General features: G+C 51.7%; 362 protein-coding genes, 7 tRNA genes, 3 rRNA genes, 1 pseudogene, 2 CRISPR repeat arrays and 1 riboswitch (2 of these 376 running past the window's edge). Of the genes and pseudogenes, 201 read left to right on the top strand and 172 right to left on the bottom strand.

Annotated features, from left to right (window positions below; translation table 11 throughout):
- The 10 genes from QMG16_RS10045 to mnmL form a co-directional block, all read right to left on the bottom strand.
- Positions 1 to 1399 carry the 5' portion of an Ig-like domain-containing protein gene (locus tag QMG16_RS10045; protein ID WP_281793942.1) on the bottom strand. It extends 755 nt beyond the left edge of the window, so 1399 of the gene's 2154 nt are visible here — the first part of the coding sequence; it begins with the start codon at positions 1397 to 1399; its stop codon lies beyond the left edge, outside the window.
- 65 nt (positions 1400 to 1464) lie between these two features.
- Positions 1465 to 1560: riboswitch (cyclic di-GMP riboswitch) on the bottom strand.
- A gap of 513 nt (positions 1561 to 2073) precedes the next feature.
- A tRNA-Asp gene (locus QMG16_RS10040) sits at positions 2074 to 2150 on the bottom strand.
- A gap of 21 nt (positions 2151 to 2171) precedes the next feature.
- Positions 2172 to 2247, bottom strand: a tRNA-Val gene (locus QMG16_RS10035).
- Positions 2248 to 2346: 99 nt separating this feature from the next.
- On the bottom strand, positions 2347 to 4794 hold the full coding sequence (lon, locus tag QMG16_RS10030) for an endopeptidase La (RefSeq protein WP_281793940.1): 2448 nt from the start codon (positions 4792 to 4794) through the stop codon (positions 2347 to 2349).
- Positions 4795 to 5028: 234 nt separating this feature from the next.
- The gene (gene clpX / locus QMG16_RS10025) at positions 5029 to 6282 is read right to left on the bottom strand and encodes an ATP-dependent Clp protease ATP-binding subunit ClpX (protein WP_281793938.1); all 1254 of its coding nucleotides are present in this window, start codon (positions 6280 to 6282) and stop codon (positions 5029 to 5031) included.
- 569 nt (positions 6283 to 6851) lie between these two features.
- Entirely contained in the window at positions 6852 to 7463 is a 612-nt protein-coding gene (gene clpP, locus QMG16_RS10020) for an ATP-dependent Clp endopeptidase proteolytic subunit ClpP (RefSeq protein ID WP_281793937.1), read from the bottom strand.
- 10 nt (positions 7464 to 7473) lie between these two features.
- Entirely contained in the window at positions 7474 to 8784 is a 1311-nt protein-coding gene (tig, locus tag QMG16_RS10015) for a trigger factor (protein ID WP_281793935.1), read from the bottom strand.
- Between the two features lie 62 nt (positions 8785 to 8846).
- Positions 8847 to 8933 (bottom strand) — tRNA-Leu (locus tag QMG16_RS10010).
- A gap of 109 nt (positions 8934 to 9042) precedes the next feature.
- Positions 9043 to 9495: a type II secretion system major pseudopilin GspG gene (gene gspG, locus QMG16_RS10005; protein ID WP_281793934.1), complete on the bottom strand. Its 453-nt coding sequence runs from the start codon at positions 9493 to 9495 to the stop codon at positions 9043 to 9045.
- Between the two features lie 134 nt (positions 9496 to 9629).
- Positions 9630 to 10547: a tRNA modification radical SAM protein MnmL/YtqA gene (gene mnmL / locus QMG16_RS10000; protein ID WP_281793932.1), complete on the bottom strand. Its 918-nt coding sequence runs from the start codon at positions 10545 to 10547 to the stop codon at positions 9630 to 9632.
- Between the two features lie 149 nt (positions 10548 to 10696).
- Here mnmL and mnmG point away from each other — a divergent pair, with 149 nt between their 5' ends.
- The 10 genes from mnmG to QMG16_RS09950 all read left to right on the top strand — a co-directional run bounded on the left by mnmG (position 10697) and on the right by QMG16_RS09950 (position 22432).
- Complete coding sequence (gene mnmG, locus QMG16_RS09995; RefSeq protein WP_281793930.1) at positions 10697 to 12589, top strand: tRNA uridine-5-carboxymethylaminomethyl(34) synthesis enzyme MnmG; 1893 nt, start codon at positions 10697 to 10699, stop codon at positions 12587 to 12589.
- A gap of 157 nt (positions 12590 to 12746) precedes the next feature.
- Positions 12747 to 13166 (top strand): Fur family transcriptional regulator, encoded by a 420-nt coding sequence (locus tag QMG16_RS09990; protein WP_281793928.1) that lies wholly within the window; start codon positions 12747 to 12749, stop codon positions 13164 to 13166.
- Between the two features lie 380 nt (positions 13167 to 13546).
- A complete protein-coding gene (locus QMG16_RS09985) occupies positions 13547 to 14344 on the top strand; it encodes an electron transfer flavoprotein subunit beta/FixA family protein (RefSeq protein WP_281793926.1) in 798 nt (265 codons plus the stop codon).
- A gap of 12 nt (positions 14345 to 14356) precedes the next feature.
- Complete coding sequence (locus QMG16_RS09980) at positions 14357 to 15346, top strand: electron transfer flavoprotein subunit alpha/FixB family protein (RefSeq protein ID WP_281793925.1); 990 nt, start codon at positions 14357 to 14359, stop codon at positions 15344 to 15346.
- Between the two features lie 238 nt (positions 15347 to 15584).
- Positions 15585 to 17270, top strand: a complete 1686-nt coding sequence (locus tag QMG16_RS09975; protein ID WP_281793924.1) for a long-chain-fatty-acid--CoA ligase — start codon at positions 15585 to 15587, stop codon at positions 17268 to 17270.
- A gap of 95 nt (positions 17271 to 17365) precedes the next feature.
- Positions 17366 to 18067 carry a DUF434 domain-containing protein gene (locus tag QMG16_RS09970; protein ID WP_281793922.1) on the top strand — a complete coding sequence of 234 codons (702 nt, stop codon included), beginning with the start codon at positions 17366 to 17368 and terminating at the stop codon, positions 18065 to 18067.
- A 265-nt stretch (positions 18068 to 18332) separates the two neighbouring features.
- A complete protein-coding gene (locus QMG16_RS09965) occupies positions 18333 to 19676 on the top strand; it encodes a DUF1015 domain-containing protein (protein WP_281793920.1) in 1344 nt (447 codons plus the stop codon).
- Positions 19677 to 19806: 130 nt separating this feature from the next.
- Complete coding sequence (locus QMG16_RS09960) at positions 19807 to 20523, top strand: tRNA1(Val) (adenine(37)-N6)-methyltransferase (RefSeq protein WP_281793919.1); 717 nt, start codon at positions 19807 to 19809, stop codon at positions 20521 to 20523.
- A 97-nt stretch (positions 20524 to 20620) separates the two neighbouring features.
- Positions 20621 to 21412, top strand: coding sequence for an SDR family oxidoreductase (locus QMG16_RS09955; protein WP_281793910.1), 792 nt, complete (start codon positions 20621 to 20623; stop codon positions 21410 to 21412).
- Positions 21413 to 21427: 15 nt separating this feature from the next.
- The gene (locus tag QMG16_RS09950; protein ID WP_281793909.1) at positions 21428 to 22432 is read left to right on the top strand and encodes a beta-ketoacyl-ACP synthase III; all 1005 of its coding nucleotides are present in this window, start codon (positions 21428 to 21430) and stop codon (positions 22430 to 22432) included.
- Positions 22433 to 22532: 100 nt separating this feature from the next.
- Here QMG16_RS09950 and QMG16_RS09945 read toward each other — a convergent pair whose 3' ends face one another.
- Positions 22533 to 23429, bottom strand: a complete 897-nt coding sequence (locus QMG16_RS09945) for a thiamine pyrophosphate-dependent enzyme (protein WP_281793907.1) — start codon at positions 23427 to 23429, stop codon at positions 22533 to 22535.
- 187 nt (positions 23430 to 23616) lie between these two features.
- Positions 23617 to 24825, bottom strand: coding sequence for a transketolase C-terminal domain-containing protein (locus tag QMG16_RS09940; protein WP_281793906.1), 1209 nt, complete (start codon positions 24823 to 24825; stop codon positions 23617 to 23619).
- Between the two features lie 354 nt (positions 24826 to 25179).
- On the opposite strand from QMG16_RS09940, the gene pilB reads away from it, so the two are divergent.
- From pilB to lspA, 7 genes are all read left to right on the top strand, one after another.
- Entirely contained in the window at positions 25180 to 26877 is a 1698-nt protein-coding gene (pilB, locus tag QMG16_RS09935; RefSeq protein ID WP_281793904.1) for a type IV-A pilus assembly ATPase PilB, read from the top strand.
- A gap of 61 nt (positions 26878 to 26938) precedes the next feature.
- Entirely contained in the window at positions 26939 to 28156 is a 1218-nt protein-coding gene (locus QMG16_RS09930; RefSeq protein WP_281793894.1) for a type II secretion system F family protein, read from the top strand.
- 7 nt (positions 28157 to 28163) lie between these two features.
- On the top strand, positions 28164 to 29891 hold the full coding sequence (locus QMG16_RS09925; RefSeq protein WP_281793892.1) for a two-component system sensor histidine kinase NtrB: 1728 nt from the start codon (positions 28164 to 28166) through the stop codon (positions 29889 to 29891).
- Between the two features lie 131 nt (positions 29892 to 30022).
- Positions 30023 to 30313, top strand: coding sequence for a co-chaperone GroES (gene groES / locus QMG16_RS09920; RefSeq protein WP_281793890.1), 291 nt, complete (start codon positions 30023 to 30025; stop codon positions 30311 to 30313).
- Between the two features lie 64 nt (positions 30314 to 30377).
- Positions 30378 to 32015 carry a chaperonin GroEL gene (groL, locus tag QMG16_RS09915; RefSeq protein WP_281793888.1) on the top strand — a complete coding sequence of 546 codons (1638 nt, stop codon included), beginning with the start codon at positions 30378 to 30380 and terminating at the stop codon, positions 32013 to 32015.
- 780 nt (positions 32016 to 32795) lie between these two features.
- Positions 32796 to 35585: an isoleucine--tRNA ligase gene (ileS, locus tag QMG16_RS09910; RefSeq protein ID WP_281793886.1), complete on the top strand. Its 2790-nt coding sequence runs from the start codon at positions 32796 to 32798 to the stop codon at positions 35583 to 35585.
- A 41-nt stretch (positions 35586 to 35626) separates the two neighbouring features.
- Positions 35627 to 36088 (top strand): signal peptidase II, encoded by a 462-nt coding sequence (gene lspA / locus QMG16_RS09905; protein ID WP_281793884.1) that lies wholly within the window; start codon positions 35627 to 35629, stop codon positions 36086 to 36088.
- Between the two features lie 2 nt (positions 36089 to 36090).
- On the opposite strand, the gene QMG16_RS09900 is transcribed toward lspA, so the two are convergent.
- Positions 36091 to 36858: a hypothetical protein gene (locus tag QMG16_RS09900; RefSeq protein ID WP_281793882.1), complete on the bottom strand. Its 768-nt coding sequence runs from the start codon at positions 36856 to 36858 to the stop codon at positions 36091 to 36093.
- Between the two features lie 1134 nt (positions 36859 to 37992).
- On the opposite strand from QMG16_RS09900, the gene QMG16_RS09895 reads away from it, so the two are divergent.
- The 4 genes from QMG16_RS09895 (at position 37993) to QMG16_RS09880 (ending at position 43834) form a co-directional block, all read left to right on the top strand.
- Positions 37993 to 38430, top strand: coding sequence for a pilin (locus tag QMG16_RS09895; protein WP_281793880.1), 438 nt, complete (start codon positions 37993 to 37995; stop codon positions 38428 to 38430).
- Between the two features lie 174 nt (positions 38431 to 38604).
- The gene (locus tag QMG16_RS09890; protein ID WP_281793878.1) at positions 38605 to 41067 is read left to right on the top strand and encodes a tetratricopeptide repeat protein; all 2463 of its coding nucleotides are present in this window, start codon (positions 38605 to 38607) and stop codon (positions 41065 to 41067) included.
- A 109-nt stretch (positions 41068 to 41176) separates the two neighbouring features.
- Positions 41177 to 42055, top strand: a complete 879-nt coding sequence (locus QMG16_RS09885) for a glycosyltransferase family 2 protein (RefSeq protein WP_281793876.1) — start codon at positions 41177 to 41179, stop codon at positions 42053 to 42055.
- Between the two features lie 210 nt (positions 42056 to 42265).
- Complete coding sequence (locus QMG16_RS09880; protein WP_281793874.1) at positions 42266 to 43834, top strand: hypothetical protein; 1569 nt, start codon at positions 42266 to 42268, stop codon at positions 43832 to 43834.
- 195 nt (positions 43835 to 44029) lie between these two features.
- Here the strand turns inward: QMG16_RS09880 and QMG16_RS09875 are convergent, their stop codons facing one another.
- Positions 44030 to 44791, bottom strand: a complete 762-nt coding sequence (locus tag QMG16_RS09875; protein ID WP_281792066.1) for an IS5 family transposase — start codon at positions 44789 to 44791, stop codon at positions 44030 to 44032.
- A 115-nt stretch (positions 44792 to 44906) separates the two neighbouring features.
- On the opposite strand from QMG16_RS09875, the gene QMG16_RS09870 reads away from it, so the two are divergent.
- Positions 44907 to 45305, top strand: coding sequence for a GtrA family protein (locus QMG16_RS09870; protein WP_281793872.1), 399 nt, complete (start codon positions 44907 to 44909; stop codon positions 45303 to 45305).
- Between the two features lie 36 nt (positions 45306 to 45341).
- Complete coding sequence (locus tag QMG16_RS09865) at positions 45342 to 46751, top strand: FAD-dependent oxidoreductase (protein ID WP_281793870.1); 1410 nt, start codon at positions 45342 to 45344, stop codon at positions 46749 to 46751.
- A 404-nt stretch (positions 46752 to 47155) separates the two neighbouring features.
- On the opposite strand, the gene QMG16_RS09860 is transcribed toward QMG16_RS09865, so the two are convergent.
- Complete coding sequence (locus QMG16_RS09860; protein WP_281793868.1) at positions 47156 to 48412, bottom strand: transposase; 1257 nt, start codon at positions 48410 to 48412, stop codon at positions 47156 to 47158.
- Between the two features lie 306 nt (positions 48413 to 48718).
- On the opposite strand from QMG16_RS09860, the gene QMG16_RS09855 reads away from it, so the two are divergent.
- The 7 genes from QMG16_RS09855 to QMG16_RS09825 all read left to right on the top strand — a co-directional run bounded on the left by QMG16_RS09855 (position 48719) and on the right by QMG16_RS09825 (position 55522).
- Positions 48719 to 50095: a glycosyltransferase family 39 protein gene (locus QMG16_RS09855; protein WP_281793866.1), complete on the top strand. Its 1377-nt coding sequence runs from the start codon at positions 48719 to 48721 to the stop codon at positions 50093 to 50095.
- Positions 50096 to 50112: 17 nt separating this feature from the next.
- Positions 50113 to 50991 carry a glycosyltransferase family 2 protein gene (locus QMG16_RS09850; protein WP_281793864.1) on the top strand — a complete coding sequence of 293 codons (879 nt, stop codon included), beginning with the start codon at positions 50113 to 50115 and terminating at the stop codon, positions 50989 to 50991.
- Entirely contained in the window at positions 50979 to 52403 is a 1425-nt protein-coding gene (locus QMG16_RS09845; protein ID WP_281793862.1) for a B12-binding domain-containing radical SAM protein, read from the top strand. Before QMG16_RS09850 ends, QMG16_RS09845 begins: the two co-directional genes overlap by 13 nt.
- On the top strand, positions 52400 to 53536 hold the full coding sequence (locus tag QMG16_RS09840; protein WP_281793860.1) for a glycosyltransferase family 4 protein: 1137 nt from the start codon (positions 52400 to 52402) through the stop codon (positions 53534 to 53536). Before QMG16_RS09845 ends, QMG16_RS09840 begins: the two co-directional genes overlap by 4 nt.
- A gap of 132 nt (positions 53537 to 53668) precedes the next feature.
- Complete coding sequence (locus QMG16_RS09835; RefSeq protein WP_281793858.1) at positions 53669 to 53878, top strand: hypothetical protein; 210 nt, start codon at positions 53669 to 53671, stop codon at positions 53876 to 53878.
- A complete protein-coding gene (locus QMG16_RS09830; protein WP_281793856.1) occupies positions 53832 to 54311 on the top strand; it encodes a DUF2335 domain-containing protein in 480 nt (159 codons plus the stop codon). Before QMG16_RS09835 ends, QMG16_RS09830 begins: the two co-directional genes overlap by 47 nt.
- Positions 54312 to 54334: 23 nt before the next feature.
- Positions 54335 to 55522, top strand: a complete 1188-nt coding sequence (locus QMG16_RS09825) for a glycosyltransferase family 4 protein (protein WP_281793855.1) — start codon at positions 54335 to 54337, stop codon at positions 55520 to 55522.
- A 153-nt stretch (positions 55523 to 55675) separates the two neighbouring features.
- Here QMG16_RS09825 and QMG16_RS09820 read toward each other — a convergent pair whose 3' ends face one another.
- The 3 genes from QMG16_RS09820 to QMG16_RS09810 form a co-directional block, all read right to left on the bottom strand.
- Positions 55676 to 56878 (bottom strand): ABC transporter ATP-binding protein, encoded by a 1203-nt coding sequence (locus QMG16_RS09820; RefSeq protein WP_281793854.1) that lies wholly within the window; start codon positions 56876 to 56878, stop codon positions 55676 to 55678.
- A gap of 132 nt (positions 56879 to 57010) precedes the next feature.
- Complete coding sequence (locus tag QMG16_RS09815) at positions 57011 to 57841, bottom strand: ABC transporter permease (RefSeq protein ID WP_281793852.1); 831 nt, start codon at positions 57839 to 57841, stop codon at positions 57011 to 57013.
- Positions 57842 to 57990: 149 nt separating this feature from the next.
- Positions 57991 to 58929, bottom strand: a complete 939-nt coding sequence (locus QMG16_RS09810; RefSeq protein WP_281793851.1) for a glycosyltransferase family 2 protein — start codon at positions 58927 to 58929, stop codon at positions 57991 to 57993.
- 750 nt (positions 58930 to 59679) lie between these two features.
- On the opposite strand from QMG16_RS09810, the gene def reads away from it, so the two are divergent.
- From def to rsmB, 4 genes are all read left to right on the top strand, one after another.
- Positions 59680 to 60192, top strand: coding sequence for a peptide deformylase (gene def, locus QMG16_RS09805; protein WP_281793850.1), 513 nt, complete (start codon positions 59680 to 59682; stop codon positions 60190 to 60192).
- Between the two features lie 22 nt (positions 60193 to 60214).
- Positions 60215 to 61165, top strand: coding sequence for a methionyl-tRNA formyltransferase (fmt, locus tag QMG16_RS09800; protein ID WP_281793849.1), 951 nt, complete (start codon positions 60215 to 60217; stop codon positions 61163 to 61165).
- Between the two features lie 526 nt (positions 61166 to 61691).
- Positions 61692 to 62498: a DUF116 domain-containing protein gene (locus QMG16_RS09795; protein ID WP_281793848.1), complete on the top strand. Its 807-nt coding sequence runs from the start codon at positions 61692 to 61694 to the stop codon at positions 62496 to 62498.
- A complete protein-coding gene (gene rsmB / locus QMG16_RS09790) occupies positions 62495 to 63844 on the top strand; it encodes a 16S rRNA (cytosine(967)-C(5))-methyltransferase RsmB (RefSeq protein WP_281793847.1) in 1350 nt (449 codons plus the stop codon). The genes QMG16_RS09795 and rsmB overlap by 4 nt, the downstream gene beginning before the upstream one ends.
- Before the next feature lie 402 nt (positions 63845 to 64246).
- Here rsmB and metG read toward each other — a convergent pair whose 3' ends face one another.
- The 4 genes from metG to QMG16_RS09770 all read right to left on the bottom strand — a co-directional run bounded on the left by metG (position 64247) and on the right by QMG16_RS09770 (position 69181).
- On the bottom strand, positions 64247 to 66202 hold the full coding sequence (gene metG, locus QMG16_RS09785; RefSeq protein WP_281793846.1) for a methionine--tRNA ligase: 1956 nt from the start codon (positions 66200 to 66202) through the stop codon (positions 64247 to 64249).
- A gap of 76 nt (positions 66203 to 66278) precedes the next feature.
- Positions 66279 to 67073, bottom strand: a complete 795-nt coding sequence (locus tag QMG16_RS09780) for a PSP1 domain-containing protein (RefSeq protein ID WP_281793844.1) — start codon at positions 67071 to 67073, stop codon at positions 66279 to 66281.
- Positions 67018 to 68049 carry a DNA polymerase III subunit delta' gene (holB, locus tag QMG16_RS09775; protein WP_281793842.1) on the bottom strand — a complete coding sequence of 344 codons (1032 nt, stop codon included), beginning with the start codon at positions 68047 to 68049 and terminating at the stop codon, positions 67018 to 67020. Before holB ends, QMG16_RS09780 begins: the two co-directional genes overlap by 56 nt.
- 85 nt (positions 68050 to 68134) lie before the next feature.
- Positions 68135 to 69181: a CRISPR-associated endonuclease Cas3'' gene (locus tag QMG16_RS09770; RefSeq protein WP_281793840.1), complete on the bottom strand. Its 1047-nt coding sequence runs from the start codon at positions 69179 to 69181 to the stop codon at positions 68135 to 68137.
- Between the two features lie 361 nt (positions 69182 to 69542).
- Here QMG16_RS09770 and QMG16_RS09765 point away from each other — a divergent pair, with 361 nt between their 5' ends.
- Both QMG16_RS09765 and QMG16_RS09760 read left to right on the top strand, forming a co-directional pair.
- Positions 69543 to 70538: a DUF4126 domain-containing protein gene (locus QMG16_RS09765; protein WP_281793838.1), complete on the top strand. Its 996-nt coding sequence runs from the start codon at positions 69543 to 69545 to the stop codon at positions 70536 to 70538.
- Positions 70539 to 70554: 16 nt separating this feature from the next.
- Entirely contained in the window at positions 70555 to 72267 is a 1713-nt protein-coding gene (locus tag QMG16_RS09760; protein WP_281793837.1) for a GTPase domain-containing protein, read from the top strand.
- A gap of 67 nt (positions 72268 to 72334) precedes the next feature.
- Here QMG16_RS09760 and QMG16_RS09755 read toward each other — a convergent pair whose 3' ends face one another.
- A complete protein-coding gene (locus QMG16_RS09755) occupies positions 72335 to 73636 on the bottom strand; it encodes an IS4 family transposase (RefSeq protein ID WP_281793340.1) in 1302 nt (433 codons plus the stop codon).
- Positions 73637 to 73992: 356 nt separating this feature from the next.
- On the opposite strand from QMG16_RS09755, the gene QMG16_RS09750 reads away from it, so the two are divergent.
- Genes QMG16_RS09750 through QMG16_RS09740 form a run of 3 tightly spaced genes read left to right on the top strand, consistent with a single transcriptional unit; the run spans position 73993 to position 77855 of the window.
- The gene (locus QMG16_RS09750) at positions 73993 to 75711 is read left to right on the top strand and encodes a GTPase (RefSeq protein WP_281793835.1); all 1719 of its coding nucleotides are present in this window, start codon (positions 73993 to 73995) and stop codon (positions 75709 to 75711) included.
- Between the two features lie 10 nt (positions 75712 to 75721).
- A complete protein-coding gene (locus tag QMG16_RS09745; RefSeq protein WP_281793833.1) occupies positions 75722 to 75931 on the top strand; it encodes a PLDc N-terminal domain-containing protein in 210 nt (69 codons plus the stop codon).
- Between the two features lie 25 nt (positions 75932 to 75956).
- Positions 75957 to 77855, top strand: a complete 1899-nt coding sequence (locus tag QMG16_RS09740) for a SurA N-terminal domain-containing protein (RefSeq protein ID WP_281793831.1) — start codon at positions 75957 to 75959, stop codon at positions 77853 to 77855.
- Positions 77856 to 78194: 339 nt separating this feature from the next.
- On the opposite strand, the gene QMG16_RS09735 is transcribed toward QMG16_RS09740, so the two are convergent.
- The 5 genes from QMG16_RS09735 to QMG16_RS09715 form a co-directional block, all read right to left on the bottom strand.
- Positions 78195 to 79442, bottom strand: a complete 1248-nt coding sequence (locus QMG16_RS09735; RefSeq protein ID WP_281793373.1) for an IS701 family transposase — start codon at positions 79440 to 79442, stop codon at positions 78195 to 78197.
- Positions 79443 to 79652: 210 nt separating this feature from the next.
- Positions 79653 to 80267, bottom strand: a complete 615-nt coding sequence (coaE, locus tag QMG16_RS09730) for a dephospho-CoA kinase (RefSeq protein WP_281793830.1) — start codon at positions 80265 to 80267, stop codon at positions 79653 to 79655.
- A gap of 134 nt (positions 80268 to 80401) precedes the next feature.
- The gene (locus tag QMG16_RS09725; RefSeq protein ID WP_281793828.1) at positions 80402 to 80776 is read right to left on the bottom strand and encodes a hypothetical protein; all 375 of its coding nucleotides are present in this window, start codon (positions 80774 to 80776) and stop codon (positions 80402 to 80404) included.
- Positions 80777 to 80816: 40 nt separating this feature from the next.
- Entirely contained in the window at positions 80817 to 82043 is a 1227-nt protein-coding gene (locus QMG16_RS09720) for a SufB/SufD family protein (protein WP_281793826.1), read from the bottom strand.
- Entirely contained in the window at positions 82022 to 82789 is a 768-nt protein-coding gene (locus QMG16_RS09715; RefSeq protein WP_281793824.1) for an ABC transporter ATP-binding protein, read from the bottom strand. Before QMG16_RS09715 ends, QMG16_RS09720 begins: the two co-directional genes overlap by 22 nt.
- Before the next feature lie 357 nt (positions 82790 to 83146).
- On the opposite strand from QMG16_RS09715, the gene QMG16_RS09710 reads away from it, so the two are divergent.
- Complete coding sequence (locus tag QMG16_RS09710) at positions 83147 to 84838, top strand: DUF6178 family protein (RefSeq protein ID WP_281793822.1); 1692 nt, start codon at positions 83147 to 83149, stop codon at positions 84836 to 84838.
- Here QMG16_RS09710 and mtaB read toward each other — a convergent pair.
- From mtaB to QMG16_RS09690, 4 genes are all read right to left on the bottom strand, one after another.
- On the bottom strand, positions 84825 to 86144 hold the full coding sequence (gene mtaB, locus QMG16_RS09705) for a tRNA (N(6)-L-threonylcarbamoyladenosine(37)-C(2))-methylthiotransferase MtaB (protein ID WP_281793820.1): 1320 nt from the start codon (positions 86142 to 86144) through the stop codon (positions 84825 to 84827). The genes QMG16_RS09710 and mtaB overlap by 14 nt on opposite strands.
- Positions 86145 to 86171: 27 nt before the next feature.
- Positions 86172 to 87293 carry a tRNA 2-thiouridine(34) synthase MnmA gene (gene mnmA, locus QMG16_RS09700; RefSeq protein WP_281793819.1) on the bottom strand — a complete coding sequence of 374 codons (1122 nt, stop codon included), beginning with the start codon at positions 87291 to 87293 and terminating at the stop codon, positions 86172 to 86174.
- On the bottom strand, positions 87220 to 87711 hold the full coding sequence (locus QMG16_RS09695) for an iron-sulfur cluster assembly scaffold protein (protein ID WP_373878668.1): 492 nt from the start codon (positions 87709 to 87711) through the stop codon (positions 87220 to 87222). Before QMG16_RS09695 ends, mnmA begins: the two co-directional genes overlap by 74 nt.
- 88 nt (positions 87712 to 87799) lie before the next feature.
- On the bottom strand, positions 87800 to 88225 hold the full coding sequence (locus QMG16_RS09690) for an NIL domain-containing protein (RefSeq protein ID WP_281793817.1): 426 nt from the start codon (positions 88223 to 88225) through the stop codon (positions 87800 to 87802).
- Positions 88226 to 88436: 211 nt separating this feature from the next.
- On the opposite strand from QMG16_RS09690, the gene QMG16_RS09685 reads away from it, so the two are divergent.
- Positions 88437 to 89549: a M24 family metallopeptidase gene (locus QMG16_RS09685; protein WP_281793816.1), complete on the top strand. Its 1113-nt coding sequence runs from the start codon at positions 88437 to 88439 to the stop codon at positions 89547 to 89549.
- Between the two features lie 106 nt (positions 89550 to 89655).
- On the opposite strand, the gene QMG16_RS09680 is transcribed toward QMG16_RS09685, so the two are convergent.
- From QMG16_RS09680 to QMG16_RS09670, 3 genes are read right to left on the bottom strand one after another with little or no spacing between them, the layout of a single operon-like run.
- Positions 89656 to 90687, bottom strand: coding sequence for an NAD-dependent epimerase (locus QMG16_RS09680; RefSeq protein WP_281793814.1), 1032 nt, complete (start codon positions 90685 to 90687; stop codon positions 89656 to 89658).
- A gap of 35 nt (positions 90688 to 90722) precedes the next feature.
- Complete coding sequence (locus tag QMG16_RS09675) at positions 90723 to 91193, bottom strand: universal stress protein (RefSeq protein WP_281793812.1); 471 nt, start codon at positions 91191 to 91193, stop codon at positions 90723 to 90725.
- 39 nt (positions 91194 to 91232) lie between these two features.
- Complete coding sequence (locus tag QMG16_RS09670; RefSeq protein ID WP_281793810.1) at positions 91233 to 91721, bottom strand: universal stress protein; 489 nt, start codon at positions 91719 to 91721, stop codon at positions 91233 to 91235.
- A gap of 777 nt (positions 91722 to 92498) precedes the next feature.
- Here QMG16_RS09670 and hflK point away from each other — a divergent pair.
- From hflK to QMG16_RS09650, 4 genes are read left to right on the top strand one after another with little or no spacing between them, the layout of a single operon-like run.
- On the top strand, positions 92499 to 93614 hold the full coding sequence (hflK, locus tag QMG16_RS09665) for an FtsH protease activity modulator HflK (RefSeq protein ID WP_281793808.1): 1116 nt from the start codon (positions 92499 to 92501) through the stop codon (positions 93612 to 93614).
- On the top strand, positions 93611 to 94606 hold the full coding sequence (gene hflC, locus QMG16_RS09660; RefSeq protein WP_281793806.1) for a protease modulator HflC: 996 nt from the start codon (positions 93611 to 93613) through the stop codon (positions 94604 to 94606). The genes hflK and hflC overlap by 4 nt, the downstream gene beginning before the upstream one ends.
- A 16-nt stretch (positions 94607 to 94622) precedes the next feature.
- Positions 94623 to 95837, top strand: a complete 1215-nt coding sequence (locus QMG16_RS09655; protein ID WP_281793805.1) for a glycosyltransferase — start codon at positions 94623 to 94625, stop codon at positions 95835 to 95837.
- 24 nt (positions 95838 to 95861) lie between these two features.
- Complete coding sequence (locus QMG16_RS09650; protein WP_281793803.1) at positions 95862 to 96227, top strand: response regulator; 366 nt, start codon at positions 95862 to 95864, stop codon at positions 96225 to 96227.
- 219 nt (positions 96228 to 96446) lie between these two features.
- Here the strand turns inward: QMG16_RS09650 and lptG are convergent, their stop codons facing one another.
- Together lptG and QMG16_RS09640 are read right to left on the bottom strand one after the other, a co-directional pair.
- Positions 96447 to 97520: an LPS export ABC transporter permease LptG gene (gene lptG / locus QMG16_RS09645; RefSeq protein WP_281793802.1), complete on the bottom strand. Its 1074-nt coding sequence runs from the start codon at positions 97518 to 97520 to the stop codon at positions 96447 to 96449.
- 1 nt (position 97521) lies between these two features.
- Positions 97522 to 98709 carry an LptF/LptG family permease gene (locus tag QMG16_RS09640; RefSeq protein ID WP_281793800.1) on the bottom strand — a complete coding sequence of 396 codons (1188 nt, stop codon included), beginning with the start codon at positions 98707 to 98709 and terminating at the stop codon, positions 97522 to 97524.
- A 608-nt stretch (positions 98710 to 99317) separates the two neighbouring features.
- Here QMG16_RS09640 and QMG16_RS09635 point away from each other — a divergent pair.
- From QMG16_RS09635 to QMG16_RS09610, 6 genes are all read left to right on the top strand, one after another.
- Positions 99318 to 99971 (top strand): hypothetical protein, encoded by a 654-nt coding sequence (locus tag QMG16_RS09635; RefSeq protein WP_281793799.1) that lies wholly within the window; start codon positions 99318 to 99320, stop codon positions 99969 to 99971.
- 17 nt (positions 99972 to 99988) lie between these two features.
- Positions 99989 to 102667, top strand: coding sequence for a valine--tRNA ligase (locus tag QMG16_RS09630; RefSeq protein WP_281793798.1), 2679 nt, complete (start codon positions 99989 to 99991; stop codon positions 102665 to 102667).
- A gap of 2 nt (positions 102668 to 102669) precedes the next feature.
- The gene (gene nadC, locus QMG16_RS09625; protein WP_281793797.1) at positions 102670 to 103497 is read left to right on the top strand and encodes a carboxylating nicotinate-nucleotide diphosphorylase; all 828 of its coding nucleotides are present in this window, start codon (positions 102670 to 102672) and stop codon (positions 103495 to 103497) included.
- Positions 103498 to 103509: 12 nt separating this feature from the next.
- A complete protein-coding gene (locus tag QMG16_RS09620; RefSeq protein WP_281793796.1) occupies positions 103510 to 104259 on the top strand; it encodes an AzlC family ABC transporter permease in 750 nt (249 codons plus the stop codon).
- Positions 104243 to 104569, top strand: coding sequence for an AzlD domain-containing protein (locus QMG16_RS09615; RefSeq protein ID WP_281793795.1), 327 nt, complete (start codon positions 104243 to 104245; stop codon positions 104567 to 104569). Before QMG16_RS09620 ends, QMG16_RS09615 begins: the two co-directional genes overlap by 17 nt.
- Before the next feature lie 336 nt (positions 104570 to 104905).
- Positions 104906 to 105643 carry a translation initiation factor IF-2 gene (locus QMG16_RS09610; RefSeq protein ID WP_281793793.1) on the top strand — a complete coding sequence of 246 codons (738 nt, stop codon included), beginning with the start codon at positions 104906 to 104908 and terminating at the stop codon, positions 105641 to 105643.
- A gap of 215 nt (positions 105644 to 105858) precedes the next feature.
- Here QMG16_RS09610 and proC read toward each other — a convergent pair whose 3' ends face one another.
- On the bottom strand, positions 105859 to 106674 hold the full coding sequence (gene proC / locus QMG16_RS09605) for a pyrroline-5-carboxylate reductase (protein WP_281793791.1): 816 nt from the start codon (positions 106672 to 106674) through the stop codon (positions 105859 to 105861).
- Positions 106675 to 107462: 788 nt separating this feature from the next.
- On the opposite strand from proC, the gene QMG16_RS09600 reads away from it, so the two are divergent.
- The 12 genes from QMG16_RS09600 (at position 107463) to QMG16_RS09545 (ending at position 119039) form a co-directional block, all read left to right on the top strand.
- Entirely contained in the window at positions 107463 to 107846 is a 384-nt protein-coding gene (locus tag QMG16_RS09600) for an NADH-quinone oxidoreductase subunit A (protein WP_281793789.1), read from the top strand.
- Positions 107825 to 108352, top strand: coding sequence for an NADH-quinone oxidoreductase subunit B (locus QMG16_RS09595; RefSeq protein WP_373878667.1), 528 nt, complete (start codon positions 107825 to 107827; stop codon positions 108350 to 108352). Before QMG16_RS09600 ends, QMG16_RS09595 begins: the two co-directional genes overlap by 22 nt.
- Before the next feature lie 2 nt (positions 108353 to 108354).
- Positions 108355 to 108828: an NADH-quinone oxidoreductase subunit C gene (locus tag QMG16_RS09590; protein WP_281793787.1), complete on the top strand. Its 474-nt coding sequence runs from the start codon at positions 108355 to 108357 to the stop codon at positions 108826 to 108828.
- Entirely contained in the window at positions 108821 to 109942 is a 1122-nt protein-coding gene (locus QMG16_RS09585; RefSeq protein ID WP_281793786.1) for an NADH-quinone oxidoreductase subunit D, read from the top strand. The genes QMG16_RS09590 and QMG16_RS09585 overlap by 8 nt, the downstream gene beginning before the upstream one ends.
- Before the next feature lie 90 nt (positions 109943 to 110032).
- Positions 110033 to 111013: an NADH-quinone oxidoreductase subunit NuoH gene (gene nuoH, locus QMG16_RS09580; protein ID WP_281793784.1), complete on the top strand. Its 981-nt coding sequence runs from the start codon at positions 110033 to 110035 to the stop codon at positions 111011 to 111013.
- 19 nt (positions 111014 to 111032) lie between these two features.
- Positions 111033 to 111473: a NuoI/complex I 23 kDa subunit family protein gene (locus QMG16_RS09575; protein WP_281793783.1), complete on the top strand. Its 441-nt coding sequence runs from the start codon at positions 111033 to 111035 to the stop codon at positions 111471 to 111473.
- A 30-nt stretch (positions 111474 to 111503) separates the two neighbouring features.
- A complete protein-coding gene (locus QMG16_RS09570) occupies positions 111504 to 112031 on the top strand; it encodes an NADH-quinone oxidoreductase subunit J family protein (RefSeq protein ID WP_281793780.1) in 528 nt (175 codons plus the stop codon).
- The gene (gene nuoK / locus QMG16_RS09565) at positions 112028 to 112336 is read left to right on the top strand and encodes an NADH-quinone oxidoreductase subunit NuoK (RefSeq protein WP_281793778.1); all 309 of its coding nucleotides are present in this window, start codon (positions 112028 to 112030) and stop codon (positions 112334 to 112336) included. Before QMG16_RS09570 ends, nuoK begins: the two co-directional genes overlap by 4 nt.
- A gap of 6 nt (positions 112337 to 112342) precedes the next feature.
- Positions 112343 to 114319, top strand: a complete 1977-nt coding sequence (locus QMG16_RS09560) for an NADH-quinone oxidoreductase subunit 5 family protein (RefSeq protein WP_281793776.1) — start codon at positions 112343 to 112345, stop codon at positions 114317 to 114319.
- Between the two features lie 89 nt (positions 114320 to 114408).
- Positions 114409 to 115869, top strand: coding sequence for a complex I subunit 4 family protein (locus tag QMG16_RS09555; RefSeq protein ID WP_281793775.1), 1461 nt, complete (start codon positions 114409 to 114411; stop codon positions 115867 to 115869).
- 25 nt (positions 115870 to 115894) lie between these two features.
- The gene (locus tag QMG16_RS09550; protein WP_281793774.1) at positions 115895 to 117319 is read left to right on the top strand and encodes an NADH-quinone oxidoreductase subunit N; all 1425 of its coding nucleotides are present in this window, start codon (positions 115895 to 115897) and stop codon (positions 117317 to 117319) included.
- A gap of 160 nt (positions 117320 to 117479) precedes the next feature.
- A complete protein-coding gene (locus QMG16_RS09545) occupies positions 117480 to 119039 on the top strand; it encodes an NADH-ubiquinone oxidoreductase-F iron-sulfur binding region domain-containing protein (protein WP_281793772.1) in 1560 nt (519 codons plus the stop codon).
- 218 nt (positions 119040 to 119257) lie between these two features.
- Here QMG16_RS09545 and QMG16_RS09540 read toward each other — a convergent pair whose 3' ends face one another.
- Positions 119258 to 120019 carry an IS5 family transposase gene (locus QMG16_RS09540; RefSeq protein ID WP_281792066.1) on the bottom strand — a complete coding sequence of 254 codons (762 nt, stop codon included), beginning with the start codon at positions 120017 to 120019 and terminating at the stop codon, positions 119258 to 119260.
- A 94-nt stretch (positions 120020 to 120113) separates the two neighbouring features.
- Between QMG16_RS09540 and QMG16_RS09535 the strand changes: the two genes are divergently transcribed.
- Positions 120114 to 121250 carry an IS630 family transposase gene (locus QMG16_RS09535; protein ID WP_281792982.1) on the top strand — a complete coding sequence of 379 codons (1137 nt, stop codon included), beginning with the start codon at positions 120114 to 120116 and terminating at the stop codon, positions 121248 to 121250.
- Positions 121251 to 121410: 160 nt separating this feature from the next.
- Here QMG16_RS09535 and QMG16_RS09530 read toward each other — a convergent pair whose 3' ends face one another.
- A complete protein-coding gene (locus QMG16_RS09530; RefSeq protein WP_281793771.1) occupies positions 121411 to 122739 on the bottom strand; it encodes a peptidase U32 family protein in 1329 nt (442 codons plus the stop codon).
- 188 nt (positions 122740 to 122927) lie between these two features.
- On the opposite strand from QMG16_RS09530, the gene dprA reads away from it, so the two are divergent.
- Genes dprA through QMG16_RS09505 form a run of 5 tightly spaced genes read left to right on the top strand, consistent with a single transcriptional unit; the run spans position 122928 to position 128956 of the window.
- Positions 122928 to 124076, top strand: coding sequence for a DNA-processing protein DprA (gene dprA, locus QMG16_RS09525; RefSeq protein WP_281793769.1), 1149 nt, complete (start codon positions 122928 to 122930; stop codon positions 124074 to 124076).
- A 24-nt stretch (positions 124077 to 124100) separates the two neighbouring features.
- Positions 124101 to 126386, top strand: a complete 2286-nt coding sequence (gene topA, locus QMG16_RS09520; RefSeq protein WP_281793767.1) for a type I DNA topoisomerase — start codon at positions 124101 to 124103, stop codon at positions 126384 to 126386.
- Positions 126387 to 126398: 12 nt separating this feature from the next.
- The gene (locus QMG16_RS09515; protein ID WP_281793766.1) at positions 126399 to 127184 is read left to right on the top strand and encodes a prepilin peptidase; all 786 of its coding nucleotides are present in this window, start codon (positions 126399 to 126401) and stop codon (positions 127182 to 127184) included.
- 51 nt (positions 127185 to 127235) lie between these two features.
- Positions 127236 to 128024 carry a 16S rRNA (uracil(1498)-N(3))-methyltransferase gene (locus tag QMG16_RS09510; RefSeq protein ID WP_281793764.1) on the top strand — a complete coding sequence of 263 codons (789 nt, stop codon included), beginning with the start codon at positions 127236 to 127238 and terminating at the stop codon, positions 128022 to 128024.
- Positions 128021 to 128956, top strand: coding sequence for a hypothetical protein (locus QMG16_RS09505; RefSeq protein WP_281793762.1), 936 nt, complete (start codon positions 128021 to 128023; stop codon positions 128954 to 128956). The genes QMG16_RS09510 and QMG16_RS09505 overlap by 4 nt, the downstream gene beginning before the upstream one ends.
- Before the next feature lie 23 nt (positions 128957 to 128979).
- On the opposite strand, the gene QMG16_RS09500 is transcribed toward QMG16_RS09505, so the two are convergent.
- The 5 genes from QMG16_RS09500 to QMG16_RS09480 form a co-directional block, all read right to left on the bottom strand.
- Complete coding sequence (locus QMG16_RS09500; protein WP_281793760.1) at positions 128980 to 130287, bottom strand: hypothetical protein; 1308 nt, start codon at positions 130285 to 130287, stop codon at positions 128980 to 128982.
- A 191-nt stretch (positions 130288 to 130478) separates the two neighbouring features.
- Complete coding sequence (locus QMG16_RS09495; RefSeq protein ID WP_281793758.1) at positions 130479 to 131609, bottom strand: thioredoxin domain-containing protein; 1131 nt, start codon at positions 131607 to 131609, stop codon at positions 130479 to 130481.
- Between the two features lie 302 nt (positions 131610 to 131911).
- Positions 131912 to 133369, bottom strand: coding sequence for an FG-GAP repeat domain-containing protein (locus tag QMG16_RS09490; RefSeq protein WP_281793756.1), 1458 nt, complete (start codon positions 133367 to 133369; stop codon positions 131912 to 131914).
- Between the two features lie 13 nt (positions 133370 to 133382).
- Positions 133383 to 134180: a hypothetical protein gene (locus tag QMG16_RS09485; protein ID WP_281793754.1), complete on the bottom strand. Its 798-nt coding sequence runs from the start codon at positions 134178 to 134180 to the stop codon at positions 133383 to 133385.
- Positions 134181 to 134379: 199 nt separating this feature from the next.
- Complete coding sequence (locus tag QMG16_RS09480; RefSeq protein WP_281793752.1) at positions 134380 to 135747, bottom strand: hypothetical protein; 1368 nt, start codon at positions 135745 to 135747, stop codon at positions 134380 to 134382.
- Between the two features lie 772 nt (positions 135748 to 136519).
- Here QMG16_RS09480 and QMG16_RS09475 point away from each other — a divergent pair.
- Positions 136520 to 136595, top strand: a tRNA-Phe gene (locus QMG16_RS09475).
- Positions 136596 to 136872: 277 nt separating this feature from the next.
- Here the strand turns inward: QMG16_RS09475 and QMG16_RS09470 are convergent.
- Together QMG16_RS09470 and QMG16_RS09465 are read right to left on the bottom strand one after the other, a co-directional pair.
- Positions 136873 to 137340, bottom strand: coding sequence for a GreA/GreB family elongation factor (locus QMG16_RS09470; protein WP_281793751.1), 468 nt, complete (start codon positions 137338 to 137340; stop codon positions 136873 to 136875).
- 17 nt (positions 137341 to 137357) lie between these two features.
- Positions 137358 to 137912, bottom strand: coding sequence for an NUDIX domain-containing protein (locus QMG16_RS09465; RefSeq protein ID WP_281793750.1), 555 nt, complete (start codon positions 137910 to 137912; stop codon positions 137358 to 137360).
- A gap of 235 nt (positions 137913 to 138147) precedes the next feature.
- On the opposite strand from QMG16_RS09465, the gene QMG16_RS09460 reads away from it, so the two are divergent.
- Positions 138148 to 139104, top strand: coding sequence for an NAD(P)-dependent oxidoreductase (locus tag QMG16_RS09460; protein ID WP_373878666.1), 957 nt, complete (start codon positions 138148 to 138150; stop codon positions 139102 to 139104).
- 214 nt (positions 139105 to 139318) lie between these two features.
- Here the strand turns inward: QMG16_RS09460 and QMG16_RS09455 are convergent, their stop codons facing one another.
- From QMG16_RS09455 to QMG16_RS09415, 9 genes are all read right to left on the bottom strand, one after another.
- A complete protein-coding gene (locus QMG16_RS09455; protein ID WP_281793748.1) occupies positions 139319 to 139558 on the bottom strand; it encodes a MoaD/ThiS family protein in 240 nt (79 codons plus the stop codon).
- A 23-nt stretch (positions 139559 to 139581) separates the two neighbouring features.
- Positions 139582 to 139851 (bottom strand): cell division topological specificity factor MinE, encoded by a 270-nt coding sequence (gene minE / locus QMG16_RS09450; protein ID WP_281793746.1) that lies wholly within the window; start codon positions 139849 to 139851, stop codon positions 139582 to 139584.
- Between the two features lie 16 nt (positions 139852 to 139867).
- On the bottom strand, positions 139868 to 140659 hold the full coding sequence (gene minD / locus QMG16_RS09445) for a septum site-determining protein MinD (protein ID WP_281793744.1): 792 nt from the start codon (positions 140657 to 140659) through the stop codon (positions 139868 to 139870).
- A 281-nt stretch (positions 140660 to 140940) separates the two neighbouring features.
- The gene (minC, locus tag QMG16_RS09440) at positions 140941 to 141642 is read right to left on the bottom strand and encodes a septum site-determining protein MinC (RefSeq protein WP_281793742.1); all 702 of its coding nucleotides are present in this window, start codon (positions 141640 to 141642) and stop codon (positions 140941 to 140943) included.
- Between the two features lie 208 nt (positions 141643 to 141850).
- Positions 141851 to 142447, bottom strand: a complete 597-nt coding sequence (locus tag QMG16_RS09435) for a 5' nucleotidase, NT5C type (protein ID WP_281793741.1) — start codon at positions 142445 to 142447, stop codon at positions 141851 to 141853.
- Positions 142444 to 144345 (bottom strand): GNAT family N-acetyltransferase, encoded by a 1902-nt coding sequence (locus tag QMG16_RS09430; RefSeq protein ID WP_281793739.1) that lies wholly within the window; start codon positions 144343 to 144345, stop codon positions 142444 to 142446. Before QMG16_RS09430 ends, QMG16_RS09435 begins: the two co-directional genes overlap by 4 nt.
- Before the next feature lie 393 nt (positions 144346 to 144738).
- A complete protein-coding gene (locus QMG16_RS09425; protein WP_281793738.1) occupies positions 144739 to 146034 on the bottom strand; it encodes an adenylosuccinate synthase in 1296 nt (431 codons plus the stop codon).
- A gap of 418 nt (positions 146035 to 146452) precedes the next feature.
- Positions 146453 to 147298, bottom strand: a complete 846-nt coding sequence (htpX, locus tag QMG16_RS09420; protein ID WP_281793737.1) for a zinc metalloprotease HtpX — start codon at positions 147296 to 147298, stop codon at positions 146453 to 146455.
- A 157-nt stretch (positions 147299 to 147455) separates the two neighbouring features.
- On the bottom strand, positions 147456 to 147938 hold the full coding sequence (locus QMG16_RS09415) for an Hsp20/alpha crystallin family protein (RefSeq protein WP_281793735.1): 483 nt from the start codon (positions 147936 to 147938) through the stop codon (positions 147456 to 147458).
- A gap of 362 nt (positions 147939 to 148300) precedes the next feature.
- Here QMG16_RS09415 and QMG16_RS09410 point away from each other — a divergent pair, with 362 nt between their 5' ends.
- A complete protein-coding gene (locus QMG16_RS09410) occupies positions 148301 to 150046 on the top strand; it encodes a proline--tRNA ligase (RefSeq protein WP_281793733.1) in 1746 nt (581 codons plus the stop codon).
- A 121-nt stretch (positions 150047 to 150167) separates the two neighbouring features.
- Positions 150168 to 150524, top strand: a complete 357-nt coding sequence (locus QMG16_RS09405; protein WP_281793731.1) for a ComEA family DNA-binding protein — start codon at positions 150168 to 150170, stop codon at positions 150522 to 150524.
- 63 nt (positions 150525 to 150587) lie between these two features.
- Here QMG16_RS09405 and tilS read toward each other — a convergent pair whose 3' ends face one another.
- Positions 150588 to 152027: a tRNA lysidine(34) synthetase TilS gene (gene tilS, locus QMG16_RS09400; protein WP_281793730.1), complete on the bottom strand. Its 1440-nt coding sequence runs from the start codon at positions 152025 to 152027 to the stop codon at positions 150588 to 150590.
- Between the two features lie 274 nt (positions 152028 to 152301).
- On the bottom strand, positions 152302 to 153129 hold the full coding sequence (locus QMG16_RS09395) for a hypothetical protein (RefSeq protein ID WP_281793728.1): 828 nt from the start codon (positions 153127 to 153129) through the stop codon (positions 152302 to 152304).
- 242 nt (positions 153130 to 153371) lie between these two features.
- Here QMG16_RS09395 and QMG16_RS09390 point away from each other — a divergent pair, with 242 nt between their 5' ends.
- The 3 genes from QMG16_RS09390 to QMG16_RS09380 all read left to right on the top strand — a co-directional run bounded on the left by QMG16_RS09390 (position 153372) and on the right by QMG16_RS09380 (position 156457).
- Positions 153372 to 154271 carry a phosphoribosylaminoimidazolesuccinocarboxamide synthase gene (locus tag QMG16_RS09390; RefSeq protein ID WP_281793726.1) on the top strand — a complete coding sequence of 300 codons (900 nt, stop codon included), beginning with the start codon at positions 153372 to 153374 and terminating at the stop codon, positions 154269 to 154271.
- A 1-nt stretch (position 154272) separates the two neighbouring features.
- A complete protein-coding gene (locus tag QMG16_RS09385) occupies positions 154273 to 155247 on the top strand; it encodes a ParB/RepB/Spo0J family partition protein (RefSeq protein ID WP_281793724.1) in 975 nt (324 codons plus the stop codon).
- 70 nt (positions 155248 to 155317) lie between these two features.
- Complete coding sequence (locus tag QMG16_RS09380) at positions 155318 to 156457, top strand: SPL family radical SAM protein (RefSeq protein WP_281793723.1); 1140 nt, start codon at positions 155318 to 155320, stop codon at positions 156455 to 156457.
- A 133-nt stretch (positions 156458 to 156590) separates the two neighbouring features.
- Here the strand turns inward: QMG16_RS09380 and QMG16_RS09375 are convergent, their stop codons facing one another.
- A complete protein-coding gene (locus tag QMG16_RS09375) occupies positions 156591 to 157379 on the bottom strand; it encodes a hypothetical protein (protein ID WP_281793721.1) in 789 nt (262 codons plus the stop codon).
- 1095 nt (positions 157380 to 158474) lie between these two features.
- The gene (locus QMG16_RS09370; protein ID WP_281793719.1) at positions 158475 to 161072 is read right to left on the bottom strand and encodes a PKD domain-containing protein; all 2598 of its coding nucleotides are present in this window, start codon (positions 161070 to 161072) and stop codon (positions 158475 to 158477) included.
- A 991-nt stretch (positions 161073 to 162063) separates the two neighbouring features.
- On the opposite strand from QMG16_RS09370, the gene QMG16_RS09365 reads away from it, so the two are divergent.
- The 6 genes from QMG16_RS09365 (at position 162064) to QMG16_RS09340 (ending at position 169330) form a co-directional block, all read left to right on the top strand.
- Positions 162064 to 163248, top strand: a complete 1185-nt coding sequence (locus QMG16_RS09365; protein WP_281793718.1) for an acyl-CoA dehydrogenase family protein — start codon at positions 162064 to 162066, stop codon at positions 163246 to 163248.
- A 155-nt stretch (positions 163249 to 163403) separates the two neighbouring features.
- Positions 163404 to 164186, top strand: a complete 783-nt coding sequence (locus tag QMG16_RS09360; RefSeq protein ID WP_281793717.1) for an enoyl-CoA hydratase — start codon at positions 163404 to 163406, stop codon at positions 164184 to 164186.
- Between the two features lie 105 nt (positions 164187 to 164291).
- The gene (locus QMG16_RS09355; protein WP_281793716.1) at positions 164292 to 165902 is read left to right on the top strand and encodes an acyl-CoA carboxylase subunit beta; all 1611 of its coding nucleotides are present in this window, start codon (positions 164292 to 164294) and stop codon (positions 165900 to 165902) included.
- A 524-nt stretch (positions 165903 to 166426) separates the two neighbouring features.
- Positions 166427 to 167626: a hydroxymethylglutaryl-CoA lyase-like TIM-barrel protein gene (locus tag QMG16_RS09350; protein WP_281793715.1), complete on the top strand. Its 1200-nt coding sequence runs from the start codon at positions 166427 to 166429 to the stop codon at positions 167624 to 167626.
- A 211-nt stretch (positions 167627 to 167837) separates the two neighbouring features.
- A complete protein-coding gene (locus tag QMG16_RS09345) occupies positions 167838 to 168812 on the top strand; it encodes a hypothetical protein (protein WP_281793713.1) in 975 nt (324 codons plus the stop codon).
- On the top strand, positions 168809 to 169330 hold the full coding sequence (locus QMG16_RS09340) for a DciA family protein (RefSeq protein WP_281793711.1): 522 nt from the start codon (positions 168809 to 168811) through the stop codon (positions 169328 to 169330). Before QMG16_RS09345 ends, QMG16_RS09340 begins: the two co-directional genes overlap by 4 nt.
- A gap of 17 nt (positions 169331 to 169347) precedes the next feature.
- On the opposite strand, the gene uvrC is transcribed toward QMG16_RS09340, so the two are convergent.
- The gene (gene uvrC / locus QMG16_RS09335; protein ID WP_281793709.1) at positions 169348 to 171279 is read right to left on the bottom strand and encodes an excinuclease ABC subunit UvrC; all 1932 of its coding nucleotides are present in this window, start codon (positions 171277 to 171279) and stop codon (positions 169348 to 169350) included.
- 299 nt (positions 171280 to 171578) lie between these two features.
- Here uvrC and QMG16_RS09330 point away from each other — a divergent pair.
- The 5 genes from QMG16_RS09330 to QMG16_RS09310 all read left to right on the top strand — a co-directional run bounded on the left by QMG16_RS09330 (position 171579) and on the right by QMG16_RS09310 (position 178532).
- A tRNA-Pro gene (locus tag QMG16_RS09330) sits at positions 171579 to 171655 on the top strand.
- Between the two features lie 177 nt (positions 171656 to 171832).
- Positions 171833 to 172159, top strand: coding sequence for a type II toxin-antitoxin system HicB family antitoxin (locus QMG16_RS09325; protein WP_281793707.1), 327 nt, complete (start codon positions 171833 to 171835; stop codon positions 172157 to 172159).
- A gap of 341 nt (positions 172160 to 172500) precedes the next feature.
- A complete protein-coding gene (locus QMG16_RS09320) occupies positions 172501 to 172893 on the top strand; it encodes a hypothetical protein (RefSeq protein ID WP_281793705.1) in 393 nt (130 codons plus the stop codon).
- Positions 172894 to 174071: 1178 nt separating this feature from the next.
- A complete protein-coding gene (locus tag QMG16_RS09315) occupies positions 174072 to 176885 on the top strand; it encodes a molybdopterin-dependent oxidoreductase (RefSeq protein WP_281793704.1) in 2814 nt (937 codons plus the stop codon).
- 228 nt (positions 176886 to 177113) lie between these two features.
- Positions 177114 to 178532, top strand: a complete 1419-nt coding sequence (locus tag QMG16_RS09310; RefSeq protein ID WP_281793703.1) for a hypothetical protein — start codon at positions 177114 to 177116, stop codon at positions 178530 to 178532.
- A gap of 64 nt (positions 178533 to 178596) precedes the next feature.
- On the opposite strand, the gene rnk is transcribed toward QMG16_RS09310, so the two are convergent.
- Entirely contained in the window at positions 178597 to 179019 is a 423-nt protein-coding gene (gene rnk / locus QMG16_RS09305; RefSeq protein ID WP_281793702.1) for a nucleoside diphosphate kinase regulator, read from the bottom strand.
- Positions 179020 to 180289: 1270 nt separating this feature from the next.
- On the opposite strand from rnk, the gene QMG16_RS09300 reads away from it, so the two are divergent.
- From QMG16_RS09300 to QMG16_RS09290, 3 genes are all read left to right on the top strand, one after another.
- Positions 180290 to 180985 (top strand): hypothetical protein, encoded by a 696-nt coding sequence (locus QMG16_RS09300; protein WP_281793701.1) that lies wholly within the window; start codon positions 180290 to 180292, stop codon positions 180983 to 180985.
- A 58-nt stretch (positions 180986 to 181043) separates the two neighbouring features.
- The gene (yhbY, locus tag QMG16_RS09295; protein ID WP_281793699.1) at positions 181044 to 181400 is read left to right on the top strand and encodes a ribosome assembly RNA-binding protein YhbY; all 357 of its coding nucleotides are present in this window, start codon (positions 181044 to 181046) and stop codon (positions 181398 to 181400) included.
- A gap of 138 nt (positions 181401 to 181538) precedes the next feature.
- The gene (locus QMG16_RS09290; protein WP_281793697.1) at positions 181539 to 182522 is read left to right on the top strand and encodes a KamA family radical SAM protein; all 984 of its coding nucleotides are present in this window, start codon (positions 181539 to 181541) and stop codon (positions 182520 to 182522) included.
- Positions 182523 to 182604: 82 nt separating this feature from the next.
- On the opposite strand, the gene QMG16_RS09285 is transcribed toward QMG16_RS09290, so the two are convergent.
- The 4 genes from QMG16_RS09285 to QMG16_RS09270 all read right to left on the bottom strand — a co-directional run bounded on the left by QMG16_RS09285 (position 182605) and on the right by QMG16_RS09270 (position 185314).
- On the bottom strand, positions 182605 to 183180 hold the full coding sequence (locus QMG16_RS09285) for a DedA family protein (RefSeq protein WP_281793695.1): 576 nt from the start codon (positions 183178 to 183180) through the stop codon (positions 182605 to 182607).
- A 96-nt stretch (positions 183181 to 183276) separates the two neighbouring features.
- On the bottom strand, positions 183277 to 183702 hold the full coding sequence (gene arfB / locus QMG16_RS09280) for an alternative ribosome rescue aminoacyl-tRNA hydrolase ArfB (RefSeq protein ID WP_281793693.1): 426 nt from the start codon (positions 183700 to 183702) through the stop codon (positions 183277 to 183279).
- A 35-nt stretch (positions 183703 to 183737) separates the two neighbouring features.
- Entirely contained in the window at positions 183738 to 184337 is a 600-nt protein-coding gene (locus QMG16_RS09275) for a nucleoside deaminase (RefSeq protein ID WP_281793691.1), read from the bottom strand.
- A 191-nt stretch (positions 184338 to 184528) separates the two neighbouring features.
- The gene (locus tag QMG16_RS09270) at positions 184529 to 185314 is read right to left on the bottom strand and encodes an enoyl-CoA hydratase (protein ID WP_281793690.1); all 786 of its coding nucleotides are present in this window, start codon (positions 185312 to 185314) and stop codon (positions 184529 to 184531) included.
- Between the two features lie 293 nt (positions 185315 to 185607).
- Here QMG16_RS09270 and QMG16_RS09265 point away from each other — a divergent pair, with 293 nt between their 5' ends.
- The gene (locus tag QMG16_RS09265) at positions 185608 to 186555 is read left to right on the top strand and encodes a DMT family transporter (RefSeq protein WP_281793689.1); all 948 of its coding nucleotides are present in this window, start codon (positions 185608 to 185610) and stop codon (positions 186553 to 186555) included.
- Between the two features lie 76 nt (positions 186556 to 186631).
- On the opposite strand, the gene QMG16_RS09260 is transcribed toward QMG16_RS09265, so the two are convergent.
- The 3 genes from QMG16_RS09260 to QMG16_RS09250 form a co-directional block, all read right to left on the bottom strand.
- Positions 186632 to 187423 carry an FRG domain-containing protein gene (locus tag QMG16_RS09260; protein WP_281793688.1) on the bottom strand — a complete coding sequence of 264 codons (792 nt, stop codon included), beginning with the start codon at positions 187421 to 187423 and terminating at the stop codon, positions 186632 to 186634.
- 40 nt (positions 187424 to 187463) lie between these two features.
- On the bottom strand, positions 187464 to 187919 hold the full coding sequence (locus QMG16_RS09255) for a LemA family protein (RefSeq protein WP_281793687.1): 456 nt from the start codon (positions 187917 to 187919) through the stop codon (positions 187464 to 187466).
- Positions 187920 to 188290: 371 nt separating this feature from the next.
- Positions 188291 to 188593: a hypothetical protein gene (locus QMG16_RS09250; RefSeq protein WP_281793686.1), complete on the bottom strand. Its 303-nt coding sequence runs from the start codon at positions 188591 to 188593 to the stop codon at positions 188291 to 188293.
- A 695-nt stretch (positions 188594 to 189288) separates the two neighbouring features.
- Between QMG16_RS09250 and QMG16_RS09245 the strand changes: the two genes are divergently transcribed.
- The 7 genes from QMG16_RS09245 (at position 189289) to rrf (ending at position 197434) form a co-directional block, all read left to right on the top strand.
- Complete coding sequence (locus tag QMG16_RS09245) at positions 189289 to 190467, top strand: saccharopine dehydrogenase family protein (protein WP_281793685.1); 1179 nt, start codon at positions 189289 to 189291, stop codon at positions 190465 to 190467.
- A gap of 167 nt (positions 190468 to 190634) precedes the next feature.
- A complete protein-coding gene (nspC, locus tag QMG16_RS09240; protein ID WP_373878665.1) occupies positions 190635 to 191771 on the top strand; it encodes a carboxynorspermidine decarboxylase in 1137 nt (378 codons plus the stop codon).
- A gap of 534 nt (positions 191772 to 192305) precedes the next feature.
- Positions 192306 to 193865, top strand: a 16S ribosomal RNA gene (locus tag QMG16_RS09235).
- A gap of 54 nt (positions 193866 to 193919) precedes the next feature.
- Positions 193920 to 193998 (top strand) — tRNA-Ile (locus tag QMG16_RS09230).
- Positions 193999 to 194071: 73 nt separating this feature from the next.
- Positions 194072 to 194147: transfer RNA gene (locus tag QMG16_RS09225), tRNA-Ala, on the top strand.
- 148 nt (positions 194148 to 194295) lie between these two features.
- A 23S ribosomal RNA gene (locus QMG16_RS09220) occupies positions 194296 to 197240 on the top strand.
- Between the two features lie 77 nt (positions 197241 to 197317).
- Positions 197318 to 197434: ribosomal RNA gene (rrf, locus tag QMG16_RS09215) — 5S ribosomal RNA — on the top strand.
- Together the 16S, 23S and 5S rRNA genes with 2 tRNA genes alongside form the textbook arrangement of a ribosomal RNA operon.
- A gap of 345 nt (positions 197435 to 197779) precedes the next feature.
- On the opposite strand, the gene QMG16_RS09210 is transcribed toward rrf, so the two are convergent.
- Positions 197780 to 199390, bottom strand: coding sequence for a hypothetical protein (locus QMG16_RS09210; RefSeq protein WP_281793683.1), 1611 nt, complete (start codon positions 199388 to 199390; stop codon positions 197780 to 197782).
- 323 nt (positions 199391 to 199713) lie between these two features.
- Here QMG16_RS09210 and QMG16_RS09205 point away from each other — a divergent pair, with 323 nt between their 5' ends.
- Together QMG16_RS09205 and QMG16_RS09200 are read left to right on the top strand one after the other, a co-directional pair.
- Positions 199714 to 200757 carry a DUF933 domain-containing protein gene (locus tag QMG16_RS09205; protein ID WP_281793682.1) on the top strand — a complete coding sequence of 348 codons (1044 nt, stop codon included), beginning with the start codon at positions 199714 to 199716 and terminating at the stop codon, positions 200755 to 200757.
- 16 nt (positions 200758 to 200773) lie between these two features.
- Complete coding sequence (locus QMG16_RS09200; RefSeq protein WP_281793681.1) at positions 200774 to 201232, top strand: metal-dependent hydrolase; 459 nt, start codon at positions 200774 to 200776, stop codon at positions 201230 to 201232.
- 138 nt (positions 201233 to 201370) lie between these two features.
- Here the strand turns inward: QMG16_RS09200 and QMG16_RS09195 are convergent, their stop codons facing one another.
- Both QMG16_RS09195 and QMG16_RS09190 read right to left on the bottom strand, forming a co-directional pair.
- Complete coding sequence (locus QMG16_RS09195) at positions 201371 to 202714, bottom strand: sigma-54-dependent transcriptional regulator (RefSeq protein WP_281793680.1); 1344 nt, start codon at positions 202712 to 202714, stop codon at positions 201371 to 201373.
- Positions 202689 to 204230, bottom strand: coding sequence for a sensor histidine kinase (locus QMG16_RS09190; protein ID WP_281793679.1), 1542 nt, complete (start codon positions 204228 to 204230; stop codon positions 202689 to 202691). Before QMG16_RS09190 ends, QMG16_RS09195 begins: the two co-directional genes overlap by 26 nt.
- Positions 204231 to 204657: 427 nt before the next feature.
- On the opposite strand from QMG16_RS09190, the gene QMG16_RS09185 reads away from it, so the two are divergent.
- The 7 genes from QMG16_RS09185 (at position 204658) to QMG16_RS09155 (ending at position 215036) form a co-directional block, all read left to right on the top strand.
- A complete protein-coding gene (locus tag QMG16_RS09185; protein WP_281793678.1) occupies positions 204658 to 205098 on the top strand; it encodes a universal stress protein in 441 nt (146 codons plus the stop codon).
- 4 nt (positions 205099 to 205102) lie between these two features.
- On the top strand, positions 205103 to 206035 hold the full coding sequence (locus QMG16_RS09180; RefSeq protein ID WP_281793677.1) for a sulfite exporter TauE/SafE family protein: 933 nt from the start codon (positions 205103 to 205105) through the stop codon (positions 206033 to 206035).
- A 3-nt stretch (positions 206036 to 206038) separates the two neighbouring features.
- Positions 206039 to 206827 (top strand): TIGR02186 family protein, encoded by a 789-nt coding sequence (locus QMG16_RS09175; RefSeq protein WP_281793676.1) that lies wholly within the window; start codon positions 206039 to 206041, stop codon positions 206825 to 206827.
- 13 nt (positions 206828 to 206840) lie between these two features.
- Positions 206841 to 209435 (top strand): PEP/pyruvate-binding domain-containing protein, encoded by a 2595-nt coding sequence (locus tag QMG16_RS09170; RefSeq protein ID WP_281793675.1) that lies wholly within the window; start codon positions 206841 to 206843, stop codon positions 209433 to 209435.
- Positions 209419 to 209829 carry a response regulator gene (locus QMG16_RS09165; protein ID WP_281793674.1) on the top strand — a complete coding sequence of 137 codons (411 nt, stop codon included), beginning with the start codon at positions 209419 to 209421 and terminating at the stop codon, positions 209827 to 209829. The genes QMG16_RS09170 and QMG16_RS09165 overlap by 17 nt, the downstream gene beginning before the upstream one ends.
- 208 nt (positions 209830 to 210037) lie before the next feature.
- Entirely contained in the window at positions 210038 to 212431 is a 2394-nt protein-coding gene (locus QMG16_RS09160) for a PEP-utilizing enzyme (protein ID WP_281793673.1), read from the top strand.
- Positions 212403 to 215036, top strand: a complete 2634-nt coding sequence (locus QMG16_RS09155; protein WP_281793672.1) for a PEP/pyruvate-binding domain-containing protein — start codon at positions 212403 to 212405, stop codon at positions 215034 to 215036. Before QMG16_RS09160 ends, QMG16_RS09155 begins: the two co-directional genes overlap by 29 nt.
- A 2-nt stretch (positions 215037 to 215038) precedes the next feature.
- On the opposite strand, the gene QMG16_RS09150 is transcribed toward QMG16_RS09155, so the two are convergent.
- The 3 genes from QMG16_RS09150 to QMG16_RS09140 are packed head-to-tail and all read right to left on the bottom strand — an operon-like array spanning position 215039 to position 218852.
- Positions 215039 to 215728, bottom strand: coding sequence for a metallophosphoesterase family protein (locus tag QMG16_RS09150; RefSeq protein ID WP_281793671.1), 690 nt, complete (start codon positions 215726 to 215728; stop codon positions 215039 to 215041).
- A 54-nt stretch (positions 215729 to 215782) separates the two neighbouring features.
- Positions 215783 to 217096: a BPL-N domain-containing protein gene (locus tag QMG16_RS09145; RefSeq protein WP_281793670.1), complete on the bottom strand. Its 1314-nt coding sequence runs from the start codon at positions 217094 to 217096 to the stop codon at positions 215783 to 215785.
- 4 nt (positions 217097 to 217100) lie between these two features.
- Positions 217101 to 218852 (bottom strand): FAD-dependent oxidoreductase, encoded by a 1752-nt coding sequence (locus QMG16_RS09140; protein ID WP_281793669.1) that lies wholly within the window; start codon positions 218850 to 218852, stop codon positions 217101 to 217103.
- Here QMG16_RS09140 and QMG16_RS09135 point away from each other — a divergent pair.
- Positions 218842 to 219204, top strand: a complete 363-nt coding sequence (locus tag QMG16_RS09135) for a hypothetical protein (RefSeq protein WP_281793668.1) — start codon at positions 218842 to 218844, stop codon at positions 219202 to 219204. The genes QMG16_RS09140 and QMG16_RS09135 overlap by 11 nt on opposite strands.
- Before the next feature lie 28 nt (positions 219205 to 219232).
- Here the strand turns inward: QMG16_RS09135 and QMG16_RS09130 are convergent, their stop codons facing one another.
- The gene (locus QMG16_RS09130; RefSeq protein WP_281793667.1) at positions 219233 to 219619 is read right to left on the bottom strand and encodes a DUF3783 domain-containing protein; all 387 of its coding nucleotides are present in this window, start codon (positions 219617 to 219619) and stop codon (positions 219233 to 219235) included.
- Positions 219620 to 220838: 1219 nt separating this feature from the next.
- Here QMG16_RS09130 and QMG16_RS19445 point away from each other — a divergent pair.
- Positions 220839 to 221159 (top strand): IscA/HesB family protein, encoded by a 321-nt coding sequence (locus QMG16_RS19445; protein WP_309298879.1) that lies wholly within the window; start codon positions 220839 to 220841, stop codon positions 221157 to 221159.
- Between the two features lie 312 nt (positions 221160 to 221471).
- Positions 221472 to 223259 (top strand): translational GTPase TypA, encoded by a 1788-nt coding sequence (gene typA, locus QMG16_RS09120; RefSeq protein ID WP_373878664.1) that lies wholly within the window; start codon positions 221472 to 221474, stop codon positions 223257 to 223259.
- Between the two features lie 115 nt (positions 223260 to 223374).
- Here the strand turns inward: typA and QMG16_RS09115 are convergent, their stop codons facing one another.
- On the bottom strand, positions 223375 to 224091 hold the full coding sequence (locus tag QMG16_RS09115; protein ID WP_281793664.1) for an N-acyl homoserine lactonase family protein: 717 nt from the start codon (positions 224089 to 224091) through the stop codon (positions 223375 to 223377).
- Between the two features lie 482 nt (positions 224092 to 224573).
- Here QMG16_RS09115 and QMG16_RS09110 point away from each other — a divergent pair, with 482 nt between their 5' ends.
- The 8 genes from QMG16_RS09110 (at position 224574) to QMG16_RS09075 (ending at position 233578) form a co-directional block, all read left to right on the top strand.
- Entirely contained in the window at positions 224574 to 225062 is a 489-nt protein-coding gene (locus QMG16_RS09110) for an aminoacyl-tRNA deacylase (protein WP_281793663.1), read from the top strand.
- Between the two features lie 415 nt (positions 225063 to 225477).
- Positions 225478 to 226134 (top strand): DUF5752 family protein, encoded by a 657-nt coding sequence (locus tag QMG16_RS09105; protein WP_281793662.1) that lies wholly within the window; start codon positions 225478 to 225480, stop codon positions 226132 to 226134.
- A gap of 5 nt (positions 226135 to 226139) precedes the next feature.
- A complete protein-coding gene (locus QMG16_RS09100) occupies positions 226140 to 227375 on the top strand; it encodes a glycosyltransferase (protein ID WP_281793661.1) in 1236 nt (411 codons plus the stop codon).
- The gene (otsB, locus tag QMG16_RS09095) at positions 227375 to 228184 is read left to right on the top strand and encodes a trehalose-phosphatase (protein WP_281793660.1); all 810 of its coding nucleotides are present in this window, start codon (positions 227375 to 227377) and stop codon (positions 228182 to 228184) included. Before QMG16_RS09100 ends, otsB begins: the two co-directional genes overlap by 1 nt.
- Positions 228185 to 228189: 5 nt before the next feature.
- Positions 228190 to 229689 (top strand): alpha,alpha-trehalose-phosphate synthase (UDP-forming), encoded by a 1500-nt coding sequence (locus QMG16_RS09090; RefSeq protein ID WP_281793659.1) that lies wholly within the window; start codon positions 228190 to 228192, stop codon positions 229687 to 229689.
- Positions 229690 to 229716: 27 nt separating this feature from the next.
- Complete coding sequence (locus tag QMG16_RS09085; protein WP_281793658.1) at positions 229717 to 231444, top strand: mechanosensitive ion channel; 1728 nt, start codon at positions 229717 to 229719, stop codon at positions 231442 to 231444.
- Between the two features lie 22 nt (positions 231445 to 231466).
- Entirely contained in the window at positions 231467 to 232753 is a 1287-nt protein-coding gene (locus QMG16_RS09080) for a glutathione S-transferase family protein (protein WP_281793657.1), read from the top strand.
- Between the two features lie 21 nt (positions 232754 to 232774).
- Entirely contained in the window at positions 232775 to 233578 is an 804-nt protein-coding gene (locus QMG16_RS09075; protein WP_281793656.1) for a mechanosensitive ion channel family protein, read from the top strand.
- A gap of 91 nt (positions 233579 to 233669) precedes the next feature.
- Here the strand turns inward: QMG16_RS09075 and QMG16_RS09070 are convergent, their stop codons facing one another.
- Positions 233670 to 234827 carry a hypothetical protein gene (locus QMG16_RS09070; protein ID WP_281793655.1) on the bottom strand — a complete coding sequence of 386 codons (1158 nt, stop codon included), beginning with the start codon at positions 234825 to 234827 and terminating at the stop codon, positions 233670 to 233672.
- 409 nt (positions 234828 to 235236) lie between these two features.
- Here QMG16_RS09070 and ahbA point away from each other — a divergent pair, with 409 nt between their 5' ends.
- A complete protein-coding gene (gene ahbA / locus QMG16_RS09065) occupies positions 235237 to 236223 on the top strand; it encodes a siroheme decarboxylase subunit alpha (RefSeq protein WP_281793654.1) in 987 nt (328 codons plus the stop codon).
- Positions 236224 to 236280: 57 nt separating this feature from the next.
- Positions 236281 to 236610 (top strand): hypothetical protein, encoded by a 330-nt coding sequence (locus QMG16_RS09060; RefSeq protein ID WP_281793653.1) that lies wholly within the window; start codon positions 236281 to 236283, stop codon positions 236608 to 236610.
- Between the two features lie 123 nt (positions 236611 to 236733).
- Here QMG16_RS09060 and QMG16_RS09055 read toward each other — a convergent pair whose 3' ends face one another.
- Together QMG16_RS09055 and QMG16_RS09050 are read right to left on the bottom strand one after the other, a co-directional pair.
- Entirely contained in the window at positions 236734 to 237246 is a 513-nt protein-coding gene (locus QMG16_RS09055) for an FKBP-type peptidyl-prolyl cis-trans isomerase (protein ID WP_281793652.1), read from the bottom strand.
- Between the two features lie 168 nt (positions 237247 to 237414).
- On the bottom strand, positions 237415 to 238047 hold the full coding sequence (locus QMG16_RS09050; protein ID WP_281793651.1) for a tetratricopeptide repeat protein: 633 nt from the start codon (positions 238045 to 238047) through the stop codon (positions 237415 to 237417).
- Between the two features lie 493 nt (positions 238048 to 238540).
- Between QMG16_RS09050 and QMG16_RS09045 the strand changes: the two genes are divergently transcribed.
- The 6 genes from QMG16_RS09045 to QMG16_RS09020 all read left to right on the top strand — a co-directional run bounded on the left by QMG16_RS09045 (position 238541) and on the right by QMG16_RS09020 (position 243859).
- Positions 238541 to 238777 (top strand): dissimilatory sulfite reductase D family protein, encoded by a 237-nt coding sequence (locus QMG16_RS09045; RefSeq protein WP_281793650.1) that lies wholly within the window; start codon positions 238541 to 238543, stop codon positions 238775 to 238777.
- Positions 238778 to 238977: 200 nt separating this feature from the next.
- Positions 238978 to 240252 carry a dissimilatory-type sulfite reductase subunit alpha gene (gene dsrA, locus QMG16_RS09040; protein WP_281793649.1) on the top strand — a complete coding sequence of 425 codons (1275 nt, stop codon included), beginning with the start codon at positions 238978 to 238980 and terminating at the stop codon, positions 240250 to 240252.
- Positions 240253 to 240264: 12 nt separating this feature from the next.
- Positions 240265 to 241365, top strand: a complete 1101-nt coding sequence (gene dsrB / locus QMG16_RS09035; protein WP_281793648.1) for a dissimilatory-type sulfite reductase subunit beta — start codon at positions 240265 to 240267, stop codon at positions 241363 to 241365.
- 66 nt (positions 241366 to 241431) lie between these two features.
- Entirely contained in the window at positions 241432 to 242901 is a 1470-nt protein-coding gene (locus QMG16_RS09030; protein ID WP_281793647.1) for a cobyrinic acid a,c-diamide synthase CobB, read from the top strand.
- Positions 242902 to 242916: 15 nt separating this feature from the next.
- Positions 242917 to 243234, top strand: coding sequence for a TusE/DsrC/DsvC family sulfur relay protein (locus QMG16_RS09025; protein ID WP_281793646.1), 318 nt, complete (start codon positions 242917 to 242919; stop codon positions 243232 to 243234).
- A 355-nt stretch (positions 243235 to 243589) separates the two neighbouring features.
- Complete coding sequence (locus QMG16_RS09020; protein ID WP_373878663.1) at positions 243590 to 243859, top strand: ferredoxin family protein; 270 nt, start codon at positions 243590 to 243592, stop codon at positions 243857 to 243859.
- A gap of 188 nt (positions 243860 to 244047) precedes the next feature.
- Here QMG16_RS09020 and QMG16_RS09015 read toward each other — a convergent pair whose 3' ends face one another.
- Positions 244048 to 244626, bottom strand: coding sequence for a cytochrome c3 family protein (locus QMG16_RS09015; protein WP_281793644.1), 579 nt, complete (start codon positions 244624 to 244626; stop codon positions 244048 to 244050).
- 210 nt (positions 244627 to 244836) lie between these two features.
- Here QMG16_RS09015 and QMG16_RS09010 point away from each other — a divergent pair, with 210 nt between their 5' ends.
- Both QMG16_RS09010 and hpf read left to right on the top strand, forming a co-directional pair.
- Positions 244837 to 246063 carry a bifunctional alpha/beta hydrolase/OsmC family protein gene (locus QMG16_RS09010; RefSeq protein ID WP_281793643.1) on the top strand — a complete coding sequence of 409 codons (1227 nt, stop codon included), beginning with the start codon at positions 244837 to 244839 and terminating at the stop codon, positions 246061 to 246063.
- Between the two features lie 308 nt (positions 246064 to 246371).
- Complete coding sequence (gene hpf, locus QMG16_RS09005; protein ID WP_281793642.1) at positions 246372 to 246902, top strand: ribosome hibernation-promoting factor, HPF/YfiA family; 531 nt, start codon at positions 246372 to 246374, stop codon at positions 246900 to 246902.
- A gap of 401 nt (positions 246903 to 247303) precedes the next feature.
- Here the strand turns inward: hpf and QMG16_RS09000 are convergent, their stop codons facing one another.
- Positions 247304 to 249079 carry an SLC13 family permease gene (locus tag QMG16_RS09000; RefSeq protein WP_281793641.1) on the bottom strand — a complete coding sequence of 592 codons (1776 nt, stop codon included), beginning with the start codon at positions 249077 to 249079 and terminating at the stop codon, positions 247304 to 247306.
- A gap of 308 nt (positions 249080 to 249387) precedes the next feature.
- Here QMG16_RS09000 and QMG16_RS08995 point away from each other — a divergent pair, with 308 nt between their 5' ends.
- On the top strand, positions 249388 to 250638 hold the full coding sequence (locus QMG16_RS08995; RefSeq protein WP_281793640.1) for a class I tRNA ligase family protein: 1251 nt from the start codon (positions 249388 to 249390) through the stop codon (positions 250636 to 250638).
- A 151-nt stretch (positions 250639 to 250789) separates the two neighbouring features.
- On the opposite strand, the gene yihA is transcribed toward QMG16_RS08995, so the two are convergent.
- The 8 genes from yihA to QMG16_RS08955 form a co-directional block, all read right to left on the bottom strand.
- Positions 250790 to 251410 (bottom strand): ribosome biogenesis GTP-binding protein YihA/YsxC, encoded by a 621-nt coding sequence (gene yihA, locus QMG16_RS08990; protein ID WP_281793639.1) that lies wholly within the window; start codon positions 251408 to 251410, stop codon positions 250790 to 250792.
- A gap of 13 nt (positions 251411 to 251423) precedes the next feature.
- Positions 251424 to 252575 carry a pyridoxal phosphate-dependent aminotransferase gene (locus QMG16_RS08985; protein ID WP_281793638.1) on the bottom strand — a complete coding sequence of 384 codons (1152 nt, stop codon included), beginning with the start codon at positions 252573 to 252575 and terminating at the stop codon, positions 251424 to 251426.
- A 161-nt stretch (positions 252576 to 252736) separates the two neighbouring features.
- A complete protein-coding gene (locus QMG16_RS08980) occupies positions 252737 to 253957 on the bottom strand; it encodes an SPOR domain-containing protein (protein ID WP_281793637.1) in 1221 nt (406 codons plus the stop codon).
- Entirely contained in the window at positions 253957 to 254829 is an 873-nt protein-coding gene (hisG, locus tag QMG16_RS08975) for an ATP phosphoribosyltransferase (protein WP_281793636.1), read from the bottom strand. Before hisG ends, QMG16_RS08980 begins: the two co-directional genes overlap by 1 nt.
- Complete coding sequence (gene hisI / locus QMG16_RS08970) at positions 254826 to 255200, bottom strand: phosphoribosyl-AMP cyclohydrolase (protein ID WP_281793635.1); 375 nt, start codon at positions 255198 to 255200, stop codon at positions 254826 to 254828. Before hisI ends, hisG begins: the two co-directional genes overlap by 4 nt.
- Positions 255201 to 255288: 88 nt before the next feature.
- Positions 255289 to 256362: a dual-specificity RNA methyltransferase RlmN gene (gene rlmN / locus QMG16_RS08965; protein ID WP_281793634.1), complete on the bottom strand. Its 1074-nt coding sequence runs from the start codon at positions 256360 to 256362 to the stop codon at positions 255289 to 255291.
- A gap of 5 nt (positions 256363 to 256367) precedes the next feature.
- Complete coding sequence (locus QMG16_RS08960) at positions 256368 to 257684, bottom strand: histone deacetylase family protein (protein WP_281793633.1); 1317 nt, start codon at positions 257682 to 257684, stop codon at positions 256368 to 256370.
- Positions 257685 to 257793: 109 nt separating this feature from the next.
- Positions 257794 to 259500 carry a hydantoinase/oxoprolinase family protein gene (locus tag QMG16_RS08955; RefSeq protein ID WP_281793632.1) on the bottom strand — a complete coding sequence of 569 codons (1707 nt, stop codon included), beginning with the start codon at positions 259498 to 259500 and terminating at the stop codon, positions 257794 to 257796.
- A 161-nt stretch (positions 259501 to 259661) separates the two neighbouring features.
- Here QMG16_RS08955 and QMG16_RS08950 point away from each other — a divergent pair, with 161 nt between their 5' ends.
- Together QMG16_RS08950 and QMG16_RS08945 are read left to right on the top strand one after the other, a co-directional pair.
- Positions 259662 to 259967, top strand: a complete 306-nt coding sequence (locus QMG16_RS08950) for a hypothetical protein (protein WP_281793631.1) — start codon at positions 259662 to 259664, stop codon at positions 259965 to 259967.
- A 162-nt stretch (positions 259968 to 260129) separates the two neighbouring features.
- Positions 260130 to 261692, top strand: a complete 1563-nt coding sequence (locus QMG16_RS08945; protein ID WP_373878730.1) for a sigma 54-interacting transcriptional regulator — start codon at positions 260130 to 260132, stop codon at positions 261690 to 261692.
- 103 nt (positions 261693 to 261795) lie between these two features.
- On the opposite strand, the gene QMG16_RS08940 is transcribed toward QMG16_RS08945, so the two are convergent.
- Positions 261796 to 262806 carry a rod shape-determining protein gene (locus QMG16_RS08940; RefSeq protein ID WP_281793629.1) on the bottom strand — a complete coding sequence of 337 codons (1011 nt, stop codon included), beginning with the start codon at positions 262804 to 262806 and terminating at the stop codon, positions 261796 to 261798.
- Between the two features lie 480 nt (positions 262807 to 263286).
- Here QMG16_RS08940 and QMG16_RS08935 point away from each other — a divergent pair, with 480 nt between their 5' ends.
- Positions 263287 to 264678 (top strand): D-alanyl-D-alanine carboxypeptidase family protein, encoded by a 1392-nt coding sequence (locus tag QMG16_RS08935; protein WP_281793628.1) that lies wholly within the window; start codon positions 263287 to 263289, stop codon positions 264676 to 264678.
- 9 nt (positions 264679 to 264687) lie between these two features.
- Here the strand turns inward: QMG16_RS08935 and QMG16_RS08930 are convergent, their stop codons facing one another.
- The 3 genes from QMG16_RS08930 to QMG16_RS08920 all read right to left on the bottom strand — a co-directional run bounded on the left by QMG16_RS08930 (position 264688) and on the right by QMG16_RS08920 (position 269668).
- Positions 264688 to 266538: a SpoIIE family protein phosphatase gene (locus QMG16_RS08930; protein ID WP_281793627.1), complete on the bottom strand. Its 1851-nt coding sequence runs from the start codon at positions 266536 to 266538 to the stop codon at positions 264688 to 264690.
- 150 nt (positions 266539 to 266688) lie between these two features.
- The gene (locus tag QMG16_RS08925) at positions 266689 to 267180 is read right to left on the bottom strand and encodes a Crp/Fnr family transcriptional regulator (RefSeq protein WP_281793626.1); all 492 of its coding nucleotides are present in this window, start codon (positions 267178 to 267180) and stop codon (positions 266689 to 266691) included.
- Complete coding sequence (locus QMG16_RS08920; RefSeq protein WP_373878729.1) at positions 267161 to 269668, bottom strand: ABC transporter ATP-binding protein/permease; 2508 nt, start codon at positions 269666 to 269668, stop codon at positions 267161 to 267163. The genes QMG16_RS08925 and QMG16_RS08920 overlap by 20 nt, the downstream gene beginning before the upstream one ends.
- Positions 269669 to 269870: 202 nt before the next feature.
- Between QMG16_RS08920 and QMG16_RS08915 the strand changes: the two genes are divergently transcribed.
- Entirely contained in the window at positions 269871 to 270203 is a 333-nt protein-coding gene (locus QMG16_RS08915; RefSeq protein WP_281793624.1) for an STAS domain-containing protein, read from the top strand.
- A 20-nt stretch (positions 270204 to 270223) separates the two neighbouring features.
- Here the strand turns inward: QMG16_RS08915 and QMG16_RS08910 are convergent, their stop codons facing one another.
- From QMG16_RS08910 to QMG16_RS08865, 10 genes are all read right to left on the bottom strand, one after another.
- Complete coding sequence (locus tag QMG16_RS08910; protein ID WP_281793623.1) at positions 270224 to 270667, bottom strand: ATP-binding protein; 444 nt, start codon at positions 270665 to 270667, stop codon at positions 270224 to 270226.
- 115 nt (positions 270668 to 270782) lie between these two features.
- The gene (locus QMG16_RS08905; protein ID WP_281793622.1) at positions 270783 to 272006 is read right to left on the bottom strand and encodes an ABC transporter permease; all 1224 of its coding nucleotides are present in this window, start codon (positions 272004 to 272006) and stop codon (positions 270783 to 270785) included.
- Positions 272003 to 273217, bottom strand: a complete 1215-nt coding sequence (locus tag QMG16_RS08900; protein WP_281793621.1) for an ABC transporter permease — start codon at positions 273215 to 273217, stop codon at positions 272003 to 272005. Before QMG16_RS08900 ends, QMG16_RS08905 begins: the two co-directional genes overlap by 4 nt.
- A 3-nt stretch (positions 273218 to 273220) precedes the next feature.
- On the bottom strand, positions 273221 to 273892 hold the full coding sequence (locus QMG16_RS08895; RefSeq protein ID WP_281793620.1) for an ABC transporter ATP-binding protein: 672 nt from the start codon (positions 273890 to 273892) through the stop codon (positions 273221 to 273223).
- 104 nt (positions 273893 to 273996) lie between these two features.
- Positions 273997 to 275181: an efflux RND transporter periplasmic adaptor subunit gene (locus QMG16_RS08890; protein WP_281793619.1), complete on the bottom strand. Its 1185-nt coding sequence runs from the start codon at positions 275179 to 275181 to the stop codon at positions 273997 to 273999.
- Positions 275182 to 275230: 49 nt separating this feature from the next.
- Complete coding sequence (locus QMG16_RS08885) at positions 275231 to 276514, bottom strand: TolC family protein (protein ID WP_281793618.1); 1284 nt, start codon at positions 276512 to 276514, stop codon at positions 275231 to 275233.
- Between the two features lie 322 nt (positions 276515 to 276836).
- The gene (locus QMG16_RS08880) at positions 276837 to 278651 is read right to left on the bottom strand and encodes a hypothetical protein (RefSeq protein ID WP_281793617.1); all 1815 of its coding nucleotides are present in this window, start codon (positions 278649 to 278651) and stop codon (positions 276837 to 276839) included.
- 426 nt (positions 278652 to 279077) lie between these two features.
- The gene (locus tag QMG16_RS08875) at positions 279078 to 280349 is read right to left on the bottom strand and encodes a tetratricopeptide repeat protein (RefSeq protein WP_281793616.1); all 1272 of its coding nucleotides are present in this window, start codon (positions 280347 to 280349) and stop codon (positions 279078 to 279080) included.
- Positions 280350 to 280506: 157 nt separating this feature from the next.
- Positions 280507 to 281187 carry a deoxyribonuclease V gene (gene nfi, locus QMG16_RS08870; RefSeq protein ID WP_281793615.1) on the bottom strand — a complete coding sequence of 227 codons (681 nt, stop codon included), beginning with the start codon at positions 281185 to 281187 and terminating at the stop codon, positions 280507 to 280509.
- Positions 281188 to 281195: 8 nt separating this feature from the next.
- Positions 281196 to 283382: a vitamin B12-dependent ribonucleotide reductase gene (locus QMG16_RS08865; RefSeq protein ID WP_373878728.1), complete on the bottom strand. Its 2187-nt coding sequence runs from the start codon at positions 283380 to 283382 to the stop codon at positions 281196 to 281198.
- A 342-nt stretch (positions 283383 to 283724) separates the two neighbouring features.
- Here QMG16_RS08865 and QMG16_RS08860 point away from each other — a divergent pair, with 342 nt between their 5' ends.
- From QMG16_RS08860 to clpB, 6 genes are all read left to right on the top strand, one after another.
- Positions 283725 to 284375 (top strand): DUF2284 domain-containing protein, encoded by a 651-nt coding sequence (locus tag QMG16_RS08860; protein ID WP_281793613.1) that lies wholly within the window; start codon positions 283725 to 283727, stop codon positions 284373 to 284375.
- A 282-nt stretch (positions 284376 to 284657) separates the two neighbouring features.
- Positions 284658 to 285056 carry a hypothetical protein gene (locus QMG16_RS08855; RefSeq protein WP_281793612.1) on the top strand — a complete coding sequence of 133 codons (399 nt, stop codon included), beginning with the start codon at positions 284658 to 284660 and terminating at the stop codon, positions 285054 to 285056.
- A 515-nt stretch (positions 285057 to 285571) separates the two neighbouring features.
- Positions 285572 to 287473, top strand: a complete 1902-nt coding sequence (gene dnaK / locus QMG16_RS08850) for a molecular chaperone DnaK (protein WP_281793611.1) — start codon at positions 285572 to 285574, stop codon at positions 287471 to 287473.
- 176 nt (positions 287474 to 287649) lie between these two features.
- On the top strand, positions 287650 to 288627 hold the full coding sequence (locus QMG16_RS08845; protein WP_281793610.1) for a DnaJ C-terminal domain-containing protein: 978 nt from the start codon (positions 287650 to 287652) through the stop codon (positions 288625 to 288627).
- A gap of 20 nt (positions 288628 to 288647) precedes the next feature.
- A complete protein-coding gene (locus QMG16_RS08840; RefSeq protein ID WP_281793609.1) occupies positions 288648 to 288986 on the top strand; it encodes a chaperone modulator CbpM in 339 nt (112 codons plus the stop codon).
- Between the two features lie 122 nt (positions 288987 to 289108).
- Positions 289109 to 291724 (top strand): ATP-dependent chaperone ClpB, encoded by a 2616-nt coding sequence (gene clpB / locus QMG16_RS08835; protein ID WP_281793608.1) that lies wholly within the window; start codon positions 289109 to 289111, stop codon positions 291722 to 291724.
- Between the two features lie 391 nt (positions 291725 to 292115).
- Here the strand turns inward: clpB and QMG16_RS08830 are convergent, their stop codons facing one another.
- Complete coding sequence (locus QMG16_RS08830) at positions 292116 to 293669, bottom strand: R3H domain-containing nucleic acid-binding protein (protein WP_281793607.1); 1554 nt, start codon at positions 293667 to 293669, stop codon at positions 292116 to 292118.
- Between the two features lie 501 nt (positions 293670 to 294170).
- Between QMG16_RS08830 and QMG16_RS19570 the strand changes: the two are divergent.
- Positions 294171 to 294449 (top strand): annotated as a pseudogene (locus QMG16_RS19570) (Uma2 family endonuclease); the annotation flags it as partial.
- A 53-nt stretch (positions 294450 to 294502) separates the two neighbouring features.
- On the top strand, positions 294503 to 294676 hold the full coding sequence (locus tag QMG16_RS19565) for a hypothetical protein (RefSeq protein ID WP_373878727.1): 174 nt from the start codon (positions 294503 to 294505) through the stop codon (positions 294674 to 294676).
- A gap of 57 nt (positions 294677 to 294733) precedes the next feature.
- On the opposite strand, the gene QMG16_RS08820 is transcribed toward QMG16_RS19565, so the two are convergent.
- Positions 294734 to 296569, bottom strand: a complete 1836-nt coding sequence (locus tag QMG16_RS08820) for a menaquinone biosynthesis decarboxylase (protein ID WP_281793605.1) — start codon at positions 296567 to 296569, stop codon at positions 294734 to 294736.
- 109 nt (positions 296570 to 296678) lie between these two features.
- Positions 296679 to 297539, bottom strand: a complete 861-nt coding sequence (locus QMG16_RS08815) for a UbiA-like polyprenyltransferase (RefSeq protein WP_281793604.1) — start codon at positions 297537 to 297539, stop codon at positions 296679 to 296681.
- A gap of 602 nt (positions 297540 to 298141) precedes the next feature.
- Here QMG16_RS08815 and rlmD point away from each other — a divergent pair.
- The 4 genes from rlmD to QMG16_RS08795 all read left to right on the top strand — a co-directional run bounded on the left by rlmD (position 298142) and on the right by QMG16_RS08795 (position 303860).
- Complete coding sequence (gene rlmD / locus QMG16_RS08810) at positions 298142 to 299566, top strand: 23S rRNA (uracil(1939)-C(5))-methyltransferase RlmD (RefSeq protein ID WP_281793603.1); 1425 nt, start codon at positions 298142 to 298144, stop codon at positions 299564 to 299566.
- A 132-nt stretch (positions 299567 to 299698) separates the two neighbouring features.
- Positions 299699 to 301921, top strand: coding sequence for a PBP1A family penicillin-binding protein (locus QMG16_RS08805; RefSeq protein WP_281793602.1), 2223 nt, complete (start codon positions 299699 to 299701; stop codon positions 301919 to 301921).
- Between the two features lie 148 nt (positions 301922 to 302069).
- Positions 302070 to 302708, top strand: a complete 639-nt coding sequence (locus QMG16_RS08800) for a tetratricopeptide repeat protein (RefSeq protein WP_281793601.1) — start codon at positions 302070 to 302072, stop codon at positions 302706 to 302708.
- Positions 302709 to 302729: 21 nt separating this feature from the next.
- Positions 302730 to 303860 carry an AI-2E family transporter gene (locus QMG16_RS08795; RefSeq protein ID WP_281793600.1) on the top strand — a complete coding sequence of 377 codons (1131 nt, stop codon included), beginning with the start codon at positions 302730 to 302732 and terminating at the stop codon, positions 303858 to 303860.
- A gap of 64 nt (positions 303861 to 303924) precedes the next feature.
- On the opposite strand, the gene QMG16_RS08790 is transcribed toward QMG16_RS08795, so the two are convergent.
- From QMG16_RS08790 to QMG16_RS08780, 3 genes are all read right to left on the bottom strand, one after another.
- Positions 303925 to 304188: a hypothetical protein gene (locus tag QMG16_RS08790; RefSeq protein WP_281793599.1), complete on the bottom strand. Its 264-nt coding sequence runs from the start codon at positions 304186 to 304188 to the stop codon at positions 303925 to 303927.
- Positions 304189 to 304705: 517 nt separating this feature from the next.
- Positions 304706 to 306235 (bottom strand): 2-isopropylmalate synthase, encoded by a 1530-nt coding sequence (locus QMG16_RS08785; RefSeq protein WP_281793598.1) that lies wholly within the window; start codon positions 306233 to 306235, stop codon positions 304706 to 304708.
- Between the two features lie 403 nt (positions 306236 to 306638).
- Positions 306639 to 306782 carry a hypothetical protein gene (locus QMG16_RS08780; protein WP_281793597.1) on the bottom strand — a complete coding sequence of 48 codons (144 nt, stop codon included), beginning with the start codon at positions 306780 to 306782 and terminating at the stop codon, positions 306639 to 306641.
- A 322-nt stretch (positions 306783 to 307104) separates the two neighbouring features.
- Between QMG16_RS08780 and QMG16_RS08775 the strand changes: the two genes are divergently transcribed.
- The 3 genes from QMG16_RS08775 (at position 307105) to QMG16_RS08765 (ending at position 310357) form a co-directional block, all read left to right on the top strand.
- A complete protein-coding gene (locus QMG16_RS08775; RefSeq protein WP_281793596.1) occupies positions 307105 to 308454 on the top strand; it encodes a CCA tRNA nucleotidyltransferase in 1350 nt (449 codons plus the stop codon).
- Between the two features lie 332 nt (positions 308455 to 308786).
- Positions 308787 to 309809 (top strand): OmpA family protein, encoded by a 1023-nt coding sequence (locus QMG16_RS08770; protein ID WP_281793595.1) that lies wholly within the window; start codon positions 308787 to 308789, stop codon positions 309807 to 309809.
- Between the two features lie 98 nt (positions 309810 to 309907).
- Positions 309908 to 310357, top strand: coding sequence for a hypothetical protein (locus tag QMG16_RS08765; RefSeq protein WP_281793594.1), 450 nt, complete (start codon positions 309908 to 309910; stop codon positions 310355 to 310357).
- 301 nt (positions 310358 to 310658) lie between these two features.
- Here the strand turns inward: QMG16_RS08765 and QMG16_RS08760 are convergent, their stop codons facing one another.
- The 3 genes from QMG16_RS08760 to QMG16_RS08750 form a co-directional block, all read right to left on the bottom strand.
- The gene (locus QMG16_RS08760) at positions 310659 to 311831 is read right to left on the bottom strand and encodes a lipocalin-like domain-containing protein (RefSeq protein ID WP_281793593.1); all 1173 of its coding nucleotides are present in this window, start codon (positions 311829 to 311831) and stop codon (positions 310659 to 310661) included.
- A 204-nt stretch (positions 311832 to 312035) separates the two neighbouring features.
- Entirely contained in the window at positions 312036 to 314630 is a 2595-nt protein-coding gene (locus tag QMG16_RS08755) for an FtsX-like permease family protein (protein WP_281793592.1), read from the bottom strand.
- Positions 314618 to 315322 carry an ABC transporter ATP-binding protein gene (locus QMG16_RS08750; RefSeq protein WP_281793591.1) on the bottom strand — a complete coding sequence of 235 codons (705 nt, stop codon included), beginning with the start codon at positions 315320 to 315322 and terminating at the stop codon, positions 314618 to 314620. Before QMG16_RS08750 ends, QMG16_RS08755 begins: the two co-directional genes overlap by 13 nt.
- A gap of 634 nt (positions 315323 to 315956) precedes the next feature.
- Between QMG16_RS08750 and QMG16_RS08745 the strand changes: the two genes are divergently transcribed.
- Genes QMG16_RS08745 through QMG16_RS08735 form a run of 3 tightly spaced genes read left to right on the top strand, consistent with a single transcriptional unit; the run spans position 315957 to position 321877 of the window.
- Positions 315957 to 316211, top strand: a complete 255-nt coding sequence (locus tag QMG16_RS08745) for a hypothetical protein (RefSeq protein WP_281793590.1) — start codon at positions 315957 to 315959, stop codon at positions 316209 to 316211.
- Entirely contained in the window at positions 316193 to 319363 is a 3171-nt protein-coding gene (locus QMG16_RS08740) for an ATP-binding protein (RefSeq protein WP_281793589.1), read from the top strand. The genes QMG16_RS08745 and QMG16_RS08740 overlap by 19 nt, the downstream gene beginning before the upstream one ends.
- 51 nt (positions 319364 to 319414) lie before the next feature.
- The gene (locus QMG16_RS08735; RefSeq protein ID WP_281793588.1) at positions 319415 to 321877 is read left to right on the top strand and encodes a type IA DNA topoisomerase; all 2463 of its coding nucleotides are present in this window, start codon (positions 319415 to 319417) and stop codon (positions 321875 to 321877) included.
- 175 nt (positions 321878 to 322052) lie between these two features.
- On the opposite strand, the gene msrA is transcribed toward QMG16_RS08735, so the two are convergent.
- The 3 genes from msrA to QMG16_RS08720 form a co-directional block, all read right to left on the bottom strand.
- Positions 322053 to 323066: a peptide-methionine (S)-S-oxide reductase MsrA gene (gene msrA / locus QMG16_RS08730; RefSeq protein WP_281793587.1), complete on the bottom strand. Its 1014-nt coding sequence runs from the start codon at positions 323064 to 323066 to the stop codon at positions 322053 to 322055.
- Positions 323067 to 323362: 296 nt separating this feature from the next.
- On the bottom strand, positions 323363 to 325540 hold the full coding sequence (locus tag QMG16_RS08725) for a PAS domain S-box protein (protein ID WP_281793586.1): 2178 nt from the start codon (positions 325538 to 325540) through the stop codon (positions 323363 to 323365).
- A gap of 45 nt (positions 325541 to 325585) precedes the next feature.
- Positions 325586 to 326116 carry a macro domain-containing protein gene (locus QMG16_RS08720; protein WP_281793585.1) on the bottom strand — a complete coding sequence of 177 codons (531 nt, stop codon included), beginning with the start codon at positions 326114 to 326116 and terminating at the stop codon, positions 325586 to 325588.
- Between the two features lie 365 nt (positions 326117 to 326481).
- Between QMG16_RS08720 and QMG16_RS08715 the strand changes: the two genes are divergently transcribed.
- From QMG16_RS08715 to QMG16_RS08690, 6 genes are all read left to right on the top strand, one after another.
- Positions 326482 to 327075 (top strand): RlmE family RNA methyltransferase, encoded by a 594-nt coding sequence (locus QMG16_RS08715; protein ID WP_281793584.1) that lies wholly within the window; start codon positions 326482 to 326484, stop codon positions 327073 to 327075.
- Between the two features lie 17 nt (positions 327076 to 327092).
- Complete coding sequence (locus QMG16_RS08710; protein ID WP_281793583.1) at positions 327093 to 327842, top strand: YebC/PmpR family DNA-binding transcriptional regulator; 750 nt, start codon at positions 327093 to 327095, stop codon at positions 327840 to 327842.
- 38 nt (positions 327843 to 327880) lie between these two features.
- The gene (gene ruvC / locus QMG16_RS08705) at positions 327881 to 328384 is read left to right on the top strand and encodes a crossover junction endodeoxyribonuclease RuvC (protein WP_281797065.1); all 504 of its coding nucleotides are present in this window, start codon (positions 327881 to 327883) and stop codon (positions 328382 to 328384) included.
- Entirely contained in the window at positions 328381 to 328977 is a 597-nt protein-coding gene (gene ruvA, locus QMG16_RS08700; protein WP_281793582.1) for a Holliday junction branch migration protein RuvA, read from the top strand. Before ruvC ends, ruvA begins: the two co-directional genes overlap by 4 nt.
- Before the next feature lie 53 nt (positions 328978 to 329030).
- A complete protein-coding gene (gene ruvB, locus QMG16_RS08695) occupies positions 329031 to 330050 on the top strand; it encodes a Holliday junction branch migration DNA helicase RuvB (RefSeq protein WP_281793581.1) in 1020 nt (339 codons plus the stop codon).
- Positions 330051 to 330223: 173 nt separating this feature from the next.
- A complete protein-coding gene (locus QMG16_RS08690; RefSeq protein ID WP_281793580.1) occupies positions 330224 to 331789 on the top strand; it encodes a S10 family peptidase in 1566 nt (521 codons plus the stop codon).
- A gap of 39 nt (positions 331790 to 331828) precedes the next feature.
- On the opposite strand, the gene QMG16_RS08685 is transcribed toward QMG16_RS08690, so the two are convergent.
- The 4 genes from QMG16_RS08685 to rnz all read right to left on the bottom strand — a co-directional run bounded on the left by QMG16_RS08685 (position 331829) and on the right by rnz (position 334844).
- A complete protein-coding gene (locus QMG16_RS08685; protein ID WP_281793579.1) occupies positions 331829 to 332938 on the bottom strand; it encodes a M20 family metallopeptidase in 1110 nt (369 codons plus the stop codon).
- A 2-nt stretch (positions 332939 to 332940) separates the two neighbouring features.
- Positions 332941 to 333510 (bottom strand): GNAT family N-acetyltransferase, encoded by a 570-nt coding sequence (locus QMG16_RS08680; RefSeq protein ID WP_281793578.1) that lies wholly within the window; start codon positions 333508 to 333510, stop codon positions 332941 to 332943.
- A gap of 7 nt (positions 333511 to 333517) precedes the next feature.
- Entirely contained in the window at positions 333518 to 333676 is a 159-nt protein-coding gene (locus tag QMG16_RS08675) for a hypothetical protein (protein WP_281793577.1), read from the bottom strand.
- 241 nt (positions 333677 to 333917) lie between these two features.
- Positions 333918 to 334844 carry a ribonuclease Z gene (gene rnz, locus QMG16_RS08670; RefSeq protein WP_281793576.1) on the bottom strand — a complete coding sequence of 309 codons (927 nt, stop codon included), beginning with the start codon at positions 334842 to 334844 and terminating at the stop codon, positions 333918 to 333920.
- Between the two features lie 446 nt (positions 334845 to 335290).
- Between rnz and QMG16_RS08665 the strand changes: the two genes are divergently transcribed.
- Positions 335291 to 336754 (top strand): efflux transporter outer membrane subunit, encoded by a 1464-nt coding sequence (locus tag QMG16_RS08665; RefSeq protein ID WP_281793575.1) that lies wholly within the window; start codon positions 335291 to 335293, stop codon positions 336752 to 336754.
- A gap of 143 nt (positions 336755 to 336897) precedes the next feature.
- Here the strand turns inward: QMG16_RS08665 and QMG16_RS08660 are convergent, their stop codons facing one another.
- Positions 336898 to 338568, bottom strand: coding sequence for a mechanosensitive ion channel family protein (locus QMG16_RS08660; protein WP_281793574.1), 1671 nt, complete (start codon positions 338566 to 338568; stop codon positions 336898 to 336900).
- Between the two features lie 212 nt (positions 338569 to 338780).
- Here QMG16_RS08660 and QMG16_RS08655 point away from each other — a divergent pair, with 212 nt between their 5' ends.
- The 4 genes from QMG16_RS08655 to QMG16_RS08640 all read left to right on the top strand — a co-directional run bounded on the left by QMG16_RS08655 (position 338781) and on the right by QMG16_RS08640 (position 346508).
- Positions 338781 to 340598: an autotransporter assembly complex protein TamA gene (locus QMG16_RS08655; protein WP_281793573.1), complete on the top strand. Its 1818-nt coding sequence runs from the start codon at positions 338781 to 338783 to the stop codon at positions 340596 to 340598.
- A gap of 3 nt (positions 340599 to 340601) precedes the next feature.
- Positions 340602 to 344972 (top strand): translocation/assembly module TamB domain-containing protein, encoded by a 4371-nt coding sequence (locus QMG16_RS08650; RefSeq protein WP_281793572.1) that lies wholly within the window; start codon positions 340602 to 340604, stop codon positions 344970 to 344972.
- A 572-nt stretch (positions 344973 to 345544) separates the two neighbouring features.
- Positions 345545 to 345961: a hypothetical protein gene (locus tag QMG16_RS08645; protein WP_281793571.1), complete on the top strand. Its 417-nt coding sequence runs from the start codon at positions 345545 to 345547 to the stop codon at positions 345959 to 345961.
- A gap of 298 nt (positions 345962 to 346259) precedes the next feature.
- Positions 346260 to 346508 carry a hypothetical protein gene (locus QMG16_RS08640; protein ID WP_281793570.1) on the top strand — a complete coding sequence of 83 codons (249 nt, stop codon included), beginning with the start codon at positions 346260 to 346262 and terminating at the stop codon, positions 346506 to 346508.
- 321 nt (positions 346509 to 346829) lie between these two features.
- A CRISPR array of direct repeats spans positions 346830 to 352906; the repeat unit is 37 nt; unit sequence GTCGCAATCCCTTATTCATCAGGTCAGGTTTTCCGGC.
- 236 nt (positions 352907 to 353142) lie between these two features.
- On the opposite strand, the gene cas2 (QMG16_RS08635) is transcribed toward QMG16_RS08640, so the two are convergent.
- From cas2 (QMG16_RS08635) to cas10, 11 genes are read right to left on the bottom strand one after another with little or no spacing between them, the layout of a single operon-like run.
- Positions 353143 to 353436: a CRISPR-associated endonuclease Cas2 gene (gene cas2, locus QMG16_RS08635; protein ID WP_281793569.1), complete on the bottom strand. Its 294-nt coding sequence runs from the start codon at positions 353434 to 353436 to the stop codon at positions 353143 to 353145.
- A gap of 35 nt (positions 353437 to 353471) precedes the next feature.
- Positions 353472 to 353747, bottom strand: a complete 276-nt coding sequence (gene cas2, locus QMG16_RS08630) for a CRISPR-associated endonuclease Cas2 (RefSeq protein ID WP_281793568.1) — start codon at positions 353745 to 353747, stop codon at positions 353472 to 353474.
- 5 nt (positions 353748 to 353752) lie between these two features.
- Positions 353753 to 354844 (bottom strand): CRISPR-associated endonuclease Cas1, encoded by a 1092-nt coding sequence (gene cas1, locus QMG16_RS08625; protein WP_281793567.1) that lies wholly within the window; start codon positions 354842 to 354844, stop codon positions 353753 to 353755.
- Positions 354844 to 356619 (bottom strand): CRISPR-associated primase-polymerase type A1, encoded by a 1776-nt coding sequence (locus tag QMG16_RS08620; RefSeq protein WP_281793566.1) that lies wholly within the window; start codon positions 356617 to 356619, stop codon positions 354844 to 354846. The genes cas1 and QMG16_RS08620 overlap by 1 nt, the downstream gene beginning before the upstream one ends.
- 60 nt (positions 356620 to 356679) lie before the next feature.
- Entirely contained in the window at positions 356680 to 357861 is a 1182-nt protein-coding gene (locus QMG16_RS08615; protein ID WP_281793565.1) for a Card1-like endonuclease domain-containing protein, read from the bottom strand.
- 27 nt (positions 357862 to 357888) lie between these two features.
- Positions 357889 to 358281, bottom strand: coding sequence for a CRISPR-associated protein Csx20 (csx20, locus tag QMG16_RS08610; RefSeq protein ID WP_281793564.1), 393 nt, complete (start codon positions 358279 to 358281; stop codon positions 357889 to 357891).
- An 8-nt stretch (positions 358282 to 358289) separates the two neighbouring features.
- Positions 358290 to 359795, bottom strand: coding sequence for a type III-A CRISPR-associated RAMP protein Csm5 (csm5, locus tag QMG16_RS08605; RefSeq protein ID WP_281793563.1), 1506 nt, complete (start codon positions 359793 to 359795; stop codon positions 358290 to 358292).
- A complete protein-coding gene (gene csm4, locus QMG16_RS08600; protein WP_281793562.1) occupies positions 359792 to 360811 on the bottom strand; it encodes a type III-A CRISPR-associated RAMP protein Csm4 in 1020 nt (339 codons plus the stop codon). Before csm4 ends, csm5 begins: the two co-directional genes overlap by 4 nt.
- A complete protein-coding gene (csm3, locus tag QMG16_RS08595) occupies positions 360808 to 361527 on the bottom strand; it encodes a type III-A CRISPR-associated RAMP protein Csm3 (RefSeq protein ID WP_281793561.1) in 720 nt (239 codons plus the stop codon). Before csm3 ends, csm4 begins: the two co-directional genes overlap by 4 nt.
- 19 nt (positions 361528 to 361546) lie before the next feature.
- Complete coding sequence (gene csm2 / locus QMG16_RS08590; RefSeq protein ID WP_281793560.1) at positions 361547 to 361942, bottom strand: type III-A CRISPR-associated protein Csm2; 396 nt, start codon at positions 361940 to 361942, stop codon at positions 361547 to 361549.
- Position 361943: 1 nt separating this feature from the next.
- Positions 361944 to 364115 (bottom strand): type III-A CRISPR-associated protein Cas10/Csm1, encoded by a 2172-nt coding sequence (gene cas10, locus QMG16_RS08585; RefSeq protein ID WP_281793559.1) that lies wholly within the window; start codon positions 364113 to 364115, stop codon positions 361944 to 361946.
- A gap of 110 nt (positions 364116 to 364225) precedes the next feature.
- Here cas10 and QMG16_RS08580 point away from each other — a divergent pair, with 110 nt between their 5' ends.
- The gene (locus QMG16_RS08580; protein WP_281793373.1) at positions 364226 to 365473 is read left to right on the top strand and encodes an IS701 family transposase; all 1248 of its coding nucleotides are present in this window, start codon (positions 364226 to 364228) and stop codon (positions 365471 to 365473) included.
- Positions 365474 to 365615: 142 nt separating this feature from the next.
- Here QMG16_RS08580 and QMG16_RS08575 read toward each other — a convergent pair whose 3' ends face one another.
- Both QMG16_RS08575 and cas6 read right to left on the bottom strand, forming a co-directional pair.
- The gene (locus tag QMG16_RS08575) at positions 365616 to 366059 is read right to left on the bottom strand and encodes an HD domain-containing protein (protein WP_281793558.1); all 444 of its coding nucleotides are present in this window, start codon (positions 366057 to 366059) and stop codon (positions 365616 to 365618) included.
- A 112-nt stretch (positions 366060 to 366171) separates the two neighbouring features.
- Positions 366172 to 367125 (bottom strand): CRISPR system precrRNA processing endoribonuclease RAMP protein Cas6, encoded by a 954-nt coding sequence (gene cas6 / locus QMG16_RS08570; RefSeq protein WP_281793557.1) that lies wholly within the window; start codon positions 367123 to 367125, stop codon positions 366172 to 366174.
- Between the two features lie 790 nt (positions 367126 to 367915).
- Here cas6 and QMG16_RS08565 point away from each other — a divergent pair.
- From QMG16_RS08565 to QMG16_RS08515, 11 genes are all read left to right on the top strand, one after another.
- On the top strand, positions 367916 to 368281 hold the full coding sequence (locus QMG16_RS08565; protein WP_281793556.1) for a hypothetical protein: 366 nt from the start codon (positions 367916 to 367918) through the stop codon (positions 368279 to 368281).
- Complete coding sequence (locus QMG16_RS08560; RefSeq protein WP_281793555.1) at positions 368250 to 369737, top strand: FAD binding domain-containing protein; 1488 nt, start codon at positions 368250 to 368252, stop codon at positions 369735 to 369737. The genes QMG16_RS08565 and QMG16_RS08560 overlap by 32 nt, the downstream gene beginning before the upstream one ends.
- Complete coding sequence (locus tag QMG16_RS08555) at positions 369724 to 371991, top strand: xanthine dehydrogenase molybdopterin binding subunit (protein ID WP_281793554.1); 2268 nt, start codon at positions 369724 to 369726, stop codon at positions 371989 to 371991. The genes QMG16_RS08560 and QMG16_RS08555 overlap by 14 nt, the downstream gene beginning before the upstream one ends.
- A 186-nt stretch (positions 371992 to 372177) precedes the next feature.
- Positions 372178 to 373257, top strand: a complete 1080-nt coding sequence (locus tag QMG16_RS08550) for a hypothetical protein (protein WP_281793553.1) — start codon at positions 372178 to 372180, stop codon at positions 373255 to 373257.
- A gap of 780 nt (positions 373258 to 374037) precedes the next feature.
- A complete protein-coding gene (locus tag QMG16_RS08545; RefSeq protein ID WP_281793552.1) occupies positions 374038 to 375534 on the top strand; it encodes a HAMP domain-containing sensor histidine kinase in 1497 nt (498 codons plus the stop codon).
- Between the two features lie 27 nt (positions 375535 to 375561).
- A complete protein-coding gene (locus QMG16_RS08540; protein ID WP_281793551.1) occupies positions 375562 to 376074 on the top strand; it encodes a hypothetical protein in 513 nt (170 codons plus the stop codon).
- 12 nt (positions 376075 to 376086) lie between these two features.
- Positions 376087 to 377487: a sigma-54-dependent transcriptional regulator gene (locus tag QMG16_RS08535; RefSeq protein ID WP_281793550.1), complete on the top strand. Its 1401-nt coding sequence runs from the start codon at positions 376087 to 376089 to the stop codon at positions 377485 to 377487.
- Positions 377488 to 377609: 122 nt separating this feature from the next.
- Positions 377610 to 378746, top strand: coding sequence for an IS630 family transposase (locus QMG16_RS08530; protein ID WP_281793549.1), 1137 nt, complete (start codon positions 377610 to 377612; stop codon positions 378744 to 378746).
- Between the two features lie 908 nt (positions 378747 to 379654).
- Positions 379655 to 380056: a response regulator gene (locus QMG16_RS08525; protein WP_281793548.1), complete on the top strand. Its 402-nt coding sequence runs from the start codon at positions 379655 to 379657 to the stop codon at positions 380054 to 380056.
- A gap of 375 nt (positions 380057 to 380431) precedes the next feature.
- Entirely contained in the window at positions 380432 to 380857 is a 426-nt protein-coding gene (locus QMG16_RS08520; protein ID WP_281793547.1) for a cytidine deaminase, read from the top strand.
- Between the two features lie 182 nt (positions 380858 to 381039).
- Entirely contained in the window at positions 381040 to 382197 is a 1158-nt protein-coding gene (locus tag QMG16_RS08515) for an ATP-grasp domain-containing protein (protein ID WP_281793546.1), read from the top strand.
- 64 nt (positions 382198 to 382261) lie between these two features.
- On the opposite strand, the gene QMG16_RS08510 is transcribed toward QMG16_RS08515, so the two are convergent.
- Both QMG16_RS08510 and QMG16_RS08505 read right to left on the bottom strand, forming a co-directional pair.
- Entirely contained in the window at positions 382262 to 383050 is a 789-nt protein-coding gene (locus tag QMG16_RS08510) for an alpha/beta hydrolase (protein ID WP_281793545.1), read from the bottom strand.
- 290 nt (positions 383051 to 383340) lie between these two features.
- Complete coding sequence (locus tag QMG16_RS08505; RefSeq protein ID WP_281793544.1) at positions 383341 to 386412, bottom strand: PAS domain-containing protein; 3072 nt, start codon at positions 386410 to 386412, stop codon at positions 383341 to 383343.
- Positions 386413 to 386717: 305 nt separating this feature from the next.
- Here QMG16_RS08505 and QMG16_RS08500 point away from each other — a divergent pair, with 305 nt between their 5' ends.
- Complete coding sequence (locus tag QMG16_RS08500; RefSeq protein ID WP_281793543.1) at positions 386718 to 387617, top strand: nucleoside phosphorylase; 900 nt, start codon at positions 386718 to 386720, stop codon at positions 387615 to 387617.
- A 23-nt stretch (positions 387618 to 387640) separates the two neighbouring features.
- Here QMG16_RS08500 and QMG16_RS08495 read toward each other — a convergent pair whose 3' ends face one another.
- Positions 387641 to 388525, bottom strand: coding sequence for a carbon-nitrogen hydrolase (locus tag QMG16_RS08495; RefSeq protein WP_281793542.1), 885 nt, complete (start codon positions 388523 to 388525; stop codon positions 387641 to 387643).
- Positions 388522 to 389547, bottom strand: coding sequence for an agmatine deiminase family protein (locus tag QMG16_RS08490; RefSeq protein ID WP_281793541.1), 1026 nt, complete (start codon positions 389545 to 389547; stop codon positions 388522 to 388524). Before QMG16_RS08490 ends, QMG16_RS08495 begins: the two co-directional genes overlap by 4 nt.
- A gap of 455 nt (positions 389548 to 390002) precedes the next feature.
- On the opposite strand from QMG16_RS08490, the gene QMG16_RS08485 reads away from it, so the two are divergent.
- Positions 390003 to 390875 carry an ADP-ribosylglycohydrolase family protein gene (locus tag QMG16_RS08485; protein ID WP_281793540.1) on the top strand — a complete coding sequence of 291 codons (873 nt, stop codon included), beginning with the start codon at positions 390003 to 390005 and terminating at the stop codon, positions 390873 to 390875.
- Between the two features lie 69 nt (positions 390876 to 390944).
- On the opposite strand, the gene QMG16_RS08480 is transcribed toward QMG16_RS08485, so the two are convergent.
- The 11 genes from QMG16_RS08480 to cas3 form a co-directional block, all read right to left on the bottom strand.
- The gene (locus QMG16_RS08480) at positions 390945 to 392204 is read right to left on the bottom strand and encodes an acyltransferase family protein (protein WP_281793539.1); all 1260 of its coding nucleotides are present in this window, start codon (positions 392202 to 392204) and stop codon (positions 390945 to 390947) included.
- A gap of 200 nt (positions 392205 to 392404) precedes the next feature.
- The gene (locus tag QMG16_RS08475; RefSeq protein WP_281793538.1) at positions 392405 to 393007 is read right to left on the bottom strand and encodes a matrixin family metalloprotease; all 603 of its coding nucleotides are present in this window, start codon (positions 393005 to 393007) and stop codon (positions 392405 to 392407) included.
- The gene (locus QMG16_RS08470) at positions 393007 to 393573 is read right to left on the bottom strand and encodes a hypothetical protein (RefSeq protein WP_281793537.1); all 567 of its coding nucleotides are present in this window, start codon (positions 393571 to 393573) and stop codon (positions 393007 to 393009) included. Before QMG16_RS08470 ends, QMG16_RS08475 begins: the two co-directional genes overlap by 1 nt.
- A gap of 489 nt (positions 393574 to 394062) precedes the next feature.
- Positions 394063 to 398619: a CRISPR direct-repeat array (repeat unit 32 nt; unit sequence GTTTCAATCCACGCCCCCGCGCGGGGGGCGAC).
- A 184-nt stretch (positions 398620 to 398803) separates the two neighbouring features.
- Complete coding sequence (gene cas2 / locus QMG16_RS08465; protein ID WP_281793536.1) at positions 398804 to 399094, bottom strand: CRISPR-associated endonuclease Cas2; 291 nt, start codon at positions 399092 to 399094, stop codon at positions 398804 to 398806.
- Positions 399095 to 399100: 6 nt separating this feature from the next.
- Complete coding sequence (cas1c, locus tag QMG16_RS08460; RefSeq protein WP_281793535.1) at positions 399101 to 400132, bottom strand: type I-C CRISPR-associated endonuclease Cas1c; 1032 nt, start codon at positions 400130 to 400132, stop codon at positions 399101 to 399103.
- Positions 400133 to 400388: 256 nt separating this feature from the next.
- On the bottom strand, positions 400389 to 400628 hold the full coding sequence (locus tag QMG16_RS08455) for a ParE family toxin-like protein (RefSeq protein ID WP_281793534.1): 240 nt from the start codon (positions 400626 to 400628) through the stop codon (positions 400389 to 400391).
- Positions 400629 to 400719: 91 nt separating this feature from the next.
- A complete protein-coding gene (gene cas4 / locus QMG16_RS08450) occupies positions 400720 to 401379 on the bottom strand; it encodes a CRISPR-associated protein Cas4 (protein ID WP_281793533.1) in 660 nt (219 codons plus the stop codon).
- Positions 401369 to 402475, bottom strand: a complete 1107-nt coding sequence (gene cas7c, locus QMG16_RS08445) for a type I-C CRISPR-associated protein Cas7/Csd2 (RefSeq protein ID WP_281793532.1) — start codon at positions 402473 to 402475, stop codon at positions 401369 to 401371. Before cas7c ends, cas4 begins: the two co-directional genes overlap by 11 nt.
- 31 nt (positions 402476 to 402506) lie before the next feature.
- Positions 402507 to 404297 carry a type I-C CRISPR-associated protein Cas8c/Csd1 gene (gene cas8c, locus QMG16_RS08440; RefSeq protein WP_281793531.1) on the bottom strand — a complete coding sequence of 597 codons (1791 nt, stop codon included), beginning with the start codon at positions 404295 to 404297 and terminating at the stop codon, positions 402507 to 402509.
- Entirely contained in the window at positions 404294 to 404944 is a 651-nt protein-coding gene (gene cas5c / locus QMG16_RS08435; RefSeq protein WP_281793530.1) for a type I-C CRISPR-associated protein Cas5c, read from the bottom strand. Before cas5c ends, cas8c begins: the two co-directional genes overlap by 4 nt.
- 21 nt (positions 404945 to 404965) lie before the next feature.
- Positions 404966 to 407167 (bottom strand): CRISPR-associated helicase Cas3', encoded by a 2202-nt coding sequence (gene cas3, locus QMG16_RS08430; protein WP_281793529.1) that lies wholly within the window; start codon positions 407165 to 407167, stop codon positions 404966 to 404968.
- A 428-nt stretch (positions 407168 to 407595) separates the two neighbouring features.
- Here cas3 and QMG16_RS08425 point away from each other — a divergent pair, with 428 nt between their 5' ends.
- The 9 genes from QMG16_RS08425 (at position 407596) to QMG16_RS08385 (ending at position 419426) form a co-directional block, all read left to right on the top strand.
- Entirely contained in the window at positions 407596 to 409197 is a 1602-nt protein-coding gene (locus QMG16_RS08425; RefSeq protein WP_281793528.1) for an MDR family MFS transporter, read from the top strand.
- A 142-nt stretch (positions 409198 to 409339) separates the two neighbouring features.
- A complete protein-coding gene (locus tag QMG16_RS08420) occupies positions 409340 to 409729 on the top strand; it encodes a hypothetical protein (RefSeq protein WP_281793527.1) in 390 nt (129 codons plus the stop codon).
- A gap of 49 nt (positions 409730 to 409778) precedes the next feature.
- Positions 409779 to 410312 carry an acyl-CoA thioesterase gene (locus tag QMG16_RS08415; RefSeq protein ID WP_281793526.1) on the top strand — a complete coding sequence of 178 codons (534 nt, stop codon included), beginning with the start codon at positions 409779 to 409781 and terminating at the stop codon, positions 410310 to 410312.
- Between the two features lie 240 nt (positions 410313 to 410552).
- Entirely contained in the window at positions 410553 to 411677 is a 1125-nt protein-coding gene (locus tag QMG16_RS08410) for an aminotransferase class I/II-fold pyridoxal phosphate-dependent enzyme (protein WP_281793525.1), read from the top strand.
- Between the two features lie 38 nt (positions 411678 to 411715).
- A complete protein-coding gene (locus QMG16_RS08405; protein ID WP_281793524.1) occupies positions 411716 to 412537 on the top strand; it encodes a potassium channel family protein in 822 nt (273 codons plus the stop codon).
- Between the two features lie 86 nt (positions 412538 to 412623).
- Complete coding sequence (locus QMG16_RS08400; RefSeq protein WP_281793523.1) at positions 412624 to 413562, top strand: DMT family transporter; 939 nt, start codon at positions 412624 to 412626, stop codon at positions 413560 to 413562.
- 251 nt (positions 413563 to 413813) lie between these two features.
- A complete protein-coding gene (locus tag QMG16_RS08395) occupies positions 413814 to 414938 on the top strand; it encodes an efflux RND transporter periplasmic adaptor subunit (RefSeq protein WP_373878726.1) in 1125 nt (374 codons plus the stop codon).
- The gene (locus QMG16_RS08390; protein ID WP_281793521.1) at positions 414935 to 418093 is read left to right on the top strand and encodes an efflux RND transporter permease subunit; all 3159 of its coding nucleotides are present in this window, start codon (positions 414935 to 414937) and stop codon (positions 418091 to 418093) included. Before QMG16_RS08395 ends, QMG16_RS08390 begins: the two co-directional genes overlap by 4 nt.
- Positions 418094 to 418355: 262 nt before the next feature.
- Positions 418356 to 419426 (top strand): NADH:flavin oxidoreductase/NADH oxidase, encoded by a 1071-nt coding sequence (locus QMG16_RS08385; protein ID WP_281793520.1) that lies wholly within the window; start codon positions 418356 to 418358, stop codon positions 419424 to 419426.
- Positions 419427 to 419741: 315 nt separating this feature from the next.
- Here QMG16_RS08385 and QMG16_RS08380 read toward each other — a convergent pair whose 3' ends face one another.
- Positions 419742 to 420722, bottom strand: a complete 981-nt coding sequence (locus QMG16_RS08380) for an ABC transporter ATP-binding protein/permease (RefSeq protein ID WP_281793519.1) — start codon at positions 420720 to 420722, stop codon at positions 419742 to 419744.
- 50 nt (positions 420723 to 420772) lie between these two features.
- Complete coding sequence (locus QMG16_RS08375; RefSeq protein WP_281793518.1) at positions 420773 to 420979, bottom strand: hypothetical protein; 207 nt, start codon at positions 420977 to 420979, stop codon at positions 420773 to 420775.
- Positions 420980 to 421292: 313 nt separating this feature from the next.
- Here QMG16_RS08375 and QMG16_RS08370 point away from each other — a divergent pair, with 313 nt between their 5' ends.
- From QMG16_RS08370 to QMG16_RS08355, 4 genes are all read left to right on the top strand, one after another.
- Complete coding sequence (locus QMG16_RS08370) at positions 421293 to 422753, top strand: Do family serine endopeptidase (protein WP_281793517.1); 1461 nt, start codon at positions 421293 to 421295, stop codon at positions 422751 to 422753.
- 261 nt (positions 422754 to 423014) lie between these two features.
- Entirely contained in the window at positions 423015 to 423470 is a 456-nt protein-coding gene (locus tag QMG16_RS08365) for a PaaI family thioesterase (protein WP_281793516.1), read from the top strand.
- A gap of 709 nt (positions 423471 to 424179) precedes the next feature.
- Complete coding sequence (locus tag QMG16_RS08360) at positions 424180 to 424878, top strand: class I SAM-dependent methyltransferase (RefSeq protein ID WP_281793515.1); 699 nt, start codon at positions 424180 to 424182, stop codon at positions 424876 to 424878.
- Between the two features lie 316 nt (positions 424879 to 425194).
- Complete coding sequence (locus QMG16_RS08355) at positions 425195 to 425932, top strand: alpha/beta hydrolase (RefSeq protein ID WP_281793514.1); 738 nt, start codon at positions 425195 to 425197, stop codon at positions 425930 to 425932.
- A 191-nt stretch (positions 425933 to 426123) separates the two neighbouring features.
- On the opposite strand, the gene mce is transcribed toward QMG16_RS08355, so the two are convergent.
- The 4 genes from mce to QMG16_RS08335 form a co-directional block, all read right to left on the bottom strand.
- Complete coding sequence (gene mce, locus QMG16_RS08350) at positions 426124 to 426528, bottom strand: methylmalonyl-CoA epimerase (RefSeq protein ID WP_281793513.1); 405 nt, start codon at positions 426526 to 426528, stop codon at positions 426124 to 426126.
- Complete coding sequence (gene meaB / locus QMG16_RS08345) at positions 426525 to 427502, bottom strand: methylmalonyl Co-A mutase-associated GTPase MeaB (RefSeq protein WP_281793512.1); 978 nt, start codon at positions 427500 to 427502, stop codon at positions 426525 to 426527. Before meaB ends, mce begins: the two co-directional genes overlap by 4 nt.
- A gap of 460 nt (positions 427503 to 427962) precedes the next feature.
- On the bottom strand, positions 427963 to 428361 hold the full coding sequence (locus tag QMG16_RS08340) for a cobalamin B12-binding domain-containing protein (protein WP_281793511.1): 399 nt from the start codon (positions 428359 to 428361) through the stop codon (positions 427963 to 427965).
- A 67-nt stretch (positions 428362 to 428428) separates the two neighbouring features.
- Positions 428429 to 430108: an acyl-CoA mutase large subunit family protein gene (locus QMG16_RS08335; protein ID WP_281793510.1), complete on the bottom strand. Its 1680-nt coding sequence runs from the start codon at positions 430106 to 430108 to the stop codon at positions 428429 to 428431.
- 443 nt (positions 430109 to 430551) lie between these two features.
- On the opposite strand from QMG16_RS08335, the gene QMG16_RS08330 reads away from it, so the two are divergent.
- Complete coding sequence (locus QMG16_RS08330) at positions 430552 to 430911, top strand: molybdenum cofactor biosynthesis protein MoaE (protein ID WP_281793509.1); 360 nt, start codon at positions 430552 to 430554, stop codon at positions 430909 to 430911.
- A gap of 554 nt (positions 430912 to 431465) precedes the next feature.
- Here QMG16_RS08330 and QMG16_RS08325 read toward each other — a convergent pair.
- The 12 genes from QMG16_RS08325 to QMG16_RS08270 form a co-directional block, all read right to left on the bottom strand.
- Positions 431466 to 432452 carry a malate dehydrogenase gene (locus tag QMG16_RS08325; RefSeq protein WP_281793508.1) on the bottom strand — a complete coding sequence of 329 codons (987 nt, stop codon included), beginning with the start codon at positions 432450 to 432452 and terminating at the stop codon, positions 431466 to 431468.
- 39 nt (positions 432453 to 432491) lie between these two features.
- The gene (locus QMG16_RS08320) at positions 432492 to 434471 is read right to left on the bottom strand and encodes a pyruvate carboxylase subunit B (protein ID WP_281793507.1); all 1980 of its coding nucleotides are present in this window, start codon (positions 434469 to 434471) and stop codon (positions 432492 to 432494) included.
- Positions 434472 to 434693: 222 nt separating this feature from the next.
- Positions 434694 to 434894 (bottom strand): DUF8022 family protein, encoded by a 201-nt coding sequence (locus QMG16_RS08315; protein WP_281793506.1) that lies wholly within the window; start codon positions 434892 to 434894, stop codon positions 434694 to 434696.
- A 53-nt stretch (positions 434895 to 434947) separates the two neighbouring features.
- Positions 434948 to 435502, bottom strand: coding sequence for an HDIG domain-containing metalloprotein (locus tag QMG16_RS08310; RefSeq protein ID WP_281793505.1), 555 nt, complete (start codon positions 435500 to 435502; stop codon positions 434948 to 434950).
- Positions 435503 to 435678: 176 nt separating this feature from the next.
- The gene (locus QMG16_RS08305) at positions 435679 to 436020 is read right to left on the bottom strand and encodes a Rho termination factor N-terminal domain-containing protein (RefSeq protein WP_281793504.1); all 342 of its coding nucleotides are present in this window, start codon (positions 436018 to 436020) and stop codon (positions 435679 to 435681) included.
- Positions 436021 to 436171: 151 nt separating this feature from the next.
- Positions 436172 to 436975, bottom strand: a complete 804-nt coding sequence (locus tag QMG16_RS08300; protein WP_281793503.1) for a slipin family protein — start codon at positions 436973 to 436975, stop codon at positions 436172 to 436174.
- 56 nt (positions 436976 to 437031) lie between these two features.
- Positions 437032 to 438345, bottom strand: a complete 1314-nt coding sequence (locus QMG16_RS08295) for an NfeD family protein (RefSeq protein ID WP_281793502.1) — start codon at positions 438343 to 438345, stop codon at positions 437032 to 437034.
- Positions 438346 to 439080, bottom strand: coding sequence for a uracil-DNA glycosylase (locus tag QMG16_RS08290; protein WP_281793501.1), 735 nt, complete (start codon positions 439078 to 439080; stop codon positions 438346 to 438348).
- Positions 439067 to 440290 carry a bifunctional phosphopantothenoylcysteine decarboxylase/phosphopantothenate--cysteine ligase CoaBC gene (coaBC, locus tag QMG16_RS08285; RefSeq protein ID WP_281793500.1) on the bottom strand — a complete coding sequence of 408 codons (1224 nt, stop codon included), beginning with the start codon at positions 440288 to 440290 and terminating at the stop codon, positions 439067 to 439069. The genes QMG16_RS08290 and coaBC overlap by 14 nt, the downstream gene beginning before the upstream one ends.
- A 33-nt stretch (positions 440291 to 440323) precedes the next feature.
- A complete protein-coding gene (locus QMG16_RS08280) occupies positions 440324 to 440833 on the bottom strand; it encodes a hypothetical protein (RefSeq protein ID WP_281793499.1) in 510 nt (169 codons plus the stop codon).
- 165 nt (positions 440834 to 440998) lie between these two features.
- On the bottom strand, positions 440999 to 441631 hold the full coding sequence (locus QMG16_RS08275; protein ID WP_281793498.1) for an MBL fold metallo-hydrolase: 633 nt from the start codon (positions 441629 to 441631) through the stop codon (positions 440999 to 441001).
- 29 nt (positions 441632 to 441660) lie between these two features.
- Positions 441661 to 442185, bottom strand: a complete 525-nt coding sequence (locus QMG16_RS08270) for a nitroreductase family protein (RefSeq protein ID WP_281793497.1) — start codon at positions 442183 to 442185, stop codon at positions 441661 to 441663.
- A gap of 323 nt (positions 442186 to 442508) precedes the next feature.
- Between QMG16_RS08270 and QMG16_RS08265 the strand changes: the two genes are divergently transcribed.
- From QMG16_RS08265 to mlaD, 4 genes are all read left to right on the top strand, one after another.
- Positions 442509 to 442826 carry an STAS domain-containing protein gene (locus tag QMG16_RS08265; RefSeq protein WP_281793496.1) on the top strand — a complete coding sequence of 106 codons (318 nt, stop codon included), beginning with the start codon at positions 442509 to 442511 and terminating at the stop codon, positions 442824 to 442826.
- A gap of 36 nt (positions 442827 to 442862) precedes the next feature.
- Complete coding sequence (locus QMG16_RS08260) at positions 442863 to 443639, top strand: ABC transporter ATP-binding protein (RefSeq protein WP_281793495.1); 777 nt, start codon at positions 442863 to 442865, stop codon at positions 443637 to 443639.
- Between the two features lie 162 nt (positions 443640 to 443801).
- Complete coding sequence (locus QMG16_RS08255) at positions 443802 to 444587, top strand: MlaE family ABC transporter permease (RefSeq protein ID WP_281793494.1); 786 nt, start codon at positions 443802 to 443804, stop codon at positions 444585 to 444587.
- Positions 444588 to 444604: 17 nt separating this feature from the next.
- The gene (gene mlaD, locus QMG16_RS08250; RefSeq protein ID WP_281793493.1) at positions 444605 to 445075 is read left to right on the top strand and encodes an outer membrane lipid asymmetry maintenance protein MlaD; all 471 of its coding nucleotides are present in this window, start codon (positions 444605 to 444607) and stop codon (positions 445073 to 445075) included.
- A gap of 339 nt (positions 445076 to 445414) precedes the next feature.
- Here mlaD and QMG16_RS08245 read toward each other — a convergent pair whose 3' ends face one another.
- The 3 genes from QMG16_RS08245 to QMG16_RS08235 form a co-directional block, all read right to left on the bottom strand.
- Positions 445415 to 445675 (bottom strand): hypothetical protein, encoded by a 261-nt coding sequence (locus tag QMG16_RS08245; RefSeq protein WP_281793492.1) that lies wholly within the window; start codon positions 445673 to 445675, stop codon positions 445415 to 445417.
- Between the two features lie 269 nt (positions 445676 to 445944).
- On the bottom strand, positions 445945 to 446898 hold the full coding sequence (locus QMG16_RS08240) for a L,D-transpeptidase family protein (RefSeq protein WP_281793491.1): 954 nt from the start codon (positions 446896 to 446898) through the stop codon (positions 445945 to 445947).
- Positions 446899 to 447175: 277 nt separating this feature from the next.
- Complete coding sequence (locus QMG16_RS08235; protein ID WP_281793490.1) at positions 447176 to 447901, bottom strand: 5-formyltetrahydrofolate cyclo-ligase; 726 nt, start codon at positions 447899 to 447901, stop codon at positions 447176 to 447178.
- 172 nt (positions 447902 to 448073) lie between these two features.
- Here QMG16_RS08235 and QMG16_RS08230 point away from each other — a divergent pair, with 172 nt between their 5' ends.
- Positions 448074 to 449207, top strand: coding sequence for a class II fructose-bisphosphate aldolase (locus QMG16_RS08230; RefSeq protein WP_281793489.1), 1134 nt, complete (start codon positions 448074 to 448076; stop codon positions 449205 to 449207).
- Between the two features lie 407 nt (positions 449208 to 449614).
- Here the strand turns inward: QMG16_RS08230 and QMG16_RS08225 are convergent, their stop codons facing one another.
- Positions 449615 to 451957, bottom strand: coding sequence for a cysteine synthase (locus tag QMG16_RS08225; protein ID WP_281793488.1), 2343 nt, complete (start codon positions 451955 to 451957; stop codon positions 449615 to 449617).
- Positions 451958 to 452191: 234 nt separating this feature from the next.
- On the opposite strand from QMG16_RS08225, the gene QMG16_RS08220 reads away from it, so the two are divergent.
- From QMG16_RS08220 to QMG16_RS08200, 5 genes are all read left to right on the top strand, one after another.
- Positions 452192 to 454912, top strand: coding sequence for a PD-(D/E)XK nuclease family protein (locus QMG16_RS08220; protein ID WP_281793487.1), 2721 nt, complete (start codon positions 452192 to 452194; stop codon positions 454910 to 454912).
- Between the two features lie 222 nt (positions 454913 to 455134).
- Positions 455135 to 456088 (top strand): ketopantoate reductase family protein, encoded by a 954-nt coding sequence (locus QMG16_RS08215; protein ID WP_281793486.1) that lies wholly within the window; start codon positions 455135 to 455137, stop codon positions 456086 to 456088.
- Between the two features lie 4 nt (positions 456089 to 456092).
- Positions 456093 to 456647 carry an NUDIX hydrolase gene (locus tag QMG16_RS08210; protein WP_281793485.1) on the top strand — a complete coding sequence of 185 codons (555 nt, stop codon included), beginning with the start codon at positions 456093 to 456095 and terminating at the stop codon, positions 456645 to 456647.
- An 817-nt stretch (positions 456648 to 457464) separates the two neighbouring features.
- Positions 457465 to 457674: a hypothetical protein gene (locus tag QMG16_RS08205; protein ID WP_281793484.1), complete on the top strand. Its 210-nt coding sequence runs from the start codon at positions 457465 to 457467 to the stop codon at positions 457672 to 457674.
- Between the two features lie 61 nt (positions 457675 to 457735).
- Complete coding sequence (locus tag QMG16_RS08200) at positions 457736 to 459088, top strand: phosphomannomutase/phosphoglucomutase (protein ID WP_281793483.1); 1353 nt, start codon at positions 457736 to 457738, stop codon at positions 459086 to 459088.
- A 137-nt stretch (positions 459089 to 459225) separates the two neighbouring features.
- On the opposite strand, the gene QMG16_RS08195 is transcribed toward QMG16_RS08200, so the two are convergent.
- Positions 459226 to 460539 carry a nucleotide sugar dehydrogenase gene (locus QMG16_RS08195; RefSeq protein ID WP_281793482.1) on the bottom strand — a complete coding sequence of 438 codons (1314 nt, stop codon included), beginning with the start codon at positions 460537 to 460539 and terminating at the stop codon, positions 459226 to 459228.
- Between the two features lie 97 nt (positions 460540 to 460636).
- On the opposite strand from QMG16_RS08195, the gene QMG16_RS08190 reads away from it, so the two are divergent.
- Positions 460637 to 461373, top strand: the 5' portion of a protein-coding gene (locus QMG16_RS08190) for an NAD-dependent epimerase/dehydratase family protein (RefSeq protein WP_281793481.1). The gene runs 241 nt beyond the window's last position; 737 of the gene's 978 nt are visible here — the first part of the coding sequence; it begins with the start codon at positions 460637 to 460639; the stop codon falls past the right edge of the window.

The raw sequence follows: 461373 nt of genomic DNA, 5'->3' as shown, positions 1-461373 counted from the left end.
TCTCGAGAGCATGGGATTTGGTGTTCGATTCCTGCTCCTGCAGTTTGAAGCCAAAGCCTGTCGTTTTTATACTTTGCATTCTCCCCGTTACGGTGTTTTTTCCATTTTCGGTCGTAATCGAAGTGATGATTACCGGCTCCATCTGGAATGTTTGACGAAAACCAAACCTTCCAAATGAAGTGGTATTGCCTGTATTAAACCTTCCAGCTTCACAAAGTGTACCATCGGGAAGAACGTAGCTGCCCTTTTCCATTGCCAGATAACTCACCGTTTCCTTTGCATGCGACCCGTCCTGATAATCCCATTCCGCGATTCGGATTTCAAAACCGGATGGCCCCACATTTCGGATTCTCTCTACGCATGGATCTGTGTCGTTGTAGCCAGCGGGTTTTGCGACAACCACCGGATCAGAGAAGACTTTCCTGAAGGATACGTACGTCCAGTTGTTGTCAATACTTACGTCTCCTGTCTCTATTGTTATTTTACCAGAAGATGCCGTGATGGAAATGGTCGCCTTCGCTTCGTTGGAATCCAGGCTTCCATCATTTGCTTTGAAGGTAAACTGGTCCATACCCGTAGCGCCTTCAAAGGGGCTGTAGGTAAAGGTTCCCGTTTGAGCGTTGGTCAAGGTCACAGTTCCCTTGGAGCCTCCGGTCACAATTTTGTAAGTCAGAGCATCTCCGTCGGGATCACTTGCGCTCAGTGTGCCGCTGAAAGGTTTATCCTGATCTGTATTGAAATTCTTATCAATCGCCGTGGGAGGTTGATTCACGGCAACTACATTGATGCTTACGGAACCAGTCGCTGTAGCTTCATGTGTATCCATGACGATATAGGTGAAAGAATCAGTGCCGGAGTAGTTTGCGGCAGGGGTGTAGATCACGCTATTGCCACTGATTTTGGTGGTTCCGTGGGAAGCTACACTGACCGATTTTATGCTCAAAGCATCTCCGTCGGCATCTCTATCGTTTGAAAGCACATCGATGGTAACCGGTGCATCTGAGGTCGTGGTCACAGTATCGATTGATGCGGTGGGCGGGGTGTTGGAAAAAACAGAGACGGGAACCGTGTAAACGAGTTCCTCCGAGTAAGCACTTTCATTGCCCAAAGTATCATATGCCGTTGCCGCAAAATAGTAAGTTTGACCTTCTGTCAGGTTCTCGATGGTACAGGTTGTTTGATTTATGACGCATATCGGATCGCCATAGCTCCTGCTGGAAGTGCCGTAGTAGATTTTGTAGCCGGCCAGGTTGCTTTCAGTGTTTGGATCCCATGCCAGACTCACTTGAGCGGCATGCGCCGAGTTGTTGAAGAAGCAAAGAAAGGAAAGGAATGCCAATGGCAAAATCAATATCTTATCAATATAGCAGAAAAAACGTGAAATTTTGGAATGAAACACTCGAGTACCTCCATTTTAGGTCAACATGCGATGCGGCATTCAGCACCGGGGGAGGTACTGGTCCGCCTGGAAACCCCGCTACCTGGCAACCTCTAATAATAAAAGGTCATAGGCCGGTGGTTTTGCGTCCCACCCTTTCGAGTGGTTTGCCTTTGTCAGGCTTCTAAGTATTTAATACAATTACATTCGAAACCGCTCTTGAATTTACACAATTCATGCCATTGCATTGGCCAAAAATGCGAACAAAGAGAATAAATCATTTAATGTCAGTGAGTTGAATTATTGTTGACCCGAACTTTGCTGAGGTGGAATCGCTCTGAAAAACAGGGGGATTTTTATTAAATGTAGTTTATGTCCTACATATAGTGAAGGCCTTTGACTACATCTTTATTCGGATTGTCGATCGATGTTCTTTTATGCATGAAAAATTAAGACATTTGATCATCATGTCGGAGCGGGATCTCGCCGTGATCGAAAAATGGTTACGGCGAGGGACGTCACGCTACTCCGACAAAGATGCAATGCTCAACCATTGCAGGCATATCTTTGCAGAATTTAAGGAGAGAGGAATTCTATTTGGAGGGTTCAAAAAATGCGGAAATCGGGGTAAAGGGAAAACGTGTGTACAACATAAAAAAAGGAGCCAATAGGATCTGTTGGCTCCTTGAATTTTCTGGCGGGGTCGAAGGGACTTGAACCCTCGGCCTCCGGCGTGACAGGCCGGCGTTATAACCATCTTAACTACGACCCCGCATATGGTGGAACACTTTCTTGGTGGGCGAAACAGGGCTCGAACCTGTGACCCTCGGCTTGTAAGGCCGATGCTCTCCCAGCTGAGCTATTCGCCCCCAAAAAACGCCCGGGCGAACAACTTGTTTCCCCCCCGAACGAGTTTGAATATTTACCGGAACAGCCCTTGAAAGTCAAGCGTTTTTTAAAGACTATTTTCAGTGTGCCCGAATTTCGTCTGATGCCGTTTTCTTGGCATCGAAAATAACGGGACCCTGTCCTGATTCCTGTTCATGAAAAAGTTCTTCACCCTCTTTCAATGCCAGGGCCTTATGCAAGACGTCGTCTGTGTGTTCCACGAGTTCGACATGAATTTCCTCGAGAATCCTGGCGGGAATCTCTTTGAGGTCCTTTGCATTTTCTTTGGGAACGAGGACCGTCTTCAAAAGAGCTCGATGTGCAGCCAGAATCTTCTCCTTAAGGCCTCCAATGGGGAGGACTCTCCCCCTGAGAGTGATTTCCCCGGTCATGGCCAAATCACTTCTTACCGGGATGCGGGTCAAGGCCGATACGATGGACGTTGCCATTGTGATGCCTGCCGATGGACCGTCCTTGGGAATTGCTCCTTCGGGAACATGCACATGGATGTCCAGATTCTGGTAAAAGTCCGGCGCAATTCCCAGGCGCGTGGCGCGGGAGCGCACGTAGCTGAGCGCCGCCTGCGCGGACTCCTGCATGACCTCACCGAGTTTACCCGTAATGGTGATTTTGCCCTTACCCGGCACGGCAATGGTTTCAATTCCCAAAATATCGCCGCCAAATTCCGTCCAGGCCAATCCCATAGCCAGACCGATCTCGTCTTTTTCTTCCGCACGCCCGTAGCGGAATTTCGGCACCCCAAGGTATTCCTGAACGATTTCTTCCGTCAATTCCACTCGAGTCGCTTTTCCGCTGCGAACGACTTCCTTGGCTACCTTACGGCATACGGAGGCAATCTCCCGTTCCAGATTTCGCACCCCCGATTCCTTTGTATAGTGGCGGATGATGTAGAGCAGAATCTCATCGGGAAATTCCACGTTTTCCGGATTTAGACCATTGGCTTTACATTGCTTCTGAACCAGAAACTGCTTTGCAATATTCATTTTGTCCAGTTCGGTGTAGCCTTCGATCTGTATGATTTCCATGCGATCCCTGAGAGGGGCGGGGATGGAATGCAATGTGTTGGCCGTGGTAATGAAGAAAATTTCCGACAGATCGTAGTCCAGGTCCAGATAATGATCATTGAAAGAAAAATTCTGCTCGGGATCCAACACTTCCAGGAGTGCGGCTGAAGGGTCTCCTCGAAAGTCTGCACTCATCTTATCGATTTCATCAAGACAAAATACCGGATTGTTGCTTTTTACCTTTTTGAGGCTTTGAATGATCTTTCCAGGCATCGCACCGATGTAGGTTCTTCGGTGACCTCGAATTTCCGCCTCATCCCGCACTCCGCCCAGGGAAAGCCGAATGAAGTTTCGGTTCATGGACCGGGCGATGGAGCGGGCGAGGGATGTCTTTCCGACTCCGGGAGGGCCTACGAAACAGAGAATGGGGCCCTTGATTTTTTTTACAAGCGCCTGGACTGCCAGGTACTCTAAAATCCGTTCTTTCGGTTTTTCAAGAGCGTAATGATCCTCATTGAGGATTCGTGCCGCTTCATCGATGTCGATCTTGTCCCTGGTCTTCTCAAACCAGGGAAGAGAAAGGATCCAATCGATGTAATTTCTCACCACGGTTGCTTCGGCGCTCATGGGAGACATGAGCTTGAGTTTCTTGAACTCCGCCCGTACCTTTGTTCCCGCCTCCTTGGTGAGTTTTTTCCGTTTGATGCGTTTTTCAAGATCTTCCAACTCGGACTTGAAGTCATCCTTCTCGCCCATTTCTTTCTGAATGGCGCGCATCTGCTCATTGAGATAATATTCGCGCTGGGTCTTTTCCATTTGCTTTTTGACCCGGCCCTTGATGCGTTCTTCCGTCTGGATGATTTCGATTTCGGCCCGAATGTGTCCGAACAATCTTTCCATTCTCAAAGAAACATCCAGGGTTTCCAAAAGGGCCTGCTTGACTTCCAGCTTCAAAGGCATGTAGGCTGCGATGGTATCGACCAGGCGAGAAGGTTCGTCGACTGCGGCTACGGCATCCAACACTTCTTGAGTGATTTTCTTATTGTGCTTACTATAGCTTTCAAAAGCTGAACGCAGGTTGCGCCGTAAGGCCTCCACTTCCAATGGATTCTGCGGGGGCTCTTCAAGCTCCTCCAGGTGAACGTGAAAGTATTCGTTGTTGGGAAGAAAATTGATGATTTTCGAACGAAACTCGCCTTCCACCAGAACCTTGACCGTTCCATCCGGAAGTCGCAAAATTTGCAGGATGTTGGCAACCGTGCCCACCCGGTGAATGTCCGATTCCTGGGGATCATCCATTTTTGCTTTTGTTTGAGCGGACAGGAAGATCTTCTTGTCCATACTCATCGCTTTTTCTAAAGCATTTACCGATTTGTCACGTCCCACAAACAAAGGAACCACCATGGCTGGAAAAACCACGATGTCTCTCAAAGGCAATAGTGGGAGAGCAAAGGTGTGGGCATTATTTTGTTGGTCGTCCTTATTTCTGGTTAGCTTAAACATGATTCGGTAATCTCTCCCGTTGAAAACATATGCCGGTTCTACCCAGTGCGTCCCTCAATTCAAAATAATCCAACACTTCCATAAAATATTCAGCGGTTGTACCTTATAAAAAGCCGATGTGGATACATCGGCTTTTTATAGGATATCTTTTTGCAGGATATTAGCTATCTGAAAAATTCATCTGCTTGAGAGTCGAGCATCCTTCGGCTCTTCCCCTCAAAAGAGGAGCAGGCTCTAAGCAGATTCTTGACTCTGCCCCCGGTACATGAGCAAGGGTTCGGCTTGTTTGAGGAGGACATCTTCATTGATGATGCACTCCTGAATTTCTGGTTGTGAAGGCAGGTCATACATAATATCCAACATGATATTCTCCATGATGGATCGAAGCCCTCTTGCTCCGGATTTTCTATTGATGGCCTCCTTGGCAATGGCCTTGAGGACACCATCCGTAAAGCGAAGACGTACATCCTCGAGTTCGAAAAGTTTCTTGTACTGCTTGACCAACGCATTCTTGGGTTCGGTCAGAATGCTTACCAGCTCATCTTCTGTGAGTTCCTTGAGCGTCGCGATGACGGGCAACCGCCCAACGAACTCGGGAATCATGCCGAACCTGATGAGATCTTCCGGCTGCACGCGGACAAGCACCTCTCCCAGGCTCTTTTCTTCCTTGCTGCGGATTTCAGCTCCAAAGCCGAGTCCTTTGACCCCCACTCTGGACTGTATGATGTTTTCAAGATGATTGAAAGCCCCCCCCACGATAAAGAGTATATTCGTGGTATCAATCTTTATGAATTCCTGCTGAGGATGCTTTCTTCCACCCTTGGGAGGAACATTGGCGATTGTGCCTTCCAAGATTTTGAGAAGCGCCTGCTGAACACCTTCTCCAGAAACATCACGCGTTATCGAAGGGCTGTCCGACTTTTTGGCTATCTTGTCGATCTCATCGATGTAGACGATTCCTCTCGATGCCTTCTCAATATCATAGTCGGCCGCCTGAATGAGGCTGACCAAAATGTTTTCAACATCTTCCCCCACATAACCCGCTTCCGTAAGCGTCGTTGCATCCGCTATCGTAAAGGGTACATTGAGAATGCGGGCAAGGGTCTGAGCGAGGAGGGTTTTCCCTGAACCGGTGGGACCGATCATGAGAATATTGCTCTTCTGCAGCTCCACATCATTTTTATCGAGCTTCAGTTCGATGCGTTTGTAATGGTTGTGGACGGCAACAGAGAGAACTTTTTTCGCTCGCTCCTGCCCAATCACGTACTGATCCAGAATGGATTTAATTTCGGCAGGTTTTGGTATCTGAGTGGCGCGGGCCGATTCCTCCCGTTCATATTCCTCGGCAATGATGTCATTGCAAAGTTCGACACATTCATCGCAGATGTACACCGTAGGACCCGCGATCAATTTTTTCACTTCGTCCTGACTCTTGCCACAAAAGGAGCATCTCAACTCCCCACCTCGTTCTTCGCGCTTTCTAGCCATTCAAGTCCTCCTTGGCCATGTTGCATATTTCCATATTATGGATGACACCACAACCATAACGTTGGGGTGCTGCATATCATGCAAGATGTAAGGTCCTTAATTCCTTTTCCCTCGCAATTTAAAAATATTATAACCATGCCGATTTTTTTTAGCCACTTTTAATTCTCTTTTTACATAGCTTTCATAGCCTTACACCCCTACCTTGAGAATAAAGAAAGGTCAATATCTTTCGTCTGTAAAGAGCACACACGCCGGAACAAAAAATAAGCATGAGTACCCGTATTTACAAAAGAAAGGTTGTTCGGCGATGCAGGGAATCCCAAAATTCGTGCAGAGGATTTTGGTGAAGACACGGGAAGGGGAATATCCAAGTTCGTGGGGAAAGAGTGACAGTTCGAGCGGGTTTCCAGCTACCAAAGCCTCAATGGGTCTCCTGATGAGAGGAAAAAACGAGGAGAAAGTGAAGGGGGAATTCCGAGGGCTCCGGAAGCAGGTTTTGGATAGTCTGAAGTAATCTGGTCCAACCCCTCATGAGAGGGGTTGGACCCTCATACCTTCAAAAGATTCCGTCATGCGCCCCGGGTTGCGGTTTCACCGACTCCTCTCGACGTGATGACTTCGTCCACCATGCCGTATTCTTTGGCCTGTAAACCGGACATGAAAAAGTCTCTTTCGGTGTCTCGCTGGATCTGTTCCAGTTCCTTGCCGGTGTGCCGAACCAGGATCTGGTTCAGCTCTTCCCGCAGGCGCAGGATTTCTTTCGCCTGAATGTCCACGTCGGTTGCCTGGCCCTGGAATCCGCCCATGGGCTGATGCAACATGATGCGCACATGGGGAAGGGCGTATCGCTTGCCTTTCATTCCTGCAGCCATCAAAACAGCTGCCATGCTGGCGGCTTGCCCCATGCAAAGGGTGGAAACATTGGGCTTGATGTACTGCATCGTGTCGTAGATAGCGAGCCCTGCCGTGACCAATCCTCCCGGAGAATTGATATAGAAGTGGATATCCTTGTCGGGATCCTCCGATTCAAGGAAAAGCATCTGAGCGATGATCACATTGGCGACTTCATCCGTAATGGCGGTGCCCAAAAATATGATTCGGTCCCTCAATAAGCGAGAATAAATATCAAAGGCTCGCTCACCTCGACTACTCTGTTCAATGACGACAGGGATAAGGGACATTTGTAACTCCTCAATCTGTGTTTGTATTCACCCCCTCATCGGGGAGTTCCTTGTAAACCGCTGTTTCTTCTAAAAGTTTCAGGACTTTTTCCTGGATCTTGCCCTCTTTTGCCTGTTCCACCAGGGAGCTGTCGGCGTATTCCGCTTTGACCTTTTCAACATCCATTCGGGCATAAAGGGCAATCCCCCGATAGATCTCTTCCAGGTCCTCGTCTGTCAGTTCGATGTTTTCCTGTTTTGCAATTTGCTGGAAAATCAAACGCTGAGAAAGGTTCCTCACTGCCTGCGGACGGTACTCGCCTCTTATTTCAGGCGTATTGAACCTGGAGGTATCTATTTTCAAACCCTGACTCTCGAACTGGTTTTTGAGAAGGTCAATCAACCGGTCCACTTCCCGTTCGATCACCTTGGAAGAGAGATCCAGTTGGACTTTACTCAAAAGTTGATCTGTTATCTGCTGACGAACCTCTACGGAAATTCTCTCTTCTTCCCGCTTTCGCAGCCTTTCGCGAATGGATTCTTTCAGAGCGTCCAACGTGTCGAACTTAACCGTCCGCGCCAGCTCGTCATTGAGTTCGGGGAGCTCCTTCTTCTTGATTTCCTTGATCTGAACATCGAAGTGAACCCTCTTGCCCCGAATTTCCGGTGTGGGGGTATCCTCCGGGTAGTCCAGCTCAAAAGAAACCGACTCCCCTGCATGGTGTCCGATCAGGTGTCCGTCGAATTCCGGGTGAATGGCATGCTTTCCAACTTCGACCATAAAATCTTCGGTCTTTCCCTTCTCGAAAACCTTGCCGTCCAGAGAAGGCACAAAGTCCGTCAGAACGACGTCACCTTCCTGGATCGCCCGGTCTTCCTCGACGAGAAGAAGCTGAGCATTTTGCTCACGGATCCGTTCCAATTCGGCCTGGACCTGATCCTCATCGATTTTTACGGGAGACTTTTGAACTTCCAGCCCTTTATACCCTTCAACTTCGAAGGGGGGGGAGACATCCACGACGGCAACGTAAACAAACGCACCGTTGTCATCGAAACGGGTTTCACTGACATCCGCCTGCACGAGAGGGTGTAAGTCCGCTTCGCGCAACGCCTCGGAAAAGGTATCCTGAATGAACTGTGATGAAACCTCATGTTCAACGGTTTTACCATAATAGGATTTCAGGATGCTGCGGGGTACTTTCCCCGGTCGAAAACCCTTGATTCGGACTTGTTTGCTCAAGTCTCGATATTTCGCTTCGAGCTCCTTCCGAACCTTGTCGGCAGGGATTTCTACATGAAGTTTCTTTTGATTTGCACTAAGGTCGACAACGGAAACGTTCATTTCCACGTTCTTTTGCCTTTCTGTTGGAAAGTCATCGCAATCGGAAAATATCATATCTGACCTGGTGCGAGAGGGGGGAGTTGAACCCCCATCCTGCCAGCAGGGCTGGATCCTAAGTCCAGTGCGTCTACCAGTTCCGCCACTCTCGCACAAGGGAACCAACAAAGCTATCTGCCGCAAAACTCTCCTAAAATCATTTTTCCCCGGTAAAGTCAAGAGAAAGTAGAAAAATAAACCGGTTCAAACCGCAGGATCCGGTTATTCCCAACTCACTATATCAGCATTTTCACCTTCGCCGCCATCCTGACCATCCGCTCCCAGAGAATAAAGATCATAATCGCCGTGTTCGCCTGGGAACCGGTAAACATACGGGTGCCCCCACGGATCCGGAGGGACGTCTTTTGATAAATAAGGCCCGTCCCAGGTATCCCGGTTGGGGTTTTTTCTGAGGGCCTCCATTCCTTCATCGGTTGTGGGGTAGGACCCGACATCCAGCCGGTAAGCATCGAGGGCTGTCGACAACATGGATATTTGTGCTTTTGCCGCCTTCTGTTTGGAACTGCCCACCTTTTGGAACATTTTAGGAGCGACCAGAGCTGCCAGCAACCCGAGGATGATCATTACAATCAGCAATTCGATAAGTGTAAAACCTTTTTCTCGCATGCCGCAGTTTCGTTCTTTATCGAAGTACCTGTCGTAAGACTTTCTCATGAAATTCTCCTTTATATAGATATCGAATATAGGGGACATCGAATTTCGGTGGTGCCTTTGCCCCGAGAAGTATTTAACGGACTGACCCGTTTGTGTCAATGTGAAGAAAAAGGCAAAATCCGAAAGTCTTTGATTCAAGTTCGGTGAGCCTTCCCCTGGTAGAGTCCATGCCGCTCCATATAAGCATGCAGGGCTTGAATGTTTTGACTCTTTTCCAATGCCCAGAGAGGTGCCACCAGCTCCTCCGGGTGAGGGTCGCCGGTGACGCGCTGTATAATGAAACGAGGTGGGAGGAGCGACAGAAATTGACCCGCTACCGCCACATATTCCTCGCGGGAAAGGCACCTGTAATCCCCCTTCACATACCATTCTTCCAGAACTGTTCCGCGCACGACATATAGAAGGTGAATCTTCAGGGCCTGGATATCCTGTCCCGCCAGGAAACGTGCTGTCTCCAGCATCATCTCACGATCTTCTCCCGGAAGGCCCAGTATGACATGCACACATATGGGAATCTTTCGAGCTCGAGTGTGCTGCACGGCATCCACAAAGGCCGCCACGTCATGGCCCCTGTTGATGCGGCGGAGAGTGACGTCGTGGGCCGATTGAAGACCGTATTCGAGCCAGATCAAGTGCTCCCTGGACCGGCCTTCCAGATATTCCAGCACTTCCTCGGATACACAGTCTGGGCGTGTTCCGATGGTCAGGCCAACGACATCAGGATCGGACAATGCCTCCTCATAGAGCGATTTCAGAGTGGAAAGGGGTGCGTAGGTGTTGGTGAAAGACTGAAAATAGCCAAGGAATTTTGTGGCCTTGTACCTTCGTTTCAAGTAGTCTTTTCCCTTTTTGAGTTGTTCCGTTATACTTTGCGATTGCTGAGAAGCTCCGGTGCCCGAGCCTCGTTCGTTACAGTAAATGCATCCGCCGGTGCTCAGAGTGCCGTCCCGGTTGGGGCATGTCAAACCGGCATCCAGAGTGATTTTTTGAACGCGGCAGCCAAAAAGTTCTCTCAGGTATGAATTATAGTCTCTATAAGGTTTTGTGAGCATGATTCTCGATTCTTTGCGGCATAAGGATTGAGAGTTGGATGTTTTTGCCGTACGGTTTGGTCATGACGCCGGTAACGGAGAAAGAATCATCGCATCGGCAAGACGAACAAATCAAAAAAATTATAGCTCAATGCGAAGGATTTTAGAAGATGATCCACGGATATGACGTGATAGTCGTAGGAGCCGGCCATGCTGGATGCGAAGCGGCTCTCGCTGCGGCCCGCATGGGATGTAAGACTCTGATTTTTTCCATTTACCTGGATACGGTCGCGCACATGCCATGCTCGCCGTCTGTGGGAGGAATCGGAAAGGGCCACCTCGTTAAGGAAATCGACGCATTGGGTGGTGAAATGGCAAAGGTGACGGATCGCACGGCCATCCAATTTCGTCTGCTCAATACCAAGAAAGGCCCTGCGGTCCGCGGCACGCGCACCCAAAACGACAAGGTGCTCTACCGCCGCGCCATGAAGCATGCTTTGGAACTCCAGGAAAATCTGGAATTGAAGCAGACCCTGGTGGAATCTTTGGTAGTGGAGGATGGTCGGGTAAGGGGCATCGTCGACCAGATGGGAACCTTTTTCAGCGCCGGAGCTGTCGTTCTGGCCACAGGGACGTTTCTGCACGGTCTGGTCCATATCGGCAGCACCCGGATTCCCTCCGGGCGGGCGGGAGAATTTCCCTCCAATGTGTTGGCGGACCAGTTGGTGAAAATGGGGTTTACTCTGGGACGGATGAAAACGGGGACTCCAGCCCGCATACACAGGGAGAGCATCGATTTCACTCAATTCAGGGAACAGGAAGGGGACCCGAATCCCAGGCCTTTTTCTCTCTCGACGGAACGCATCGACCTGCCCCAGATTTCCTGCTTCATCGGTAGGACCCACGAAAGCACCCACGACCAGGTACGGCGCCACATTCATCTTTCCCCCCTTTACAATGGAACCATCGAAGGGGTTTCAGCCCGCTATTGCCCGTCTCTGGAAGACAAGATCATGCGTTTTCCCCACAAGGAGTTTCACCAGATCATCCTGGAACCGGAAGGCTTGGAGACCGAGGAAATCTATGCCAGTGGAACAGGAAACTCCCTGCCGTACGAAGTGCAGCTGGGGCTTATCCGAACCATTCCCGGCCTGGAAAACGCAGAAGTGATGCGTCCCGCGTATGCCATTGAATATGATTTCGTTCAACCGACACAGCTTCTTCCCACTCTCGAAACCAAAAGAGTCCAGGGGCTCTATCTGGCCGGTCAGATAAACGGCACTTCGGGCTATGAAGAAGCCGCCGCCCAGGGCTTGTGGGCGGGGATCAACGCGGCCCTGAAAGTACAGAAGAGACCCCCCTTTCTTCTGAATCGTTCGGAAGCCTACATGGCTGTTTTGGTGGATGACCTTGTGACTCGCGGGACCAATGAACCCTACCGTATCTTTACTTCCCGCGCTGAATATCGTCTTTTGCTGCGGGAAGACAATGCGGACATGAGGCTTTTGGAAAAAGGCTGCGAGTTGGGACTGCGCCCCCATTCCGCTCTCCGGGAGCTTCTCGAAAGGCGCGACGCCGTTCATGCCGAACTGGAACGGCTTCGTCATACGCATCTGCGTCCGTCAGCCGCCATCAATTCAGCGCTATTGGAAAAGGGTTCTCCCCCCTTGGAAGAGCCGGTTTCCCTGGACAGGCTCCTCAAACGGCCGGAACTCACTTACGGCGATATCGAAGCTCTCTCCGCCCCTCCGGAGCCTCTTGCGGAAAGGGTGAAAGAGCAGGTGGAGGTGGAATGCAAATACGAGGGATATCTCAGGCGGCAGGAACAGGAAGTCAGGAAATTCAAATCGCTTGAAAACATCTCGATTCCCGTTGATTTTTCCTATGGGGATATTCCGGGGCTCTCTAATGAAATCAAGCAGAACCTCAGCTCCATTCGCCCCATTTCATTGGGGCAGGCCTCCAGAATTCCGGGCATCACGCCCGCAGCCCTGTCTGTCCTCATGATTTACTTGAAACGATTCCAGGAAAAAGAAAAAGGGAATAGAGAAAGTATGGGCTAAAAAATATGGATTCCTATGAGAAAAAACTTGCGTAGATTCTAAAGATTCCTATAAATTTTCTTTATAAACTTGTCATACGTTTATCGTTGCCTGGTCAGGTTATCCACCGAGTCACTTCTAATGACATCCACAGTGAGGGGGAATCCAAATGGAGGAGATGAACGATAAGGATTTTATCGCAACCTTGAGGAAACATGGTCTACAGGTGACCTACCAGAGGTTGGCCATATATCAAACACTTTATTTTACAAAAGATCATCCCAGCGCCGAATCGATTTATCAACAGGTGAAAAAACGCTTTCCCATGATTTCACTTGGCACGGTTTATAAGACCCTGGAACGTTTTTACGAAGTCGGGTTGATTCAAAAGGTGAGCCCGATGACGGATGTAGCGCGATATGATGCCCTCGTCACCCCTCATCATCATATGGTTTGTCTGAAGTGCCAGGCGATAGAAGACGTCAAGGGTCTTCCCTCCGTCGAAAACATCCCGCTTCCAAAAGAGAACGGATTTCGTGTCTTACGTCAGCAGATCATCTTCCAGGGGTATTGTCCCCACTGTCAGAAAGGCAGTTGAAAGCTCGCGGGCAATTCATTTTTTTTTCTTTTTTCAAAAATATTCTAAAGTTCAGCCCAATCTTCCGGATCTTACATTCATCTTTCCTTGCAAGAAGAGGAGAGATGAATGTAAGATCCGGGCTGAATGATTGGCCATTCATCCGGGCTTCTATTTCCTCCTTGAGAACTCGGGAAGCACCTTGTTCGTATTGTAGGACGCCTGTCTTTTGTTTGTGCGGTCAACTCCATTTCTGCTTGAATCGTTGAAGGAGGATATGCTAAGGGACTCTGTTAGAGGAAAGCATACTCTTTTTGCTTTAATCAAATAGAGTGTTTGATCGTAGAGCAATATTTATCCAATCAAAAAGGATCCAAGGAAGGGAAAAGGGAGGAGAAGCCGTGAACATTGTCGTGGTGTTGAAACAAACTCCTGATACGGAATCGGTAATTCGCATTGCAAGCGATGGCAAGTCAGTGGTCAGCGATGGATTCAAATGGATCATCAATCCGTATGATGAATTTGCCGTGGAAGCCGCACTCCGACTGAAGCAACAGCTTGGTGGAACCGTTACGATTCTGAGCTATGGACCGCAGCGCGTGGTGGAATCCATCCGTACCGCTCTGGCAATGGGCGCGGACAATGCGGTGTTGATTGCTGAAGACGCTCTTGAGAGTTATGGGCGCCTGAAGGTGGCGAAAGCCGTTGCCGCGGCCATCAAAGAATTGAATCCCGACCTCGTTTTCTGCGGTTCGCGCGCTGTGGATTACGACATGGCGCAGCGGGGCCCCATGGTGGCCGAATTTTTGGGCTGGCCGCATCTGGCTCTCGCCGTTTCCATCGAGTGCGATGGCAGTAAGGTCTCCATCCAGCGGCCCATTGAAGGGGGGAAAGTGACCATGGAGTCCACTTTGCCCGCCCTGGTGACATTCGGTGGTTCCCATGCGGTCTGGAATCCCAGATACGCTTCTCTGCCTGGAATCATGAAAGCTAAAAAGAAACCTTTGGCCACGAAAACTCTTGCCGATTTGGGACTCGATGCTTCTGAATTTGTCCCGGAAAAAGCCAAGGTGCGGGTCCTTTCCCTCGAAATGCCGCCCGAACGCGCACCGGGGCGGATCATCAATGGGGGTCTGGATACAGAAGGCAAGGCCAGGGAATTGGTCAGGGTATTGCACGAAGAAGCTAAAGTGATTTAGAGGAGAACGAAGATGTCAAAGTGTGTTTGCGTGCTTGCTGAATTCCGTGCCGAGAATTTTCGCCGTGTTACCTTTGAAGTGGCCAGTGAGGGGAGGCGGATTGCAGACGTACTGGGAGCTGAAGTCTGTGCGATTGTTGTGGGGCATGGCGTTGCCGAGAAGGCCCCCGAACTGGGACGCTACGGAGTGGATAAGGTCTATGTGGCCGATGACCCGGCCCTGGAAAATTATTTGCCTGAGACCCATGTTCCGGTCATCGCCGATATGATCAAAAAGTGCGATCCCGCCCTGGTGCTGCTCTCGGCCTCCGTGGATGGAAAAGACATCGGGGCACGCCTCTCGGCAAGGCTCGAAGAAGGGCTGGTGCAGGATTGTACTGAAATCGTGGTCGAGAACGGAAAGGTTAAAGCTCGAAAGCCGATCTATGCCGGAAAGTGCCTGGCATGGAATGAATGGGCCGACGGCGCCATGCCTCTTATCTCCTGCCGTCCCAATGTCATGAGCTGCCTGCCTCCCAGCGAGGAGAAAAAAGCTGTGGTCGAGAAGGTCGATGTATCCATTCCCATTCCCCGCTCTTCCGTCACTGGCCTTGAACTGGATACTTCCGGGCGTGTTGGACTTTCTGGTGCCGAGATCATTGTCTCGGGCGGCCGAGGAATGAAGGAAGCTCAGAACTTCGCCTTGATCGAAGAACTGGCCAAGCTGCTCGGCGCTGCTGTCGGCGCATCCCGCGCGGCAGTGGATTCGGGATGGCGCCCCCATGCCGACCAGGTGGGGCAGACGGGCAAGGTTGTCAACCCCAATCTCTACATTGCCGTGGGAATATCCGGTGCGATCCAACACCTGGCGGGAATGGGATCCTCCAAATTTATCGTGGCCGTCAACAAGGATGCGGATGCCCCCATTTTCAGCAAGGCGGATTATGGGATAGTGGAAGATCTCTTTAACTTCATCCCTGTTTTTACTGAAGAGGTGCGCAAATTGAAGAGCACCTGTTCTTGATCCTGTAAGGAAGGGGCCGGGAATAAACATGGAGCCCTTATACTCGGAGTATCTGACTTGACATTGTCGGATTTCATCTGAACCACGGAGACACGGAGAACACGGAGATTTCATTTGGAGGTCTTTCTCTGTGCCCTCTGTGTCCCCGTGGTTTTAATGTGACTATGTCGCACCAAAAGGCCAATGATGCGAGGGGCACATGGGAAGTGCTTAAACCAGCCCAACGCAGGGAGGGGGGATGGAGCGGGTCTGGTATAAAAGCTACGATTCTCGGGTTCCTCATTCGGCAGACTACCCTGAGCAATGTCTGCCGCTTTTGTTGGAAGCAACGGCAGCAAAGTTTCCTCAAAATGTTGCCGTTGAATTCTTTGGAACCACTCTGACCTACCGTTCCCTATGGGAACAGATTTTGTGTCTGGCCAATGCATTACACGCCCAGGGTGTAAAACCCGGCACAAAGTTGGCCATCATGCTTCCCAACTGTCCGCAGGCGGTCATCGCCTATTATGCCGCCCTGTGGTTGGGCGCCATAGTGGTGATGACCAATCCCCTGTATGTCGAGCGGGAAGTGGAGCACCAGTGGAAAGATGCCGAAGTGGAATTTTTGGTGGTTTTGGACCATCTTTATCCCAAAGTGGAAAGGGTGCTTCCCAAAACAGCCATCAAAAAGGTTGTTTCCACCAGCATCAAGGACTACTTTCCCTTGATTCTCAGGTGGCTCTACCCCTTGAAGGCCAGGAAGAAAAAACTATTCACATCGGTGCCCTACAGTGAAAACGTCTTCAGATTTCCGGACCTGATTTCCAACACGCCACCCACGCCGCCTCCCTGTACCGTCAATCTGGACGATATAGCCCTTTTGCAATATACCGGAGGATCGACGGGTGTGGCCAAGGGGGTCATACTCTCTCACCGGAATATTCTGGCGAATGTGGTGCAGATCAGTTCCTGGTTTCCCGATTTAAGATGGGGCGGGGAACGCTTCCTGGCTGTTCTGCCCTTTTCGCACGTTTTCGGCATGACGGTCTGCATGAACTTACCACTCTTTACGGGATGCTACTGCAGTATCCTCCCGCGGTTTGAACTGGACGAACTGCTCAAGACTCTCCAAAAGCGCAAGATTTCCCTTTTCCCGGGTGTGCCGACCATTTTTGCGGCCATCATGAATCACCCCAGGATTCAATCCTACGATTTGTCTTCCATCCGCTTTTGCATTACGGGATCGGCTCCCATGCCTCTGGAAGTCCTGCGCAAGTTTGAAAACCTTACGGGCAGCGTCATCATAGAAGGTTATGGCTTGACGGAAGCCAGCCCCGTTACTCATTGCAATCCCATTGAAGGCACCCGCAAACCGGGTTCCATTGGAATCCCCATCCCCGATACGGAGTGCAAGATCATGGATCTCGAATATGGGACAGAGGAAATGCCCGTCCTGAAGGAAGGGGAGTTGATCGTTCGAGGTCCTCAGGTGATGCAGGGATATTGGAAAATGCCGGAAGAAACGAAATATGCTTTGCGGAACGGATGGCTGTATACCGGCGACATCGCCACAATGGACGCAGAGGGATATTTTTTCATTGTGGATCGTAAGAAGGATATGATCATTGCTGGGGGATACAATATTTATCCTCGTGAAATCGACGAGGTCCTGTACGAACATCCCAAAGTATTGGATGCTGTGGCTGTGGGGATTCCGGATCCATATCGGGGGGAAACGGTGAAGGCTTTCATTGTAGCCAAGCCGGGGCAAAATATTACGGAAAAAGAGATCATAGAGTTTTGCAAAACGCGGCTGGCTATCTACAAGGTACCGAAGTCTGTAGAATTTCGTGATTCTTTGCCCAAAACCATAGTGGGTAAGGTTTTGAGGAAAGATCTGCGAGATGAATCCTTGCAAAAATCGGCATCCTCGAAAGATGCATGAAGTGTAACCGGTGTATGATGCAGGTCAACCTGATGGGGTTTAGCGCCCCACAAACAGATTCCACCAAATCAATGCTTTCAAAAGAGCGCAGGTGGTTGATTTCTCAAGCGGGTGCGGATTTTTTTTTCTTTCAAAACCGGCGTTATCCACGCGAGGCCGCTCTGGAATGGGTGGGAAACCGCTACCAGTTGACGCATATGGAGCGCATGCTCCTCCATCGTGGAATTTTCAGTCAGGAGAAAGGATTGCGACGCCGCGCCAAGTGCTGCAAGGGGGCAGGCTGGCAATCCCAATTGCTGGCAGTGGACGGTCACAATGTTCAGATCACCCTGGAGAGCGCCATTTTGGGCCGCCCACTCCTGATGTCCAACGACGGGGCCTTACGGGATCTGGCGGGTCAGTCGGCCCGCTTTCGGTTCAGTGAAGTCAGCGAAATGGCCGTGGATACCCTTTTTCGTTTCTTGGAGGAATTTCGCCCGCATCGAGTCCTCTTCCTTTTTGACGCTCCCATGAGTCACAGCGGGCGTCTTGCGGATATCTACCGCCGGCGTTTAAAATCCCTTCGGATTCCAGGAGAGGCGCGGGCGGTGCCGGTGCCGGAACGGGAATTCCCTTACGAGGGGGCGGTTGTCGCCACCAGCGACAGTGCAGTCATCAATGAGGTGTCCCATTGGCTGGATTTGGCCAGGGGGGCCATAGAATGGTCAGGAATTCTGGAATTGGCCGCTGATTTTTCGTCTCTCATCCTCGCAAATCCCACCGAGCAATATTCCTTAACCGATCAATCCCTCTTTTGATATGAAATGTAGGGGAGTTGGCGGATTCCGATATCCCGTTATTCACCACGGAGACACGGAGGTCACGGAGAACACTTCCGGGAAGTCTCCCCTCCCTGGCGGATGGGTGGCGGGAGGGTAAACGCAATGCATGCCGCTTGTCAAAAATCCTCAGCTGTGTTAGCAAAGGAAGCCTTTAAAGCTCGCATTCATATCAAGGACTTGCTCTAAGCCGATCCTCTGATGGCCATTTTTTTGAGTTTAGAATAGAAAGGAAAACTAGATCATGGCAGAAATAGCCCCTTTCCGCGGGCTGCGCTACAATAAGGAAAAAGTTCCAGATCTGGCTGAAGTCGTGATCCCGCCTTATGATGTGATTTCTCCAAAGGAACAGGAAGCTTATCATCAGATGTGCCCATACAATATGGTGCGTTTGGAACTGGGGAAATCCACACCGGAAGATTCCGAACAGGACAATCCGCATACACGGGCAGCCAGGTATTTCCAGGACTGGCAGCGGGAAAAAGTGATCGTTCGAGACGATGATCCTTGTATGTACTACTATGAACTGCACTATTCGCTGACGCCCCAGGTGCGTAAGACACGCTACGGGTTTGTCTGTGCTTTGCGGTTGGAGGATTTCAGTTCCGGCTTTGTCCGCCCCCACGAAAAGACCTTTCAGGCGGTCAAGGACGAAAGGCTGCAGTTGATGTTCGCATGTCAGGCAAATCTGAGTCCGGTTTTTGCCCTTTATGCAGATCCGGACGAATTCGTGGATCGTGCTCTGAGGGCGGGACGCGACGGTGACCCCGTTGCATCTTTCAAAGACCATCAGGGGATGGAGCATCGCTTGTGGCGGGTGAGGGATCTCGAAATTCTCAGGCGGGTGCGGGATCTCATGCGGGATAAGCCTTTGTTCATAGCCGACGGCCACCACAGGTATGAAACGGCCCTGAACTATCGCGACATCCAAAGGCAACGCTGCAAGAATGCGAGTCCCCGCGCCTCCTTTGAATATATCATGGTGTATTTATCCAATCTCAACCAGGAGGGTCTGACGATTCTTCCTACGCACCGGCTGCTCCGGTCCCTCGATTCCCTGGATCTGGAATCCTTTCTGGAAAAGGCGCGAGTTTATTTCGATGTTTCGCGGTTCGAACAGACGGCTTCCGGGGAAAACCAGTGGCGCGCCGGCCTTGAAGCGGGAGCTTCCCGGAAGGATACGGTCATCGGCTTCCATGCGAGACGGGTAGAGGGCTTTTTCCTGATGAAAGCCAAGAGGGATGCGGTTTCTTCTTACCTCTCGAGCATACGGATTCCCGAGGTATTGCAGACCCTGGACGTAGTGGTGCTGGACCAGGTCCTGTTGAAAAAAATCCTGGGGCTTTCCGAATCATTCCTGGCAAATGCCGACAATATACATTTCAGCCACGATTTTTCAAAGACGGTGCAGGAGGTCAAGGAGGGCAATTACGAAGCGGGCTTTCTCATCAATGCGACTCGAATCGAGCAGGTGCAGGATGTGGCTACGAGTGGTTTGATCATGCCCCATAAATCCACCTATTTTTATCCCAAGGTCGGAAGCGGAATGGTCATCCACGCGCTCTCGACGGAGGAGGAAGGGATTTAGAACCTATCCGGAAACCACCTGTAGACTTTGCGACACCCCCCTTAGTCCCCCCTCGAGGGGGGATTAAAGGGGGGTGTCCGCTGCCGAGGTAGGTTTTTGGATAGGCTCTTAGCAGGAGAGGGGAATTCTGGTGTTGACATCCGATACCTTATTTAACGGCAAGCTTGTGGTCCGCCAAGAAAAGGATGGCTACCGCTTTTCCCTGGATGCCGTGTTGCTTGCGGGACTGACGAGGGTGAAGCCCGAGGATCGGATAGTGGATTTGGGGACGGGTTGCGGCATTGTTCCTCTCATTTTGGCATACCGCAAAGGGGCGCAAAAGATTCTGGGCATGGAGCTTCAACCCGACCTGGCGAGGTTGGCTGAACAGAATGTCGAGGCCAATGGTTTTGCGGATCGAATCGAGATCCGGAGAATGGATTTCCGGGACGTCGCACGGCACGTTCAGGCCCAGAGCTTCGACCTTGTGACGAGCAATCCGCCCTATCGCCGCCTGGACACGGGAAAGATCAACCCTCATCCGCAGAAGGCGCTGGCGCGTCATGAGCTGACCGCTTCCATCCGTGAGGTGTTCGCTGCCGGTAAGCATCTTCTGGTGCAGGGGGGGCGTCTCGTGGCCATTTATCCTGCCGCGCGCATGGCGCATCTTCTCTCGGCTGCGCAGGAGCACGGGTTCAGCCCCAAGGAGCTCACGATCGTATATTCTCACGCAGGGGGGGCTGCGCGCCTGGTGTGCCTCGAGAGCAGAAAAGGTGGAGGGGAGGAGCTTCTTATAAGGTCTCCATTTTATATTTATAAAGAAAATCGAGAATATACCGAAGAGATGCAAGCCTTTTACGACGACTAGTACACGGCGGTGAAAGTCCCGTTGTGGTATTAGTGTGACACGGGTTTTATGCAAAAGGGAACCAATTAGAAAATTCCAAATAAGTGGAGGAGTGGAAATGGATTTAGGACTCAAGGGAAAAGTGGCGTTTATTGCGGGTGGAAGTCAAGGTTTGGGAAAGGCCGTTACAATGGAGATGTGCCGGGAAGGGGCAAAAGTGGCCATTTGTGCCCTCGATGATCCTGAACTCCCCAAGGCGGTCGAAGAGATTCGCGCGGCGACGGGGGCGGAAGTGATCGGAATCCCAGCCGATGTGAGCAATGCCGATCAGGCCAGGAATTTCATTCGAAAGGGAATCGAGCATTACGGTACCGTGGATATTCTGGTGAACAACGCGGGGGGGCCCCCTTCCAAAACTTTCCTTGAAATAGACGATGATCTCTGGCATTTCGGTGTGAAGCTCAATCTCATGAGTACTGTCATCATGACACGGGAAGTTGTGCCCATCATGATGGAAAAACGATCGGGCCGCATCATCAATATGACCTCCATATCCGTCAAGCAGCCCATCGATGGCCTGATTCTTTCCAATACCGTCCGTTCCGGCGTCGTCGGTTTGGCCAAGACGCTTTCCAACGAGCTGGCTTCCTACAATATAACCGTCAACAACGTATGCCCCGGATATACCATGACCGAGAGGGTCCGTTCGCTTTCCGTGGTAACGGCGCAAAAAGAGGGAACGACCCCCGAGGAGGTAGTCAAGCGTTGGGAATCTTCCATTCCCATGAAGCGTTTGGGCACCCCGGAAGAATTTGCAGCGCTGGTGACTTTTCTGGCCTCTGAGCGGGCGGGTTACATTACCGGCGCTTCCATCCAGATTGACGGTGGATGGTACAAAGGGGTCATGTAAAACGAGGATAGAAAAATGTCAGTTCGAACGGCTTATATTCGTTCAGTGGGCCGCTTCTTGCCGGAGCGGCGTTTAACCAATAGCGATCTTGAAAAGATGGTTGATACCAGCGATGAATGGATCGTTACCCGGACAGGCATTCGTGAACGGCGCATTCTGGAACCTGGCAGGGGCAACTCCCATATGGCCGTTCGAGCTGCCCAGGAATGTCTGGAGAGGGCCGGTGTCGAACCGGAAGAAGTCGAAGTCATCATCGTGGGGACGGTGACGCCGGATATGATGTTTCCTGCCACGGCCTGCCTGGTGCAAAAGGAACTGGGCGCGAAAAACGCCTGGGGATTCGATCTTTCCGCCGGCTGTTCGGGGTTCATCTTTTCCCTTTCCACCGGAGCTCAGATGATCGAGTCCGGTAGATACAAGAATGTTCTGGTCATCGGCAGCGATGTCATGAGCAGCATCATCGATTATGAAGATCGAAACACATGCGTCTTGTTTGGGGATGGAGCCGGAGCCGTGCTGTTGCAGCCCTGTCCCGAAGAGGGATACGGCATTCTGGATTTCATGCAGCGCATTGACGGCGTTGGAGGGGCTTTCCTGCACATGAAGGCCGGTGGAAGCCTGCGCCCGCCCAGCCACGAAACCGTGGCGAACAAGGAGCATTATGTCTATCAGGAAGGAAAACAGGTCTACAAATATGCCGTAACCGAAATGGCCAATGTTTCCGTGAAGATCCTCGAAAATAACGGACTTTCCGGCAAAGACCTCGCTCTCTTCGTTCCTCACCAGGCAAATTTGCGGATCATCGATGCCTGCGCGCATCGAATGGGCATAGACCGGAGCAAAATCATCATCAATATCGACCGCTATGCCAACACGACCGCTGCAACGATTCCTCTGTGCCTCTACGATGCCCTGCTGGAAGATAAACGTGTGCGGAAGGGGGACTACCTGGTCTTGTCCGCTTTTGGCGCAGGATTTACCTGGGGGAGCATTCTCGTTCGCTGGTGGGAGGAAGAATAATATGAGAGGGGCGGGAAGATTCGTCTTCCCGCCCCTCTCTCAGAGACTGCCTGAAAGCTCCTTTGCCTGGGAGCGAACCAGCTTCGATTTCCCCGCCCCTTTACAAGCCTGCCCGTTTCAGAAGTTGTTCCCAACGTTCATCCGTTTGGCGCTGAAAATCGGCCATCTGTTCCGGAGTCATTTTCTTGAAGCGGCTCTGAAGCTTCAGGTATTCTTCCGCCGGACGTTTCCGGCCGCTGCGCGCCATGCTGAGGCTTTTGCCCGTGAGCCGAAATTCGCCGTTTTCCACTTCATAAAGCACGACGACTCCCGTTTCTACGGCAATGCGGCCGACTTTGACCGTGTCCTTCGTGGCAAATCCCCAGCCCGTAGGGCATGGAACGGCCAGGTGGATGAACCTCGTTCCTTTGATATCCCTGGCTTTGGCAAACTTGTTGAATAAATCCCCAGGATAGGAAGAGCACGTGGTGGCCAGATACGCCGGGTGATGCGCTTCCATGATCTGGATGAAGTCCTTCTTGGGCTGCTCCTTAGGGATGAAGGGGGTGGTGGTGGTGACCGCTCCGGTGGGAGTTGCGCTGGAGCGCTGTGCTCCCGTGTTCATGTATGCTTCGTTGTCGTAGCAGACGTAGATGAAATTGGTTTCGCGCTCTGCGGCGCCGCTCAGAGCCTGAATTCCCATATCGAACGTGCCGCCGTCGCCCGCCATGGCCAATACGGTGAAATCCTGCCCCGTAGCTTTGAGCCCCGCCACCAATCCGGAGGCGGATGCCGCGGTGCTCGCGAAGGTGTTGTTCACCGCGTTGATGGCAATGGGCGTTTTGGGATAGATCCCGTGGAGGATCGTGAGACAGCAAGCCGGATGGGTCATGATCGTTCTGGGACCCAGCGCTTTGAGGATATAACGGTAAGCGATGGGCAGTCCACAACCGGCGCAGGTGCGTGTTCCAGGCAGGATATATTCTCGCTCGGGAAGATCCAAGATAGTGGTCGACATGATCTTACTTCTTTCCTTTCTTCTAATGGTATATAGAGGCCCGTTCGCTTCCCCCCTCGCCAAAATGTTGTTGAATTAAGGTTGAGCGTCTTAAAGCAGTCCCCCTTTGAAGGAAGGGGGAATCGGTTTGTTTAATTCAACAGCATTGCCCTTTGGGGAGAGGGGCAGGGGAAATGGCGGACGGATATCAAACGCCGGCCCCCAACCAGCGGGGACATTCCTGATGTGTGCCCTCGGCGGCGGCCCGGGTCGTTTCGTGCGCGATTTCAAGGAGGTCGGACGGTTTGACGTCCTTGCCTCCCAGTCCGACTATATAATTGAATAGCACGGGTCTGTGGCCGTTGTTGCTGAAAAGGGCCGCTTTCAGTTCTGTAGCCACCGCCCCTTCATAACCATAACTGATGGCTTTTTCAACGACGGCGATGCTTTTGGCCTTCTCGACGGCCTGCGCCAACGCCTTGGCAGGAAACGGCCTGTAGGCACGGATACCGATGACTCCCGCCTTGAACCCTTCCTCCCTCAGGAGGTCCACCGTCTCACTGGCTTCGCTGCTCAAGGAACCCATGGTGACGAACAAAAAGTCGGCATCCTCTGTCTTGTACCGGTAAAGACAATCCTCATACGAGCGTCCAAACCTCTCATTGAAAGATTTTGCCGCTTCCGAAATGACCGGCCATGCAGATTCAAAGCTTTCCTGCAGCCGGTGCCTGAAGCCCATGTAACCGGGGCACAAGTTGCCTTCGCTGTCGGGGATGGGGTCGGTCATGACCACCGGATTGATGTTGACCGGGTTTTCCGCATCGAGCGTGTAAGCCGGCTGGTAGGGGGGGAGGAATGCGTCCACTTCTTCTTGGGAAGGAACGTTGACCGGCATCATGGTATGAGAAAGCCTGAACCCGTCGAAGCAGACCATGGTGGGGATCAGAAGCTGCTCCGCGATTCTGTAAGCCAAAATGACCTGGTCCAGAACTTCCTGATTATTCATGCAATAAAACTGCATCCAGCCGGTGTCGCGTTGAGCGATCGTATCCTGCATATCATTGAGAATGGTCCAGGGCGCTCCCAGCCCCCGGTTGGTGACGGGCATTACAATGGGGAGGCGCGCTCCCGCCGCCCAGTGCAGCTGTTCGTGCATATAAGCCAGACCATTGGCCGCCGTGGCGGTGAAAACTCTGGCGCCGACGATGGATGCGGAAATGCAGACACCCATGGCGGAATGTTCGCTCTCCACACGCACAAATTCAGCGTTCAATTCTCCTCGCTCCACATATTCGGAAAGAACTTCCGGGATTTTCGATTGCGGAGTAATGGGGTAGGCTGCGACAACCTGAACACGGCACAGTTTGGCCGCAAGCGCTGCCGCTTGAGTTCCTGTCAATATGAGTGTCTGTCCCACAGTGATGACTTCCTTTCTATGATATCCGGATAATCTACAAATCTTCCACTCTGCATGGGGTGATGATTGGATGAATAAGAGGGTGCCGCACCTTGTCATCCGACAATGTCGAGTCAGTAGTCCTCCCGTAAAATGAGCCGTCCTCTCGTGCAGACCCATTTAATCCCATAACGACCGAGATACAAGAAGTCAAACAAAAAGAGAAGGTACCCTGATTCCAGGCAAAATGTGTCGCGCAGGGATGAGTTCGTTTCAAGAGAATGAGAGCTTCAACCGATATAGAAAATGGATCGAGAATCGAGAAAGGTCGCTCAAGAGCGCAAGTCGTTTGTCTGCCTAGAAAGGTATGAATCAGTGACCAAAAAACTTGGGGAACTTCTGGTCGCAGCAGGATTGATCAGTCGTGAACAGCTCAGGAAGGCACTGGATGACCAGCAGCAGAGTGGGGAACGTATCGGGACCATTCTGGTGAAACTGGGGGCTATCAGTGAAGAGATTCTGGCCGAATTCATCGCCAAACAGTTTCGCGTGCCTGAAGTCAATCTTGCAAGGCTTTCCATCCCCAAAGACGTCATTGAATTGATTCCAAATGATATTGCCTTGAAATACCAGGTAGTTCCTTTTGGCCTGATGGGCGGCACGCTGAACGTCGCAATGGCTGACCCTGGAAATCTCTTCATCATCGATGATCTGCGGTTCTTGACGCGCAGAAACATTGCGGTCCATGTTTCTTCCGAGAGTGTCATCAAAAAGATAATCCACCAGCAATCCTCGGCAGATGAGGAAAAGATGGACGATGTGCTGGGGTTGCTCAAGGAAGAAACGGATGTATCCCTTGTAGAATCCTCCGATGAATTGGATCTGACTTTTCTGGAGAGTGCAGCGGAACAGGCTCCGGTCGTAAAGTTGGTGAATTTCATTCTCATGGATGCGATCCGCAAACAGGCGAGCGATATTCATATCGAACCCTATGAAAAGGCCATGAGAGTCCGGTTTCGCATTGACGGAGTACTCTATGAGATCATGAAACCTCCCTACCAATTCAAGAATGCGATCATCTCCCGCATCAAGGTGATGAGCCGCCTGGATATTGCCGAAAGGCGCCTGCCCCAGGACGGTCGTATCAAGCTCAAGGCCAGGAATCGGGAGATGGACTTTCGCGTTTCCGTCGTCCCCACCTTATTTGGTGAGAAAGTGGTGCTGAGACTTCTCGACAAATCGGGGCTTCAACTGGATATGACCAAGCTGGGTTTCGAAGATCAGCAATACAAGGAATTTCTGGATGCCATCTACCTCCCTTACGGTATGGTGCTGGTGACGGGCCCGACGGGAAGCGGCAAGACGACGACCCTCTACAGCGCCCTTTCCGAATTGAATAAGGTGACCAGCAATATCTCCACGGCTGAAGATCCCATCGAATACAACCTCTATGGCATCAACCAGGTTCAAATTCACGATTCTATCGGACTCTCCTTTGCCGCCGCCCTCAGATCCTTCCTGCGGCAGGACCCCGATATCATCATGGTGGGGGAAATCAGGGATTATGAAACGGCGGAAATCGCCATGAAAGCCGCCCTGACCGGCCACCTTGTCTTGAGCACCCTCCATACCAACGATGCTCCGAGCACCATCAACCGGCTTCTCAACATGGGAGCGGAAGCGTTTCTGGTGGCTTCCGCAATGAACCTCGTTCTCGCTCAAAGATTGGTCCGGCGCGTTTGTTCGGAATGCGCCGTGGAAGAGGATGTGCCGGTTGAGTCCCTGCTGGAACTGGGTGTTCCGGAAGACAAGCTGGGAACTTTCCGGTGTCTCCGGGGAAAAGGATGCCCCGTCTGCAACCACACGGGGTATCGAGGACGCGTAGCGCTCTATGAAGTCATGACCATGCACGAACCCATCCGGGAATTGGTGCTTCGCGGGGCACCCGGGTCGGAAATCAAACGGGAAGCCGTCAAACTCGGTATGTTGACTCTCAGAAAGAGCGGCATCAACAAATTGATGCAGGGGGTGACCTCCCTGGAAGAGGTTTTCCGCTGTTCGGCCAAGGATTAGGCGGAGCGGGCGAACAGGAGTTGAACTCTCATTGATCGACCATCAAAGCAAGGAGTAGTAAATGCCCACTTATATTTGGAAGGGAATCGATCGGAAGGGGAAAAAGGAGAAGGGGGAGATAGAAGCGGATAATGCCGCCGTTGCGCGTCAGCTTCTGCTCCGCAGGGGCATTACCGTCAAAAGCTTCAAGGAGAAGCCCAAGGATATTTCCGACTACATTCCCGCCCTGCAGCCAAAGGTGAAGGAAAGGGAAATCGTCATTTTCGTGAGGCAGTTCGCCACCATGATCGATGCCGGCCTTCCCCTGGTGCAATGTCTTGAAATCCTGCAGGATCAACAGGACAATCCTACGTTCCGCCGCATCCTTCGGTCGATCAAAAAGGATGTGGAGGAGGGTTCCACCCTTTCCGATGCCCTCAAAAAGCATCCCAAGGTCTTTGACGTTCTCTTTGTCAACCTGGTAACCGCCGGCGAAATGGGAGGAATTCTGGATGTGATTCTAAACCGTCTGGCGGCGTACATTGAAAAGATCTCCAAGTTGAAGAAGAAGGTCAAGGGGGCCATGACCTATCCCGGCATCGTGGTCACCGTGGCGGTTGTCGTGGTCGCCGTGATACTCATCTATGTCATCCCGGTCTTTGCGGGTCTTTTCAGAGACGCGGGGTCCGCTCTCCCCCCTTTGACACTTTTCGTCATCGGCATCAGCGAGTTCGCTCAGAGCTATTTCCACTGGATTCTGCTGGGTATCGTGTTGCTGGTAGTGGGAATCGGGCAGATCCGGCGGACGAAAAAAGGGCGGGACGTGACCGACCGGATGCTCCTGCGCCTTCCCGTTTTTGGCATGCTGCTCCGCAAGGTTGCCGTGGCGAGATTTTCCCGGACGCTTGGAACCATGCTGTCGAGCGGCGTTCCCATTCTTGACGGTCTGGACATTGTAGCCGCCGCTTCCGGAAACACGGTCATCGAAAAAGCCCTTCGGGAAGTGAGATCTAGCATCGCGGAGGGGCGCCCCGTCGCCGATCCCCTGCAGGAGACGAAGGTCTTTCCCCCGATGGTGACCCACATGATCGCCGTGGGGGAATCCACGGGCGCATTGGATAAAATGCTGCACAAGATCGCGGACTTTTATGACGAAGAGGTGGACGTGGCCGTCGATGCGTTGACCTCGCTTCTGGAACCCCTGCTGATTGTTTTCCTTGGAGTGACCGTGGGCGGGTTGCTGATCGCCATGTATCTTCCCATCTTCCAGCTGGCCGACGTCGTATCCCGTGGAGCATGATAAACCTTTGAAACCGGAATTGAGCGTAAGTGTCGCGGCAGCCGACGCTTCTTTCAAGGAGAAGCTCAAGGGGCTGCTCTTTTTCCGCCTTCTTCTGGCCATTCTCTTTCTTTTCCTGACGCTCATCGCTCAGGGCGGCCGGGAAGGAGACCTCCTTTCCGCGCGTCTGCAGCCCCTCTATTTCTTTTCCTGCATTCTCTTCCTCTTCACCATAGTGGCGGCGTTCAGCCTCGAACGGGTTCGCCGCTATCGGCGGTTTGCCTACAGCCAGCTCCTGTTCGACGTCACGGCCGTGACGGTCCTCATCTATCTTTCCGGCGGCCTGGAGAGTCTTTTCTCGTTTCTCTACATGCCCGTGATCATAAGCGCCGCCCTCCTCCTCTACCGCCGCGGCAGCATCTTCATCGCCTCCCTCTGTAGTCTTTCCTACGGGCTGCTCCTGGATTTTCAATATTTTGGATGGATCGCTCCCCTGCATGTGCTCACCCAGACACTTCAGATGAAGGATAGCGGGGCCTATTTCCATACCATACTCATGAATATCGCAGGCTTTTATCTCGTGGCCTATTTGAGCGGCTATCTGGCCGAAGAGCTCCATAAATCGAGCCAGCAGGTTCGAAGGCAGAAAATGGATTTCCATCAACTCGAAATCCTGCACCGCAACATCGTTCAGAGTATGAGCAGCGGACTGCTCACCATCGATCCCCGCGGCACCATTCTCTTTTCCAATCATGCTGCGCGCCAGATCCTGTCGCTTTCCGAAACGGAACTGGAAGGACGCCCTTTCACCGAAGTTTTTCCGCTCCTGGACCCCCGGGCCTGGCGCCGTGAGATTCCTCCCACCCAGCATACCGGCTCCCGGGATACGATGGAACGCAGGGAGGTGCGGTACCAAAAGCCGATGGGCGAAGAGTTGTGCCTGGGGTATACCGTTTCCGTGCTCCAGAAAGGGGAGGGGGAAGCCTCCGGATGGGTCTTCATCTTTCAGGATCTGACTCACCTGAAGGCCATGGAAGAACATGTGCAGCGGGTGGAGCGTCTGGCTTTTGCCGGGCGGATCGCTTCCGAAATAGCGCATGAAATCAAAAATCCCCTGGCAGCCATGAGCGGAGCCGTTCAAATGCTCGGATCCGGAGGGGATTCCGACCCCCTACAGTCGAAACTCGTGAATATCGTGAAAAGGGAAATCGACCGGATCAACGGCCTGATCAAGGATTTTCTATGGCTTGCCAAAGGCGTTCACACGACGGAAAATCTTGAGAGTGTTTCCCTTTGCGCCGTCATACAGGAAATCCTCACCCTGCTTAGGGCGCGTGACAAGATTTCGCCGGCTCACCGGGTCCACACGCTCTTTGAATCCAATCCTTCGTGTCTGGTGGACTCCCATCATATCCGGCAGATTCTCTGGAATATCATTTTGAACGCACTGGAGGCCATGCCGGAGGGGGGGGATCTGACCATCGGTGTGAGTCGTTGCGGCGCAAGGGATTCCGGTAAGGATGAAGTGCGGGTGGAGATTCGCGATACGGGAGAAGGGATTCCACCCGACATTCGGGACCGGGTTTTCGAGCCTTTCTTCACCACAAAACAAAAAGGGACCGGCCTTGGTCTTGGGATCGTCTATCAACTGGTGGAGAAGGCTGGAGGCCGCATAGAAATTTCCAGCCATGAGAACGCGGGGACGACCTTTTCACTTTTTTTCCCTTCCGATGCTTCTTTCCCTCTTGCCAACTGATCCAAAGGTGATTATAAGCACTCATTGAAAGCGAGTGCTAATAGGATCTTTAAATCCTCATTGGGATCAGCAAGCTTAGTTGTCTGGAAATTTGCTTGAATTCATTAGAAGAATCGAAAGGAGTCCACAAAATGAAGCTTAGACCGCTCAATGACCGTGTTGTTGTGAAACGCCTGGAAGAGGAAACCAAGACCGCAGGTGGCATCATCATTCCCGATACCGCCAAGGAAAAACCCATTCAGGGCGAAGTCCTGGCCGTTGGAAACGGCAAAGTGATGGAAGACGGCACCAGGCGTCCTCTGGATATCAAAGCGGGCGATCGCGTGCTTTTCGGCAAATACGCCGGAACCGACATCAAGGTTGAAGGCGAAGAGCTTCTGATCATGCGCGAAGACGATATTCTCGCCATCATTGAAAAATAAATTCATCTTTTAGATCCCACCTAAAAAGCCGGTTAATAAGCCTATTGTTAAGGAGGAATATTTCATGGCGAAACAACTGATTTACGATGTCAAAGCTAGAGAAGCACTGCTCAAGGGAGTCAATACTCTTGCAGATGCGGTCAAGGTAACGCTCGGCCCCAAGGGTCGCAATGTCGTCATTGAAAAGTCTTTCGGCGGCCCCACGGTGACCAAGGACGGCGTGACCGTCGCCAAGGAAATCGAACTGGATGACAAGTTCGAAAACATGGGCGCCCAGATGGTCAAAGAAGTGGCCAGCAAGACCAGCGACGTCGCCGGCGACGGAACCACTACCGCCACGATTCTCGCTCAGTCCATCTACTATGAAGGCTCCAAGCTGGTGGCGGCAGGTGCCAACCCCATGGCCCTCAAGCGTGGCATCGAAAAAAGCGTTGAAACCGTCATCAATGAGCTCAAGAAGATCAGCAAGCCCACCAAGGATCAGAAAGAGATCGCCCAGGTCGGCACCATTTCCGCCAATAACGATTCCACCATCGGCAACATCATCGCCGAAGCCATGAACAAGGTGGGAAAAGAAGGCGTGATCACGGTCGAAGAAGCAAAATCCATGGAGACCACCCTGGAAGTGGTGGAAGGTATGCAGTTTGATCGTGGATATATCTCTCCCTACTTCGTCACGGACCCCGAGAAGATGGAAGTGCTTCTCAACGACCCCGTGATCCTCATCAACGAGAAAAAAATCAGCAACATGAAAGACCTGTTGCCCGTTCTCGAGCAGATCGCCAAGATGGGAAGACCGCTCCTCATCATCGCTGAAGACGTTGAAGGCGAAGCTCTGGCAACCCTGGTGGTCAACAAGCTCCGCGGCACCCTCCATGTCTGCGCGGTAAAGGCTCCCGGCTTCGGGGATCGCCGCAAGGCTATGTTGGAAGATATCGCCATCCTGACCGGCGGGCAGGTCATCAGTGAAGAAAAGGGCATCAAGCTGGAAGCCGTTACCCTCAATGACCTGGGCAAGGCCAAGACCGTCCGTATCGATAAGGACAACACCACCATCGTGGACGGAGCGGGCGATCGCAAGGCCCTCGAAGGCCGTGTGCGCCAGATCCGCACCCAGATCGATGAAACCACGAGCGACTATGACCGTGAAAAGCTCCAGGAACGCCTGGCCAAGCTGGTGGGCGGTGTTGCGGTCATCAGCGTGGGTGCTGCCACCGAGACGGAAATGAAGGAAAAGAAGGCCCGCGTAGAAGACGCTCTCAATGCGACCCGCGCTGCAGTGGAAGAAGGCATTGTACCCGGCGGCGGTGTGGCTTATCTGCGCTGCATCCCTGCTCTGGAAAACCTCAAGCTGGAAGGCGACGAAAAGCTCGGCCTCAACATCGTGAAGCGCGCTCTGGAAGAACCCGCCCGCCAGATCTCCATCAATGCGGGTGAAGAAGGTTCCGTCATCGTGCAAAAAGTCAAGGCTGGCGAAGGCGCGTTCGGCTATAACGCAGAGACCAATGAATTCTGCGACCTTATCGAGGCGGGCGTCATCGATCCCACCAAGGTGACCCGTACGGCCCTTATGAACGCCGCCAGCGTTTCGGCCCTCATGCTCACCACCGAATGCATGATCTCCGAACTTCCCAAGGAGAAGGAAGCCATGCCCATGGGCGGCGGAATGCCTCCCGGAGGCGGAATGGGCGGAATGTACTAATAACCTTATCCGGAAACCACCTGCGGACTTTGCGACACTCCCCTTGGTCCCTCGAGGGGGGAATTGAAGGAGGGTGTCCGCTGTCGAGGTAGGTTTTCTGATAGGCTCTAAGAAATAAGCTCCATTGAGCAGCGCATGACATCACGCGCGTTGCTCTTTCGCTCTGCTTTTGAGCCCTCCCGTTTGGCGATTGAAAACGGGAGGGCTTTTTGTTTTTAGACTCTTGACTTGTTCCATCGGTGTGCTACTAGAATGCTTTTCCGATTGCCGATCAGTTCTGTGAGGTTGGGTTGAGCGGCAGCTCAACCCAACCTGCATTTTGGTCGTTTTATTCAGTGGACAAATACTTAGAGTCTATCCAAAAACCTACCTCGGCAGCGGACACCCCCTTTAATTCCCCCCTCAAGGGGGGATCAAGGGGGGTGTCGCAAAGTCCACAGGTGGTTTCTGGATAGGTTCTTAGTACCAAAGATTGTAAATACGCGGCCATTTCTTTGTAGGAACGGCTTCCAGCCGTGACAGGAACCGGCAACCGCACACCTTGTCGCGGCAGGATGCCGCTCCTACGAAAACGTAGGGGTAAACGGCTGCGTAATTACGAAGACCAGTACTTAGTGCGACATTGTCACATCAACCACGGAGACACGGAGGGCGCAGAGAAAGACCTCCAAATGAAACCTCCGTGTTCTCCGTGGTTAGTTGGAAAAGCAGCGAGATACACCCCGCCGCATGCGGATTATGAAGCGTTGCAGTGCTTTTCAAATATAAGGGGAATGAAACATGGACTACAAGAAGACTCTGAATCTGCCTCAGACTGCGTTTCCCATGAAAGCGAATCTTTCGAAACGTGAACCTGAAATCCTTGCCCGGTGGGAAGAGATGCGACTTTACCATCAGCTGAGAGAAAAGAGTAAAGGACGCCCCAAATACATTCTTCATGATGGTCCCCCCTACGCCAACGGTCATATCCACCTGGGCACCGCTCTCAATAAAATTCTGAAGGACATGATCATCAAGACCCGCCAGATGAGCGGCTACGACGCGCCATATGTCCCCGGCTGGGATTGCCACGGCCTTCCCATCGAGCACAACGTGGACAAGGAACTGGGAGCGCGCAAAAAGACCATGACCAAGGTGGAAATCCGGCAGCATTGCCGCAAGTACGCCGAACGGTTCATCGACATTCAGCGGGAGGAATTCAAACGGCTGGGCGGTCTGGGGGAATGGGAAAACCCGTACCTCACCATGTCCTACGACTATGAAGCGACCATCGCGCGGGAGCTGGGGCGGTTCTTTGCCAGGGGAGGGGTCATTCGGAGCAAGAAGCCCATTTACTGGTGTTCGAGCTGCGGAACGGCCCTGGCGGAAGCGGAGGTGGAGTATCACGACCACGCCTCTCCATCCATCTACGTGAAGTTTCCCCTCTCCCCCGAGAGCCAGTCGAAGATCCCGGAATTTTCGGGAAAGCAGGTTTCCGTCCTCATCTGGACCACGACCCCCTGGACCCTGCCCGCCAACCTGGCCATCACCCTCCATCCCGATTTCACGTATGTGGCGGTCGCGGTCCGGGATGAAATCTGGATCCTGGCCGAAGGGCTCCTGGAAAGCTGCATGCAGAGCTTCGGCATCGAAGATTACAGCCTGATTCGCACCTTCAGGGCCTCCGAACTCGAAGGGCTCAAGTGCCGCCATCCCTTCCTGGATCGGGATTCCGTCCTGATCCTGGGAGCACATGTCACCCTCGATGCGGGCACCGGCTGTGTGCATACCGCTCCCGGGCATGGCCGCGAAGACTACGACATGGCCCTGAAATACGGCCTGGATGTCTACTCCCCCATCGACGACAGGGGTTGCTTCACTTCCGATGTGCCGCTTTTCGAAGGGCAGTTCGTCTTCGACGCCAACAAGGCGGTGATCGCGAAGCTGCAGGAAGAGGGAAAACTGGTCCTTCAAAAGGAGATCAAGCACAGCTACCCTCACTGCTGGCGATGCAAGAAGCCGGTGATTTTCCGCGCCACGGAACAGTGGTTTATCTCCATGGAAAACAACGATCTGAGGAAGAAGGCCCTGGAGTGGATCGACAAGGTGGAATGGATTCCCAGCTGGGGGCGGGACCGCATCCACAACATGATCGCCAATCGCCCCGATTGGTGCATTTCGCGCCAGCGCTCCTGGGGAGTCCCCATCACGGTATTTACCTGCGAGGATTGCGGCGAGATCCTGGCCACGCAGGAGGTCTTCGACCACGTGGTGGCTCTCTTCGAGAAAGAGGGAGCCGATTGCTGGTTTGCAAGGCCCACGGAGGAGCTCCTTCCGGCGGGAACCGTTTGCGGGAAGTGCGGAAGCGCCCGTTTCAAGAAGGAAATGGACATCCTGGACGTGTGGTTCGATTCGGGAGCCTCCTATGCGGCGGTCCTGGAGGGAAGGCCGTACCTGGATGCCCCCGCGGACCTCTATCTGGAGGGAAGCGACCAGCACCGGGGCTGGTTCCACTCGTCTCTCCTGGAAGCGGTCGGCACGCGGGATATGGCCCCCTACAAGGGGGTTCTCACCCACGGGTTCGTGGTGGACGGGCAGGGGTACAAGATGTCCAAGTCCCTGGGAAACGTCATCGCTCCCGAAGAGATCATTCGCCAATACGGGGCGGAGGTCCTCCGGTTGTGGGTCTCCGCGGAGGATTACCGGGACGATATCCGCATCTCTCCCGATATCCTCAAGCGTTTGAGCGAGGCTTACCGCCGGATTCGAAACACCTGCCGCTTCCTGCTGGGGAACCTGAGCGATTTCGATCCGTCCAGGGACGCCGTACCCTACGCCGAGATGGATGAACTGGACCGGTTCGCGCTCTATCAGCTCCAGGACCTGAACCGGAAGATTCGCAGCGCCTACGAACGGTTCGAATTTCACCGGGTGTACCATGCCATCCACAACTATTGCGTGGTGGACCTGAGCGCCTTCTACCTGGATATTTTGAAAGACCGCCTCTATATCACGGGGGCCCGGAGCCAGGCCCGGCGTTCCGCCCAGACGGCCCTCTACGAGATCCTCACTGCGCTTCTGAAGCTCATGGCCCCCATTCTCTCCTTCACGGCGGATGAGGCCTGGAGCTATCTGCCCCACCGCCCCAGCGAAACGGTGCACCTGGAACAGTTCCCCGAAATGAAACCGGAGGTCCTGGACGAGGCCCTGAATCAGCGCTGGCAGACGATCCTCTCTCTTCGAACCGACGTGGCGAGGGCCCTGGAGGGAGCCCGCCAGGCAAAGACCATCGGTCATCCCCTCGACGCCCGGGTGAAGCTCGCCCTGCCCGCTTCCCTGCAGGAAGCCTTTGCCGGTCAGGAAGAGCTCCTCCGCTCCGTTTTCATCGTTTCACAGGTGAGTTTCGTCCCGGCGGCGGAGCTTGCAAATCCCGTGGCCGGGGTTGAAATCGAGGGACTCCAGGTCCAGGTGGAACCTTCCCCCGGAGAAAAATGCGAACGCTGCTGGGTGCGTGCAGAAAGTGTCGGACAGTTCCCCGATCACCCGGCGATCTGCCACCGCTGTCACGCCGTGGTGGCCGGGACGAACTGAATTTCCCTTTTGACCATAAACTGAAAAGATGCCTTGAACCCATGACTTTCCTTACTTTTATCGTTGGGGCCGTTGTCTTCCTGGACCAGTTCACCAAGCTGCTCGTCCTGCGGTATCTGCCCCTTCACTCGGGCAAAGAAGTGATCCCGGGGTTTTTCAACCTGGTCCATACCCGCAACACAGGAGCTGCCTTCAGCCTGCTTGCGGGCATGCCCTCCTTCTGGCGTCAAACGTTTTTCGTGGGAATGACCCTCCTCATTGTGGCGATGCTTTTCTTTGCCTATCGCAAGGTGAGAAGCGGCGACGTGTGGGGCAGGGCGGCTTACTCGCTCATCATCGGAGGCGCCCTGGGAAACCTGGTGGACCGGCTGCGGTTGAATGAAGTGGTGGATTTCCTGGATGTCTATGTGGGTTCGTACCACTGGCCCGCCTTCAATGTCGCGGACAGCGCCATCAGCGTGGGAGCGGTCATGCTGCTCATTTCCCTCGTTCGAGGCAAATGAGGCTATTTCTCTTTTTCCTTTTTGAGTTTCACCAGGGCGTTTTGAGCGATCATCCGCTTTGACTTCTTGTCCCAGGTCTCCTGCTGAATGACCAGGCTGTCGTTGAAGATCTGGGTGATCACTCCATTCCTGCCCCCCGCCGGGGTCCCGACGCCCACGATATACCCCTTGCCCGCCGCATCCTCGATCACGGCCCGGCGCCCCAGTTCGCCCCAGGTAATGGCCTTGAGTCCATTTTCGATTTCCGCGAGACTCATCTTTTGAAGAGGGGTCAAAGGCTTCTGCGGCACAGGGGGAAGGTCCGGTTCGTCGTCTTCCTTGGGAAGCCCCACGGGGGACGTTTCCAATGGAACGATGAAAGAAACGAATGGATCGGCCATCTCCCGAGGTTCGTAGGTGAAGGACTCCTGCAGGAGGGCTTCCGTGATTTTGCTTCTCAGGGAATCGGAATGCCTGGACGCTACGGAGCCGGGAGCCGGCACAGGCGGAGGGGGCACCAGCACGGGAGGCTCGGGAGAGGGAGTCGGTGCTGCCGGCGGGAGCGCAGCAAGCGCTGCCGCCGGGTCGCCGGCCTGCGCCTTTGCCCCATCAGCAGTCTGTGCGCCGGCCTGGGCATTCGTCGATACACCGGTCTGAATACCGGGCTGAACACTGGCCAGGGTATCGGATGGACTGGCCTGGAGTTCGAGAGCCGGCATCATGCTCAGCAAGAGAAAAACCATCATTGCGCATCGAAATGGACGCTGCCGGTCGCTTGAGAGTCCCATCACTTTTAAATCCTCCTCTAACTCGACATTGCCGGATTTCATCTGAACCACGGAGACACGGAGGGCACAGAGAAAGGCCTTAAATGAAATCTCCGTGTTCTCCGTGTCTCCGTGGTGAATACAACAATGTCACACCAAGTACCTGTCACAAGGCGGCGAAAATTCTCACCCGTTTTAGAACAAGAATCAGGCGAAATACCTATAATCATTTACTGAATAGACCTTCCAGGATGCAAGATTTCAGCCATTTTTCGTTTTAAAACACACATCCCCCTGTCCCTCCCCCTTCTCGCAATCGTTCACCGCGGAGGACACAGAGAGCGCAGAGAACAAGAGCAGGCTCACAAATTTCCCCTTGAGGGGGGGCAGGCAATGCTGTTGACTTAGAGCCTATCCGAAAACCTACCTCGGCAGCGGACACCCCCCTTTAATTCCCCCCTCGAGGGGGGGGACCAAGGGGGGTGTCGCAAAGTCCACAGGTGGTTTCCGGATAGGTTCTTAACCAACTTTCGTCATTCCGGCGAAAGCCGGAATCCAGGAGAATAAAGACTTTCTGGACCCCGGTTTTCACCGGGGTGACGTTAAGTCAACAACATTGAGGGGGCAGGGGGGTGTTTTCCTGGTGCGCCAAATCTTGATACCCCTCAAAGGGGAATTTTCAGACAGCCTCTTATACCCGTGTGACACATTCTGATAGGGTTGTGACATTTTTTGTCAAATGCCGGCCCCTTTGAGGTACCTGCTTTGTGCCCCTTTCAAAATCTCAACGGTCTGAGGGGAATTCTTGACGCAGTGGAAAACGATAAAAAACGTGATCCCCCAGCCGGGACCTTCTCGATCGTTACCTTTAAAATGCGTTCTCAGGAAAGCGGAGAGTGCAGATTTCACTATCCTCCCGAACGCACCGTTTGACGCACCCCCCGTTCCCCAGGGAGTCGGTTTCCTGACATCTCTCTCCTCATGATTCCATCCGGCATATTCGTTGCTTATCCACTGAACTCAAATCAGAAATGCACAAAGCTGTCCCGCTGTCGAAGTTCATTCGCTCAAATCTTGCAAAGGAAGGAGGGAAAAAGTCAAACCATTCAGGCAAGGGTCGAAATTTTAATCATACAAATCCTTAGGAGGAAACAAGACATGTTAGTGAAAATGCGCGAAAGCAAGGGTTTTACCCTGGTGGAATTGATGATCGTCGTGGCCATCGTCGGTATTCTGGCTGCCGTTGCAGTACCTTATTATCAAAGGTATGTTGCGAAGTCCAAGCTTACCCGCTACATATTTCCCGGCATGCATATGCTTCAAACAAATATCACTACCAAGTTTGCTGTAAGTGAAATTTTTTCCAATACCATACCTGGTATAACCGATGCAGATACTAGATACATGAAATCGGTAAACTTCAGTGCAACTTCCAAGCAACTGACAATTGTTATGACTGCAGGGCCAAGCGATATGATGAAAGCGTTTGCAGGTAGAACCCTCATAACTAAAGCAAGTGTGGTTGGTACAGGGAAATTAGTATGGAGATTTGACTCCAATGGTGCACCATTGGCAGATGAGCTTGGTTTAAAATAATTTTCCATTGAAATGAGGGGTTATGTGAATGATAGATTGTTTTTCATGCTTGAATTGTATTTTGAGATAATAAAATATATAAGTATTCAAGTTTATTCAACCTTAATGATTTAAAACTCTAAGAAACATCTATTAGACACATAACCTCTATTTCCTATATCGGAAAAGATAAGTATGAGTATTTATTTATCAAAAATGCTCTCAAAGTATCATATTGCATTATTGACATTACTTTTAACCATATTGATATATTCTGCATATTGCAATACTTTCCAATCTCCTCCACTACTAGATGATTTTCATTCATTTGTAAATGAACCGTTAGTCAAGATACAGCATTGGACGATAGATCGTTTTTTGTCCATTTCCGATACAAAATTCGGTTGGAAAAGATTTATCCCCATGCTGACTTTTGCAGCCGATATTTCGATTGGAAAAGGAAAATTTTTTTATCTTCATCTCACCAACTTCTTGATTCATCTGGTAAATGTATTTTGCATCATTTTTTTTGTCTCCAGGCTTATTCAACATGTTAGGGAAAATAATCTCACAGGCGAACCCTTGCCCGATCAATGGAACATGGCATTGTGGGTTGCCGGAATATGGGCGCTGCAACCCATTCAGGCAAGCGCAGTGACGTATTTGGTCCAACGCATGACCTCACTTATGACGCTATTTTATATTATGAGCGTGGCTTGTTACCTTACGGCGCGTTCTATGCATTTGAAAGAAAAAACATTAAATTTCAAGGCCTTGCTTTTTTATTTTAGTTCTTTTATCGCTGCAATGTTAGCTTTCTTGTCCAAGGAAAATTCTGCCATGCTTCCGGTCATGTTGTTCTGCACAGAAGTGTGGTTTTTTCAGCAGGATTTACCGAAACGTATTTTTAAATATTCTATTAAGCATTGGTTCTTTTCGATCAGCATAATTTGCTTGTCGGGCGCTGTGGGATTATATGTTCTAAACCCTATCCTGGCTGGCTATGATGTTCGAGATTTTACTTTAAATCAACGGATTTTAACGGAAACACGCATCGTTATTTGGTATATATCTTTACTTTTGTGGCCTAATCCAAACCGTTTTTCTATTGAACATGATATTGATCTTTCAACCTCATTAATAAATCCTTACACAACATTATTATCATCTATAACCATTTTTATTATCATTATTGGTTCTATTTTTTATAGAAAAAAATATCCATTGATTACTTATGGAATTATTTGGTTTTTTTTAAACTTGGTCATTGAATCAACTATTATTCCTCTTGAATTGATTTTCGAGCATAGGGTTTATCTTCCGTCTGTTGGTATAATTATTAGCTTTGTGTTGATGTTATATTTTTTTATTAGAAAAATTTTTAATAAGCTGTCTGAATTTGATTTTAAAAAAGTTCAATGGTGCATTTTTATATTGCTATTTTCATTAATGACTTTAATGACATATGATAGAAATAACTTTTTTTATGATATTATTTCACTAAATGAACATAATATAAATAATTCAATGAGTAGCCCGCGCTCTTATGCAAATCTAGCTGTTTCTTTGGCTCGTATTGGAAAGAATGAAGAGGCTATTGAGAAGGCAAGATATGCCATAGAAATGGGTAAGGAAAATAATGATTCATATTATGTTGCTGCAAATACCATTTTGCTGGCGTATGAAAATATGGGCCAACCTTACAAAGGACTTAAGGAAGCAGAGAAGCTTCTTGACGAACAACCTCTGAATGCAAGCCGCCAGGGGTTGGTGACTATGTGCTCTAATTTGGCTGTTATTTATGCCAAGATGGAAGACTATAAATGTGCTGTTTATTCAATTCAAAGATTGCTTTTGTATACACAAAAACTCTCCGGAAAAGAGATCGATGTTGAAGATCTTCGGTTTCCCATGCTGCAATATATCCTTCACGAAGTTCAGAGAAAGAATCTGAAGCTGGATCTCGATGGGGATGGGGCTTGTGATCCTGGGGACTTGCCGACTACAACATGGGTTGCCAGATTTCTACTGTCGATGGGTTTTGAAGCGAAAGCCAAAGAACTGCTTTGTAAATCAAAAAATGAATATCCCAATGATGCTACGGCACTAAATTTACTTAAGAATTTGGAAGCAAATGAGAATCTCAATCGAATACAAAGTGCAAAATGGAGCTTTCGAGAGAAATATATAAACCATCCTTTTTCACGATTTAATGCTTGTATGGCTACCGCTTATTTGATTCGTAAATACAAGCTTCCTTCCCCTTTCATTACCCTTGGTGAAAATTTACTATCCTATTGTGAGACATTGCAACCATCAGCAGCCGATGTTCAACTTTTACGAGGCTGGTATTATTTTGAAAAAAGGCAACTTGATCAGGCTATCGCATCTGTGAATTTAGCATTGAAATTAGATAACAACAATTCCAAGGCGTATCTGGCATTAGGATTATTTCTCACCGAAGCAAATCAAATAGAAGGGTCGATTGATGCTTTTCGAACATGTTTGAGGCTTTATCCCGGCTGCCCTGAGCGCATCATTTTGCAAGACCTGATTAAAGACTTGGAAAAAAAATTAACAGACGCCTCCGTGGTTCATCCTTTGGCGAATATGAATGTGGATAGCGAAGTTTTAGGCACCTCGCATTCGGGGTCATAATGATGCTATTGCATTAATTTGAATAAAATAATTGCATAGCCTTTTGAACATGCCTACATATGACAGACATATTGATCTGCGGGCATTTTCTGAAAGGATAGAGGTAAAATTGAAATTCTCTATCATCATACCAGCCTATAATTCAGAGATCACTCTGCCGGCGCTGCTGAATTCTCTCAAAAAACAAACCTACGAGAAAGATTTTGAAATCATTGTTGTGGACGATTGCTCAACAGATGGCACTTGTGGCGCCTGCCATGCGTGGGAGATCCAGCCGTGGCGGCTGAAAAAAAACCGTGGTCCCGCACATTGCAGAAACCTTGGAGCGCGCAGAGCCAAAGGGGATGTACTGATTTTTACGGACAGTGACTGTATTGTGGCATATGACTGGCTTGAGCAAATCGAGCGCTGTTTTGCTCAGGGAGATGCAGAGGTGATCATGGGCAAGTTGGTGCTCTTGCCGTCCAATTTCTTGGGAGATTCCATCTCCGCACTCGGTTTTCCCGCCGGGGGCGCTTTAGGTTTTGAAAAAGTGTGGAAGGTTTCGGAGGATGGATTCACCAACAGCCTCAGTTCCTGTAACTTCGCCATCAAAAGGGAACTGTTCGAAGATGTTGGCGGGTTTGATGAGTGTTTTCCCTATGCCGGGGGAGAGGACAGTTTTCTGGCTTATTCCCTGGTCCAGTCAGGCTACAGAATCAAGTATTGCCCGCAGGTACTCGCCTATCATGTTGCCAGTGACTCCTTGAAAAGCTTTTTGAGGTGGCAGTTCCATAGGGGGCTCAGCAGCTTCATTTTTTCAAAAAAGGTTACCGGAAAACGGAACTTCGCTTCCCTGCGTCTCTGGTCCACCTTGAACATAATCAAGCACTATCATTCAGACAGTAAATTCCCTTTGATTGTTTTTTTGCTTCTGATGAGCTTTCTTGTGCAGATGTCCGGCTTTTTCTGTGCGAAGTATAGGGAGATCATTCCATGCGAGTGTTGATTGTCAATCCCCCCTGACACGACAACTATTCTGACACAGGGGGAGGAAGCCCTTCGTTTTGCCAACGCCTCTTATTGGACCAGGTACAGTTTTCTATCGCCATGTGCTACCATCATTCCAACTGCCTCCAAAATATGCTGGTTGCCGCTGTTCTCCAGTCCCGGAGAACCTAAACACAAAATCCGGTAGCATCAGAAAAGATCTGCACCCATGAAAGAAGCGAATATCAGAGCACTTTTTATTATGATTTTGAGCGTTGCTGGAATCTTGGTCTATTGCACCCTCTCAAAAGGTCACGACTGGGGAGGCGATTTTGCAGCGTATATAATGCAGGCAAGGAGCATTTTCGAAGGTAATCCAAGTAAATTTATAGAAGAGAATAGTTTTACAATGCTTCAATCTTCAAGAAAGATAGGTCCAATTGCCTATCCTTGGGGATTCCCTGCATTATTATCACCATTATATGGAATATTCGGAATCAATATGATCGCTCTAAAATCAATAGGAGCCATCTTCTTCTTGTTTTATTTATGCTTGCTATTTATTGGCTTTAGAAAATATCATTCATCTTTTTGGGTTTTATGCTTGGTATGCATATTTTCCCTAAATCCATTTTTACTTGAGTTTTTAGACAATGTACTATCCGATATACCATTTTTGCTATTTTCTACGATAACTGTGTTACTAATTGGATTATTGATTATTGAAAAAAGACAATTTATTTCACCTATTTGTGACAACATTGTTTTGGGTATATTAATAGCTATAGCGTTTTTTGTACGAACCAATGGCATTCTTCTTCTACTAACACTAACTAGTACACAGCTTTTTATATTGATCCAAAGGATTTTGACAGGCCAAGTAGCAAATTTCAGTTGGTCGGCAGTTACCAGGAGCCATCTCTCATGGAACTCTAAAGCAGTGTACAGTTGTCTGCTTGCTTTCTTGCCCTATGTATCTTTTTTGGGCTTGGTACTACTATGGAATGGCTTTTTCCCAGATGGTGGCTCATCTCATATGAGTTATCTTAGCAAAATATCAATGCATAGCATCTTTTACAATCTGCTCTACTATGCCAAGTTACCCGCTGATTTTTTCTCCATGGGGATATTTGGCTACTTGATCTACGTTATAACTATTCCTTATGTTATAAAAGGTTTGATTATACGTTATCGATCTGATTATCATATTATTATATACGTCATACTTACTATTTTGCTTTATATATTTTGGCCGGAAAGACAAGGACTCCGATTTCTATTTCCAGTATTGCCTTTCTGTGTGTCGTTCGCGCTAATTGGAATGGAGGCATTTCAAGATGTTCAAGATGGCTCAACAAAGATAAAGCAATTTTTACGAAAAAAAGTCAGTTTTCTCCTCATTTTTTTTGTCATTTCAAGCTTCGGGATTCGCTCGATACGTTATGCATACTTAAATATCATTCACAATCGTGAAATTTCTATAGGACCGTTCACTGCAACCTCCGAAAAGATGTTTTCATTCATTAATGAAAACACGAAACCAGAAAGCACGGTGATCTTTTTTAAGCCTCGCGTCATGAGGATGATGACTGGGCGAAAATCCATTATAAGAGACACGGCTAAAGGACTCTCAAGTGGAGATTACCTCTGCCTTAAAAATGAAGCGGGTGATCAAGTTTCTCCTAAAGTGATCATGTACCTTTCAGAACATGGCGCTGCCCAGTTAATCTATGAGAACAGTGAGTTCAAGATTTACCAGTTAATGAAGGATCATATCTACAGATCATGCGGAAAATGAGTACATTTGGGTTGAAAAAAACAAAATAGAAATGCCAAGAAGCTGACTCGATTGTTGTGTTTTAGGTATCAAACTCCACAAGGTTAGGATGTCTAATGGGTTAAAACCAATACGGTTCAGTTAAGCCGAAAATGCGGTCATTTGGCGTTTTTGATGACTGCTGAAATGTCTTCAACTCTAGGTTCTGTTGACATTTCACCTCAACCAGATGAGAGCTGCGACAAAGCCAAGAAAGCCCAAGAAGCTTCTGTCGAGCTTGTCGAATCTGGAGAAGATGCGTCTGAAATGTTTGATCTTGCTCATAAAGCACTCGATCAGATGTCGTTCGCGGTAGCGGCATTGGTCGTATTCACGGGGCTCTTTGCGATTGGACCGGGGTGGAATCACAGCAGTAGCTCCAGATTGGGTGATCGCCTGGACGAAGGCATCCGAATCATAGCCCTTGTCTCCCAGTGCATGAGCGAAGGTGAAACCCTCGATAAGAGCCGGTCCCTGTTCGATGTCACTCTTCTGACCGGGAGTGAGAATGAACCTCAGGGGATTTCCCAAGCCATCTACCGCTACGTGGATCTTGGTGGAAAAACCTCCTCGGCTGCGCCCGAGAGCCTGTGTCTCTTGTCCACCGGATCTTTTGAGGGCTCCGGCAGCACAGGGATGGGCACGAACAATGGTGCTGTCAAACATGAAGTTCTCCATATCGGGATCATCTATGAAATGCTCGTGCATTCTGGAGAAGATACCCTTGTTACACCAGCGGGCGAATCGTTTATAGACACTGTTCCAGTTACCGAATTTCTCCGGGAGCAGTCTCCACTGAGCACCACTTCGTGTAATCCAAAGGAGTGCCTCAATGAAAAGACGGCAATCACCTTCTTCTCCTACGTAAACATCCACACAGGAGCGAAGGAATTGGAGGATCTTCAACCATGTTTCATCTTGTAGTAGTGCTGTTGACATCTGTTAATTAGAACCCAAATGTCAACAGAACCTAGCATCGCTGCATCGAAAATTATAATTGGTTCCCTTAACTGAACCGTATTGGGATTAAAATTTCAGGCATGAGTACGCTTACATGTTCAAGCAATTCAGTCTGTATTTAATTGTCGCTGGTTCCGCTGCGCTACTGAATTTTGGGTCTAGGTTCTTGTACAACGCCTTCGTTCCCTTTGAGATAAGTGTTGTGTTGGCCTATACAACTGGATTGATTTATAATTATATGTTAAGCCGTCGATTTGTCTTTGAGGGGGCTTGCAGCGTTGGCAAACGAAAGCAGTTGCCTGTGTTTACCGTCGTGGCCATGCTTGGACTCACCCTGACTTGGCTGGGTTCTATGGAAGCGCTTTCGGTGCTGAACAGCTTCGGCCCGCTCGAAGAGCGAAAGTCCCAAGAGGCCCTGGCCCATATCGCTGGGATCGGGTTCGGATTCATCGGGAATTATATCGGTCACAAATACATCACATTCCGCCGGTAGTCCAAGCCTGGCCGGCGCATATGAAGGGGCTAACCATTGCGAGTAGGCATCATCGGAGCAGGGCCTGCAGGGCTTACCGCCGCAGAACTTATAAGCCGGGCGGGTCATGAAGTCGTAGTTTATGAGGCGGACAACACTGTTGGCGGCATGGCCAAGACCTTCGACCTCTGGGGGCAGAAAGTGGATCTGGGGCCTCATAGGTTCTTTAGTTCTGATCCACGCATAAATGCAGTGTGGCTTAAGGCTGTGGCAGGGGATTACGACCTTGTCCGAAGGCTTACGCGCATATTCTACAAGAAACGTTTCTTCTACTACCCGCTCAAACCATTTGACGCTCTCAAAAAGCTCGGCCCCGTTGAAACTGCACGTTGCATGTTCGACTATCTGTGCGAAAAAGTATCTCCCACTGCTCAGGATGGTTCTTTCGAAACCTGGGTTGCCCATCGATTCGGTTACCGGCTTTATGAGGTCTTCTTTAAGACCTACACAGAAAAACTCTGGGGCATAAATTGCAGCGAACTGGATGCTGATTTCGCAGCGCAACGCATAAAAAAACTGTCTCTTACCAGTGCTATCTGGAACGCCCTGACCAAAGGCCGCGGCAACAAACACAAAACTTTGGTGGACCAGTTTGCTTATCCACACGGCGGGGCGGGAATGCCTTATCAGCGTATGGCGGATTCCATAATAAAAAATGGCGGTAAGGTGCTCCTCTCCACGTCGGTAAAGCGTGTTGTGACGGAAAGCGGCTGTGCCGTGGGTATCGAAGCCGAGGTGGGCGGTGTGGAGCGTTTCGACCACGTTATATCTACAATGCCCTTGCCCCACTTGGTTGAGAGGCTTGAAGGCACGCCAATCGTTGTTCAGGAAAATGTTAAAAAGCTTGGATTTCGAAACACAATTCTCGTCTATCTAAAGATCGAAGCTCAGAATCTCTTTTCTGACAATTGGCTTTATGTTCATTCTCCAGACCTACAAACAGGCAGGCTTACCAATTTTCGGAACTGGACGCCCAAGATAAATGGGGCTGAGACATCTACCATCGTCGTGCTTGAATACTGGTGTTACGATAACGATTCATTGTGGAAGTCTTCTGACGCCGAGTTGGTCGAATTGGGTAACAATGAGCTGAAGAAAACCGGCCTTATCGGTGAAGCACCAATCAGCGCCGGATTCGTAAAAAGAATCCACAATTCCTACCCGGTCTACAGGCGCGGTTATAAGGATGTGCTTGTGCCGGTAGTGGAGTATCTCAAGACTATCAAAAGACTTACTCTGATTGGCCGCAGCGGTTCCTTCAAGTATAACAACCAAGATCACTCGATACTGATGGGTGTATTAGCTGCAGAGAATCTTCTCGAGGACGCCAACCATGACCTTTGGCTGGTGAATACGGATGATGAGTACCAAGAGAGTGGCTCACTCCAAAAATCCGGCTTGAGCTAGCCCCAGTACGGTTCAGTTAAATATATGAAAAGCCTTACAGAGGGGTTTTGAAGGTTGAGGAGTGTGGGAGCGCTCAGGTCGTTTGAGGTGGAATTTTGATATCTTGCGTTTGACTACTCAAGAAGTGTTCCGATAGTCCATCTAAAGAAGGGCTTAAATGACCAGATGGCAATCATCTTCCTCTTTTCCCCCCTGATAGTCTCTAAAGCGACTTTAGATTTGAATTCTGCCAAGTAGCTTTTCCGTAGCACCCTCTCATCTCCCTGCTTTCTGTCCAACTGAACTACCTTAGATTAGAACTTAGCGGATTTCCAGTTTTCAGGGGGAACCATACTTTCTTAAACCTTGCTTATAATTGGGTATATAAGCCATATGTCCTTATAAATTAATAAGTTATCAGACACTCATGCTGCAAGAGCCTCTTTTAACTGGTTTTTCTGTTTCTCTACCCCGTTGATCTGAGTCAACCGCTGAAGAAGATTGGCTTTTTCCTTATGCTCAACAACTCTCATAACATAGCTCTGCCTTTCGTGCAGGGTTCTTGCCGAGGATGGCACACCGGGAAGCTGTGCATGGAGCAGGATGTAGGCACAGTAGACCCAATGTACATGAGAGATCACGGAATCAAAGGATGTGGCGGCGATATCCTCAAACCCCAGATGCATCTTTACGGATTTGTGAAAAAGTTCCACCGCCCACCTCAGAGAGTACCCAATCAGGATCTGTCTGGGCTGGAGTGTAAGGTGCGAGCAGGCAAAGTATTTGCGCTCTCCTCTGGGAGCACGCTTTCTTTCCGAGCATACCAGTTGAACCGGTGCAACATTTTTGAGCCAAACGATGGTATGTCTGATGCGGAACTCCTTCCGCCTTTTTCCTGGTCCGTTCGCAGTGAGACGAACAGTTTCCCATCCAAGCCTGCGCTGAGCCCTGAAAAAATCCTGGATTTGGCCCCAGCCCTCTTTGGAACTGGTCTTGAGGTACTGAGCATTGGATTTAACGGATCTTCTTTTCTTTACAGCCATGATGAAATCCCATCCTCTGGAGAGGATGACTTTTTGAATTCGCTTATCATCGTAGCCGGAGTCAGCAAGCACAACCACTTCCTCGGGTTTGTAGTTTTCGATGTATTCCGAAAGATCCAGCGACTGGAGGTAGTCTATGACCCTTTTGTGCTCGCTCTTGTACTCCAGATTCTTCTGTCTGCAGTAATTCCTGCTCAGGAAGGCAATCGGAAGCAGAGGAATGATCATGTCATTTATCAGCAGCACGATGTTGGTCCATTGATGGCCAACAAAGTATCCCTTGCCGTGATTGTGCCTCTGGACATTTTCAGAGTGCAGGCTGGATCTGCCCTGGCCGGTCAGATCAACCAGCATGGCCACCTTCCATGGGAGTTTTCCCAATGTCTTCATAGCCTTGGAGTATTTCTTTCCTTGCCGCCTGGAAAGATCCTTGAGTGTGTAGATGGTCGTATCCGGATGCTCCTTGAGCAACCGACTGAACTGAGAACTGTTCTTTCCAGAAATTGCAGAGGCATGCTCCAGAGAGTGCTTTCGAGTGGTTATCATAAGGGAGATGATGTACCACAGGCAGATCCTCTGCAGGCGTTTGCTCACGTTGAGTTTTTTGAGCAACCAGTTTCTAAAAATGTAGAACCGCATTTCCTTTCCTCCGCTGTAATAAAGATGGGCATACCTTTAAAATATGGCGGAGGAATCCGCTCTACAAACAGTTCTGCAAAAAAACTAACAATCTATGGTTCTTACACTCTCGCTCGCCTCCAAAAGCTTACCCACTGCGGCTTTGTGGGCAGACGGGAAGATTTGGCGCAATGTTTAAGTACTTTCCAATTGTCCTGGTTCGCATCTTTCTTGCAAAACGTCTATTGTTATTCAAGTGAATAGATAGCACAGTCAGTGCCAATCTCCGGCTACTGGTATAAATTGCATAGCGAGAAAGGAAGAGACGTGTCCGCACAAGTTCAATACCTGAAGATCATTATCCTGATTATGGTATGCCTGCTGGGCCTTCATCTGAGAATGGTGTCAATTGCAGATACCCAGGTCATTCAACCTTTGCGTGCCGATGCTCTGGAATATTTTATGTATGCTTTAAACCTGCGGACCGCAAATATCTATTCGAAGAGTACAGAGACTTTGGAAAATTCCATGGCCAAACCGACTCCGGATGCCGTGCGTACGCCTGGGTATCCTTTATTCTTAGCCCTATTTTTGGATGGCTATCCAAATGATCGAACTTTGGCACGAATCCTCGTCGTTCAAGCTCTAATGAGTTCACTCATGGTAGTGGCAGCGTTTTTTCTGTTTCGAAAATTCCTCTCCTTTGGTTGGGCTTGTGCATCTGCATTTCTTACTGCACTCAGTCCACACTTGGTAGTAAGCAACAGCTATCTGCTGACTGAAACCTTATTTGCTTTTCTGCTTGTAATAACGATATGGGTGGGCAGTAATCTGGGGGGGGACCATCCAACCGTTGTTGCTATTCTAACAGGTGTCTTACTTGGTTTGACAGCCCTTGTACGCCCAACTGTTCAATATTTTCCTATTGCACTGGCGCTCCTGATGGTTCTGTATTTCGGCTGGCGCCAAGGATTGAAGAAGGCACTTTTGATAATACTCGGTTTCATTTTGATTTATTCACCCTGGCTTATCCGCAATACAGTGGTATTGCATAAGGCTGGCGATCAAAAACTAATGATCAATTTTCTGCACCACGGCATGTATCCAAACTTTACTTTTGATGGAAGGCCGGAGACATTTGGATTTCCCTACCGGTTCGATCCGCGTACTGAAGAAATTTCTAAGGATCTTCAAAGTGTTGTGCACGAGATCTATAAATCTATTTTACACGACCCGGTTAGGATCGGTTCATGGTTTCTCTTTGGCAAACCATTCTATTTTTGGTCATGGGACATCATTCAAGGTATGGGTGATGCATTCGTTTATCCGGTCCGTACGTCTCCTTATTTCCATGACAACCTATTTCAATGTGCTCACGCCTTTATGAAGTGGTCACATTGGCCGTTGGTACTTTGTTGTATGGTTGGTACGCTAGCAGTGTGGCACAGCTTTTTTGTCAGAGATATGACAAGTTCGTCAATTTTTGCTGTTCGGTTGGTCGCGATTCTTATTCTCTACTTTACAGTATTTCATATGATCGGTGCGCCGTTCCCGCGTTATTCAGTGCCGGTGCGTCCTTTTATGTATGGGATGGCAATGTTTCTTTTGAATGTGGTTTTTAAAACGCTTTGTAAAAAGTGGCGGCAAATACACTCAACGCCTATACGAAAACCTTCTTTGCCTCTTTGGGGAGGGCACTCTTAGCAGAAATGAAAAAGGGATTGAACTGTTCTATCATTGTGCCGGCCTACAATGCAGAGGTGACACTTCCGGTATTGTTGGATTCATTGAGTAAGCAAACTTACAAGAGCGATTTTGAAATCATCGTTGTGGATGATTGTTCAAACGATGCCACTCCTGAAGTGTGTCGCTTAAAAAATGGTGAGATCCTACGATTGAAAAAAAACCGTGGCCCCGCACATTGCAGAAACCTTGGAGCGCGCAGAGCCAAAGGGGATGTACTGATTTTTACGGACAGTGACTGTATTGTGGCGCATGACTGGCTTGAGCAAATCGAGCGCTGTTTTGCTCAGGGAGATGCAGAGGTGATCATGGGCAAGTTGGTGCTTTTGCCGTCTAGTTTTTTGGGGGATTCCATCTCCGCACTCGGTTTTCCCGCCGGTGGAGCTTTAGGTTTTGAAAAAGTGTGGAGGGTTTCGGAGGATGGTTTCACCAACAGCCTCAGTTCCTGTAACTTCGCTATCAAAAGGGAAGTCTTCGAAGGTATCGGCGGGTTTGACGAATGTTTCCCCTATGCCGGAGGGGAGGACAGTTTTTTGGCTTATTCCCTGGTCCAGTCAAGTTATAGAATCAAGTATTGTCCGGAGGTACTCGTCTATCACGGTGCCCGGGACTCCTTGAAAAGCTTTTTCAGGTGGCAGTTCCATAGGGGGCTCAGCAGCTTCATTTTTTCAAAAAAGGTTACCGGAAAACGGAACTTCGCTTCCCTGCGTCTCTGGTCCACCTTGAACATAATCAAGCACTATCATTCAGACAGTAAATTCCCTTTGATTGTTTTTTTGCTTCTGATGAGCTTTCTCGTGCAGATGTCCGGCTTTTTCTGTGCGAAGTATAGGGAGATCATTCCATGCGAGTGTTGATCGTCAATCCCCCCTGGCCGGGAAAAGGATTCGGAACAAGATCCCAAAATCGAATCATCAAGCATCGAAGCGACAAGTTCCTGCAGTACCCCATTTTTCTGGCTTATAGCGCATCTCAGTTGAAGAATGCCGGACATAGCGTGAGCTATATCGATTCCGTCATTCAGGATTTCGACCTGCAGCGTACCGAGATGGAAGCCAAAAAAGCTTTGCCGGACGTGATCTTTATGGAGACCACCACGCCTTCCATCGTAGCCGACTATGAAAATCTGACGCGCTTGAAAGAGGCGACAGGCGCCGGCATCATCGTGGGCGGTCCCCACGCGACCTATTTTCATCGGCAGGTTCTCGAAGAGTGTCCGGCTATCGATGTCGTCATCCGGCATGAGTTCGATACGAAAATTTCTTCGGTGGTTTCCAACCTGCGGGATCTCAAAGGTGTTGCCGGTATCACTTATCGCAATGACGGTCAGATCATTGACAACGGTGACGGTGAGTTGTCCGAACATCTCGATCAGATCCCTTTTCCCGACCGGGATACCATCCCATGGAGGTGGTATCTGGAAGCCTGGTATTCCCGGCAGCCCTTCATGAATTTAATGACTTCCCGCGGATGTCCGTATCACTGCAGTTTCTGTCTTTGGCCTCAGAGCATGTATGGGCACAAGCAGCGATTTCGCAGCATCGACAACGTGATGTCCGAAATCCTTGAGCTTGTCGGAAGGTATGGTGTTCGCGAGCTCAATATCGATGACGGCACATTTACGACCAATAAGCGCAGAGTGATCGAGTTCTGCCGGCGTTTGCGCCGCGAAAAGTTGGATCTTATCTGGACCTGCAATGGACGGGTGGACACTCTCGATGATGAGATGCTTTCCGAAATGAAGAAGGGCGGTTGCAAGATGATCCGTCTGGGTGTCGAAAGCGGTTCTCAAGAGGTGCTCGACAAGATCCGTAAGGGTTTGACCCTGAAGCAGATCGAGGATGGAGTCCGGATGGTCAAGAGGCACGGCATCCAGACTCTTGGCGGTTTCATGTTTGGTTTCCCTTACGATTCCAGGAAGTCTGTCGAGGAAACCCTTCGTTTTGCCAAACGGCTCTCGCCGGACCAGGTGCAGTTTTCTATCGCCATGTGCTATCCGGGCACCTCTCTTTATGAATATGCCAGGGAGAATCATCTGCTTTTGGCGAAGAGCTTCAAAGAATTCGACATGACCTATGGACCGGTGGTGAAAACACTGGATATGGAACGAGAAGATCTCGAACATATTCTTGCGAGGGCCTACAGGGAGTTTTACTTCAGACCGGCATTTGTTTTTCAGACTCTTTTCAATATGAAGAATATGGATGAAATAAAAAGAGTCTTTCGCTCTCTCATGAGTCTAGTGCGCACCATAAAGTTGCATCAATGAAAAATATCGGCATTTTTACCCATGATTTATATCCTTATAAGCCTTGGGGGCAGGGGCGTTATGTTTACGAACTGGCAAAAAATCTGCGCCGTGTTTATGAGGGGAAGATTTTTGTCTTCTCTCCGTCTCCGGGGATAGACGATCCGTATCATGTCGAGGTATTTGGCGGTTCTCATGCCTCTGCTGGAAAGAATATCGGTTTTTCCATCAAGCTCGGTTTTGTTCTGGAAAATCTGATCAGAAAATATGATCTGGGACTTGTTCATTATCAGGGAGGCCCGGGCGGGCTGTTTCTCATCAAGAAACCATCCATTCCCGTTATCTACACTGTACATCATACCTATTATCAGCAGTCGGCCCACATTGAGAATCAAAGGTGGAAAAAACTGCTATTCCTGTGGGAAATGTTCAGCTACAGGAAGTCGGATTTCCTCATCTGTGTTTCGCCATCGACCAAAAGAGTTTTGGGCCGACGATATAAATTGAAAGAAGGACTTCGGGTGATTCCCAATGGAGTCGATGGAACGAGGTTCTTTGATATGAATTTGCCTCGAATCCCCAATAGTCTCTTTTTCATGGGAAGGCTGGAAACACGGAAGGGGATTGATTTTTTGCTGAAGTGCATGCCCGTGGTCAAAAACGGTTGCAGGGATGTTCGCCTCTATGTAGCTGGAAGTGGCTGCCTGAAACGGGAGCTGGAGGAAATGACCGAACATTTCGGCTTGCATGAAAACGTTCGCTTCCTTGGGGTCATTGACGACCGTGATGTGAATGAGTGGTACAACAAGGTATCTGTGGTCGTTATTCCGTCTGTGTTCGAAGGGTTCGGCCTCAATGCCATCGAAGCCATGTCTTGCGGAACTCCGGTCATCGCCACCGATGTGGATGGTCTCAGGGATGTTGTTGAAGATGGAGTGAGCGGAAGACTGGTTCCATACAATGATGTGGAGGGCCTGAGAGGATGCGTTCTGGATTTGCTCCGGAATGACTTGGAACGGCAGCAGCTGGCAGAAAATGGTAAAAATCGAGTGAAGGCTCTTTATGACTGGCAAAACATTTCCAGGCAAGTGGCTAAAATCTACCAGATAGTAATAGGGGGTTCAGGGGAGACAGTGAGGTTCCATTGCTTTTAAAAAATCGAGATGGTGTAAACTATTTCCTTTAAATTGACTCGCATGGTCCTATAGATTAGATATATGACAAAAGACTGTGCGTTTTTCACATATTTGGCAACCGATAGTATTAAATTGATGGAGTGTAGGGCCATGACAGACTATCTCTTCGCAAAGCCGAATTTCCTTGGTGGTATGGCTAGATCGTTAGATTTGGGCGGGACCCTGAACGTTTACAATGATTCTCCATCCCCTGAAGTGGCTGACGCCTTGGCACTGAAATCTGATTGGATGGCTGTTGGCCAGGATTTATGGAATGCCATTGAGAAGTTCGGATCAGAATATGACGTCGAAAAATCATAAGGATATAGCCAAACAAAGCCGTTCGACTGCTTCTGATCAGAACAACCAACTTCAGACAAAACAACAGCTTCTATTAGGTCATCAATACTCGGGTCCGTTACCACACCCGTCCATCCTTGAAAAGTACGAAGTTCTCTATCCCGGTGCAACCAAGCTCATTATAGATAATTACCTGTTGCAAACAAAACATCGGCAAGAGCTTGAAAAGAGGGTTATCGAAAGCGGTTGCGGAGACAGCCGAAAAGGTCTCTGGTTTGCTTTCATTATCGGTATGACTGGTATTGTAGGTTCGGTGGCCTGCATCTTGTCAGGCGCTCAAATTGCTGGAAGCGTGTTGGGGTTCACTAGTCTCACGGGACTGGTGAGCACATTCATCATCGGGACGCGAGAACGGCGTGCCGAACGTGAAACCAAATTCAAAGCCATGCAATAATCCTTGACCTAACGCGAGCAAAAATGAAAATATTATTGATACATGATGTAAAAAAACCATTTGGAGGTGGAGAAAAATTTGTAGAGGATATAGAAGTATTATTAAAAAGTTATGGAAATATAGTTTATAAATATTATGGTTCAGAGCAAGAGGACTGCTCTGTGTTTGGAGCTATAAGTAAATTTTATAATTTAAAGCAAAAGAAAATATTAAAAAAAATAATCGCAAAATTCAGTCCAGATATAGTGATTTCAAATGGAACGAATAGAGTAATAACTGAAAGTATAGATAGATATTTATATAAAAATAAAATATATCATATTAAAATAATACATTCGTATAGCTATTTTTGCCCAAAAACATGGGCCATTTTTAAAAATGGAAAACCGTGTAATAAAGGTTATAATGCTCTATGTTTAATATATAAATGTAAAAGCTCTAAGGAAGGAGTAAATTATATATTATATTATATATTAAAGTGGCTAAAGGTTGGTTTGCATAGAATAACTATGAAAAATTTTGTTAATCATTTTATTTGTCCTTCTGCATTCTTAGCTGAATGCATGAAAAAATCGTTAAAACTTTCTGATGCAAAGGTAACTTTTCTTCCTCACTTTATAGAGATTGATAAAAATAGCTATATAAATTTTGACAATATTAATCCAAAGCAATTCTTGTTTGTAGGTAGAATATCAAGCGAAAAAGGAATTGATATTGCTATAAAAGCAATTGCCTTATTAAAGAAATGGGGCATACAAGATGCTGTATTGAAAATCATTGGAGATGGCTCTGAACTAGGAATTTTACAAAAACTGGTAATCCAACTTCAAGTGATTAATCAGATTAGATTTATTGGTTTTATACCCCATTCTCAAATCGATAAATACTATCAAGATTCAATAGCGGTAATAGTTCCTAGTGTCTGCATGGAAACATTTGGGTTGATTAATATTGAGGCTATGAAGAATAAAACTCCAGTTATCGCTTCAAATATAGGTGCTATTCAAGATATTGTTGAACATGGTACAACAGGTTATCTGTTTGAAATGGGAAATTATATTGAATTGGCAAAATATATGAGAAAATTATATAATAATAAAAAATTGTCAATTAAACTCGGTGAGGCCGGTTATGCTAAGGTACTAAAAGAATTTAATAAAGAGAGCTACTATAAAAGACTAATGGAAATTTGTCGAAGACACCAGGAATGACTATAAAGGTCGACAGCATTCCCATTTGATTTTGAAATTCTTTATTGCGTGTGTGGAACCGAGGTCGATGCTCTTGTGAGGTTTTTTGGGTTTAGATTAGATCATACGGGTTTTGTTTCTATGCAAAATTGTACTCTTTCAACTTCCAGACAATCAAATTGCCGGCTCAAAAACGGTAGGGTGCCAAAAGTAAGATGAATTGGGTTTTGGGAGTCTTCCGGTACCCCATACATCGTTCCCAAATACCCTGAATGTCAGTGCATTTTCGGCGATATGCCAGTCTCGTAGCTCGTCACCCAGCGAAAAAGAAACCGTATATGATCCTTCCATAAAGGGTACTGACCCAAGATGGCAATAGACGGTCCCGTTGGATACAGATGTGGGAAAATCAGGGGATGGTTGGTAACGATTGCTCGCATTGATCAAGGGGACGCCATCCACTGAAGAGATAATATAGGTGACTTTGGGTGAACGGAGGGTTTCTTCTGATTGGAAAGTCACCTTGAAAGACAATTCTTCTCCGGCGACAAGGCAGTCAGATGGGGTGGAGTTGCAGATGATGGTGATGGACTCCATCCAGATCGGCGCATTGGTCGGCTTATCGAGATGAACGGTGTGGCTCTCGTCGTTCGATGCGGTGGACTTGAGATAATGACCAATGCATTCCCTGGTCATTCCTTTGAAGATGGCCTCTCCGTTGTCGAGAAACAACCCCTGATTACAGAGAGAACTTACTGTGCCCGTGTTGTGGCTCACAAACAGGATGGTCCTTCCCTCCTTTTCGACTTCTCCCATTTTGCCCAGGCATTTCTTCTGGAAAGCGGCGTCCCCTACCGCCAGTACCTCGTCAACTACCAGGATCTCGGATTCCAGGTGGGCTGCAACCGCAAAAGCCAGGCGTACATACATTCCACTGGAGTAGTATTTGACCGGAGTATCCAAGAATTTTTCAATTTCAGAGAAGTCGACAATCTCATCGAATTTGCGATTCACCTCCGCTTTACGCATGCCCAGGATGGTGCCGTTGAGATAGATGTTTTCGCGTCCCGTGAGGTCGGGATGGAAGCCGGAACCGGCTTCCAGGAGGCTCGCAATGCGACCGTAGATTTTCGCTTCGCCTGAGGTCGGTTCCGTTATTCGGCTCAATACCTTGAGAAGAGTGCTCTTGCCTGCGCCGTTACGGCCGATGATGCCCAGCACTTCACCCTGCTGGACGTCAAAAGAGACGCCCCTGAGTGCCCAGATCACATCACTTTCGGTACCGTTGCCATAATACAGACCGGTATCCCCATTTTCGAATCGAGTCTGGTTGCGAATGCGTTTGAGATTGCGTAAGGGACTGAGAAGGGTTTCCATGATGGATTCTCGAAAGTTCCTGGTCGCACGATCTCTGGTTCCAATGCGGTAACATTTTGAAAGGTTTCTGACTTGAATGACGGGATGCATACCGAGTGAATCCTATTCATGTACGGCCGGCGTATGCCGTGGCTAAACGATATCCGCAAAAAAGCGTTCCGTTTTCTTGAAATATATCAAGCCGACGCAAAACAGTGTGATACCGGATGCGGCGGAAACTGCGATCATCCCAAAGGGAAAGGCGTTGCCGCCAATGAGACTGTAACGGAATCCCTCGATGATTCCAGCCATGGGGTTGAGGGCGTAAGCCAGGCGGTAATGTTCGGGAAAAATCGACGAAGGATACACGATGGGGGAAGCAAACATCCAAAGTTGTATGAGAAAGGGAATCGCGTACCTCACGTCACGATACCGTGCATTCATAGCCGCCAGGAACACACCGACCCCCGTTGCGGAAAGGGCCATCAGGAGAACGAAGACAGGCATCAGCAGCAGAGTCCCAGTAAGTGTGATTCCGTAACAGAGGGCCAGGATCAGGGAAATGAGGTAAGCTATAATGAAATCGAGGAGTCCGGCAAGGACGTATGCAAAGGGTATGAACAGCCTGGGAAAATAGACCTTGGTCAAAAGACCGGCTTCCTGAACGATACTGTTTGCCGCGGAAGAAACGGAATTGGCAAAATAGGTCCAGGCCACCATAGCGGTGAGACTGAACACGGGATAGGGAACACCGTCTGATGGAACGCGGGCGAGCTTTCCGAAAACCAGAGTAAAAATAGCTACGGAAAAAAGCGGCTGGATGACGGCCCATAAGCCCCCGAGTACGGTCTGCTTGTATTTCACCTTGATGGAGCGCATGGTCAGAAAGTAGAGAAGGTCGCGGTAGTGCAGAAGCTCTACGCTGTCGAAAAGGTTCCATCCGTTGCGGGGTTTAATGTGAACAAATGGTCTTGTGTCGTGCATTCATTTTGTAATTGATCAAGTGAGTTCACCATAAAACAGAACTCTTGATCAAGTCTCCTGGTCGTCGTTGGTGGATCGATCCCCCAAGGTATGGATATCGCGTTCTCGAGAATGGTTGGGGGTGAAAGTTTCCTGATGTTCATGACATGTTAGTTATTCTTAACCACTTTTGAGAATTCAGAACGATCAAACCTTAGCTGGGTAATTTGCTCTGATACCAGCCCGACAAGAAACATGAGGATAGACGTTGTCATCAGCATGGCTGAGGTTGGACCATAACGACCATCCAAAAAGAAAACCTTGAAAAGCCCGTAACCGAGCCCCAGGAGAAAGGTCGAGAAGCTGACCGGCAAGAATATCTTCATAGGTGAAAACAGGGTGGCAACCTTAAAAATGATGAGGAAAAATCGCGATCCGTCGCGGAGAAGCTTGATCTTGCTTTTGCTGTCTCCATTGCGTTTGCATGTTGTAATGGGGATATATTTCAAACTATACCCTGACCTCAAAGTCGCCATGGTGATGGTGGTAGGGTAGGAAAAGGTGTTTGGCAGCAAAGAGATGAATTCTTGTGCGATGTGTGCTTTGACGGCTCTGAATCCGGAGGTGAGGTCCTCAATTTTGTGTCCGCACACGTAGGATGCAAACCAGTTGTAGATTCTGTTTGCTAGGTTCCGATGCATGCAGGTTGCCGACTCTTGAGTACGAGCTCCCACGACCATGTCAAAAATCTGCAGTTTTTCCAGCAGATGCGGGATTTCCTCGGGTGGATGCTGACCATCGCCGTCGAGTGTGACGAGCCATTTGCCGTGCGCGTTTCGGATACCGGTCTTGATTGCCGCCCCGTTTCCGATATTGTAAGGGTGTTGTATGACTCTGGCTCCTGCGTCATGGGCATTTTGAGCGGTGTCGTCTGTTGATCCGTCATCTATCACAAGGATTTCGTAAAGATAGTCCAGATTGTCCATGACCTGGCGGACTCTCCCCACAACTTCCGCAATTCCACCGGCTTCATTGTTTGCAGGAATGAGGATGCTTACTTCCGGAAGTTCCTCAGGCTCGTTATTGGGTAGCTTGACTAATACAGACATGCTCTCCGGTGTCATGTAATACGTGCTTTCCTGCTCAAGGTTGCTTTCCTGTCCCTGCTCGTCGTAATAATTCCGTGGCAAAGTTTTTTTAAAAAAAAGTGCAAGGTTATCTTCTTTGCAATGCCAAATCAGTGCCAAAGTTTAAAAGCCCAAAGGTGTCGATTTGACGATCTCTAAAGCGGACTTTGTCCATTTTGTTCAAGTAGTCGAAGCGGCCGGGGCTATAGAGAGTATATGAAAATTACCCGTTTGCGCTTCGGTACCTCGCAAACGGCGGTGGTTTTCATGTTGCCTTGTGATCGATCTCGATCATAAGAATCAATGTACAACTGCCTGTACCGGGGTGTGTGATGCGCGTGTGCCGGTGAGTTCGGTTGTCAGGGGACTATCTTCCTGCACCCGAATACTGGTTGAAAAGAATATCCCTAATGTTTAAAATGGATCGTTGTTCACTAAAAATATGCAAGCATTTCAGCGGGGCGATTCTCATTTTGAAAAATTTACACTCCCCTTGTCCCCCCTCGAGGGGGGAATTTAGAAGCTATCTCAAAATTCGCTCAAACCGTCACCCTGGCGGAATCCAGGGTCCAGATCTATCGGGAATGCCTGGATTCCGGTTTTCACCGGAATGACGATCAAGGGTATTCAGACCGTTTTGAGATAGTTTCTTAAACCTTCAGGAATTTGAATCTTTAGAAAATTTTCCCGCAAGAGGGGTGTCGGGTTGTCCAAAATATGAAGGGGTTTTAAATGGCTTTACTGGAAATTTGTACCTATCCCAATCCCGTGCTGCGCGAGAAGGCGCGACGGGTTGAAACGGTGGATCGGGAGATTCGAAAACTCATCGATGACATGGCCGAGACCATGTATGACGCTCCGGGCATCGGCTTGGCCGCCAACCAGGTGGGAAAGCTGCTCCGGCTGGTCATGATAGATCTTCAGAAGCCTGAATATGAGCACGGGCTGATTGTCCTCGTAAACCCGGAAATCGTGAGCGGCCGGGGCGAAACAACCTACGAAGAAGGGTGTCTGAGCGTGCCCGAATTTTATTCCAAGGTAAAACGCTATGAAGAGGTCGTCGTGCGGGGGATGGACCCCGATGGAAAGCCCGTGGAAATCCAGGCCGGAGGGCTCCTGGCTATCGCCCTGCAGCACGAGATCGATCACTTGGAGGGGAAGCTCTTCATCGACCGGATCGGTCTCATCGCACGGGATATTTTCAAGAGAAAATGGAAAAAAAGGTTGAAAGAGAAGGAAGCCTAGTGCGGTGGAGAAAGCCAAAAAAATGACAAACCCCGAGCTTCCCACTCTCATTTTTATGGGTACTCCCGATTTCGCCGTTCCGTCTTTGAAGCAACTCCATGATGCCGGGGCCGATGTGCGCCTGGTGGTGACTCAGCCGGACCGGCCCAGCGGGCGCGGGAAAAAGCTGACTCCGCCTCCTGTCAAATTGTTGGCAGAGAAGCTCGAAATCCCTGTCTATCAACCGGCGAAAATCAGGGCGGAAGGAGTTCTCGAACACATTCTTTCTTTTGAAGCCGAATGTGCCGCCGTTGTGGCTTACGGTCAGATATTGCCCCAGCCGTTTCTGGATGGGCATCCCCTGGGGGCGCTGAACGTCCATGCCTCGCTTCTGCCCAGGTATCGCGGAGCCGCGCCCATCCAGAGGTCCATTCTTGCAGGGGATACGGTGACGGGAGTGAGCATCATGCTTCTGGATGCGGGCATGGACACAGGCCCTGTGCTGGCTCAAAAAGAGATCCCCATTCTGCCCGAAGATACGCTGGGGGTGTTGCACGACAAGCTCGCCCTGCTGGGTGCGGAATTGCTTTGCGAAACGCTCAGAAAATGGAAAGCGGGTGAACTGCGGCCCCAGCCGCAGGATGATCGACTGGCCACGAACGCTCCGCCTCTTGCCAAGGGGGAATGGCGCATTTCCTGGAACGCACCGGCTCACCGGATTGTCAATACCATTCGAGCCTTCGATCCCTGGCCCGGCGCTTACGGTTTTTACGGCGGAAAGCGGGTGAAGTGTTTCCATGCCTCTCTTTTGAACTGGAAAGGGGAGGGCGAGGCCGGAGAAGTGGTGGGATTCATGGAAAACGGCTTGGTCGTTCTGGGTGGAGACCGAAAGGCTGTGTCCATTGGAGAGCTCCAATGGGAAGGGCAGCGCCGTATGGCCGCAGAAGAGTTTCTTCGGGGCCGCCCCATGCCGCCGGGGTCCCGTTTCGATTGATACGGTGAGGGAAGCGGTGGAAGGGTGAGCGGCAGAGATTAAGTATCGAGGATCGTAAATACGCAGCCATTTCTTTGTAGGAACGGCTTCCAGCCGTGATAGGAATAGGAATCGGCAGCCGCACACCTTGTCGCGGCAGGATGCCGCTCCTACGAAAACGTATGGGTAAACGGCTGCGCAATTATGAAGACCAGTATTTAAGCACCTGATCAGAAGTTATTTAACATTCTCGATCCTTATTGATTATGTCATTCCGGCATGCTTTTAGCCGGAATCCAGCCTCACGGCAAATTCTCTGGATACCGGCTTACGCCGGTATGACGGTATGAAAATGCCAAAAAATATGTGCTCAGGTACTTAGAGCCTATCCCAAAACCTACCTCGGCAGCGGACACCCCCCTTCAATTCCCCCCTCGAGGGGGGACCAAGGGGGGGGCGCAAAGTCCACAGGGGGTTTTGGGATAGGCTATTAGATCGGGCATGCAGCAGGCCCAAACCACAAACTTGACATTCAGGTAAAATGCCCTTGGAGAAACATAGTTCGGAAGATCGTGTTGCGCCTCTCAAGCAGCCCGCAAAAATCACCCTCGTCGGTCTCATGGGGCTGACGGGTATTCTGATTTTATTGACTCTTTCCCTTGTTTATCTCGTGCCCTATTACGGGCTGAACCGCTTTCATTCGCAATTTGTATGGTTCATGGCATCGCTCCTCGGGGTGCTGGGCATCCTGACCCTGGTTGGCGTATCCCTCCTCATTGCCGTGACCCTGCTGGGGCATGACGTGCCCTTTTCCAAGAAGCTGAGGAGCTTTACAGCCAAATTCATGCTTCCGGTGCTCGTGGTGGTGGGGAAGCTGGTGGGACTCAAGCGGGAAGAAGTGCAGCATGCCTTTGTGGCGGTGAACAATGAAATCGTCATGGCTCAATGCCGCAATGGGCACGCCCCTCAAAGAATCCTTCTCCTCATGCCCCACTGCCTGCAGAACAGCAACTGCCCGGTTAAAATCACCTACCGGGTTCAAAACTGCAAGCGATGCGGGAAATGTCCCATCAAGGACCTGCTGGAACTCTCCGCAAAGTACGGTGTGGATCTCGCCGTGGCCACGGGGGGCACCAGGGCGCGCCAGATTGTCCTCGAGAAACGCCCCGATTTGATCATCGCCGTGGCCTGTGAGCGCGATTTGACGAGCGGCATTCAGGATACGACGCCTCTGCCCGTCTACGGCATTTTCAACGAGCGCCCCCACGGGCCCTGCTTCAACACCCAGGTGGCTGTCGAGCGGGTGGAGGCGGTGCTCCAGGAGGTCGTTTCCATGAGGCGGGCGGAATCATGATCAGCTCCAGAAGCCTGGCTTACCAGGTTCTGCTCCATTTGAACCGGAAGGTTTCCCACCCGGACCGCTTGATCCGGGCCATGCTGGAGCGTCATTCCCGCCTGGACGAGCGGGACCGCGCCCTCCTGACCGAGCTGGTGTACGGGGTTCTCAGGTGGCAGGGACGCCTGGACTGGCACATCGATCAGCTCAGCAAGATCAAACCCAAAAAAATCGATCCGGAAGTCCGCATCCTCCTGCGTCTGGCGCTCTATCAGATCCTCCTGCTCGATCGCATTCCGCCCCATGCGGCGGTCAACGAGACCGTAAAGCTCGCCAAGGCCACACAGCCGCCTCACCTGGTGGGGTTTGTGAACGCCCTCCTTCGGGAAGCGCTCCGCCGTGAGAACGCATGGAACTGGCCCCCGGAGGAAAAAGACCCCGCCGCCTTTCTGGCCGTCACGACTTCTCATCCCCTCTGGTTTGTGCAGAAATGCCTAAAGGAACTGGGGCCGGAAGAAACCCGTGCGCTCTGCCTGGCCAACAATGCCATTGCGCCCATGGCCCTGAGGGTCAACACTCTGAGGACTTCAACGTCCGAGGTGATTCAGGCGCTGCGGGGAAGGGGCATCGAAGCCGATCCTTCTCCGTTGCTTCCTCATGCCGTTCGAGTCTCCGGCTTTCGGCAGGACATTTCCCGTCTTCCCCTTTTTCAGGAAGGCTGGGTCCAGGTGCAGGACGAAGCATCCCAACTGGTTTCCCTGCTGGTTTCTCCCCGGCCGGGGGAACGTGTGCTGGATCTTTGTTCCGGTTTCGGAGGAAAATCCACGCACCTTGGCATTCTCATGAAAAATGAGGGCGAAATCCTGGCCGTCGACCAGTCTGCATGGAAATTGGAGGAGCTGCGCCGGAACGCTGAGCGGCAGGGGGTGGGTATCGTCAAGATACTGGCGAACGATGTGCTGGAGCTCAACCCTGGGAAGACCGGAGAGTTCGACCGGGTTTTGCTCGATGCCCCCTGCAGCGGATTTGGCGCCCTGCGACGGAAACCCGACATCAAGTGGCGTCGTCATCTCAAGGACCCCTACCGTTTTTCCCAGTTGCAGAAAAAACTTCTGGATCAGGCGTCCTCTTTTGTCAAAAAGGGCGGAGTCCTGGTCTACGCCACCTGCACCTTCTTCGCGGAAGAGGACGAGGGCGTGGCCGGCTATTTCGCCGACGGCCATCCGGGATGGAACGTGGAACCGGCGGGGAATTTTCTTCCCGAATCCTGCGGCGCCATGGTGGAGGGGGATTTTTTCAAATCCTGGCCGCATCGCCATGGACTGGACGGTTTTTTTGGGGCCCGCTGGAGGCGAGGGGGCTGAGCGTCTGAAGATGGTTAAAGTAGGTAATAATTCTCCCCTCGAAGGGGATTAAGGGGAATGTGTTGAGAACTACACCCCCCTTGCCCCCCTCAAGGGGGAACTTGAACCCTCAATCGAGCAACTTTATGCTTAACTTGGCGTCTGTTCCCTCGAGAGGGAATTGTCATTAACTCCCATGACCGGAACGGTCACAACGAAAAACGAAAAAGGCAAAGAGATGCAAGCCAATGTGGAAAGCGGGAAACGCTCTTGAAAAGCGATGTTATCATGAGCCATGAGCTATGAACCATGAGCCTTTTTTCATATAAAACCGTCTCCCTCGAGGGGTAAATCACCGTTAGAAATGTGACCGGACGGCTTCAAAACGACCTTTGGCTTTAAAATATCTCTTTCAAGTCCCGTCTATGAAATCCTCCGGCCCGGGGTGACGGGCTTTTCCGGTGTGAGCAGGTGAAGGGATTCCCCGTCGCGGACGGCGAGCACCATGCCGTGGGATTCCACGCCCATGAGTTTAGCGGGCTGCAGGTTGGCCACGATGACGACCTGCTTGCCGACGAGATCTTCAGGCGCGTGCGTTTCGGCTATACCCGCCACCACCTGCCGCTCTTCCCCGATATCCACGATGAGGCGCAGGAGCTTCTTGGATTTGGGGATTCTTTCGGCCTCCTTCACGAGCCCCACACGCAGGTCCACCTGTTTGAAAGCGTCAAAGGAAATATTCTCCGGTTTTTCTTCTTCTTTTTCCCGGGATTCCTTTACGGGCGGCTGCTTCTTCGACGGTTGCTTCGGTTGCTCTCCGGCGGGCTTTTCCCCTTTGTGTTCCTTCAGTTCCACGCGGGGAAAGAGGGATTCACCCTTTTGGACCGGGTTCCCCTCCTGGAGTGTTCCCCACGCGGCATCGTCTTTGAGCCTCAGGTCCAGGGCCTTTTTGGGAATTCCCAGGCGTTCGAGCATTTTTTCCGATGTTTCGGGCATGAAGGGGGAGATGAGCACGGCCACGGTCTTGTTCAGTTCCAGCAGGATCCTGATGACGGTCTGCAGGTGTGAGTGCTGTTGCGGATCTTTTGCCAGGTTCCAGGGGCCGACGTGGTCGATGTACTTGTTGGCGGCGCTGATGCATTCCCAGATGGCCATGAGGGCTTTGTGATATCCGAGCTTGGGGATCTCCTCGACAAACTGTTTGGTCGCGTTTTCCACCTGTGCCATGAGAGCCCGGTCCATATCGTCGGGTTCTGCTCCGAAGGGGGGGATTTTACCCTCGAAGTATTTGGCCGTCATGGCGAGCGTACGGCTGTAGAGGTTCCCCAGGTCATTGGCCAGGTCCGCATTGAGGCGCTGCACCAGGGCTTCTTCGCTGAAGTTGGAATCCAGCCCGAAGACCATTTCCCGCATGAGAAAATAGCGGAAGGCGTCCAGACCGTAGATGGGAACGAGATCGAGGGGCCGCACCACCGTTCCCCGGCTTTTGCTCATTTTGCCTTCGCTCGTTTTCCAGTAGCCGTGGACATTTAAATGTTGGTAGGGGGCAAACCCCGCCGCCTTGATCATGGTGGGCCAGTAGATGCCGTGGGGTTTGAGGATATCCTTGGCAATGGTATGCTGCACCACCGGCCAGAATTCATGGAAGAGGGGGCCGTCCGGGTAGTTCAGCGCCGAGACGTAATTGATGAGGGCGTCAAACCAGACGTAAGTGACGTACCGGTCGTCGAAGGGCAGGGGGATTCCCCAGCTCAGGCGCTCCTTGGGTCTCGAAATACACAGGTCTTCAAGGGGTTCCCTCAGGAATGCCAGCACTTCGTTCCTGTAGCGTTCGGGCCGGATGAAATCGGGGTGGGATTCGATGTGCTGAATCAGCCAGTCCTGGTATTTGCTCATGCGAAAAAAGTAGTTGGCTTCTTCCCGTTCGATGGGTTCCTTGTCGTGGTCCGGGCATTTTCCGTCCACCAGTTCCTTTTCGGTGTAGAAGCGTTCGCACCCGACGCAGTAGAGCCCTTTATAGGTGCTGAAATAGATGTCCCCGGAATCGTACACCTTCTGCAGGATGTTTTGCACGACTTGAATGTGTTCGGGATCGGTTGTGCGGATGAAGTGGTCGTTGCTGATGTTGAGCTTCGGCCAGGTCTCCCGGAAGAGTTGACTGATGCGGTCGGCATAGCTCTTGGGGTCCGTGCCCGAATCCTGCGCCGCCTGGGCGATTTTGTCGCCGTGCTCGTCCGTTCCCGTGAGGAAAAACGTCTTGTACCCCAGCAGCTTGTGAAAACGATTCATGACATCCGCGACAATAGTGGTATAGGCATGGCCGATATGCGGTTCCGCATTGACGTAGTAAATGGGGGTTGAGACATAAAAACGCTCCATCCTTATCCTTTCATTCTTTTGTAAGCTATGGATGACAAGACGCGCTGCTTTGAAACAGCCACTCTTCATCCGAATTTTATTTCTCCGGATTGTCCAGTTTTTTCTCGATTTCCCGCCCGTCTTCCAGGAGGACGGTCACGGTCCTGTCCATGACATTCTGACGGATCACTTTGCCCCGCCCCTCGGGAAGCTCTATCTTCTTGCCAAGTTTCGGCATGTCCTTCTTGTATTCTCTATAAGTATCGTATTCATACTGCAGGCAGCACATGAGGCGCCCGCAGGCTCCTGAAATCTTGGCGGGGTTGAGGCTCAGATTCTGTTCTTTGGCCATTTTTATGGAAACGGCATGGAAATTTTTCAGAAAAGAGGAGCAGCAGAGCGGCCTGCCGCAGTTTCCCAGCCCTCCGACCATCTTGGCCTGGTTTCGGATTCCGATCTGGCGGAGCTCCACGCGCGTCCTCAACCTGCGCACCAAGTCCTTCAAAAGTTCACGGAAATCGACACGTCCTTCTGCCGTGAAGTAGAAGATGATTCGGCTGCCGTCGAAAAAATACTCCACATCCACCAGGTTCATGGCCAGGTTGTGGGCGGCGATCCTTTCCAGGCAGTAGTTCTTAGCGTCCCTTTCGACCTCCGTGTTGCTCAGGTGTGTCTGAATTTCCTCATCGGTGGCCGGCCGGTCCACCTTCTTGATTTCGGCGGGGTGTACTCGAGGGTCCCTGGGGAAAGGGCCCTCCACAACCCTTCCCAATCCCATGCCCTGTTCCGTGTGGACGATGACGTAGTCGTCCCGCTTGAATGTAAAGTCGCCCGGGTCAAAATGATAGATTTTGCCCCCCTGGCGAAAACGAATTCCGATGACCTTGTCCATATAAACCATCCCTAATGGCTAAGCACACACCTTCCAGCGTAAGCTGTTTGTTGGCGTTTTGACGAAGGTGCTGAACGGCTTGCTCGATCTGATCGTATAATGTAAAAAGAAAATTCACCTTAACACTTCCGATTCTGCGATGAAACGTCTCATGCGTTTGGAAGATGGGATGATGATCACTCATCAGGCGGGAACAAATAAGGTCCCGCAACCAAAGTTTAATCCATTCCATGTCCTGCTCCAAGTCATCTGTTTTTTGGACCCACTGGTTCATGAGCGAAAAAAAATCCATCATGGGGAGCGTTTCAAGTTTTTGAATCCTTTCCAGTATTTCATTCCAACGGTCCAGGCGGTTTTCTTCGGCGAGCCACTGCGCCCGGTCCAGGCTGCCGTCCGAGAGGCGCGCCAGTTCCGCGGCGCGAGGCGGGGGGATTTGAAGGGTGGTGACAAGGTGTTGTGCGATCCATGCTTCTTCAAGAGGCTGGAAACGGACATGGCAGCAGCGGGATACGAGGGTGGGCAGGAGCATCTGGGGTTCGATGGCCGTCAGTATGAAGACGTTTTGCTTCGGAGGTTCTTCCAGGAGCTTCAGAAGGGAATTCGCCGCCTCTTCCTTGAGGTCCTGGGCGTTTTGCAGGACGATAACGCGCCACTTGCCTTCGAAGGGGCGAAAACGCAGGCGTCCCTGAATATCCCGGATTTGTTCGATTTTTATGAACGTTCCCTCGCGGCTCACCCATATCAGGTCGGGGTGATGGCCTGCGTTCAATTTGCGGCAGGAAGGGCATTCGTCGCAGCAGTCCCACTCCCGCGGACGATGGCAGTTGAGGAGCTTGGCCAGTTCCCGGGCCATGGCGGTTTTGCCGATTCCCGCCATTCCGCTGAAAAGCAGGGCATGAGGCACATTGCCGCTTCGTAAAAGCCGCTTGAGGAAACGCTTCGTGCGAGGTTGGCCGGGGATGTCTTCTAACGACATAGAAATACTTTCAAGGGAAATGACGGCTTTCGCGGGCGCGACACGGTATCGGCACCGGTGTTGTCGATGGAGTCGATGGGGTCCCTCAACTCGGATTCCTCCTCTCTTGAGGCCAGATGCTCAACTGCACGCCTTTTTCCTCTTCGGATTCCGGACAGCTCATGGGCGTTTCCCCCTCGTTCGAAGGCAGTCCGCGAAAAAAGAAGCGGTCGAAGAGGGGCTGGTAAGCGGTCCAGGTTTCGTCCCCGTTTTTACAATCTTCCATGATTCGAGTCAGGGTGTTCATTTTTGCGTCCAGGTCGTCGGCAAAATGGAGGACAAAGGCTTCGCGCGTCATGGGCAGCTTCACCGCTCCGAATTGCGCGTCTCCGTGGTGACTCAGGATCAGGTGCTTGAGCAGCAACGCTTCCTCTCCGGGAAAATTCTTCAGGGTGGAAAGCTTTTCTTCCAGGATTTGAACCCCCAGGATCATATGCCCCAGTAAACGCCCCGAGTGAGAATAATCGATGCTCAGGTCGTAGACGAACTCTTCGATTTTTCCGATATCGTGGAGGATTGCGCCGACAATCAAAAGGTCCCGGTCGAGACCGGGATAGTGTTCACTGATGCGGGAGGCAAGTTCCGCTACGGCGGCCGTGTGTTCCAGCAGGCCGCCGAGATAGGCGTGGTGCATGGACTTGGCCGCGGGGGCGAGTTTGAAGCGTTCCATGAGTTCACGGTCCCTCAAGATCTGGCGCATGAGCTGAACGAGGGAACGCCTCTTGATCTTGCCGACGATTTTCTTGAGCTTCTCCAGGAGGATTTCAGGGTCCACGGGGCATACGGGCAGAAAATCCGCAGGATCCACTTCCGTCGCGGGAATGGGGAAAATCTGCTGCACCTGGAGCTGCAGTTCATCGCGGAATGTTTCACTGCGGCCATTGACAAAAACGGCGCTCCCGGTGCTGATGGTCCTGGCGACCTCATCGGCTTTTTCCCAAACGCGTCCGGTGATTTCTCCCGTCCTGTCGACGAGCTTCAGGGTAAGAAAGTTCGTCCCGTTGCGCGCCGTCCGGATTTGCTTGTCAGTGAGGACAAATGAAGTGGCCACTTCCTGACTGGGTTGTATGTCCGCTATGAATATTTTCGCCACGCTTCTCGCTTTACCTGTCTGTAATTTTTGAGTATTCCGTTCACCGCCATTTTTCTCCGCGGCCTGCGCGCTCTGTGCGGTGAACGGTTACGATTTGAACCCTTCTCCTATATTATACGATTGTAAAACATGTCAAACTGCGATTTGCACTCTTCCAAGCCTTGCCAGAACAGGCAAAATTTCATATTTATGACAGATAAATCCAATTTATAGGAAATTTATATGAAAAAAGGCTCATGGCTCATGGTTCATGGCTCATGATAACATCGCTTTTCAAGAGCGTTTTCTGCTTTCCATATTGGCTTGCATCTCTTTGCCTTTTTCATTTTTCGTTATGACCGTTCCGGTCATGGGAGTTAAAATGGAAATCATTGCAAAACTCGGTTCGCTTTTCGGACTCTCTTTTATTTCTGGGATCAACCTCTATGCGACGGTCGCCGTGGTGGGTTTCTGCAGTAAATTCAATCTCGTCCATGGGCTTCCGCCGGAACTGAGCGTGCTCGGCAACGATGTGGTGATATTCATTGCGGTGTTTCTCTATCTGCTTGAATTTTTCGCCGACAAGATTCCCGGGCTGGATACCCTGTGGGATTCCATTCATACCCTGATTCGCCCCCTGGGAGGGGCTATGCTGGCGGTGATGCAGGTGGGGGAGGCTTCTCCCGCCCTGGAAGTAATCGTTTTCATGCTGGGCGCGAGTCTGGCTTCCGCCGCTCACATTACGAAGGCCGGGACCCGCCTGATCGTCAACACGAGCCCGGAACCCTTCTCCAATATCCTGATCAGCCTTGGGGAGGATGTCGGGGCCGTCGGTTTTGCATACCTTTGTCTGGCTCACCCCGTCTTGAGCTTTTTCCTCACCTTGGTGTGTCTCGGCATCATCCTGCTGGTGATGCCTCTGATCTTCCGGACGTTGCGAATGCTCTTTTCCGCCGTGTTCTTCAGAATCAAGTGCTTTTTCGCCAAGGATACGCCATGGGCGATGTCTCGATTCTTGCCCTTTTCATGGAATACTTTCTGGGAAGAGCAGAAGGGGAACAAGGAAAGATTGGTTTGGACGGGCCCCGCTTATGCTGTTCGTGTTCCCGGCATTCGCAGGTTCACCCCCCTGAGGGTGGTGATCACCTCCACGGCGATTCACCTGCTCTACAAACGATGGTTTCGCCTGCAGAAACATTTCCTCAGTCTGGATGAAGTCGAGGAGCAGAAGAGATTTCCAGGCGCTTTGCTCTCCAGGTGGCTTTTGAGAACTTCCAGGGGAGACTGGCTCTTTTCCCTCTATCAGCCCCTTTCCAAAACCCTGCCCGAGGATTTGAGGGCAAACCCGCGAAGTGAAGCCGATGCCGTCACTCGATAAATCGCTGGAATCCAAAATGCGTACAACGATCTCTCCCGGTCCGTCACTCTGGGATAAGGTGCAATGCCCCGGATTGACTCCTTCCGCAGGGGAAGTCCTGCGGTTGGTGAAGGAAATTCCCCGGAAGGCCGCAGCCTTCCATTACAAGAGCTCCACAGGGGTGGTCTGGGTGGTTTTCATCGGGGGAACCGGCACGGGGAAATCCACTCTCTTCAACGCCATCTGTGGAAAGCATCTGAGTGAAACGGGGGTGGAAAGGCCCAAGACGTATGGCCCCATCGCGTATGTTCATCGAGATGCGCTCATAGAGAAAGGGTTTCCCTTCGATTCCATGGAAATCCGAAGGGTTCGGCAGGGTCCTGCCGGTGCCGCCGCTTCGACGGGCTCCGCCGGCAGGTTGCTGATCGCTGAACACTCGAGAGAGGATCTTGCGCATCTTGTCCTTGTAGATACTCCCGATCTGGACAGCCTGGAGCTGCAAAACCGCCGTATGGTGGAGGAACTCTATCTCCTGGCTCATGTGGTCGTGTTCGTGACAAGCCAGGAAAAGTATGCGGATGATGTTCCATTTCAATTCCTGGGACGCATCCGGAAGGATGCAAAATCTTATTTCCTTCTCCTCAACAAAGCACAGGAGGACTCCATTCCCGGGGATGTACTGGCAGTTTTCCGGGAGCAGGGCGTCGAACTGTCCGGGGATCGATTCCATGTCTTGCCCTATCTGCGTTCCGATATATCGGCGAAGATTCTCGAAGAGCCGGGGTTCTCCGAATTCCGGAGAGTATTTTTCCAGGCACTCTCCAGGCAGAACGGATTGAATCTTCTCCGGGAGGAAAGAAAAAGAGACCGGGAGAAGGGGAAAGAAGAATTCCGGCTTCTGCTCGATCACCTGAAGAATGAAAGGCTTGCAGCCCAGGGATGGCTGGACCGGTTGGATGTTTTCTTCCGGTCGGCGTGCCGGGTCCTTCATGAAAAACAGGAGGAGCATCTCAATGAAGAGACCCGGGCATACCTTCAGCGGCAGGTTCGTGATACGTTTGCCGAGTACGACTTGTTGAGGAAACCCCGCCGCTTCATTTCCGACATCATTCGTATGCCCCTTCGCTTCCTGGGGATCGTGGGCGAGCGGGCTCAGGAATCGCGCGAAGAGGCGCTGGCGAGGATTCGCGGGAGAATCGACCTGCTGCCGATCCACGCAGCCATAGAGAATTTCAACCGGTCCGTGCTGGAAAAGCTTTCGCCTGCCGATCCGACAGCGCCTCTTTTCGAACACCTTCGGGCGGAGGGCGTCGCTCTGACGGACGAGGAGATCGGAAAAGCGGTCGAGGAAGAGCAGGATGAACTCGTCGGCTGGCTGGAACGCACTTTCCAGGATCTGGCCCGGGGGATTCCCAAGAGCAAGGAATGGGGGATATATTCCACATCCATCCTCTGGGGAGGGCTGATCCTCGCTCTCGAAACCGCCATCGGGGGAGGGATCAGCATCATGGAAGCCGTTTTGGATTCCGCCATTGCCCCTTTCGTAACGAAAGGGGCTGTGGAACTGTTTGCCTACCGGGAGCTCCAGAAGATCGCCCGTGAATTGGGAAAAAGATATCAGGAGGGCTTGATCTCCGTGGTCCGCCGGCAAAAAGAGCGCTACGCGGGTTGCCTGGAATCCCTTATGACTTCAGATGAAACGATACAGGGATTGCGGAATCTGGAGAAAGATCTTTGGGGGGATTCTTAGAACCTATCCGGAAACCACCTGTGAACTTTGCGACACCCCCCTTGGTCCCCCCTCGAGGGGATTGGCGTCAGGTTAAGAAATTAGAGAGTTTTTCATGGTAGTTTTTCCTTTCATGACGTGATTCATAGGCACAATGCCTGAGTAGCTGTTCAAGGAAAAGATTTGGCATCTGAGATGAGTGGAATAAAAGGATAAGAGCCCAGATATGTTCTTGGATAAACTGAGCAAATTTCAAAAGACTGAGATGTTTGCCCTCAGTGGCATAAGCATATGCGCTGAATTCTGCAAAGAAAGACTGAAAGAGAGTGATGAAGACAAGCCTTGAGTAGACAAGAAGCTCGATATAGCTCTTGCTCCCCTTCTGGGGCAAAGAGTTGAGGTGGAAGTGACTCTTCCATGCTTTAAAGAGAATCTCTATTCTCCAACGGATGCCATAGATTCTGCATGCAGTCAGGCTATCCCAGATATCCTCCCCAACATTGCTGAGGAATATATCCCATCCAAGGAGTTCGAGTTGCTCTTTCGTAGGATTGGACCTTCTGTCCTTCTTGAGGAGCTTTCTTCGCCTTATCTGGGCAATGTTTGCAGGCACAGGGGAGGCTACGAGTCTAACCGGCAGTCTCTCCGTAGCTCCTGCTACAATCATGGTATCCACAATAGGATGTTTTTTGAGAAGTTTAAGGAGATCGAGTCTTTCTCCATCTTCTGTATAATAATTAACATTATGCTGATAGGGAGTAAGGAAGTAGATTCCTTGACGGGTAAATAATCTAAATATGTTGAGAACGAAATAGCCAAGATCTCGGATGACAAGATCCCCTGGCCTGGCAAAGTTAAGAATATCGGCAGAGGCTTTCTGATCGTTTCTTCTAAAACCACTTAACCCAAAATGAAGGCAAGTCTGCGAGAGCAAATCATGGATGACTTGAATTTTCATGATTGCTTGCACCTTTCCCGTCTGATTACCTGAGCCGGGGAAGAAACGAACCAGACTCTCGGGCAGGTTAATGGTAGTGCTGTCCTGGAGGAGAACCCTCTTGAAACGACTGAATGCCCCTTTGGCTGTGAGAGGTTCCAGGCTGGATGCTCTAAACATGAGTGACATGAGCACTGAGCGCACAAAAGCAACACATTTGGGGGTTATCCTCTCCCAGAGGGATTGCTTTGAGATGCAAGAGCCTGCAACAAACCCCAGAATTGTGGCAAATACTTCAAGACTGACTGTGCTGTAGAGAGTCATAAGGCAGAGAGCCTTTATGAAATCGAATGGATTAAACTTTCTGATGCGCTTCATGAAGCCAGTTTCTTTGGCTTTGAGCAAAAGAGTTGCGTCATCGAGTTTAATGTCCATGTTTTCAACAGGAATCAATTGGCTGTCCTTCATTTGTTTTTCCTCCTTCTGAAGACCTCATTTAACTGATGGACACATTTAAATGTAAGTCTTCAGAATGGAAGGAAAACATTCTTAACCTGACGCCAATCCCCTCGAGGGGGGAATTAAAGGGGGGGGCCGCTGCCGAGGTAGGTTTTCGGATAGGCTCTTAATGCGACATTGTCACATTGACCACGGAGAATACGGAGATTTCATTTGAAGGTCTTTCTCCGTGCCCTCCGTGTCTCCGTGGTTCAGACCATAACCCATAACCCATAACCCATAACCCATGAGCCATGAGCCATGAGCCATGAGCCATAACCCATGAGCTTTTTTATCTAAGAGGTCTTGCGATGGGGGATCCCATTCAGGAGTATCGAACAGGTCTCACTCAAATTCAGGAATTGTTGAACCGGGGAAGCCTGCTCTCCCTGGAGCCTGCGGAGAGGCAGGCGTTGCTCGGGGATTCCCAAAAACTTCTCCAAAAAATTGACGTACTGGGAGAGAGCTTTTTGACGGTTGGGCTCCTGGGCGGAACGGGGGTCGGGAAGTCCAGCCTCATGAATGCCCTGGCCGGCCGGGAGATAGCCTCCACGAGCCACCGCCGCCCTCATACGGAGCAGGTGCTGATCTACTGCCATGAAACCGTACCGCTTCCTTCGGCCCTCCAAAAGACCACTGTTCCCTGGAGCGAGATACGGCATGACGCCGGGTCCGTCCGACAGATTATCCTCTGTGATCTTCCCGATTTTGACAGCCTGGTGGGGGAGCACCGTCGGCATGTTTTGAGTTTTCTGGAACATTTGGATGTGCTCTTGTGGGTGACCTCTCCCGAGAAATACGCGGACGGCCGCTTCTATGACTTTCTCAGGGATGTTCCCAAGGCCCATGAGAATTACTATTTCATTCTCAATAAAGTAGATCTGTTTTTCGGGGATCAGACGTCCGAAGGCGGCTACGACAGCCTGGTGAGAGTGACCGGGCGGTTTCAAGAGCATCTTTCGGAAAACGGGATCGCGCATCCACTCATCTATGCCGTTTCAGTCCGCGACGCTGCGGCATCCGGTTCTTCCGGTCCATGGAATCAGTTTCCGGCTCTTCGGAACCAGATATTTCAGCAACGCGACATCAAGGAAGTCCTGGCCATCAAGGCTGCAAACCTGGATGTGGAGATACAGCAATTTTTTCTCGTCCTGGAAAAAGAGATCCTCTACCTGGAATCATTCCGCCAGGCTCTCAAAGAGATGGTTGTGGAACTGGAAGAAGGCCGTTCTGAATGGATCCGGACAGCCGAAGAAAGCCTGGAACACTGGATCGAGCAGGACTTGAAACCCCATGCGCTTTCATGGCTGTCCGATGCCTCCTGCCTGGTGGGTCCGGGGTACGGTATTGCCCTTTTGATGAGCGCGTGGCAAAAGAAAGCCGTGGGAAATAACGCCGGCATCGGGCTGCCCGACTTATTCCGGGAGGAAGGTTCACTTGCTCCCATGCGGCGCCAGCTGCAAAGGTGGGAAGATCGCATGGCGAATCGACTGCTTCGACGCGGGCTCCCCGCGGCTTTTACCTCCGAACTGGAAGAAAAGGTGAATGCAGAAGGGGGATGGGATGTTTTGACCGGTCGCATGCATCGTTATGTGCAGATGCGTTTATCGGGTTATGAAAAAAAGAAATTCAGGGGCTTTCTCGCAATGCAGTATGGTGTTTATTTTCTTGTCTTTCTGGGATTTTTGCTGTCGCTCGGGGGGGAAACCTGGAGTGGGATTCTGAAAGACCCGGGATGGGCTCAATGGGTTGACCTGGTTTCTCACATGACCCGGACGATTTTCAGCCCCGTCGGTCTGGCGGCTTTGGGGAGCTTTCTCCTGCTGCAGCTTTTCCTGGGTTTGCGCTTTTATGGACGCTACAAGAAATCCTTGCAGCGGCGTGCGCAAAAGTTTATAGATTCTCTCAAATTCGAGGTCAAAAGAATCTATAAGGAAGAATTCGATTTGATCATCAACTGCCTGGTGGAGTTGGATCGGGAAGTTGAAGCGGAAATTTCGCTGGTGTCCGTTTTGCCGAAACGCGACTGAAGGATGATAAATGCCTGTAAAGATTTTGATTCTTCTCTTTATCTTCGCCATTCCCCTGGTTCCCACTTTCTGGGCCCTGGTGGACATTCCCAAGCGACGTTTTTCAAGTCCCGGGAAAAAGATCCTCTGGTTTCTGACGGTATCGACTTTGCCCTTCCTGGGTGCTGTGCTGTATATTTTGCTCATGAGACGCCATACGGAACCCCTGGAAATCCGATAGCCAAAAAAGGAGGCACAACCGAGTCATGCTCAATCTTTTCAGAAAGCACGCAACATCATGGCTGATCAAAGTCGCTCTTTTCCTCATCGTCATCGTTTTCATCTTTTGGGGCGGCTACAGTTATAATTCGCAGAAAGCAAGCCAGATGGCTCGTGTCGATGATCATTACATCAGCATCAACGACTATAACCAGGCTTACAATCAGTTGCTCGAAGTGTATCGCCGCCAATTCGGGGATGCGTTTTCCGAAGATCTGATTCGCCGGTTCAACCTTAAAAAGCAGGCCCTGGACATGCTGATCAACCGCTATGTTCTTACCAAAGCGGCACAGGAATTGGGGCTGACCGCCACGACGCGGGAGATCCAGGACCAGGTTCTCGAGTATCCCGTTTTCCAGAAAGATGGAAAGTTTGATCAAAACCTCTATGTGCGGGTTTTGCAGCAAAACCGTCTTACCCCTGAAGCCTTTGAACAGAAACTGGCCGAAGACCTGACGACTCGAAAGCTGGAATCTTTCATCAAGCGTCAGGCCGTTGTGACGGAAGGAGAAATCCGCTCCGATTTTCTGTTCAACCACAGTACCATTCAGTTGGATTACGTGATCCTGGACCCCAAGTCCTATGAAAACCAGGTTACCATAGATGAAAAGGCCGTAGAAACCTATTTCAAGGAGCATCAGGACCGGTATAAAGATCCTGAGAAACGTCAGATTTCTTATGTGCTCTTCAAAACCGACGATTACCTGGCCAATGTGCAGGTCACGAACGATGAAATTCTGCAGAAATATGAAGAAAATAAGGATCAGTACCATCATGAACCGGAAGTGCACGCACGCCATATCCTTTTTATCGTAACGGAGAATGCTCCCGAGGCAGAGGTTGCAAAGGTCCGTTCCGAAGCCCAGAAAGTGCTGGATGAAGTCAAAAAAGGTAAGGACTTTAGCGAGTTGGCTAAGAAATATTCCCAGGACCCATCGGCGGCTCAGAATGGTGGGGATTTAGGGTATTTCAAGCGCCATGAAATGGTTGACGCCTTCTCCGATGCGGCATTCGCCATGAAACCGGGACAAATAAGCGATTTGGTGCGCAGTCCCTATGGATTTCACATCATCAAAGTGGAGGATGTTCGACCCGAAAGGACAGAATCTCTGGAAGAGGCAAGGGCCGCCATCGAGAAGTCTTTGAAAGAGGAAAAAGCGCGGGAGCTTGCCTACGAGAAGGCGCAGGCCTTCGAAGATGTCGCTTATGCCCGGAAGGACGTCGGCAAAACGGCTGAAGAACAGAAGGTGCAGCTGATGGGAAATGGAGTGTGGGTGAGTGAAAGCGATTCACTTTCCGGCCTGAAGGAAGCGGATCCCGCCCTGATGAAAAAGATTTTTGCCCTGGGGGAAAAAGAAGTCAGTGATGTTCTGGAAACTCCCGAAGGCTATCTGGTTGCTGAAGTGACGGCTGTTCAAGGGCCCCAGGTTCCGCCCCTGGAGAAAGTGAAAGATCGCGTTCAGGAGGATTTAAAGAAAGAGAAAGCGGGTGAACTGGCAAAGGCGAAAGCTTCGGAGCTGCTCTCGGCGGCGAAGAATCTCAAGAGTCTGGAACAAGCCGCCAGGGAGATGAAGATGGATGTCAGGAAAAGCGACTGGTTCTCACGCCGCGAGCCCGATAATGATTTACTGCTTTTGCAGGGAAATGCTCTCAATTCGGTATTCCAAATGGAAGAATCGAATCCTTTCCCCGAAGCGCCTCTCTCGCTGGGAAACCGTTATGCCGTCGTTCAGTTGTTGGGCAAGAAGTCCTCTGAGGAGGGATTGGAGAAGGAACGGGATTCCATCAGCAGGCGCCTGTATCAGATGAAACAGGGAATGTTGTGGCAGTCCTGGATTGAGGAAGAGCGCTCCAAGGCCAAGGTTGAGATATATAAAGAACTGTAGGGGGGATAGGTTCTTAATACCGAAAATTGTAAATACGCGGCCATTTTTTTGTAGGAACGGCTTCCAGCCGTGACAGGAACCGGCAATCGCATACTTTGTCGCGGCAGGATGCCGCTCCTACAAAAACGCAGGGGTAAACGAATGAAACGGCTGTGTAATTGCGAAGATCAGTGCTTAGTACTACAACCGCCATATGATTAGAATGAGCATACCTTCAATGTGCACCCCAAGAATCGAGAACGATAGTGACTTTGTCGGGCCTGAAGCCTTCTTTTTCGTCTCCAGCGGGACCAGGCCAACCGAAATTCAGGAGAGTGTACTGGCAAGGGCAGAACGATTTCAAGCAGTCGCCTCACCTCTGGAACTGTCAGCTCGGCCAGCTCTGCGTCTTTTTTTCCCCTCCTCCGAAGCCCGGATCGAGCTCAGCCAGGTATGGGCCATCATAGAGAGGGTAATGTGACGATGCCAGCTGTGCCAGTACCTGACTTCATAGTGATCAAGCCCGGCTTCTCCTTTGCCTTCCTCAAAGCATTGCTCAATGGTGTAGCGGGTCGATGCCACCTGGGCAAGACGAGTGAGAGGAACATTCTCGGGAGCAAAGCAAAGGTAGTAGGCCATTTCTTCGGGTTTGGCTACAGATCGTCTGGCCAGAAGCCAGACCTCAGGTCCGGGGAGCTTGCCACGGCTCTCGATCACACGAACCCTTGCCCAGTCATAAGTTCTCGGTCCCTTTTCTCCTTTTGCCACACTGAACCGCTTCCAGACATCAGGAGACCATCCCATCACCACCTCAGCCACCGTCCCGGCATGCGGAGCATCCTTGGCCAACCGTACCCTTGTGGGTGGCCTGCCCATCCCTTTGCGCAAGGGCTGTTGGAGCAACGGTCGCCTGGTCCAAACGGGGGTATTGCAAGAGACTGCCAAGACATACCAGTGTCCACTCTCCTGGATAGCTGCTCGAAGTTTCGGAGAATCCCCGTAGATCTCATCTCCTGTGACCCAGCGTATCGGGACACCCATTTTCCAGGCATGATCGAGCATCGAGAAGGCCTGTTCGGGCTTGGTCTCAAACACCACCTCATCAGGAACCTTCGCCCCCTTGCGTCTTACCATGTCATTGGCCCAGTCCTCGGGAAGAAAGAGTCTTCTGTCCAGGAACACATGTCCTTTGGCCGAGGAATAGGTGAGGAAGGTTCCCACCTGAGAGTTTTCCACCTTCCCGGCCGTACCCGTGTATTGTCTTTTCACCCCGACAGACTTATCACCTTTTTTGATAAAACCCGTCTCATCTACGACTCCAATTCCTTCCGGGTCTGCAAAATTCTCGATCACGAACTGCTCCAAAATATCCCGTGCCTCATCCGCATCCCAGTTCACTCGGTAAAGCAGCCTTTCCATCTTATCCGGTCTCTTATCTCCTATGGCCTCAGCCATCTGCCAGCCGTTCTTGCGCTCAACGGGTGCAAGCAAGGAGTGAAGGTATTTTGCCGACTGTTCCCGAGATTGCGCCCGGGGGAATAGATGAGAAAAACGAGCATGAAAGGACCGAAAAGAATCTTCCCAATAATCCAACTCTTTCAACGTCATGACCGTTACCTCCGAAGGTTTCTCTACCTTATAATATATCCGGAAGTGCGGCATTTTACATATGGCGGTTGTAGTATTAGAAACTATTTCAAAACGGTCCGAATACCCTTGATCGTCATTCCGGTGAAAACCGGAATCCAGGCATTCCCGATAGAGCTGGACCCTGGCTTCCGCCAGGGTGACGGTATGAGTGAATTTTGAGATAATTTCTCAGTTCTTGAGCTGATTCCAGACCGCCTGGACCTGCTGCTTTGTATGGTCGATCGAGTAGGAATTGTCGATGATCAGGTGGGAAAGCGATTTCTTTGAATCGATGGGGAGTTGCATGGTGAGGGTCTTTTCGGCTTCTGGGCGGGACAGGCCGTCTCGCTCCATCAAGCGGCGGATTTGAATTTCCTGCGGCACGTAAACGAGAATGATCGTTCCAAAATGCGGATGAAATTTCCCTTCGAAAAGCAGCGGAATATCAAAGATAACAGGCCGTCCGGGATGTGTTCGATGGTGATATTGCCACTCCTGCTCCATCTTTTCGAGGATGGAGGGATGTAAAATGGCGTTCACCTTGTTCCGGCATTCCCTGTCGTCGATAATGCAGTCCCTCAGTTTTCGCCTCTTCAGCTGTCCATCCTTTTCGAAGAAGGCGGGCCCCAGGAGATGGTGAAGGCTCTTCCAGCAGGGAGTACCTACTTCTACCACTTCGCGGGCCACTTGATCTGCATCCAGGATAATCGCTCCCAGCTCTGCAAACATCCGCGCAACGGTGCTCTTGCCCGTGGCGATTCCTCCTGTAATGGCTATTTTCCCGGTCTTCACAATAAGTCCCATGATCGGAGCGGTCACAACGAAAGATGAAAAAAGGGCACCACAAACCCTGGGCTATGAGCCATGAACCACAAACCATGAGCCTTTTTTCATATAAGGTCCTGAGGGGGCAGATCTGTTGGAAAAGCACACTCCTGTCAGTGATCGACATCACCCAGGGGGCGTGTAAAAGTGTAATTGAAGGGCCTGTTGATAAGAGCCTCGTCTGCACGGTCGCAGCTGTTGGTCATGACGGCGAAAGGCCTGCTGATGACCCAGCCCAGAGCTCCGATGGTCAGGGCGACACACCCAAGGGGCCTCAAGACGAGAGTATCCACCAGAATGAGTTCCCCGGGAGGAGCCGATTCTTCCGACGAATCGGCATAGGTCTGACAGGTTCGAGCGGAAGGAACCTGGGGACTTTGTTGGATGGGAAAGGGGGGCGGTGGTGCATCATCATCCGCCCGGGCAGGAATCGCGATGCCTCCCACAAAAAAAGATAGAACCATCAGCAAACATACCATTCTTTTCATGATCTTTGCCCCCCTTCCTGACGTGCGTCTCCTCCAAAAACTACATCACATCTTTTTCACTCAGTTCAATGGCCTTGTCTATTTCCGCTTTCAGTTTGGGCGGCAGCCCGGGGATATCCACACTCAGAAAACCGCGCACGATGGTCGATGTGGCCTCATCTTCACTGAGGCCGCGGGACATGAGATAGAAAATTTCTTCCTGAGCGATCTTACCGACCGCCGCTTCATGGGACATTTCCACTCCATCCACATGCCCTTCGAGCTCGGGAACGGCATAAATCAAACCGCCCTTCAGGATCAACCCCTTGCACTCCAGGTGCGCCTTGATGTCCGCGACTTCACCGATCAAGTGGCCTCTGGAAACGATTTTACCCCCGTTGGTGATCGTTCGCGCCACCACTTCAGCCCGGTTGCCTGGTTTCTTGAGATAGACCCGACCGCCCACATCGTATTCCGAACCGGGACTGCCCACGATGATGCTGTACATTCTCGCTACGGCATTTTCGCCCACGAGATGCGTCGTCGGGTACATCTGCAAAGATCGGACCGGCTTCATGCAGATGTAATTGTTCAGAAAGAGTCCGCCTTCCTCCACCTGGGCGACGGAACGCGGGCGTACCACCATGTCTTCCGCCCAATTGTGAATCATGGTGAAGCTCAATTTTGCGTTTTTCTTTATAAAAAACTCGGAAATGCCTACATGTATCCCCTTGGTCGTATGGGGAGAGGTCGAGCATCCCGTTATGATATGCAATTCCGAATCCTCTTCAGCAATGATGATGTTGTGAACATTTTGCTGAAGCCCTTGTTTATCCAGGTAAAGGCAGGCCTGGATCGGGTAGATGCTCTTGACTCCCGGCAGGGCGCGGATCACATATCCGTTGTGCAGGCTGAGCTCCGAGGCGGCGGTGTATTTGTCCGTTTCCACCGAGGCCAGCTTCCAGTAATAGTCCTGAATCCAGTCGTATTTCTCCAATGCCTCTCGAATGGGAAGGACCTCGATGCCTTCCTGTTTGGACTTGCAATGAACAACGGAAGTATCCTTTTGGATGAAGGTGCCTCCCCGTTCCAGGCCGGACACATCGACTCCCGCCATGAGCAATTGATGCTTCTCCTCCTGGGGAAGATTCTGCAGCTCGGCTTCGTCGAGATATTTGTGAAGAACGGGAGCCTTGTCGAATTCATCCAGGTTGATGTCGGGACCGATAGCCGCCTTTTTATCCAGCGCCTTTGATGCCTTTTCTATTAGGGTCTGCCTGTTGTACATCTCACACACTCCTCATATCCTACTTCCTCGATGCATTTCAAAATTTCACGAGGGTTCGTGCTGCAGCTCAGAACTCCATTGTACAGAACCTGACCTTTGTCCGCCGGGACATAATCCAGAATGTATCCCGTATGCGTAATGATGAGGCCCATTTTGGTCCGTTCACGTTTCATCTGCATCCTGGACTTTTCCGGCGTCGATTCACAATCCTTTTGCAGAAGCCTGGCGATGGTGTTGCCGACCAGAGCGATATTCTCCATATCCACTCCGGATTCGGGTTCGTCAAAAAGCATGAAATCGGGGTTCTGAGCCATCAACTGAAGCAACTCGGAACGCTTGATCTCTCCACCCGAAAAACCCGCGTTGACATCCCTTTCTAAAAAGTTTTGGAAATTGACTCTCCTGGCCAGATTTTCCACATCAATTTCCCGATTGGAAGCGCAGATTTCCACCATTTGACGCGTCTTGAGGCCATGAATCGTTGGAGGGCGCTGATAAGACATGCCTATACCCAGCCGGGCTCTTTCGTTGATGGGGCTGTGAGTGATATCCACACCCTTGAAAACGATTTTCCCCCCCACGACCTTGTACTGCGGATAGCCCATGATGGTCATGAGAAGAGACGTCTTTCCAGACCCGTTGGGCCCAAAAAGCGTATGCGTTTCGCCCGCCTTGATCTCCAGATCGATGTGTTTGAGTATGATTTTGCCTGCAAGCTCTACTTGCAGATCCTCTATGATCAACATCTTTTCTCTCCTGTAACCTTCGAAATAAAAATATTCTCCCGGGCGCCTCACTCCCACCTCGAGGCGAGCGCCGGTAAATTTATTGACAACCAACCTTAATAGAGATTTGAAATATTGGTTCTTTTATAATCTCTCATCCACCTGAGTGCAAGTCAATAAGTGGAAGAATTCACGAGGGGTTTGTTTGTTATCTTTTTGGATTGATTGAATAAAAATAATATGACATTGTTGTATGAACCACGGAGACACGGAGACACGGAGATTTTATTTGAGAGCCTTTCTCCGTGCCTCCCGTGTCTCCGTGGTTCATATGAAATCTGACAATATCAAATTATATCGATTGATTATGGAGAACATATGCCGAAAGGTTTGATGGTTTTGGAAGAAAAGCGTCTTGAAAGGTTGCCTCCCGAGGAGTTGGCGCTCCATCTGATGCGGATGCCAGCCAAAAAGAGGCTGGAAACCGTCTTGTCCAGAGTGGATGCGGAAGCCGTTGTGGCGGCTCTGGCTCCCCAGGATTTCTACTTTTCCGTGAAAGAGATCGGGGCGGACGATGCGCTGCCCCTTCTTGCCCTTGCGCGGGTAGAGCAGATCAACCACCTCTTCGATCTCGAATGGTGGCAGAAGGATTCCGTTGCGCCGGCCAAGGCCGTGGATTGGTTGGAGCGGCTGGCCCTGGCCAGCCGGGAAAAGCTCCTGGCCTGGCTGCAGGATGCTGACTTCGAGCTTTTGGTGATTCTCTTCAAACGATGGATTTCCGTAACCACAGTCCCCGAGGACGTCGATCTTCTGGAGGCCAGGGACAAGCTTCCCTTGAATACTCTGGATGACCTTTATTACTGGGAAAGCCGTTACCCTCAATATGAAGGCTTTATCAAGGACCTTTTGAGCCTCCTTTTTGAGGTGCACCAGGGGTTCTACAAGGAACTGATGGACCACATCCTGTGGGCTGCCGATGTTGAGATGGAGGAAGACGCTTACCGCTTCCACAAGGGGCGATTGGAAGACCTGGCGATTCCGGACTTCTATGATGCCCTGGAAATTTATCGTTCCCTGCGTCCGGAGGAGATGGCTTTGCGCAAAGAGCCGGCTCTTCTGAAGCCGGAAGGGGCGAGCATCCCCTGTTTCGCCCTGGCGCTCATTCCACAAGGGGATCTGCTTCAACTTTCCCTGCAGGGCATAGGAGACCCCCTTCTGCTCGATTCCCTGCAAGTGGAGTTGGCAAATCTGGCCAATAAGGTGATTGTTGCGGATCAATTGCAGGCCGATGATCCGGAAGCCCTGCGCCGGGCAGTGGACAAGACGGTAGCCTGCGTCAACCTGGGGCTGGATCTGAAAAGCGCGGGGGATCTGAAGCTCTCGATCGAGGTGCTGGGCAGCACTTTTCTGGAACACCTGTTTCGGCTGGGACAGGAAGAGGTGGCCAACCTGAGAAACCGCATGAAAAACCTGCAACTGCAAGGCTGGTTTTCCAGGTGGCCGGGCGGGTTGAGGTGTCTCGAACCTTATTGGCTGGAGTCTGCTGAAGCGCTGTTGCGGAAGACTCCACGCCTGATGCGTGCGCCGTCGGAATCTCATGCATCCCGCCACGAGGATTTTTTCAGGACTCGCAAGGATCTTTTTGAGGGAAAGCGCCTCATCGATCTTTTCACTGCCCTCGGGCCCCTTTTCGATGCCCTTCAGGTCGAGGCCGATCCTTTGATGGATGGGTTGTGGAAAGGGGGGCTGGTGAGGAGCGTGGAAGATGTGACCCTCGGTCTGATGATTTATACAGCGGCTGCTCGATTCCGGCAGGACGGAGAGTGGGTTGTGAAGCCTCTGGCCATCACAAAATGGCCTGCCGCTTTCTCCATGTTGCTTCCGGATCCACTGGAAAAGCTGATCCGGTCCTGGATAGACCGCATTGTGCCGGACGCTTCCCAACGGGAAATGGTTTCAGCCTATTTAGATCCACTTTTTCGCGAGTATGCCGAAGAGATGCGTCCTTTTACGGGAGGAACCCCTCCCGACCCCCGTCTCGTGAAACATTTTCTCTTCAGTGCGGATTGAGAACCATCTCGCCCATCACTCCCTCCCCGGTCAGGCGTCGAATGCGCACCGATACCAGCGAACCCGGAGGCAGGTCGCAGGGAGCCGGAAAAAAGATCTGGAGATAGTTTCTTGAAGTTCCCTGCCACCATCCGGGCTTTACCTGGGATTCCGCCAGCACTTCGATGGTTTCCCCCATGAAGCGTTCCCGGAAGGTCTGCCGTTTTGCGGCGCTCAACCGGTGGAGCAAACGGGCCCTTCGCTTCAGTTCGTTTCCTGTGACCCGTCCCGGCCATTTGGCTGCAAGAGTCCCGGGGCGGGGGGAAAAGGGAAACACGTGCATGTACGAGATGGGAAGGCGGTTGAGCAATTCAAAGGTATTTTGAAAATGCTCTTCCGTTTCTCCAGGGAAACCCACGAGGACATCTGCGCCGATGGCGGCCCGGGGAAAAAGAAAATGAAGCTCCCGAACGAGCTCTTCATACTGGTGAGCCTTGTAGGGCCGGTGCATCCTTTCAAGGATTTCGTCGTCTCCGCTTTGTAAGGGGACATGGAAGTGGGGGCAGATCCATTGCCGGGAGGTGAGGTAATGGAGAAGTTCGTCCGTCCATTCCATGGGTTCCAGGGAGCTGAGACGCACCCGCGGGGGGAGTGCGCTCCTCTCCAGTTCTTCCAGCAGAGCGGCCAATCCCTGCCGCGGCTCGAGGTCCTTGCCCCATTGTCCGAGGTGGATTCCCGTGAGAACGACCTCCTGGTATCCGTGATCCAAAAAACGATCCATTTGGAGACGGACTTCGTGTGCCGGAAGGCTTCTGCTCTTGCCCCGGGTAAAGGGTATCACACAGTAGGAACAAAAAGAGTCGCATCCGTCCTGCAGCTTCAGAAAAGCCCGTGCGCGGCCGGAATACATACGGGTAACGGGCTGGGGAGGAAAATGGTCGTAGCGACGCGGATCGCTCAACGCCATAAGGGGGTGGGACAGGCTGCCCGGCGCTTGCAGCCACTTCGGGAGATCGAATTTTTCCGCGTTCCCCAAAATGTGGGTGGCAAGCCCTTCCTCTGCGATGCGCCGGGAATCGAGCTGCGCCTCACATCCCGTGACGATGATTTTTGCCGCGGGGTTGAGGCGCTGAGCGCGGCGGAGGAGTTGTCTCGTCTGGAACCCCGCTTTGGAAGTGACTGCGCAGCTGTGGACAATGTAGACGTCTGCATGTTCCCGAAAGCCGACCGTTTTGCATCCCGCTTCCTCGAGGAGTTGCAGGAAGTAGGAGGATTCATACTGGTTCACCTTGCAGCCCAGGGTTTCGAGGGCCACTTTAATATTCATCGAATACTCCGGAGTTAAGATCAGAGGCTAAAGGTTTGGAAAAGGGCCGGCGGGCAGAATCGTTCCACCTCCAAGGAGGAGATCCCCATCGTAGAATACGGCGGCCTGCCCGGGGGTGACCGCCCTTTGGGGCTTCTCCAGAACAACGGAGACGGTATTCCCCTCCAGCGGAGTCACGCAGGCCGGCGCGGGGAGATGCTGATGGCGAATCCGGACCTGAACGTGAATGGGCGCTTCGGGAGGAGGTATGGAAACCCAGTTTACGTCTTTTACGGAAAATTCCCGGCGGAAAAGATCCCCGGCGCGTCCCACCCGGACCGTGTTGGAATCGGGTTCGAGACCGACGACATAGTAGGGTTCCGTGGATGCGATTCCCAGTCCACGCCTTTGTCCCACCGTGTAGGCAAAAATGCCTTTGTGTTCTCCCAAGTGATTGCCCTTCAGATCACGAATGGGTCCACTGGTGGAGATGGATGTGGGGGACAGACGTTCTTTGAGGAACTCATGGTAGCTGCCCGAGGGGATGAAGCAGATTTCCTGGCTTTCTTCGGAAAGCGTTGCCGCCCAACCGTTGTGCTCCGCCCATTCCTGGACTTCCCGCTTGGTGGTGTCTCCCAGTGGAAACAACGCCGCTCCGAGCTGCGCCTGGGTCATCCCATAGAGAAAATAGGACTGATCCTTTTTCTGATCGTATCCCCGGCACAGTTTGAAACGGTCCGAGGAAGAACCGGGCGGAAGAATCCGGGCGTAGTGGCCGGTGGCAAGATGGGTCGCGCCCCGAAACCGGGCTTCCTGGAGAAGAAAGCCGAATTTGATTGTGGGGTTGCATACCACACAGGGATTGGGAGTAAGCCCCTGAAGATACGTCTCCAAAAAAGGTTGAATGACCGACTTCTCGAATGTTTCCCGCAGGTCCACTATGGCAAGAGGGATATCCAGCCTGGAACAGAGGGCGTGAAGTTCTTCCTCCCGGCTTTCCATGGCGGTCTCGGCAAGCCCTGGTTTACCCTGGGAGCCGCGCCGGGAGGAAGGAAGAAGCCGCATGTGAATCCCAAAGAGATCACAGCCCTGTTCTTTAAGCAGGATTGCCGTTCGAAGGCTGTCCACACCCCCGCTCATTGCTACCGCAACACGCACTGGCTTCTTCACTTTCTTGTTCCAGATGTTCGTCTTCCAATTTCACCACTTTTTGCGGTTGTCCCGTGCGGCGCCAGAAATCATTGACGGCCGCCTTCAAAGCATCCGTTCCCAGGTTGGAACAGTGCAGTTTTTTGTCGGGCAATCCTCCCAAAGCTACAGCCACGTCATCCCGATTGATGAGGACGGCTTCCTCCAAGGTTTTTCCCTTGACCATTTCGGTTACCATGGAACTGACGGCAATGGCGGCTCCGCACCCGAAGGTCTTGAAATTGATATCCGTGATGCGGTTGTCCACAACTTTTATGGTCATGCGCATGATGTCACCGCAATTGACATTCCCCACCTGTCCGACTCCGTCCGGATTTTCCAGTTCGCCGACGTTTCTCGGGTTTATGAAATGGTCCATAACTTTGTCACTGTAATTCATTCTCACGCTCCTTGAAGGTTCAATACAATCCGTTCTCTTCCAATAAACATCTACTCCCCATATTCAAAACAGAAAAAATATCAAGCGCCTAAAGAACCAGCGTCTTGTCAAAAGTCACGATCATCGCCCTGGCGGGGCACGTTTTTACGCAAAGCTCGCACGCACTGCAGCGCTCCGATTCGAAGAGCACCTCCATTTCAGGGCGTTTGATGTGCAACGCCCCCGTCGGACAGACCGCTGTACATGCGCCGCATTGATAGCACTTTTCCTCGTCTCTCCGAATGCCCTGAGCCACCGGTTCAATCTCCACGCCGACGGCTTTGAGGTACCGAATGCCCTTTTCATAGTCCTTTCGGTTTCCCTTCAATTCCAGGACGAGCATCCCTTCCTTGCGTGGGAAAATTTGTGCCTTCAATATATTGAAAGTAAGATCGTAGTCTTTTACCAGGTGGGTTATGATGGGCTTGTCCACGATTTCCTTGGAAAACCGCAATACCAATATTTTGGAATACATTTCCGGCTGCTCCTCTCTCGCATATCCGTGTCAAAAACGCTAAAAAATAACATTTTCGCATAAAATACCCAACTTCTTTTGTCAATTTTCTTTTTTGAGAGAAAATCCGCCCTTCCTCACATTCCACAAGCGATGAAATCCTTATTGTAATATCCTGGAAAAAACTTTTCGCAATGCATCATTGAATGATCAAAATGAGGAGGATGTTTAAATGAACCGTGAATGCTTTGCTGCCAGACTGTCCCGTTTTCGGAAACTCATGGAGGAAAACTCCCTGGATGCATTTCTGGTGGCTGTTCCAGAAAACCGCTACTACCTGAGCGGTTATGAGGCCGAAGACCTGCAACTTACTGAAAGTTCTGGGTATTTGCTCATTGGAGAATTCAGTCAGTATCTTCTGACCGACTTTCGCTACCGGGAGGAAGCGGAGCACGAAGCCCCGGATTTTGAAGCGGTCATCTACAGTGAAGGATTGCCCCAGGTCCTTCCCGATCTTTTTTCCAGCCTGGGGGTACGGCGTTTGGGAGCGGAGGGACATCATATTTCCTACCGCACCTACTGTGAGGTGGAAAAAGCCCTCAAGACATCGCGCCCCACGGCGGAGATGGTTTCGTCGGAAGGACTGATCGAAGGACTGAGGATTGTGAAGGAAGTACAGGAAGTGGAACGAATCAAAGAGTCCATTGCCCTGACGGAAAAGGCTCTGTGCGAGGTATGGGAAATCCTTGCGCCGGGAAAAAAGGAAAAGGACCTGGCCTGGGAGATCGAGCGGCGAATAAGGGAGGGGGGAGGTGAAGCCGTTTCCTTTCCTCCCATCGTGGCGAGCGGTCCCAATGGTGCTCTTCCCCACGCAGTACCGACGGACCGCGTAATCGCTCGGGGCGATGCGGTGATACTGGATCTTGGTTCTAAGCTCAATCATTATTGCTCGGATATGACTCGAACCTGGATTGCCGGAACACCCGATGCCAGGCTCAAGGAGATTTACAGGATAGTCCGCGAAGCGCAACTGGCGGCCCAGGATGCCATCAGAGCGGGCAGGGATTCCGTGGAAATCGACGGGGTGGCCCGGGGGATCATCACCGAGGCGGGTTATGGAGAGCAGTTCGGGCATGGCCTGGGGCACGGAGTGGGAATCGCGGTGCACGAAAAACCCGGTCTGAGAAAGCGTAACCCGACCGCCCTCGAGGAAAACATGATCATAACCGTTGAGCCAGGCATCTATTTGCCCGGCTTTGGGGGGGTGCGACTGGAAAATATGGTTCGAGTCACTCAAACGGGTTGTGAGATATTGAACCGTGCGGATCTGTTTTATAAATTTTGAGGGAAGCGGAGCACCGGCAGGAGGTGAGGAGGCAACCACAGAAGACACAGAGGGCTCAGAGAAATACCTTTAAATGGAATCTCTGTGTTCTCCGTGTCTCCGTGGTTCAGACGAAATCTGAATTTCCGTAATAACTTCGATACCATTCCACGAATCGTGAAATCCCTTCCTGAATGGAGGTACGGGGGTGAAAGCCGAAATCCCGTTTGAGATCATCGATGTCGGCATAGGTTGCAGGAACGTCCCCCGGTTGCAGAGGAAGCAGTTCCTTTTCGGCCGTGATCCCGAGGCAGTTTTCTATGGCTGTGATGAAATCCATCAGTTCGACGGGTTTATTGTTTCCAATATTGTAGATGCGGTAGGGGGCATAGCTTGTTCCGGGATCCGGGGCATCACCGCTCCACGAAGAATCGGGTTTCGGCGGTTTTTGAATCACCCTCACAACCCCCTCGATGATGTCGTCGATATAAGTGAAGTCGCGCCGCATTTTGCCCTCGTTGAAGACTTTTATGGGCTTTCCTTCCAAAATGGCGCGGGTGAAGAGGAAGAGGGCCATGTCAGGCCGTCCCCATGGACCGTAGACGGTGAAAAAACGCAAACCCGTGCAGGGAAGACCGTAAAGGTGGGCATAAGTATGAGCCATGAGCTCATTGGCCTTTTTGGTGGCGGCATAGAGGGAAACGGGATGGTCTACATTGTGATGAACGGAAAAAGGCATATGGGTATTGGCCCCATAGACGGAACTCGATGAGGCGAAGACCAGATGCTTTACGTTTTGATGGCGGCATCCCTCCAAAATATTGATAAATCCCAGCAGGTTGGAATCCACATACGCATGGGGGTTTGTGAGAGAGTATCTCACCCCGGCCTGGGCCGCCAGGTTCACGACCGTTTCAAAAGAATACCGGTTGAAGAGATCTTCCATACCCGCGCGATCGTAGAGGTCCAGCTTATGGAAGTGGAAGTCCGGGAATTCCTGGAGTTGTTTCAGGCGGTTTTTTTTCAGATTGACATCATAATAGTCGTTGAGATTGTCCATGCCGACTACAGGGTGTCCGTCCTTCAGAAGGCGCAGAGCCAGGTGGTAACCGATGAATCCGGCAGATCCGGTAACGAGTACGGGCTTTTTCTCATTCATTTAAAATGGACTCCTAATCAAAGTCTAACAGGCGGTCAGACTTTCTTGGGGCGAAGCCGAACCGTCAACACGGAGCAGGGAGCCTTGCGTACCACCCGGTCTGCCGTACTTCCGAAGAGAACATGGGCCAGACCGGTGAGTCCATGGGACCCCATAACGATGAGGTCGATATCCTTTTCTTCGGCTATACGCAGAATTTCGGTGGACGCATACCCCGAGAGAAGATGCACGGAATACGGCTGTTTTTCCTTGAGTTGACTGATATAGCGTTCCTGGATGGATTCTTTCGCCGCCTGGGTCACCTGTTCGATGAACCCCGGATCATATTCAATGGGCATGTAGGTTGCGTGGATGGGGGGAGAAACGGAAAAATTGACCATAGCATGCACGATATGGAGGTTTGCCCCATAATGCCATGCCAGATCTTTGGCTGTCAAAAAAGCTTCATCTGCGTTTTCCGAAAAATCGGTACAGAAAGCGATATTTTGAAAGAGGTTGTTTGACATGTGCTCTCCTTTGCCGGTACGAATTCAGATGATGTGTTTTCAGTCGTCGACAACCCACACGGTCATCGATCTCGCCAATTTGGTGACAGTCTTTGAAACGCTTCCCAAAAACAATTCTTTAACCCGGCTCAATCCTCGCCGGCCGATCACAATGGTTGAACATTCCAGCCTTTTGCCTTCCTCCAAGATGACCTGCGCCACCTCGGCGGATTGTACGGAAAAACGGGTAGTGACCTGAGCATTCGAAAATCCTCCTTCCAGAAGCAATTGTCTCGCTTCCTGAAAGGCAAGATTCATTCTGTCTTCGTCTTCCCTGGTCCAGAAATAACCCCTCAAGTGAGCTTGTTCTGCATGTATTTTCTCGATCCTCTGGACTTCTTCTTTCTTGAGGAGATTGGGCGAGGTCGTTGGAATTACATGAAAGAGGACCAGGCGAATATGTTTCGCTCCCTTCAAGATGCGGTTGAGGTAGCGGATGCTCTTGAGGGAACCGTGCGTCCCATCCAAAGTAACGAGAAAGCTATCCATGAGGCTCCTTTTTCAGATATCCTTTATTATTAAAGATGGGAAGGGATTACGCCGGCACGCGAATGCTCCATTCATTCTGAAAACCGAATGGAGATCCTCTATAGCTCTTTCTCTTTCCTCTTGACACTCCGGAACTTGTAAAAGGACCTTTTCATGTGTTTTGCCGTAAAATTTGCGGACAAAGAACATGAGTCGTTTCATTGATCATGTGTGCGCCCTTGGAGGGAGGATCGAATCAAGGCCCCAAGTGGGCGTTTTATACCTCTGTTGGCGGGAGAAACGCAACACCTAACGTGCTTTTACTCATGGGGGCCGTTCCTTTCCTGTTCATGGAATGCGTCATGCAACAGGGAGGGCGACAAAGAGCGATCACACCTCGATCGCGAGAAAGAATGGGTTTCCCGTCTTTTTCTTGGATATAGGATGGCCGGCGAAGGTTTCTCATAAAAATTGCAGCAATTTTCATTTTGAAAAACCTACCCCCCCGCCCCTCTCAAGGGGAGAATTTTTAGGATAAGATCCCCTCTTGTAAGGGGGATCAAGGGGGATGTCGGAAATGCCAATATCATGAGAGACATCCAAAATGAGAATTGCTGTAAAAATTGGGATAAGCTTGACAATAAAATGAGGTATCATTAGGATGACGCTTTCAAATAGTTTGTGAAAAAAGGTATTCAGCTTTGATCTATGGAAAAATGAGACAGAGGAAGCGAGCCTAGATCAAGAGAATCAGGGGATAACACCTACGATAGAAATGGAGTTTTTTGAGGAGGACAGATGGATTGGGAAAGGCCGCCTCGCAGAGGTTCCGGGCCGGGAGATTTTCAAGACCTGGAAGAGATGTTCAGACGCCTGAAAGAGCGTTACAGGCTCTCTTCCTTTGGGACCGGTCCCATATGGCTGATCGGTCTGGTCCTGCTGCTTCTTTTTGTCGCCGTGAATTCGTACTACATTGTTGAACCCCAGGAAACAGCCGTTGTTCAGCGATTTGGCAAGTTTATCAAAACTTCCGACGCGGGATTGCATTTCAAGATTCCTTTCGGGATTGAAACGGTTCGAAAAGTCGTGACCGGCCGTGTGCTTCAGCGGGAATATGGGTATCGGACCGTGCAGCCGGGGGTGCAGTCGCGCTTCGTCACCAAGGGATACGAAGAGGAATCCACGATGCTCAGTGGGGACCTGAATGTCGTGGACCTGCAATGGACGATTCAATACAAGATACAGAACCCGGTGGATTATCTGTTTCAGGTTCAGGATGTGGAATGGACGCTGGATGACATTTCGGAATCCGTCATGCGCCGTATTGTGGGGAATCGATATTCGGATGAAGTCCTCACGGTGGGGCGTGCCGCCATTGCCGATATAACCAAGGGGGAGATCCAGCAAATCATCGATTACTATAAAACGGGTCTCAAAATCGTTGCGGTTCAGTTGCAAAACGTCAATCCCCCGGAACCGGTGAAAGCCGCTTTCAATGAGGTGAACGAAGCTCAGCAGGAAAAAGAGCGGATGATCAATGAAGCTCAAGAGGCCTACAACCAAAAGGTCCCCAAGGCCGTGGGACAGGCGCGGCAAACCATCAATCAGGCTGAGGGATACGCCCTGGAGCGGGTCAATCGGTCCCGGGGAGAAGCGCAGCGTTTCGCCGATATTCTTGCGGCATATGAAAAGGCCCCTGATGTGACTCGACGTAGGATGTATTTGGAATCATTTGAAAATCTCTCAGGAAAAGTCGACCGTATGTATGTTCTGGATGGAAATATGGGGAATCTGCTGCCCCTTTTGGACTTGAACCGGTCTTCCTCGCGGGGTTCGGAGAGTTCAGGCAGGCAAGGGCAGCAAAGCAGCCTCTCTCTCCAGTCTGGAAGTCCGAGACACGAGGAGAAACAATGATTCCAAAGGGAATCCGCATCTTGCCGCTCGTAGCGGTTATATTGGCAATCCTGGGGGCGACGGCTCTTTTCGTGGTGACCGAGACGGAACAGGTTGTCGTCACCCAGTGGGGAAAGCCGGTGGGAGAGCCCATCACTCAAGCGGGATTGCACTTTAAAATCCCCCTGATTCAAAAAGCCAACTACTTCGAGAAACGTGTCATGAAGTGGGACGGAAATCCCAACCAGATTCCAACAAAGGACAAGAAATATATCTGGGTGGACGTTACGGCTCGCTGGCGCATCAAGGACCCGCTGTTGTTTCTGAAACGTGTGGGGAGCGTTTCCACGGCTCATAGTCGCCTTGATGGCATTATCGACTCCGTTGTGCGCGACTACGTGTCCAACAATGAATTGGAGGAGCTGGTTCGAAGTGAAGGGTGGGAGGATGCTCGGAAAAATCTCCTGGAAGCCGGGATCTCCGATTTCAGTTCTCTGGGAAGCCAGACGGATCGTGAGCAGTTGGGGGAAGTTACGGACCGTTTGACCAAGGGGAGGGAAAAGATCACACGGGAGATGGTGGCGGATGCTTCACGTCTGTTGCCTGAATTCGGCATCGAACTGATGGATATTCGCATCAAACGGATCAACTATGTGGATACGGTGCAGAAAAAAGTCTTTGACCGGATGATATCGGAACGCAAACGCATTGCCGCTCAATATCGTTCGCAAGGGGAAGGTGAGCGGGCGGCTATTTTGGGTCAAATGGATCGGGAGGTGGCGAGGATCGCATCCGAGGCTTTTCGCACGTCTCAGGAAATTCGAGGTAAGGCCGACGCGGAAGCCACGCGGATCTATGCGGAAGCCTTTCAGAAGAATCCGGAATTCTACGAATTCTACCGAACTCTTGAATTTTATAAGAATTTCAATAATTCTGACAGTTCTTTCATCCTGAGTACAGATGCCGATATTTTCAAGTATCTGAAAAATAGCGGGGAAACATCAAAGAGGTAGACCAGGAGAAGTCTTTATGGCATTTTACGAAGAAAATCCCCATCAAATTACCAAAGCGGACATGGTGGTGGCAATTCCCTCTTTTAACGAAGCGGAAACCATCGGCCGGACGGCGGAGTTGGCTGCGAAAGGTCTTACAGATTTTTTTGGTAATCTCAAGTGTGTGCTCATCAATTGTGACAACCATTCTGCAGATGGAACCAAGGAAGCCTTCCTTTCCGCTCCCGGTGAGATCCCGAAGATCTACCTTTCTACTCCCCCCGGCGTTCATGGGAAGGGGAACAACCTGCGGAATCTTTTTGAAAAAGTCCGCGAATTAGAAGCTCGAGCCATCGTGGTGGTCGAATCGGACATCAAGAATTTTGCGCCTTTTTGGATCAAAAACCTGGGGGAACCCATATTGAAGGGAGCGGGTTATGTCTGTCCCCTTTATGTTCGCCATAAGTATGAAATCACCTTGACGAGTTCCATCGTCTATCCCCTGATTCGCTGCCTTTATGGACGGCGCGTTCGACAACCCAATGCGGGAGATTTCGGATTCAGTGGCAAACTTGTGGACGCTTTTCTGGATTCTCCGGTCTGGACTGAATCCGTCCAGCACTTCGGTATCGACATCTGGATGACCACCATCGCTCTCAATGCCCGTTTGCCTATTTGCCAAGCCTTCATCGGCGCTCCCAAAGTGCATCGGCTCAAAGACCCCTATGCGCATCTCTCCGTGTTGTTCCACCAGATTGTCGGAACGATCTTCGACATGATGGAGGTTTATCCTGACTTTTGGAAGCAGGTGAAATGGAGCAAACCCACCGCGCTGTATGGAACCGATATTCATGAGGTCGAAACCCCGCTGCCCGTTGAAATCAATGCGACCCGTTTGCACGAGAGGTTTTTGCAGGGCTTCGATAAATACACCAATATGTGGCAGCTCATTTATGACCAGACTGTCTGCCCCAAGCTTCAGGAAATCCGGAGCATGGGGTTGCAGCACTTTTCTTTTCCTACCCAGACGTGGGCTCGGATTTTGTACGATGCGGCTTTGGCGTACCATCGGGCGGAGGCATCGGAAAAGGATAGAATTTTGGATTCCCTGCTGCCTCTGTATCTGGGGAAGGTGCTCTCCTTTGTGAAAAAGACGGAGCGCATGTCGGTGCAGCAGGCTGAGGAGTATATCGAGAACGAATGCATGATTTTTGAAGAAAATAAGCCATATATCGTAAAGATATGGGAATGATTCGACCTGTAGGGAGGTAAGGTAATGCCAAAAATTTTAGTTGTTGATGACGAAGAGCATATTCGACTCCTTTACTCCGAAGAACTGAAAGAGGCTGGATACGAAGTCATTACGGCCGAAAGCGGATACAAGCTGATGGAGCTCATTGAAGCGGAGAAGCCGGATCTTGTTGTCCTGGACATCAAAATGGTGGATTACAATGGGCTGGATATTCTCCAGGACATCCGAAATCACTTTTATGACCTGCCCGTTATCCTTTCAACGGCATATGATACTTTCAAAGAGGACATGAAGTCCATTGCGGCGGACTTTTATGTGGTGAAGAGTTTTGATCTGACGGAACTGAAAAAGAAAATTGCCATGGCTCTCGAGACGCGGCTGCCGACTTAGAAATGCCTGGTACCAGTTCGGCGTAAATCATCATCCAGTCCGGCATGTTTTGAAGTCTTCCCCTTTGGGGGATGTTTTCCGAGCTTTACCCCCCGCCCCCTCGAGGGGGGAATCCATTTGCTTGATTCGACAGCATCGCCTTGCCCCCGAGGGGGGAATGGAATCGTTCGACGGGACGAAAATTTTCGCCGCCGTGAGAATGGGCCTTTGTGTCGTTGATCAATTTTTTGTCATCCAAAGATAACCCGTCAAAGAAGCAAAAATGACATTTGCAGCCCACACCCCGATCCATGGCGGTAAAATGCCTGCTGTCGCCATTCCGCTTCCCAATTGTAAAAGAGTCAGGTAGAGGAATGCAACGATCATGGCGATTCCCACACTGAGAGTGATGCCTCCGTGCATGCCCTGGCGCAGGGCAATAGTGATTCCCAGAAGCGCCAGGACAAAAGTCGTCAAGGGAAAAGCCATTCTCATGTGAAGCTCGACCTCGTAAGGTGTGGAATTGTAGCCCTCCAGGCGGATTTTCCTGGAATATTTGTAAAGATCGAGCCATCCCAATTCCTCGGGAATGGTTTCCAGTCTTTCGAAGTCTCTTGGGGTCTCCCTGAGGTTGAGTTCCCGTTGCTGAAACCATTCCTGCGTGGTTTTCGTTCCTTCGAAACGAAGTATCAGCCCGTCTTCCGCAATCCACCGGTTTTTGTCCCACCGGAACCGTTTGGCGTCCAGTCTTTGTGTGAGTTTGAATTGAGAATCCGTGTAAAAGAGTGAAACCTTCTGCATGGTCTGATTGGATCGATCGTAGAGGCGAATCTGATAGATAACCCCGTTGCCATGATACCACACGTTTTCATGGCTGTAAGAAACGGATGCCTGATTTTGCATCACTTCCTGCTGCCATAGCCGCTGAGCTCTTTGGTTCATGGCTCGAGATAGGGTTTCTCCGACTCCGAAATGGACAAGGGAGAGGAGGAGTGCGGTCGAAACGATGGGCATGATATAGGAAGCCGGGTTTACGCCCGCGGTCTCGAAAGCGATGAGTTCCCGGTTGCGCTTGAGGATTCCCAGGGAAATCAGGGTCCCCAAAAGAACGGCCATGGGGATCCCTTGCGTTACAATGAATGGGGTCTTGTAGAGAAAATAGAGCGCTATCTGGAGGGTGGAAACATGCTTTTCCAGCATGTTGTCCACCTTTTCAAAAAAATCGATGATGAGGTAAAGCCCGACAAACGTAACGAGAGCCAGGGTGAAAGTGGGGAGGAAGTGTCTGATGACGTACCGGGAGATGATTCTCATTTCAGGACTTGCACTCTTTGTGAAAACCCAACAGGCGTAGGATTTTCTGGAAAATAGGGTATGCCCGCCTCCACAATGACGATTCAAAAGGGGTTTCCCTCTGCAGCTTGAACCAGAGGTATGCAGCGATGCCCAAGGTGAGAATGTTGGGGGTCCAGATCGCCAGCGATGCAGGCAGGAGGCCGTTTTCACAAAGCCCCTTTCCGGCGGAAAGCACTACGTAATAGGCAAGAAAAATTCCGACAGCCAGGGTAATGCCTGTCATGCGCCCTTTTTGGCGGAACATGGCGCCAAGAGGGGGGGCTACCAGGCCGAGTATCAGACATCCCATGGGAAGAGCGATGCGTTGGTGGAGTTCCATGAGATAACGCACATCGGGGTTCTGGCCGGGTTGATGGATTTTTTCGAGGACTTCGCGGAAAGTCATCTGGGTCTTTCCCTTGGAATCCTTTGGGGATGTTCCAAAGATCTCGTCCAGGGACAAAACGAGATTGTAATCGCGAAAGGTAACCGCTTGAGCATCCTGGAAATCATCTGGGACGCGGGTGATGATTCCGTTGTACATTTTGAAGACCATGCGATTGGTGTTCTTTTGATATACAATTTGAGCATGTTCCGCCACAATGGTCACGCGTACCTTGGGTTCTCTCTGGTCCTGGACCAGAATTCCCTTGATTGTCAGGTGGGAAGGATCCACATTGCGGAAAAAGAAGACAAGGTCTGGAATGGTGTCAATGAAGACGCCTTCTCGCAGCAACAGGGGAAGACTGGCGCGCCCCAGGGATTTGAGCTTGCTCTCGAAAGCTCTGCTGGATGTCGGAATGATGGAAAGCATGTTGTAAAACGAAAGGAAGGTGGTCAGCAGGAGAACGATCGCGACGGGCGGAAACAGCTGTTTGAAACTGATTCCGGCAGCACGAAGGGCGATCAGTTCGTTGTCACCATTGATTCGCACGAATGCCAGTAAAATTCCCATGAGGGTTGCCATGGGAAGTGTATAAGTGAGCAACTTGGGCATGGCCAAAACCATGAGCCCGGCAAGGTCGAGAAAAGTCACAGAGGAAGTGAAGAGGTAGCGTGCAAGCTGTAACATGCGGCCGGTGACGAGAACAAAACTCAACCCCAAGAGACAAATGCTCAGTGGGAAAATTTGTTCTTTGAGGATATAGCGATAGAGAGTCATTCCCATAACCGAAGAAATCTATCCAAAAGAGAGTGATCAGGTCAATGAGAAAATTTAAGCGGGCATTCAGAGAAGGAGTGTTTGGCTGGGTTCCCTCCGGAAACATGCGGGAATGACGAGTAAATGTTAAGAAACTTCCGACCGGGTGCTGAGTACAGCTCCACATTGAGAGGTGATCAAAATGCACTTGCCGTTCCCCCGGTGAAAGCCGGGGATCCAGAAAGCTTAATTGGCCTGGATTCCGGCTTTCATCGGAATGGCGGTGGATAGCCTCCACCGATTTTGTACATTTGTTTGTGTGGGGCTGCACTTAGAACCTATCCGGAAACCACCTGTTGACTTTGCGACACCCCCTTGGTCCCCCCTCGAGGGGGGGAATTAAATGGGGGTGTCCGCTGCCGAGGTAGATTTTCGGATAGGCTCTTAGATCGCCGGGAAGGGAGGCGGGGAAATGGCTCGAGGAATGCATTCGCTGCAAATGCCTTGACAGACGAATTTTTTGCGTGCTATCGGTTGCTTGCCGTATTGTGTGAAGGGCAGATGGAATCCTTCTGACTTCTGATTTTTGAATGAATGCGCAGTTTCAGGATGATTGTACAAATAAGAGAGAGCGTATGAAAAAGCCAAAACGATCCTTTGAACTGGAAGAAAATCAATTGAATTCCTCCAAGGATGTCGGGATTGGACTCGATACGGAAGACGATGGGGAAATCATAGATCTTGAGGATATCCTCAATGATCTACCCGACGAAGAATTGCGGGTCGAGTTCGACGATGAAAGCGATCCGGACTTCGTCGAGCTGTTGGACTCCGAGTCCGGTCTGCGGATAGATATTACGGACGCGGTTCAAGGGGCGGAGGAAGACGAGGACGAAATGCTTGATGAAGAATCGCTGAGGGATGATTTCTTTAAGGAATTTTCTCTTACCGGCGGCGAGAATGAGCCCTCTCCGGACCTGCACTTCAAGGAAAAGTCGCCTCTCAAAGACGAGGGGGTAGAAGATCGGTTGGATTTCGGTGAAGATCTTTTTGCCGGGTTTAAGGCGGGGCCTTCTGAAGCGTTGGCCGCAGAGCCTGAAGAGACGATGATGACTTCCGCGCAAGCACCGGAAACGGCTGAGGAAGTAAGCCCCTCTTTGCGAGAATTTGTTTTCCAGATCGAGTCCCGCCTGTTGGAGTCCGTACGGGAAATAGTGGAGGCTCGTTTGCCGGATATCGTCAGGTCGGTCCTTCGGGAAGAAATCGAGAAAATGAAAAAAGATTTGTGAAAACAGGGAGCAGTTAAATGAGTGAAGGCATTTTGCCCAAAGCATACGCATTCCACGAAGTTGAATCGCACTGGTACGCCCATTGGGAAGAATACGGTTATTTTCATGCAGACGTTCATAGTTCCCGCCCTCCTTTCAGCATCGTGATTCCTCCTCCCAATGTGACAGGGCAACTGCATATCGGGCATGCTCTCAACGACACGATTCAGGATATCCTCTGCCGTTACAAGAGGTTGAAAGGTTTTGAAGTCCTCTGGATTCCGGGAACGGACCATGCGGGAATTGCCACTCAGAACGTGGTGGAACGGCAGATCGGACAGGAGGGGCTCAGCCGCCATGAACTGGGCCGGGAAGCTTTTCTGGAGAAGGTGTGGACATGGAGGGAAAAGTACGGTGGAATCATCATCAACCAATTGAAGCGTCTCGGAGCTTCCTGCGATTGGGATCGTGAACGCTTTACCATGGACGAGGGGCTTTCAAGGGCGGTAAGGCACGTTTTCGTGCGGTTATATGAAGAGGGGCTGATTTACCGCGGAAAAAGGATGATCAATTGGTGTCCCCGTTGTATGACGGCTCTTGCCAATATTGAAGTGGAAGGCGAGGAGGTGGACAGCCGTCTCTATCACATTCGATATCCTCTGGCGAACGGGAAAGGTGCCCTGGTGGTGGCGACCACGCGGCCCGAGACGATGCTGGGCGATACCGCAGTGGCGGTTCACCCCGAAGATCCCCGGTATGCGTCATTTATCGGCCAGAAAGTGATTCTGCCTCTTGTGGGGCGGCTCATACCCGTGATTGGAGATGCGTATGTCGAACGGGAATTTGGAACGGGTGCTCTCAAGGTAACCCCCTCTCATGATTTCAATGACTTTGAGCTCGCCCGCAAGCATCATCTGGAGTTGCTGCAGGTGATCGGCGAAAACGGTGCCATGACGGAAGCGGCAGGAGTGTATGCCGGCCTGGATCGCTACGCATGTCGCGAACGGATCCTCAAGGACCTGGAGAAAGAAGGTTTTCTGGTCAAGGTGGAAAACTACAAAAACCGGGTGGGACACTGTTATCGCTGCAAGAGTGTGGTCGAACCCATGCAGTCCCTTCAATGGTTCGTTTCGACGAAGCCCCTGGCGGAAAAGGCCATGGAAGCCGTTCGGGAGGGGAAGACTCGAATCGTTCCTGCCAAGTGGGAAAAGGACTATTTTATCTGGCTGGAAAATGTCGAGGATTGGTGTGTCAGCCGCCAGATATGGTGGGGGCACCGCATTCCTGCGTGGTATTGTTCTGAATGCGGGAAAGTCATTGTCGCCATGGACGATCCCACGGTTTGTCCGGAGTGCGGCGGCAGTCGGCTGGAACAGGATTCGGATGTTCTGGATACATGGTTCAGTTCGGGGCTCTGGCCTTTTTCCACTCTGGGCTGGCCCGAAGAGACGGCTGAACTCCGGCAGTTTTACCCCACATCCGTATTGGTGACGGGTTTCGATATTCTCTTCTTCTGGGTCGCGCGCATGATGATGATGGGGCTCCATTTCATGAAGGATGTCCCCTTCAGGGATGTCTATGTGCATGCCCTCGTTCGCGATGCTCAGGGGCATAAAATGAGTAAATCCAAAGGGAACGTGATCGATCCCCTGGTGATGATGGATGAATACGGTACGGATGCCCTTCGATTCACCTTGACGGCTTTTGCCGTACAGGGAAGGGACGTCAAACTCTCAGAGGAACGGATCGAAGGTTACAAACATTTCATCAATAAGATATGGAATGCGTCCCGGTTGGTTCTCATGAATCTCGAAGAGTCTGGGGAATTGCCGGAAATCCCCGCGAAGCCGGCCGGCCTTGTGCACCGTTGGATTTTGAGCCGACTGCAGCGGGTGATAAACGAAGTGGATGCATCCATCGAAAATTATCATTTCAACCAGTATGCTCAGTCCCTCTACCAGTTTATCTGGCACGAATACTGTGACTGGTACCTCGAGATGATCAAGCCGGATTTTTATGGCGAAGATCCATCCGTGAAAGCCCTGGCTCAGTCGGTTGCGGCGCGGGTCCTGGAACAGATTCTTGTCCTGCTCCATCCTGTAATGCCCTTTGTTACGGAAGAAATCTGGCAGAAACTGCCACAGACTACGGGAACCATCATGAAGGCTTCGTTTCCGCAGTTTGAAGCCGAACGCTTGGATGCCGAGGCGGAAGAACAGATGGACATCATAATGAATGTCGTCAACGGCATACGCAACATTCGCGGGGAAATGAATGTTGCGCCCGCCACGCGAGTCGAGGTCGTCTGCCTGTGTGAGAGGGATTTTGAGAAAGACCTCTTGCTGAGGCATTCTGGAACGGTGAGTGACCTGGCTCGCTTGTCCCGTTTGGAGGTAGGGCGATCGGGGGAGGTGAAAAAACCTCGCCTTGCGGCAGGGATGGTTGCAAAACATGTGGAAGTATACGTTGTTTTGAAGGATATCCTGGATTTCGAAAGCGAGTCCAAACGGCTGCAAAAAGAAATTTCCAAACTGGAAAAGGAGCTCGGCATCACGCAGAAAAAACTCTCCAACGAAGATTTCTTGCAGAAAGCCCCGGAAGACGTCATCGAAAAAGAACGGGAGAAAGGGGCTCGATTGGGTGAGAAAATGGAGAAATTGCGTCACCATTATGAAATCATCAACACGCTGAAAGACAGCGCATCAGCGGGGGAGTGATCATGGAGCGTTTGGATGCCCTGCTTTGGATGGCGATTCAGGAAGATCTGGAACACGGTGATGTGACCAGCGAAACCGTGATAGAAGCGCAGATGCTGGGAACAGCCGTAGTTGTGGGACGGGAACCCTTCGTCCTTTCAGGGTCGCAGGCTTTTTGCCGGATTTTCCAGTTGATGGATTCGGCAGTGGACGTGAAGCGCCTCTTTCAGGATGGAGAGAGTATACCGTCCGATATCCCTGTTTTCGAAATCCGTGGGAGGGTCCGTACCCTGCTGACTGCGGAGCGCACCGCTCTCAATCTCCTTCAGCGTCTCTGCGGTGTCGCCACTCTGACACGGCGAATGGTCGATGCCCTCGAAGGCACATCCTGCCGGCTCCTGGACACTCGAAAGACCACCCCTTTGTGGCGCACTCTAGAAAAAGAGGCCGTTCGTCATGGTGGGGGCTTCAACCATAGGTTCGGTTTGTCGGATGGAGTACTCATCAAGGACAACCACATCGGAGCCGTTGGGAGTGTCGGGGAAGCGGTGCGCCGGGCACGCCGGGGTGCTCCTCACACCCTGAAAATCGAGGTCGAAGTGGAAAACCTGGACGAACTGGAGGAAGCTCTCGAAGCGGGCGCCGATATCGTTCTGCTCGACAATTTTCCCCTGGATCGTTTGAAAGAGGCGGTCATTCGCAATAGGGGGAGAGCCTTGCTCGAAGCTTCGGGTGGAATCACGCTGGAACGGGTCAGAGCCATTGCCGAGACGGGAGTGAACTTCATCAGTAGTGGAGCTTTGACTCATTCTGCCAGGGCCATCGATTTGAGCCTGGAATTTTCCCATTGATAGCATGCTGCAATGAGTTCAGAGATTTCCTCGTCCATAGACTCATCGAAAAATGACCGGCCTCGACAGATCATCACGGAAGGGGTCGAGGCGGGCTGGCCCATCTGCCTGGGATATGTGCCCATCGGGCTGGCCTTCGGGGTGCTCGCTCAAAAGGCGGGACTGGGTGTTCTCGAAGTCGGGCTCATGTCCCTTCTGGTTTTTGCGGGGAGCGCCCAGTTCATCGCTGTTTCAATGATCGGGAGCGGTGCCGCATCCCTTTCCATCGTCTTGACGACCTTGATCGTCAATCTGCGGCACGTGCTCATGAGCTCTTCCCTGGCGGTTTTTCTCGGCAGGGTGGACCGCAGTCTTCTCTCTCTTTTTGCATACGGGGTAACGGACGAGAGCTTTGCGGTCAACATGACCCGGTTTCGGGAGGGGGAGTGGACTCCTCATCGTGCCCTCGTGGTGAATCATATCGCCAATTTTGTGTGGATCGTGTCCACGATGATTGGGGCCTATGGGGGGCACTTCATTCCTGCAGGGAGCTTTGGGATCGATTACGCTCTCAGCGCCATGTTCCTCTCTCTCATGGTTTTTCAACTTCGAGGCAGAATATATGTGATCACCGGGCTTCTTGCGGGCCTCTTTGCCATTCTTTTCGCCATGCTCATTCCTGGAAATGCTTACGTGATTCTTGCTTCCCTGCTGGCGGCCACAAGTGGATTTTTGTTGAAGCGATTCGGTCGAAAGAAAATGCCCTATGATGCCCGGTTCTGACTATTTGCTCCTGGTCGCTGGCATGGGGCTGGTTACATTTGTCCCACGCTGGTTTCCCCTCTTTTTCCTGTCTCAACGCAGATTGCCCCAGTGGTTCATCGACTGGCTGGACTTGATCCCCGTGGCTATTCTGAGCGCGCTCATCTTCCCTGATCTGTTTATTACGGGTGAGTCCCGTCATCTCGAACTCTTACATCCCAAGGCACTGGTAGCTCTTCCTACTCTTCTTTTCGCCCTGAAGACCAAATCCCTTGGCGGAACGGTCGTCGTCGGAATGCTTCTCTTCTGGTTGTTTTCCAAATTTTTCTAATGCGACATCGTCAGATTAACCATGGAGGCACAGAGGGCACGGAGAAAGACCTTCAAATGAAATCTCTGTGTTCTCCGTGTCTCTGTGGTTCAGACAAGATCTGACAATGTCAAGCTCATTACAGCTCCACACAAGAAAGTGAACAATTTTCAATCTGTCATTCCCGCATGCTTTAGGCGGGGAATCCAAGGGATCTTGAGCACTTGTTTGTGTGGGCATGTACTGAGTTGTATTGGGGAATGGATTCTCGGGCAATGCTTCTTAATTTATTGAAGTTGGAACGATGCGGTTTGCCTTGCTGGTCAGCAATTTTTGAGTTTCTGTGCGGAGGAGAGCATGATGCGCAAGGAAGAAGCCCGTCATAAGGGAGCGGGAAGAAAAGACAAGCCTGTTTCGAAGTCTTCTGAAGGAGTTCGGGAAGCGTCGACCAAGGTTCTCGAAATCGTTCTCAAATGTGATTCCTACGGAAGCACCGAAGCGGTATCTTCCGCCCTTGGAAAGATTCAATACCCCCAAGTCGAGATCCGCATCATCAATGCCGGTGTTGGAACCATCACCAAGTCCGATCTGCTGATGGCTTTGACCGGGAGCAAGCTGGTTCTGGGGTTCAATACGGGCATAATGCCCAGGCTCGAGGGTTGGATAAAGGATAACGGCGTGGAGGTCCGTCTTTATGGGGTGATCTACAAGCTCATAGAAGATGTGGACCGGATCGTGCAAAGTCTCATTTCTCCGGGACCCGTTGAAAAGATAATGGGAAAGGCTCGCGTGATCGCTCTATTCAAGGGGGGACGCAGGGGAATCATCCTCGGGTGTGAAATCATCGAGGGGACCTTGTCTGTTGGGAGCGCATTTCGTCTGATTACAGCCATGGGACCGGTCTACACCGGAAAAATCGAATCGCTTCAAATTGAGAAAAAGGCCATAAAAGAGGGGAAAAGAGGCCAACAGGTCGGATTGAAGATTTCGAACTTTGATGAAGCCAAAATAGGCGACCTGGTGGAAACCTATCAGCTGGTGGATTCAAGAGATATTCATGCCTGGAGCCCACGGGGAAGGATCCTGACTGTCTAGTGCGGAAGAAGGGGAAACCGGTTCGCAGAGAAGCCGCCGGCCTTTTGTCTCGTCTTCCTTTTATTGTGACATTGTCATATTAATCACAGAGACACAGAGGGCACAGAGAAAGACCTCCGAATAAAATCTCTGTGTTCTCTGTGTCTCCGTGGTTCAGATGAAATCTGACAATGTCAAGTTATGAATGTTCCGGTTTAGAACCTTTTTGAAGAGGTTCAACTTCTTCCCAGTTCCCGGGATCGCAATGTGGCAGCTTCCACGGCTTCCATAAGGGCGCCGCGAACGCCTCTGTCTTCCAGCACCTGTAGTCCTCGAATGGTTGTTCCGCCCGGAGATGTGATCAAGTCCTTCAGCGCTGCCGGATGCTTTGCGGTTTCTTGAACCATGCTGACAGTGCCCAAAAGGGTTTGAAGGGTCAGTTCTCGTGCCGTCTGTCTTGGAAGTCCCATGAGAACTCCCGCATCGATCAAGCTCTCTATGATGAGTAAAACGTAGGCGGGGCCGCTGCCGCTCAAGCCCGTTACGGCATCCATCCACTGTTCCTGCACTTCGATCGCTTTGCCCACCGCTTGAAAGAAGGCAAGCGCGACTTCCATCTGCTGATCGGTGACATGTGTTCCACGCGCCAACGTGGATGCCCCTTGTAGAACCAAAGCGGGAGTGTTGGGCATTACACGCACAATGGGAGTTCCTTCGGGAAGTCCGGCGGAGAGGACCGCCAGGGAGATGCCTGCGGCAATGGAAATCACCAGGGGACGGTGGGAGAGGTGTGCCTGAATGCCTCCCAACACCTCGGACATTGTCTGTGGTTTGACCGCGAGGATAAGAACATCGCTTGAGGCGGCCAGATCGGCAGCATTGGCGCTGAGCCTGATTTTATATGTGGCTTCGAGATATTTCATACGGGTGGTGCTGACGTCATAGATGGAGATCTGGTCGGGAAGCAGGGGCGAAGCGGAAAGCAAACCCTTTATCAACGCTTCTCCCATATTTCCACCACCAATAAAACCGATGTGCAATGATTCAAACATTTATTTTCCTCCTTTGGGCAAAAAGACTCGAAAATGGAGATTGTGAAAAATCTTTGAAAATGTGAGATTTTCCCTGCAGTTCACATACCGTTCCAGGCCAGGCACGAAAATTAATACTAGAATTAAGGTTGACACACAAGAACGATTCAGTTAGGGTCGATGTCGAGCAGATTTTACTGCTTTGTGAATATTTTCTCCGCAGGCGCCACAATGAAGTTCCATAAGGTGATTGCAAGCCCCGGTTGCAGTTCGTGAGCCTTGAGGAAGAAACCTGTTTTTCATGATGCACCCAGAAATCCGACCTGCCTTCAATGTTCTTTGCCGGAGAAAATCGAAACGGTAGAATTCCCATCGCCTTCGGAAGCGAGTTTTGCTTTTCGGGCTTTCTCATTTTGGTATGGTCTAACCCGATTGCGTTGATCTGCCGCAGCATGTGGCTGAAATACATCTGAATTTGCACAGTTTCTGGCTTGACGCAAGTGAAAAATTGTGCGAAAAATCTTACCCATTGAAATATAGAGTTGTTTTTTGCGCGATCGTTCTCCCTCTAGTCAGACGACAGAGCGGCAGGCGGTCGGTCGCCGATCTCTTTTGGGATATCGATGTCGCGATTTGTGAAAGAATTCGCCTCGGGATGGAACATCGGGTCGTTCGAACCGCCATGTTCCGGAGGAAGGGGTTGAGGCGCGAGAAATTCACAGATTGCGTCACGTGAAAATAGTGATCTTTGTATAGGGGGATTTATTCCATTGGCGCCATTTAATATTGGACACTGAGCGGAGAATGGCATGCTACCCAAAGAACTTTTGACCGATTTTTTATCTGTTGCACTTTATCTTCTAGTAGGTGTGGTCTTTGCTGTTGTGCCGATCATCCTTTCAATGCTGATCGTCAAGCGAAGCACAGGGAAAATGCGCGAGGCAACCTATGAGAGCGGTATGGAAACCATCGGGACCGCATGGATGCAGTTTACGGTGGCGTATTACATCTATGCCCTGATCTTCCTCGCCTTCGATGTTGATGTGCTGTACCTCTTTCCTGTTGCATTGGCCTATGGCAAGTATGCCATTCGGGATCTGGTGGAAATCTTTATATTTGTGGGGATTTTGTCTCTAGCCATCGTTTATGCCTGGTGTAAAGGAGTGTTTGAGTGGAAACCCAGAGAAGAGTAGAACCAGTAGAGCCGGTCATCAAATTCGCACTTCTGGATGATGTCCTGAATTTGGCGAGGGCCAACTCGCTCTGGCCGATGACCTTTGGATTGGCATGCTGCGCTATAGAGATGATGGCGGCGGGGGCTTCCCGCTTCGATCTGGATCGTTTTGGAGCGGGTGTTTTCAGGCCTTCTCCCCGCCAGTCGGACCTCATGATCGTGGCCGGAACCATTTCCAGGAAGATGGCCCCCGCGATTCAAATGCTTTGGGATCAGATGCCGAATCCAAAATGGTGTGTGGCGATGGGGAACTGCGCCATTTCGGGTGGCCCCTTTGAATATGATGGTCAGTATGCCATCGTGCCTGGTGCGGGTTTGATTTTGCCTGTCGATATCTTTATCCCGGGGTGCCCCCCGCGGCCTGAAGGGCTCATTCAGGGATTTCTGGCTCTGGAAGACAAGATCACCCGCGGGGAAGATCGCAACTATTTACGGCGTTTTCATCGCAAGGGAGGGAAACTCTAACTATGGGCAAGGTGAATGACGTCTTAGAGAAGCTTCAAAAAATGCTTCCCGGGGGGGCTGTCGCCAGAGATGAGGGCTACCGTGCGGGAGTGGTCTTCTCGGCAAATGTGCCGCAAAGCCAGTTGCGCGAGGTGGCGACCGTTCTGAATGAAATGGAATTCTACCTGGAATCCTGCACTGCGATCGATTTTCAAGATACCTTTGAATTGGTCTATCATTTCAATTGTTATGAGCCTCGGTCGCGGTTTGCGGTGCGGGTGTTGTGCGGTCATGATCAGGCAGTTCCTACCGTCTGTGATATCTTCAAGACTGCCAAGTGGCAAGAGCGTGAGATTCATGAATTTTTTGGAATCTCCTTTGTCGACAATCCTGATTTGAGGCGTTTGTTGCTTCCCGAAGATGCGGACTTTTACCCGTTAAAGAAGACATTTGGCAAAGTAAACGCTTATCGCAGACGAGAAGAGATCTATGGCTGAACAATTTCAAGAACCTATTGTCGAGAAGTTGTATACCTTGAACCTTGGGCCTCAACACCCAAGCACTCATGGTGTGCTCAGAGTTCTTCTGGATTTGGATGGTGAGTTCATTGTCAAGGCAGACCCCGTTATAGGTTATGGCCATCGCGGACATGAAAAGATGGGGGAGAACCGCCTTTACAAGCAATTCATGCCCAATACGAGTCGCATGGACTATCTTTCCGGAATGCTTTTCAATCACGGCTATGTACTGGCGGTGGAAAAGTTGGCCGGGTTGGAGGTGCCCGAGAGAGCGAAGTATATCCGGGTCATCTGTTCCGAGTTGAACCGGATTTCGAGTCATCTTTTGTGGTTTGGAACCTATGTCATGGATCTCGGCGGATTCACTCCCTTCCTTTACGCCTTCGATGATCGTGAGCAAATTCTGGACATTCTGGACCGGGTGAGCGGTTCTCGACTGACCTATTCCTACTGCCGCTTCGGCGGCGTGTGTCAGGATATCGATAACGGGTTTATCGAGATGACGCGCGCTTTTATCAAGCGTTTGCGCAGTCGCTGGCCCGATTATCACAATCTGGTGACCAAGAACATCATTTTCATTCACCGAACGCGTGATGTGGGCAAGGTTTCAAAAGAGCAGGCCCGGCAGTACGGAGTGACGGGGCCGAATTTGAGGGCTTGTGGGGTCCGCTTCGATGTTCGTAAGGCTGAACCTTACGAGGTATATGATCGGTTCGACTTCGATATCCCCATCGGCACCAAAGGGGATGCCATGGATCGCTACATTGTACGTATGGAAGAAATGGAACAGAGCTGCCGGATCATCGAACAGGCTCTGGACAATCTTCCGGGTGGACAGTGGTTGAATCCAAAGGTCTCCGACCGGCTGCGCCCCCCCAAGGGGGAGGTGTATTTCAGTTTTGAAAGCGCACGGGGGCAGACGGGATATTATGTGGTGAGCGATGGGACGGGGGTTCCCTATCGGTTGCGCGTCAGGGTTCCAAGCTTTGGAAACCTGCATGTCCTTACGGAGGTGTTTGAAAAGACGCTGGTCGCAGATGCCATTTCAATTCTGGGCAGCATTGACGTGGTTATCCCCGAGATAGATCGATAAATATCGGATGAGCTGGCGGAGGGGTACGGAGAAGGAAATGGTGACCGTGGTATATACGACTTCCGTCCAGTAGCCGTAGGAGAGCAGAACATGGGAAATGAAGTGGGTTCGGAGTGGATTCGCCTGATAGTGGGGCTGATAATAGTTTTAGCTTTTTCCCAGCTAAATGCCCTCTTTCTGGTTTGGCTGGAACGAAAGGTGGCTGGGCATATCCAGCTTCGTCCGGGACCTAAGGAGGTTGGGCCGTTTGGTTTGCTTCAAACCATTGCCGATGGTCTGAAGCTCGTGGGGAAAGAACTCATCACACCGAGAGCTGCGGACAAAAAACTGTTTGTCATTGCTCCGGTGCTCATTTTTATGCCGGTGCTTGTCGGGTTCCTGGTCCTTCCTTTTGCGCCCGAACTGATCATTCGCGATATGAATGTGGGCCTTCTCTTGATCTTCGCTTTTTCAACTTTCAGTGTCCTGGCGATTCTCGCAGGTGGTTGGGCATCCAACAACAAGTACGCTCTGCTCGGAGCCGTCCGCTCCGTAGCCCAAAATGTTGCCTATGAGATTCCCCTTCTGTTGACGGTCATGAGTGTCGTGCTCATGACCAACTCGCTTCGATTCTCGGAGATCGTGGGGGCTCAAAGCCATGTCTGGTTCATATTCCTTCAACCCGTAGCGGGTTTGATTTATCTGATCTCCGCAACCGCTGAAACGAACCGGGCTCCCTTTGACATACCGGAAGCGGAATCGGAACTGGTGGCCGGGTTCCACACGGAATACAGTGGAATGCGGTTCGGTTTGTTCTTCCTGGCGGAATACACCAATATGTTCATCGTCAGCGCTGTGGCGACCAGCTTGTTTTTCGGCGGGTGGCACGGGCCTTTTGGATTTGATTTCAAAATACCCGGTATCGTCTGGTTTTTGATGAAAACCTACGCGCTCATATTCGTGATCATGTGGGTGCGTTGGACCTTCCCGCGGGTTCGCTTTGATCAGTTGATGAATTTTTCGTGGAAAGTCATGATCCCGTTAAGTCTCGTCAACCTGCTGATCACGGCGATTGTTCTGAAATTTATATAGCTAAGGTGAAAGAGGATCTATGAGCTACTGGAAAGAAATCATTTATGGTGGCTGGAGCTTGGTCGAGGGGATGCGGGTGACTTTCCGGCGATTGTATCGGCCCGTGGTTACTGTTCAGTATCCGCGCCAAAGAGTCGAACTTTCACCTGCTTATCGTGGCCATATTGAATTTGTCAGATTTCCTGACACGGGGACGCACAAATGTATCGCGTGCGGACAGTGCCAGCGCATGTGCCCCAGCGGATTGATCAAGGTTCAGGGAATCAAGGAACGGGCAAAGGGCAAAAAAGTTGGAACACACTACGTAATCGACTTTACGCGGTGCAGTCTTTGCGGCCTGTGTGTAGAGGTCTGCCCCACCAAGACGTTGAAATTTTCCAAGGAATACGAGTTGGAAGGGGAGTCGCGGTGGGATGGAGTGATTGATCTGATGGCCAGGTTGGAGGAGAGCCAATCTTAACCCATTGGCTTATTTGGAGGAAAGGGTGTCATGAGCCTTCTGATAGGGACTGAAACGTTAGCGCAAATGGCCTTCTGGGTCGTCGTAGGGTTTTCGCTTGGAGGAGCGGCTATCGCCGTGTTTCCGCGCAACATCCTCTACAATGTACTCGGATTGGTGCTCGCTTTAGCCGGAGTGGCCGGGTTCTACTTGTATCTGGGGAGCTTTTTCATCGCTCTCATGCAATTGTTGATTTATGTCGGTGCGATATGCATCTCCATCGTTTTCGCCATCATGCTCTCCCGGCCCCTGCACCTCGAGGTGCCTAAGAGGCGGGTGCCGAAGGTGGCCATGGCGTGTTCTGCGAGCGTTATTTTTTTCATGGCCGTCGTGGGTGTGGTCTCCAAGAGCCATTGGATCCCTGCTGCGGAGCGCAGTGAGGATTGGTCTGTGGTGACGATTGGTCATCTTTTGCTGACCCGGTACGATCTGGTTTTCGAAATCATTTCTCTGGTACTTTTGGTGGCCATCATCGGGGCGATTTTAACGGCGGGATATAGTCGGAGGTTAAGCTCATGAACTCACTGAGCACATACCTGGTCATTGCTGCATTGCTTTTTAGTCTGGGGTTGCTGGGAGTTTTGCAAAGGCGAAATCTCATCGGTATGCTGATCTCTGTGGAATTGATGCTCAACGGGGCCAGCTTGAATTTTATGGCATTCAATCGGTTTCTGTTTCCGGAGCCGGCGGTAGGGCAGATCGTCACACTTTTTATTATGGGACTGGCGGCTGCGGAGGCGGCTATTGGTTTGAGTCTCATCCTTGCTCTATTCCGAAGGATGCGTTCGATCAATGTGGAGCGTGCACAGCAACTGAAGGGATAAAAGTTTATGAGTTGGCTTTTTAAAGATCCGGTCTTACTAGCGGTAGCTTTGGGTACGGGCCTGCCACTCCTTTCGATGGCGGTCATCTTGATATTTACGCGGGCAAACACTCGCCTTTCCTGCAGCATTTCCATCAGCGCTGTGAGTGTTTCTTTTATATGTGCGGCATTTCTGCTCGCCAGGCTTTTTCACGCTGGTGCCCCTGTTGAATACCAGACGGCCTGGTTGTTGGCAGATGAGGTTCTTATCCCGTTTGGATACCTGCTCGATCCTCTGAGCTTGCTGATGCTGATGATCGTGGCCACCATCAGTTTGCTCGTGCAGATTTATTCGCTGGGCTATATGGCGGGGGACCCGGGCTTTACCCGGTATTATGCGTTCCAGTCGCTTTTCGCCTGGGCCATGATGAACATGGTCATTGCTCCCAGTATGTTTCAACTGTTTATCTTCTGGGAGCTGGTCGGCTTGGCATCGTATCTGCTCATCGGCTTCTATTACGAGAAGTACAGTGCTTCTCAGGCGGGCAAGAAGGCCTTTGTAATGACCCGCTTTGCCGATCTCGGGTTTCTGATGGGGCTTCTGATACTGGTCGTAGGATATGGAAACCTCAATATCCTCGATTTGTGTGAAGCGGGCAAGATGCATCTCCTTCCCAATATTCTCGTCACCGTTTCTGGATTGCTGATTTTCTGCGGTGTCATCGGTAAGAGCGCCCAGTTCCCGCTCCTCACCTGGTTGCCCGATGCCATGGAAGGCCCCACCCCCGTCAGCGCGTTGCTCCACTCTGCAACGATGGTTGCGGCCGGCGTTTACATGTTCAGCCGCATATTTCCCTTTTTCGCATCCTCTCCGGACGCCATGACCGTTGCCCTCACCATCGGAACGGTCACCATGCTTCTGGCATCCACCATGGCCATGGCTACTTATGACTTGAAGCAGGTCTGGGCGTACTCCACGGTCAGCCAGCTGGGATTCATGGTCATGGGCCTGGCCGCGGGTGGATATTTTGCGGGTGTTTTCCACCTGACGACCCATGCCGGTTTCAAGGCCTTGCTCTTCCTTTGCTCCGGCATCTTCATCCATGAATATCATACCAATGATATGCGCATCATCGGGAAGCAGGGGGGGCGAAATCTCCGCATCCCCATCGTCTGCATGTCCATAGGCGCCCTGGCTCTTTCCGGAGTGTTCCCCTTTTCAGGATTTTTCAGCAAGGAAGCGATTCTCGGGGCGTTGGCCAACTCACCCAACAAGATTTGGCTTTTTGCGGGCCTTCTCGGCGCTCTCATGACTGCCTACTACAGCTTCCGCCTCATTTTCTTTGTCGTATTTCCCAAGGGGGGTATTGAAGAGCATCCCGCTCACCATGGAGAAGAGGCCCACGGACACGAAGAACACGGGGGCGAGCACCATGGATACATCTTCTGGTGCATGGCAGTGCCCGTCATGGTTCTTGCCAGTGTCACCGTCGTGTTGGGATTTTTCCAATCCTCTCTGGAACATTTCCTGATGGGACCGAGCAGTACCGTTCAAGCCGTTGCTCAGCATGCGGCTGCGATGCACGAGGGTGCCGAGGGAGCGCATGCTGCGGCGGGTCATGGAGCCGGCCATTACATTTTATTGTTTACTGCCGTGGGTTGTGCGTTGACTGGAATTCTGTGGGCATGGATGGAATTTGGCAAGAGAGGTGCCGAGCAGAAAGGTTTTCTGTATAGATTTCCAAGAGTTGAAGAGCTTTTTGCCAGACGCTGGTATATGGATGATTTCCTGAGAAAGTCGCTGGACAATGTTGTGTATGGAGGTCTCACCAATGCCTTTACCCGAAATGACAGGCGTGTAATCGACGGCGGGATCGACGGCATATGCTTTTTCACCGTCGCTGGCGGTCGTCTGTTCAGCTTTCTGCAGTCCGGCATGCTGCAATACAATCTGCTTGTTATGGTGGCTGCGGTTGGCTTGGTGGTTCTATATTTCCTGATCTAAGATCAGTTTTGAAAGATAGACGTGAAAGGGCAATTAAGAATTAACCCACTTTCTGAGTAGCGGACGGACTGCTTATGACTTCGATGGAAATGGCACATTTTCCTATCCTGACGGCAATCTTGATGTCAACTATTGTCGGCTTGCTGGTCATTCTCTGTATTCCGGATGACCGACCCAAACTGGTCAAACAGGTAAGCCTCTTCTTTGCAGGTGTTGGTCTGATATTGGCATTGTGGCTTTATCAGGCCTATGACGTGCAGAAAGGCGGTTTGCAATTTGTTGAGCGCTATCTCTGGGTAAAGAGCCTTGGAATCTATTACTTCAACGCAGTGGATGGAATCAATCTTCCCATGATCCTTCTCACTGCCGTGGTTCTCTTTACCGGCGTCTGGACGATGTGGGACCTCGAGGTCCGGGTAAAAGAGTTTTTTGCTCTCACTTTCCTCCTCGTCGCCGGTGTCTATGGCGTCTTCATTTCCATGGACCTCTTCTGGATCTTCGTTTGGTATGACGTCTCTCTCTTTCCCATGTACCCCCTGATAGCGATATGGGGTGGAACCCGGAAGGAATATGGCGCCATGAAGCTCACCCTCTATCTGCTCGCGGGGAGCGCCCTCATCTTGCCCGGCATTTTATATCTGTGGGCACAGGCGGGCGGGGTGACCTTCGATCTGTTTGAACTGCAGAGAATCGGGTTCAGTCCCCTGGTGCAAAAGATCGCCTTTGTGATGCTCTATGTGGGTTTCGGCATTCTTGCTGCTGTCTGGCCGTTCCATACTTGGTCTCCGGTAGGCCACGTTGCGGCGCCTACGGCCGTGAGTATGATTCACGCCGGCGTGCTGATGAAACTGGGAGCTTATGGAATATTGAGGCTGGGCATGACACTCTGTCCGGAAGGTCTGGTCTATTGGGCTGACTTGATGGCACTCCTTGCAACGATAGCGATTGTCTACGGCGCCCTGGTCGGCCTTGCCCAAACGGACCTCAAATATGTCATCGGTTATTCGAGCGTCTCTCACATGGGCATGGTAGGCCTGGGACTCTCGACCATGACCGTCAACGGCATCAACGGGGCCGTCTTCCAGATGTTTGCTCACGGTGTCATGACGGCCCTTTTCTTCTCTTCGGTCGGCTATATTTATGATCGGACGCATACCAAGATGATTCCGGATCTTGGAGGACTTTCCAAGACCATGCCGATTGCGTCGAGCTTCTTCATTATGGCGGCTTTCGCCGGGATCGGTGTACCCTGCATGGCGAGTTTCTGGGCTGAACTGATGGTGTTCGTCGCAGCGGTGAAGACCTATCCGGTTCGTGGGCTTCTGGCTGTTACGGGGTTGGTCGTCAGCGCGCTCTTTATGCTGCGGGTTGTGCAGAGGACGTTCTATGGCGAGAGGAATGAACGATGGGCTCATATTCCTGACGTGCCATTGTTTCTTGCGACACCGCGCATCATTTTGATAGGGATCATTCTGTTTTTCGGATTTTTCCCAAAACTGATGCTGGATGTCATTCAAAGTGCAGTGGTTCCATTTGTTGGGAACTTATAGGGCTAAGTGAGGGGAAGACGTGGCGATGATGAAATGGGTCCTTTTTATTCCTGAGTTGTATGTTGTTCTGTGCGGCCTGGTGTTTTTCATTTTGTCGCTCAGCAAACAAGCCTCATCTAAACGCCTGCACAAGATTGCAGTGACCCTTGCCGGGATTGGTGTTTTGGTGACGGTGTTCTGTGCGCGGCAAAATGGAATGGTCTTTTTTGATGCCTACCGGGTCGATTTGTTCAGTCAAGTATTTAAACTGCTGCTGGCTCTGGGCACCTTCTGGGTGATTTCGTCGTGCAATGAGCTCAAGGGAATCGATGAGCGGCAGCATGCGGAATTCTATTTTCTTGTCTTCATCTGTACACTGGGCATGATGATGCTCGTCAGTGCGGTGGAACTGCTGACCATCTATGTGGCCCTCGAACTTTCGTCCTATACCTTGTTCCTGCTCGTTCCCATGAGGAGCGATTCGAACAAGTTCGTGGAGACCGGAATCAAGTATTTCATGGTAGGGGTTACCGCTTCGGCTTTCATGATCTTCGGTATCAGTTTCATATTCGGCATGGCTAAGACGACGTATGTATCCGGAGTCATGGAGGCTTTACCGAAGGTGATCAACGAACCGGCCGCAATTGCCGGGCTTGTCCTCGCCTTGTGCGGCTTTTTCTTCAAGCAGGCGCTGTTTCCGTTTCACAGTTGGGCTCCGGATGTGTACCAGGGTGCCGCCAACCAGGTCACGACCTTCATTGCCACGGCTTCCAAGATGGCCGCTGCAGCGATGGTGATTCGGTTCGTGGGATTCTCCGCCGGAGAGAGTGCGGTTTTTATCAAGGTGCTGATTACGCTTTCCATCCTCTCCATGACCTTCGGCAACCTTGTCGCAATCATCCAAAAGGATATCAAGCGGCTTCTCGCTTATTCCAGTATCGCTCATGCGGGGTATATGCTTGTGGGTATCTTGAGCATGACCGAGCGCGGGTATGCGAGCGCCATTTATTACGCGATAGCTTATTTGATCATGAATTACTCGATTTTCATGGTCATCATGAAAATCGCAGACGATGGACACAATCTTCAGATCAAGGAATTGGCCGGACTTCATAAACGGTCTCCGTTGCTTGCCATGACCCTGATGCTTGGTCTGTTCGGATTGGCGGGGATACCACCAACGGTCGGTTTTACGGGGAAATTCCTGGTCTTTGCCGCTGCCCTGGAAAAGGGCTACCTTGCCCTTGTGATCATCGGTATGGTCAACGCCACGATTTCTCTGTATTACTATCTCATTGTGATCAAAGCTGCCTACCTGCTTGAACCCGTTCGGCCGTATCCTGCGATTCGTGTTGACGCCTGGACCCGGTCCATGAGCTTTGTGCTGGTAATATTGAGTGTTTATCTCGGGGTTTTCCCTGACAAGTTTGTAGCACTGACGGAAGCTGCTGCTCGTAGTCTTCCTTACTAGGGTTTGACTTATAAGGATAGAGCTTCCAAGACTGGTGTTTCACTGCCGGACTATGTAGACTATTCGGCTTCAAGGTTTGTCATGCTGGATAAGGAAGAGAGCCGTTATGGGTATATTTAAAGAACTTACTCAAGCACTTAAAAATGATCCGTGGATTCCGATGGCCAAGAAAAGATCGAAGCCTGCAGCAAAGGCTGCACCTGCCGCAGCGCAACCGAAAATCGCAAAAAAGGCAAAGAGTTTTTGCGATCCGAATTCTAGCAAACCTTGCGTCACAGTCTGTGTTCCCAGGGAGGGATGTTCTTGTGAGTGTGATGCCATTCGGCAGGCGCTGACGGATCAGATCAAGCAGGAAGGCCTCGACATTAAGGTTGGAAACGCCAAAATGGGATGTTCCGGAACCTGTAAAAACGGCCCTTTTATAGGCTTTCCTCAGAAGGGGTTCTTTTACCTGAAGGTTCAGAAACAGGATGTCCCTGAAATCGTGAAGGAAACCCTCGCCAAAGGCAGAATATTGTTTCCGCTCGCTTCCATAAATCCTGAACAATCCTTTCGAAGCGATGTGTACTATGAAAGGGATACGGGATTCATTGGCGTCATCGATGAGCAGATTTCGATGGTCGATGTCGCCAAATACTTCCTTGATTTTGAAGAGGGTCTTTCCTGCGGGAAATGTACTCCGTGCCGAATCGGGATAAAACGTCTGGGTGAGTGTCTCGAGCGAATAGTTTCGGGGGAAGGAACCACGGAGGATCTTGCACAGGTTCGTACACTTTGTGAGACAATGCGAGATGCTCCTTACTGCGACTTTGCTTCAACCAGCAGCCAGCCGGTGCTCAGTGCGGTGACCTACTTCGAAAGTGAGTTTCGAGCGGTTGTCAAAGAAGTACCGCCTCCTGCTGAACCCGCAAAAGAGCGCGGTGCAGAAAAAAAAAAAGCTAGTTTAGAGGCGGAACCCAAAAAGGCGGCCGGGCAGGTTGCAGAGCCTGTTCTGGCTGCGGAGCCCGTTAAGGAACCGCAGGAAAAGACCGTTGCCAAGGCCGCCCCTGAAACTGTCCAGATATCCGTTCCTGTTGAAGTTGCCATAATAGAAGAAGAGATCAAAAAGGGCCCTGCAGTGGAAGAGGCAGAGGCGGCAATGGAGGAAGAGGCGGTCGCGCCAGCTGCCGGCCCTCCGGAAGTGTCCGGAGAAGTAGAACTTCCTGCCGCTGGGCAGGTTCCGGAGTCGGTGGCGGAAATCACTCCCGAAGCGGCTTCTCTTGTTGCAGAAGAGGTTGTGACCCCTCCAGAAGAAGTCAAGATAGAAGAGGAGCTGGTATCCGAACCTGAGGCACCCGTTGCGGAAGCCCCGCTCGGTGAAGAGGAGGCTGCTGTTGAAGGTGAGGCCCCTGAGATTGAGGTTCCTCCTGTAGAGACCACCCTTGAAGGACCTGAGCTGAGTGTTGAGAAGGCTCCCCTGATTGAAGAGATTCCTGAAACGGGAATCGCCTTTGAGGCCGAGGAGGTTGCAGCTGCTGAAGAGGTTCCCTCGGTTGAGGCTGGGGAGGAGGAGCTGAAGGCTGAGCAGGTGCCGGAGGTAGAGGAAAAACCGGCAAAAAAGGCTGTCAAGAAAGCGGGCACCGCCAAGAAACCGAGAGCCACAAAGGGCAAAGCGAAAACGGAAAAGGAAAAATCCGCTGGAAAGAAGAAAAAGAAGGGATCGACAAGTAGCAAAAAGTGATTGAATCAAGATAGTTGAGATAGATCGCCCGCAGAATCGCACCTGCGTTTTTAAGAGCGTTCTCGCGTATGTATGGCCGGGTTCCTGAAAAGGAGTATGCCCGGCCATTTTGTTGATAGCGGGTACGCACCCTTTTTAGCCATGGGGACCGCATGCTTAGTACTCCAGCGCGATAATTACGCAACCAGATTTGTTCAACCCTAGGTTCTGTTGACATTTCACCTCAACCAGATGAGAGCTGCGACAAAGCCAAGAAAGCCCAAGAAGCTTCTGTCGAGCTTGTCGAATCTGGAGAAAATGCGTCTGAAATGTTTGATCTTGCTCATAAAGCACTCGATCAGATGTCGTTCGCGGTAGCGGCATTGGTCGTATTCGCGGGGCTCTTTGCGATTGGACCGGGGTGGAATCACAGCAGTAGCTCCAGATTGGGTGATCGCCTGGACGAAGGCATCCGAATCATAGCCCTTGTCTCCCAGTGCATGAGCGAAGGTGAAGCCCTCGATAAGAGCCGGTCCCTGTTCGATGTCACTCTTCTGACCGGGAGTGAGAATGAACCTCAGGGGATTTCCCAAGCCATCTACCGCTACGTGGATCTTGGTGGAAAAACCTCCTCGGCTGCGCCCGAGAGCCTGTGTCTCTTGTCCACCGGATCTTTTGAGGGCTCCGGCAGCACAGGGATGGGCACGAACAATGGTGCTGTCAAACATGAAGTTCTCCATATCGGGATCATCTATGAAGTGCTCGTGCATTCTGGAGAAGATACCCTTGTTACACCAGCGGGCGAATCGTTTATAGACACTGTTCCAGTTACCGAATTTCTCCGGGAGCAGTCTCCACTGAGCACCACTTCGTGTAATCCAAAGGAGTGCCTCAATGAAAAGACGGCAATCACCTTCTTCTCCTACGTAAACATCCACACAGGAGCGAAGGAATTGGAGGATCTTCAACCATGTTTCATCTTGTAGTAGTGCTGTTGACATCTATTAATTAGAACCCAAATGTCAACAGAACCTAAGAGGTTCCAGGCATGTTAAAATTAAATAAGAAGGCAACAAACAGGAGAGGAGTACAACCATGCCTGGACCTCAACACAAATACTGCATCTACATTCCTCCAGAGAAACGGAAAGTATTGAAACATCTGAGAGTGAGCTACACAAAACCCTATGCGGAGGTTGTAAGGGCTCGTATCCTCCTCCTATCGCATGAGCACCCGGAATGGAGCATCCGGCAGATCGCTGATGAAGTCGGATGCAGGCCATCCACCGTTAAGAAGTTCCGCAACAGATGGGTCAATGAAGGTAGCCTCAAAAACCACCCCCGACCCGGAGCCCCAAGAAAGCATCCTTCTGCCGTGAGGGCTCAGATCACCTTGTTGGCCTGTTCGAAACCGTGTGATCATGGCAAGCCATGGCAACGCTGGTCTGGAGAGAAGCTTTGTCAAGTCGCCAAAGAAAAAGGAATCGTCAGCCACATTGCCCCGAGCACTATTCGTCTTTGGCTGAAACAGGACAAGATCAAACCCTGGCAATATCATCTATGGCAAAAATCTCCTGATCCAAAATTCGTTGAGAAAGCGTCTCCAGTCCTGGATCTCTATGAGAACGCTCCCCAGTTGTTCCAGCAGGGTGAAGCTTCCGTTTGTATCGATGAGAAGACCTCCATTCAAGCAAGAAGACCTCTTCACGAGACCAAACCCGCCATAGCCGAACACCCCGTTCACGTGGCATCCCGATACAAACGGATGGGAGCATTACAGCTGTTTTGTGCTCTTATCGTCGCCAATGGAATCACCTTCGCCCGTACCTTCGCTCGCAAGCGCTTCGCGGAGTTCAAAACCTTTCTTCTGAGTTTCTTTTCTTCAGCCATTGTCAAGGGATTCAAGGTTATTGATCTCATTCTGGACAATGGCTCTACGCATGCACCCAAACAACTGGGCAAATGGATTGCTTCTCTCAACCTTTCTTTTAATGTTCGTATCTACTGGCTTCCCACATATGCCAGTTGGCTCGATCAGGTTGAGATCATCTTCAGTAAGGTTACAAGGGATGTACTCACTCCCAACGACTTCAACGACAAAAAGGAGCTTTCACAAATGCTTATGGGTTACTTTGATGAGCTCAACAGACATCCAAAACCCATAAAGTGGACCTATACGAAAACAAAGCTCGTGGCCAAGTTCGCTCCAAAATCCGTGCAAATGGCCGCGTAATTAGTGCGTTGGGGTACTTAGGGAGTGAGTCGCTCTTGAAATCCCTATTTACCACGGAGGCACGGAGGGCACGGAGAAGATTTTGGAATTCTTACGGGATTCCTCCGTGATCTCTGTGGCTCCGTGGTGAATAACGGGATACTGGAATCCGCCAACTCCCTTACTTCTGGGCAGAGCTTCCGGCCGGCTGCTCCATGCGAATGACCTGCAAGGGAAATACAGTGAAAGGAACAGGAAAAGTTATCATTGTGTTGGGTTGGGCAACACGAAGGGGGGTAGCAGCCAAGTCCTCGAAGTAGTTTAAAGTGTGCTCCATCGTCCTCCCATCGGGGTAGAGAAACTCGAGCGTCATGCCTGCAACAATCCTGCTTCGGACCTCAACCCTGACCCAAAGGGATTGTTCCTCTTCGGGATAGATCGATAGGGGATGTTGGGGCAGGGAGTGTTCGCGAACGATGCCGGCGAGCGTATGAGTCTGGCAGTAGGGGTTGGACTCGTCGCTCCCCTGGTGTAAAGCATGATCTTCGGGAAACAAGAGCCCTTTGCTGTACGGACGGTGGCTGACGTGTTCCAGGTCCAGGCGCCATTCCTCTTTGGCCGTATAACTGTCCGGATCTTGCCAGTAGGCGTCAATTGCCTGACGATATGCACGAACTACGCTCGCGAGATATAGAACACCCTTCATTCTTCCTTCGATCTTGAATGCTTCTATTCCAAGGGACATGAGAAGGCCCATCTCTTGCAAAAGGCACAAATCTTTAGAATTAAAAATATATGAACCATGAGTATCTTCGGCGATGGGAAAGTATTGCCCGGGCCGCTTTTCTTCCACCAATCGGTATGACCAGCGGCAAGGCTGGGTGCAAAGTCCCCGGTTAGCGCTCCTGTCATTGAGAAACGCGCTGAGAAGACATCTTCCGGAATAGGAAACGCACATGGCTCCATGTACGAAAATTTCGAGCTCGATGGAGGTCTCGGTACGAATGCTTTTGATTTCATCTATGGAAAGTTCGCGGGCAAGGTTGATGCGGCTGATCCCCTGATTTTTCCAGAAGAGTACACTCAGAGCATTTGTTGTATTGGCCTGGGTACTGAGATGGATAGGAATGGTGGGGGCGTGTGCCCTGCAGAGGAGGATGACTCCCGGATCGCTGACGATGAGGGCATCAACCTGGATCTCCTGGAGATACTGGAGGTATGAGGGAAGGCTTTCGAGATCGGACTGGCGGGCAAAAGTGTTGACTGTAACGTAAAGCTTTTTACCGGATTCATGCGCGAGCCGGGATGCGGCTGCAAGCTCATCGCGGGTGAAGTTGGTTGCAAATGCCCGCAGGCTGTATTCTTTGCCTCCCACATAGACGGCATCTGCGCCGTAGAGGTATGCGATTTTGCATTTTTCAAGACTTCCGGCAGGGGCCAGGAGTTCGGGTTTACCGGGGGATGCTTGTGCTCGTTTTTGCCGCATGGTGGGCTGGACGCATCGATTCATAAGGGACTCAAGGACCTATTTGGCTCAGATCACAGATTTACTTCATTCCGAAAAATCATTATCATCGATTTGACAAATCTTAAAGTCACCTGTACTTAACATTCCATAGATTTAAAAAGCAAGCAGGATCAAAGAATCGGAAGGCCGCGAGCCGGATGGATGGCCAGAACCCTTTCAGTTGAATGAATATGCAGACCGAAGACAATTTACACTTCAGCGAACCGGAAAGAATCGCGTGGCTCACTCTCAAGCTGATCGCAGACCTGGGGAACAGGTCGATTTTGCGATTGGTAAGGCATTTTGGGTCCCCCACTGCTGTCTTGAGGGCTTCAGCTCAGGACATCGATGCGGTTCCGGGACTCAGGGACAAGGCCAAACAGGCGCTTTTGAGAAGAAATGTGATCCGGGCTCCCCGGATGGAATGGGATTGTCTCAAAAACGAAGGCATTCGAATGCTGTGCCTGGGAGATCCGGATTATCCGGTCAATCTTGCGAATATACCAGATCCTCCCGTTGCTCTTTTCGTGCGGGGGAGAATCGAACCCAGGGATCTTGTCTCCATCGCTATAGTGGGCTCAAGAGCGGCTTCTCCCATGGGAATGGCCTTCACTGAAAAGCTGAGTATGGATTTGGCGCAGTACGGGGTAACGATTGTCAGCGGACTCGCCGTCGGCATTGACAGCGCCGCCCATCGAGGAGCTCTGAAGGGCAATGGGCGCACCCTTGCGGTGCTGGGATGCGGATTGGATATAGAATACCCCCAGGTCAACTCGGGGTTGCGAAAGGATATTGCTGCATCCGGAGCTTTGATGACCGAATTTCCTCTTCAGACTCCACCTGCACCGGGACACTTTCCCCAGCGAAACAGAATCATAAGCGGCCTGGCCCTGGGTGTGGTCGTTGTAGAGGCTGCGCACCGCAGTGGTTCTCTCATAACGGCGCGGATGGCTCTCGAACAGGGGCGAGAGGTATTTGCCGTTCCTGGAATAGCGCGTCATTACAGGAGTGAGGGGCCTCATCGGTTGTTGAAGGAAGGGGCTAAACTGGTCGAGAGTGCCGAAGATGTTCTGGAGGAGATTCGTCCCCTCATTCGACCCAGTTGGATTTCCGACTCCGGGCAAGAGCGTCCCATGGCTCCAAAGCCGCAACTGTCCCGGGACGAAGACTTGCTTTTGAAGTCTCTCGATGAAAGTCCCCGTCATATCGACGACATTTGTCGATCCTTGTCTTGGCCTGTTGCCCAGGTGACGGCCAGTTTACTGTCTCTTGAACTCAAGGGTATAATCAAACAGTTGCCCGGAATGTATTTCGTTCATTTTCGTAACGGGACTTGTTGAAAGAGGAAATGAGGTTTTGCCCGCATGTCGAAATCATTGTTGATTGTTGAGTCTCCCACAAAAGCTAAAACGCTTGGGCGCTATCTAGGCAAAGATTTTATGGTTATGGCTTCGGTCGGCCACATCAAGGATCTCCCGAAGAGCAAGCTCGGTATAAATCTGGAGGATGAATTCAAGCCGGAGTATCAGGTAATACGTGGGAAAAAAAAGGTGATCAATGAGCTGCATGATGCCGCATCCAAAGCGGATGCCATCTACCTCGGGCCTGACCCCGACAGGGAAGGCGAGGCGATTGCCTGGCATATTGCCGAAGAGATTCGGGCGAAGGACAAGCCCCTATACAGGGTCCTTTTTTATGAGCTGACTCAGAAGGCAATTGCAGAAGCGCTCTCTCATCCCAAGGAACTGAACAAGTCTCTTTACGAAGCCCAACAGGCGAGACGTATCCTGGACAGGCTCGTTGGATATCTTATTTCACCCATCCTGTGGGAGAAGGTGAAGCGTGGGTTGAGCGCCGGGCGGGTGCAATCCGTAGCTTTGCGCCTGATTTGCGATCGCGAGAAAGAAATCCAGAAATTCGATCCCGAAGAGTACTGGACCATCGATGCACAGTTCATGGCGAAAGAGGGCAGGGAGTCTGCGCGTAATTTTGTCGCTCAACTCTTCAAGTGCAAAAAGAAGAAATGTAAAATTTCCAACGAAGATGAGGCGAATGAATTTTTGGAAATTTTGCGTCCGCTGTCCTACACTGTGGAAAGTGTCGAGCGAAAAAAGCGCAAGAAAAACCCTGCACCCCCTTTCATAACGAGTACCCTCCAACAGGATGCGGCCCGCAAACTCCGCTATTCCGCCAGACAAACAATGAGTATCGCGCAGAAGCTCTACGAGGGGCTTGAAGTGGGTGAGGAGGGGGCTGTCGGACTCATCACCTATATGCGTACGGATTCAACGCGTCTTTCCGGGGATGCCGTTCAGGCGGCAAGAGAGCATATCCAGGCCAACTGGGGCAAAGATTACCTTCCTTCAAAACCTGCTGTGTACAAAAGCAAATCCAGTGCACAGGATGCGCATGAAGCGATCCGCCCCACAGACGTGAACAGAACACCCGAATCGATGGCTCCCTATCTGACTCGCGAGCAGCTCAATCTCTATACTCTCATTTGGAAGCGTTTTGTTGCGTGCCAGATGTCGCCTGCTGTCATTGCGCAAACCACCATCGACATTTCTGCCGCCGATTTTATTTTCCGAACGACCGGATCCGTGATTGAATTTCCCGGTTTTATGACTCTCTATGTCGAAAGTCAGGAAAATGGTGACGCTGTTGAGGGAAACGAAGGATATCTGCCGGAGCTTGTCGAGGGACAGTCGGTCAATTTATTGGGCCTTGAATCCAAACAGCATTTCACCCAGCCACCTCCACGATTTTCTGAAGCCAGTCTTATCAAGGAACTCGAGGAACTGGGAATTGGGCGCCCCAGTACGTACGCGACCATTTTATCGACGATTTTGGACAGGGAATATGTGAGACTGGAAAAACAGCGTCTTCACCCCAGTGAATTGGGCTGGCTCATCGATGGACTGTTGGTCGAAAACTTTCCCAATATCGTGGACGTAGAATTCACTGCCAAGATGGAAAAGAGCCTCGATGAAATAGAAAATGCACATTACCCTTATCTGAAACTGCTGAAGGAGTTTTACGACCAGTTTTCCAAGAGCCTCGAGGCCGCGCAGACCAACATGCTCAATCTCAAGGGTGTGGGATGGCCCACCGATCTCAAATGCCCTCAGTGCGGCCTTCCATTGCATATCCGATGGAGCCGGAATGGGCCCTTCATTACCTGCAGTGGATATCCCGAATGTAGTTTCTCTTCCGATTATGAAAGGGATGCAAAGGGCAATGTCAGGTTGATAGAAACGCCGTCTACAGGGGAGACATGTGAAAAGTGCGGCCGTCCTATGATTTTGAAACGAGGTCGCTATGGCACTTTCCTTGCTTGCAGTGGATATCCTGAATGTAAAACAACTCGATCTCCAAGCAGTGGAATCCCGTGCCCCCGGGAAGGGTGTACAGGCGAACTCGTGGAGCGCGTTGGAAAAGGAGGACGTCGGTTTTATGGCTGCAACAAGTATCCTGAATGTAAGACGGTTTTCTGGGGAAAACCGGTGAAAAAGACCTGTCCTGTATGCGGCTCCCCTGTCCTCATTGAGAAGGTCAGTAAGCGCAGCGGAGTCAAACTCGTCTGTCCCAATACTTCCTGCAAGTATGAAGAAAAAGAGCAGTCGGAGGCTGTTGAGACTCAGAGTGATTGAAAGAAACAGCATATGCCTTTTCCCATTCCATCTGTAGCGCTGCAAGGGGTTGTCTTTGTTTTTGGGTGTATCCTGGGAAGCTTTTACAATGTTGTGATTCATCGGCTGCCCGCAAAAGAATCCCTTGTTCAGCCGGGCTCCCGCTGTCCAAACTGCAGGCACCCCATCGCCTTTTATGACAATATTCCCCTCTTGAGCTATCTGCTGCTGAGGGGGAGATGCCGTTTTTGCAAGACCCCAATTTCTTTGCGTTATCCAACTGTGGAGTTGCTGACTGGGCTTCTGGCGGTCCTATTGTTTCGTAAGTCGGGGATGGATGCGCAATTTTTGATCGATTTCCTTTTCGTTTCCTTGCTGCTCATTATCGCTTTCATCGATTTGGATACATTTCTCATTCCCGATGTTTTGTCCCTGCCGGGTATTGTCCTGGGGTTTTGCCTTTCTTTTGTCGGCATGCGTATTTCGTGGTTGGACTCATTGCTTGGCATGCTGCTCGGAGGAGGTCTTTTTTGCCTGATCGCGGTGGGGTACAGGTACTTCAGGCGCCGGGAAGGGCTGGGAGTAGGCGACATCAAACTGCTGGGTATGATCGGAGCCTTCATTGGATGGCCCGGCGTGGTTTTCACCATACTGGTCTCTTCCCTGACAGGCTCCATAGTAGGTTTTGTGACCATGTGGCGATCCGGTGAAGGGATGAATACCATGGTCCCTTTCGGGCCTTTTCTTTCTCTGGGGGCAACCGCCTATCTATTTTGGGGTGAGAAGTTTTTTCGATGGTATCTGGGGCATTTTGCCTGAAAAAGCTATGTGCCGAAAAGGAGAATAAACGGGGATGGACTTTCCGGAATCATGACTCGCAAGTGTTTCTTTTTGCCAAACCTCTCCGATGGTGAAGAATGTGTCTCTCTTCCGCGGGAAACGGTGCACCACCTCGAAAGTGTGCTGCGTTCGAGGCCGGGTGACAGCATTGAGCTGCGAGACGGTGAGGGGCATGCCTGGGAGGGGGTTATCGAGGAGATCAAGGGGGGAGCCATCCGGGTGAGACTGCTCGAAAGGCGGATTCTGCACAATGAATCCCCTTTGAAGGTTACCCTTGCAGTGGCCATTGCGCGGTCGGATAGAATGGAATTGGTGATCCGTCAGGCAACAGAATTGGGAGTAAACCGTATTATGGTTTTCAGGGCTGCCAGGAGTCAGTATGGTCTGAGGGGGGCGCAGGCGGAAAAAAAACATGAGAGATGGCTGAAAATTGCGCGAGAGGCTTTATGCCAGTGCGGAAGGGCGCGTATTCCTGAGATCATGGTCTTGTCTGAAATAGAAGAACTCCTGGCGTATGTTCCCGGCTGGGAGAAGGAGGAAGGGCTGCGGATCAAGGTTGTCGCCCTTGAGTCGAAGGCGGAGAAAAACCTCTTGGCCCTCACCCATTCCGTCCCTGTCTGCAAACAAGTAATGACGGTCATTGGGCCCGAAGGGGGTTGGTCTGACCAGGAAGTGGAACGGTTCAGAAAGGCCGATTTCGATTTCGTGCATTTGGGGCCGAGGATTCTGCGCTTTGAAACGGCTGCGGTAGCCATCGTTTCGGCAGTCCAACTGCTGTGGGGGGATTTCGGCGGATCAATCGGGGAGCAGCTAAAATGAAATGCAACAAGTGTGGTTTTGTAAGTTTTGACTATCTGTCCGAATGCAAGAAGTGCGGCATCGATTTGACTGTCGTAAGAGACGGATTGGGATTGTTGCCCGTGCGCCCTGCCGTTCCCTTTCTTTTAGGGCCTCTCCTCAAGGAATATGACGAGTTTTTGGGGGAAAAAAATGAGCCTGCAGATATCGAGGATGCAAAGCCTCTGAGTGCCTTCTCCGAATCTGAAAATGAGGAAATCCAGTTCGATGCGGATATGGATTTCACGGAAATCGCGCCTGAGGAAGTACTACAGCCCGTCGCCTCTGAGCCCGTTGCGAATGATCCTGTCGCTGATGTCTCTCCTGAAGCCACTCCTGAAATGGTACTCGCCCATGATGAAGAACCCGAATTGACGATCGATCTGCAGGAAGAGACCCTCCTGGCAATGGAAGTCCCGGACGGGATAAAGGAGGGCAGCAAAGAGTCCGTGGAAGATTCTTTGACCCTAGAGATGGATCTGGGGCGGGAACTGGAAATTGCGCCCGAATCGGAACCCGCAGACTCAGTGGAACGTTTTCAGAAATTGCCGGAATCGAAAGAATTCCTCGATCTCAGCCTGGAGTTGAACGATGAACCCGAAAGCGATCCGGAGGTCGCAAAGGGGGCGGAACGTCTTCAGAAACTTTCAGATTCCGAAGGGTTGAGCGATTTCAGTCTTGAGACTGAAAGTCCTAATGCAATGGGAATGGAAATCGGCGACGGAGATCTCTTGGAACTCGTCCTCGATGATGACGACCTCGACTTCTTCCTGGAAAGTGAAAATCAACAGTATTCTACCGGAAGTCCGGATAAATCCGAAGAACCGCATAAGATAAAAAATGAAATTCCAAGTATCGACGATATCAACGATTTCGTTTTGGCTCTCATGAATGACACCAAGAAAAAGAAATAGATGCCGTCGATCTGTAAATGCATTTATTGTAGCTGCGAAGAATCGAGCTTATCCGACCAGGCGGATGGCATGGTCAATTGCATGATAAAAGTCTGTTCCTCGCCGACGTTCAAACTCCAATTATCGGTCCAGACGATTCTGGTGCCGTCATTTGAGATGGAGGCTTTGGTTTCCGCCACGTATTCCCCGGGTCCTCGTGAATTGTACAGTTTAGCGAGATAATACGCAGAGGGCTTCTCTCTATCGAGTTTCACCATGGCAATCATCCGATCCAGCCAGTTGTCTTCCTGCACGTCGGGAGGACAGAAAGTCGAGACAACACAATAACCGGGATAGTTGCAAGATATATGGATGGACCGGGTACTCGACGTAAGTTGGATGAGGGGCCTGATACCATTGCCTTCATAATCTCCAAGAGTCTTGACAGGCTTGGAAGTAAAATCGAGGGGAATCAGATCGACATATCCAGTGCAGGTATTTACCATGACAATCACTTCTCTGCCTTTGTCATCGAGCCCAACGTCGGAGTGCCCATGCCTGTTTGTAAGCTTGTAGAATTTTCTGAATTTTTTGTCGGCCATGTTCAAGCCGGACAATATTCTTCCACTTGCCGGGCGCCCAAGAATCAAGACTCTCTTTCCGAGAGGGGACATCCCAACCCAGTCTATGAGTTCCGCTTCCTCTCGAGAGAGCTTGAATACACCTAAAATTTTATTTTTCTGCCGGTCCCATGTGAATATATACCTCAGCCTGCCATCCTCGTTTTGACCCTGCAGACAGAGTGCCCAAAATCTGTTGTTCAAAGAAGCCTCTCCCTCTTTTTTCGTCGTGATGCGAAAGAGATCGGTTTCGGCCCGAATGATGGGAGCGAGGGTCTTGTCCTTGGCAAAATCTTTTACGACTGTTTCCTTGCGTGTTTCAACATCGATCTTGATGATTTTGAAGTCTCGAAGCCCCCAAATGATGTTGGAAAGATTTCGATCCCATCGGAGTTCTGTTGTTTGACTGCTCAAGGTCATCACAAGGTTGGCGGGCCGGTCGCAGGGCAGGGGGGTGGTGCGGTATATCCACCACCTGCCGGTGTTTTGGTAGGTCATAAGGAGCAGGGAATGGTTGGCATTGAAGGGATCGAAACGTGAATATTCATGTCTCAATCCCAGTCTGCGGGTCATTCGGGTGAGCACCGTTCCAAAATAGAGATCGTAGAATGACTTTCCGGGACTTGGAACTTTCTTGTCGATAAGGGGATAGACAGGATTGTCCAAAGAAAGGGGATCGGGTACCTGCTCAAAAGTATAGTCGACAGGATAGTCTAGTGAGTTTGCAGGCAAGGAGAAGCTGCAGGTCAAAAAGAATACAAATATGCAGATGAGCCTCGATCCCATTGTGGTCGGTCCTTTCAGAAAGATATGTTTTTTCATGAATGGGCTTTAAACGGTTTTACTTTCATGAATATGCTTGAGTAACCTTTCGTTTTAAAATGATTTTTGAAGTTGTTTTTTTATATGCATGGGTCATGTCCTCATTTATGCCGGGACAATTCGCGATCGATCAGGTCCTTGAAACGCTCAAAAGAGGGGCCTCCCGGTAACAATTTTCCATTTATGACAAAGGATGGTGTTCTATCAACACCTTGGGCAGCAAATTCTTGCGCCTCCTGCAGAACATTGTTTCGATATTGCCCGCTATCAAGACACGCCGAAAATTTATCCATATCGAGATTGAGCTGTTTTGCCAGATCTTTCAGCTTATCCGTTGTAAGCTCCTGAGTTGTTCCAAAAAGCAAGTCATGATATTCCCAAAACTTTGATTGGTCGGCAGCACAGCGGGATGCCTCCGCAGCTTTCACTGAAACGGGGTTCTGCCCAAGTGGGAAATCTTTGAAGACCCATCTGATCCGACCTTTGAAGGTCTCCATGATCCGCTTCGTGACGCCATAGGTTTGACGGCATGAGGGGCATTGATAATCGGAAAGTTCAATGATAGTGAGAGGTGCGTTGGAGGGGCCTGAAGAGGGGGAGTTTCCCGCTGTTATGTTTACAGAAGGGAGTGGGGGGTCCTGAAGATATATCTCCACCTTATTTCGAGATATCAGGGTTTGTATATATTCATTGATCTTCTGGTAATATTTCTGTTCCTCCAGTGATGTCTTGATCTGTTGTTTCAGTTCTTCCTGTGTTCCCTTCCACTCTTTTAACGATTCCTGATTCTGCGTGTAATATTTTTCAACCTCCTCGTCGCTCACCTGGACGCCTTGCGGAAGGATAACCTCTTTGACAAACTGGTCCAAGGAGATTCCTTTCTTGTCCGCTTCCTTTTGAAGAAGAATCTGGGCGATGGTCTGTTCCAGTTGAGTGCGCTTCAAATTGTAGATTTCTTGTTGCATTCTGTATAGCTGCGATGCAAGAGGCTTTTCGATTTGTTCGGAAGTAATGATTTGTCCATTGACGCTGGCGACGGCATTTTTGCTTTGCCTGGGGGAGGACGTCGCTGCCTGAGTCATTTGTGAAGAGAATGAAAACAGGATTGAAAAGGCGGCAAGTGTCATCAATTTGTAAAGCCGGCGACTGCGCCATTTGTGAAGGCGTCGAAGAAAATATTCGAAGAATGAATGTCCGTTGAATTCGGTTTTGTAAACATTTATAGATGGCATGGTCTTATATATTTTCCCTTGACGGCATCTCTGTGGAATGTTGTCGGGATTGTATCCCGAGTAATTTTCATCTGATGGAATTTGGGAATGACGAGGGGACGGGAAATGAGCCCCGTTCCTCCCCGGTTGTTCGTTTTTATATGAAATGGCAGGTCGGGTTTTCCTGCCCGACACCCAACAGCGTCGGGCAGGGAATTCCGACCTTCTGACGGCGTGCTTTCACCGTATATCTACTGGAACGATACGAAGGGGATGTTTTAAGAGAACAAAGGTCATCGATGAGCGAAAGAGCGGTTTTCCGCTCATTGAGATTTTTGACTCTGTACCCCTTGCGGTGGTTGATTGAACCAAACTTGAACCCTGGTTAATGGCTGTTCCTGTTCAATATTCATATCCTTGTACTGTGCAGCGAATTGTGGGGGAGGTATGGGAACGGTACCGCCGGTGGCAATGGCGAAGTCGAGAAAACCGTCCTTGTTCACGTCGCCGGCTACCATACCCCATGTGACGGAAAGCCCATTGGCTGGCAGATTTGTATTTTTAAGCTCATTGAAGTTGCCTTTACCGTCGCCTTTACAGAGGAAAATGCCGTAAATACTGCCAAGCCCTTTTGTCATGACCCCATTGACGAGGAGATCCAAATGCTTGTCGTTATCGAAGTCCGCAAGAGTGACGCCATAAGCTCCGCCGTTCATATCGGGCAGTATCGTAGGGCCTTGTTGCCATGTTCCATCCGGTTTCTGCAGGTAAAGTACGGGACCATCGACACGGTTCGCGACGACGATATCCTGTAGACCATCTTCATTCACATCTCCCACGGTTATTCCCCAGAAAAGACCTGAAAGGATCGGTTCAGGAAGCCCTTGAGATGTAGAGTGAAAGGAGCCTTTCCCGTCGCCTGTGAAAACCCTTGGTCCGTTGTGGAAGGCGGTGACGACGTCGAGATGGCCGTCGGAGTTCATGTCATGGAGAAGGACTCGACTGGCCCAGCCGTTATTGAGGGGATCGCCAGGGCTGATGTTGTAGACATTTGGAAGTCCGGTCGATTTCTGTTCAATCCATCGCTTGCCGGTACCATCGCCCAAAAAGACGATGAATCCTCCACGGGAAGAGTGGCTGAATACTAAATCCGGAAAACCGTCTTCATTGATATCTCCCACAGCGACATCTTCCGTACCCTTGAATTCGTCCACTTCCTCCGGGTCGATGGATGCATATTGAGGGCTGGAGGGTTGCTCTTTCGATTTGGCGGCTTTGGATCCCTTTTGTTTAGCCTTTGCGGCCTCCTCGATCATGGCGGTCTGAAGGTTTGATGCGGCAACCGTCCATCCCCCTTTGCCGTCGCCGAGGTAGATGAATCCACCGGCGCAGTGATCGGCGACCACGAGGTCTATCTTGCCGTCCTTATTGACATCCGCAAATTCAGTACCGCCTCCGCACGAAATGCTCTTCGTCGTCAATCCTTGAGAATCGTCCTTCCAATTGCCTTTGCCGTCGCCAAGCCAGACACGCGGCCCCTGTTCGAGACGAACCGTTGCGGCGAGATCCAGGAATCCATCGCCGTTTACATCCGCAAGGTCGGGCCAGCACTTCCATTTGCCTTCTTTCGGCAAGCCGGTGCTTGCAGATGAAAAAACCGTGCCGTTCGGCATCGATGCCTCCTGGGCCGGCGCATTGGAGGGTAGCATGATATAAAAAAGAGATGCGAGAGAAAAATAGATAAGCTTTCGATAGAAAAGAAACGGGTTTCCAAAAAACATGCTCTCTCCTTGTTTACTCTTGGTCTTCTCTGCCCGGGATATACCATTCCCCATCGATGTTTACCCACTCCTGGAACTTGGTCTTTTCGGTCGGGGTGAGTTTGGTCAGATTTGGATCGTTGATGCGATAGGTGAATTTGATCATTGTGCGCCCTATTTGGGGATCCTGGGCGTTGACTTGGGCCCAGGCGATTTCATGTGTCAGATACTTCAGAAACATGCGCTTCTGTTGAAACTCGTCAAAGGGCACTTTTTCCCTGAAGGAGGGCATGAAAAAGTTGTAGAGGGCCTGGATGTCCTCTTTTTCCAGGGCATCGTAATAGGCATTGGCCCGCTGGAGCAAAAGCGCTTCCGCGGCGGGAACCCGCTGGCTCGGTGGAAGGGAAGGGTACCTTTCCTGGCTGTACGGATCTACGGGATACCAGGCTTCCCCCTGTTTGATCCAAATCTCCCATGAAGCGCGGTGGGTGACCGGGTAGGTGGGAAATTGTGTGGGGCGTACATCATATTCCGTCCAGATCCAGGCGACATCGCCTGAAATTTCAATATTTCCTATTTGGTAGGAAAGATAAAGATATGGGGCATCTTTCTTCATGAGCGATGCATATTTTTCCTGGTCCTGTGCATTGTGTTCAATATTGGGTAGAAAACCGTATTCCGTATTCCAGTCTTGTTCGACACGCGCCTGCCATAGGCGAATAGCTCGTTGTTTGAGAGCATCCTGTTGTTCGTTCAGGGGGGATGCGTTTGAAGATGTATTGAAGGATAATAATGTCAGGAAAAGGGAAAGGACGATTGCTAGATTCTTCATGAAAACTCCTAAAACATCGGGGCTGAGTTGGGGGCCTTGTGCAAAATGATGTAAAGAGTCCCACCGGAGTTGGGAGCAATAAAACGGGGAGCAGGCCTTTACTTCTCCTGCTCCCCTGAAAACTTCGATCAAAACATGAACCGAAGACCGCCTTCAGCTCTTGCGATGTAGAAGGCTGTGTGACAGACTGCTTTAGCGGCTATTGGTTGGTAGACCAGCGCATATAACCCTTTTGTGCAGAAAGCCCGGTCATGTTGGTTGTACCGGTATAAGCCTGTTCCCACTTATTGTAGAACAGATCTTCAACAACTCCTCCATCGGCATCGGCGGAAATATCGAAGTTCTTGCCGCGGAAATGAGGAACAATGAACTTGTAGGTGACGAGCCCAAGCAGAGGAGTTGCTATGGTATCTTCTGCTTTGGAGCACCACTTGCTGCCGGCAATGCTTCCAGCCTTGGCGTCGACGCGTGCATGGCCGAAGAAAGTGCCCATCTGATCCAGCAAGAAGTTATCGCCCGCCTCGTTCATCTGGAAGGCATCCTGGATCCTGGGATAGCGGAAACCGAAATTTTTGAAGTAGTCGCCAGAGTTGTCTATATTCCGATACTGCCTTCCTGCGTAGGAAGCGGTGTCGGTGAGCGCAGATTCAAACCAGCACTTTATACATGCCCGAGGCATCGAAAGATCCAGTTCGTCAGCATTGAAAACCGAGAATTGAGCGACGGTTTTGGTGGGGACGACGGGATCGCCAGGTGCGTCGGCTTCTCTCATGTCCTGCGTACAGGGCACCAAAACGACTTCGGTCTGGGTACCGAAACGGCCGTTTTCAAGAGAATCAGCCAGGAAGTTGAAGGACAGGTAGCTGGGACAGGCGTCATAAGCGCCGGGCTTGCCGGTAAGATCCAACTGCAGAGGATCGTTCTTATTGGAGCTGACCATGACGGACTTGAGAGGCGCATACGCATTGAAGGCCCATGCGGTGTACATTTCAGAGGTCTTCTTTGCAAAATCGTATATAGTGGCCTGACCATTCAGCTTGTTGTATGCGATGGGCTTGGGGCTTGTTGCGGCGCCCTGAACCACAAAGCATCTGAGCTCACCCTTCCCTACGCTTCCTGATGCCGGGGTAGTCGGGAAAGGATTGATCGTCCCATTGAGCCCGAAGTCCTTCAAAACCGTTCCCTTTTTGGCGGAGAAGGCAATGACCTGATTCTTGGTGAGATTGAAGGTGAAATCCTGAGCTCCACAGCATACCTGCTCATACGCCTTGTAGTAAATGTTCGTGCTGGTACCATCGTAACTCCGGTTGGGATCTTGCTTGGTCACCAACGAAATTTTGGGGTAATGCCAGATACATTGTACCTGTACAGACTCAGGTCCCTCGTTGGAAATGGTGACAACGGTGTCTTTCTCTTGCCATCTGTCATCACTCACATCGATCTTGGGGAAAATCAGCAAGCTTCCATTCTTGGAAGTCGATGCAACGTTTGGCGCCGCTGATACGCAGGTTGCGAAACCTGCAAACAGGAAAACCGCCAGTATAGCGAAAATAGTATACTTTTTCATGAACTTTCCTCCCCTAATACTCTAGACAAATCTACCAGAAATCTTTCTGCCTTTAAGAAACAACAATCCCTTAAATTCGGAACTTAACGGCTTCCCACCCCCTTTCTCGAGAATAGGCACCTCCAGCCCCGGCCTATTCACCAAAATCCACATAACTGTCTCAGAACCGGTACCGACCCTTTTTTGCGGTTCTAAACGGCAGCCTTTTTGACCGAAGACCATTTGGGCTTTTCGTAAGCGGCTCCAGCCTGATTTTTACCATTAGAAAACTATACGAGAAACCAAAGATACTCTTACCTCAATTGTGCAATATAAAACAATCATGTTTTCTTTATTTGTAGAGGACAAGAATTACCTTGTCAAGCGAAAAACGCCCAGCCCTTGATTCCGCTCAATGCGTGCGAAACAATATGACATAATTTTTTCGTTTGTCAATTATATCTGAAGATTCGCAGCAGTTCTTGAGGCGGCTGTGGATTGCAATATATTGAAGATTATGGGCTTTTCATAAAAAGCAGATTCGAATCGATTGGGGTGTTTTTGGGGCAAGTTATTGAAAATAATAATAAAAAAATTATCACAAGAATGCTCTCCTATCCTCTGCCTGTCCAACGTGAGATTCAAAATCACCGCATGACCGCATGAATGTTGATTTTAGGGCCGGTGGCGCTCCAAATCAGTCACTCTCATTGAGTTTTCAATCGCTGACATCTTCTTGCAAAAAAAAAGATTGACACGAGAACATTATTTCTGTAGAAAGCAATCATTCTTTGGCGAGGTAGCTCAGTCGGTAGAGCAGTGGACTGAAAATCCTCGTGTCCTCAGTTCGATTCTGAGCCTCGCCACCAGAAAGATTCAAAGGCCGTGGTTGATCAGCCACGGCCTTTTTTTTGTTTTTTTGCCAAGCAACCGAATTCCCCCTTGAGGGGATTGGCGCCAGGTTAAGCATGAAGTTACTCCATATAGGAAGGCAGCAATTCTCATTTTGGATGGTCCTCATGATGCTGTCGCTTTCAACATCCCTCTTGATCCCCCTTCAAAGGGGGACTTTCCCCCGGGAATTCCCCCCTCGAGGGGGGCAGGGGGTGTAGGTTTTTCAAAATGAGAATTGCTGATAGGAGGGCATCAGATCTGAATGGACAAAATAAAATACACTCGTATTCCAGAAGGCGTAAAAACCGTGACTTCATCCCCTTCCGAACATCCCATGAGACATCTTCCCACGGGGGATTCAATGGAGAGCTTTCCCTCCCTGACATCCGATTCGTAAGGGCCGACCAATTGATACCGGTGGGTTGCCCCCGTATCCATATTCTTTATGACTGTAATCGCTCCGAAGCTTACCCGTTTCGCATGGAACTTTCTTCCTGCAAATACCTCACATCCGCCCAGTTTGCTTTCCAGTTCTTCAATCTTGCGAAGCAGGACAGTGTGCCGCTCTTTTGCCAAAAGGTACTGCTGGTTGTCCGTCTTGACTCCGAAGGCCCTGGCTTCTTGCAAATCTTCCAACACGGTAGGGCGTACGACACGCCGGAGGTGTAAGAGTTCATTTTGAAGGCGGCGGTAGCCACAGCGGGTGATGGGGACTTTCATAATGGGAACCCTGAGCGTTACGCAAAGAAATCTTCCGGGATTTCTCCACGTTCCTGCTTTGCCCGGAAAAGAGAAATGCCTATGACTGTCTTGCCGTCGCTGACGACACCCTCCACAATGAGGTCATGAAGACGATCCAGATCGATGACTTCCAGCCTGGATATCTCGTCCACATCCTGAGTTTCGGAGACATGCTGCAGGCCTGAAGCCGCATAAATTTTTATGACTTCGTTTGAATAGCCGATGGCGGGATGGTAACTGAAAATAGGGAGGAGCCGTTCCGCGTGATATCCGGTTTCTTCCAGGAGTTCCCTTCGCGCGCAGTCCAGGAGATTCTCCCCCGGATCGACCTTCCCTGCCGGAATTTCAAGGGTTTCCCGGGCGATGGCGTAACGCCATTGGCGGACCATCACGATTCTTTGAGAGTCCAGAAACGGGATCACCGCCGCGGCTTCAGGATGGTCGATCTTGATGCGTTCCGTGGTTTTTCCCGTGCGCAATCGAACGGTATCCAACTGAGCGGTGAAGTGATTGGCAAACAGCTTGCTGAGAGTTCTGATCTTTTCTTCCATATGCAATGCACCTGCTTTCTGCTGGGAGCTCGTCCGAAATTCCTGTAACATGACCCTCGTTTCCGTTCCCGGAGAATAAAACATTTTTCCACTTTTGGATCAAGCGGGATTGTGTGGTAATCTTCTTTCAGGAATTCGCACTTTGAAAAACGTACACATGCCCCAACACAGTTGCTCTAGGGAGGGTTTATAAAAACGGTAGCGCCGCCTTCATGGCGGCGAGAAGAAAGAATGTTTGTGTATTCAAATCTCATCCAAGCGCCGCCAAGGCGGCGCTACTGAAAAATCATCCAGGAAGGAGTATGAAAGCATGAAACAAAGAATCGGCTTTATGGGACTCGGCATCATGGGAGTGCCGATGGCTGCAAATGTGATCAAGGCGGGTTATCCTCTTACGGTATACAACCGAACGGCAGGAAAGGATGCTGAGTTGAAAAAGTTGGGCGCGGCGGTTTCTCCGACACCCAAAGCTCTGGCGGAAGCGTCCGATGTGATCATTGCAATGGTTACGGGACCCGAGGCCCTGGACAATCTCCTGTGGGGCCCTGAGGGCGCCGCACAGAGCCTGAGCGAGAAAAAGACATTCATCAACATGAGTTCCGTTTCTCCCATGTTCACGCGTGAGTTGGCAGGAAAGCTTGCGGAGACGGGAGTCGTTTTCATCGATGCTCCTGTTTCCGGGTCCAAAAAACCAGCGGAGGATGCGACGCTTCTGATCCTGGCCGGCGGCCCCGAAAAGGAAATCGAGGCTCTCACCCCGCTTTTGAAAACCATGGGGAAAGGTGTCATCTATTGCGGGGAAGCTGGCCAGGGTTCCATGATGAAGATGATGAACAATCTTTTGCTCGGAATCATGATGGAGGGGCTTTCGGAAGCCGTAAATTTCGGGAAATGTGGCGGCCTCACCATGGATTCCATGCTGGAAGTGATTCTCACGGGGCCGCTCGCCTCGCCCATATTCAAGATGAAGGCGGATATGCTCCAATCAAACGAGTTTCCAGTCAATTTCCCCTTGAAACACATGACGAAGGACCTCAAATTTGTCGTGGATACCGCCTACGACCTCGGAGCGCCCGTTCCGGCCGGGCATGCCCTGCTCCAGGTTTTTCGCCTGGGAGTGGGCCAGAAGTGGGGAGACCTCGATGTCGCCGCGGTATTCAAGGCGGTGCAATATATGAACGAATCGAAATGAGATCGGGTGTGTGAACGAGGGAGAGAAGAGGTGCATTTCGTCCCTCCAGGAAGGGGATGACTCTCTCTCTCGATTTTTTTGGGGGGAGAAAGCCATGTAGAAATTGCATGGGATGATCATGGAATGACTTCCGTGGTCGGAAGGAGGGGGGCGTGTAGATCCTTATCCAATGCAATGGGTCCTTGCAACGGCATCCAGGATAATGGAGAAGGGGCTATCCGCCCCCAACCGGCGGAAAAAGCGCAACACGCTCATCCCCTTTCAAGACCGTCTCCCATTTGCATCCAATGCCGTCCACCATGATGAGTTTGACCTCGTCTTCGGGAATTCCCAGTTGCCGGGCCACATCCCGCACGGTTGCCCCGGGCGGAACCTCCATTTCGTGCCCTACCGCGCCGTCGTAGCCGGGGACATGTTTTCTGAGTGTTGCAGCGAGCAGAACTTTCAATGCCATTGCTTCACCTCTTGGAGACGAACTCAGGCGAAATCCCCCCGGCGATAGACGCGTTTTATGATCACGTTGGACACCAGCGCCGTGTATTCCTTGCCTTGTTCCAGATCTACCTTTATGGTTTGGTCATCGATTTCCATATACCGGGAAAGCACCATCAGAATATCGTTTTTTAGAGACTCCATGACGTCCGGGGTCAAGTCCAGCCGGTCGTGCATCAAGACGACCTGCATCCGCTTCCTGGCCACCTGACCGCTGGCCTTTTCTCCGAAAAACCGGCGTATTGCCTTCAGCATGACATCCTCCTCCTCTTCAGCTCCAGATGAACCGCTTCATGCGCCCCAAAAAGGTACCGTTGTTGCCCTCCTCGAGGGGGACATTGTCACCCTGCAGTCGGGCGGCTATTTTCTGAAAGGCGAGCCCGGCCTTGCTTCCCCTTTCATGCACGAGAGGCACTCCCCGGTTGGTGGATATCACGACCTCTTCGCTTTCAGGGACGATACCGAGCAGAGGAACGGCTAGAAGAGAGACGATATCTTCCGTGGACATCATGTCACCCTTTTTCACCATGCGCTGGTTCAATCGATTGACGATGAGATGAATGTCTTTCAAGAGACTCGCTTCCAGGAGACCGATCACACGGTCTGCGTCCCGGATGGCGGAGACTTCCGGGGTGGTTACGACAAGGGCGGCTTGAGCTCCAGCGATGGCATTCCGGAATCCCTGTTCGATACCGGCCGGGCAGTCGATGAAGACAAAATCGAATTCCTCCGCCAGTTCGGTGCACAATTTTTTCATCTGTTCCGGCTCGACGGCATCCTTGTCCCGAGTCTGAGCTGAGGGGATGATGTACAGGTTGTTCAACTTGCGATCCCGGATCATGGCCTGTTCTTTGCGGCATCTGCCTTCGATGATATCGACCAGATTGTATACGATTCGATTTTCAACCCCCATGACCACATCCAAATTGCGCAAACCGATATCCCCGTCGATCAGAACAACACTGTGTTTTTTCTTTGCAAGCGTTGTTCCAATGTTGGCCACGGTGGTCGTTTTCCCAACGCCGCCCTTGCCAGAAGTTACAACAATGACTTTACCGGCCATGACTTATCCCGTCCATATTTTGAGTTGAAGTTTCAAGATGGAAGCAGGTACTAAAAAGAACGACAGGAGCAGAACCCCGTATCCGCTCCTCCCATGTTGCCACCCGCATCCGTAAAATCTATATTCCGAGGTCCGATGCTCTCTCACATTTTGGAGCCTAACCTATAACCCTCCTCGGCAGCGGACACCCCCCCCTTCAATTTCCCCCTCGAGGGGGGAACTAGGGGGTGTTCCAAAGTCCATAGGAAGTTTCCGGATAGGCTCCAAGCACTCAAGACCCATCAGACAGTAATGACTCCGATGGATTCTCCCTGAATCTCGGCGATTTCGTACCGCTTGGGAACGGGCTTGTTGCCCCGGGGAGGAACAGCCACCAGGTCCGCGATGCGCAGTTGGTTCGGTTCGATGCTGAGGGCCCAAATGCGCGCCGAACGGTCTCCGGCGGCTCCTGCATGGGCAAGCCCTCTCAAGTTGCCGAATACCACGATATCCCCCACGGCAACGATTTCCGCTCCAGGGTTCACATCCCCGAGAACGAGGCAATCGGAGGGCGATACGATACGGGCCCCCGATCTGCAGGTGCTGCGGACGATTACAGGCGAGGGCTCCTGCCTGTTTGAGCTCTCTTTTTTCACAGAAACCGGCGGTCGCGATGGGGGGCGATCGACCAAGAGTTCAAGGGAATCACTCAGCCTTACAGATGAAAGCTTTACCCTGGACTTTTCTTCCAGTAAATGCTGCAACGCCAGGATTTCATCTGTGCGAAGAGGTTTTTCACGTACATCCAAGACCATGTCGGAGTATTGGAAAAAATCGTGCGATTCTTCCAGGCGGTGCTCCATATAGGTCATGATGGATTCAAAGGAGGCCTTTGCAGAGGGCACCAACATGAAACCATTGCGATCGGCCTTGATCTGTACCGGGATGGGTTCGTTCGATTGCCTGTCCGTTTCTTTGGTTTCAGGAATTGGGTCGGATTTCATCTAAGCATTCCAAAATGTTCACGATGCAGGACCCTCTGAAGCCGAAGGCTTCAAAATTCTCTTCTATGGGAATTTCATCTCCGGTCCGCATGGATTTTTATTCATGCCAAACAAAAGGGTATAGCACAAGTCTTTGGTACTTCAAGATTTCTCAGAGACACACGATTCATTCCGTGTAACTCCAAATACTTTATCGTAACCCCTCGTTCTAAGGCAAGACCCATTCGGACAATTGGGACCAGCTTTGCACCCGAGGAAACGACTCCGCCTGTGGCGTGCGGTTCCATGGTTGATCGAAAAGAAGAGGCTGAACGCCCCCCTGAGCCAGAAGCTTGCAGGTTTCGAGGCGGTCTTCCACAAAGAATTTGATATCCATGTTCTTCAAGATTTGCAATTTGCTTTCCGGCGCTCCCGTAGCGATCACCTCTATCCGGTCGAAGGGCACATCCGGCAGGGTGGCATGCAGCCACTGTGTGATGGATTCGGGCCAGATACGCGCCGTGACAAACCGCAAAGGTCCGTGCCGGGCCAGTTCGTTCAAAACTTTCGGCGCTCCGGGCACGGGGGGAGTCTGCAGCGTGTGTTCGTCGTCCAGGGTAAGGCAGATCAAATCGTTCACTATCCCGGAATCCAGATTCAGACATCGATGCAGATCATAACATGCGATGTGATCCTTGGTGAGATGAACCAGCCCGTAACGCTCCCTCGCCAGGGTTACGAACATGGCCATGGTGTCCGCGACGACGCCGTCGATGTCAAACGCCAGGTCCGCAGGGGAAATCTCCTTTTTTACATGCATCATCATTGGCAATCCGTAATACAAACTTGAGAGGGTTCATCGAACCGGAATGCAATTTCATAAATGCCGTCTTCAAGATGAGTGTGTACAACATAACCCACTTTATGGAAGACGGCGAGCATCTTTCTGTTGGAAGCGAGCACGTAGGCCGTCAGGCCGCTGATGCCTTTGCTCTTTGCAATTTCGCAGAGATAGTGCAGCAGGAAGGTGCCGATGCCCTTTCTTTGCCAATCGGCTCGAACGGCAAAATCCACCTCCGCCATATTCGTCTTCTGGTCCAAAATATATCTTCCCAGTGCGATGACGGTTTCATTGCCGATCTCCCCGGTGACTCCAACGATGGCCATCTCGTGCTCATAGTCGATATTGACCATGCTCTGCGTGTTTCGATGGGGAAAGACCTTCATGGCCGAGAGAAAACGGTAGTAAATATCCTGATCGGGCAGGGAATAGAAGAATTCCTGAACGAGCCGCTCGTCGGTAGGCTTGATGGGCCGGAAGAAAATACGAACATCACCCGGAAAGATCTGGTGCGTTTCCCACTGGCCGGGGTAGAGGGGTTCGTAGATGGGCGGAAGGATCTGATCCTGATAGACATAGCGGAGGTCTTTGGCCTCGGAGAGCAGGCGTTCCCGAAATTTGGGATGTGCAATGTTGATGAGGGCCAGGGCCCGTTCCCGTATGGTCTTCCCGTGCAAATAAGCAATGCCGAATTCGGTCACGACATAACGGACGGTGCTTCTTGAGCTCACAACTCCCGCTCCATCAGTGAGGTGGCTGACGATGCGGCTTCTTCGTCCATCGGAACTGGTAGAGGGCAGAACAATAATGGTTTTTCCCTTGTAAGAGCGCGACGCACCGTGCATGAAATCCACATATCCGCCGATGCCGCTGAAAACCCTGTGCCCGATGGAATCGGCGCAAATCTGGCCGCTGAGATCGATTTCCAGGGCGGAATTGATGGCCACCATCTGGTCGTTTTGGCTGATGAGGCGCCTGTCGTTCACATATTCGATGGGATACACCTCCACTTCCGGGTTATTGTGCACGAAGTCGTAGAGTTCCCTGCCCCCCACACAGGAACTGGTGATGATCTTTCCGTGATGCACATTCTTTTTACGCCCCGTGATGACCCCCTTTCGCACCAGGTAGAGGTGTGCGTCCGTAAGGATTTCGGAATGGATGCCCAAATCTTTTTTGTTGTCGAGGTATCTCAAAACGGAGCCGGCAATCCGCCCGATGCCCACCTGGATGGTGGAACCATCCTCCACCAGGTGGGAAACGTATTTTGCAATCCGTTCGGCCACCGCGCTGCGTTCCCGGTATGTGACCTCCAAGAGAGGCTCTTCGTACTCCACGAAACGATGCATTTGGGTGACATGGACAAAGGTGTCGCCAAAGGTACGCGGCATGCGAGGATTGACCTGAGCGATAATGATCTTTCCCATCTCGATGGCCGCCTTGGCGACATCCACGGCGATACCCAGGGAACAGAACCCGTGTTTGTCGGGAGGGGATATCTGAATGAGACAAACGTCCAGTCCCCAGGAGCCTTCATCGCGAAAGAGGCCCGGAATGGACGAGAAATAAATGGGAATATAATCGACAAGGCCGAGGTTGACGGCTTTCCGCGTACGTGGACCCACGAAAAATGTCTTGAGCCGGCAATGTTTGTGGAGCTCGCTCCAGTCTTCGGGAAGGGTTCCCACAGAAAGGTTCTGTACGAGCTCCAGGTCCCGGTATCGAGGTATGATTTTGAGCAATGAACGCACCAGGTGCTGCGGCTCCCCGCATCCGCACCCTATGAAGATCCGGTTTCCATCCTGAATGTTGGATTGAAGCACCTCTTCCGCGCCACCGAGCCGCTCTTGGTAATAAGATTTCCATCGCCCGTCAAAAATCATTTCTGCCCGCGATCCTCATTTTGTTGGAGTGTGTTCTGGAACATAGGGTCATCGCACATTTCATGCAACAAGCAGCCCATCTTTCCGCACAGGCCATGCTTGTACTGAATTTACCGGATGAATCCATGAGACGGAAATCCAAGAAAATTACGACGAATGATTGGGACTTGCAACTGAAATTGCGAGGACAGAAAAATGAAACTGCAGTGCCCCCCATGAACGGAGCGGTCACGACGAGGGATGAAAATAGGTGAATGGATCGGTCTATTCACCCATTCACCTACTCACCGTATTTCATATAAATCCGTCGAAGTTCATCGGGTGTCCGCCGGTTCAACCCGCGGGACCCGTTGGTGAAACAAATCCCGCGAAGGTGAAGCGCTTTTCCGAATATTATTCATCGTACGGGTGACGCAGGAGAATGGTTTCATCCCGTCCGGGCCCGACAGAGACTATGGACAAGGGAATTCCCGACATCTCCTCGACGGCGCGCAAATATCGTTGCGTATTCTTGGGAAGATCCTCGAATTTTCTGATTTGCCGCAAGTCCTCTTCCCAGCCGGGAAATTCCTCGCAAATGGGTTCACAGGCTTCCAGGGCGTTCAATTCAGGAGGAACTTCGTGCAACCGTTCTTGCCCGCATTGGTAAGCCACCGCGATCTTGAGCTTGGGTATTCCCGTCAAAACATCCAGTTTGGTGATCACCAGTCCCGCCAATCCGTTCAATCTTGCGGAAGTTTTGAGCACGACCATATCCAGCCAGCCACAGCGCCGCGGTCGTCCTGTCGTGGCGCCGAACTCACCGCCCACGGATCGAATGCGTTCCCCCGTTTCATCCAGGAGTTCGGTCGGGAAAGGTCCCCCACCCACACGGGTAGTGTAGGCTTTGACGATTCCGAGAACCTTGTCGATTTTGGTCGGACCGATCCCGGTTCCACAGCAGGCATTGCCCGCCACTGTATTTGATGATGTAACATAAGGATAGGTGCCGTGATCGATATCCAGGTGTGTCCCCTGAGCCCCTTCAAACAGGATATTCCGAGCCTTTCCGCAGACATGGTGAAGATAGCTGGAAACATCTCCGGCAAAAGGAGCCAGCTTTTCACCGTAAACCAGGTATTCCTCCTGGATAGCCGCCGGGTCGAGAGGTTTTTCTGCAAAAAAGTTCTGAAGCATGAAATTCTTCTCTTCCAGGCTCCGCTCGAGTTTTTCCCTCAATGCCTTTGCATCGAAGAGATCATGGATGCGGATTCCCGTACGGCAGACTTTGTCCTCGTAGCAGGGGCCGATTCCACGTCCGGTGGTCCCGATTTTGACTGTTCCCTTTCTGTTTTCTCTGGCCAGATCGAGAGCACGGTGATAGGGCATGATCACATGGGCATGGCGGCTGATCATGAGATTGCTGGATGTTATAGGAACTCCACAGGCATTCAAACGGTCTATTTCCTGAAGGAGTATGGCGGGGTCAAGGACCACTCCATTTCCAATCAGGCACATCTTGCCGGAGTGAAGAATCCCTGAAGGAATGAGATGAAAAACAAACTTTTTTCCATTGACGACAAGCGTATGTCCGGCATTGTTGCCACCCTGAAAACGAACGACACAGTCGGCCCTTTCTGTGAGTAGATCGACGATCTTGCCCTTTCCTTCATCTCCCCACTGGGTCCCGATAACAACCACGTTGGCCATGATATTTTCTTTCTCCCGCTTCGGAACGAGTAGAACTTCTTTCTACGATTCCAGTTACAATTGTCAGCATTGCACAAACAGCCCGAATAATCGCCCGCTTGCCCCCCGCCCGTGGAGTCTTTCAGAACTGCAGATCCACCGCGAATGGGGGAGATCCACATTGGATAGACAGCCCATATTGTCTCATGTCTACTGTGAAAAACAGCACATTCCTACGTGTAATTAAAAAAGGTGTTCCTGTCAAAGGCAAATTCAAATCAGAAGGAAACTGATGTGGAAAGAAGGGTACAGTATCGACGGTGCGGCATGAAGGGGGCGTTTCCCGGGCCTCGAGCGTCTCGCCCGGGCCGGGAAACGGAATGCCTCTTTTTTTTCATGAACCGAATTTTCAAGTATTCCAGAGCATTCTGAAGCCGACTTACATGGAACGCAGACGCCTGATTCGTTCCTCGATGGGAGGGTGCGTGCTGAAAAGATTCGCAAGACTTCTTCCTGTCAAGGGATTCACTATAAAAAGATGCGCCGTTGCTGGTTTGGCATCCACCATGGGGATGCGCTCCGAAGCGATGGAAAGCTTTTCGAGGGCTCGGGCAAGGGATTGGGGGCTATGAGACAGGCGGGCGCCCGTTTCGTCTGCAAGGTATTCCCTGGACCTTGAAATGGCCATTTGAATCAACATGGCGGCAATGGGAGCCAGCACGGCCGTAAGGAGCACCCCTATGATTCCGCCGCCCTCATCTTCGTCGCTCCCTCTCAATCCTCCGAAAATAGCGCCCCATCGAGCCATATTCGCAAGGAACATGACCACCCCTGCCAGGGTGGCTGCAATGGAACTTACCAGGATATCGCGATTCTTCACGTGACCCAGTTCATGCGCAAGAACCCCCTTCATTTCGTCCGGAGTCAACAGCCGCCAGAGCCCTTCGGTGACAGCCACTACGGCATTTTCGGGATTCCGTCCCGTTGCGAATGCATTGGGAGTATCTTCCGGAATCATGAAAATCCTGGGCATGGGGATCTGAGCTTCCATGGCCAGTTCCCGGACCATACGGAAAAGCTCGGGGGCCTGACTCTCGTCCAGGGGTTGAGCATGATACATACTCAGCACGATTTTATCCGAAAACCAGTAGCTTCCCAGATTCATTACGGCAGCAAAGATGAAGGCAATCGTCATGCCCTGGGACCCGCCGAACTGCCCCCCCATCCAGACGATCAAAACGGTCAGCGCAGCCAGTAAAAAGGTCGTACGCAACCTGCTATCCATTTTCTGAAACCTCCTCATACAGGGTTTGGTTGGATTCCATATCCTGTTTCTCGATTGAAACACATTCTTTCGATTCACGAATGTTTCAATTATATACTTTGCATATACTTCATTTCCACAATTTGTGAAGAAACCGTGTCCGCCGGGAAAGAAAAAGCTAATCCGCCCTGACCGCAATCTTACGAGCGGGCGTTTTTTCTTTTTCGAATTTCGGAATCGATAGAGTCAATACCCCTCCTTTCAATTTGGCTTGAATGGCCTCGGGCTGGATATGAGGAGGCAACCGGAAGCTTTTCGAAAAGCGTCCCTCTTTCCGTTCAGCCATCGATACCTTGAGGGCAGTGGTCCGAGGAATCGTTGCCCGCTTCCCATGAATGCTCAACTGAGCATCGTTTACTTCAACATACAGATCCTCTTCCGAAACGCCCGGAAGGTCCAGTTCAACAACCCAGGCTGTTGAGGTTTCCCATATGTCTGCCAAAGGTTCCCACATTTCGACGGGCTGCCCGGAATCCATATTCCTTTCCATTTCCATGTCGGGTTTTTCATGTCCACCGAGGCTTTGGGAATAGAGGACATCCATGCGATGCTTCATTTCCTGGAGCTCGTTCAATACGGGATCCTTATTCGTTTCAGCCACTCAAATTCTCCTCTCTTATAAAACTTTTTTTCATCTTCAACGCTCGCTGCCGAAACAGGAACGACGCAAGTTGAATCCCCTTCCTGCAGCGCCATTAAATTTAAGGGAGAGAAAGATTACTGTCAAGACAAGTAGGTGGAATATCGGCAGATCTCAGGTCATTGAGAAGTTTTTCGACCTCTCTTTCCAGCCTCTCGGAGGGTGGGGGGCTCATACAAAGGGGAGGAGATAATGGTTGTGAATCTGGAAGGATGCATGCTAGTATTCGACGGTTATCGGGCCGGCGTCTGAGGCACGCTTTTCATTTCGTGAATTCAATGGTTTCTTAAAATATAAAAGACAATTTTTGGAGGCGAAGAGGCATGCGTTATTCAAATTTTTTCATTCATACCCTGTTTGATGTTCCCAAGGAAGCTGAAACCCCGTCTCACATTCTTCTGCTTCGCGCTTCCTATATTCACCCCGTAGCGGCCGGCATCTATTCGCTTTTACCGTTGGGGCACCGGGTGGCTGAAAAGATCAAGAAAATCCTTCGGGACGAACTGGATGCCATCGGAGGCCTCGAAATCACCATGCCCGTGCTCAACCCTGCGGAACTCTGGAAGACAACCGGAAGATTCTACGATATAGGAGACGAACTCTTCCGCCTGAAGGATAGAAAAGACCGGGAATTCGTTTTGGCCATGACTCATGAAGAGGTGGTGACGGACATTGCCAAACAGTTTTTCAAATCCTACCGCGACCTGCCTGTCATGCTCTATCAAATCCAAACCAAAATTCGGGACGAAGCCCGTCCGAGAGCCGGATTGCTTCGAGTCCGCGAGTTTTTCATGAAAGACGGCTACAGTTTTCATCGGGATTTTGAGGATCTCGATGCCTACTATCCCAGGATTTTCAACGCATACCTGAGGATCTTCGCCCGGTGCGGTCTCAAATCGGTTCCCATCGAAGCCGATTCGGGCATCATGGGTGGGACGGGGTCCCATGAATTCATGTTGGAATCTCCAAGCGGCGAAGACCATTTCGTCATGTGCACTCAGTGTGACTATCGCGCCAACACGGAAAAGGCGGTGGGAGCGAAACCTTCCTTCCAGGGACTTGCAGGCGAAGCACCGGCCATGGAAAGAGTCGCCACACCCCAGGTCAAGACCATTGCGGATCTCATGAAGTTTTTCGATATAAGTGAAAATCATTTCCTCAAGACCGTGGCCTACGAAGCGGACGGGCAACTGGTGCTGGCGGTGGTGCGTGGAGATTTCGATATCTCTGAAACCAAATTGACCAATCATTTGAAAGCGATCCACATGACCCTCGCTTCAGAGGATGTGCTGGCAAGCAAAGGCCTCCATGGCGGCTTCCTGTCGCCTGTCGGACTCCAGGGGGTTCGAGTGGTTCTCGATACGTCCGTCGAGGAAGAGACCCTGTATGTGGCAGGGGGGAACGAGCCCGACGTGCATCTCAAGAATGTGCTGTATGGACGCGATTTCAAGTGTGAAGAACGGGTGGACATTGCCGAGGTGCGGCAGGGTGACCGGTGTTTGCGATGCGGAAAGGGCGTTTTGGATATTCGCCGGGGAGTTGAATTGGGGCACACTTTCAAATTGGGTACCAAGTACACCGCTCCCGACTCCATGGATGTCACGTTCCTCAATGCTTCGGGTTCCCAGCAAAGAGTCGTGATGGGATGTTATGGAATCGGTGTGGAGCGCCTCATGGCATCTGTGGTGGAACAGTGGCATGATGAGAGCGGTATCGTCCTTCCCATCACCATCGCTCCCTTTCAGGTGGAGGTCTGTTCTCTTGGCAAGAAGCAGGAAGTCCTGGATGTGGCCGAGCAACTCTATGCCCGGTTGAAAGAGAAATACGAGGTTCTTTATGACGACCGTGACGATTCACCCGGAGTCAAGCTGAAAGATGCCGACCTTCTGGGCATCCCCGTTCGTGTGGTGGTGAGCCAGAAGCTTTTGAAAAAGGAGGAAGTCGAAATCAAGGTGAGGCAGACGGGGGAAGTCGTCTTTTGCCCGCAAAAGGACTTGGAAGCCGCATTGGAAAAAATCTTGAAAGGCCTCGAACCCTCCCTGGAAGGGCTTCCCTATATGCCCGAATGATATGGGCGATTTTTCGCTTGACATTGAGATCGCCTGATATATTAGTAGCTCATGTATGACTTTTTCCATACATTTTCTGCTCCCGGAGAGGCGGCTTCCCACATTTTAAGGAGGCGCCCCCATGGCAAAGAAAAGCATCGTTCCCCTGATTCTCCTACTGATGGTTGCAGTGCTTTGTTGTACGTTTCCGGTTGTCTCAAGTGCGAGTTCGACGGAGGGGGGAACACAGGCCAAACAGGAAGAGCCGGCTGCCGCAAAACCTGCAGTGGAAGATGCATCTCAGGCGAAAGTGAACATCAATACGGCCAATGCCGCCGAGTTGGAAAAACTCCCGGGCATTGGACCCAAGATTGCTGAGCAGATTGTTCAACATCGAGATGCCAATGGCCCATTTAAAACCGTCGAAGACCTCAAGAGCGTGAAAGGGGTTGGAGACAAGAAGTTTGAAGCCATCAAAGCAAAAATAGCGGTTGAATAGCTTGTAGAGTTTTTTCCTGGCCGTCTCTCCGGGGGCATCCCCCCTGTTTTCACGCTTCCTTTTTCAGGTTTCGGAATTTACCCGCATCTCTATGGCAAGGACCGACTGGGTCTGCTCCGTGACCTTAACTCGATCATCCAGGCGGTATCCCGCGATCCAGCAAATTTTTTCCCTGTCACAGAGCAGGGGGATCTCTTTCCTTTGCTCTCGCGGAATCTTTTTGTCCATGAAGAAGTCCTGCAGTTTTTTGCTTCCTGCCAACCCCATGGGTTGAAAGCGATCTCCAGGTTGCCACGTTCTAAGGGTCAAAGGCCATTTGACTTTGTCGGCATCCAGCCGAACTGAATGAGGGGAAGTCGGCGGCATCGCCTGGTCTGGAAACGACCCTCGATCCTGCAATGAAAGGTTCAGATGAAATGGGCCGAAAGCATAAAGGCCGGGCCGGGGAATATGTGCGGACAAGGAAAGGGGGGCCGGCTGGGAAAAAAGAGGTGGGATAGTTGAGAATAGAAGGGAATCCCCTTTGTGAACGGCCCAAAGTGCGCCGGGAAACTCGAAGATTTTACCCGATGAGCTTTGGCGGACCCATTGGACAAGGTTTTCCAGGTGGATTGAATAGATTCCCTGCAGGTTTCCGCGAATCTTAGAGATGGCGAGGCGCAAAATCCGCTTCTGAACAGCATGATGAAGTGAAAGGAGAGAGGAAATTCTCAGGGCGATCCTCAAAGGGGCTTCCTCAACGCATACAGACGCCCAGCATTCTTCAAGATGCCTTTCCCAATAATCTTCTTCGTCTCGAACCAGTCCGGCATGTCTGGCAAGGGTTGAGATTACCTGAGAATGGAAGTGCCTTTCCAGAATAGGAAAAACCTCCAGACGGAGCACGTTCCTTTGGCAGAAAGGTTCCTGGTTGCTGGAGTCGTCTCGAAAGGAAAGCCCCTGCTCGGAAAGATACGCCATGATTTCCTGTCGTGTGGCAAAAAGCAATGGGCGTATGATTCCCCGATCCGTCTTGGGGAGCATGCCGACCATGCCCGACGGGCCCGTACCACGAAAAAGTCTGAGAAGAATCTCTTCTGCCTGGTCGTTGGCCGTGTGTCCCAGCGCTATTCTTTGTGCATCGAGTCGAACCTGAAGATCGTAAAAAAAACGATGCCGCAGCTCGCGGGCGGCCATTTCCAGAGAAAGGGCGTGTTGGCGCTGATACGCCAGTACATCTTCGCTGCGACAGACAAGAGGAACACGAAGATTGGCGGCCAACTTTTCCACAAATGCCCTGTCGCCTTCCGATTCCTTTCCGCGCAGACGATGATCAAAATGGAGCGCCGTGAGACGGGTGAGGTTCAGAACTTGTTGAAGTACGTGGAGGATGTGGAGAAGAGCCACCGAGTCGGGGCCTCCCGAAACGGCGATGAGGAGGTGGCTGCCCGTCTCGATGAGTTTTTCCTGTCGAATGTAATCCAGGGCACGTTTTTGGAAGTTGGACAGATTGGGTGGAGGCATGCAAAACCTGAAAAAGGCTGAAGCAAAATTATCATAGAGATACAGAGAGTACAGAGGAATTTAATATGAAAAAGGCTCATGGTTCGTAGCTCATGATAATATCGCTTTTCAAGAGCGTTTCCCGCTTTCCATATTGGCTTGCGTCTCTTTGCCTTTTTCATTTTTCGTTGTGACCGTTCCGGTCATGGGAGTTTATAAGAATTCCAAAATCTTCTCTGTGCCCTCCGTGTCTCCGTGGTGAATAACGGGATATTGGAACCCGCCAACTCCCTTATCAAGAAGTTTTGAAATCTACAGAGGGGGCCAGAGGGACACCGGTGGTTTCCGTTTCAGGAGAAACTCCGGAACTCTCCGCCGGAAGCAAGGGAACCGTTTCCTTCCATTTCTTCCCGTTTATGAGGAGCTTCCCGTCGCGGTTGAGCACCGTGTTGTCTTCAAGAATGATGAGGCCAAAACGCTCGGCCACTTCGCTCTTGTATTGGTATTCCATGGATCGTTTGCGAAGCTGGTAGTTGAGCACAATGAGAATGAGGGCGAAAACGGAAGCGAGAGCGACCAGTACTACGGCGGAAATGAGAAAAATCTTTACGGACTTTTCTCCCACGCTTGCAAGAAAGGAAAGGATCGCATCCAAATTATAGAAAAAACCGACAGCGACCGCAAGGAGCAGCAGAAGGGCTAAAAAAGGGAGACGGCGCAGGAAGTGAACCCACCGGTAGATCTTGTAGATGTGCCCTGACTTGTCGCCTGGAATCTCTATCCCATCGATTTCGATGCTCTGACCTTCAACCGCTTCGGCCTCGGCCTCTGTGAAATACTTGTTGAAACCGACGACGACCATGCCGATAAGAAAAGTAATGGCAATGGGAGCCAGAAAGGAAACCAAGAAATATGCTTTCCATGGAAATGGAATTTCGACGGGACCGAATCGGTCGTAGCCTCCGTCACCCAACTGATAGAGCCAGCAGACAGCCAAAATGAGAACTTCCACCCATCCGAGAAAAAACAGATATTTCTTGAAAAATTCCTTACGCTCAAAATCATCGAAAAGAGCCGCAATGCCTCGCAGAGGCCTGCTCGAGGGAGCTGTCGTTTTTTTCATAGTATTATCCCTGTTTATCACGTTTCTTTTGACATCTCTTTAGAAATACTTGATATCCACACGAAAGCAGGATAACAAATGGCGACACGGGGGTCAACCTGGATTTATGCCGCCTCCGCACGGTTTTATTGCGGGATTATGGTATATGATGTCTTTGCAATTTTTTGTACTCGAAGAAATGTTCGCTATGAATTGGATTCTATTGTTTGACGGCAATATTTTTTTGAAAGCAGGAGGAAAAGATGGCTGAAGGCCCCATTCTGGAAACACATTTTCCCGATTTAAAACTCATGTCACGCGGCAAAGTGAGGGACATTTACGACCTCGGCGACAGTTTGCTCATTGTCGCTACGGACCGTATTTCGGCTTTCGATGTCGTGATGCCCACCCCTATTCCCGATAAGGGGAAGATACTCACACAGCTTTCAAATTTTTGGCTCCGGTTTTTCAGCAACATGGTGGAACAGCACCTGATCAGCATCAACGTTGCTGATTTTCCAGCTCCCTGCCAACCTTATGCCGCCCAACTGGCGGGGCGCAGCATGTGGGTCAAAAAGGCCAGGGTCCTGCCTTTTGAATGCATCGTCCGTGGCTATTTGGTGGGATCTGGCTGGAAGGATTACCAGAAAACCGGTCAGGTCTGCGGCATTCCGCTTCCTCCAAACATGCAGGAAGCTCAGAGGATTCCGGAACCCATTTTTACCCCTTCCACCAAGGCGGAAAAGGGCGGACACGATGAAAACGTTTCCTTTCTGCAAATGTCCAAATCCATAGGAGAGGAAATGGCAGCCCGCGTCAGGGATATCAGTTTGAAGATTTATACGAAAGCTGCCGAGTACGCTCTGAGTCGGGGAATCATCCTGGCGGATACCAAGCTTGAATTCGGCCTGATCGAAGGTCGTCTGATGCTCATCGATGAGGTCCTGACACCCGATTCCAGTCGCTTCTGGCCTGCCGACCGGTATAAGGTCGGGTGCAGCCCTGAGAGTTTCGACAAGCAGTATCTTCGGGATTACCTGGTGCAGTCGGGTTGGAAGGTCTCCGACCCCCCGCCGGAACTGCCCGCCGATGTGGTGGCCAACACCCGGTCACGCTATCTGGAAGCCCTGGAACGTTTATCAGGCCACGGTCTCGAGAGTTGATATGAAGGGATTTTTAGCTGCAGTTCCTCTTGATGAAGTGGATTGGGAAGATCGGACTTATGCGATTCGGAGCTTCAAGCCCTTTGCAAGGCTTGAATCCTTTCTGGAAAAATTCGGTTTTCTCGATCCTCCCCGGGTTTTGCATAAAGGGCCGAAGCGATATGTCGTCGTGGATGGATTCAAAAGATTCCAATGGGCCGGGCGAAACGGTTTTGAGAGCATCGAATGCATGGTTTTCCCCGAGGAAACGGATGCGAGGGATCTTTTGCTGATGCGTCTGGAAGGTAAGCTTCTGGGAGCTCCGCCCAATGTTGCCGAAAAGGCTCAGATCATCTCAAAATTGAGAAAATTGCTCCCGCCGGAACAGGTCGTGCGGGAGTATTTTCCTTTGCTTCAGGTGGCCGCCAAACCCGAGGCACTGGAGGAATGGTGCCGGCTGGCCGAAGCGGGAGACGAACTGCTCGAGGCGGTAGCTTGCGAAGAGATTTTTGACCGGACGGCGCTGGAACTGATGCATTGGGAAGAGGATGTGAGACTGGAAATGCTGCTTCTTTTCAAGGAATTGAGATGCAGCGCCAGTGTTCAGATGGAGATCCTCGAACGCATCACGGAGGTCGCTCTGCGCCAGGGGCGGAAAAGGGCCGATGTCCTTCATGATCCCCCGGTGCAAAGCATCATTGCGGACCCCAACCAGAACCATCGCCGGAAAACCCAGGTTTTGCGGGATTTGCTCACCCGGCTGCGTTTCCCCAGGCTTCAGGCGCGTGAAGAACATTTTGAACGGCAGTTGCAGGGGCTGTCTCTTCCTAAGGCCATGCGGCTGATTCACCCCCCCACTTTCGAAGGCGAACGATGGCAGCTCCAACTCGCCTTTTCCCGCCCGAAGGAACTGCAGGAAGCGGTGGAGAAGGCAAGGGATCTTGCTCTTTCCCCCGCACTGGAATCTTTGATGTTTCCAGACACGCTCGTGGAATGAAGGAGCCGCTGAATGCATCGCGGCTCAAGATGCGTTGATTTCCCCCCAAAGAAAGTTTTTCAGAACATTTATGTACGTACATGCACCGAAAAAGATATTGATTGAAGCCGAAGTGGCCGGCAGCCCCCTGGTCAAGAACCTGCGGGAGCGCCTTCCCTCCGCCGAGTTTGAAATCGTGGAACGCATTTCCGAGAGGCGGGACGCAGACCCCGAAGTTCTTGAAGTGGTTGCGTTCCGCGGCCGTTTCATAAAATCCTGCCCCGGTACCCGTCATTACTGCTGTTGCGGCTATCGCATCCTCCACTTTGGAGTCCAATGCTCTCTCGATTGCACGTACTGCTTCCTACAGGCTTATCTCAACCAGCCCAATCTGCGGCTCTTCGGGAATACCCCCGATATGTTCCGGGAGCTCGAAGAAGAGTTGCGGACTCACCCTCGAACACTCTACCGGGTGGGGACCGGCGAATTCACCGATTCACTGCTCCTGGATCCCTGGACGGGATTTTCCCGGCAATTGGTGCCGCTCTTCGCTCGTCAACCCAATGCGGTTCTGGAACTCAAGACGAAAACGTATTCCGTGGGAAATCTCGACGACCTGGAACACGGGGGGCATACCATCGTCGGTTGGTCTCTCAATGCAAATGAAATCCAGCGCCGTGAGGAACTCAGGGCGGCGACGATCCGCGACCGACTCGCCGCGGCCCGCTATTGTGAGGAGCGTGGATATTGGCTGGCCTTTCATTTTGACCCCATGATCGATCACGAAAACTGGCGCAAAGGGTATGGGGAGACTTTGGACCGCCTTTTCGATGCCGTCGATCCGGCCCGTATTGTCTATATGAGCCTGGGAGCGTTTCGGTTCATGCCGGAATTGAAGCCCATCATCCAGCATAGGCATCCCCGGAGCCGCATTCCTTACGGGGAGTTCATCCGGGGGTTGGACGACAAGATGCGCTATTTCCGCGACATTCGTGTGGAACTCTACTCCTTTATGGTGGAGCGCATCCGGAGGGTAGACCCGGAGCTATGCCTTTATCTCTGCATGGAAGGGGAGGACATCTGGCGGGAGGCCTTCGGGTTTTCCCCCGAAGAAAAAGGCGGATTGCCCGCCATGCTGGACCGGGCCGTGAAAGAGCGCATGGAGGTGGGACTCCATTGCGATGAGTGGCCGCTTCCCTTCATCTGTGAGACGGGTCGGCATCCGTCTTGAAAGATAAAGGGCCGCCAACTGCTAAAAAAGAAAGCGCGCCGGGTGAAGGAAGCACCCGACGCGCTTGATGTAACTGGCTTCAATTATGGAATTTAGACAGATTCCAAGAATCAAAAACCATCAGGCTGTGATACTAGAAGCCGAGGTAAACGGGCCCCTTGCCACGATAAGGCAGGTTGACGGGCGTAAAAGTCATGACGCCTTTGTCAATAAGTGCGAAATACTTGCATGGCATGGAAGCTCCTGCATCATCAGAAGTTTCTACCCCAACGGCATCGCCCCAACCATGACCATATCCAACATCAAATTTCGCATAGACGGCAATCTTATGCTCGCCACGGTTCCATTTGTTGTAACTTACATCCTTGAGGATGAAATTAAAAGTACGACCCAGAGCCGGCGCCCATTCTTCAATATGAGCACCCTCTGCGGTGAGGACTTCGCTGCCGTCCGTATAACCGGTCACGTTGCATCCATCCATGTCTTCTGAACATTCAGTTTGAATTGCCAGAGGCGTAGAGTTGATTACAAGGCCATATTCCAAGCGCTCAAAGTTAACATAGCTGGGAATACCCGTGTTGTCGTCGTCGTGGTACCAGCCCCAACTACCCCAATGGCATTTTGGATCTACAACCACTTTAATCTTGAGGGTCGGCTGTGGCCAGCTGTTAGCGTCCCAGCCTCCGGGACCGCCATGGCGCTCAAACTCGCCAAAGGTCGTCGCCAAGGAGACACCTACGGCCAGATCGGTCGTACGGGGTACTTTCACCTTTTGTGACATAATCTGGACCCAGCCCTCGCCCGCAGGAACGGGTCTGATGTATTTGTCGTATGATGCGCCTTCATCGGCAGCGAATGCTGCTCCGGCCATAAAAGCTACAGCAAAAAACATCGCAAAAATCAAAATACTTTTTCTTTTCATTTTTTTCCTCCTCTTCTCATTTTCACCCTGTTAAGTTGCTTGGCAAAAAGACATGTATGCTCCTCTCTTTCCCTCTTTTTTCTTCCTCCTCTGTCAAGGGTTTACGAGATACAAGCCAGCTTCTAGACCGAACAGCCGGGTTTAAATTCTATGAACGAACCCTCCAATCCCGACTGTTTTCATCGCGACCTTGGCTCGCTTGACAACCATTAATGAAAGCGATAGCGTAATATGCTTAATGCTGGTCTTCGCAATTATACGGCCACTTACTCATCTAAGGAGAAAAACTGTTAAGGAGAAAAACTATAATCTTGCGAAAGGCATACTATGAACGGCTGATACCTCGGACTTCCCTAAGAACGATTTCCAACCGCTCCTACACAATGATCAATAATTTTAATTTTATCTGTGCAGAGTATAAAGTGAAATGAACAAAGCAACCAATGGCAATCTATAGCTATCTTGAACCGATCAAAATATTGTGATATTTTCCATTTTAATGAATACCGCAACCCTTTAATCGCTTAAACTTAACTTGCGGCCAACAAAGGGGAAAATCAAAAGTGCTCACTAGACTACCAATCTTTTAAAACCTGAATACAGTCATTCACATCCGGTGTCAAGATAAAAATTTAAAACCTTTTGTTTTTTTTAAAGATATCGATTGTTAATGAAATTATAGACTTAGAGTCTATCCGAAAATCTACTTCGGCAGCGGACACCCCCCTTGGCCCCCCCCTTCGAGGGGGGAATTGAAGGGGGGGTGTCGCAAAGTCCACAGGGGGGGTTCCGGATAGGTTCTTAGTACTGGTTTTCGTAATTACGCACCCGTTTACCCGTGCGTTTTTGTGGGAGCGGCATCCTGCCGCGACAAAGTGTGCGGTTGCCGGTTCCTGTCGCGGCTGGAAGCCCCTCCTACAAGATCATCAAGAAGTCAGGATCTCATCCGCGCGGAGTATACAATTTTCAGTAACTATAGGTTGCTTGATTCGCCGGGATCGGATCGGAAAGGACTCTGTGGGCGGTGTTGGAACGACATGAGCAGGGTCCGAAGGCCATGCCTTCGGACCCTGTTTTCAGAAACTCATCTGAAGATCAATAAGATTTGGTTGCGGTTGAAACGTTATTCGAATTGCTCGCGTCGTATGTGAGCGAACTATGGGTAACGCTGTTAACCTTGATAGTGAACGGACCTCGCGATCTGCTTGAAGGAGAGGCGAATGTAATCTGACCGCTGGAATTGGTCTTCCCGCTGGCGGTGCCGGAAACCACGCCACTCCAAGAAATCGAAACAGTGGCGCCACTGACCGGATTTCCACTGGTATCCTTAACGGTGATGGTGCTTCTGGCGTAGTAGTAACTGTAAGAAGGCCTCAAAATGGTCATGGATATGGCTGAAACGTACATGGAGGTAGCGGCGGCGGGAGCGGAGACGGTCACGGATTTAGAGGTGGAGGCTGTTGCGCCAAGATTGTCCGTGACGGTCAGGGTCACGTTGTATGTGCCCGCGGCGGTATAAGTGTGGCTTGGATTTTGCGCAGTGGAGGATGCGCCGTCGCCAAAGTTCCATGACCGGGACGCGATGCTGCCGTCGCTGTCGGAGGAACCGTCGGTAAAATCGACCTTAAGGTCAGTCGCTTTGAAGGTGAAATCGGCCGTCGGGTTCTGGTTCACGGGAGCGGAGACGGTCACGGATTTAGATGTGGAGGCTGTTGCGCCAAGATTGTCCGTGACGGTCAGGGTCACGTTGTATGTGCCCGCGGCGGTATAAGTGTGGCTTGGATTTTGCGCAGTGGAGGATGCGCCGTCGCCAAAGTTCCATGACCGGGACGCAATGCTGCCGTCGCTGTCGGAGGAACCGTCGGTAAAAGTGACCGTAAGGTCGGTTGCGGTGAAGGTGAAATCGGCCGTCGGGTTCTGGTTCACGGGAGCGGAGACGGTCACGGATTTAGATGTGGAGGCTGTTGCGCCAAGATTGTCCGTGACGGTCAGGGTCACGTTGTATGTGCCCGCGGCGGTATAAGTGTGGCTTGGATTTTGCGCAGTGGAGGATGCGCCGTCGCCAAAGTTCCATGACCGGGACGCAATGCTGCCGTCGCTGTCGGAGGAACCGTCGGTAAAAGTGACCGTAAGGTCGGTTGCGGTGAAGGTGAAATCGGCCGTCGGGTTCTGGGTTACAGTCACTTCTTTTGTCACTGCATTTTGCAATCCGGAGGAGTCGTCGGTCACGGTGAGGGTCACGTTATATTTACCGCTTGCGGCATATGTGTGCTCGGGACTTTGTTCAATGGAGGTTTCGCCGTCGCCGAATTCCCAGGACCAGGATGTGACGCTTCCCGTGGACTTGTCCGTAAAAGCGACATTGGGATAGGTCTTGAGTTCATAGGAAAAATCAGCTTTAGGTGACTGGCTGTCCGGTTCCAGGGTTTCTACATAACGCAGCGCCGCCAGTGCATTCACCATCCCGTAGCCGAAGGTGGTATCTTTGCCGGAACTTCCTAGATCATCTGCTGTATTGTAAAGAATATCCCGTATTTCAGCATTTGTGAGACTTGGCTTCTTTGCCTTGATGAGAGCGGCCACTCCCGCTACATGAGGGCTGGCCATGGATGTGCCGGAATAGAAATAATAGCCGGTACTGGTTCCGGAAAATGTGTTCTGAAGAATTCTGTCGCTATAACCGTCTCCATTGTAATCGCCATAGTCTCCGCCGGGCGCGGCGATGTCAACGGTGCTGCCGTAATTGGAGTAGGACGCAAGCGTGTCGTTTCCCGCAGTGGCGACCACGGAAACGGCATTCTCGTAGGCGGCGGGATAACTAGGTGCGCTCGTGCTCGAATTCCCTGCCGCACAGACGACCAACACGCCTTTTTGCCAGGCGTTATTGATGGCCTGTTCCAGTAAGGTTGAAGGCGAGGAACCGCCCAGACTGAGATTGATGATGTTGGCCCCATGTTCCACCGCCCAATTGATGCCGTCGACAATCTGCGTATAGGTCCCCGAACCGTATGCATTGAGGACTTTGACCGGCATGATGGTCGCGTTGTAGGCTATGCCGCATACCCCTTTTGTATTGTTGGTGGATTGCGCGATGGTGCCCGTCACGTGGGAGCCATGTCCGTTATCATCCGTGGGATCTGTGTCGTTGTTCACGAAATCATAACCGGCAGTGAATTTGGTCTGGTCGAGGTCTGTCAGGTTCTGCCTTACCCCGGTATCCACCACCGCTACGATGGCGCCCTCTCCGGTGGAAAGATCCCAGGCATCCTCCATGCCAATGCGCTTCATGTGCCACTGGTACTTGTAATAGGTGTCGTTGGGGACTCCGAACGCATACGCGTAGGCATTCTGTTCGGCGAATTCCACGGCGCCCTTTTTCCTGAGTTTTGCGAGCACAGCTTTGGGATTGGCATGACGAAAGACCGTAAATTTTCCAGGCTTACGGCTCTCGCGCAGTTTCTTGAGCCCGAAAGTCTTAATGATAGTCGTCTTGGTCGTCTCTTCCACACCCTCCTTGAACTTCACCACGATCTCGTCGGGCACCAGGACCGGCTTATCGTCGATAACGTTGACCGGAATCTCGTCCGGTATCGAGGCGGGAGCAGCGCCGGCCATAACGCATCCAGCGCCTGCAAGAAAAAAAAGCCCCATTCCCAGCAATACCAACCAAACTTTCGAGAACCTCAACATCATTCAATCTCCTCTTTCCTGTTCACCTCATACCCCTTTCGATTTTCCTCCCAACAATCCAGGACCATGGTCTTCCCAACTTTTTCCGGACAATGTTTGTCAGTCCTTTGCACAAAATGCAGGCCATGTAAAGCGTATTGGTGCGCAAAAAAGGATAGCTGGCAAAACCGACCTATTCGAGCCTGATGTCGGGCGGAGATTCCAATGAAAGCCGTGCCTGATTTTTGCCTCTTGAACTGATAGGGATTAGGAAAATGCCTGATTTCATCTGTCGATCCGGATGGAAGTAAAAAAATTGTGTGGCTGGCAAAAAGCCCCATTCAACAGGCTTGTTGTCTTTTATCTGGGAAATCAAGGAATTAGCGAATGGGCTGCCCGATTCAGCCATTCACTCGTTTTCGTGCTTCGTTGCGACTTTCCGGGCCATGGGAGTCGGATGCAAAATTCAATGAAATTCCAACCGATCGATCCATATTTTCAGACGCCTCATTTCCTTCAATTTCAGCGATATAGAAAAAACTTTGGGCGTACATGGAAACGGGCTCGCCCACGGCTTTAACAAATGTTTTTTGAAGAGACTTACAATCCAATCTTTTTTAGAAGTATGAAAAATGAATACTTTGTTTTTACCCACTATTCAAGCCCTATTTGACTCGGCATCCAAGATTTGTCATACACGGACATTTCCCGAAAAGCCGAATCGATCTTTGTTCCCGTGCTCCAAACATGGGAATGGATGCCATAGTGTTTCTGCATTCCCACAACCTCTCCAACCTTTTGTTGATGCGCTTTCTGTTCTGTCGGGCGAACGTTTTCAATGACTATTTTGTGACCGGCTTTTCAAATCTGCTCATTTTAGTTTTTGATTTCTTCACAAAATTTGATATTAACAAAACTATCTTTTTGGGCTGGAGTGATAACACTTTCCAGAAAACGCGCGTCTATGGGCAGAAAATGCGCTTTTGAGAGGTCCAACGCTAAAGGGAGGATTCGGATGGATTTTCAGCTGACTGATGAACAACGCATGATCAAGGAAACGGTATACAAGTGGGCTGTGAACGAGCTGGGGCCCCTGCAGGAAAAGATTGACGATGAAGACTGGTTCCCGCCTGACTTTTTCAAAAAATGCGCTGAAATCGGCATCCTGGGAATTACCATCGATGAAAAATACGGGGGGCTGGGTGGCGATGTGCTCATGCAGACCCTGGCCATAGAAGAGATGAGCCGCATTTGTCCCGCGTTGGCCATGTCCTACGGAGCTCATTCCAACCTCTGTGCCAACAATATTTACAAGAACGCCAACGATGCATTGAAGGAAAAATACCTGCCCCCCCTCGTTGCGGGCGAAAAAGTGGGCGCTTTGGGACTCACCGAACCCAATGCGGGATCGGATGCCATGGGGCTCAGGACCCGTGCCGTCAAAAAAGGCGACAAGTATATATTGAACGGCAGCAAGATTTTCATCACCAACGGAACCATTGCCGACACTCTGCTGGTCTATGCCAAAACCGATCCCGAGAAGGGCGCCAAGGGGATCAGCGCATTCATCGTGGAGAAAACTTTTCCCGGTTTTTCCGTCTCCAGGAAGCTCAAAAAGTGCGGCATGCGCGGGTCTCCCACCGCGGAACTGGTTTTTGAAGATTGTGAAGTTCCCGCAGAAAACCTTGTGGGCCAGGAAAACATGGGAGTCAATGTGGTAACCAGCGGGCTCGATATCGAACGCATCGTTTTGGCGGGTGGGTCCGTGGGAATGGCGCAGCAGGCCCTGGACTATTCCGTCCGCTATGCCGTGGACCGCGAGCAGTTCGGGCAGCCCATTGCAAACTTCCAGATGATCCAGCAAAAGCTTGCCGATATGTACTCCCGTACGGAAGCTGCCCGCCTTCTGGTCTATCGGGCGGCGGAAGCGGCTCAAACGGCCCCCCGGGGTGGGAAGGGCACCGAACTGACCCGGTTTGCGGCTTCCGCCATTCTCTTTGCCGCAGAGACGGCGACCTGGGTGTGCGATCAGGCGATCCAGATCCATGGCGGCTATGGGTATTGCCTGGAATTCCCCGTTCAAAAACTGTGGCGTGACGCCAAACTGTATGAAATCGGCGCCGGTACGAGTGAAATACGGCGCATGATCATTGCCCGTGAATTGACCCGCGAAGAATTCGCCCGAAAATCCCAGCGATAAATTCGAATGATAGACAGTGGGCAGGCAGATGCACGTGAAAAGGAGTATGCATCCGCGTCACGGCCGGTCCAGGAGAACGGACGATTGAGCCACAGCGAAGCTTCTTCCTGTCCACTGTAACCTTCACCACCGATCTCATACTCATCGGAGGAGTTATGGAACAACAACTGGTCCTTGAAGAACGAAAAGATCAGGTGGCCGTGCTCACTCTCAATCGCCCCGAGGTGATGAATTCCCTGAGCTTCGGGATGCTTCGATCCCTCAAAGAACGTGTGGAGGCATTACATTTCGACCCTGAAGTACGGGTTGTGATCATCACGGGGGCCGGGGAAAAAGCCTTTTGCGCAGGGGCTGATCTGAAAGAAAGAGCTACCCTCAGTGAACAGCAGGTAAAAGAATTCATTTTTACGATTCGCAATCTTTTTACTTTCATTGAATTCTTGAATAAACCGGTCATTGCGGCCGTCAACGGCATTGCCCTGGGAGGGGGGACCGAACTGGCTCTGGCCTGCGACATGCGTCTGGCCTCCCTCAATGCGACCATGGGCCTCACGGAAACCCGACTCGCCATCATTCCAGGTGCGGGAGGGACTCAGCGACTGCCTCGCCTCGTAGGCCGGGGAAAAGCAAAGGAACTGATTTTTACCGGCCGTCGTGTGGGGGCAGAGGAAGCACTCCAGATCGGTTTGGTGAACAAGATTTGTTCCCCGGAAGCCCTCCTTGACGAATGCCTCGCCATGGCGGCCATGATCTGTGAGACCGGCCCCATAGCCATCCAGCAAGCCAAGTATGCCATCAACTATGGTCTGGAAAGCGACCTCCATACGGGACTTGCCATTGAATCCAATGCTTACTGGGTCACCATTCCAACGGAAGACCGGTTGGAAGGGTTGACCGCTTTTCGTGAGAAACGCAAGCCCATTTACAAAGGCAGATAGAGCACAGTGCCGGGATGAAGGGCCGTGGGATGGAGCCCCGAGCCAGGGGCGGCAAGGCAGGAATTCCGGTGCTTGACATTCATCGCCCGAAAATGAGGATGCAAGATGGCGGACTTAACGGAAATAAAGAAAGAAAACCTGGCTTTTTGGGAAAATGAAGAGCTTCAACTGGACGCACGTGCTCACGAGGCCATGTGGCCGGGTGGAGACCGGGCCGTTCAACGCCTGGCAAAACAGGGCAAACAGACAGCTCGGGACCTCATCAAGAAGCTGACGGACCCCGACACGGAATTTTTCGAACTGAGCCGTCTGGCCGGCTTCGGAATGTTTTACCCCGATGTGGAGGATGTTCCCTGCGGGGGCATCGTGACGGGCATTGGAAAAATCCACGGCAACTGGACCATGATCGTTGCCAATGACAGCCGGGTGAAAGCCGGCACCTATTTTCCCATTACTCTCAAAAAACACATGCGAGCCCAGGCCATTGCAGAAAGATGCGGGCTCAATTGCGTCTACATTGCCGATTCGGGAGGGGCCTATCTTCCCATGCAGGCGGATGTCTTTCCGGACGATCAGCATTTCGGTTCCATGTTTTATAACATGGCCCGTATGTCGGCCATGGGGTTGAAGCAGATCACTCTGAGCACGGGGGGAAACACCGCCGGCGGGGCGTATATCGTTTTCATGGCCTGCCAGTCTGTGATGATCGATAAGATGTCCTACTCCTTCCTGGGGGGCCCGCCGCTTGTCAAGGCTGCAACCGGCGAAGTCATTTCAGCGGAAGATCTCGGTGGAGCAAGGGTTCATACGACCATTTCCGGTGGAGCGGATCATTTTTGCCGGAGCCAGGACGAGGCCATCGAGCGTGTGCGGGATATTCTTTCCCTGGAAGCGCCTCAGAGGCTTTTTATACACCGGTACCCGGAAGTGCCGCCTCGAGTGCCCGTGGAATCCATTTACGAAAACCTTCCGGCAAAGGTTCATCAGGGAATAAATGTTCGAGCTTTTCTGGAAGGGATCGCCGATGACAGCCGCTTTGTGGAGTACAAAAAGCAATATGCTCCGGGGCGTGGTGATAATATCGTGACGGGTAAAATTTGCATAAAAGGTATTCCCGTTGGGATCATCGCATCCAACGGGCTGGGAATCATTTTTGCCGAAGCGGCGCGAAAGGCCACGGAATGGATCGTGCGCTGTTCCCAGGAAAAAATCCCTCTGCTTTTCCTGCAAAGTTCACCCGGTTACATGGTGGGATCGGAATCCGAACACATGGGCATCGGAAAGTACGGGGCGGACATGGTGCGCGCCGTATCCTGCGCCCAGGTGCCGCGGATTCAACTGGTGATCGGCCCCGACAATGGGGCTGCCAATTATGGCATGTGCGGCCGTGCTTACCGTCCTCATTTTCTTTTTCATACCATGCGTTCCAGGACCTCGGTCATGAGTGGGCGGTCGGCCGCTGAAGTGCTTCTCTCCATCGAGGAACGCAAAAGAGTGAGCGCGGGCAATCCCATGAGCGCAGGTGAGAAGCAGGCCTTTCGCCAGCAGATGATGGACAAATATGACGGCGAGGCGCATCCGTTTTACTGCGCGGCTCGCATCCTGAACGACCGGGTGCTCAAGTTTCGGGAAGTGAGGGATTGGTTGGCCATGGCTTTCGAGGTCAGCCTGCTCAAGCCCATAGGCGAACCCGCTTTCGGAAATCTGCGCTTCTAAGAGCCTATCCGAAAACATTTCTCGGCAGCGGACACCCCCCTTTAATTCCCTCCTCGAGGGGGGGGGGACAAGGGGGGTGTCGCAAAGTCCACAGGGAGGTTCTGGATAGGTTCTAAGTACCGAAAACTGTAAATATGTGGCCATTTCTTTGTAGGAACGGCATCCTGCCGAGACAGGAACCGGCAACCGCATACCTTGTCGCGGCAGGATGCTGTTCCTACGAAAATGTATGGGGAAACGGCTGCGTATTACGAAGACCGGTACTTGGCTCAAGTCCGGGGCGTTCAGCAAGGCAGTAGTGGAGCGGACTGACGGATCCCTCTTCAGTCCAATTGGTTCTTGTTTATCAGACTTCAATAGGAGGGAAACGACAAGGATCTATTTTAGGAAGATTTTCAATGGGACCTTAATACGACAACGAGACATATTGAAGCCAGTCACCTCATGGACAGCGCAGGACACATTCAGAGGCTGCTGCTTCTTATCCTGGAGAAACTTTGCCGGCGGAGAAAGAAAGGAGCAACATGGCAATAAAGACAGAGTATGATTATTGGAAAATTTTCCCGAGGATGCCAAAGAAGGTGACTATCGGTGACATTACGATCCGTGACGGTTTTCAGCATCTCGAGAAGTTCATTTCCACGAAGGCGAAGATTTTCTACGGTCAGGAGCTGATTCTTGCCGGCTGCCGCGAACTGGAAGTGACGAACCTGGGTGCCGTCACGACGACGCCTCAGTTCGTGGACGCCGAAGAGGTCATGCAGGCCATGCGCAGCGACGAGTTCAGGAAGCGCGCCGCCCGAAAGGGCATCGACATCGACAAGGACGTGACGCTCACTTGCGTGACCATTCGTGAGAGCGCCGTTGACCGCGCCATCGAGATGAGGCAGAAGGGGTACGGTCCCGACCGCATCCTCATGATGGTTTCCACCGACGAAGAGCATCATTTCGCCAATTCGGGTACGACGCTTCCCAACTACTGGAAGGAAGCCGAGCGGTGTATCAAGAAAGCCCGTGACGCAGGTATGAAGATGTGCGGCACTGTGAGCACTATCTGGGGCAGCCCCATCAGCGGTGCCACGAAGCTGGAGGATGCTGTTGAGTTTTCGAAGCGCTGGTTCGACATCGGTGCCCACGACATCGAGCACGCGGACCACGACGGTTCAGCCAACGCAGCCCAGGTGTACCGTTACTTTTCGATGGTTCTTGATGCCATGCCCAATCCCGAGGCCCACCTTTGCCACCTGCACGAGACGAAGCGCGTCGCCTCCGCATCCATCCTGGCAGCCCTTCAGGCGGGCATCTGCCGCTTCGAGTCGACGCTGGGCGGCCTCGGCGGCCAGCCGGCGAACTTCCTCGATGACTGCCCCATCAAGGGCACCGGTGAGTACTACTATGCCGATCCCCGCTACGTCGGTCTGATCTGTACGGAAGACCTGCTGGTCCAGATCGACGAGCTGGGCATTGAGCATGGCTACGACGTTGACCGCATTCTGTGGCTTGGCCGGAAGATGGAGAAGACGGCTGGCATGCGGCTCCGTTCGGAAGCCGTCGTCAACGGCCGGACCCTGAAAGAGGGGCACATGGAGTTCGCCCGTCCGGGCCTTCCCAAGTTAAAGGAAAAGCTGGGTGAGAAACCGGGAACCAAGCTTCCCGAAGGTTGGACAGAGAAGGCGGTTCTTCCCGAGAAATACGGTCCTGAGGATCCTATTTGGAAGAAATAAGCAGTTCACTGCCGGTGGGGGGAAGCATCATGCTCCCCCCTTTTTTTTTGCCATATAAAGCGATATGGGAAAAGGGGCGATGGAGACAATGTTTGAAAATTGTGTTTGATTTTGGTATTTGAGAATGACTTGAAGCTTTGAATCCGGTTGCGTTTATTTCTCTCTACCCTTTGTGGGGGAAGAGACTGCGGGAAGGAATTATCTGAAATCGATGGAATATGGGCTCAGAAGATATGAAGCCGTCCAAAGGCTCCGGTGGTTTTTGTTTTTCCTGTTTTGTATGGTGTTTGCCTATCCCGTGGCCGGTTCATACACCATCGCCTCTCCGGAACACTTCAGTTCACTTTCCAGCCTGGAACTGGGAGAATTGACATCCCTTGGATTCTGGTTTCAGCTCTCATGGTTCTGTGTGGATCCATTGGGAAAGTTCCTCATCTATATTGCCTGGGTGGGCTGGATCTTTCTTGGGGGAAGATTCGTCTGGCTCCTCGTGCAGTATGGCGGAAAGATTTTCTTGAGGAACCTGCTCGAGAGATACATCAAGAAGCCGGTGGGAACTTTTGTCCCTGTGTGGGACAGCGCATCTTCCAATCGAGCTTTTCTCTTTCCCACCGAACTGCTTTTGCAAAAAATAAGACCCGTTCATTTTCAACTCATCTTTCATCCGTTCCGTCGTGTGCGTTTGATGCTGGCAGATTCCCAGGGTGCGTTCTCTTCCGAGGATCTGGTGGAAAAAGAACGGCGCATTGCGGAGGCGGATTGGCAGATCCTCTGGGGGGCGTGGTCTCCTTTCCAATGGCTCCTGTGGTTTTTACCTCTCCTGGCTTTGATTCAGGCTCTTTGGCTGTTTTACATTCAGCTGCAGCCCGCCCTGACGAGTCAGAAGGAAATTCAAAATATTCTCAAACCAGCCTTCACAGGTTTCCTCCCTTTCGCCCAAGCCATTGTCCTGAGTGTCATTTTTGCCCTGGGTTCCGGCCTCATGAAGCGGCTCGAAAATCTCTATCTCTCCAATGTAGACGCCTTGATTTACGATCAGTTCCTTTCACGCTTACCCTTCCAAAGCAGTGATACCCTGATCATCCTGGAGACGCTGCAGCGGCATTTCAAAGAAATGCAGGCAGTACTGCGGCGCCTGGAACGGTCGTTGGAGAGTGAAAAGGATTCTTCAGGGACGGTCGGTTGAAAAAGCGAGATCAAGAATTTACCATTGGGATTCTACTGCAGCAGGTGCTCCGGAAACATCCGGTCTTTTCAGCAAATCCATTGGGGGATTGGGGCGAACTTGTGGGAGAACAGGTGGCCCGCTATTCACAGCCCAAATCCCTTAAGAACAAGGTCTTGGTAGTCGTGGCCTATGATTCCGTCTGGAAACATCATCTGGAACTGCTCAAGGAAGACTTGATCGAGAAGATCAACAAAAAATTCCCTGAACCTCTCGTGGAAAAGATAACCATCAAGGTGGGAGAATTGCCGGAAGCAAATCCCGTTCTCAACCCAAATTATAATAAGTTGGAGAGAGTGAAGTCCAAACGGGTACGGCCCTTTTCCAGGAAGAAAGCGCCCTCGCGTACTCTGACACCCGAGGAAAAAAAGCTCGCCAAGTCCCTTCCCGACCCCGAACTCCGAACCTTGGCCACTCGCCTGCTGAAGCGGGTGCCACTGGAGGAATCGCCTGAAGGAGATCCCGGTGATGGCGAGTAGAAGTTTGTTTTTATTTTTCACGATGCGCCATCAGGCAGTTGATTCCCCAAAACCTCTTGGATCTTTTCGGCTATTGCCTCGGAAATTCCCGGAATCTTTTTGAGATCCTCCCTGGTCACGTTTTGAAGATTTTCCACACTTCCGAATTGCTGCAGCAGGAGTTGCCGTCGTTTGGAACCCACTCCTGGAATGGCGTCCAGGGCGGATGTCAGCAGTTCATGGCGATGAATCTGCTGATAGTTGGAGATGGCAAAGCGGTGCGATTCGTCTCTCAACCGCTGCAGCAGGTGGAGAATCTCTGGAAAACTGGACAGGATGCGCGGGTTTTTGCGCCCAGGAATATAGATCTTTTCGTAAAACCCCCGGCCTTTTTCACCCCGGTCCGCTTCTCTTTCCTTGGCGATGGAAATGAGGGGAAGCTGTTCAAGCATGCCAAGATCTTGCATGAGGCGGTGGATGCGGTTCAACTGTCCTTTGCCCCCGTCCAGAACCAGGAGATCCAGGCTTGCCGTAAGGTCGGGTTCTTCACGGAAGAGCCGTTCTACCACTTCAGCCATCATGGCCGGATCATCGGGTTCGTTCTTTCCTTCAACGCGGTAACTCCTGTAGGAGCTCTTGTCGGGTTGACCATGGTCGAACACGACGATAGCCCCTACCGCATGGCGCCCTTGAATATTGGAGATATCTACACAGGCCATGCGGAAAGGAATACGGGGAGTTTTGAGAACGCGCTGCATGCTTTCCAGCAGGCCTGCATTCCGCTGCTGCATGCGCCGGTGACTGATGAATCGCTCCCGGGCATTCTTTTCTGCCAGGTCCAGAAGTTGCCTGCGATCTCCGCGCTTGACCGGCCAGATGCGGACACGCTTTCCCCTGAGTTCGCTCAGCCATTCGCCAAGCACTTCTTCGGCTTCGATGGAGGCGGGAATCAGAATTTCGTCGGGGATGTAGCGTCCTTCCGCATAATACTGCTGGATGAAAGCCGTGAGAATTTCTTCCGGTTCTCCCTGGGGTTCCTTGATGTCGAAGTTTTTCTGACCGACAATGACTCCTTGGCGGACGAAGAGCACCGCCAGTTCCGTTCCATCTGTTTCCTGGTAGATTCCAATGACGTCCTGATTCATGAACCGGTCGGAAACGACGTTTTGTTTTTCGAGCATGGAATGAATGGATTGGAGACGGTCCCGGTAAAAGGCGGCCTGTTCGAACTGCAGCGCTTCCGCGGCCTGTTCCATCCGCTCCCGAAGCTTTTGCTGCAGCACATCTGTTTTCCCTTGCAGGAAAAGAACGACTTCATCGACCATTCTCCGGTAATCTTCCTGGGAGATTTTTCCGGCGCATGCCCCCAGGCAACGCCCCATGGCGTGATTCAGACACGGTCTCTCCCGTGGAACGAGATGCTTGCCCTTGCACTGACGGAGGGGAAACATCCGGTTGAGCAGTTTGAGCGTCTCCCGGACGGCATAGGATGACGGGTAGGGGCCGAAGTAAAGGGCTCCGTCCCGTTGAAGACGCCGGACGACTTCAATGCGGGGGAAAGGGTTGCGAAGATCGATGCGCAGGGCGGGGTAATTCTTATCGTCGCGAAGGATCACGTTGTATCGGGGGCGGTGTTTCTTGATGAGGCTCGATTCCAGGAGAAGCGCTTCCTTTTCCGTGGAAGTGATCACGTATTCCAGGTCTGAGGCCTTCGAGACCAGTACCCGTGTCTTGGCGCTCGTTGAACCCGCCTGTCGAAAGTAGCTGACCACGCGCTTTCTGAGGTCCCTGGCCTTGCCTACGTAGAGTACGGTCCCATCCGTATCCTTGAACAGATAAACCCCTGGCAGATGAGGAAAGACCGTCGTCTTCAGGGCCAAGGGATGGGGAGCCTCCTTCGCTGTTTCAGGCGAATCCTCATGAGAGGAGATGTTGATTTCCTGTGTGGGGGCAGATTCCTCTGAAACCATTTCAGTTCCTTTCAATGGGCAATATAGTCTTTTCAGCATATCTATTGTTTCTCTTCTTTCCCAGTAAATCAATATCTCGCTCAAATCACCAGCATTTCTCATTTTGGAAAGTGAACACGTCTCCCCCCTGCTTCCTCAAAAGGGGGATTGCCGTGGCAAAGTCCCTCTTTGAAAGGGGATTGAGGGGAATGTCGGCAATGACAGGATCATGAGAATTACCCAAAATGAGAATTGTCGATAAATTTTTAAAAAGAGTGGACAGACAAAACATTATTTGCTAAGAAATCCGTCTATTCGGTCGGGACGTGGCTCAGCCTGGTAGAGCGCTGCGTTCGGGACGCAGAGGGCGCTGGTTCGAATCCAGTCGTCCCGACCAAACGAAATCAATAAGTTAGCCCAATCTTGAAAGAGGTTGGGCTTTTGTTTTTGACTACTAGCTTCCGGTTCATTTCCCATTTATTTACAATGCGAAACCGAGTATTAAATGAAAAGAGCAAAATCAAAAATTGGAGAGCAAAATTATCCGCCACAACGGACATAATGGAGCGTCGAAATGGGATCAAGAATCAAAATGACCCTTGAGCTCCCCCTGCAGCTCAAGAAAAAGGAAAAATGGGTTGTCGCCTCATGTCCTGCTCTGGATATCATCTCCCAGGGAGCGACCGAAGATGAAGCCAAGCGCAATCTTGCTGAGGCCCTTCATCTCTTTTTTGAATCCTGTATCGATCGTGGCACCCTTGAGCAGGTGTTGAAAGAGTGCGGGTTTGAGGCTGTAACGCAAGATGTAGGAACCGAAACCGGCCCTGCTCCTGAAAGCATTAGCATTCCGCTCTACCTCCTCTCAAAGTTTGATGAGGGCAGAAATTGTCACCACGGATAACGCCAGTTCACTGGAAAACGTTGGAATGCATCTTCCTGAGGGGCTGGCTTCGTATTTGAAAGGCAAAGAGGCGATCATAGGTGCTACGTCAAGGAAGGTTGTTTACGTCCAGTAGTGATTCCCACATACAATGAAATTGACCCCGATATTATCCTTTCAAATATGAGGACAGCAAATCTTACTCGGGAAGACTATTTCAGGTATTTATCCGAGTGCAAGTAGAAACGATCTGATTAAAATTCATTAAGATATTAAAATAATTAAAATTATTATTTTCGTCCGGCCGAGTTTCATGTCGAAATTGCAGAAATAAGCGTTCTCCTTCCATCTGAAATTTCAAAATGCCTCAAGAATATTCCAGAGTTGGCGATAACCTGAGTGCACCAAAGGAGCTGAAATCATCAGATGAGGAAAGAGAATGCTCAGTCTTAGAAGAAAGAAAGTCGAAAAACGTTCCCCCGCTCAAAGCCTCCCCGCTTCGATTGCCTGGGCAGTCAATTCAGGAAGAGATTGATAAGATCTTCCACAAGGTTACTGAGATTGCCATCCTTTTGGGAATAGTAACGGTAATGAGCTTACTTGAATGGATGAGATATTTCCATAATTCACCTCCTCAGCCGGTATTGTTTTCGTTTATTGCACTTGCCTCCTGGAGTTATGGAATATGGAAGGTTGTCAAAATAAAAAGAAAAGTGTGGAATCTGAAGCAACCAGCCAGACCGGCAAACAGATAGATCCGCAGGTGTCGTATGGCGGAAGTTTTCGAACAAGGGTAGGATCCAGTCATGGCATGTAACGTGTGCAGGTAATAGACCATGAGCGTGCACCAACACAAAGACGGCCGATGGTTTTGCACCTTCTATGAGGAAGGGAAGAAAAAGTTTAAATATTTCGGGCGAGGCGACATTGCCGAACGTCGGGCCCGGCGGTTCGATGAGGAAACAAAGAGAGGAGCCGCGGCAGGAAAAACAGTTCAGCGTAATCATAGAACGTGACCGGGAAGGATACTACGTGGCATCGGTTCCTGCTTTACGGGGTTGCCGAAAATCTGGTTCAAATAGGGCTCAAAAGCAAGGATGTTCTTCATCAGCGGTGAGAGGTATCGGCCTCCATTGGGAGGAACTGGACGAGGACATTTCTGTCAAAGGTCTTTTGTTGGGAATTGGTGACAGAACCCAACCTGCCAGGAAGGCATCCTGACTCTTTCCAGTCCTTCCCTGGCTAAACATGTCGTTCCAGTAGACGGCGAAACCACGTAGTTCCCTTTCGCCCAGAGTCCCTTGGCACCGCTGCTGAGCTTTTTGGTGTGTGCCCGGCATGGCACAGAAATTACGAGGTGCAAGTCCTCGTGCCAGGACCGTCTCTATTATGATCATTGAATAAAACCGAAATTCGAACTTAAGAAAACGAACATGACAAGGGACTAATGGCCGGCCTCATAAGATTCCTTGGAAAACGCAGCAGCCCCTGGCTCGATGGATTGGCGAAGATCCCCCGAGTGAGCATCATAGCTTGACATTGTCAGATTTCATTTGAACCAAAGAGACACAGAGGGCACAGAGAGAGACTTTCAAATGAAATCATTGTGTTCTCCGTGTCTTTGTGGTTTATATGAAAAAAGGCCCATGGTTCATAGCTCATAGCTCATGATAACATCGTTTGTCAGTATCACTTCCAGCTTTCCCTATTGTCTTGTATCCCTTTGTATTTTTTTATTTTTCGTTGTGACCATTCCGGCCATGAAAGTTGCTGCAGGTTGATCCGGCGGATTCTATCCAGCTCAGGATTTGAGGTCCAAGGGTTCAAGTATGGAAAGAAAGCCCTGTGTCGGATCTCGGTCTTGCAGGTGATAGTGCAACCACTTTCGTGCTTCGGTGGGTAAGTTGGCTTCCAATATTCAAGGGAGGATTTCATGGATAGAAACTTGCAAATCGACCAAGCTGGCATTTACCGTTTCTTTTCGACAATTTTTCGGGACGAGCCATCCCTGGATATTGTGTCCTGCATTGGCTCGCCAATTTTCTTGGATCGTTTGAAATGGACCTACGAACTGGGGGGTATCCCGGCCTTGCGGGAAATGGCCGGGCGCTTTGCAGCCTTCGTCCAGGGTATGGCGCTGGAAAAGCTGCATACGGAGCTCCGTTACGAATATGCGGACCTTTTTCTGAACGCCGGAGCCAATCCCGTTTTTCCCTATGAATCCGTGCATCGTACCAAGACCCCGGTGGTCCAACAACAGGCGGTGTTCGATCTGCGCGAGCTGCTGCGCTCCCTGGACCTGCATGTCGATCCCGACTTTCGCGATCTGGAAGATCATGTGGCCGTCGAGTTCGAAGTTTGCGCGACTTTGTTGGAACAGGGCCGTCTTGACATGTACGAGGCCTTTTTCGCTGAAACCATCATGAGCTGGGGGCTCTTGTTCTGCGATCAGCTGACGGCTTGCGCCCAGAGCCCCTGGTACCGTGAGATGGGCCGCATGTGCCGGGCCTTTTTGGAATGCTGTCGTAACGTGTTGGAGGGATCGGCCCTGGTCAGCCCCGAAACCGCTGGAGAGCGTTGCCGCAGGATGGGCGACACCCTGCGCCAGTCCGGGTTTCCCTTTGCCGCGCCTCTGCTCCGGCAGGGTGCCAGGCCGGAGCTGCCGGAAAAGGAGGTTCCCACCCACTGCTACACCTGCGGCGCCCTGTGCGGCATGAAGGCCAAACTCAAGGATGGTATTTTAGTCGGTGTAGCCGGTTTGCCCGGAGATCCGAAAGGTGGCGGACGTCTGTGTCCCAAGGGCGCGGCCGCGCCCAATCATGTTTACAGCGCGTATCGTCTTAAAACCCCGCTCATTCGCGAGCACGGGCGTTTTCGCAAGGCCGGCTGGGACGAGGCCCTGGATCTGGTCGCAGCCAGGCTTTCCGCCGTTCCGGAGGGCAAGCTGGCCTATTTCCGCGGCAACGACTTTGCCAATTTTGTGCATGAGGCCTTTTTTGAGCACCTGGGCTGCCCCAAGGGCACGCACCGGACCATGTGCGACAATTCCAACCGCATGGCTACGGAGCATATCCTGAACGACAAGCGGCCCTGGATCAATTACGACGAGTCGGATTACATCATCCTTTTTGGCAACAATGAATTGGCTACGTCGTACGGCCAGCGCAAGACATCGGCTTTCAAGAAAGCCCTGAATCGCGGTGCGAAGCTTGTGGTTTTTGACCCGCGCAAGTCTGATACGGCGGCAAAGGCCACGGAATGGCTGCCCATCGTGCCGGGCACCGACGGGGCGGCGGCCATGGCCATGGCCTACGTGATCCTCAAAGAAGACCTGTATGACAAGGACTTCGTGCGAGACTGGACCGTTGGCTTCGACGAATTCCGCGCCCGCGTTTTGGGGCAGGAAGACGGCGTGGCGCGCACTCCCGAGTGGGCTGAGGCCATCTGCGGCATTCCCGCTGAAACACTGGCGCGGATCGCTCGTGAATTCGCAGCGGCGAAGGCCAAGGGAGTCCTGTCCTGGACCGGTCTGGCGCAGTGCCCCAACGGTCATTGGGCCACGGCGGCGATTCAGGCTTTGAACGGCCTGTGCGGGACCTTTGATGCTCCCGGTGGCCCCAGTCTACCGTTCAAGCGAAAATTGGGTTCGGCCTGGCGCGACGGTCAGAAAAAGCCGGAGAAAAAGAATGCGCCCAAGGTGGATTCCTTCCTGCTCTGGTCCGGATGGTCTCCAGCCAAGTTCGAGGATCATGTCCGGGAGGGTAAGATCAAAGCCCTGGTTTCGTATTGGGCCGATCCCGTGCTGACCTGGGGAAACAGTGCTTCGGTGGCTCGAGGCCTTACACAGCTGGACTTTTGCGTGACGATCGACGCCTTCATGTGCAATACCGCTCTGTACAGTGACGTGGTCCTCCCGGATTCGACCTGGTTGGAGCAGGCCCAAGTCAAGCCGGACTGGCTCTATGAAGCCTTTTTGAGCTATTTTGCCGAAGTAGTGCCGCCTATGTACGATTCCCGGCCCATGTACAAAATCGTTCAGGGGCTGGCCGAGCGTATGGGGGTGGCCGATGCGGTGCCTTGGAAAAATATGGACGAGGCCTTTGCCAACCAGATGCGTGATCTGCCCTGGAGCTACGAAGAACTGCGGGAGAAGGGCTTCATCATAACAGACCAGGCTGAATATCACAAATACAGGAAGTGGGGTTCGATCAATCCGCCGGAAGGGTACGGCAGTTCGGGCAAGAGCAAGACCGGCAAGTTCAATTTTCTCAATCCCGTCAGCCAGGAAAAAGGCGTGGACCCATTGCCCGACCACAAGCCCGTGGACGAGCAGTTGCTTCCGGATGCAGAGTATCCCTTCCTCTTTGGCAACATCCGGATTCTACAACACGAGCATTGTTCCACCTTCAACAACTACCAGCTCATGAAACTGAGAAAGACCAATTCGGTGCTCATCAATTCTGCTGACGCCGCCAGCCGGGACATCGTCTCGGGAGACACGGTACGTCTGGTTTCACCCTGGGGCAGCGTGCTCATCAAGGCTGAGGTCACGGATGACATCCGACCCGGTGTGCTGGCAGCAGCGGGTGGGTACGGGCACGTGCGCGGCCTGGAAGGCGATCCCAAGTACCCGGATTTCGGGGGGGTGAACGTGCCTGGGGCATTGATGCCGCCCAACTGCACCGAACCGACAGGGGGGACGCCGCTGCTAAAGTACATCAAGACCCGCCTGGAGCGAGTCGGATAGCCTTATCTCCTCGGTGGGGAACTCGGGCCGAGCGACTTGGGAATTGTACCTGGGCCGCCCGGCTTTTTTTTAGATTACAGGTCGGCTTGTCCTGCGAGAAATCATCCAGTCGTCGCCCTGGCAACCGGCCTCGTAAAGCGTAAAACATTGAAATTATAGTTTTTATTTTCTGTTTCTTGCTTAGAAAATAGACCTGGGGTTGTCATGGAATACAGAAGAGTATCACCAATGGGTGTGGCAGTGATCCTGTCGGTATCGTTCTTGTTGTTCACGGCAGGCTTGATGATGGCTTCAGCCGCATTCGCCTCCGGTGAGCAGACCATGGCTCAGGAGGGCCCTTGTGCGGGGCTGGTGCGCCCCAGGGACTTCGTGTATCTGGGGGCATTCAGGCTTCCCGGCGGCGACATTCGCCCCAAGACTTTCATGTACGGGGGGAGCGCCATGACGTTCAATCCTGACGGCGATCCTTCAGGACCAGCCGACGGCTTTCCAGGCTCGTTGTTCATAATGGGCCACGACAGGCTCCCGTATGGCGAGCTGCCAAATGGAAACCAGGTAGCGGAAATCAGTATTCCAGTGCCTGTGGTTTCAAAGAATCTGGGAGGCCTCAATCGAGCGGGCTTCCTGCAACGGTTTCAAAATGTCACGCGAGGGCGGTTCAAGGGCATGGACGAACTCCCGCGTGTGGGCATGCAGTACCTGAACACCAGAGCAACCGGCCCAAAGATCCATATCGGCTGGGGGCAGCACCTGGAGCCTGACACGTCACCCGCTACCCACGCATGGTTCGATCCGAACCTGAGGGAACCGAATTTCCAGGGAACCTGGTTTATCGGCAACAGGTCGTTTTACAGTGTCAACGGTTACATGCTCGATATTCCATCCACCTGGGCGAAAAAACATACAGGAGGACGGGTCCTTGGAACAGGGCGTTTCAGGGATGGGGGCTGGTCGGGTATGGGACCGGCCCTTTTTGCCTACCGGCCCTGGTCAGGAAGCCACGGTACACCTGCGGCCCCGGGAGCGCATCTGAAAGAAAAAGTGCTGCTGCTCTATGAAAACTCAATGAACACCTCCAAAATCAGGAACTGCCTCAAAGGCTATCAGCATCCTGACGAATGGGAGGGTGCCGCCTGGATAACGACCAGTACCGGCAAGTCTGCGGTCCTCTTTGCCGGCACCAAGTCAGTGGGAACGAAGTACTGGTATGGGTTCGTCAATCCGGCAGGCCCCAATCTGCCCTGCGTTGCCGAGGACTTGGTCGGTCAGTTTGATGTCTGCCGAATGGCGGATGGTACGCCCTGCCCCAAGGCAGATCTCACGGAATGCAAAGGGCACAATGATTATCGGGGCTGGTGGACCACCCGATTCGAGGCGCGGTTCATCCTCTATGATCCGGCCGGCCTCGCGCGGGTTGCAGCAGGTGAAATCAAGTCCTGGAAACCCCAGCCCTATGCGTCGGTGGGCATAGACAGGCATCTTTTCCTCAATCCCGAAGGAGTCGAACCGGCTATGCTGGGCACAGGGGTTCAGCGAAGATACCGGATAGGGGATATCGCATACGACCGGGCCAACGATTTGCTTTACGTTCTTGAGCTCTTCGCGGATTCGGCCAAACCGGTCGTGCACGTGTGGCGAGTGCGTTGAGCGCGATGAAACCGGTATGCGCTGTAACAGGGATTGTCCGTTCGCCGCTCTTCCGGGCAGGCTCCTAAAGATGGAAGTCCCCTGCCGCCTCGGGCTGATAAATGATTTCTTCGATCTTTAATTGTCTTAAGCCTGCCGGGACTTCCCATTCAACAACGTCTCCCGCTCTGAAACCGATGAGCGCCGTGCCGATCGGTGCCAGGATGGATATCCTGTTGTTCTTTGCATCGGCATCCCCAGGGAAAACCAGGTGATAAATTGTTTCATTGCCTGAGTTCAAATCTTTAACCCGGATTTTCGAGTTCATGGTTACCACATCAGGGTGGATGCTTTTGGAGGGCACCACCTTTGCCCGTCTGAGCTCATCTCCGAGCTGAACCAAGTGGTCTTGATCTCGAACATTATCCTCTTCTTCAAGCAGTTCAAGGAGTTTCTCTAACCGCTTCATGTCGGATTCGGTCATATAGATGGCTTTTCTTTGCTTCATGGCGTTCGTCTCCTATCGTTTCTTTTTATTATGAAATGGCGGGCCGGGTTTCGCGTCCGACCAGGACCATTTTCGACCGGCAAGGCTCACCCTCACGGCGGGTTTTCCCTGGCGGACCTCGATTTATTGCAGGAAATTTTTTTCTCCCCGGGGGCTCGGTGGGGTAGCGGATGTTGGGTAGACAAAAAAAAGAGACTTCCAACACTCTTCTCGAATGTCGAAAGTCTCGCTCAGCAACAACTCATTTATGGCTAGGCTTGTAAAAAAACCTTTCCGAGCTCCCTCTATTTCTTCAATCCATCCAATTCCGACCTAGTATAGACAGTATTTCGTACATGTCAACCCCGCCTTGTCTTTAGAAGGCAACCATAAATTTTAAATAACCTACGGTCAGGTACTTAGAGCCTATCCAAAAACCCCCTGTGGACTTTGCGACACCCCCCTTGGTCCCCCCTCGAGGGGGGAATTGAAGGGGGGTGTCCGCTGCCGAGGAATGTTTTCGGATAGGCTCTTAATCGGTGGGGGGGACGTGGAGAGTCAGGCGGGGGTAATGGCCTGACTCTCCAGTAGGGAGGTGAGATACAAGGAGGAAAGACTCTCTTTCCGGCTTTATGGATAACGCATTATTGTGAAAAAAATGTGAAGAAATTGTGTGGAAGTCTTGAAGACGTCTTCTGATATTCAATAGAGAGTAAAGAGCCAGGCAAGGGGCGTTTACCTGACTCTTTACTTGAGGAGGAAAGAGCTACTTTCCATTTGCATTATAACCCTCAAGTCAAGAGGTTTGTAACTCGACAATGTCCGATTTCATCTAACCACGGAGACACGGAAATTTCATTTGATGGTCTTTCTCCATGCCTTCCGTGTCTCTGTGGTTAATGTGACAATGTAGCACTACCCAGCCGGAATTTAGTGTCAGACTGAAATCTATTCTCCCAGCAATTTTCATTTGGAAAATTTACATCTCCAGCCTCCCTCGAGCGGGGAGTCTTGTAGAAGGCTCCCTTTTGACAGGGGATGGTTGTCGAAAATGGCATTATCGTGAGAGATATCCAAATTGAGAATGGCTGCGTTTCCGCATTGCATGTTTCGAATAATAGATTATCATGCCCCGACTCTCCTCCATGAAAACGTTTCACAGATATGCATAATATACCGATGAAATGGGCAGGATGAGGAATCGACACCCATTGGGGTTGAATACGCCCGAATGGGAGATATCGGTGGTGTATGAATCCTGTCTGTCAAATGGAGGGGGAGGGGAATTGTTATGTTGAAAACATTAAAGTTGTTTTTGCTGTTGGCGGTTGTTTCGTTGCTTGCATCTTGTGCCACGGTCAAGGGACATGTCCATGATGCGGATTTCAGCGCCGAGAATTTGCCCCTTAGAGAAGTTAGAGTCCTTGTCGCCACGGATGGAAGTCATGGAAGGGATCAAATCGATCAGCTGATCTGGGAGTGTTCAAGAGTTTTCGACGAGCAGGTGGGAATAAGGTTCGTTCCCATCGAATATATCTCCATCCAATGGGAGAAGCGCGATCCCACTTCCATGCTTGAAAAACTCTTTAACGCGGCTGAGGGGCATGAGTTCGATCTGGCCATCGGTTTCACGCGATGGAACGTCGGAGAGGGTTTGATGAGGAACTTGATGGGGGCATGGGAAGGGTGTATTGATGATACATACAGGCGGTATATCATTGTGAAGCATCTGGATAGGCGCACTTTACTGCATGAAGTGGGTCACGCATTTATTTTTTCGACCCAACACAGCACCGCCGGCTTGATGATGCCGGTCTCCTTTCAGTTGCTGCCTTTCATTCCCGTGAAATTAGAAAGCCTGTATTTTACACAAGAGGATCGAAGGGAAGTGTTGAAGAACAAATGGCGTGATTTTTCCGAAATCCCCGTGATCGCCGCTAGAGAGCATACTCTCGCTCCCGGCAGGCGCACTGGAGAGGACAGGTAGGTTGGAATTCCGCCCTGAGACTTGATTTTCCTTCATTCCATTGGTGGGGGAGGAAAGTATGTCTGATCTCAAGTCGAAGGGCGGTAAAATCCGACCAATAGAGGACATTCATATGGAAAATCTCAGTAGTTTTCAGCGACAATATCTCAAAGGGCTGGCTCATCACCTGAAACCCGTGGTGCAGATTGGGAAGAATGGGCTGACGGATCAGTTATTCGATGCCGTAGATATCGCTCTCAATGCTCACGAACTCATCAAAATCAAGTTCCTTGATTTCCAGGAGCAAAAGAAAGAGCTTTCCCAGGAAATCGCAGAGAGGCTGAACTGCGAAAGGGTAGCATTGGTGGGGAACATCGCCATCCTTTACCGGCAGCACCCGGACCTGGCCAAACGCAAGATTTCCCTTCCCGCCTGAAAGGGGGCGAGTAGAGAGCTTAAGCTATAAGTATTTTTAATTTAAATGAATTATAGATTTTTGTGAATAGAAGGAATGATGACTTCGCCGGATATCTTAACAAAATATAGCGCAGGAGCTCAAGACGAGCTTCGGCGCGTGACGGAATGTTTCCCTTTCAGAATCAGTTCCTACTACAGAAATCTGATCCGATTTTCTGGAGATCCCATCTGGCGGCAGGCTGTTCCCGACCTCAGAGAGTTGGAAGACCTGGAAGGACTGGAAGACCCTCTGGCCGAAGAGGCTCTCTCCCCCGTGCCGAACCTTGTACATCGTTATCCCAATCGAGTCCTCTGGCTGATCTCTCATGAATGCGCCATGTACTGTCGTTTCTGTACCAGGAAGAGAAGGTGGGAAAAACCTCTTCCGTTTACCGATGAACATTTCAAGGGAGCACTGGACTATATCGGCGGCAACAGGAATGTGAAGGACGTGCTCCTCTCCGGTGGAGACCCGCTCCTGCTCCCTTTGTCCCGGCTGGAAAATATCCTGGCAGCGCTGAGGAAGATTCCTCATGTGGAAATCATTCGTATCGGGTCACGGATTCCCTGCGTGGATCCTGGGAGGATAACGCCCGAATTGGCGGCCATGCTCTCCAGGTATCACCCTCTCTTTATGAACCTTCATTTCAATCATCCATGGGAAATCACGCCGCAATCCCGCAAAGCATGCACACTCCTGGCTGATGCGGGAATCCCTCTGGGCAGTCAAACAGTGCTCCTGCGGGACGTCAACGATCAGCCTGAAGTTCTTGGCGAGTTGTTCCAACAGCTTCTCTCATTGAGGGTCCGTCCTTATTATCTGCTCCAAATGGATCTGACTCGAGGGACCTCCCATTTTCGAACCCCCGTGGCCACCGGCCTCAAAATAATTCACGCCCTGCGCAACCGTATTTCAGGTCTGGCCATGCCTCATTTCGTTATCGATCTTCCCGGAGGGCAGGGGAAAATACCTCTTTCTCCCAATTACGTTCAGGAAATCAACCGGAGTTTCATAGTGTTCAAGGATTATAGAGGGGAACGCTGCGAGTATCCGCTTCTCGAAGGGGAAGAAGGAGAGTTGCGCCGATGGCTTGTGGCATGATGGGGCGATCGTTGATCGCCCCCGCCTCATTCCGACCCTCTACGCAGAGATGTCTGGAAGTCCCCATTTTTTTACGAATCCGTTATGTCTTATGCTGGTTGTTTTGCGACTTTCCGGTTTTGGTGTGGTAGATCAAGAGTATTCCACCAGCCAGGGCAATTCCCAGTGCTATCCACCATTCGTATCTTTTCATGTCTGCCAGGAAAGACTCGAGAACCTGCCCGAAGATGTAGCCGCCCGTTCCTATGACAATGGCCCAGAGCATTGCGCCAATGCCGTTCAGAAAGATGAATGCGGCTCGGGTAAAGCCGCTCATGCCGATGACAAAAGGTGTGATGGTACGAAATCCATACACGAACCTGAAGCCGAGCACCAGGGGAATCCTGTGGCGTTCTAAAATAGTTCGAACTTTATTGACGTTTGACTGCCACCCTTTTTTTCTTTGAAGAATACCAATTTTTCCCATGCGCCCCAGGTGGAAAAAAAGCTGATCGCCCGCAAAAGATCCCAAGAAGGACATAAGGATAACCATCGGAAGGCTCAGATACCCTCGATGGGCCAGGAATCCTGCAATGACGACAATAGTTTCTCCCTCAAGGAAGGTGCCGACAAAAATGGCGGGGTAACCATAAGTGGTTAAAAGAGCCTCCAGGAACATTTTATTCTCCAGCAACGTATTTTGACGCTCTTGTGTCCGATACCGCAATCACCGCCGACGATACAACCGTTTTCTCTCACTTCGTGATGCAGTCGATCATTCGTCAGCTTTGGAAACCGGTTTGCGCATGCGTTTGGTTGCACCCCTCTGCCGTTTCTCCTCGAGCCTGCGTTTTTTTGCTGCCGGTTTCGGAGTGGTCCTGCGGCGGGGCTTGGGTTTTTCCATCGCCCGGCGTACGAGTTCGATGAGCCGCACGAGGGCGTCTTCCCGATTTCCTTCCTGGGTGCGAAATCGTCTGGCGGTGATGATCAATACTCCGTCTTTTGTCATCCGGCTTCCCGCCAGGCGAATCAGCCGCTCTCGGACTTCCGGCGGAAGAGAGGGGGAGTTCAAAACGTCAAAGCGAAGCTGCACCGCTGTGGCGACCTTGTTGACATTTTGGCCTCCCGGACCTGATGCAAGAATGAAATCTTCATGGATTTCGTTTTCATCGATGCTGATGGTATCAGTGACCTGAATCATACTGTGCCTTCGTTTTGGGATGATGGAACCGAAGATCATGGGGTGCAAAGGATCTGCTGCTGGCGACTGTTGTAGATGATACCCCCCGTTTCAAAGTATTGCCGAAGGACTGCGCGCGCTTCCAGGCGGCAGACATTTCGTTCGACGGAAATGTTCCGTTTTGCCAGGGCCCCTATCCAATCGGGTACTTTCTCCCCTTCGTCAAATCCTATGCTGCGTGCGTCTTCATCTCTTGCACCGCATACAAGCCTGCGGATTCCCGACCAGGGTATGGCTCCAAGGCACATGGCGCAGGGTTCGGTGCTCACCACCATTTCACACGGCGGCATCCCTTCTCCTGCCAAATCATAGCATTGTGTCACCTGCTGCGCGATCATGAGGGCCACGATCTCCGCATGAAGCACGCAGCAATTGAAGCAGACGACCAGGTTGACTCCCGGAGCAATCAACTTGTGGGTATCCAGATCGAAGATTCCCGCGCCAAAAGGACCTCCCGTTCCATGCACAAAATTGAGTCGTGAAAGTTCGATGACAAGGCGCATGCGGTCTTCAACGGTGGGATAGACTTTGTCGGGATCGGGAAGGAACACGTCGATCCAGTCGGGCAATTGGAGAATGAAATGGGGATAAGGCATTGAATTCGCTTTCATCGCTCTATTGGACGAGGAGCTTTTTCCCAGACCTGCAGCCCCGCATCAGTCTTTCATAATCGTTCCGGCAGGACATGACCCCATTTTCCCTTATGGGACAACGTCACGCTGCAGTTGCTGTCGGACAATTGTCTACGTGTTTTGCAGGAGTGTTCACCGGTTGCAGAGAACGGTTTTCAGTTGAACTGAGAAAAATCCGGTTTTCTGCGTTCAAAGAAGGCATTGAATGCCTCCACTGCTTCGGGGGAACCAAGCCTTTCGATGATGTACTGGAATTCCTCGGATATGATTCGCTGGATCGCTGCCTTGTCCTCCTTCTTGAGCAAGGCTTTGGTGAGGAGCACGGACGCAAATGGCTTGGCGGCGAGCTTATTCGCCTGGGCGGAAGCGAATTCCAGCACTTCCGCATCGGGAAGAACGCTGTTTACCAATCCGATTTCCCTCGCTTTTTCCGCAGAAAAAAGCTCTCCCAGGAGCAGGACCTCGGCTGCACGCTGATAGCCCGCCAATCGAGGCAGCAGCAAACTGGAAGCGGCTTCGGGATTGAGGCCGAGGTTTACGAAGGGCATCATGAAGCGGGCGTTTGAACCGGCGTAGACCAGGTCGCAGTGAAGGAGCATGGTCGTACCTATCCCCACGGCGGGGCCATTTACGGCAGCGACGATGGGCTTTTCAGCCTGGCTGATCGCCTGAATAAACTGAAAGACGGGACTCGATTCGTCTTTGGGTGGAGATTCCAGGAAATCTTTCAGATCGTTTCCGCTGGAAAAACAGTCTTCAGTTCCGTGCAGCAGGAAGACACGCACCGATGTGTCGGCTTCCCCCTGACGGATCGATTGAGCCAGGGCCGCATACATCTCGATGGTGAGAGCGTTTTTCTTTTCCGGGCGATTGATGGCAATGCGCAAAACGCCCGATTGGGATTTCGTAACGAGGATGAGATGACTTTCCGAGTTCGACATTTTCCTTCTCCTGGAATAGGGGTCAAAAGACTCTGCAATCTGTCTCATGAGCAGCCGGGAAAACATTCCCTTTTTCATATCTCACATGGGTTGTTATGCAATGGGAATAGATTAAAATAGACCCTGAAGCAAGGAAAACGTAGCTTCCATAGCCTTTGCGGGAATGGAGGAAGGTCCTTGCCCCATCCCGGGGGTCATTTTGTTATTCTCTTTCCATGACAGGAATGCTATCAAAACAGGTTCAATTTCACCTCTCTTATTGGAATGATGATAGGATAACAGGAGTGCCGACTTTGATACGAACGCGATCGGAATGGATTTCAATCTTGAGCCTCATGCTGGCGATGGTCTTGTGGGCTAGTTCTTTTATCGCTTTGAAACTGGCTTTTCAGACCTATGATCCCATGGTGGTTATCTTCGGACGAATGAGTGTTGCGAGCGTTTTTTTTCTCTTTTTCGTCAAGAACTGCCAGGGAAGCGTCTACCGAAAGGGCGATTTCAAATACCTGCTGTTCATGGCTGTTTGCGAACCGTGCCTCTATTTCATTTTCGAAGCCAGGGCCATTGAAAACACAACGGCCTCACAGGCGGGTATGATCACTGCCATGCTGCCTCTCATGGTTGCCGTGGGAGCCCACCTCTTTTTGAAGGAACGGGTCACGAAGCAGACGATCGCCGGCTTTGTACTGGCTATCCTCGGTGCCTGTTGGTTGAGTATGGGATCTTCTCCATCTCACGATGCACCCAACCCTCTGTTTGGAAATTTTTGTGAATTCATGGCCATGGTTTTCGCCACGGGATATACGATCACGCTCAAACGCTTGACGGCTCGCTACAATCCATTGTTTCTCACAGCTTTTCAGGCTGTGACGGGCACTCTATTTTTTCTGCCCTTCTTGTTTTTCGGTCCAACCACTCTGCCGACGCGGTTTGAATGGGTTCCTTCCCTGGCCATTGTCTACCTTGGTGTTTTCATTACTTTTGGTGCCTATGGGCTCTACAATTACGGTGTCAGCCGAATTCCTGCGAGTCAGGCATCCTCCTTCGTGAACCTCATCCCTGTATTCACCATTGTCATGGGATGGCTTGTACTGGGTGAGCGATTCACCGCATCGCAATATCTCGCTTCCGGACTGGTGTTTGTGGGAGTTTTCATCAGCCAGGAAAGAAAACGGTCCACAGAGGTTTCCGTCGATGCGGAACCCAAAGCCTGTTGCAGCGCGGCCAAGATGATGCCATGAAAGGCACTCCCTGAGGGGAGTCGCGAGGTGCCTGAAGCCCACGCAAGATTTCTCTGCAATATGCGACTGGGGAAACTCATGCCGGTACTTTTGGACTGTAGTGCCTCTTCAGCCAGTGGCTGAGACCGTCCAGGCCGGGAAACAAAACTCTTTCCGTAATATTTGCCTGATCCAGTTTGTCGCGGATTTCCCATTTCAGTTCAGCGGGAATGATAATCTTTACCCAGAGCTCCGGGTGATTTTCCAACCATTCATCCATGGCCTTGGTGCTGTCGGACATGACGGAACAAAAAGCGAACTGGTTGATGATTCGGTCATCGATGGAAGGGGGTTCAAAGAAGAGCGTGAAATGGTCGCTGGTCAGCTTTGCCAGTTCTTCCAGGGATTTGACGGACTCGGAAAGCATTTCCACCGTAAACACGTTTGCTCCCTCCTGTTCAAGCTTGTATCTCAACTTATCGGGAAGCAACTGGTGTGTCTTGACATAGTTGACGGCCCAAATGGCTCCGTCCAGGTTAAACTTTTCGATGTTGGCCGTTGCGAAATGCATGGCGATAAAAGGAGAATAGGTCCAATCGAGGAGCCTGGTTGGAAGACCGTAATGCTGTGCCACGGAAAGCCAGTGCCAGATGGAGTCCCCTTTCACCACGTTGCGGTGGGCGTATTTTTTGAAATTCCTGAGCAGGTGTCTTTCCAGATCTGCGTAATTGCCTCCGAGACGGATCAGGGTTGTCTCGAGGTGGTAATGCGCATCGGATAGACCGCGGAAGGCATAACGGGAGCGGAAACGGCCCAGTTCGCTGTTCCATGAATCCGCAAAGAGCTGACTTTGCAGTTCGTTCCAGGTGGAAATACGTACCTCATTCATTCCTAAGATTCACCGGCCTTTCCTTTGTTCAGGGAATCCTTCAGCGAGCTGTCTTTTTCTCTTCATGCGCCGGATTGAGCTCGAAAGAGTCTGCCTTTTCGAACCTGAAGCGCGAAGCAATGATGCTGGCGGGAAAGGATGAAATGGTCGCATTGTAGTCGCGGACAACAGCATTATAATATTCCCCGGCAGAATCGATCTCCCTTTCAATTTCTTTCAATTGAGCCAGGATTTGAGCGAAATCCCCATTTGTCTTGAGATTGGGGCAGCTTTCCACCACGGCCAGAATGTTTTTCAAAGCGTCCTGAAAACGATTTTCCGGGTCCCTTTTTTGCCCGGGGGATGAGGCTTTTTTAGCCGAAGAAAGGGTTTCCACGAGTCTTGCCGACAAGGCATTCTCCGGAGTGGAGCATTCCCTTACTCCATTAGCAATACGGGATGCCAGGTCATAACGTTTTTCGAGTTGAGCATCGACATTCACCCATGAAGAGTCCAAGGAGTTTCTCAATCTAACAAGCCTCTTGTAAATGGATGACGCCGAGAGGGCAAGGCCCAGGAACAAACCGATTATTGCAAATAAGCTTGTCATGGTTTTTGAAAAGTCCGAACGAGGTATGAATGGATTTGAGACATAACTTCCCTTTCTCTAAGAAACTATCTCAAGACGGTCCGGATAGCCTTGATCGTCATTGCGGTGAAAACCGGAAACCAGGCATTCCCGAGAAAACTGGACCCTGGCTTCCGCCAGGATGACGCTGTGAGCGAATTTTGAGATAAATTCTAAATCGCATGAGGTCGGGTATGATGCCCCGTCAGAAGCTTTGAACCTTTGAGAAGTTGAGAAAATAGCTTGAATGTTCTTATTTTTCAAGATTTCCCAGCACGCAGCTTGATTCGCAGATCGATGAAATCAACGAGGTGCCGAGTCAGTTCCCGTTCTTCTGCCGGCAAGGAGTTCAGTTCATCAGGAGTAATTTGTGCACATTTCGATTTGAGACGCGTTTCAACGATAAGAGCGAGGTTATCCCCCATCAGGCTGATATGCTGATCGCGTTTGGTGGAATATGTTTTCTGAGTCATCAAATCCTTTTTTACGGCAATCAACTCGATATAATCATCGATTCCAGAGGCCAAACTTTCGATCATCGCTTTCAGACTTTCGCCATTCATGTTCGCATTCTCCCGTTCTTTGGTGTTTCCATGAATTGTTGTGGTTCAACCGGCACACCAGGAGACTCGGGCGGCATCTTCAGAGGGTTTCTGGAAAAAAACAAAACCTTTCGAGAGGATACCCGTCTCAGTTTTGTCGTCAGATCGGAACAGATCTGTCAGGAAAAAGGCAGCCGGAGCGGATTTCCTGGTGTGTTGCGACCATAATAGTTTGTTTTTCAATAAAGAACAGTGACAGGTCAACTCGCGCTTGCCGAAAACTTATAAAGAGCATAAGCATGGTGCTTTGCAAGAACTTCTTTTTCAATGTACTTGCCGGAAAAAGGTCTGACCTCCATGATCCTTTCCTGACGCCTCTTATCGGAATGAATGCGGGGCGGGAGGAAGAGAAGGTGCGTATCTCTGATCCTGCAACTTGTTGAACCATTATGGATTCTTTCGCTCGTGAGTTCAAGGGGTGAATACTGTGAATGCTTTTTCTTTTTTCTGAAAGGGCATGATGGGAAAATATCGGATGTCCAAATAAAAAGGAAAGGCTCTTTTTTTCCCATATCACATTGACTTGGCCTATGGATGTTTTTATAATTCCGCGCTTTTGGATAAAGAAGAAGTATGTCTTTAACGATTGGATATTACAACTTTTATTGAATATTTGATGTTGTCGAAAACTAGACGGTGCAACAAAGGAGTCCGCAGTGAGCAAGGTTCTGATCATTGGCGCCGGAGGCGTAGGAGGAGTAGTTACCCACAAGTGCGCTCAGGTTCCCGAAGTGTTTTCCGAGATTGTTCTGGCAAGCCGTACCTTGGAAAAATGTGAAAAGATCAAAAGTCAGATTTCACGGCCTATTGAGACGGCACAGGTGGATGCCGACAACACTGCTGAACTGGTGCAGCTCATTCGCAAAGTTGCACCGGATCTTATCATCAATGTCGCATTGCCTTATCAGGATCTCAGTATCATGGACGCATGCCTGGAAACAGGTGTGGATTACATGGATACCGCAAACTACGAACCGCGCGATGAAGCCAAGTTTTGCTACAAGTGGCAGTGGGACTATCATGACCGCTTCAAGGAAAAGGGGCTTATGGCACTGCTGGGTTGTGGGTTCGACCCCGGGGTGACCAATATTTTCTGTGCCCATGCCTTGAAGAACCATTTCGATGAAATCCACACGGTCGATATCATGGATTGCAATGCCGGAGAGCATGGTCATCCCTTTGCCACCAATTTCAATCCCGAAATCAATATCCGTGAAGTGTCCGCACGGGGCAAATACTATGAAAACGGCCGGTGGATCGAGACGGACCCCCTCTCCATACACAGGACCTTTGACTTTCCGGAAATCGGGCCGCGAGAAATGTATCTCATGTATCATGAAGAGATGGAGTCCCTGGTAAAGAACATTCCCGGCATCAAGCGCATGCGGTTTTGGATGACTTTTTCCCAGGAATATCTGACGCATCTGCGTGTACTCGAAAATGTGGGAATGACCCGTATCGATCCCGTACAGTTCCAGGGCTGTGAAATCGTTCCTCTGCAGTTTTTGAAAGCCTTGCTGCCCGAACCTTCTTCTCTGGCTCAAAATTACAAAGGCAAGACCAATATCGGCTGTATGATTGAAGGCCTCAAAAACGGAAAGCCCAGGAAATACTATATCTACAACGTTTGCGACCACGCCGAATGCTACAGGGAGATCCAGGCGCAGGCCATATCCTATACCACGGGGGTTCCTGCCATGATAGGCGCCATGATGATGCTCACCCATACCTGGCGAGGCAAAGGGGTCTTCAATGTCGAGGAATTCGATCCGACTCCTTTCATGGAAAAACTGGGACAGTATGGGTTGCCCTGGACCGAAAAATTCCTGGATTGATCCTATTCAAAGCCCCCTTTTCCTATGATGATATTCGGACGTGACTGTGTCTCGTTGTTGTCCCTGCAGGGCCTGGTGCAGAGGGGCAACATTGAGCGTCACGCCCGTTGCGTTTCATGCTGGAAAACCCGAGCTTGCGCATATCGAATGTCAACAGAAAAAAGAATATGAAAATGGATATAAGAGATATTCCCACCCCCTGTTATGTTGTGGATGAAGGCGCTCTGGAGAGGAATCTCAGAGTCCTCGATTCCGTGCAACGGAGGTCCGGCTGCAAGATCATCATGGCCCTCAAGGGGTTTGCCATGTTCAGTGTTTTTCCTCTGATCCGGGAATACCTGCATGGGGTTACCGCCAGTTCTCTGGATGAAGCACGCCTGGGGTTTGAAGAATTTGGCAGGGAAGTCCATGTCTTTGCGCCGGCCTACAAGGATTCGGAATTTGAGGAACTGCTTCGCTACTCAAATCACATCGTTTTCAATTCCTTTTCCCAGTGGAGCCGGTTCAAACCCCTGATTTCCGCCACTGACACAAAAATTTCCTGTGGCATTCGCGTCAATCCAGAACACTCCGAGGTGAAGGTACCCATTTACGATCCGTGTGGGCCTTTTTCTCGCCTGGGAGTGACACTTGCTCATTTTGAGGAAGAAAATCTTGAAGGGATATCCGGGTTGCATTTCCATAATCTCTGTGAACTGAATGCCGATTCCCTGGCCCGCACTTTGTCCGTCTTTGAAGAAAAGTTCGGAAAATTCCTGGAAGGGATGCAATGGGTGAATTTTGGAGGAGGGCATCATATCACGCGGAAAGATTATGATGTGGATCTGCTGTGTGAACTCATTGTTGATTTTAAGAAACGCTATCCCGTTGAAATTTATTTGGAACCAGGTGAGGCAATAGCCCTTCACACGGGTGTGCTGGTCGCGTCGGTGCTGGATATCGTTCACAATGAAATGGATATTGCCATTCTGGACACTTCGGCTGCCGCACATATGCCGGATGTGCTGGAAATGCCGTACCGGCCTGAAATTGACGGAGCCGGAAAGGCCGGCGAATTTCCTCATACCTACCGTTTGGGCGGAATGACCTGTCTTGCGGGGGATATCATTGGGGACTATTCCTTCCCTGAACCGCTCTCTATCGGCTCAAAAATCGTACTTATGGACATGGCCCATTACACCATGGTGAAAAACAATACTTTCAACGGCGTGCGGCTCCCATCCATCGCCGTAAGGGATCGCCAGGAAAACATTCGCATCGTCCGCCGGTTTGGTTATGAGGACTACCGAAACCGGCTCTCGTGAACCCGCTGATTCCCGCGGAATAGCTTCGGGCAATAGAAGATTGGGGAATATTGTTCCGGATGTTCGAGGATCTCGATCCCTCTTCTGAAAAAGCCTGGGATTTCTGAGTGATTGTGTTGTTTTCGTGAAGGCTTTCCCCTATCAGATGCATTTTTTAAAAGAGTGAAAAAAGATCCTTGACAAGCAGCAAGGAAATCTGTAGAAAGGCACCTTCGCTTCGGGAGATCAACAGAAAACGGGGCGAAGGGAAAGTAAAAAAAGATTAAAAAGATCCTTGACAAGCGGCAAGGAAATCAGTAGAAAGGCACCTTCGCTTCGGGAAAGGGAGCGAGGGGGTTAAAGAGAGAGTGAAAAAAGTTCTTGACCGCTGAGGATGGAGATGTTAGAAAGTGCATCTCATCGAGAGTTGAGGGCGAGACAAAAGTTCTTGACGAAGTAAAAGGGATGTGATAATGTAACAATCCCTTGAGCGTAAGGCATCTGTTCTTTGGAAACTAAATAGCGAGAAGTGTTGGGTCTGAGAAATTGAGGAAATAACTGGAGAGTTTGATCCTGGCTCAGAATGAACGCTGGCGGCGTGCCTAACACATGCAAGTCGCACGAGAAAGTCTGCTTTCGGGCGGGCGAGTAAAGTGGCGCACGGGTGAGTAACGCGTAGGTAATCTACCCCTGGATTTGGGATAACAGTGCGAAAGCGCTGCTAATACCGGATACGACCTTTTCGCGGGAGCGGGAAGGTGAAAGTCGGCCTCTCGAAGAAGCTGATGTTCGGGGATGAGCCTGCGTCCTATCAGCTAGTTGGCAGGGTAAAGGCCTACCAAGGCGACGACGGGTAGCTGGTCTGAGAGGATGATCAGTCACACTGGCACTGGAACACGGGCCAGACTCCTACGGGAGGCAGCAGTGAGGAATTTTGCGCAATGGCCGCAAGGCTGACGCAGCAACGCCGCGTGGGTGATGAAGGCCTTCGGGTCGTAAAGCCCTGTCAGGTGGGAAGAACGATTGGGGGTCGAATAGGCCTTTGATGTGACGGTACCACCAGAGGAAGCACCGGCTAACTCCGTGCCAGCAGCCGCGGTAATACGGAGGGTGCGAGCGTTATTCGGAATTACTGGGCGTAAAGCGCGTGTAGGCGGCCTGGCAAGTCTGATGTGAAAGCCCCGGGCTTAACCTGGGAAGTGCATTGGAAACTGTCGGGCTTGAGTACTGGAGAGGATGGGGGAATTCCCGGTGTAGAGGTGAAATTCGTAGAGATCGGGAGGAATATCAGTGGCGAAGGCGCCCATCTGGACGGTAACTGACGCTGAGACGCGAAAGCGTGGGGAGCAAACAGGATTAGATACCCTGGTAGTCCACGCTGTAAACGATGAGCACTGGGTGTAGCGGGTACTCATTCCTGCTGTGCCGCAGCTAACGCGTTAAGTGCTCCGCCTGGGGATTACGGTCGCAAGACTAAAACTCAAAGGAATTGACGGGGGCCCGCACAAGCGGTGGAGTATGTGGTTTAATTCGACGCAACGCGAAGAACCTTACCTGGGCTTGACATCCCCGGCCCGCTCTGGAAACAGGGAATTCCCCTTCGGGGGACCGGGAGACAGGTGCTGCATGGCTGTCGTCAGCTCGTGTCGTGAGATGTTGGGTTAAGTCCCGCAACGAGCGCAACCCCTGCCTTTAGTTGCCATCATTGAGTTGGGCACTCTAAAGGGACTGCCGGTGTTAAACCGGAGGAAGGTGGGGATGACGTCAAGTCCTCATGGCCTTTATGTCCAGGGCTACACACGTACTACAATGGGCGGTACAAAGGGAAGCGAGCCCGCGAGGGGGAGCCAATCCCAAAAAGCCGTTCACAGTTCGGATTGGAGTCTGCAACTCGACTCCATGAAGTTGGAATCGCTAGTAATCGCGGATCAGCATGCCGCGGTGAATACGTTCCCGGGCCTTGTACACACCGCCCGTCACACCACGAAAGTCGGCTGTACCAGAAGTGCGTGGGCTAACCCTTCGGGGGGGCAGCGCACCAAGGTGTGGTCGGTAATTGGGGTGAAGTCGTAACAAGGTAGCCGTAGGGGAACCTGCGGCTGGATCACCTCCTTTCTAAGGAAAGAAAAAATCCGGCACGGACTCGCTATTTAGTTTTGAGGGAACAGGGGGCCTATAGCTCAGATGCGGTTAGAGCGCACGCCTGATAAGCGTGAGGTCGGAAGTTCAACTCTTCCTAGGCCCACCAGGGGGGTTGATGGCTGATAGCTCATAGCTGATGAGGGGTAGATGGGTCATGAGCTATGAACCATGAGCCGACTGGGGGTGTAGCTCAGCTGGGAGAGCGCCTGCCTTGCACGCAGGAGGTCATCGGTTCGATCCCGTTCACCTCCACCATTTGAGGTTTGAGTTTTGGATTGAGCCTTGAGAGGGTCAGTCCAGGATTCAGGGCTTGAAGTGGAGTTCTGAAGATCTTTGACAACTGAATAGGGGTTTTTTAGAAGAAGCAGAATCCTGGTTTGAACCAGTTGCCTTGAAAGGGGTTGGTCAAGCTAGGAAGGGCAAACGGTGGATGCCTAGGCGCTGAGAGGCGATGAAGGACGCGGTTAGCTGCGAAAAGCTTCGGGGAGTCGCTAAACAGGCATTGATCCGGAGATATCCGAATGGGGAAACCCGGTTGGCGTAATAGCCAATCATCCCGCAAGGGAGGCGAACCCGGAGAACTGAAACATCTCAGTACCCGGAGGAGAAGAAATCAAGAGAGATTCCGCAAGTAGCGGCGAGCGAACGCGGAGGAGCCCAAACCTTTGGCTTTCGAGCCGGAGGGGTTGTAGGGTCCCGATATAGGATGTGAGTGGATAGCAGAAGGACCTGGAAAGGTCTTCCATAGAGGGTGAGAGGCCCGTATGCGAAATTTTATTCACACCTTAGGGAACCCCTGAGTACCGCGGGGCACGTGGAACCCCGTGGGAAGCTGGGAGGACCATCTTCCAAGGCTAAATACTCCTCAGCGACCGATAGTGAACAAGTACCGTGAGGGAAAGGTGAAAAGCACCCCGGGAGGGGAGTGAAATAGTACCTGAAACCGTTTGCCTACAAGCAGTGGGAGGACGATGATTCTTCGGAATCTGTCTGACCGCGTGCCTTTTGCATAATGAGTCAGCGAGTTACTTTCTGTGGCAAGGTTAAGCCGCTAGGTGGAGCCGAAGCGAAAGCGAGTCCGAATAGGGCGATTGAGTTGCAGGGAGTAGACCCGAAACCAGGTGATCTATCCATGGCCAGGGTGAAGTCTCGGTAACACGAGATGGAGGCCCGAACCCACTAAGGTTGAAAACTTAGGGGATGAGCTGTGGATAGGAGTGAAAGGCTAATCAAACCTGGAAATAGCTGGTTCTCCCCGAAATGCATTGAGGTGCAGCCTCGAGGCGAGAATAACGGAGGTAGAGCACTGAATGGGCTAGGGGTCTTACCGGATTACCAAACCCAATCAAACTGCGAATGCCGTTATATCATCCTCGGGAGTGAGACTACGGGAGATAAGTTCCGTGGTCGAGAGGGAAAGAGCCCAGACCGTCAGCTAAGGTCCCGAAATGGATGCTAAGTGGGAAAGGATGTGGATACGCACAGACAACCAGGAGGTTGGCTTAGAAGCAGCCATCCTTTAAAGAAAGCGTAACAGCTCACTGGTCCAGTGTGCCTGCGCCGAAAATTTAACGGGGCTAAGCATTCTACCGAAGCTGCGGCAAGGTCTTCGGATCTTGGGTAGGGGAGCATTGCAGTGACCGTTGAAGGTGTACCGAGAGGAGCGCTGGAGGAGCTGCAAGAGATTATGCTGACATGAGTAACGATAAAGCGGGTGAGAATCCCGCTCGCCGTAAGCCTAAGGTTTCCTGGGTAAAGGTCGTCTGCCCAGGGTTAGTCGGTCCCTAAGCTGAGGCCGAAAGGCGTAGGTGATGGGAAACAGGTTAATAGTCCTGTACCACCGGGTTAGCGTTCGAGTGAAGGGGGGACGTAGAAGGGTAGGCCGGCCGGGTGATGGAAGTCCCGGTTCAAGCCAGTAGGCGGAGGTTCCAGGCAAATCCGGAGCCTTGGTAACGCCGAGAGGTGATGAGGAGGGCGAAAGCCCATAAACTGGTTGATCCCAGGCTACCAAGAAAAGCCTCTAGCGAGCTGACCAGGTGACCGTACCGCAAACCGACACAGGTAGGCGAGGAGAGAATCCTCAGGCGCGTGAGAGAACCCTGTTTAAGGAACTCGGCAAAATAACACCGTAACTTCGGGAGAAGGTGTGCCCTCATTAGGTGAAGAGACTGGCTCTTGGAGCCGAAGGGGGTTGCAGAGAAATGGCGGTAGCGACTGTTTACTAAAAACATAGGACTCTGCAAAGTCGCAAGACGACGTATAGGGTCTGACGCCTGCCCGGTGCTGGAAGGTTAAGGGGAGATGTCATCGCAAGAGAAGCGTTGAACCGAAGCCCCAGTAAACGGCGGCCGTAACTATAACGGTCCTAAGGTAGCGAAATTCCTTGTCGGGTAAGTTCCGACCTGCACGAATGGCGTAACGACTTCCGCACTGTCTCAAACAGGGACTCAGTGAAATTGCAGTCTCGGTGCAGATACCGAGTACCCGCGGCTAGACGGAAAGACCCCGTGCACCTTTACTATAGCTTGGCATTGGATTTTGGGCGTGTATGTGTAGGATAGGTGGGAGGCGGAGAAACGGGAGCGCCAGCTCTCGCGGAGCCAACCTTGAAATACCACCCTTATGCGTTTAGAGTTCTAACCCGGAAGAGTTATCCTCTTCGGGGACAGTGCCTGGTGGGTAGTTTGACTGGGGCGGTCGCCTCCCAAAGAGTAACGGAGGCGCGCGAAGGTTCCCTCAGGCTGATTGGAAACCAGCCGTAGAGTGTAAAGGCAGAAGGGAGCCTGACTGTGAGAGAGACATCTCGATCAGGGACGAAAGTCGGTCTTAGTGATCCGGCGGTTCCGCATGGAAGGGCCGTCGCTCAACGGATAAAAGGTACGCCGGGGATAACAGGCTGATAACCCCCAAGAGTTCACATCGACGGGGTTGTTTGGCACCTCGATGTCGGCTCATCGCATCCTGGGGCTGGAGCAGGTCCCAAGGGTTCGGCTGTTCGCCGATTAAAGCGGTACGTGAGCTGGGTTTAAAACGTCGTGAGACAGTTTGGTCCCTATCTACCGTGGGCGCAGGAATTTTGAGGGGATCTGTCCCTAGTACGAGAGGACCGGGATGGACGAACCACTGGTGTACCAGTTGTTCCGCCAGGGGCATAGCTGGGTAGCTAAGTTCGGAAGGGATAACCGCTGAAAGCATCTAAGCGGGAAGCCCACCCCAAGATGAGAGTTCCCCTCCGGGAGCGATCCCGGGCTGAAGGCCCCTCGTAGACTACGAGGTTGATAGGTCGGGTGTGTAAGCACAGCAATGTGTTGAGCTAACCGATACTAATTGGCCGTGCGGCTTGACCATCCTCAAGGCAACCGATTGAAACCAGGAAGAGCTTCTTAAATAAAACCCCTGTTCAGTTGTAAGCTTCCCCATATTGGGGCGGTGGCTAGAGCGAGGAGGATACACCCGTTCCCATCCCGAACACGGTCGTTAAGCTCCTCTGCGCCGATGGTACTGCGTGGGTGACTGCGTGGGAGAGTAGGGCGCTGCCGCCCCATCCCCTTTTTTACCCCTCCATTCCTTTCTCTTTTGCAAACCATGAGGATCAAGAGAAATACGAAGAAAAGCGCTGTGTTGTATGCATTTGTCTTCGTGCCCCTCTTGTCTTTAAAAATTATCTCAAAATTCATTCACACCGTCACTCTGGCGGAAGTCAGGGTCCAGCCCTCTCTGGACTGGGATTGCGGTTTTCATCGGAATGACGCTCAAGGGTATTCGGAGCTTTTTGAGATAGTTTCTCGGTCATTTTAATAAAATCGGTTAGTTATGAAAAAATACAGAAAATTGTTCTGCATTTTTTATCTCCTACTGACACCATTTACCTTTCCCAAAAAAAATCATCAGGCGACGGGCCGGACGAAGGGGATAATGACAATGGGTGGATGAGATGCCACGTTGAGTGTCAGTTTCCGGGCGTCTTCCAGGCTGGGAACGAATACGAAAAAATCCTTTTGAGGGATTTCTCCGAGAGAAAGGTCTCCGGGAAGGCGCCACTCCCGTTCATGCTTCCAGGAGCAGTGAAGCGGGTCGTTCCGCTGAAACCGGAACCTGTCGGAATCTCTCAGTCGATCGTAAATGTCGCTCTTTGCATAAATGGCGGGTCTGGCTCCCAGGGTTTTCAATAGCTTGCGGTCGATGGCCAGTCCATAGGGTTCAAAGGTCCAGCGGATGAGGGCGGGGTTCCACTGCCGAATGGTATTGAGTTCATGAGGGGGAGTGGAGGAAAAGGATATGGCGGCATCGCTTCCCCGCACCAGCCTGGAACTGCCTCGAAGGTGAGTATCACGCAGGATGTGAATCAATGTGTCGAGAGCGGTATGGCCTGCAAGGGGATCGTTTTGCAGCAGGCTCAAAAGATAATCCTGGTAATCTTGGTTGGGCCACGGCCCGGGGCACGGGCGGGTATAATGGAAGAGGTAGCTTTTCCAGGATATTTTTTCTCGTGCTTCAATGCCTGAAGGGCCTGGAAGGTGTCGGGCCTCATGCCCTGAGCCGTTCTGAACGGGTGGACCGACGGAAATACCGGAAGAGGTTTCGGTCGGCGGGATATCACGAGGGTCCGAAAGATGGTTCAAGGAAAAGCCCATGGACCATCGGGGGAATTTTTCCATCAAGAGAAAATTTCCTTCCGTCCGGCTCCTCCGGCGTTCCGGTTTCATAACCCACTGCATGCGAGGGCGGAGGGATTGCTGTTGTTCCAGTATCTTCCAAAGGTTTCCTTCGGATCGAATTTCCAGGACCCAGTGCAGGTCCGTAAGGAAGGCAAGGATCCGGTCCCGGCAGACCATGCGGTCCGCCCTGGAGCAGTTTGCGGCACGGGTGAGGCAGCTGATCATAAGATACGGAGACGATGGATCCGGCAGTCGAACAGACTCTCTGGACGCCCCCGGGTCTTCGATGGCGAAGGGAAGTACCAGGAACAAAGGGGACCTTGAATGCTGTGCATATACTGTCACCAGATCATAGGTTTTTGTTCCCAGGCTGCTTGCAAGTCCCATCCCAAGGGAACGCGTGCTGGACAGTAAAGATCGCAGGGCGACGACCCAGTCTTCATCAGGTTGAATGAGCTTGCTTTTTCTGGAATTGAAAATGCCTGCCCAGAGCTGATCTGCCGTGAGAGTACCTTTTCCGAAAAGGAGGCGGGGGCAGGCAAAGCCTATCCCGGACGAAGGCGGGTTCTGGTTCAACCCGGCAGCCCAAATCCCCTGAGCGCGAAACGCATCGGCCCGCCTGCGTGCGCGGTCGAATTGCCTGGAATGAAGTGAAATTTTTGGATAGTTTTCTTCAATCCACGCTGCAAGGTCCTTTTCCGTTGTAAGCCCGCTATTCAGCCACTGATCCAGAATCTGGTGAAATGTGGGTCCCTTCCGTTTTCCCTTCATTTCAAGACATGCGTTGAGGATGAAAAGCGACCGGCAGACCTCATCGGAGAGAGGGTGCAGTCGCCTCATGGACGGAGGACCTTTTGGCAGAGGCAAATGTTCGATGGGAGGAATGATTGACGTTTTCACCTGCTTTGAGTATGTTCCTGCATCGTTGATCCGTCTGGTGAAAGGGTATCTGTTTGGAGCCATTGGATATTACCATACAGAAAGATGGGATGGATATCCATCGGGTTTTTTGCATACAGCAGTTTTGTTGTTTCGATCAGCCTTTCTGTCCCGTGAAAGCGGTGCCTCGGGAGTTGCAAAGGTCCGATCTGCCAGTCCGAAGGGAGATCCATAAGCGGTTCAGTCAATATCCGAAATAACTTCATTGAATCAGGGAGTTGAACATGAAACTTGGAATCATTGGGCTGGGAAAATCCGGCAAAACCACCATTTTCAATGCGCTCACCCGACGAACCGGGGAATCTGTGCCTCCTGGGGGCCAGGTGGTGCCGGTACTGGGAGTGGTTCCCGTTCCCGACCCAAGAGTGGACTGGTTGAGTGAACTCTATAAACCCAAGAAGACGACTTACGCCCAGGTCACCTACATGGACCTGCAGGGTATGGCCGGGGGAATCGATAACAAGCAGGAATACATGGCACTCCTTCTCAATCACATGCGTCCCATGGACGCCTTCCTCATGGTGGTGCGGAATTTTTCGGACCCCAGCATGGATCCTCCCAGTGTGGAAAAAGATTTCAGGGAACTGGAGGAAGAGTTCATCATCGCCGACTTGGCCACCATCGAGAGGCGACTGGAAAAGATTGAAATGGAGCAGAAGCGGGGAAAGAAAATCCCTGCCACCGAGAAAGAACTGCTCGATGCCTGTGCGGAACTCCTGAATGCAGAAATCCCTCTCAGAACGAAACCCGAACTGGCCAATGCTCCGGAACTGAGGGGATTTACGTTCCTTTCGTCTAAACCCCTGCTGGTGATCGTCAATAATTCTGACGACGATGAAATGCTGCCGGATATTTCCAGTAGTTCAGCGGATTTCATGGTGGTTCGCGGAAAACTTGAAATGGAAATGGCACAGCTTCCCGAAGAAGAAGCCCGTGCCTTTCAACAAGATTTCGGGATCGTCGAATCCGCTGTGGATCGAGTCATTCAGCATTCTTTTTCCCTGCTTCGGCTGGCGACTTTCTTTACTGTCGGGGATGATGAAGTGAAGGCCTGGACTATCACCAGGAATCTACCCGCCCAGGAATCCGCCGGTGTGATTCATTCGGATATTCAGAGAGGCTTCATTCGAGCGGAAGTTGTGGCTTACGAAGACCTGCGCAGTGCGGGCGATTATGCGGCGGCCCGCAAACAGGGACTCGTGCGCCTGGAGGGCAAGACCTATCCCGTTCAGGATGGAGATATCATCCATTTTCGCTTCAATGTTTGATCGGGGAGGGACATCTTTGAAATGGCGTAACCATGCCATCATGGCAGCTTCCATTGCTGTCATGATGCAGCTCTACCCGGCCGAGATCCTCTATTGTGCGTCATTTGCCGGATTGCCCGATCAACTGGAATCAATAGGCAGAGTGCGTATCCTGGCCCATCGAACCTGGACCCACGAAGTATTCGTCTGGCTGGTGCCTTTGCTCGTTTTCTACGCTTTCCCGAACGTCCTGGCAAGCGTCCCCCGGCTCTTCTCCATCCCGGTAGAGCCAAACTTTCAGAGATTTTTCATGATTCGAACCTGGGTGCTCTTTCTACCCGGACTGCTTCATCTTGCCGGGGATATCCTCACCCCGATGGGGATTCGTGTGGCGACGCGCAAAGTGAGTTTAGGGCTTTTCACTACGGGAAGTTTTCTGGAATATCTGGTTGCAGGCCTTTTTGTGATCGCGGCTCTTTTTTTCCGTATGGGTTAGGCGCGGCGAACTACAATCGTTAGACTGCAAAATTGTGGTCCTTTCAAATCTCAATCCGAATAAATTGCGACTACCGTACCACAATCCTCTTTGTTTACGAATATGAAACAGAGTTTGGAATTCTCACCAAAGGTTTTTTTATTGAAGTTTATATTCTTTCATTTTTCTCCAGAGTGTGGTTCGCGGGATGTTCAGGATCTGGGCCGTAAGGCTTTTGTTATAGCCGGTCTTTTCAAGGACCTTGGCTATATACCGTCTTTCTATCTCATCCAGTGACTGGAGTCCTTCTCCTTCAATGGTATCGAACTCGAGTTGTTGCAGATCCTGGGGGAGGTCCTGAGGCCTGATGTGGTCGCTATCGGTAAGCGCCACAGCGCGCTCGATGATATTTTCGAGCTCCCTTACATTGCCGGGATAACTGTAGTTCATGAGGATTTGCAGCGCCTGACTCTGAATGTCCACAACGGACTTACGGAAAGCCAGGCTGTACTTTTTGAGAAAATGTTTCACCAGGAGTGGAATATCCTCTTTCCTCTCGTTGAGTTGCGGCAAATGTATGGTGACAACATTAAGACGGAAAAACAAATCCTCCCTGAAGTTCCCCAGTGCCACCTCGTGTTTCAAATCTCGGTTCGTGGCGGCAATGATGCGAAGATTCAGATCAATGGGCCGTGTCCCGCCTACGCGCAAAATGCGCTTTTCCTGGATGACATGAAGCAGCCTGACTTGCATGGAAAATGGCATTTCGCCGACTTCATCCAAGAAAACCGTTCCTCCCGATCCGGATTCGAGAAGCCCGACCTTGCTGGCCGTGGCACCAGTGAAGGCACCCTTTTCATAGCCGAACAATTCACTGCTTATGAGTTCTTCCGTAAATCCGCCGCAGTTGAATGATACGAAAGGGCTGGCATTTCTGGGGCTCAACTGGTGGATGGCTCTGGCCACAAGAGCCTTGCCCGTTCCACTCGCCCCCAGGAGCAGAATATTACAGTCGACCGGAGCGACTTTGTGAATCATTGAAAAAAGGTTTTGAATGGGTAGACTCGTACCGATAATAGCATTGAGGCTTTCCCCGCCCTTCAGCGCTTCGCGCAAACGCTGATTCTCCTCCCGCATGCTGATTTTCTCAATCGCACCTTTGGCGAGGGCACGCACTTCATTGAGTTTGAGGGGTTTTGTGGTGTAATAGTAAGCTCCCTCCTTGATGGCCTGGATAGCACCGTCAATGGAGCCGTAGCCGGTAATGATGATGACCTCGGTTTCGTTTTTTATCGCCTTGGTTCGCGACAAGACCTCCATGCCATCCAAATCCGGAAGCCTCAGGTCTGAGAAGACCACATCGAAGGGATTCTGCGACATGCTTTCCAGAAAGGATCGCCCCGTGGTGAATGCCTCGACCTCATGGCCATCCTTGGAGAGAGCCTGGCTCAACCTGCGACACACGATGATTTCATCGTCAACAATTGCAATGCGTACCTGCATTTTCCTTCATCTCTTCCATTCTTTTTTCCATCGGTGGTTGCCCTGGGCTGGATTTGGGGAGAAAGACTGAAAAAACCGTTCCCCTGCCGGGTTCGCTTTTTACCTCGATGCGCCCTCCATGCCGTTTCACGATGGAATAAGCGACGGCAAGACCAAGACCTGTTCCCCGGCCCACTTCCTTGGTAGTGAAAAATGGCTCGAAAATGTGCTCCAGAGTTTCCGGTTCAATTCCCTCTCCCTCATCCTGCACGTCAATACGCACAAAGTCAGGCAGATCGTCCACAGCGCTCACAGTGATTTTTCCACCATTGGGCATGGCCTGTATAGCATTTAAAAGAAGATTCATAAATATCTGCTGGAGGTTTCTGAGGTTTCCATTCACCGGAGCCGGTTGATCCGGAATCCTGGTTTCCAGTTTTATGCCGGCGAGCATGATCTGGTTTCTCAGCAAATTTACCGTGCTTTGAATGATCTCCATAGGGCTCAGGCTTGAAAATGCCGGCCGCTCCGTTCGTGAAAAATCCAGAAGATTTCTCACAATTTCACCTGCCCGTTCAGCCTGAACGAGTATATCGGAGATCATTTCCTTCCCTTCGGTTTCCATGGTTTCCGCATAATCGTCCATGAGGGTTTCCGCGGTCAGATAGATGTTATTGATGGGATTGTTGAGTTCATGAGCGATCCCTGCGGTAAAAGTTCCCAGGGCGGCGATTTTTCTTGCCTGGAGGAGATCTTCCTGGTTCACCTCGAGTTCCTGAGCCATCCGGTTGAAGGCCCCGATGACTCCCGACATCTCGTCGGTGTGCAACCCTTCATATATAATGGGACTGTAGTCGCCTCTGGCCATCCTCTGGATCGTGCCCTGCATCACCTTGAGTGGTCTCAACAAGCCCAGTGAAATCAGTTTGATGATGAAAAGCATGAGAGTGACAAATACCCCCAGAAATGCGAAAGGAACCACAGATGTCTGCATGATGGCCTTATGAATCCTTTCGCGCTTGGTTTTGAGCAGGTGTTCTGCGGAGTCGACGAGAGTCTTTCCCTGTAAACGTATTTCCTCACGGTGCGCAATCGTCTTGTCGTTCTCCTCAAAGGTCCTCAGCGAGTGGTCGTATGTACTCAGAGTTTTCTGAAACGACTGAAAGGCCCTCTGATCGCTTACCTTCATAATGTCTTCCGAAAGTTCCCTAGTCAATGCATCGATTATCTTGAGGTAGTCGAGCCCTTCGCGAAGGCTTCCCAGATCGCCGTAGAAAAGATAGTTCTTTTCAAATCTCCGGAGTTCAAGAATGTTGTTCAGAAGGTCGTCGTATCTCTCGCCCAGCAGGAGTCTCTCTTTGACCGTCGAAAGACTCCAGAAATGAAGGACGGAAAGGATACAGACGGAGAGGAATGTCGCAGCAAAGACAATGAATATTTGCCCTTTGATGGAACGCATGATGGAACGGGAAGCCAATTGCAGCCTGGGTTTGGCCCAGCCGAAAAAACGATGGAATAGTAAACTATTTGAATTCATTGTAATCCCTCGATTTGCAGATTGAAAAACAACTGCTCTCTCCTTGACTCAATGCCACTCCAGTGCTTCTCAAATCTTTCCTGCGTCCCCTTGAAAACAGTATAGCAACCTCGAAAATTTGAGTCGAGAGAAGTGCATCCGTCCATATATGTGATCAACCTTTTCCTCGCTTTCCACGAAGGAAAGCAAAGAATATTCCACGCCTCAAGAGCTTGAAAAGCTTCATCGGTCTTGAAGCATCTTTCTTATACTGTTTCAATTTGAAATAGCATTCACTCCAAGGATAGACCTACTTTTCAGATTGAAACATCTACTACTCTCCCTTTGCGATCCAAGGCAGTCTACTAAACTCTACATTCAATAATATCGAAAATTTATACCCGTGGCATCCTTGTTGCTCTAAGCCGGTTACTCAGAAAGGAGACGCATGGAACGGATTCTCGTAAGCATGAGCGCACTCCATGGCGCATGGGAAGCATGGTCGAGAGCCATATCGTTGGCCAAGAGGATTGATGCCAGAGTGTATACGCTTCTGGTGTCGCCTCGCATTGTAAAAGGGGCGAACGTCCATGCGCAAAGGAGCAAGGCATCCATTGTCAGAAATCGTCTGGAGCTGCTGATTGAAGCGGCAAAATTGGAAGGAATTCAAATTGATTTCTTCATTTCGGAGGGGAATTACGATGAGGAGGTGATTCGATTTGTTGAGCTCAACAAGATAACGCTGCTGGTAGTGGAACATTCGGAAATGGATATGCGCCATACAGACCCGGAGTTTTCATATATCCAGAAGATTCGACACCGAATCAAGTGCCGGGTGGAAATGGTAACTCCTCGCAAAATCAAAGAACTCAAGGAAAGAGAAGGGTAAATGCATGGGTATTCCAGTACATCTTTATTTGCCAATTGCCGGAAATAGCGTCAACATGTTTGCCATCCTGGGGCTGGGAGGGGTGGTTGGACTTCTGTCAGGTATTTTTGGAGTAGGGGGCGGGTTTCTCATGACGCCTCTGCTCATCATGATGGGGATCCCTCCGACGGTGGCGGCCGCCTCCGATTCCAACCAGATTGTCGGTGCTTCCACTTCAGGGACTCTTGCTCACTTCCGCCTCGGCAACGTTGATTTCAAGATGGGCTTACTCCTTCTTTTGGGGGGCGTTGCCGGAGGAACATTCGGAGTTCAAATCATCAAGATGCTCCGTCAACTGGGAAATGCCGACTTCCTCATAAACGTTACCTATGTGCTCATGCTGGGAATCATCGGAGGCTACATGTTTGTGGAGAGCCTTCAGTCGATGCGCAAAAAACTGGAACAGAATGAAAGGCCTGTGCACAAAGAATCGACCTACGCCAGGTTCATCAACCTCCTGCCCTGGCAAATGGACTTCAAACGTTCCGGGGTAAGATTGTCCGTATTGATGCCCCTGGTTTTGGGAATTCTGGTCGGTATTCTGGCTGCGATCATGGGAGTGGGGGGCGGCTTCATCATGGTACCGATCATGGTTTATCTTTTGAGAATGCCGATGCATGTCGTTGTAGGTACGAGTCTTTTTCAAATTCTCTTCACCTGTATGAACGTCACCATCATGCAATCCTGGGAAAACCATACAGTTGATTTTGTTCTGGCTCTTCTTTTGCTCATCGGATCTTCGCTCGGAGCACAGATCGGAGCGAAGATCGGCAGGAAGCTCAACGGCGAGCACCTCAAGATATTGCTCGCATCCTTGGTGCTGGTCGTAATGGTGAAAATGCTTTATGGACTCTTGGCTACTCCATCTGTGCTGTTGGCCTATATAGGAGGACACTGATCGATGAAACGCGCATACCTGTTTGTCAATATTGTTGCAGCAATGATCCTGCTGGTTTGTTCGTTCGTATTCGCCGCAGAACAACAGGTTGATGTGAATGTTCAGCCGAACAACATAAAAATCGATGCTCTCTATAATGGCACCAGCCTCACCGTTATGGGAAACATTCCGGCAGAAAGTGATGTGATTGCCCGCTTCATAGGAACTCCATCCGATCTTCACATGAAGGAGAAAGGAAAAGTTTTTGGGTTGCTGTGGATGAATCTCGATTCCCTCACATTTAAGAATGTTCCCAATGTATGCATTGTCTGCACTCCAAAAGATATGACAGATCCGGTGTCGCCCGGGAATTCCGAGCTGGAACGACTCCAGTTGGCGGGTTTGAAAAATGATGTAAAGGTGGAGTCGGCTGCAGGCGTTCCTCTGAAGGACGATGGCAACAATGTGGAAGAACTCCTGAAGCTCAAAAAGCAGGAGGGACTGTATAGGGACTTGAAGCAAGAGATCTTCTACGGCCCTGTTTCCAATGGAATGAAAGCTTTCAAAACCGAGATTCCGATTCCCTCTCGTCTTTCTCCCGGGAAATATACGGTGGAAGTTGCTGCCGTCGATAATGGGGAGATCTTGGGGCGTGCTGTCGAGTCCGTAAATGTCGAGCTTGTAGGATTTCCGGCGTTTCTCTCCCATCTGGCCTTTGGCAGTGGCGCGATTTACGGGGTTTTAGCGACTATCATTGCTATACTGGGCGGCCTGGCCATCGGAATGGTCTTCCAGAGCAAGGGTGCGCATTAAGGGGTAGGACGGCGTGGATGTTATAGCGAATCTAAAGAGCATATTCTCCTTCTTTCATCCATCGAAGCCTCCGGTTCCCTTCACGGTGCTCTTCAAAAAATTCAGAAGCATTCTGGAGAGAAACAACCGAATCCTCGAGTTGATGGCGGATATGGGAGACAAACTTGGAGGAGAATATATTTTCGACCGTCAGTACATTTTTGAGGCGTGCGAACAGCTCAATGATTTTGTTTTTAAAATGATTTCAGATCTCTGCATTCTCAATCAACAGGAGAATGTGGACCTTTTCATTGCTTTTGAACGCATCCAGCACGAAATACAAGAAGAACTGGCCGGAAGGCATGCGTTTCCCATCACCAAACAGACAATTCTTCTTGAAGATCTGGATGCCGATTCAATTGATCTGGTGGGCAACAAATTTGCCGGCTTGGGATACATAAGGAATATTCTAGGACTGCAGACCCCCGATGGTTTTGTGGTCACAACGAAGGCTTTTTTTGACTTCATGGAACACAACGGCATCACCGGGTATATCGAGACAGCTCTGTCTCAATGGGATCAAAACGATGAAAAGCGCTTTGAAAGCATTTGTACCAATGTCCGCGAACGTATCTTGAAAGGGGAGGTGCCGCGGGTTCTGGCTTCCCATATAGCCGCCATGGTTGATATCATGGCGGTGAAGTACCCGACAACCGATCTCATGTTTGCTGTCAGGAGCAGTTGCTGGGGTGAAGATGGAGAATACAGTTTTGCCGGCCAGTATGAAAGCGTGCTCAATGTTCCCAGAAGCTCCATCCTTGAAGCCTATAAAAAGGTACTGGCCAGCGTTTACTCTTCGGAAGCCTGGCGCTACCGGCTACACCGGGGGTACAGGGAACACGAAATGGCCATGGCTGTCGGATGTCAATTGATGGTCGACGCCGAAGTCAGTGGGGCCATGTATACTTATGCCCCCATCGCGGCAGAAAAGGAACAGATGGTCATCAGCGCGGCGTGGGGATTGGGGCCGACGGTGGTTTCGGGCCTTGCCGAATCGGATACGATCATGATCGACCGCACTCCCCCCTACACAGCCTACTCCACTGAAGTCGGATTCAAAGAGATGAAGCTCGTCCCAAAAGTATCCGGTGGCCTGGAATGGATCGAGGTCCCGGAAAAGCTTCGAAATCAACCCTGCCTGAACTCCGACCAGATTGAAAAGCTTGCGCAGACGGCTCTCATCATAGAGCGCTACAAGAAACGCCCTCAGGATGTGGAATGGGCTTTTAACAAGGACGGGAAACTTTTTATACTTCAAGCCAGACCACTCAACATTCGTCCCAAAGAACCGGAAAAAATGCCCAGGGTTATTGAGGGAACCCATTCCGATCAGGTCATTTTTTCGGGTAAAGGAGTGGTCGTTCAGCATGGGATTGCCATGGGAAAAGTCTATGTGGTGAAAAAGGATGAGGACCTCAATGACTTTCCCTATGGTTCCATTCTGGTCAGCCATTATACGTCCCCCAGGTACTCCCGGATCATGCAAAAGGCGCACGGAATCATTACGGACATAGGTTCGGCTACGGGGCACATGTCGACCCTCGCGCGCGAATACAGGGTGCCGACTCTCGTGGATACGGGCATAGCCACGAAATCTCTCGCAACGGGTGATGAGATCACCCTGGATACGACCCAGAACACGGTGTACCGTGGGATCATCAAGGAACTCAGCCGCTTCGAACTGACAGGTGAGGATGTTTTCGAGGATTCTTATGAATACCGCCTTTTGCGAAGGCTTCTCAAAAAGATCAATCCCCTCAATTTGATCGATCCGCACAGTGAGGATTTCAAGGCCTCTCGATGCCGGACTTACCATGACATCACAAGATATATCCACGAAGTGGCAGTAGAAAGATTGATCGATCTGAGCGAGAAGTATTACAAGTACCACAACACGACGCCCAAACGGCTTGAGTCGAATATTCCTCTCGGTCTTGTTATCATTGATATTGAAAAAGGGACTCGTCTTCCTCCGGAAGCCAAATCTGCCACCATGGAAGATATCTTGTCCGTCCCCATGGCGGCACTGCTTCAGGGACTTTCCGAATCCGGAATGTGGGCGACCAACCCGGTTTCCGTCGACCTGGGAAGTTTCATGTCGAGTTTTACGAGAACCTGTAGTGCGTCTTTGGCCGGCCCGGGCCAGATAGGCCGGAATCTGGCGGTGATATCGAAAGAATACATGAACCTGAGCCTGAAACTCGGATATCATTACAATCTTCTCGACGCCTACATCGGCGATATTGTTAACGATAATTATATCTATTTCAGGTTCCTTGGCGGGGTGACGGACTTCCTCCGTCGTTCCCGCCGTGCGAAATTTATCGCTGATGTGCTCGAGAAATTCGATTTCCGCGTGGAAGTTCATGGGGATCTTGTTGTGGCAAAGATCAAGAAGAGCTCCAAAGAAAGAATGGTCGGAAAGATGAAAATCCTGGGCGGACTGATAGGTTATACGAGGCAACTGGACGTACGCCTGACCAATGACCAGCAGGTTACCCGGTTTGTCGCAGATTTCGTTCAGCAGATCAAAGAGAGGACGGAGGTCTCAGATGAACGATTCTCTTGAGAACACGAACAGGGATGCAAAGCTGCAAATCCTGATTCTGGATGATGAGGCAATAGTCTGCAAACGGCTGAAACCCGCCTTTCAGAAGGCGGGTTATGACGTTGAAACCTTCACTGACAGTGCATCTGCAATGTCCAGGGTGAACGAAAAGAAATTCGACATCGTCATCACGGATTTGAAGATGGAGGGTGAAGATGGAATGCGTTTTCTGTCGCGCATCAAAGAAACGGCTCCTGATACCGGAGTCATCGTCATCACCGGTTTTGCCACCCCGGAAAGCGCCAAGGAGTCGTTTCACAAAGGGGCGTTCGATTTCGTGGCAAAGCCTTTCAGATTGAGCGATATCATAGATACGGTGAGGCGGCTGGAAAAACAAATCCGATCAAAAGATTAGGATTCACTCATATTTCTTGAGGAATTTTCAAGCGATATGTTGCTGTGGACTTCACGGGAGAGATTGAAACCTCATGCGTATGCCATTTTCCCGGTTCAGGCGAGCTCGGCACACTCCTTTGAATGGGCCGGAAAGGATACGGTCCATTTTTTCCAAGTTTAAACGGATACAAAAGCTCAATACGAACATCCTTGAGCGGATAGCCGAGATGGACCGTGCATTGGGAGGGGAATATATCTTTGACCGTGCCTTTCTGGAAAGTTCTGTGCATGAATTGAGCGACGCCGTTTATCAGGTGGTCTACAGCCTCAACGCCCTCTCGCAAAATGAATATCCCCGGCTTTTCGATCGATTTCAGACAGTCAAGGACATCCTGGACGACATTCTCCGCGGTGGAGCTGGCCCGTTTGCATCCAGCCTCGTCCTGGCGTATCCGGTTCTTGGTTGGGAAATGGAACCCCTCGTGGGCATGTTCAATATCTGCCTGGCGGAAGCTCGACATCGATATGAACTTTGCGCACCCGATGGTTTTGCTGTAACGGCAGCGGGTTGCAGGCTCTTTTTTGAAGAGAACGGTTTCTTGAAAGAAGCGTCATACGGGAGCGATCCGAATGCGGTCAAGGAGACTTTTTCCAGGGCTCGAATTCCAACCGAACTGGAAAATGCCATTCAGAGTGAGACTCAGGCCCTCTTGGAGCGTTGCGGTAGCGGGATTCGCCTCTCCGTTCGGGTCTGCCCTGCGGGAGGCCTTGATATGGGGCAACATCCCCTGGTGGGCATTCACAATGTCTCTCCGAGGGATATCCTTGATGCCTGCAAGCTTGAACTTGCAGAGTATGCAAGCCGTTTGACCGAATGGAATGAATCCCGTGTGGCAGTGGCTCTGGGTATCCACGAGACCGTGCCCGTAAGTTTCACGGGAAAGGTTTCGACTGTTTCCGAGACGGTTTCAACCGTAAAAACACTATGGATCACCGCAGCTCCTGAGGACCACCCGGAAGAAATTGAAAATTACTGGGTGAGTCGTTCCTTTCCCTACAATCTGCTTCAATCGGATGTCCTTCCCAAGGCTTCTGGAGAAAATTCCCAGGACCGGGCAAAAGACCCGTCTTCGTTTCAAGGTATCCCTTACCGTGGATCGGCATGGATGGAACCATCATTTCTCCAATCGATTGCACTGTCCGCCACTACCATTGAGCGCATGCTCGGTTTTCCCTTCGAATTGCGCTGGGGTAAGAGCGAATCCGAAAATCCTGTTATTTTGGATATATACCCGATGTGCCAGATGGAGGAAGAGTCGCACTTTCCTGAAGATCTGACGGATATCCTTCGACATGCGGATTTACTCCTGCAGGGAGGAGAGACGGCGCAGGCGGGTATCGCTTACGGCCGAGTCGTTCATGTGTCCGAAATCGATTCGGAAGAAGATATCCCTTACGGCGCTATCGCAGTGACGCGTAAGGCAAGTCCACAGTTCAGCTCTTTGCTGCGCCGCGTATCCGCTCTCATCACTGAAATCGGCACTCCGGGGGGACACCTGGCCACAATAGCCAGAGAAATGCGTGTTCCGGCAATTTTTGGAGCAACGGATGCACTCAAAATCCTCCGCACAGGATGGGAAGTGACTGTGGATGCAGGGGAGCGATCCGTCTACAAAGGGAGAATAGAACCCCTTCTTTCCTACCGTTCTTCCGGCGCCGAACTCTGTCCGACGGACCCCGAATACGTAGTTTTGCGAGGCTTGCTGCGCTGGATTATGCCTTTGAACCTCATTGACCCTGAATCGCAGGAATTTTCCATCGAGAACTGCCGAACCTACCACGATATCATCCATTTTGCCCATGAACGTTCCATAGAAGAATTGATTCACGTTCAGAGCCGTAAGGATCTGATGGGGAACTTGCCCTCCCGCCGATTGGAACTCGATATCCCAATGGAAATTCATGTCCTCCAGGTGGATGGGGAAACTTCGTTGAAAGCCCCGGACGCAGTACGAATGGAGGAAGTGACCAGCGAACCGCTTCTGGCTTTTCTCGAGGGATTGAGTCAAAAAGATTTGTGGAACCAATCGGTCCTTTCCTTGAAGGTGAAGGATATCTTTTCAGGCATCGACAGGACTTATGCCGCAATTGCCGGTCCTCCGGAGCATATGGGAAGGAACCTGGCCATCATTGCCAGTGAATACATGAATCTTAGCCTTCACTTGGGTTATCATTCCAGCATTGTCGATACCTATCTGAGCGACAATCCCGGCAGGAATTATATCTATTTTCGATTTGTCGGCGGTTTTGCCGATGAAAGGCGCCGCGTGCGTAGAGTAAATCTCATCCAGGCCGTTCTGGAAAAAATGGGCTTTAAAATGGCCGTGAAGGGGGATCTCCTGGTCGCCAATCTCAGGATGACCTCGAAAGAAGAGTCTGTCAGCATTCTGGAGAGTCTGGGCGGGTTGACGGCTTTCACGCGGCAACTCGATGTCACGATGGTATCGGAAAACCGCGTGGAGGATTTGGTGCAGCTATTCCTTTCGAAAATGAGCCGGAGCAGTCAGTCTAACCAGGATGAGGAAACGGAACATGAAAAACTTCCTGAAGAAGATCCTTGAGGATTGGAAAGCCCGCAAACGGGCTCGAGCCGAAAAGGCCCTGGATGATTTGAGAATCAGCTATCACACCTTTCGAGTTTTGCTTGCCAACAATGACCGTTCTCTTGATCTACTCCTCAATATCGACCGGTTGCTGACCTCACCCGCCCCGTCTCGAACCGAATTATCTGAAAAGATCGAGGACCTGTTGAGTATCACTTACGAACTGGTGGATGGATTGAATCGTCTCACCGGCAATCGATATGCACGGCTCTATGAAAAGCATGATGCGCTTTCAACCGCCATCAGGCAATCCCTGCGTTCGATTTCAATCGGTTCGTCCAGGGCTGCCGGTTGCATATTCCTGGAAGACTTGACGCCGGACGACCAATCCATGGCAGGGGGGAAAGCTGCTTCTCTCGCTATCCTCAAGCAAGCCGGTCTCCCTGTTCCTGACGGCTTTGTCCTCAGTGCAAATGCCTGTAAGGAAATCCTCATGGCGAAACATCTAGATTCATTTATCAGGGAAAGACTTTCCGGACTCGAAGCAGATGCATCCCGAAAGACCTACACTGAAGGCGATGCAGAGGATATTCGCAAGCGAATCCTGCAGACCGAATTGCCCGAGAGTCTCTCTCTCGATATTCAAAAAGCGCTGGACCGTCTGAAGGAAGGCGGAGAGATTTGCTTGTCCGTTCGAAGCAGCGCTTTGGTTGAAGATCATCCGGAGCATACCTTTGCAGGCCAGTTCAAGACGGTTCTCAATGTGAACTCCTTCGAATCCGCGACAACGGCTTTGAAAGAAGTAGTGGCGAGCAACTTCAGTGTCCGCTCAACCATGTACCGCCTGAACGCGGGCCTCCCGTTGGCTGAATATGACATGGCCGTGTTATTTCAACGAATGGTTCCTGCGAGGGCGGCGGGAGTTTTGTTCACGGTGGATCCGACGTCTCCGGAAAGCAATCGAATGCTCATCAGCGCCGTTTCAGGTCTGGGAAGCCTGGCGGTAGGGGGGGATGCCCCCGCGGACATTTACAGGCCTCTGCGTGACGAGCCGGAACGGGAAGCCATGGATTCCTGGGCCACGATAGCTCAAAAGACGCGCCGAATAATTGCCCTGCCTCAAGGGGGAATCGCCGAGGAGGACGTTCCGGCCGCACAAAAGGACGCTCCATTGCTTTCCGAAGCGGAAATCTTCGCTCTTCTGGAGTATGGCCATGCCATCGAGAGCTTGAGCGGTTTACCGCAAGATATCGAATGGGCTATCAGTTCGGAGGGCAAGATTTCCATACTTCAGGCGAGACCCGCGCGCCTGGCTCACCATGACCGGCGAAGTGTGAATTTATCCAGGGGAAAAGTGCTTCTGGAAAGCGGGGTTTGCGCATCACCCGGGCGGTGTGTCGGCAAAGTAAAAGTCATACGCAACCTCAAAGATCTTGACGCATTGGCGGAGGATTTGTCCGGCCCGGTCGTCATGGTTTTGAAACAAAGCATGGTGGATGCAGCTCGATGGCTGCCGGACGTTGCCGGAGTGGTCGTTGATTTCGGAAATCCTGCAGATCATCTCTCGTGCGTAGCCCGTGAATACTCGAGACCCATGCTCACGGGAACGGGAAAGGCTACCGAAGCCCTTGAAGAGGGGCGGTGGATCATCCTGGAAGCTGATAAAACAAGGGTATTGGAGGCGCCGGAACGTGCCTGGGCGGAGGTGGTGGTAAGACAATCCACCCGGCACCGGAAAAAAAGCAGGCCGGCAGCCATCACTCGCTCGCCCGACCCCGTGTCGGCCCGGCTGAGGCAATGGATTGAGCCGCTCAACCTCACGGATGCTTACGGTCCCACATTTTCCATCGTGGAGTGCAAATCCCTGCACGATATCATTCGCTATTCTCATGAAATGGCTGTCATGGCCATGTTTTCGGCAGGGGACGAAGTTCTGGAGGATGCTTCGAGTGTCTTGCTGCGATTGGGCGAAGACGTCCCATTCCATTTTCATATCATCGATCTCGGCGGAGGAGTGGTTCCAGGATGCAACAGGAAAAAGATGACTCCAAACGATATTCTCTCAACTCCATTGCTTGCCCTCTGGAAGGGAATCACCACTTCCGGCCTGAGATGGAATGAACCCGCGCCGGTGGCGGCCGTTTCAAACCTCTTCGGCAGATCCCTGTTGGACGGCGCCGGTGCCCGCCCCGTGGGGTCCCAGAACTATGCGATGATCACCCGGGATTACTTGAACCTCAATACACGGCTAGACTACCATTTTGCTATGATCGACGCAGTCTGCGGCCTCAACTCTCGAGCCAATTACATTCGGTTTCGTTTCAAAGGAGGGGGGACCAGCGCCGTCCAGCGTCAAAGGCGTGCTCGCTTTATTGCCGAGGTACTGCAGTCCCTGGATTTCTTTACCGATCAGAGAGAAGACCTAGTGACAGCTTCGATTGTGGAAGTCTGCCTCGAAGTGATCCAGGATAGGCTGACCACCTTAGGGCAGCTTTTGGGGTTCAGCAGGCTGATGGATGCGGCCATGCTCAATGAGAGTCTACCGCACAAAGTTGCGCAGGCTTTTCTCGCCGGCGATTATCGTCTGGAAAGCCTTAAAGATGAGCTGGCGTTATCTTCGTGACGTCAGGAATGATAGAAGCGGACGCGGGGCAGCTCAACCGCAGTCAGCATGTTGCCGTAGACCGCACCCGTATCGATGCCGATCTTGTCGGAAGTGACAAAGGGGGTTTCAAAGGGTGTGTGACCAAAGACGATGAGCTTGTCGAGGGTCACCGGATGCCAAAGGAAGGTTCCCCGCACCGATAGAAGCGCTTCGATCGGACAATTTTCCGGAGCTATCCCCGGTGGCAATCCCGAATGCACAAACAGATAATCCTCCGTTTCATAATAGGGAAGAAGCTGTTCCAAAAAGCTTCTGTGATCGGAAGGGAGAAACGACAGGTCATAAAGGGACCTTACAGGACTGTCTCCGTAGCTTCGAAGAGTCTCTTCAATGCCGATTTTTCTCAGAATCCTCAGATATTCTTCATCGCCCGTGCGGGCATATTCCAGGAGAACGTGTTCATGGTTGCCCATGAGGAAGAAAATGTTGCGACAGCGTTCTTTCAACGCCAGCAGATACGATATCACTTTGCTGGATTCATTGCCCCTGTCAATATAATCCCCTAGAAATACTAAAAAATCTTCCTTTGGATCAAATGGCAGGCGATCCATCAATTGCACAAGCTTTTCGAAGCAACCGTGAATATCTCCCACTGCGAAGATTTTTGGTTTTTTCCCCATCCCCTTGACATTTTTCTTCATGTTTTTCATTGTCAAAGCGGGCTCCCATTGAACAGAGAATCTTTGGTCCCGATGCTATCCTCGCTAACATTTATCCAAACGGATGAGGTTGAGGAGGATAGCGTCGATTTCATCGAACAACACCCTAGAGAGTCCTCCATGATTCATTTTGCTTCCGAATAGTTCTGCTCGGAGCCGATCCACCGTTTCATTGACTTTCCCCAGTTTGCTGACGCTTCCTGCCTGGCCGGCCAGTTTTTCTTCCAGAAGCAGACGCTTTGCCTGCAGGCAGAATTCCTGGACGTTGTGTTCCAGCCGCGTAGCCGCCTCGATCCATGGGGTATCGATCTCCCTGCCGGCTGCAACCCTCTGCCCTATATCCATGATGGCCTTGAGCGCAACAGCCAGGCTACCGTATTCCAATCCTCGGATGCCTCGCCGCCAGCGAAGCAACCAGGGCTTTCTCCACTGCCAGAGAAGATGGTTTTCTCCAAATCGGATCAGTTCGTCTGCCGCTTCCAGGGATTGGCGGAAGGAGTGTAGAGAAGCGGGGCCGGGGAAGCGTGACATTTTCGTCATTACATGCCCGTCCAGGGTAGAACGGGAAGAGCAGGAGGAAGCCGATTTGTTCAGGTATTTGAGAATATTTAAAAACAGGTAGTTCCCCCAGGTATCTCCAGGAGTTTCCAGGTGAGGGTAGGAGAGAACCAGTCTCCCCTTTCCTTTTTTGACTTCGATGATAGCGGGATGGCCCAGAATTCTATCCGGATTCAAGTTGATACCGTAAAGCTTTTCCATTTCCTTCCAAGGAATTGCACCCTCTTCTTCCGACACGAGGGGCAGATCCACGACGGGCAAATCCGCTACCATGAAATTTTCACCCGCATGGACATATGTCGCCAGGATACTCGATTCCCGGGAGTGATTCCCAGAAAACTGGGAAGGCCACCAGATGGAGACGGGCAAACAGGGAGGAAGGTTTTCCCAGGTGGGGTGTTGAGGATTTCCTTGCACCCATATCTGCCCGCTGGCGCTGGGGAGTCTTTCTGAAAGGGGCATACGTTCCAATGGAACCAGGCAGAGGGATGGATGGCTCGAGAGAGCCAACCCTGCACCTCCACAAAAGCCCAGATAGCTTCCTCCCTCTTCGATGAACCGGGAGATTTCTTCCCGGCCGGTCGTTCCGAGAGCCTTTATTTTGTGGGAAGCCCATCCTCCGGGGACCAGCAGAACCCTGTAACCCGCGAGATGCCCTTGCGCAATTTCCCTGCCGGTCAGCAATTGAAAGGGGATGGCGAGCTTGCGCAGAGTTTCCAGGCAAATCAGGCCCCAAACGAGCGACTGGTCCCAGAAAAGAGCGAGGGGAGGCCCCTCCCAGTTCCCGTGGATCTCTTTCATGAACTTATTCCGAACCTTCTTCTTCCTGTGCCTCTCCGTTTAGCTTCAAGATGCCGGATTTCTTTAGAGCCGCCACTCCGCCCTGGACATTGAGCGCTTCGCAGATGCCCGCATGTTCCAGTTGACGCAGCGCCTCGTAGGATCGTACTCCGGAATTGCAGATCACGAAAAGCCTTTTGTCTTTTGGAACTTCCGACATGCGCTGGTTGAGTGTTTCCTGGGGAATATTGACCCATTTTTCGCCAAAACGGGCCACAAAGGGCGCAGCGTTGGCCGGTCCTCTCACATCCAGGCAGATGGTGTCGTTTGGCTCCTCACTGAGGAAGCATTTTTCAAATTCCTCCACATCTACGGGCTTGTTGTATCCGTCCAGGATATTTTCAGCCGTATTGGCGGTGGCATTCACAATATCGAGGGCGGAGGCGAAGGGGGGCGAGTAGGCGACTTCCATATTGGAGAGGTCGTCCAGGGTCGGCCTGTAGGGGAGCATGGCGGCAATGGCATTGATTCTTCCCACAAGGGCGTCCCCGTTGTGTGCGATTCCCTGGGCCCCCAGTAGTCGTCTCGTTTTCCGGTCCACGACCAGCTGGAGATACATGAGGTCTTGCGTGGGGTAGAAATGAGCGCGATCCGCCTGCACGACGAGGGTCTGGACCGCATCGAACCCTTCATTCAGGGCCGTTTGAGCAGAAATCCCCGTGGATGCGACCCCCAGGTCGAAAACCTTGACGGAAAAGCTTCCTACCACTCCGTTGAATGTGGAGAATCCACCCGCCAGGTTGGTCCCGATGACACGACCTTGACGGTTGGCCAGAGATCCCTGGGGCAAGAACATGGATTTTCCTGTCACCAGGTGCATTACTTCAATACAGTCGCCCCCGGCGTAGATGTCAGGGTCCGAGGTCTGAAGCCGTCGGTTGACGACAATGGCTCCTCGGGGTGAGACAAGCAGCCCGGCATCGCGTGCCAGTTCCGAGTTGGGACGAACTCCAACGGAGGTAATGACCAGATCGGCGTCCAGGTTTTGTCGGGAGGTGATGACGCGGAGAGCGTGCTCTCCGTCTCCCTTGGTGATCTCCTTCACGGCTTCGTTCAGATGGACATCGACTCCCTTCTCCTTCATGTGCATTTGGACCATCCGCGCCATCTGGCGGTCCAGGATGCCGGGCAGAATCTGATCTCTGTTTCCCAGGATGGTTGTGTCAATGCCCCAGAGATCGCTCAGAGCTTCGGCCATTTCGCATCCGACGGCTTTTGCTCCGATGATGACCGCCTTTTCCACCCGCCCCGTGGAAATGTATTCTTTCACGGCTATGGCGGATTTGAGGTCGGTCACATGCATCACACCGGGTAGATCCTCACCTGGCACACACAGTCGGTTGGGCAGGCTGCCGGTGGCCAGAACGAGCTGATCGTAGGAAATGTCTTCTTCCTTCCCGGTGAGAAGATCCCGGACTCGAATCGTCTTGGCTGTTCTGTTGATAGAAAGGGCCCTGGTACGGTTTCTGGCGTGAACGCCTTTGGTCTTCTCAAAAAATTCCGTGTTTCTGATCATGTGGAAGCTGGTGCTCATCAGTTCACGCACGTCGCTGATATCCCCCGATATAAAATAGGGGATACCACAGCCGCCGTATGAAATATATTCTTCCTGATCGATCAGGATAACTTCAGCGTCGGGCAACAGACGTTTCAGCCTGCATGCCACTTTGGGGCCGAGAGCCACAGCGCCGATAATGACCACGCGCTTGTTTGGCATCGATACTCTCCTTTCCGAATTCTTGGAGGTGATTGCTGCTTCCGTTTGGTGGTTCACTGCAGGTACTGATGGAAAAGCATCAATCGTTACCGAAACTCCTGATGTCGCCGCAATCGGGGCATGTCCAGACGATTCCGTTGCAGGTCATCCCCCAGAAATTTTCTTCCATGCAATCGGAGCAGATCATGAAGCCGCAGGGACAGCTCCAGCAGAAAGGCTGTTCCCTGCCGCATGTCGAGCATACATACACTTTATGACGACGCCATTTGCCTTTGGATCTGGTGGTGCGTATTGGTTCATTGCTCATTGTTTTCCGTCTCTTACTCAGTATCGAAATGAAAAAAAACCTTGAATGACCCTCCCGGATAAAGGGAGTAAAGTCAAGCCGGTTCTTGTGATGCCTGACGTGCCGTCATGGCGTTTCTTTCCTCTATAAGGTGTTCAAGCAACACGCTGAATGGCCAGTTGATGGAATGTTCCGTTACCACGGCATAAATGGGGCGCGGCAAGTCTCTGGTCTTAAACAGGTTCAGAAGGAAATGGACGCCTTTCGGTGGAATATTGTAAAAAAGGAGGACCTTTTCTTCAGATGCAAATTCTTCATCAGATTGCATTTCCAAGTGAATGATCTCCTTGAGAGTCAAAGTCCCCTGCGTTTTTTCAATGGGCACGGCGTGGGGAGCTCCTACTTCCTTCAGAATGCTCTGCAGATTTTCCTGTTCTTTCGCACTGTAATTCCACATCAAGAGTCTCGGTGGTTTGTCCATGAGGCCTTTTTCCTCCTTATGGAAGGGTCGACTCCGGCAAAAGGACCGGCCTTTCGGTAAATGCCTCCCCGGAAAGCCCAGAACCCCACTTTATCTTTATTGGTAAATTCGTATTGAAGGCAACGTCCTTTCGTCGAACCGACCATAATCGACTGATAGATGTTTCTCGCATTCCCTCCATAAATTATTTTAGCACCATCTTCGAAAATGGGCAGTTCCTTTGTTTGAGCGGCACGCATTCTGTGGGGCAGTGAATCACGATTTTAAGACCTTACCATGAGCATTTTCGTGATCAGTGAGTTGCGGCAGTTCTCATTTCGAACAACTTTTCCCATGTCCCTAATGGTGTTGAATTAGATATGAACAGAAATTTATTAACATTTTCAAAATGTCATACCGGCGAAAGGCGGTATCCAGAGAATGTGCCGTGTGGCTGGATGCCGGCTGAAAGTATGCCGGAATGACGTAACCAGCAATTGCCAAGAATGTTGAATAACTTCTGGTCAGGTACCTTGACATAGTCAGATTTCACCTTTCTACGGAGACACGGAGAACACAGAGATTTCATTTGGAGGTCTTTCTCTGTGCCCTCTGTGTCTCCGTGGTTTTGACAATGTCGCATTAAGATTAAGCATCTTAGAGCAGTTCCCCTTTGAAGGGGAATTTCGAAAATGCCAATCTCAAGAGGCATATCCCATGAGATGGTTGTATAGTTGTTTTCGGGGTGGAAAAACAATGAGGAAAATGTTAGATATCGCTTTCTCCAACTGGAGCGGGACAAAGGCATTGAGGAGATCAATCAATTTGTGAGCGTTCATTAATGCTTGGTGCTGAAAATTATTGTAAATATGCGGTCCGTTCTTTGTAAGAACGGCTTCTAGCCGTGACAGGAACCGGCAGCCGCACACCTTGTCGCGGCAGGATGCCGCTCCTACGAAAACGTATGAGTAAACGGCTGCGTAATTACGAAGACCAGCTTAGATCACAAAAGTGACATGGAACGGAAAGGGCAACGCTCTTGACTAAAAGAGTTTTGTATATATTTTGCAATAAGGCTCAGCAGCATCTGTTTGTGTAACTGCAATGTCGCAAAAGCTGATTTTATAACGTAACATGACCAACTCAAAGGTGCCGGTTGGTTTCTGCGTGATGCTGCATGACGCCTAAATCATGTGTGGCTTCACACACTCCCGAAAAGGAAGAATGAAAGGAGATATGGATGATCCATGTAACTGAAAAAGCGGAAGCGGTCCTGAAGGACTATTTCAAGGGAAAGGAAATCACGCCGATTCGTGTTTTCCTGCAATCCGGGGGTTGAGCCGGTCCGTCCCTGGCAATGGTTCTGGATGAACCGAAAGAAAGCGATGACGTATTTAAAGTGAACGGCTTTACCATGTTGATGGATAAGGATCTTCATGCTCAGACCAAAGATGTTACTGTAGACTATGTGACCTATGGCATGGGATCCGGTTTCAAAGTGACTTCTGAAGTTCCCGTAGGCGGGGGAGGCGGTTGCGGTTCCGGTTCCTGTAGCTGTTAGCTGTTTTTAAGAAGGGCTGTTCATCCCGTATGGGGTTTTATGAACGGGGATCCTAAAAGGATTCCCGTTTTTTCATGCACTCCGTTTTTTGTTCGGCTTTCCTCCTGTCACATCACAGCCGCGGTAGGCCTTGCATTGTTTTATATACTCTGCACATATAGAATTAAAATTTTTGATCCTCATGCAAAAGTGCAATGATCACCCATTGCGAGCATAGATTATCTTTATTTTGCTCCTTTTAATACACAAAAACACAGGAGGCGGGGGCCTGGGAAATGACACGGCAACCGCCCTTGAGAGGGCTTTTTTCATATGCGTACTCGCGAAGATTTACGAAACTTGGCTATTATCGCACACGTCGACCACGGAAAGACGACACTCGTCGATGCCATGCTTTGGCAAAGTGGAGTCTTCAGGGACAACGAGCAGGTGGCTGAACGGGTCATGGACAGTATGGATCTCGAGAGGGAAAAGGGCATAACCATAATGGCCAAGAATACGGCCATTATGTACAAGGGGACGAAAATCAATATCGTCGATACTCCCGGCCATGCCGATTTCGGCGGCGAAGTGGAACGGACGCTCAATATGGTGGATGGAGTCATGTTGCTTGTGGACGCCACGGAAGGCCCGCTCCCGCAAACCCGTTTTGTTCTGGGAAAGGCTCTGGCGCGGAAGCTGCCGCCCATCGTCGTGATCAATAAGATCGACCGTCCGGACCGGCGCATCAGCGAAGTGCTGGAAGAAATCTATGATCTTTTCATCGACTTGGACGCCACGGAAGAACAACTCGACTTTCCGGTTCTCTACACCAATGCCAAGGCGGGGATTGCTCTGACCGACCCTGAAGGCAAGGGGAAGGATCTGGTCCCTCTTTTCGATAGCATTCTTTCTTCCATCCCCTGTCCCACATACGATCCTGAAACCCCTTTGCAGTTCCTGGTCACCAACCTGCACTACAGCGATTATGTGGGACGGATCGCCGTGGGTAAAGTAGTGAGCGGGGCTTTGCGCCAGGGACAAGAGGTAGCGCTCCTCAAGAAAGGGGAGCCTCCACAGAAGGCTCATCTCAGTGTCGTGTATACCTATGAAGGGTTGAACCGGGTGGAACAGAGTTTTGTGGAGGCGGGGGACATTGCCGCGGTTGCGGGGATTCCAGAAGTTTTCATTGGTGATACGGTGGGGGATCTTCAGGAACCCAGGGCCTTGCCGACCATTACGGTGGAAGAGCCTACCATATCCATGGATTTTTCCGTCAATACCTCGCCTCTGGCCGGGAAAGAGGGCAAATATCTGACCTCGAGGCATATCAAGGAGAGGTTGGATAAGGAACTTCTTTACAATGTGAGCATCCGGGTCGAGCAGGCGGAAAATAGGGATTCTTTCAGAGTGAGCGCCCGGGGTGAGTTGCAACTGGCGGTGATGGTGGAGACGATGCGCCGGGAGGGTTTCGAACTCTCACTTTCTAAACCCAGGATCATTACGCGTCAAATTGATGGAGAGCTTTCCGAACCTCTGGAACTTGCTGTCATCGATATTCCCGAAGAACACGTGGGAATTGTGACGGAAATGATGGGGGTGCGGCGCGGCCGCATGACCAAAATGATCAACCACGGCTTTGGCAGAGTCCGCCTGGAATTTGAAATCCCCTCTCGAGGACTCATCGGTTTTCGAAACCAGTTCATGACGGAAACCCGTGGAACTGGGATTTTGAATGCCCTTCTCATTGGATTCACGCCCTACGCAGGAGTGATTACTGGCCGTCCCAACGGCGTTCTCGTTTCCGATCGCGCGGGCAGAGCGGTGAGTTACGCCATTTTTCACTTGCAGCCGCGTGGAACGATTTTTGTCAATCCCGGTGATCCTGTCTATCCGGGAATGATTGTGGGGGAAAACTCGCGTGCGGAAGATATCTGGGTCAACATCACCAAAGAAAAGAAGCTCACCAATATCCGCGCCGCTGGGTCCGATGAGGCACTACGCCTCATTCCGCCCCGGCAGTTCACACTCGAACAGGCAATGGAATACATCAACGAGGATGAATATGTGGAAGTGACACCTACAGCTCTGCGACTCCGGAAGATAAAGAACCGTTCATAAGGGAGGTTCCATATTCAAACCGTGCGCAGTATAAAATAAGGAAGGGCCATGAAGACAAAACGAATCTTCATGGCCTCTTTTTGTTTGTGGCGTTTGCAAAGATTTCCTTCTCGATTCATGCCGGAATGCGTTTTTTGCTCCCTACGGACAGATCGTGAAGCGGGATCAGAATATCGGCCATTTCCTGTATTTTTCTTGCGCTTTCATAGGCTGCAATGGCATCCGTATGCACTCCGGAGGGCACTGGGGGCGCATTGGGCGGAAAGTTCATCTGGTTGCAACAAAACCCCGTTATGATGGCACGGCCCGCGGAAGTATTTATTGCCACGGATTGCCCGCCGGGAGTATGACCGGGCGAGAAAATCAGATCGATTCCCTCCATCAGGTGTGTATCTCCCTCCACCAGTTCGACATTCAAGCCGTCCAGGAGGTCGGAATAGTAGCGGTGGTCAATGGGGTGGGGATGGAGGAAAAATTCGTACTCCACTTTTTGTACGACGATTCTGGCCTGAGGGCACTTGTAGTCGTTCTCGCAGTGATCGTTGTGCAGGTGTGTATGGATGATGATATCGATATCTTCGGGATGAAGTCCGTGTTTTTCGAGGGCATCCTCGAATTCCAGAATGTCGAGACCGTATTCCCGACCCACGTGTTCCGGCACGACAAACTGCTCCAGGCCCGTGTCCACGAGGATTTTTTCATTTCCACCCTCCACGAGAAAAGAGTAGATGGGAATCCAGATCCGTTTGCCGTACCCCCTCAGATAAGTCATGATCCCCTGGTCGGTTTCATTGGCTCCAATCACCATTGGATAGATCTCATATTCCTTCATGGCAGCCTCTCTTCCGTGTGTTCAGTAGTCAAGATCCTTCACACTCAGGATTTTTTATTGTCATACGGAACTTTAAGAAATCAGTAAGCTTAGAATATATATCACATGAAAAATTTGTATTCCAGTCATTAGATATTCCGTCGGCCCATCGAATGTGTCGTGCAGATGGATGAATAGAGAAAAGAAAGTGAATAATAATTCATTTTTAAATATTCGATAATATTTACATTTATATGGATAGGTCTGCTCCTTTTGGCAGGTGCAGGTTGACAGGTTCCTGAATATTCATATATTCTTTTATGAGATGCATACAACAACTTGATATGTTTACGGGTAAGTCCGTTCATCAAATTGTCTCGAATATTTTACTGTTTTATTGTTCTGCATTCTGAGGCGAGACCATATAGGTAGCGAGAAGAAATGTTTTACATTATCAATCATGCTTTCCGGTGGGGATGCCGGAAGGGGAAGGTCTGCTGCAAATGGCTGATTATCCAGTGACTCCTGGAGTGCGACTTCTGAGAAGCAGAAAGATTCCGTTTATTGGTCATCTTTATCCCTTTGAAGAACATGGGGGTACTCATCATGCGGCTGAGGTCTTGAAGGTTTCAGAACATGAGGTCGTGAAGACGCTGGTGATGGAAACAGAATCCAAAAAGCCGATCCTGGTGCTCATGCATGGCGATTGTGAAGTTTCTACCAGACAGCTGGCCCGTTTGATGGGAGTCAAACACATCACTCCCTGTGAAGTGGAGGTTGCACAAAAACATACTGGATATCAAGTAGGCGGTATCAGTCCATTTGGTACCCGGCGACAAATGCCGGTATACGCGGAATCCAGCCTGTTTCAGCTCTCCAGGATTTACATTAACGGTGGGAAACGAGGTTTTCTGGTGGAAATCGATCCGAACAATCTCCGGGAAGTTCTAAACGTTACCGAAGTGGAAGTGGCTCTACAGGCTTCGCCATAAAGAGGAGAGAAGAAGGTCTGAGTCAGCATTGATCTTCGTAACGGGTGGAATGCTGTTTTGTTCTTCAACTTTCCCTATCCCCGTACGGCTTCCTCATTATCAAAGGTTTTTCCTGTCTGCGACTCATCTTATGGTGCAAGCGTACACGCGATGATCACGATGCGTACACGCTCGCTTCTCTCCCGGTTCCCGTTCTGGAGTCATCGAAAAATCATTCCAGGTTGGGAGGGGGATTCTTTACTAAGAACCTATCCAGAAACCACCTGTGGACTTTGCGACACCCCCCTTGGTCCCCCCTTGAGGGGGGGATTAAAGGGGGGTGTCCGCTGCCGAGGTAGGTTTTTGGATAGGCTCTAAATATCCGGTGCATCACGAAGAAATCATACATTCAGAACCGAAAGGAGGGTGGACCTTCATGGCAGATCCGTTTGCTGTTAAAGACTGTGCGCTCATCTCCATCGCAACGGGGAAGGAGGCTCAGAACCTGCGCGAGTTGAGCGATCGCCTGGAGACGATACATCCCGGATGCATTTATTATCATTTCTGGGGTGGCATGCTTCGATCCAGTTTCGATGAACCTGAATATCAGAATGATTTTGCAGCCTGGGCGTGGCGGAATCTTCACGATACGCGCCTGGCGGAGAGACTGGCCATTATAGATCCGACTCATTACAAGGATATTGAAGACTTGCGCAGGGAGTTGATCGATGTGATCGAAGAGAGGCTTGCGGAAAGCGAGTTTGTTCCATGGGCCCGGGCCGGTCAGCGGTTCAAGTTCATTCGCTCTCAGATCGTTGTGTTCGACACGGGGATACGCCTCGATCACCCCAGGGGGCTTCAAGAACGGATTCCTAAAATGTCTCTCGGAAGCATTTTTTATCATTTCATAGATGCGAGGCGGCGGACGGAACGTGGGAAAAGCGATTTCGTGGAATGGCTTCAGAGCTTTGGCGAGGACGCGTACGATGAGTTGATCAAAAGGATCAACAGCGTAGATCCCTACTTCACCACCCTGGCCGCATTGAGGAAGGAACTCGAGGCGGTATTCAAAATGTGTCCCATGGAGGGGTAGCTGTCATGGCCAATTTACTGGAAAGTTATGCGCAAATTGTTGGAAATGAAGTCATCGATCACCTCAGGCAACTCGCAGAACCCCTGAAAGGCATGAAAGTCGTACACGTGAATTCGACCCGGGAGGGCGGAGGAGTGGCGGAAATCCTGAACTGGCTGGTTCCTCTCAAAAAGGAATTGGGGCTGAATGCCGAGTGGGAGGTCATCACAGGTGAAAAAGAATTCTACCAGTGCACGAAAAGTTTTCACAATGCCCTCCAGGGAGATTCTGTGGAAATTCCTCCGGCACTTTTGAGGATCTACGAAAAAACAAACGAGGAGAATGCGGAGAGAATGCGTGGCCAATTGGAAGATGCCGATTTCGTCTTTATCCATGATCCGCAACCAGCGCCTCTTTTGAAATTGTGTCCCGATCGAAAGGGGAAATGGATCTGGCGATGCCATATCGATTTGAGTCGCCCCTACCGGGCTGTCTGGAAGTATCTGCGGGATTTTGTGGTGGGCTATGATGCCAGTGTGTGGTCGCTGGCCGATTTCGCGCAGCCCCTTCCTCACCCGCTGTATCTGATCGCTCCAAGTATCGATCCGCTGAGTCAAAAGAACAGGGAACTCTTTCCCGGCGAGGTGAATGCCGTCTTCGACCGCTGGGGCCTGGATCCGGACAAGCCTCTCATCACTCAGGTTTCCCGTTTTGACCGCTTCAAGGACCCTGTGGGGGTGATCCATGCCTACCGGCAGGTCAAAGAATTTACTTCGGTACAGCTGGTCTTGGCGGGGGGGGGTGCCACCGATGATCCTGAAGGGGAAGAGGTCTTGAAGGAAGTGAGAAATGCGGCCGGAGATGATCCGGATATCCATATCCTATTGTTGCCCTCTGATGCCCACCGGGAAATCAACGCTCTGCAGCGGGCTTCCACCATTTGCCTGCAGAAATCCACCAAAGAGGGCTTCGGCCTTACGGTAACGGAGGCCATGTGGAAAGGAAAGCCCGTGATCGGGGGCGATACCGGCGGCATCCGCCTGCAAGTCATCAATCATCATACGGGATTTCTTGTCAATACCCCGGAAGGTGCAGCCCTTCGTGTACGTTATCTCTTGAAAAAACGGGACAAATTGGAAGAGATGGGAAGAAAGGCAAAGGATCTCGTTCTCAATAACTTCCTCGTGACGCGTCACCTGCGCGAGTATCTGACCCTCATGTTTGCCATCATGTATGAAAGCGTTGAGAGAATCGAGTTGTAATGGACTGCAATAGAGAAAGAAAAATAGAGATCGGCAATGTTCCGGATTTCTGGGAGCGTGTTTGCGCTTCCGGAACAAGATTTCTGGGACTGGATTATGATGGAACCCTTGCCCCTTTTCATGTGGACCCCATGCAGGCCCGGCCTCTGTCGGGAGTATTGGAACTGCTGCGGGCTATCGTGGCAAAAGACAAGATGAGCGTAGCCGTTGTCTCGGGCAGGCCTGTCGCTGAGGTATTGGAACTTCTGGAAAACCTCCCCGTGACTATCATCGGGAGCCATGGGTTTGAGCTGCGGCGCCCCGATGATGACACGTGCATTGTCCGGTCGCCTTCAGCGGAACAGAAAGAGGGGCTTCAAAAGGCAAAGACAAAAGCGTTGCAAAGAGGATATGGCAGGAAGCTGGAATTCAAGATCGCTTCTATCGCAATGCACACACGGGGTGTGGACGCCCGGTTGGCTTCCACTATGGAAGAAAGCATGTTTACGGAATGGAGTCGGCTTGCCCTCCTTTATGATCTGGAGTGCCGGCGGTTCAACGGGGGAGTGGAGATCCGTTGCGCCGGGTGGCATAAAGGGGATGCCGTGTCGGAATTGTTGTTCCACCAGCCGCCGGGAGTCTTTCCGGTATATGTGGGCGATGATGAAACCGATGAGGACGCTTTCAGAATCATTCAGGAACGGGGAATCGGAATAAAGGTCGGCACGTCTTCCTATCCAACTGCTGCAAAGGGATTTCTAAAGGATTGTCAGGCTGTTAAGCAGTTTCTGGAAGCCTGGATTTCATTGACTTGTACCTGTGGGAGCTGAAATAAATGGAGACAACCAGACTTGCTGTCGTCTCGAACCGTTTGGCGATAGTCGTGGAAAAGGGAAATGATGGGAAATGGATGATCAAATCGGGTTCCGGAGGGCTTGTGACGGCGCTGGGTCCTGTTTTGCGGGACCGCGGCGGTTTATGGATCGGCTGGCTGGGATCGAACCTGCAGGGATCCATGGATGATGGCGCTTTAGAGGAACTGCTCGCCCAAGGCTCTCGTGAGACGGGCTATTCCCTCAAACCGGTGGATCTGACGCAGGAGGAAATCCAGAAGTACTATTTTGGTTTTTCCAATGAAATTCTCTGGCCTCTTTTTCACGATCTGCCTTCACGGTGCAATTTCGATCCGGCGTATTGGAGGGTCTACGAGCAGGTGAACGCCAAATTTGCCAGGGCTATTGCTGAAAATACAGGGGAAGAGGAAGACTATGTATGGGTTCACGATTATCAGTTGATCCTTGTGGCGGATCAACTGAAGAAGATGGGAGTCAATCGGCACACCGGTTTTTTCCTTCACATTCCTTTCCCCCCGTTGGACGGTTTCATTCGTTTGCCGTGGCGCTTTCAGATCCTCGAAGCAATGCTCCAGTATGATTTGGTAGGGTTTCAGACAGTGCGCGACCGGCGGAATTTTATGGACTGTGTGCGCATGCTGATTCCTGGATCAAAGGTGATCGGGCATGGTCAGGTTGCCAGGTGTCTGACCCCCAAAAGGGAAGTGTTGGTGGGGACTTTTCCCATAAGCATCGATTTCAAACAATTTGCGGAGTTTGCCGGAACCCGGGAAGTGCAGGACCTGGCCTGGATCATTCATGCCAATCTCCCCGAACGGCAGTTGATACTGGGAGTGGACCGTCTGGACTATACCAAGGGAATTCCTCACCGGTTGCTGGCTTTCGCCAATGCCCTGGAACGCTATCCGGAGCTGAGAAGAAAAATCACGCTGATCCAGGTGGTCGTGCCCAGTCGTCAGGATGTTCCGGAGTATGAAGCATTGAAGCACGAAATTGAGAGGCTGGTGGGTGAAATCAACGGCCGCTTTACGGAGGTGGGATGGACTCCTGTTCACTACATTTACCGCTCTCTCAACCGGGTGGAGTTGCTGGCTTACTATCGTACCTGTGAGGTTGCGTTGATCACGCCTCTCAAGGACGGAATGAATCTGGTGGCAAAGGAATTCTGTGCCAGCAGCATAGAAAACAACGGTGTTTTGATATTGAGTGAATTCGCCGGAGCGGCCGCTCAGCTTTACAACGGTGCACTGCTGGTGAACCCCTATGACATCGAGGGGGTTGCCGACGCGATTTACGAGGCTTTCATCATGGATGGGGAAACTCGGCATGCCAGAATGGAGAAAATGAGGCGCTCCATTCAAAAGAACGATATTTTTCATTGGGTCAATGCGTTCCTTCGTGCGGGCATCGCCAAGGACTTGAGCCAATTTCCAAAGGCTGAATTCTTTGTGCCCAAGCCTTCTTCACCCGACATCCAGTAATAGACTTTTTACGTGAGTAAATGAGAGATGATTTCACATAGGTTCAGAAAACGTAAACTGGTGTCCCCTTTTGTCTTCCTGGTGTTTTTTCTGTCTTTGGAATGCAGCCCTGGTTTTGCGCAAACGGCAAAACCGGAAGCGCCGAAGCCCGTTGCCGAGGACAGTATCCGGGAAGAGGCCACCCTCATCACTCTCGGGAATATCATGGAGTCCGTGCAAATCCTCACGGAGCAGCGCAGGGCGAAGGAAAAGGAACTGAAAGAAGCTGCGACGGAAGATCAAAAAGTTAGAATCATTAATGAAATAAATGAAATAGATAATCGTTTGAGCAGCCTGGACAAGAACTTTGATGAAATTGCAACGGGTACCGATCTGGAAGCGTTTTCAGCCAGGCCCAAGACGATCTTCAACTGGTCTGAAGAGATGCAGGATCTTCTGGGGCCCATCGTCCAGGAACTGAGGAACATGACGGCCCGCCCCCGGGAAATTGAAAAACTTCGTGGTGAAGTGGACTATTACCAAAAGCGGATCCCCATTGTTAAAACAGCCCTCTCGAATATTGAAAAGCGTTTGGCCGGTGTCAAAGATCCCATGCTGAAAAAAGAACTGGAGGATTTGGAAAAAGAATGGAAGGGCAGGGAACAGCAGATATCCAATCAACTTTCTGTCGCTCAGTATCAGCTGTCAGAGCGGCTCAAAGAAAAGGAATCTTTTTGGCAGTCCACTCAAGACGTTGTTCTCGTTTTTTTCAGAAGTCGGGGCAGGAATCTTTTTTTTGCTGTACTGGCATTTGTTTCGGTTTTCCTGCTGTTTCGCCTTTTTTATCGATACGTCTACAAATCCGGTCTGATTCATAAGTCCCTCAAACATTCATTTTATCTCCGCCTGGCTACGGTGATCTACCATATTTTGACCTTCATAGGGGCCATCGGTGCCTCTCTATTGGTCTTTTATGTCGCAGGGGATTGGGTGCTCCTAGGCATCTCACTCCTTTTTCTTTTTGGTCTTGCCTGGACAGCCAAGCAGGCATTTCCCAGGTTTTATGATCAGGGTAAGCTTCTGCTGAACCTCAGTACCGTCAAGGAAGGGGAACGTGTCGTATACCGGGGGCTTCCCTGGAAGGTGGAGGTTTTGAGCTTCGACACGCTTCTGGTCAACCCCGAACTTCAGGGAGGTGTGCTCCACCTGCCGTTGAAAGATCTGGAAGACCTTCGCTCACGCCCTTATGATTCCGCCGAGCCATGGTTTCCCTGCAAGGAGGGGGATTGGGTGATCCTTTCCGACGGCACGCGGGGCAAAGTGATTTCGCAGACTCCCGAAATGGTGCAGCTCGTGCTCCTGGGGGGCAGCCGGAAGACCTATCCGACCAAAGAGTTCTTGGAAATGAACCCCAATAACATCTCCACAAATTTCAGGCTCAATATCACCTTCGGGATCGATTATCGGCATCAATCCATCTCGACGCAGGAAGTGCCGCAGAAACTGGCGAAGAGCCTCATGGAAGAGCTCGACAAAGAGGGGTATGGAAAAGACCTGGTGAATCTCAAGGTGGAATTCAAGGAAGCGGGGGCTTCTTCTCTCGACTATGCCATTATTGCCGACTTCCATGGGAGGGCTGCAAAGAATCACGACACTCTCGCGCGGTGCATTCAGAGGATCTCTGTGGATGCATGTAACCGGTATGGCTGGGAAATTCCTTTCACTCAGATCATGGTTCATAATGCCAATGTTTCCAGGGAAGAAAAATCGGAATGAGACCGATGAGGTGAGTTTATAGATGCAGGCCAATACCCTTCTTGAGGATGATATGATTCAATCCGGCCTTTGGGATTTTGTCCCATGGTCTCAGTATGTGAAACCGAGAGAGCCGACAGGGGAGGTAATGCGCAAAGGGATACTCGGTCTGTGGGACCGGTTGTGGAGAGCCCCTGAAAAGACAAAAGAAAAGGTGGTTCAAACGGAATTGCGTGAAGTCGATCAGTCAATGCTGAATCGCATCATCCCCGTTCCCAATTGGAAGGAGGCCGTTCCTGCCTTGAACGGCGCTTTATCGGATTGGCTGAACACGGACCACCCGGAATGCCCCTTTAGGATCGTTCTGGGCGCACCCCACAGTGGAGTTTCCGAAATTCTCGAATGCTTGGGAGAAACACCTCCGTGGCGGATTCTGAGAGCTCCGTCTACCAACCAGATTTTGGCGGGCGGTGACGCGTGGATCTCCCGAATACCCGATTCATCGAATGCTTTCTTAATCATTCCCCATCTGGAACATTACTATCTGCGTCATTATGAAGGCCTCGATTTGATGCGCAAACTTGTGGACAAATTGCTTTCGTTTTCCGGACGTTGCATCATCGGCTGTGACACATGGGCGTGGGCTTACCTCAATATGGCGCTCCAATTGGAATCCTTCCTCCCCGAACCGCTCACCCTTGCCGCCTTCGATCGGGAGCGTCTGGAGCGTTGCTTCCAGCCTCCTTCCACTGAGGGAAGTGAGGCAGTTTTTAGATTTCGTCAGACAGACAACGGTAAGTTTGTTCTCCTTCCTGTGAAGGGTAATGAAAAAGAGGCCGGTGGACAGCAAAAGGGTGGCGAAGAAAAAAAGGGTGAGGGTGAAAAGGTTGAGGTCACCGACTTTCTCAATCATGTTGCGGCATTCAGCCGCGGGATACTGGGTATTGCGCTGGCTGTTTGGAAGTACAGCCTGCGATTGGCTCCGGAAGAGGAGGCCAATGAGAAGGTTCGACAAACGGCGGCTGCAGATCGAGGCAACACCATATGGGTAAGACCCTGGAATGACTTGGACCTTCCTGTTCTCCCCAGACAGATGGATCGCGATTTATATTTTGTTCTGGATGCCATTTTGCTTCACGGTGGTCTTTCGACACAACTCCTCTCCCACCTGCTCCCCCTGGCTCCCCCTGAAATTCTGAGAACCTTGCACCTGTCGCGCGCTGCGGGGCTGTTGGCACTGGAGAAAGGCGTATGGCATATACCGGCACTGGGGTACCCCGCCGTACGGCAGTTTTTGGCCAGTGGCGGATATCTTGTGGATGCGGTTTAGGGGGATGTCATGGATGAGACAATGGTTAGTGTGTTTAGAAATTTTAACGAAATCAATTACTTGATCATATTTTTCATCGTTGTCGCTTCATGGCTGTTGATCGAATTCGTTGAACGTGTATTTCCGTGGTTTGCGGGTAACGTTCCAGAACGTTTCCGTTTTAAAATTCTTCCCCTTGTCCCTGTCTTGCGATTGATCATATGGATCGTATCCATCATATGGATTGTTCCCATGATCATTCACCCCACTCCGGAAAATCTGTTGGCCCTTTTGGGGGCAGTGGGCCTGGGGGTCGGCTTTGCTTTTAAGGATTATGTCAGCAGCCTTGCTGCAGGTATCGTCGCCATATATGAACGGCCCTACCGGCCGGGGGACTGGGTGGAAATCGACGGCGCCTATGGAGAGGTGAAATCCCTGGAAGCGCGAGTTCTGAGAATGGTGACGCTGGATGATACCCTGGTGAGCATTCCCCATAAAAAGATCTGGGATTCCAACATCTACAATGCCAACGATGCCAAACGGGAATTACTCTGTGTCGCAAATTTTTATCTGAACCCAACGCATGATGCACAGTTGGTGAGGCAGAAGTTGTATGATGTGGCTTTGACCAGTCCTTTCGTGCAATTGAAGAACCCCATTCGTGTTTCCGTCGCTGAAAAACCTTGGGGAACGCACTACAGGCTGAAGGCGTATCCCATTGAGGGCCGTGATCAGAACCTCTTTACGAGTGATCTCACTGTTCGCGGGAAGGCGGCGCTGCTGAAAATGGGAATTGAATTGGCCGTTATTCCCTTCGCATCTTCTGAGCGGGGCCGGATGCAATGATGCATATGAGATAGTTTTCGCCGGGGGAACCGCCACAGAGGCGGTCGACCGGTGAGCTTTTCTGATATCCTCTTTCGGACGGAACGAAAAATCAGGGCCTTTGTTTATCGAGAGCATCCATGAGCGCTGATACGTGTTCCGCCATATGATAGCTCAGGAAATCAAGCTCATCGGTTTCTACCATGCCATCTTCCAGGACGACCTCTCCGAGAGAAATCCACTCCCGCGGTGTGAATCGGCGCAGAAGGTGAAGCACATCCTCTGCCGGCGGCAGAGAGGGGTCCAACCGAGCTTTTTCAGACCAGGATTCCAGAAATCCCGATAGCACGCCACTAAGACTTTCAGGGGGCGCCCAGGCCCGTTTTCCCGTTCCATCCAGTCGGTCCATGCGCATGCGAAGAGTGAGGTTGAAAAAGAAATGTACCAGAGCGACCCACTTTTCCTCCGGGTCCGCTCCCAGAGAAATGAGGGCCCGGTAATCCCGGGCGGTGACGAGGCGCAGTTGGATGCCGTTTGGGGTTTGCTTGAGAATGAAATCTCCTGCCGCGTGGTGCCAGGGGTAGATCTGCCTGAAGGAAGCAGGATCGAGATAGGCGGTCAGAATGGCCGATGCATGCTGATAGAGGGCCAGAGCCTGATCTGTTCTGAGAACCGTGTCCCCCTCTTCCAATCCCCAAACCTTGATTACAGGCTGCTCCTGTTGAGGTTCCATCGAAAGGTGAAATTCGTGGAATCCTTCGAACCACTCTGCCATGAAAATCTTCAGTGTCAGTTCGGAGCCGTCATCTCCGGTATAAAGCGCTTCTCCTTTGAAGAGAGGCCGTGGAAGGTAAGGCAGGCCGAAATGCTGGTGCAGCATTTCCAGGAGACTGCATTCGCTTTCGAGAAACGCCTGCTGTTCGGGCTTGACGGCTACATTCAGTACAAGCGACACTCTTTCGCTTTTTATGTGAACGCGCAAATGAACCACGTGGTAAAGAACCCCGTGTTTTTCGCTGATCAACTCCACATTTTCAATGTCTTCCCGGGCAATCGGTCGATCGAGTTGCCGGGAGAGAGAATGGAGGAGAGGGGCATATGAATCTTGGGATAAGAAGCGGGCAACGGCTTGAAGAAAGGGACCGTAATGGATCAACGCGCCTTGAGCTTCAGGTCCCTGGGGAAGGGAGATTCTGGCGCGTTCGGGTGTCAAAGGGATTGGACCACTGGGCGTGCTTACCAGGAGATGCACCGGAAAGGATCTTTGCATTTTTAGTTTCCTCATGGTGTGGTGAAAATCAGGCTAAATCAATCCACAGATTACACAGATTACACAGACGAAATAGTCTTCTACCAACCCGGGATAAAAGGAAAAGGTGTTTTTAATCTACGGATGATGACAAGAAAGCATCTGTTTATCATTATTCTCCCTGAAATGATACTGCGACAGGAAATCTTGTGACAATTCATGAAAGATCCCCGTCCCTTTCCGTTTGTAACGATCAACGTTTTTCTGTTCCTCAGAGGGATTGTGTTTCCTGTGCTTGTCACAACTGATACACGTGTATATAGTGAAAAACTCAGAATGAGGATTTAAGCACGTCTGGAAGGACCTGTTTTTCGGGGAATTCATGATGAAAATACAATCTCGGACAACGTGACCATAAGGAGCAAGAGTATTGGACTCCATCAACCGCGTTCTGCTCGATCGAATACAGCGATCTTTCCCTTTGATTTCAGAACCATACCGCGTTTTGTCTGAGGGGCTTGGAATCAATGAAGACAACGTTCTAAAACGTATAGGGAGGCTGAAGGAACAAAAGCTGCTGAGGCAGATCAGCGCCATCTTCAATACGGGAGCTCTCGGGTACCGGAGCTGTCTGGTGGCTATGTCGGTTCCTGAAGGTGAAGTGGAACGGGCTGCTGCCGCAATCAATCTCTATCCGGGTGTGAGTCACAACTATTTGCGATCGGGCAATTACAATATATGGTTTACCATTGCTGTCCCTCCGGGGATTTCCCTGGAAGAGACGATAGAAGAGCTTTCCAAGGCAGCCGGTGGCTGGCCGACGTTGCTCTTGCCGGCGCTGAAGAAATATAAGCTTGCGGTGGTTCTGGATGTTCTCGAGGAAGGAGAAAGTGAGGCTGTCGAAGATCCGGCGGGTCTGCCTCTTGTGGAATCTTCGATTCAATTTGATCCCTGCGAGGATAACATTCGCGTGGTGAGATGCATTCAGGAGGATCTACCGCTCGTTGGAAAGCCTTTCAAGGTTTGGGCGGATTCCATAGGGATGGAAGAGACGGAGCTTTTGGAACTGATGCTTCTTTGGATCCAAAGAGGATTCATCCGCCGTTTTGCTGCCGTACTGAACCATCGTCAGGTAGGTTTCAGCGCCAATGGCATGGTGGTGTGGCGGTGTCCCGAGGAACGGCTCGACGCAAGTGGGCAAATCCTTGCATCCCACCCTGAAGTGAGCCACTGTTACTACAGGCCTGCTTACCCAACTTGGCCTTATAATCTCTATGCTATGGTGCACGGTCGGAGCATAGAAGACTGTGAGCGGATTGCAGGGAAACTCGGAAAGGCGATTGGACTGACTGATTACCGGATCCTTTTCAGTACAAGGGAATTTAAGAAAATCCGTCTGAAATTGTTTTGGCGTTGAACCCTTCGAGCGGGAATTGACTTCCTGTGCGGCTATTATGGAAAAGAGTGTGTGTAAATGGTGGATGAAAACGAATATGAGATGAAAAAAAAGGCGATTTTCGACTCCATGTCCAAGCGGGGGCAGGAGCGTATTCTGCGGATTGGATACGAGAACTGGGAGCCTTTCCAGGAACCTAAAGATCCTAGAGAGAGAATGTTTAGCTCTGCATCCTTGAAGGCCAATGTATTGGTGAAGGAATTTTATCAATCGCAGGGGGAGCGGGAAGAATCGGTATCTTTGCATAGAGAGCTGTTTGAATTGTGTCGGGGATTGATTGATGGGGATGCAAGAGCCCGGACGATCTATGATTTTTGTGTTTGGGTCAAGGAAAAGCGTCAGCTTTAGAGGGCTGGGAGGAGCAAGTATTATACATCCCCCTGAATCCCCCTTATGAAGGAGGATTCAGGGATTTCTTTTTCTCCGGTGTTCCGGAACGTTACATTCCCACCGGTTTATCCTTAAAGTCTGTTATTGCAAAGACACCGCCCGGGATTCCTCTTCTTCATCTGCGTGCTCGCAGGGGCGTATTTCTTTCAGTTCCTCTTTGGATGCGGGCCTCAGGTGGACTACCTTCACATGATAATACAAATCCTTTCCGGCGAGGGGGTGGTTATAATCCAAGACCACCTCATCGTCGGTTTTTTCCTTCACATAATAGCCATATTGTGCCTGTGTTTCACTGTTGGTTGCCACTACCCATTTCCCTACCTCCAGGGATCGACCTTCCGGAAATTCTTTGAAACTCTTTCGGCGTACCTGGTTTTTGTCATGTTCGCCAAAGGCTTCGCGGGCGGGAATGATAAAATCGGTTTCCGCCCCCAATTCCAGCCCCACAAGTCTTTTTTCCAGGGATGGAAGAATCTGGTCGTAGCCTGAGATGAAATTGAGAGATACTGGGGTGCCTTCCCCTTTGACGTAGGAACCGTCTTTCAAACGAACGGTATATTCCAATATGACAAACATATCTTTGCCGATTTCCATCGTTAAACCTCGATCAAATCGAAGACTCCCTTCGGGTAGGAGCGATGAGGTAAACCGGATGGGGAGTTGTTTATCCTCCAAACCCATGGCCTCAGAGCTGCGGTGGAAGGGAATCATGTTATTGATTGTTCATGTTCTTTGGCAGTGCAGAGCTGATGAAGATCCGATCTATTCTTCGTTACGCCACTCGGCTTCGGCAGCACTGTCGATGGGATAGCCCAGTGCCTTCGCTTTTTCATAATGCTTCCGAGCTTCTTTCATGGCGCCGGTCAGCCGGTAGGCGACTGCCAGGTTGTAGTGCGCGGGAGCAAACTGGTCGTTGATGCTCAAGATCTTGAGAGATGCTTCGATGCTCTCCCGGGGTTTTTCGGCCTGGATGTATGCGACTGCGAGATTGTTGTATGCCTGGAGATTGTCGGGAATGATTTCAATGGCCTGCTTGCTGGATTCTATGGCATTTTCATAGTCACCTTTCTGAAGATAGGCAAATCCCACATTGCTGTGAGCTATGGCGAGTTTTGGATCTAGAGCGAGCGCTTTCAAATTGGCATCGATGCACTGATCCATATCGCCTTTCTGGTAAAACATCCCTCCCATGTTGACATAGGCGTCCACGAGGTTTGGATCATTCTCCAGAGCCTGCTTGAATTCGGAGATGGCCTCGTCTAACTGGCCTTTTTGAGAATAGGCAAGCCCGAGGTTGTAATGCAGAGTGGCCGACGTAGGTTCAAAAAACAATCTCTCCCTCAAAAACTTTATATAAAGGTTGAGTTTCAATTCCGCTTCGCTTGGATGTGCCATGATCTCTTTACTCTCTCCTTGTTTTGTAATATATGGTCGAAAAATTATTCTAACAGAATCGATGGACTCATGCCCCTTCAAAATACGGGCGGGCAGAAGGCTTTCCATCCAGAAAAGCCTGAACCTTCCGTACAAAAGGGGGAGACAGGTCTTCAATTTGATCTGAATGGTTTGCTGACCTCTGCACGGGATGAACGTGAAACTTTTCAGTTTCGATGGTCATTACTGTACCGAAGGCCACCATGGACAGGCGGTAATTAACAACAAGATAGGGGAGTGTCAAGCTTGGTCTCCTTTTTCCATGAGGGGCTCTCGCGTGTTTTTTCGATGGGGCTTTGTACCGGATTCCTCAGGGACTTTTTTATTGACAAAGAGCATGTCCCGAGTTAATCAGTCGAAGTGAATCAATTCACTTATATGCGTGAGGGCAAACAGAAAGAATCAATTCTGTTGTTTTTATTGGATGCGTTCGGATTCCTTACAGGAGGATAGTATGAGTGAGGATGCAAAAAATCGTATCATGGAATTTGTAAAGACGCAAAAAAAGAGCAAACTTTATTTCAACGACTTGTGCAAGGCTGTGCCCGAGATCAAAATGATGCAGGCCAAGAAGATCATCAATGAGCTGGTCAACGAAGGCAAGTTGAAGTACTGGTCCAGCGGCAGCACGACTATGTATATGCTCCCGAGCGAGGGGGATGTGGAAAAAGAAGAAAAGGGTATGGCCTAAGCCCGCCGTAATTTCCTTTCGAATTTCTGGATTAAGTGGGAAAATACGCTAGTTCCTAAAGGGTTTGATGGAGTTTGGACTATGTCTCTCCATATAGAAGGAGGTGAATAGGAGGAGGTTTGAGGATTCTTCGTAAGGAAGAAAAAAAGGGTGAATACCGTTGAAACTAAAAGAGAAATTGGCCTATGGAGGTAAATCGAATGGCACTGAAGCATGCAACTCCTATGCTTGACGAACTTGAAAAAGGGCCCTGGCCGAGTTTTGTCTCTGATGTTAAGAGAATGGCTCCCAAGAGCGCCATGTGTGAAGACTGGTTAGGCGTTATGGAACTGTCCTACCGGGAAAAGGAGGGACACTGGAAGCACGGTGGTATCGTGGGGGTGCTCGGATACGGCGGAGGCATTATCGGCCGTTACTGCGATCGTCCCGACCTTTTCCCCGCAATTGCACATTTCCACACCGTCCGTGTCAATCAACCCGCAAGCAAGTACTACACCACTGAGGTTCTGCGCAAACTCTGTGACCTTTGGGAGCCCAGAGGAAGCGGTCTCACCAATATGCACGGGTCTACGGGGGACATCGTTCTTCTCGGGACCACCACCGATAACCTGGAACCCCTCTTTTATGAACTGACTCATGAAATGGGTATGGATCTCGGCGGCTCCGGTTCCAACCTGAGAACCCCTGAAGGCTGTCTGGGCAAATCTCGCTGCGAGTGGTCCTGTATCGATACTCAGGATCTCATTTATGACCTGACTATGGAATATCAGGATGCCCTCCATCGCCCCATGTTCCCTTACAAGTTCAAGTTCAAGGCTTCCGGTTGCCCCTGTGACTGTGTGGCGGCCATCGCCCGCTCGGACTGCTCCATCATCGGAACCTGGCGCGACAAGATCCGCATTGATCAGGAAGCCGTGCGCGCCTATGTAGGCGGCGAGCTGGTCCCTCATGCGGGTGCAGGGGGAACTGAAAAGCGTGCCTTCGACATCAATGCAGAGGTCATCGATCTGTGTCCCACCAAGTGTATGGAATGGGATGGGAAAAACCTCAAGATCTGGGATGAGGACTGTACCCGTTGTATGCACTGCATCCGTGTAATGCCTCGTGCTTTGAGACCCGGTCTGGATACGGGCGCCACAATCCTGGTGGGCGCAAAAGCCCCCATCTTGGAAGGTGCTCAAATGTCAAGCGTTGTGATCCCATTCATGAAGATGGAGCCTCCTTACGGTGAATTCAAGGAATTTGTCGAGAAGGTTTGGGATTGGTGGATGGAAAACGGTAAGAACCGTGAACGTCTGGGTGAATTGATCCAGCGGTTGAGCCTCCGTGAATTTCTGAAGGCATGCGACCTGACGCCTGATGCGCGTATGGTCAATACTCCGCGTTTCAACCCGTACATTTTCTACGATCCAGCAGAGGTTCCTGGTGGATGGGAACACGATGCAGTGGCTTTCCGTCAACGCCATCAAGCTTAGGAGGAAAAACAAATGGCTTTTGATCCCAACAATCTTATGCAAGATCGTATCACTGATATCGGCCCTCCAAAGTATGATAAATTCTTTCCTCCCATCGTTAAAGAAAATTTTGGGAAGTGGAAATATCACGAGATTCTTGAACCGGGTGTATTGGTTCACGTTTCTGAAACCGGTGCCGAGCTCTATACGGTGCGTGTCGGTGCATCCCGCCTGATCAGTATCGAACTGATCCGCGAAGTCTGTGACATCGCCGACAAATATTGTGACGGTTATCTGCGTTGGACTACCCGTAACAATATCGAGTTCCTGGTAAGCGATAAATCCAAACTGCAGCCGCTGATCGATGATCTCCGCAGCCGTGGCAACTGGTTCCCCATCGGTGGCACTGGAAACAGCATCACCAGTATCGTGCATACTCAGGGCTGGGCTCACTGCCATACTCCCGCCATCGACGCTTCTGGTGTTGTTAAGTCTGTAATGGATGAGCTGTTCGAATATTTCGGTTCTCACAAGCTTCCTGCCCAGGTCCGAATCGCTCTGGCCTGCTGCTTGAATATGTGCGGCGCCGTACATTGCTCGGATATCGCTATCCTTGGCGTGCACAGAAAGCCGCCTTTCATCGAGCATGATCGTGTACAGAACGTATGTGAAATTCCTCTGGTTATTGCCGCATGTCCGACGGCAGCCATCAAGCCCAAAAAGGTTGATGACAAGAAGAGCGTTGAAATCAACCAGAGCCGTTGTATGTTCTGTGGCAACTGCTATACCATGTGTCCTGCTCTGCCTCTGGCCGATGGAGAAGGCGATGGTATGGCTCTGTGGGTAGGCGGGAAAGTTTCCAACGTTCTGTCAGCCCCCATGTTCTCCAAACTGGCTGTTCCTTACATTCCCAACGAACCGCCCCGTTGGCCGACCACGGTCAATACCATCAAGAGAATCGTTGAAGAATACGCTGCCGGCGGCCGCCGTTATGAACGTATCGGCGACTGGATCAACCGTATCGGTTGGGAACGCTTCTTCGAGAAAACAGGTCTTGAATTCAAACATGAGCACATCGATGACTATCGGTTGGCTATGATGACCTGGAGAACAACCACGCAGTTCAAGTTCTAATTGTACACCGAGGCGCCATGGAGAATGGGTTGTTCTGCATGGCGCTCTTTGTAAGAGAGAATGTCGATGTTATTTCGAAAACCGCGGTTGGTGATCGCTGCACTGCGAGGCGGCTCAGGTAAGACCATTGTATCCATGGGGCTTGCTGCGGCATGGCGGGCCAATCTCGGTTTGCAGGTGATTCCCTTTAAAAAAGGGCCCGATTATATCGATGCGGGTTGGTTGGCTATGGCTGCCGGCCGGCCATGTTACAATCTGGATCCCTTTCTCATGGATCCGGATGCAATGCTTCGTTCTTTTGTCAACCGCTCCAATAAGGGCGACCTGAGCCTCATTGAAGGCAACAGAGGTCTCTACGACGGGGTGGATGTTCAGGGGAGCTTCTCTACCGGCGAGCTTTCAAAGCTGTTCAGGGCGCCGGTGATCCTTGTATTGGATGCCACCAAGATGACGCGGACTGCAGCAGCTCTGGTTCTCGGATGTCAGCACCTGGACCCCAAAGTGAATATTGCAGGGGTCATTTTGAATCAGGTGGCCGGAAAGCGGCATGAGAAGGTGCTGCGAGGAGCCATTGAGCGCTATTGCGATGTCCCCGTAATGGGGGTTATTCCTAAAGAAAAGAAGAATTTCTTTCCGGAGCGTCATCTCGGACTTGTTCCTCCCCAGGAATCGAAAAATGCTTCCAACGCTTTGGAATTCATTGCCGCTAAGATCAACGACTGTGTCGACTTGAAAGGGCTTTGGCAAGTAGCCGAAAAGGCTGAACCTCTGGGTTGGCCGGCTCCCCTGGCCCTAGAACCCAAGAGGTTTCAGGCGCACAGGCCGGCTGTGATCGGTGTCGTTCGTGATTCGGCTTTCCAATTTTATTATCCTGAAAACCTTGAAGCCTTACAAGAACAGGGTGCTATCCTCGTGGAGATTTCGAGCTTTGAAAATTCTCCTTTACCGCATGTGGATGCGCTCTATATCGGAGGGGGGTTTCCAGAAACACATCTGGAAATCCTGGCCGGCAACACAGTTTTCAGGGAATCCCTGAAAACTGAAATCAATGCCGGATTGCCCGTCTACGCCGAATGTGGCGGGTTGATGTTCTTGTGCCGGAAAATCGCCTATCACGAGAAAACCTTTCCCATGATGGGGATATTTCCGTTTGATGTGGTACTGGAAGAAAAGCCTCAAGGTCATGGATACACGCTGCTGGAGTGCGTGAACGACAATCCGTATTTTGCCAAGGGAACTTCCCTGAAAGGGCATGAATTTCACTATTCCAGGATCATCGGACCCGACCCGTCTTTCCCATTCATTTTTCGATTGAAAAAGGGACATGGAATAGTAGCGGGATGGGATGGAATGTGCTATAAGAACGTGCTGGCAAGTTATTCACACATTCACGCCGTAGGAAACGAACATTGGGCAAAGGCGATGGTAAATGCCGCCTTATGCCACCGTAAGGAGAGGATGGGCGAGATTTTGGCTCACAAGGCCGATGCGGAACGAAGTATGTCCGGTACCCATGAATATTTAACCGCCTATTAAAAGGAGAGACTGTCCATGGCAACAGTTGAGTTCAAAGGTAAAACGTTTGAAGTTGATGAAGACGGTTTCATCAGCAGTTTTGACCAGTGGAATCCCGACTGGGTTGAGTATGTTAAGACATCTGAAGGTATTACCGAGCTTACGGAAGAACACTGGAAGGTTATTCATGTGCTTCAGGACTACTACAAAAAGCACGGTATTGCCCCCATGGTTCGTATTCTTACCAAGGTAACCGGTTACAAGCTGAAATACATCTATGAGCTGTTCCCCTCGGGACCGGGCAAGGGAGCTTGTAAAATGGCTGGTCTTCCCAAGCCTACCGGTTGCGTCTAAGCAAAATCTCCTGAAGGCTCCAGGATTGGCTTCCGTCCATCGTGGAGCCTTCATGGCGTTTTTGCCCTCCATGAATTTCCGATTCGCCCGTAAAAGACCGACTGGCTCAGAAGGATCAAATCTTTCAATTCCTGCTTTCAAGTACCTCTTTTGTATCGATTGGTCGACGGACTCGAGAATCATCGATTATCGCTTTCATTCCTCAATGTACAAGTTCTTAAGGGAATGAAGCGGGTTTTTCCCGGCCGGATTTCGTTTCAGGAAAAGATGGTGTCTGTTGAAGCAAGAGTTTTCCATCATTGAGCTTGACAACATGAATTGAAGGGGTTACCTAGACTAGGCTTGAGTTTGATGTTTGGGACTGACATTGTGTGTCCCCAGCCCGTGTTTGTACCGACAATGGGTGAGAGTTTTTACATTAAGCGAAATGGAGGAAGAAATGTTCAAAGTTACCGTCGATAAAGACAAGTGTATTGGCGATGGCGAATGTGTAGATGTTTGCCCCGTGGATGTTTATGAGCTGATAGACGGCAAAGCCGAGCCTGTTAATGAAGACGAATGCCTGGGTTGCGAAAGCTGTGTGGAAGTTTGTGAGCAGAATGCGATCACGGTAGAAGAAGTGTAAGCATCTTACACTTGTCGGCGACACAAAAGCTTTTTATGAGCCATCCGGGACAATCATAATCCCGGGTGGCTTTTTTTTGAGAGGCTGGTCTGTGTTTGAGTGTTGATTCCAGGGGCATATCTCCCTGAACTTCAAGGTGAGACTTCACAAAACATGCCGGACTGGATGATGATTTGTGCCAAACTGCGCTAGCTCTTTGCCGGATGGCAACCTATACAGGTCACGGGAGCTTTCGTGTCAGGTTTTTCCTTTTTGAGTTTTTGATGGCACCCAACGCAATTGCCATGGAAGGCGAGCTTAAGATTCAACTTTTGCTGGTCAGGAGAGAGTTTCTTTTCTCCTTGAATCGTAGCTTCATTATGGCATGCTTCACATTTTTGGACGGGATCGCCATCTTTCCACACATTCTTGCCGTCTTCAAACTTGTGATGGCACTCGGTACATGCGATCTTGTATTCCTCAACATGTTTTTTATGAGTGAATTCGACCGGTGACTTTGTAGGGGTAGGCCAAAGGGCGGCCTTTATCGTGATGACATCCGGCACCTTTTCTTCTGCAACTACAATGAATGCTGCGGTGAAAACCAGGATCGTAGCAATAATCCCACAGGAAATAAGCTTTTTACATCTCATGAATTCTCCTTTCCTCCCCGTTTCTCTTAAGTTCAATTCCCCTTTTGATATAGCAAAACCCACGCGGAACGATTCTAGTGAACCATTTCTCATGCTGTCAAGCAGATATTTTTTTGCTTTAGAAATCTTCTCCATGGCCGTTTTACATCTCTCATTCCGCATGCTTTATATCTTCAACACTCTGGGGGTAGCCCCAGTCTGTGTGGAATTGCCAAGAGTGACAAGATGATTAAAATAAATAAAAATTGAGTATATTGGAAGTAGGTGAAGAATTCCAAATTTACAGAGATTGCAAAGGAGTTCGATTTTCAGAAATATGTTCATTTAAAAGTAAGGGGAGGTTAGATGCAGTTCCAAAAGCTTTTTTTTGAGAACCGGAGCGGTCAAAAATTAGCTGCACGTCTTGATTTGCCTGTCGACCAGAAACCTAAAGCATACGCGATCTTTGCTCACTGTTTTACGTGTACGAAAAATCTGAATGCCGTGGTCAATATAAATAGATCTCTGACGAAAGAAGGCATTGCAGTCCTTCGTTTTGATTTTACTGGATTGGGAGAGAGCGAGGGGGATTTTTCCGAAACCAATTTTTCTTCCAATATCAGCGACCTTATTGCGGCCGCCGAATTTCTCGATGCGGCTTACGAATCGCCAAAGTTATTGATTGGGCATTCTTTGGGGGGAGCGGCGGTACTGCAGGCAACTTCACATATTCCCTCCGTAAAAGCGGTAGCCACTATTGCCGCTCCTTCGAATTTGTCACATTTGAAACGGATGTTGGGGGATTCCGAGGAAAAGATTCGAGAAACTGGAGAAGCACACATCAGGTTGGCGGGAAAGGAATTCAGGATAAAGAAGCAGTTCATGGATGATCTGGACGACAGTCGAATGAAGGCGACTATCTCTGAAATCCGAAAGCCGTTGCTCATCATGCACTCTGAAAAGGATAACATCGTGAGCATTGAAAACGCCTTTGAAATCTTTGCAGCGGCAGGTCAGCCCAAGAGTTTCATCGCCTTGAACGGAGCGGACCATCTTCTTTCCAACAGGGAAGATTCTCTCTATGTGGGAGATGTATTGGCAGCGTGGGCAAAAAAATACATCGGCATACCTCTGGAGGAGAGCCGAACGAGAGATTTGAAGGACAATCGAGTGGTGGTTCGTACCGAAAAGACCGGCTATCAGACGGAGATCACAACGGGAGGGCATCGTTTCATTGCCGATGAACCCATTGCAGTGGGCGGTGCTGATACCGGTCCCAACCCCTATGATTATCTTGTTGCCGCTCTGGGCGCATGTACTTCCATGACCATTCGCATGTATGCGGATCGCAAAAGTTTTCCGTTGGATGCAGTGGTTGTGCGACTTAAACATCAAAAAGTCTATGCCGATGACTGTAAAGAGTGTGAAGGGCAGAATCGTAAAATCGATGTCATAGACCGCGAGATTGAACTGATAGGGGCCCTCGATGAGCAGCAGAGGGCTAGACTCCTGGAAATTGCAGACAGATGTCCTGTTCACAGAACACTCCATTCTGGAATTAGAGTCAACACGAGTTTAAAGGATGTCTACTGAATCTGTGCCCCCTTGAATTGCTTTTATGAAGCGCTTGGGCCAAAAAAATGGAGCATACGAGTAAATATGCCTTGAAAGGTTCAGGTTTGCGCTTTATTTTGCCACAAACTCAAAAGGGGGAACCCTGAGAAGCCTTCATCGGGGGCTTCGACATGAAATTTCGGGTTGTGCGTCAAGGGAGTTCGACATTAGATGGCCGAATCGAGAAATTAGATGATTGTATCTTTTGGGTACAACAGTATTTTTCTAGTCCGTGCCGCCTGAGGCGCATGGTTGATGCTTTGACTATTTAGAAGGGGAAAGTGCCCATGAAACTTCCATTGGAAATCAGCTCCAAAAATGTTCATCTCTCAGAGGAAATGGAAGAACTTATCCGCGATAAGGCTTCGAAACTCGACAATATTTTTGATCAGATCATTGGATGTCGAATCATGGTAGACATACCGCACCGCAGCCAGAGGAGCGGTATGCAATACAATGTGCGCATTGATATCACGATTCCTGGGGGCGAGATCGTCGTAAAGAGAGAACCCGATGAAGATCTCTATTCTGCCATTTCAAACTCGTTTGATGTGGCTCAGCGTCGTCTCAAAGATCATGCCGGCAAGCAGCGTGGAGAAGTGAAGTTTCATGAAGAGAAGCCGGTTGCTCGGATCAGCAAGTTGTTTCCTGACGAGGGGTACGGATTTCTTTTGACTCCCGAAGGGAGAGAAATCTATTTCCACGAGAATGCCTTGATTAGTGGTCGATTCAAGGATCTTGAGATCGGAACGGTAGTGAGCTTTATCGAACAGCTTGGCGAAAAGGGACCACAGGCGAGTTCTGTTTCCTTGACGTAGGGTTGAAATATGGAAAGCATCAAATAATTGATTTGAAAAAGGACAGACATTCGTTATTTTTCATTCTGTCTTTATCCGCAGATTGCGCAGATTAAGAGCCTATCCAAAAACCTACCTCGGCAGCGGACACCCCCCTTTAATTCCCCCTCGAGGAGGGGACCAAGGGGGTGTCGCAAAGTCCACAGGTGGTTTCCGGATAGGTTCTAAGAAGCCTTTTATCTTGGGCTGCGGAACTTATTCAGCCTGAGCAATCTGCGTAATCTGCGGATCTATCTAGCCTGATTTTCACCATACCAGCTCTCCTTATGGTCATTCTGGCATCTCTCCTCAATACTTCTCCCTCGAGGGGAAGCTTTGCCCCAAATTTCCCCTTGTTCCTCAACTGTAGCGGCTTCAATCGCTCAAAAGGGCCAAATGACAGGAATCAGCAGAGAACTTAGCAGCCAAGTCAAAAGGTTGAGAGGTATCCCCAGTTTCAAAAAATCCTTGAATCGGTATCCCCCTGGGCCATAGATCAGAAGGTTGGTCTGGTAACCCAATGGTGATGCGTAAGAGCAGCTTGCACCGAAACAAACACCTATAATGAAAGGCCTTGGATCGACTCCAATGGAAAGCGCTGTAGAAATTGCAATGGGCAGGAGGAGAACGGCTGTGGCGTTGTTGCTCATGAATTGGGTGAGAGTGCTGGTTAAGAGGAGGAATACTGACAAAATCAAAATAGGGCTCTGTCCTCGGAAGGGGGTCAGAAATTCTTCTGTATAAACTTTTGCAGCTCCGGTCTTTTCCATGGCTGTTCCCAATGCGATGGTACCGATAATGAGCAACAGGATTTTCACGTCAAGAGAGCGGTATGCATCCCTTGCTTGAATGCAGCCCGTCAATATCATCAGAAAGACCGCTGTTGCAGCGCCTACCACTATGTCAACCACTCCCATAGTCGCTGCGAAGATCATTCCTATGAAAATCAGTAAAGCTACCGGTGCTTTTTTCTTGTTGATGATTCTGTGATGCACATCTTCCAGAATAATTAAATCTGAATTGTTGCGGAGTTCTTCGAGCTTCTCTCGAGTACAATGGATGAGGAGGATGTCTCCGATAGATAAGTTCAGATTTCTTAGCTTTTGCCGACTGTAATGTATTCCTTTTCTTTTGACTGCGATTATTTGTATGCCGAGTTCCCCCTGCATATTGGATTGGATGGGCTGTTCTCCAATAAACTTCGATTCTGGAGGGATTATCAGTTCCACAATGATGGAATCTTCATCACTGGCGCTGAAATTCAATTCTTTGACTTTGTGAGGCAATTCAACGATGGACTCGTGGAGGATGGCTACCAGGTCACTCGCCGAGCCTTTCACAAAGAGTAAATCCTTTTCGGAAGTCTTGAGTTTTTCCCTTTCCGGGTAATAAATGAAGGGGCCTCGGATGAGTTCAAAAAGTTCGATGGAGGGGTAGTTTTCATTGAAGAACTCATAGGGGTCCAAGTGGATCAGTTTGCTCTGTGCCGGCACTGAGAATTCAGCCAGGTAGCGGGGAGCTGCTTCTCCACTCAGTTCGCACACCGGGGCCTTATGTTGAGGCATTGAATGGGATGCGGCAAAGTACAAGAAAGTGATGACGATTATCGCCATAGGAATTCCGAGACTGGATAGCTCAAACATCGCAATGGCGCCATAACCGTATTTGACGCTCAGGTCACTGATGAGGATGTTTGTCGATGTTCCGATCAATGTGCATGTGCCCGCAACGATGGAGCTGTAAGAAACGGGAATCAGATACTTCGAAGGACTCAGGCCGTATTCACAACAGACGCTCATTATGATAGAGATAAAAAGGATTACGACGGGCGTATTGTTGAGAAATGCAGAGGGGATGGCGGTGCCGAGCATCGCCATGATGAGAATGCGTCTGTCGTTTCCCCGGGAATATTCAATCATCTTTTCGCTGACATATGCCAGAGCACCTGTGCGGTTCAAACCGCGTGTGAGTATGAACATGGACGCCACCGTTATGACAGCCGGATTTGCGAAACCTCCCAGAGCTTCTTTCGGTTCGAGGATACCGGTAACCATTAAAGCAACGAGTACTCCGATGGCTGTCAAATCGATGGGTATTTTCTCCGTTACCAGCAAAAAAATGGTGACAACAAGAATTGTCGATACGATCCAAAGTTCCATAAGTTATCGTTCCAATGGCATAATGACTGCGGGAATCATTGTCTTCAAATACAACCATTGACAATAATGATTTGAATTACCGTTGGCTACGATCAATCTTTTGCAAAAGTTTATATTTAAGGTCCGGCATTGAGAGGCTGGAGGGAGTAGATTCCGATTCTTTTTAAAAGGACTATACCACAGTTTTCATGACTTTATATTATAATTATATGATTTTATTGTAATATGTATCTAAAGCTTATCAGGAAGCCTCCCTCGCACTTTTGGGGGGATAACCTCTAAAAGCTTGCAGAAAGGAAACAGAATTCATGCTGAAACTTTACAACACCATGGCCCGGAAGAAAGAGGTTTTTGAACCTCGAAATGACCGAGTGGTGAAGATGTTTACATGCGGTCCCTCCATTTACGGGAGACCTCATGTCGGAAACTATCGCAGCTTTTTGTGGGAGGATGTGCTGCAGAGATATTTGGGTTTCCTGGGTTACCGGGTCGAGAGAGTGCTCAATTTTACGGATGTGGAGGACAAAGCCATCGCCGAGGCCGAGAAGACAAGGATGACCATCGAGGATCTGACGGCCGCGAACGCTGAGCAGTTTTTTGCCGATGCAAGGGATTTGCGGATCGAACTGCCGAATCATATTCCCCGCTCTTCTACTTCGGTGGATCAGGCGGTGAAACTCATTCAAATCCTTTTGGGAAAAGGGTATGCTTATTGGTATGGCAAAGATGTCTTCTTCGATCCTCTCAAATTCAATGGCTTCGGTAAGCTCTTTCGATTGGATATGAGCCGCTGGCCCAAGGAAAAGAAACGTTTCAAGAAAGACACTTATCCTGGCAGGCGCTGGAATCTTGGAGACTTCATCCTTTGGCACGGCTATAAGCCTGGAGATAAAGTATACTGGGATACAGGGATAGGAAAGGGAAGACCTTCCTGGAACATTCAGGATCCGGCCATGATCACCGAGACTTTGGGATATACCGTGGATATCAGCTGCGGAGGAATCGATAATCTATACAGGCATCACGACTATAACATTGCAGTGATCGAAGCCGTTTCGGGGGAGGAATTTTCACGTTACTGGATCCATGGTGAACATCTTCTGGTCGATGGGAAAAAAATGTCCAAGAGTGTGGGAAATATCATCTACCCCCAGGATCTTATGAAAGAGGGATACAGTGCGCGCAGTATCCGTTTTTACCTCCTGTACGGCCATCATAGGGAACCGTTGAATCTGACCAAAAAGATCTTCGAGAAAACGACTCAGAAACTCGTTCTTTTGAATGGTCTCGTGGAAAAGCTCTCAAGCGGCGATTCCGGTGGGAGCCGTGCCCGAAAAACTGATAGTTCAGTCGAAGCATTGATTGATCGGCTTATCCCCGATTTTGAGAGAAATATGAACGACGATCTCAACATCAAGGGCGCATTCGATGCCACCTTTGAAAATCTGTCTCAGTTGGTCAGTCTGAAAGTGGATGGGAAGGTCACCGGAAAGCAGTGTGAGAAAATTCGGAAGGAATTGATCAGGATAGACAAGGTATTCCAGTTTATACTGCAATAGGAATGGGATTTGCCTGGAATCACGCGGATCGTTGAGGGCCCTTTCGGGAGTTTGCATCGATCCGCGTTTGTTATTTTATGGCAAAATGGCTCTCCGAGGAATTTTTGCTGATGGAGATGAGGTTTTCATGGCGTTACGGTTTGTGTGGCCATCATTCGTCCGGGGAAGATTCATCCGGAGGGATGAGCCAATCCAGCAGTTTCCCAAGAAGCTCGGAACGCCCCTGTTGTGTATTCGCTGAGAAAAGGACCATTTCAGACGTGGGGATTCCCAGACTCAAAGATATTTGTTTCATCTGTGCATCCCACTGACCGCGCTTGATCTTGTCTGCTTTTGTCACGACGGGAATGGCCGGAATGTGATTGTCGCGGAACCAGTGCCACAAATTCAAATCATCGGGAGTGGGAGGATGCCTGATATCCAGAATATGGACGACCCCGCGGAGGGATTCCCGTTTGGTGAGGTAGGTTTCTATCATGGGGCCCCATTGGGCTCTGACTTTGAGTGGAACTTTTGCAAAGCCGTATCCGGGAAGATCGACAAAGTAAAAGGCCCCATTGATCAGAAAAAAATTGATCAACTGCGTTTGACCGGGTGTTCGACTTGTCCGGACCAGCTTTTTGCGCTGAACGAGGCAGTTGATCAATGAAGACTTTCCCACATTGGATCGGCCTGCAAAAGCCACCTCCGGATATAGGGCGGGAGGATAGTTTTCGAAACGGACCGCCGACTTGATGAATTCAGCCGACTTGATGAGGAAAGGACGAACCATGGGATATCTTTCTTTAGGAGCGGCTTTTCAAATAGGCGTCTATTCTGTTGAGGCCTTCAGCAATGTTTTCGAGAGAGTTGGCATAGCTGAACCGAACATAACCTTCGCCGTTTAGACCGAAGTCGATTCCAGGAGTAATGCCCACTTTAGCTTTTTCAAGGATTTCAAAGGCAAAGGAGTAAGAATCCTGCGTGAAACGCCGTGCGTTGGCAAAAACATAAAAAGCACCCGTAGGTTCGACCGTAATTCCGAATCCGATTTCACGCAGACGTTGAATCATGAACTGCCGCCTTTTGTTGTACCTCTCGCACATCATCCGGACATCCACTTGCACGGAGGGGTCCGTCAGGGCGGTATAGCCGGCGGCCTGAGCCATGGAATTGGCGGAGATGAAGAAATTTTGGAGCATCTTCTGCATGGGCCGGATCATTTCCCGAGGAACGATGAGATAGCCCAAGCGCCAACCCGTCATGGCATAGAGTTTTGAAAAACCGTTGAAAACGATACACCGGTCTGTATATTCCAGCATCGAATGGGCATGTCCTTCATAGACCAGCCCATGGTAAATCTCGTCGCTCAATATCCATTTTCCCATATCTGCAATTTCCCGCATCCGTTGGGGTTCCAGGAGATTGCCCGTGGGATTGGCGGGAGAATTGACCAGGATGGCCTTTGTATTAGCGGAAAGCGCCATTCGAATGGCTTCCGGACGGTACTGGAAGGCATCTTCTTCGTAGACGGGGATTGTTTTGGGCACTCCTTCAAGGAAGCGGATGAAATTAGGATAGCATGCATAATGTGGGTCTGACAGAATCACCTCTTCCCCGCAGTTCAGGATGGTGCTCAGGGCCACGAGAAAGGCCGGTGAAGTGCCCGATGTGATGAGGACTTGTTCCGGTTCGATATGACGTACACCATAGGTTGCAGCGTAATGGTTGCATACGGCTTCGCGGAGCTGGGGTGTTCCCAGGCTGTGAGTGTAATGCGTCTCGCCCCGTTCCAGAGCGTCTACGGCAGCCCGTTTGATGGCTTCCGGGGTGTTGAAATCGGGTTCGCCCACTTCCAGATGAATGATGGATTCACCCGCTCGTTCCATTTCCTGGGCGCGCTCCAAAACATCCATAACAATAAACGACTTGATGTCTTCAACTCTTCTGCAAATCACTTTTTGTTGGCCTTCTTTGTGCGCATCTTCTTTTCTCATGCCTCCAATAAAATTTCCCCGATCGGATCGGGGAATGGAAGGGGTACCGGAGCAAATAGTTGCGCAGGATAACATGAACAGTAAAACCAGCGATTTCTGCCGGTTCCCAGGGAGATTCCCGGCTAAAAAGTCGCAGGGACTTTGATGATGATGGGTTTGACGTCTCCAGATCCCTGAATCTGGCTGAGCAGATCGGCCGCTCTGGCCTCATCCTCTTCCGGTTTCAGTTGAATGACATAGAGGGGACCGAGAACCTGGTGGGTGAACTTTTTCATCACAACGTCGTAACCCTTTGCCTCCAATTTCCTTTTTTCATCCTCTGCATTGCTTTTGTTGAGATAAGATCCGACCTGTACAATATAAGTCGCACGTTTGACGGATGGGGAAGCAGTTGCAGTGACGGCTTTTGCCTTCTTTTGCGCCCTCGAATGGGTTCCGGATTCCTGGCGTGACTGCCACGCTCCCTCCTCAGGGGGGGATGCCTGAGAACCCTGCAAATCCTGGTCGTCCACAACCTCAAGTTGTGTCATCTGATCCGTCTGATCGGGCGAGGGAATATTCGACGAAGGTTCAGAAGGGTTGCCAACGACGCTTTGCAGCTTTGCCAGGTATTTGCGGGCTTCATCGGCCATGGGTGAATAGGGTTCCAGCTTTACGACACGACTCAGGGAGTAGAATGCTCGTTCCAGTTCTCCCGCAGTGTAACTCATTACGCCATATCGAAAATGGGCTGCCACCAGGTCCGGCGAATATTGAATTGCCTTTCCATAAGCGGCCCTGGCTTCATCCCCCCGCTTCATTTCCTCCAGGATTTGCCCTATCTGGAAATAGGCCAGGCCGTAGTTGGGCTGGAGCCGTACCGCTTCCTGATACCGCTGCAAAGCGGCTTCACGGTCGCCCTTCTTGTCGTAAATCAATCCGAGGTTGTACAATGCGAGATGGGGAGTCGAGTAAAAAGGATTGGACAGGGCTTTTTCGAAAGAATCCTGGGCCAGATCCAGCTGATTCTGGCGGGCATAGTGACGTCCCAGAGCATTGTATGCTTCCGAATAATCCGGTTTTAAACTCAACGCTTTTTGAAAATGTTTCAGGGCATCGGATGACAATCCCCTCTCGTCGTAGGCGAGCCCAAGGTCGTAATGGATTACAGGGTCATTCGGCTGTTTTGCTTCCGCCTGAGTAAGGAATTTAAGAGCCTGCCCCAAATCTCCTGCGGCTAGAAAGCCTTCTCCCATTTTTCGCAACTGATCTGCACTGTGCCGGGACGTGCCTGCCGTCGCACAACCCATGCTGACCAAAAGCAGAAAAATCCAAAAGATACGATGACAAATCCCCCAGGACATCAGATCACCTTATTGAGCGAGTATTCGATGATGCCTTGTGCGCCCCGTTTTATGAGCTGGGGAATCAATTCCCTCACAATATTCTTGGATACGACTGTTTCCACAGAAAGCCAGTCGCTCTGGTAGAGATGTGCGATAGTGGGTGCATTGAGGCTCGGTAAAAGCTCTATGACCGCGTTCAAGTGCTCTTCGGGCACATTCATCTTCAGTCCCACAAGTTCTTCCGCACGCAGTGCAGATTGGAGAAGCATGGAAATGTGTTCGATTTTCTCTCGTTTCCACGGATCTTCCCAGGCCTTTTTGTTGGCGATCAACTGCGTATTGGACTGCATCAATTCCTTTGCTATTCGAAGCCCGTTGGCGCGCATGGTCGCTCCGGTTTCAGTCACCTCCACAATTGCATCACACAGTCCGGCGATGACTTTTGCTTCCGTGGCTCCCCAGGAGAACTCCACGTTGACATCTACCCCAGCCGCGGAAAAATACCGCCGTGTGAAATTTACCAGTTCCGTGGCGATCTTTTTGCCCTGTAAGTCCTTGAGATCATGGACTGGCGAGTCCAGGGGAACTGCCAGTACCCAACGGGCTGGGCGCTGGCTTACCTTGGAATAGATGAGATCTGCCACGACGATCACGTCTGAATCGTTTTCCATGATCCAGTCGCGCCCCGTAAGCCCCACATCGAAAGTGCCGCTTTCCACGTATCGCGACATCTCCTGAGCCCGGCAGATGGAACAGCTGATATCTGCATCGTTGATTTCAGGAAAATAATTTCTGTCGGAAAGAGAGATTCGCCAACCGGACTGGCGAAAGAGCCTGAGAGTGGATTCCTGAAGACTTCCCTTGGGAATACCCAAGACGAGTTGTTTCACTTTTTATAGACCTCCTTTGGATCAAAAATAGGTTGCCCGATCACTTCCAACCGGCCTTCTCGATAGCGGCGGTAAAAACAGCTTTCATAGCCGGTATGGCAGGCAGCTTTGCCAATTTGCTCCACTTTGAGCAGGATCGTGTCCAAATCACAGTCTACATAGATCTCTTTGACCATTTGCACGTGACCGGACTCTTCTCCCTTGAGCCAGAGCTTCTGGCGGGATCTGCTCCAGTAGTGAGCCTTCCCCGTTTCCACGGTTTTATCCCATGCGAGTTCATTCATGTAAGCCAACATCAATACTTTGCCATCGCTGGCATTTTGAGCAATCGCAGGAAGCAATCCATGGTGCTTACTAAAATCGGGTTTCAATGTCAACTCTCCTCTTTTTCAGTGACGTGGAATCGGTACATGAAAGCAAGCATTGAATTATTTCAGGTATTCTATCGTTGGGCGATGTTCAATCTGAAGGGACGGTCTCCGTTTTCCCGCACTGGTCTCCAAGATATTTGGCAGCCAGTTGGCCGCAAGCCGCACCGATATCGGCTCCACGGCTCTGCCTGATGATCGCTGTGAGCTGTGCTCTTTGCAGCACGTCTTGAAAGGCCAGAATCCCTTCCTCCGACGGCTTTTTGAAAGGGGAGCCGGGATGCGGATTGAAAGGGATGAGGTTGATCTTGGCTTTCACCCCCTGCAGCAGTTTGACCAGTTCTTTGGCCTGTCTGGGGTGATCATTGACCCCTTCCATGAGAATGTATTCGAAAGTGATGCGTTTTCGCGGTGGAAGGGGGTAGTCGCGGCATGCAGCCATCAGTTTGGAGAGAGAATATGTCCGATTGATGGGCATGATTTGACTGCGAAGGTTATCGTCCGGAGCGTGAAGGCTGATCGCCAGATTGACCGGGCTGTCCTGTCCCAGTCTGTACAACTGAGGAACCAGGCCGGCTGTGGAAAGAGTGATGCGGCGATGAGAAAAGGCCAATCCGTTGGGATCGATGAGAACTTTGATGGCACGAAGCACTGCTTCATAATTGGCCAAAGGTTCTCCCATACCCATAAATACCAGGTTCGTGATACGTTTGGAAGATTCCAGATCCTCCTGAACCCGGCAAATCTGATCCACTATTTCCGCGGCATTGAGATTTCTTTTGAAGCCGAGCGCCCCAGTCAGGCAAAATTTGCACCCCAGGGCACATCCCACCTGGCTGGAGACGCAGAGTGTGTAACGCGGTGGATCAGGAATCAGGACGGATTCGATGAAATGACCATCGTGCAGGCCGAAAAGATATTTTCTGGTTCCATCGGACGCTTCCTGTTTTTCCTGCAGTGTCAATGCATTGAGTTGTGTCCCAAATTGAAGCTGAGTACGGAACATCTTGCTCAAGTCGCTGCATTCTTCCCAGGATGAGATGTGCCGGACGTAAATATGCCGAAAAAGCTGTCGAGCTCGAAAAGAACGCTCCCCAATGCTTTCTACCCATCTTTCGAGTTCGGACAGAGTGAAGTTCTTGATAAAAACGCGATTGCTATTCAAAAATTCTAAACCTTCTTTACAAAATATTGATCGTGTGTTCGATCCTGCAAAAAAATCTGATGATAGATTTTCTGGTCTGCCGAATCATACCATTTATAACCCATTTCCTGGCATTCTTTGCAGGCTTTCCTCGGGATGTGCACCGCATAGATATGGTAGCCCGTGTCCGTTTCGGAATCAATGGCCAGGACTCCGCTGCAGTCCGGGCAGACTCGCAGGTTTTCCCTCTGAGTTTCCAAAATGTTGTCCGTATCATAAAAGATAGAGCGGCCCCGTGAAACAAATGGTTTTCCCGCCAAGTATTTTTCTCTGATTTCGGGTCCTTTTTGCCAGCAATCCATCACCTCCGCAACCACCTCTTCAATCTGCCGGGTGATGCCTCTGGACTGGCGGATTCTGTCGGGGTGGTAATCGGGTTCTTTCACCTTGCTGAAATCCATGCCGGCCAGGGCCATGATGATTCCCACATTGATGTAGGGAAGGGCGGTCTCGATGGAGTAACCTCCTTCGAGAACGGCGATGTCCGGTTTCAGGCGCCGGGTGAGCTCCGCATATCCCTGGGCAGAAAAATTCATGTTGGTGATGGGATCCGTATAATGATTGTCCTGCCCGGCGGAATTGACAATGATCTCCGGTTTGAATTCTTCCAATATGGGCAGAATCGCATTGTCCAAAGTGTATAGAAAACCTTCTTCGGAAGTTTGGGGAGGGAGGGGAATGTTGATGGTCGTTCCCGCAGCTGTGGCGCCTCCCATCTCATAGCAAAAGCCCGTCCCCGGATAGAGGGTGCGTCCGTCCTGGTGCAGGGATATAAAAAGGGTATCCGGGTCATGCCAATAAATGTCCTGCGTGCCATCTCCATGGTGACAATCCGTATCCACGATGGCCACCCGATCGATGCCATAGGCCTCCCGAAGATATTCGATCATGATGGCTTCGATATTGATGTTGCAAAAGCCCCGTGCACCATGAACCACACGCATGGCGTGATGTCCGGGAGGACGAACCAGGGCGAACCCCCGTTCTATCCTTTTTTCCATTACTTCCGTACCTATGGTTTTCGCGCCACCCGCACTGATGAGATGTGATTCCGTCAGGACGCTCCATTCGTCGGGAACACAAAAATGAACCCGCCTGACATCCTGGATCGTAGCCAGATCGGGCTTGTATTCCACAATTCCATCGATATCCAGCAGGCCTTCTTCAAAAACCTGATCCTGAGTATAGAGCAAACGTTCTTCGCGTTCGGGATGGGTGGAGCTGATGGCCCAATCGAAGGCGGGAAAGAAGACGAGACCGGTTTTTGATATTGCGCTAAGCATGGTTTTGCTCCTTTGGCTCCAGCCAGACTGATGACTGAGAGGCTATCCAAGACCCCCTCACCCCGGTCCTCTCCTCAAAATGACGAAGGAGGTTTTGGGATAGGCGCAGCTAAATGGTTCCAGGAAGGGGGCAAAAGTTGAAAAGTTTTTCCGCCATATCACGGAATTCCGGGATGAGGCCGGGTTTGATCTGAACTTTTACGCGAATGTTTTTGCCGGTAGTGTAGAAGTCGCGCACCATGTTGAATTGTATGTCTTCTAAAACCTCCACTTCCACTTCAGATTCGGAAGCTCCCTCCTGCAAGCACTTGTTCTTCAGGAGTTCAAAGGCGAGGTTCACCGCCTTCTGGTGATCGAAATCCTTTTTGACCTGTTGATAAAAATCCTCTTCGGGGGCGATGGCGATTCCGCGTTCCGTGTCCGCAAACAGAGTCACTTCACACGTATTCTTGGCCAGAGCCGCACCAATGGCGTTGGCTACATGCCACTGCGGCACCACATGCACTTCAAATTCGGTCATTGCCGCAAGACGAAATGCGAAATAGGGAGCAGGACCTCCCAGGACCAGGATTTCTTTGGGCTTCACCTGATAGCCTTCCAGAAGTTCTTGCACGGTGTAAACAGGCTTGCTGTTGATGTCGTCAATCATCCTGGCCGCTTCTTCCAATATCTTGTTACAGGCCAGGTCAAAGATTTGGTTTGCGGTTTCTTCGATGGATGTTCCCTGTTGCCTGGCGAGAGACTCTATGCCTTTTTTTGCGGCCTCAACATCTCCGTTGGTGGCTTTTCCCAGCACAAACAGTGCGTCGGTGGTGGTGGGAACGGGCCCCCCGTAAGCCATAGCCCGCCCTTGTCGGTCGGGACCTATGGTCAGCTCGCCGTTCACCACCCGTACCGTGCTGTCACCACCAAGACCGATGGAGCGAGTCTTTAAGGAACGGATCAATGTCTTGTAACCGCCCAATTCGCAGCCCAGTGGGTCCAGGAGAGGTACGCGGCGAATGAGTATGGCCATGTCGGTGGTGGTGCCTCCAATGTCCAAAACCAGAGTTTCCTCGGTCTCCGAAGCAAAAGGCAGAGAACCCATGACACTTGCGGCAGGCCCCGAGAGGATCGTCTGCCCCGGAGAATTCAGGGAAGCTTCAAGACTCATCGTTCCGCCATCTGCCTTGAGTATAAATATGGGGATGTGAAGCCCTTTTTTCTGGAGAGAATCCTTGACCGCCTGAAAAAACTTCTTGTGAATGGCGTAAACGGAGGCATTCAGATAAGTCGTGGCAATACGGCGGGGAAAACTGAGATTGCCGGAAAGGCGATGTCCCAGAACCACGTTTTCAAAATCATCGCCCAGGATCTCTCGAATGAGAATTTCATGTTTGGGATTACGAACGGAAAATTTGCCAACGACTCCCACATGCCGAATCCCCTCGGACCTGAGAAGCGAAGCAATGGCCTCGATCTCCATGGAATCGATGGATTGAATTTCCCGTCCGCGGTGGTCAATGGAACCCGAAACGGTGTAATAGTGCTTGTTGGTCCGAAAACACTCGGGATCAATCCCAGGACCGGCGGAAACGATCATTCCTGTTTCCTCGAGTTTCCCTTCCGCTATGGCATTGGTCGTAAGTGTGGTGCTCAGGACCGCTCGACGAATGGTTTCCGGCGGCACATCACGCGTCACTTCATCCAGTGCAGTCCATACACTCCCAAAGAGATTGGAAGGATCTGTGGGGACTTTGGTCTGACGAAGAATACAGCCTTCGCCTATGAGAACCACGTCAGTGTGAGTGCCACCTACATCAAGCCCTATTATCATGGTTTTCCCCTAAATATTCAAGATAGATCGATGTGGTTCATCAAGACTTTATTTAAAAATTCAAGCACTTAAAGTAAATTGCTCCAAGGCTTTGCAGTTCCGCCTCGCATATCTTTCATTGTCTGTTTGTCTTCTGTCCAAAAATGCTAACGGAAAGGTGGATGCCTGTCAATGTAACTGTTTATGAAAATGCAAGATTTATACTTTTTGCACCGTGTGGATTTCCTACGAAAAAGCTTGAGAAAACAGCACAACTCATCTTCGATGGGGAAGGAAAATTTACATTTATGTCTAGAAAAAGAGAAATTGAGCACATATTGAACAAAAATGTACTGGTATGGATTTTCGAACTCCTCCCATTACGAGCGCAATGGAGTGAGAACCTCGAAGCACTTCGAGACGAACATCATGCCCCAGCGTGTCCGCATTTTCGCGATTCATTTTCCGCTCCATTTTTTAACTATTGAAAAGTTCAATTAAAAACCGATCTTAATGGCAGGATCTTTCCGTGAATTGGCGCAAGTGACTTCATCTCGTCAGTCGAATCGATCCCGTTGCTCCTGAGGAACCAGGAACCATGCGGTTGGAATTCTGAAAAGGCATGCTTCTTGCTCGATTCAACCTTCATTATGGAAAATAAAATATGTGAACTCGAATTAAAAGTCCTCTACGAGATCAGCCGTATCATCGGGCAGGTTCTGAATCTGGATCAGGCCCTCGAAACCATTTTGGGAATTCTTTCGGATTCCCTGGCCATGAAGCGAGCTACGGTAACCCTGAAGGATGAAGAAACCGGCCATCTCCTCATTTCTGCTTCTCATGGTCTCAGCACCACGGAGAAGAAAAGGGGGGTTTACCGTCAAAACGAAGGGGTGACGGGCCTCATCTTTCGAACGGCCGAACCCTTTGTGGTGCCAGACATCAGCAGAGAACCTCTTTTTCTCAATAAAACCAAATCGCGTCGCATCGAAAAAGACCGCATTTCCTTTTTGGGTGTTCCCATAAAACTACACACATCCCCCATCGGGGTGCTCAGTGTGGACCGCCTCTTCGGAAAAGACATCTCCTTTGAGGAAGATATCCGATTTCTTTCCATCGTGGCCACACTGATCGCGCAATTTGTCAGTATCAACCGGCAGGTCAAAGCTCGTGAGGAGGTTCTGAGAAAGGAAAATATTTCTCTTCGGGCAGAGCTTTCCGAAAGGTTCAGCCACTTTTTCATGATCGCCAAAAGCCGGACAATGATCGAAGTTCAGGAAATGATCAAGAAGGTGGCCCCGAGCAAAGCCTCTGTATTGCTTTTGGGCGAATCGGGGACAGGAAAAACTCTCATAGCACGCATCATCCATGAATTGAGCACCAGGGCAAAGTATCCCTTTGTGAAAGTCAATTGTACTTCTCTGCCTGAAAACCTGCTCGAATCGGAACTGTTTGGCTATGAAAAGGGAGCCTTTACCGGTGCGGTCAAAGCCAAAGTCGGCCGTTTCGAAGAAGCCGATGGTGGGACGATTTTCCTGGATGAAATCGGCGAACTCTCCCTGGCTCTGCAGTCCAAACTTCTGAGGTTTCTCCAGGAACGGGAGTTCGAACGCTTGGGCAGCACCAAGACCATAAAAGTGGACGTGAGAATCATCGCTGCGACCAACAAAGACCTTTCAGATGCCGTCAATACCGGTTCTTTCAGGGAAGATCTCTATTATCGTCTGAATGTTTTTCCCATTCATGTTCCGCCCCTGAGGGACCGCAAAGAGGATATCCCATCCCTTCTCGACCATTTCATCGATAAAATTTCCAAAGAATACGGACGCAGATATCGAATCACTCCCCAAGGGTTGGATGTTTTGACGAAATACGACTGGCCGGGAAACGTCCGTGAAATGGAAAATCTCATCGAACGCTTGGCGATTCTGGTGGATGGCGTTGAAATGGATGTCAAGGACCTTCCTTCGCATCTGTATTCCGGTGAAAAAATGACGCAGTTGGATAAACAGGATTCATTGTCTCGGCTGGAGGAGATGGAAAAGAAGGAAGTCGTAGCTGCTCTCGAACGCAACAAGTGGATTCAGTCTCAGGCCGCCAGGGAACTTGGGCTCACCCTGAGGCAAATCGGATACCGTATCAAGAAGTTTGGATTGGACGAATTTATAGACAAACGCAGGCAGAAGGGCGTGAGCACCAGAGAAAAAGGCTGAAGATTGAAGCCGGATGCCGTGTTTTGTGGCAGCTCAGATGATGATAAACGTCATGGTGATGCTTCCCTTGTGCGTTCCAGGGGAGCTCACAATAATTCCGATATCAATTGAGGAAGACGTCTCGATAGAAGTCAAACTGTTCGGTTACGGCTCCGGCCCCTCTTATCACGGCTCGCAGCGGGTCTTCGGATTTTTGCACTTCCAGTCCGGTTGCCTGATTGATCAAAAGCCTCAGGCCCTTGAGCAACGCTCCGCCCCCCGCCAGCCAAATGCCGTTTTCCGCAATATCAGAAGCCAGGTCGGGGGATGCTTTTTCGAGTACCCGCCTCACACCCTCCACAATGGCGCGAGTGGGGTCTTTGATGGCCTGGCGGATATCGGCATCCGTAATGGTGACGACCCTGGGCATATTGCTGGCGAGATCTTTGCCTCTGAGTTTCACCTCCAGGGGCTTTTTAAGGGGTACGGCGGAACCGATCTTTATTTTGATGATTTCCGCCATGGAGTCACTGATGTTCATATGATGCTCCCGGCGAATATAATTGCAGATCGCTTCGTTGGCCTCGTCTCCGGCAATACGCAAGGATTCGCTGCAGGTGACGGTAAAGTTTGAGATAATGGCCACTTCAGTGGTTCCCCCACCGATGTCCACGATCATTTGTCCCTTGGCCTGGTCTACGGGGAGGCCTGTACCGATAGCAGCGGCCATGGGTTCTTCGATAAGATAGACTTTTCCGGCTCCAGCTACCTCTGAGGCCTCTATGACCGCCCTCTTTTCAACCGACGTGATTCCCGCTGGAACTGCGATCACCAACTTGGGGCGGGAAAGGGGGACTCGCTTGAAAACCTTCCCCAAAAAAGTGCGGATCATGAAAGCGGCCGTTTCAAAATCGTGAATGACTCCATCCTTGAGAGGACGGACGCTGATGGTGTTCTTTCCGTGTCGACCTGCGAGATTTTTTGCCTCTTTTCCCACTGCGACGATTTTTTGAGTTTCCTTATCTAAAGAAACTATCGAAGGTTCATCCAGAACAACTCCCTTGCCTCGGATGTAAATTAAGGTGTTTGCCGTTCCAAGATCCATCGCCATGTCTTTGGACAAAAAATCAAACATTCGGCCGATCATTAAAGTTTTCCCTTCAGCTGGGGCGGTTGGGCTCCGATTAATGTGCTATCGAACATATTTGATCACGTGGAAGTGTATATAACAAATATATGGAGCTGTATGCAAACTGTAAGTAATGCAAAAAGCCTTCTTGTTGATTTTGCTTTAGGCTCAAAAGGACTGCCTCAAAATTTGTCCGGAGAAAAGGAGGGTAGCTCTTTCCCATACATTACGGATGGGTTTTCTGTTGACAAATGAGCGCTCTCTCACCATAGACTTATACACAAAGAATTTTTGATCTCAAGAGTTATCTCCATGAGCGGTAGGAATCGAACAGAAGAGTTGACAGAACGGCTTCAAGGACCCTCTCAGTGTGTTCATTTAGATGGGCAGGGCCCCACTCTGATCGATGTGATCCAAGGTGGCAGGTTTCCCATGGGCGCATGGGGTGTAAGAAGAGTAAAATTCTATTGAATGAGGATTTTGGATATGAAGACGAAACGGGTCATCGTTTGGATGGTGTGGGTTGTCACAACTTTGTTCATTCCGAATTTGATTTATGCACTACCGTTCAATATCAACGCCCGTTCAGCCATTCTCATCGACACACGCGACGAAAGAATCCTCTACGAGAAAAACGCTGATAGTCTCATAGCTCCCGCATCCATCACCAAAGTCATTTCCCTTTTTCTGGTTTTCGACGCTATACGGGAAGGACGTGCCCGTTTGTGGGATACGGTTGTGGTGAGCCCCAGGGCCGCCAGTACCGGCGGATCGAGAATGGGGCTCAGAGCCGGTGATGAAGTTCCTTTGGAAGAGATCATCAAGGGGATGGCGGTGGTTTCGGGAAACGATGCCTGCGTTGCCGTGGCGGAACATCTTGCCGGCAGCGTTGAACGCTTTGTGAAGCTCATGAACATTAAAGCCCGGCAGTTGGGCATGCGCAATACGGTTTTCATGACCCCCAACGGCCTTCCCGCTAAGGGACAGCTCACTACCGCCCGGGATATATCCAAACTTTCTCTGGCCTATTTGCGACGTTTTCCGGAGTCTCTCTCTATTCACTCCATGTGTTCTTACACCTACCGGACTTCGACTCACCGTAACGCCAACAGGCTTCTGGGAAAATGTCCCGGCGTGGACGGCATCAAGACCGGCTTTGTCTGTGCGTCCGGTTACAACCTCTCCGCCACCGCCAAGAGAGGGAATGTCCGTCTTCTGGCGGTAGTTATGGGAGCTCCTTCTGCCGGTGTTCGTGCGATCGAAACGGCAAAATTGCTGGAATACGGTTTCCAGGTTGTCGGTGAAGATGGTCCGCAGATCAGGGAAGTAGAAGATTTTGACAGCCCTGGAAGAATAAAGATCGCGACAGATTCCACATTTATGGGTGTGCCGCAATGTGAACCCGAGAGGAAGTCAAAAGTTGTAAAAGCGATCAGATATGAAAATGCAAAACCCGAGGAGGCGGATGGTACCTCATCAGTAGCCAGCAAGAGATCAGAAAAATCTTCAGTGGCCAAGAAGAAGACCGTATCGAGGAAGGTGATGTCTGCTGGAAAGACTGCGGGTGTGAAACAATCCGTGGCTGTGAAGAAGAGTGTTGTCGCGAAGAAAACGCAAACGGTAGCCCAGGCCAAGACGTCCGCAAAGGCAGGATCCGGCAAGGAGGCCCAGGTTGCCAAGAATGCGAGCGTAGTGCAGCAGAAGGCCGCAAAGAGTGTGAAGACGGCAAAACCAGTGACGGAGGAAAAAAAGAAGATCGTGGCGGTCATTCCCAATGTCAGCAAGGCAAAACCGTTGGCACCCTCTTCCGCCGGAAAAACGACCATCATTCAAAAAGCTCAACCTCGATCCCAAAGCACCAAGGAAAAAAAGGGATAAAAAGGGCAATCATTCTGGTTTGACTTTTGCCACCACCAGCGTGATGTCATCTTCCTGTTGTTTTGTCTGGCGGAACGCTGCAAGGTCCTCTGTTATGGCGCGAATGATTTCGCCGGACGGTTCGTGGCAGTGCCGCCGAATGACCGCCCTCAGCCGATCCATGCCAAACGCATCCCCCTGGGGATTTTCCGTTTCCCAGATTCCGTCCGTTCCAATGAACAGAACCTTCGACCTATTCCAGCCGCTGTATTCGTATTCCTTGAAAGGACGGGTTTCGTCCAAGCCGAGGGTTATCCCTTCGCCCCGCAGTTCCTCGAAGGAGTCGGTTTCCCAATCGTATACGAGGCCGGGAGCATGCCCCGCCCTCACCCAGTGGATTGTATTCCGCCGGAGGTCCAATACTGCCAGAAAGAGGCTCATGAAGTCGCCCGTCCTGGATGTATCCATGCAAAGGAGGCGGTTCACGTCGTTCATGACATCCGAAAGGCGTCCTGGCTGAGTGATCCTGCTCCGCAAGAGGGCCCGGGCCGTGGTCATGAACAGGGCAGCGGATATGCCGTGCCCTGCGACGTCTCCCACAGCTATGCCCACCCGGCCTTGCCATTCGGAAAAGCTAAGAAAGTCGTAATAATCACCTCCCGTTTCATCACAATAGATGCTTGCGCCCGCCAGATCCAGCCCCGCTATTTCAGGCGGTTTTTCAGGGAGCAGGTTCTGCTGCACTTGCATGGCGAGGTCCAGAGCTTCCTTCAATCTCAGCCGTTCATCGAGCTGCAAGACCATCTGATTAAAGCTTCGAATCAATTGCCCCACTTCATCTTCTCTTGCAACAGGGAGAAGGGTGTCGAAATGTCCCTGAGCTACGTTTGCGGCTGCGTCTGAAACTTTTCGAATGAAAGAAACGGCCCGCCCCGCCACAAGCCGAATCAACAGGAGAATAAAAAGAAGAAAGCCGGCCAGTATAAGAAAATAAATCGCACGAAAGCGCAGAAGAGGAGCCAAAATGTCTTTTTTGTGGGCCACCACGACCAGGCTCCAGGGGGCCTCTTTGAGTTTGTAAAAGCCGACGATCTCGTCAGGTGCATCTTTCGGCAAAAGGATATTTCCTGCCGACGGTTCTTGCTGCATGTCCTTTATGGCCGCCTTGACCGCATCTGTGTAGCAGGTCTCCTCCGTTTTCTCGGCAATGCTGCAGGCAAGCACTTTCCCTTTTTCACTCACCAAAAAGGCTCTCTCGTTCGCTGACTGAGCAGCGGACAAGGCGCCCTCAATGAGATATTTGAAGCGAATGACCACTTCAAGGCGGCTGACGGCCTTTCCCTCCTTATTGAGAAGATCGGAGGAGAGAGAGACTGTCTCGTGCTCCACCAGCGTATCGTAGCGGGGAAGGGTAATGTCAGCTATTTCCGCCCGCTCAAAATCCATCATCCCCATCCATGCTCTTTCCTGTGGACGGGAGGCTCCCCGACGCCACATGTAGCAATTTTCTGCTTTTGGTGAAAGAATGCATCGATCCAGTTGCGAAACAGCCTTGAAGCCTTTATCCAATTTGACCAGTTCGACGCGATCGACCCCTCCGACGTCCTCCAACTGTTTGATCAGCCATTCCCGGATAAAATCCGCCTCCGGTTCTCCAGCCGTATTGTGATACATCTTCATCCAGTCCTTCGGCTTGGCCAGACGCATGTCCACGTCATGGGCCGCATGCGCCAGGGACAGAACGGCCGTATTTTTCCACTGGGCGATCAGGTTGTTTCTCACATAGAGGAAAATCATCAAGCCCATGGCCAGGAGCAAGACGGCTACCGGCAGCAGCAAAAAGAGCGAGAGGCGCTGTTGCATGGTCTTAATCTTCAACATTTTATTCTCTTCCTCGAATTGATAAATGGTCTTTCAGAAGCTGCTTCCAACCGCGACATTGGAGGCAAGAGGCCGCTCCTGAGAGACCGTCGAGTCATGATTTGCTGCGCATCGTCAGGTCTGGCTGTAAGGCTTGCCAACTCTGCCCCTTTACAGCAGGCTGACTCCCAGACTTCGTTTACAATTTTCGCAGCTTGGAACATGTTCGCTGATAAAATTTGATTCCCATTCGTAGATGCTCCATGCGAGCCTCTCAAAAACCTTGTTGCCGGCAGAGGGAAACTGAGTCAGGGTCTTTTGAAATTTTTCCCTGGTGATGACGAGACATTTCACTTTCGACTCGGCCTGCAAGGTGAAGAGGCGTTTCATGTCACAAAAAAGGGAGAACCCCCCGATGAAATCCATCTCTCCGACTCGTCGAAGTATCGCATCCCCGTTCTTTTGCATCAAGAGCCTCGCTTTGCCTTCCAGAATCAGATAGGCCTGAGGGTCTACTTCCTGCTCTGCAAAAAGGATCTCTCCCGGTTGGAAGGACCTTCTTTGGCAAAGGTAGGCCAGCACCTTGAAGGGTTCGATGGGTATCCCTGAAAACAAGGGGATTTCCATTAGTATTTCCAGGTTTTCATGGTATTCTCCGGGCACTTGTTTTTCCTCCGCCTACGAGTTCAAAGAGCATCCCTTTTTTTGCCATCAGTTCGTCATAGGTTCCAATTTCCACGATTTTGCCGCCTTTCATGACGGCCACTTTTTCAAAATCCTTTATCATCTCCAAACGGTGCACCACGGAAATGATCGTACTCCGTCCCTTCCATTTGGTGTCGAGGAGGTTCTGGATTCGCTTTTGCGAGGCATTGTCCAGGCCCGAAGTCGCCTCATCCATGATCAGAATGGATGGTTTCTTCAGGAGGACCCGCGCGATGGCCAGCTTTTGGCGCTGGCCTCCCGAAAGGCGGTCCCCTTTGGTTCCCACGTTGAAATGCATCCCAATTTCGAGAATTTTTTCCAGGAGGTCTTCCTCGATGAGAAGCTGGATGATGCTGTGATAGATGTTTTCCTGTGCCTTGGGACGCTCGGTCCTTGCCTTCCCGAAGAGAATGTTGTCCAGGATCGTCTGGGAGTGGATATAATCGGACATTCGATAAAAAGTGATCGCATCCGGTCGTTCCGCTTGGATTTTCTTCATAAAAAGAAACCGGCCTTCCAGAATCATCGGCTCCAGGATCTGAGGGAGATCCACCATCTTGTGTGTTCCGGGATTGAAGCGGAGAGCGAGCTTGAGCAGCCGGCTCCGATCATCTTCCGTCAGGGCGGAAAGGCTCAAATCCTTGGCATGAGCCGACACTTTCTTGTAATCATTCAATTCTTCAATAGATATGGGACTTTGCTCGAAAAAAACCTCATCGGGCGGCAAGTCTCCCAAAATATCGATTGCCTGAATGGCAAGTTCTCTTCCAAGATGGATCAGAGGCATCTTGAGCTGAACTTTATCCAGGAAATCCAGGAAATACGAGTTGGTGGACAGGTTTTCTTGTGAGAAGGCATCGATGTTTGCATTGCCGAAGGTGAGATTGGTTGCGATGGAGGAAAAATAGAGGTAACGGTGCTCGTCGAAGAATTCAACATCGTCGCGCAGGGTTTCACTGAAATGCTTTTGGAAGTTTTCCCGCACCCGTATGAGCCTTGAAACCAGCTCTTCTTCTTCATGGATGGGCAGTATGGCCTCGAGCCCGAAACGGAGCACATCGATAAAAAGACCTACCTGCTGGACCACTTCGATCATCTCGTCCACTGTGGGCAATGGGCCGTCATCTTTTCCCACCAACGATTCGCATGAATAAAGGAGGTTTTCCCTGATTGTCCCATCAAAAATATAGTGGGTCTGCGACACGATTCCCACGTTTTGCGCAATATCGTACTTGGTCAGACCCGAAACTTCCTGGTCATCGATCAGGATGCTCCCTCCCGTATAACTGTAAAGTTGGGCGATACACTGGATCAAAGTGGTTTTGCCGCTGCCGGAAAAACCTACGAGAGCGAGCTGCTCTCCCCGCTTGAGATCCATATGGATGCCCTTGAGGAGTTGAGTCCCCCCTGGAGTACTGAAGGTGAGCTCCTTGATCTGTATATTGCCGTCAAGGTGCAAGGGAGGGCGGTCGGGCGCTTTGAGTGCGTGTTGCGGTTTATAGTCGAAGTATTCCATGAGTCTCTTGTAGCTCACATGAGCATCTTGATAGGTCTGATAAAAGTCCATCAGCTCTTTCCACGGATCATAGATTTTTTCATAGGTAGAGAGAAACGCCACCAGTGCGCCGAGATCGAAACGCCCTTTTATCGTCAAATAACCGCCCACCACAAAAAGGATGAAGGGTCCCAAATTTTGAAAGAAGTTGTTGATGGCCTTGATGCCGAATTTATAGAGATTCCAGACGACGCGCACTTTGAGAAGTTCATCCACCAACCGTCCGTATTTTCGATTTTCGATCTCATAGCCGGCGTTGGCGTGAACTTCGTGAATTCCAGAGACCGTTTCTCCGATTCTGCTGCTGAGGGTGCGGGTGATGTCGACGCGTTCCTTGTTGGCTTTATTGGAACGCTTTTGCATGCTGGGAATGATGAGGAGAATAAGGGGATAGATGACGATGCTCAGACCCGCCAGGAGCGGGTTCAGGTAAAACATATATCCTGCAAAGGCCATCAGAGTGAGCAGATTGGTTACGGGTACCGCCACCGCCTGCCCGACGAATTCGCTTGCGGCCACGACTTCCGTGACAACGGAAGAGACCACCATGCCCGAGGAAGCCTGGCGAAAGAAGCTTAAAGGGAGGGAAAGGATATGCGAGTAGAGTTCCTTGCGAATTTTGGCGAGCGCATGTTGGCTGATATAAGTTTGGATCGCATTGATGGCAAACTTCAGTCCCCCGGCGACAACCACGGCCGCCAGGTAGAGGGCGCAATATGTCAAAAGCAAATCGATCTCTTTGAGCCCGATAGCCTTGTTGATGATTCGCTTCTGCAGTTCCAATGGAAGCACTCGCACAAATACGGTCACTGCGATTACGATCAAAAGAGCGGCTTGCAGCCGTATGCTGCTGGTTTTGACCCAGTAGCTGAGCGGGCGTTTTGTAATCATCATTATCCTTTGATCCTTAGACTATGTAGTGCTTATCGGGGCTTTGAGATCCAGACCCTGTGGAATATGTCCATCGGTGCGTTGACGGTAGAGCAAGGTTCTTATATTTTTATTGAATCGATTGGATACCGGCCGTGATTCTTTTCGACCGGAACATGAATCAAAGTCCGAATAACTGTTCTTTCCAGGGGAGGCAAGTTGCATGGATGTCCTTCAAAAAAGACGGAATGATGTCATCATCTTGTTGTGCAGGGGGCGTTTGGATGCCAATACTTCACCCGAATTTGAAAAGGAGTTGTTCGACCTGATCCGGAAGGGGGAAAGTAAATTTGTTCTGGACTTCCAGGATTTGGACTACATTTCCAGCGCGGGATTGCGTGTCTTGTTGAAAGCCGCCAAGACGCTGAAAAGCAGCGAAGGACAAATCTCCTTTTCTTCCCTCAAAGACTATGTACGGGAAGTATTCGAAATTTCGGGGTTCGATACCATATTCCGCCTGCATGCGACCCAGGAAGAAGCTTTGAACGATTTTTGATTCCTCGGGGAAAGCTCCCTTCAATGCCGTAATTTGAAACTCACCTTAACGATGTTTGTCTCCCCCCGGCGTCTGTAGCTGTATTCGTCGGCCATACTCCGGACCAGCAAGATTCCAAGCCCTCCAATTACACGGTCGCGGATATCTTCAAAAATATCTGGGTTTTCTTGATCGAATGGATTGAATGGGCGTCCCCAATCCTGGATCACCAGGGAGAATTTTTCCCCTCCCTCCATAAAACACGCGACAGCCACCTCGCCTTGGATATCCGGATAGGCGTAATGAATCACATTGGCAAGCAGCTCCTCCAGAACCAGTTCGATCTTGTGGATCAAATCCTCCGGCACATTTCGCGGGTTGATTTCCTGCAGTAAGAATGCGCGGAATTTTTCCAGGGAATCTATGCTTGCCGGTAAACGAAGTGTCTTTATATCCTCGCCGACTGCAAAGGACTTATGGCTCATGATGAGCCCTCTTCCATAGCTTTTTCTGCTTCTCCCATCGCCCCCAACTCTTTGCCGTCTTTTTATCCTCTGTCGTCCCCTCCCCTCGATCATGAGATCCAAACGAGGCATGGCCTCAGGACCGAATGATGTCCACGGGCTGGATGGTCGTCGCTTTTTTGGAGGGGTAGATTCCAGCCAATATGCCGACCGTCACGGAAGCTACAAAAGAAATGACAAACCCGATGAGGGAAATACTGAAGGGGAGCTTTGAAACCTCGAAAACAAGAATACTGACCAGAAAGCCAAACACAACCCCGACCATGCCTCCTATGAGGGAGATGAACGAGGACTCCATGAGAAATTGCAGAACAATGTCCCTTTTTCGAGATCCCACGGCCCGCCTGATGCCGATTTCCACTCTCCGCTCGTTCACGATGAGAATCATGATGGACAAAATCCCGAGGGCTCCGATCAAAAAAGAGACAGTCGCCGATATCCGTCCGAGGATGCTGATCATGGATGTGGCTTGAGTCTTGAGAGCCATCACATCCTTTGAATCGATCACAGTGAAATCGTCCTTCTGACCCTCCCGGATCTTGTGCCTTTTTCTCAGGATTCCTTCTATCTGCGTTTTGGCACGGGACATATTTTCCGAACTGGTGGTCTGGACAAAAATCGTATTCACATATTCCTGATTGACAAAACGCCTGAGAAACGAATTGACCGGAATGAATATTTGATTGTCCTGGTCGACATTCGAGACATCCACTCCTTTTTCTTCCATCACCCCTATGACCTGGCAGGGGACGCGCCAGATCAGGATGTATTTTCCGAGGGGGCTTTTATCCCCGAAAAGTTTTTCCGCGACCTTCTTTCCGAGCACCGCCACTCTAGCGAGTTCCTGATCGTCTGCCGGTGAAAAAAAAGTGCCCTCCTGAACATGAAAGTTTCGGATATCCGGATAGTCCGCCGTGACTCCCGTGACTAGGATGGCGGAGAGTGTCGTGTTTCGGGAGCGGACCGGAAAGGGTTTTGAACTCGACGGAGAGGCACGGTGAACAAAGGGGGATTGATCTTCCAGGGCTTTGGCGTCCTCCAGGGTCAAAGTGGTGGCCTGAGTCAGCAACCGTGTGCTTGCTCCGAATCGAAGCACGGTGCCGCTCCGGACCACCAGGAGGTTCTTGCCGAGCTTCTCGATTTCCATTTCCCCCTTTTTTACAAGAGAGTCTGTCAGGTTGGAAACGAGAATGAGGGAGAATGTTCCCAGAAAAACACCCAGGACTGCGAGGGACGTCCTGAGTTTGAAGCTGTACAGGGAACGCAGGGCGATCTTGAGATTCAAAATGATCCGTCTCATCTTCTCAACGCCTCGATGGGTTCCAGGTTGGCGGCGCTGGAAGCCGGTTGCAAGCCGAATCCGATCCCTACGGCCCACGCGAGCAACAATCCTGTGGCGAAGGCTTTCCACGAAAAGTGGATGGGAAAGTCAGCGACAAGGGTCAGAAGTTTGGCTCCCCCCAGAGCCAGGATGAACCCGGCCAGGCCGCCCAGGGTCGTAATGATGACGGCTTCGAACAGAAACTGAAGACGAATGTCGCTTTTCCTGGCGCCAACCGATCTTCTGATGCCGATTTCCCGTGTTCGTTCCCGAACGGAGAGAAGAAAGAGATTGGCCAATACGAACCCCGCCACAATGAGAGAAATCACCCCCACGATTCCCAGAAACACCACGAGGGAACCCGTGAGCGCCACAAGGAATTTCGTGATTTCCTTGGGGGAAATGACTCGGAAGTCATCCGGTTCCTCCTCGGCAAGCCTGTGCCTCTGCCTGAGGAAAAGCCGGATTTCTTCCGAATATTCTTCGAGCCGGCTGGGGTCCACGAATCTGGCCCGAAGCACCGACACATACTTTGTCTCGTTTTGAATCTTTCGCATCACGGTGCTGATGGGCATGATGATGCGGTCATCGAGGTTTGCCCCTGTCGGGGTGGTCCCTCGCGATGAAAGTACGCCGACAATCTGAACGGGGATGTTTTTGACGAGGATATATTTCCCAACGGGTTCTTCAGGTCCGAAAAGTTGGTCCGCGAGGTAGGGGCCGATGAGACCCACATTGCGAAGGCCCTTTACATCCTCCAGCGTGAGATCGGAGCCCTCTACGACGGGCCAGGTCCACGCGCGGCTGTAATCTGCCGTTGAACCCACCACGAGAGTTTGATTTTTCTTGTTTTTGTAGGAGACCGTTACATCGCGGACGGAAGTCATGGGCACCACCACGTAGGCGCTGGGGAACGCTTCCTTGATGGCAATAACATCATCGAGGGTAATGGTTTTTTCCCTCTGGCCGATTGCCCTCGATTCCTCGCTTCCCCCCACTACCAGGAGAGCGTCAGGCCCAAACATTTCGACCATATCATAGGCGGTCTTGTAAGCCCCTTCCGTTGCAGCCACGATGATGGTGATGGAGGAAACCCCAAGCGCCACGCTGGTCAGGCAGAAAATAGTCCTTAATTTAAAGGCTATAGCGGCTTTGCCCGCTTCATGGAGGATCTTGATCAACCGGTTCATGCGTTATTCTATGATTCGCCCGTCGCTTAGCCGGATCATTCTTTTTGCAAAAGCCGCGGTGTTGACGTCGTGCGTAATGAGAATCACCGTTTTCCCCTTGCTGTTCATTGCGGAGAGCAATTGCATGATTTCGTTTGCCGTCTTGCTGTCCAGCTGTCCTGTAGGTTCATCCGCAAGCACGAGCTCAGGGTCATTGACCAGTGCCCGTGCTATGGCCACTCGCTGCTGCTGGCCGCCCGAAAGCTGATTGGGCTTGAATTTGGCCCGGTCTTCAATGCCGGCGAGCCTGAGCAATTCCATGGCCCGTTTCACGGGGTCTCCCGACTTTTGCTTCTCGGTATAGAGTGTTGGAAGCAAAACATTTTCCAGCACTGTTGCATAGGGGAGCAGATAGAAATTCTGAAAAATAAAACCGATATGTTCGTTTCTGAAAGTGGAAAGCTCATCGTCGGAAAATTGGGATACCAGTTTGTCCGCGAGAATATATTCGCCCGATGTCGGAACATCCAGGCAGCCGATGATGTTCATCAGGGTCGTTTTTCCGGAACCGGAAGTTCCCATGATGGCTGTGAATTCACCCCGTTCGATCTGGAGATTGATTCCTTTGAGGATTTCAACCTCTTCTTCCCCAATGATGTAGCTTTTTCTGATGTCTTTTAGGAAACAGAACGGCATCTCTTTCTTTCGAATCGATCATTGTGAACGTCTCTAAATTCCTATCTCAAAACCTCTTTCGCCCTTTTGGGTGCTTGTTTCACATGGGATGCTTCCGCATCTCTTTAAGGCTTTGAAGAGACGGGCAATATGATCTTGGTGGCCAGCACTTCACCTTCCGTTGCTCCGGAAACGATTTCCGTTTGTTCTTCCCCACGGATGCCCGTTTTCAATTCCAGCTTCTCCACTTTGTTTGGACCGATCACTTTGTAGGCGATCTGCTTTCCCGCTTCGAATTTGACGGCCGCATTGGGTGCGGTCAGTATATCCCTTTTTTCTTCGTAGATGATCTTGACATGGCTGGTCATCTCGGGTTTTAGGAATGCTGCATCGTCTTTGGGCACCTGGACGATGGCGAGATAGTAGACGATGTTGTCCTTGACTACGGGTTCCGGATTCAGCCGGTGTATGGTTCCATGAAAGATCCTGTCCGGATAGGTATCGACGTAGTATTCCACCGATTGCCCTGTTTTTGCCTTGCCCACATCGGTTTCATCGACATAGATCCACATTTCGAGGAGCGTCGGATCGATGACCGTGACCAGGTTCGCCACTTGAAGTCCCGTGACGATCGTTTCACCTTCTTGAATGGTGACATCGGACACGAGCCCGTCTATGGGAGCATAAATTCTAGTATACGAAAGGTTCACTTCCAATTGTTTGATCTGGGCCGCCGCTTGGTCCACATTGGCCCGTGCGATATCCCCCTGAGTTTTGTATTCTTCCTGAAGCCTCTTCAGATTGGCTTGAGTCGCGTTGAAATCGCTTCGCGCTTTATCCACTGCGTCCGCCGTGGTGTAGTCTTTCTTTATAAGCTGTTGTTCTCTTTCATAGTTCAATTTGTTATAGGTGAAACTGGCCCGTGCCTCTTTGATCCTTTCCGGATACGTCCGTTCCACCTGAAGCAAGGTGTTCTGAGCGGAGGCCAGGGCCGCCCTCTGGCGTTGAATGGATTGCAGTATTTCCCGGTCGTCGATCAAGGCGATCAGGTCTCCCTTTTTTACCCGGTCCCCAATTTTGACATTCATTTGAACGACGGTTCCCGTGATGCGGGCCCCTATCTTGACCAGAGCTCCCACCTGAGACTTGATGATCCCTGTTTCCACCAGGACTCCACGGATGTTTCCCCGTTCCACCTTTGCCGATTCCAGCACTTTTACTTCCGATTTTGGGAAAAACTTCTTGTAGAGAAAAAAGCCGACGGCACTGCATGCGATGATGAGAATGAAGATGAGTGAAAATTTTTTCACTGAAAAACCTCCTCGAGGTAATCCTGTGTGTCATGGGATAAGGCATGTGTCAGTACTGGAAGGATTCCAGCTTATCGATTCCTGCAATACGCTCGAGCAGCGATTTGGCCAGGATATGATTGAGCTTCGAGGTCGTGAGCTGCTCCCGCGCCGTGGAGAGAAAACTTTCCGCCTGTACGAGGGAAAGTATATCCCCCTTCCCGACTTTGTATTCGCCAAAGGCCTGAGAATAATTCTGTTCCGCCTGGGCAAGCTGCTCTTGGGCGACGGAAATATTTTTGGAGGCCGTCAGAAAATCTTCATATGCTCTCTTTACATCGAGAAGGAGCTGGCGGATCGTTTCATTTATATTCTCTTCCGAAACATGGATTTCAAGTTGAGCAGATTTTGTCCGATAGAATTTTCCCAATTCAAAAATGTTCCAGGTCGCTTTGATGCCAACGGATCTGTCATCGATAGCCCTGTCCGCGTCTGCCCGTGAATAGCTTGTATTGGCAGTGATATCCGGGAAAAAAGCGCTGATCTCCAGGGACTTGTTCTGTTTGGAGATCTTGAGGAGGTCCTCGGCCTGTTTGATTTCCGGACGTTTTAGTGCCGCCTGGGAGAGAAGATCAAGGTGGGGAGCGGCCATTTCAAAGGATAGACGGCCGTCGAGATCGTACACCATGTTGAGGTCTCTTCCTAAAAGGGAGTTGAGGTTCGCGAGGCCAATGGCCAGTTCGCCTTCGGCCTGGACCAGCTTGAACCGTGCCTGTTCGAGTCGTACGGAAGCCTGAAGCACGTCGGAGAGTTTTGCTACACCAAACTTGTATCTTCCCTGCGCTACCTCGTGGTCTTTCCTTGCATCCTCAAGTTGGATCTTCCTCTGCTCCAGGATTTCCTTTCGTGCTATTGCAGTATAAAAGGATGATTTTACATTGAATTCCAAATCCAACAGATTCTTGTCCTGTTCCTGCCGGGTGATATCCAGGTTCAGTTCCGCGATATTCCTGTTGGCTTTTCTTCTGCCCCCGTCGAAGAGCAGGTAGGATAGGGTGACGTCGTAAGTGTTGAGATCAAAGTCTTCGGGGGTTGTGTCGTGATATTCCTGAGATGTGGATGTATCCAGACTCGGGAGATAGGGGGAAAGAGATGCCTTGTAGAGGTTCTCCGTGGACTGGACCTCGAGTTTCGCCGCTTTATAAGATGGTAGATTTCTTTCGGCGAGGGATATGGCTTCATCGATATTGATGGAATATCCCGGACGTGGGAGCATAAGGATAGAAAAAGCCATTGCAATGACATGGAAAAAAACGGGGAGGGTGATACGTAGGTTCTGCAAAAGAATATTCACTTCCAGTGCACCTCCGTTGAGATTTACATCCAGTCTTGCCTTGTTCTGTCAGGTGAATGGGCGGCTTTGGAAGCCAGGCGGCTGCCCACCTTTATCTATCTTTTGTCCTCTGAGGATTGTTGCGGCAGATTCGGCAGAAACAGAATATTTTGAAATTTCAGATTCACCTGGAGGGATACGACACGGAAAAGCCGGCGGCCATTCAATGGAAAAGGGTGAAGACCTGAAGACAAACCGCACTGGCACTCCGCCTTGAACAAACCACCGGGTGCTTCTCCATTCTTTGCGCTTCATCCGTCCATCTTCAGGATTCACCCTGGAGTCAAAATATCGTTTTGTAACGTTCCGTCAAGGCTTCCAGCTTTTTCCTGCTGTTGCCAAGGTCTTGAAACATCCTGTCGCGGTATTCCTTCGACTCATGCGTCATCTTTGGGATCAGCTCCTCATAATAGGCGATCCCCCGCACGAGGTTCTCCCTGAATTCCCCGAAGTACTTTATTTTCTGGTCGTTGGCGGAAGGCAGGGACTCCTTGATTTCTCGTTCCAGGTAATCAATATACATATTCAATTCGGCTATGAACATATTGGGGCGTCTTTTCCCTGCTAGGATGTTTATACGCCCATAAATATGATCTACCATCTCCTTCAGGGTGAAGGCTCTTGAAAAATAAGCCAGGTTGGGACCCGGGCAAACGGCGGGAGGGCAGGGCAGATCGTGCGGTTCCGCAAGCCCGTGGGCCAAAATGGCGGCACCCCCGAGGTCATTGCAGAGGCAGGCTTTTGCCATAACGCTCTCACACGCGGTCTTTTGCGTTTCGGGATCCAGATTTTCGCTGGTGATCTGCTTCAGCTTCTCCTTTTGGTAAAGGCGCGATGCGAGGCAAATGGGTTTTTGGGAAAATTCCGTATTCGAGACCAGATGCCCCTTGCTGCAGGGGCTTCCGGGTTTGCCTGCGTTGATCCTGGCAAGCTTTGCTTCCTCGCTTGCGGAAGTTCTCAAGTTGTTGAAGGGAACCCCCAGAGGGGAAACGTCGCTCAGGAAAAGATCTTCTTCAGTGGCTTTGCAAAGTTTTTCAAGAGTCTTCTGATCCGTTGTCGTTGCTTCGGGAACCAGCAGGAAAGGGGTTCCCCACCCTGTCCCGTCAAGTTCGTAGTACTTCAGAAGGAAGTCGTTCTCCTTTGCTGTTCCGATGCCGCCCTGAGCCGTAAAGCGCACGGGGTGAGGCGAGCTGAAGGTCTTTTTCCCTTTTTGAGCCCGCGCTTTGTTATAGATTTCAAACAGAGTGTCAATCAGTTCCTGCTTTCTCTGTTTGAATTCCTCCAGGCTGGGTCCCATCAGATTTCCTCCATGGCCGAAAGCGTGTCCCCCACAGTTGAGGCCGGACTCGAGACGGTATTCGGACACCCACAGTCCCTTCTTGGCAAAAAACTTCCCCTGGGTCAAAGCGGAACGGTAATCGTTTACCTTGACGACGATTTTCTTTTTGATACACCCATTGTCGTCTGCGTGAAAATCTTCAAAATGTTCTGCATATCCATAAAGGCGACCATTGAAGCCCGCTGAAAAGACAATGGAAGAATGGAGCGTGCTGTTGGCATAGCCCCGCAAAGCGGCCAGCGCATCCGTGAATTCGCTGGGAAGAGGTTCCCCGTTTTTATCGTAATTCGTGCGATCCAGCTTGGTCATGATGTTGACGTCGATGGACCCCGGCTTGATCTTCTTTCTCAATTGATCCTGGGCCTTTTGCCTCTCTGTGGAATTCTTCATGGCGAGCATGTGCTCGTAGGCCTGCCTGAGAGGAGAGGAATCGGCCAGAAGATCGAAATACTTGGTGATCTCTGTGCCGATCTCGAAGGCGGATTCCTTCAGTTTTTCAAACTGTTCTTTGACGATTCGATCGAGCAGGTTGAGGTATTCCGTAATGCGATGTGCCCGCGCATCCTCGTCGCTCTTCTTTATAGGTACGCATTCTTCGCCCATCACTTTGCAATAAAACTTGCGCATTCTTTCAATCAGCGTATCGTCAACACACGAAATGACGGATGAAATCCCGTACCTGGCTACTTTTGCCGGTGATTCTATGGTGAATGCCGTTCCCATGACAGGGATGTGAAATGAATGTATGGATTCTGTCATATTGTCCTTCTCTTAGACTTCAGATTCATCTTTGCTATTCGGTCAGACGATGCACCGGGAAGCCAATGGCCTCCTCCAATGTCTGTATTTTCCATCCCCTCTGTTCTGAATGGAGCGTGATATGAAAAATTGAATTTTTCCGGGAAGATCTGCCATTCTTCCCGCATTTCTCGTTAGGGTTTTCACAAATGTTGCGCCCACAGCTTTCTGAATCTTGGCCCCGAATAATCCTGCACCAAAAGGAATCATGCGCATGTCCTTCGATACTTGGTACAATGGATCGGCTCGTGCCTGTCATTCATTAAGTCAATTTTACAGTCAAAGCTAGAAGATTACACTGCTTGGTGAAAAAAGCCAAGGAAAGGATGGTCGCATTGGGATTATTTGACTTCACCGCCGGAGAAATCTCTCTTTGTGCCTTGACGATCACGCAGTTCCCCGTGCCAGAATTCTTACCAAAGCCTCCCTGTCTTCCTCGGCAAAAAGCGTCGATCCTTCGAATTTCCCAGCAGGTTTACGAGAATATTTTTCAAGAAACCTGCAGAAAAAGGCGATAGGCGGTTCTGTCGTTTTTTCTTCGGCAGCTTCCACGGGGAGCTCCATTTCCGCCTCTTTGATCTCTGCCTCTTCCAACACCGCTTCGCTCCTGATTTCCTCCTCTGCTTCGAGTTCCTCAGCCTCAGCCTGTTGGATCTGAATGGCGGGAGCCTCAACCGTGGTTTCAGATAGAGATTCCCGCGCGGGTGCAGATGAAGAGGGAGCAAGCGACGGTTGAATGCTCTTATAAATCTTCAACAATTCTGTGGATCGCTCCGGTTCTCCCTTTTTGGCTGCAGCTTCGGCCAGTATCTTGTAGAGGACCGCATTTTTTTCCAGTTCCCCCCGCGCATCTGCGAGGATTTGTTCTGCCGGGCCAAAATCTCCGGATTCCCAAAGAGCCCACCCCAGGAGAATACGCCCTCGAAGGTTTTGCGGGTGATATCTCAGACCATTGCGGCACGTTTCGATCGCTTCCTGCCATGCGTGCCGTGAACAGAGCTCTTCCGCAAGAGCAACAAATGCCTTTGAGGTCGGATCGTGGCTCAGGAGTTCCCTGTACCAGTAAACCTTGTCCATAACATATCCCGCTTCCGCTGCCGAAGCCGGTGAAATCACCGACTCGGGTAGGGCTTCTTCTTTCATTGCCGGTGAAGTTTTCTCTGCCTTCTTAGCGGATTCAAGCTTGAACCCTTCAACTTGCGGTTCCATGACGGATTTCGGTTTTGATGCTGCGGGGGCTGCAGCCCCGGCTTGTGCGACCTCTGCTGTCGCCGCTTCCGCCTCAGCGGCTTGGGCCGGTAAAGATGCTTCCATGCCTTCCCGGTAGAATTCCAGGTAAGCGAGATATTCCTTCAAACCCTCTACGAACCTGGGCCCATACTCTTCAGCATCCATATTTTCACGGAGCCCCTTCATGGAAAGACTGAGAGTCGCAACCGCTTCTTCATCCCATTCGGGTGCGACGGCTTCAAAAAGAAATTCCTGAAACTTTACGGCGGCATTTGCCAGGTCAGTCAGTCCCAGCATGGCCGCTGTGCTGGAAAATTCGAGCAGGCTTTGTTTGACGGGTTCAATTCTCTTATCGTCGAGGCGCTTGATTCCCATGTCCAGAACCTCGACCAGTGCTTCCCAATCTTCCCGCATTATGGGGGCGCTCATGATGGTCTCCTTGGTCTTTTCTTGAAACTTCCGGGACAGAATAAGTTCCCACGAAAGGATTTAAAAGAATCTGCCCGCTACGGTCAAGGCCTAAAATGCAATCGGAGGAGTTTGCCGGGACTCGCTGTTTGGACTTTTGAGGACTTTGCCGTATGGTTCAAGTGGGCGAGAGGATCTGCCGACGCAATTGCGTGGCGAGGTTGTGAGCCTGCCGCAGGGGTTCGGGAATGCGGTAACGTCCGAGACAGTGTTGAACGATTTCGCGGGAACTTTCGAGGTCGGCCAGGTGGCCGGGCGAAATATAGATGGGTTTGACTCCGTCCCTGGAGCGGAATACGTAACCCACCACTTCCTCTCGAAGAATGAGAGGGGTATAGCTTCCTCGATGAAAGTCCAGAGAGGCGTGTTCTCCGCAGAGTCGCTTTTTGGCGCAGCCCACCGCCGGAATTCCCAAGCAAAGGCCGAGATGCGATGCCAAACCGAGTTTGCGCGGATGAGCGATTCCCTGACCGTCGCACAAGAGAATGTCCGGTGGGCGCTTCAAGCGTCGGTGAGCTTCCAGCAAAGGGGGAACTTCACGAAAGGAGAGCAGCCCGGGGATATAAGGGAAGAGGATCGGTGAGACGACATGGGAGGTCTCGATCAATTGCAGATCCGGCCAGGTGAAAGTCAGCATGGCCGCAACCAGCTGGTTGGTTCTGGCAACGTAACCGATATCGGCCGCTCCCAGAACTTCGAAATGCTCGGGGAGCGGCTTCAATTGTACATGTTGAGCCAATTCCCGCTGCAGCTCTATCGCCTCTTTGGGGGATAAATCCCATGCGTGGAGGCAAGTCATGGCTCTCCTTAGCTGCAGCGTGAGAACCCACAGGAACGGCAGACAATACAGCCCCCTTCGTGCTCCACAGCGGAACCGCAGTCGGGGCAGGCTCCCATTTCAGCCGCAACGGAAGCCACGTGGGTTTCCGCATGATGGTTGAGAACCTTTGCAATGGCGTCCGAGCAGGAAACCACCTGTTCCCCGTTTTTCCATACGGGAGACGGACAACGGATGCCCATCAACTGCCTGACGATGGCTTCCATTTTGACTCCGGAACGCAGTGCCAGCGAAATCAAACGGCTCGTGGCTTCGATCTGAGAGTAGGCGCACCCTCCGGCTTTCCCCATCTGGGCAAAAACTTCGCAGTATCCGTATTCGTCCCGGTTGATGGTCACGTAAAGCTTTCCGCAGCCCGTGTCGATGCGTTCCGTGAAGCCGGTGGTCCTATCCGGCCGCGGGCGAGGCTCCACCTGCGGGTATTGAGGCTTGCGCTGAATGTTGAGAACCTGGAGGTCACGGCTGCCGTCCCTGTAAATGGTGAGACCCTTGCACCCCAATTGAAAAGCCTTGAGATAGGCGGTTGCTACATCCTCGACGGTGGCGGCGAAAGGAAAGTTGATGGTCTTGCTGACGGCATTGTCCGTATGTTTCTGAAAAGCCGCCTGAATGCGGATGTGCCATTCGGGTGAGACGTCGTGGGAAACCACGAAAACGCGGCGCACATCTTCGGGAATTTCCATGAAATCCTTGATGCTCCCACGTTCCGCAATGCGTTTCATGAGCTCTTCCGAATAGAATCCCCGCTCTTTGGCTACCTTCTGGAAAAGGGGATGTACTTCAAGCAGTTCCTCATTGTCCAATACCTTGCGGACGAAACTGATGGCAAACAGGGGTTCTATTCCGCTGGAACAGCTCCCGATGATGCTGATCGTTCCCGTGGGGGCAACGGTCGTCGTCGTGGCATTGCGCATGAAGGGAGTATCCGGCCGGTCGTAGGCGGAACCCTTGTAGTTGGGAAAATTTCCGCGTGTTTCGCCCAGGTGCGCCGAGGCCGCCTTGCTCTCTTTCTGAATGAATGCCATGACTTCTTCGGCCGTTTGAACCGCCTCTTCCGAGTTATAGGAAATCCCAAGCCCGATGAGCATGTCCGCAAAACCCATGACACCGAGTCCAATCTTGCGGTTGGCCTTGGTCAGTTCTTGAATCTTAGGGAGAGGATACTTATTGACCTCGATGACGTTGTCCAGAAAATGCACCGCATCCCAGACGACTTCTCTCAGATAAGCGAAGTCTATCTTTCCGTCTCGAACCATGTGAGAAAGATTGATGGAACCCAGGTTGCAGGATTCGTAGGGGAGAAGGGGCTGCTCGCCGCATGGGTTGGTACTCTCGATCATCCCTACATGAGGAGTGGGATTGAAACGGTTCATGGCATCAATGAAAACGATTCCGGGTTCTCCGTTCTTCCATGCCGCATTTACAATCTGATCGAAAATTTTCCGTGCGGAAATTCTTCCCGAAGGTTCTCGGGTGCGGGGATTGATGAGATCATAGTCCATGTCTCTTTCCACCGCTTCCATAAATGAATCCGTAACCGCCACGGAAATATTGAAATTGGTCATGCGATCATTATCGGTCTTGCATGTAATGAACTTCTCGATGTCCGGATGGTCCACCCGCAGGATGCCCATATTGGCGCCACGGCGGGTTCCCCCCTGTTTTACGGTTTCAGTGGCCGAATCGAAAACGGTCATGAAGGAGACGGGCCCGCTGGCAATTCCCTGGGTAGAAAGAACCTTGTCGTTTTCCGGGCGCAACCGAGAAAAGGAAAATCCTGTGCCTCCGCCGCTTTTGTGGATCATGGCTGCGTGCTTGATGGCCTCAAAAATGCTGTCGATGGAATCTTCAACCGGCAGCACAAAGCAGGCTGCAAGCTGGCCCAGCCGACGCCCGGCGTTCATCAAGGTCGGGGAATTAGGAATAAAATCCAGAGAAGCCATCAGACGATAAAATTTGTAAGAGGTTTCTTCAATCCTTTCCGCACCCTCATATGATGCATCCCCCTTGGCAATGGCTTTGGCGACTCGCCAGAAAAGCTCCTCCGGTGTCTCGATAGGTTCGCTCTTGTCGTTTTTCTTGAGATAACGTTTCCTCAAAACCACCAGAGCGTTGGGGGTGAGATTCAAAGTCGGTTCTTTCTTCACCAGAGTCATACGCCTCTTTTCCGTGATGCTGGAAGATTGTGCGTCATCGACCGCCTGTTTTGCAGGGGACTGTACTCGATCGGTCATATTCATCTTATCCTTTTTCGATACTCAACCAATTAATTAATAAATTGGCTTACTTAAGGAAAACAGATCCTTGATGTCTCATGTGTTTTCAAATTTTTATGGAACATTATGATAGGGGAAAAACAAGGGGTGTCAAAAAGTAATTTGTCATGAAAAAAGGGGGGGTTTGAGACAATGGCAAGATATCATGATGAAAAAAAAGCCGTTTGTTGATAATTCTCTGCACAAAGTTTTGGACGGTTGGAGTTTGTTGAGGACGCAGCGGTGGGTGATGATAGAATGATTGCCGGCAAATGGAAGGGGATAGAGAAAATGAAGGAAGAAAGGGATACAGCGGGGCTTCAGGAGTTGATTCAACTGGCGTGTAGGCTGGGTGCGAGTGAAGCCGCAGTGATCACTGCCGGAGACATCTCTGTTGAGGATGATTTGGCGGACTTGTGCAAGGAACCGGGATGCGAAAAATACGGACAGGCAGCCAGTTGTCCGCCTTATGTTTCCGGGCCGTCCGGGTTTCGGGAGCTTTTGAGAAAATATAAACGGGCGGTGGTATTCAAGATCGAGGTCCCTTCGGAAGTCCTGTTTTCCGATGAGCGCCGGGATGTATTCAGGTTGCTTCATGAAATTGCCGCCGGTATCGAACGGGCGGCGGTTCTCATGGGATATCGTGATTCAAAGGCCTTTGCAGGCGGCTCCTGTAAAGACCTTTTTTGTCAGGATCATGCCAGGTGTCGGGTGGTGAGCGAGGGGGGGGCATGCAGGCATCCGGACCACGCCCGGCCCTCCATGTCCGGTTTCGGGATCAACGTCACCAAACTGATGCAGGCTACTGGATGGTCCATGAACCGTGCAGTCCAGGGAACCGGTCGGGATTCGACGTCGATGGGAACGGTTTGCGGGCTGGTTTTGATCCAATAGGGGTCAGCCCTTGACATAAGACGGAATGATGGGGCAGGAGTCCCGATCCTGTTCGGTTCAGTTGAACATGCATTGTTTCGCGACATATCTCCCGAAAAGTGGTGTCGCTTGGCGAGGTTAAAAAGAGGTGCCGGAAATGAGAGCATGATCGTAAAAGGCCAACATGGAGATTGCGAAGAAGGTTATCAAATATGTTGTGAAAAAGAACATTTATGTTGCGAAAAAAGGACATTTCGTATAGAAGGGCTTTTTCAAAACATCATTGTCAGAAAGGATTCGTATATGTTGAGATCGCTTTTTGTTTGCTTCCTTCTAGGGCTTTCCTTGATGCCGCTGAATGGGCTTGCCGGAAACTTCATGAGCAATGGCCCGGTCAATTCCAGCAGCGGGGTGCCCGACCGGGATCTGAAGTACGAGAACTTCGAGATCACGGAAGACGGTTACATCACGGGCTATATCGTGAACACCTCCGGGAGGACCCGCTCAGGTATCAGGCTCGACATATGGACGACCAATATGCAGGAAACAAGGATCTTCTGGAGAAAATCTTTGAATATCGGTGACCTGGGTCCGAACGCCAGATACATGGTCAAGGAGCCGTACAGAGTCGATAATGAAGATCCCGCGAGGACCAAGTTTATGTTTCGAATCCCCAGTGGATCGAACTACAGGAACAATTAGCTCTTGTGACGGTCTTTGGAGTCAGATCCCGGTAGTGTCCTCCTCCAGCAGAGGGCTCTTTGCAGACTTTGAACTTGTTCCCGCAATCTTAAAGCCTGTTTGAAAACTGTGGTTTCAGAGGGAAATAGAATCTCGATAATGTAGGGTGGGCAAACGCGAAGCGTTGCCCGCCGGCTTTTGGGACCTTTCGTGTTGCTCATGGTGGGCATGAAGAAACATGCCCACCCTAAAATAATATTTAAGAATCATCGAACACTCTTTCAGTGCCTGGCTGAGAACCTCCACGATCGCCTTTTCCAGTCATTATTTTCCAAAAACCAAAATTCCATATTCCCTGTTTTTGCTCTGGAAACCGTCAAAATCATGATTAACTTGAACCTGTTTTGATTATATCCCAATCATTTTACATTCTTATGGGAAATCAACGTTTATAATAAAATGACATTCATCTCACGCAGCGTAATGCCGATGGAATGAACGTAAGAAGATCATAGGGTTGCGAGGAGGAAGAACATATGGCAAAAGCGGTAGGTATAGACTTGGGAACAACCAATTCGGTGGTCGCCATCTGGGAAAATGGGAAAACCACGGTGATTCCCAATGCGGAGGGAATGCGAACTACGCCTTCCGTCGTGGCCTACACGGAAGATGGACAAAGACTGGTGGGGCAGGTGGCAAGGCGCCAGGCGATCCTGAATCCCGCTGGGACGATATACTCGGTAAAACGTTTTATGGGACGCAAATGGGGTGAAGTGGACGAGGAATCGAAAATCGTTTCTTACTCGGTGGTCCGCGGCCCAAATGATGCCGTCCGTTTTGACATTCGCGGCAAATCGACCGCCCCCGAGGAAGTTTCCGCACTGGTACTGAGAAAGCTCGTAGACGACGCTTCCAAATATTTGGGAGAAAAGGTCAAGGAAGCGGTCATCACGGTTCCGGCCTATTTTAATGACGCTCAACGCCAGGCCACCAAGAATGCGGGAGAGATCGCCGGACTCAAAGTGCTCCGCATCATCAACGAACCCACGGCGGCGGCTCTGGCTTACGGACTGGAAACGAAAAAGAACCAAACCATCCTGGTGTTCGATCTGGGCGGCGGGACCTTCGATGTTTCCATCCTGGATGTGGGCGAAGGAGTCTGTGAAGTCCGCTCCACTTCCGGTGACACGCATCTTGGCGGCGACGATTTCGACAAGCGCATCGTCGACTGGCTTGCAGAGGAGTTCAAACGGGAGACGGGAATCGATATCCGGTTCGACCGGCAGGCCCTGCAGCGGCTCTACGAAGGGGCGGAAAAGGCAAAATGCGAGCTATCGAGCATGACCGCAACCCAGATCAATCTACCCTTCATCGCGGCAGATGCCACGGGACCCAAACACCTGGTCATGAAACTGACCCGGGCAAAGTTCGAAGACCTTACCCACGATCTCGTGCAACGGTGCATGAAACCCGTGGAGCAGGCCCTGGCGGATGCCCGTCTGACCCCAAAGGACCTGGATGAAGTCATCCTCGTGGGCGGCTCGACCCGAATCCCCGCCGTTCAGGAACTGGTGAAGCGACTCACCGGCGGGAAGCAGCCCAATATGAGCGTCAATCCCGACGAAGTGGTGGCCGTGGGCGCCGCCGTTCAGGCAGCCGTTCTCAAGGGCCAGATGGAGGATGTGGTGCTCCTCGATGTGACGCCGCTTTCCCTGGGTGTGGAGACACTCGGCGGGGTCATGACCAGGCTCATCGAACGGAACACGACCATTCCCTCACGGCGCGAAGAGATTTTTTCGACAGCCGAGGACGACCAGACGGCCGTCGATATCGTGGTCCTGCAGGGTGAACGGGAAATGGCTGCGGACAACCGGGTTCTGGGGCGGTTCCGTCTGGAAGGAATTCGACCGGCACCGCGCGGGCTTCCGCAGATCAAAGTGATTTTCGATATCGATGCCAACGGCATTCTGAATGTGACGGCTCGCGATCAGGAAACGGGCAAAGAACAGACCGTCACCATTTCCGAATCTACAAATCTTTCAAAAAATGAAGTGGAACGCATGATTCGGGATGCGGAAGGGCATCATGCTGAAGACAAGAGGCGCCGTGAAATCGTGGAAGCCAGGAATCATGTGGATTCGCTGGCCTACCAGTTGGAACGGACTCTCAAAGATCTGGCCGACAAGGTTCCCATCCATGAAAAAGCGCGTTCGGAAGAACTCATTGAAACCGCACGTAAAGCCGTCAAAGATGAGAGCGTGGGGAAAGAACGTTATCAGGAGCTGGCGAGCGACCTTCAGCAGGCGCTCCAGATGATCTCGGCTTCTGCCTACCGGCAGGCGCGAGGGACTGGTGCGGAAGGTCCCCGCGGGACCTATCGGGAATCCGCCGCTGATGAGGATGTCATCGACGCTGAGTTTACTGAATCTTCCCGCTAGTACCGGCGGAAATAAGTCCTCCTTCCCTGGGGGAGGGGGATTTAGGAAAGAGTCTTGGATATTTATCCCTTGAAGCGGGGGTGACAAAGGTGAAACGATACTTATAAAACGTTCTGCGAATCTTCACGGTTTCGTGGAGATAGACCAAAAAATCGAAGAGGACGCAACGGAACATTATGGCTGTTAAATTTAGAGACTACTATGAGGTCCTGGGGGTGGACCGGTCGGTGAAGCAGGAGGAAATCCAGCGGGCCTACCGCAAGCTTGCCCGGAAATACCATCCTGACGTGAACAAATCGCCGGACGCCGAGAACAAGTTCAAGGAAATCAACGAAGCTTACGAGGTTCTCAAGGATCCGGAAAAGCGCAAGAAATATGATCAATTGGGAGCCCACTGGAAGGATGGACAGGACTTCAGACCGCCTCCGGGTTGGGAAACTCACTTCGATTTCGGCAGGGCCGGCGGGCCTGGCCGTACCGAATTCCACTGGGGGGGTACCGGGGGATTCAGCGATTTTTTCGAAGCCCTTTTCGGCGGCCGTGGTGGTGAGCCCTTTGCAGGGATGAGAGGCGCGCGTGCTCAGACTTGGAGCCAGGCGGGTTCCGATCAGGAAGCCACCATCCGCATTTCCCTCGAGGATGCCTTTCACGGGGCGACGAAATCCATAACCTTGCAGATGCAAAGCATCACGCCTCAGGGTCAGGTTTCCGTTCAGTCCAAGAATTACGAAGTCAAGATCCCCAGAGGGATACTGAATGGACAAAAGATCCGACTGGCAGGGCAGGGCGGCGAAGGGATAGGAGGTGGACCTCGCGGGGATCTCTATCTCAAAGTCGAGATCGATCCCCATCCCGTGTACCAGGTGGAAGGGAAGGACCTGACTTACATTTTACCCCTTACTCCCTGGGAAGCCGCATTGGGAGCCGAAGTGGAGGTTCCTACCCTGTCGGGTCCGGTAACTCTTAAAATACCGCCGGGTACTCAGAGCCGCCAGAAACTCCGGCTGAGGGGCAAAGGGATGCCCAGTCCCAAGGGAGTTCCGGGAGATCTCTATGTCGTGGTCAACATCGTGGTTCCTAAAAAACCAACGGAACGGGAACGGGAACTCTTTGAAGAACTCCGGAGGGTTTCCAGGTTCAGACCGCGGTCATAGCTGCAGGAGGATGCGTCCCTATGAAAGAGGAAAAATACTTTTTGGTCCGGGTCCAAAGGACTGTCGAGTATTCGCCTTATCTGGGCCTGACGGAAGTGGCCTACCGGTGCGGTGTTCATCCTGAACTGATCGACCGCTTTGTGAAGCTCGGTCTGGTGGATTACGTGGAACATTCTGCGGAAGGGGAAGCTCTGTTCGATGCCGAGGTCATTCCTCTCGTGCGCAGGATACTTAGATTGAGAAACGAACTGGGTGTGAATTACGCAGGTATCGGAGTGATCCTGGAACTGATGGCGCGAATCGAATCTCTGGAATCTCACATCCGGCAATTGGAAGAACAGTTCTTTGACGAGGAATAGGGATGGGGTCATGGCTCATAGTTCATGGCTGATGAAGCATGGGGCAATAGGTTTTTGTCTTCATGGCCTCTTTCCCTGCGTCAAAGCGAATATATGAAATGAAAAGGAGGAATCCGGAATTTATGGATCTCAACAATTTGACTATTAAATCTCAGGAAGCGCTTCAAGCCGCGCAGACCAAAGCCATCCGCTACGGGCACATGGAAGTGGATGGTGAGCATCTTCTCCTGGCCATGCTGGAGCAGTCCGATGGGCTGGTGCCCCGGTTGCTCAAGAGGATGGAAGTCCCCGTGGAGGGAATCCGGGAGCGTCTCGAGCAGGAACTGGAAAAAAAACCGCGCGTGAGCGGTCCCGGCGTGGAATCGGGCAAGGTCTATGTCACTCAGCGTTTGAACCGGCTTCTGATCAAGGCCCAGGAAGAAGCCCAGAGGCTCAAGGACGAATATGTTTCCGTGGAGCATATTTTTCTGGCGTTCATCGAGGAAGGCCCAAGTTCTCCGGCGGGCAGGATCCTCAAGGAATTCAACATCAGCAGGGATGTCTTTCTCCAGACCCTGACGGCCGTGCGGGGCCATCAGCGGGTAACGAGCGCATCCCCCGAAACGACCTACGAAGCCCTTCAAAAATATGGGCGGGACCTGGTCAATGAAGCCAGGTCGAACAAACTCGATCCCGTCATCGGGCGGGATTCCGAGATTCGACGGGTCATCCGCATTCTCAGCCGTAAGACCAAGAACAATCCCGTGCTCATCGGCGAGCCCGGTGTGGGAAAAACGGCCATCGTGGAAGGGCTGGCCCATAGAATCGTTCGAGGCGACGTTCCCGAAGGGCTCAAGGAGAAAACCATTTTCGCCCTCGATATGGGATCTCTCGTGGCCGGAGCCAAGTTCCGCGGGGAGTTCGAGGAACGGCTCAAGGCCGTGCTGCAGGAAATCAAGGAATCCGAAGGACGCATTCTTTTGTTCATCGACGAGTTGCATACCATCGTTGGTGCGGGCAAAGCGGAAGGGTCCATGGATGCGGGCAATATGCTCAAGCCCATGCTGGCCCGCGGCGAGCTCCATTGTATCGGGGCCACGACTCTGGATGAATACCGCAAGTATATTGAAAAAGATGCGGCACTGGAACGCCGGTTCCAGCCGGTGATCGTGGACCAGCCCACCGTAGAGGATACCATCTCCATCCTGCGAGGGCTCAAGGAGCGCTTCGAGGTCCACCATGGGGTGAAGATTCAGGACAGTTCCCTGGTAGCTGCGGCGGTCCTCTCGAACCGCTATATTTCCGACCGTTTCCTCCCCGACAAGGCCATCGATCTGGTGGACGAAGCGTGCGCCATGATCCGCACGGAAATCGACTCCATGCCGACGGAGCTCGATGAAGTGACCCGCCGGATGATGCGGCTCGAAATCGAAGAGGCGGCCCTCAAGAAAGAACGGGACAAGGCGAGCCAGGAACGCCTCGAAGCCATCCGCAAGGAAATCGCCGAACTGCGGGGCAAGGCCGACAGCATGAAGGCCCAGTGGGAATCCGAAAAGGAATCCATCAAGAAGGTCCAGGCCGTGCGTGAGGAAATCGAAAAAGTCCGCCACGATGTGGAGATTGCCGAGCGGCAGTACGATCTCAACAAGGCCGCGGAACTTCGACATGGGCGTCTCCCCGAATTGGAAAGGCGTCTCAAGGAGGAAGAGGAGAAGCTTTCCGGTGATCAGGAAGGCAGTCGCCTCCTTCGCGAAATGGTGACGGAAGAGGAGATTTCCGAGATCGTCTCCCGGTGGACGGGGATTCCCGTGACCCGCCTTGTCGAAGGGGAGCGGGAAAAACTGCTTCGCCTGGATCAGGTTCTCCACAAGCGGATTGTGGGACAGGACGAAGCGGTTCGGCTGGTAGCGGATGCCGTCATTCGAGCGCGTTCCGGCATCAAGGACCCGCGGCGCCCCATAGGGTCGTTCATCTTCCTCGGTCCGACGGGTGTGGGGAAAACGGAACTGGGAAAGGCCCTGGCGGAAGCCCTCTTCGATACGGAAGAGAGCGTGGTGCGCATCGATATGAGCGAGTACATGGAAAAACACACCGTGTCGCGCCTCATTGGAGCGCCTCCGGGATACGTGGGATACGAAGAAGGCGGGCAGCTCACGGAAGCCGTACGCCGAAAGCCCTACAGCGTGATCCTCTTTGACGAGATCGAAAAGGCCCACCCCGAGGTCTTCAACGTCCTGCTCCAGATTCTCGATGACGGACGCCTGACGGATGCTCAGGGGAGAACGGTGGATTTCAAGAATACCGTGATCATCATGACCAGCAACATCGGATCGCCTTATCTACTTGAGGGGGTAACCGAACAGGGTGAAATCAAGGAATCCGCTCGAAAGAAGGTGATGGAAGAACTGAGGCGTCAGTTCCGGCCGGAATTTTTGAATCGCGTGGATGACATCGTGCTTTTCAAGCCCCTGACTTTAGGGGAGATCAAGGCCATCATCGATCTTCTCACTAAAGACCTGTGCAAGCGGCTGAAAGACCGGCGCATTTCCCTGGATATTTCCGATTCCGCGCGTGATTTCATCGCGGAGGCCGGTTACGATCCCGTATATGGAGCGCGCCCTCTCAAACGCTACCTGCAGCATGAATTGGAAACCCGTATTGGCCGGGCTCTTATCTCTGGAGACATCGAAGATGGAGCGACCATTCATGTGGATGTTCAGAACAACGAACTGGTGATAACCCATACGGGTGGCGATTAAGAGCCTATCCGAAAACCTACCTCGGCAGCGGACACCCCCCTTTAATTCCCCCCTCGAGGGGGGACCAAGGGGGGTGTCGCAAAGTCCACAGGTGGTTCCTGGATAGGTTCTAAGAGCTTGTCCGAAAATTTCCAATGGGCTTTGGTACCCCCCTCAATCCCCGCTCGATGAGGGAATTGAAGGGGGAGCGCCAACAAGGACAGGCTATTAGCACGTAGATCGCGTTGAGTCTCGAAACGCGACATGTCATTATTGTCCGTTGCGTTTCATTCCATTCAATGCAACCTACGCACTGAAAATTTCCCCCTCTGCTTGGGAATCGAGGCAGGTTCGGTTCCCAAGCAGAGTAATTTTCAGACAGCTTCTCAGTGGCTTCCCTCTGAACATCGTTTCAATGGATGATCAAGTCATCGGCTTCCGTTCCGACATCGCGCCGGGAATGTGCCGGATAAACCACCAGGTGACGTTGCGGTTCGCTGCCCATGCTTTCCGCGACGAGATGATAGCGGGAAACAACGCGGTGCTGGATTTTTCGAATGGATGCGGAGCGCGGTGAGAGGGATACGCTTACTCTTTCCTCCATCACTCGATGCACTGCCGCTTCTACTTCGCATACCGCATCATTGACTTCAGCATCGTCCACTCCCTCTACAACGTTGAACAATCCCTTGAGCACTCTTCTTATCTGGGAAGTCGTGTTTTTTCGAACCGCCTGCATGGGAAGCCTGGTTACCTCCAGAACATGCTGCAATCGAAGGTCGGACGTTCTCGATCGCAAGGCCAGTATCAATCCGGCATGTTCGATGCGTGACACGGCCCGGGCATTCAGACCCAGATCGCGAATCGCCCTTTCCAGCAGGTCGCGGCTGAGAGCGTACGGATAAATCTTCATGTTCCTTTGTTCGGGTATGAGAGGAACGGTCTTGGGCGGCGTTGTTTGAATCTGCCTTGCTGGTTCGTCCTCGCTCACTCCACCGCCGGGCGTGCGCCGAACGCCTCCCGGGTTGGCGCCGCGCAGCAGGGCATCCACCGCGCTGGCCGTATCCCGGTGGACGATGACATCCTCCCGGTCCACGATTTCCACGACGGAAGCAAAGGTGGGGGGAGCTTTGCGTTCGCTTACGGTTTTCTGCGTGCCTCGCAGCCGTGCTTCTTCATCTCCCAGCGTCACCGTCTGCACACCTCCGACAAGGTCCGAAAGCGTCGGGTTCAGGAGGAGGTTCTGTAAGGTGTTGCCGTGAGCGGTGCCTATGAGCTGAACACCCCGTTCTGCGATCGTTCGCGCCGCGATGGCTTCCGCCTCGGTCCCGATTTCGTCCACGATAATGACTTCCGGCATGTGATTTTCCACGGCCTCGATCATCACCGCATGCTGCCGGTCGGGATGCGGAACCTGCATGCGCCGTGCGCTGCCGATGGCCGGGTGGGGGATATCGCCATCCCCTGCGATCTCGTTGGATGTGTCGATCACGATGACTCTTTTGTTGAATTCGTCGGCCAACACGCGGGCGACCTCCCGCAGTTTCGTTGTCTTTCCCACTCCCGGGCGTCCCAGAAGCAGCACGCTCTTGCCACTCTCGATGAGGTCGCGGACTTGATCGATGGTGCCAAAAACGGCGCGGCCCACACGAAGCGTCAGCCCGATGATGTGCCCCTTGCGGTTCCTCAAGGCCGAGATACGGTGCAGAGTTCCCTCGATGCCCGCACGGTTGTCTGCGCCGAATTCTCCCACGCAGCTCACCACCTGTTCGATATCGGCGCGAGTGACCGCTGTTTCAGCCAGATGCACGCAGCGTTCGGGATAACGCGCCTGCGGAAGTCTTCCCAAATCGAGAACAATTTCTAAAAGGTCCTGTTCCTCCATTCCACGCAGAACCTCCCGCAGGGTTGGCGGCAATGTGTTCAGGAGCAGATGCAAATCATCTGTAAAAGCGAATGCCGTCATTCTTGTATATTTTATCTCCTATCAATATTTTTTCTGTAGTCAGTCTATGGAACGTCTTCGAAAGCTCCACAGGTCTGTCGGACAATCCGTCACGTCGATCTTCTCTACAGAAGGGACGAGAGAGCCGGCAAATACTGAACAATCTATAAATAAATAACAGATTCCTGACCTTTTGGGATAGTGGGGGCGCAGATAAATGCAAGGAAAGTACGCAGTATCGTGAAATTTGCCTTTTCTGCGACGAAGAAACCACCCTGTTCCGCTCCCCTTGCCTTGTCCAGCCTGAACAGGTTCCAGGTGCACAGGGATACGGTGTTCAACCGTCTCGAGCGAAGGGCAGCTTCGTAGGTCGCCTTGAGCCGGCGAAACGCGACATGTTTGCTAAAAACCTTGACATCATGACGGTTCTTTTCACAAGATGGAAACCATGGAGGGTTGACCAGGGCAGAGCCTGCAAGAAAGAAAGCAACCTATTCAGACCTTTGCGGCATTCCGGAAAACATGACGGGTGAAATCATCGACGGCGAGCTGGTCGTTGCTCCGCGACCGTCGCGGAGACATACTCTGGCCGCTTCCCGTTTGGGAGGCGAAATCATACCGCCCTACGATTTTGGACGTGGTGGCGGCCCGGGGGGATGGATCATTCTCGACAAGCCGGAAATTTCATTGGGAGAAGATATCTTGGTTCCGGACCTTGCGGCATGGAGAAAAGGGCGCTTTCCGTACTCGGAGGAAACCAACTGGATTTCGGTTCCTCCGGATTGGGTGTGTGAAATCATCTCGCCAAGCACGGTGCGGGTGGATAAGGTGCGAAAGATGCCTATCTACGCTCAATATATGGTGTATCGCACTTCTGGCTCATCGACCCCCTTGCCAGGACCCTGGATGCCTTCAGGCTCGAATCCGGCAAGTGGCTCCTGCTGCAGACCTTCGCCGAGGACGACAAGGTGCGGGCCGAACCGTTCCATGAAGCCGAAATAGACCTTGGGAATCTCTGGATCGATTGAATCCTGCGAGTTCTGACTTTCCGTCAAGTCTTTTGCTCTCATGGATGGTCCTTAAGGCTATAAAAACTCCTCGATTCCCAGTTCCTTTGCCCTCCGTTTGACTCTTTCCACGATTTCCGGGTCCATGACGATGTCGTCCGGCCAGGGGCGGTCATGATCGTCTTCACGACCCTTTTTCGTTGCATCGATGACGATGCGATTTTCTTTCCGGATCAGGTCCCTTTTGGGATCGACGTTATTGAAAACCTTCCAGAGCACCAGGGAGGAATCCTTGAGGTCGATGTTGTGGTCGTAGAGGATAAAGATGGAAAAGGCCTCCAGGTCGCCTTGTGCGAGAAGCTTCGGTACGAGTCTTCTTCCCGTGATCTTGCCGTCTTTGTGCAGATTCAGCAGGAGCAAGCGGTTCCGCACGTTGAGTTCAGGAACATAAAAGGCTGTCAGAAGGTCCGAAACGGCTCTCAGGGCATTTTCGATCTTTTCGGCCGGTGGAATCGGAGAAGGGGGGGGAGGTTCCGACCGGTTTTTTTCCCCTTCCAGCCGGTGTGTAGCGTCGATGCCGAGCTTTCCGCCAAAGAGGGCTTCCGGGGCGCTGTGGTCCAGAACGTCCAGGATCCCTTCCGTCACATAAAGATCCGTTCCGAGATCCACTTCATTCAAAATGGCTTCCAGGACCCTTGCCGGTTGGTGAAAGTCCACGTCTGGGTCCACCAGCACCACCGCCTTGCAGAAACTCATCTGCCCCTGGCCCCAAATGGCGCTCATTACGCGCCGGGCGTGCCCCGGATATTCCTTTTGCATGGAAATGACGGTGATGTTGTGAAAGACTCCTTCCCACGGCATCCAGAAATCCCGGATCTCCGGCAAAACGGTGTTCAAAAGAGGCAGGAAAATGCGCTCGGTGGCTTTGGCCAGATAGCAGTCTTCCATGGGAGGACGTCCGACGATGGTGGCTGAATAAACGGGGTGATGGCGGTGCGTGATGGCCGTGACATGAAAAACGGGATAATCCCCCACCAGGGAATAGTATCCCGTGTGATCTCCAAAGGGTCCTTCTTCACGAAGCTCGTCCGGTTCGACGTATCCTTCGAGAACAAACTCGGCTTCTGCGGGAACCTCCAGGTCCACCGTCAAACAGCGCACCATGGGTACAGGCTTGCGACGAATGAATCCGGCGAGCATCATTTCGTCCACTCCTCTCGGAAGGGGGGCCGTCGCCGCATAGGTAGTGGCCGGGTCCGTTCCAATGGCTACCGCCACGGGCATCCGTTTTCGAGCTTTTCGATACTCATGGAAGTAATGGGAACCGTCCTTATGGATATGCCAGTGCATTCCTGTCGTGTAACGATCGAAGACCTGGAGCCGGTACATCCCCGCATTGCGTCTTCCTGTGACGAGGCTTCGCGTGATGACGACGGGAAGGGTGATGAAAGGTCCTCCGTCCTGGGGCCAGCACGTCAAAACGGGGAGGATGGAGAGGTCCACGTCCTCTCCCATATGCACCACTTCCTGGCAGGGAGCCCTCTTCAATTTTCTCGGCAGAAAGCGCAGGAGATCCAACCCCATGGGAAGCAATCGCAGGGCGTCTTTGAGAGACTTCGGCGGTTCCAATTCAATGAACTGCCGTACTCTGGCTGCGAGGCTGTCCAGGTCGGGAACTCCAAAGGACATGCAAATCCGGCGATCGCTTCCGAAGGCATTGGTGAGAACGGGAAAGGGTGATTCCTCGACCCTTTCAAAGAGCAGGGCCTTCCCTCCTCCAGGGCTCTTAGATGCCAGATCGGTGATTTGAGTGATCTCCAGGTCTTTGGAAACGGGAGCCTGGATGCGCTTGAGTTCCCCAGCCTCTTCCAGCACGGAGATGAATTCCTGAAGGTTCTTGTAAGCCGTTTTCATAGTGGATGGAGCCCTCCCCTCTGTGTTGAAATAGTCAGGAACGGGTTGCCGGGGACAATGGGGTTTTGAAAAAACCGGCATCAACGAGATGATCGTCGCGATTTATGGCTTATGAAAGCCAGGTGTCGGCTAAAACTGCCACGAAAAGCAGAACCGAAACAGCACTGTTCACGTGAAAGAAGGCAAGATCGATTTTTTCGAGGTGGTCCGGCCGGACCAGCCTGTGTTCGAGAATGAGAAGAAAACTGATGCAAGCCAGAAACGCGAGATAGATGAAACCGAGGTCAAATACGAAGTAGACGGAGAACAAAAAAAGAAATGTCAAAACGTGCAGGAAGGCCGAGATCTTGAAAGCCCGATGAACGCCCCAGCGGGAAGGGATGGAGAAGAGATTCTGCTCTCTATCGAATTCGACGTCCTGGCAAGCGTAGAGAATGTCAAAACCGGCGATGTAAGTCATGAGAGCCATGGAAAGCAGGAGAATCCTCGAATCCCACGCTCCCGTGATGGCGATCCACGCGCCCAGGGGTGCCAACCCGATGGCAAATCCCAGAAAAAGATGAGCGAATGCCGTGAACCGCTTGGTATAGGAATAAGAAAAGAGAATCAACAGCACCGGTACGGAAAGCACCAGGCAGAGACGTCCCAGGATGGCTGCGGTGAGGATGAAAATGGCTGAAGAGATGGTAATGAAGAGGAGAACGGATTGCTTGTCGATTTTTCCGGAGGTGAGGGGTCTTTCAACGGTACGGGGGTTCCTGCGGTCATATTCATAATCGGCGAAGCGATTGAAACCCATGGCCGCGGAACGTGCTGCAGCCATCGCCAGTATAATACACCCGAGATTGAACCAGGTCATGGGATGCTGACGGTTTGCCAAAAGAGCCGCTGCCAGAGCGAAAGGGAGGGCAAATACGGTATGGCTGAACTTGATCAGTCTGCCATACGTTTGAATCCGCTCCAACCACATACACCACTCCTCTGCTATGAAATAAGCACCTGAACAGAACCTTCTCAATATCCTCACACCGTCATACCGGCGAAAGCCGGTATCCAGAGAATTTGCCATGTGGCTGGATTCCGGCTAAAAGCATGCCGGCAAGGAATCCCGACCTGCCTTTGTACGCATTTTTATTAGCATACACCGCCATCAAAGAAAAGACGTGAGTCCATGGCTGTCATATTGTTCTACGGGATGCTAACGGTTATAAGTGTGAGCATACATGCAAGACCCTGTATTTGAACTACGAAGAGTCTGAAGGACCAGAAGATGCATGCTTTCTCCAGGATTGAGCCGGCATTTTTCTTCATGAACCCAGTATTTTTCATGGTCCATGAATGCTGGTGATCGAGAACTGCATCAATGTAAGCCGCATGAGTTTTGTGATATTGGTTTGTTTGTGCTAGATAAAAGGGTTTTGTGATCGTACGGTTCACCTTCAAGTCCGCAGAATGTACAGAAAGAGAAACGGTGCTGTTCCTCTTCATTCTCTGTGATGAGCGGTCGAGACTTTTGCGAGAGACTCTGCTGTTGTCTGTTGTTGAAAAACTTATACGGGAATCAGATATAGAATGGATCTTATACGAAAAGGTGCTGAAATTGAGTTGGTCGTAGAGAAACTGGCCTTTGGCGGCAAAGCCGTGGCCAGGGTGGATGGGTTTGTGATTTTTCTGGAACATGCCCTTCCGGGGCAGCGTGTTCTTGCGAGGGTCAACCGGAAAAAGCGTCAATATGCCGAAGCCCAGGTGCTGGGGATCTTGTCCCAGTCTTCAGATTATGTCGAACCCTTTTGCCCTCATTTTGGAGTTTGTGGAGGATGTCGCTGGCAGGACCTTTCCTATGCGGAGCAGCTGCGTTGGAAAAGGGTGCATGTCTTGGAATCCATAGAGCATCTGGCTGGAGTGGAGGAGGCGGTGGTCGAGCCTACCACTCCCTCTCCGGAGCAGAGACATTACCGGAATAAAATGGAGTTCACCTTCTCCGACCGGCGGTGGCTTTCGCCGCAGGAAATTGCCCTCAAGGAAGTGGAATACAGCAAGTCCTTTGCCCTGGGCCTTCACGTGCGCGGTTTCTTTGACAAAGTCTTCAATGTGGAGAACTGCTTTCTGCAATCGCATCTGGCGTCCGCGATTTTGAAAGAAACTCGCGAATGGTGCCGCAAGAGCGGGCTTCCCGCCTACAGCGTGAAAGATCACCAGGGTTTCTGGCGTTTTCTCGTGATTCGTGAAACCAAACGAACGGATCAGTTGCTGGTGCACCTTCTGACAACTCCTCAGGAGGAAAACGAAAAAATTGTGGATGCACTGGCTGCGTATCTTTTAGATCGCTTTCCGGCGATAACGACCTTCGTCCATTCCGTCACGCAGAAAAAAGCTCAGGTGGCATTTGGGGATTCCAGCCGAGTGGTGTCGGGGCCGGGATTCATTGAGGAAGAGATCGGCTCTCTGCGGTTTCGCATTTCCGCTCATTCGTTTTTTCAAACCAACCCTTCCGCCGCTGAAAAGCTTTACGAGGCTGTCGCCCGGCTGGGCGACTTCAAAGGGCACGAAACGGTGTGGGACCTTTACTGCGGCACGGGAAGCATCGCCCTTTTCATCGCCTCTCGGGTAGGGCGTGTCGTGGGGTTTGAAGTGGTGGAGGATGCCATTCGCGATGCTTATATGAACTGCGAACTGAATGGAATTGACAATTGCTCTTTCCTCTCGGGGGACCTGAAAGACGTGATCAAGGAAGCACAGCAATCGGTACAGGAAGGCGGGCTTCCCGATGTAGTGATCACCGACCCGCCGCGGGCGGGAATGCATCCCAATGTTGTTAAAGCCCTGCTGGAATTGGCCCCAAAGCGAATCATCACGGTTTCATGCAACCCATCGACTCTTGCCAGGGACCTCACTTATTTTCTGGATCGATATGAAATTCAAAAGATTCAACCGTTTGATCTGTTCCCTCACACGCCCCATATCGAATGTGTCGTAAGGCTGGAAAGAAAATTCTGAAGGTCATGACTTTGGGATACATGGCTTGCACGAATGCATTCCGCACGGAATCATTTGAGCCTGCCGAGAGGGTCGTTGTCTAAATCTATGGCAAAAAATGTAAGGCGAAAGCCGGTTAAGAGTTCGCTTTGGTTGAAGATTTTTTTTCTTTTTCTCCTTTTGGGCATTCTTTTTCTGGCGGGCTTTTATTTCTACCTCTATGTGGAGGTCAAGCAACGCTTTGAATCCCGCAGGTGGAGTGTTCCTTCCAGGGTGTTCTCTGCAACGGTTCCTCTCTATCCAGGGCAGTCGCTTTCCGCTGAGCACCTGAGGCAAATGCTGGTAGAGCGCCGCTATCAGGAAGATTCCAGGGAGCCCCTGCGTGCAGGGGAATTCAAGATGGGAAAGGACTCTCTCATGGTCTATCTGAGGGAATTCCGCTTTCCCGGGCATGCTCTTTCTTCCCAGCGCGTGCAATTCGATTTCCAGCAAAACATGCTCACCAGGATTCGAAACGCAAAGGGCAATCTGGCATTGTTGGAGCTGGAACCTCTTGAAATAGCCCGCCTGTTCGGCCATGAACGCGAAAGCCGTCTGCTCATCAACATCAAGCAGGTCCCCCGTCACCTGATCGATGCGGTGGTGGGAATCGAAGATCACCGTTTCTACGTTCATGGAGGAATGGATTGGAGGGGCATTTTTCGTGCCCTCTGGACCGACCTGAGGGCACGCCGTGTTGTGCAGGGAGGTTCCACCATCACCCAGCAGTTGGTGAAGAACTATTTTCTGCAGCCCGAGCGCAGCATCGAGCGAAAAATCCTTGAAGCTTCCATGGCGATCATCATCGAGACGCTTTATGGGAAAGATGAAATCCTTGAGATGTACATGAACGAAATCTACATGGGACAGAAGGGAAGCATCGCCATACACGGGATGGGAGAAGCCGCCCGTTACTACTTCGGCCGCAACGTGGAGGACCTCACTCTGGCGGAAGCCGCAACCCTGGCGGGGATGATCTGTGCGCCCGGTTATTATTCTCCCCTGACGAATCCCGAAGCCGCCAAAGAGCGGCGCAACACGGTTTTGAAGCGTATGCTGGAGTTGGGGAAAATCAATTCCCAGGAATTTGAGACAGCGCGCAGCGAACCCCTTAAAGTTGCGGGTTCCCATTCTCCATTGAGCGTGGGGCAATACTTTGTGGACTATGTCCGTCAGCAGTTGCAGGAGTTGTATGAGCCTGAAGTCTTGGAGTCGGAAGGTTTGAATATTTACACGACACTCCATCCCGAGATGGCCATTGCCGCAGAGGTTGCGGTGGCCGAAGGGCTGAAGGAACTGGAAAAAGATCTTTCGGTGCGCAAGGACGCTGCGTCGAAGAAACCGCTGCAGGCCGTGCTCATCGCCGTCCAACCCAAGACGGGAAGTGTTCTCGCTCTGGTGGGGGGGAGGGATTATGGAGAAAGCGGATTCAATCGCGCCCTTTATGCTCACAGGCAGCCCGGTTCCGCCATAAAACCCTTCGTATATCTGAGCGCTCTGGACCAGTTTACCCTGGCCAGCCGCCTCACGGATGAATCCAAAACCTACTCCAACGGCAGCCAAACCTGGAGTCCGAGGAATTATGACAATCGCTACAGGGGAAGCGTTTCTTTCCGTACTGCCCTGGAAGAGTCTCTCAATGCGGCAACGGTCCATCTTGCCATGAACGTGGGGTTGGAACATGTCATCGAGACACTTCGAACCCTGGGAATTCAATCCCCCTTGGAACCGGTTCCCTCGTTGGCTCTGGGGGCATTCGAAGTGACGCCTCTCGAACTGGCTGGAGCCTATGCAACCCTCGATAACGACGGCCAAAAGCCTTATCTATTGACTTTAAAGGAAGTGGTGACGGAGGATGGCGATGTTCAGGAGAGGCGTGATGTGGATCTTGTTTCCGTGACGGCCCCATCGAAAGCCTTTCTCATTACGAGCGCTCTGGAAGGGGTTGTGGAAAGGGGAACAGCGAAGAACCTCAAAAATTTGGGAATCGATTTCCTGTGTGCGGGAAAAACGGGAACTACCAGTGATTACAGGGATTCCTGGTTCATCGGCTATACGACGGACCTGCTGACATTGGTGTGGGTGGGTTATGACGACAACCAGCCGACGCATCTGAGCGGTTCCAGTGGGGCTGCCAAGATCTGGGCGCGTTATATGAACTCGGTTCGCCCCTGGTTTCATCCCCAGTCCTTCCGTATTCCCCCGGGAGTCGTACAAAGAATGATCTGTAGAGATTCTCAGCAACTGGCAACCGCTCAATGTCCCCATAAATATTTGGAATATTTTCTCGTGGAAAACGCTCCAAGAAATTATTGTATTCTGCATTGCGACGAGTGAGCACAGACGAGTGAGCATAGGAATTGTCAAGGAATAGTCGGCAAGGCGGCGGGGCGAAGAGGAGCGGGAAGGAGCATGAGTGCCGGATGCTCGAAGGAATTGTGTGCCCGGTGAAAATGGAAGGTTATCATTTGTGAAAGGGATCCCAATGGAGAGCTTCCCGGTTAAAAGTACTTTCGCATGGATGTTTCTGATACTGGCAGCGGTTTCACTCTCTGCCTGTGCTCCCAAGCGCTATATTGCCATTCCTCTGGAGTGGCAGACTCCGCCACCGCCTCCCCCGAAGCCCTCCATGGAAAAGCCCTCTCCTCCCATGAAGCAAAGCGTTACTGAGCCACCCCGGACGAAAGGGCCTGTCATCAAGAGTGCCCCGGAGATTCGGGAGATGGATCTGCCCAAAAGTTCTGAAACTTCCACGACGCCGCCTGCATCCCAGAAAAAACCTGAACCCGAGCCTGAGCCTCCACAGCATCTGGCTTCCATGCATCTCGTGGATGAGGCGAAAAGCGCATTGGCTCAGGGAAAACCGGATGCCGCCATCCCTCTGCTGGAACAGGCCATTCAGGTGGATGTGTACAACGGCGATGCCTTTTGGGGGCTGGCCAAAGCCTGGCGTATGAAGGGTTCCCAGACCAAGGCATTGGAATTTGCCAGGAAGGCTGAAATCCTTTTCCAGGGAGAACCCGCAAAACTGAAGGAGGTCTACCTGTTTCAGGCGGACCTCTTCAAAGAAAAAGGGGATTCCCAGAAAGCCCAACTCTACAGGCAAAAGGCTGGCAAGCTTTAACGGAACAATGAAGGGTGAGGTATGGAAAATCGTGATGAACCGGAATATGATGTCCCCGCAGCCGGCAAGCGGCACCGGCCTTTTCTGCTCGTAGTTCTGTTTTTCTCTCTTTTCTTAGCCTATCTCATTTTGCGCCCGTTCATTCACATATTGATCCTTGCCATTGTGCTTGCTTCGCTCTTTCACCCTGTCCAGGTCTATCTGGAACGAAGCTATGGGGGGAGAGCGAATCTCGCGGCTTCGACCATTGTTTTTATCATTACTTTTGCTTTGGCCCTGCCGGTGTTCTTTTTTGTGTCGGCCCTGGTGGCCCAGGGAATCGATTCCGTCAATCGTATCAATGAGTGGATGAAAGCCGGAAATCTTCAGCAATTGATCGAAGACCCCAAGGTCCTTTCCTATTATCACCGGATCGAGGCGCGCTTGACCTTCCTGGATTTGCAGAAAATCGATATTCCGAGCAATCTTTTACAAATAAGCAAAAACATGGGGCAATTTGTCATATCGAAGGGGGCTTCACTTCTTGGGAATGTGGCTTCTCTTCTCTCCGACTTTTTCATCATGATGTTCGTTGTCTTTTACCTGGTTCGGGACGGCGCCGAAATGGTGGAGAAATTGCGCTACTATTCACCCTTGCGCAAAGATCAGGAAGACAGGATCCTTCATGGGATTCGAAAGGTGGCAAGATCTGTGCTGATGGGGAGTTTCCTGACGGCCCTGTTTCAGGGAATCGTGGGAGGAATCGGGCTGACGATTGTGGGAATGCCGGGTCTTTTCTGGGGTACGGTCATGGGGTTTGCTTCTCTGATCCCTGTGGTGGGAACCACTCTGGTCTGGGGACCCGCAGCCGTTTACTTGGCTCTCCTCGGCAAATGGAAATCCTTCATTTTTCTGATCTGCTGGTCTGTTCTACTGGTAGGGTCCATCGACAACTTTCTGCGCCCTTTTCTCATGCGGGGAGAAGCGAATATGTCTCCCTTTTACGTGTTCCTTGCCATCATCGGCGGTGTTCAATACTTTGGACTCATAGGGGTTCTCTATGGACCTCTCATTCTGAGCTTTGCCATGATCATGCTCTATATATACGGCATTGAATACCACGATGAGCTTCTGGTCGACAAAAGCAAAGAAGTGCCGCCTCTGATAGAATGAGAGGGAAAAGCGAAGGATCGATGGAAGACGGGAATACCGGGAAGCAGTGACTTTGTGCCGAAGATCATCGTTTTTCAGGAGGGCAGGGCGGAAGAGTATTTTTTCCCCTTGTGAAGATTCTTCGCACACGCTTGAGGGAATTCTGGATCCAGGGAAACCGGCTTTCTACCCGACAGATGAGCCGGGCAATGGGAGGAATATCCACAGAGAGGGTCAGAACTCCCAGCGATAAAAAGAGCCATCCCTGCAGGATGGGAAGCACCAGTCCGACAATCCCCAGGGATAAAAACAAGAGGCCGGCAAAGATTCGAAGTAAGCGAAACATCATGTTTTTACCGTATCAAATGAACGGCGCCGGAGCAATAGACGTTTAACTCGACATTGTCGGATTTCATCTGAACCACGGAGACACAGAAGGCACAGAGAAAGACTTTCAAATGAAATCTTTGTGTTCTCCGTGTCTCTTGGTTACCGTGACAATATCGCACTAAAAGCCTATCCGAAAACTTTCCTCGGCAGCGGACACCCCCCCTTCAATTCCTCCCTCGAGGGGGAACCAAGGGGGGTATCGCAAAATCCACAGGGGGGCGGATAGCTTCTAAGGGTTCTAAATACCGAAGATTGTCATTACGCGGCCATTTCTTCATAGGAACGGCTTCCAACTGTGACAGGAACCGCCGCATACCTTGTCGCGGCAGGATGCCGCTCCTACGAAGACGTATGGGTAAACGGTTGCGTAATTACGAAGACCAGCGCATTAAGGAACTGTCAAAGAATAACGTGTTGGTTTTGAATTCAAATCCTACAGGATATCCATCCTGTTTGCCGGAGATACGCCCGGATTTTCAGTGCGATCCCGCAAAAAAACGGTTGAAAGCGTTCAAGTAAGCGCGGGCGGTCGCTTCGATGACGTCGGGGCTGGTTCCAATCCCTGAATAGACCACACCCTCAATTTCCACGCGCACCATGGCTTCACCCAGAGCGTCCTTTCCCATGGTAACCGCCTTGAGGTCGTAATCTCTCAGTTTACCCTGTTGTCCCACAATCCGCTCGATGCCATTGAAAACAGCATTGACAGGGCCGTTTCCGGTGGCGGCATCGGTGAGCATTTGTCCTTCCTTCAGCAGGGTGACCGAAGCGAGGGGAATCATGGTATTGCCGCTCATGATCTGGAGGCTGTGAAAGGTGAAAGTCTCGGGGACCTTGGTCAGTTCAATTTCAACGATGGAATTGAGGTCCTGACTGGTGATTTCCTTTTTGCGGTCAGCGACGTTCAGGAAACGTTTGTAGACACGTTCGAATTTATCCTGTTCCAGTTCATACCCCATTTCCGTCAGCCGGTGCTTGAGAGCGGCACGGCCGGAGCGTGCGGTGAGAACCATTTTATGTTGTCGAATCCCCACATCTTCGGGCTTCATGATTTCATAAGTGCTCCGATCCTTCAGGATGCCGTCCTGGTGGATGCCTGAGGAGTGGGCAAAGGCATTGGCGCCTATGATGGCTTTGTTCGGCTGCACGGGAATGTTCATCAGCCGGCTCACCATGCGACTGGTGCGGTAAATCTCCTGCGTCTTGATATCCGTGTAAGCCTGATAGGTGTCGTGACGCGTTTTCAGGATCATTACGATCTCTTCCAGGGATGCGTTTCCCGCCCTTTCTCCTACTCCATTGACGGTGCATTCGACCTGGTCCGCTCCATTCCGGATGGCCGCCAGACTGTTGGCCACCGCAAGGCCCAGATCATTGTGGCAGTGAACGCTCAACAATACCCGGTCCAGGGCGGGAACGCTCTCACGCAGCTTGCGGATGAGTTCCCCGTATTGTTCCGGGACGGCGTATCCCACTGTATCCGGGACGTTGATGACGGTGGCTCCGGCATCGATCGCCGCCTCGATGACACGGCACAGGTAGTCAAAATCAGTGCGTGATCCGTCTTCGGTGGAATACTCTACATCATGACAATATTTTTTGGCATAACGTACCGCCTCTACGGCCATGGCAAGAGCGTTGTCGCGGCCTTTGCGGAGTTTGCTCTTGAGGTGAATGTCCGAAGAGCCCAGAAAAACATGGATACGTGGGCGTTCCGCCCCTTGAAGGGCCTCCCACGCCAGGTCGATATCCTGCTGAACCGCCCTCGCCAAACCGGCAATCACGGGGCCCTTGACCTGCTCTGCGATGGCTTTAACAGCTTGAAGGTCTTCCGGGGAAGAACACGGAAAACCCGCTTCGATGACATCCACTCCCAGGTTTGCCAACTGCTGCGCGATTTCAATTTTCTGCCTCTTGTTCAATTTGGCCCCCGGGACTTGTTCACCGTCTCGCAGAGTCGTATCGAATATATGTATTTTTCGGCTCATCTTTTCGTCCTTTTCCATTTCGCTATTTTCCCTATCCTTTTCCAAGTGAAAGGTTCCCGTACCGCATAATGGCAATTTTTTAAATGCATCAGATAAATCCGCTGGGCCAGTCAATCCCATGGACCCATCACCTCCTCTCTACTGTTTGCCTACGAGGAAGAGGATTCTTACCAAAAAGAAAAGGCCATGGGGGAGAACCCATGGCCTTTGATCTTCATCGCGTTAAAATTGTTTATGGCGTTTGCAAAGATAAGGCATAAGGTCCCCGAACCTGACCCCGAAGGCTAAGGAATGATAGGAAGAGAAGAGAGAGACCTGAATGAATTCTTTGCAATTTAGTATATTCCGTAGAAATAAAAAGCCTGCCGGATTAAATCTTGATGCTTCACCGGAAGAACGGGTTGACTCATATTTTATGATTCTACATGTTCACAGCCCACCAGAAACACAAAGCCGTTTCCAGAAGGAAGGCGAAGAGGTAAAGAGCATACTGCCCGATTGAAAAATCCTGAATGATCTTGTTTGCCTCTTCCATCTTGCGATAAGCTTCGGCAGTATCCATCATTTTCCCCTCCTATATCCAATTCATCCGATAAATGAGAACTTTTCGACAAACTCTCTAAACAAATATGTTTCTATTATATTGAGAATATGCAAAAGATCAAGGCCAAAAATCCCAGGAGTTCTCATTTTGAAAAATGAACACCCCCCCATGCCTCTTCAAGAGGGGGATTCCCAGGGTAAAATCCCCTTTTGAAGGGGGATCGAAGGGGATGTTGGAAGCGACAGCATAATGAAGACCATCCAAATTGCTGCAAAAATCCGGTTGAATAGCGATTTGCTTTTGACTCCTGTAAATGCGAAAGGACAGGATGGAACCCATTGATATGAGAGAAACGGAAACCCTTTACGGCAAACTCTGTGGATTGGATTTTGTTCCGAATCATGTACTAGAGATCATGGAACATTTGTTCCATTCCGGCTTTGATGTGTGGCTGGTGGGGGGGGCTTTACGGGATTTTTTTTCGGGGCAGGCTCCCAAGGATTGGGATCTGGCCACGAGTGCTTCACCATCAGAAATCATGAGGCTCTTTCCACGGGTTATTCCGGTGGGAATTCAGCATGGGACCGTTCGCATTCACACAGCGCAGGGAGACATAGAAGTTACAACCTACGGCAAGCCCGGGCGGGAAGGGATTCTGGCAGACTTGGGGCGTCGGGATTTTACAGTAAATGCGCTCGCCCTGTCTTATCCTGAAGGACGGCTTTTGGATCCGCATGGCGGAAGTGAGGATCTTCGTCATCACTTGCTCAAAACGGTGGGGAATGCCCGGTCCCGACTGAATGAAGATCCGCTCCGCATTCTCAGGGCCGGGAGGTTTCTCGGTGTCTATGGCTACCGCATTCATCCCAATGTTTCAGCTGCGGTTAAGGACTCTCTTGCCGGGATCGATGGAATCGCAGTCGAGCGCATTCGGGATGAAATGCTCAAGCTGATCATGGGAAAGCATGTGGAGAAGGCATTTGAATGGATGAGGCGTTGCGGGGTGCTCCGGAAAGTTTTGCCCGAGCTCGAAAGAGAGTGCCGGCGAAATCGCCGGAGCTCCTGCCCTTTCGATGCGTATCGCCATACACTCTACACCGTGCACAACAGTCCCTTTCGGTTGCGCGTTCGGTTGGCGGCCCTCTTCCATCGGCTTGGGCAAAAAACTTCCGTCCACGGAGCCGGTCGCAGGGAGAATCGATCCTTGAATTCCCAAGCGAGTGCACATGCGGCTTTTGCGGTCATGGACCGCTGGCGTATGCCCCAGCAGCTGATTCAAGATGTGATGATCCTGGTAAGAAATCATATTCCGCGAAATACCTTGCGTTGGGGGGGGGCACAATTGAGACGGCTCCTGGCTGCAGTGGGTCCCGACCTCCTGGAAGACCTCTTGGACCTGGCGTACGCAGACCGCATTTCCGGCAATTGCCGGGAAAAATCCTTGGAGGAACTGAACCGTTTGCGTTCCAGGATTTCGGTTCAAATGAAAAGCCGGCCACCTTTGCATATCGGAGACCTGGCGCTCAATGGTACGGACGTTATGCAGGCTCTCTCCCTCAAGCCGGGTCCGCTTGTGGGGGAAATTCTGGAGCAGATCCATCAATGGGTGCTCGATGAACCCGGTTTGAATGTACGGGATGTGCTTATTGATCGTATTCAAGCGAAATATGGGGGTATAAGTCAAAATAAATGAAATTTCTTTTATATCTTTTTCAAAACGTATGGTTTCATCAATATCATTTGTATTTATGTTAATGTCTTACATTTGAAACCTGTTGGCATCGTTTATGGAGTGTATCGATAAAATAAAGCAACAGGGTTTTGTGGAAGCAAGCATTTGAAGTTGTTGTGTATTTTTTGTAACTCTATAAGGGTTCGTATGCGGCTCAATCATATTTGTCGGCGCCTTGAAAACAGTTGACAGAACGAGCCACGTGTTTTAGTGATATTAATAACATGTATCAATTTTCCAGCCTGTTATATATTTTCTTAAACTGCCGAAACAATTCAAAAAGGAGGGAAGTTATGGACGGTAAGGCCAAGCAGGGGGTTATTGCGGCGATTATGCTGGTGTTCATGCTTGTTATGTGTGGAGCAAGTGCACAGGCAAAATTGGTTCCTAAAGTTGATAATTTTATCCTCTTTCCAGACCAATCCGGTTCTATGTACATGCATCATGAATCCTTAAAAGAAATCAAGATGATTCTGGTGAAAAACCTGCTTCTGGAAATGAATGAATTGATTCCGGAATTGGGCTACAAGGGATCCATCGATTTGTTTGCGCCCTTTCAGCAGATTCAGGCGCCCATCGTTTATGATCGAGCCAAGTTTGCTACTTCTATCGAAAAGATCAAAAACGACCAGGAAATTTTTGGAAGACTCACTCCCATGGGACCGGGAATCATCCAGCTGGATCCCGAGTTGGCAAGGATGTCTGGAAAGACAGCCGTTATTCTCATCTCTGACGGTGGGGCGAATATCGGTTCCGATCCTGTGATGGAAGCCACCGCGATCCACAGCAAATATCCCGAAGTCTGCTTTCACGTGATTTCTTTTGCCGAGAATAAAAAAGACCAGGCCAGACTCGAAAAGATTGCAGCTACTGGAAATTGCATCATCGTTCAAGGTGCTGACCTGCTCAACAGCAAAGCCGCGCTGGAGCAGTTTGTCCGGGATGTTTTCTATGAAGATGTGCCTGAAAAGAAAGAAGACGTGATTGTTCTGAGAGGCATCCATTTCGACTTCGACAAATACAACATCAAGTCCGAATGGAGACCTGTGCTGGATGAAGGGGCAAAAATCCTCATGAGCCATCCCGATGTCAGTGTAATCATCGAAGGCCATACGGATTCCATGGGTACGGTAGAGTACAATCAGAGACTTTCCGAAAGACGTGCTCGGGCTGTGTATGATTACTTCCTGGACAAGGGAATTTCTGCAAGCCGTATGAGGGCCAAGGGCTACAGCGAATTGAGGCCTATCGCCGACAATTCCACAGAGGAAGGTCGCGCACTCAACCGTCGTGTTGAGCTCAAAGTGGAGCAGTAAATCCAGTAGTCAAATAGAGTTAGTAAAATAGAGTTGAAGGCTGCCGGGGCATGTGTTAGCGTTATGCCCCGGCAGTTTTGTTTTGAGGAGAAATCTATTTGGGAGAGAAGGATATGGCAAAGGTGATGAAGAATCTTTGGATCTGTTTCGTGGTTTGTGCTCTTTTGGGATGTTTTTCAGTTGAGTTTGCTCGAGCTTCCGAGGATGCGCAGGCAGAAGAAAGTTTTGTCCAATTTCAAAAAGAATGGATTCAAAAACTGAGGGAACATGGGAAGTACGGCGAAGAACATGCTCAAGTTACTGAAGATGGGGAAAAGACAGGAACGTATCTGGCCGAGTATTCCGTGCTGACCGAACCCTCATCCTTCGAAATCAAGAAAACGGATGTATCCGCCTCTCCGTATGTGGGAGTCATACATTATGAAAAACAGACGTATTCCTGCCGGGCGAAGAGTCCCGAAGAAGCCAAACGCGGTCCGTACCAACTGACAAAAAGTTCCGGGGTTACTGAAATTTTTCGTTATTCCAAGGGCAAGTGGCTCTATTGACGGAACACCTCGCAAAACATCCATGGCTTCGGAATGATTTTAGTACCGAAAATTGTAAGCAGCCATTTCTTTGTAGGAACGGTTTCAATACGTAACAGGAACCGCCGCACGCTTTGTCGCGGCAGGATGCCGCTCCTGCAAAAACGCACGGGTAAACGGATGCATACCCCCCTTCGGGGGAATAAGGGGGGTATGCAAATATACATCCCCCCTGAATTCCCCTTCAAAAAGGGGGGACTTTAAAACATGCCGGGCGGGATGATTGCTTTTGCCGGTATTGGTTGTTTTTTTATTTATCCCTTCATTCCGGAAGGTTGAGTGGTTTGTCGTAGCCGGTGAGTTCCACGTATCCTTCACCTGCGATGGCTTCTCCATCCTTCTTGGTTCCTCGAACCGAAACGCTTCCTTCCCAATAGGTGATTTGCGTCGTTTCCTGTGTCGTCATTTCCTGGTCCTTGAGATTGGCCGTGATGGTCAGATCCAGCTGAATTGAGCCAATCCTGAGCCTCCAGCCAATGGGATATTTCGCTTTCGAATGAGGACTTCGCCATTCCTTCAGGACTTCCAGAGCGATGTCTTCTTTTGTCAGCCCGGTTGTCAGCCCGGCCGCATCGATCAAAGTCCCGCTCGACGCAGGGCTCAAAGTTCCGTCACGGCGGCGGAGAAGATAAACCATGACCTCGGTGTCGTCTGTAAGTTGCAGACTGAACCAGTCCCATCCCACAAGATCCGATTCCAGGGGCGCAGAACTGAATTCGTGATCCATCCACGAATTTCCTTCCACGGGAATTTCCTTTCCTTTGAAAATCAAGATTCCCTTTGTCTTCAGTCGGGAGAAAGAATAATAGCAACTGGAGCTTTCGGGGGATGAGCCTTTGAGAGAATAGCCCGATTTTCCATGGAGAACCGGTGGCTTCTGGGGAATCAGGGACAGTTGAAGGGCGAAGCTTTCTGTAGTTGCCTTCAGGAGGTGCTCAGCGGGTCCCAATTGTAAGGACCAGTCTTTTACAAAAACAGTTGCACCCTGTGGTTCGGATTTAGCCTCGGCCAGGCCGAGGGCTCCCCTCGATATCCGGTCGTCATGGTAATAGCTCCCCCCGGAAATATCGGATAAAGCCGCATGGGCAAAGTAGATTTGGTCGGTTCGCCATGCCGAAGCATCCTTCGGCCATTGGTCTCGTTTGCCGGGAGGGACAAACTGGTGCCGGAAGAAAGTGAGTTGAAAACCGAAAGAAGCGCCGTCCCCGGAATGTACATTCCCCGTGTAATACCACCATTCCGTGCCATATCCGGGATGTGGGCCGTGGTCTTTAGGGAATTGGAGTTCGCAGGGTCCCAGGATGCTGAGATAATCTGAATGACCCGCCATGGAACAGGGAACCGACAGCAGGCAGATCGAGAGCATCGAAAGCATGAGTGCGATCCAAAGCGTTTTTGAACCGGTGTAGACCCCGCTGTTGCTTCTCGGGTGCATGGTTGCTTGCTCCTTGTATGGCATGAAGGGTTTTCTACCCCCCTGTACATTCTTTACCGTAAAAACACTCCGCCTGCAGTCGGAATTCCTTTGCCGGCGATGGATTTCGGATTTTCAAATCCGGCCTACGATTTTCATAGTCGAATCGAACATTCCCGGACGCGTTGTTCATGACATGTTCAAAAAAGGGCTCGGGATGGCTTTTTATTCTCTCAAAACGAGTGATGGGGGGCGGTTGAAAACCAGTTGGCTGGAGGGCAAAGCTGCCAAAAGAGCGGTGCTAAGGATCAGAGGGATCGCTATGCAAAGGGCCGTCCAGTCCACGCTGTAAATAAAGGTCCATCCGAAAGACTGCCTGTTGATGACAAAAATGAGAAGATAAGAAAGAAAAAAGCCACAGCACAGACCCACCGCTTCACCTGTGATCACCATGAGAATGGCTTCCCAGAAAATCATGGACCTTACTTGATTGCGGGAAGCTCCCACGGCCAGGAGGGTGTGGAGTTGGCGGCTGCGTTCGAGGACAAAGACCGTCAGCGTGGTAGTGATGCCCAGTGCGGCCACGAACAGGGAAATGAGGAGCAGGACCGTAGTGATGGAAAAGGTCTCATCGAAAATCCTCAAAATCACCCGGCGAAGGTCGTTGCCCGTGATGATTTCCAGGGCCTGGGCCTTTTCTCCCGAACGCCTGAGAATGTCTTCTTTGATGGAAATCGCGGCACTCTCGATGTCCTGATCACGGTTTTTCAGGTAGATGCGTGCGCCGCTCCACGTCCTGTCTCCGGTTTTGTCCATAAACCGTGAAAGTGAATAATAGACAGTACCTCCCCGTGTCCTGTAGTCCCGGAAAACGGCGAGAACGGGAAGGTCCAGATCGGCTCCTGCTATTTGCGCCCGAAAATGGTCGCCAACCTTCATGCCCGTCTGGTTGGAAAACACTTCGGATATCAAAATGCCGTCGATTTCAGCTAGATTCGCGTAAATTTCATCGGGATTTCCTTTCAGGAACAGCAGGGTGGCATGACGCTCAAACTTGTGGAAATCAATGGCTTCAAATTCATAGGGAATCCCTCCATATGTGAGGAAGATACGGCGGTAAGGGATGATTTCCACAGCCGGGTCAAGGTCTTGGAGCAGATTCACTGTTTCAGGGGGAAGCGGATTTTTGTAGCGGTTGATTTCCGCCATCCAGGGACGCAGGAAAAGATCCCCGCTTATGCTCTGATTGACCCAGAGTTCCACGGTCCCACGAAAACTGTGTATCATGATGACCAATGCAACAAAAAGAGCCGTGGCCGTGACGAGAGCTCCAACGGAAATGGCCATGCGTGTTCCGGCATCCCGTACGTAAAGAGCTCCGAGATAGGCAGGTTGTCCGCCGATATTTCGAAGAACGGTTGACAGGCGAGAGCCCAGAAACCGGAGACAGCCGGGAGTGAGGAGCGAAAAACCACAGAAGAGAAGGAAGGTTGCCAGGTATCCTGAGAGGGGAATCCCGCGGGTACCGGGAAGCTGAGATAGGGGCCATACCATGAGGATGAGAAGGATTCCTGAAAAAGTGAACCATTTTATTGGCCTGGAGGTTTCGCCGGTTGCCTGGTGCCGTGACAGGGCTTCCCGGGGAAGTGTCTGCATGGCCTGTAGGGCTGGCTGGCTGGCGGCAAGCAGGGAAACGAGGAGTGTAATAGCGAAAGAGAGCGCTATTTCCAGCGGGTCGAGTTTCAACTGGTCCACCTGAACCCGGACAAAGAGATGGGTGATGGTGGCGCTCACCTGACTCAGCAACCGCCGCACCATAAAGGAAGCCAATGGAATGGCCACAATCCATCCCGCCGCACCGAGGAAGGCGCCTTCCAGCAAAAAAAGAGAAAAGAGCAACCGGGAGGAAGCTCCAAGGGAACAAAGTACGGCCAGTTCATGCCGCCGGGAGGTTGCATGAAGGGCTACCAGGCTGAAGACTAGAAACATTCCCACGAACAAAGAGACGAAACTCAGGACGGAAAGATTGATTTGATAGGATCGTATCATCAATTTCCCGCTCTCCCTCGCTTCGCCGGGGCGCTCCATGAGAATCCCAGGAGGGAGCGTAGCTCTGATGGACTGCACATCTTCACTGCAGGCAGAAGGTTTGAGGCGGATGTCAATCCGGTCTACCACTCCGTGCAGACCGGTGAATTCCTGGAAAGTGGAAATGTCCGTCAAGGCGATATCCCCACCTTCGGCGAGGGCGAGTCCTTCGGGCGAGAGGATGTTCAACACGCGGAAGACTGTGTTCCGTTGAGCGAATTCAAGAGAGATGGAATCCTTCGGCTTGAGGTTTAATCTTGAGGAGAGCTTCTTTCCAGCAATGAGTGTGTAGGGTTCACTGAGAAGCTCAAGCCATGGAGGAGATGAGTCATTTTCTGCATGGCCCGGTTTCCACGAACGGAGTCCCCGGTCCAGAATGGGATCCAGGGCAATGAGTAAGAAGGGGGCACTGCCGCTATCGTGGGGGCGAACGTAGGTCGTGAAAAGCGGTGATGCCGTCAGGACCGCAGGATGTTTGTTCAATACGGCCACCAGCTCTTCCGGCACCCTCGACCCCGGACAGAAAACCGTCCAGTCCGCTTTGCCAGCGATACTCTCCATGCTGCTGGTGAAGGAATCCACTGAGGCGTTGGTGGCGAGCCGGACGCTCGTAAATACGGCAGCGCCGAGAGCAATACCTAAAAGGACCGCCAAAGTGCGCCAATATTGTGAACGCAACTGGCGCAGACTGAACCAGGTCCATAAGCGGATGAGGAAAACTATTTTTTCCATCTGTGCTCGGTAATGACGCCGTCTTTCAGGAAGAGGAAAAGACCGGCGTAAGGATCTGCAAGAACGCTGTGCGTGGCTATGATCACGGTTCTCCCGAACTTCCGGTTGAGCTGCCACAGTAATTCGATGACAAGCTCACCATTGCGGCTGTCCAGATTTCCCGTCGGTTCGTCGGCCAGAATGATGGCAGGGTCGTTGATAAGAGCGCGGGCAATGGCGGTGCGCTGCATTTCGCCTCCGGAGAGCTGTGAGGGCAGATGCTGCAGGCGGGAACCGAGGTTGAGCCATTCCAGGAGTTCCTGGGCCCTGCTTTTTACCGGGGACAAGGGTTTTCCCGCAAGGAGAGCGGGAAGACAGGTGTTTTCCAGAACGGTGAGAGTGGGAAGCAGGTTGAAGGACTGAAAGATTATCCCCACCGTTGCGCGGCGATAAAGCGTCAGTTGTGCGGTGGATGCTTTGCACAGGTTCTGACCCGCCACGATGAGTTCCCCGTCCGTCGGCTGGTCCAGTCCTGCCAACAGGGCAAGGAGAGTGCTTTTCCCTGAGCCGCTGTTTCCCTTGAGAACGACCAGTTCTCCTTCGTGGATATCCAGATCGATATGGTTGATCCCTACGACTTCCGTTTCACCGAGGCGGTAGATTCGAGTCAATCGCCTGGCTGAGATCTGGACCTCGGTCGATGCTTTATTCATAAACGATGGATCTCCGTCCTTTTGTTGCGCAAGCAGGATGGTCGATGCCGGTATACTCTGCAAGGATAAGAAAACTTTTGATCATCACCCAAAACCCATGATCTTGAATCTTGCGCTTTGTGAGTATCGTATGTAAATCGCAGAAAGTATGTCAAGGGAACTTTGCTCTCTGTCCGGGTATAATCTTGCATGCCGTTTGTTTTTCCCATCCCGGCATATAAATGGTTGAAAACGGGGGCTGAAGTGGAGCCTACGCTGTTGGCGCCTCAACTTTTTTATGCTTTGGATTGGGTAGCCATCCGATTTTACGGGTGTTATTTTTATATGGGTGAAAATGCAATGTTGCAGGAGAAAGGATATTTACTGCCCTTTGTTGTTTCACAATCAAAAAAATGCTGCATCGGAATCAGCAATTGCATATCTTCAAGAGACTTTCGTTCTGTCTATATGTATTATTCTATGGCAATGTGTTCGACCCTTTAAGCCCGATGGCCGGAACGGTCTCAACAAAGAATGAAAAAAGGCAAAGAGATGCATGGCAATAGAGAAAGCGGGAAACGCTCTTGAAAAGCGATGTTGTCACGAGCTATGAGCCTTTTTTCTCATAATGCCTTTAGGAAAGGAGAAGAATACCATGAAACAGTTTTGGAACCTCTGCAGACAGACCGAGTTTCATCTTCTCCTGTTTTTTTTGGGAGTGGTTCTGTTCAACTGGCCCTTCCTGGCAATATTTCATTCCGAACAACCGCAGACAACCTTCATCTGCCTCTTCGTCCTCTGGGGGCTTGGCGTTGTTCTGCTTTTCTTCATCAGTCGGTGCTGCAAAAAAACCGGTTCGGACGGGAGCTCAACCAAGGATAAGGATCCTCCATGCTTGATCCGCGAATAGTTCTGACGGTTTTTTGCGCATACATGGGCTTTCTGTTCCTGACGGCCCTGTGGGTGGAGCGCAGGTCTGCGGCCGGAAAAGGGGTCGCCAACAATCCCATTTTATATTCTCTATCCTTGGCGGTTTATTGCACCGCATGGACCTATTACGGCAGCGTTGGAATGGCAGCCACGTCGGGATTTCTCTTTCTCCCCGTCTACTTGGGTTCCACTGCATTCGTCCTGCTCTGGTGGACGGTATTGCGGAAGCTGGTGCGGCTCAAAAACATGTATCACATCACGAGCATTGCCGATTTTATTTCCGCCCGTTACAACAAGTCCCAGCCCCTTGCCGTCATTGCCACCCTCATTGCCCTGGTGGGTATCATTCCTTATATCGCTCTCCAGTTGAAGGCCATTATCTCTACCTTTGTGCTTATCACGAGCTCTTCATTCCAGACCCTCCCGCAAGGGGCCGTAAGATCTTCCTGGCTTTGGGAAAATGTGGGGTTGCTCGTTACGGTTCTGATGATATTTTTTACCATCGTTCTTGGCGTGCGGCGACTCGACCCGACGGAGCGTCACGAAGGCATGATCATGGTCGTGGCGGTGGAATGTCTGGTCAAGTTGGTCGCTTTCCTTGTCGTGGGCTTTTTTGTGACCTATTTCATGTTCGATGGCTTTCAGGATATTTTCAGGAAGGTGATGGATAGTTCATACCGGGATATGGTGATGTCCTGGGGAAAGAATCCTTTTTATTATTCCAAATGGATGAGTATTTTTATCCTCTCCTTTTCCGCCATTCTTTTCCTTCCCCGGCAGTTTCATGTGGCTGTGGTGGAAAATGCGGACGAGAACCATATCCGGACCGCCATGTGGCTTTTCCCACTCTACATGCTCTTGATAAACTTCTTCGTTCTGCCGATCGCTCTCGGAGGGCTGCTCAAGGGGTACCCCATTGAAGAGGCCGATAACTTTGTCCTCATGCTTCCTCTCCATTACGGGGAAGCCTGGCTCTCCCTACTGGTTTTTATTGGAGGGTTCTCGGCGGCTACGGGCATGATCATGATCAGTTCCGTTACCATGGCCACCATGATCACGAATCATCTGCTGCTGCCTCTCATGAGTTGGGTTCCTCGTCTGGATTTCTTGAAGCGGCACCTGCTGAGATGCCGCTGGGCGGCAGTGGCCCTGTATATTCTCATCAGTTTCTGGTTTGAAGATCGCGTGGGCGAATCCTACATGCTGGTGAATATCGGACTCATCTCCTTTGCCGCCATCCTGCAGTTCGCTCCTCCCATCCTTGGCGGTCTCTTCTGGCGCCGAGGCAACAAAACGGGGGCTCTCCTCGGCATGAGTACCGGGTTCCTGGTTTGGTTCTACACGTTGCTGCTGCCTTCCTTTGTGAAGAGCGGTTGGGTCACCTACGACCTGCTCGAAAGCGGCCCATGGGGAATGGCATTCTTGAATCCCGAGAAGCTCTTTGGGCTTTCCGGTTTGGATCCTCTCGGTCACACGGTCTTTTGGTCCATGCTCTTCAATGTCGGGCTCTATGTGGTCGGTTCTCTTTGTTCCGAGGAGAGGAAAGAGGAAGTCAGTCTAGCGGAAGAGTTCGTGGGCGCCCTCGCTCCAGCCGCCCCCCTTTCTCATGCCAGGAGCCGTGAGGCATACATCGATCTTTCGGAAAAGATCGAGGAAATGAGGAAGCTTCTGGAACAGTACTTTTCAAAACAGGAAGCGATGCCGATTCTTGAAAAGTGTATGAAGGAAGCGTGCATCCAGGGAAACGAGAAAATTTCCATTCTCCAGTTGGTCGAGCTTCAGAGTGAGCTGGAAAAATCCCTGGCCGGGTCCATAGGTTCGGCCGCCGCCTACAAGGCCATATCCGAGGGGATTGTCTATTCTCCGCGCGAAGCCCGGGACTTGTCGGAAGTTTATGGAGAAATTCTTGCCGATCTGAGAGTCACTCCGAGGGAATTGAAACAAAAGATCGACTATTATCAGGAGCGGGAAATGCTGCTGATTCGTCAGTCCAATGAACTGGAGGAAAAGATCGATCAGCTCGAGAAGGAAATGGCCGAACGCATGCGGGCTCAGAAGGCGCTTCAGGAAAGTGAGGAACGATACCGGAGCCTTGTGGAAACCATGAATGAAGGGCTTGAAATAGAGGATGAAAACGGGGTCATTACTTACGTCAATGAAAAGCTGTGCGAGATGTGGGGCTGTTCACGGGAAGAGATCATCGGGCGTTCCGTCACCGAATTCGTCGAGGATGCTCAGCGTAAAGTCGTGCAGGAACAATTGGCCAAGCGGGACCGGGGCGAAATCGTTTCCTATGAGACCACATGGTCCGGGAGGGAAGGTGAGAAAATCTCCACCATTGTCTCTTCCGTACCCATAATCACCGCAAACGGCGATTATAAGGGCCGCTTTGCCGTGGTCACGGATATATCGGACCTCAAAGCCATGGAACGCGAAAGGGCCAACATGATTTCCATGTTTGCCCACGACATGCGCTCTTCCCTCACTGGAATCCACGGCTTGGGACTGCGTCTCCTGAACAAGTCCGCCACGATGGACGAGGCCAAAAGGAGCGAGTACCTTCGAATCATCAACAAGGAAGCCTCGAAGCTGGAATCGCTCGTGGACGACTTCCTGGAATTTTCCCGCCTGGAGACGGGCCGCCTGAAACTGAGCTTCGATTCCATTTCCCTTGAAAAAGAGCTGGTTGAACTTTTCGAAGCCTACCGGGCCAAGACCGCGCAAAGCGGGATCACGCTGGAGCTTCAAATAGAGGAAGCCCTGCCCATCATTGAAGCCGATGCCAATCGCCTGCGAAGAGTTTTTACGAACCTGTTGGACAACGCCTTCAAGTTTTCGAAGGGTCGGGGGACCATCACCATCGCGGCCAGGGAGGTGGAACAGGGAGTCGTGGTAAAAGTCATTGACGAGGGAATCGGGATCGATCCCGCTGAGCTTCCATTCATCTTCGATCTCTTCCACAGGGGAGGAGGCAACGAAAAGAGGGAAGGCTATGGAATCGGTCTGGCCACCGTGAAGGCTATCGTGGAAGGGCACGGGGGGAGGGTCCATGTGGCCAGTGAATTGGGAAGGGGCTCAACTTTCACGATCTACTTGCCGAAAAAGGCGAAGCGCAAAGATCTGGAATCCTGATCCCCCGAGAAATGAAATTTTGCAGAAGGTACACTGAAATGAGGAGATTTTTTGGTCACGCTGGTTCTGACTGAAAAGCCGTCCGTTGCCAGGGATTTTGCCCGAGCCCTGGAAGTGACGGGGAAGAAGGACGGTTTCATTGAAGGAAATGGATATGTCATCACCTGGGCTGTCGGCCACCTCGTGGAACTGGCCGAACCCGAAGATTACGATGATAAATGGAAAAAGTGGAAACTGGAGAGCCTTCCCATCCTTCCCGAAAGTTTGAAGTATAAGCCCATTTCCAATGCCGAAAAACAACTGGGAATCATTCAAAGGCAGCTCAGGAGAGCTGATGTCGGGCGGATCGTCATTGCTACGGATGCCGGGCGTGAGGGGGAAGTGATCGCCCGCACGATCCTGGGGACAGTGGCGGACGTAAAGGGAGAGCTTTACCGGTTTTGGACGTCTCAGGCCCTCACAACTCAGGTGGTCAGGGAGACACTCAAGGATCTAAAGCCCGCCTCAAACTACGACCGCCTCTGGAATGCCGGTCAGGCCAGGCAGATTGCCGACTGGCTGGTGGGGATGAATTTTTCTCGATCTGCCACTCTGAAACTGCGTGGGGGTGGGCGGGAAATCTTTTCCGTCGGCAGAGTGCAGACGGCGGTGCTGGCGCTCCTGGTGGACCGGAAAAGGGAGCGGGAAAACTTTGTTCCTCAGCCTTACTGGCTTCTTCGAGTGAACTTTTCCAATGCCAGGGGCAGCTGGTGGGGATCATGGTTCAGGGGGGAACAGGACCGTTTCCATCAGAAGGAATCCGCCGAAGAAATCCTCGCCCTTGTGGAGGGGCAGACGGGAAAGGTCAAATCCGTCAAGCGCGAGAAGAAAAAATTGGCTCCCCCACTTCTTTATTCTCTCACGGATCTGCAGCGGGAAGCCAATTCGAAGTTCGGGCTGTCGGCGCAACAAACCCTCGATATTGCCCAAAAGCTCTACGAAGAAAAAAAATGCCTCTCCTACCCCCGCACGGATTCGAAAGTGCTCGGTACGCAAAACGTGGATCTGGCGAGGAAGATTGTATCGAAGCTCTCCGATCGTTATCCCGAACTCTTTCAAGGTGTGCTGCGCAGTCGCATCGCCATTTCCAATAAGCGTGTCTTCAACGATGCCAGGCTCACGGACCATCATGCCCTCATCCCGTTGGCTCCGCTTCCCTCCACTGTAACTCACGATCAGTCCAGGATCTACGACCTGGTTCTGAAGCGTTTCGCTGCGGCCTTTCATCCGGATTACGAATACGAAGCGACTCTTATTGTCACCGAAGTGACTGGGGAGACTTTCCGCACCAAGGGCAGCCGCCCCCTGGCGCTGGGCTGGAAAACGGTTTATGGGACAAAAGAAGCTCAAACACCCAAGGGCGGGGACGATGAGCCCGAGGAGGAAAATCTTCCCCCGCTGGAGCGGGGAGATGCGGCGAAGGTGGAGGACTCAAAACTTGAAGAAAGAATGACTCAGCCTCCTCCGGAATACACGGAGGCGCTCCTCCTCAAGGATATGACCAATCCTTCGCGCTATGTTTCCGAAGAAGAACTTCAGAAGATCTTCAAGGGGGAGGTCGGGCTCGGCACCCAGGCCACTCGAGCGCAAATCATAGAGACACTCCTTTTGAGGCAATATGTCGTGAGGGAGAAAAAGAAGCTGGCGCCCACAGACAAGGGGTGTTTCCTCATCGACCGGTTGCGGCGGTTTGAAAAAGCCAAAGCGATTGCCACACCGGAAGAGACCGCCCGGTGGGAAATGGAACTGGAGAAAATAGCTCTGGGTGTTGGTGATCCTGACGCATTCATGCGTGGGATCAGGGAATTTGTTGAAAATGGAGTGGAGGAATTCAAGATGAGTGAAGGCGGGCAGGGGATGCGCGCGACACTGGGCAAATGCCCGGCTTGCGGCGGGGAGATCATCGAGGGGAAGAAAGGATTTGGCTGTTCCAACTGGCGAGAAAAGGACGGGGGGTGTCGGTTCGTGGTCTGGAAAGAAATAGAGGGACAAAAGATCTGGCCGGGAACACTTCGCGTTCTCTTGTCCGGAAGGGCCACGCAGCCCATGCGTTTTCGCTCCGAGGAAGGCGGGGAATTCACCGCCGCTCTCAAGCTGGAGCGGGATGAGAGGGAAGGCGGCTGGGTTACCCGTTTTGTTTCCGTTGGGGAGAAGGAAAATGGTTCGGATGCTTTTCCTTCTCCTGCCGAGGTCCTTGGACAATGCCCCCGCTGCGGAGGAAACGTGGTCGAAGGGAACAAAGGCTACGGATGCGTGAACTGGCGTGAATCCGATGGAGGCTGCCGTTTTGTGATCTGGAAGGTGATCGCCGGAAGGGAACTCCCCATGGATGCGGTCAGAGACCTGCTGTTAAAAGGCGAAACGGAAACAATACACGGCTTCATTTCCAGGAAGGGCAAGGAATTTTCCGCAAAGCTCAAGCTGGATGAAAGTGAATTCAAGACCATCTTTGTGTTTGAAAATACGAGAAGTTGAAATCCTTTCAGTTTCTCTACGGCGTTGAGATACCCTACGGAGGGCACGGAGAAAGAATTCCAAATGAAACCTCTGTGTTCCCCGTGTCTCCGTGGTTCAGATGAAATCCGACAATGTCGGGTGAGTATGTTTTTAAATGTCGGAAGACTCCATCAAGGAGATTTCCGTCTCACGGCTATTTGTCAAAAAGCTCGAGGTACTCGCCGTAACCCTCCTTTTCCAAATCCTCTCGCGGAATAAACCTGAGGGACGCCGAATTGATACAATATCTTTGCCCTGTGGGTTTCGGCCCATCGGGAAAAACGTGTCCCAGGTGAGAATCCCCGTATTTGCTTCGGACTTCCGTGCGGCTCATGAAAAGAGACCGATCCTTTCTTTCCACAATGTTGCCGGGTTCCAGGGGCTTTGTGAAACTCGGCCAGCCGGTTCCGGAATCGTACTTGTCGAGAGAACTGAAAAGAGGTTCTCCCGAGACGATATCCACATAAATTCCTTCCTTTTTATTGTCCCAGTACTCGTTGTTGAAAGGGGGCTCCGTGCCCTCGTGCTGGGTCACTTTATACTGCAGGGGTGTCAACTTGCTCCGCAACACTTCGTCACCAGGTTTTTCGTATTTCGAGCTTTGAGAACCTCTTCCCGTCTTTGTCTCGCTGCTGTTCCAGGCCGTCTTTAGAAACTGGTCCCGGCCCGAATTGGACCTGTACAGTTTGTAACGTAAAGGGTTTTTTCTGTAATAATCCTGGTGGTAGTCTTCCGCCTCATAAAACTGAGTCAGCTTGATGATCTCCGTCGCGATGGGTTTTTTGAAATGTCCGGATTGTTCCAATTCGCGTTTCGATTCTTCAGCCAACTGTCGCTGATCTTCATCGTGATAGAATATGGCGGTTCGATACTGAGAACCCCGGTCTACGAACTGTCCGCCCGGATCGGTGGGGTCCACATGTTTCCAGAAAATATCGAGGAGTTCTTTGTAGGAGACTTTTGCCGGATCATAAATCACCTGAACCGCTTCCAGATGCCCCGTTCCCCCCGCCGAAACCTGCTGATACGTCGGGTTTTCCACATGTCCGCCCGCATACCCTGATATGACCTCGATCACGCCGTCCACTTTCTCAAAGTCCGCTTCCACACACCAGAAACATCCGCCTGCGAATGTGGCTTTTTGTGTTGTGCTGTTTTTTTCGTTCATAACGGTTTCCTTTTCACGTTCCTGATTTTTGGTATAACCTGGTTCCATGAGAATGATTCCCAGGAAAAATACAGAAAGGACAAAGGGAAGGAATTTCATCTCTACGCCTCCCAGAGTGGATGCATATTTTGCTTTCCGCAGTCGTTTTGTCTCTCAACTGCCGTCATTACTAAAAATAAGCATTCGTTTCCCATGGAATGTGAAGAAGTTGTGAACAAGGGGATCGTTCGGAAGATCTGTGGATTGTTGTTCCGCCGTTTGGTTCGAGGTGATGCTTTGAACTTATTGAAGAACCTTTATTTGTCGCCTTTTTTCTGTTCCTCGGTTTCTTCAGCTCCGGCCTTGCGCAGGGAGACGCTGAAAACCATGTAGTCGGGTTCCTGAGTGAAGGAGAGGACTCCACCCATTTCTTTCAGCAACTGGTAGCTGCGGGACATTTCGATGTTGTTTCCCGATTCTTGGAAGGGGAGGAAGAGAAGCTCGGGATCCTTGATCTTTTTTCCCAGAACGGGATTTCTGAAATCGATGTAGATGTTTTCTTCCGCTCCGTAGGTCTGGATGATTAAGGGTCTTGTCTTATCCATGATCTTGACCGCGTTGGTGGTCATGATGATGAGAACCTGGGAGAGGATTTCAGGGTCGACGTAAGCGGGCGGCAGTCCCGGGTCGAGTTCCAATTGCAGGTGTACATTTTCACGTGCCAGTTCGGGAGACAAGAGGTCCACGCATTCGGTGACGATGGGATTGACAAGGCATTCTCTGGGTTGAAGGTGGATGGGCTTCAGGTAATGGTCGATTCTTTCGAGAAGAAGTTCCAGGCGATGGGCTTCTTTCAGGATGATTTCGGCCTCCTGGGAATCGGGGAACTTTTTCTGGAGGCGTCTTGCGAAACCGCCGATGGACACGAGAGGGTTTCTGAACTCATGGGCCACTTCCGCAGTGATGGCGCCCAGGGTCTTGAGCTTCTCCTTCTGCACCAGGGCCTTTTGGGCCGCTTCCAGGTCCCGGGTCCGTTCATTGACCATCTCTTCCAGGTGGTTGCGATAGGTCTTGAGATCCTCTTCGGCTTTCTTGCGTTTGGTGATGTCCCGCAGGATGGCGACATAGCCTTTGATGGAACCGTCGAAGGCTCTAATGACCGAATAAGATCCTTCGACAGGAAAGAGGGTGCCGTCCTTGCGCATGAGCTGCCATTCAAGTCTCAGAGGACCCTTGGTGTGAAGCATCGGATAGGTTGCCTTTGCAAAGGCATGGTAGCTTTCGTCCGAGGGATGAACGATGCTGGCGGGTTGCCCGACCACTTCATCATCCCTCGAATACCCGAAAAGATCCAGAAAAGCCTGATTGAACGAGAGGATTTTTCTGTTTTGGTCCACCAGCACAATGGCATCCGAAGTGCTCTCCACAAGAGTCCTGTAGCGTTCCTCGGATTCCTTGAGGGCTTCTTCCGCTTGCACCCGTTCGGTGATGTCTCGCCAGACGGTGTAGATCATGGGCTTGTCATTTATGGGGATGACTGTCAACAGGACTTCCACCGGGAAGTCCTGTCCATCTGCCCTGCGGTGAACCCATCGGAATCTCAGGCTTTTTTTCTTAAAGGCTTCAGCGATCAATTCGTTGGCTTTGTCAAAAGAAAGGCGGCCGTCCGGTTGTCTCTCGGGTGAGAGTTCAGCCGGATGGAGGGACAAGAGCTGCTCTTTGTCTGCGCAGTGCATCATTTTCACTGCTGCTGGATTACAGTCCACAAAGACATTCCCATCCAGCAGAAGCATGGCGTCGGCTGAATTTTCGAAAAGGGAGCGGAACTTCCTTTCACTTTTTTGCAGCGCCTTTTCCGTCCGTTTGCGTTCGGTAATGTCGCTGACAAAACCCTCGAGGACGGAAATTTTGCCCTCGGCGGAGACGATACCCATGCCTTGTTCCAAAACCCATCGTGTTTCTCCCTTGGCATTCTTGATGCGGTAGACCACGCGGAACGGTTTCCTGTCCAACATGGCTTTACGCCTCTCTTCTCTCACGGATATCAGGTCTTCGGGATGGATCAACCGGGTGTAGGAAATCTTTTCGGGGTCCATGAGTTCCGATGAAGAATAACCCGTCAGGGCTTTGCATCCGTCGCTCACAAATTCCATGCTCATTTGATCGTCGCATCGACAGCGATACGCCATGCCGGGAAGGTTGCTCAAAAGGTTGGAAAGGGTTCGTTGGCTTTCCTGCAGGGCCTCTTCAGCTTTCATGTGGGACTGGACGCTGATGCGCACGAGCCAATAGAGCACAAGCGTTGTCACAGCAATATACAGCCATCCCTTGAAGGTTTGCAGCCGGGTGAGCATTGCCGGGTCCTTGACAAGGGTGCTCACCAGCCTGTCTGAAAAAAGGATCCACATCCCCCCCATCAAAGCGTAGACAAAGGCGATTTTCAGCGCGGTGACTTTATTTTTAGGATGCCAGCGCAATGGTGGGATCATGCTCATGCAAGGATACCTTTTTTGTCCGCAGATTTCTCAGATTAAGAAAACTCAGGGCAACATCGAGTCCAGTGTTTTGGCGAACAGGTCCAGATCCTCCCCGGACCAAAGACAAAAAATCACTTCTTCGAGACTTGTCTTTTCGGTTTCCAGGAAGTTCTTCGCCGTATCGAGCATGATTTGAGCGCAACGGTCCTTGGGAAAACCGAAGATCCCTGTGCTGACTGCCGGAAAAGCGATGGACCGGAGCCCTTTTTCCGTGGCGCGCTTCAGGCTGTTCAAGGTTGCCCGGCGAAGTTTTTCATCTTCGTTTCCCTCCCCATAGCGGGGGCCCACAGCGTGGATTACGTACCTCGCCTTGAGATTTCCAGCCGTGGTAAGAACGGCTTGTCCCACAGTGGTACCACCGATGCGGTTGCACTCTTCCTGAATGCTGGGTCCCCCTTTGGTGCGAATAGCCCCCGCCACACCTCCTCCCAAGATGAGCTGAGCATTGGCGGCATTGACAATGGCGTCCACCGCGAGTTCGGTCAGATCCCCCTGAACCAGCCTGATTTGCTTACCGTTCACTCTCTTTTCCATTGCATTTGCTCCCCTGTTATAGAAGTTCATTCGTTTTTCGACGTGAAGTCCAAAACTCAATAGTTGCAGTTATGGTGCCCGGCAGTTGGAGCCGCTAGTTTTCCATGAGAATCGTATCATTTTCCTCGAATGGACTTGTTTTGTGAATAAAATAAATTATATGAAATTAAATGAAAAATTACAAAGGACGATTGTTCTCCATCGAAAGAATGACGGCATGAATTTTTCGGGCGGGTTCTCAAACGATTGCCCATGCGGATTGCTTCAGGCCGGTGAGGGGCGAAGAAGGTCCTGTTTACAAAACTCTATTTTTTATGCTATACGGGTACTTTTCAAAAACAAAAGTATTTTAAGGCGGTTACTTGATGTCCTATAAGTTTCAGGATCATTATTTCCACCGGGCCAAAAAAGAGAAATACCTGGCACGGGCCGTTTACAAGTTGGATGAGATTCAAAAGAAGCACCAAATCATCAAACCTGGAAACCGTGTGTTGGATCTCGGTGCGGCTCCCGGTTCGTGGATGCAGCTCACGAGTAAGATCGTGGGCCCCAAGGGCTTGCTGGTGGGAGTGGATCTCAAAGAAATTAGCCATTCTTTTCCAGACCATGTCGTGGTATTCCAAAGAGACATTTACGATCCGGAGTTTCTGGAGGCGCTGCAAAGAGATTATGCCCCGTTCGATGTGGTTTTGAGCGATATGGCTCCATCGACTTCGGGTATAAAAGCTGCGGACAGCGCCCGATCGGAGCTTCTCTTTGAACGGGCGCTCCATCTGGCCATGTCTTTGCTCAAAGAGGAAGGGCATTTTCTGGCCAAAATTTTTCAGGGGTCCGACTTCCATGCGATACTTCAGGAGGTCAAGAAATATTTCGGAAGGGTCAAAGTGGTAAAACCGGATGCGTCAAAAAAAGAGAGCAAGGAAATCTATATCCTTGCCATGCGTTTTAAGAAGCCGTAACAAGGAGGAATCATATTATGTCGGGACATTCCAAATGGAGCACCATTCGCCACAAGAAGGGCGCCGCAGATGCCAAGCGCGGAAAGATCTTCACCAAGCTCATCAAGGAAATCATGGTTGCCGCCCGTATGGGAGGAGCAGACCCGGGAGCCAATCCGCGGCTGAGGGCGGCGGTGCTTGCAGCCAAAGCGGAAAATATGCCCAAAGAAAACATTGAACGGGCCATCAAGAAGGGCTCGGGTGAGATGGAAGGCGTCAATTACGAGGAGATCAATTACGAAGGCTATGGACCCGCGGGAGTGGCCATCCTTCTGGAGATCCTGACGGACAACCGAAACCGTGCTGCCAGTGAAGTGCGGCATATTTTCAGCCGTAACGGAGGCAACATGGGTGAGGCGGGTTGTGTGGCGTGGATGTTTGACAAAAAGGGGACCATCGTCTTCAATAAGGAGAACGTTTCCGAAGAGGAACTGATGGAAGTGGCCCTGGAGGCCGGTGCAGAAGATGTCAGGGATGCGGAGAGCCAGTTTGAAGTCGTAACTTCCCTGGAAGACTTCAATGCCGTGAAAGAGGCTTTCGACGAAAAGGGAATGACCTACGAACTGGCCGAAATCACCATGGTGCCCCAGACAACCGTTCCCATTTCGGATGAAAAGACGGCCATGCAGATCCTCAAGCTCATGGATGCCCTGGAAGACAACGACGACGTGCAGCATGCCTATGCCAATTTTGATATTCCGGATGAGATCCTCAATGCTATTGCCTGAAGTTCCATTTTTTCAAAGCACTTGCCTGTAAGTTGCCCATGGTTCGCGCTATCGGTATCGACCCGGGATCCCGGTTCACGGGGTATGGCATCGTGGAAGGCGATGGGAACCGGCTGCGTCACGTTCAGAACGGGACGATTCGCATCCCCCCGAAGCTCCCATTTCCGGAACGTCTGAAAGTGATCTACGATCGGCTCTCTTCGATCATCCAGGACGTTCAGCCTCATTGCATGGCCATCGAGGATGTGTTTTTCGCCAAGAACGTGAAGAGCGCCCTGCGCCTGGGACAGGCCCGTGGCGCCGCCATTCTGGCGGGAGTCAATGTCGGCCTGCCCGTCTACGAATACAGCGCGCTTCAAATCAAGCAGGCGGTTGTAGGATACGGCAAGGCGGGAAAAGACCAGGTGGGGGAGATGATCGGGTATCTTTTCGGGTTGCGTGAGCTTCTGGAATCCAACGCCGCGGATGCCCTTGCGGTGGCCGTCTGCCACCTCAACACTCATGCTTCCAGGGTGCGCTGGAAGCTTCCGGGGACTCTATGATCGGTTATCTGGAAGGCAAACTGCGATACAAATCTCCGGAGTATATCATCATCGATGTACAGGGAGTGGGGTATGTGGTGCAGGTGCCCCTGAGTACTTTCTACGATCTTCCCGAATTGGGGAAAACCGTTTCCATGAATATTCATACCCATGTTCGTGAAGATGCCTTGCAGCTCTTCGGCTTCCGTACGGGGGAGGAAAAGGAGATGTTTTTGCATCTCACCACCGTCAACGGAGTGGGACCGCGTCTTGCGATCAATATCCTTTCCGGGATCAGCGCCGACGAACTGAGGCAGGTGGTCTTTCAGCAGGATCACCTCCGCTTGCGAAACATTCCCGGCGTGGGTAAAAAAATTGCCGAGCGCATTTTGTTGGAGCTCCGTGACAAGCTGAAGATCAAGGTGACCGAGGAGGTCAAGCCCGCCCTTTTGTCAGCCGATGCCGGCGCCTATTCCGATGCGTTCAGCGCACTCGTGAATCTCGGCTACCGTGCGGCGGAAGCTGAAAAGGCCCTGCGAAAAGCCCAGGAGAGACTCGATGAAAATCCGCCCCTGGAAAAACTCCTGAAAGAGTCTCTGAGAATACTGGCCTGACTTCGGTTGTCGCACAATGAAATCCTGCATCCAGGATTTGGAAGAGTATAAAAATGACCGATCGAGTGGTTGAAGCCGAACACAAGGAAGAGGATTTTCCGCTGGATAACAGTCTGCGCCCGCGCTGCCTGGATGAGTACATCGGCCAGAAGTCGGTGAAGGAAAATCTGAAGGTTTTCATCGAAGCCGCCAAACAGCGTTCTCAGCCTCTGGACCATGTCCTTTTTCATGGTCATCCGGGTCTTGGAAAGACTTCTCTTGCAACGGTCATCAGCAACGAACTGGGCGTGAACATGCGAAGCACTTCGGGCCCGGTCATCGAACGCCCGGGAGACCTGGCCGCCATCCTGACCAACCTGGAGGCGCGAGACGTCCTCTTTATCGATGAAATCCATCGCTTGAACCACGTGGTGGAAGAGATCCTCTATCCCGCCATGGAGGATTTCCAACTGGACATCATCATCGGTCAGGGGCCTTCGGCGCGGACCATCAAACTGGACCTGCCTCCTTTTACCCTCGTTGGAGCCACGACGCGCGCGGGTTTGCTGTCGCCGCCCCTGCGGGATCGCTTCGGAGTGCTGCTTCGCCTGGAATTTTACAAGGTGGAGGAGCTCCAGACCATTCTCATCCGTTCCGCCCGCATTTTGGGGATTCGTGTCGAGGAGGAGGGAGCCCTTGAAATTGCCCGGCGCTCGAGAGGGACGCCCCGCATTGCCAACCGCCTGCTGCGGCGTGTGCGGGACTATGCCGAAGTGAGGGCCGACGGCGTGGTGACACCCGAAGTGGCCGATATGGCTCTCAAGATGCTCGATGTGGACGAAAGGGGCTTCGACCGCATGGACCGCAAAATCCTGAGCACGATCATCGAAAAATACGATGGGGGGCCTGTGGGAATCGAAACCCTGGCGGCGGCCGTTTCCGAAGAAAGGGATACCCTGGAAGATGTTTACGAACCCTACCTCATCCAGGAAGGATTCCTGAACAAAACCCCCCGTGGACGCCTTGCCACCCGTTTGGCTTACGAACATTTGGGAGTCGCATTTCGGTCGAGCCAACAATTGAGGATCTACTGATCGCAACGCTTGATGGATTCGTAAAAAGTCGTCACCCCGGTGAAAACCGGGGTCCAGGAGTTTTGTGAGCCATCAAAAACACTGGATTCCGGTTTTCGCCGGAATGACGAAATAACGTCTTCCGGGACTTTTTACGAAGCCATCACGCTTGAGATCGAAAGGAGAGCGAGCAGATGCGGTATGGGACTTTGTTCGTGGCGGTTCTGCTGCTTTTGCAGGCAGCTACAGGATTTGCCCAGGACCGGAAAGCGGCGCAGGAGAAAGCTCCGACTCCGGCACAGGATGCGGCAGCGGATGAAGCCGGCAAGGAATCTGCTCGGGAAGAACCTTCCGTTACCCGGCATTCTTTGAAAATCGACGGAAAAATTTTCAATTATACCGCGACGGCCGGCCGCATGCCCCTCAAGGACGACAGCACAGGGAAGGTGAAGGCGAATCTCTTTTTCATTGCCTATGTTGTGGATGGCAAGGACGTTGGAACCGGTCGCCCCATCACTTTCGTTTTCAATGGCGGGCCCGGCTCTTCTTCCGTCTGGCTGCACCTTGGAGCGGTGGGTCCCAGGCGGATCGTCATGGAGGATGGGAATGTTCCCCTTCTTCCACCCTATAAGGTCGTGGAGAATTTCCATTCCTGGCTTCCCGCCACGGACCTGGTCTTCATCGATCCCGTCGGCACCGGCTTCAGCCGGCCGGCTCAGGGAGAAGCGGGCAAACAGTTTTACGGCCTCAAGGAGGACATTCAATGGGTGGGAGACTTCATCCGGCTTTATACGACCCGGTACGGGCGGTGGCTGTCGCCCAAATTCCTTGCCGGGGAAAGTTATGGCACCTACAGAGCGGTGGGGCTTGCAGACTATCTTTATGAAAATTTCGGAATGGATTTCAATGGCCTGGTGCTTATTTCCCTCGCCCTGGATTTTCAGGCCTTCTCCTATTCTCCCGGCAACGACCTGCCTTATGTGACTTTTTTGCCTTCTTATACGGCTGCAGCCTGGTACCACAAGAAGCTTTCCCCCGATCTTCAGGAAAATCTGCAAAACGCTCTCAGCCGGGCCGAAGCCTGGGCGGGAAAAGAGTATCTCCATGCCCTGGTTCAAGGTGATACGCTCGAGGAAAAAGAGCGGGAAGAGATTGCCCAGGGTCTGGAGCGATATACCGGCCTCAAAAAAAGCTTTATTCGATACCATAACCTGCGAATCAATCGGTCGGATTTCATGAACGAGCTGCTCCGTGATGAAAACCTGAGCGTCGGCTTGCTGGATGCCAGATTGACCCGTAAAGGGGAATCTACGGACTTCCTCAACGATCCTGGCATGGCGCTGGCGACGGGGCCTTACGTGGCGGCTTTGAACGACTACGTGAGAAAAGAGCTCAAGTATGAAACAGACCTTCCCTATATCTTTTTGTCCGAAGAAGTGAACGACCAGTGGGATTGGGGGTCGCGCATCCGCGGGTATGTGAGCATTCTGGAACCCCTCAAGAATGTCCTCACGCGAAGCAGACGCATGAAAGTGTTTGCGGCATGTGGATACTATGATCTCGACACCCCTTACATGGGGTCCCGGTACTCCCTGAGCCATTTGGGATTGGATGCGGAATTACAAAAGAACATTTCCATCGGATACTATGAGGGAGGCCACATGCTTTACACGCAAACTCCGGTCCTGGAAAAACTCTCGGCGGATGTGACCGCGTTCATCAAAAGCGCCGTTGCCGGGACCGCAGAGAGCGGGAAATAAGTTCGCCGCCGTGGAAGGCGGCGCTACCGTATGGGGGCCTCAGCTCGAGATGGAAACGAGCAGGTCGTAGTAGATCTCACAAGCCGTGAGAACCTGTTCAAAGGAGACATCCTCGTCGCGGGCATGCGCCTTTTCGAGTTGTCCCGGCCCCATGAGGATCGGTTTGACTCCCGCCGCCCAGAGCAGGTTGGCGTCGGAATGGCTGCGGAAGGCCTCAGGTTTCCAGGGGAGGGAATGCCTGGCGTAGATTTCTTTCAGGGATTGCACCAGGGGACCTTTTTCAGGAAGCTCGTAGCCCGCATGAATCGTCGTGAAACGAAGGGTGCCGTTGAAGTCCGGGTTTTCCTGGCGCTCCCGCATGAGAATCTCTTCGATCTCGAGGGTAATTTCCCCCAGGGGGGCGGAGGGGGGGAGATGAAGATCGATCCAGGCTTCACAGGCTTCGGGCACGGCGAAACCCGCCTGGGAATTGGAGAGCTCCCTGATGTTGTAAACGATTTCCGGGCGTTCCGCCGCCATGTAATGCGATAGCTTGAGGAGCAGCTTGAGCATGTTCTCGATGGGGTTTTGCCCCGGGTTGGCCAGGGAGGCATGCATGCGTTTTCCCTCGGTGTTGACCTGGACTTCCATGTAGCCGTAATGGCTGAGGCAGGGCTGCAGGTTGGTGGGTTCCCCAATGAGGGCCCGCGGAAAATGAAAATCCTTGACCAGCTTCATGGCGCCGTCCCCTTCCTCCTCCTCCCCAACTACCAGGGCCAAGGCTACAGGGGCCAGTGAGTAGCCTTTTTCCCAGAATGTCAGGAAAGCTTCGATCATGGCGGCGCACCCCCCCTTCATGTCGGCCGCCCCCAATCCGATGATCCTGTCGCCCTCTTCTGTAAATCCATAGTGGTCGAAATCGTAGGCCACCACCGTATCCACGTGGCCGATCATCGCCAGGCGGGGCTCCATTTCCGCAGGCATTGCCAGGATATTGTATCGGTTCTCGTCAACGGTCTGAAGGGTCACGGGAATGCCGCGCTGTTTCAGGTAATCGAGGAGGAACTCGAGCAGCTCTTCTTCCTTGCCCGAAGGACTGTAAATATCGATCATGTCCCGGAGGAGCTGCCTTACCCGTTGAGGCTGGATGGGGGTGTCCGTTGTCTTCATGCTCAATCGTCTTCGTCCATTCTATAGCGGGGCAGTGTCCGCCCGAAGGTTTTCTTTTCTCTCTGCTGTTTCAGAGGGTCCAGGTTCAGGGCGAGGTAAATGTGTTCCTGAGGGTGCCTGAAGCCCATCTTGCGGAAAAATTGAAGTGCGGGCAGGTTGTCCGCCTCGGAATCCACCAGGAGCATGCGCACGCCTTCTTCCAGCATCATATCCCGGAACCGGTTGAAGAGCTTCGAGGCTACTCCCAGCCCGTGGTAGTCGGGATCGATGCCCATCCAGACAAGGTAGCCATACTTCCAGGCAGAGTGGCTCTTGGTCACGGTGGTGCCGAGAGCGAATCCGACGATTTCTTCATCTTCAGATTCCGCTACCAGGCAAAACTCCGAGTCCGTCTGAAAGAGCGATATGACTTCGTATTCATCCCAGGTTCGATAGAGGTTCGGAATTTCCTTGGCCGTGAAGAGCCTCTCACCCAGGTGAAAAACGGCTGCCAGATCGTCGATTCCCATTTGTCGAACCGTTACATTGGCCCGTTTTTTCTTTTGTTCTATATCTTCTTCTTGTGTTTCCATGTGTACCCTATTTATTGTGGCCTCCTGTTTTTGATTTTTCAGTCATGCCGGACCGTTCCAGTTTGAGAAAGTGCGTCCGATGTTCAGCCTGGAAGATCCTGTTCTGACGAATTTTCTCTTTTCGCTTCAAGTCTCCATACTTACCGAAACGACCCTTTTGCGTCATGATTTTCTCCTCTGTTTCCGTAAGCTCGTTTATCTTTATAAATAACGATTTTACATTGTTTTTACAATCTCTTCCACCCTCCACCTTGCAGCGGTTCTCATTTTGAAAAGTGAACACCCCCCATGCCCCCGGTAAAGTTCCCCTTTGAAGGGGGATTGAGGGGGATGTCGGAAATGACAGCATCATGAAGACCATCCGGAATGAGAATTGCTGTCCCCCTTGGGACGGCCCGTGTTGGTGCTCAGGGTTTCAGGGCGACGGAGTAAGTGTCGAGGTCCCTGCCGATGCTCACCTTTTCGAAGCGTTCCTTGGCGGCGGCTTCGAGACGTTCGAGATCTTCGTCATGGTAACGCGGGCTGATGTGCGTCAACACGGCTTGTTTCACTCCCGCCCGTCCGGCAATGCGTGCCGCATCCGTCACAGTCATGTGGCCTTTGGCATCGGCGTGCTGAGCGTCCTCGGGCAGGAACATCCCTTCCATGAACGCAATATCGGTATCTTTACAGAGCCGGTAGATGCCTTTGACGGGAAGGGTATCCACCACATAAGCCAAACGTCTTCCCGGTCGCGGCGGCCCCAGGACTTGTTCCGGTGAAATTTCTTTTCCCGTTTCAGTCAGAACGGTTTCTCCACGCTGCAGTTTTCCCCAAAGGGGTCCCTGGGGAATTCCCAGGGACTCGGCGCGTCGAGCATTGAACTTGCCCGGCCGGTCCCGTTCCTCCAGCCGGTATCCCAGGCAGAAACGGGTGTGTTGAAGGGGATGCCAGAAAATGCGGACCGCTTCGTCCTCGTAAGCCATTTCCGGTGCGTCCTCGTTCCATTCCACAAACAGGACGGGATAGTTGACATGAAACTCGAGGGCTTTCCGGTTCAGCTGGATGAATTCCTCGATCCCGGGAGGGCCGATGATGGTGAGAGGGGGAGGGGAATCCATCTGCGACCGGAGCATCATGAGGCCGGGGATTCCGAGGCAGTGGTCGGCATGAAGGTGAGTTACGGCGATGACGTGCAGACCACGGTATCCCAGGCGGGCTTTTTTCCAACCCAGCTGCGTACCTTCTCCGGCATCAAAAAGATAAATGCGGCCGTCGATCCTTGCCGCCATCGATGCGAGCAGGCGGTAAGGCATGGGCATCATGCCTCCTGTTCCAAGAAGAATGCATTCCAAGGGATGTTGTCCTTTTCTGGATGGGTAGGGGGAGAAACACTTCCATTGCATTCCGGATGCGCCGGGAACAATCGTACCATGCGGGATATACCCTATGCAACAGCGGCTGCCTCTCAACCATTCCGCGACATCTGTGTATACTCGCTGCACGGATGAAATGGATGCTCTCGCAAAAACTCCCGAAAGGTGTTATTTCGCCATTCCGGTGAAAACCGGGGTGACGGCTTTTTGCGAATCCATCGAATTAAGACTTTTGATTTCATCCGTGCAGAATATAATGATCACCTTTTGAATTTCGCTCCGCAAAGGATATGTTTCCCCAAGGGTGTCAATGAATGAGATGACTTTTGTGAGCTTCTCCTTTTTTGAGCCACGATGGTGGCTTTATTGGATTCAACGGCTGTGGATTCAACAAGTGGGAAGAAATTTGAGTGGAGTTGTTGAATATGATGGGAGGTTTGTTACCGTTGAGGCGAATATTGCCGGCATTGCTGGTTGTCTGGAGTCTGCTCGTATCCATTGGATGCACGGTGGGGCCGAACTACGTTGAACCAAAGATGGAGGTGCCCGAGAAATTCAGTGAAGTGTCGCAGGGGGAAGCCGCTCCGGAACCGGTGGATCTTTCCAGGTGGTGGACCATTTTCAAGGATCCCAGACTGGATGGGCTCATCGAACAGGCCATCCAGTCCAACAAGGACCTGAAGGTGGCCGAGGCGCGCGTGCGTGAGGCTCGGGCCTTCAGAGGCGTAGTTGCCGCCGATGCCTATCCCCAGATCACCGCCTCGGGTTCGTATACACGCATTCGGCGCAGTGAAAACCAATCTCCCTCCGCATCGGCATTCCAGGCCGGGAATACGGGCGGAAACAATGAACAGGACCTTTTCGATGCGGGTTTCGACGCCAGCTGGGAAATCGATATATTCGGGGGAATCCGCAGATCGGTGGAAGCGGCTGAAGCGGATATCGGCGCTTCGGAGGAAAACCTCCACGACGTCCTAGTTTCGTTGCTTGCGGAAGTGGCTCGAAACTATATCCAGTTGCGGGGAGACCAGCTTCGCATCGCCATCGCCTCCGAAAACATCGATTCGCAGCGCAAAACGCTGGAGCTCACTCAGGAGCGCTTTGCCGCCGGGCTCAGCAGTCAACTGGATGTGACACAGGCCAGGGCTCAACTGGCGGTCACCGAATCCGAAATCCCCAGGCTGGAGAGTTCCGCAAGGCAGGCTATTCACCAGATCGGGGTGCTGCTCGGCAGGGAACCGGGCGCGCTGCTCGATGAACTGCTGACAGAGGCTCCCGTTCCCACCGGTCCGCCGGAGGTGCCCGTTGGCCTTCCCTCGGAACTGCTGCGGCGCAGGCCCGATGTGCGCAAGGCGGAACGGGAACTGGCGGCGGCAACCGCTCGCATCGGCGTCGCCACGGCGGATCTCTTCCCGAAATTTTTTCTCACGGGGTCTGTCGGGCAGCAGAGTGTGAATTTTTCGGATATAGCGCTTCCTGAAAGCCGCTTCTGGTCTTTTGGTCCCACCATTTCCTGGCCCGTTTTCAGCGGGGGGCGTATCCGGGCCAATATCCGCGTGGAGAACGCGCGGCAGGAGCAGGCCGCCGAGCGGTATGAGCAGACGGTCCTCAATGCCCTGAAAGATGTCGAAGACGCACTGGTGGCATACGCCAAGGAACAGAAGACGCGCCGTTTCCTGAAGGAGTCGGTGGATGCGACCCGCCTCGCGGTGGATATTTCCAACGAGCTCTATTCCGGCGGATTGGTGGATTTTCTCAATGTGCTGGTGAACGAGAGGTCTCTTTTTCAAACCCAGGACAGCCTGGCCCAAAGCGAACAGATCGTTTCCAGCAACCTGGTGGCCCTTTTCAAGGCCCTGGGGGGAGGATGGGACGTGTCGATGTACTGATGCGACCCGGTAAAAGCCGTCACTCCGTCTGGAAGGTTTTGAAGTCCCACTTGAAGACACGGAGGACACAAGGATTTCATTTGAAAGTCTTTCTCTGTGCCCTCCGTGTCTCCAGGGTTCAGATGAAATCCGGCAATGTCAAGTTAGACAGGGGAGACATCCCCTCTCGCTTCTTCCAGAAAGGGTGGCGCTTCTCCCGTTTTCTCCTGTCGGAATTCGGCTCGAATTTTGGGAAGGCTCTCCGGAAAGTTCTGTTGAACGAAAGTGATCATCTTTTCTCTCACTTCACAGCGCAGGCTCCAGGCCGCGGAGGCGTCGTCGGCGCTCATGAGCAGGCGAAGCTCCATCGCCTGGGGGGTGGTGTTGGTCACTTGAAGTCCCCATGCCTTGCCGTTCCAAAACTCCGATGCTTCGAGTACTCCGTGCAGCTCCCGGCGCACGGCTTCGACGGGTACCGTGTAGTCCACGTAAAGAAAAACCGTGCCGAGTAGTTCCGCCGAGACCCTTGTCCAATTTTGGAACGGTTTTTCCGTAAAGTAGGTGATGGGGACAATCAACCGCCTCAGGTCCCATATCTTGACAACGACATAGGTCGTCGTGATTTCCTCCACGCGGCCCCACTCATTTTCGACGATCACCACGTCGTCCAGGCGAATGGGTTGGGTGATGGCTACCTGCAGCCCTACGAGGAGGTTCGCGATGGACCGTTGCGCAGCCAGACCGACGACGATACCCAAAATACCCGCGGAAGCCAGGATGCCGGCACCGAGTTGTCTTACTTTTTCAAAGACCATAAGCATGGAGGCTCCTGCGAGGATGACCGTCAATGCAACGGTGAGTCGCCTGAGAAAGCGCACCTGGGTATGAACTTTTCTTGCCGCGAGATTGTCGCTGACGTCCATCTTGTAGTACCCGAGGAGGACATCTTCCAGGGCGCATGTCCCTTCGATGATCAGCCATGCGACCGCCGCAATGAGAAGCAGGCTGAAGACCTGCCCGATGATCGTTTGAAGGACTTCCCCCGGGCCGAAAAAGGGGACGGCCAACCGAAAGAAGATGAGAAAAATGAGCATCTTTACGGGAGCACGACTGCATTTCGAAAAGGCGATCATTCCACTTCCGAACAGGCCCTGCTTTGATCGTGCCCACCGGGTGACTTGAAAATCCACGAGATGCAACAGCCGATAGATGGCCCACAGGGCAGCGATGGTGCCCCCGAGGTCTGCGCACCATTTGGCGATATTGTGGAAAAGCTGCAGGGCACCCGGTTTGGCGAAATGAGAAAACAAGGGGGATAAGGCGCCATAGGTTCCGTAAACCCAAATGAAGAGGGAAAGGGGTTTTGAAATACCCCTCAGGAGGATGGTGTGCCATGTGGGGGGAGCGGCTTCATCCGACTGTTTCTTCAGCCTGCGCTTTATGAAAAAGTGCAGCAGGCGTTCGAAAACAAACACAGAGAAGAGTATGGAAAGGCAGAAACCCAGCTTGAGCCAGGTGATTCCCCAAAACAGTTCGGCATCGATCCAGTCCCCCCAACGGGAAGAAGCTTCCTTCTCTATTTTTTCAATGTGATCGCTGATTTTCTCTCCCGCTTTGTCGATTTTTTCCGTCTTTATAGGAGCGGTTGTTTCCGAAGACAGTTCTTTGAGTTGATCGAGGACCGTGGGCTTTTCCTGTTTCGGTTCACCCTGTTCCCCTTGTGCGGCATTTTCCATAGCTTGTGTCTGGGCCGATACAGTGGAAAATGAAAGAAACCCCAAAAGAAGGGATGTGATGGTTATGCATCTGAATATATTTAATCTTTTTTCCGACATGCCGTATTTTCACCTCCTCTCCCCAAGTTTCCCCCATTCCCTTGGGAGAGGGCCGGGGGGGAAGGGGGACCGGCTTGCGCTCAGTGTGATCCTTAAGCTTGAATAAGCCGATGTGTTCCAGTATCATGACCGTTAAAAGCTCATTCCCGCTGCGAACAACTGAATCATAAAATACACGGAATTGTTCTTTTTGTCATCACCCTGGAGGAGGAGTGGCTTTGAAGACCGCCGCAAAATGCTATCCGATGAAATGGCTGGTCCTTTTGTGCTGGGGCATTCTGAGTGTTTTCATGCCTGCCGGAACCTCCCTTGGAGAATCGGGAGTGCCTTATGAGGTCACTCTCGAGGGGGTGGCCGACAAGGGCCTACAGGGAATATTGAAGGCGCTTTCCAACACTTTCGCCAAGCAGGATGAACCGCCCGCCACTCTCTATCTTCTCAAGCGGAGAACCAGCGATGATATTGAACTTTTCCGCCAGGCCCTTCGTTCCCGGGGGTACTATGCGGCCCAGATCGATGTGGAGATCGATGAGAAGAGTGAACCCGTCCAGGTAAGGTTTCATATTCAAACAGGCCCCCCCTACCTTCTGAAGTCGGTCGATATCGTTCAAGAGAGCGGTGAGCCCTTTCCTGAGACCGTAAAGGTGCCGAGCGCCGCGGAGCTTAACCTTGAGGTGGGGCAACCTTCCAACGCCCGGCGCATTCTCGATGCCCAGGACCTGATCCTCAGGAAAATGCAGGCCCAGGGCTATCCCTTCGCCAAAATCATGGAACGCAGAGTGGTGGTGGACCACAGTGTGGAAGGGGTTCTGGTGACGTATCGCATGGAGCTCGGTCCCCTGGCACATTTTGGGGCCACGGATATAAAGGGGCTGGAATCGGTGGAAGAGGGCTTCATCAGGCGAAAGCTTCCCTGGAAGCAGGGAGACCGTTTCAATGGGGACCTCTTCGTGGAGGCTCGAAAGCGTTATACGGAAACCCGGCTTTTTTCTCTCATTCTCATCAAGCACGCCGAGGCCCTGGATGCCGACGGCGAACTTCCCATAAGCATCGAGCTCAAAGAGAGAAAGCATCGCAGTGTTCGAGTGGGGGTCAGTTATGCAACCGATGAGGGCGCTGGTGTGACCGCTTCCTGGGAAAACCGCAACCTTTTTCACCAGGGCGAAAAATTCAAGACGGCCTTGACGATTTCGAGCCTGGTCCTCGCTTTGGACAATACGTTCCAGAAGGCTGATTTCATGAGGCCGGACCAATCCCTCAACGCCAACTTGCGAGTGGCGAGGGATGATACAGATGCCTTTACCAGCAACAACCTCGAGACTTCCCTCATTGTACAGAGGGAATTGATGCGTGGCATGAAAATCGGCGCCGGTCCGGGTTTCAGGCTTTCCCGTGTGGATCAGACAACGGAGGATCAGCAGAATTTCGCGCTCCTTTCATTCCCCGGGCAATTCGACTGGGACACCAGCGACAACCTGCTGGATCCAACCCGTGGGGGGCGTTTGCGGCTGCAGGCTTCCCCTTACTACGACATGCTGGGTTCAAACGTGACTTTCTTCAGGACCTATGCCAGCTACAGCCGTTATTTCATTTTGCTGGAGCATCCCTTTCTTCTGTTTGCCGGCCGCGGCGCCGTGGGGAGCATGGGGGGAACCGACCGGGATTCCATCCCTGCCGATATCCGGTTTTATGCGGGTGGGGGCGGATCCATCCGAGGTTATCCCTACCAGACGGTGAGCCCCCTGCTGGATGGAGAGCCGATCGGGGGGCGTTCCCTGGTGGAGCTGAGTGCGGAATTCCGGCTCAAGGTGACAAAATCCATCGGCCTTGTGGCCTTTCTGGACGGGGGCAGCGCGTTTGATTCGGTCTATCCCGACTTCAGTACGAGCCTGAGGTGGGGGACGGGTGCCGGTGTGCGATATTTTACACCCATCGGACCGCTGCGCGTGGATGTGGGAGTCCCTCTCAACCGTCGTGAAGATCTGGATGATCCTTTTCAAGTTTACATCAGCTTGGGACAGGCATTTTAAGTCATGACCGAAAAAACAAGACGACAGTGGGTGGTCATCGGAGTGGCCGGAGTGCTGGGAGCGATCCTTCTGCTTCTTTGCGCCTCGTTTCTCGTGATTCAAACCGATTTTGCCCGGAAGGAAGTCACGGCAAAGCTTTCGAGTCTTCTCAGCAGGGAACCCGAACAGAAGGTGGTCCTGGAAAACCTGGAGGGTGTCGTCCCGTTCCGAATGCGCCTGGGGCGCGTGGTGGTGAGCGATGCCCAAGGGATGTGGCTCATGGGCGAAAATATCGTCTTGAACTGGTCTCCCCTGGCCCTCTTGACGGGAAAGCTGCGAATCGAGGAGCTGGGCGCATCCCTGATCAAAGTCGATCGTTTGCCGCCCTCCGCTCCCGAGAAGCCCAAGGAGTCCCGGCCCTTCACGCTGCCTGAAAAACTGCCCCCTGTGGTGGTGGAGCACTTGAATGTCGAGCAGCTTGCCCTGGGCGAGCCGGTTCTCGGCAGAAGCGGCGTTTTCCGTCTGAAGGGTGACGTGCTCAAAGCCGGGGACGGCGGGGGGCTCACGGCATCCCTTCATGCAGGACGCACCGACGAGGGACCGGAAACCCGGCTCGATCTCGTGGCCACTTTGAAGGGAAACCCGCCCGAGCTGGTCGTCGAGGGAGAACTCCATGAAGCTCCCAACGGATGGCTGGCCGGGGTTTTGAACCTGAAAGAGGCTGGAGAGCTCCAACTGGCCCTGCGCGGAAAAGGTCCGCTTTCGGCCTGGAAGGGAACCCTTTCCGGAAGCGTGGGGAAGTATGGGTCCATCAATATGAACGTTCACCTCGGGATGCTGAAGGATATCACCTTGGATCTCGATGGAAAGGGCGAAGTGGTTCCCTCTTTTCTGCCTCCCTCCCTGGCCCCGCTCCTGGGAGCGGAAAATCGTTTCGGCATCACGCTCCATTTCGTATCGGGCGAATCCGTGGCCCTGAACAGGGTGGACCTGCAGAGCGCCTCCTACAGGCTGCAGGGGACGGGGAAGCTGGATCTCAAATCCCAGGCGGTGCAGAGTGATTTCTCGCTCGGAGTGGGAGACCTCAAGGTGCTGGCGCCCCTGGCCGGCATTCCCCTTGCCGGAGCCGCGGGGATTCAAATGCGTGTCGCCGGGACCCTGCAACAGCCCCAGGGGAATATCCTTCTCGATTTCAAAAAGCTGCAAACAGATCAGGTGCGGATCGAACAGGTGCTGACCGACCTCAAGTTCGAATCCCTCGATTCCAAAGCCTCTTCTTTAACCGGCCTGCGCATCAGCGGATCGGGCAGTGCGAAGCAAATTCTAGTTCCCAGGGAAAAGAAACTCCCCGAAACGTCCCTCTCCTGGTCCCTGGACCTGGGGGTGCCCTTTAAAGGGAGCATCGCCGTTCACCGGTTCGAAATCGAAGGCGATCAGCATTCCCTTAAAGTGGCGGGAGATTTCGACCCCGCGAAACTGAGCGGTGATCTCGAGACGAAGCTTGAAATCAAGGACTTGAGGATGCTGACGGCTCTTCTCGGAGAGGAGCATCCCGGCGCCCTGGCTCTGAAAGTCCAGGTGAAGGGGGAGGGGCGAACGGGTTCCGCGACGGCGCATGTCGATGGAGAGCTGACCCGCGTGGAAGGGCTGCCTCCCGCCTTGACGGTCCTGCTCGGTCCGAAGGTCACGGTGACGGGCGATGTCGCCCTCAAGGAACGAAGGGATCTCCAGGTTTCCGCATTCCGGCTGGAAGGGCAGGGGGTGCGCCTTACGAGCGAAGCGGCCGTGGACCTTTCCGGGAAGGCCATGAAGGGAAACTGGAAGCTTTCCCTGCCCGAGCTGAAACCGGTCGGAACGGCCCTGAAAAAGTCCATGGCGGGTAGCGTGGAGGCGGAAGGGGATGTGAAGGGGAGCTTCGATGCCCTGGAACTTGCCGTTTCCTTGCGCGGAAAGAATATCGCCTGGGAAAAGAGCAAATTCGAGCGGATCGTATCGGATCTTCATGCCCGTGGTGTACCCCGGTCTCCCACGGGAGACTTTCTCCTGGAAGTGAAACAGGGAAAGGGCGTCCTGAAAGCATCCACCGGTTTTTCCCTTGAAAACAAGAATCTGAAACTGGCTTCCCTTCGCATGGAAGCCCCCGGCGGCAAGGTGGAAGGGGATCTCAAGGCGGTCCTCGACAAGACGCTTCTCGAGGGCACATTGGACGGCCGGTTCAAAAACCTGGGCGAGCTCGGCCGCTTTCTCGGACAATCCATGGGGGGAAGCGTGGAATTCAATGTTCGCCTTTCCCACGCCAGGGAAGAACAGGACGTCAAGGCGACCCTCAAGGGAAAAGGCATCGCATCGTCCTTTGGCAATACCGAGCAGCTTTCCCTGGAGGCGGACCTCAAGAACGTTCTTCGAGCCCCCCGCGGATCTGCCGACGCGCAGATCAAGGGATTCCAAAGCGGCGGCCTTGCCTTGCGCAGCTTCGACCTGCAAGCGGCCGGCGACGGGAAGGGGGTGCGGCTCGAGGCGAAAGCCAGGGGACATGCGGTCCAGGATTTCGATTTCAAAACAGAGGGGCAATGGGGGCGGGTGAATACGACGGACCGCGTTCAGCTGAAGACATTCAGCGGAAATTTCGGAAAATATCCCGTGAATCTCCAGCAGCCTTTTCTGCTCGATCGATCCCCCCAGGGCCTTTCCTTCGAGAAGCTCGCCCTGAAGTTTGGAAAGGGAAGCCTGCAGGCTTCAGGCGGACTCGGGCCGAAGAAAGTGGACCTGGACGCCGAACTGGACCGGTTTCCCCTGGAAATGCTGGCTCTTTTCGGAGTGCCCGATCTCTCGGGGACCGGGGCCGGACGCCTCCAGCTGGCAGGAGATCCCGCAAGGCCCGTCACACGCATGAATCTGCGTCTTACCGACATTCGATCGGGTAAGTCGTCCCTTCAAAATGTCCCTCCGGCGACCTTGACCGTAGAGGGTTCCCTGGAGGGAGGTCGGTTGAAGGCGGAAGCCCAACTGGAAGGGCCGGTCAAGAAGCCGGCGAAAGCCGCCTTGGCGGTTCCTGCCCGTTTTTCACTGGATCCCTTTGCCTTTGAAGTCTCTCCATCGAGTCCGCTTCAGGGCAGCCTGGACGCCGAGGCCGACCTGGCGAGGCTCATGCAATTCGTGCCCCAGGAAGGGCAGAAGCTGGCTGGAAATTTGACCGCCCACATGGACATCGGGGGAACGGTGTCGGAACCCGGAGTCTCCGGTGATGCGGTCGTCGAGAAGGGCCACTACGAGAACCAGGCGACGGGGACGGTTTTGAGCAATCTCTCCGCGAAAGTCGTCGCCAGGGGAAAACGGCTCGACATCGAAAACCTGACCGCCACCGACAGCGGAGCGGGAAAAATCTCGGCAACGGGGGGACTGGAGCTCGACCCTGAAAAGGACTTTCCTTTCAAGGTGGAAATCACTTTTACGGATGCCACCCTGGTGCGCCGTGAAGACGTGACGGGAACTGTGCGGGGAGGCCTGGACCTCGCAGGGTCCAGCCGGAATGTGGCGCTGGGGGGGAACCTCGAGGTGGCGCCGGCTCAGATCAATCTGCCCAAGAGCCTGCCGCCGGAATTGACCAGGCTCGATGTCATTGAAATCCATGGACCGGTAGAGATGAAACACGAGGGGAAACCCGAAATCGCGCCTCCTCCCTTCAAACTGGGACTCAATCTGCGCGTCGTTCTTCCCGGCCGCATTTTTGTGCGGGGCCGGGGGCTCGATTCGGAATGGGGAGGCAATCTGCGCATCGAGGGCTCCGCCGATGCCCCGGTCATTATCGGGAATCTCAACGTGATACGAGGATATTTCGATTTTCTGGACAAGCGCTTCAAGCTGGTGAAGGGAACCATCCAGTTCGACGGGACCTCTCCTCCGTCCCCCTACCTGGAAGTGACGGCGGAGGCGCAGGCGAAGGACATCACGGCGCGCCTTCTCATTTCGGGGCTCGTCTCCTCTCCGAAGATCGAACTGGAATCCGATCCCTACCTTCCCAAGGATGAGATCCTCGCAAGAATTCTCTTCGGGCGGAGCCTCTCCAACGTCACCCCCGTCCAGGCGCTGAAACTTGCCAAGGCGGCGGAAACCCTTTCCACCGGGGGAAATACCCTCGATTTCATGGGCCGCAGCCGGAAGATCCTGGGCCTGGACCAGCTCGACATACGGGAGGCCGAGGGTGAAAGCGCCGCTGCGGTAGGCATAGGGAAATACCTGACGGAAGACATCTACGTGGACGTCCAGAAGGATGTGAGCGGACAGGCCGGAAAAGCGCGGGTGGAAGTCGAGATCACTCCCAATATCACCATCACGGGCGAGGCTGGTTCCGATGCCACCACCGGCCTGGGAGTCAACTGGAAATACGATTACTGACACCTGACAAACGGGCAGGCAATTCACAGAAGGGAGCATCAACCGGAACTTCATGAAGATAAAACGGATTTCGCATTATTTTGCTCCATTATTGAAAAACCGTTATGGTCTTTCAATAATGGAGATTGCTGACGCTGTCTTGGGCAAATAGCCATCTGCACCAATACATTGCTGGAAAGTTGTGTGGCTTAGAACCTATCCAGAAACCACCTGTGGACTTTGGAATACCCCTCTCAGTTCCCCCTCGATGGGGAGGGAATTGAAGGGAGGATTCGCTTTTCAAAATGAGCATTGCTGAGAATTTTTTCGTACGGATGTTTTAGAAAATGTTAAAAGTACAAAAATTGCCATCTTCATGTGGTCGATTCCAGCACACTCCCAGATCGTCAGTAACGCTTTGGGGCAATGAACAAAACCATCAGAAGAATTTTCAGGCCAATACCCTTAAAAAATTAGGATAATCGGGTGTCAGGCATCAGGGATAGTCCCAGACAACGAATTCGAGAGCTTTGAATCCGGCAGTAATAAAGGATTTTAACGGAATAGTGCCCTGAATAAAGAAGGAGACACCCATGAGTAAAAGGCTCGGAACGGCGATGGTGTTGTTTTCAGCATTGATGCTGTTGACATCCGGTATGGCGGTTGGTGCCACGTACCCTGTTATAAAAGGAAAATGGAATGTTTCGATCAACTGTGTTACCTGGGATGAGTCGACGGATCAATTTTCCACGGGGGCTTATATCGGTACTCTCAATATCAGTTACCAGGACCCGAAGACCGGGAATTTTTATGGCAGGTTTGAGTCATACCCTCTCACCGGAAATGTCTCGACTGACGGAACACTTACCGCAATCTTGCGTGGGGCGTATGATTGCGATTTTACAATTTTCACCTGCAAGGTGACAGGAAATAAGAAAATTTTAGGGACCTGGAATCACTATAAAGGTGACCATATTGATACCTGTAAAGTCAGGATCATCAAACAATAAATAACCTGGCGACGGCGAGAGGACCTATAGCCATCCGGGTGACGGGCAAAATCAACTGATTTGTCTTGGGGCGGCTTCCAGACCGCCCTTTTTCTTTGCGGATGGCTTCGCATGACGAAGTGTGGAATCCGTTCAACAATCCTAACGGTCCGTAAATAGCAATGGGATAAAATACTTCATAAAGTATAACTTAATAATTTCAATAGAATGTTGATACATCCTGCAACTCAGCCCCTACCACAACAATTTCCGACAAGATGAACCACCAGGACTTCCACGGAACGGATCCATTCACTCATTGATGCATACAATCCTGGAAGGGGCTTACAGAAATGCCGACTACGGCCTCATCCGTTTGACTTTGGTCAACATCACCGCCCATGCCGTCATCCGACAGATGGAACAGACCGAAAAGAGTTCCTTGCAGCATCTCTTCGAGGAGACGATCAGGAAAGTTCTTCCCATAAGCGAGGAAGCAGGAGACCGGATCTTGGAGCAGGTACGCAACAGGATCTTTGCTGGAAAGAAGTATCGAGATACCGGATAATCTCAGGCAAGAAGATCTTATCTCAGCTGTTGAATAAGCCTGGCTGCTCCGAAATATTTTCCGGACACGACAGGATCAGATCATCCTTTTTCCGGTAAAAGAATGGCCTATACGGACAGTTTTGTCCCAATTTCACTCCGTATTTTCCCAACCTTCCCCATAAATCATCACTTCTCCTGCCACCCCCAGGGCTTTACTCCCCCGCAACGCCCCTATACCCGCACCCCGCCTTGCTTTCGGATTTAAATCCCGAGAAGCCTCTCATCAGGCCAGGTTTTCCGGCGGTAGTCTAGCTTGCTAGACTGGAAGGGGTGGGTAAAGGTCGCAATCCCTTATTCATCAGGTCAGGTTTTCCGGCGCATGAGATAGACGCTAGGATCCTCGAGTGCCTCTGTCGCAATCCCTTATTCATCAGGTCAGGTTTTCCGGCTTAATGTCAAGCAAAAAATTTTAGAATTGCAATTAAGCAAAGTCGCAATCCCTTATTCATCAGGTCAGGTTTTCCGGCTTATCACATTGAATAGGAACCGATTGGTTCATTATCGCAGTCGCAATCCCTTATTCATCAGGTCAGGTTTTCCGGCATGCGATCAAAGCGGGATATCGGCCGTGTGGGATTTGTGTCGCAATCCCTTATTCATCAGGTCAGGTTTTCCGGCACTTTGGATGTATTCCCAAAACGGATGATGCCGCCGCGTCGCAATCCCTTATTCATCAGGTCAGGTTTTCCGGCAGGGGGGAACCGAAAACAAATCAATCCAGCCCTGGGACTGTCGCAATCCCTTATTCATCAGGTCAGGTTTTCCGGCCTCCATATCCTCTACAAGATGGGTGTTCCTTTCGATTGTCGCAATCCCTTATTCATCAGGTCAGGTTTTCCGGCCAGGAAATCTTCGAGAACATCAAGAGAGAGTCAGCCAAACGTCGCAATCCCTTATTCATCAGGTCAGGTTTTCCGGCTTGGAGAAGATGACGGGCATTGATCGTAGGTGCTGGGTGTCGCAATCCCTTATTCATCAGGTCAGGTTTTCCGGCCAAGAGCAGATGAAACAGGTTGAATTTTAGGGAGGAGAAGGTCGCAATCCCTTATTCATCAGGTCAGGTTTTCCGGCGGAATAAATTTACAGGAATCAGTTCACCTGATGTGTGTCGCAATCCCTTATTCATCAGGTCAGGTTTTCCGGCGTTGCGATCAATGGCTGAAATTGCCTTGGTTCTTATGATGTCGCAATCCCTTATTCATCAGGTCAGGTTTTCCGGCAATACAACAACCAAACCAACCAACTAAGATAAAAATTTGTCGCAATCCCTTATTCATCAGGTCAGGTTTTCCGGCGGGCAAAAAGCTGTCTGGTATGGGCGGGGTGTTGTATATGTCGCAATCCCTTATTCATCAGGTCAGGTTTTCCGGCTCAGGGAATGGATACGGAAGCACAACGGAAAGGACGTCGCAATCCCTTATTCATCAGGTCAGGTTTTCCGGCCTTTGAACTTATCAAAGAATACGTGGACGGAATAGATGAGTCGCAATCCCTTATTCATCAGGTCAGGTTTTCCGGCAAGGAAATGGGCTTTGCAATCCGGTGGATATGGGAACGTCGCAATCCCTTATTCATCAGGTCAGGTTTTCCGGCGATCGGCAAGGATACCATATCACTGATGGAAGAAACGGGTCGCAATCCCTTATTCATCAGGTCAGGTTTTCCGGCCCTGAACCAAAAGCTTGAATACTTCATCGGTAGAAGAGTCGCAATCCCTTATTCATCAGGTCAGGTTTTCCGGCCAATATGTCACGGTTTAAAACGCTCAGCGGCACGGTTTTGTCGCAATCCCTTATTCATCAGGTCAGGTTTTCCGGCCTTTCCCTCACGGTTGGAATCATCCGCACCTATGGTTGGGTCGCAATCCCTTATTCATCAGGTCAGGTTTTCCGGCTTTCATAGCCGGTGCCGAAGCGGTTGCACGGCGATACGGTCGCAATCCCTTATTCATCAGGTCAGGTTTTCCGGCAACATCTCACTGGCACCGATCAAGGGATGTGTACCGGGGTCGCAATCCCTTATTCATCAGGTCAGGTTTTCCGGCAACATCTCACTGGCACCGATCAAGGGATGTGTACCGGGGTCGCAATCCCTTATTCATCAGGTCAGGTTTTCCGGCCCAAGCTTGGAATCAATCAAGGTGACCGGCAATCGAGTCGCAATCCCTTATTCATCAGGTCAGGTTTTCCGGCTCACCGGACAGTGGGTCAACTAAGATCGGCAACCGGGTCGCAATCCCTTATTCATCAGGTCAGGTTTTCCGGCAATACAGTTCCATTCTCGGATAACGACATTTATCGGTCGCAATCCCTTATTCATCAGGTCAGGTTTTCCGGCCTTGCAGCGGAAGGCAAGCTCCTACGGGTACTTTTGTCAGTCGCAATCCCTTATTCATCAGGTCAGGTTTTCCGGCATCTTATGAGCAATGCCAATGCCAACGTCATTCCATTGTCGCAATCCCTTATTCATCAGGTCAGGTTTTCCGGCATGGACTAAGATATGGAACGCTTCGAGTATATGACCGTCGCAATCCCTTATTCATCAGGTCAGGTTTTCCGGCTGTATCGTAATCAGAAGGGTGAGCTTGCACGGTACGTGTCGCAATCCCTTATTCATCAGGTCAGGTTTTCCGGCCCATGGAAGGCAAGAAGGACCATTGGGTTGAAGAGCGGTCGCAATCCCTTATTCATCAGGTCAGGTTTTCCGGCAAGGACGAAAAGAAAAAGGCACTCTCGGAAGAGTGCCCGTCGCAATCCCTTATTCATCAGGTCAGGTTTTCCGGCGCACAGAAAGGAACCAATATGAATTTTACCAATCTTTTGTCGCAATCCCTTATTCATCAGGTCAGGTTTTCCGGCATTCCGCATCTTCCGCGGATCGCGCCAACGCTCTCATGTCGCAATCCCTTATTCATCAGGTCAGGTTTTCCGGCTGTGGACCGCTACACCAATCGATACGGGGAAGTATCCGTCGCAATCCCTTATTCATCAGGTCAGGTTTTCCGGCCAAGCGGCATACCGAAAAAATGCTCGAAAAAGCCGCTGTCGCAATCCCTTATTCATCAGGTCAGGTTTTCCGGCGGCAAGGGGGATACTCAAACGGTGGGCAAAAAACAAGTCGCAATCCCTTATTCATCAGGTCAGGTTTTCCGGCTTAGATAGAATAGTAAGTAACAGTGGTATATTATGTGTGTCGCAATCCCTTATTCATCAGGTCAGGTTTTCCGGCGGTAGAAGCTGCTCATGTATGCAAAAGCTGTGGCGATGTCGCAATCCCTTATTCATCAGGTCAGGTTTTCCGGCCTACATGGTCATCCTTGATACCAAACTCTTTACCATGTCGCAATCCCTTATTCATCAGGTCAGGTTTTCCGGCAAACAATCATTCATCAATAGAATCGCCAGAAAATAGTCGCAATCCCTTATTCATCAGGTCAGGTTTTCCGGCATAGGCGAGGGGCAGGCTTCGGCTTGTCCCTCCTCGAGGTCGCAATCCCTTATTCATCAGGTCAGGTTTTCCGGCGATGAGGAGGTTTGCCATGTCATGCGCTGAATGCCTTGTCGCAATCCCTTATTCATCAGGTCAGGTTTTCCGGCCCATAAAGCCCGTTAAAAGGGCAAATAGAGGGCAAGTCGCAATCCCTTATTCATCAGGTCAGGTTTTCCGGCCTGGAAGCGGCGGGACAGGAAACATTGGTTTTTAAGATGTCGCAATCCCTTATTCATCAGGTCAGGTTTTCCGGCGAAGATCATGACTTGGAAATTGAGTGAAGATACTTCTATGTCGCAATCCCTTATTCATCAGGTCAGGTTTTCCGGCTGTAACAGAGGAGTTAAGAAAGCATTGTCACAAAGTGGGTCGCAATCCCTTATTCATCAGGTCAGGTTTTCCGGCAGACTGTAACAAGAAAACAATCTTAAATAAGAAAGAGTCGCAATCCCTTATTCATCAGGTCAGGTTTTCCGGCAGACAGTCCAAGGCATCGTTAGTAGATTCTGTCATTGCGTCGCAATCCCTTATTCATCAGGTCAGGTTTTCCGGCCCGGCATTCGCGAGTACCAAATCTCAGGTCTCTGCGAGTCGCAATCCCTTATTCATCAGGTCAGGTTTTCCGGCTCATGGCTTCTCTCGGTATCAACCTCCCCGGCCTCGGTCGCAATCCCTTATTCATCAGGTCAGGTTTTCCGGCCTCTTACAGCTCCGCCCCACCGACTCCATCATCCTGGTCGCAATCCCTTATTCATCAGGTCAGGTTTTCCGGCATGTCATAAAAATGTTTATGCGGTAATGGTAATCATATCGTCGCAATCCCTTATTCATCAGGTCAGGTTTTCCGGCTTAAAACCTCCGGCGGAGTACCGATCTGCTCCGTCGCATGTCGCAATCCCTTATTCATCAGGTCAGGTTTTCCGGCGTATTAAATACTGGACAATACGTGATCAGCTAATCGGGTCGCAATCCCTTATTCATCAGGTCAGGTTTTCCGGCAGTTACAACGAGATAAAATCAGTCATAGCTACTGCAGAGTCGCAATCCCTTATTCATCAGGTCAGGTTTTCCGGCGAAAAACAGGCGTGAGAAAATAATGTCACAAAGTGACGTCGCAATCCCTTATTCATCAGGTCAGGTTTTCCGGCTTAACAGGGGAGAGCGCAAACATTACAAGGCTGCGTCTGGTCGCAATCCCTTATTCATCAGGTCAGGTTTTCCGGCCCGGTGCTATGCCCTTTCATCCCCTTTTGTATAACCTGTCGCAATCCCTTATTCATCAGGTCAGGTTTTCCGGCCTCTAAAAGGAGCCTAAAATGGCAACAGTAACCCGTGTGTCGCAATCCCTTATTCATCAGGTCAGGTTTTCCGGCTCCAAACCAAGTCTGATAAATGACAGAGGGAATACAATGTCGCAATCCCTTATTCATCAGGTCAGGTTTTCCGGCGCCTGGCCATCTAGTTGCTATGAAATGCTTATGTACATGTCGCAATCCCTTATTCATCAGGTCAGGTTTTCCGGCAAAAAGGAGCGTGGGAAAGGTAAGACAGACAAGAAGATGTCGCAATCCCTTATTCATCAGGTCAGGTTTTCCGGCGCAAAGTCAAGTGTGTCTATGAAGATGTCAAAGACGTCGCAATCCCTTATTCATCAGGTCAGGTTTTCCGGCGAAAGGAAGGAAGATTGATATGAGCGCGAATACGGAAGGTCGCAATCCCTTATTCATCAGGTCAGGTTTTCCGGCACGTACAGAAACGGTACAAACGTCCGCCTTCTACCCTGTCGCAATCCCTTATTCATCAGGTCAGGTTTTCCGGCAAGACAAATCGATCCTTATCAAGCAAGGGCAGCCTGGTCGCAATCCCTTATTCATCAGGTCAGGTTTTCCGGCCAGGCGAACAGCTGGAAAAACAGGCGTGAGAAAATAATGTCGCAATCCCTTATTCATCAGGTCAGGTTTTCCGGCATGCGGTAATGGTAATCATATCGGTAAGACGTACAGAAAGTCGCAATCCCTTATTCATCAGGTCAGGTTTTCCGGCGGATAAGGCCCGGAAAGATACCGTTCCCGTACGCGTTACGTCGCAATCCCTTATTCATCAGGTCAGGTTTTCCGGCACTAACTCCTGAAAGAGGAATGAAACTATGAACTTACAGTCGCAATCCCTTATTCATCAGGTCAGGTTTTCCGGCTCGCTGAGATAGGGAGGTGTGAATATAAAAATCTTCCGGTCGCAATCCCTTATTCATCAGGTCAGGTTTTCCGGCGCAGAAGTTAGCTGACAAGACGGCAGCGAGCAAGGAGTGTCGCAATCCCTTATTCATCAGGTCAGGTTTTCCGGCACTCCGATAAACGACACTAACACTAACACTAACACTAACAGTCGCAATCCCTTATTCATCAGGTCAGGTTTTCCGGCCTAGCATCAGGTATCACCATCAGGCTTTTGCACGCCTAGTCGCAATCCCTTATTCATCAGGTCAGGTTTTCCGGCAAGCCCAGCGAAGGTAGAAAGGGAGTAGTGACGAAGATGTCGCAATCCCTTATTCATCAGGTCAGGTTTTCCGGCCTCGGTCCCCAAAGATATAACCGATGAAGATGTAATGAAGTCGCAATCCCTTATTCATCAGGTCAGGTTTTCCGGCATAGAAATGATCGAAAGATTGAAGCTGTACATCGAACAGTCGCAATCCCTTATTCATCAGGTCAGGTTTTCCGGCACAGAGCGTCATTTCAATTTCCATCGAACCTCGTGTTGTCGCAATCCCTTATTCATCAGGTCAGGTTTTCCGGCGCAAAGGCTAAAATCACACCCTTCAGCAAGGAAGGGTCGCAATCCCTTATTCATCAGGTCAGGTTTTCCGGCTGCGGCCTCATACAGTTGAGGATTACAAGGGGAGTACGTATGTCGTTACGCGAACCTGGACTTTTATTTTGTTTTTGCATCATCTCTCATTCCTCTTTATCTAAAGGATTAGCTGATATCTATTTGAAATCATTTAATTTAATTGTATTGCGCCAACCTGTTGGCACTCGATTTACTTTTACCTGTATCTTCCGTTACTTAAAGATCAACCGCCGTTGTTTCCCTGTTTCGCGCACTCATGTGATGATGAACTCAACTTCATCAACAAACCCCTCACCCAGGCCTGAAACCTCCACACGTCCTAAACATTTATCACAAACGAAATAGAAACGCACGCAGTCTTCCGTGTGGTCGATGGTTTCTTCGATGCGTTCCTTCATTCGCTGAAAATCCGCATCGCTCAAATGGCATTCAAAAACGCTTTTCAGCACCCGGTCGCCATAATCACGCATGATTTTGGCCACACGCTGGAGTCTCCGTGGATGGCTGATATCATAGCTGGCCAGGATATGGTTGATTCTTGTTGCCATGGTCCGTTTCCTCCATAAGAAGATCCCGACTCCATTCAGATGATCTCAAAACCTTCATCTTCCCGGACTTCCCCCCAGCCGCAAATGATAACGTTATGCAGGCACCCCTTGCAGAGGCGGTAATAGCGTACGCTGTCCATCTTTTTGTCGATGAGTTGTTCCACCCCTTCCTTCATCTGCTGGTACATGGATTCATCGAGATCGCATTCGTAGCAACTCAATTGCACTCTTTGCCCGTAGTTCTTGAGATGTTTCATCACGCGGGTCCGGGTTTTATTGTCAACGATATCGTAGGAAACCAGTACATGCATGGACTTCACCTCCAAGCCACGGGACGGTAAACGGCCTCCTCACCTCGAACGACTCGAGCGAAATGGCGCACCTGTTCCCGAATGCAGTCGCGGTAGGAAAAATGTTGGTCCGTCAGGTGAAATCGCACTTTTTCCCCCATCTTTCTTTCGAACTGGGTGATGAATTTGCGAAATCCAGTGTCCGTGAGCCTGACGGGCAGTGCCGCCGGGTTCTTGCCTTGCGACTTTTCAGTTTCTTCTTCATCATCGGCCAAGGGGTCAAGTGGGTCTGGAGCGTCTTCTTCCAGGGATGGGGGAGTACATATGAAATCCTCCAGGGTAATGACCTTGAGATTGAAAACGCTCAAAACGAGAGAGTCCACGATGACCGGTCGCCATTCTTCCATGAGATCCAGGGGCAAGGAAGGCCGACCGTAATCCACGGTATGAAGACAGCCGAGGTAAGGGTCGAAGCCCACCAGGCTCACGGCTGCCATGACCGTATTGAAGAGGAGTGTATACCCCAGGCTCAGTAGAGCGTTTACCGGGTCCGTAGGCGGGCGGCGGACCCGGCGGGCGAAGGTCACTCCTTCCGCCAGGAAGCCCCGTGCAAAACCGTCAAAATAGCGGACCGCCGCTCGGCCTTCATAACCACGCAGGATTTCCAGGTTTTCCGCTTCAACCGCTTTTTGTCCCAACTGCTTCAATTCCAGGATGTGATCGTCCAGTTCCAGGGTTTCCCGGCTGCGGTTGAGCCGCTGCAGCGCAGTGCGCAGGTTGTTGATCTTCCCGGCCACGATGGATCGAGCGGCATTCAGGCAGAAAGCGGAATCTCCCAACCGGCGAAACTGGTCGCATCTCAGGGTGATATTCTTGCTGAGGGGGCTCTGAAGCCTCCCCTTGTAACGACCGTTCAGGGACATGAAGACTGTGTCCACCCCGGAATCCAGCAGGCAAGTCAAGGCCGGGGGCGTAAGCGAAACGTTTCCCATGACAACGAGTTGTTCCAGCTTGAACAGGTGAAGGGCATGGAGGGTGGTGCTGCCTTTACGCACCACCAGTCGCTCTCCTTCCCGATTCAAGGTCACACCTTGCTCCATTACATACGCTACAGCCATCACGCACGCTCCATTTTCCAGGTCACACCATTTTCCTCCTCCACCCGCAGAAGATTGAACTGATCCACCCGCAGGGAAGAGAGCTTTTTTCGCGTGAAGCCTTTTTCCAATATCCTTTCCAACCTCAGGAGAGCCTTTTCCGACTCCTGGAGGTGGAGACGCAAAGCCACATACCGCCTTCCAGCTTCTCGCAGGGACAAATCTTCAGGAACGACAAAGGTTTCCGCCGCAGGGACCATGTGCGGGTGCACGTGCAAAAGGGGTGAAGGGTACTTACCCCCACGCAGGTCGAAGCTGCAATTGCAGTCGAGCACGGAGGTGACTTCAGGTATCAACTCCCGGATCTTGACGCAGCTCATGGGATGGCCCTTGAGGCGGGCCGCCTGGCGCTGGACACTCTCGTACTGGTAGTCGGGACAGGCCTGGAGACACTCGTGCAGGATCTCTGCTCCCTGCTCCAACCAGCCCAATGTGTAGAAGAGAACCACTTTTTCTTCCCGGCGCAGTATGCGCCCGGAAACAGCTTTGCGCACCAGTTCGTTGAGGATCGAACAACTTTCCAGGATCCGCTTGAAGGAAGCGTGGCGCCGGCCTTCCCACACAGCAACCCTTTCCTGGCGTCCGTCGCAATGAAGCCGGGAAGCATGCAGGGAATTTAGAGGAATCCGGCGGATGCGGTGCAGGAGCTTGAGTTGTTCCCCTTCCACCTTTCCTTCCCGGTCCAGGAAAAAGGAGCGTTGCAAAGTGGCCCGATCCAGTCCCAGGGGCATCGGGATGGCCTGTTCCTCCCAGCCGATGCCGACTGGCTGTGTGGGAAGGAGCGGTTCGACCACGAGGGGAGTTTCCGGTTCGGGTGCATGCTCCAGAAAATCCTTTAGAAACCGTTTGACCTTGAGGAAGTGCAGAAATCCGTCAAAAAAGAACCAGAGGCGGCCCTGCACCGAACCCGTCGCCTCCACATAGGCGGGCAAACCCAACTGAACGGCATGGCGAACCAGAAGGACCAGGTGCCGATGCAGTTTTTCTCCGAATAGGGCCACGGTAGAGGCATTTCTCCGGGCGGCTTCCATCATGGCCCCGGAAACGTGCACCAGGACGGCTGCATGACAGACGGTGTTGTCGGAGCGAAGGGAATAAATTCCAAGATTCAAGTCCCCCAGGATATGGGCCGCAATGGTTTCATGAGTGAGGCTTCCCGCTTGAAACACATAACTGCTTTCACCCGTTGTGGGATGAATCTCCTGGAGCGCAAAGCCCTGCTCGCGGCCTGCAAAGAGCTTCAAAAGCCGCTCTGTGTCCGCGCGGCTCACCGATGGCTTGAAGGAACGCAGAGGCGAGGGGGCTTCCTGGGTTGCGGAGGCTGGTTTCAGGGCGGCCGCCTGCCCGGGGAGCCCCATAGCCTGATAATGTTCCGCAAGAAGGGCCTTGCCTTTGACGTGAGAGGGATCGAGTTTCAGGAGTTTTTTCAGGTGCCGGACGGACTTCTCCACATGCCCGCCTTCGGCGAGAAGCGCCGCCAAGCCGTAGAGTGCCCCCGCATGATTGGGACTCAGGCGGAGAGTCTTCTCATAAAATTCCCGGGCGAGCCGGGCCATTCCCAGTTCCTCGCAGATCTCGGCCCAGGCCGTACAGAGCTTGGCAGAACAGTATTCCTGGCTTGCAGCCCGTTGAGCGCAGTCCCGCGCCTGGGATTCATTGCCGGAATCGAGAGATGTTCGGGCTTTTTGGAGCAGGGTGTCTGTTGGCAAAAGCACCTCGGTGATTTTGGTGTGCACTGATCAGTCACCTCTCATAGTCGATAATCTTGGTTGATTATGAAACTCTACCTTGACATCTTAACTTTTCGCACTGAATTCATTACGGAAAAACCCCTCTATGTCCTTCATGACCAGAAGAGGTATGAGCTTGGTGCTAAACTGCCCTGCTCGTTCAATCAAGTGCGATTTGACCTGTCCGCTCTTGTCCAGGATGCTATCCGCCGTGGTTGCGAGGTAGGCTCTCGGTGTGAGTCCGAAACTCTGGCGAAGCGCACCCAGTTTGTAAAGAAATTCGGGGATTCCTATCTTTTCTCCACCGCCCTCCGACGCACTCAATGATTTGCATTCGACGAGATACAAAGCGTTGTCCAAGGTGAACAGAACATCAAATTCGTTTTGATTTCCTTTAGGATCTTTACATACAACGTTGAGTTCCACATTTGCCGAGGAAGGGAGCGCCTCTCGCACGGCCAGATACAGACGGTCTTCGAGCCATCCACCCCGCAGGTAAGTCCAGTCTGTTTTATAGATACGTTTACAGAATCGGTCGCCATCCTTATCGAATTTGAGGTTTTTCAAGAATTCCGCCTCAACATCCGTTGAAATTTGAAAAATACCTGAAAAATCATAACCCTTTTGGACTTGATTGGACTTTAGAGGGCGCAGCTCGTTTCCCAGCCATTTCAACAGGGGGAACAGAGCTTCATAGTTCTGAAAGATGAACCGTGTCATTACCTCTCTGGCTTCGGCCTCTTTACGATATCCAGCCAGCTGGGCTTCGTTACTGACGGTAAATCCGTACGCAGTGAGATATTCGGTCACCGAGAGACGAGCCTTCAAAGGCGTGGGTTTCCGGGGGCGCCGTTTGGGAAAGGGTGTCAGAAATTCGTTTCTAGGGATCGGCACATAGACCATTTCACTTCCGAAAGATGAAAAGAGGTCGTAAGCTGCAATGGACATGAGCTTGGTGCCTCCCGTCAAGTTCACGGTAAAGTCATATTCTTCCGGGGCCTGACTGATCCAACGAGATACAGCAGATTCAAAGCCTAGAAGTGAATCTTCCTGTACTTCCACCCTGGCGTGCCGTTCCAAATAATCATGACCTCGATGAATCAGCGTGTTCAAGATAGCCTGAGTCTTTCCTTTACCTTCCATGAGTGGAGTTGTTACGAAAAGAAGAAAATCCGGCTCAAAGTGCAAGATGACTGTGATATTGGGGATGGTCTGATCGCTTACAAGACATACTAAACACTTTTTCATCTTGGAGGACTCCTTGCAGAAGTTTTACTACACTCCGTATTTTCTGAACCTTTGGTGAACAAAATGATGCACCAGGCGAATGGAACCGTCAGGTAACGGTTCCTCTACAGCCTTTCTTTGCGTGGTGGCATACACCGGTATGAGTCCGTGTTCCATGGCGAAGCGCACCATGAGGTAAGTGGCTCCATAATCTCCCTGGATGAGGACGAAGTCTCCCGGATGGGCTGATTTCCGGAGCCAGTTTTTAAACGGTTCGAGGAAAGGCTCGAGGGCGGCCATATCCGGTGGGATCCGGCCCCAGAGGGCTTGTAGATCTTCCGGTGGATAAATGATGTCACCGACTTCGAGGGTCCTTTCCGCATCCATCATCTGTTCTGCAGTGGGTTGATGGTTGAAGAGAAAAAGCATTTGCTTCACCACGGCAATTTTCACTCCTCAAGATAAAATTCGATTTCTGCCCTGAGCGGATGCTTTTTCCATGTTCCCGCCTGGATCAGCTTGTTCTTGATCACTTCCGCGACCTTGTGAGCTAAAGATTGATCTTCTAGCGCATCAAGAGCCTTTATCAAGCGTTCCAGCGTAATCTTGTCGTTGGATCGGAAACTGGACGCCTGTGAAAGGAGGTCCTTTGAGCTGGGTTGGCGTTTCTCTATTACCCTTGGTGTAGGGGGATGGACTTTTTCCACAGCCTCTCGAGAGGATACCGGCAGAGGCTTCTCTGTGGCAGACACCGTACCGTGGGCGTGTGCATCTTTTGAAACCTCGGCCTTATCTTTTATCCCGGTCAATCTGTCCCGATATTCTACCTCCAGAGCATCCAGCTTTTTCCACACATCTCCGCTTACTTCTTTAAGGGAAACCCAGCCAAAAGGCTTGAGTCCTCCATTGTCCCTGGGCTTGCTGGAATCACCCGTCAGCCACAACGTCGTTGCGGCATTGCTCTGTTTGAATTTTCCGTTGCCAAGTTTTATCCTGATATCCCGGTAGCCTTCGATCGTCACGCATTCCGCCCCGGAATGGCGGCCCAGGCGCAAAGGGATTCCATGTTCGGCAATATTCATTTTGATCTGAGCAGCGCCAATCCTCTCCAGGTCCAGGTTTTCACGCTGACACTCCTTGCGGAAGAAAATCGTCGCACTTTCTAAGACCGTTTTCATATTCAATGGCACAGCCACTCTGGATCTGGGAGGACCCTCGTCTACCGTGATCCATCCTTCGAAGACCGATCCCGGTTGAATGACTTCCATAATCTGGAAGGGCCCCTGGCCTTCAAAGCCTTTAAGTTTTGAAGGTTGTTTTTTGCGGTTGACCGCATAAATGATACGGGTTCTGACTTCGCCCACGGGATGAAAATCGGACACCTTGATGAGCCTGAAAGGATCGGTGTCAAATGAACCTCCGTCCAGCAGGCTCTTTTCCAGGTCTCGGGCGGCACCTTTGCCCTGAGAGGTCCGAATGCGCCCCTTCTTCTGGGCACGCCCATTGAGATAGGCCGTTCTCAGTGCCCCCTTGATGGCCGACCCCGGGATATATGGGCGTTGAGATGCTGGAAGGAAAGCCGTGCGCTGAATAGCGAAATTATTCAAGTCCTGCTGAATGGCCTTTACATTGTTTGCAGGCAGAGAAAGCGTTTTGCGAAAGTTCTCCAAAAGTCCGGAACATACCGAAACCTTGTGCAGGGCCAGGTCGGGGTTGCCCCTGGCCCTTACAAACTTGTAAAGTTCCAGGATGGAGGGGATGGTTCCCCTCTGACAGATCTCACTGAATTTTTTTTGGTCGGCTTCGCTCAACCCTCCAATGAAACGAAGAGGGTCGAACGGGCAAAGGGTTTGAGAAGCCTCATCCAGGAAAAAGGCCGTGGGTTCATAGACTTCATCACATCCGACATGGACAGGGGACAAGATTTGGAGGCAATAGCGGATGGGTTGTGTCATGAGTTTACCTCCAGATGGAAGGGTACATAGGGTGCATAACCCTGCACGACAGAAGACTTCAAAGCTTTGGAAATGTTCTTCACGGCAGTGCCGATATAAGGCTTGAGGAAAACCTCTTCCGTTGCTTCGGTGGCCGGAAGGAACACGGCTCCTTCATCCGCCATGATAACGGGATTCTTGAAGGGATGAGGAGAACGGGCCAGCTCATCGCCGTGTTTTCCAAAACGCACAAAGGGTTGGAAAAAGGCTTTTGAGAATCTCCCCCTTTCCGGTACCACCGGCGCCAGTGCATAGCAGGCATTGAAGGCTTGACCCGATGGCAAGGAAACCTCTTCACGCAGAGATCCCAGTCGAAAGCGTCCCAAACCGGTGGAGGCATTCTTTCCGTAGCCGAACTGTCCCATACGTTCGAGAGCCGTGCAAACACGCTCAAGGTCCGTAGCTGTCTCATCCACAAGTACAAAGAGAGCCAGCTCTGTTTCCGGCATATAAAAATGCACGGTTTCTGCAAAAGGGGCAAAGGCACCTTCTCCAGTGGTCAAAGTCAACCGGTTGATGGTGTTGTGGGGCTGTTCGAAGGAACATCGAAAACTGCCGGATAAATTCTCCCCGGCCACCATTCCAGCAAGATCGGCGTCTGTTCGAAATAGAGGCTTGTCCAGATTTATGGTCAATGATTTCTCCAGGAGCATCCACTTTTTTTTGCTGTCTTCTTTGCGGGCGCTTATTTGTTCACGCTTGTTTGGTTTCTCCTTCAGCTTGTTGAATAGATAGGATCGGGGGAGATCCGGTCGTTTTACGGCATAGGGAGTGGATTGCCCGGAAAAATATGGCATTGCCGAGGAAAAGACGACGCAGGGTTTTTTTCCGTAGCAGTCGATCCATTTATCGAGTCCGCCATTGAGGAGTTTGGAATCATAAGCTGCCTGCCAGCAAAAGTGCCCGAACAGGGTGTCTCCCTTCAGGGGAGTTCCAAACCCCGAAATCGGTTCAAGACTGATGGCATAAAGCTTCAAAGTTTTCCTCCCCTGGAAAAGAGGTCGATGCTTTCAAAGCGCTTTTGGATGCTTTCATCTTCGAAACGAAACTGCACTTTGCCATAGCCACGGCTGCCGCTGCCTCCGAGGGCATCCAACTCCAGGAGCTTCAGACCCTGGAGGAGTGCTTCCAACAATGGTTGTTCCTCCTCTGGTTTGAGAACCTTCAAACACACGGAAAAAGCGAATTCCGTATCCGACGGCACCCGTTCAGTAAAACGAGGGTTTTCGGCAGTACCCTTGATGCGGTTTATACTGTTTTCGGATTTCACTTCCGTGAGGCTCCACCGACTCTGTCGTACCTTCTCTTGCCAGTTCTTGGTGATAGGGCAATCGGCGAAGGACACCCGGCTGGGACCCAATTCCGCCACGGCCTCTCCATCGGCCCCACTGCTCCCGAACAACTTGAGAATGGTCTCGCACTCCTGTCGCTCTTCGCCTTTCAATCCTTTCAACAACCTAGCACTCAATGGGTTGCCGTCCGTTTTGACTACCAGTCCGCTTTTCAATTCCAGTAGCGAACGCACCTTGCCTTTGATGGAAGAGCCGGGAATATAAGGTTCCTGGGTATTAGGATGTTTAATGATGGGGTTGTCTGTACCACCGATATGCATTTCCACATCTCCAGCCCCGATGTGAAGGCCGCTCTTTAGCGTAATGGTTCCCTTGATGTTCAAGATATTCAAAAGTTGCATGGTAATGGTCCCCTTTGCATCAGTTGTCCGACGGACGGTATTTTTTGTAAAATCCCATGAAGGCCTCGAACAGATTGGCAAACACATCCAGGTCTTCTGCATTTTGCACCTGACGAATAGATTCCTTCAAAAATTCGACGAAATCGTTTGTGACCAGTTTCCGTCCTTCGGCATAGGCCGCTTTGGCGATGATCATGTTTACGAGAGGAAGAATTTTGTCCCAGTCCTGGGGATAGCTTCGCGCCTGAGCATTGAGCCGCACCACTTCATCGTAGAACTTTCTGATTTGTGTCCGCTTATTCTTTTTGGGATCAGCCTGATCAATGCACTTTGCCAGGCCTTCTGCCATATTGGAAAAAAGTTCAGGTTTCACTGTGCGTTTAGCCGGATCCTTGTAGAAACTGTAATCCTTCATTTCAGCCAACCCTCCTTTGATGATAGAGAACATCCCACAGAGCCATCTTGAACGTGGCCCCATAGTCTTTCAACCAGACCATGCACTGGGAAAATTCCTCGAGTGCCCTCTTTTTTTCTTCTTTCTGGAGCCCTCTGCCCACGTTGCGTTCCGCCATGTAGTGGAACAGCGCATACCATTTCAGACATTCCATCTCTCTGACGGCAATTTCTTTTTGTTTGCGGATGCGTTGTTCGCCTTCGATCATGCGGATGAAATCATTGAGCCGATAGAGCATGGCATTGTTGACCAGTCCCTCGGCTTTCCAACGGATAAGAGTTTCCTTGATAGTCTGGAGTGCCAAAAAATCTTTCCACTCCGCTGTTTCACCGAAAAGCGTGATCCGATTGCGCCCATCCTTGGCCTGCTTCAAAGCCTCTTCCGATTTCTCCGCCAACCGATCCAGAGGGGTGTGTGGTTTGTGCAGGGTAATCCCTGCGGAAAAGTGAATTTCGGGATTACTACAGGTGTACTCCTCGAAAGTCGATCTCAATACCTCCGCCAGCGTAATCATCCGGTTCCAGGGTCCTATAAGAAAAAGGTCATCACCACCGGCAAATACCGTGTAAACATCCTGGAATCGTTCATCTGTGGCCAAGAGATAAGGGAGATATACGGCAAAATACCAGTGCAACTGGCGGCTCAGAGTGGCCAATCGCGAGAGGGTGTAATGTTCTTCCTTGATGCCGCAGGCCATGAGTAGTCCCAACTGGTCCACGTCCGCTTTGAGTACGCCCAGAGCTTCTACCCCTGTATAGCCATCATCCTGGATTTCCGGCATGCGCAGGGCTTTGCAGGCTAGGTGAGCAAAAGTCTTGGGGATTCCCGGTTCCATCTGTTCGATGAGTTCTTCCTTTTTCTTTTCGCTGCGCCGTCCTGCCAGGAAACGATCATCATAGCGGTCCCTATCGGTATACACCGGCACGTAACCATTGATGAACCGGGCAGTGACATCCTTGGCCACATCCCCGGAGGGATCACAAGAGATATCCCAGTATTTGAGGAGCTGCCCCCGACGCGCTAGATCGTTCAATCCCCCATCCACGAAGCATACCTGATATGCGCCGTATACGGGTTCCAACAACTTCAAGGTGCCGGATTTCAAAGAAGCACCAGGGGTGGTAACGGCCAGGCGTGCCTTTTTGACCAGATGTGTTCCGAGGAAGATATGATCCCGGCAGATGGCGCAGGCAGACCCGTCGCCCCCAATGAGTGGCGAATTTTCAGCAGAGGGATGACTCGGCCGTTTCCCGCAAAAGGGACACAAAGGACGGGCCAGATCATTGTTGAATGCATCCAGGTAGCCATCAACCACTCCCCCATAACGGTCCATATCCACCTTACGGAATTTCCGTTCCTCCATGCTACTGCCCAGACGCTCCCAAAGTTCGGCAAACCGGCCCCCAACAAAATCCCCTGCAGAAGCTTCCACCCCAATCATCCCGAGAGCGCTTTCACCCAGGGATACCTTTATCAGCCAGTCATTGACCCTGCTTTCGACCCTGTCTACTGCCCGGCGCACAGAGTCCAAATTGGGTGCCAGGAGAACAAACTTGCCGGCAGCGTTGAATACCATCGCAGTAGTCGGCATACCGACCTCACGGCATACCATGTCCGCCGCCAATTCGGAAAAAAGCGATACAGCAAAGGATCGGCCACGGAGAATTTTAGATCGATGGCTTCCTGCTTCACCACTGTCGGCAAAAATGAAGTTTTGGATTCCGTAGAAATCTCCAGCGATGAGTAGAAATTTTTTGGGTTCTTCGTCTCGAATGGAGGCGATTTCCATGTTACCTTTCGCTAAATGGTACAGGTAGAGCGCCGTAGCCAGCGCACTAGTGGATCGCAGGTGATCGTAGAGAGAGACGTCCGGGATGACATGACCCGCTCGGGCTGCCGGCACATGAGAGGCAAAAATCATGAGAAGACTGTCAAAGTGTTCCAGCCACAGTTCCAGGTTTTCTTCCCGGTGTTTCAGTTGCCCCAGGGCCTCCACAAATTCTTGGAATAAGGCCCGATATTCTTCTTTGTCATTTTTTTGCTGGTTCCCGTCCTGTGTGGCCCTACGGATTATAGGGAAAATGCTTGTGGGAGAAACCTTGGCCAAAGGGTAACAGTAGTGGTAGTTTTTCAATGTTTTCTCTTTGGTAGTTTCCTCCCTTGATTAGTACTACAACCGCCATATGTAAAATGCCGCACTTCCGGATATATTATAAGGTAGAGAAACCTTCGGAGGTAACGGTCATGACGTTGAAAGAGTTGGATTATTGGGAAGATTCTTTTCGGTCCTTTCATGCTCGTTTTTCTCATCTATTCCCCCGGGCGCAATCTCGGGAACAGTCGGCAAAATACCTTCACTCCTTGCTTGCACCCGTTGAGCGCAAGAACGGCTGGCAGATGGCTGAGGCCATAGGAGATAAGAGACCGGATAAGATGGAAAGGCTGCTTTACCGAGTGAACTGGGATGCGGATGAGGCACGGGATATTTTGGAGCAGTTCGTGATCGAGAATTTTGCAGACCCGGAAGGAATTGGAGTCGTAGATGAGACGGGTTTTATCAAAAAAGGTGATAAGTCTGTCGGGGTGAAAAGACAATACACGGGTACGGCCGGGAAGGTGGAAAACTCTCAGGTGGGAACCTTCCTCACCTATTCCTCGGCCAAAGGACATGTGTTCCTGGACAGAAGACTCTTTCTTCCCGAGGACTGGGCCAATGACATGGTAAGACGCAAGGGGGCGAAGGTTCCTGATGAGGTGGTGTTTGAGACCAAGCCCGAACAGGCCTTCTCGATGCTCGATCATGCCTGGAAAATGGGTGTCCCGATACGCTGGGTCACAGGAGATGAGATCTACGGGGATTCTCCGAAACTTCGAGCAGCTATCCAGGAGAGTGGACACTGGTATGTCTTGGCAGTCTCTTGCAATACCCCCGTTTGGACCAGGCGACCGTTGCTCCAACAGCCCTTGCGCAAAGGGATGGGCAGGCCACCCACAAGGGTACGGTTGGCCAAGGATGCTCCGCATGCCGGGACGGTGGCTGAGGTGGTGATGGGATGGTCTCCTGATGTCTGGAAGCGGTTCAGTGTGGCAAAAGGAGAAAAGGGACCGAGAACTTATGACTGGGCAAGGGTTCGTGTGATCGAGAGCCGTGGCAAGCTCCCCGGACCTGAGGTCTGGCTTCTGGCCAGACGATCTGTAGCCAAACCCGAAGAAATGGCCTACTACCTTTGCTTTGCTCCCGAGAATGTTCCTCTCACTCGTCTTGCCCAGGTGGCATCGACCCGCTACACCATTGAGCAATGCTTTGAGGAAGGCAAAGGAGAAGCCGGGCTTGATCACTATGAAGTCAGGTACTGGCACAGCTGGCATCGTCACATTACCCTCTCTATGATGGCCCATACCTGGCTGAGCTCGATCCGGGCTTCGGAGGAGGGGAAAAAAAGACGCAGAGCTGGCCGAGCTGACAGTTCCAGAGGTGAGGCGACTGCTTGAAATCGTTCTGCCCTTGCCAGTACACTCTCCTGAATTTCGGTTGGCCTGGTCCCGCTGGAGACGAAAAAGAAGGCTTCAGGCCCGACAAAGTCACTATCGTTCTCGATTCTTGGGGTGCACATTGAAGGTATGCTCATTCTAATCATATGGCGGTTGTAGTACTAAGGAGCTTTTCAAAAATGGGGACCAGTCGGGTTTTCCGATAGTCCTTGGGTGTCACGGCTATGTTGTACTTTGCATCGAATTGGGCTCGGTCCCAGCCGCTGCTCAGGCGATCCGCCATAGCGATGATCCACTGAAGAGAGGTTTCCGGCTTGTGATGTCCTGCAGCAAGGTTGATGAAGCTGTCCTCCAATCCCCAATGCTGTCGGTTGAACTGGCTCGGCAGCACTTGCTCCATTTGTTCAATGAAAGCTGCCGTATACACTGCATGGCGATGGGTATGATGTTTGTTGAAGTAGGGTTGGTATAAGTCCGCATGGTTGTTGATGTAATCTTGGGAAACCTCCATCGCGCATTCATCGGCGAGTTTACCGATGTCGTGCATCATTCCCGCAATGCTTATTTTCAGTACATTTTCATCCATTACATTCTCCTGAAATGTCCCTCTCCCTTAACAACGTCCAGTTTCCTGTGAAGATAGAAAGTGTTGGTTTTAACTGCTGCTCTTTTATAGAGTGTAGAGAATCTATTGCACTTTATGATTCCATCAGCCTGTAATGTCCTAACCCGAAAGTCGCGCCTTTGCCCACATGGAGGATCTCCCCCAAGACCAGCAAGGGAAGAAAACTCTGAAACGTTCCTTCAAAAGCAATCCGCCCTATGAATCCGCCCAGGGTCATGCGTTGCTTTTGCCTCGTGGAATAGCGTTCCCAGTCGTACCAGGAGAGTTCTTTCTCCACGGTCTGGATTTCTTGAGCACGGCTGATCCACTCCCGGTAGTCCAGCTTCAAACGCTGCCCACAGTGGAAATAGGACAGGCTGGAAATTCTCCTCAGAAGGGCACGAATGAGATGATGAAATTCAGGTCCATCCAGCAAATGCCCATCTGACTTGATGCGTGTAGGCGTCAGGAATTCCACGCCAAGCTTTGAGGCGGAAGAGAGGGCCTTACATCGACGCATCAAATGTTCAGAGACCACGGGTGGGGCTCCTGCCCGCAGTTTTTGTGTCGTCATGTCATAGATCATTCGAGGAATGCCAGAATCCTCGGAAAAAACGCTTTCAAGAGCGAAAGTACCATGCTCCCGCCCCAGCCCGCGCTCTCCCAACGAGATGAAGGCATAGACAAAATAAGGCAAAAGCTCCAGTGCCCGCCCAACCAGCACCAGTCCAAATTCGAGACATTCTCCTTTGGGAATGTGACATGCTTTTGTTTCCGGAGGTTCCAGAACAAACGGATGAGGGGCGGAAGGATACAACCGCATCATGGCCGCATCCACCGGCGGTGGAGTTTCAAAAAGGTAAACATAGACACAGCGATCTCGCAGGAGACAAGTACCACAGTCCTGACGTTTGAGAGCACAAGTCACTCCTTTGAGTGCCTGTCCGAACCCGCCTCTGAAGGTCGCCCCCTTGTACTGAGGTAACGATAGATCCCCAAGAGCGCGAATTCTGAAGCGGAATCTGTTCCATTTGAGAGAATTGATCATTATTTATCCTCTTGTATAAGGAGCAAAGATAGCTCATCAGGTCTGAAATCTTTGCACCACCCACCCCATGGATTTCTGCGTTGTTCGACTCGACATAATCTATCAAGATACAGGATTCATTGAGAATCCAAGGTTACAATTGATTCCGGCTTCAGGACTCAAACGATATGCGTTTCAGAAGACCTGTCATCGCGATTTAAGTTTTCCCGCAAGTCCTGTAGCCACAGGCAAGGCAGGAAAAAGTCCTCCTCTCCCTCTATCGGTTGATTCCCGCTTGGAAAAAAATTTTTTGCCGGCAAATTTGCCGGATTTTACAATGAGGGCGATGGGCATACATCTCCTGAATCCCCCTTCAAAGGGGGACTTCCAGAGTTTCCGCCTCAATGGCAGGCTACCGCCGCGGCACATTTCGAAGGGGAATCAGACGTGCTTTAAAGTTCATGGATAGCAATCCGTATTACAAGCAAAATGGAACTCAAGTCTGAGGCGTAACAGAGGATCTTCAATGGTACGTCCAGGCAAGATCGATTGATATTACTCGTGTTTTTCTCTTTATTCAATATTTTTCGCGCTATCATACTCTAAACGGCTGAAGCCTTGCCTTTTGCAGGAGCGGCATCCGGCTGCGATTCTCCCGGAGGGGTTGGTTGTTTCTATCGCGGCTGGAAGCCATTCCTGCAGGAATGCCCCCCTCGCTCCCTTTCCCGCTTGTAGGATTCATGGAAGGGGGTTAAGTTTAAAAGCGAGGAAAGTAAAAACAGTGGAGCAAAAACTCCAGGGGAGGAAACTTATGACAGAGTGCAACAAGTGCGGAACGGGTATCGAACCGGGGGAATCCTATGAATTTCAGGGAAAGCTCCTTTGTGAAGACTGTTATATGGACGTGATGAATCCGCCCAAGACCTGCGATCCCTGGGCGGTTCATCTGGCCAAAAGTTCCATCATCCAGGATGGTTTTCAGCTCACTGCGCTGCAGGAAGAGATTCTTTCGCTCCTCAAGGAGCACGGTCCCATGCAGATGGAAGAGATAACGGCAAAGCTGGAAATCAATGAAGCGGAATTCAGGAACGCCTTCGCCACGCTGCGTCACATGGAGCTGGCCCGTGGCTTCAAGAAGGGTGATAATGTCTATTACACGCTCTTTTCCCAAGAATAGGGCGTTTCATATGGAGCCGGGCGGTCCCATCCGTTTCATTCTCAATCGTGAAGATATATCAACCAGTTGGCCTCCTGGGAGTGTGGTCCTGGATTTTCTGCGCAGGGAGTGCCGTTTGACGGGGACAAAAGAAGGCTGCAGGGAAGGGGACTGCGGGGCGTGCATGATCCTCCTGGGCAGGTGGGACGGACAGAGGGTCCGCTACCGGGGGGTGAATTCGTGCCTGCTTCCCCTGGGGGATGTTGCCGGCGCTCATGTGGTCACGATCGAAGGACTCAACGGGCAGGAACTCAACCCCATCCAGAAGGCCATGGTGGAAGAAGGCGCCGTCCAGTGCGGCTTTTGCACTCCGGGAATGATCATCTCTCTCACCGGCTTTTTCCTCAACGCCCCCCGCCTGGATGCACAAGATGCCGTTGCGGCTCTGGATGGGAACATCTGCCGCTGCACGGGATATCCATCCATCAAGAGGGCCCTGGAAAGGGTCTGCCGGGAATGCGTTCCCCCTGCTGAGATGGAGGAGCGCGTCGCCTGGCTGGCGGCGTCCCGGGTCGTGCCGGACTATTTCCTGGAGATCCCGGCAAGGCTGGAGCGGTTGCAGGGGGAAGCGGGGGCGGTTCGAGGCCCGGCCCCCCCGGGAAGCAGGATCGTCTCGGGAGGAACGGACCTCATGCTCCAGAAAGGAGAAGAAATCCTGAATCATCGGGAAGATCTCTTCTTCCTGTCCACCAGGGAAGACCTGCGGGGGATTCGTCTCGAGGGGAACTGCTGCCGCATCGGGGCGGCGACGACGGTCGAGGAGATGAGAAAATCGGACATCCTGAGGAACATATTGCCCGGAATCGATGCGCATCTGCGCCTCTTCGGTTCCACGCCCATCCGGGAGCGGGCCACTCCGGGCGGCAATATCGTCAATGCATCCCCCATTGGGGACCTGGCGGTCTTCTTTCTTGCGCTGGATGCCGCCGTCGGGCTGCGGAACGGAGACCGCCGCCGGGAACTGCCCCTGAAGGATTTTTTCAAGGGATACAAGGAACTCGATAAGGCCCCAAATGAACTGGTGGAATGGGTCCGGTTTCCGGTGCCGGCGAAAAACGCGCTTTTCAATTTTGAAAAGGTTTCCCGGAGAACCCATCTCGACATAGCCTCCGTGAATTCCGCCATGCTCCTGGAGCTCCAGGGCGATGTGATTCGAAAAGTCCATCTTTCGGCGGGAGGAGTGGCTCCCGTGCCGCTCTATCTTTCGGGGACCGTAGAATTCCTGAGGGGCAAATCCCTCGATGCCCGCGTGATGGGCGATGCGGCCGCCGCGGCCCAATCGGAAATTTCCCCCATAAGCGACACGCGCGGCTCGGCCGATTACAAGCGCCTGCTCCTGCGTCAACTCGTTTTCGCCCATTTTATAACCCTGGTTCCCCACCTGGCCGCTACAGGAGGCCCCGATGAAATCTTCTGACACCCTGCTTCATGCCCGTGGCGAATCGACCTTCGTGGACGATGTGGCGCTGCCGGAGGGGCGGCTCTTCGCCGCGGTTTGTGCCTCATCCATCGCCCACGGCAGAATCCTTTCCCTGGATGCGGAGGAAGCTCGGAGGCTTCCCGGGATCTGCGGCATCTTCACGGCAAAGGACATTCCGGGTGAAAACCAGGTGGGCAAGACCATCCTGGATGAACCGTTGCTGGCGGAAGGCGAGGTGCGTTTCGTCGGTCAGCCCATCGCCGTTGCCGTGGGTGAGAGCGCTTCCATCGCTCGAGAGGCGGTTCGCGCCATACGGGTGGAATACGATCCCCTGCCGGCTGTCTTCGATGCCCGGCAGGCGTACGCCGAGGGGCGGCTCATCGCCCCGCCCCGCACCTTTTCCCTGGGGGATGTGGAGAGCGCGTGGGAGCGGTGCCGCGTGGTCGTGGGCGGCACGGCGGAATCGGGGGGGCAGGAGCATCTCTACCTGGAAACTCAGAGCGCTTTTGCCCTGCCGACGGAAAGGGGCGGGGTGAAGGTGGTTTCATCCACACAGTCCCCGTCGATGGTTCAGTTGATCGTGGCGAGAATCCTGGGGCTTCCCATGCACGAGGTGGAAGTGGATGTGCCGCGGCTGGGCGGGGCCTTCGGCGGCAAGGAAGACCAGGGAACTCACTGGGCGGCCCTGGCCGCCCTGGCGGCGTGGCGGCTCAAGAAAACGGTGAAGCTCGTTTTGCCGCGCCGGGAAGACATTCGCATGACGGGCAAACGTCATCCCTATTCGTCGGACTTCAAGATCGGTCTTGATGGGGAGGGAAAGATCCTGGCCTATGAAGTGACGTTCTACCAAAACGGGGGCGCGGCCGCCGATCTTTCCACGGCCATCCTGGAGCGCTCCCTTTTTCACGCCACAAACGCCTATTTCATTCCCAACGTGAAGGCCACCGGGATCAGCTGCTACACGCACCTGCCTCCCAACACGGCATTTCGGGGGTTTGGAGGGCCTCAGGCCATGTTCGTGCTGGAGTCCGCCATCTTCAAGGCCGCCGAGGAGATGGGGATTGAACCCTGGGAGATACAAAAGCGGAACCTCCTGCGCGAAGGGGATGTATTCCCTTACGGTATGCGTGTCGAGAGATGCCGGCAGCGTCGATGCTGGGAGGTTGCTGAGAGGAAATACGGTTTTCAGTCCCTCCGGCACGAAGTCCAGGAATTCAATTCCCGGAACAAATGGCTGAAAAAGGGCCTGGCCTTCATGCCCGTCTGCTTCGGGATTTCGTTCACCAGCACTTTCTTGAACCAGGCTTCTGCCCTCGTGCACGTGTACGTGGACGGCAGCGTGAGTGTGAGCACCTGCGCCGTGGAAATGGGGCAGGGGGTGAACGCCAAAATCCGGCAGGTGCCGGCGCATCTGTTTTCCATCCGTCCCGAACGGATCAGGCTCGAAACCACCAACACCACCCGCATCGCCAACATGCCGCCCACGGCGGCCAGCACCGGAGCCGACCTCAACGGGCACGCCACGCGGCTGGCCTGCCTCGCCATTCTCGACCGGCTGAAGGAAACAGCGGCAAAATCCCTGAAAGGGGCTGCTCCCCATGAAATCGAAATCAGGGAGGAAACTGTCTACCTGGCTGGAAAGGAGACGGAACTCAAGTGGGAAAGCCTGGTCGGCCAGGCTTACTTCGACCGTGTAAGCCTTTCGGCGCAGGCCCATTATGCGACCCCCGGACTCTACTTCGACAGGGAAAAGGAAAAGGGGGAACCCTTTGCCTATCACGTTTTCGGGGTGGCGATTGTGGAAGTGACGCTGGACTGTCTGCGGGGGAACTACCGGGTGGATTCCGTGAGAGTCGTTCATGATTTCGGCAAGAGCCTGAATCCCTGCATCGATCTTGGCCAGATGGAAGGGGGAATCGTGCAGGGTTTGGGCTGGATGCTCCTGGAAGAGCTGATGCATGACGGGAACGGGAAATTGCTCACGGATACCCTGAGCACCTACAAGGTGCCGGACATTCACTTCGCTCCGGGGGAGATAGCGGTCCATTTCCTGGAAGATTCGGAAAATCCTCCGGGAATCTTCCAATCCAAAGCCGTGGGGGAACCCCCTTTCATGTATGGAATCGGAGCCTACTTCGCCCTCCTGAAAGCCATGAAGGCATTTCGCGCGGACCTGCCGGTCCGTTTCAACGCGCCGCATACTCCGGAAAAGGTCCTGCTTTCCCTGTACGGGAGAAAACACTCCTCCTGAAAATTCGGCCGCTCGATACACGTCTACATTTCACACCGTTTTTCATCTAAAGTCTTTCCCTTCTTCAGACGATTCTTCCAACCGGGGGCTTTTTTCGCCTCCGGCGTGAAAGTGGGGAACCGCGTTCCATCTCCCGGTCCGGTTTCCTCGATTGTGGACTCTTGCTGTGACGTGAGCTCAATCCATATGGCGGATCATTGCTATAAACTGACCTTTCGCGGTGAGATTGCCGAGGGGCGGCAGATGGACGAGGTCAAGGAGAATCTCTCCACCCTCTTCAAGATGAGTGGAGAAAAGATAGAGGGGCTCTTCTCCGGGCGACCCGTGACCATCAAGAGGGATATGGACCATGAAACCGCATGCAAGTACTGGATGACTCTGCAAAAGGCAGGAGCTCTCTGCTCCGTGGAGGTGGAAAAAAAGAGGACGGCGCCGAAGTCTTCTCCAGTGAGTGAGGTGCCGCAGCGGCGGGAAGAAAAAGAAGCCCTTTCGGAAAGACGTAAGGTGAAATGCCCCAACTGCGGCCACGAAGGGGAAGATCCCGTGGAATGCATCCGCTGCGGGATCATCTTCAGCAGGTTTCAGGGCAAGTCCCTGGACGGAGCCCGCAAAACCGGCCTTCCGTCCTGTTCCATCAGGATTTATGACAGTGCAAAGGAAAAAAAACAGATTGCCCTGCTGATTTTCCTCATCGTGCTCCTGGGCTGTATTCTTTACTACAACATTTACGTGATGGGGGAAATCAAATACCCGCCCGGCATTCTCATCGCTTCCGAACCGGAGCAGGTGATCATTGAAAAGGGCAAGCCGTGGCGGGTGGGAGAGCGTACTTTCGTGCCCCTGGCCCGGTTCAGCCTGAAGGCCCGGGTTCTCAGTACGGAGCGTTACCGGTTCGATCCCGTTTCGGATATATCCCCCATAGACCTGGCCCTGGGCTGGGGGCCCATGTCGGATCAAAGCGTGTTGAATCAACTGGAAATAGGCCAGGGAAACCGAAGATTTTTCGTCTTTCCCGTGAGGTGCTGCCCCCCCTTGCCGTGGCCGGTCATCATGTCTCACAGTTCCAACATGCACATGATTCCAGCCAACAGTGCGATCGAAAAATCGCTCAAATCCATTCGCAGGGGGGAACTCATCGCATTGAGCGGCTACCTTGTGGGAATTCGGGAAGGGGGGCAATGGACGTGGTTCAGTTCTCTCAGTCGCACGGACACGGGCGACGGGGCGTGTGAGATCCTTTGGGTGAACAACCTGGCACGGTTATAGCTTAGTACTGGTCTTCGTAATTACGCAGCCGTTTACCCCTACGTTTTCGTAGGAGCGGCATCCTGCCGCGACAAGGTGTGCGGTTGCCGGTTCCTGTCACGGCTGGAAGCCGTTCCTACAAAGAAATGGCCGCGTATTTACAATCTTCGGTACTTAGAACCTATCCGGAAACCACCTGTAGACTTTGCGACACCCCCCTTAGTCCCCCCTCGAGGGGGGAATTAAAGGGGGGTGTCCGCTGCCGAGGTAGGTTTTTGGATAGGCTCTTAGAGGCTGTCTGAAAGTTCCTTTGCTTGGGAGCCGAACCTGCTTCGATTCCCCCCTTGAGGGGGGGCAAGGGGGGTGTTTTTCTGGTTCACGAAATCTTGACACCCCCCTACCCCCCTCAAGAGGGGAATTTTCAGACATCCTCTTAGATCATTCAGCACAAAGACCCGATAGCACGTAGGTCGCGTTGAGTTTCGAAACGCGACATGTCATTATTGTTTGTTGCGTTTCATTTCATTCAACGCAACCTACGCACTTTTTTACATAAAGAGTTGCTTTCACCCCCCGCTTTTGTATATGCTCTTTGCAGTTTATGCACCTTAGCTCGACATGGCCGGGTTTTATCTGGACCACGGAGAGCACGGGGATTTCATTTGAAGGTTTTTCTCCGTGCCCTCCGTGTCTCCGTGGTTGATGCGACAGTGTCGCGTCAGGGCGCTTTTTGAAATGGAGCTTTTCCCCTGAAAGGTGCTGGGCGTGGGGGCCTCGAGATCTTACACACCGGGATGACGTATGCGATTGACAATCTTTTGGCGTGCCATTTTGGCTCAAAGCATTCTGATTGCGCTGATCTTGGGGATAAGCTTCTACTCGCATTCAAAATTGAATGAAATCACTCAGCTCGGGGCAAGCATCCTCTCTGTCGATTCCTCCTGCATCACGGAGGAAAAGCAGTTCCTCAAGAGCTTCCTGACGGAAATCCGTAACGCGGAAAAGTATCTGCTTTTCCGCGACAAAACCTTGAACTCGGCTTTTACAAAGGCCGGAAAAGAGTTCACCGAATCCCTCGAGAAGGTTTCTTCCCTCGTGGACACTCCATGGGAGAAGGAGACACTCGCCAAAATCGTTTCTTCTCACGATCTTTATACCGCCGAAATAGAGCGCGCGGTTTCCAGCAAAAGGCCTGAAAAAAACAAAGGCGAGAGGGCTCAGATCAGCGACGATATTTTGGATATGACCAATGCGCTCATCCGGTTTCGGGAAGGGGTCATTGCCGACAAGACGGCCAAAGCCCGGGACCAGGCCGCGTCTGCAGCCGGGATGATCAATCTGGTCGCTTTCAAGGGGATACTCGGTGCGGTTCTTCTGGCTTACCTTTTTGCACGGGGAGTGAGCAGCCCGCTGCGCAAGCTCGCACGGGAAATGCGCAGGGTGGGGCAGGGTGAATTCACTCGCTCGGTGAATATCAAGGCTCCGAAAGAGGTTCATGATTTGGCGAAGACGTTCAATTGGATGACGGACAAACTGGCCGAACTGGACAAGCTCAAGTCCGACTTCACGGCCCACGTTTCCCATGAATTGCGTACGCCGCTCACGGCCATCAAGGAAGGAACGTCCCTGCTGTTGGAGGAAATACCGGGGCCGCTCACACCTTCGCAAAAAGAGATCGTGGAAGTGGTCAGCAGTCATTGTGAGCATCTCTTTCAAAGTATTTCCTCCATCCTCGATCTTTCCAGGATGAAGGCACAAATGATCGAGTACGAGCTCGTGCCCTGCGATTTGTCCGGTTTGATTCGCCAAAGCATTCAAAAGGTGGAACTGATTGCCCGCAGCAGGCGTATCCAGCTGGATATCGCTCATATGGATGAACTGCCGATCACGGTTGCGGACGAAAAAAGGATCCAGCAGGTTCTCGATAACCTGCTCAGCAACGCTCTGAAGTTCACGCCTGAAGGAGGGCGGATTTCCGTTGAAGGTTTTCTGAGCAAAGATTTCAGCAGTGGGCAACAGCAGCTGCAGGTGAGGGTTTCGGACACGGGAGAAGGGATTCCGAAAGAGGAGAGAGAAAGGATATTCAACCCATTCTATCAATCCCCTTCCGGTAATGGAAAAGGCAAGCAGGGAACCGGCCTGGGATTGGCTATTGCCCGCTACATCATCGAGGGACACAAGGGAGCGATTTGGGCTGAAAGCGAGTTGGGGAAAGGCTCTGCCTTCATTTTCACTCTGCCGGTGGTTCCCCCCGTCGGTGAGTCGCCCATGCCCGAACTTCAGAGTATTTCGGGCTAATAACATCATGGAATCAGGATGTTGTAGATGAAAGATTCATTTTTATTTAAAATTTTAAGTCTTATCCTGCTATTGTTTTTTTTCGGCGGGTGCGCCGCCCATACACCGCCCCCTCCCAGGGTCGAATTGCAGCCCGTCTATGTTTTTCCTCCACAGAAGGCCATGGCGAGCAACGACTATGCGGCATTTCTCGAAGAGAATCGGAAAATCCTGGAAGACTGTTCCAAGGACTGCGATATCGCTCTTTTCAATGTGGCATTTGTATATGCATTTCCCCAGAGCCCTTTTTACAACCAGTCCGAAGGGCTCAAGCGCCTGAAGGAAGTCATGGAGAAATACCCGGAGAGTCCCTTTGCCTTTCAGGCCAGGGTAATGACGGCCCTCATAGAGAACAAGATCGTTGCAGAAAAAAAGCGAAGCCAACTCAAGGGCAAGCTCAAATCCAAGGACACCAAGATCCAGAAATTGCAGAAACAGATAGAACGTTCCCGCGCCATAGACCTCGAGATGGATCGTAAAGAAAGGGAATTGCTTCAGTAGAGATGTGCTGGTATGGCTGATGAGAAAATTCTTGTAGTGGATGATGACCGGGGGCTTCTCACTCTCATGAAGGCCCGCCTGGAGGGAGCCGGTTACGGGGTGACTCTCGCGGGTGGGGGGGAGGAAGCTCTGAAATTCGCCACGGATGAAATCTACCATGTTGCCATCCTGGATCTCAAAATGGGAGAGATGGACGGCATCACGCTCATGGAAAAACTGCTTCGCATCCAACCCTATCTTCCCGTGATCATCCTTTCCGCTTATGGAACCATTGCCACCGCCGTAGAGGCCACGAAGAAGGGCGCCTATGATTTCATGACCAAGCCCTTCGACGCGAAAGACTTGCTGTACCGCATCGAAAAGGCCCTCGAGGTGGGCAAGCTCAAAGTGGAAGTGGACCGTCTCCGCTCTCTGGTGCAGGAACGTTATCATTTCGACAATATCATCGCGAGCAGTGGAAAGATGCAGCAGGTCTTGCGGCAGGTCTCGCAGATCGCTCCGACGGATTCCACCGTATGTCTTTATGGAGAGAGCGGGACGGGCAAGGAATTGATCGCCAAGGCCGTTCATACGAGCAGCACACGGTCACGGGGGCCCTTCGTGGCCATCAACTGCGGCGCCATACCCGAGGGGCTCCTGGAAAGTGAACTGTTTGGATACGTCAAGGGAGCCTTCACCGGGGCAGACCAGGTGAAAAAGGGACTCTTGCAGCGGGCGGAGGGAGGAACACTTTTCATGGATGAAGTGGCCGAACTCTCCCTGGCCCTCCAGGTAAAACTTCTCCGGGCGTTTCAGGAGCGTGAATATTATCCCGTGGGAGGCGTTCATCCTCTCAAGACCAATATCCGACTGATCGCCGCAACCAACCAGGACTTGGAAAAAGCCGTCAGCGAGGGCAGATTCCGCGAAGATCTCTATTACCGCATCCATGTCATTCCCGTCTATCTTCCTCCCCTGAGGGATCGCAGGGAGGACATCCCCCTTCTGGCTCAGCACTTTCTGAACCACTTCAATCGAGCGATGAACAAGCAGATTCGGGGCTTTTCCCCGGAAGTGATGCAGCAGCTCATGCTGCACCGTTGGCCCGGGAATGTACGGGAACTGTCCAACGTAGTGGAGAGGGCGGTGGCGCTGGCCTGTGGGGAACAAATCATGCTCGATCATTTGCTGTTGGGGAAAGAAAACATGTCTTCTTCCCCAAGCAGCCAATCGGAGCTCCTGCCCCTGAACGAAGCACGGGCGGAATTTGAGCGCGCCTACCTGACGCAAGTCCTCACCGCGGCACAGGGAAATGTTTCTCATGCCGCGGCTTTTGTGGGGAGATACCGCCCCGAGTTCTACAAGCTCATCAGGAAATACCGTCTCAACCCCAATGATTTCAAAACAGCGAAGCACATCTTGAAAACTCGTTGATTTGCCGCACGCGGCTAAGTACTCCAGCGCGATAATTACGCAACCAGATTTGTTCAACCCTAAGAGGCTCCAGGCATGTTAAAATTAAATAAAAAGGCAACAAACAGGAGAGGAGTACAACCATGCCTGGACCTCAACACAAATACTGCATCTACATTCCTCCAGAGAAACGGAAAGTATTGAAACATCTGAGCGTGAGCTACACAAAACCCTATGCGGAGGTTGTAAGGGCTCGTATCCTCCTCCTATCGCATGAGCATCCGGAATGGAGCATCCGGCAGATCGCTGATGAAGTCGGATGCAGGCCATCCACCGTTAAGAAGTTCCGCAACAGATGGGTCAATGAAGGTAGCCTCAAAAACCACCCCCGACCCGGAGCCCCAAGAAAGCATCCTTCTGCCGTGAGGGCTCAGATCACCTTGTTGGCCTGCTCGAAACCGTGTGATCATGGCAAGCCATGGCAACGCTGGTCTGGAGAGAAGCTTTGTCAAGTCGCCAAAGAAAAAGGAATCGTCAGCCACATTGCCCCGAGCACTATTCGTCTTTGGCTGAAACAGGACAAGATCAAACCCTGGCAATATCATCTATGGCAAAAATCTCCTGATCCAAAATTCGTTGAGAAAGCGTCTCCAGTCCTGGATCTCTATGAGAACGCTCCCCAGTTGTTCCAGCAGGGTGAAGCTTCCGTTTGTATCGATGAGAAGACCTCCATTCAAGCAAGAAGACCTCTTCACGAGACCAAACCCGCCATAGCCGAACACCCCGTTCACGTGGCATCCCGATACAAACGGATGGGAGCATTACAGCTGTTTTGTGCTCTTATCGTCGCCAATGGAATCACCTTCGCCCGTACCTTCGCTCGCAAGCGCTTCGCGGAGTTCAAAACCTTTCTTCTGAGTTTCTTTTCTTCAGCCATTGTCAAGGGATTCAAGGTTATTGATCTCATTCTGGACAATGGCTCTACGCATGCACCCAAACAACTGGGCAAATGGATTGCTTCTCTCAACCTTTCTTTTAATGTTCGTATCTACTGGCTTCCCACATATGCCAGTTGGCTCGATCAGGTTGAGATCATCTTCAGTAAGGTTACAAGGGATGTACTCACTCCCAACGACTTCAACGACAAAAAGGAGCTTTCACAAATGCTTATGGGCTACTTTGATGAGCTCAACAGACATCCAAAACCCATAAAGTGGACCTATACGAAAACAAAGCTCGTGGCCAAGTTTGCTCCAAAATCCGTGCAAATGGCCGCGTAATTAGCGCGTTGGGGTACTAAGTACCGAAGATCGTAAATATGCGGCCATTTCTTTGTAGGAACGGCTTCCAGCCGTGACAGGAACTGGCAACTGCACACTTTGTCGCGGCAGGATGCCGCTCCTACAAAAACGCACGGGTAAACGGGTGCGTAATTGCGATCTTAAATATTAAATACCTGGGCAAAAATTTCTTAACATTTTTACATCGTCATACCGGCGAAAGCCGGTATCCAGAAAATGTGCCGTGTGGCTGGATTCCGGCTAAAAACATGCCGGAATGACGTAATCTGTAACCACCCAAAATGTTAAATAACTTCTGATCAGGTACTTAAGTGCAGCCCCACACAAACAAGTGTACAAAATCGGTGGAGGCTATCCATTGTCATTCCGACGAAAGTCGGAATCCAGGTCAATTAAGCTTTTCTGGGCCCTGGCTTTCGCCGGGATGACAGCAAGTGCATTTTGTTCACCTTTCAATGTGGAGCTGGATTGAGAAAGAAAGCGAGATTTTTCTACTTCGATGTAGTTTCCGGGCTACAGAAGTGTATGTGAGACCATACAGCAGGTGCCCTTGTCACGCGACGAGGGGCATCTGTTCCAACCCCTGGCAATTCTCCTTTGAACCGCATTCTTCAACCATTGCACCGCAGATCGAGCGCCTGAAAGATCTGGCACAACCGTTGCTTTTAAAATATTTGTCCAGTACACGATGGCGGAAGTTTACCGACCCCTCTTTGTTGGCTCAAATCAGCCCCGACCGCCAATTGTATGTTGCCGGGGGAGGGACTTCCGCCGGGCTGTACTGGTGAGCCACAGAGACGTATTGTAATGCATTGGATTTCGTTGGAGCCCTGGTGTCTCGAAACTCTTTTGATGTTCTTGAGAAAAATCACAAGGGGGTAAATCCCATGGCCAAGATCTTGATCGTTGATGACGACGCGACTTTTCGTTCCATAGTGACCGATTTTCTTGAGATGAACGGCTACGAATGTGTTGTGGCCGGCAGTGTGGCCCAAGCCCGCAGACAGCTCAAGCGGAACCATTTTCAATTGATCGTCTCCGACCTGAATATGCCCCTTGAATCCGGCCTGGACCTTCTATCATATGTGCTTTCGGGCTACCCCTTTACGCCCTTTATCATGATGACCGCAAGTTATGACGAGGAAGCCAGAAGTACCGCTTTGAGGCTGGGCGCCAGCGCTTATCTGACCAAGCCTTTCAGGCTGAATGAATTCCTCGCCAGTGTGATGAAGGTCATTGGAAAGTGCACCGCTTTTGATCTTCCGAGAATGTTGTGGTCGCAGAGTTGAAGGCTGTATGTGCGGCTTTTTGTTCTTGAGGGACCTTGCAGATCAGGTCTTCAAGAATCGAATGTATCGTTTCGTGCAGAGTTTCTGAATGCCCGCCTTTGCGCCCATGACGTTGGGAGGACTCGTTCGACGATTACCGACTTTCCCCCCGGTCCCTTCAAAATGGATCTTGTCCCCTCTCCATCTTTGAGCTAATAGAATTCAAAAGCCTTTGTCTTTCATTGTCTTGAAAATACGCAACCTATAGGTCCGGATTCCAATATCCCGTTATTCACCACGGAGACACGGAAGGCACGGAGAAGATTTTGGTTCTTCGAGGTTCCCGGCGTGTTCGGGCGGAGGCGGTCGAGTCGTTTTCTTTGTGAGGGGATGCCCATGGATTTTCCAAAAGAGCTGCTGGAAGAAATGAAACGGCTTGCCCGTGAGGCGGCCAGGAACAGCTACTGCCGCTACAGTCGGTTTCCCGTGGGGGCTGCGGTGCTGACGGAAACGGGTGGGATTTTCACTGGATGCAATGTGGAGAACGTTTCCTACGGGTTGACCAACTGTGCGGAACGTACTGCAGTCTTCAAGGCCGTTTCGGAAGGGTGCCGGGAAATCCGTGTGGTGGTCGTATACACACCGACGGGACGGGCCACACTTCCTTGCGGTGCATGCCGTCAGGTCATCCACGAGTTCGGTCCCAATGCCCTGGTGAAGTGTTTCTGTGATACCGACCACCGCGTCGAGACCACTCTGGACCGGCTTCTTCCCCATGCCTTCGCTTCCACCCGGCTTCCCAGGCTCAATGGTCCACGTTGAGGAGATCAAAGTCGGCTCTTGATCCACTCAACACCTTTTGCATTCCGCAGATATCCCGTTATCCACCACGGAGGGCACGGAGAAGATTTTGGAATTCTTATGGGATTCTTCCGTGATCTCTGTGCCTCCGTGGTAAATGGGGATTTCAAGAGTGACTCATTTCCCTACGAAGGAGAAATACAATGAATGTGGTTTTTATATCTCCAAATTTCCCCCCGACCTATTTCCTGTTCTGCACCTCTCTTCGACAGGCGGGGGTAAACGTTTTGGGCATCGGCGACGCTCCGTGGGACGATCTGCGTCCCGAGCTCCGGGAAGCTCTGACGGAGTACTACCGCGTCCCTACCATGATGGACTATGATGCCATGCTTCGGGCCTGCGGTTTTTTCACGCACAAGTACGGAAAGATCGATCGCATTGAATCCCACACGGAGTTCTGGCTGGACGTGGACGCCCGTTTACGTGAAGATTTCAATGTCTTCGGGCAAAAACCGGGTGACCTCGAAGTCAACCGCCATAAGATGGGGATGAAAAGGCGGTTCGTGGAATCCGGTATCCCCTGTGCCGGGGGCATTCTTGCAACGGACGAGCAGAGCGTTCGGCGCTTCGTCAAACAATACGGCTACCCCGTCATCTTCAAACCGGATCAGGGGGTAGGAGCGGCGGGCACATTCAAGGTTTCCAGCGAAGAAGAGCTCAATGGCGCCCTTCACAACCTTCCGGACGGATACATGGTCGAATCGATACTGACCGGCGACCTTCTGAGCTTCGACGGTCTGACAAATCGTGATGGTGAAATCGTCTTCTGGACGGTGAACCGCTTTTCCGGCGGGATCATGGAAATTGTCAGCGAGCGCGGTCCCATGCATTACTACTCACTGCGTGAGATTCCTCCGCGCCTGGAAGAATTGGGGAGAAAGGCGGTGGAGGCTTTCAAGGTTCGGGAGCGCTTTTTTCATATCGAATTCTTTCGTAAGGATGCGGAGGAGTTTTATGCCCTGGAAATCAATGTGCGTCCGCCGGGCGGCTTCACTCTGGACATGATGAATTATGCCTGCGACATCGATCTCTTCCGCTGGTGGGCGGACCTTGTCGCCGGTGTGCGCAGGGATTTTCATTTCGAACGCAAGTATCACGTGGCCCATGCGTCGAGGCGGCATGGAGTGAATTACCGCTGGAGTCACGAAGAACTGCTGGCCAGCTTGGGCCCCATGGTGGTGGCTCACAGGGATGTTCCCGATGCACTCAGCGATGCTATGGGAAATTATGCTTACCTTTTGAGGACCCCCGAGCTGAATCCATTGCTGGAAGCCATCCGGAAGGTGGAAGAGACGGTTTGAAGCCTGCCCGGAGACTCCCTCTCCCCGAGGGAGAGGGTCGGGGCGATGGGCTTTCGGATATCCTCTAAACCCCTTTGGCATCCTCGAGCAGCCAGGTAAATATATCGGGAAGACGCGCCTGCCAGGCTTCTTCGTTGTGGAAATGATCTTGGGCCACGACATAGCGCAGTTCGTGGTCCTTCAGGCCGAGGCTTTTCAGGTGCTCGTAGAAGTTCTTCGTGGATTCGACATAGTCCAGGTAAATGTTGTAATACCAATAGCGTTCCAGGGAGCCCGTATCCATATAGATTTTGCACCAGTGACCGGTGGGATGATCCCAGAGGCGGAAAATTTCCCCGTTTGCCCACATGACCGATGGAGAAACGGCGCCGATCCGACCAAAGACATCGGGGTGAACCTTCCCGGCCGCAAGGCTCATCAATCCTCCCAGGCTGGCCCCCAGTATCCCTGTCCAGTGCGGTTCCCCAAGCGTTCGGTAGTTCTGATCCATGAAGGGTTTGAGATAATTCACGAGAAAATCGATGAACAGCCAGCCGCGCCCCTCAGCCCCTACCGCGGGCTCATTCCATGGGGAATATTCAGAAAAACGGTCGGGCAGATGATCGATCGCCACGATGATCCAGGGGCGGATGCGGCCTTCGGCGATGAGCCGGTCCATGGTCGTGTTGGCGCACCAGGTATGGAAGACAGCGGACTCCGGGTGACTGAAAACGTTCTGACCGTCCAGCATGTAAAGCACCGGAAAATATGTTGCGGGCTGTGAATAATAAGCGTCCGGGATGCAAATGCGGAGGGTCCTGTTAGCTCCTTCCGGATGGGAATAAAAATCATGCAGAATCTGAATGTCGCTCATGTTTGCTCCAATCGTTCAATCATCCAGGGATATGGTGATAAGGGAGTGAGTCGCTCTTGAAATCCCCATTTACCACGGAGGCACAGAGATCACGGAGGAATCCCAGAAGAATTCCAAAATCTACTCCGTGCCCTCCGTGTCTCCGTGGTGAATAACGGGATATTAGAATCCGCCAACTCCCTGAAATAAAGCGACCCGATATGAGGATCTTCCAACTTCTGTTCGAATACCCGGTAAAGATTCGGTCCCGCGACGCCGGACGTTGGTGTTCCTTGGAAAAATCCTGAATTCTACTGTGCTCTTTTGGGCAAAGAAACGGTGAATACCACATGGTTTTGTTCCGTTGTAAAGGAAAGAAGACCGTCCAGGTACTTGAGCAACCGGTAGCATAGAGGCAGACCGATATTCTGAGCCCCTTCATCAAAGGGAAGAAAGAGGAGGTCGGGTTCCTTGAACCTGGCTTTACCAACCTCGTGTCTGAACTCTATATGGATGTTCTGATCGCTTTCAAATGTTTTGATGTAAAATATCCCGCCCTTTGTCATGGCCTGCAGGGCACTGCGGATAAGAACGGTGAAGATCTGGATCAGTATTTCCGGATCGGTGTAAATGTGCGGGAGTCTTGAATCGAGATGGATCTCGGATGTTACGCCCTTTTCGTTCATCTCCGGAGCCAGCAGTTCCAGGCATTGGGAAATGGTATCATTGATGGAGGCTTCTTCAGCGCGGATCTCTATGGGCCTCAAATAATCCCTGATTCTGCCCAGCAGTTTTTCCAGCCGCTCCGCTTCCCGCAATATGATGTGGGGTTCGGGCAGTTCGGGCATTTTTTTCTGAAGCCTGCGGGCGAAGCCTCCTATGGACATGAGGGGATTGCGAATCTCATGAGCGACCTCCAGTGAAATGGCGCCTAGAGCGTTGAGCGTCTCCTTTTGCACCAGGGCCTTTTCCAGAAAAACACGGTCGGTGATATCCACGATGATTCCTTCCAGGCGCTCTACTTCATGGCCTTTTTCCCAACCACAAAAAGGGATGGACTTGATGATGGCGTGAATGGAATGCCCATTCTTGTGTATGAGGCGGCATTCTGCGGAAAAAGAGAGTTCGCAGGTCTTGAAGGCGGCCATGAACAAATCTTTTATACGCAACTGGTCGTCCGGATGGATGCGTTCCAGAAACCAGTGAGGGGTGCTCATGGCTTCTTCCGGGGTATAGCCGAGCATCATGGAACAGGCCTGATTGATGAAATCCAGGTTGAAATCCCTGCGCAGCATATAGATGAGGGAAGGGCTGTGGCGCACGAGGTGCAGGTAGCGTTCTTCGGCCAGCCGGATCCTTTCCTGGTAGTATTCGATCTTTCTTTTCAAATCCGGCGAGGTGATTTTCAGGTTGCTCAGAAATTCTTCGTAGACTTCTGAAAGTTCCCGTGTTTCCCGGGGAGTGAAAATGGTTCCCTTGCTCACGGCCTTATGGGCTTCCGCCGATCCGATGGAACCGGCCAAAGACTTTTCCACCTCGTTATGAAATTCGAGCAATTCAGTGATGGAAATCTGGTCTTTCCCGGCAATCCCCGCGGCGCAAAGGCATTTTTCAGTGATGGCGCTTACTTCTGAACCGTTGAAGTATTGGCTCAGGAGAGCCTCCACCTCGTTTCTTTTCAGTCCCATGTCGATATAGGCTTCTCTTGCCGCCATGGGGCTTGGAGCTTGGGAGAGTGTGAGGACCCCCACAAATTCTTCGGCCACCCCTCGGTCCTCTTCGCTTTGTTCGGTACACAGGGAACCCAGCACATAGAACCCGATGTTGAAGAGGAGGGTCCAGAAAACCGTGTGGCTGACGGGATCGAGTCCCGTGAGACCGAAAAGATGTTCGGGTTTGAGGAGTTCAATGCCCCAGGGGCCGTTTTGGAGCAGGCCTTGAGAGATCCACCCGCTTTTGGCGAATGAAGGGATCAGGAGTGTATAGGCCCAGGTCAAAAACCCTGCGCTCAAACCGAGCATGGCGCCCGCCTTGTTTCCTCTCCGCCAGAAGAGTCCCCCCAGCATGGCCGGGGCGAATTGGAGCACGGCGGCGAAGGCGATCAATCCCATATTGATGAGGACGTAGGATTCCCCGATCCGTTCTTCAAACCAGTAGCCCATGAGGAGAAAAGCGGTCACGGCAACCCAGCGGCATCTGAGCAGGTGGCGTTTCAGGAAAGAGAGAGGGCGAAGCCAGCCCAGGAGGGGGAGCAGCAGGTGGTTGGCAATCATGGTGGACATGGTCATGGCGCTGATCATGATCATACCCGCAGCGGCTGAAAATCCTCCAATGAACGCCAGGAGCGCCATCCAGGGCTCACCGTGGTTCAGGGGCAATATGAGGACAAACGCATCGGCCAGGGAAACCGGGTAACCTTTCAACAGGCCGGCGATGGCAATGGGAACGACGAAGATGTTGATCAGAATCATGTAAAGGGGAAAGAGCCACATGGCTGTGAGGATGTGCTTCTCGTCGAAGTTTTCCACGACGGCCACGTGAAACTGCCTCGGCAGAAACAAAACGGCGGACATGGAGAGGATGAAGTAACTCATCCATGTCGAGTAGAAGGGAGTGTCCTCTTGCCCGAAGCTCATGAGGTTCGTGTTGTGCAGGTCCTGATTCCATGACGGGCTTTCACGGAGGCGTTGAAATATGTCGCCAAATCCCGTGTAAAGGAAATAGGTTACAAAGATGCCCACTGCGATGAAGGCCACCCATTTGACTATGCATTCGACTGACAGGGCCATGACCATCCCCTCGTGGCGTTCCGTGGGATCCAGCCGCCTGGCGCCGAAAATGATGGTGAAGAGGGTCATGAGCCCGACTACAGTCAGCCCGACATGATCGGTGATCCACGAAGTCGTGAGGATCCCGGTGGCTCTACCGGCCGCGGGCGAATGAGTGATGATACGGAAAGTGGAGATGATCGCCTTGAGCTGGAGAGCGATATAAGGAGCGGTTCCCACCAGGGCGATGAGGGTTGCCAGGGCCGCCAGGGACCGGGATTTGCTGTAACGGGCTGAAATGAAGTCTGCGATGCTGGTGATGTGGTGCATGGTTTTGAGATGGACCATTTTACGCAGGAGGGTCCACCAGAGGAAAACCACGATGGTGGAGCCCAGGTAAAAAGTGGCGAAAAGCATTCCGGAGCGTGCAGCCATGCCCACGCTGCCGTAATAGGTCCATGAGCTCAGATAAACTGCCAGGGAGAGAGAATAAACCACCGGATGGTTGGCCGGGTTTTTGCCCGTGGCGGATTTCCACTCTGTCCAGAGGGCTATCAAAAAGAGGAAACCCATGTAAAGACAGCAAATTATAAGCACCATACCAGGATCAAGCATCGGGCGCCCCTTATAAGAAAAAGGCTCATGGCTCATGGCTCATGATCGAGTATCATAATGTTTTAAGAAACTTTTGCTTTGGTACTTAGAACCTATCCAGAAACCACCTGTGGACTTTGCGACACCCCCCTTGGTCCACCCTTGAGGGGGGAATTAAAGGGGGGTGTCCGCTGCCGAGGTAGGTTTTTGGATAGGTTCTTATTGGTGCTTAAATGGAATTTTATAAATTATAGTGCACTTTGATTGCCGGAACTTCAAGATCAAAGCGTTCAAGATCAGAACACTTTTCAGGAAAAGATTGAATCATGAATTGCAAGCCCAGATATCACATTGGTTTCAGCCGGGAGGACCTGGGGGAGCATCCGCCGGCCTTCGCTCTGCTTTGTGGAGACCCCGATCGGGCCGCACGCATCGCCCGGGAAACCGAAGGGGTCCGGCTCGTAAAAATTTTGTCTGAAAACCGTGGTCTGAACAGCTACCTGGCATCTCTTCCCGGCGGACAACGTATTTTGTCCGCCACCAGCGGCATGGGAGCGCCTTCGCTCAGCATTGTGGTCAATGAACTCTATGATGTCGGGATACGCCGCATCATTCGCGTCGGGACATGTGGTTCCATTCAGGATCATGTGAAAACAGGCAGTGTGGTGATTACCCGTGCGGCCCTCTGCAGACAGGGAGCCGCCAATGACATCGCTCCCGTCGAGTACCCGTCCGCGGCCAATCCTTTCGTGACTGTCGCCCTGGTCAATGCGGCCAGGGAACTGAAGGTCGACTGGCACATGGGAATCACCGCTTCGGTGGATACATTCTACGAGGGACAAGAGCGCACCGAATCGTCGGTCAACAAGCACCTGATGCGCTGGCTGGGCGGTGTTTGCCTCACGAAGAAAACGCTGCGGGCATTGGGGGTTTCCGAGGAGCGTCTTCAAGAGATGCACCGGGATGAGATCCGGGTCGGGGGCATCACGGAAGAATACCGGCATCTGAATGTGCTCAACTACGAGATGGAGTGCGGCACGCTGCTCAAAATGGCCGGAGTGTACGGTTTTGCCGCAGCCTGCATTTGCGCCGTGGTTGCGGATCGCACGGCGGGTGAAGAGATCGCTCGCCCTCTCAAGCTGGCTGCCGAGGAAAATGCCGTCCGGGTCGCTTTGCGTGCCGTCGAAACCATGGACCCCGAATACCTCAAGCCCTGCTATTGGTGATGAAGCCAGGAGCTTGCAGCGGGTCAATCCCGGTAGCGTTTGAGGAGCTCCCCGTAAGCATCGATGCGCCGGTCGCGGAGGAAGGGCCAGATGCGGCGTACGGATTCGCTGCGTTCGAGATCCAGTTCCACAGTGAGCACTTCTTCCGCGTTGCTTGAAGCCCTCGCCAGGAATTCCCCCTGGGGTCCCGCCGCAAAGCTGTTCCCCCAGAAGAGCTGGCCCCTTGCATGGGGTTCGGTGGAGGGTTCGAAACCTACCCGGTTCACGCTGAGGACGGGAAGTCCGTTGGCCACGGCGTGGCCGCGCTGGACGGTGATCCACGCGTCGAGCTGCCGTTCCTGTTCGTCTTCGGCATCAGCCGGGTCCCATCCGATGGCCGTCGGGTAGATGAGAAGGTCAGCACCGGCCAGGGCCATGAGACGCGCCGCTTCGGGATACCACTGGTCCCAGCAGACCAGGACTCCGAGTTTTCCCAGCGAAGTCGCGATGGGATAGAATCCGAGGTCTCCCGGCGTGAAGTAGAATTTTTCATAGTATCCGGGATCGTCGGGGATGTGCATCTTGCGGTATCTGCCGGCGATGGAGCCGTCCCGTTCCAGGACCACCGCCGTGTTGTGGTACAGCCCGGCGGCGCGCCGTTCGAAAAGGGATGTTACGATGACCGTGTTCAGTTCCCTTGCCAGAGCGCCGAAAGCCGCTGTGGAAGGGCCGGGAATGGGCTCCGCAAGGTCGAATTGCCCCGCGTCTTCGGCCTGGCAGAAGTAAAGCCCTGTATGGAGCTCCTGAAGGACGATCAGTTGGGCTCCATCATCGGCTGCCTTACGGATAGCGGCCATGCTCTTCTGAATGTTGGATGCCCTGTCGCTCGAGCAACTCTGCTGGATGAGTCCCGCCACAAGTCTTTTCATGAGAGGGTTCCTTTGGGAAGCTGCATGGTGACACAGTGCAGTGAACCATGCTGAAGGATCAGTGGGCTGCAGTCGATACCGACGATTTCGCGGTCCGGAAAGGCCTTTCGAACGGCGTTCAGGGCTTCCCCGTCTTTGGGATCCCGGTAGGTGGGGACGAGCACCGCACCGTTCAGGACCAGGAAGTTGGCGTAAGTGGCCGGAAGCCGTTTTCCCTCATCGTCCAGGTGGGGTGAAGGCCAGGGCAGGGGGATCAGCCGGTAAGGGCGGCCCTGGCGGGTCCTGAAGCGTTTCAATTCTTCCGTCATGGCCTGGAGGGCCTTGAAATGCATGTCGGACGGGTCGTCGCATGCCGTGTGAAGGATCGTGTCGTCGGGGCAGAGTCTCGCCAGGGTATCCACGTGAGAATCCGTGTCGTCGCCTGCCAGAAAACCGTTTTCCAGCCAGAGGAAATGATCCGCTCCCAGGAGCCGGCCAAGTTCCTCCTGGATTTCTTGCCGGGTCAACTGGGGGTTACGGTTGGGACTCGTGAGGCATTCCGTAGTGGTTAGGATCGTGCCGTTTCCGTCACTCTCGATGCTGCCCCCCTCGAGAACGAGTCCCACGGTCTTCAGGGGAGTGGAATGGAAACCTCCCAGTTGGTGCAGCCTGCGTGTGATCTGGTTGTCCAGGTCCGCGGGAAACTTGAGGCCCCAGCCATTGAATCCGAAGTCCAGGAGAACCGGTTTGCCCTCCTCGAGGATGGTGATGGGACCGAAATCCCTCGCCCAGGTGTCATTGGTATCCATTTTATAGATGTGGAGCCGTTCCATGTGGATGTCTGCCTTCTGCAGCCGCGCGCGAACATCGGCCGGGTCCGGTGCCACCAGGATGCACTTTTCGAATCGCGTGATGTGTCGAATGATTTCCGTGAAAGTGGTTTGCACTGCACGCAGGTAAAATCGCCAGTCGCTGGCTTCGTGGGGCCACGCCATCAGCACTCCGTCCTGCGATTCCCATTCTGCGGGGAGCCTTCGTTTCATTTGCCTTCTGTTTGACCTTTCGCTTTTCAGCCTTTGGACCTTTATGTAAAAAGGCTCATGGTTCATAGCTCATGGCTCATGATATACTCCGGGCGGATGAGACCCGACTTCTTGACGATCTTGTAGGAGCGGCTTCCAGCCGCGACAAAAATAGCCTGCTCCTAAAAAATTCGCGCCTGGAAGGCGCTCCTACAAAACTTACAGAAGTCAAGATTTCAACCGTTCACAGTATAAGATCGCTTTTCAAGAGCGTTTCCCGCTTTCCATATTGGCTTGCATTTCTTTGCCTTTTTCATTTTTCGTTGTGACCGTTCCAGTCATGGAAGTTTTAATGCGAACGGCTTGAGGTATAAATGAGGTTTTCGCGAAAGACAAGCCATTTGAAACATTCTGTAGAGTGGGCTGTGTTCACCATGAATGAGAACTGCGAGCAGAGAATGAATGAGGAGAAGGCTATGACCGCATCCATCGAAAAAGCGTTGCTCAGCCTGGAGGGATTATCGGTAGGGGACGCATTTGGAGAGCTCTTTTTTTCCCTTCCCGCTTCCGTGTTCGAGACACGGAAGCTGCCGTCGGGCCCGTGGCCCTGGACGGATGACACGCACATGGCGCTTTCCGTCGTGGAAGTGCTGAAAAATCATGGAAAGATCGACCAGGACGTCTTGGCCCGGGCATTCGCGCGCCGCTTCATGGAACAGCCATATCGCGGGTATGCAGGCGGAGCCAGGTTGCTGCTCTCTCGCATTCACGCGGGCGAAGACTGGCGCGAGGCGGCTCCTGCCCTGTTTGGCGGGGGTTCTTACGGCAACGGCTCGGCCATGCGCATAGCGCCCGTCGGCGGCTACTTTGCGGGGGACCCCGCCCGTGCGGCTTCGGAAGCGAGGCTTGCCGCCGTCATCACCCATGCCCATCCCGAAGCCCAGGCGGGAGCCATGGCCGTCGCCGCCGCGGCAGCGGTTGCAGGGAGCGCCCACTGCCCTTCGGGCAACGACTTCATTGGGGAAGTCCTCGCTTTCGTGCCCGAATCTTTGACTCGAAAATCCATCGAAATGTCGCTGGAGATTCCAAGGGAAGGTTTGAAGGAAGCCATACGCAAGCTCGGGACCGGCAGACGCGTTTCAGCTCAGGATACCGTTCCCTTTTGTATCTGGAATGCGGCCCACACTCTGCATGATTTTGAAGAGGCTCTCTGGCGCACGGCGGCCGGAAGAGGGGATTGCGATACCACGTGCGCCATCGTCGGGGGGATCGTCGCCCTCTCGGCCCCGGAGATTCCACCACTCTGGGTCCGGTGCAGGGAGCCTCTGCCTGAAGGCTTTGCCGTTTGAACGGGCAAGAGAGGATAGAGGATAATGGAGAAACAGGTTTCGAGGATGAGTGCGTCCGCTTTTACGATGTCATTTTTTGCAGCGGTCGCACGCGGGTTTCGCCGCGAGAACTTTTTCCGGCGCAGAGGAGCCACGGGAGATTTTCAAAGGAATCTTTAAAATGTGCAATCCCGCCTGAACGTGCTTTTTCCAGTCCGCGAATTTTTTCAGCATCTCTCCTGAAACTCGATCCAGGACTGTGGCGGCGAGGTAGGAGAGCGCCAACAGCAGGAGCGCGAGCACAAGGAAGATGCTCAGCTTGTGGGGAACCTTGTTGGGCAGGATACCCACGTAGCTGAACAGAGGTTCATGCACGATATAAATCGCATAGGAATGAAGCGAAAGTTTCTGTATGACGCCCATTTTCCCCAGCGCGGCAACGGGCGTCCAGAGGATGAGGGGCACCACGAGAACCATGCAGAGCGACACATGGTACATATGGGTCCAGGGCATGCCCAGTCTGCCGAGAAAGGGAGTGCCCAGGACGATGCCCGCCAACATCGCGAGAAAAACCAGGGTAAAGGGCCGATCGAAGATCGCAGTGCGCAGAGCGGGCGCCGATGAGGTCCAGCGGGAAGCGAGCCACATGCCTGCGGCGAATTCGGGCAGGCGTCCCGGGAGATTGAAATGCATGAGGTACCCGGCCATTCCCAGGGAAGACTCCGGATACAATGAAAGATAAGCATACAGACCGGCCCACCCGATCCAGCACATGGCCACGATCCAGACGATGGCCTTGTTGGAACCGACACGCTCGAAGAATCTCAGAAAGAAGGGAAATAGCAGGTAAAACTGGGCCAGCATGCCGAGATACCAGAAATGGGAAAAGTTGCTGGCCATCATGGAATAGTCGAAGGAATTTAGAAAACCAAGATGCAGCAGCAGAGTACGAAGGGCCGAATCCAGGGGAACGTGAAAGATCAGAATATTTGCCAGGGAAAAGGGGAGCAGCGCGAGATAGTAAGGGGGAATGATCCGCAGGAAACGCCTGTGGAGGAAGTTCCCGTACCCGATAAAAGTGCGGCGTTCCGGGCCGAGGTACGGCAAGGCGAGCAGGAAACCCGAAAGGACGTTGAAAAGGATCACGCCATCGGATGCCGTGTCGAAGATCACATCGAGCCCCCACTGGAGGGAACCAACGGGAGTCAAAATGACCGTATTCCAGAGGTGGTGCAGGAAGACTCCAAGCATCGCCAGAACACGCAGGGTATGGATCTGGGAGATGGAGGTCCGGCCTGCAGTGCTGGAAGTCTGCTGAATTGTGCTCTGTCCGTTTAGACTGTAGATCATGATACTCCTGATCTACATACGGAGAGGACGTTGAGGTGCCGACGGCTCTCCTGATGGATCTGAACTGCCTGTGCGAATTTCATGGCTTGTCTCCGGTTCCGGATGTGAGCGGGTTTCAAACCGGTGCGAGATATCTGTTCCAGGTGTGCAACAACAATCCGAGCCGCATCCGTGTTCAAGGTTCCGGCGGGATAGAGGAATCATGGATAAAGATACTTTATTCCATTGATGTCGTCGCGTGTCAGGGACCGCTTCTTTATTTCGCTTTCAGAGGAATAGCCGTACATGGTTTTTGCGGTATCACCCGGGCCATAAAGGTCTGCAAGGGAGAGCGAATGGCCCATTTCGTGCGTTGCGATATTTTGTACGTCGTAATATCCGGCAACGCCCGTTGTCGCCCATTTGTAGCGGGTATTGAACTTGATATCGCTATCGTACACCCTGCCCGTAATCGGATTATACCAGTTGTAGTTTTCTGCGAGGGTGCCCAGGGGCAGCTTACCGAAATTCATCAGGTTTTCTCCATCGTTTATACCATACGCTGTACTCGTTGTTTTACCGCCGTATATAAAAATGAATGATGATCCTGTAACATTCGTCCAGGTCGCTGCCGAACGGCGGATGGCCTTGATACTGCCGGACGGTCCGCCTGAGGCGTTAATGCGATAGGTTTCCTGGGGAAACGCCCACTTTATGAGCTTGCCTGAATCGGTTTTGCTAGCTTCGAACGCTCCTGCGTCAGTTGAGGACAGAAAGCAGAAAAGGATCAGGCCGGAAAAGAGGAACAGGGGGAACTTTTTCATTACCGCACCTCTCTTTTAATCTTGTCGACCAGATTGGCCTCGGGAATATCATTTTCGACCGACTCCGATTTACCGGCTAAAGAAAAGCCCTTTTTCCTGGCAATTCCATCCTTATCCACCGTGTATTTTCCCTGCGCCTTCCCAACCAGTTTGTAAGCGCCCCCCAATTGCGAATGCGGTTTTGCCCTTGCCTCAGCGACCTGCTTCGCCTCAGGTTCGAGAAAAACGATTACCTTTTCGCCTCTCGTAAACGTTGCCGAGTCGGAAACTCTGAGCCCCATGTTTCCGACCTCTCCACCTTCGCAGGTAACCGTAACCGTTTGCCCGGGTGAGGCATCTCCTTTCAGAGGTTCTTCCACGCGGATCTCCGCTGTGGTGAAGATCATCGTTCCATCGGCATTCCAATGGGAATTGACCTTTTCGACCCGGCCAACCAGGGCAAGCTCCGAATTGCCGGTGAGTTCCTTTGTACTGAGCCCCACCATCATTGCCTGCGAATGCGTGGGCACACAGAACAGCAGGCCAACCAGAATGAGTAAGGACACCATCAAACGCGAGCCAAACATTTTATCCTCCGCAAGGATCTCCACGGGCTTAAAAAACGATGCACCTTGACACAATTTTTTGCTGGTTCGAGCGAAATGAACTCCCATGACCGGAACAGTCACAACGAAAAATGAAAAAGGCAAAGAGATGCAAGCCAATATGGAAAGCGGGAAACGCTCTTGAAACACGATGTTATCATGAGCCATGAGCTATGAACCATGAGCCTTTTTTCATATAAAAACGTTATAAGCCGGCACTGCAGAATAAAATCCGGTCCTTTGCCCCCGCTTTCCAGCGGAAAATTAACCCGTGATCCTCGATTTTTCAACTCAGAAAGTGCATGGTTGATAGCTCAGCAGCAGGGCTCTCCTCCAGGCTACAACCGGCATGCGACAGTCCGCTCCTTCCTTGGATCCCCGTCCCTCATAGCTCTCGGATTTCAATTCCGAGAAACCTCCCCCGCGCGGGGGGCGACTCTTAATGATATTCACCCTTGCCAGGTATTGAGGGTTTCAATCCACGCCCCCGCGCGGGGGGCGACGCAATGAGGCGATTTGCCCCATCCACCACATTCAGTTTCAATCCACGCCCCCGCGCGGGGGGCGACTACACTTGTCGTTTAACGCCTTCTCCCCCATCCGGTTTCAATCCACGCCCCCGCGCGGGGGGCGACTAACCAGGTCATCGCAGTGCGTGCTCATTGGCAGGTTTCAATCCACGCCCCCGCGCGGGGGGCGACATATGGCCCAGTCGGGTTTCAATCGTCACGTCGCCGTTTCAATCCACGCCCCCGCGCGGGGGGCGACACAACGTGACTCTGCGCCATGACGACCCGTGGTGGTTTCAATCCACGCCCCCGCGCGGGGGGCGACCGTCTGGGACGAGCCGATATTTCCGCCGGATGACGGTTTCAATCCACGCCCCCGCGCGGGGGGCGACGCACTGATCTTCTTTTCCTCGTCGATCACCACGGTTTCAATCCACGCCCCCGCGCGGGGGGCGACCAGGGCCACACTCGACTGCTTCGGAGTTACAAAGGTTTCAATCCACGCCCCCGCGCGGGGGGCGACTCAGGAGACATTCCCATACGGTCGAGTCGTAATCGTTTCAATCCACGCCCCCGCGCGGGGGGCGACCATACAGGGACGCCGACGGAGATACCCAACGGGTGTTTCAATCCACGCCCCCGCGCGGGGGGCGACTTGCATGGATCGAGTTTATCCAGGATACATGACTTTGGTTTCAATCCACGCCCCCGCGCGGGGGGCGACTTCGAAGGGGGACGCAGGGTTAAGAATCTATATAAGTTTCAATCCACGCCCCCGCGCGGGGGGCGACGTGCATTTCTTGCAGCACGATTTGCTGTTTGAATGTTTCAATCCACGCCCCCGCGCGGGGGGCGACCGCAGATCCTCCCAATGGAGCAAGGTTCAGGAATAGTTTCAATCCACGCCCCCGCGCGGGGGGCGACTACTTCATCTACATCATATACACAATTAAAACTGGTTTCAATCCACGCCCCCGCGCGGGGGGCGACTCCCTGCCGGCCGCGCGGAGCTCGTCGTCCAGCTTGTTTCAATCCACGCCCCCGCGCGGGGGGCGACTCCGTGCCTCGCGCGCCGCAAGCCGCTTGGTCTTGTTTCAATCCACGCCCCCGCGCGGGGGGCGACTTCAGACGATTCAGGTTCAGGAGAAACCTGAGAAGTTTCAATCCACGCCCCCGCGCGGGGGGCGACGTGTCGTCGTCCACCGTGTCCAATTGCTCGATGGTTTCAATCCACGCCCCCGCGCGGGGGGCGACCGATACCCTCTTTTGTAGCTGACGTAGCAGTGATGGTTTCAATCCACGCCCCCGCGCGGGGGGCGACATCGTCCTTTGAATGGCTTTGCAGTCGGCCTCCAGTTTCAATCCACGCCCCCGCGCGGGGGGCGACGGTCAAGGATCGAAATATACTGTAGATCCTGGATTGTTTCAATCCACGCCCCCGCGCGGGGGGCGACGGCAGGATCGCAGTACCATCTCCCCATCACACCATGTTTCAATCCACGCCCCCGCGCGGGGGGCGACCCCTAGTATTTTTCAGCGTGTGGAAAAGGAGGGAAGTTTCAATCCACGCCCCCGCGCGGGGGGCGACAACCCGGTCTTCCATGTCTCGTGCGTTTTCCGTGTTTCAATCCACGCCCCCGCGCGGGGGGCGACCAAGGCGGCGATCTGTTTGTCTGTTAGATGGTATTGTTTCAATCCACGCCCCCGCGCGGGGGGCGACCTGATTTCAGTGGCCTTTATTTGGGTTAAGATCTCGTTTCAATCCACGCCCCCGCGCGGGGGGCGACCAGATAAGGGTTATCCTCCAGACGGAAATGGAATGTTTCAATCCACGCCCCCGCGCGGGGGGCGACTCACCGTGTGGGTCTGGTATTGGTACTGAGAGATGGTTTCAATCCACGCCCCCGCGCGGGGGGCGACAGTGCGGCGATTACAAGAGTGACGGGATTGAGCAGTTTCAATCCACGCCCCCGCGCGGGGGGCGACCCAAGGGGGCGGCAATTTTTGCAAATATGGTCTGCGAGTTTCAATCCACGCCCCCGCGCGGGGGGCGACTTTGCCCTTGATGTGCTGGAGTTGCGTTAGGAATGTTTCAATCCACGCCCCCGCGCGGGGGGCGACGCGCCATCTACATGAAGATCACCATCGACGGCGAGGTTTCAATCCACGCCCCCGCGCGGGGGGCGACGTCATAATCTCCCCAGCCTGGGCGCCGGAAACATCGTTTCAATCCACGCCCCCGCGCGGGGGGCGACATTCTCCTTTGACTTTTTTGAGGCCGTTCCACTTGTTTCAATCCACGCCCCCGCGCGGGGGGCGACTCTCCCATTGGTTCATGCTTTTGCTCCTTAGGTTAGTTTCAATCCACGCCCCCGCGCGGGGGGCGACTTGCCACGGCCTGCGGCTCCGTCTGCCCGGTCTGTTTCAATCCACGCCCCCGCGCGGGGGGCGACATAGCCTCATAGACCCTGATGTCGCGTTTTTGGGCGTTTCAATCCACGCCCCCGCGCGGGGGGCGACATGCCAAGGTGCATCATGGAAGCGATAAGCCGTTGTTTCAATCCACGCCCCCGCGCGGGGGGCGACCGCCGTCGATGGTGATCTTCATGTAGATGGCGCTGTTTCAATCCACGCCCCCGCGCGGGGGGCGACAGTGGACAACGTCGCCTATTATGCTCGAGTTGATGTTTCAATCCACGCCCCCGCGCGGGGGGCGACGCCTGACCGGACCGACTCAAGGATTCCCCAATGCGTTTCAATCCACGCCCCCGCGCGGGGGGCGACACCCTTGGAGATGGCAATGATCTTTCGACAATACCAGTTTCAATCCACGCCCCCGCGCGGGGGGCGACTTCCGATCATGTGCATGGGAAGGCGGACGAGCTTGTTTCAATCCACGCCCCCGCGCGGGGGGCGACTTTGAGAGGCACCGGCATCGGAGGCAGTTCGATTTGTTTCAATCCACGCCCCCGCGCGGGGGGCGACATCGTTTCCATAGTGGCTCCTATACTACTAGGCGAGTTTCAATCCACGCCCCCGCGCGGGGGGCGACCCAGGTTGTTGAGGCGATGGGTGGGTGGGTCGAGGTGTTTCAATCCACGCCCCCGCGCGGGGGGCGACAAAACGTTTGGCTTGTCGGGATACTCGATGAGCGTTTCAATCCACGCCCCCGCGCGGGGGGCGACGGCCATGCTCGCATGGCACCGGGCAAGATGTTTTTGTTTCAATCCACGCCCCCGCGCGGGGGGCGACGGTTCAGGCCTGCGTGGTGGCCTTTGGATCTCCCGGTTTCAATCCACGCCCCCGCGCGGGGGGCGACTCCGGGCATGGAATCTCTCCAATCCCACCCACCGGTTTCAATCCACGCCCCCGCGCGGGGGGCGACTTCTTTTGCACTCATCGATTCAAAAGATACGGCAGTTTCAATCCACGCCCCCGCGCGGGGGGCGACTCAGCTTGTCAGGGTTTTGATCCATCGCTTTCTGAGTGTTTCAATCCACGCCCCCGCGCGGGGGGCGACGCTCAAAATCATATCCGCCCCGGAAGTTCCGACAGTGTTTCAATCCACGCCCCCGCGCGGGGGGCGACGTTACACCGCAGGTAATGATCTCGCTGTCACCGTTGTTTCAATCCACGCCCCCGCGCGGGGGGCGACATGGATGCGTGATTGTTGGAGTCCATATACATCTTGTTTCAATCCACGCCCCCGCGCGGGGGGCGACTTTGAAAAACAAAAGGATACAAAGCGTCTCGCCGTGTTTCAATCCACGCCCCCGCGCGGGGGGCGACGCTGCTCCAGGAAGACCGCTCGCTACCGACTGAACGTTTCAATCCACGCCCCCGCGCGGGGGGCGACGGATGTCGGTATTGATGGCAGGCGCTTCCACATCGTTTCAATCCACGCCCCCGCGCGGGGGGCGACACGCAAAACAAAACGAGTTTGCGACGGCATACATGTTTCAATCCACGCCCCCGCGCGGGGGGCGACCACCTCCACATCAGGAGTTTCGCCCAAAATGGGGCAGTTTCAATCCACGCCCCCGCGCGGGGGGCGACTCGTAACGGATATCCATTGATTCGGGATTTGCCTGTTTCAATCCACGCCCCCGCGCGGGGGGCGACTCATGGCCTATCGAATCGGCCCGTTTGGGGGAGTGTTTCAATCCACGCCCCCGCGCGGGGGGCGACCTTTGAGCGCCGCCTTGAGTTGATCGGTTGTGTGTTTCAATCCACGCCCCCGCGCGGGGGGCGACAGATTTTATTGGGATCGTTCCAGGCGTACAGCCCGTTTCAATCCACGCCCCCGCGCGGGGGGCGACTCAGATTATTGGGCGGTTGCGATTGCTTCTTTCAAGGTTTCAATCCACGCCCCCGCGCGGGGGGCGACTTGCAAAACCAGATAGATCTTTATCAGGGTGATCGTTTCAATCCACGCCCCCGCGCGGGGGGCGACCGCTCAGGGGCAATTGGTATCCGGGCTCAATGCGGTTTCAATCCACGCCCCCGCGCGGGGGGCGACTGTATAACCTTCATCTAAATGAAAATACATTATTTTCAAGAACTGATCCGCGAACTCTAATAAAAAAACCGATGTTCAGCCGAACCAGCTGCCTCTATAAAAATTTATCTCCTCCGAATTTTGGGTAAATTACGGGTCCGCGAACCTCCAGGGTTCAAGATGTGAGCTTGGGGTTCGCGGGGCGTTAGGCAATGAGGGGACCTTCCTGGTCAAAAGAGGGCTTGGCTCCGATGTGCTCTACCCGTTTCTGCCAGTTGGCGCCCAGAAAATAGAAGCGCAGGCTGTCTTCAGAGGGATCGATCACATCCTGCAACTTCTGCCGCAGTAGTGTCCATTGGGCTGGATCCACTATGCATTCGAAGACCGAATATTGGACCCTTTGCCCATAATTCTTGCAAATTTTCGCTACCCCCCGCAGACGTTTCTGTCCATTGCTATCCTTGGTGGCTACGTCATAGCTGATCAGCACCATCATGATTCATCACCTCCAGACAAACGGCGGATAACCGTCCAGATCACCTCTCAGGTAGCGTGCCAGCAAAAGCGCCTGTATATGGAAGAGAATCCCGATGGCCACCTTTTCACCGAGAAAAGGGTGCAGAATCTCATCTTGCTTGCGCTTTTGGTAGGCCACGATAACCCCCTTTCGGGTATCGTCCGTCATGGTAACGGCTCCCGTCTCCGATTTGCTGAATCCCTTTGCGTTTACCTGTCCGAGATTGATGAGGGATAAAACCAGTCGGTCAGCCAGGAATGGACGGAACTCCTCCATCAGGTCCAGTGCGAGGCCGGGGCGGCCGGGTCGGTCGCGATGCAGAAAGCCCACAGCCGGATCGAGTCCCACGCCTTCAAGAGCTGAACGAACGTCATGCACCAACAATGTGTAGAGAAACGACAGCAAACAATTGACATTATCTAAAGGTGGGCGCCGGTTTCGCCCTTTGAATCTGAAGCTATCTTTTTGACTGGTGATCAGGTGATCGAAGACGCTGAAATACCAGCGGGCTGTATCGCCTTCGATCCCCCTTACGGCATCCAGGGAATCAATGGTTTCCAGTCGCTTTTGGGCGCCCGCGAGCCAGGCCACGGCACTCTCGACCTCAGATTGAGCGATCTTGTCGCCATGATCTCTAATGGCGCGCTGCAGGACCGTCCTGGCATTGGCGATTTTTCCAGCCACAAAGAACCTTGCCATTGCGGTCGAAAATTCGGGTGCATCGGCGCGGCGGTATTGTTCGCGACGAAGCAGTACATTTCCGGAGACCGGCCCCTGTACCCGCGCCATGAATCGGCCGCTTTCCGTCAGAAAGCTGAGTCCCACATTGTTTTCGGCACAAAAGCCCATCAGAAAAGGACTGCAGCTCACCCGGCCAAAGCAGACAATGCCTCCGAGGGTGTGCACCGGAACCTGCAGGCGCTTTTCGCCTTCCACGGAAACCAACACGGTTTCACCTTCCTTGGACAGGTAAGCACCCTGGGTCGTAACATACAAGGTGTTGAGGTGCTTTTTCATGACCCTCCTTAACTGAACTTCGTAAGATCCACGAGAAACTCCCCCAAAGCCCTTTTTCTAAGGTATGACCAAACATCAAAGTGGCGACCTGCGAGATTAGAGAATGAAAGGGTGAGCATTTACTCGGAATCCCGTTTACCCCCCACAACACGCGGATGTATCATGTCTTCCTATCGTAATGCAGCCCTATTCAATGGGTAACTGACATGTGCCACAAGGCTCAAGGAGTTCCTTGCGGGCTTATCCCGTCTGGCGGTTAACACCCTTTTATCATTTTTTCGTAATCGTCATGGGTGCCAAGCCATACCCAGATGAAGTCATCGCCATCTTCGACAGCCAATGCTCGATGTGCAAGACCAACTCTCACAGACCACAATTCATCGATTTTCTTGAATTGAAGAGAAGGATATCGCGGATTCTTCTTCAACAACTGAAAGTTCTTGTCTGCAAGCTGACGGATCTCCCAGGCAACCTCCAAATCTTGTGTTGGCTTCATCCCCTATAAAGCGCCTGCAAGCATTTTATCACGGCCTTTAACAGTAATGGTACGATACAATCCAGGGCAGGGAAAGCTGTACATGTGCCCCTCAACTTTGCATCATCTCGGCCAGATACCGGGCCACGCTGCGCTTGCCTCCCGTGGCCTTGGGAAGACACAAGGAAATGAAAGAGCAGGATTCACACTTTTCATCATAGACCGCAGGCGGCGTTACGCCTGAAGCGATCAAGTCATGCAATCGACCGGCCGTTTCCTCGGTCTTGCGGCGCAGTTCCGCGTCAAAAACCACGTCTACCCGACGGCGGGTTTTGCCGTAGAAAAGAGCGCCTCTGGGCACTTCAACATCCAGCATCTCTTCCAGGCACATGGCCTGAGCGCAGAGCTGGACCTTGTCCCAGAGCTCCTTTTTGGGCCGACCGCGTTTGTACTCGACGGGGAAAGGCCTCCAGAGGGGTGAGCTGGAAGACCTCTCTCCTCCCGTTTTGCCTTCCTCGCGATGAAACTCCACCGCGTCGGCTTTCCCCGTCAGCCCCAGCCTGAGCGAGCGCAAAGGCAGACCGAACGCCAGGCGGACATCCCGTCGGGATTCGCTGCGACCGGAATCCACTCGCTCGTGCATGACGCGCCCCTCGGCCGTGTATAAGTTTTCCACCCATATCTGCTCGATGTGGATCAGGGCGCACTGCCGCTCACAGAAGAGCAGATGCTGCAAGGCGGAGAGAGGGAGGAGGTCTTCTTCAGTGTACATCGAGTTCCTTCTCTAGAATCACTCCAGCCGGTATAGAGGTTTCGTCTACCTTCACAACATAGTCGGCAAACGATCTCGCCGGTCCCTTAGCGCCATTGACCCTTTCTACTTTGACCAGATCGAACAGTTTATGGGCGGGTGCTTTTCCCATCTTCGAATCGTGTTTGAAAACAATCAGCTTGCGGGTCGCCATTTCTCCACGCGCCGCCGAGCGGTCATGCTCGAACATGCTGGTCAGGGCTTCCCAGAATAATTTCAGGTCTTCGTCGGAAAAACCTGTTTGCTCTGCAAGAGGAGCGGAAACAAAACCGTGACAACGGTAGAGGGCATAGGGCACAGTGAACTTGCGGCCCATGGTGCGGTTGTCGCCCTGCTGCTTTTCAGCTTCCGCTTCGGTGGCCACAGCCATGCGGGTGATGCTGTGTTCGAGCGGAACGATAGGTTCGATACTGCGTGCGAAGGTGAGCTGAACCGGGCCGCGAACCTGGCCGCAGTTGGGGGCTGTCTTGAGCGATAAAACTGCACCAAACGTTCTGATATCATAGAAGGTTTTGCACATCTGGCCTCTACCTTTTGATACCTCCTCCGCACGTGGCCGTCTTGGTTTGGCCTGTTTCAAAGCTTCACTCACTGTTTTTTTTATCTCTTTTGGGGGGTCGGATTCTTTCAGCCAGTCTTTGATCTCCTTTTTGTCTGCGACTGCTGCAATAACCAAGTAAAACGTATCGTCATCATCTTCAAGAATGGAAAGCCCTTCGGGCAAGCCCAACTCCTCAAGCTGTTCGGCTTGCTCTTTGGTGATGAGTTGCCGCGATTCTTCTCCAAGCTCTATTTTCAACTCTTTGAAAGCTGCAAAATGTGCATGCCCTAATATTGCCTTTTCCTTTATATAGATATCATTCGGAGCTGACAGACCTTTTGCCAAGCTCACATAATTCCTAACTTTTCTTTTCAAGCAAACATCCGTCACTAGCCCGTGCCCCGTTTCGGGGTCTATGCGCGGGAGGTTACCGGCATCGGGATCGCCATTAGGGTTGCCGTCTTTCACGTCAAAAAGGAGCACGAAGTCGTAGCGGTTTTGGATCACATTGCTCATGGTCGTTTCCTCCATATCAGTATGTTTGTTTTCATTTAGCGAAGAAGGCTTGGCGTTGATGGTAGTATCCGACCGCGAAACGTCCCTGATCGGGTAAACTTAGGTGTGCCGGAAAGTCGTTGAGAGCGTCCACGATTTCTCCGATCATTTTTTCCAGGTTGACGGCCCGCCCCCGATTCTCCAGCTTGGAAAGGTGATGGTTCTTGAGCTTCATCAAATGGGGGAAGGCTGCCACAGGGGTGGCCGAAGCAGAACCATAGAAGCGGTCCCGAATGGTGGCGTTGATGCCGGGATTGGCTTCCTCTTGAATCTTTTCAAGTACGGCGAACAAGCGACCCAGCCGGTAACCGGCATTAGTGTTTTCGGGATCCAGTGACATACTGACCTCCTTTTCATTTTTGTTGCAGAATCGTGTTCCGAAACGACTGTCTCGTACCAGCACAGCTTTGATGAGTGCTGCGCGAGGATAGGGCACATTCTCAAGAAGCTTTCCTGTGTTTGGGTCTCTTTTGGACTGCTCCGCCCGACAGCGACGCACTGCAGCCGCGAGCAGGGTCTGGGGATAGGGCGTACCTGCTAAAATGGCCTTCATAGTATCGCCAGCGAGATTAGGTGGAACATTGTCATCCTTTTCCAGCAAGGCCGTCGTCCGCAGAAGACTGCGAAGAGTAATTGAGCGCCATTCCTTTGCGCCTTTCACTATTTCAAGGTCGTCAAAGTGGTGCCAAATATTGTCGGTGACTTCTCGCACTTTACCTGCATACCAGAAACGCACGGCAATGCGTGCCGCATTGGGCGATAAGCCGAGAATGTAAAACTGTGTATCCGGATCGAGATGAGGCGATGCGCCGGTCTCCGGAGCTCGGAACATTGCCACAATCGATTTATAGTCTTGTTCTGGTTCACCTTTGGCAGGTTCACCGAAAAGGTTGGCGAAGACGTTCTCTATTTCGTGCCTCTTCTCCGCCCAGAAGACAGCAGTGTCGTTTCCTATAAAGAGCTTTTGGCGCGAATTTTTGGCGAGAACCTTATTAAGAGCAGTTGTATAGGCAAAAGCAGCCTTTTTGCTTATTGGGGCGTTGTAGCTTTGCAACTTGTCATAGGAGTCAAAACCCATGTTCTTCTGGAAAGAAACGATTTTTGCATTGCTCTTCGCGCCGGCGATGGGGGTTCTTCGGTGAAGTCGAGCAACAGGTGCATGCTCGCCGCACACAAGGCAGTTGCCTTCGATTTCCGGCAAAGTACCTTCATCTTCGTCACTCGCAGTTGATGCGCCGGTTGTGGCAATAAAATCCTTGACACTCACACTTTCACAAACGAGTTGCGGTTGCCCTTCAATTTTGAAGGTTAAATTGCAGCCGGGAATTCTTATACATTCATTCCACAGTGGATGCTTGAACACTGCCGCGAAATTACCAGTATTAAGAAAATGATAGACGGCTCTAATTCCTATATCATCAGGGTAGTTCTCATGCAGTTTCTTCACTTCAGACAAAAAAGAGATATGTTGTTTACGTGCCATTTCCTTATGTTCTTCGCTATCTGATTTAGGCCATGCAACAACATAGCCGTAATGGTCCCATAGCTGGTTTGATACCTGCCATGCTTTTGGACCTGCGCGCTCTCGTTCTTCTGGCACCAAAAAAGTTCTTGCCAGCAACTTCTTGCCAGATGGGGTGCGAGTGTCCTGTAGTTCGATAAACTCGCCACGTTCGTTAAGAATTATGAGAAAAGGGATCTCAACTTGCTTGAATCCGTGCGGAGCAACGCTCCCCTCCTCAGCAAGACGGTCGTAGTATTTTGCCAGAGCTTGCAGAATCATCGTCGCACCTCCGCACTGTTCAACGGGGGTACATGCACCCGCCCGTTCTGGATCTGCGCTCGGAACCACATCGGCATAGGCTCCGCGCCGGAGTGATCCATGTCATAGAGCATGAATCCAAGATCGCGATTTTCATCGATGGTCTGAGGCTCTTCTCCTGCATCCGCCAACGGTTCAAAATACGCTGCAAACTCGCGGCAGCCAAGGTAGGGGCGATGAAAGCACTGCCCCTTTTGTGCCCGGCGAAGGAACATTTCCTCGAACTTCTTGACGTTGTCTTCGGCACCGGCCTTTGCTGTCATCTCAAAAAAGGTGTGTATGACATAAGCCACATCGCGCAAGAACAAGCCGGCCCTTTGTTGCCGCTGCTCTTCGACAAAAAGGCCGTTTGTGCGCGGAGACATGACCGCTCCCACCTCGTTGCGCCGCACCGATGTCCAGCGAATGGGGTTGAGCACATCGATTTGAGTGACCTGCCAGCGTATAGCTGGTTTCCATAAGATCGCCTCCAGGATGCCACGGGCGGCCGATGGGGTCATAACATCGTAGGAAACTCGCTCCACCTTCATCTCCGGGCGGGTAAAGCAAGCGTTTTTCCCCCACACCTTGAGGCGAAACGTTCGGCTCTTCAACGCTTCTGCACTCATTGATCCTCCTTTCTTTTGGACTTACCCTATCAGATCATCTGGGTCGTAAATAATGGATTTCTCAGGGCAGAACCCTAAATCATCATTGTAAAGGGCACCGTGTCCCTGGACGTAAATTCCGGCATGAATTTCACGGATGGCGCCTTCTGCAAGCAATCGCTTGTGCAGGTGTTTAGGCAGATTGACCACATAACGCTGTAGTTTGCGAAGCAGCCAGCGTTCAGGCCCTAGACTGGACAATTGGCCGACCAGCTTTGCACCCTCTTCGCCGTAGGTGACGATAACCGGGGCCTGAGCGGTATCGTCTATGAGCTTAAATTTCTCCGCTGCGCTGCGAAAGCTGAAACGCAACTCCCTGTCGGGTTTCAACTCTTTCAAAATGTTTTGGGCATCCAGCCGCTCTTCACCTTGCAGCCAGTAGAGTTCACGGAAAAAGGCCGTGAAACGGTGGGGCGCCAGAGGGTCCGTCACATTTTCACCGAGCAATCGCGTCCCGATCCCGGCCGCCTGCCTTAGAACACCGACCGGCGGACGGCTAGGTGGGATGAAAACAGTCAGCGTGCCCTTTTCCATCAAACCTTCACGGTTGCAGCGGCCGGCGGCTTGTGCAATGGAATCCAGCCCCGCCATGGCCCGGTAGACAGCCGGAAAGTCCAGATCGACTCCCGCCTCGACCAGTTGGGTGCTGACGACGCGGGTGGGCAGTCCGCCATCCAGTCGCGCCTTGATCCTGGCAATCTTATCGGAACGGTGAGCGCCGCACATTAGGGCGGAAAGATGGAAAGTGTCCTTGGGCATGAGGGACCAGAGGATGCGGCAGTCATCCCGGCGGTTGACGATGCAGAGCACCGAGGGCTGCCGGGTCAGTTCCTCGGCCAGATTTTCCCATGTTTCGGGTTCGTGGATATTCTCTGGCAACTTCACTTCAACCCGTTTCAGGCTGTTATAAAGGTTGGCGGGATCTTCCATGACCTCACGAATGCCTTCCAACCCTTCAAAGGTGAAACCTGAAGCCTTGTGCGGGCCGAGGGCTGGCTGAGTCGCGGTGCAGAGCAGGACGGTCACGCCATAGTGTTTGCGCAGTTCGTCCAGGGCCTTGAGTATCGGTCTGAGGAATTCAGGGGGCAGGAGTTGGGCTTCGTCCAATATGACCACGCTGCCGGCAATATTGTGCAATTTACGGCATCGGCTGGTACGGCTGGCAAAAAGCGACTCGAAAAACTGTACGTTGGTGGTGACGATGATGGGTGCATCCCAATTTTCGCAGGCAAGTCGCGACCGAGGGGTTTCTCCCTCAACACCGGCTGCATCGAAGTTGCTGTGATGTTCCACCACGGCATCACCGAAAATCTGCCGGAACTGATCGGCCGTTTGTTCGATGATACTGGTATACGGAATCACGTAAATGATCCGTCGTTGCCCATGGACGGCAGCGTGGTGCAGGGCAAAGGCCATGGAGGAAAGCGTTTTTCCTCCGCCGGTTGGAACAGTCAGGCTGAAAATTCCAGGGGAGTCCTTTGCCTTTTCAATGCAACTGGCCAGTATGCCGGCGCGGATTCGGTTGACCTTGGTGTCTCGTGCCCCCGCCTGTTTGTCGACCATGTATGCTTTGAAGGAATCGTGCAGTTCCGACAAGGTAGGATACCCGGTGCGCCGAGCAGCCTTTTCCGGTTCGAAAAACTCTTCCGTGTCGAGAAAATCTGCATCTACAACGCAGGAAAAGAGCATGCGCAGCCAAAAGGCCGGATCACGTCCAGCAGGTTTTTCTTCGGGAAACGGCTGTTCGAGAATTTCAGCCGGAATATTACCCGCCAGGGCGGAGGCAAGGAGATCCTTGTTCAACAGGCGCTGAGAGAGCGCCGCAAGGCCCGTGCGGTCGGCTTCCCAGTCGGGCAGCCCGGCGTGATGGCCGGCAGCGATGTAGGCAAACAAGCGCCCGGCCATTTTGAACTGTTCCACGGCGTAAAGCCCGCCGGCCGTGGAATGATCAACCCGGGCTTTGGCCTCCAGGTGCGCTTCACCTCCGGCGGCCGCCTTGAGCTTGTCTTGAAATGCCTGGGAGTATTTGCCGAGATCATGCCACAGGCCGCACAGCCGGCCCCATTGGCGAAAACCGAAGACGGATGCAAAGTCGGCGGATCGTGCCGCAGTATTGAAAAGATGTTCCCTGAGCGTGTGCACTCGGCCATCTTCTGTGATATGAGCAATGGGTTCGTTAAACATGTTTGAACTCCTCCTCTTCAGGATAGGCACTCGATATGAAGTAAGCGCAAAGGTCCAGTGCGTAGGGGTTCAGTGCGTAGGGGGGCGGAATTCGCTCCCAAATCGAGCTTGGCGTACCTGTATTATATTTTGAGGCCGTTGGCTATCGAGAAAATCCTGATTTTGAAACGATGGATTCAGGGTTATAAAGATCCAGATGTGAAAAGAATTTTCAGATTATGAAAAGGGATATTTCGATCTGGGCCGGGATTGGCAATGTTATACCGTGAACGGGTGAAATCTGGACCAAGCCCGGGAGCGAGGGCGTCTCGCCCTCAAAAAGAGAGGGCAAGATGCCCTCACTCCCAGGATAAGGCGGAAAGTCCAGATCTAAGCCGTTTGAAGTATAATTCAATTTCAAGGACTTCCTGTTGAAGAAGCCGATAAAAATGAAGAATCCCAAAGCGGTACACCACGAGAGGGGACGCAAAATCCACCCCGAGCTTTCACCTTCAGAGGGAGTGGACTCAGCGAAGCCCCATCTCATGGACGGCAAGACCCGCATGCTGGTCATCGTCGCTTCTCTGCTGGCCCTTTTTCTCGGCGCCCTGGACGCACTGGTGGTGGGGGCGGCCATGCCCACCATCGTTGCGGAGCTTGGGGGGCTCTCCCTCTACAGCTGGGTGTTTTCCTCCTACCTGCTTGCCCGGGCTATATCCCTGCCCATTTTCGGGAAACTCTGCGATCTTTTCGGAAGCAAGAAGCTTTACATCGCAGCCATCGCCATTTTTGTGGTGAGCTCCATTTTAGCGGGCGCCGCCCGGAGCATGACGCAGCTCATCGTGTTCCGGGCTCTCCAGGGGATCGGCGCGGGTGGAAATTTCGCTCTCGCCTATATCGTGGTCGCCGACCTCTCATCCCCGGAAAAGCGCGGCAAGATGATGGGATTCATCAGCTTTGTGTGGGGCATCGCCAGTCTGATGGGGCCTGCCATGGGGGGATTCATCGTCTCCTACTGGTCATGGCCCTGGATTTTTTATATCAATGTACCTGTAGGTGGGCTGGCACTCCTGGGAATCATGTTTTACCTCAAGGACACGCATCGCGGAAAGGCGGATGGCACCGTGGATTATGCAGGAGCGCTGACCCTGTCCGCGGCCGTTTTGGGGCTGCTCACGGCATTCATGCTCGCCGGGCGGACTTACACCTGGCTTTCACCACAGATCCTCTGCCTTTTGGGAGTGAGCGCCGCTGCGGTTGCCGCCTTCATTCATGTGGAGAGAAAGGCGAAAGACCCGATCCTGGAGCTTTCTTTTTTTCGCATTCCAGGATTCAGCCTGGGCAATGCGGGAGCCTTTTTCAGCAGCTTTGCCATTTTTTCTCTTTCATCGTTCAGCCCCTTGTTCATTCAGGGGGCTCTGGGGAAAACTCCCGCCCAACTGGGAGTGGCCATGATTCCCCTCAGTTTGGGCTGGTCGGCGGGAGCCCTGCTCTGCGGACAGTTGGTCAGGCATCCCCATGAAAAGAGTTTCAGCCTGCTGGGGGCTGTCACGCTTGTCGTGAGTTCCGGTCTGACTTTGACGTTTTCTCCATCCACCTCGCTTCCCGCATGTGCCCTGGTCTTCGGCCTGGCGGGACTGGGAATGGGGTTCGTATCCATAGCGACGCTCCTCATCGTGCAGCGCAGCCTGGAACCTTCGGACCTCGGAGTGGCCACATCCTCCCATCAGTTTGCGAGAACCCTGGGGGGAACTGTAGGAATCGGGGTTGCGGGGAGTTTCGTTACGGAACGCATCACTCAGTCTATGGATACCATGATGAGATCTCCTCTGGGCAGTGTGGTGCCGGAATCTCTTGCGGCCCAGCTTACGGAGAACGTTCAGAGTCTTTTTCAGCCGGAGATACAGGCAGTGCTTCCCGAAGCGGTACTGAATGCACTGCAGGGAGCGGTGGGGCAGGGTATGGAAATGGTTTTCCTGGCGGTTTTCGGCGCATCTCTCGTGAGCCTTTTTTTCTGCCTTTTTCTGCCGGCCTTTAAACGGTCGTCCTGAGTACCGAAAGTTGTAAAGATGTACGGGTAAGCGGGTGTGCAATTGCGATCATGAGGACTGACCAGACCTTTATTGAATCTGAAACGGCATGGCCTTTGCCCATGCGGAATGTTTGAAATGGATCGATTTGAAGGAGAAACACATGAAAGATATCGAGCGCGAGAACATGGAAAAGCTGGTCCGTGTCCTTGAAACGACAGCGGCAAAAATCAGGGCACTGGAAGCCGAAGCCAAAAAAGTCCTGTTTTCGGAAGACGACAAGGAAGCTTATACTCAAAAGCTCACCAACAAGGCCTTCCTCCTGACGGAACTTCCCGAGATGGGGGAACCGTTTTTGAGCAAAATGGAGAGAGAAACCGCGCGGGAAATCGGTGCCGCATTGAACGACTTTGCGCGCAGGGCCGCTCAGGCCATGGAAATATCGAGTATTTTCTACATGTCGGCCCTTCTCTATCCCGACGACTACAAGGAAGGGGACAGAAACGATCTGGAACGGTTTATCGACCGTCTGAAGGAAAAGTTCCTGGAATAAACCAGGGCGCATAAGGGATAAACGCTATTTGAACAAGGGGTTGGAGGAGATGAAGGGGAAAAGGGTCAGCGAAAGCAGTGTCATCATGGCTCAGAAAATGAACCCGCAAGATGCAAATCCCGCCGGCAACGTCCATGGAGGCGTCATCATGAGGCTCATCGATATTGCCGGTGGAGTGGTGGCCATGCGGCACGGACGCAGCAATGCCGTTACCGCATCCATCGACCGGCTGAGCTTTCATCATCCGGTGTATGTGGGAGACCTTGTTACGCTGAAAGCGAGTTTGAGCATGGTGGGGAGGTCTTCCATGGAGGTCGGGGTACGAGTAGAGGCTGAAAACATCATCACCGGCGAGGTCCGGCATACGGCTTCAGCTTATCTCACTTACGTTTCTCTGGATGAGAAGGGACGTCCCAAAGAGGTTCCCCCTCTCATTCTGGAGACGGAAGAAGAACGCCGGCGCAACCTGGAAGCGAAAGCAAGAAAGGAATTGCGGCTCCTTGAAAAGAGGAATGAGGAACACTACCAGGGCAGCGGATTCAGTTCTGCCCTCTCCAAACAAGACTATAGAAAAATAGAGTAGAGTCCTGGTGGATTTTATATTCCGCGCGGATGAGATCCTGACTTCTTGATGATCTTGTAGGAGCGGCTTCCAGCCGCGACAAAAATAGCCTGCTCCCCAAAAAATCGCGCCTGGAAGGCGCTCCTACAAAGCTTACAGAAGTCAAGGTTTCAACCGTTCACAGTATAAGCTCATCCGGCCTCGAATCCTTGTATACCAGACACTTCACATAGCAAAGGGCCGTTGAAGAGGAGAAAACGAGTGAAAGTTCCGCCGTTTCGATTGGAGAGGTATTTTGCAGAGCATGAATTCAACGCACCCTTCCTGCTTTGCTGTTCGGATTGTGAAAGCCTGACGGTCAAAGAACTTCTTGCCTTAGAACCCGGAGCGATGGAAGGTTTGCAGGACCTTTGGCTCGGCTACACCGAATCCCAGGGGGGAGCGGCGCTGAGGCAGCGGATTGCCGGCCTTTACAACACGATTTCTCCCGAGGACATTCTTGTGCATGCGGGGGCGGAGGAGGCGATCTTCAACTTCATGAACGTTACCCTCGAACGGGGAGATCACGTCATCGTGCATGCTCCCTGTTACCAGTCTCTTTCCGATGTGGCCGCGTCTATCGGCTGCCAGGTGACCGAATGGAAAGCATCCAGGGAAAGAGACTGGGAGCTGGACCTGGACGTCCTGCGCAAGAATCTGAAACCCCATACGAAAGCGGTGATCATCAATTGTCCTCACAATCCCACCGGCTACCTCATGGACCGTGAGACCTTTCAGGAACTGGTCAGGCTGTCCCGAGAGCATGGTTTTATCATCTTTTCTGACGAAGTCTACCGCGGACTGGAATATTTGGAAAGCGACCGTTTGCCCGCCTTGTGCGATGTGGATGAGCGGGGAGTTTCTCTGGGGGTGATGTCCAAGAGTTTTGGCCTGGCCGGACTTCGCATCGGATGGATTGCAACGCGTAATGCGGACCTGAGGCGGAAAATGGCCGCTTTCAAAGATTACACGACCATCTGTAGCAGTGCTCCCAGCGAATACCTGGCAACCGTTGCCCTGAAACATGCGGATTTTCTGATTTCCAGGAATTTGCGGATCATCGGCGGAAACCTGCAATTGTTGGACGCATTCTTCGAAAGGAATGGGACTCTGTTCCGGTGGGTCCCCCCCAAGGCCGGTCCCCTTGCATTTCCCGGGCTTTCAGATGCCGTCAATGTCGAGGCTTTCTGCCGGGATGTGCTGCAGAAAGCCGGTGTCCTTCTCCTGCCTGGAACTATTTTCGGTAAGGAATACAACCACTTCCGTATAGGGTTCGGTAGGGCGAATCTGCCGGAATGCATTGAAAAATTCGAGGATTACCTGAACCGCTACAGACCGCGGGGATAGACATTCGTCCAAAGGGAATCCATCCAAAGGGGGGATGCATGAACGAAATAAAAATCCGGCTCAGGATTTTTGTCATTTTCTTCTTTTCACTCATGGTCTTGGGTACGGTGGGTTTCATGCTCATCGAGGGTGCCACCTTCCTGGATTCTCTCTACTTCACCATTGTGACCATGGCGACGGTGGGCTACGGGGACGTACACCCCGTCACGGAATTCGGCAAGGTGCTTGCTCTTTTCGTGATCATCATGGGGGTGGGGATTTTCCTGGGAGTTGTCGCCAACGCCACCGAGCTGATGCTGAGCAGGCGGGAAAGGGAGTCGAGACTGGAAAAACTGAACATGGTGATCGGTGTTTTTTTCAGTGAAGTGGGGACGCACCTCCTGAGGATGTTCGCGCATTATGATTCCAGGTTCAGTGAAATCAGAAAGGATCTCATCATAACGGAAGAATGGACGTCCAAGGATTTTCTCACGGTTACCGAACACTTGAAGCGGTATGCGTTTGAAGTGGAGCCGAAGCGGGTCGATTTTGAAAACCTGCTGAACTTCCTCATGGAAAAGCGTGGTTTCATGCTGAGGCTCCTGGAAAATCCCGTATTGCTCGAACATGAAGCGTTCACGGAATTGCTGCGGGGAGTCTTTCACCTCACCGAAGAGCTTGCCTGTAGGCAGGATTTGCGGGATTTGCCCGATACCGACAAGGCGCACCTGGCAGGGGACATCAAAAGGGCCTACCTGCTTCTTCTCAATCAGTGGCTCAAATATATGGAACATCTGAAGACGAATTATCCCTATCTCTATTCCCTCGCCATGAGGACCAATCCTTTCGACCTGAAAGCTTGTCCCATCGTGAAGAAGTAGCTTGCGGGTTGTATTTTGTAGGGGTATGTTCCCTTCGCTCGAAATCGAAAACAGGCATTACATGGATTGCGAAAATTGGATAAATAATGAAAAAACGAACTCTTAGAGCTGATATTCTCCTTATTTTGACAGCAACGATCTGGGGATTTGCTTTCGTCGCTCAGCGTGTGGGTATGGATTATGTGGGTCCGTTCACCTTCAATGCCGTGCGGTTTGCTCTGGGCAGTCTGTCTCTCATTCCCCTTCTTCTTTTCAATCACAGGCAGGAAATCAAGTATCGGAAGATTCTCCCCGGCAGAAATAGAAAAATGAGCCTGTCGGCAGGATGTTTTGCGGGCCTTGCCCTTTACCTGGGCGCATCGTTGCAGCAGGTGGGGCTCATCTATACAACGGCGGGCAAGGCGGGCTTCATTACGGGGCTTTACGTCGTTATCGTGCCGATCATGGGCCTCTTTTGGAGACAGCGGCCTGAACTGGGGACCTGGGCCGGAGCCCTTCTCGCCGCCGTGGGACTCTACCTGCTCAGCGTTACGGGGAAATTCACGATTTCCTACGGGGACCTGCTGGTGCTCGCCGGAGCCTTTTTCTGGGCGTCTCATGTTCACCTGGTGGGGTGGTTTTCGGCCAGGGTGGGATCCATCAAGCTTGCTTTCCTGCAATTTGCCGTCTGCTCGTTTTTGAGTTTTATTACGGCGTTTGCCGTGGAATCTATTTCCCTTCAGAGTATCTTACGGGGGTTGCTGCCCATTCTGTATGGAGGGTTCATGTCCGTTGGGATCGCTTATACCCTGCAGGTGGTCGCGCAACAGGAAGCCAACCCCGCCCATGCCTCGATCATTTTGAGCCTGGAATCGGTTTTCGCGGCCGTCGGGGGATGGATTCTGCTGAGCGAAACCCTTCCTGTGCGAGGGTTGATCGGGTGCGGGCTTATGCTCTCCGGGATGCTTCTTTCTCAGTTCAACATCACCGCCGATTCTTTAAGAACCTTTATGAAGGCTTTTCCCACCAGAACAACTTCTACTTGAAAAGAAAGCAGACCTTTGCCGCTTTGAAGGTTTCCGAGAAGAGGAGTGCAGGAAGTCAAGCGGGAGGGTATCCGTTGGAGAGAACAAATGATATATAATTGCCTGGAAGATATGGGGGCGCTGAATGTTCCGTGCCTTGCCGGCATCTGTGAGAATTCAATGAATGGTTGAGTGAATCAATGGCTGTGATACCTAAAAATCTGAATTCAAGCGGGCCTTTTCGCTGTAAGATTTTCTGTTTCTGTTTTGCGGTGTTTTTGAGTGGGATTCCATTTCTTTCGGGCTGTTCCAAGGAAGTTTCGGGGGAGGGGAAGGGAGGAGATCCCAGGAAGAATGTGGCGGTGCCCGTGCTCGTGGCCCCTGTCGTGGAAAAGTCTGTCCCCGTGGAGCTTCGCGCCATCGGGAATGTTCAGGCGTATGCCACCGTTGCCGTCAAGGCCCAGGTGACGGGAGAGCTGACTTCCGTTCAATTCAAGGAGGGACAGGAAGTCAAGAAAGGGGATCTCCTTTTCACCATTGATCCACGCCCCTTTGAAGCGAAGCTCAAACAGGCCGAAGCCAACCTGGCCAAAGAGAGGGCGCAGATGCAGAATGCGCGCAGGCAGGCGCAGCGCTACGGTTCGGTAGCCCGGAAAGGTTACGTGTCGGCAGAGCAATATGATCAAGTCGCGGCCAATGCGGAGGCTTTGGAAGCGAGTGTTCGCGCCGACGAAGCGGCCGTGGAAAGTGCAAGGCTGGAACTCAAATACTGCTCCATTCGCTCGCCCCTGGACGGCATAGCCGGTGCCGTCAAAATGGATCGGGGCAATATCGTCAAAGCCAGCGACAAGGACAATGTCCTTGTCGTCATCAATCAGGTCCGTCCTATTTATGTGTGTTTTTCCGTTCCTGAACAGCATCTTCCTCAATTGAAGAAACATATGGCGACCCGCAAGCTTGAGGTTCTCGCCACCATTCCTGGAGAAGAGGACCATCCTTCCCGTGGAGAGCTTTCTTTTTTAGACAATACCGTGGACATGGCCACGGGCACCATACAGCTCAAGGCGACCTTTTCCAATGCGGACAAGGTCCTGTGGCCAGGGCAGTTCGTGAATGTGCTGTTGAAACTCACCACTCAGGAAGGTGCCCTGGTGGTTCCCGGTGAAGCGATACAGACCGGCCAGGATGGTCCTTATGTCTACGTGGTGAAACCCGATCTCACCGTGGAATACCGTCCCGTCGTTCTCGGGCGTTCCACGGAAAACGCAGTGGTTGTGGAGAAAGGGATCAGCGTGGGGGAAAAGGTCGTCATGGAAGGACAGTTGAGATTGGCCCCCGGAATGCAAGTCAAAATTGTTGATGAAGAGGCCGGCCGGAGCGAGGAAAACCACCCATGAGCATCCCTGAACTGTTCATTCGACGGCCCGTCATGACGACTCTGGTCATGGTGGGCATTTTAGTCTTCGGCGTGATGGGATACAGGGCCCTTCCCGTGAGTGAACTGCCCAACGTGGATTTTCCAACGATTCAGGTCACTGCAAATCTTCCCGGATCCAGCCCCGAAACGATGGCCTCTTCCGTTGCGACCCCTCTCGAACGGGAGTTTTCCACCATTGCAGGCCTCGATTCCATGACTTCCACCAGTGCGCTGGGTGTGACTCAAATCACTTTGCAGTTTACCATGGATCGGGAATTGGATGCGGCCGCTCAGGATGTACAGACGGCCATTTCCAAGGCTCAGCGGCTGCTTCCGGCCGATCTTCCGACGCCACCCTATTTCAGGAAGGTCAATCCCGCGGATCAGCCCATCCTTTATCTCGCGTTGAGTTCCCCCATTTTACCTTTATCCACGGTGAACGAATTTGCAGATACCCTCATGGCGCAGCGCATTTCCATGATCAGTGGAGTCGCCCAGGTCAATGTCTATGGGTCACAGAAGTATGCCGTTCGAGTTCAACTGAATCCCGACGTCATGAACACTCTCGGCATCGGTCTCGATGAAGTTGAAAATGCCATTGCCAGGAGCAATGTCAATCTGCCCACGGGCACCCTGGATGGGAAACATCAGGCGATAACGGTACAGGCGACGGGGCAGCTTACACGCGCGGATGCCTACCGGCCCCTCATCGTTGCCTATCGAAACGGCTCCCCCGTTCGTTTGCAGGAGATCGGGACGGTTATAGACAGTGTGGAAAACAACAAGGTTGCGGCCTGGTACAACAACACCCGGGCCATCGTGCTCGCCATTCAGCGTCAGCCGGGCACGAATACGGTGGAGGTGGCGGATTCCATCAAGGAGCTGCTTCCCACGTTCAGGGCTCAGCTTCCCGCTTCCATGAATCTCGATATTCTTTACGACCGATCCGAGTCCATCCGGGATTCCATCGAGGATGTGAAGTTCACATTTCTCCTCAGCATTTGCCTCGTCATTCTGGTGATTTTTCTCTTCCTTCGGAATCTTTCGGCGACGGTCATACCGAGCCTTGCCCTGCCCATGTCCATCGCCGGGACCTTTGCGGTCATGTACCTTCTCGGCTACAGCCTGGACAACCTCTCTCTCATGGCCTTGACTCTTTCCGTGGGTTTTGTCGTCGATGACGCCATCGTCATGCTGGAAAATATCGTAAGGCACATGGAAATGGGAAAAGATCGCCTGCAGGCAAGCTTCGATGGAGCGAAGGAAATCGGCTTCACGATCATTTCCATGACGCTCTCTCTGGCTGCCGTATTCATTCCTCTGCTCTTCATGGGGGGGATCCTGGGGCGGTTGTTCCATGAATTTGCCGTGACCATCGGTGTGGCCATCCTGGTGTCGGGTTTTGTATCGCTGACGCTCTCTCCCATGCTTTGCAGCCGGTTTCTGGCATCCGCTCACGGAAAGGATGCCAGGCACGGGCGGCTTTATATGGTTGCCGAACGTTTCTTTGACGGGATGCTCCATATCTACGACACGAGCCTGAAATGGGTTTTGAAGCACAGTTCCTTCACTTTGGCCTTCTCCATATTGCTGCTCGGAGCCACGGCATATCTTTTTACGATCGTCCCCAAGGATTTTATTCCCAGTCAGGACACGGGGCAGATCTTCGGTATGACGGAAACGGCCCAGGGGACGTCCTTCGATGCTCTGGTACGGCATCAGAAAAAGGTCGCTGAAATTGTTGCCCGGGAACCGGCCATCGAGGGATTCATGTCCGCGGTGGGAGCCAGTGGATCGAGTGCTACGGGAAATACGGGGCGGTTGGTCATGCACTTGAAACCTCGTTCCGAGCGGAAAGAGGGGGCCAACGAATTGATTCAGAGGCTTCGGGCAAAATTGTCGGCGATTCCCGGAGTGAAGGTCTACATGCAAAATCCGCCCGCCATTCAAATGGGTGCGAGGACCGCCAAGAGTCTCTACCAGTACACCATTCAAGGTCCGGATACGGCGGAGCTTTATAAATGGGCTCCCCGGGTGGAAGAAAAATTTCATGAATTGCCTGCCCTTCAGGACATCAGCACCGATTTGCAGATCACGAACCCTGAAGTGCTCGTGGACATCGATCGGGACAAGGCCCTGGCTCTGGGAATCAGCGCGGAACGGATTGAGAATACTCTGTATAACGCCTACGGCTCACGGCAGGTTTCGACGATTTATACTCCGGCAAACCAGTACCGGGTCATTATGGAAGTGCAGCCGCAGTTCCAGCTTTCACCCGCCGCTCTCTCCAAGCTCTACGTGAGGTCGGACGCAGATCGATTGGTTCCCATGGATTCTGTCGTGAAAATCCACCAGAGGGCCGGCCCTCTCACTATCAACCACACGGGGCAGCTTTCCTCCGTGACGCTTTCCTTCAATCTGAAGCCCGACACTGCTCTGGGGGATGCGGTGACTCAAATTGAGAAAACGGTACGGGATCTCCGTCTTCCCGCCACTCTCACCACGAGCTTCCAGGGGACCGCTCAGCAGTTTCAGTCTTCCATGAAAGGGATGTGGCTTCTTCTCATCATGGCCATATTGGTCATCTACATGGTTTTGGGAATCCTCTACGAGAGTTTCATCCATCCCCTGACCATCCTATCGGGATTGCCATCGGCGGGAGTGGGGGCATTGCTGACTCTGCTCATTTTTCGCACGGATCTGAGTATCTTTTCGTTTGTCGGGATCATCATGCTGATCGGTATCGTCAAGAAAAACGCGATCATGATGATCGATTTTGCCTTGAGCGCACAGCGCGATGAGGGTAAAACGCCTGCTGAAGCCATTTACGAAGGTTGCATTCTGAGGTTTCGCCCCATCATGATGACCACCATGGCTGCCCTCATGGGGACCTTGCCCATAGCGATGGGAGTCGGAGCGGGGGCCGAAGCGCGGCAGCCCCTGGGCCTGGCGGTTGTTGGCGGGCTTTTGCTGTCGCAATTCCTGACCCTCTACATTACGCCGGTGGTTTACATTTACATGGAGGCGGTCCAGAAATGGCTGAAGAGCCTTTTCAAGCTACGCACAGGCCGAAAAGAAATGGAGGGTGTGCAGACCTCGATGCCGCTGGAGGCCAGGAAGCACATACAACATTAAAGGAATTTATATGAAAAAAGGCTCATGGTTCATAGCTCATGACTCATGATAACATCGCTTTTCTGTAACACGTTGTTTTCCTATCGGCATACCCCTCTCACCACGTCTTGAACAATCAGAGGTATTCATCCCCTTTTTCCCTCGCGAACTTTTACCCCTTTCCTTGGTGTTCGACAGCCTTATCTTTACAAAATGCTCCACCGGCACGGCACAGTACAAAGCCGACGCAGTGACCGTATCATAAAGGAAGGATTGCCCGTTTATGACCAGCAGATTGTTTTCAACGCTTCATTTGCGAGAGATCACGTTCAAGAACCGCATTTTCGTATCGCCTATGTGCCAATACTCGAGCCTGGACGGCATGCCCAATGACTGGCACCTCGTCCATCTCGGGAGCCGAGCCGTTGGAGGCGCGGCGCTCGTTATTGTCGAGGCAACGGCCGTATCGCCCGAAGGGCGCATCAGCCCCATGGACAGCGGTATCTGGTCACCTGAGCACGTTCCCGCCTTCAGGCGAATCACCGATTTCATCAAGGGTAACGGCGCGGTCCCTGGAATCCAGATCGCCCACGCAGGACGCAAGGCCTCGACTGATGCCCCATGGCGTGATAACGGTAAGCCGCTCCCGGAAGATGCCGGAGGGTGGCAGCCCATTGCACCGAGCTCTATTCCGTTCGATGAGATTTCTCCCATTCCCCGTGAGATGACTCTAAGAGATATCGATGAAATCGTTTCTCAGTTCGAAGAGGCTGCAGCGCGAAGCCTGGATGCGGGATTTCAAGTGTTGGAAATCCACATGGCCCACGGATATCTCCTGCACGAATTCCTTTCCCCCCTCTCCAACAAGCGCTCTGATGAGTACGGGGGCACGCTGGAAAACCGCATGCGCCTCCCGCTGCAAGTGGCCGAGGGCGTACGAAGGGTTTGGCCGGACCATCTGCCCCTTTTCGTTCGACTCTCCTGTACCGATTGGATCGAAGGCGGATGGGACCTCAGCGACTCAATTGAGCTCTCCAGTCACCTCAAACAGATCGGCGTTGACCTCATCGACTGTTCCAGTGGGGCGCTGGTTCCTTATGCAAAGATTCCCGTCGCGCCCGGCTATCAGGTTCCTTTCTCCGCCGCGATACGAAAAGAGGTGGAGATCCCCACAGGGGCAGTGGGGCTTATTACCCATTCCGTTCAGGCTGAACAAATCATTGCAACAGGGCAGGCCGATGCCATCCTTATGGCGCGGGAATTTCTGAGGCACCCCTACTGGCCCCTGGATGCGGCCAGAGAACTCCACGTGGATATTCCCTGGCCTAATCAATATGCGCGGGCTAAGCGTTAATCGGTGTGTACCTTCGGCTTCCTTGACCACTGACGAATCATCTGGACTTGCTTCTCAGGAATACCGAGGGAGAGCAAGAAGGCATGGTGAGCTTCGGGAGCCCGGTGCTTGAATTCGGCATGCCATCGATCCATTGCCTGATCATCTCCGGTGAAATAAAAAAATCTCAACCTGTCCGAGTATATACTCCGCGTGGATGAGATCCTGACTTCTTGATGATCTTGTAGCGACTTTCAGCCGCGACAAAAATAGCCGGCTCCCCAAAAAAAATCGCGACAGGAAGGCGCTCCTGCAAAACTTACAGAAGTCAAGGTTTCAACCTTTCACAGTATAACCTTTTTCTGTTTGGTAATCTTTGACGGACAGGAATCGCCACCTGCCGTATCCCTGCAACTCGAGCACATGATCATGATAATCCAGAATACTGCTGCGATGCCCCACGCTGATATATTGAATGTCGAGAGCCTTCAATTTGCCATAGAGGTTGGCCTCACTTCCCATCTCCAGGGCGCTCGTTGCTTCATCCAAAACGGCAAACCCCGGTCGATTGAGAAACAGGCGTGCAAAAGCCAGTCGCTGCTGTTCGCCCAGGGACAAGACGTCTGCCCAGTCCAGTTCGATATCGAATCCTCCCACTCGCTCGGGAAGATGCTCGAGCTGCACCGTTTCGAGGACATTTCTCAGTTGTTCTCCCGAAATTACTCTCTCGATCTGGGGATAGAGCAACTGCTCCCTCAACGACCCGAGGATCATATACGGTTTCTGGGGCAGAAAGAATATTTCCGACAGCGGCGGTCGTTTCACGACCCCTTCACCCTGAGTCCACAATCCGGCGATGGCCCTGAGAAGTGAACTTTTGCCGACACCGCTCGGGCCGACGACAGCTAGGTTGTCCCCGCATTCCAGATCCAACGTCAAATCATGAATCAGAGTGCGCGTGCTGTTAGGCGTGAGAAGGGTGAGATGGGAAAGGGAAAAGTGGTCTGCTTCCTCCGATGCGATACCGGGAACGGATGTCTGTTCAGGTGCGATGGTCTCGGCAAAGGATGAAAGACGCTTCACACCGGCGGCAAAGTTCGTGATCTGTTCGAATTGAGAGACGATGAGTGACAGCGCGGCGTAAATCTGGGTGAAAGCGAAGTTGGCCTGCACCATGTCACCGTACTCGATCTTGCCGCCGAAGTATTTTGGAAACAGGACGAGGAAAGGCAAAACGACAGGAAGGTAGCTATAGGCTGTCGTAAAGAAGGACAAGTTCCTCTGCCAGCCGATGAGCAGGCCGGCCGCGATGATCAACCATTTCCTGGTATGGAAGATGTTTTCCGTCAGGGACAACAGACCGGCCGCTATTTCTCTCCGGTGAGTATGGGAGCGAAATGGCCCCCGGCCAGGATAATCCCGGCGACAATCATGAAGAGGACGTCGAAAAGAAAAACGAGCAGCAGAGTCATGAGCAAAAGAGTCATCCATCCGCCACCGCGAATACGAGGGAAAAAATAGGGTTGGGCAATCGCTGCAAAGCGCATCCAAAGGGAACGGTCAGTCTCACCCATGAACTTGATTTCCTTTCTTGGGCTCCGTTTTAGAAGCAGCCTAAAAATAATCTCGTCTTTGGGTTTTGTCAGAAAAATCTATGCCTCATGCTGGTACACGTCGCTTTAGTCGATATCCATGCTTATTTTTCGAAGTTGATAAGCCTTTGTTCTCCAGGCACGCTCTTCAAATGGTTATACCCCGCTCGAATGAGATCCTGATTTTTCAATGAGCTGCAGAAGTCAAGGTTTCAATCGTTCAAAGTGCAGTTTTTTAGTGTCGTATGAAAGATCTGCCGTGTGCAAACAAAAGTAATGGAGAAAGGAGCAAATCATGCCAGTCGAAGGCCCCAAACATTTTGGTTGTAATTTGAGGATCTCTTTTTTTCTTTGTTTGTTTGTTTTGGGTGTGCTCATGACTTTCATGTCTGTTCCAGTGCGGGGAGAAGATGCGCAAAAAGGGGCGGTCGATCTCGTCACCGCAATCGAACAGGTCGCCAAGGAAACCATCCCATCTGTGGTTCACATCGAGGTTACTGAGCGCCAGGAAATCGCAAACCCTCTTTTCCCATTTGAAAACGATCCGTTTTTTCAGTATTTTTTCGGACATCACAAGATGCCTAAGAAGTTTCAGCGGGAGTTGGTGGGAATTGGAACCGGAATGATCCTCGATACGGAAGGGCACATCCTCACCAACAACCATGTCGTGGGAGGAGCAACCAAAATACAGGTTCTTCTCGCAGACGGCAGGCTGTATACGGACAAAGCGGTCAAGATGGTGGGGACAGATCCGAAGACGGATCTGGCGGTGATACAGATCGTGGAAAAGGGAACCCTTCCCCATGTGACCCTGGGGGATTCGGACAAGGTCGGAGTAGGGCAATGGGTCGTGGCCATCGGACATCCCAGGGGGCTTGATCAGACGGTCACACAGGGTATCATCAGCGCCAAGCACCGCCAGGGCATTTCCGACCCGAGCAGCTATGAGGACTTCCTGCAGACCGATGCGGCCATCAATCCGGGTAACAGCGGAGGACCGCTTTTGAATCTTCAGGGAGAGGTGATCGGAGTCAACGCAGCCATCATGTCTGAATCGGGTGGTTTTGAAGGACTCGGATTTGCTATCCCGAGTAACATGGCTTCTCACATCGTAAAAGAGTTGCTTACCCATGGAAAGGTCATCCGCGGCTGGATCGGCCTCAGCATTCAAGATCTGACCCCCGAGCTGGCTCAATCCTTCAAACTGCCCAACAACAAGGGCGCCCTGGTTGCAGATGTCATCAAAGGGGGGCCGGCAGCTCAGGCAGGCATCCAACGAGGCGATATTATCGTCGACTATGAAGGCAAACCCGTAGAAGATGCTTCCTCGTTTCGAAACGAAGTGGCCATCACACCCGTTGGACAAGAGGTCAAACTGACGGTTCTGCGCGGTGGAAACAAACAGGATGTCAAGGTTAAAATCGGCAGCCAGGAAGAGCAGGACAAGGTGCTTCAAGCCACTCTAAAAACCCGTCTGGGGGTTGTGGTTCGAGCGCTCACTTCAAAGGAAGCGGAACAATATGGCCTCAGCTCCCAGCAAGGTGTGTTGATCGTCTCGGTTGACGCCAGCGGACCTTTGGGAAAGGTGGGATTTGAAAAGGGAGATGTGATTCTGAAGATCAATAATCAGCCCGTGGAGGGCCCCGACGATCTTGCAGCCTTGCTGGATACTCTCCCGGCCCACCAGCGAATCAATATTCTTGCAGTGGATCACAGAACAGGTCAGAGCGGCTATGTTCCCGTGACGCTCCCTTAAAATCTATCCGGAAACATCCTATGGACTTTGGAATACCCCCTCAATCCCCCTCAAGGGAGACTTTGTTCTAAAACTTTCCCCCTTGAGGGGGTAGGGGGTATAGGTTTTTCAAAATGAGAACCGCTGATGTTTCGGGTACGGGGTATGTGCTACGGGGTGTCCGGAGGGCGCAATTGCAATGGGAAATAAGCCATGTTTTCCCGTCCCTCCAAAGACATTGAAAGAATTGCCAAAAGCATTGAAAAGCAAAGGAGCCAATCGATGAAGAAATTTGTCTCTCAAGATGAGAACTACGAATTGCGAGTGCGAGAGAGCTTCTCGAAACAGAATCTGATGAAAACCATTGGAGCGACTCTCACGAAGGTGCTGCCGGGGGAAGTGGAAATCTCTCTTGAATTTCGAGACGATTTGACCCAACAGCATGGCTTCGTCCATGCCGGGATTGTTGCCACCCTTGCCGATACCGCCTGTGGCTATGCCGCATTCAGCCTGATGGCTCCTGATGCGGCGGTGCTCACCGTAGAGTACAAAATTAACCTGCTCTCACCTGCCGTAGGGGAATCATTGATTGCATGTGGAAAGGTGACCAAACCGGGACGCACCCTCACAGTGTGCTCAGGAGATGTATTTGCCTTGAAAGATGGAGAGAAGAAAATGGTAGCCGCCATGATCGCCACAATGATGAGCCTTCGTGGTCGGGAAGGGTTGGTGGGGTGACCGGGAGGGAACAGGAAGGTATTTTTCCCTCAGATGCTCCATTGACTCAATGGTAATGTGCGGGCAATAATCCACCACATCAAGTGCCTGCCTATATACTTCCATGAAATAATCCGCTTTGCTGCCTCTCCGGAGCTCACCACCGGATATTTCTTCCGCATTTGCCGGCCGGTCTAATTGATGGATATATTTACAATTACATCATAGCAGAGTTGCCTGAAAACCCGGAAGAGAATTATGATCCGGCAGTTGCAACAAAAAATCTTGAAGAACGTGAACGTGAATGGAATAAGCGGGTTTCCCGGTGGAAGTCGGCGTTAAGCACCTGAGCACATATTTTTTGACATTTTCATACCGTCATACCGGCGTAAGCCGGTATCCAGAGAATTTGCCGTGGGGCTGGATTTCGGCTAAAAGCATGCCGGAATGACTTAATCAATAAGGCTCGAGAATGTTAAATAACTTCTGCTCAAGTGCTTAGCTGGTAAGCGGAAGGCGGTAGGGTATTTGGGTAGGATGCTGGAGATGGACGATTTCGGTCCTGCCGGGTACAATGCAAAGCGTAATCAATTTTTATTTGAAGTCAGGGAAATCAGTAGGTTCCCCTCTTGAAGGGGGCGGGGGGATGTAATTCTCAAAACATCCCCCTTTTTAATCCCCCTTCGAAGGGGGAATTTTCAAGCAGACTCTGAAAGGGAGAAAAATCTATATGTCCGAGTTGGATCAATTGATGGCACAGATCAAAGGCAAGTATGATGTGGAAGTCGTTCCATTGAAGATCGGGGATAAGGTAATCAAGCTCTTGCAGCTCAGGGATTTTGAAGAATACATTGAAAATCTGGTCCATTCAGAGTCTGTCGGCATCATGGATCTCCCTTTTTGGGCCAAGGTCTGGGATTCTAGTTTTCTGCTGGCTTACTTTTTGGGTAAGCGTCCCGTGGTGCTTGGACAACGCGTGCTGGAAATCGGCGCCGGTATCGGAGTGGTAGGTATTTATGCAGCTCTTTGCGGCCATAAAGTGACGATCACGGACATCAATGAAGATGCTCTTCTCTTCGCTCGCGCCAACGTCCTGCTGAACGGTGCCGCTCAAGCCCAGGTTCAGAAGTTGGACTGGAACGAAGAAAATCTTCCCGAGCCTTATGACGTGATTGTGGGATCCGAAGTGGTTTATGATCGAAAGAGCTATCCACTCCTGGTTGACTTCCTGAAGAGAGCCCTGGCGCCGGAGGGTATGATTTTTTTGGCCAAGAATGCGGACCTGCATGCTCCCAAGTTTTTTGTGGAACTGACGAAATACTTTGAATTCAAGCAGACGACCCAGACCTTGGGGGCCGGTGAAGATGCGCAGCAAATCAGCCTTTACGCTATTCGGCGCAAGCAAAACAAGGTGGATGAAGGAAACTGAATAGCGAACAAGCCCTGGCATCAAGCATTTTTGATGCGACATTGTCACATTAACCCCCATGACGGGGCGGTCACAACGAAGAATGAAAAAAGGCAATGCGATGCGACAGGGAAGGCGGGAAGCGCTCTTGAGAAGCGATATTATCATGAGCTATGAGCTATGAACCATGAGCCTTTTTTCATGGAGAACACAGAGATTTCATTTGAAGGTCTTTCTCTGTGCCCTTTGCGCCTCCGTGGCTTAAATGAAATTTGACAATGTCGAGTTATGTTGTCTGACAACCGCTCAACGCCCTTTACGACAGGAAAGGAATGTTATGGACTCAGAGGCCATTTCCATTGCGACGTCAGTCGGTGCCCTCGCTGCCGATGTGCATTTTCCGGAAGTCCTTCCTGCCCCGGTAGTGGTTTGCTGTCATGGAATGCTCAGTTCCAAAGACAGCATGAAATACATTTCCATCGGCCAGGCCTTCCGAGAGGCTGGTATAGCTGTCCTTCGGTTCGATTTTTCGGGTTGCGGGGAAAGTGAGGCTTCGCCGCAACCGAACCTTATCACTTCGAGGATCCGCGATCTGCAGGCCGTTTTGGAGTATGTCGAAAGTGCGCACTGGGCAAAGGGTCCCACTGGATTGTTGGGCTCCAGCATGGGCGGGTATATCGCTTTACTCACAGCTGCATCCCTGGAACATGAAATTCGAAGTGTTGTCTGCTGGGCCAGCCCCTTCGATCTGACAAAGATCCATGGCGCGCGGGAGATCCAGGAAAATCACAGACAGATTTTACCCGGGGGGGTGGGTATCGGGCTTCCCTTGAATTTGAGATCCATGGCGCCGGTGTCGGGTGTTCTTGTGATTCACGGACAAGAGGATGAAATCGTTCCGTGGGAAGATGCACTCGATATTTACAGGCAGGCTTCAGAGCCCAGGCGTGTGGTGGTGATGAGGAGCGCCGATCACAGGTTCCTTGATCCCGATTTGCGTTGGATGGCCACGAGATTGAGTCTGGAGTGGTTCCTCGATCACGGGTTTTCCTCAAAGCCTGCCGGTATTGCGTGAGGCCTCAAATGTGCCGGCGCCCCCGTGAGGGTGGGCAAAAAGGTTTTATCCTGCCCACCAGAACGGCGAAATGTCAACGTAGGGTGGGGGGCATGCTTCGCGTTTCCCTCGCCTTACATGCAAAGCTTCTGTACCTTAAAATAAAAAGGGCGCGGAATCCGCGCCCTTTTTGACTTCATCTGTACCTTACCTTATTCTCTTTCGGAAAGTTCCACCAAAACACCGAAGGTGGATTTGGGGTGCAGAAAAGCGATTTTCGCTCCGCCTGCGCCTTTCCTCGGAGTTTCATCGATCAGTTTGACTCCCTTGGCCTTGAGTTCCTCCAGGGCTTTTTCAATATTATCCACCCTGAAAGCAATGTGCTGAATGCCTTCGCCCTTTTTTTCGATATATTTGCCGATGGGGCCGTCGGGGGCGGTGGATTCCAGGAGCTCGATTTCCGTATCGCCTACGGGAAAGAAGGCGGTGGTCACCTTTTGTTCTGCTACGGTTTCACTGCCGGCATGGAGCAGACCGAGAATGTCGCTATAGAGTTTCTTGCTGTCTTCGATGCTTTTCACTGCGATTCCGATATGATCCACTCTTAAAACCTTCATGATGCCTCCTTGTGACATTGGGGAAGTGAAAGCCAATTTCCTAATATCTCTCGCATGATACTGTATGGGTCGCGTTTGTGTTCCAGTATATCCGTCACCAGATTATCCAATTGCCCGCTCTCTTGCAATTGCTCTCGCACGATGCGGAAAATCTCGTTGTGGATCATGCGCAGGGTTTCATTGCAAATGCGTTCCCGGCGTTTCTGCAGGAAATTGCCGCTGGTTTCCAACATTTTTCTGTGGTCATCAATGGCCTGCCATAAATCATCCAACCCCTGGTCTTCCACTGCGATGGTCTTCACCACGGGAGGAGTCCAGAGTTTTCTCTTGATGTGCCTGTCCTGATCGACACGGGCAGAAACCTCGGCTACGACCTGGTCCGCTCCCGGTCGATCCGCCTTGTTCACCACGAAAATGTCGGCGATTTCCATGACACCGGCCTTCATGCTCTGGATTCCGTCGCCAAGACCGGGCACCAGGACCAGGCAGGTAGTGTCGGCCAACCCGATGATATCGACTTCATCCTGGCCCACGCCCACTGTTTCAATGATGATCACATCCTTGCCGAAGGCGTCCAAAACCTTGACAACATCCGCCGTCGCTTTGGACATGCCTCCAAGAAAACCGCGTGTCGCCATGCTGCGGATGTACACTCCAGGGTCTACACTGAGTTCGCTCATCCGCACACGATCCCCCAGTACCGCCCCGCCGGTGAAAGGGCTGGAGGGATCCACAGCCACGATACCTACGCTAAGTCCTCTTTTCCGGATGGTGCGGGTCAGCTTGTCCGTAAGAGTACTCTTCCCGGCTCCGGGAGAACCGGTGATGCCTATGATATAAGCTTTCCCAGTATGGGGATAGAGCTGCTCCATACAGGCATGAGCTCTGTCATCCTCATCTTCAAGCCAGCTCATCACACGCGCTACCGCCCGAGGAGAACCTTGCAGGATTTCTTTAGCGTAATCCATGTTCATTAAAGTGTATTTCCTTTCACCGCTTGCCCTTGACCGCCACCGCTATCGTTATCAGGCCCTGTAGGGACGGGATCTAAACCGGCGAGATCCGTCGGTTGTTCAAGTATCCACTTGTGCTTGCTTCAGTGCTCCCCTTTCGTTCTCACACAAAAGAAAAATTCCAGGGAATATGCGGTGTGATTTACATGCTGTTTGGAACGTCCCGCCACCTTTGGTTATCGTATTGCGCAGAAGTCGACTGAAATTGCCTCCCTCGATGGGAGGGGCAGGAAAGGATGATCTGGATTTAACCTTTGCTCGCATTCAACCCCTCTCGTCCCTGCCGAAGCATCGGGAAGGGGCGGCTTGAAAAAACGCTCCCTTTACACTTTCTTCAGCAATCTCGAGGGGATCTGCTCCAACAAAAACACATCAAGGGGGGACCTGGCCCACGGCGGGGCCAGGCCCTGATCCTGACATACTAACGAGCGCGGACGTTCTTCTGAATAAAGTCCACGATTTCCGTGGTGGGAGTTCCCGGTCCGAAGATGGCGCTCATGCCGGCCTTCTTCAGCCCATCGTAATCTTCCAGGGGAATGATGCCGCCACCGACGACCAAAACGTCGTTCAATCCCTTCGCGCGAAGGAGTTCAACCACTTTGGGGAAGAAATAGTTGTGCACACCCGAAAGACTGCTCAGGCCCACAACATCGGCATCTTCCTGGAGCGCCGTTTCAACGATCATCTCGGGAGTTTGACGCAGCCCTGTATAAACAACTTCCATTCCGGCTTCTGCAAATATTCTTGACAAAAGCTTGGCTCCACGGTCATGTCCGTCCAGACCGGGTTTTGCAACGATTATCTTTATCTTCTTTGCCATGGAATTTACCTCCAAATCTTGTGTCGTTTGCTAACAAATGAAACTTTAAGCCATAAGGTCTTATGGATTAAACATATTCCTTCGGGCGATACTGTCCGAAAATGTCGCGCCATACGTCGCAGATCTCACCGACGGTGGCTTTTGCCTTAACCGCCTCGATGACTGCGGGCATAACATTTTCATCCGTCTCGGAAACCTTGCGCAGGTTGTCCAACGCCGCTTTCCACTTGGCCTGGTCTCTTTCCGCGCGGAGCTTCTTCAACTTCGCTGTCTCAACTTCACCCACGGACATGTCTATCTTGAGAAGACCTTCTGGTGGGGGTTCCTCCATGGTGTATTTGTTGATACCTACATAGACGCGTTCATTGTTCTCGATCTCTTTCTGGAACCTGTAGGCGCTGTTCTGGATTTCCTTCTGGATGAAACCCTGTTCGATAGCGACAAGAGTACCGCCCATAGCGTCAATCTTTTGGAGGTAATCCATGATTTCGGCTTCGATCTTTTGGGTCATGGCTTCCACGTAGAAGCTGCCTGCCAGAGGATCGATGGTATCGGTGGCGCCGCTTTCTTCAGCGACTATCTGTTGCGTACGAAGTGCGACGGTGACCGCCTGCTGGGTAGGCAGACAAAGAGCTTCGTCGTAGGAATTGGTGTGGAGGGACTGACATCCGCCCAAAGCGGCCGCATAGGCCTGAAGACCAACGCGAACGATGTTGTTGAGGGGTTGCTGAGCGGTGAGGGTTACACCACCCGTCTGTACATGGAAACGGAGCATCATGGAGCGCGGGTTCTTGGCTCCGAAGCGGTCCTTCATGATCTTGGCCCAGACTCTGCGGCCTGCACGGAACTTGGCGACCTCTTCGAGAACATTGGTGAACGCGTTGAAGAAGAAGCTCAAACGGGGTGCAAAGGAATCTACATCCAGACCGCGGTCTACGCATGCCTGTACGTATGCGATACCGTCGGCAATGGTGAATGCCATTTCCTGAGCGGCCGTCGAACCGGACTCACGAATATGATATCCGCTGATGCTGATGGTGTTCCATTTGGGTACATTCTTCAGGCAGAATTCAATGAGATCGGTGGTAAGTCTCATGGTATGCTTGGGGGGATAGATGTACTGACCGCGAACGGTGATTTCCTTGAGAACGTCATTTTGTACGGTGCCACCTACCTTATCGAAAGATGCGCCCTGTTCTTCCGCAATGGCCAGATACATGCCCAAAAGAACAGTGGCTGCAGCGTTGATGGTCATGGAGGTGGTTACTTTATCGAGGGGTATTTGGTCGAAAAGGACCTTCATGTCTTCGATGGAGTCGATGGCAACACCGACTTTTCCAACTTCGCCCATTGAAAGGGGGTGATCGCTGTCGTAGCCCGCCTGGGTGGGGAGGTCGAAAGCGACGCTCAATCCCGTTTGACCCTGGCTCAGCAGATAGCGGTAACGGGCATTGCTTTCCTTTGCACTGCCGAAACCGGCATACTGACGCATGGTCCAGAAACGTCCACGGTACATGGTCGGCTGTACGCCACGGGTGAAAGGAAATACGCCGGGGTATCCGAGGTCTTTCTCGTAGTCCACCTCAGCGATGTCGAGAGGCGTATAGAGGCGCTCTACCGGTGTCCCTGAAATGGTGGTGAACTCTGCTTTGCGTTCCGGATTCTTGGCAAGGGTTTTGCCGACTACATCATTGTTCCACTTTTCCTTACCGGCTTTGATCTTTTCTAACGCTTTTTCTTCAAACATGCTTTCCCTCCTCAACACGATTGCCACACGATACTGCCCGCCGATTTCCCCGACGGACTCTGTCAAAAACAGCACGAACTTGATAGTTCGATCGCCTTGGGGCCACCCTCGTTATTTTTAAGCTTAATGAATGCAGCGTCATAACTCGAATGGACCTGAACAGTATAAAAAGAGATGGGGGTTAATGGGATTGAGTCGCGCAGTGCTTCAGAATCCAGAAAACGCTACCCGGTTTCCAGCGCATCAAAAAAGTTTTCCCACACGTCTATAACAGCAAGAGCGTCAAGAATCAACTTTAATTGATATATTACCGTGAAAATGGAGCAATAAAATGTTAGGTTAACTCGTCAAAATCGCAATTGCGCGGCCTGTTCCATGCCCGCAATGGTTGATAACCGCACTTCTGGAAGAGCGGCATTCTCGCCGCAATGAAGGATATGTTTATGCCGACACTCAATGATTTGGTTGAAAAGGTCAAGGCGGAAATCGACGTTTCCAAAGTTGGAATGATCGTCTGTCACAACGGAATAGTGAGGGGTACCAGCCGTGAAGGCCTTCCCGCTGAATATCTGGATATCGATGTGGACACTGCTAAGTGGGAATCCATCCTTCGGGAAATGCGCACCGAGGAGGGGATCGCCGCCGTTGAGGCGTACCTTTTTACAGGTCGCCGGCAAGTGGGGGATGATGTCATGTTTGTCGTTGTGGCAGGGGATATTCGGGAAAATGTCTTTCCCGTTTTGGAAAAGGCCGTGAATCGATTGAAAAAAGAAGCGGTACTCAAGAAGGAGAAGCTCGCCTGATCCTTCTTCGATGGGACCGGATCGCGAAAATCCTGGAAGAGCGCTTTTTGCCCCCGCCGGCTCCAATGGTCAAACCGTGGTCGGAATGGACTTGACACGTCATGGGAGGGCATTTTATATGAGTGCCCGCCCGAAAAGTGGAAATCGAGTTCATTGCATAACCATTTCTTCACCGCTGGGAGGATCGCGAGGATGAGGTCACTCTTTTCTAAAACAATTGAAAGCCCGTGTCGTAACTGTGAAAATGAGCATTTAAATAAAGAGGATTGTATCGAGAATTGCGAAAGGCTTCGAGCATTTCAAAATGCATTGAAATGCCTGGATGAACGCAATATCAACGAGTACAGCCTGAAATTCGGTTTCTCCAGGAATTGAGACTATGGGCGGGATGTCTCCGGCGACAGAATGTTTGCCGGAAGGGGAGACGAACCGATTGCATCGGCATCGATAAGATGCCGGTGAAATGAAGAGTATCGAGAATCGAACGATGGGATAATCCTCACAGGGGAGGCAGCAAAGATGCAGCTGCCGCACCCTATGAGGTATTGGAAGATTTAGCCGACGAGATCTTTTACCGCAGCTTGTTCTTCGAGGAGTTCCTTGAGGGTTGCATCCATCTTTTCACGTGAGAACGCATCGATCTCAAGTCCCTTCACTCTTTCGTATTTTCCAGGAGTACAAGTCACGGGAACACCGTAGAGGATGTCTTCAGGGATTCCGTAGGAGCCATCTGAAGGAAGGCCCATGGTCACCCATTTGCCATTGGTTCCCAAGGCCCAGTCACGCATGTGCGTGATGGCTGCGTTGGCAGCGGAAGCGGCCGAAGAGAGCCCGCGCGCTTCGATAACGGTTGCGCCGCGCTTTCCGATCATGGGGATGTATTCGTTGCGATACCAGGCTTCGTCCACCAGCTTGGATGCGGGCTGACCTGCGATGGTAGCGAAACGGATATCGGGGTACATGGTGGGGGAATGGTTGCCCCAAACGACCATCTTCTCTACGTCATTTACGGTTTTGCCTACCTTTGCGGCAAGGTGATACACGGCGCGGTTGTGGTCCAGACGCATCATGGAGGTGAAATTGGCCTTGGGCAGATCGGGGGCCGATTTCATGGCAATATAGCAGTTGGTGTTGGCGGGATTGCCGACCACGATGACGCGAATGTCGCGCGAGGCCACTTCGTTCATTGCCTTGCCTTGCTCGGTGAAGATCTGAGCGTTGGCGGAAAGAAGGTCCTTACGTTCCATTCCGGGACCACGCGGTCTGGCTCCTACCAGCAGTGCATAATCCGCATCCTTGAAGGCAACCTTGGGGTCGCCCGTGCCGACCATGTCGGCGAGGAGGGGAAACGCACAGTCCTCGAGTTCCATCATGCAACCCTTGAGAGCCTGCTGAGGTTTTTCCAAGGGAAGTTCGAGCATCTGAAGGATGACCGGTTGGTCGGGGCCCAACATGGCGCCTGATGCGATCCGGTAGAGCATTGCATAGCCGATCTGGCCTGCGGCTCCTGTCACTGTAACGCGAACGGGTTTCTTAGCCATTCTAAACTACTCCTCTCTCACTTTGATTTTGAGTTTCCACTAGCCGATTACAGCAAGAACATCGTCTTTTTGAACGCTTTCACCGTCTTTGAAGTTGATTTGTTTCACAGTTCCTGCACAGGGAGCGGTAATAGAATTTTCCATTTTCATGGCTTCCAGAATCAAAACAACATCGCCTTCTTTTACAGTAGCGCCTTCTGCTACCTCATAGCGAATGATCATGCCGGGCATGGGAGCTGTAACAGCGGTGCCGCCTTCTACAGGAGCTGCTGCCGGCTTGGGAGCGGGGGCAGCTGCGGGGGCAGGGGCGGGAGCTGCTGCAGCAGGTGCGGGACGGGGGATCACGGGGGCTGCAGGAGTGATGGAAGTAATAGCGGGAGCAGCGCCACCAATTTGTTCTACTTCGACTTCAAAATATTCGCCATCAACGAAAACGTTGAAAGTACGCAGTCCAGGTCCTTTGGCGGGGGCTTCTTTTGCGGGTTTTTCGACGAGCAGGCCTGCTTTCGCTTTCTTGATCAACTCTTGTTCCCTCATTACATCCTCCATGGTCTTGGGTTTCACTTCATTGGGAATTTCTTCCAGTCCGTACTTCCACTTGAGGAATCGCTTTCCAGTGGTGGGATAAATGGCGTAAATCAACACATCATCGATATCTTTGGCCAACCCTTCAACGTCCTTTTCCGCCTTCGGGAGTTCCGGATCGAGATAATCGGCGGGACGGCCGGTGATGGGAGTTTCGCCTCTGGGATAGCCTTTGAGCGCTTTCTTCTGGACTTCAGGATCAATAGGGATAGCGGTTTTACCATAAAGACCGTAACAAAGGTCCTTAACCTGAGCCGTGATCATTTTGTAACGTTCGTTCGGAGTATCGAAGAGAACGTTGTTGACCGTCTGAATACCCACGATCTGGCTGGTGGGAGTGACGAGGGGCACCTGGCCCAGTTCACGGCGCACGATGGGCAGCTGTTTGAACACTTCGTCGAGCTTGTCGGAAGCGTTCATGTCGCGGAGCTGATTGACGAGGTTGGAAAGCATGCCGCCCGGAGTTTGGTGCAGCAATACATTGATATCGATGATGGACATTCTGTCGTCCAGCAAATGCCGATACTTGGGTGAAATCTTCTCGAAGTATTCACTGCACTTGGCCAGTTGCTTGATGTCGAGACCGGTGTCTCTGTTCGTGCCGCGCAGAGTTGCCACCAGGGGTTCGACGCCGGGGTGCGATGTCCGGTATGCCCAGGGGGAGAGACAGGTGTCCACGATGTCGACACCGGCTTCAATCGCCTTCAGGAGGGACATATCCGCCATGCCTGAGGTGAAGTGGCTGTGGAGATGGATGGGGATCTTGACGGTCTCCTTGAGGGACTTGATCAAGGTATAGGCGTCGTAGGGGTTGATCAAACCGGCCATATCCTTGATGCAGATGGTGTCGGCACCCATGTTCTCCAGATCTTTTGCCTTTTGGAGATAGTATTGCAGATTGTAAACGGGGCCGCCCATGCGGGATTCGGTCAGGGAGTAGCACATACAACCCTGGAAGTGCTTGTTACATTTCTTGATGACCCGGACCACCGTTTCGAAGTTGCGGTAGTCGTTGAGGGCATCAAAAACGCGGAAGATGTCCATACCGTTGGCGGCAGCGCGTTCTACAAACGCTTCGGCCACATCGTCAGGATAGTTGCGGTAACCTACAAGGTTCTGGCCGCGCAGAAGCATTGAGAACGGTGTGTTCTTGATGACCGTCTTCAAGTCCCGCAGGGACTTCCAAGGATCTTCATTCAAAAACCGGTGCATGGTGTCAAATGTTGCCCCGCCCCAGACTTCCATGGAGTAAAAGCCTACCTTGTCCACTTCTTCGGCGATTTCCATAAAGTCTTCATTTCTGCCGCGCGTGGCAAACAGCGACTGATGCCCATCACGGAAGGTCAAATCCTGAATTTTGACAGGATTGGTCACCGGAACCTTTTCATCATCCAACAGCCCGGAAGTAAGCACACCATGCTGAACCTTCTCCATCCTTACATCTCCTTTTTCCATTCGAAATATTCTACTCAACGCACTTCAGCACTAGATTCCGTATCCTCAAGAAGTGAAATGAAAAAAAACCTTCGAAGCTCCTCAGGATATCCTACATTGTCAGGAAATGGTCATTTCAAACCGATTTCAACGGGAAGCGCCTTTCCCCTCAATTTTTTACCTTATCATTCAATATAAAATGAGGTAAAGCAGAAATATCACTCAACGGACCAGGCGCAACTGCCACGTCCGCCTCATTTCCATGGAAGCAGCCCGTCCAGCCATCGCCCATGGACTATAGGGCGGGGTAGGTGTTTGCGCAAGCCTTTTCTGCTGTTGAGCCAACATCGCGGCCTCATCATCTTGAATGTATGTATTTACCGCTGACGCAATTGCCGCAATCACACTTTTTTTAACTGGCATTATTCCCCTCCTCGTGAAGTGCTGCTGTTTCCACTCATCTGATCCATTATTCCTCAAAGGCCCATTTGGTCGCTGATCGAATTCATGGCGTTGATGCTCAATTCAATGAAGTCCATCAGCGGTATATCAATCCGTTCACAAAGAACTATGTGTTCACGGTTGACGTTTCGTGCAAAATCCTTGCTCTTCATGCGCTTCCGAACGGATTTTGGGTTGATGCTTCCGATTCTCTTGTCCGGATGCACCAGAGCCGCCGCTACAATCAATCCCGTGATGGTTTCAGCGCAGGTCAATGCATAATCGAAAGCCGTTTCCCTCTCCAGCCCGAGGGCTTCGGCATTGTGCCTCAATATGGCGTTCAAAGCTTCTTCTGGGAATGCAAAGGGGGTGAGCAATTCAACCGTCTTGCGCCCATGCTCTGTGGGATTGTCTCGAGTGTACTCAAAATCCAGGTCGTGAAGCAACCCCGTAACGCCCCAGAGGTCACGGTTCTGGCCCAACTTCTCGGCGAGCGCGCGCATGACGGCTTCGGTCGCCAGACTGTGCTTTCTCAAAGTGTCCGTTTGAACGTGGGCTTCCAGGAGTTGAAGTGCTTCGTCTCTTTGCATGGATCTTTCCAAGAAGTAAATCGGGCCAAATACCCAAAGTACCAACCGTCGCAATCACGCAGCCGCTTCAGCCGTTTATTCGTGCGAAGTGATCGCGTATTTACAATTTTCGGTACTGAGCGCATCCCGCTGAAGTTCTTTCTCTCAGTTGCCGGGTGAACCGGTGAATCATGGTGTTACCACTCGTATGCAGCGACCCGACGCGTTTTCTTTTTGATGTTGCTGATCCTGCGGCGCAGAAAATCGACAAGCTTTGGATTGCCCGCTTCTTTTGCCTGAATCTTTTTCTCTTTGAGTTCGCGAATCCTGGCCTTTAACTGACGAACATCGATATCGCTCTTCTTGCTTTTTTCTTCTACGATCCCCTTGACTTCTTTGATAGCGGAGATCAGCTCGTTTTTGTTCATGGCGTGAACCCCCACGATGACCTCCAGGCCGAGGGCCATTTCTCGGAGTTCCTTGGCGGTCATTTTTTCCAGGGGTTTTTCCTTGGCGACTTTTTCTTTCTTCTTACCCATTTTGCTTTGCTCCTTACCTAAAAAAACAGATCTCCGGGAGCTCGTTTTCACCGTTCAGGGTACCGCTCCCGAAATGACAATTTACATGAAATGGTAGGTCGGGTTTCCCTACCCGACTTCCTCATGCAGGGAAAGAATCCCGACTCCACTTTCATCCTTCGTCGCGACTCACCGGGTCATGAGGGGTAGCCTCTTTCTGCCGAGACATTTCAGTTAAACTGATAAACGGTTTAAAAAGATCAATAGGAACGGGGAAAATTGTAGTGGAGTTGTTTTCGGCAGCAATCTCCCTCAGTGTTTGCAGGTAACGCAGTTGTACAGCCACAGGATGGTCCTGAAGAATTTCCGCTGCGTCTGCAAGGCGAGCTGCGGCCTGGTATTCCCCTTCGGCGCCTATGACCTTGGCACGCCTTTCCCGCTCCGCCTCGGCCTGCTTGGCCATGGCTCTTTGCATTTCCTGGGGAAGATCGATGTACTTGAGTTCAACGATCGTGACCTTGATTCCCCAGGGGTCTGTGTGCCGATCGAGAATCTCCTGTATGTGGGCGTTGATTTTTTCCCGCTCCGACAGGAGATCGTCCAGCTCAGCCTGACCACAAACACTTCGCAGGGTCGTCTGTGCGAGCTGGCTCGTGGCGTAAAGATAGTTTTCAACGGAGATGATGGCCTTCACGGGATCGATTACTCTGAAATAGATGACCGCGTTGACCTTTACCGAGACGTTGTCCCGGGTGATGACATCCTGGGAGGGTACATCCGTGGCCACAAGGCGTAAACTCACCCTCTGCATCCGATCCACCAGGGGGATCAGAAGGATCAAGCCGGGTCCCTTGGCGTTGATGACGCGCCCCAGACGGAAGATCACCCCACGTTCGTATTCGTTGAGGACCCGTATGGCGTTCGCTAAAAACATCACTCCCAAAACAACGATGGCTACGATACCGTAGAAAGGCATGCGCCGCTCCTTATCTCTACCCATTTTGCTTTGTGGGGATAAAAAAATAATTTGCCCTATCTAACACTGATCCTCTTCACTTTCAACTTTAAATTATCCACCGACACCACCTGGACTTTTTCTCCCTCGCCTATTTCTTCATCCGCTACGGCATTCCAGAGTTCACCGTTGATGAACACTTTTCCTTCCGGGCAAAGGGATTTGGTGACCTCCCCCACAAGACCCTCGAGAGCCTCCTTTCCTGTTTGTGGTTTGGCCATTTGTGCACGAAAGGCCAGCGCCGCTACCGCCACGAAGAAACCCGATACGGTGAGAACCGTGGGAATGAATACCGATAGAGCCAGCCGGCTTGTGTTGTCCGGGGACCTGAAGAGCATAAGGGAGCCCAGTACGAGGGAAATGATTCCCGCAATGCTGAGCATGCCGTAGGAGGTTACTTTGATTTCCAGGATGAAAAATAGGATCGCCAGTAAAATGAAGAGGAAACCGGCGTAGTTGACGGGAAGGGTCTGCATGGCGTAAAGGGCTAGAATCAGAGAGATGCCTCCAATGACTCCGGGAAAAATGGCTCCCGGTTGGGAGATTTCAAAATAAAGGCCGGCGAGTCCGATCATGAGTAAAATGTAAGCAATATTTGGATTGCTGATGGCTCGAAGAATCTTGTGCTGCCAGCCTGCTTCGATTGTCCTCCGTTCGATTCCTTCCGTATGCAAAGTTTTGATCAACCCTTTTTTTCTGATTTCCCAGCCATCCAGTTTCTTTATGAGAGAAGGGAGATCCGCGGCAACCATGTCGATGACATTTTCCTCGTATGCCTCTTCCGCAGTGATGGAAACACTCTTTCGAATGGCGTCCTGGAGCCACTCGGCATTACGGCCCCTCTCGCTTGCTATGCTCCGTGCCATGGCCAGCATGTCGTTTACGACCTTTTCGTTCATGACGCCGGGAACGTCTTCACCTGTCGATGTTACGGGATGGGCTGCGCCGATGTTGCTTCCCGGAACCATGGCGGCAACGTCGGCCGCGACGGTGACGAATACGCCCGCCGAAGCCGCCTGTGCTCCACTGGGATAAACATACACCACGATGGGCAGCGGTGAATTCATGATGGATTGGACGATTCCTCGCATGGAAGTCATGAGCCCCCCCGGAGTATCCAGGAGGATGATCAAGCACTCGGCGCCATCCTCTTGTGATCGATCAACGGCATACTGTATGAAATCTTCAACGCCCGGATTGATGCTGTCCTTGATTTCAATAATATTCAGGTGGGATGTCTGTGAAAGAACTGCACTGCAGAAAAGTAGCGGAAATAAGAAAAAGAAAACCAGCAACAATATCTTGCTCATCTTCAATGCAACCTTCAGCATTTAATGATCCTTTTCGTTTGCATGCAGAATTTGATGGACGATCAGCAAGTCTTGCCATGTGGCGCCTTTCTGGGCGGGATTTCGCAGTAGATAAGCCGGGTGAAAAGTAGAAACCAGGGGAATCCCCCGCCATGAATGGACCTTTCCGCGCAATTTCGAAATAGCGCTGCTGGTGCCGAGAAGCGTCTGCGCGGCACAGGCTCCCAGAGCGCAGATGACTTTAGGACGGAGGGTGGTGAGTTGCCGGGTCAAAAAAGGGGAACAGGCGTCGATTTCGTCCGGATTGGGCGTACGGTTGTTGGGAGGGCGGCATTTGACGACATTGCATATGTAAACCTGTTCACGTTCCAACCCCAGGGACCGGATCATTTTATCCAGAAGCTTTCCAGCTCTTCCCACGAAAGGACGCCCCTGGCGATCCTCGTCGAACCCCGGGCCTTCCCCCACAAAGACCAGGACGGGTCTTGCGGAACCCTCTCCAAATACCAGATGCCTCCGCCCCTCGTGGAGCCGGCACCGTTTACAATCGCCCAGTTCCTCGCGAATTTCCTGAAGTGCCTGCTCAGGGGATTTTGGGGGGGAAACATTACCTTCCAAAATCGGCATGTCCGCGTCCGGCGGAGGATGCGGGGAGGCCCAATCCTGGATGCCTTTCATACGCAGACCGGATAGAATCCATTTGATGCGATCAAGTTCCGCAGCCAGTTCTTTGCGAATATCTTCAGTCTGTTTCATAGTGTGCCGCGTCCGCCAACAACTGCTCCACGCGATCCAAAATCCGTTCCGCAACTTCTTCTTTGGCTAAGCAGGGGAGCTCTATGATCTTTCCACTCCGTTCGATTATTTTCACCTGATTGGTATCGACACCGAATCCGGCACCGCTTTGGGTCAGATTGTTTGCCACGATGAAATCCAGGTTCTTTTTGGTCAATTTTTCCGTGGCATGTTGAACGAGGTTTTCTGTTTCCGCCGCAAACCCCACCAGAACATTGGGTCTGGAGGCGGAGCGGTCCCGGCCCAATGCAAGAAGTATATCGGGATTTTTCTCCAATTGGACGGTCATGGTGCCCGATGTTTTCTTTATTTTTTGAGGAGCGGCTTCCACCGGACGATAATCGCTCACTGCAGCGGCCATGATGATCACGTCCATGTCCTCCGCCAGCTTTGTGACCGCGTCTTTCATCTCGAGGGCCGTCGTTACCCGATGGAGATGCACCCCCAGGGGAGCAGGGAGTGAAGTCGGGCCGGAGACCAGATGCACATCCGCCCAGCGCCTTGCCGCAACAGCGGCCAGGGCATAGCCCATTTTCCCGCTGGATGGATTCGTGATGTAGCGTACCGGATCGAAGGGCTCCCACGTAGGACCTGCACTCACAAGAACACGCCTCCCTTTCAAACCGGGAGCCGTCAAAAGGCGATGTGCCGTTTCTACAATCAGGGGGAGGTCTGCCAGACGTCCAACCCCTTCCTCCTTACAGGCCAGAGACCCTACTCCCGGCTCGAGAACATGGCATCCGATTTCTCGCAGGATTTGCAGATTTCTCTGGGTGAGAGGGTGTTCATACATTTTGACATTCATGGCCGGGCAGATGAGGACAGGCGCCGTGGTGGCAAGAAGGACTGTTGTGAGGTAGTCGTCGGCAATGCCTGCGGCCATTTTCCCGATCAGGTTGGCCGTGGCGGGGGCCAAAACCACCAGATGAGAGGATCGCGCCACGTGAATGTGCCCGATTTCCGATTCGAGTTCCAGGTTAAAGATGTCGGTGCAGACCGGTTGACCTGAAAGCGCCTGCAGGGTCAGGGGTGTAATGAACTTCTGAGCCCCCGCCGTCATGATCACCTGGACCGTTGCGCCAAGCTTTCCAAAGCAGCGAACCAATTCTGCGGCTTTGTACGCCGCGATCCCTCCGCTCACTCCCAGGAGAATGGATTTTCCGTTCAGCATGTGTATCCCTTTGGGTACGTATTGCGCCGCGTCTTATACCTGGCTGTTGGCAGGTGCGACGTAGATCTCCACGTAACTGTAGTAAAGTTTTTCATAAATATTGATGACACAGGTTTTGTCGGACTTGTCAAAAATAAGAACGGAACGGCGATAGCGAAACCCTCCTTTCGCCTGCCAGCCTTCCCGGGGCATGGCCATCTGAAAGAAGTTGATGAGGGACCCCAAGTCTACTCTGCCTTTGAGCGTGATCAGCCCCGCCTTGAACTGCCCTGATTGAAAGACATAAGATTCATCCGGCAGCAGAGTCAGTTCGTGAGGAATCGGAATGTCCGGAAAATCGTAGAACATCGGGTGTGGAGCGGTTGAAGGGGTTGAAGAGGACGGTGCGCCCGGGCCAAAGGTGGTGGATGACTGTTGAGAAACGGGGTTGGGAGGGGCGGAACCTCCACCGCCCCAGATATTGGCACATCCCGGGAGAATGAAAGTAAGCGATAAAAAGAGAGCCATTCCCGCCCAGCCGTAAAGAAATTTTTGATTTTTCATGCCTTGCTCCTCCCTGTGCATGACCAATTGTATCGTTGGCGGATTCCAATATCCCGTCATTCACCACGGAAACACGTAGGGCACGGAGAAGGTTTTGGAATTATTATGGCATTCCTCTGTAGTCTCTGTGCCTCCGTGGTAAATGAGGATTTCAAGAGCGACTCCCTAAACAAAGAAGGGATTGGTTCTCTTTTCGTATTCGACGGTCGTTTGGGGACCGTGGCCGGGGTAGACGACCGTCTTCTCTCGCAGGGTGAATATTTTTTCCCGCACGGAGCGTATCAACTGATCGTACGATCCTCCAATAAAATCCGTTCTTCCGATGGAACCGGCAAAAAGTGTGTCACCCACAAAAATGATGTCGGCGTCGGAAAGATGAAAAGAGACATGGCCTGGACTATGACCCGGAGTTTCCAAAACATTGAATCGCATCGAGCCGAAGGTCAGTAAATCGCCTTCACGGAGGGACCGGTCGACTTTAAGAGCGGAAACTCCCGCTGCAGAACGCGATACGGCCCCCATGCCCACCATTTTGTCTTTAAGAAGGGGTTCATCCTTGGGATGCAGGTAGATGTCTCCCCCCAGTTTCGATTTCAAGGTCCAGGCATCCATGACATGATCGAAGTGGGCATGCGTGTTGAGGATGGCTGCCAGGTTCAGGTCCAGTTCTCGGATGCGGCAAACGATTCGATCGCTGTCGCCTCCCGGGTCGATGACCACGGCGGTTCGGGATGCCTCATCACCTACAAGATAGCAGTTTGTCTGCAGCATACCGACCGTAAAGTGTTCCAAAATCATGTATCATCCTTTTTAAAGATCAGGCTGTTTCATTTATCGAAGACTATCAATTCTTCCAAGGGGCGCCGGTGTGAACTCTGGTTGTGGTGAGCCGGTTCACCGACCACCACGACCGCCATGAGCTCCAGGCGCTCGGGCAAGTCCAGCAGTTTTACGACTTTTTCTTTGTTTTTGAGTATTTCTCCCACCCACGTCGCCCCCAGACCCTGAGCATGCAAGGCGAGGAGAAGATTTTGTATGCAGGCGCCGATCGCCTGGCAGTCCTTAACGTAGTCGTAGGAGCTTTCCCTGTCCATAAAAACGGCGATAAGGAGGGCGGCACTTCGCAGACTGTTTGCATAGCGTGTCAACCCCGCCAATTCATCCTTCAGGGCGGCATCCGAGACTAGAGCAAACCGCCATGGCTGATTGTTCAGGCCGGAAGGAGCCCAGGAGGCGGCTTTTAATGCCTCGAGGATGCGTCTCTTGTCGACGGGTGCATCCAGGAAATGACGTACGCTGCGCCTTTCATAAATGGCGGTCAATATTTGAGATTCAACGGGTTGCAAGGACATGGCCACTCCTTCTGTATGAGATCGATTTCAAATGTATAATTTTCCCGATTTGTGTGACACAATATGTGGACATTGGAGAAAAAACAAAATAAACAAATGCAAAACAGGATGAAAGTATAGTGGTTTTTTAAGGGTGCGGTCAAGCTTGTGATCATGGATGCCTGCTTCATGAAGTTTTTGCTTATGGTTAAATTGTTTCGCCCAAACATAAAAATTCAGCTTATATAAATGGTTTTTTAAAGTCCGGAATCAATCGCTTTGGCCTCCCATGACCAAGGGTGGCGGCTTTGTCCTGTCTCATACTTCCTTTGGGGGGATTTACCGTGTCGCTCAAGTTTTATCAAAACGAACCTCATGAAGCCGTGGTGCAGCTGGAGGGGGCATTCGATTTCAATACTGCTGCGGATATTCGAAAAGAGCTCATCAAGATTGCCAAAATCAAAGGGCTGAAAACACTTGAAATCGACTTTTCCTTGACCTCCAAACTGGACACCGCGGGAATTGCCGTCCTGGTTGAGGTATTCAGGCTCCTCAGGCGGAAGGGCGGGGAGTTCAACCTTGTAGGATTGAATGAGAACGCGAGGCAGATGATTCGACTGGCGCGTCTCGGTGAAGTATTCGACAAAGAAAACCAGCTTTGAAGATGGAAATGGACGGTGAGGATGACCTCTCTCAACATGATCGATATCAAGGGTCTCAACAGCTACTACAAGGGACGACAGGTCCTTTTCGATGTCCGGTTCAGTATTCCCGGCAGGCAGGTGACGGTGATCATGGGACGCAGCGGATGTGGAAAAACCACGCTCCTCCGCCACCTCATCGGTTTGAAGCCAACCGCTCCCGGTCAAATTTTCATTGAAGGCAATGACTTGGGGAAATTCAGTGGAGAGAGTATGGAAGCCTATCGTCGCCGGATCGGCGTCCTCTTTCAGAGCGGAGCTCTTTTCAACTCCCTGTCGGTGAGTCAGAACATAGCGGTGCCGCTGAAGGTGCATACGCGTCTGCCCGACGAGACGATCGGCATCATGACCCTTATCAAGCTGAATCTTGTGGGGTTGTCCGATTTTGGAGACTATATGCCTTCGCAGCTTAGCGGCGGAATGCGGAAACGGGCCGGCCTTGCCCGCGCTCTGGCAATGGACCCGGAAATTCTTTTCGTTGACGAGCCTTCTTCGGGGCTCGATCCCATCACTGCAGCGGGCCTCGACGATTTGATTCTCGAGCTTCGTGATACCCTGAGGATGACCATCATCGTCGTGACCCACGAACTCGAGAGCGCCTTCAAAATTGCCGATCAGATGGTGGTCATGGATCATGGTCGCCTTCTTGCTTCGGGAACTCCGGAGGAGATTCGCAATAACCGTGATGAGACGGTGGTGCGTTTTCTTGAAAGAGAGGCGGATGAACAGCAGGCCGGCACGGAGAAATATCTGAATCGGCTTTTGAGCAGATGATCAGGCTTTGAGGAGGACTTGCCGTTCTTCCGGAGCAGGGGAAATGGAAGGGGCGTATGGGACCACATTATCGGGGGGGTGCGACGGCTTTTTCGATATCATCGAAGGTCAATTGCGAGGGCGCTTCGAGGCAAGTTCCAAAGTTCCAAAAGGAGAGTTTGAATGACGCGATTGGTACGGTATCTCGGGGCTCTGGTTCTCGACCAGTTGGAGAGCCTGGGGCGGATGGGGGTCTTCCTTTACATGGTAGTACGCGGTATTGCCAGACCCCCCGGTAAATACTGGTTTACGGTCAAACAGATTCAATTTATCGGGACCAAGTCCTTTTTCGTGATCGGTTTTACTGCGACTTTTACCGGCATGGTATTGAGCCTTCAAGGTTATTACACCCTTTCAAAATTCGGTTCCGAAGGGCTTCTGGGATCTGCTGTTGCTTTGAGCTTGATACGGGAATTGGGGCCCGTACTCACTGCCCTCATGGTTACGGGACGAGCCGGGTCCGCCATGTGTGCCGAAATCGGAATCATGAGAATCGAAGAGCAAATCGATGCGTTGGAATGCATGGCCATCGACCCCTTTTCATATCTCATCACTCCCAAACTCATTGCCGGTTTGATTGCGCTGCCCCTGCTCACCGCATACTGCGATGTCGTTGGGATTTTCGGAGGGTATCTCGTCAGCGTGCAACTTCTGGGAGTAAGCGCTGGCTCCTTCATGGATGGATTGACATCGAGCGTGGTCTGGGAAGACGTTTACATGGGGATTGTGAAGTCCTTCAGCTTTGCCGTTCTGATGATCTGGATCTGTTCCTACAAGGGCTACTACGCCGGGCTGGATCAGGGAAGTTTTGGGCCCGAAGAAGTGAGTCAGGCAACGACACAAGCAGTCGTCTACGCGTCTATCTCGGTTCTGATGAGTGATTATGTGATTACCTCCATCTTACTATAATTTCGAGGGAATACGGTATGGATCGAAAAGGGCTGGAATTGGGTGTGGGTTTTTTTCTTCTGATTGGTCTTATATGTCTCTCGTATCTTTCTTTCAAACTGGGAGATGTTCATCCCTTTGGGAGATCGGGGTACGACGTGCATGCCATCTTTTCCAATGTGGCGGGTCTGAAGGAAAAATCTGCTGTCACCATGGCGGGAGTCGACATCGGTCAAGTGAAGACCATTAAGTTAAAAGATGGCCGAGCAGAGGTTACTTTGAACATCAAGGATGGGGTTAAATTGGAGGATGATGTCATTGCCAGCATCAAAACGATGGGAATCATTGGCGACAAGTATATCGCAATAAGTCCTGGCGCCTCTGAGGATTACATTCAGCCTGGTGGGACCATACAGGATACACAGCCCCCTTTGGATATCGAACAGTTGCTTGGAAAGTTTGTTTTTGGAAGTGTGGATAAATCCAAAAATGATGGCAAGGGGGAGTAGCTTTGTGTGTGTATCCGCAGCTTGCACAGATTGCACGGATTAAATCCCACCAAGTCCAAGAAAAGAGGACTCTTCTTGATCTGCGAAAAGCTGTGCAATCTGCGGATCAATTAGCCTGTTTTTCATCACACCGTCTTTGATGTGATGATGAGAAATGCTCTCGTGGAGGGAGTTTTTTTCGATATCCTGGTCAGGGTCAACTGAATTCATTGAGCCTTAATTGAATGGAGTATTTCTTTGACCGGCTGATGTTGAAGCAGGGAATAGAGGGGTAGAAAAATAAAGGCTGGCGAAATCTATTTCGCCAGCCTTTATTTTTGAATGCAAATGGAAATCAAATTACTTCTTCATGTGCTTCATGAAAATAGATTCTGCTTTGTCTGCAGCAGCTTCGGCTCTACGAGCAGCAGCTTCGGCTTTTTGTGCAGCGGCTTCAGCAGCTCTTGCACTAGAAGTACATTGTTGCTCGATTGCCTGTGCCTTATCCATGGCGGTGGCACACATTTCCTGGCATTTCTTTGCATCCTGGGAACAAGCACAGCCAGAAATCATGGTGAATGCCAAAGCTACAACAAACAGAACGGACAATACTCTTTTCATCTCTCTCCTCCTCAAAAAAAAGAAAACTATCACAAAAAAACAACCTCAGCCTCTTTTGACAATCTTCCTCAGGGTTCCTGCCCTTCTCACCCCCCCTCGAAATCGATTGGCCAAAATTCAAATATAATTTTAAATCTACATTCCAACCCGTTTCCACAAAATCTCGAAATACGCTACTCTAGAAAGGCAATAAAATCAAGAAAATTTTTGAGCGATTTTCGAGTTGAAATAGCCCATTCCTTGCGGTCCGACAGGAAAAAAAGTGTTGATCATTCTTGTGAAAATCCAACCAATTTTGGAGAAAAATCTTCAGCGGAGATGCGAGTGATATTTGTTGGCACCCCGTTCTGAAGATCTATGGCCATATGAAATTTATTCATATCTACACGATCGGCCAGAGGGCATTTTGCAAGCTTGTCCGTAGCATACTGCATATAATCAGGAATTTTACGATAGACGTCCGGGTGGGCTTCTACGAATATCTGTCCGTTTTTCTGGCCTATCTTAACCGGTTCATAAATGATCTCCAGTTTTGCGCCTATGGGGACCTGAGGGTAAAGGATACGGATGTGTTCGGGATAGCACCGTATGCAGCCATGACTCACCAAACGTCCAACACCCCAGGGCATTGCCGTTCCATGAATCCCATAAGCGCCGGCGGAAAATTTCATTACGAATTCACCCAATGGGTTTTCGGGACCCGGCGGCATGGATGCCATACCATACTTTGCCTGAAGGGATTGCGGGACATACCATACCGGATTGGGGCGTTTTTCGGTGATGGAAAAGGTTCCCAGAGGAGTTTCCCAACCCTCATCGCCGATCCCGATGGGATTGGTCTGGACGGTGGAAGTCGTCCTGTCGAAGAAGTAGAGCCTCAGTTCCGCGACATTGATGACCAATTGTTCGTGTTGCGTCGGGGGGAGAACCCAGAAAGTCGGGACGGTAATGCGTTTGCCGTTGGGGGGAACCCATGCATCCATGCGAGGGTAGAGAAGTTCCACTTCGTTATAGCCCAGCGCATTGCGCCTGGCGATATCGAGCAAGGTGTCTTTAGGCTGAATGATGTAGGCCGTAGGAGATCCAATGACCGTCAAGTCGGGTATGCGGTAGGGATAACGCTTTATCGTCGCGGTAAATTCCTCTTCGGCCGAAATGGTGGGAGGGAGAGTCATCGCAACGACGGAAAAAAACAGCAACAACAAAAGGCCCCGAATCTTCATGGATGATGCTTCCTGTCTCTCAGTTAACTAAAAAATAATAGTGAATAAAGTGCGGGGGTACAATAGATATTGTTGGATTATAGAGCAAGAGTTTTTTTGATGGTCTCACAAAAAGTCCCGAAAAGTGCCATTTTGTCATTCCGATCAAAGGAGGAATCCAGTGTTTTTAGTAGCTTACAAAACTCCTAGCCCCCGCCTTTCACTGGGATGACGACATCTTACGAATCCATCTTTTTTCAGGTGCGTAGGTTTTTATAAAAAAGGCTCATGGCTCATGCTAATGGGGCAGCGAGATGAGCCGCCGGCGGTTCAAAAAATAGAGAGCCTCGTTGCGTCGAATCTGCTTTTTGCTCAGTTTTTCCCATGAGATTTCGCAGGAGAACGGCTCATCATGGGAAGCCGCAAGGACTTGAGTGGGAGTGACAATCCAATGAATCCGTACATCTGTCTTTTCCACGGGAACCGAAGGTACGATTTGCCGATCATCAGCCACGGCCAACACACGAACATCCGGGGAGAGCCACCCCAGGGAAGAGAGGATGGCGCACTGGATGTCCAGATGCCCTGACCCATCTCCCATGCGTGTTCCATCTCTTCCAAGCAAAAAAGCTTCGGTGATGATCAAATCGACAAGGCCTTGGAAGGGTTCTTCATAGGGCATTTTCCTGCCAAAAGGGTTGTTGGGGATGGGGCGAATGGCGAGTTTCCTTTTTTGGGGAGGAACGGAGGTGGGGGAGACGAGCATGAACCCCTTTTGAAGTCCTGGAGTCGGAATCAGGAGTTTTTTCTGGTCCGCAAGGACATTCAGACAGGTCTGGCGCAGAGAGGGGTGAAGAGAAACCAGGATGTTTTTTGAATTGCGGTAATCATCGATGCGCCGGATTCTTTCCGCTACCTTACCTGTTCCGTTGTACTCAAGGGAGAGTGGAGCGTCGTTCTGTTCCTCGATTGCTTTTTTCCGGAATAACGACTTCTGCTCTGGGGAAATCCAATCTGCATTCAAATGCAGGCTCCTTTTGCGCCTTCAAAATCAACCTGAAGCGACTCGATCTTTTGTTTCTTGAAGTTTAACGGGGATTCGCCTATAGAACAAGTATCGTGTCCATCGAATAGATAACGTGAGGGGTCTCCTGTCCATAAAAACCAATAGATAATAGATAACGTGAGGTGATATAATGACTAAGCAAAATATGGAATTACGTCCAGAAAATGTAAAGAAGCGTTTTCCAGACAGCCTTGTGCCCCTGGTCAATGGGAAAGCGCTCATTGCAGCAGCAAAAAAGCACAACGCAATGATCATGGCAGCCAATATGCGTTGTCGCCTGCCCGTTGCAGGAATTGTTCAGGCATCCATGGCTGCCAAAGCCCCCGTCATGTACGAAATTGCCAAATCCGAGATGACTTATACCGAATTTTCCCCGAAGACTTTTGTCGAGTTCATCGTTCAGGAGAATGAACGATTGGGCAATACCGAAGTCCCTTTCGCCATTCACGCAGATCATCTTACCGTCAAAAAAATGGAAGATGTGGAAAGTGTCAGAAATCTTATAGCGCAGGAACTGGAGGCTGGTTTTACCTCCTTTGCCATAGATGCTTCCCATATGGAGAACGAAAAGAACCTTGCGGCCACCTTGGAACTCGCAAAACCGATCATTGAAGCCGGCCTGAGCCTTGAAGTCGAACTGGGAGAAATTGGAGCCAAGAGTGGGAAGGCGGAAGGTTTCACTCAGCCTGAAGAGGCGGAATGGTTCATCGGGGAATTGAACAAAAATGGAATTCGGCCCGATTTGCTCGCCATCAACAATGGCTCGATTCACGGAACCTATTTTGGAACGGCCCATGAGGGCATTCAGCTCGATCTGACCAGGAAAATCTGGGATGCCATTCAGCCGTGGGGCGTCGATATCGCTCAACACGGAATCACGGGAACTTCTCTGGATAAAATTTCCTTATTCATTCAATACGGGATTCGCAAAGGAAACGTGGGAACTTTCTGGCAGAACATCTCTTTCGGTCTCGGGATGAACCAAAACGGGAATGCGATCACTACGGAAAACCGTGAATATGTCAAACGGCCCTATCGCGGCGTTCCCGACGAGCTCTGGCAGGAAATGTGGCGTTGGGCGGTGGAAACGGGCAATACGGGAGGCGACATCAAAAAGGCGAACAAAGCGTTTGCAGCCAGGTTCAATGTCCTTTCCACGGAATACAAAAATCGCATCACGGCTCAGACCTTCGAGGAAGCGATACGCCTTTTCGAAGCGACCCATTCCATCGGGCTTGCGGAGGGCGTTTGGGATTTTTTATAAGCTGCAGACGTGAAGAGGTAGATGGAAATTAGACCTGGAACCTCAATATGTGAAGGGGCGAAGGGTTAATATTTCCAGCCCACGTTTTTCTTTGGCCGGCAAGTCCTTCGAATCCTGAGTCCATATGCTGGGGGGGCCGTCAATGAACGACCCCTTACCTAAGAGCCTATCCAAAAACCTACCTCGGCAGCGGACACCCCCTTTAATTCCCCCCTCGAGGGGGGACTAAGGGGGGTGTCGCAAAGTCTACAGGTGGTTTCCGGATAGGTTCTAAGTACTGGTCTTCGTAATTACGCACCCGCTTACCCATACGTTTTCGTAGGAGCGGCATCCTGCCGCGACAAGGTGTGTGGTTGTCGGTTCCTGTCACGGCTGGAAGCCGTTCCTGCAAAGAAATGGCCGCGTAATTACGATCTCGAGTACCAAGCTTTTCTTCCCACGCGTTCCCACTGTGTGCCGGTGGGGCTGTCTAAAATCTGAATTCCGCGCTCCAGAAGTTCTTCTCTCAGGCGGTCCGCTTTCTCCCAATCCCCTGATTTTCGTGCCTCCTCCCGCTCTTTGATGATCTTTTCCTCTTTTTCATCCAGCGGTTGCAGGTCCATGTCAAAGACACCGAGGATTCCATTCAAGTTCTGTAGAACATCCATAATTTGCTTGCGTTGCGCCTCACTGAACTGTGACTGTTCCAGGATGGGATTGATCTGCCGGATGAACTTGAAAAGGCCTGCAATGGCATTGGGCATATTCAGATCATCGGCAAGGGCATCGAAGAAATCATGTTCCAGAGCATAAAGTATTTCAGGAATCAGTTTGTGCTCTTCACCGCCAGCCTGGGAATACTTTACGCGGCGGATGAATTCTTTCAACCGCTGATATCCCCGTACGGCATTTTGAATGTTTTGAGGAGTCGCATGAATGGGCTTGCGGTAATGAGTGCTCAGCAGCCAGTAGCGAATCTCCAGGGGCGAGTATCCGCCGGCAATGAGTTCCCGTATGGAAATGTTTTCGTCTATTCCGTTTTGAGCCTTTTCTTCCTTGTTGGACCAGATGCGTTCGGAAACCATCCACACATTGGCAAAGGGTTTTCCTGTCAAAGCCTCTCCGATCTCCCGAACATTTTCAAGGTGCGGAAAAAGGAAGTCCACGCTGCTCACCTGAATGTCTATGGGGGAGCCCAGATCATGCAAGGCGACAGAGACACTGGCAATATGCCAGGTTGGAAGCACGTTGCCCCAATCGGTTTTCATGAAACTGCCCCGTTTGAGTTCGGCGAGTGTGGCACGTTTCAAGAGGGCGAAATCCCTTGGGTTTTGCTTTTCATAGGCATCCAGGTCGACAGTGGTTCCCAGCCGTATTTTTTTCAGATTGATGCGCGAGAGGGCTCCATAGTCTTTGCTCTTGGAAAGGTCGAAGTAAACGGAGCGCAACTTTTCATAGGCTGCACCTTTTTCAATGAGAGATTTGGTAAACTCCGCGATAGTGTCGATGTGTTCGGTGGTGCGAGGGTAGCGGTATGCTCGCTGAACCTTCAAACTGTCGAGGTCGGCCAAGAAATGATCCACCTGCTGCTGGGTGTAGGAGGCCAGGTCCATTTTGGCCGTGCATGCCCCTTGAATCGTGCGGCTGTCCAGGTCTGGAATGAGGATGACCTGGTTCACGGAGAAACCTTTGGAAAGGAGGAACCGTGTAAGGAGATCCGCCAGAATGAATCGGCGTGATTCCTGAAGGGTAAGAAGTTGATCCAGGGGGGGACCTGTCACGAAGACCCGCACTTTTCCTTCCTGTACGGGTTTGAAGTCTATTTTTTCTCTGCCGAGAAGATTGAAGAAGCGAAAATCGGGTTCCAGCATGGTGGTAAAGAGGTTGGTGCTGAGATACCGATCTCCGCCGTCGGGGAGAATGGCCACGATGACCCCCTCCGTGACTTCGTTGGCGAGTCGTACTGCGGCGGCCATCGCTGCTCCCGAACTCATGCCCGCAAAAATACCTTCCTCCCGGGCCAGCCTGCGTGCCATTTCGAAAGCTTCTTCATCTTTCACGTGCACGATGCGATCGAGAGAGTGACGGTCAAAAATCCCGGGCACATAAGATTCCTTCATGTTTTTCAAACCCTGAATCTTGTGGCTTGGATAAGGCTCCACAGCGACAACTTCAATAGCGGGATTTCTTTCCTTCATGGCCTGCAGAATGCCCATGGCTGTACCCGTGGTTCCGAGCGTGACGACGACGGCGGTCACCTTGCCGTCCGTTTGCTCGTAGATCTCCGGACCCGTTCCGAAGCGATGGGCGGCTGGATTGGCGGGATTATTGTACTGGTCGGCCATGAAATAGCGATCGGGGTTTTCCCTGACCAGGTTGTAGACCTCTTCGATGGCGCCGTCCGTCGCCAGAGCGCCGGGGGTGAGCAGCAACTGGGCTCCAAGGGCCTTCAAGATCTTCTGCCGTTCCAGGCTCGCCGTTTCCGGCATGGCCAGCATGATGCGGTATCCCTTCACGGCTGCTACCATTGCCAGACCAATGCCTGTGTTGCCGCTTGTAGCTTCAATGATGATTTTGTCCGGCGTGAGCAGTCCATCCCGTTCTGCCGCTTCGATCATTGAGAGTGCTGTGCGATCTTTAATGGAGCCCCCTGGATTCCTGGCTTCCAATTTGGCGTATAGTGTGACATGAGGGTTTGTATTCAGTCGATTGATGCGAATGAGCGGCGTGTTGCCGATAGATTCTAAAACATTGGAAAATACATTTTTCATGGTCGCTCTGTTTTCCTATATGGATTCGGGACCTTCTCAAGAATTTGCTGCCGGCGGCTACGGTTAAAATTCCCGCTTCTTCAGGATGCCGGGACTTCCTGCAAATGATGTTCGACCTTTTTATATAGGCAGCCTCTCCGGCCTTTGTCAAAGTCTTTCCTTGATGGAAGAATTGACACTGACATGATAAACTCCAAACTCGATTTAGGCCATAAGGAGAGAGGTGATTGACCGATGAATAATCTCGACTTGCAAAATAAGCTCCTGGATCTTGCCTCAAGTGGGTATGTGCTGTTGACGGAAAGCGAGCGTTTCGCTCACCAACTGCTGTGGCGTTTTCGCCGAAGGCTCTCCGAATCGAAAAGAGAAGGGTGGGAAACCCCTCTTATCATAACCTTGAATCAATGGTTGGAAAGGCTTTGGACCGGCCTCTGGCCTGAAGCCTGGCCCGCTTCACCTCTCAAGCGTTGGCAACTGCTGGGAGATTGCATCGAAGAATTGCCTCCACCGGAGCCCCTCTCCTGGGATATTCCTCTCATCCTGAACGTGGATGAAAGCTTCGAACATTGTCTGCGCTATGGACTGAACCCGGAATATGGTGATCCTGCCAATCAATTGGTGGAATGGCGCCGTGCTTTGTGGAAAAAGTACGATGAGCGGTTAACCGCCGAGGGACTTTTCCATCCGGCCGCCCTCCCGGAAAAGCTTTGCATGGAGCTCTGTCGCCGGCCGGAATGGATTCCAGACAAACTGGCTGCCATTGGTTTTGAATTTGCGGGATACTGGGAAAAGAATCTTCTGAAAATCCTCCATGGGAAATCTCGTTTCCAACCGTTTCCTCTTTCCGGGGGAAACGGGACATCAACGGCCTCGACCTACGCAGATCCAGAACAGGAAATTTACGCTCTTATGGAAAATGTTGTTTCCGCCGCCCATCGCTTTCCTCTTCACGAACTGGCCGTGGTGATCCTGGATGCCCAGCTCTATTCTCCTCTTGTGGCGAAATGCCTCGAAGACCTGCTCGGTTCTCCCCTGGCTGGAGAGGAGGGTGCCTACAACCTCTTTCCCGTAAAATCCCTCAACCATCAGCCGCTTTTCAAGGCGGCTTTCCTGCCTCTGGAATTTGCACGGGAGGGGGAGCCGCGAGTGCTTTTCCTGAGCCTTCTGCGTTCACCGTACTATGGAAAGCTGGCTCCATGGAGCCGGGCGGTAAGCCAGTGGGACTGGGTCTGGCGGGAGCAGGGCATTGAAAAGGGGTTGAATGCACTGATGGGCGCTCTCGAACCTTCGCAACTGGAATTTTTGCCCCATGAAGGCGAAGGACTGTTGCGGGCATTCTCCGTCTTTTTGGATGAAGGATCACGTAAAGGAGTTGATTGGGGAAGAGATCTGCGCAGATTTTGGGAGTTTTTGGGTTTCCCTGTGCTGGCCAACGAAAGAGACCAAATCGCCTGGCAGCGACTTCAAGAGCTGATGGAAGCCGTGGAAAGGGACCTGGGCGACTGCCTCATGAGAAGGCAGGAGTGGCTCGCATGGCTGGATGCGGCTGCCGGGAAAGTGAGCATTCAGGAAACGGGGTATGAAGATGCCGGGATACAGATCCTTGGGGTTCTCGAAGCACGGGGGCTTTCTTTCCGGCATCTTTTTGTCCCCGGTTTTGTTGCGGGTGTTCTGCCTCAGCCCGTGAGGTCTCTTCCCTTCCTGAGTGTTGAAGAGAGAAAGGGGGTTCAGGGAGGGACCGTCGAGAGCCAATTCGAGTTTGCCCGGCATCTTTTTGGACATTTGCATGCCGTGGCTCCCGAGCTGGTATTCAGCCGTCCTATGATGAATCAGAAAGGAGAGACCTTGCTGCCTTCTCCCTTCTGGCCTGAAGCGGAAGAAGTGAAGCTCAAGCCCGTGATTCCCTGGCGGCACGATCTGCCGGCGCTGCAGAGGGCGCGATGGGTGAGAGAAGGAATCCTGGGGATGGCTTCGAATGGGGAAGAAGGAGATATGACTCTCCGGCTGGGACGCCCTGAAGGATCTCCTCCGACAAAGGGTTGCGGAGGGCGGGGGCTTCCCCGTTTTTCTCCCAACCCCTATCAGGTGAACGGTTTGGATGTTCCTGCCGAGATTTCAGTGAGTATGCTCGAGTTTCTCCTGGCGTGTGCCAGCCGTTTCTTTTTCCAGAAAATGCTCGGACTGGAGCCGTTGCCGGAACTCGAGAGGGGATTGTCGCCGTCCCTTAGGGGGGGCAATATTCATGAAATACTGGCATCTTTTGGACGGGCTGTTGGCCGCAATACCTCTTCGAGGGGGGGGGCTTTTGCAGATTTCTTGGAAAAGCTCAGAAAAATCGTGACCCATGCCATTGCTCCCTACGCCTTGCTTCCTCTCTGGAATGTGGAAATGAAACGGCTGTTGGGGACGGAAGACCATGAGAATGGGCTTTTGCCGGAGTGGTTTCGAGAAGAATGGTCCCGGCTTCAGGATGGGTGGCGTTGGATTGGATTGGAATCGGATTTCAATGGTCTGCGGCTGAGGAACTGCCCCATCACTCTCAAAGGACGTCTGGACCGAGTGGATTTTCATCCTGACGAGGGCATAATATGCTGGGATTATAAGACAGGAAAGATTCCCCAAAACAAGGAAATATGGGAGGATCTTCAGGCACCTCAGCTTCCCGCCTACCTCCTTGCCATCAAGAGAGGATTGGTGAGCAAAATTGATGGAGGTTCAAACCGATTGGCCGCGGGATATATTGATCTCCGATCGGTACAACATCTGAGACATGTTTACTGTATCAAAACTACCGCTGAGGAGCTGGACTCTTTTCTGCGACGTTGGGAAGAGCATGCTGCGGACGCTCTTGATGCTCTGTCTCGAGGCAACCTCGCACCCTGTTGGGTGGAGGCTTCCTGTGGTGAGCCGTGTGATTTTCAGTGTCTTTGCGGAATGGCACTGTACAGAGTTTGATGCGATTGCTTGCCGGTGATTGCGGAAGGTGGCTGTGTTCTTTTTTCCGGTAAGGAAATGAACAAGAATCTCGAAGGATGGAGGAATCTTGTTTACACCTTGTAGGAGCCCATACTTTGATTTGACGTGAATGGCTTGTAACGGTATAAAGATCTGCGTTTTAGCTTGATTATCGTTTCCTGACGGGTTCTTACAGCCAAAATCATGGGAGAGGAGCAGTCCATGAAAATCGGGGTGATGGGTACGGGAGGAGTGGGAGGTTATTTTGGCGGTCTCCTTGTACGGGCAGGTTTGGATACTCATTTTGTAGCTAGAGGCAAGCATCTTCGGACAATTCAGGATGAAGGTCTGCAGGTAATTTCCGATCAGGGCAATTTCCGGGTCAGAATTCATGCGACTGCAGAGCCCGATGAGATCGGGCCGGTGGACTTGCTCCTCTTCTGCGTCAAATCGTACGACACTCTGGACGCAGCACGTCTTGTAGCTCCCATGGTGGAAGAAGAGACCATGATCCTCACTCTTCAGAACGGCATCGACAATATTGAGAAGTTGATTCAAATCTATGGTGAGGATCGGGTGCTGGGGGGGACGTCCTTTATTGAGGCATCTCTTGCTTCCCCCGGCATGATTGTTCATACAGGGAAGCCCGGGCGCATCGCCTTTGGGGAACTGTCGGGTCAGCGGACAGAGCGTGTGGAAGCGGTTCTCCGGGTTTTTCAGCAAGCGGGGATTGATGCGGAGCTCAGCCCGGATATTTCCCAGGTGCTTTGGTCCAAGTTTCTCTTCATCTGTGGCGCTCATGGAGTTTGCACGGTTTCGAGATCTCCCTTGGGGATGGCTCTTGCTTTCCATGAAACCCGGGAGCTCCTCGAAGGGGTAATGCATGAGGTGGAAACGCTGGCTCGTGCTCGTGGCGTTGCGATGCCGGAAACCGTGGTGGAGGACGCCATCCTGCTTGCGGAATCCTACAATAAGAAATTCAAGCCTTCCATGTTGCGTGATCTCGAATGGCGGAGATCCATGGAAATCGAAGCTCTCAATGGAATGGTCGTGAAGCTCGGCAAGGAAATCGGAGTGGAAACGCCCCTCAATCAGGCAATTTATGCATGTCTCAAGCTGGAAAACCATAAAATTCTGAATCCTCTCTGGGCTACTCAGCTTGAGGATTTTACCTGAAAAAATGGAGTTTCGATTCTGTCCTTTTTGCGGGAACCCACTGACAAAGTGGAATCGCTCAGGTAGGGACCGGCTTTACTGCGGATCATGCAGAAAAATTCATTATAGAAATCCGACGGTTGGTGTTGCAGTCCTGGTTGTGGAGGCGGGAAGGCTTCTATTGGTCCGGCGACTGGGAACCTACGAAGGGCTTTGGTGTATTCCCTGTGGGCATGTGGAGTGGGATGAAGACATTCGAGAGGCCGCCTGCCGGGAGTTGCACGAGGAAACGGGGCTGGATGTTGCTGTCGGGCCGGTTTTCGACGTCCATTCCAATTTTCACGATCCTCAGTGCCAGACCGTGGGGATCTGGTTCTGGGGACGGCGCCTCTCAGGCGACGTGACTCCCGGTACAGACGCCGGTGAGGCGGGTTTTTTTGCTCTCCATGAATTGCCCCAAATGGCTTTCCCGACAGATCTGTTGGTTTGTCGAAAACTTATGGCCTGTATGGATCGAGATGGGCTCAGAGGGTGGTTGGACTCATCTTGCTCCAGCGATTGGGTGTCACGTTCGGGATGACTTCATGAGTTCGCAGAGGCCGGTTCAGAGGTGAGCGGCCCTATTTAGGATTCTTCTTTTGCGGCTCTTTGTACGAAAAATTTTCTTGACTCGGAACCTGTCACATATTATCTGTTAAAAGTTGCGATATTCTGGATATTCGTATTGGAATATCTTTTTGGCCGATTTCAACAAGAGAGAGAAGAAAAGTAGTAATGGACGACCCTGGCACTGCTGGTAAGCGCTGCTTGAAAATCGAATGAAGCCTACGGATCTGCGGGATTTTGCGACCGGAAAGGGGAGGTGCCGCCATCTTCCTTTAGCGTGTCAGAGCTTTTTTCTGTGCAAAGTTCCCGGGCCTTGGCTCGGTTTTTTTTTGCCAGGACAACGAACGAGGAGGTGATTCCCATGAAGTTTGTTCTCATTCGCGGACGTAACCGCTTGGAGGCCCGTAAGAAGACTTTGGATTTTTGGTTTTCCCATCGGAATCAATTCAACTGTACGATGCAGGATTTTTTGAGGAAATGTTCGACGGATCCAACCGGTCGAGTGATCATGTACAAGGGGTAAACGATGGAAAGTGATGATTCTGGTCCTAGTAGTTGTCGCAATTTGAGTTTTTTAGGCTGAAGGAAACGATTCTTTCAGCCTTTTTTATTTTTAAGGTTTTCACCCTGCCGGTTTAGATGATTTTCCGGCCCGTATTCCGCCGACTTTGACATTGACCCGCCACTGAATCCCTGCTATTCGTTTTTCATTATAAGACCGCTCATTATAATTAAGGTCGTTATTTTTAATCCGCAATGTGATTTCAATCTTCATCCATCGAGGGACGCCTATGTCAGGGTTTGGACAATTTTTGTGTGTGGAACTTAAACGCAGTGTTGCCAGCATGTTGCCTTGGGATATTCCTTGGTATGATCTCAGCCATACGGTTTTTTTCTCTGCACTTTACGGTGTTTTGACAGTCATGCTGTTTGGAGTTCTCACTGCCGTTCTGATAACGATCAAGCGTGTGAAGAAGGGCGGGGCTGGAGAAGAGCATTGATTTTTGTTCAACCACCGAATGAAATCCCCTGCCTGGTGCAGGATCCTTGGGAGTAAGCCGTTTGGACCACAATGTTTTTAGGGAATACGATATTCGCGGCCTGGTAGATAGAGAAATCCTGGATCAGGACGTTGTTTTGCTGGGCAAAACCTTTGGCACGTATATGGCTGGGCAACAGAAGAAATATGTGGTGGTGGGAAGGGATTGCCGCCTCAGTTCCGGCCGCTATCGGGATCTGCTGGTTGAAGGTTTGGTTGCGTCCGGTATGGACGTCGTGGATGTAGGGGTGTGTCCCACACCTGTCTTTTATTTCGCTTTGCGGCGCCTGGACCGCCAGGGTGGGATCATGATCACTGCAAGTCACAACCCGCCGGAATACAATGGATTCAAGATTTGTAACGGCTACGATACCATTTCCGGCGCAGAGATTCAGAAGATCCGTGAAATGATGGAAGAGGCCGATTTCGTTTCAGGCAACGGACAGGTCGTGTCCCATGATATCGTGACATCCTATATCGACTACGTGGTTGGAAACATAGAACTCAAACGCAGGCTCCGCGTGGGGGTGGATGCCGGTAATGCCACGGCCGGCCCCATTGCTATACCCATCCTGGAAAGGCTGGGTTGCGAAGTTTACCCCATCTACTGCGACATGGACGGCACATTTCCAAATCATGAACCCGACCCCACGGTTCTCGAAAATCTCAAAGATTTGTGCGCCCTCGTCAAACGTGAACACTTGGATGTGGGAGTAGCCTACGATGGCGACAGTGATCGTCTCGGTATCGTGGACCACCGGGGGGAACCCGTTTTTGGGGATAAGCTGCTGATCATTTTTGCTCGGGAGATTCTCTCCCGTCGTCCCGGAACCACGTTCGTCTCTGAGGTGAAGTGTTCAAAAACGCTTTATGACGATATCGAAAAGCGGGGAGGGAGAGCCATCATGGCTCGAACGGGTCACTCCCTCATGAAAGCCAAGATGAAGGAAGTGGATGCGGTGCTGGCGGGGGAGATGAGCGGGCACATGTTCTTCAAAGACCGTTTTTTCGGTTTCGACGATGGCATTTATGCCTCCTGTCGAATCCTCGAAATTCTGGCCAATTCATCCAAAACGATCCCTGAACTGCTGGAAGGGATTCCCGAGACATTTACCACGCCGGAAATCAGAGTGGAATGTCCAGATGCCGTTAAGTTTCAGGTGGTTGAAAGAGCCAAACGCATCTTTAAAGAAAAGGGCTATAAAGTCATCGAAGTCGATGGAGCTCGTATCGTCTTCGAAGATGGCTGGGGACTGGTCCGTGCATCCAACACTCAGCCGGTGCTTGTTCTTCGCTACGAAGCGGATACTGCCGAACGCCTCGAAGAAATACGCCGCATGGTGGAAAGCGCCGTGGAAAAAGCCAAGGGCCAGTAGAGACCTGCTGGGGGCTCTGCCGGCGTCTCCCTCATCCTTTTCTTGGTAAGAGAGTATCGAGATGAGGGAGTTGTACAGGAATTTACAGGCACTCAAACACAAGTTTTTTCAACCTTGCACGCTCTCAGACACCCCTCTCAGGCTTTGACGATCTTTTCTTTTCCTTCCCTGACCTCTTTGGTTGCATTCCTCGTGTCGATCACCATGGTTGCATTCTTGACGATCCATTCATAATCATATGTTGAATGATCTGTCAGGATCATTACGGCATCCATATCATTCAGGACTTCTTCCGTGAGCTGCAGGGATTCCAGTTGAAACTGGTGTTTGCGGCCTGGTTTGAGTTTGGGGATGTGGGGATCGTTGTAGAAAACCTGCGCGCCGCGCTTCAGGAGGAGTTCCATGATGGCGTATGTAGGAGATTCCCTGTCGTCGTCAATGTCCTTTTTATAGGCGACGCCCAGGACGAGAATTTTGGAACCGTTCAGACACTTTTTCCGGCTGTTCAAGGCCTCGGCGGTCCGCTCCAGAACATAATAAGGCATCCCCACGTTGACTTCTCCTGCGAGCTGGATGAATCGCGTGGTAAAATCGTACTCGCGGGCTTTCCAGGAGAGGTAAAAAGGATCGATGGGGATGCAGTGCCCTCCAAGCCCCGGTCCGGGATAAAATGGGGTAAAGCCAAAAGGCTTGGTGGCCGCTGCGGCGATGACTTCCCAGATATCGATCCCCATCCTCTGAGCGAGCATCTTGAGCTCATTGACCAGGGCGATATTGACGCTGCGGTAGATGTTTTCCAATAGTTTGGTCAGTTCCGCGACTCTGGTGGAAGAAACGGGCACGATTTCAGAGAGCGCCGATCCGTAGAGGGTCTTGGCGCACTCGAGGCATTCGGGAGTCACACCCCCCACCACCTTGGGAATGTTTCCGGTATGAAATTTTTGGTTTCCCGGGTCTTCCCGCTCCGGAGAAAAAGCCAGAAAAAAATCCCTGCCCACCTGCATCCCTTTTTGCTGGAGCATGGGGAGCATCAATTCTTCGGTAGTACCTGGATATGTTGTACTCTCCAGTACGACCAGTTGACCAGTGCGCAAATATTTGGCCACGGTTTCCGTGGTATCGGTCACGAAGCGCAGATCGGGTTCCATTTTTTCCGTCAAAGGAGTGGGTACGCAGATGATGATGCAGTCGGCTTCTTGAAGGCGTTCAAAGCTGATCGTCACATCCAGTTGTTTGCGTTCGAAAAAATCGTTTATAGACTGCATGGGGATATGTTTAATATAGCTTTGGCCATGAAGCAGATCATTGACTTTGCGGCTGTCGACATCAAAGCCGATGAGCGGAAAGCCGGCTTCTCCGAAACGAATGAGGAGGGGAAGGCCCACATACCCCAAGCCGATGATGCCCACGGTTGCTTCTTTTTTCTGGATCTTTCCAAGCAGTTCGTTCATTTTCTTATTTGTTCCTCGTCTGTTAAGGAATATGCGTTCAAACGGTTGATGTTGGTTGTCCAGCCCAGCATTCTGCCGGTAAAGGAGACAAAATACAATGAAAAATGTCGGGAGGAATCGGGGATGTGTGGTCACCGGGGTTGCTGGTTTCGTGGGGAGCCATCTTGCAGAAAAACTTTTGTCTCTTGGCCATCGCGTTGTTGGGATCGATAATTTTTTTTCGGGTTATCCTGAAAACATGGCTTCCTTCAAAGATCATCCGGCCTTTACTTTCTATGACACGTCCATCGCTGAAGAGGGTTTGCTGGAATGGATATCGGGCAGGCATTCCGGGTTGAGTTATTGCTTTCATCTGGCCGCCATCGTGAGTGTTCCCTATTCCATGGACCACGAGGAAGAAACCACAAAAATCAACTACGACGCTACACTGAAACTTTTGCAGAGTGCGGAAAAACTCCGGTTCAGCCGGTTGGTCTTCGCGGGTTCGGCCGCGGAATATGGAAACGATCAGAGACTGCCGCTTCTCGAAACGTATGCGGACGAAAAGACCAGGCATCTCAGTCCATATGGACAAGCCAAGTTTATGGCTTCTCGAGCCGTGGCATCGAACCCTATCGGTGTGGCCCTTCGTTTTTTCAATATTTACGGTCCAAGGCAGGACCCCCGAAGCCCTTACAGCGGGGTCATCTCGCGTTTTCTCGATATGGCCCTCGCAAACAAGGTGCTGACCATTTTCGGGGATGGCCATCAGGCGCGGGATTTCGTCTACGTCTCCGACGTAGTGGAAGCCTATATTCGCGCGGCAGGTTTGAATGATACTGGGCCGTCCGTCCC

It is taken from the genome of Desulforhabdus amnigena, from assembly GCF_027925305.1.
In the GTDB taxonomy this organism is placed as follows: Bacteria; Desulfobacterota; Syntrophobacteria; order Syntrophobacterales; family Syntrophobacteraceae; genus Desulforhabdus; species Desulforhabdus amnigena.
Note: the sequence above shows the minus strand (reverse complement) of the source record. Positions and strands in the feature narration are given on the sequence as shown.

Coding starts and splice junctions, on each gene's coding strand:
- QMG16_RS09310 (WP_281793703.1), top strand. CDS start 177,114: ATGGGTGTGGCAGTGATCCTGTCGGTATCGTTCTTGTTGTTCACGGCA.
- QMG16_RS09165 (WP_281793674.1), top strand. CDS start 209,419: ATGAACGATTCTCTTGAGAACACGAACAGGGATGCAAAGCTGCAAATC.
- QMG16_RS09055 (WP_281793652.1), bottom strand. CDS start 237,246: ATGGAAATCGGCAAAGATATGTTTGTCATATTGGAATATACCGTTCGT.
- mnmG (WP_281793930.1), top strand. CDS start 10,697: ATGATCCACGGATATGACGTGATAGTCGTAGGAGCCGGCCATGCTGGA.
- QMG16_RS08470 (WP_281793537.1), bottom strand. CDS start 393,573: ATGTTTGGCTCGCGTTTGATGGTGTCCTTACTCATTCTGGTTGGCCTG.
- QMG16_RS09470 (WP_281793751.1), bottom strand. CDS start 137,340: ATGAAAGTCCCCATCACCCGCTGTGGCTACCGCCGCCTTCAAAATGAA.
- nfi (WP_281793615.1), bottom strand. CDS start 281,187: ATGACTTGCCTCCACGCATGGGATTTATCCCCCAAAGAGGCGATAGAG.
- nadC (WP_281793797.1), top strand. CDS start 102,670: ATGGAGCGTTTGGATGCCCTGCTTTGGATGGCGATTCAGGAAGATCTG.
- QMG16_RS09000 (WP_281793641.1), bottom strand. CDS start 249,079: ATGGAACTTTGGATCGTATCGACAATTCTTGTTGTCACCATTTTTTTG.
- QMG16_RS09860 (WP_281793868.1), bottom strand. CDS start 48,412: ATGCGGTTCTACATTTTTAGAAACTGGTTGCTCAAAAAACTCAACGTG.
- nspC (WP_373878665.1), top strand. CDS start 190,635: ATGAAAATGGATATAAGAGATATTCCCACCCCCTGTTATGTTGTGGAT.
- QMG16_RS08690 (WP_281793580.1), top strand. CDS start 330,224: ATGCGGTATGGGACTTTGTTCGTGGCGGTTCTGCTGCTTTTGCAGGCA.
- proC (WP_281793791.1), bottom strand. CDS start 106,674: ATGTTTGAATCATTGCACATCGGTTTTATTGGTGGTGGAAATATGGGA.
- QMG16_RS09140 (WP_281793669.1), bottom strand. CDS start 218,852: ATGCCAAACAAGCGCGTGGTCATTATCGGCGCTGTGGCTCTCGGCCCC.
- QMG16_RS08675 (WP_281793577.1), bottom strand. CDS start 333,676: ATGACGCAAAAGGGTCGTTTCGGTAAGTATGGAGACTTGAAGCGAAAA.
- QMG16_RS08930 (WP_281793627.1), bottom strand. CDS start 266,538: ATGTTGAAGATTAAGACCATGCAACAGCGCCTCTCGCTCTTTTTGCTG.
- QMG16_RS09090 (WP_281793659.1), top strand. CDS start 228,190: ATGGAGACAACCAGACTTGCTGTCGTCTCGAACCGTTTGGCGATAGTC.
- mtaB (WP_281793820.1), bottom strand. CDS start 86,144: ATGAATATTAAAGTGGCCCTCGAAACCCTGGGCTGCAAGGTGAACCAG.
- QMG16_RS09715 (WP_281793824.1), bottom strand. CDS start 82,789: ATGTTGATCATAGAGGATCTGCAAGTAGAGCTTGCAGGCAAAATCATA.
- rnk (WP_281793702.1), bottom strand. CDS start 179,019: ATGAAGCAAAGAAAAGCCATCTATATGACCGAATCCGACATGAAGCGG.
- QMG16_RS09650 (WP_281793803.1), top strand. CDS start 95,862: ATGCCAAAAATTTTAGTTGTTGATGACGAAGAGCATATTCGACTCCTT.
- QMG16_RS08425 (WP_281793528.1), top strand. CDS start 407,596: ATGAAGAATCCCAAAGCGGTACACCACGAGAGGGGACGCAAAATCCAC.
- QMG16_RS09895 (WP_281793880.1), top strand. CDS start 37,993: ATGTTAGTGAAAATGCGCGAAAGCAAGGGTTTTACCCTGGTGGAATTG.
- meaB (WP_281793512.1), bottom strand. CDS start 427,502: ATGAACATGGATTACGCTAAAGAAATCCTGCAAGGTTCTCCTCGGGCG.
- arfB (WP_281793693.1), bottom strand. CDS start 183,702: ATGATTCAGGTCACTGATACCATCAGCATCGATGAAAACGAAATCCAT.
- QMG16_RS08790 (WP_281793599.1), bottom strand. CDS start 304,188: ATGATGTTTCGCTTACTTCGAATCTTTGCCGGCCTCTTGTTTTTATCC.
- QMG16_RS08455 (WP_281793534.1), bottom strand. CDS start 400,628: ATGAAGCCAACACAAGATTTGGAGGTTGCCTGGGAGATCCGTCAGCTT.
- QMG16_RS09195 (WP_281793680.1), bottom strand. CDS start 202,714: ATGCAGGTACGCATTGCAATTGTTGACGATGAAATCATCGTGTGTCGC.
- QMG16_RS09250 (WP_281793686.1), bottom strand. CDS start 188,593: ATGAATGGCGAAAGTCTGAAAGCGATGATCGAAAGTTTGGCCTCTGGA.
- QMG16_RS09815 (WP_281793852.1), bottom strand. CDS start 57,841: ATGCACGACACAAGACCATTTGTTCACATTAAACCCCGCAACGGATGG.
- QMG16_RS08490 (WP_281793541.1), bottom strand. CDS start 389,547: ATGAAACGAAGGCTCCCCGCAGAATGGGAATCGCAGGACGGAGTGCTG.
- cas8c (WP_281793531.1), bottom strand. CDS start 404,297: ATGATTCTGCAAGCTCTGGCAAAATACTACGACCGTCTTGCTGAGGAG.
- QMG16_RS09505 (WP_281793762.1), top strand. CDS start 128,021: ATGAAATGCAACAAGTGTGGTTTTGTAAGTTTTGACTATCTGTCCGAA.
- QMG16_RS09100 (WP_281793661.1), top strand. CDS start 226,140: ATGGCCAATTTACTGGAAAGTTATGCGCAAATTGTTGGAAATGAAGTC.
- QMG16_RS09530 (WP_281793771.1), bottom strand. CDS start 122,739: ATGAATCGATGCGTCCAGCCCACCATGCGGCAAAAACGAGCACAAGCA.
- QMG16_RS09810 (WP_281793851.1), bottom strand. CDS start 58,929: ATGTCTGTATTAGTCAAGCTACCCAATAACGAGCCTGAGGAACTTCCG.
- clpX (WP_281793938.1), bottom strand. CDS start 6,282: ATGGCTAGAAAGCGCGAAGAACGAGGTGGGGAGTTGAGATGCTCCTTT.
- QMG16_RS08365 (WP_281793516.1), top strand. CDS start 423,015: ATGAAGAAATTTGTCTCTCAAGATGAGAACTACGAATTGCGAGTGCGA.
- QMG16_RS09060 (WP_281793653.1), top strand. CDS start 236,281: ATGGTGGATGAAAACGAATATGAGATGAAAAAAAAGGCGATTTTCGAC.
- QMG16_RS09030 (WP_281793647.1), top strand. CDS start 241,432: ATGTTATTTCGAAAACCGCGGTTGGTGATCGCTGCACTGCGAGGCGGC.
- QMG16_RS08230 (WP_281793489.1), top strand. CDS start 448,074: ATGACTAAGCAAAATATGGAATTACGTCCAGAAAATGTAAAGAAGCGT.
- QMG16_RS09640 (WP_281793800.1), bottom strand. CDS start 98,709: ATGGGAATGACTCTCTATCGCTATATCCTCAAAGAACAAATTTTCCCA.
- QMG16_RS09045 (WP_281793650.1), top strand. CDS start 238,541: ATGAGTGAGGATGCAAAAAATCGTATCATGGAATTTGTAAAGACGCAA.
- QMG16_RS08665 (WP_281793575.1), top strand. CDS start 335,291: ATGATGGGAGGTTTGTTACCGTTGAGGCGAATATTGCCGGCATTGCTG.
- QMG16_RS09490 (WP_281793756.1), bottom strand. CDS start 133,369: ATGTTTTTTGGAAACCCGTTTCTTTTCTATCGAAAGCTTATCTATTTT.
- QMG16_RS08320 (WP_281793507.1), bottom strand. CDS start 434,471: ATGGAGAAGGTTCAGCATGGTGTGCTTACTTCCGGGCTGTTGGATGAT.
- QMG16_RS08385 (WP_281793520.1), top strand. CDS start 418,356: ATGACCAGCAGATTGTTTTCAACGCTTCATTTGCGAGAGATCACGTTC.
- QMG16_RS08780 (WP_281793597.1), bottom strand. CDS start 306,782: ATGATGGATACTGCCGAAGCTTATCGCAAGATGGAAGAGGCAAACAAG.
- minC (WP_281793742.1), bottom strand. CDS start 141,642: ATGAAATCCGACCCAATTCCTGAAACCAAAGAAACGGACAGGCAATCG.
- QMG16_RS08760 (WP_281793593.1), bottom strand. CDS start 311,831: ATGCACCCGAGAAGCAACAGCGGGGTCTACACCGGTTCAAAAACGCTT.
- QMG16_RS09615 (WP_281793795.1), top strand. CDS start 104,243: ATGATGCCCGGTTCTGACTATTTGCTCCTGGTCGCTGGCATGGGGCTG.
- QMG16_RS09780 (WP_281793844.1), bottom strand. CDS start 67,073: ATGGACAAGGTCATCGGAATTCGTTTTCGCCAGGGGGGCAAAATCTAT.
- rlmD (WP_281793603.1), top strand. CDS start 298,142: ATGGATCTTATACGAAAAGGTGCTGAAATTGAGTTGGTCGTAGAGAAA.
- QMG16_RS09890 (WP_281793878.1), top strand. CDS start 38,605: ATGAGTATTTATTTATCAAAAATGCTCTCAAAGTATCATATTGCATTA.
- QMG16_RS08795 (WP_281793600.1), top strand. CDS start 302,730: ATGGAAAATCGTGATGAACCGGAATATGATGTCCCCGCAGCCGGCAAG.
- lspA (WP_281793884.1), top strand. CDS start 35,627: ATGACTTTCCTTACTTTTATCGTTGGGGCCGTTGTCTTCCTGGACCAG.
- QMG16_RS09535 (WP_281792982.1), top strand. CDS start 120,114: ATGCCTGGACCTCAACACAAATACTGCATCTACATTCCTCCAGAGAAA.
- QMG16_RS09870 (WP_281793872.1), top strand. CDS start 44,907: ATGTTCAAGCAATTCAGTCTGTATTTAATTGTCGCTGGTTCCGCTGCG.
- QMG16_RS09695 (WP_373878668.1), bottom strand. CDS start 87,711: ATGAATTACAGTGACAAAGTTATGGACCATTTCATAAACCCGAGAAAC.
- QMG16_RS09435 (WP_281793741.1), bottom strand. CDS start 142,447: ATGATGATGCATGTAAAAAAGGAGATTTCCCCTGCGGACCTGGCGTTT.
- QMG16_RS09690 (WP_281793817.1), bottom strand. CDS start 88,225: ATGTATTCCAAAATATTGGTATTGCGGTTTTCCAAGGAAATCGTGGAC.
- QMG16_RS08540 (WP_281793551.1), top strand. CDS start 375,562: ATGAAAGATTCATTTTTATTTAAAATTTTAAGTCTTATCCTGCTATTG.
- QMG16_RS09075 (WP_281793656.1), top strand. CDS start 232,775: ATGGTTAGTGTGTTTAGAAATTTTAACGAAATCAATTACTTGATCATA.
- QMG16_RS09570 (WP_281793780.1), top strand. CDS start 111,504: ATGAGCCTTCTGATAGGGACTGAAACGTTAGCGCAAATGGCCTTCTGG.
- QMG16_RS08905 (WP_281793622.1), bottom strand. CDS start 272,006: ATGAGACGGATCATTTTGAATCTCAAGATCGCCCTGCGTTCCCTGTAC.
- QMG16_RS08710 (WP_281793583.1), top strand. CDS start 327,093: ATGTCGGGACATTCCAAATGGAGCACCATTCGCCACAAGAAGGGCGCC.
- QMG16_RS08515 (WP_281793546.1), top strand. CDS start 381,040: ATGAATGTGGTTTTTATATCTCCAAATTTCCCCCCGACCTATTTCCTG.
- QMG16_RS09980 (WP_281793925.1), top strand. CDS start 14,357: ATGTCAAAGTGTGTTTGCGTGCTTGCTGAATTCCGTGCCGAGAATTTT.
- QMG16_RS09485 (WP_281793754.1), bottom strand. CDS start 134,180: ATGAAGAATCTAGCAATCGTCCTTTCCCTTTTCCTGACATTATTATCC.
- csm3 (WP_281793561.1), bottom strand. CDS start 361,527: ATGCAACTTTTGAATATCTTGAACATCAAGGGAACCATTACGCTAAAG.
- QMG16_RS08480 (WP_281793539.1), bottom strand. CDS start 392,204: ATGATCTACAGTCTAAACGGACAGAGCACAATTCAGCAGACTTCCAGC.
- QMG16_RS08405 (WP_281793524.1), top strand. CDS start 411,716: ATGAACGAAATAAAAATCCGGCTCAGGATTTTTGTCATTTTCTTCTTT.
- QMG16_RS09105 (WP_281793662.1), top strand. CDS start 225,478: ATGGCAGATCCGTTTGCTGTTAAAGACTGTGCGCTCATCTCCATCGCA.
- QMG16_RS08310 (WP_281793505.1), bottom strand. CDS start 435,502: ATGCAAAGAGACGAAGCACTTCAACTCCTGGAAGCCCACGTTCAAACG.
- QMG16_RS08950 (WP_281793631.1), top strand. CDS start 259,662: ATGCCTGTCAATGTAACTGTTTATGAAAATGCAAGATTTATACTTTTT.
- QMG16_RS09845 (WP_281793862.1), top strand. CDS start 50,979: ATGCGAGTGTTGATCGTCAATCCCCCCTGGCCGGGAAAAGGATTCGGA.
- QMG16_RS08995 (WP_281793640.1), top strand. CDS start 249,388: ATGCTGAAACTTTACAACACCATGGCCCGGAAGAAAGAGGTTTTTGAA.
- otsB (WP_281793660.1), top strand. CDS start 227,375: ATGGACTGCAATAGAGAAAGAAAAATAGAGATCGGCAATGTTCCGGAT.
- QMG16_RS08520 (WP_281793547.1), top strand. CDS start 380,432: ATGGATTTTCCAAAAGAGCTGCTGGAAGAAATGAAACGGCTTGCCCGT.
- QMG16_RS08840 (WP_281793609.1), top strand. CDS start 288,648: ATGAAAGAGGAAAAATACTTTTTGGTCCGGGTCCAAAGGACTGTCGAG.
- yihA (WP_281793639.1), bottom strand. CDS start 251,410: ATGGTTCGTCCTTTCCTCATCAAGTCGGCTGAATTCATCAAGTCGGCG.
- QMG16_RS09155 (WP_281793672.1), top strand. CDS start 212,403: ATGAAAAACTTCCTGAAGAAGATCCTTGAGGATTGGAAAGCCCGCAAA.
- QMG16_RS09080 (WP_281793657.1), top strand. CDS start 231,467: ATGCAGGCCAATACCCTTCTTGAGGATGATATGATTCAATCCGGCCTT.
- typA (WP_373878664.1), top strand. CDS start 221,472: ATGCGTACTCGCGAAGATTTACGAAACTTGGCTATTATCGCACACGTC.
- QMG16_RS08420 (WP_281793527.1), top strand. CDS start 409,340: ATGAAAGATATCGAGCGCGAGAACATGGAAAAGCTGGTCCGTGTCCTT.
- ruvB (WP_281793581.1), top strand. CDS start 329,031: ATGACCGATCGAGTGGTTGAAGCCGAACACAAGGAAGAGGATTTTCCG.
- QMG16_RS09555 (WP_281793775.1), top strand. CDS start 114,409: ATGGCACATTTTCCTATCCTGACGGCAATCTTGATGTCAACTATTGTC.
- QMG16_RS09630 (WP_281793798.1), top strand. CDS start 99,989: ATGAGTGAAGGCATTTTGCCCAAAGCATACGCATTCCACGAAGTTGAA.
- QMG16_RS09070 (WP_281793655.1), bottom strand. CDS start 234,827: ATGCAAAGATCCTTTCCGGTGCATCTCCTGGTAAGCACGCCCAGTGGT.
- QMG16_RS08325 (WP_281793508.1), bottom strand. CDS start 432,452: ATGGCTAAGAAACCCGTTCGCGTTACAGTGACAGGAGCCGCAGGCCAG.
- QMG16_RS08960 (WP_281793633.1), bottom strand. CDS start 257,684: ATGCTTAGCGCAATATCAAAAACCGGTCTCGTCTTCTTTCCCGCCTTC.
- QMG16_RS09315 (WP_281793704.1), top strand. CDS start 174,072: ATGGATAGAAACTTGCAAATCGACCAAGCTGGCATTTACCGTTTCTTT.
- QMG16_RS09180 (WP_281793677.1), top strand. CDS start 205,103: ATGGGTATTCCAGTACATCTTTATTTGCCAATTGCCGGAAATAGCGTC.
- QMG16_RS09355 (WP_281793716.1), top strand. CDS start 164,292: ATGGCGGACTTAACGGAAATAAAGAAAGAAAACCTGGCTTTTTGGGAA.
- dsrA (WP_281793649.1), top strand. CDS start 238,978: ATGGCACTGAAGCATGCAACTCCTATGCTTGACGAACTTGAAAAAGGG.
- QMG16_RS09825 (WP_281793855.1), top strand. CDS start 54,335: ATGAAAATATTATTGATACATGATGTAAAAAAACCATTTGGAGGTGGA.
- QMG16_RS08980 (WP_281793637.1), bottom strand. CDS start 253,957: ATGTCCTGGGGGATTTGTCATCGTATCTTTTGGATTTTTCTGCTTTTG.
- QMG16_RS09430 (WP_281793739.1), bottom strand. CDS start 144,345: ATGATTTTTGACGGGCGATGGAAATCTTATTACCAAGAGCGGCTCGGT.
- QMG16_RS09285 (WP_281793695.1), bottom strand. CDS start 183,180: ATGTTCCTGGAGGCTCTTTTAACCACTTATGGTTACCCCGCCATTTTT.
- QMG16_RS09875 (WP_281792066.1), bottom strand. CDS start 44,791: ATGTCAACAGCACTACTACAAGATGAAACATGGTTGAAGATCCTCCAA.
- cas3 (WP_281793529.1), bottom strand. CDS start 407,167: ATGTTTAACGAACCCATTGCTCATATCACAGAAGATGGCCGAGTGCAC.
- QMG16_RS08255 (WP_281793494.1), top strand. CDS start 443,802: ATGACGCGATTGGTACGGTATCTCGGGGCTCTGGTTCTCGACCAGTTG.
- ruvA (WP_281793582.1), top strand. CDS start 328,381: ATGATCGGTTATCTGGAAGGCAAACTGCGATACAAATCTCCGGAGTAT.
- QMG16_RS09260 (WP_281793688.1), bottom strand. CDS start 187,423: ATGAATGAGGTACGTATTTCCACCTGGAACGAACTGCAAAGTCAGCTC.
- QMG16_RS09115 (WP_281793664.1), bottom strand. CDS start 224,091: ATGAAGGAATATGAGATCTATCCAATGGTGATTGGAGCCAATGAAACC.
- QMG16_RS09465 (WP_281793750.1), bottom strand. CDS start 137,912: ATGGAAGAAAAGATCAGAACTCTCAGCAAGCTGTTTGCCAATCACTTC.
- QMG16_RS08645 (WP_281793571.1), top strand. CDS start 345,545: ATGAGTAAAAGGCTCGGAACGGCGATGGTGTTGTTTTCAGCATTGATG.
- QMG16_RS09480 (WP_281793752.1), bottom strand. CDS start 135,747: ATGAAAAAGTATACTATTTTCGCTATACTGGCGGTTTTCCTGTTTGCA.
- coaBC (WP_281793500.1), bottom strand. CDS start 440,290: ATGCTGAACGGAAAATCCATTCTCCTGGGAGTGAGCGGAGGGATCGCG.
- QMG16_RS08485 (WP_281793540.1), top strand. CDS start 390,003: ATGACCGCATCCATCGAAAAAGCGTTGCTCAGCCTGGAGGGATTATCG.
- QMG16_RS09300 (WP_281793701.1), top strand. CDS start 180,290: ATGTTGAAAACATTAAAGTTGTTTTTGCTGTTGGCGGTTGTTTCGTTG.
- QMG16_RS08660 (WP_281793574.1), bottom strand. CDS start 338,568: ATGTCGGAAAAAAGATTAAATATATTCAGATGCATAACCATCACATCC.
- QMG16_RS08945 (WP_373878730.1), top strand. CDS start 260,130: ATGGAAAATAAAATATGTGAACTCGAATTAAAAGTCCTCTACGAGATC.
- QMG16_RS09835 (WP_281793858.1), top strand. CDS start 53,669: ATGACAGACTATCTCTTCGCAAAGCCGAATTTCCTTGGTGGTATGGCT.
- QMG16_RS09880 (WP_281793874.1), top strand. CDS start 42,266: ATGAAAGAAGCGAATATCAGAGCACTTTTTATTATGATTTTGAGCGTT.
- QMG16_RS08535 (WP_281793550.1), top strand. CDS start 376,087: ATGGCTGATGAGAAAATTCTTGTAGTGGATGATGACCGGGGGCTTCTC.
- QMG16_RS09760 (WP_281793837.1), top strand. CDS start 70,555: ATGCGTACAACGATCTCTCCCGGTCCGTCACTCTGGGATAAGGTGCAA.
- QMG16_RS08830 (WP_281793607.1), bottom strand. CDS start 293,669: ATGACGGCATTCGCTTTTACAGATGATTTGCATCTGCTCCTGAACACA.
- cas2 (WP_281793569.1), bottom strand. CDS start 353,436: ATGGCAACAAGAATCAACCATATCCTGGCCAGCTATGATATCAGCCAT.
- cas1 (WP_281793567.1), bottom strand. CDS start 354,844: ATGGCTGTAGCGTATGTAATGGAGCAAGGTGTGACCTTGAATCGGGAA.
- QMG16_RS09840 (WP_281793860.1), top strand. CDS start 52,400: ATGAAAAATATCGGCATTTTTACCCATGATTTATATCCTTATAAGCCT.
- QMG16_RS09380 (WP_281793723.1), top strand. CDS start 155,318: ATGTACGTACATGCACCGAAAAAGATATTGATTGAAGCCGAAGTGGCC.
- QMG16_RS09205 (WP_281793682.1), top strand. CDS start 199,714: ATGAAACTTGGAATCATTGGGCTGGGAAAATCCGGCAAAACCACCATT.
- QMG16_RS08715 (WP_281793584.1), top strand. CDS start 326,482: ATGTCCTATAAGTTTCAGGATCATTATTTCCACCGGGCCAAAAAAGAG.
- cas1c (WP_281793535.1), bottom strand. CDS start 400,132: ATGAAAAAGCACCTCAACACCTTGTATGTTACGACCCAGGGTGCTTAC.
- QMG16_RS08785 (WP_281793598.1), bottom strand. CDS start 306,235: ATGGAAAAGGACGAAAAGATGAGCCGAAAAATACATATATTCGATACG.
- QMG16_RS08685 (WP_281793579.1), bottom strand. CDS start 332,938: ATGAAGACAACGGACACCCCCATCCAGCCTCAACGGGTAAGGCAGCTC.
- QMG16_RS08580 (WP_281793373.1), top strand. CDS start 364,226: ATGACGTTGAAAGAGTTGGATTATTGGGAAGATTCTTTTCGGTCCTTT.
- QMG16_RS09150 (WP_281793671.1), bottom strand. CDS start 215,728: ATGAAAAACATGAAGAAAAATGTCAAGGGGATGGGGAAAAAACCAAAA.
- QMG16_RS08315 (WP_281793506.1), bottom strand. CDS start 434,894: ATGCCAGTTAAAAAAAGTGTGATTGCGGCAATTGCGTCAGCGGTAAAT.
- QMG16_RS08920 (WP_373878729.1), bottom strand. CDS start 269,668: ATGATTACAAAACGCCCGCTCAGCTACTGGGTCAAAACCAGCAGCATA.
- yhbY (WP_281793699.1), top strand. CDS start 181,044: ATGTCTGATCTCAAGTCGAAGGGCGGTAAAATCCGACCAATAGAGGAC.
- lon (WP_281793940.1), bottom strand. CDS start 4,794: ATGTTTAAGCTAACCAGAAATAAGGACGACCAACAAAATAATGCCCAC.
- QMG16_RS08290 (WP_281793501.1), bottom strand. CDS start 439,080: ATGAAACAGACTGAAGATATTCGCAAAGAACTGGCTGCGGAACTTGAT.
- nuoH (WP_281793784.1), top strand. CDS start 110,033: ATGGGAAATGAAGTGGGTTCGGAGTGGATTCGCCTGATAGTGGGGCTG.
- dprA (WP_281793769.1), top strand. CDS start 122,928: ATGCAGACCGAAGACAATTTACACTTCAGCGAACCGGAAAGAATCGCG.
- QMG16_RS09990 (WP_281793928.1), top strand. CDS start 12,747: ATGAACGATAAGGATTTTATCGCAACCTTGAGGAAACATGGTCTACAG.
- QMG16_RS08335 (WP_281793510.1), bottom strand. CDS start 430,108: ATGTTTGAAGAAAAAGCGTTAGAAAAGATCAAAGCCGGTAAGGAAAAG.
- QMG16_RS08355 (WP_281793514.1), top strand. CDS start 425,195: ATGGACTCAGAGGCCATTTCCATTGCGACGTCAGTCGGTGCCCTCGCT.
- QMG16_RS08215 (WP_281793486.1), top strand. CDS start 455,135: ATGAAAATCGGGGTGATGGGTACGGGAGGAGTGGGAGGTTATTTTGGC.
- QMG16_RS08305 (WP_281793504.1), bottom strand. CDS start 436,020: ATGGGTAAGAAGAAAGAAAAAGTCGCCAAGGAAAAACCCCTGGAAAAA.
- tig (WP_281793935.1), bottom strand. CDS start 8,784: ATGAACGTTTCCGTTGTCGACCTTAGTGCAAATCAAAAGAAACTTCAT.
- QMG16_RS08820 (WP_281793605.1), bottom strand. CDS start 296,569: ATGAAAACGGCTTACAAGAACCTTCAGGAATTCATCTCCGTGCTGGAA.
- QMG16_RS09275 (WP_281793691.1), bottom strand. CDS start 184,337: ATGCCTTATCCCCATTTCATTCTCCAATTGCCCGACTGGATCGACGTG.
- QMG16_RS09600 (WP_281793789.1), top strand. CDS start 107,463: ATGCTACCCAAAGAACTTTTGACCGATTTTTTATCTGTTGCACTTTAT.
- lptG (WP_281793802.1), bottom strand. CDS start 97,520: ATGAGAATCATCTCCCGGTACGTCATCAGACACTTCCTCCCCACTTTC.
- clpP (WP_281793937.1), bottom strand. CDS start 7,463: ATGTCCCTTATCCCTGTCGTCATTGAACAGAGTAGTCGAGGTGAGCGA.
- QMG16_RS08800 (WP_281793601.1), top strand. CDS start 302,070: ATGGAGAGCTTCCCGGTTAAAAGTACTTTCGCATGGATGTTTCTGATA.
- QMG16_RS08745 (WP_281793590.1), top strand. CDS start 315,957: ATGAAACAGTTTTGGAACCTCTGCAGACAGACCGAGTTTCATCTTCTC.
- QMG16_RS09945 (WP_281793907.1), bottom strand. CDS start 23,429: ATGTCGACCACTATCTTGGATCTTCCCGAGCGAGAATATATCCTGCCT.
- QMG16_RS08370 (WP_281793517.1), top strand. CDS start 421,293: ATGCCAGTCGAAGGCCCCAAACATTTTGGTTGTAATTTGAGGATCTCT.
- QMG16_RS09385 (WP_281793724.1), top strand. CDS start 154,273: ATGAAGGGATTTTTAGCTGCAGTTCCTCTTGATGAAGTGGATTGGGAA.
- nuoK (WP_281793778.1), top strand. CDS start 112,028: ATGAACTCACTGAGCACATACCTGGTCATTGCTGCATTGCTTTTTAGT.
- QMG16_RS08555 (WP_281793554.1), top strand. CDS start 369,724: ATGAAATCTTCTGACACCCTGCTTCATGCCCGTGGCGAATCGACCTTC.
- QMG16_RS08210 (WP_281793485.1), top strand. CDS start 456,093: ATGGAGTTTCGATTCTGTCCTTTTTGCGGGAACCCACTGACAAAGTGG.
- QMG16_RS09390 (WP_281793726.1), top strand. CDS start 153,372: ATGGCTGAAGGCCCCATTCTGGAAACACATTTTCCCGATTTAAAACTC.
- QMG16_RS09820 (WP_281793854.1), bottom strand. CDS start 56,878: ATGGAAACCCTTCTCAGTCCCTTACGCAATCTCAAACGCATTCGCAAC.
- minD (WP_281793744.1), bottom strand. CDS start 140,659: ATGGCCGGTAAAGTCATTGTTGTAACTTCTGGCAAGGGCGGCGTTGGG.
- coaE (WP_281793830.1), bottom strand. CDS start 80,267: ATGGGACTTATTGTGAAGACCGGGAAAATAGCCATTACAGGAGGAATC.
- groL (WP_281793888.1), top strand. CDS start 30,378: ATGGCGAAACAACTGATTTACGATGTCAAAGCTAGAGAAGCACTGCTC.
- mnmL (WP_281793932.1), bottom strand. CDS start 10,547: ATGCTCACAAAACCTTATAGAGACTATAATTCATACCTGAGAGAACTT.
- QMG16_RS09590 (WP_281793787.1), top strand. CDS start 108,355: ATGGGCAAGGTGAATGACGTCTTAGAGAAGCTTCAAAAAATGCTTCCC.
- cas6 (WP_281793557.1), bottom strand. CDS start 367,125: ATGATCAATTCTCTCAAATGGAACAGATTCCGCTTCAGAATTCGCGCT.
- QMG16_RS09495 (WP_281793758.1), bottom strand. CDS start 131,609: ATGCCATCTATAAATGTTTACAAAACCGAATTCAACGGACATTCATTC.
- QMG16_RS08875 (WP_281793616.1), bottom strand. CDS start 280,349: ATGAGCGCCCCCATAATGCGGGAAGATTGGGAAGCACTGGTCGAGGTT.
- def (WP_281793850.1), top strand. CDS start 59,680: ATGGCTTTACTGGAAATTTGTACCTATCCCAATCCCGTGCTGCGCGAG.
- QMG16_RS09405 (WP_281793731.1), top strand. CDS start 150,168: ATGGCAAAGAAAAGCATCGTTCCCCTGATTCTCCTACTGATGGTTGCA.
- QMG16_RS08740 (WP_281793589.1), top strand. CDS start 316,193: ATGCTTGATCCGCGAATAGTTCTGACGGTTTTTTGCGCATACATGGGC.
- QMG16_RS08560 (WP_281793555.1), top strand. CDS start 368,250: ATGTCTATTACACGCTCTTTTCCCAAGAATAGGGCGTTTCATATGGAG.
- QMG16_RS08300 (WP_281793503.1), bottom strand. CDS start 436,975: ATGCCTTTCTACGGTATCGTAGCCATCGTTGTTTTGGGAGTGATGTTT.
- QMG16_RS09515 (WP_281793766.1), top strand. CDS start 126,399: ATGCCTTTTCCCATTCCATCTGTAGCGCTGCAAGGGGTTGTCTTTGTT.
- QMG16_RS09560 (WP_281793776.1), top strand. CDS start 112,343: ATGAGTTGGCTTTTTAAAGATCCGGTCTTACTAGCGGTAGCTTTGGGT.
- QMG16_RS08750 (WP_281793591.1), bottom strand. CDS start 315,322: ATGAATAAAGCATCGACCGAGGTCCAGATCTCAGCCAGGCGATTGACT.
- QMG16_RS09375 (WP_281793721.1), bottom strand. CDS start 157,379: ATGAAAAGAAAAAGTATTTTGATTTTTGCGATGTTTTTTGCTGTAGCT.
- cas2 (WP_281793536.1), bottom strand. CDS start 399,094: ATGATGGTGCTGATCAGCTATGACGTAGCCACCAAGGATAGCAATGGA.
- QMG16_RS09410 (WP_281793733.1), top strand. CDS start 148,301: ATGCGTTATTCAAATTTTTTCATTCATACCCTGTTTGATGTTCCCAAG.
- QMG16_RS09025 (WP_281793646.1), top strand. CDS start 242,917: ATGGCAACAGTTGAGTTCAAAGGTAAAACGTTTGAAGTTGATGAAGAC.
- QMG16_RS08895 (WP_281793620.1), bottom strand. CDS start 273,892: ATGCCGTTCTGTTTCCTAAAAGACATCAGAAAAAGCTACATCATTGGG.
- QMG16_RS08500 (WP_281793543.1), top strand. CDS start 386,718: ATGAATTGCAAGCCCAGATATCACATTGGTTTCAGCCGGGAGGACCTG.
- QMG16_RS09455 (WP_281793748.1), bottom strand. CDS start 139,558: ATGGCATTGAAAGTTCTGCTCGCTGCAACACTCAGAAAACATGTCCCC.
- htpX (WP_281793737.1), bottom strand. CDS start 147,298: ATGGATAGCAGGTTGCGTACGACCTTTTTACTGGCTGCGCTGACCGTT.
- QMG16_RS09675 (WP_281793812.1), bottom strand. CDS start 91,193: ATGTCAAACAACCTCTTTCAAAATATCGCTTTCTGTACCGATTTTTCG.
- QMG16_RS09370 (WP_281793719.1), bottom strand. CDS start 161,072: ATGATGTTGAGGTTCTCGAAAGTTTGGTTGGTATTGCTGGGAATGGGG.
- holB (WP_281793842.1), bottom strand. CDS start 68,049: ATGTCGTTAGAAGACATCCCCGGCCAACCTCGCACGAAGCGTTTCCTC.
- cas7c (WP_281793532.1), bottom strand. CDS start 402,475: ATGAGCAATGTGATCCAAAACCGCTACGACTTCGTGCTCCTTTTTGAC.
- fmt (WP_281793849.1), top strand. CDS start 60,215: ATGACAAACCCCGAGCTTCCCACTCTCATTTTTATGGGTACTCCCGAT.
- hflC (WP_281793806.1), top strand. CDS start 93,611: ATGATTCCAAAGGGAATCCGCATCTTGCCGCTCGTAGCGGTTATATTG.
- QMG16_RS08225 (WP_281793488.1), bottom strand. CDS start 451,957: ATGAAAAATGTATTTTCCAATGTTTTAGAATCTATCGGCAACACGCCG.
- QMG16_RS08505 (WP_281793544.1), bottom strand. CDS start 386,412: ATGCTTGATCCTGGTATGGTGCTTATAATTTGCTGTCTTTACATGGGT.
- minE (WP_281793746.1), bottom strand. CDS start 139,851: ATGCTGAAGGCAATACGCCGGTTTTTCGGAGAAAAGGCCAGCGGTCAG.
- QMG16_RS09345 (WP_281793713.1), top strand. CDS start 167,838: ATGGAATATGGGCTCAGAAGATATGAAGCCGTCCAAAGGCTCCGGTGG.
- msrA (WP_281793587.1), bottom strand. CDS start 323,066: ATGAACGAAAAAAACAGCACAACACAAAAAGCCACATTCGCAGGCGGA.
- QMG16_RS09745 (WP_281793833.1), top strand. CDS start 75,722: ATGCCTGTAAAGATTTTGATTCTTCTCTTTATCTTCGCCATTCCCCTG.
- QMG16_RS09720 (WP_281793826.1), bottom strand. CDS start 82,043: ATGTACAACAGGCAGACCCTAATAGAAAAGGCATCAAAGGCGCTGGAT.
- QMG16_RS09010 (WP_281793643.1), top strand. CDS start 244,837: ATGCAGTTCCAAAAGCTTTTTTTTGAGAACCGGAGCGGTCAAAAATTA.
- QMG16_RS08495 (WP_281793542.1), bottom strand. CDS start 388,525: ATGAAAAGACTTGTGGCGGGACTCATCCAGCAGAGTTGCTCGAGCGAC.
- QMG16_RS09735 (WP_281793373.1), bottom strand. CDS start 79,442: ATGACGTTGAAAGAGTTGGATTATTGGGAAGATTCTTTTCGGTCCTTT.
- QMG16_RS09620 (WP_281793796.1), top strand. CDS start 103,510: ATGAGTTCAGAGATTTCCTCGTCCATAGACTCATCGAAAAATGACCGG.
- mce (WP_281793513.1), bottom strand. CDS start 426,528: ATGAAGGTTTTAAGAGTGGATCATATCGGAATCGCAGTGAAAAGCATC.
- QMG16_RS08720 (WP_281793585.1), bottom strand. CDS start 326,116: ATGGAAAAGAGAGTGAACGGTAAGCAAATCAGGCTGGTTCAGGGGGAT.
- QMG16_RS09050 (WP_281793651.1), bottom strand. CDS start 238,047: ATGGCACATCCAAGCGAAGCGGAATTGAAACTCAACCTTTATATAAAG.
- QMG16_RS09750 (WP_281793835.1), top strand. CDS start 73,993: ATGGGGGATCCCATTCAGGAGTATCGAACAGGTCTCACTCAAATTCAG.
- QMG16_RS08550 (WP_281793553.1), top strand. CDS start 372,178: ATGGCGGATCATTGCTATAAACTGACCTTTCGCGGTGAGATTGCCGAG.
- QMG16_RS09350 (WP_281793715.1), top strand. CDS start 166,427: ATGGCAATAAAGACAGAGTATGATTATTGGAAAATTTTCCCGAGGATG.
- QMG16_RS08940 (WP_281793629.1), bottom strand. CDS start 262,806: ATGTTTGATTTTTTGTCCAAAGACATGGCGATGGATCTTGGAACGGCA.
- dsrB (WP_281793648.1), top strand. CDS start 240,265: ATGGCTTTTGATCCCAACAATCTTATGCAAGATCGTATCACTGATATC.
- QMG16_RS09510 (WP_281793764.1), top strand. CDS start 127,236: ATGACTCGCAAGTGTTTCTTTTTGCCAAACCTCTCCGATGGTGAAGAA.
- QMG16_RS08545 (WP_281793552.1), top strand. CDS start 374,038: ATGCGATTGACAATCTTTTGGCGTGCCATTTTGGCTCAAAGCATTCTG.
- QMG16_RS09830 (WP_281793856.1), top strand. CDS start 53,832: ATGCCATTGAGAAGTTCGGATCAGAATATGACGTCGAAAAATCATAAG.
- QMG16_RS08195 (WP_281793482.1), bottom strand. CDS start 460,539: ATGAACGAACTGCTTGGAAAGATCCAGAAAAAAGAAGCAACCGTGGGC.
- QMG16_RS08240 (WP_281793491.1), bottom strand. CDS start 446,898: ATGAAGATTCGGGGCCTTTTGTTGTTGCTGTTTTTTTCCGTCGTTGCG.
- QMG16_RS09130 (WP_281793667.1), bottom strand. CDS start 219,619: ATGGACAAACCACCGAGACTCTTGATGTGGAATTACAGTGCGAAAGAA.
- QMG16_RS09190 (WP_281793679.1), bottom strand. CDS start 204,230: ATGAATTCAAATAGTTTACTATTCCATCGTTTTTTCGGCTGGGCCAAA.
- QMG16_RS08725 (WP_281793586.1), bottom strand. CDS start 325,540: ATGAGCATGATCCCACCATTGCGCTGGCATCCTAAAAATAAAGTCACC.
- QMG16_RS08955 (WP_281793632.1), bottom strand. CDS start 259,500: ATGATAATAGGGCTTGATGTAGGTGGCACTCACACTGACGTGGTTCTC.
- ileS (WP_281793886.1), top strand. CDS start 32,796: ATGGACTACAAGAAGACTCTGAATCTGCCTCAGACTGCGTTTCCCATG.
- mlaD (WP_281793493.1), top strand. CDS start 444,605: ATGGATCGAAAAGGGCTGGAATTGGGTGTGGGTTTTTTTCTTCTGATT.
- tilS (WP_281793730.1), bottom strand. CDS start 152,027: ATGCCTCCACCCAATCTGTCCAACTTCCAAAAACGTGCCCTGGATTAC.
- QMG16_RS09585 (WP_281793786.1), top strand. CDS start 108,821: ATGGCTGAACAATTTCAAGAACCTATTGTCGAGAAGTTGTATACCTTG.
- QMG16_RS08865 (WP_373878728.1), bottom strand. CDS start 283,382: ATGACTCTGGTGAAGAAAGAACCGACTTTGAATCTCACCCCCAACGCT.
- QMG16_RS08260 (WP_281793495.1), top strand. CDS start 442,863: ATGATCGATATCAAGGGTCTCAACAGCTACTACAAGGGACGACAGGTC.
- QMG16_RS09085 (WP_281793658.1), top strand. CDS start 229,717: ATGATTTCACATAGGTTCAGAAAACGTAAACTGGTGTCCCCTTTTGTC.
- QMG16_RS09210 (WP_281793683.1), bottom strand. CDS start 199,390: ATGAGGCGACTGCACCCTCTCTCCGATGAGGTCTGCCGGTCGCTTTTC.
- QMG16_RS08340 (WP_281793511.1), bottom strand. CDS start 428,361: ATGGCAAAGAAGATAAAGATAATCGTTGCAAAACCCGGTCTGGACGGA.
- cas4 (WP_281793533.1), bottom strand. CDS start 401,379: ATGTACACTGAAGAAGACCTCCTCCCTCTCTCCGCCTTGCAGCATCTG.
- QMG16_RS08275 (WP_281793498.1), bottom strand. CDS start 441,631: ATGATTTTGGAACACTTTACGGTCGGTATGCTGCAGACAAACTGCTAT.
- QMG16_RS09610 (WP_281793793.1), top strand. CDS start 104,906: ATGATGCGCAAGGAAGAAGCCCGTCATAAGGGAGCGGGAAGAAAAGAC.
- ruvC (WP_281797065.1), top strand. CDS start 327,881: ATGGTTCGCGCTATCGGTATCGACCCGGGATCCCGGTTCACGGGGTAT.
- QMG16_RS08845 (WP_281793610.1), top strand. CDS start 287,650: ATGGCTGTTAAATTTAGAGACTACTATGAGGTCCTGGGGGTGGACCGG.
- hpf (WP_281793642.1), top strand. CDS start 246,372: ATGAAACTTCCATTGGAAATCAGCTCCAAAAATGTTCATCTCTCAGAG.
- QMG16_RS08880 (WP_281793617.1), bottom strand. CDS start 278,651: ATGACAGAATCCATACATTCATTTCACATCCCTGTCATGGGAACGGCA.
- QMG16_RS09185 (WP_281793678.1), top strand. CDS start 204,658: ATGGAACGGATTCTCGTAAGCATGAGCGCACTCCATGGCGCATGGGAA.
- QMG16_RS08755 (WP_281793592.1), bottom strand. CDS start 314,630: ATGGAAAAAATAGTTTTCCTCATCCGCTTATGGACCTGGTTCAGTCTG.
- QMG16_RS09160 (WP_281793673.1), top strand. CDS start 210,038: ATGGACCGTGCATTGGGAGGGGAATATATCTTTGACCGTGCCTTTCTG.
- QMG16_RS08530 (WP_281793549.1), top strand. CDS start 377,610: ATGCCTGGACCTCAACACAAATACTGCATCTACATTCCTCCAGAGAAA.
- QMG16_RS08400 (WP_281793523.1), top strand. CDS start 412,624: ATGAAAAAACGAACTCTTAGAGCTGATATTCTCCTTATTTTGACAGCA.
- QMG16_RS08680 (WP_281793578.1), bottom strand. CDS start 333,510: ATGGAAACACAAGAAGAAGATATAGAACAAAAGAAAAAACGGGCCAAT.
- QMG16_RS08510 (WP_281793545.1), bottom strand. CDS start 383,050: ATGAGCGACATTCAGATTCTGCATGATTTTTATTCCCATCCGGAAGGA.
- uvrC (WP_281793709.1), bottom strand. CDS start 171,279: ATGGTTTCAGAGGAATCTGCCCCCACACAGGAAATCAACATCTCCTCT.
- clpB (WP_281793608.1), top strand. CDS start 289,109: ATGGATCTCAACAATTTGACTATTAAATCTCAGGAAGCGCTTCAAGCC.
- metG (WP_281793846.1), bottom strand. CDS start 66,202: ATGGAGCGTTTTTATGTCTCAACCCCCATTTACTACGTCAATGCGGAA.
- QMG16_RS08360 (WP_281793515.1), top strand. CDS start 424,180: ATGTCCGAGTTGGATCAATTGATGGCACAGATCAAAGGCAAGTATGAT.
- QMG16_RS09145 (WP_281793670.1), bottom strand. CDS start 217,096: ATGAAAGAGATCCACGGGAACTGGGAGGGGCCTCCCCTCGCTCTTTTC.
- QMG16_RS09325 (WP_281793707.1), top strand. CDS start 171,833: ATGGGATCAAGAATCAAAATGACCCTTGAGCTCCCCCTGCAGCTCAAG.
- QMG16_RS09975 (WP_281793924.1), top strand. CDS start 15,585: ATGGAGCGGGTCTGGTATAAAAGCTACGATTCTCGGGTTCCTCATTCG.
- QMG16_RS09395 (WP_281793728.1), bottom strand. CDS start 153,129: ATGAAAAAAACGACAGCTCCCTCGAGCAGGCCTCTGCGAGGCATTGCG.
- QMG16_RS08815 (WP_281793604.1), bottom strand. CDS start 297,539: ATGTGGTTGGAGCGGATTCAAACGTATGGCAGACTGATCAAGTTCAGC.
- QMG16_RS09575 (WP_281793783.1), top strand. CDS start 111,033: ATGAGCTACTGGAAAGAAATCATTTATGGTGGCTGGAGCTTGGTCGAG.
- csm5 (WP_281793563.1), bottom strand. CDS start 359,795: ATGACACAACCCATCCGCTATTGCCTCCAAATCTTGTCCCCTGTCCAT.
- hflK (WP_281793808.1), top strand. CDS start 92,499: ATGGATTGGGAAAGGCCGCCTCGCAGAGGTTCCGGGCCGGGAGATTTT.
- cas5c (WP_281793530.1), bottom strand. CDS start 404,944: ATGAGTGCAGAAGCGTTGAAGAGCCGAACGTTTCGCCTCAAGGTGTGG.
- QMG16_RS09685 (WP_281793816.1), top strand. CDS start 88,437: ATGAACCGTGAATGCTTTGCTGCCAGACTGTCCCGTTTTCGGAAACTC.
- QMG16_RS08375 (WP_281793518.1), bottom strand. CDS start 420,979: ATGGGTGAGACTGACCGTTCCCTTTGGATGCGCTTTGCAGCGATTGCC.
- QMG16_RS09955 (WP_281793910.1), top strand. CDS start 20,621: ATGGATTTAGGACTCAAGGGAAAAGTGGCGTTTATTGCGGGTGGAAGT.
- QMG16_RS09635 (WP_281793799.1), top strand. CDS start 99,318: ATGAAAAAGCCAAAACGATCCTTTGAACTGGAAGAAAATCAATTGAAT.
- QMG16_RS08415 (WP_281793526.1), top strand. CDS start 409,779: ATGAAGGGGAAAAGGGTCAGCGAAAGCAGTGTCATCATGGCTCAGAAA.
- QMG16_RS09550 (WP_281793774.1), top strand. CDS start 115,895: ATGATGAAATGGGTCCTTTTTATTCCTGAGTTGTATGTTGTTCTGTGC.
- gspG (WP_281793934.1), bottom strand. CDS start 9,495: ATGAGAAAGTCTTACGACAGGTACTTCGATAAAGAACGAAACTGCGGC.
- QMG16_RS08770 (WP_281793595.1), top strand. CDS start 308,787: ATGGACGGTAAGGCCAAGCAGGGGGTTATTGCGGCGATTATGCTGGTG.
- QMG16_RS08575 (WP_281793558.1), bottom strand. CDS start 366,059: ATGGATGAAAATGTACTGAAAATAAGCATTGCGGGAATGATGCACGAC.
- QMG16_RS09710 (WP_281793822.1), top strand. CDS start 83,147: ATGCCGAAAGGTTTGATGGTTTTGGAAGAAAAGCGTCTTGAAAGGTTG.
- QMG16_RS08650 (WP_281793572.1), top strand. CDS start 340,602: ATGACCGAAAAAACAAGACGACAGTGGGTGGTCATCGGAGTGGCCGGA.
- QMG16_RS09670 (WP_281793810.1), bottom strand. CDS start 91,721: ATGGATAGCTTTCTCGTTACTTTGGATGGGACGCACGGTTCCCTCAAG.
- QMG16_RS09540 (WP_281792066.1), bottom strand. CDS start 120,019: ATGTCAACAGCACTACTACAAGATGAAACATGGTTGAAGATCCTCCAA.
- QMG16_RS08205 (WP_281793484.1), top strand. CDS start 457,465: ATGTCAGGGTTTGGACAATTTTTGTGTGTGGAACTTAAACGCAGTGTT.
- QMG16_RS09320 (WP_281793705.1), top strand. CDS start 172,501: ATGCCTCAAGAATATTCCAGAGTTGGCGATAACCTGAGTGCACCAAAG.
- QMG16_RS08915 (WP_281793624.1), top strand. CDS start 269,871: ATGGATGTCCTTCAAAAAAGACGGAATGATGTCATCATCTTGTTGTGC.
- QMG16_RS08330 (WP_281793509.1), top strand. CDS start 430,552: ATGCCGACACTCAATGATTTGGTTGAAAAGGTCAAGGCGGAAATCGAC.
- QMG16_RS09425 (WP_281793738.1), bottom strand. CDS start 146,034: ATGGCCAACGTGGTTGTTATCGGGACCCAGTGGGGAGATGAAGGAAAG.
- cas2 (WP_281793568.1), bottom strand. CDS start 353,747: ATGCATGTACTGGTTTCCTACGATATCGTTGACAATAAAACCCGGACC.
- QMG16_RS08525 (WP_281793548.1), top strand. CDS start 379,655: ATGGCCAAGATCTTGATCGTTGATGACGACGCGACTTTTCGTTCCATA.
- QMG16_RS08935 (WP_281793628.1), top strand. CDS start 263,287: ATGAAGACGAAACGGGTCATCGTTTGGATGGTGTGGGTTGTCACAACT.
- QMG16_RS09725 (WP_281793828.1), bottom strand. CDS start 80,776: ATGAAAAGAATGGTATGTTTGCTGATGGTTCTATCTTTTTTTGTGGGA.
- QMG16_RS09655 (WP_281793805.1), top strand. CDS start 94,623: ATGGCATTTTACGAAGAAAATCCCCATCAAATTACCAAAGCGGACATG.
- QMG16_RS09015 (WP_281793644.1), bottom strand. CDS start 244,626: ATGGAGAAGATTTCTAAAGCAAAAAAATATCTGCTTGACAGCATGAGA.
- QMG16_RS08910 (WP_281793623.1), bottom strand. CDS start 270,667: ATGAGCCATAAGTCCTTTGCAGTCGGCGAGGATATAAAGACACTTCGT.
- QMG16_RS09950 (WP_281793909.1), top strand. CDS start 21,428: ATGTCAGTTCGAACGGCTTATATTCGTTCAGTGGGCCGCTTCTTGCCG.
- QMG16_RS09110 (WP_281793663.1), top strand. CDS start 224,574: ATGGCTGATTATCCAGTGACTCCTGGAGTGCGACTTCTGAGAAGCAGA.
- QMG16_RS08270 (WP_281793497.1), bottom strand. CDS start 442,185: ATGTCCTTGCAACCCGTTGAATCTCAAATATTGACCGCCATTTATGAA.
- QMG16_RS08475 (WP_281793538.1), bottom strand. CDS start 393,007: ATGAAAAAGTTCCCCCTGTTCCTCTTTTCCGGCCTGATCCTTTTCTGC.
- QMG16_RS08855 (WP_281793612.1), top strand. CDS start 284,658: ATGTTGAGATCGCTTTTTGTTTGCTTCCTTCTAGGGCTTTCCTTGATG.
- csm2 (WP_281793560.1), bottom strand. CDS start 361,942: ATGAAGGATTACAGTTTCTACAAGGATCCGGCTAAACGCACAGTGAAA.
- QMG16_RS08615 (WP_281793565.1), bottom strand. CDS start 357,861: ATGAAAAAGTGTTTAGTATGTCTTGTAAGCGATCAGACCATCCCCAAT.
- QMG16_RS08565 (WP_281793556.1), top strand. CDS start 367,916: ATGACAGAGTGCAACAAGTGCGGAACGGGTATCGAACCGGGGGAATCC.
- QMG16_RS09765 (WP_281793838.1), top strand. CDS start 69,543: ATGGAAATCATTGCAAAACTCGGTTCGCTTTTCGGACTCTCTTTTATT.
- dnaK (WP_281793611.1), top strand. CDS start 285,572: ATGGCAAAAGCGGTAGGTATAGACTTGGGAACAACCAATTCGGTGGTC.
- rsmB (WP_281793847.1), top strand. CDS start 62,495: ATGATCAGCTCCAGAAGCCTGGCTTACCAGGTTCTGCTCCATTTGAAC.
- topA (WP_281793767.1), top strand. CDS start 124,101: ATGTCGAAATCATTGTTGATTGTTGAGTCTCCCACAAAAGCTAAAACG.
- QMG16_RS09360 (WP_281793717.1), top strand. CDS start 163,404: ATGGAACAACAACTGGTCCTTGAAGAACGAAAAGATCAGGTGGCCGTG.
- QMG16_RS08295 (WP_281793502.1), bottom strand. CDS start 438,345: ATGCTGAAGGTTGCATTGAAGATGAGCAAGATATTGTTGCTGGTTTTC.
- QMG16_RS08245 (WP_281793492.1), bottom strand. CDS start 445,675: ATGAAAAGAGTATTGTCCGTTCTGTTTGTTGTAGCTTTGGCATTCACC.
- QMG16_RS09270 (WP_281793690.1), bottom strand. CDS start 185,314: ATGTCGAACTCGGAAAGTCATCTCATCCTCGTTACGAAATCCCAATCG.
- QMG16_RS08280 (WP_281793499.1), bottom strand. CDS start 440,833: ATGAAAAATCAAAAATTTCTTTACGGCTGGGCGGGAATGGCTCTCTTT.
- QMG16_RS09965 (WP_281793920.1), top strand. CDS start 18,333: ATGGCAGAAATAGCCCCTTTCCGCGGGCTGCGCTACAATAAGGAAAAA.
- QMG16_RS08390 (WP_281793521.1), top strand. CDS start 414,935: ATGAGCATCCCTGAACTGTTCATTCGACGGCCCGTCATGACGACTCTG.
- QMG16_RS08775 (WP_281793596.1), top strand. CDS start 307,105: ATGAGAGAAACGGAAACCCTTTACGGCAAACTCTGTGGATTGGATTTT.
- QMG16_RS09680 (WP_281793814.1), bottom strand. CDS start 90,687: ATGAATGAGAAAAAGCCCGTACTCGTTACCGGATCTGCCGGATTCATC.
- groES (WP_281793890.1), top strand. CDS start 30,023: ATGAAGCTTAGACCGCTCAATGACCGTGTTGTTGTGAAACGCCTGGAA.
- QMG16_RS09740 (WP_281793831.1), top strand. CDS start 75,957: ATGCTCAATCTTTTCAGAAAGCACGCAACATCATGGCTGATCAAAGTC.
- QMG16_RS09175 (WP_281793676.1), top strand. CDS start 206,039: ATGAAACGCGCATACCTGTTTGTCAATATTGTTGCAGCAATGATCCTG.
- QMG16_RS08220 (WP_281793487.1), top strand. CDS start 452,192: ATGAATAATCTCGACTTGCAAAATAAGCTCCTGGATCTTGCCTCAAGT.
- QMG16_RS09545 (WP_281793772.1), top strand. CDS start 117,480: ATGGCCAAGAAAAGATCGAAGCCTGCAGCAAAGGCTGCACCTGCCGCA.
- QMG16_RS08900 (WP_281793621.1), bottom strand. CDS start 273,217: ATGAACCGGTTGATCAAGATCCTCCATGAAGCGGGCAAAGCCGCTATA.
- QMG16_RS09365 (WP_281793718.1), top strand. CDS start 162,064: ATGGATTTTCAGCTGACTGATGAACAACGCATGATCAAGGAAACGGTA.
- QMG16_RS09930 (WP_281793894.1), top strand. CDS start 26,939: ATGCCCACTTATATTTGGAAGGGAATCGATCGGAAGGGGAAAAAGGAG.